Source organism: Methylobacter marinus A45 (assembly GCF_000383855.1).
GTDB lineage: Bacteria > Pseudomonadota > Gammaproteobacteria > Methylococcales > Methylomonadaceae > Methylobacter > Methylobacter marinus.
Genome location: NZ_KB912877.1, coordinates 2,429,579 through 2,804,578, shown reverse-complemented (window position 1 = coordinate 2,804,578; position 375,000 = coordinate 2,429,579). Strand labels below are relative to the sequence as shown.

Sequence of the window (375,000 nt, the reverse complement as noted above, 5' to 3'; positions counted from 1 at the left end):
TGAAATGTCTATTTTATTATTTCGCCTTGCAAATGTCCCCGAAGACGAAGCCGATGAAATTCGTGAATTGTTACGTTCTAATGAAATCGACTACTATGAGACATCTGCCGGAAACTGGGGTATATCAATGCCCGCAATTTGGCTATTAAAAGATGAAGATCTTTTTAAAGCACGACAATTGCTTGAAGAATACCAACGGCAAAGATTGGCAACTCAACGAGAATTATATCTGCAGCTCAAAAAAACAGGGACAAACACAACAATTCTCGCTAGCATCAAAGATAAACCGTTGCGATTTATCGTTTATTTAGGCGCCATACTGCTTATATTGTATGTCTCTATCAAGATGGTCCTTGAATTCGGTTTGAAGTTCTAATAGTCAATCAATTTAATTATGACGGGTACTTGTGCCCTTGAGGGTATTCGCACTATTCGCACGCTATGAATACTCTGCAAATTTTACTCGTCAGAACAAGGCTGGCTAAATACTAGTCTTTATCAACTCCATCCCGCTTCATCTTATTAAGCCTACGCTTGAAACCCTCTTTGTCCGACAAGTAATATAATAAAAGCAATAAAACAGGCCATACTAAAAAGGCAAGTAGTTTCAAAACAGTTCCAAAGCCCATAATCATCACCTTATTTGTAAATTCTAAAGATCACCTTTTAATTCAAGTAAATTTATTCTTGCTTTCGCTTCACGCCAACTCCTTAGATTAGGATTACAGAAGACGTCGCCAGGATTTTTCAAGCCAGCAAATAAATACCAATGCCCAACCATGTCAAAATTAACAATAACCAGGACACCCTGAATACCAGAAATAACCAGGATAATCCGTGCTGTTGACACAGTTCTCGTTCCTGTATTTGAGAATCACCTGATTCCACGAATTCGGGCTGATCCAAAGTTTTTTTAAATTTTCTGTCCGACTCTCTAGCCCAGGATTTCTGTTGCCTTTTATATAATCCAATCCCTTTTTGAATACTCTGAGCCATCCGTTTGGCTTGCTCTTTGGCCTGACCAAGTCGCTGAATCCCTCGGGCTACTCGTATCGCTTCATCCAGAGTTTCCTGAGACGGCTTTTGATAGTTTTGTTTGCTCATATTACTGATAATCCATTGATTTTCTTATCCGCCTAGTGAAAATTCTATATCTATAAAACAGAAATCCTCAAGACAAAAACAAAAAGGCAATAATTACAATAAAGAGTAAAAAGCGCCTTGATTAGAAAGCCCGATTAGTATCCGCCGCAGGCCGGCCATTAATTCTTGCTTTACTTTACCTGAACTTATAACCGTTCTGTAAGGTCAGCAAAATAAATTTTTCTTTCGACGCTTCCTCTTAGCTAATAAGTCCATGGATTTTCAAGTAAACACTGTCAAAAGTTTGGATATTTCGGTTCCGATCCACTCCGCTCATGTTCACATAACGGACAATTGTTCATGTTACGATCTGCCCCTAAAAATCTTTTTGCGTACTCATTTATTTATCCCTAAACTAATCGGTGCGGTTCCATTTGAATTGATTCGATCCGACATCCGAACATTACAATTTGCCCGTTATACCGTTCATTTCCGGTTGAAGAAAACTCAAACTGGAATGAACGCCATAAATGCACTTTTCCTGTTCTATCTCTTTTCAGCCAGAGACCGGTTAAGGCAATATAATCGTCCAGCATCTGAACGTTCATATCCAAACAATGCTGCTTAGTTGCGTTAAGGGCTATCGACTTTACCCGCTGGGCACTCGCCCAATACAAGTAAGCGACAATTAATAAACCGATTAAAATGATATCAAATACCATACTTTAGTATTAATGGACAATTAAAGTTCAGATATTGCGCTAATTGTACTCAGGTTTATCATAACCCACTGTTTCGGGAGAATATATGAAACTTCCCATTACAGGCGGCTGCCTTTGTGGCGCTGTCAGATACGAAATTTCAGTCAAACCCGCCAGTAGTTTCAACTGCCATTGCAGAACATGTCAAAAAGCTTTGGGTGCCCCGTATTTAGCGGCCATGCTTGTGCCGTCATCCGCACTTACAATAACTGGCAATTATAAAGAGTACGCAACTATTGCCGCCAGCGGCCATGTTGTTTATCGAGCATTCTGTCCTGAATGCGGGACCGCCTTGTTTGGCAGGAACAGCGCTTTCACCAAATTGAGACCGGTTAGCGCATCTACGCTGGATGACCCCAGCATTTTCCGGCCGCAAAAAGATATTTGGGTAGCCGATGCCCAGCCATGGGACTATATGAATCCTGATCTGCCAAAATTTGACGGCAATCCCTGGCATTAATCACTTTTCTCATAAGCATATTCAATTTCATATTTGTTCACATCATTTTCGGGGTAACCTATGATTTCTCAACTTAGTACAATAGAAATTCAACCTGAATCTGTTCATAAATATTCCATTATATGGCTTCATGGCCTAGGCGCTGATGGGCACGACTTTGCCGGCATTGTCCCGCAACTGAATTTAAACGAAGCTCAGGCCATTCATTTTATTTTCCCCAATGCCCCTATTCAGCCTGTAACCATCAACGGCGGTATGAAAATGCGCGCCTGGTACGACATTTTGGAAAAGTTACCCTCCAGAAGAGTCGATATCGCTGGAATTTATGAATCCAGCACATTAATCGACAAGCTTATTCAACAGGAAATCGATAAAGGCATTGCTTCCGAGAATATTTTACTGGCGGGATTCTCCCAAGGCGGCGCCATTGCTCTTCACGCCGGTTTGAAATATCCGCACAAACTGGCTGGAATCATAGCTCTCTCAACTTATCTGCCGACACTTGAACAATTAGAAAAAAAGCGGTCAAGTACCAATAATGCCACGCCTATCCTGATGGCCCATGGCATTATAGATCCTGTTGTGGCGATTGAATCGGGTAAAGCAGCGTATGTTGCGCTAAAGGAAATGGGATATGACATTGTCTGGCATGATTATATTATGGAACATGCCGTATGTTTGGAAGAAATAGAGCACCTATCCTGTTTTATTAATGCCGTCTTTAAATAAAAGTACGGCATTTTTGTTATTTAATAGATACTCTCGAATTTAGTGCCCAGGATACCATGATGACAGCTATGCGTCTGTGGCGATTTCTGGGTACATCAATGCCGCGATGACTGAAATCGCGTAAACCCCAAAAGAAACAGCGCCATGAAATCCTGGGTTTTGACATACCGAAGACCAATTTCAGCGGGCCTTATCTCAATTATCGTCTTGAATAAATGATCCCATATTGAAAACACGGCCCCATAGTTATGATCATGCTCCTCTCGCAGAGTTGAATGATGAGCCTTATGTAAATAAGGCACAATGATAATCCGGCCCAGCCATTTCTCGCCCGGGACTGAAACATCCATGTGATGAAAAATCACAAATACCGTAATTACCGCTTCACTAATGATCACCACGGCCTTATCCACACCGAATACGATAATATAAAGCGCTTTCAGGCCGGCCGTCAGTAATAGCTCGACTAAATGCAAACGAAATGCCGTTGAAACATTAAACGAAGGGTCGCTGTGGTGTACTTGGTGAAACATCCACAGGAAGTTAAACATATGATTCGCTTTATGCCAGAAATACAAAGTCAAATCGAGCAACATAAATGACACGGCGATCCTGATAACGGGATTAGAAATCTGGCTCAGCAATCCTGCCGAGGCGTATTGTTCGGCAATAGTCAACAAGGAATACACCGAGAGCAGCGACATCATGACGCTATTAAAAACAAACATACTGATATTTGTTAAATAATGCCGCCGGAAAGCTTTTAATGGCCGCTCAGCGCAAGCATGGCGATCTTCAATTACCAACATGACAATGAAAGCCATTAAGATAACGAGCAACTGCGATTGCTCCGAGGTAAATACCAGTACCGATGACTGAACAACAGAAAACGAAAGCTCCGAACCAAGTTCTCGTAACATCACTTTCTCCTCAAATATAAATTTGAACAAATCAAATCTTAAGAAAATTTGACGTTTAAACCAGCTTTCTACTTAACCTTAGTTACAATAATTTACCTTTGAAATTCAAAAACTTGACCCAATAAAAAAACAGTCAGTCTCAATAAATATGCTCTTACCGCTTGCAGCCAATCTAACAAGCTAATCTTAGTCGCTCCTTATGTGGAAACAGGAAAGTGAGATAATCCTAAAGCCCTGTAGAGGTAAGGTTTGAGATTATATTCAACAGGCATGGCACGTAGACACCAGTGAGCTTTGTGCCCACCAGGGCCGCGGAATCGAGGCCAATCCGCCGTCGCCTGTTATTTCCTAAAAAATCAATTGTCAACCGAGTCCATCCAGTGACATAGCCCCCTTGCTCTGAATAACGGAGCAAAACGACATCCTGCACTCTTGGCCGGAGTCGAAAAACGCCGTATGGTTTAGTGTGGTGAAGCCGGATTATATTGCCGCCCAGGGCACCAGTAATAAGGCGATAAGCCATGATGTGGGTTTACGCGAAGACAATATAGGACTCTGGCTTCTCGCTCTGCTTTTCTCCAGGAGAAAAACCATCGTATTGGCTTTGTCTATACGCCCAAACATCATTCATGGCTCAATCAAGTGGAAATCTGGTTCGGTATCTTGACTCGGCGCCTGCTCAAACGGGGGCAGTTTTTCACCAAAGGAAGAACTCAGGCATCGTATCCTCACCATTATTGCGTTTTTTAACGATGATACGCTGGCTAAACCGTTTCGCTGGACTTATTCCAGCAAACCGCTGCTGATATGAATTATCGTAATTTACTGTTATGTACTAGGTATTTGCACCAATTCTACCGTCTTTGAAAATACGCTACATTTTATTCACAGGAAAAAATTGAAGCTGTTTAAGGTTTCTTGACTGAATGCCAGTAACCGAAGCACTTCAAGCCATCGTTTTTATTTTTTACGAAAGATTTTTCCCTTGCAGTTGCCAAATAATAGATTCGGAGAAGAGCATTATGAGTAATGATGATCAAAGCCAAGATCCAAATAAAAATATTGCTAAGGCACCATCAGAGCCATCTCAGCTAGGTTCCGGCCTAATTGCTTTTGATGATTTAGATCGCTGGTTTGATAATCTGCTTTCCCGTCGCTGGTTACAACCGGACTGGAAACTCCCTAGTTGGCCGGAAAGAGAATTCTCTCTCAGCAAAAACATTCCCAAAGTGGATGTTATCGAACACGATAACGAAATAAAGGTTCAGGCGGCCCTGCCAGGCGTGAAAAAAGAAGATCTGGATGTTTCAATAGATGACCAAATGGTGACTATTCGCGCATCCTGCAAACAGGAAGAAGAAACGAAGAACGAGAACTATTACTGCCGAGAAATAAACCGTGGAGAATTTCAAAGGACTTTATCTTTACCTACTCAAGTGGATGGTGAGAAGGCTAAAGCTTCATTCAAGGACGGAATACTTGATATTACCATCCCCAAGTCAGAACAAAGTAAACGCAGAAGCATAGAAATTATGTAATGCCGGATACCTTGCGCTACTTTCTACAAATACATTTTTAACATTTTAGGATTTTCGAATTATGTCTACGAATATGAATACATCGACTACTACTTCTATTACTGGCACTGTTAAATGGTTTAATGCCGATAAAGGTTTCGGCTTTATTGAACAAGAGAAAGGTCCCGATGTTTTTGTTCATTACAGCAACATTAACAACCCCGGCTTTAAATCACTCAATGACGGCCAGAAAGTACAATTTAATGTCACAAAGGGACAAAAAGGCCTCCAAGCTGAAAATGTAATTGTTATTTAATTTTCTCCGCGGAAGGATGCTTTTCTGTTTGTATTGCGTCCGATAAAGGGAGGCTAGTTTTCTCGCCTAAAAGGGAGGGCCAGGGGTTGGTTGAGACAATCAAGAATAAACGACTTATTGATCGCACTTACTCCGGCCCATTCCTAGCAGCAAGAGGCAAGATTTTCCCTTTTGGCGAAAGAGCCCGCGCGTTAAAGTCTAAAGAAAATTTACCACTTTATGCACGGCATTGAATCCAATAGTTGCTTGACGTTATTTAGCAAAAGTTAATCAACTTTGTCTTCAATTAATAAGGTCGCCATCTATAAACAATGGCGTGAATGGATTGGCAATAACGTAATTATCACTTTTATAACCGAAGCCTAATCGTAAAAGGATTCCTCAACATTTGAAAAAATGGAGTTGAAAAATGACCCGATCAAAATTCACAGGAGTCCCCATAGTGCTGGATGTCGATCTGCATAATGGGGAAGAATTTCTGGGGCGTTTCAAAACCAGCGCAATCAGTTTCAATGAAATCAAGCTTGCCGCAAGAGAAAAAGTAATAGGAAACCATCACAGTGTCGACATTACTTTTACGATTGACTATGGCATTAATAAATTCTTTAAATTGACGGGCATCGTTTCACATCAATCGGAAAACGTATTGAAACTCTCTTTTTCTCGTGCTTACCTGAAATATTTCGAAGCGGTCAATCAATTGTTATTGATGTCGCTTGACGAACCGGAAACAAAAACCGTTAACGAACTACTTAGCAAAAACCCGGATGTGTGCAAGGACTGTACAACATATGCCTCCTGCCTGATGTCTACCTTGCAAACAGATGATCGCCAGCACTTGCAAAGCATTATTTCCCAGCAATATTACCTGGACAGCGGCCAGCACATTTTCCATGCCGAGCAACCTTTTCGATATTTGTATCTTGTCCGCTCCGGAACGGTTAAATCCTGGTGTGTTTTCGGCGACGGTCACGAACACATCATTCAGTTCCATTATCCGGGCGACATCATAGGTTTAAGCGCGATCAGTTCCGGCGTTTATGACTGCAATGCGACAACACTAAATACCTGTAGCCTTTGCAAGATCCCGTTTGATCAATATCAGAAACTGGCTGACAGCATACCAACGCTCAGCCATCAATTTATTAAGCTGATGAGCCATGAAATTGTTCAGAACAAACACTTGATGGAATTGCGCGGCAATAGAAGCGCTCCCGCCCGTCTCGCTATTTTCTTGAACGATCTGTCTCGAAACCTAAGTGAACGGGGGTTTTCCGCCAACGCTTTCAATTTACCCATGAGCCGTCGCGATATAGCCGATTATCTTGGACTCGCGGAAGAAACGGTAAGCCGGGCTTTCAGCCAGCTTCAGGATGAGGGATTGCTGGATGTTCAACGTAAATATATCCGTATACTCGACAATGCTAATAATATGAAAAGCTTCAATATCCAATAGCCGGTCCAGAAGGCCTAATCGCTTGCCTTTATGAGCAATCACCGCGTGTGCCTGAAATGAGCCTGAGCCCCGTTCCTTGTTGATTACCGGGAAAAATATCACTCATTTTAGTGCAATCGATGTGCACACACTAAAGAGCAGCATAATTAAAAAGAATTTTTGCCCGCATACAGGTTCTAATTCCACATTAGAACTGACTTGCCACTAGCAATGAGTTACGGAGCAATTATGAAAAAACAGATTTTCATGTATTTCCTGGCAATTGCTCTGATAATGGCAATATCAACCAAATTACCGGCATTAAACGCATGGGCACAGCTACCGATTCCCAATAATCCTCTGCCGGAGATGTTGAAAAGAGTCATCCCCGCTGTTGTCAATATCTCCACGCGCATACGATTAACCCATAAAGAAAACCCTTTATTCAAAGATCCCTTCTATCGCGAATTATTTGATATGTCCGACAAGTCGCTGGAATGGGAAATCCAGAATCTCGGCTCTGGGGTAGTCATTGACGCCAGCAAAGGCTATGTCATTACTAATCATCATGTGATTGACAAGGCAGACCAAATCACAGTGACACTACAGGACAACAGAAGCTATGACGCGACAGTAATCGGCAGCGACCCAAATACGGAAATAGCCTTGATTAAAATCAAAACGGGCAAATTGGTCGAATTGCCCAAAGGCAATTCCGATACATTACAGGTCGGCGATATTGTCGTTGCTATAGGCAGCCCTTTCGGCCTCGGCCAAACGGTTACATCCGGAATAATAAGCGCATTGGGCCGCTCCAGTCTGGGTATAGAAGGCTATGAGGATTTTATTCAGACTGATGCCTCCATCAACCCCGGCAATTCCGGCGGCGCGCTGGTCAATTTGCAGGGAGAATTAATCGGTATCAATACCGCCATAGTCGGGCCTAACGGCAGCAACGTGGGAATCGGCTTTGCCATACCTATTAATATGGCCAATCATGTTGTCAAGCAGATCATTCAATACGGCAATATACAGAGAGGACAGATAGGCATTCAGATTCAAAATATAACCCCGGATCTGGCTCGGACGTTTAATATCAAACAGCAGCAAGGAGCTATTATTTCCGGTGTTATTCCCGGCTCGCCAGCCGATAAGGCGGGTTTGAAAAAAGGCGATATAGTCATTGCCATGAATGGCCAGCCGATTGATACCTCAACCAGACTAAGCAATAGCATTGCATTAATGCGGGTAGGCGATAAAGTCGATCTGCATATCTCCCGTGACGGGCAAGAGAAAACCATAAAAACCCGAATTGCGAAAACCGATAATAATGCGGAGCTTGGTAATCAGTATTAGCTCCTTACCCAAGGGGAACAAGCGTAGATGATTTAAATTAAGGAATCCGGTTATGAAAATAGCAGAGCAGCGGTTCATGAATATAAACCAATACATTGAATCAATGAGTGAAGTACGCAGAGGCTTTCTGCTGACGGCCTGCGTTTGGTTTATCTTTATGATAGCCAGCGGCGGACGCATGCCGCTTACCGCCCTGTTGATTGATCAAAGCTATTTTTTTGCCCTCTTTATCCTGTTAATGGGCAGCGCCATGGATGCGATCCTGATCGTGGAACTTTTACGGTCAGGATTTCCGAAAACCCGGGTATGGAGCGATTTCAAACACTTCGGCATCATCGTCATTGTCTGGCTGGTACTGATACTGTTGTCGATGCGCGTACTTCTGCTGCTTACCCAGCCTAACCTTAACAAACCCTCAAGTGCCCTGCCGGAATCAAACCGGCATACCAGCATTTATTTTATCGCCCAGCCACATAACGACCATTTAAGCCATTCGTACTATATTTGATATAGGTAGATCATCATGCAGATTCCATTACAGATTACTTTTCGAGGAATACCTCATTCTGATGCCGTAGAAGCCAGGATCCGCGAAAAAGTGGCAAAACTGGAAAAATTTCATACCCATATTATGAGCTGCCGGGTCGCCGTGGAGTCAGAACACCAGCACCATCGCCATGGCAATCAATACCACATTCGTATCGATATCACCACGCCCCGCAAAGAGCTGGTCATCAGCCGGGAGCATCATGACAAGCAAGCCCATGAAGATATTTATGTGGCCATACGCGACGCTTTTAAGGCGGCAACAAGACAACTGGAAGATTATGCCCGCGTTCAACGCGGTGAAGTTAAAAACCATAACCTGCAGAACTTCGGAACAGTAGCACGCTTGCTGCCTGAAGAAGATCACGGTTTTATCGTGGCCGAGGATGGCCGTGAAATTTATTTCCATAGAAATAGTGTGGTAGGCGAATTTGACCAGTTAGAGGCAGGCAGTCCGGTCCGCTATGTGCTGGAAGAAGACGATATTGGCCCCCGGGCCAGCACTGTTTATCCATAGGCCTTTGTCCTTGACGGAGCCCTTGAATTCGCAGATCGACTCTTGCCAGCAAACCGCCAGTCCGTAATAAGAAAAATTAGCGATCCTTTATGCGAATGAATTTTTATCGGACGGTAATCCTTTCGAGCTGTTATTTTCTCAGCAACCTTGCCTGGGCAGGCGAATACAGTCCCGTACAGAGCATCGCCAAAAAACGCTGTACGTGGACTTGTCTTCGCGCCCAAGTCTAAAAGCCTGAGATCGGACCATAAAATTAAGTCCAATCACTTCGCCAGTTTAAACTGCAGCACCTGAACCGCGCGTTGCTCGACCGGGGCGCCGTTAACCCGCTTTTCCTTGAACTTCCATTTATTGATGGCCTCCAGCGCCACCTTGTCGAAGATGCCGTTCGGCTTGGCCTCAACCACGACCGCATCCTTGACCGTGCCCGTGCGGGTAATGGTGAACTCTATTTTCACCCAGCCCTGAATCCGCCGGTTGGCCGCGCGCCGCGGGTATTTGGGCGGAACCCGGACCAGCGCCACCACATTGGCGCTGACGCCGGTGCCGGCCTCGGCGGGCGCCGGTGTCTGCTCGCGCGACGAACTGGCCGGCGCGAGGGCCGGCGCGGGCGCGTCCACCTTGGCCGGCGCCAGATCCAGCGCGGGCAGATCCGGCACGGGCTTGGGCGCCGGCGCCTTGACCGGTGCCGGCTTGGGCACGGGTTTCGGTTTTGGCGCTTTTTTCGGGACCGGCGGTTTGGGGCTAGCCTTGACCGGTTCGGGCGGCTTCGGTTTTTCCGGCGGTTTCGGCTTGGGCTCCGGCGGAGGCGGCTCGCGCTTGAGCCGGACGAATTCCACCTGATGCAGCGGCTCGGTTTTTTTGACCCCCTGCGCGTCCGGCATGATCATCGCCTGCATCAGCCAGAATAACAGCAGCGAGGCCAGCAGCCCCGTCAATAACGCGGTGACAAGCGATTTCACGGCTATTCCGATTCGGTGGCAATGGCGGCATTGGCGATGCCGGCCAGCCGTATCTGGTCCATCACCTGGATCAGGGCATGGGTTTTAGCCTCCCGGTCGGCGGCGATAATGACCGAGCCGAGCGGATTTTCCGCATGCAGCCGGGTGACGGTGGCCCGGACCGCGCGGATGTCGACGGCCTGCTTGTCGATCCACACTTCCCCGTTGGGTTTGATGGCGACAATAATATGGCCCTGTTCGTTTTTTTCCGCGGTTTGCGCGCTCGGGCGGTTGACGTCGATGCCTGATTCCTTGACGGACGAGGCGGTGACGATAAAGAAAATTAGCATGATGAACACGATGTCCAGCATCGGCGTCATGTCGATTTCAGAGTTCTGGTCGGCGCTTGAGCGGCCATTTCTGCGGCGCATGGGCAAATCCTAGTGATAGGTTAACAAGTCGGTCAGGTGATGGGTTTCACGGCTGACGCGGGCTTCGATCAGTTTGTTGAAATACAGGCCGGCGATGGCGATCACCATGCCGGCCATGGTCGGGATGGTGGCGTGCGAGACGCCCGAGGCCATGGCTTTGGTGTTGCTGGTGCCGGTCACGGCCATGACGTCGAAGACCTGGATCATGCCGGTCACGGTGCCCAGCAGCCCCAGCAGCGGGCATAGGCTGATCAGCATTTTGATGATCGGCAGGGTGCGGGTCATATTGATCCTGGCTTCGGAAATAAGGCATTCGCGGATGCCGAGCGCCGGCCGCGAGGCTTTGTCGCGTCGGCGCTCCCATTGCGCCACCCAGTCGGCCTTGCGTTGCGGATAGGTCAGGTTGAAAAACAGAAACCATTCGGCCACCAGGGTCCACAGGGCAATGGAGGTCAGCAGGATCACCCGCAGCACCGGGCCGCCGGCGTTCAAAAAGTCCTGGATCGCGTCCAGCAGGGTCAACAGCGCCGTCATTACTGGCCCGCGCGGCGGCTGATCAGGCCGGCCGTCTGTTCGTCCAGAATCTGGATCAGGATGTGGCTGCGCGCGACCACCAGGCTGTGCAGGAACAGCAGCGGGATCGCCACGCACAGTCCCTGCATCGTGGTCACCAGCGCCTGGGAGATGCCGCCGGCCATCAGCTTGGGATCGCCGGTGCCGAACAGGCTGATGGACTGGAAGGTCAGGATCATGCCGGTGATGGTGCCCAAAAGGCCCAGCAGGGGCGCCACGGCCGCCAGCAGTTTGATCATGGCGATGCCCCGTTCCAGGGCCGGCACTTCGCGGGTGATGGCCTCATCCAGCAGCAGTTCGAGATTATCGGTCTCTTGCGCGGCGCTGTGTTCGGCGACCGCGAGCACGCGGCCCAGCGGATTGTCCTCGCTGATCTCGGGGCGGTTCATCTGCCGGGTCATTTTCTGGCCGATCCGGGTCAGGACCACCAGCCGGACCACGCCGTAGAGAAAGCCGATGACCCCGAGGGCCATGATGATATAGCCGATGGCGCCGCCCTGCGCCAGGCGCTCGAGCGTGTCGGGGGTTTGAATGAGCATGCCGAGGATGGCGCCGCGGGTCGGGTCGATGCCGATCGCCACGGGGCCGGTCTGGGCGGCGCTGATGGCTTCGGCCAGGTCGGTAAACTCGCTCTCCGGCTGCCGCGGCAGGTCGGCGAGCTTGCCGGTTTCGGGCAGGTAGCGCAGGTACTTGCCATCGGCCAGGGCGTTAAAGGCGCCGATCCGGATGACCTTGGCCTGACGCGGTTCGCCCGCGGCCGACAGCACTTCCTGGTCGTAATAGACGACTTTGCCGGATTCGGTCATTTCCTGCTGCAGGCTAAACCACAGCCGCTCCAGCTGGTCGATCGTGGGCAGGGCTTTGGCGTCGGCGATGGCGGCCAGTTGCCGGCTTCGGTCCGGGAATTCCGCCGAAATCAGGGACGCGTTCAGGTCGGCTTTTAAATCGCCGGCCACCTGCCGGGCGACATCGAACAGGTCGGTCAAGGTGCCGCTGCGGTTATCGAGCTCGCCGGCCAGTTGGCTGAGCTGCGCCTTGCCGGCGTTCAGCCGCGCGCTTAATTGCTGGCTCAGCTGCTCCTGTTGACGGAGCTCGGCGCGTGCCGCTTCCAGGGCTTGCGCCTGGTCGGCGGCGGCCAGAAACCGGGCTTCCTGATCGGCGTCGATTTTGCCGGCGGCGCCTTGCGTCTGCTGGATGTCGCGCAGCAGCTTGTCCAGGTCCAGGTGGTCGGCAAAGGCGCTGCTGCAGGCCAGCAGCGCGGCGAACATAATCATGGCTTTTTTCATCGGGCGGCCTCGGGCGCGGGAACGGGCAGGGTTAACAGGTCGGGCGCGGTTTCCTTGCGGGCGATGCGCAGGCCGTCGCGGATGGCGTTGCGGTAATCGGCCGGCAAGGTCTGCCAGCGTTTTTCCTCCTTGTTCCAGAAGCCGGTCTCGCTGCCGTCCAGGCGCTGGTAATACAGCGCGACCCGGCCCAGGCGCAGGAAATTGACCGAGCTGGTGGTGCCGTTCAGGACGATATTGCCCTTGTACGCCTCGATGGTGTTGCCGTATTCGTTTTCCACCTGAAACGCTTCCATGAGGCGGCGGAATTTTTCCGCCTCGGTGCTATCGGGCCTGACCACCAGCGCTTTCAGCTGCGCCAGGCGCTGCTGGCGCTCTTCGGGCAGGAAAGGCAGGTCCATGCGCACGAACTGCTCCAGACTGTCGAGCATGTGCAGGATCAGCGGCACAATCTCCTGCTTGGTCACCTCGATGTCCTTCAGTTGTTGTTCCAGCGAGGTTTTTTCCTGCGCTTGCGAGGCGAGCAGGTCCTGCAGATGCCGGTTGTAAATCGTCAAGGCCGCCGTTTGCCGGGACACGGCGCGGTATTGGGCCAGCAACGGGTGGTCCGGGGCGCCGGGCGCCTCGGCCTGGGGTACGGTGCCCGCGGCGCCCGCTGCGCTGACGGCCTGGCCGGGCGCGGCCAGCGCGCATAGCGCCAGCATAGCCGCGGCCAGGCAGGAAGGGGGTCGGCAAGAAATAAGCATAGATAGTCCAAATGATCGTATTAACAAATAAAAAGCATCAAAGTGCCGCGTTTGCGGCCAATGCGGATCTCTTAGATGGTGTGGGCTCTTTATTCATCAATTGGTTTTAAATGATAGGTTTGCTGTTGAGGATGCCAGGAAAGATAAAACTTCCGCCCGTCACTGATCAGAAAAGGTTCATCAATCATTTCGGTTGTTTGCGCGATCACTTCGGGCTTGGTCCAGCGTTTCCCGGCATCAACGGATTTCATTAGCTGAATCAGGTTATGGCTGCCGTCAAACTCCTGCCACACGATCATCACGCGATCGCCTACTGCCAGGACATGCGGATGGCTGGCGCCGTCATTGCCAAAGTTAAGCGGCTCGGAAAAATGCTCGCCGGCGTCGTTTGAATACGCATAAAACAGGCCCTGCTGGGTGTCGGAATTGCTAAACCATACGGCGTGATAGCTATCGGTATCGGAAATGGAAAGCCCGGGGCCATGGTGAGGACAGGCATCTATCTTCCAGTTCTCACGACCTAAGTGCTGGATATCGCCCGGTGTGCTCCAGTCTGTAAATCGATTGATGCCGTGGTCGCGGATGCCGCCTTCAAAAATATGCCGCCAGACGATAACGGGCAGGTTGGCATTGTTAATGGCGGTATCCAGTCGACAGCATTGACAAGTATGCGCGGCGATTCTTTTGTTGGGATAAAAATGCTTGCCGCCGTCATCAGACCAGGTGTAGTACAAGGACGACCCCTCAAACGTCTGCCCTGCCTTTTTGGCCGTCTGGCCGTCTCGGGCATCCAGCCAGGCGACAAGAATCTCTCCATTTTTGCCGACAGCCAGGCTATCAAAACGATGACTGATGATCTCAAGATTGTCGTTTAGAGTCACTGGCTCAGAAAAATGTTTGCCGCCATCGATAGAGCGGCTAAAACGGATATTTCCACTATGGGGCTTGTCCAGTTTGTTCGTCCAGGTAAGATAAATGTTACCCTGCGCATCCAATTTTATTTTTGGACGGTATTCGCCCTTGGCGATGACCGGTTCAGGATCGGCGTTGACAAGCGTAGGGGAAGAAAAACTTACGCCGTTATCCAGGGATGACTGTACATAAAGATGATCATTGTTCGCCCAGGTAATCCATAACACGCCCTTATTGTCGAAAGTGGCCGTGACCGTATTGGCGCACTGACTGGAAGGCAGCGCATCGGAATCGGTACAGGCTGTCTGTTTTTCCGCGTGCCCTTGCACGGACTTTTGCGTGCTATCGCCGGCGTGATCGGCCGTCATGTTGGTTGCGCATCCCGAAGCCGTCAATAGAACAAGAACAAGGCAAGAAGTAAGCGTTTTCATAGGCAATTGATATAAAGAGCAAAAATAAAAAGAAAGAATTCGCATTATAAAGATTCATTACTGGATTGGCTGGTTTTGTTGCCAAGCCACTTCACTAAGTCATCTCATCCAAAGAAAAATCAAATCCCGGTTCGGCAGCGCATCCCTGCGTTGCCGGAACGTTTTGGCAGTCGGTCTCAATAGTCCAGAGCGGCCTTAACAAAAAAAGTTCGTTGCGGATAGGGATGATTTTCATAAGCATTGACATCAAAGAGATTATCGATTCCCGCCGACAGCGTACTCTTCAGTTTTGGATGCAGATTCAGCCGGTAATTGGTTCTAAGATCGACAAATGTCGACTCATCGGTGCCGCCAAACACGTTGGCCTCCGTATCCGAATTATCCAGTTGTTGGAAGGAATCGCTGCGGTAACGCACGCTGACCGACGAATCCCACGCCGGCATTATATGATAAGTTAGCGACGCGTTCGCCTGCAGTTTGGGGATGCGGTCCCATTGGCTGCCGACCAGATCCGTATTTCTTGAGTTTTTGGTGATCTGCTTGTCGATGTAGGTACCGTTCAGCATCAAGTCCAAAGGCAGATCGAAGATTTCGTTCTGCAAAAAGGTCAAATCCACGCCAATAGCTTCGGTTTGCTCGATGGGCAGGAACGTCGTGACGCTATCCGATCCGAAGTTCTGTAACGTGCTGGCAATTTCATTGTTGATCTGGTCATAAAAGAAATTGGCGCGGATGTAACCCCGGGGAATATCGTACTGGGTCATGAAGTTATGGAAATAACCGTTTTCCGGCCCCAGATCCGGCGCGGAGATGCTTTGATTATTAAGCCTGGATACGCTGGCGAACAGCTCTTCGGCAATCGGGAAACGATAGGCCTTGGAAAACGAGTAGCGGAATGTCCAGGCATTCGGTGAATACTCCAATGAAGCCTTGGGGGAAACCCGGGAAGCGTCGCGGTCGGCATAATTTTGAATATCGTTTTTCGAAAAATCGCGGACATGGCCATTGATGGATTGCCAGTGGTCGAATCGAGCTCCGGCCATGATGCTCCAGTCCGGCAGAAAGCGCCATTCCAGTTGTGAAAAGGCGCTATTGGTCTGCGTTTCGCCGCCGCTGTCGGAACGGTGCCTGTCTTTGCTTTGCAGCAGATAATTATTGCTGTCAAACACATCGAGATTCAGGTGAGCGTGATTGAACTGATAGCCGGCCATGAACGACAGATCATCGCGGTCCAGAAAGTTGTCGGTGGCCAGTTTCAGGTCATAAGCGGCCCACCAAGCATCGACATCGGTCACCTGGCCCTTGTTTTGGTTTAACGGATGATTGGGGTTCAGATTGGAACTGACGGACCGGTCTTTAAAGGCATCGTAATAACTGGCCGTGGTATCGATGCTCCAGTCCTCGGAGATCTTGCCTTTCAGATTGAGGCCGTAGTTTAAGGTATTTCGCTCCGACTCACCGACTGAAAAAGCCGAACCTGGCACGGTAAATGTTCTTCCGTTTTGAGTGAAAACGCCGCCATTAGCCAGGCTATTACTTGATAACCCTGCCGTTGTCCCCCCGCCCCATAACGTATTGCCTGAGGCGTCTTTCAACAAGCTTAACGGGTCATCCGTTTCGCCAAACCGTTGCTCATAGGCGATCGTGAACAAACCTTTCAAATCGTCAGTAAAATCGTAGCCCATTTTAAGCTTGAACAGGTCAGTGGCTTGCTGCGCTATGCCGTCATCGCCATACCAAATACCGGGCGCGCCCGTAGGCTGGTTTTCAAACAGCCCGCCGGCGGCGGCGATCCCATCAGTACCGCTCGAGACACGGTTGGTACGGGGCGACTGCGGTTGCCCCTCATTCTCAAAGCGGTTGTAAGAGCCGAAAATGCTGAACTTGTCGAAACGGTTGCCCGCTGAAATATTGGTCTTGTATCCGGTCAGCAGTTCATTGCGGCCGCCGCGGTGCATGTCCTGGAATATCCCCATCGCATCCATATGGGCTTCAAACTGTTCCGGCATCCGGGTATTCAGATTGACCACGCCACCGAACGAAGCGCCGCCGTATTGCGCGGAAAACGGTCCATACAGCACTTCCACCGATTCGACCTCGCTCGGAGCGACCATCGACCATCGGGGCGCACCGTTATACCTGGTTTGTACCGGGTTGTGCAGCGGCATGCCGTCGGCGTAAACCGATGAATGTGTCGTCTGGAACGAATTCGATGCGCGTATACCCATGGTGCCGTTCGGGTCCCCGATGAAGCGCTTACGAATCAACACGCCGGGCGCGTATCTGACCGTATCCTCGACAGTGGTCGCATTAACCCGTGTTTCAATTTCTTCCGCGGTAGTGCTATATGAAGGCGTGGCCTGAGTCGTTGTTGGGAACAACGACTGCATGGGGGCAGTGATCACCATATCTTCACCTTGATAGGGTTCCCCAGTATCGTTTTTTGGAGGTTCCGCAGCCATGGGACTGCTTAAATAACTTATTCCTAATATAAATATGCCTTTTTTCATTTTTTCTTATCCGGCGATGTGTGAACAGGGTATGCCAAATTCAAGCAGCATATATGCCATTTTTTTAGCCTTGATTCTTAATGTTTGATAGCTATGAACTTACCTGACTCTATTAGTAGGAAATTAACGCTAGCGCTAGAGGTTAGAAGTTCGCCAAAATAGGTTATTTGCCACAATCAGCGCGTTAAATAACATAGTTTAATTAATACAATTTTCCTCGACACCTGCATCCCTAGTAAGTGTATTTCAGCTCGGCAAAGTAAGTGCGCTGGGGAAAGGGATGGAATATCCAGTAATTGTCGTTGTTGACATTATCGATCCCCGCCGCAATGCTGACCTGCTTGGTCAACTCATAGCGTGCCCGCAAATCGACGACGAAGAAATCGGTCAAGCCAAAATATGTGGCGTGATTGACGTCGCTGTTATCCAGCTGGCCGTATTGCACGCTGCTGTAGCGCCCGCTTACCGACGTGCTCAGTTTCTCAATCGGATGATAGGTTATGGTGCCGGTCGCCCGCCATTCCGGGACTCTGGGCTGACGTTTATCGATGGTCGCGGGATTGGCGTCATTTTCGGTGATCCTGGAATCGGCCCAGGTCGCGCTGCCGGAAATATCCAGCCCCGTTATGCCGACATTTTGCATTTCTCCCGCCAACTCGATGCCGAACGTATTGATTTCATCGACGTTCTGCACGGTGTTAATGGCAGTGCCGTTAATGTTTCTGTAAAGGGTGCTCGGCTGACTGAAAATGGCGTCGCGGACCCGCTCATGGAACAGGCTAAGCCGCAGTCGGCCTTCATCCATAAAGTAGGTCGCCGCAAGTTCCGATGACAAGGCCTCTTCCGGTTTCAGACCGGCGTTGGCATTGATGACGGACTCGGTAAGCCCGGTCTGGATATTGACCGCTGCGGGCGTTATTTGATACAGCTCCGTTACCGTCGGAAAGCGGTAGGCCTGGCCGATGGCTGCCGTGGCCTGCCAGCGATCGTTCGGCTGCCACCTCAATGCGGCCTTGGGCGAAAACAGCAGATCGCTGCGGTTGTCCTGCTGAATGGTCACCAGGTTGCCGCCACTGACGGTTGCATTCAAGCCATCATAGGCATTCCAATTTTCAAGTCTGCCGCCCAGGGTCATGCGCCATTCTGGATTAAAATCCCAGACATCCTGCAGCCAGACGGCATTGGTTTCGGTTTTGCCTTCCGAGTTGCCGCGCAAGCTGCCGTTGGCGCCGCTTTTCCACTCGCTGGTGTTATACACGGGGTTGTACAGCTCATAAAGATCATGATGATAGCCCAAGCTCACTTCATGCGCGCCCCAAGCGGTATCAGGCCGCCAGATGCCCCTGGCATCCACGGTGTGCCAGCCGGTATCGGTCAATTGGGTTTTTTGCCCCGCACCGTCGGGCGGCGCCGTGGCTACGCCTGAGACTACGTTTTGCGCGGTAAGCGGCGAACGCTGGGTATCCTTGCCATACGTCACCAGACTGGCGTTCAGATCCCAATCGAACAGGCCGCCGGTGTCGGACCTGATCGACATGCCATGCGACCAGTGCATTTGATCAACAAGATTGTTGGCCAGTGATGCCGCACCGATATTGTATCGCTGCCCATCTATGTTGACACTGCCACTGTAGATCGGATTGCCGGCGGAATCGCGCAAAAAAGTATTGGCCCTGCCGTTGGCATCGTTTTGCCATAGGCCCAGGGTATAAGAGGCGCGTATGTCCGGGGTAAAGTCGTAAGCCAGTTTCCATTTGAAGGTATCCTGAACCGTGTGGTTGATATTGGTTTCGCCCAATACCACGCGCGGATTGTTTCTGACATCCCTGTTGGGAACAGCGCCTGTTATCACCGGCAGGCCGGCTACACTGCCCGTGGTTCTGGTAGCCGTGGCATAGGCAATCGGTTGGCTGTGGCTGTCCAGGTGGCTGACGTCAAAACGCCAGGAGAAATTACCCATCCTATCGCCCAGACTGGCATTGTACTGCTGCGAATCGTAGGTATCTTCATGCCCGTATTGGCTGTAATCCTGCCAGGACGAGTTGATGCTGCCGCTGGCCTCGAATTTATCCGGCATGCGGGTGGTAATATCGATGACGCCGCCCATGGAATTGCCTGAATAGGCGGCCGAGAATGGCCCGTACATCACATCGATACGATCGATTTCCGTTGGCGACACCATGTTCCAGCGCGGCGATCCGGTATTGGAGTTGTTATTGCCCAGCAAGGACGACAGCAGGATGCCGTCGGCATAGATCAGCGTGCGGGCGCTGGCCGAAGTGCCTGAAGTACGCGAACCGACCGGTGCGTTGGTGTCGCCGACATAACGCTTGCGCACTAAAATGCTGGGCAGATATTTGATGGCGTCTTCGGTATTGACGAGATTGTGGGTTTCGGTTAATTGTTCCTTGGTAACACTTTCCGTCGTGGCCGGTATATTTTCTTTTTCCGCTTTGGACAATGATTTTGGTGGCGTGACGGTCACTTCCATGACCGGAAACTCTGCCGTGCTGTTTTCATTTTTGTTAATCGTTGCGCTTGGTTCTTCGGCATTTGCCGCTACGCTTATACAAATGAGTGGCCATGACAGCCAGCTATTTTTATACATAATTGCCCCTTATTTTTATTATTTTTGTAAAACTGTAATTTCGAAGTTATCAGCATGAATGATGCCAGGATGAAAAATTATCGATAATTAAAGTGATTATTAATAAGATTAGCCTTGGTTATAGAGGCAAGCGGATTAAAAAATGTGAAATGACACAGTCAAATTGCGTTAAATAACATAGTTTAATTATTGCAGCGAGACAGATCCCATATAAAAAAAGTGGGATTTAATAACGTGGATAACCGCCCAGACCATGAGCAAGAAGAACAAAAGGCTTTTCGGCGGACGTTAACCCGAAAGCGATTCTGGCATGGCAATCTTCTGCCCGGCCTGAGTGCTTAGGATTTGGTCGTCAATAATGTACCTGTTTAAACGTAGGATGCGCCGACGCCAGGAGCGCCTGCTTGTGGTCGGCGCATCCTATGCAAGATACTAATTTCAGGAAGTCATTTTAGCCCGGTTCTTAATAATATTCCCGCATCCACTCCGCCGCCAGCCTCTGGGCTTCGGTTATTTGCGCCGGGGTCATTTTTTCGGCCACGATATCCCGGTTTTGCTGCGCCGGCTCATCGCCGTTCGCGCCGGCGATATTAAAAAACATGTGGGCCTTCAGATAATCCTGCGGCACGCCTTCTCCGTTGTAATACATATTGCCCAGATTGAACTGGGCATCAACATGCCCTTGCTCGGCCGCTTTCAGATACCATTTGATGGCCAGGGCGTAATTTCGCGGCGTGCCTTGTCCGTTGGCATACATAGTCCCCAAATTGAACTGGGCGCCGCTATTGCCTTGCTCGGCCGCCTTCAGATACCACTCGATGGCCAGAGAGTAATTTTGCGGCGTGCCCTGCCCGTTGGCATACATGTTGCCCAAATTGAACTGCGCGCCGGCATTGCCCTGCTCAGCCGACTTGACATACCAGTTATAGGCCTGCGCGTAATCTTGCGGCGCACCCTGGCCATTGGCATACAGCGTGCCCAGATTCAACTGCGCCTCCGGGAGATTTTGCTCGGCGGCTTTGGTGTACCATTTGAATGCCTGAGCGTAATCCTGATCCGTTCCGTCACCTTCGGCATAAAGCAAAGCTAAATTGAACTGTGCGCTGACATTATTTTGTTGCGCGGCCTTGGTATACCATTTGATCGCCTGGGTGAAATCCTGCTCTACGCCCTGCCCATTGTCGTACATGATGCCGATGTTAAACTGCGCATCGCTGTTTCCTCGCTCCGCTTCTTTTCTGCAGGCAGCAAAATTTGCCTGATCATCCTTGTTTTCGTCAAAGCATTCGCCCCAGGCCTGGAGGGAGAATAGCGCCAAAAACCAGACAAGCAATGTTTTCTTCATCATTTAAACATCACCGTGAATCTAAAAAGCATCAGTGGATTCCTACCTGTTGGAAAAGCCATTAATCGATAGTTGTTAAAGTGATGCCGCGCCTTTATAAACAAGCACGTCATGAAACCTCGTCATGGTTTATATCTGACTATTCATCATCCGTTTCAGGTAAAGAACAGGGTCGGCAAGCACTGTCTAACATTTTTGTTCAGCGCATTCTCAGGTCATAACGTAGTTTTGGGGGATATATTCAACCTGAAACCAAACAATATAATTAACAGTCATTAACTTGAACCAAAAAAGGTATTGATTCATCCAAAATCAACCGCAAATAATCCCAGGCATAAAAAAAGAGCTGTACAGAAGTCTGCAAGCCCTTGATCTGATTATGGTGCCTCGGGCCGGAGTCGAACCGGCACGGTGTTACCACCGAGGGATTTTAAGTCCCTTGCGTCTACCAATTTCGCCACCGAGGCATCGATAACGTTTGTGAAGCGCGTATTATATAGCAACAAAAAAAATAAACTAGCTCTGCATTGATTTTTTTTATAAAAAGTTCAATGTTTTTTTTAAAAATCATGTTGCCGATCCATTGTTGCAATGGTGCGCTGTGGCGGCAGCTATCAATTATTCGCCGAGCGTGCGTAAGCTTTTTTGTTCTGTAGCGACTTAAGTCATTAATATCCAATATCAGGCTAATAATGAATCTATTACCACGCAATATCCACAGACTTTCAATCGCCGGCGTCATGGCCCTGCTTTTCTCATCCATGGCGGCCGCGGAAAATAATCACAAGCTCATGATCGGCCATTTTTCCGCCGGATCGCTGGCGCAATGGCAAAGCAAGGATTTTGAAGGTCAGACTGAATACCGGCTGATCGATCTTGATGCCACAACAGTATTACAAGCCGTCAGCAACGGCAGCGCCTCTGGACTGTACAAGCCGCAGCGCATCGATTTGCACAAAACCCCCTTCATGAACTGGCGCTGGCGCATCGAGAACCGGCTCGGCCCTGTCGACGAGCAGGAAAAATCCGGCGACGATTACGCCGCGCGCGTGTATGTCGTGGTCAGCGGCGGCCTGGCTTTCTGGCGCACCCGGGCCATCAATTATGTCTGGGCAAGCACCTCGTCTAAAGGTAAAATCTGGCCCAATGCCTTTGCCGGCGACCATGCCATCATGATTGCGCTTAGATCCTCCGATGATCCAACCGGCATTTGGCAGACAGAAAAACGCAACATCCTTGCCGACCTGAAACAACAGTTCGGCGAAGACATCCAATATATTGACGCCGTTGCCCTCATGACCGATACCGACAACGCCCATGGCCAAGCAACAGCCTATTATGGCGATATATACTTCAGCACAGAGTAAACACACGATGCATGACACCTTACCGTACCTGGAACCCACCGATTTTCCCGCTATTACCCGAAACACGCTGGAAATATTGCAGGTTAACCTGGGCTATTTGTGCAACCTGAGTTGCACGCACTGCCATGTCAACGCCGGACCCAGCCGCACCGAGCTAATGGATAAGGCCACGATAGACCAGGTTCTGGACTTTATCGAAAAACACGGCATTCATACACTCGATTTAACCGGCGGCGCGCCGGAGATGAATCCGCATTTCAAATACCTGGTCAAGCGGGCGCGGGCCATGAACGTCACGGTAATCGACCGTTGCAACCTGGTTATCCTCCAGGAACTGGGGTTCGAGGATATGGCCCTGTTTCTTGCCGACAACCAGGTCGTCATCACCGCCTCGCTGCCCTGTTATCTCGAAAACAATGTCGACAAACAACGCGGCAAGGGCACTTTCATGGCCAGCCTGGCGGCGCTGAAAAAACTGAACCGTTTCGGCTACGGCAAGCCGGATACCGGTCTTCAACTCAACCTGGTGTTCAATCCACAAGGCACCCGCCTGCCGCCCGAACAACAGCCCTTGGAACAAGCCTATAAAAAACACCTGAGCGAAAACTACGACATCGTCTTTAACAAGCTGCTTGCCCTGACCAACATTCCCATTCAGCGTTTCGGCAGCACTTTGATCAGCAAAGGCCTGTTCAAGGATTATCTGCAGCTGTTAAAAGACAACTACCGGCCCGAAAATCTCGACCAGGTCATGTGCCGCAATACCTTGAGCATAGACTGGCAGGGCATGGTCTATGACTGCGACTTCAACCAGATGCTGCAACTGCCCTTAGGCGCAAGCCCCGCCGGCAAAACCCGCCTGAGCGATTTAACCCGGCTCGCATTAACCGGCTCGCCCATTTCCGTGCGCCAGCATTGCTACGGTTGCACCGCCGGGCAAGGCAGCAGCTGCGGTGGTGCCTTGGGCCAAGCGGCTCAATAAATCCACCTGTCGGGCGAGATTGCGGCACCCGTGGGAGCGATGCCTTTATGCCCTTTAGGGTACACATCACGACTTGCGGCAGTCTTTAATCGCGATGAAGGCATCGCTCCCACAGAGGATCATAAAAAACGGGATGTTATTTTTAGCCGAATCCTTACCTTCATCAAGCCCGGGCCGCAATGGCTCGGCAGCCTTGCTTGATTCTCTGTCAGGCATCAGTACCTGTCCCGCAGAACTAACTGCGTAACGTCAGTTTCTTATCGTTTTTTATTGTCTAATCTGGCATTAAAAAACAAGTCGACTTTGCTGACGGTGCAAAGCCCCCATTACCCCTTTAAGGAGGCCACATGAGCGACCACGAAGCGGAATTCAAGCAGATAATCCGGACAATTATCTATGATGACAGTACTGTCGCCACCCTGCCGTGCCCCGATCAATATGTCGGCACGGCGGTTTATCAAGGCTCGGAACAAGGGTTTAAATACGAAGGACAGCCCGGTGCCGGCCTTTTCACGCAAAGACTGGACTTACCCGAACATCTGAACCAATCGTCCGGCCCACGGCTGATCATTATTCTGGAAAGCCCGCATAAGGATGAATTCAACAAGCTGACCAAAGCCCCGATTGGACCCGCCAACGGCAAAACCGGCGAAAATATCCACTCTTTCCTAGCCTATGCGACCAAGGGCCTGGACGTTCGACACATTCCCGACCGACAGCCATTCGACCTGATCCTGATGAATGCCGTCCAGCATCAATGCTCGCTGGGCAAGTCGCCGCAAAAATACCGCACCGAAGTCTTTATGAAATGCTGGGACAATCCACTCATCGGCAAACGTTATTTCGTCAAACGGCTTCGCGATTACACGAAAGATTGCAAAGCCGTCGTGATCAATAGCTGCACCGCGTCGATCAGAGACCCGGTCGATGAAGCCATATCCGACACGATAAAAGACTCGAACTATTTCCGCCTGTGCCATCCTTCCAGTCCCTGGTGGGCCAGCGGCAAAACCTGGGCGCCGAAAAAACGCAAAAAGGCATCGGAACCTTGATGAGACGGTAATCTTTACGCAAAAATCAAGGTCCGGAATTAAATGCGCCGGAGCGCGTCCAAAAACGTAATATCGAATGAAAGGCACGCCAGCTCACGCGCAATCATAACGGATCTGACACTATGGTTAATAAACAGCCTGCCAACAAGATCTCTCGGCCACAGCCCCCTCAGCAGCCACAACTTCCCTGGTGGCGCTATGTCCTGTGGCTCCTGATCGTGCTGGCGTTTTCGTGGCACTGGTATAACCTCGGCCAAAGCCAACAACCGCAAACGCTCTCTTATACCGCGTTTAAAGACAAAGTCCGCGCCAATGAGGTCGAGCAAGTCACGTTGCAGGGCGATCAGGTTTCCGGCAACTTGCGGCAAGACAGGGCCGAAGCCGAGCCAGATGGCCGGCAGGCGCCGAACCGCTTCGTGACCACGCTGCCGCCGGTGGACGATCCCGAGCTCATTGCCCTGCTTGAACAGCACGATGTGGAAGTGATTGCCGAATCGGAGCAGACCGACTGGCTGGCCCGCGTCCTGATCGGCTTTCTTCCCTGGCTGTTGATCATCGGCCTGTTCTGGTACTCCAGCCGAAAAATGCAGGAACGCATGACCGGGGCGGAGGGCGGCGTTTTCAGCTTCGGCAAGTCCAAGGCCAAGCGCTTTCAGCAAGGGGAGTCCATGGTCACGTTTGACAATGTCGCCGGCCTGGAAAACGCCAAGCGCGACTTGCGGGAAATCACCAGCTACCTTAAGAACCCCGGGCACTACCGGAAACTGGGCGCCAATATCCCCAGAGGCATCCTGCTCATGGGCCCGCCGGGCACAGGCAAAACTCTGTTGGCCAAGGCCGTGGCCGGCGAGGCCGAAGCGACCTTCTTCAGCATCAGCGGTTCCGAGTTTATCGAAATGTTTGTCGGCGTCGGCGCCTCGCGCGTGCGCGATATGTTCGAAAGCGCGAAAAAGGAAGCGCCTTCCATCATTTTTATCGACGAGATCGACTCGGTCGGCCGGGCGCGCGGCACCGGGCTCGGCGGCGGCCATGACGAGCGGGAGCAGACCCTGAACCAGATACTGGGGGAAATGGATGGCTTCGAACCTCATCAAACGGTGGTCGTGCTGGCGGCCACCAACCGGCCCGACGTGCTCGATCCCGCCCTGCTGCGGCCGGGCCGCTTCGACCGCAAGATCACCCTGGACCTGCCCGATAAAAAGGCCCGCATCCAGATTATGGAAATCCATACCAAAGCGGTTCCATTGGCAAAAGACGTTGACCTGGAACGGCTGGCGGCGCTGACGGCCGGCTTCTCCGGCGCCGATCTCGAAAACCTGGTGAACGAGGCGGCCTTGATGGCCGGACGCGAGAACAAGGAGCAGGTCGACATGGCGTCGCTGCTTAATGCCCGGGACAAGATCGTGCTCGGCGGCAAGCGCGAAATGGTCATCGGCGAGGAAGAAAAAAAGCTGATCGCCTATCACGAGGCCGGGCACGCGGTCATAGCCAGCCTGCTGCCCAATGCCGACCCCCTGGACAAGGTGACCATCATTCCGCGCGGGCATGCGCTGGGGGCGACCGAACAGATCCCCGAAGAAGAGCGGCACAACCTGCCGGAAAGCTACCTGCGCGACCGCATCGGCGTGATGCTGGGCGGCCGGATTTCCGAAAAGCTGGTGTTCGGCGAATTCAGTTCCGGCGCCGAGGAAGATCTCAAACAGGCCACTCGGCTGGCCCGGCACATGGTGACCCATTGGGGCATGAGCGCCAAGCTCGGCCCGGTCGCCTTCCGCCGGGGCGAGGAACACATCTTCCTGGGCCGGGAAATGACCCAGCAGCGCGATTTCAGCGAGCATACCGCGCAGATCATCGACGATGAGATCCGCATGCTGGTTCACGGCATTGAAGATCAGGTCACGGAACTGCTAAAGACACACCGTCCGAAACTGGAAGCCCTGGCCGCAACACTGCTGGAGAAAGAAACCCTGGAAGCGCCCGAGATTCAGGCCATTATCGAAGCGAAAATCCAGGCGGCCTGATGAAGCCATCGGTGAGAGGTAGTTGCGGGAAGCGTATTCTCTTGCCTCAGCGACTCACCGGCTTGGTCACAGGATTCCGGCCCGCTCCCCGCCCGTGTTTTCGAGCGTCCAGCCCATGGTTTTGCCGATGGCATACATCGCCATGCCCGACAGCATGGCGGGCATGATGCTATTGGCCAGCTGCGACAGGCCGAAATGACGCCAGAGCAGGAATACGGCGACGCCGACCAGCAGCATCGATATCGCCAGTTTCTCGTCGGGCTTGCCATCAAACGCATACACCAGCAATAAAGGCGCGAACGCCGATGCGAGCAGCCCCCAGGCGATCAGTACCAGACTCAGCACGCTGCGGCTGTCCGACAACGCGAAGCCCAGGGCGACCGCCACGACTGAAAGCGTCACCAGTTTGGTGATGAAAATCCCGGGAGTCCGTGCGCCGTGGAAATCGCGGGTAAACGCGGCGGTACAGGCAATGATCAGCGAGTCGACGGTGGACATGGTCGCGGCAAACAGCCCGGCCAGAAAAAGTCCGATCAGCACCGGCGGCAGCATCTCCATGGCCAGCGTGGGCAGCGCCAGTTCCGCATCGAACGCGGCCGATTCGGGCAACAGCAGGCGCGCCAGCATGCCCGCGGCGATGGTCAGCGAGTAGAACATGACAAACCAGCTGTAATAATACAGCCGCATGCGCCCAATCGATTGCGGGTGGTCGAGGCTAACGAAACGGATGACGATATGCGGCTGCCCCGCCACGCCAAAGCCGGCAAATACCCAGCCGAGCACGAACAGTACCGGCCCCCAGCCATCCGTTTCCGGAAACCAGTTCATGTAAGTCGGCGATACTTGCAGCAGCGCCGGATAAACGCCGCCGAAACCGTCCAGTTGCTGCAGGCCGGTAAACACCATCACCAGCATGGCGGCGAGCATGACAAAGGATTGCGCCGCATCGGTCCAGATGGAGGCGCGAATGCCGCCCGCGAAACAGTAAAGGATCACCATGACGGCGCCGATCAGGGCTCCCGTCGAGGCGTCCCAACCGAACAACACGTGCAGCGCCTTACTGCCCGCCTTGAGTTGGGCGGCGGAATAAGCGCCCAGGAACAGGATAGTCAACGCGCCGGCAAGGCGTTGCAGCCAGCGGAAATCCGTGTCGTGCCAGCGCGCCAGCAAAGCGCCGAAGGAATGAATGCCGGGGCTTGCGCTGACCTCGCGCAAGCGGCGCATGATGCTGAGCGAGGCCGCCAGATCGCCGGCAATCCAGCCCAGCATGAGCCAGATCGACGACAACCCGGTGGAATAGGTCAGCCCGATCATGCCGATGAACATGAAGCCGCTGTTATTGGTGGCCACGGCGGACAGCCCGGCCAGCCAGGCCGGCACGCTCTTGCCGGCCGTCAGGTAATCCTCGGCGCTGCCCTCGCTCTTTAACGCCGAGAGCATGCCTATCGCGACGAAGATCAGTAAAAAGAAAATAAAGCTGGCAATGACCATGGCAGTCCCTCCTGCTAGCCGCGGCCGGACGTTATTGTCCGGCCGCTATCTCTGCCCCCGGACGATAGGCACCGTCCTGATCATGGACTTCGCTGCCGGTAATCGGCGGCGTGAAGACGCAAACCATGCGCATCGTGCTATGCGCCCGAAGCAGGTGGCGTTCGTTGCCGTTGAGGGCATAGACCGTGCCCGCCTTGATCGGGTAGATCTTGCCGTTCTCGGTGGTTTCGACCTCGCCCTCGCCTTCGATGCAGTACACGGCTTCGAGGTGATGCTTGTACCATATCAGCGTTTCGGTGCCGGCATGGATAATGGTGTCGTGCAGGGAAAAGCCCAGCGCATCGTTGTTGAGCAGCAGACGACGGCTTTCCCAGTTGCCGTTTTCAGCTTTTACATCGCGCTCGGTGCCGATGATGTCTTGCAGTGAACGTACGATCATGACAGGCTCCCGGCACGCAACGACTTGCGTTTTTCCAGCACGGCCTCGATCGACTTCTCGATGATAGCCAATCCCTCTGTGATGATCGCTTCGTCCATGGTCAGCGCCGGCAGGAACTTCAGCACCTGGCCGTTGGCCCCGGCCGTTTCGATCACCAGTCCTTGCTTGAATGCTTCTTCGGACACGGCGCCGGCGAAACCCGGATCGGCGAATTCGATGCCCCAGACCATGCCGACGCCGCGCAGTTCGCCGTTGATGGCCGGATGTTTGTCGACAATGGCCTGCAGACTTTCCCTGAAGATCTCGCCCTTGTGCCTGACGCCTTCGGCGAAATCCGGGGTATCCCAGTATTCCAGAGCCTTGGTTGCGGCGACGAAGGCGAGATTATTGCCGCGGAACGTACCGGTATGCTCGCCCGGTTTCCATTGATCCAGTTCCGGGCGCATCAGCAACAGCGACAATGGCAGGCCCGCGCCGATGGATTTGGACACAGTCACCATGTCCGGCGTGATGCCGGCGCGTTCGAAACTGAAGAAAGTACCGGTGCGGCCGTTGCCCATCTGGATGTCGTCCAGGACCAGCAGAATGTCGAATTCGCGGCACAGCGACTCGAGTTCGCGCAGCCATGCGTCGCTGGCGACGTGTATGCCGCCCTCGCCCTGCACGGTTTCGACGATAATGGCCGCCGGCAGATCGATACCGCTGCTCTGGTCAATAAGGAAGCGGCGCAGGTAATCGATGGTATTGACATCCTGGCCGAAGTAGCCGTCGTACGGCACGAAGGCGCTGTTATGGCGCACGCCGTAGGATTCGTCGCGGTAAAATGAATTGCCGGTGATCGCCAGCGAGCCCATGGACAGGCCGTGATAGGCATTGGTGAAAGCGATCACGTTGGAGCGCTGCTTGACCATGCGCGCCAGCTTGAGCGCGGTCTCGACCGCATTGGTTCCGGTCGGACCGGTAAACTGCACTTTGTATTCCAGGTTGCGCGGCGCGAAAATGGTATCGGCCAGCTTCTGCAGGAAAACCTTTTTGGCCACGGTCGCCTTGTCCAGGCCGTGGACGATGCCGTCATTCTGCAGATATTCGATGAGCGCCTGACTGATAGCCGGATTGTTATGGCCATAATTGAGCGTGCCTGCCCCAGCGAAAAAATCGATGTAGCGGTTGCCGCGCTCATCAAACATCTCCGATCCCCTGGCCGTGTCGAACACGGCCGGGAATGAGCGGATATAGCCGCGCACTTCGGATTCCATTTCTTCAAAAATTCTCATGATTGCTCCTGTATTGCTGTGTGAATCTGGAACGGTCCTACCCTGAGCAGGTTTTCCTGCTCATGGCCGCTGGGGAATAATGTCTTGGGGAAAATGCAGGCCTCGCTCATCGTTGTCTCGCAAGCTTTGGCTAACGAGGCAAACAACGCGCGGGACGCATCATTCGACGGATTGACCGTGGCTTCGACAAATCGGATATGTTCGAGACCGGGCCGTCTCAGCACATGATCGATCAATTGGCGGGCCACGCCCTGTCCGCGCAACGAAGACGCCACGGCAACTTGCCAGACGGCCAGCGTATCCGGCTTGCCGGGGGGGACATAGGCGGTGACGAAGGCGAGGATTTCGCCGTCGGCTTCAACGACCGCGCAGGTATCCGCGAAGTACTCGCACAGGAGCAGGTAACAGTATCTGGAGTTGTTATCCAGGGGCGGGCTCGCTTCCACCAGAGCTTGCATGGAAGGACCGTCAGTCATGACGGGAGGACGAAAAACGAGGTTATTAATTTGAGAGGATTGCCGCTTCAAGGCTTTCGAATAAGGGATAGTCGTTCACCATTTCTGAATAATTCATTCTTTTTCATGCTAACACATCAATCAGCGTCAAACAAACCGCCCCCATTCATGATCATAGCCATTCAAGCCCTCTTTGCCGCCAACAGACCGGAAAAATAAAAATACCTGAAAACGTTGGTATTTTACCAAAAAATGATTAAAAAAGACTCGACTATGCTTAAAACGTGCTAAAAACAAATTGTCCCGACATGCTGGTTTTGACTGGATTTGGTCAATCAATCTACGGCATAAATCACCTGCCCATAGCCGTTAGAATAAGGGCAAAAGTTAACGTTTTGCCCTTGATTTAATCTGATTTTAAAAATAACGTTTTTATGATTTTCTGTGGGTGCCGTTTAAAGCAAGGCAGCGCATCCGGCGGAATAGCGAAGCGTATTCCGCCGGATGTTAATTTCCTACGGCACAATACGGCTTTGTCTATTGCGCCTTATCGCGTTAAGGATTCGGCTAAAAATAACATCCCGTTTTTATGATTCTCTGTGGGCGCCGACGACATCCCTGACAACTTGTTCACTGTCTGTATATCGCGGGTGTCGCGGTGCAACATCAGTTCGTATTTGCTTCAAATCAAAGGATAGCGCTGTTTCATATCGGCATAAACCAGGCGCGATACTGCGCGTATGACGTTGCTGCGGCTTTTTGCCCACTGGCCGTAGTTTTTGGCCCGATGTTGTTTTTCTATGATGCCGATAAACGTGTAGGGATAGGTATTGCCGTCCCTGCCTACCGCTTCCATGATCCCCATGTCGCCGCATAAACGCGCGGTCGTGCCGGTTTTATCGTAAACCCGGGTGGCTGACGGCACGATATCCACCCCCACGGAAATACGGTTTGACCGATGCATGCTCATCAGCCTTTTAAGCTCCTGGGAATAAGGCAGTTCATTGTGCCATAAAGCATAAAGAAAACGGCTGTAGTCTCTGGCCGAGGCTTTATTGCGATAGGTTCTGCCGTTATAGGGAATATACTCCCTGATCCGGGTTTGCTGAAAAATCCCCGGCGCATGACGCTTGAGGATTTTTTCGACTTCCATGGGGCGCTGATTCTTGGATTTGTTACTCAACAGGCGAATAAAAAAATTGGTGGCCTGATTATCGCTGTAGCGAATCATGGCTTCCATTTTCTGCCGCACGTTGCGAGGATAGTGATAATGCTTACTGTCGTATTTGCATTTATAGAAATAAGCCAATGCAATAAAGGGCTTGATCATGCTCGCGCTTTGATAAGCGCTGTCTTCATTAATGGAAACCAGTTTTTCCCTTTTGCTGAAATCGTAGACGGACCAGGCGGTTTTTTCGTCGGCCTTAATGATGCCGCGCCGGCGCAGGCTGCCGATGTAACTGTTAACCCTTTGTTGAAGATCGTCATGCCGTGACGCGGCCAAAACCCTATCGGGCTTGAGCGTGCCGACAGCCAGGAGCGGCAATGAAGCCAGCAGCATCATGCATCGACGGCGGCCAAGGTTGATATCAGGTGCTGTCTTGTTTTTCATCATTACTATTGTTATCGCGCAATCAAAGATTAATTAAAGTCGTCCGTACCTATCGGCTTTTTCGGCTAATAATTGCTGACTCATTAAATCAATTGTCGCATCAAATGTAAAACAAATGGCCGAGGTTGTGCCCAAACACAGTGACGCGGACCTTGCCTCCAGGCACGGGAGGAATTGCCGCCAACCGGCGGGCCGCGTTGCCGCGAGCGCGATTGCCTGAGACCACAAATCAAGGCTCGCCGGCGCGCGAACCAATCCGCACGGCGGCGCATCAGGCGACGCGACCGCCCTCCTCCTTTCTTGTCGCTCATCCGGCAAGGCAACCTGAAAACCGTGTCCCCATGAACCGTGAAACCGTGAAAATACGATGCGTTTTCCAACACCGCGATTGATTAGGGCTTGCACAACACCCTTCGCCTTCCCTATAGTTCTCACCTTTTTCAGTCTTTTTTCCCGCTCTTCCATTCGCGACTGTTCATGACTAAATCCAAACAACTGCCCCTTGCCGTTATTCGCCGTGCCTGTAGCCTGAGTTCTTATGAACGGGGACGCAGCTATTATGCAAAAGGCCAGGTCGTCAAACTGACCATCAGTAGCGAAGGAGCGCTTTTCGTGCAGATCAATTCATCGGTCAAAGGCAGCGTCAAAACGCCGTACAACCAGAATATCCGCATCGTCTGGCGTCCTGACTACAATAACGCGACCATTGAAGGCGACTGCTCCTGCCCGGTCGGTTATAACTGCAAGCACGTGGCCGCCGTCTGCCTGAAGTATCATGACTCGCTTCAATCGCCGATATCCCCGGCCTCGGGCTCCAGCTGCCTGGACTGGCTGGCCAGCCTTGACCAGCCGGCTCAGCCACACAAGCCCCGTCAGGAATTTATCGCCTATGTCCTTAAGCCCGGCAAGCATGCCCATCAAGTCGCCGTTGAATTTCATGTCACCAAAGAAAAAAAGTCCGGCGACTTGAGCAAAGGCCGAAAAACCACGTTGAATAATTTACGCTACAGCTACGCCTACACGTCTTATATTCAGCCCGAGGATGAGGAAATCGCCTCATTGCTGTCCGCGTTTGGCCAGGGCTATGGCGGCGAACCAACGATCAAGGGCGCCGCGGGCGCGGTCGCTTTATCGAAACTGGTGCAGACGGGCCGGCTGTACTGGCGGGACTTTGAGCGGACGCCGCCCCTGAAAGCGGCCGATGCCCGTGACTTAAGCCTGAGCTGGCGGCAGCAGCAGGACAACGGCGCCTACGAACTGAATGTTGCCGTCGATCCTGAAGCCTTGCTGTTACTGGCTGATCCGCCCGCCTATCTGGACACGCAACAGGGCGTTATCGGCACGGTCAACATGCACAACCTGAGCACCGAGCAGTTGCGAAAAATGCTGTCGGCCCCGCTGATTCCGGCCGAGCAGGTGGAGGCGTTCAGTGAGCGCCTGATCATTGAACACCCCAACTTGCCCCTGCCGGCGCCGAAAAAGATCGAACTGACCGAAGCGCATGATCTTGAGCCTGTGCCGCGCCTGCTGCTGCTGGGTCATCCCGCGGACGACCTGCATTATCTTCATTTCATGGTGCTCGGCTTCCTGTACGGCGACTGGACGTTGTCGGCATTGAATCAGGAACCCTGCAGCGTGGTGAAAACAGCCCAGGGATTTTTGCGCATCAAACGCGATGCGGAAACCGAAAGCCTGGCCCTGAATCGCCTGGCCGAACTGGGCTTCAGTTCCACTGAAATGGCCGACCAGCGAGAACGGGTGTTCTTCAGTCCCGGCACAAACTCCCCGCTGGACAATGCCGCGCATTGGGGCGACTTCCTGCTGAACACGGTGCCAATGCTCGAACAGGAAGGCTGGATCATCGAGACCGACGAAAGCTTCCGGCTTAATTTCCAGGCCGCCCAGGATTGGGATGTCGAAATCAGCGAAAGTCCTTACGACTGGTTTGAAATGCGCTTCAATGTCGACATAGACGGCCAGCCGCTGCCTTTGCTGCCGTTGATCATGCCGGTGCTGGAGCATTACGACCTGGAAAACCTGCCCGACCGGCTCAACATTCCCGTCGGCGATCACCGTTACCTGACCCTGCCATCCGAAAAGATCAGGCCGTTCCTGGCCACCCTGATGGAACTGTTCAACAGCAGCACGCTGGCCGATGACGGCACGCTCAAGCTGTCGCGCTTCAATGCCGCCAGCCTGGCCGACCTGGAAATGCACAACTACGGCCTGTTCCGGCTAACCGGCGGCGAAGCGCTGCGCGAACTGGGCCGGAAGCTGAAAAACTTTACCGGCATCGAGCAGGCCGCCGCGCCCGCCAACCTGAAAGCGGAATTGCGCAATTACCAGCGGCACGGGCTCAACTGGCTGCAATTTCTGCGCGAATACCGGTTTGCCGGCATTCTGGCCGACGACATGGGACTCGGCAAAACCGTGCAGACCCTCGCTCACCTGCTGCTGGAAAAACAAAGCGGCCGCATGACCGCGCCCTGCCTGATCATCGCGCCGACCAGCCTGATGAGCAACTGGCGGCGCGAGGCCGAACGCTTCACGCCCGACCTGAAAGTGCTGACCCTGCAGGGCGCCGAGCGCAAGCAATATTTCGACGAAATCAGCAGCCACGACCTGGTCCTCACCACCTATCCGCTGCTGCCCCGGGACGAGCATGCACTGCTCGAACAGGACTATTACTATCTGATTCTGGATGAGGCCCAGGTCATCAAAAATCCCCAGGCCAAGGCCGCCAGAATCGTCCGCCGTATCAAGGCCGACTACCGCCTGTGCCTGACCGGCACGCCGATGGAAAACCATCTGGGCGAACTCTGGGCGCAATTCGACTTCCTGATGCCGGGCTTCCTGGGTGACAACGCCGCCTTCAAAAGACTGTACCGCACGCCGATCGAAATCCATGGCGACAGCCGGCAGCGCGCGCGGTTGACGCAGCGCATCGCGCCGTTCATGCTGCGCCGCACCAAGCAGGATGTCGCGACCGAACTGCCGCCCAAGACCGAAATCATCCGTTCCGTGCCGCTGGGTGAAAAACAGGCGGCGCTGTACGAAAGCATCCGTCTGACCATGGAGAAAAAAGTCCGCGACGCGATCGCCCAGAAAGGTCTGTCGCGCAGCCACATCACCATCCTCGACGCCCTGCTGAAACTGCGCCAGACCTGCTGCGACCCGCGCACGCTGCCGCTGGAAAGCGCTCAAAAAGTCAAGCAGTCGGCCAAGCTCGAGCTGCTGATGGAGATCCTGCCGGAACTGCTCGAAGAAGGCCGGCGCATACTGGTATTCTCGCAATTCACGCGCATGATTGCCCTGATTGAAGATGAACTAAAAGCGCTGGACATTGCCTACAGCAAATTGACCGGCCAGACGCGCAAGCGCGAGGAAGCCATCGAGAAGTTTAAAAGCGGCGCCGTGGACGTGTTCCTGATCAGCCTGAAAGCCGGCGGCGTCGGCCTGAACCTGACCGAGGCCGACAGCGTGATCATTTACGATCCGTGGTGGAATCCGGCCGCCGAAACCCAGGCCGCCGACCGCGCCTACCGGATCGGCCAGGATAAGCCCGTGTTCGTCTACAAACTGATCACGGAAAATACGGTCGAAGAGAAAATACTCGCCATGCAGGAAAAAAAGCGCCAACTGGCCGAGGGCATCTACAAAGGCGGCGCCAGGGAAGAATCGCCGCAGCTGACCGCCGAAGACCTGACGGCCTTGTTTGAGCCTTTATAAGCAATAGTAGGGTATGAGACTGTGAAAGTATTCAATTTAAAAGATTTAACCACGAAGGACACGAAGCACACGAAGTTTTAAGTTATTGATTAATTTTATTTTTTCTTCGTGTCCTTCGTGATCTTCGTGGTGAATAAGGCTTTTTATGACGCTTTTCACTAATTCTTTCACAGTCTGGTATGCATTGCATACCGTTTTCAAAATTTGCCGTGGCATCACAACTCTGGCACGGTACTTTCACAGCCGCGTACCCTACGCCTTGTTTGAACCTTTAATCAGAGGTTGAAACCGATGAAAAACGACATGCCTGAAATTGAAGTTTTTCCCAACCGGGCCGCCGACTGGCCGCCCGCCGATGCCGGGCCCTGGTTTCGATCGCACCGGCTGCTCATTTTCGCCGGCACCTGCCTGCTCAGCGCCACCCTCGGCCTGATCTACAACTACAGTCGCCCGCCCATCTATCAGAGCAAGGCCACGCTGCTGACCTCGGCCATGACCGCCATCGACAAGACCAGTGCCGCGGCCGATATCCAGCATGTCGCCATACAACGGCAAATCCTGCTGGGCCAGGAACTGCTGGAAAAGACCCTGGAGCGGCTGAAGGCCTCCGACCAACTCGACCCGCAGCTGCAATTGACCGTGGAAGATATCCGGCAAGCGCTGCGCGTCGATCCGGTAGCCGAAACCAACCTGGTGGAAATGGTTGCCGAAGGCACGCATGCCTATACCCTGCCGATGCTGGTCAATACCTGGATCGATGTCTACACGGCGGCCCGCGCCGAAGAAGTGGAAAACACCATCGGCGCCACGCGCCGGATCGTCGAGACCGAGCTTCAGGGACTCAGGGACAGAATCGATGTCGCGCGCCTTAAACTGGACGAATTCCGGCGCAACCACGACATCACCTCGACCGGCCGCGAGGAAAACGAGGCGGCGGCGCGCCTGAATGGCCTGAACAGGTCCCTGAATCAGGCCAGCGAGGACGAAGTCAAGGCCAAAGCCCGGCTCGACGCGGTCAGAAAGGCGATCGAGCGCGGACAGACCGTGGTGCCGCAAGAGAGCCAGAACAGCCTGCGGCATCTTGAGCAACGCGCCCAGCAACTGCGCGAACGCTTGGCCGAGCTGGACAAACGCTTCACGCGCGATTATCTGGCGCTGCAGCCGACACTGAAAGCCATCCCCGGACAGCTGGCCAAACTCGAAGCCGAAATCCAGAGCAAACGCAACTACGGCCGGGATATCGTGCTGGACGATGCCGAACAGAATTATGAAGCGGCCAGACAGACCGCCAAGGAAATACGCAGGCAACTGGACGACCATAAAAAGCAGGCCGCCGAATTCACCTCGCGCTTCGCCGAACACACCGCCTTGAAGACCGACCTGGAAGGGCTGGAAAAACTCTACCGCGAAACCCAGGAACGCCTGGTCCAGATCGAAACCAGCCACAAGGAGAAATACCCGCAAGTGCATGTGATCGAACGCGCCCAACTGTCGCTGATACCGATCAGTCCGCACTACACGCGCGATGCCTTTATCGCCGTTATCGGCTCGGTCCTGTTCGGAATTTTTTCGGTCTGGCTGTTCGAATACCTGACCCGCAAGCAACAACAGCAGCAACAGGCCGGCATCACGCTGTCCGGCATCCACATGTACGGCAATCTCAATCCAGACCGGCTGGATATGCCGCATTATCCGGCCACGCCCATAGAGCAACAGGAAACGCCCCAGGCCCTGGAAAGCCCGGAGTTGCGCGAACTGTCCGACCGCGACCTGCGGGATTTGCTGAATGCCGCCAATCTCAAAGGCAAGCAGCTGATCGCGCTGCTGCTCAGCGGCCTGACGCTTGACGAGGCGGCCAGCCTTACCCCCGGGCGGATCGATTTGAGCCGGCAAGTCATCGAGCTCGACGCCGGCAGGACCCTGCCGGTCAACCCCTACCTGATGTCGTTATTCAAGCAGTCGGGCCACTATCCGGCCTGGCTGGCCGATCAGGCCGCAACGCCTGAAGACCTGGCCGCCATTCTCCACTATACTGTCATCGATGCCGGCTTATCGAATCCTAAGGAAATCGACGGAGACGCAATCCGGCACACCTATATCGTCTATCTGGTCCGCCAGGGCCTGCGCCTGTCCGAACTGGAACAGGTCGTCGGCAGGCTGGCGCCGACCGTGATTTCGAGTTACGGTGCCTACTCGCCGCCCCGGCCCGGCCACGGCATTGATAAAATTGAACGACTGCATCCGGTATTAGCGATTGACCATGAAGTTTTCCATCATCATCCCGACGCTGAATGAAGCACAAAACATCCAAGACTGCCTGGAGGCCCTTCAACCTTTACGAAACACCTGCGAAATCATCGTCGTCGACGGCGGCAGCGCCGACGGCACCCAGGCTATCGCCGAACTACTGGCCGACCGGGTCATCAGCGCGCCCAAGGGCCGCGCCCGGCAGATGAACGCCGGCGCGCAACAGGCGACGGGCGAGGTACTGCTGTTCCTGCATGCCGACACCGCCCTGCCGGACAATGCCATGGCGCTGCTCCGGCAACGGATCAACCGGCCGGCGCCGTGGGGGCGCTTCGACATCCGCTTGAGCGGCGATCATTTCATGCTGGCGATCATCGCCCGGATGATGAACTGGCGCTCCCGGCTGACCGGCATCGCCACCGGCGACCAGGTGATCTTTGTCACGCGCGAGGCGTTCACGGCGGCCGGCGGCTATCCCGACATCAGCCTGATGGAGGATATCGCCCTCAGCAAAACGCTGAACCGCATCAGCCCACCGCTGTGCCTGCCGGCCAAAGTGACCAGCTCGGGCCGGCGGTGGCTGCAGTCCGGCCTGTACAAGACCATACTGCTCATGTGGAGCCTGCGTTTACGTTATTTTTTTGGCGCGGACCCGCAAACACTGGCCCGGCTTTATAGCAAAGGACACTTATGGAAGCTCTGATTCGTCTGTCGGCAGCGCTCGGCATTTTTTTAACCATGATCGGCTGGGAAGGTTTAAGCCCCCGAAGGAAGCTGCATCTCAGCCGCCGGCAACGCTGGCCCATCAATCTGGGACTGGCCGCGTTCAACATGCTGATCATGCGGGTCACGCTGGGCGGCATTGCCTATCTGAGCGCCGTCCACGCCGCCGACAACGGCTGGGGGCTGCTGAACCTGTGGCACGCGCCGACCTGGCTGTCGATCATCATCACACTGCTGGCCCTCGATTTCGCCCTGTACTGCCAGCACATTATTACCCATAAATGGCCGCTGCTCTGGCGCCTGCACCAGATCCACCATACCGATCTGGAGTTCGACGCAACCACGGCCGTGCGCTTCCATCCGCTGGAAATCATGCTGTCGATGTTTTACAAGGTGGCCTGGATCTATATGATCGGCGCTCATCCCATGAGCGTGATCGCCTTCGAGATTATCCTGAACGGCGCGGCCACCTTCAATCACAGCAACGTCAACATCCCGCCGGCCATCGACAAAAAGCTGCGCTGGCTGCTCATTACCCCCGACATGCATCGCGTGCACCATTCCACAATTCCGACCGAAACGGACAGCAACTACGGCTTTTCGATTTCATGGTGGGACAGGCTTTGCAAAACCTACACGCCCGACCCCAAATACGGCCACACGAATATGCCGATCGGCCTGAACGCCTACCGCAGCCAGAAGGACCTGAGCTTCACGCGCCTGCTGCTGTTGCCGTTTAAACCATTGAAACGCGGCTGATTGCATGACCTACCAGTATCCTGACACGGTATTAATGATCTTCTGCAAGGCGCCGGTTCCGGGCCAGGTGAAAACGCGGTTATCGCCGCCATTGACCGCCGCGCAGGCGGCCGGGATTCATATTGAACTCAGCGAAACAACGCTGAAACGGGCGACGCAAGGCCGGTTATGCCCGGTGCAACTATGGTGCGCGCCATCGATCGATGACGATTTTTTCAGCGCCTCGGCGGCGGCCTATGGTCTGGCACTGAGGCAGCAACAGGGCAGCGATCTGGGCGAGCGCATGCACCGGGCCTTCGAATCGGCGCTGGCGACCTATTCGCACGCCTTGCTCATGGGCTGCGACTGTCCGTCCTTGACCGGACCCGATCTGGAGCAAGCCGTAACGGCATTGCGCCAGGATCATGACCTGGTCCTGGCGCCTGCCGAAGACGGCGGTTATGTCATGATCGGCCTGAACCGGCCCTGCCCCGAACTATTTACCGATATGCTCTGGGGCACATCACAGGTATTGGAACAAACCCGGACCCGCATCAAACAATTGCATTTTCGCCATCATGAACTGGAAGAGCAATGGGATGTCGATACGGTGGAGGATCTGGCTCGTTACCGCGCCTCGCTCATATCAATTTAAAGCCCGTAGAGTATAAGGGTGTAAAAGTATGAGCGTGTGAAAGTATTCGATATTAAGGATTCAGGATTGGGCTAAAAATGACTTCCTGAAATTAGAATCCTGCATGGGATGTTCTGGCCAGAAGCAGGTGCTTGGCGATGCAGTGAAGCGCATCGCTCGCGAACTGGGTTGAATGGTTGCCCGGTTTCGGTATAGGCAAAGCGGATGCTGGCGATGAGCCAATAGGAGAATTATTGAATAGCCGCTCCCGACCCAGGTTGTGTAAAAACGCAAAAATCGAGAAGGTGGTGGAGTGATTATTCTAAATGTTGAGCCAAACGCAGGTTAGTGTGGAGTCAACCATTGAGAAATTACTCATTTCTGACTGATCAGTGGTGTAATTTTCACTTCTGCCAAGTTCAGTTATACGTTTTTACACGGCTCGGACCCAAAAAAGACATTCGGCGGTACTGAGACACTTTAGACATGATTTTATCTATTGCTACGCGTTTCCCAAAATAGTTGCCGGATTTGTTCCATCCTGGTTAACTTGGCTAAAATTTGAGAAGGTTGTTTTATTCAATAAAAAGCTCAATACATTTTTCTCTGGCTGAGGCTGGAGCAAAAATAAAATCTTTATTTTCGGCGACTTCATTTCCTATGGCGCCATAAAGTTTTTCTTTTTCCATCTCCCAGCGTGTCTTGAAATAGTCGAGAAACAGTTCGGCCATATTCCAGCACTCCGATTCGAACGAAGTCTGCTCGCTGAAACTAAGCCCCGTTTCCCAATGCAGATAAGGCATTTTCGAAACCGGCTCGGTTAAATAATAACTGCTATAAACTTCAACTTTTCTGGACTCTTTGCGGATGATAATGAATAGAGGAATGCAGGGCAGGCCGTCGTAAACAAAAACGCCTAACGATCCTGTTATCTTATTTCCTATACGATTAATCACATCTTCTAGTGTAACTTTGAATAATTTGGAGTATTCATTGAATTCGTGCGGGTTAAAGCCGGTCGTTTCCGTTGCGCGCAATTCGCCGATGCGGCAATCAGCTTTTAAAATCAACATCCTGAAATGCACGCCATTTTTTATCCCATTCTCCAGTTCCCGCGATTTGTTTTTGAAGCGAGGGTCGAAGGTGATCAGCCAATAGACATAATCCCCCGGTTTTAATCCTTGCATGATTTGGCTGAAATCGAATTCTTTATTGGTGATACCGGAAAATCCTCTTTTAACGGAATTCAGCAAAATACTATCGACGTACTTGGAAAGAGTTTCACGCAAACTTATTTCGGATTCCTTGTGCTCTTCAGCAACGATAAACCAGTGATGAAAGTAACCAACCGAAACGACGACGGATACGAACAGGCCAAATTCCGAAATGATTTTGAATATCCATTCATATTCTTGATAGGCAGGATTATGGACCAGCCCCCCAAATAACTTATAAATCGTAAATCCACCGAAAATTAGCACTAGCGATAAAAGCCATTTGAGCTTTTTAATAGTGGTCATGATTTGTGCCTATTTTGGAAAAAGGTCATCCTAAGTATCCTCCTCCGGTAATACATTGCCAATACCCTGGAGAGAGTCAATCAGCAATCCAATTCGGATGAAAATACAAAATGGCCGAATAGTGACATCAACCACAATGCATTGAATAGACCAGCGGATGAAGGCATTTGATCAGAAATTTACGCTTTCGGCATCAATTACAAAAGTCCGGTTTTGGCACAACTACGTCAGTCAATCGACAGGCAAAAAGCGATCCAAACCGGTCCTCCAAACCTTGTTTCCTTGGAAGTCTGCATGTGTATGCTTAGCTGACATCGATAATTTTCAGATTTGGGGCGGTAAAACTGACGATGATGAATGTTTAAACGCGAATCCTCAGGACGATGAGCGTTGCCAATAATGCGAATAGTCCCGAGCATAAAAACGCCAGATTGTAATTCCCGAGAACACTATGCAGAAAACCTGCCGAATAAGCGGCTAATGCCGCCCCTATTTGATGGGCGCAACAGATCCAGCCAAATACGACCCCAACATTGCGTTTACCGAATAAATCGGCGGCCAACGCTGAAGTGACCGGAACAGTGGAAAGCCAATTGAGGCCGTACACCACGGAAAACAGCATCAGTTCTGCGTTGGATTCGACAAACGGCAATCCGATCAAAGAGATGCCGCGTAACATGTAGTAACTCGCCAATAACCGACGATTGTTGAATCGGTCGCACAGCCAGCCGGACAAGAGGGTCCCCAAGATGTCGGTTGCCCCCATCAAGCCTAGCGACATTGCCATGGTCATTTCGGTAAAACCATGCTCGATACCATGGGGGATCAGATGGGTTTGAAATAGCCCTGAGGTTGTAAAGCCGCAAATTGCAAAGCTCATCGCCAATAACCAAAACTGGCCTTGAACGATGACTGTAGGCATTGGATTAGATTCAGCCGTTGCAGTCCGGGTTGCCGCGTCATTCTGGCCCAAAGCCTTTAGTCCTTTCTGTGCAGGTTCGTCAACCAGCCATAATGCTGACGACGGCAACACCAACAAACCCATCAGTCCGGTCAAGAGCAGAAGTGCAGGCCGCCAACCGTATACCATGTCAATCTGCATCACCCATGGCGTAAAGATAAGCTGCCCGGAGGAAAACGCCGCGCCGAGGATACCCAGCGCAAGACCGCGTCGTTCCACAAACCAGCGGTTGACCAAAGCAGAGCCCAACACAATTGAGGTGCCGCTGGCTCCGATGCCGGCGACGATCCCCCAGAGCACGTAGAACTGCCAAATTTCCTGAATGAGAGTGCACAGCCCCGCTGCCAAGATTAGCAGCGCAATACTGATCAAGCAGACACACTTTGCTCCATAGATATCCATCCATCGCCTCAGCCACGGCCCGGATAGACCAAACAACAACAAATTGAGAGATACCGCGCCACTGATTGCATCTCGACTCCAACCGAATTCATGTTCCAAGGCCAACATCAAGATGCCCGGTACGGCACGAAGCGCAGCGGCGACAAACAAGCACAGGAATGTCACCGCTAACACGACCCAAGCATAATGTAACCGGCGCGGTTGAGCGAGGGCCACGGTTATGCTCATGAGGAACTTACTCGGCATCTTCGATTTTGTCTAACAGTTCAATCAGCCGGGTAACCCCTTGCAGCAAGATGCCGCCGACGCCCAAAGCGAACCAAACGCCGATCACGAAACCCCAATGAATCGGAGCGGCAAAGAACTCCTCCCTAAACCAAAAGGTGTGCCCCCATTCATTAAAGCCCACACTGACCAATATCATGAACGGACCAAATACCGCTAACGTCAATGGTAATGAAATGCCTTTAGCATATAACGGTAAGCGGGTTCTGGCGTATAACCAGGCGCAACCGCCCAGAATGACATAGAGCGGAAAATTAAAATAAAACTCGATGATATGGTTGGCCGTAAACGGCGTATCACGGATCGCCACCTGATGCCAGGAATTGTCTTGCTCGGCAAAATAACTGCCCGCCCAATACACTGCAAAGGTATAAATGCTGATCCACATGGTGAGGGTGAAATAGCGGCGAATTTCTTCCTTGGGTTCCAGCTGATCCAACTGCCGGTCACGTGAAAGCCATAAGTAGCCCCAGAATCCGCTGGCAACCAAGGTAATAATAACGAGTTCGACATAAAACAGCCGCATCCAGTATTGCTCAAAAGCCGGCTCGGTGGAGTCCAGGCCGTGGGATACGGCAAATGCGCCCTGATACAATCTCAGGCCGATGTAGATGACAGACAATAAACCAAAGCCTTTCAAATAGCGCGGTAAATCGATCAGATACCAAGGCAATGATTTACTGCTTTCTGTCGATGTTGCGACATGTTCAGATGTAGTAGCCATGTTAGTCTCCTAAAATTAACTGAATTTGGGTATGACGGCGGCGGAAATGCTGGAGATATAACGTTGGCCCAACAGTTCGTCATAGAGGAAAAGTAATCCGCCAATGCGGCTGTCGGCATCCCGAATCAAGCCATCGAGTTTCTCGGATTCCCAGGCCGCATCGCGTGCGATAAGGGTAACCACCCGCTGCTCGCCCGGCTCTATCGGTTTGTCATCGTCGATACTCAGCCCTGGGCTTGTGATATCGTTATCACCTGTCATAACGCCGCTCAAACTCAAGGCAGGGTTTAAGAAGTGGACATTGGAGGTCGAGAATTCGCCAATTCTTACCGGGCTTTGGCTGCGGTTGTCGACTTTGACTTGCAGTACCATGGACCGTTGTGCGACGTTGTATTCCGCTTTCAGCGTGTCGACGTTGACCGTGCCGGCATTGACCTGAGCCGGTAGCGGTAAAATTTGATCCAACCCGGCCTGCAACGGAATGGCATCCGGGTAGCGGTTGGCCGTGATCTCATTCAGAACCAGCACTAAAACCGGCACGCCTACCAGTATCAGCTTGGCGATCAGTTTGTCATTTTTAGTGACGAGCTCATGCTCCAATCCAGCCTCCAACATGCGATAACGGCTGATGAACAAGGGCCGGCACACCCACCAGATCAACCAAGCGGCAGCCAGTAAGCCCCAAAACAGATGCCAGAAAATACCATTGCTCAGGCCGAAGCTTTCCATATCGATGGCTTCGCCGCTGATAGTCTTGATAGTGTTGCTAAAGTCAGAGGCTGCACCGCCAATTTCCAGCCAGGCGCCGGGGCCCATGACTTGTCCGGCATCCTTCAGGTTGAAAAACGGGTGAATGTGATAGCGCCCCGGTAAACGGCCCTTCAGAACCACCTTGAACTCATAATCGCCACCGGGCTGTAACGCAACCGAATTGACCCAAGGCTTACCGTTTAAATAACGTTCAGTCCGAATCAGAACCGGGCCGGGTGTGGAGATATTCAAAAATGAAGCCTCCGGCTTGGGGACGCTGATCGGCCAGTCTTCAGCGACATGGAACTTGCCGCTGACACTGACTTCATCATCGACATTGAATTTTTGCGTGGACCATTGCACGTCGTACCACTGTATAGTCCGCATGCGAATGAATGGCTCCAGCGCTTTTTCGCCGTGGGCCTGGGCGGATGACATCGGCAAACCGGACAATACAGTCAGACCGATTAAGGCTAGCAGCCAAGTTTTAAAATGCGTTTTCATGTTGGCTGCTCCTTAGATTTTGGTCAGGTATCGAGTGCTGGCAAACCACTTGCCGATATGCCACCATAAGGGGTACATCAGCGAACACAACAGCGCCGAACAAAAGGCTGACAAGGGTGTTGCGTATTGGCCGTAGGTTCGCAAGGTGCCGCGCTCGATGATGCGGAGGTATTCCGGCATGCCCGTGCGAATGTATTGAAAGCCGAACAAATCGGCAACGGTGAGCTGGCTATTGGCGTATTCGACCGGTTGGTGGAACATGCCGAAGATCGGCCAGTTGCTGGGGTAAAACAGCAAGGCAAACGCGGCGCCGCCAAAGATGGAGGTGATGGTCAGGCTGTTAGTTAACATTAACAAAGCGTCCAGAACCAAGGCTCCCGGCAGCATCGTAGCCGGCAACACCATGTTGATGGGGAAATAGTTCCAGTAGTGATAGGCAAATACGCGGGTAACCCAGGTGCCGAGCAATAACGCTGTGACACATAGGGTAGCCCCCAAAGGCAAACGAAACTTATCCCACAATACGGCTTGAACGGCGGCCGGAAACGTAATGCCGATCAACGGCGTCACCAAAGGCCACCATTGTCGATCTTTCCAATCGACCCAGAAGTCCCAATCGCCGACCGTGAGTGCGAAATGCAGGTGAAACGAACCGATGAATAAAAACAGCGCCAGGACCAAAATCAGATAGTCATAGGCGCGTGCCAGCCGGGCTTTTTCGCCCCGGTATGGCTTGAAGGTTGAAACAGGAATGTGTGCGGACATAGTGAATCCCTCTAAAGTCTTGTAATGAACGACAGTCGTCGCATGATCATTTGGACGCGTCGCCAGCCGAGGCTTGGCCTGAGGGGGTAAACCGTATAGGCTAGACGACACGCCTGAGGGATTAAGGTAGGTGAAAATCGTCCGGCTGTTAAATGTATAAGGTTCATCGCACCATCAAGACCGTTCATGCCGGTCATTCACGGTTTTTGTTACCATGAAGCCAATTTTTAGTGAGGATAGACCATGTCCAATCTCCGCAGCTTCGACTTGAACCTATTGTTGGCTTTCGATGTGCTGATGCAGGAACGCAATGTCACGCGGGCCGCCGAACGCATGTTTGTCACGCAATCGGCTATGAGTCATACCTTGCATCGCCTACGTCAACAGCTTGACGATCCGCTGCTGGTCAAAACGCCAAACGGCATGCAGCCCACTGATCGTGCATTGGCTTTAGTGGAACCGGTACGCAACTTGTTGCGGGAAATGGAAAGGCTACTGGAACCGCCGCAAGCCTTCGACCCGGCATCCAGTCAGCGTCGTTTTACGCTGGCCGCGACCGATTACATGGAATTTTTGCTGCTACCCGATTTATCCCGCTTAATCGAGCAAGCCGCCCCCGGTGTCGACATTCATATCAAACGTACCGAATCAGCATTTCCCATGATGCAATTGGAAAATGGCAGTCTGGATGTGGTGTTGGGTTTTGCCTCGGTACTCGAGCCCCCCGCGCATTTGATTTGTGAACATCTCTTTAAGGACCGCATGGCTTGTGCGGTACGTAAAAATCATCCCAAAATCTCCGCCAATCCGATTCTGGAGCACTATTTGGACGCTCCGCACATGCTCATTTCGCGAACAGGCAGCCAGGTCGGAGTCATCGATGCCAAATTGGCGGAACTGGGGCTGGAGCGTCGAATTAAGCTGATCGTGCCGCATTTCCTGTCTGCGCCTTTGATCGTTACGCAGACCGACATGATTTTGTCTTTACCTTATCGCCTGGCCGTGGCGTTTAGCAAAATGGTCGCATTGAATATTCTCCCGGTGCCCCTCGATTTGCCGGATTACGACTTGGTTATGATCTGGCACCCATTGCGAGAAAAAGATCCGGCCCATTGCTGGCTGCGCGAACAAATCGCAGCAATAGGCCGAATGATAGATTCGCTTGATATTGTGCTTTAACGTCCTGGCAGGCCGGCAGCCAGGGCTTTGACTTGCAACAAATAGTAAGGCGGTTTCGACTGGGCATCCCCACCGTTCAGCATGGCAGAGCGGTGCAATCGGTTGACCACCGCATACAACTGCCCATTGGGGCCAAAACTGAATGAATCGACCCAGGACAATCTTGGGTCCTGGGCGAGTTGTCGGTATTTGCGGTCAGAACCGATGATGCCAATGGCATTATTGGTGAGATCACCCAAATAAATATTATTCTGCTTGTCGATGCTGATACCGTCGGAAATGGGTTTGTCGCTATAACGCTCAACCCGGTTGGCGAGTTGCTCGGCGGTTAAACTCTCGTTAATCAAGTCGGCTGCTTTAATCCGGTAAAGACTGAGGCCATGCATCGGTCCAAAATAAACCCATTCGTTGGTCAAATCTTCGGTGATGGGATTCACCCCGATGTGCGGCCTGACTTTTTCGCCTGACGGGGTTGCTAACTGAATGGGCACGTTATCGATGATGAGATCGACATTTTCCGGGAGCACGCTGGCATGGCCTTCCAGCACACGCCGCGCGGCACCGGTATAGAGGTTGACCACAATCAATGCGGCGTTATTGCCACCCGCCGGGTCGCTAATAAAAGCGTGGCTGTGTTGGGTATCCAAAGCAAAATCATTGACGAACGCATCTTTGGGCGCGATAGGGGCAGGCAGGTAAATCAAACGCTGCAGTTTATTGGTTTTGGTATTCCAGCCGACCAGTTTCGGTGTCACACCGCTGCGCATGCCATTGTCCAACATCCACACCACGCCATTGGCATCGGATCGTATGCCTAACACCGAGTCCAGCTTCAAGGCTGCAGTCGAGTCTGTGGCCGCCAAGTCGTGTGAAGGAAATGGCACCAGTTTTTGATCCTTATACTCAACGACCGTATATTCGGGTTGATAAAACGGGTGCTGGCTCATGATGACTCGTCCGTCAGCAGTCGCTGTCACATTGCCCGGACCTGTTTCCAGATTCGCTAATACGTCAAAATGCGAGCTATCATCTGCCAAAGCCTCGAGACTTGCCAATAACAGTACGCAGGTCAATCGGGTGAGTTTTTTCATGTTATTCCCCTAATCTTGATTGAGTTCCAACACACAATACTGAAGTACTGACGGGGTGTTAAATGATGTTTCCTCATGCTGCCATTTATAAAATTGATGGCTTGCTGGAGAGCAATAGGCGGCAGAATTTATGTAGTACGGCGAGAAATATGAAAGGGCAAAAAATGAAAACAGTGCAACAAACACCGGATGACGTACTGACTTTTTGGTTTGAAGAGATTACACCCCAGCAATGGTGGACTCGCTCCGATGTCTTGGATCGGCAAATAGAGTCCCGTTTCGGTGCCTTGCACGTTGCCGCGGAACACTGTGAACTGTATGCTTGGCGAGAATCGGCGAAAGGCCGGCTGGCCGAAATCATTATTCTCGACCAATTTTCGCGCAATATTTATCGGGATCATCCAAAGGCTTTTGCTTGCGATAACCTCGCGTTGGCTTTGGCGCAAACAGCCGTTCAATTCAACGCCGACCACGAGTTGAATGCTATGCAGCGAGCCTTTCTCTACATGCCATACATGCACAGCGAATCGTTGCCGATACACACGCTTGCGGTATCACTGTTCAGCCAACCCGGAATGGAAGGCAACCTCGAGTTTGAGCTGAGGCATAAGGCAATCATTGAGCGTTTCGGCCGATATCCGCATCGGAATAAAATTCTAGGCCGTGTATCAACAGAAGACGAGATCGAGTTTCTGAAAACCCCGCAATCGTCGTTCTAAATGGTAATCCTCACTACAAAACGTGCTAGATATGAAGTAGAGCGGTCCTCGATCCAAGCTCGTCGTATTTGGTCAAGAAGCTCAAATGGCTGCAAATGAGATTAACCTGTCCATCATTACCAACGTTTTGATTCGTGATGACAGTCCCTTAATGGCACATAGCGGCAGGTCAGCTAACCGTAAATTTATTAATTTCCAATGGCTGCTTTTATTGGAATAGTCTGTTTTTTCCTTGCCGGGTAAGGACAAGACATTACTGCCTTGTCCTCCCCTAAGAACGGTGCATGACAGTTTCCCGTCACACCGCTCAAGCCTTTATAAAGCCGAGTTAACGGCCCGGCAACCCGATTACCGTACTGGAGCTATTCAGCTTGTGCTACCATTCCAGCCCATATGAACGGATTCACCCGGCGTGATGCTTTACGCCGGGCAAAATAGTCGTCATAGGCGGGATCATAGGGCGATGCGTCAGCTTTGATCTTGATATGCCGAACAATCGCCACCGAGGCGGCGCTGAACAGGTCCAGCGGTATGGATTCTCCCTGCTTATCCTGAATCCGTGTCGAGAACACCCAATTTCGCAGCCCTTGGCGGCGGAAATAGCGGTTCCGCTTCCAGTGTGTCAATGGCCGTTCCTTTTAAACCGAGCCCGACCAGCCAAAGCGCAAAAATAATGAGCGCTGCAATCAACAACAGATTCGCGTGGCGGTCGGCGCTTATCCGGCTGTCTTGGGTTAAGTCCTTCCCGTAATGCGTGCTCTTCGTGTCTCGGAAGCCTTCTTCTATTGGCATGCGAGCACGATAATAATTCACGACCTCAACCGGCGTATAATCGCTTCAGCGAAGGCGATACAACCAATAACCCGGGCTCTTTTTTGCGCGCCGCCTGTTGATATTGGGGTTACCAAGGCGACGGTCAATACGCTTGATTTTGTGTTTGATAATATAGGCTGGCCCGGAAAGCGCTCGTCCCAGCGTCGTCAGTGATACCGAAACACCTTTCAAGCCGGCCTCTACGGCCGCATGAGCGCTTTAAGCCGGGTTCGATGAAGTTCAGGAAGCGCCTGTTGGATCAGATTATGGAGTAAACTCATGGTCGACATAGGGCCTCTCCGATAAAGCTGAAAGATTAAGATTTACAGCAGTGAGACCCGAAAAAAACCACTTTATCTATCAATTTATATCTATAGCAAATTGTTTTTTATGGCTATTTTGTGGAGATACCTCAGAGTCTGCCCCCTCCCTTTGATGTGCCCGCCGCCTCCGCGATGCAAATCCTGTTTCGCCAACACATTCCGCGAATCGGCCGGTTACTGATAGATAATCGTTAATTCTACAAGGAGATAACTCATGAGCGTTAATAAGAACGCCCCCCGGAAAAAGTTTTTGTCACCTACTTTATTGATCGTAGGCGGTATCGCCATTGTCTCATTATGGGCTGGCATGAATGCCGTATTCGAGGCCGGGTGGCTAAATTTAAAAAGCGTCAGCGGGGGTGACGCCTCGACAAAGACTATTGCCGACAAAACCCCATTGATCGCCACTATCGAACAGGAAACGGCGAAACTCCTCGACAAGCCGCGTACTTTCCTCTTGCCATCGGAAAAGGCCCTGGCCGCCAAGGCAGCTATCCAGCGCGGCGATTATGCGGCCGCCAATCAAATCAGTGCCGAGATGCTTGCTCGCAGCCAGTTACAAAACTGGCGTTTTTATCCCTTTCATCTTTTCATGGATAACATCATTCCCAGAGAAAAGAATGACGCTTTTTTAAAAAATATGAACGACTGGCTGAAGCAGGATAAAGAGTCCGCCATCGCATATATGATTCGCGCCCAGTATTATTTGAAGGCTGGTTGGCAGATGCGGGGCTATGACTTTGCCTCCAAAACGCAAGACGATCGTCTGCTTGCGTTTCGGAATTATTTAAAATTGGCGACCGCGGATGCGATCAAATCCATCCACGTGGATGCTAATAATCCTTTCGGCTATTTCATATTGCTCAAGATCATGTCCGCCAATGGCAATACGGACGCGATGGAAAACGCCTTTCAGGACTCGATAAAAAAATACCCCGACTATTACGCGCTTTATGCCTTGCGCCTTAAAACACTGATGCCCAAATGGGGCGGCTCGCCGGAAGCCATGTACGCCTTTACCGAACGTTATGCCGGCAAAGCCCCTGATCATTCTCCGCTCAAGCTGCTTTACGTGGAGCTTTATGCAAGCCTTCTTGATACGGCTCAGGTCGCCTGCAATTCAATCGAAGGCGAGGATCTGAAGCAATGCATTGATACCGTCATGAGTAAAATCATCAGTTCCACGCTGGCGGATCAGGTCTATGCCGCCTTGAATCTTTATAACAAGACCGACACTCATCAGTTTAACCTGGCACTAAGGCCTATTTTGCTGGATATGATAAAAACACGGGGAGGTGAACGCTATGCGGGCAATATTCTGCAATTGGCTGCCGACCGTATGGGGAGTCAAAATCAGTTGGTTGATAATAATGCCGGGCATAACAACTACATGCTTGACGAACTCACTGGCAAGACCTGGTACCGCAATGGCCACTATGAAAATGCCGAAAAAAAGTATAAAGAAGCCCTTGTCGATATTGACCACGCCCTTTTCCCCGATGAAGAGGAAAAGGCCATGGCTCTATCGGCAATTTATGATGATCTCTCCGATGTTTATAGCAAGACCTCGCAGTTTGTTAATGTGATCGCCTATCAGAATGCAGCGAGCGCGATGGGCGGAAATGCCTTCAATGAATACCGCTTCTTGAAGTGTCACGCTTATTACCGTTTGAAACTTTATGCCGCGGCCGTGCAGGAATGTACTGGCCTGATTGATAATGGGGCCGATATTCAAACCCGCTTTTGGCGTGGGAAGTCCTATAAGGCACTAGGACAGTCAGATGCCGCGCTGCAAGATTTCAGCATTGTCGCGGCTTCTGAAGGTCGCGGTTACCAATCTTCCGCAGCGATTGAAATTTCCGTCATCTATGGCGAACGCAACGATATGGTGAATATGCTGGGGGCTCTCAATCAGCATTCGTTTCTTTTTGATGAAGAGACTCAAAGCAAAGAGGATCTTGCTGTCAGCTACAACAATCGCTGTTATGCGCATATGCGGCTAGGCCGACTGCAGGAGGCACTGGATGATTGTACCGCTTCCTTGAAATATGGCAGTCTGCCCGATGCCTATCAGAAACAGCAGGAGCTGATTAAGAAATTGACGCCAGCTGTCACAGGCTAATCCCCGCCGACCAAGGATCGTACATTCATACATCGCGGGGTGAGCCGAGTCGAAGTATCAAAGGGGGAAATCAATCGAGTCCCCCTTTGATTAAAGTGCGCCCAAAAGCACAGTTTTTTCGAGGTTCCTTAGGTTTATACCCGTTTTTTTATGGTTTATTGAGTTGGATGACTCAGCCTATTCCTTCATGATTTCTTCGGCCGCAGCTTTTAATTTGGCTTCATCGCCTTGAACGGCTTTCATCATGTCATTTTTGGAATTTTTAGCAGCTGCAACTAATTCATCAACTGTTGTGTATTTACTTTTTAAAGTGTCGAAGGTTGGAGCAATCGAACCATTGTGACAAGCTTTACAACTATCTGATGCGCCAGCGATTGATAGGGATGGCATTAAGGTAACTAAAGCCGATGTCGTCATTGCTAACAGAAGTTTTTTCATTCTAAGTCTCCTCGGTTTTATAGAGTAGTTATTAATCTTAGAGATAAAGCTTGAACATTTTTTGATAGGGTTTTTAAATGTTCGGGCAATTAGACTCAGACACAGACGTTTTTATTCATCTGCAAAAAACTTTCTATCGGGCCTTAAATTTCAATGCATATTCTTTAAGATCTTTCGGAAATACCAACATTTTTCGATAAAACTGGATTAGCAAATCTTGATATAAACCTGGCATTCCACCAAGACAAAGCAGTCCTTCGCTCGAATTTTTTGAATGACGATAATTAGCTGTATAGCAGCCAATTGCTGAGTTGCTTGGGCAAGTCAGTTGTAAAAAACAGGTATTAGACCTGTTTATTTGAAAATTACGTATATTATCCCGCTTAGAACTACAACACTTTCAGAAAAAATTGTTTTGATGCTGTGGTCCAGTATGTAAGATATGCAGATTTAGAGAATTACTTGTTAAGAAGCATAGGAGAGTATCGTGCAAGGAAAAGGTACAGTTAAAAACCCTTTAACCGTTATAGCAATATTTGCTGGCACGGCAGAAATTAGTGGAACTGCAATTCTTCCTTTGTTAGAGGCAGGAGCTCAGTCAACTTACATCTGGTTTCTGATGTTATTTCCATTCACTTTGATTGCTCTATTCTTCATTACTCTTAATTGGAATCACAAAGTTCTATATGCCCCAAGTGACTTCAAAGATGAAGATCACTTTGTAAATATTTTGCAGAAAGCGTCTTTGAAAGACCAGATCGAAGAACTTGGCGAAGAGGTGGCAGTTGATAGCGAAGAAGTAATTGAATCAGAGGACTCAGGTTCGGACATTACTAAAGCATCGAATCAACAAGCTAATATGCCTGGTAATAGTCAAGCGTCACAACATGAGCACCCTTTGGTAGCTGCAATACAGTTGGCAGAGGAAAATTCTCAAATTAGCAATAGAGAAATAAGAGAGCTTCATAGAAAACTCATGGCAGCCGTCCATCGAACATCTAGACGAGACTCGGAAATGGCTGAAAAGCTTGTTTTAGAAAAACTTGAAAATGAGCTTGGTGTCAAAATCGAAACAGACATGAAGTTTGAATTTGGTAGACACCGTTATGTTTTTGATGGCGTCGCCAGGTCGGGTAATCAGCTAACGGCCATAGAAGTTCGGTTTATGCGAGACATGAAAATGGATATGGACTCTATGTTCCTTCGAACTCTAGACAGAGCAGCGGAACTGTATAACAGCTTGAGTGATGTTCAGAGAAAAGAGTTTTCTTTCATATTCGCTATAGTCACGGATAATCTTGATGAGCGGAGGCTAGAAATCATAAAGAACCGTGCCTCAAAAATGAATTTTCCGGCAGTGGTTAAGGTGTATGATTTTGACAATCTCGCAGGAGAGCTACTTGAAAATGCTTCTTAACAAGCAACTGCAGCGGATCAATTTACGCTGCGCCCCAATTGCCCGCTGAGTTGGGCGTTAGGTGCTGATATAGCCATGCTTGATCGAATCACAAATCTCTTGACCTTGTTTGGATCCGTGGCGGCCCTCTTGATCCTTGTCATCAGCCTCTACCACGCATGGGACGTAACTGCTTCTTGGGAGAAGGAATGGGTAGTTAAGGAAGGCGCTCAGCCTTCTCACACGGCGGAAACATTGCAAAAAGCAATGCATAATGCGAATGCAGCGTCAGATTACGAGGCTGTTCGTAAGCTAAAGAGTGCTCTTGAGGCTGATTACGAACCATCGGGTAAGGTTCTTGTGCGCTTCTCTACATCCGAGCTTGCCGAAACAGCTATCGCATTCTTCGCCATGCTTCTATTTCTTATTATCCCGCTATCAATTAACTATGTTCGCCACAGTGCGTTTAGGTTTTGGAATCGTGGAACCTAACATTCGGTTCCAACCGATCCGCAAAAGCGGCACGGCTTCTGTGTCATTTTCTTATGTTCAGTGCGCCGCTTTTGCGGTCGGCTGAGCCGAGCGTTATATTTCAATAAAGAGTACATCGGATGCTTGATAAGAAGTGGACCATTGTTCTGGTTGTTTTGACTGTTATTCTTCTGACAGCAGGGATAAAAACTACAGGAAAAGAAGGTTACGAAAGCGTTATAAATTCACTAAGCATTGGGTTTGTTGTTAGCTCGATATTCTACTTTTTAGTTGTATATATGCCTGAATATAAAAGGAAGAAAATGGTGCTTGAGACACTGAAAAGCCAATACACCGAGTTTAAACTATCCTGCATAGATACCTTCTTGATACTTAGTGACTCACAAGAATACAAAAATAGAGAAGAGCTGCTCAATTTATCCGAATTCAGACGCTATTTTAAAAATAATAATAAGAGAGGTGAGAATCGCTGGGATGCGATTGCAAATTCTCTTCAGTCAAATGAGTTCTATTTAAAAGAGATTATTTATTATCTTCGTATGCTTAATGAAGAAATCAGATACACACGTAATGTTGTGAATCTAAATGATCCAGAAGTGTTTGATTTCCTAAATCGTTTATCTCAAGCAATTGTACGAATGGAATCTACCGAAAGAGAATATGATGACATAAAGTCTTTCTGTAGCTTCCTTTGGCCTATGTTTACAGGTTGGAATTGGGTAGAGGGTTATAGGGAATCCGATTTAATTAAGGACATGATAGGGCGTGCAAAATGAAATATAACAAGACAAATTCACTCGGACAAATTTCCGCAAAGTAAAGACGGGGTCAGGTCTTGTAAAGACGGGGTCAGGTCTTGCAACAATGCGATAAGGCGCAATTTATAGGGCGCAATAGGCAAAGCCGTATTGCGCCGCATGGAAATTAACATCCGGCTGAATACGCTTCGCTATTCCGCCCTACGCGCTCGCATTGAGGGCTTGAGGTTACATTTTATAAACAATCGGGCGCTGGGGCTTTTTCTCCGCGTAGCGGCTTCGTCCAACAATCCAGTCAACCGGACCGCTGGCGCCCGACATCGTTCTGGCTACCTGCCGCGCGCAGCAGTCGGTTGCTTCCAACATTAGAATTAGGTAACAAGGAGAAAGGAGTTTGTGTTGAAAACAGGTATTGATTTATTTCGCTCAGTAAGGGTTGAGCAGTTTCCCGATGGAGCAATCGTTGATGACAAAGCTGTACCAGAAATTTTATATCCAGATTTTGAGCCAAGGTTGCAATCTAATGGGCGTATGCGTGAAGCTGATGTTGTTTTGTCCAGTGATAAGGAGTGGGTGCATTCAGGAGGTGGTACATCCTTGTTTGACCGAGATAAAGTTTTTAAGGGTAATTCATGGTTTACATTCCCTATCCCTGAAGGTACGGTCATTCCTGAGTCGCTGGTAATACGTTTTACTGGGTATAACTCCAGATTTCAGGCGAATCATTATCAGATTGAAAGTCGAGCTAACTTGATGCAGGTAAATGCTTATAAAGGCGCTTTAGATAATTTAGCTCGAAATGCTGTTGCACGAGCGATTGAATTATCGAAGCCTAGAAAATAGAGGAGACTAGAATGGCAAATTTAAGTGGAAGAGCTGTTTTTACTCTCGTGCAGGTGCTAAATGAAAAAATTGTGCGATTGGAAAAAGAAATTGAGTTGTTATCGCCAGATGACGAGCAATTGGCTGATTTAGAGGATGAGTTATTGTCTTATTCTCTAGTGGAAGAGGAACTTCGTACGGCATATGAAGAATTTTTGAAAATAGCAGGCAATTACCCTCCTTATGAAGAGTTAGTTAAGGGGCGTTGCTAGGGGCTATCTCCAGATTAAGTAAAGACGGGGTCAGATCTTGCAATGCAGCATAAATAGGCTATAGTCGCACTCATGGCAAGACCACTCAGATTAGAATTAATGCGATAAGGCGCAATTCATAGGGCGCAATAGGCAAAGCCGTATTGCGCCGCAGGAAATTTAACATCCGGCTGAACACGCTTCGCTATTCCGCCCTACGCTCTCGCATTGAGGGCTTGAGGTTACATTTTATAAACAATCGGGCGCAGGAGCTTTTTCTCCGCGTAGCGGCTTCGTCCAACATGGCGCTCAACCGGAGCGCGGCCATTTGGCACTTTATAAATTTTTCAAACTTTCGTGGCCCGCACCCGGTTAGCTTCGCATTAGCATTAGAAAGGAATAACGATGGAGCAATTACCGGCGCAGGCATTTATTGCCGCGGGCGCTATTTTAGCGGCCGTAATAGCAGGCGCATTTTCATTCCTTAGCTTGGTTATGTCGAAGGAGCAGAAGGTATCCGAGTTCCGACAGGATTGGATTAACTCTCTCCGCGAAGACATATGCAAATTCGTATCTGCGATTGTCCACTTAAGCGCGGTATACGAGGGCATAAAAAAAATGACCCCGAAGGTAAGAAGCGTTCGGATTTTTACGCCTCATTTTCTGAGATGCATGAACAAGCCCTTAGTTCATACACAGCCGTCATCCTGAGGGTCAATCCCGACGAGAAAGATAAGGAGCTTCGGAAAATCAATGACGAATTCCTGCGCTCACTGAAGGAGGTGAGACAGCACATGATGAAGGGCAGGCTGATTGAAGCGCGCACCGGGTGTGACCAATTGCGCGACAACTCCATATCCCTGCTTAAGAAAGAGTGGGAGCGAGTCAAGCGCGGCGAGAAGGCTTATCGAGCTTCAAAGGTCGTTGCGGCAGCTCTTTTTTTGGTGAGCTTTCCGCTGGCGCGATTGGTCTACTATCCGATTTTGAATCTACGGAAAAAGACCTGCCTTCAGCAGTAGAGTCCAGTAATGCTAACAAACCGCTGAACCAGACGCAGGAAAGCGGCGGAGTGCTTCCCGCGAACCAGCGGGGCGGCGCGGGTTAGCTGTGCGTTAGGCAGAAGCATGAGGCGAGTAAACAAGCTATGAAAACTCAGTACTACGCAGCCACAAGTCTTGACGGCTTCATCGCAACTGAAGATGACTCGTTGAACTGGCTTTTCCCCCTCGGGGATTTGAACAACTCCAGTTATCCAGAGTTCATCGCGGATGTGGGTGCATTGGCCATGGGGTCGGCAACTTATGAATGGATGGTGCGCAATGCAGATAAGGTTGCTGCTGAGGCTGGCTCGAAGTGGCCATATACTCAGCCAGCTTGGATATTTTCCACTCGCAAGCTTCCAGTAATCGCAGGCGCGGACATTCAATTCGTCAATGGAGATGTGCGCATCGTCCATGCTGCAATGCGGGCTGCTGCTGACAAAAAAAACATCTGGATAGTCGGTGGCGGTAATCTCGCTGGACAATTCTATGATGCCGGCCTGCTGGACGAAATGATCGTGCAGATCGGTTCAGCCACCCTCGTGAAGGGCAAGCCGCTTTTCCCCCGAAGGGTGTTAAGTCCGGTTTTGTGCTTGGTGTCTGTCCGTCAGATGAGCACCGGTATGGCAGAGTTGCGCTATGAAGTACATAAAGGCGATCCGGGCGGAGTAGCCTAATTCTGGCGTGATGCCAAGAAGGAATATCATGAAGCTACTCACCGCGTTACTCGCACTTTTTACCCTGCAAGGCTGCTCGACAAACTGGAAGGACAGCGCCGCAGTTGGGGAGTTATTCAAAAAAGCAGGCGTGACAGGAACTTTCGTACTATATGATGTCGATGCAGGCAGATTTGTCGGTCACAATCAGGCCCGTTCTATAGTGCGCTTCGTTCCTGCCTCTACCTTCAAGATTCCAAATAGCTTGATTGGCCTTTCTGTCGGAGCGGTAAATAGTGTTGATAATGTCCTGCCCTACGGTGGTAAGCCGCAGCCTTTCGATGCATGGGAAAAAGATATGGGATTGCGTGAGGCTATCGCGCTGTCCAATGTCCCTATCTACCAAGAGCTTGCCCGTCGCGTTGGCCTAGAGCGAATGCGCGCGAACGTCTCGAAGCTTGGCTATGGAAATAGGAATATAGGTGCGACCGTCGATACGTTCTGGCTTAAAGGACCGCTCAAGATTAGCGCAGTCGAGCAGGCCAGATTTCTGGCTAGGCTGGCTCAGAGCAAGCTGCCAATACGTGAGGATGTCCAAGAGAGTGTTCGAGAGATTGTCTATTTAGAGCAAGGTGATAATTGGCAACTGTATGGGAAAACGGGTTGGGAGAATGCGCCTGGCCGTGGTGTTGGCTGGTGGGTCGGATGGGTACAAAAAGATGATCGCGTGTATACCTTTGCATTAAATATCGACATTCAGGAGGCATCCGACGCAAGCAAACGTGTTGCGATTGGAAAAGCAAGCCTTGAAGCGCTGGGGATGCTGTGAGAGCTCAGGGCCTAAATCGGTGCCTCACCCTACCGCGTACCGCTCCGCGGCCCGCGTCGGGTGAACTTCGGCGGTATGTGTAAAAATCTATGAACATACCTGACAGCATGAAAGACGAATTAGGAGTATGGAACAATGGACAAGGAATTGACCTTGAAAGCTGGATTAGTTGTTCGGGTAGTTTTTCCTTGGCTGTTGGCTATGTAACTATTTTCTGCCCTAAGTTCATTGAATTTGAAGACTATATTTTTCAAAGCGATGAACCGGTTGATGATCAATTTATTGAAAATATACGAGGTTTTGAAACTCGAGAAGGAAGCACTCCTGCGTCTGTGGAATGGGTAATAAATCATCTACATATAGCAGATTTACAATATCGTGGTTGTGAAGATATTTCTCCAGATAAGTTGATTGTATTAGGCAATGCACTAAAAGAAACCTACGAGGCAAGGCTAGCATACTTTTTCCCAAATAAGCCTTGCGTCGTTGAGTTTTATATTCCTGATAATCCAGAAGATTATGATGATTATCAATTATCTTTCTGGCAGAAAAAACACGAAGAAAATGCATAACAAACGCATAAACTCGGACCGCAAAAAGCTACGTTGCGCTCAGCTGTTTACGTCCGGTTATGCTTAACATTAGGCCACTTAACTTTCAACCAAGGAGCTTCAATTGAAAAAATCAATAGCAATCATTGCCTACTCGCTGCTAGCAACCGCTGCCTTTGCAGGCGACCACGACGATCGCCAAACCCTCAAACTTTCCGAGGCTCAACGCGGTCATGTGCTTGAGGAAATGCGGGCTTTGTTATCCGGCACGCAAAACATCTTGGCCGCACTTTCCAAAGATGACATGGCAGCGGTTGCCCAACACGCCCGTCCTTTAGGTATGAGCATGGCGCATAAAGCCGAGGATCACCTCAAGGGTGTATTGCCCAAAGAATTTATGGGGTTGGGCATGTCCTTGCATCAGGATTTTGATCAAATCGCTTCGGACGCGGAATCAAAAAAAGACCCTAAACTCACACTACGCCAATTGAGCGACTCCATGAGCAAATGCGTCGCGTGTCATGCGTCTTACCAAATTCGCACGGTGACAAAACCGCTTAGCCCCGGCCACAGTAAGCACTAACGCGATAAGGCGCAATTCATAAGGCGCAATAGGCAAAGCCGTATTGCGCCGCATGGAAATTAATCGAATGATTTTCTTCGTATTCTCGATGGCTGTTCCAGACCCCATTCTACCGCCTCCATAATCCCCATGGATGGGGTGAATGCAGAGAAATGACGGAATCATTTCCTGTCCTGGGAGGCATTCGTGACCTCGGCACACCGCTACGCTGCTCCTGCGTTGCCTACAGGGATGTAGGTACTTAGCGAGAGCAGGAGCGGAAGCTGCGCCTAAAGCGCCTACTGTTGGTGCTAAGCCACAGGGATGTGGCGAATGTCGAAAACGCAGGAGCAGTTTTCTACCTACCTCCTGCATGAGCCCCAGGGATGGGGTAAATGCAGATATTGCAGGAGCAAATATCTGCCCATGCAGTCGTTCGTGGTGAAATATTCAGTTAAGTCGCCCTGTTAATCCTTTTTCGTTATCTTCCAGCCCGCCAGCCCCAGCAGCACCAGGCCGGCCAGAGCCGCCAGTATCTTTTTGACCGGGATGCCGACCAGGAATAAAAAACGCTGATGCAGGAGCTGGCCCGCCTCGTCCTGGATGGTCATGTCCAGGCCGTAAATGCCGCGTTGCCCGATGGTTTGCTGAATGGAAATGAGCCCGTCCCCGAACGGCTTGGCCGGCTGTTGCTTGATGACAGTAAAAGCCGTGCCGTTATTTAACAGCCCGTCGGTCCATGACAACAGTTCCAGCAATTCCAGCGCGATCAGCTTGTCTTCCTGCCCTTCCTCCAGCGGTTCGACCGCGATAATGATCTGCCCGAGTTCAGGGAAAATCCGGCAAAAATGCTCATTCTCCAATCCCGGCTGGAACTGGTAGCCGCTCAGCCTGAGTCTGATGCCGCCTACCTCGGCAAAACAGTTCTGGCTGTGATGCTCCCCGACATGGGCGGCGGCCTGCCCGGACAATACGGCGCTCAACCATAGCGCCATCGATAACCTTGCAAACAAACGTGTCAACATATCTATCATGAATACAAAAAAACAGCAGTGTACCATTTTGGCTTACCTGAACCATGTCACAAAAATATAACCGGGCTTAAAGCGCGAAATGGTAACATTTCCACTCTTCTCACCTTTTACCGGAGCCGCCATGGGACCTCATTATCTCAGCCCTTTTTTCACACCCAAGTCTGTGGCAATCGTGGGCGCATCCGAACGCGAGAACAGCGTCGGTTATCGCCTGCTGCTCAATATGCGGGAGGCGGGCTTTAAAGGCGGGCTGTACCCGGTCAACAACAAACGCGAAACGCTGCAGGGCTTGAAGGCCTATCCGGATCTGGCGGCCGTCCCCGAAGAACTGGATCTGGTCGTGATTGCGACGCCGGCCGCCACGGTGCCGGACATCATGCGTCAATGCGGCGACAAGGGCGTCGCCTCGGTCATTATCATCACGGCGGGCTTCGGCGAGCTGGGCGCCGAAGGCAGGCGGCTGCAACAGGAAGTGCTCGATATCGCGCACCGTTACAGCATCCGCATCGTCGGCCCGAACTGCCTGGGCATCGTCCGGCCCAGCGGCCAGCTGAATGCGACTTTCGCCGAAGGGCCGGTCAAGGACGGCAGCCTGGCGCTGCTATCGCAATCGGGTGCCGTGTGCACGGCCATTCTGGATTGGGCCAAGTCCCAGGATATCGGTTTTTCCACGGTCGTCTCGATGGGCGCGGCCGCCGACGTTGATTTTGGCGAGGTGCTGGATTATCTGGCCATGGATGCCAAAACCACCGGCATTCTGATGTATGTGGAAGGCATACGCGACGCCCGCCGCTTTTTGAGCGGCCTGAAAGCCGCCGCGCGCCTGAAACCGGTGATTCTGATCAAGTCCGGCCGTCATGAGGCGGGCAGCAAGGCGGCCATGTCGCATACCGGCGCCCTGGTCGGCGGCGATAATGTCTTTGATGCGGCTATCGAGCGGGCAGGCGTCGTCCGGGCTTACAGCATCGCCGAACTGTTTTCGGCCGCGCGCGTGCTGGCCAATAATTATGTAGTCCGCCAGGACCGGCTGGCGATCATCACCAATGCCGGCGGCCCCGGGGTCATGAGCACCGACCGCGCCGAGGACGACGGCATCAAGATGGCCGAGCTGAGCCCGGCCAGCCTGGAAGCATTGGACGCAGTGCTGCCGGCGCACTGGTCGCATGCCAATCCTATCGATATTCTCGGCGACGCCACACCCGAACGTTACAAGCAGGCGCTGGACATCTGCCTGAAAGACAAGAACATCGACGGGGTGCTGGTCATTCTGACGCCGCAGGCCATGACCAACCCGACCCAGGTGGCCCAGTTCATCATCGAGGGCGCCAAGTCCAGCCGGAAGCCGGTGCTGGCTTCGTGGACGGGCGGCGCGCGCGTGCAGGAAGGCCGGAACCTGTTCGATAACAGTAAAATCGCCCACTTCAATACGCCGGAAGTGGCGGTCGATGCCTTTTCGTTTCTGGCGGCCTACAGCCGCAACCAGATCCTGCTCAAGCAAATCCCTTCGCCTTCGGATGAACTGACGCCTCCCGATGTGATCGGCGCGCGGCTGATTATCGAGCGTGTGCTGTCGGAAGGCCGGCAGGTGTTAACGACGCAGGAGTCGAAAGCGATACTGGCGGCCTTCCATATTCCGGTCACGCAGACTATCAAGGTAACCAGCGCCAAGGACGCCATGATTGCCGCCGAAACCCTGGGATTTCCGGTGGTGTTGAAAGTCAACATGGCCGAATTCAGCCACAAATCCGATATCGGCGGCGTCCGGCTGAACATCAACAGCGCCCTGGATGTGTCCCGCAATTTCACCGAGATGGAAGCGGCCATCAAGCGCAATTATCCGGAAATCACTGAAGTAGGCATGACGGTTGAGCCGATGTACCGCTCGCTCAGCGGCCGCGAACTGATGATCGGCGTGGTCAGGGATCCGGTGTTCGGACCCGCCATCAGTTTCGGCCTGGGCGGAACCATGGTGGAGATCCTGCGGGACAACGCCGTCGCCCTGCCGCCGCTCAATGCCTATATGGTCGAACAGCTGATCGCCAAAACCCGGGCGGCCAAATATTTGCGAGCCTTTCGCCAACTGCCGCCGGTCCATATGAAAACCCTGATCGATGTATTGCTGAATATCTCGATCATGGTCAGTGAACTGCCGGAAATCCTGGAGCTGGACATCAATCCGCTGATCGTCGACGAACACGGGGTCATGGCCGTGGACGCGCGCATCAAGGCCGAAGTCTCGCATCAGCTCATGCCTTACTCGCACATGGCGATCCATCCCTATCCCCATGAATTGACCCAACATTATCAGCTGGCCAACGGCATGAACATCACCATCCGTCCCATTCGTCCCGAGGACGCGGATATGGAAAAGGATTTCGTGCACCGCTTGTCGGAGCGCACCAAGTATTTCCGTTTCATGCAATCCCTGCAAGAGTTAACGCCGGAAATGATCGTGCGCTTCACGCAGATCGATTACGACCGCGAGATGGCCTTTGTCGCCATCACCGAGCACGACGGCATGCCTTCCGAGCTGGGCGTGGGCCGTTACATGATGAATCCCGACGGCCACTCCGTGGAGTTTGCGCTGGTGGTCTCCGATGACTGCCAGGGCCTGGGCATAGGCACCCGGATCATGAAAACCCTGATGCAGGCGGCCAAATACAAAGGCATGTCGTTCTTTGAGGGCGAAGTGCTGGCGATCAACGAGCCCATGTTGTCGCTGATGAAGAAGCTGGGCTTCAGCATTGAGGCGATCGCCGGCGATACTGAAGTCGTGCGCGTGGTTAAGGACTTGAGGCAGTAGCCCTTGCCGCATTCCTGCATCAAGACTCGTGCGGAAGCGGGCATAAAGCTTCAGGACTTACGCAAGCCTGTGGGGGCGACTTCAAGTCGCCCATTCAGATAAAAGGCGACTGAAGTCGCTCCCACAGGTTTTAACGCCGCTTGTTTCGACGGATGAACAGGCTAACTGCGTAAGTCCTAAGCTTGTTGAAAGTATCCGCACAATGGTTGTATGCCGCGATTGAGCAATCCAGCCTGCCTGTGCTCTGGGGCGCAAGTGAATGCGCGCCCGTGCTTCCTTCTCTGGTTAATGCCATGCGCTCATTGAGCACGGATTAATTAACGTCTCAGCCTGGGCGGTTCGCCTTCATTCAGGACAATGACTTCCACCCGCCGGTTGTTTCTGCGGCCAGCCGGGGTGCTGTTGGTGTCGACAGGGAAGTCTTCACCGTAGCCGACATCGGTTATCCGCGTACTATCCACGCCGTTGTTCATTAGGAAGGTCGCCACCGAGTGAGCGCGTCTTTCAGACAGGAGCTGATTGTTTTGATTTGACCCCACACTGTCCGTGTGCCCTTCAATGAGGACGTTACGACTGGGGTTTTCCCGCAGGAATGTGGCCAATCGATAAAGATTCTGCAAGGCGCCTGACTTGAGATCGGCTTTACCGGTCTCAAACAGCACATCACCCATGGTGATCAGCATGCCGCGATCGGTTTTTTGCGCTTTTAACGCCTCAAGCTCTTGTGTTCTGGCTTGCAGCTGCAGTTGCTGTGTTTCATCGCTTAATCTTGAGAACTCAAGCTGGGCGGCCTTTTGCCGTGCCTTTTCCTCGGCAATTTTTATCTGCTGGTCGGCCATGTAAGCCATGTGGTTGGCATAATCTTCATCGTCGTCTTCCATCCACGCATTTTCAGCTTTTGTAATAGTCTTCTCGGCATCGTATAAAGCGACGGGGGCATACTCGGCAATGACCTGATCCTGCTTGGCCCGGTTCAGGTTCTGTCTTGCTTCTTCCAGCCCCCTGTGCGGTTCTACTGCACAACCTGTCAGCATGAGTATGGTTCCTATCAGAATTCCGGCCTTGCAATAAACTGAAGCTGCGTTCCACTTTATAATTGACATAGTCTTACTCCTTAATAAGTTTAACTATCTAACGCTCTAGAGCAGTCGCTTGATGGTTTATTTCTATTGATCCGGTTGCATTTTCATTCCTAATTCATGGCGTAATGAATCGATGCTTCGCTTTAATCCATCCAGCTTATTCGTGGTTCTTGCAGAATCGGCTTTCACGGCAGCCAGATCGGCGTTAACCGACGCTTCATCGGCCAGTGCCGCCGCTTTTTCGTATTCCTCATTGTCCATCGCTGCCTTGGCCTGGTTGAGTTTGTCCTGGGCGACGCGCATTTCTAACGGCGCATAGGTATCGCCCTCGGTTAAATTGGCCTGATTCAGCGCTTGTTCCGCGGCTGATATCTTGTCGATAGGTGGATGGCCTCCGCAACCGCCGAGCATGGAGACGGCGGATAGCAGCAACAGTGCTTTAAATGGTTTAAATGGTTGGTATTCACGTGTCATTATTATTCTCCTTAATTCATGCTTAGAAATTGTCCAGATGAACAAGAAACACTGAAGGGCTTTCCATAAGTTCAGATTCTTGACGTTGATAGCGTTCATTTATACTCGGAATAGAGCACAGGAAAATTCGTAAGATTACCTATGCTATTGAAAATATGCTGATTAGCTGATGTAACTCAAATCTTATGCAGCACTACGAAGCTATTAGGATCATGTATGCCCTGGCAGGAAATATCGCATATGCCGGTTTCAAAACTTGCCGGCGCGTTTAAATGCTTAGGAACGCGCATAAAATAACTTCCTCAAGTACGCGGATGAATTTCCGGTGTAGGTGCGGATTCGCCTATGGCGCCTACTGTTGGTATCCGCACAGTGCGAATACCCTGAAGGGCACAAGTGAATTCGCACCTACAATTCCTGATTTATTCCATGTTCATTACTTAACAAGATGCTCGAATGATGGATTTTGCGGGTCGAATACCCGATAGGGGCACAAGCGCCCTCGTCCCGGCAGCCGCCTATCATCAGCCGGGGACTTGGAGCGCTTCGCGCCGGTTATGTCTTGATTGATCCTTATGATTCCTTCCTGTCCGTACTGTCCGCATAGGCATAGGTGTAGGCGTAACCGTAGTACCCACCGTAGCCGTAACGGTTGGTGGACACCGGCATGTCGTTGAACACCACGCCGCGAAGGTTTACGCCGCCCAGTTTCAGATGCTTGACGCTTTGCTCGATCTCGCGCAGTGTATGCGAGCCCGCCTTGACGACCAGCAGCGCGGCGCCGGCCAGCCTGCCTATGATGGCCGGGTCGGTCACCGGCAACACCGGAGGCGAATCGATGATGACATAATCATAAAGCAAGGAGATTTTCTCTATCGCCGTCACAAATCGTTCATGAGACAGCAATTCGGATGGATTGGGCGGCATGGTGCCGTTACAGATAACCTCAAGCCCGTCGATATGCGTCCGCCTGACCACCTGTGCGATGGATTTGCCTGTTGCTATGGCATCCGACAACCCTTCCGTCCCTTCCAGGTCGAAGTATTTATGAAGATGCCCTTTACGCATGTCGGCATCGATCAACAATACACGCTTGCCGGCGCTGGCCATCACGGCGCTAAAGTTTACCGACAGAAAGCTTTTCCCAATCCCCGGCGAGGGTCCGGTCACCATAATGATATTGTTCTGCGACTCAAGGAGCACAAAGTGCAATGAAGTCCGCAAGCTGCGCAGACTTTCAACCGCGGGATCCGATGTTTCGGTCTCGGCCAGCACCGCCAGCCTCGTGCCGTCGCCTTTTTTCGATGATTTGCGTTGTTTGACGCTGTGCGGCACGGTCGCATAAACGGGCAGCCCCAACTGTTTCTCAATAATCTCCGGATCTTTAACGGCTTGGTGCAGGGATTTTTGCAGGAAAGCGGCACCCAATCCTATAAACAGGCCTAATGTGACGGAAAGCCCCATGACTGCCGCTTTTTGCGGTTTTATAGGGTCTTCCGACGGCACGGCAAGATCGACGACGCCGACATAGCCGACCGGTGCTTCCTGCACGACTTTCAGTTGGCCGATCCTGTTTCTGAGAAAGGCATAGAGCTGGGAATAAAGCTCGGCATCCCTGGAAAGGCGCAGCACTTCCTGCTCGGTATTGGGAAAGTTCTTGACCTTATTCTTGATCGCGGACAATTCGCCGTTTAAATTAGCGATATGCGCATTCAGGGCGAGAATACTGGAATGCTGGGGTGTGAATCGAGGCAGCAGTTCAGTCCGTTTCCTCCGAAACTCGGACAACTCGGCCTCGATACCCACCATTCTTTCCAGCAGGATTTGAGTCTCCTTGGTGAGATCAACGGCGCCATGCCGCTGGCGAAAACCGTGCAGCGCCGCTTCGGCTTTTTCCGCCTTCTCCTTGAGTTCCGGCATTTGTTTTTCCATGTAATCAAGCGACAAGCTGATCTTTTCGGATTTCCTTTCCCGTTCCTGAGTGGTAAACGTTTTGACCATCCTGTTCACGATGAGCGTGATTTGATCTTTATCGGGGCCTTCCAGGCTGATTTGCACGACCCCCGATCCCAGGCCTTTTTCCATGACCGTAAGAAATTCACTTAATCGGGTAATGGCATCGACCGGGGCGATTCGCATCAGATCGAAATGCGTGCCGGCTTTGCCCTTTATACTGGATATCAGCAGCGCGGGCGTAGTATCGTCGCTCGGCAGCCAGTTTGTGTTCAGTACGCCCGCCTCGCCTTCGGTCAGCAAGTTGCCATCCTCATCCAGAAGACGGTATCGTTTGCCTTTTTCCACAATAAGCGTAAAAGGCCTGCCGATATAAGCGGCCGGCACATCGAAAGTTTCGACCGTGATATTTTCACTATTCCAGGCATACGCATTCAAATCGAAAAACGGCAGTCCCGGCTTGTAGGACGGACCGATCAACGACCTGATCTTGTTGTTCATGCGTGCGATGGGCGCCCCTATTATCGGGAAGTGGACAGGCTGCGCAATGATATCCAGCTTTAATTCATCAACCACTTGTCCCAGCAATTTACGCGATTGCAGGATTTCGATTTCTTCATTGACCACGGTTTCTTCCTTGAAGCCTTTGGAAATATCGGCCAGCAAATCCATGCGCATGCCGGTCTCCAACAGGGCATCCACTCGGTAAACGGGTTGAGCCGTTAACAGGTAAACGGCGCCGATCAGAACAAATAGCACGGTGATCTTGGCGATGGTGCCCTTCGCATCGGCCAGGGTTGCCAGGAATTCGCCCAGCGCGACATGTGACGTATTGAAACTTGGCGGCGGAGCGAAGTACGCGGGCATTTCGGGCGGCTCCCGGTTAAATCCCAGTTTGCCGAGAAGTTCCTGCTCCTGTTTTATCCGTTGCATCTCGCGCCGCAGACGAATAACTTCATCCTGGGATTTTTTTAACAATGCGCCTCCGTTATCCTCGGAAGATTTGGGTATATCCTGGCTGGTTTCCCCGGCAGTGGACTCTGGACCGGTATTTGTAGGCTTGTTCACAGACCTTCTCCTATGGCTTTTACCGGTATTGCGGGGGCGGATAGCCTGCGCAATACCGGTTATGCAATCAAAACGATGTTCTTCAATTCATGTTCGCTCAAGCCAGAGCTCCTGGCTCTCCGGTCTTGCCCGGTTATTGTGATCCGGTGATTCGGCCGAAATTTCTGACAACTGTTGATGTTGCCACGAGTTGTTGGATCAGACGGTCCCAGCGGGTGAAGTCGGTCGCTTCCACATAGACCACATCGTGCGGCATCAGCCGGAACTGATCGCCCAGGATCAGCGCATCGGGCGATTCCGCATCCAGATGGTAAACTTCCGAGAGGTCGTCGTTGCCGCGGATGACAAAAACATGTTCCGGCGCCGCGGTCCCTGGATTCACGCCGCCGGCTTCGCCCAGGGCTTCGGTCAAGGTGATGCCGCGCTTGTGCATGACCACCGACATGGGCCTTACCACCTCGCCCATGACAAACACCTTCTGGGTATTGCGATCGGGGATATGCAGGATATCGCCATCCTGCAACAAAATATTCTGCCGCATATCGCCTCGGTCATAGAGGGCCAGCAGATCCACTTTAGTGGCCACGCCGTTGCGGGTCAGGACGGCATTGGCCAAATCGGCGTCGGGCGTGAAATCCCCGGAAAAGCCGATCGCTTCGGTGATCGTCAGCGGTACATCGGTGACCGGCTGCGGCCCCGGCTTGGCGACCTCGCCGGAAACATAAGCCCGCTGGCTCCGGAAGGCGACCACTTTCACGTCCACCTGCGGATTCTCGATAACGCCTGAAATGCCTTCGGCCAGCATGCGGCGAACCTCGGGCTGGGTTTTCCCGGCCACGTGGACCGTACCCGCATAGGGGAAAAAGATCGTGCCGTCTTCGGCCACCAGGTGCCCGACCGCTTCAGGCGATCGGAACTCGCCGGCGGGAATGGTCAGTTCGGGGTGTTCCCACACGGTTACCGACAAGACGTCGTGAGGGCCAATGCGGTATTGGTATTCCTCCAGCCGGTTGTATGCCGCGAAAACGGGCTGTATGTCGGTTTTATGGTAGGCCGCACGGTTAATAGCCTGGACACGCAGCGTCTCGGCCGTGATCGGTATGACTTTCACGCCAGGCACGTTCGAGGAAGGGGCTGACATGTGCATACCCGGCACGAGTGTACAGCCTGTCAGGAACGCGATAGAAACAAGATAAACATATTTTTTCATAACTAATCTCTTTGTAATTTTAATATCCAGTCAGCCACGCCTTTTTCTATCAACAATAAAGCATTTTCGAATGCTTTATCCGGCAGCCCCACTGGATCAGGCACCTCGAAATCGCTCCATTCTCCCAGGCGAAAAATTTTCCCGCGCGCGACGGGATATTGCCTTGCAATCCATTTCTTATGTTCCGTTTCCATAACCAGGATCAAATCCGTCTCGTCCATCAATGTGCTTGTTAATTGGCGGGCGCCCTGCACGGATATGTCGCCCCCTCTTTCCAGCATCAATCGCTGCGCCGACTGACTGGGCCGTTTTCCGACCGGGGCGTTCAAGCCGGCGGAACCGACCCGGATGATACCCAGGCCCGCATCCTGCAGGGCCTGCCTGAACACGGCCTCCGCCATAGGGCTCCGGCAAATATTGCCGACACAGACCACGAGTATGCTGCCGATAAAAGGCAAGGCCCCGCGCTTGCTCTGTGCTTTGTAATCATCCTTCAGCGAAACCGGTCCAGGGGGGCGAAACGAGATTGGCTCATAACGCGCATCCCATGCTTCATCTGGATAACAGGGCTCCTTTTTCCAGTAATACGCGTTCATAAAGCGCCTCGATCTGTTTTACCATGTGTTGTCCGCTAAATGCCGGCACCACCCGCGCCATGGCGCGCTCACTCATTTTTCGCGCCTCGTCCGGATGATCCAGCAGCCATACGATATTCCAGGCCAGTTGCGCGCTATCGCCGGGATCGGCCAGCAAGCCGGTTTCGCCGTGAATCACCAGCTCGGGTATGCCGCCCGCGCGGGTTGCCGTCACCGGCACATTCATGATCATCGCTTCGGTCAAAGCGCGCCCCAATCCTTCCCACAAAGAGGACAGCGCGAATACGTCCAGAACCGTGAATATTTCCGTCACATCCTCCCTGAAGCCCAGAATCCTGATTCTTTGCTCGGCACCGATCGCCGCTTGCACCGCTTGCGCCAGGGGCCCGTCGCCGACCAGGATGAACTGGGCATCGGGCCGGCTTTGCAAGGCGGTTTTGGCGGCCTGAACGAAATCCAGCGGCGCTTTCTGGATCGACAGGCGGCCGATCATGCCGACGATCGGCCGCGCCGGATCAAGACCGAACTGGCGGCAGAGTTCGTTCCGATCGTGGGTCTTGGCGCGAAAACGGTCCAGGTCGATGCCGCTGTAAATCGTGGACAGCTTTTCCGGGGGCGCGACCTTTCGCGTGATCACTTCCTGCTTGTTCATGTCCGCCACCGTGATCAGGGCATCGCTGAGAGTAGCGCCATAGCGTTCAACCGCGACATACAGGCGCTCTTTCAAGCCCGCCAGATAGTGTCGCCAGGCCGAAACCTGAGAGACATAAGCCACTTGCCAGGCGAACGCATGATAGGTATGGATCACCACCGGCACGCCTGAACGCCGCGCCGCAATCCGACCCAGAATGCCGGCCTTGGTCGTGTGGGTATGGATGATCCGGTAGTCTTCCTTCCTGATCAGGTCGGCGATCTGGCGTACCGCGCGCAAGTCATTCAGCAAATGAACGGACCGGTGCAGATCCGGTATGATAAACAGGACGTCGGCATATTCCCGGGCGCGCTCGCTCCAGTCCGAATAGTCCTCGCCGGGTTCGACCGTGCCGGCCGCCAGGTGAACTTCAAAGCGGTCGCGTGAATGGTCCCTGACCGTCAACAAGGTATTATCCAGGCCGCCGCCAAACCCCAAATGCGTTATCAGATGCAGTATTTTTATCCGCTCCATTTCACTTCGCCTTCCTGATATAAAAATTGATGAAACAAACAACAGGCTTCAGAGCGATTCCCATACAGCCTTCTTGACGTTAAGAATGGTCGCTTCCAGCGACTGCTCCGTGTCGATATCATGGATATACTTGGTGCCATGCTTGTACCAGTCGCGAATTTCGCGATGCCGCGCCACCAGATAATCCTCGTCATCCATGCCGACTTCATCCCTGCGGTTGCGGTTGCGCTGCTTGGCCGTTTCCACCGAAACCCTCAGCCGCAGCACGGCATCCGGCGGCGGCATGTTTCTGTACAAGGCATTTTCGAACCGGGCCAGGCGGTTATATAGCGCGGCCTTGATGCCGCCTTTTGCCGACAGTTCGCGCAGACGCGGGCTGTCCATGGCCTCGATGATGTCGGTCGGATAACGGTCGCAGATGACGATATCGCCATTCGCGGCCCACGCCCTGACCTTGATCAGCAACCGGTACCGGTCCCAGGCCAGCGCCGCCGCCCTGACCGCGTAGATCAGGGAACGCGGGCCCTGTCCGGCCTTCGGCAACGACGGCACATCGGCCGGAAGGCCCCTGTCGCTGACGCCGCTGCGGCGCAGATGCGGCAGCCAGCGCCGCATCAACGGCAACAATAGGTTGACCGGCAGCGTCGCCCATGAGGACGGCGGCTTGCCGACATGCACCCGCCTGACCGCGAATACGCTGCCCAGCCAGCGGCCGGTTTCGTTGACCAGCGTGGATTTGCCCGTGGCGTCCGCGCCCACGAAGGCCACAATCGCGCCACCGGCATGCAGGGTCTTGTTTTTTCTGTTACCGGTCAGCCGTTGCCGAAGCTTGATCGATAACAGTTGCGCGTAGGCGAGCAGCCGGGTCAGCGGCGTATATTTCGCGTAAATGCGCAGCCGCCGCCGCACGGTTCTGGCAACCCGCATGCGCTGCGCGATACTGGTGGGGTCTTCCAGCGTCTCGATGCACTTGAAAAACAGCGCCCTATCGATGACCGGGCAGTGTTTTTCCAGCAATGAGACGGCCTCGGCGGCATCCCCGCCCTCCTTCAGCCAGCGCAGTTCCGTGCGGATGGCTTCGGGATCGCCCGCCACGCGCAGCAAATCCAGCAGCGAGCCGTACTTGATAAAGGTTCTTAACACAAACAGCGCCAATTCGGCCGACCGGGATGCGACACGCACCGGCCCGATGTAATCGCAATTGTCCAGCAGCATGCTTTCGAACGGCAGCGTATGGCTTTTAACGAAACTCTCGCCGGTCAGCACGCGGCTGAAAAGATGCACATGGCAAATCCCGCCGGTCCGCGCGTCAATGCCGTAGTAATGGAATATGCCCGGAACGTTGGCTCCCGACTTCAGGACCGCGGCCTTGAAGCCAAGATCCGTCAACAGGCCGATGATGTTCGGCAAGGCCTTGCGGTCCACCAGGATATCCAGGTCTTCCTCGCCCGCCAGCGCCTGCGACAAGGACAGGTTGCTTTTCCAGTGGCAATAGTCGATAGCCTGGCTGTTCAGTGATTCCATGAACCGGGTGGCCAGGTCCGCGTTGATGGGGGTTGCTAAATTCACGCTCATGCTCGGTCCCTATTGTTGCGTCGTTGGAATGGCCTTAAGGGCCGGGTACCCGCTCGTATTGCCGGCATCGAGCTGATTACTCGCCGGGGCATGGGCGAGCCCTGCACGAATCAGATCGGCGGCCCATTCCAGCAGCGGATCGGCAGGCGCTTCACGAGGCTCTAGCCGGTTCCGTTCGCCGTCTATGATTAACAGCCGGTCCGCCAGCCCCGGATAGCCCCGGATTTCCTCGAACATCAGCACCGCCTGTGAAATGAATGATGCCACCTCCCCGCTGTCTGACCCTTCCGGGATACGATTGTGGCCGCGTGCCCGCGTTCTTTCGATCAACAGCTGTTCCGGCTGCTTCAGGTAGGCGATGACATCGGGCAATGGCATCAGCCGGAGAAAATCGGTCAGGCAACCCGTGAACGATGGGCCTGAGGCATGGACGAAGAGCGTATGGCTGGCTTGCAATATGCCTTCATTGTCGAGCAGAACCGCCTGCCGGTCAGTACTGCGGCGGCGGATGATTTCGTGAATGCCTATCTTCCGCAACGTGACCCTGGCCAGCTTGATTCGATAAAGCCATGAACCGGACGTCTGGAAGCAGGTTCGGATGATAAAGCGGAAAAGCGCGCGATACTTGCGCAGAAACAGCAGGCAAGTCAGCAAGGCCCATAATTCCACGATACGCCTGCGTATAAATTCATTACTGATCCAATTCAGTCCAATGCAGGCCAACAGAAAATCGTCGCTTAACTGAACATCGATGCCAACCGCCTGGCCGACCTTAACCATTTTCCTGGCAAGCGTCGTCTTGCCTGCGCTGGTACAACCCACTAATTCAATCTGCATCTTTATAAGCTCAAACTTACTGAGTTGGAGGAAACCGGAAAAATTGAACGGCATCGGGCTTCGATCTGTACGCCTGCCTTACCGCTTTCAACTACCGGGCATCTGGTTATCTGGAAAAACCTCGTTATTGGGTTCTAATCGGTATCTATTTTTTATGTTTATTCAGCAATTAAAATAAGGTATTCCTGCTTCTTGAATACTATTAAACAGTTCCCTGTTATTGTTTTTATTGAATACGATTTGATTATATTTTGAGGTTCATTACATATACTATTGGTATGACTACTTACAAGTCAGCCATTAAACCTTGAAAAATAAAAGCGCGGGTAATTAAAGAGTTTTTTGCAAACCAATACCCGCTTATATAAACGATTCAATAATTTTAAAATAAATAATCCTGCATACCTGTTTGCCGCCGTTTTTAATAAATCTCCAGACGGGGTATCCGGTTTCGGGAAACGAACACAGTGATGGCCGCCGGAATCCCTGCTCTTAAACGCGTTCCCTGTTGGACGTGGCCAGCCTATCGACAGCGGTCTTTTGTGAGGGCCCCCCGCCCGATCTCATCCGCTCAAACAATTCGGCATACTGCCGGTTCATGGAGGCCAGGCTGAAATGCTTTTCGGCCCATGCCCTGCACCGCTCGCCGACCGCTTGCCTTTCGGCCGCGGGCAAGCTTCGGAACCGGCTGATCTCCCGTGCGAAGCCGTCGCTGTCGTCAGCCGGCACCAGCGGAATGAAATCCGTGCCGTTTGCGATTTCGCGATGCGGCTGGATATCGGACAGGATGACCGGACACCGGCAGGCCATCGCTTCCAGCGCCGCGACCGGCAAGCCTTCGCCGTAAGAGCAGGAAATGAATACATCCGCTTCGGACAAGGTCTCGTACACCCGGTTTCTGGGCACCAGGCCGGTCAGTTGCACGTCATGTTCCAGACCGAGTTCCCGGGCCTTGGCCAGTACCGGCGCGCGCATGTCGCCTTCGCCGACGAAGATCAGGCGATCGCCCGGCGCGGTGCTCTTGCGATAGGCATTGACGACGGTCAGCGGATTTTTGATTTTTATGATCCGCCCGACCGATATGACTGTGAACCCGCCGGTGCGAGGCGCCGGACGGTTATCCCGCAGAAAGCCGTCCACGCGGTCTATGTCGACGCCGTTTTGAATCGTGCACAGCCGTTTGCCGCCCAGCCATTTATAAATAACGGGAAAGCTGTCAAAAACGGCATGACTGTTGCAAACCACGCGCTGAAAAAACGCGAACACCGGCAGCAGCATCAGCTTGTTCCTGAGCTTGTAACTCTGATAGGAATTGGACACGGTGAACACGGTGCACCGCATCGGTTTGCCGAATGCCAGATTGGCCAGCAGAAACAGGAACCCGGCGATGACCATATGGATATGGATGATGTCGTATTGCCTGGCGTCAAAAGCCGTTTTCAGGGCGCGATAGAATCCCGGCAGGGTGCCGTCGCCCTCGATGAAGGTAATCGTCGCGGGCGGCGGTGGCACGGTCGCCTTGAAATAGCTGCACAGCGTAATGTCCTGCTTGCCGGCCAGGGGCAGCGAGTATTGGTTATAAGGTTCGCTGGTTTCGGCGATTGTCGTCACAATGCGCAAAATCGCCAGCGGCTTGTCGTGATTATTCATGATGTTTTCTCCCTTATTTGTTAACAAACGGTCTGTTACCCGCGCCGAACGCTCTCATCGGCTGGTTCAGCGTATAAAACGCGGCGGCCAGACCCAGCCCGTAAAGCAACCAGTACTGCCGCTGAATCATCATGGGCACGAACATGAATAGCGCCATGATGGTGGTGAATGAGGTGATGAAGGCCCACAGGAACTCGCGCCGCGACGGATCGAGGCAGACTTGTTGCGCCCGGAACAGGCATAAAAACCAGTACAGGATGATGACCAGGAACCCCAGCGTGCCGAACAGGCCTATTTGCGCCATGAACTGCAGCCAGAGGTTATGCGGCGCCTGTTCGGTGACCATCGGCACATGGTAGTGCGTGGACACGTAACGGAAATTATCCAGTCCCACGCCAACGAACGGCGAATCGATAAACGCCCGCCAGGCGGCTATCGCCAGACGCTTGCGGTCATCGATCAGGCTTTCCTCGAACGCCAGCGTCCGGTCGATGCGTTCCCACAGAACGGTAGGAAAATAACCCGAATGATAGACAAAATAACCCAGCACGCCGATGACTACCGAGGCCGATGCAATCCGCAGCGGGATTTTCAGGCTGATTTCAAAACCGTTGCGAAAGCTGAGAAAAATCATCAGGGCGAGCACGGTCGCCACGGTTGCGGCACGCGAGCCGGAAGCGGTCAGCGCCCAGAGCATCGGGTATAACAGCGACAACGCGATCAACATCTTCAGCAGGCGCCGCTGCCGCCATTTCTCGAACACGAAATGCAGCACGAAGGGCGACATGTAAGCCGTGGCATAGCCCAAGGGATTCGGGTTATCGGAATGGAACGTGCGGATGCGGTTGTGCATGGAGGAAGTCTCCTGATGCATCATGGCCCAGAGCATGAGAATCAGTGTCCCGATCAGGTATAGCACGACACTGGCGCGCAGCATGGACGGCGACTTGACGGTATTCAGAATGACCGGAAACTGAACAAAGAAAATAAACGCGAACTGCATGGTTTGCGTCACCGCTTCCATCGGATGCGTTGCCCGAAACGTGCTGAGCAAAGAGAACAACAGGAAAACGTAGGCGGCCATGGTCATGGCTTCCGGCGGGAATTTATAGCTCCGGCTTCCGGAAACCAGCAACAGCATGCCGATAATGACCGTCACCACATCGTAAAGCGTCAGATTGGCCACCAGCTTTATTTCCAGCGGCGCCAGCAAAGCACTCAGCAAGAACAGCGACTGCACCAGACTAAATCCCGTGCGCTCGCGATCGTCCTGCCATGTTGCGGAATTAGCGAGAGTCAGCATGATAATCTCCTGTTATTGATCATATAACGGCCATCCGTGTCAGCGTTTAATGACGGCCTGAAGGCGTTTTATCAAGCCGCTTCTCTGGCGCGTGGACAGGCCACCGTAAAACGCCAGCACCGACACCACCATAGCTGTTGTGGCTACGCCGAGCACAAGGCCGGGCCAGCTATGCAGTCTTTCGAGAACAATCGCGACCTGGTGATAGCTCTCACCGTAATGCTTGACGCCCAGCATCATCAGCAATAACAGCAAGGTCACAAAAAACGGCCTCAGCGCGCCTTTCACCTGGTCATAAAACCGAATGCCCAGCACCTGGCCGACCAGGAAAGGATAAACCACGCTGATAATGGAATGGCCGGCTATCGAGCCGATGCACAGGCCCACGATGCCCATTCCGTAGCGGCTGACGAGCAAGGCCGCCAGGGACAGGGCCAGCGTTTCCGCCAGCACGCCGATCAACACCTTGGATCTGATGTTCAGCGTCAGGTCAATGACATTGGCGTCATTGCGGATGAAGGTGATCTGCGCCACCAGCAAGATGATCAGCAAGGTCGGAATCAGCCCGGCATAATAGCTGTCGCCGACCCAGAGCTGCACGAATAGCTGGTTCCAAAGCAGAATGCAGGCCCCGGCCACCGTCAGCAACAGCCAGGTGAACGCCATGATTTCACCGCGCACGTTGACGGCCTTTTCCAGATTGCCCGCCCCGATAATGCCGCCAAGTCCCGGCGAGATGTTGAAAACGACGGTGCCCACCAGCCTGATCAGCGTCTCGGGGACATACTTGGTCAGCGTGTAGACGGTCACCAGCACCACCGAATCGAAAATGCCCAGGATCAGGATATCGCCGGCCAGCATCAATTGCGATACGATCTTCCAGAGCACAAACCAGCCGCTGAGTCCGTAAAACCGGCGCGTGATTTCCCGGGTCGGCCTGGCAATGCCGAACCAGGGCACCTGTCTGCGCACCACGCCCAGGAACACCATACCGCTTATCAGCGTCGTGGCGATGGTAGCCGCCGCCACGCCGACCAGTCCCAGTCCCTGTATTACAGCCAGGACGGTCAGGCCGCCGCCCGCTAAAACCAGCAACGCGGATAACCCCATGCGCTTATAGCCCAGGTTTTCGCCCTGAAGCACCACCCTGGGAATATCGACCAGGCCGAACAGGACGACATTCAACGCCAGCAAGCCAATGGTCAGTTGCGTCGTCAACAAAAATTCTTCAGGCACCTCCAGCAGGATGGGCGCCAGCCACACCAGCACCCCGCCGAGCATCGTCAGCAATGGCAGAAACAGAAACCACACTGCCACCGTACCGCCTACGTAGCGGCGCTTGTCGTCATAGTTGGCCAGGGTCTGGTCCTTGGCGACCGCCCACTTGAGAACCTGGGCCGAACGTCCGCCGGCGGCGTCCATATAACCGTTCAGACGCCACAATATGCGCCACAAACCGTACAGGTAATTGCCGAGACCGGCTACCAGCAAGGGATTGATCACGAATTCGACAAGCACGCGCGCACCGTAATCGATGATCGAGGCCAGCGCGTTTAAGGAAGCCCTTTTAGTCAGGCTTTTGGACGGCGTTATAAACGAGGACTTGCATTGGTTCATGAAATAATGACCTTATCTATTTATTTTTCCCGACGATCGCGGCTTTCGCCGGGTCTCGAATGCAATGAACGTCGCCTTATCCGAGGCCCGGCCACACGCAATGCGGGAAATCATCCTGAAACTCAGCAATAAAAACGAAGATCGCCCTACGCTTCCTGCTGCAAGCGTAAAAAAATACCGCTAGCTGCCGCCATAAGGGTCGTACTGATTGGCGCCGGTCAATAATTCATCAAAGTATTCAATGGTTTTTCTCAGCCCCTCGCTGGTGTCTATTTTCGGCGTCCAGTCGTCCAGGTGCGCCTTTGCAAGCGTCAGATCCGGCTTGCGCTGTATCGGATCGTCGCTGGGCAGCGGTTCGAAGATGATTTTCGATTTCGAGCCGACCAGGTCGATCACCTTTTCCGCGAGTTCCACAATGGTGAATTCATTGGGATTGCCGAGGTTGATGGGGCCGGTCAACTCGTCCGGCGTATTCATCAGCCTTACCATGCCATCGATCAGGTCATCGACATAGCAGAACGAGCGGGTCTGGCTGCCGTCGCCATACACGGTAATGGGCTCATGCTTGAGCGCCTGCAGGATGAAATTGGAGACCACCCGGCCGTCGGAAGGATGCATACGGGGGCCGTAAGTATTGAAAATACGGGCCACTTTAATGCGCAAATGGTGTTGCCGGTGATAATCGAAGAACAGCGTTTCGGCGCAGCGCTTGCCCTCGTCATAACAGGCGCGAATGCCGATCGGGTTGCAATGGCCCCAGTAGTCCTCGCGTTGCGGGTGAACCTTGGGATCGCCATAAACCTCGCTGGTCGAGGCCTGGAGAATCTTGGCCTTGACCCGCTTGGCCAGACCGAGCATGTTGATGGCGCCGTGGACGCTGGTTTTGGTGGTCTGGACCGGATCGAACTGATAGTGGATCGGCGAGGCCGGACAAGCCAGATTGAAGATTTCGTTGACCTCGACATAGAGGGGAAAAGTAATGTCGTGGCGCATGAACTCAAAATGCGGACTGCCCAGCAGATGGGCGATATTCTTTTTACTGCCGGTATAAAAATTGTCGACGCAGAGCACGTCATAGCCTTCGGTTAATAGGCGCTCGCATAGATGCGAACCTAAAAATCCTGCCCCGCCAGTAACAAGCGCACGTTTTCGAACTAGATCTTTTATATTCATGATGACTCTTCCGACTATTACGTACCAGGTTGAAAAAAGATTCGACGCGACTACCGAAGAGGCCTGAACTCCCGCTTCTGCCTAGCGCTAAACCAACGCCAGGCGGTTTCGAGAATCGCGTCCAGCTTGGTGATTCCGGGCCGCCAGCCCAGATGCCTTTGCGCTTTCGCGGCGCTGCCTATCAGGCGGGGCGGATCTCCCGCGCGCCGCTCAATGACCTTGTAGCGGATATCGACGCCGGTTACGCGCCGGCATGCTTCAATGACCTGTTTCACGGAAAAACCCTGGCCATTGCCGAGGTTATAGGCTTGGGCGCCGGTGATATCGCCCCGGATCAGCATTTCCATGGCCGCCTGATGCGCGGCCCCCAGGTCGTTGACATGAATGTAGTCGCGAATGCACGTGCCGTCCGGCGTGTCAAAGTCGTCGCCGTAGACGCACAGTTCGGTATCGTCCGGATGGCCGCCCTGCTGCACGCGCAACGCTTCATTGATAACCAGCGGAATCAGATGGGTTTCAGGATCATGCCTTTCGCCCAGCACGCCTTCGGGATCGCATCCGGCGGCATTGAAATAACGCAGGGAAACACTGTTCAGCTGATAGGCCTGCGCATAATCCTCAAGTATCTGCTCGACCATCAGCTTGGTTTTGCCGTAGGGATTGATGGGATTTTGAGGTTGATCCTCGGTAATCGGTATTGCCTGGGGAATGCCGTAGGTCGCGCAGCTGGAGGAGAAGACGAATTTATCCAGGCCGGCATCGAGCATGGCATCGAGCAGATTCAGCGTACCCACGACATTGTTCTGGTAGTACTTGCGCGGATTGCCCACCGACTCGCCGACATAGGCGAAGGCGGCGAAATGCATGACCACGTCGAACTTGCTGTGCTGGAACACTTGTCTCAGGTCGTCCTTGTTTAACAGATCCCCTTGAACGAACGAGTCGGTCACGACGGCGTCGCGATGCCCCAGCAAGAGGTTATCAAAAACGGTCACGTTTAAACCGGCATTGACTAATAGTTTAGTCATATGAGACCCGATGTATCCTGCCCCCCCTACAACCAGAACTGATGCGCTCATTCTTGCTTCCTCTTTACGTCATGGATTTATCAGAAAATCTTTATGCCTGGTTGCTGATTTTCATTCCCGGCACTTCACGGTTTATTTAATTAAATAAACACTGTTATATATAATTTAATATTGATCAACTATACTTTTAGCATGCTTTAATTATATTTTTAGATCAAAAGTTAATACTATTGGTATAACTACTTATCAACCCAATAAAACTATAAAATTTTCACAAAAATCAATAATACAATAATATTGGACAGCGGCTACTTATAGATTATAAAGCCCACTGACAATATCGCAGCCGATATAGTTAATTAATTTCGTATATTTAATTCTATTTAATACATATTCAATACCTTCAATATAATTAAATCATTTTAATATGGCGTGCTTCCGTTTCTTATCGCGGCAAGCTCATTGAGATACTCATCAAGGTGGGTTTCGCCGGAGTCGTTTCGATAGGTGGCGCCATCGGCGGGATCCTGTTTATTCAATCCGTGGCTGTCCTCCCATTCATCAGGCATGCCGTCATGATCGCTGTCCGCGGGCGCAATCCCCGAAACAAGTTCAGGCCAGCCCCCGACCTCTGACGGATCGTTAATGACCCTGCCGGTCCCGTGCCTGACATCCTTAACAATGCGCCGGTCGATGGCATCGCGCATCGGCACGGTAGCGCCGGCATTCGCCACAACCAGATCGAAGGCCTCGGCAGCCGAAACCATGGTGATCGGGGGCGCCTGAAACCGGCTGTTCGATATCATCCAGCGGCTGTCCTCACGCACGATCACTTCCTGCGGCTGGCCATCGGAGGTCCGGTGAAAACCGATGTTGCCCTTGACATAGACTTCAGGGTGGCGTCCCGTATTGCTGTAATAGAAAACCTCGTAGCCTTTATTGCCGCTGCTGGGCCCTGGCTTGTAGTAGTTGTTCACGATGTTGATTTGCTGGTTCCCCTGCCCGTATTTGTCCTTGATTTCGCTCCAGCGCGCGGCGTTGTAGAAAACATTGTTGACCACGTCAACCACGCCGACCAGATTAACGTCGGGATTGCGGTCGTAATTGTGGGCGAACAGGTTATGATGCACCGAGATGCGCTGGGCACCGTTGCTGCCCAGCAGCATGCCTTTGCTGTGTTTGCCTTTGGGATGCGTGCTTTTTTGCAGGCCTTCGGAAATGATGCTCCATTGGATGGTGATATCGTGTACATCGTTCCAGGTATTGACGACTTCGTCCGTGGCCCAGGACAGCGAGCAATGATCGACAATAATATTGTGTCCGGCGGAAATGGTCAGCGCGTCGACCGTATCGGAAGGCTCGGCACTGGGTCCGGGCCGGGAGCGGATATGGCGCACGACCACATCGTGCGTTCTGATCTCCAGCGTCGACCGGATATTGGAGGGGTGGTTCTTCAGGGTGATGCCGCCGCCGGGCGCGGTTTGCCCGGCAATCGTGACAAACGGGTTTTCTATCCTGATCCGGGACAGCAGTTCAATGGTGCCCGACACGCGAAAAACCACGATCCTCGCCCCGGCGGCCTCCAGGGCCGCGCGCAGGCTGCCGGGACCGCTGTCGTTCAAGTTGGTCACTTCGAGCACGCGCCCGCCACGGCCGCCAATGGCGTAGGCCCCGAAGCCTTCGGCGCCGGGGAAAGCCGGTATGGCGCGCGCCGCCCGAGCCGGGCTGCCGCCGGAGCCGGCCATGAAAACCGCCAAAATAACGATCAGCCCGCCCATTGCCGCGAACCGGTTTTGTCGTCGGCCATTTAACATCATGATCCTCCCCCGTTTTCAGTATTCATATCCAATGCCGCCAGGGTATCGCCTACAATATGGGCCAGCGACTGCTGGCTGGTATCGTAGCAAAGCAAGGCGGGGCCTTGATGCTCCGCGGCCAGTTTATCCATGACTTGTTTATAGACGGTTCGGAACCGCATCAGAAAGTCCATCGCCTCCCGGTCTGATTTATCCTTGACGCAGTGCTGCTTTTCACGCGTGTGAATGCGCTCCAGCAGAACGCTGTCCGGCGCATCGAGCCAGACAATCAAGTCCAGCGTATCCGCCCATGCCCTGAGCGCCTGTTCCCACCACTTGATAAAGGCCGGGTCCCTGGTGCTCTCGGAACCAAATCCGGCCAGAACGCTCAAGGTATAGACCGGCCCCTGGTCCAGCACAGTGACCGTACCGTCTTCAGCCAGAAGCCGTTTCACGATCGGATGCATCGCTTTCAGGCGAATCATTCTGTTGATCTCTTGCCAGGCTGGCCATTTGCCCGCCAAGCCCCGGCGCATAAGAAAAGGCAGCAATAAAAGCGCATGACCGGCATAGAAAGGGATGTAACGCTTGCGGCGAAAGCCGTAAATCGGGCGAATAGACTGCCGATGCCGGTTAAGGGCCGACAGGATCGTGGTTTTTCCCGCGCCCGCCGGCCCCACTACTTCAACAATCAAGGGCGGACGTTTCGAGACATTGCTGTCAATCAACATGACCCTACCTACAGCCTGGACCAGACCAGCGATTTCAGCTCTGCCAGCATCCGCGCTTGCGGCATCCCGGCATCCATAATCTGTACAGGCGCATCCTGCCAATCCAGGCCCCATATTTCCTGACTGCGGCCGCGTATCCAGTCGGCGTCCTCATCGGCGCGCCGTTGAACGGCGATGTCCGGGTCCACTTTCATGACAATCAGCAAATCAGGCGGCAGAATGTGCCGGTAATACTTCGTTTCCCATTGGATCAGGAAGTTGATCAGCGGTTTGTTTTTCCCGGCCTGCAGGAACCGGCTCGTTTGCGCCCCATCCATGGTCTTGATCTGCGGCAAGGGGTAGCGGTCGCAGATCACCAGACTGCCGTTAGTGGCAAGCCGCCGCGCCCGGGCATAGGTACGATAGCGGTCGCGGGCTGTAACCACATGCCATAAAAACCAGCCATAGCCCGGCAGTTCCAACGACTGCGCGTCGCCCTGCGATTGAGCCGGGACTTTACGGTTGGAGAACAGCCCCAGCTTGCGCCCGATCTTTAATACGCCTTTTATGAACCAAGTACTCAATGCCCAGCGCGGCTTGCCCAAATGGATTTTTTTAGCGGCGAATCGTTTCGAAAGCCATCCGTGCAATTCATTGACCGCCGTGGACTTGCCGGCGCCGTCGCCGCCAACCAGGGCGATAATGGCTCCGCCATGGATCAGGTATTTTTTGGTAGGCCGTCTGAGCAGGTACTTACGCGTCCCCCAAAGGCCTCGATGCCACATTTTCAGACAGGTATCCGACAGCCTGGAACTTCGGGCATGCGCCTGAAGCTGTCGGTGCAGCTGTTTTCCGGCTTTATAGCGGGACATCAGCGAGGCGCCCGGTTGCAGCGATTGCAGGCACCGGTCAAATACGGCGCTATCCAGAAAAGGCAGATACTGGCTCAAATTTTCCTGCATCCGCTGCCGATCGGCCCGAGCCATCAGGTAGTCCAGCTCTTGGCGCGCCGACTTCGACAGGCTGCCGTGGAAGCTCAGCATGGCGTCCCAGGTTGAATGCTTCAGCATCATGCGGATCACGAACACGATCAGTTCGAACTCGATGCCCGGTACTTTGAACAGCTCGCCCTGAACAGCGGATGCCAGATAGGCCCCCTCGATCGGCAGGCGATAGTTCTTGGAGGCATCATCGCCCAGAATAAGCTGGTAGTGAGCATGGATGTGCACAAACCGGCCGGTACCCGTATCGTGTCCGTAATAATTCAGGACGCCGGGCAGTTCCTTGTCCGGTTTAGGCCGCGCCTCCTTGAAATCAAGCCGATACAGGATTTCGGTAAAGCGCTGCACATCGGCCCGGTCGATAAGCAGGTCGAGGTCATTCTCGCCGCTGGCCGAACGGTCCAGGGCATTATTGCTCTTCCAGTGGCAATAGGAGATGTTTTCTCGAGCCAGGGTCTTGCACAGTTCGTCAACGAGCTTGAGTATGGGAGTTTCAGACGGCCTGTCCGCAAACTTCACATTCTCTTTCGAAAAAACCGTCTTAACCGTGTTTTCGGCTTTCATGTCAAGCGCTTCCGATACGTTATCGTTTGTTTCGTCTAGGTAGGTCATAATTCATACCGAGCGTTGATATTATTGTTATTTATAATGTAAAGAGCCCGTTGACTAACCATCAAGCCCCCCATATGGACCCTTCGTCCGCCGGCGCATTAATAGGCATTTTGGCCTATCAGCACGACCAGGACCGTTTTCAAAATAATCTTCAGATCGCGTGTAATCGACCAGTTATTGATATAGGCGATATCGTGCTCCACGCGCTTGAGGATTTTTTCCTCGGTATCCGTATCGCCGCGCCAGCCATTGACCTGCGCCCAGCCCGTGATGCCCGGCTTTACCCTGTGCCGGCTGGCGTACTGATAAACCACGTTTTCATAAAGCATTCCCGCCGCCTTGGCCTCAGTGGCGTGAGGCCTTGGGCCGACAATCGACATTTCGCCGGTCAGCACATTAAAAAACTGCGGCAACTCATCCAGGCTGGTCCGGCGCAGAAACCGGCCGATCCGGGTAACGCGCGGATCATCCCTCGTGGTCAGCTGCGAGGCATTGTTGTCCTGCTTGTCGATGTACATGGTGCGGAATTTCAGCACCTCGATCAGCTGATTGTTAAATCCGTAGCGCTTTTGGCGGAACAGAACGGGGCCTGGGCTGTCCAGCTTGATCAGCACCGAAACAATAATCAGGATGGGCGCTATCAGCACGAGTATGAAAATCGTGAGCACTTTGTCTTCAATACTTTTCAGTATGTAATCCCAGCCGGATAGCGGCTTGTCGAAAACGTTCAAGGTCGGGATGCCGTTGTAATAGCTGTAGTCGTGGTAAGGAAACTTGAAGCCGAGAATATCGGGGCTCAGCCTGATGTTCGCGGGCAATACCTGAAGCTTGTGCAGAATCGCCAATATGCGCGCCTCGGCACCCCAGGGCAATGCGACGATAATATCGTCAATACGCTTTACCCGCGCCATCGCTACCAGGTTATCGATATTGCCCGACATCAGCTGGCCATCCATGCTTTCCGATAAGCGGTCGGTCCGGTCATCAAATACGCCGATAACCTTGATCCAGGGATACTGCTGTTCCTTCAAGAGTCTGACTAACATATTTCCTTGTTCACCGGCACCCACGACAGCAACATTTCGAGTCAATGTGCCTGTCTGCGTCCATTTGAGCAGAAACTGGCGCGCCAGCAATCGGCCTGTATAAATCCCGCATACGGCGGCAATAAGCCAATAGAACGCCCAGGTTCGGGAGAACTCGGTTGAAATCTTCAGCGCGAACGCTGCGGCAACCAACACCAGAAACGAGATGGTGCAGAGCATGATAATTTTTGGAAATTGCTTGCGCGTTTCGAATATCGAGTCAATCTTGTATAAATCGGAAAAGTAAAACAAGGCCAAGGTAAACAAGGCATTGATGCCCATGGCCGGAAAGTACATCAGATTGTGATCGGGGGTCCAGCCCGGATAAAGTAAATAAATGGTGGTACCCGTGCCAAATAATATAAGGCAGTCCCCCAATGCAATTAAACCGGCAACAACGCCCGTTACAATGGAAAAGCTAGACCGAGGCACATAAATATTCGCAGGATTGGCAACAAAGGTTCGCATGAAATTCCCTCCAGCTTCACAAATTTGTAGGCATAAACTTTCATAAAATTTTGTTTTTTTATTATTGTTTTTTTTGCACCATCTATCGCAGAGCTCTTGATTCCAAAAATTGCCACCGATACTTATCGTTAATGTTACAGAAATATTACAGCCTCTAACTGGGCATAAAAATCGGTTCGAATACTTAAGTAGTCATACCTATTCTGATCTGGCTGAAAACGAGATAGATTCGATTCAATGCGGAAGATCTTGAATTAAATTTACGGTATCGTTTTTTTAGACTTGTCTCCGGCATAACCACGTCAATACCCAGCATGTTATGAGTTGCATAAAAAACGTCAGTGATTGATGACACATGCAATTCTTTTTTTAGTAACCCAAGACCCAACAGCAAACTACATATTTGTATCCAGGAGGCTGGCTAATGAATAACGGCATGACAAAAACCTATTTAACCAAGTTTTCCGCGCTCTTTTTCAGCGCCCTGCTGATTTACGGGGCGGGAAACCCTTCAGCCGTATCGGCCGGTCCGGCCGACACGCTCACGCTTACCCGGGTCGTCGACACCGACGATTTATTCGACGAGGATTTTTTCAGCGCCGGCCATCCGGGCTTTCCGGGCGTCGGCTTCCCGCCCGGCGCCAATACCCTGCTCAGTCTCAACCCGGGGCCAGGCGCCGCCCGCCTCATCCTGGTCGCGCCGCCAAAACCGGGCCTGGGTAAAAATGCCGGGATGCCGCAACGGCCGATCGAGGTCGCCGACCCGATCAACCTGGCTTTCGACAGCGTGTCCCAGGGCGCCAGCGGCTTCGGCCTGTCGCGCCTGTTCCTGCTCGACGGCGGCGAGCTGATCGCGGTCAAGGCGGGCGCGCGCAATAGGATGAATCCCGACAAAATCAAGCGCCTGGACGCGCAGGGCTTCGGCATCGCCGATCCCCAGGGCATGACGCTGGAACCGGCCACCGGCCGGCTGTTCGTTCTGGATGGCGCCGGGCCCCGCCTGGTCAGCATCCAGCCGAAACCGGGACGCGAATTTGCCGGCGCCGAGGTGACGCCGATCGCGCTGCCGGGTGAACTGGGGGATCTGCGCGGCCTCGCCTTCAATCCCGAGGACGGCCATCTGTATGCGTTGAGCGCCGAGCGGCGGAAACTGTACAAATTGACGCTGGAGGGCGAACTGGCGGCCAGCCTGGATCTCTCCGGGTTAAATATCGGCACGCCCCAGGGCATGGTGTTCGGGCCGAGCCTGGATCGCACCGATCACCCGTCCATCTGCCATCTGTATCTGGTGACGGCCAAGGGGCCTAAAGGCGAAGTCAGCGAATGGGAACTGCCCGGACCTTTTTAGACCGGCGGCGGAAGTTTGATGTTTGCGAAGTTTCAGTCATCACTTTTCTTCAAGAGGACATTCCAATGACCAATCGAAAAACCCTGTTCAAACTTTCCGCGCTGGGTGCTCTGCTCCTGGCCGGCCAGCATCCCGCGCTTGCCGCGGATATCACGGGCTCGCTGATCCGGATCATCGATACCTCGGCATTCAATCCGCCCAGCCCGGACCCTAGCGGCATTGCCTATCTCAGCGATATCGACAGATTGCTGATCTGTGACGGCGAAGTCAATGAAATGAATATCTATGACGGCGCCAACCTGTTCGAGATGACCCGCACGGGCGCTCTGCAAGGCACCTCGAACACGCTCGCCTACTCGGAAGAACCGGTGGGCTGCGCCTTCAACACGGACAACGGCCACCTGCTCATCTCCTCCGACGACGATAAAGCAGTCTACGATATCAATCCGGGGCCGGATGGGCAACTGTTCACCAGCGACGATAGCCGGACCTCGTTTTCAACCCGCACGCTCTGCGATAGCAGCGACCCCGAAGGCATTGCTTACGGAGAAGGCACGCTGTTCATCATCGATGGCGTAAATGCGGAAGTCTACAAGGTTACGCCGGGACCAGACGGGCTTTTTAACGGCTCGGGAGAAACCTGTACGCATTTCGATACCTCATCACTGGGCGTGACCGATCCCGAAGGCGGCGAATACGACCCGGACAATCCGGGGCACCTCTATATCGTCGGCAAGCCCAAGGAAGAATTGGCTTATCTGACTACGTCGGGCACGCTGGTGCGGACGATAGGCATCGACGCCGCCAGTCCCGTAAAACCCGCCGGGCTCGCGGCGGTATCGAAAAATATCTCCGGGGATAATACAACGCATGTCTATGTCGCCGACCGTGGTATCGATAATGATTCGAACCCGAATGAAAACGACGGCAAGGTTTATCAGTTTTCAATCCCGACTGGCGCACAGCCGGGCAATCAGGCGCCTACTGTCGCGGCCGGCCCGGATCAGTTCATCAGCGCATCGGCCGATGCCCTGCTCGACGGCACAGTGGCGGATGACGGGCTGCCCAATCCTCCCGGCCAGGTCACTACCACCTGGAGTAAGGTCAGCGGCCCGGGCACGGTGACTTTCGGCAATGCCAGCGCGGTCGATACCACGGCGAGTTTTTCCAGTCCCGGCGTTTATGTGCTGCGCCTGACGGCCAGCGATTCGCAGCTTTCGGGCAGCGATGACGTGCAAATCAACGTCCAGTCCCAGCCGGCGCCTTTCGCCGCCATCTACGTTTCCACTGTCAGCAGTGGCACTGTGAATGGCATAGCATTTGGAGACGAGGACATCCTCGCCTACGACACGGCCAACGGCACCTGGTCACTGTATTTCGACGGCTCCGATGTGGGCCTTGGCGCCAGCGGCGTGGAAGTCGATGCCTTCCACATTATGCCGGACGGCAGCATTCTGCTCAGCTTCGCGGCTGACGGCCTCGCGATACCGAACGTGGGCACCGTTGATGACTCCGACATCGTGCGTTTTATCCCGACCTCACTGGGCACTAACACGGCGGGCAGCTTCGAATGGTATTTCGACGGCTCCGACGTGGAACTGACCGCTAGCGACGAGGACGTTGACGCCATTGGATTTGCCCCGGATGGACGTCTGCTCATCAGCACCACTGGCAACCCGACAGTCACAGGCGTTTCCGGCGCTAACGACGAAGATATGCTCGCTTTCACACCCACGTCCCTGGGTGAAGCCACAAGCGGCACCTGGGCTCTGTATTTCGACGGTTCGGATGTGGAACTCAGCCAAAGCAGCAGCGAGGATGTGAACGGCGTCGCGATCGACGATAACGGCGACATTTATCTGACCACGCTGGGTACGTTCTCTGTCACCGGCGCCAACGGCGGCGGCGCCGATATTTTCCAATGCAGTCCAAGTTCAACCGGCAGCAATACGGCCTGCAACTATGCATTTGTCTGGAATGGCATAGGCAGCGGACTGCCGTCCGGAGCGGTGGTCAATGGCATCGATCTGACGCGCACGGCATCGGGCGGTGGCGGCGGCGGCAGCGATGATACGACAGCGCCTACCGTGAGCCTGACAGCTCCTACGAATGGCGCCACGGTGCTCGGCACGGTTACCGTTTCGGCCAATGCCTCGGATAATGTCGGCGTCGTGGGCGTGCAATTCAGACTGGACGGCGTCAATTTAGGTGCCGAGGATACCAGTTCGCCCTATTCCATCGCCTGGGATACGACGGCGGTAGCCAACGGCAGCCACAGCTTGACCGCCGTGGCGAGGGATGCCGCCGGGAATACACGTACATCCGATGCAGTCACCGTCACCGTGGACAATTCAACGGGCGGCGGAGGCGGCGGCAGCGGCTCGCTGGACATCCGCGTCTCAGCCAGTACCGATGACGCCGAAGAAATCATTTCTACCGGCAAGATGGATTTGAAAAGCTCCGATCTTGAGATGATACTCGACTCAGATGGCAACCAAACCGTGGGTATGCGTTTTAACGCCATTACGATTCCACAGGGAGCGACGATTACCAGTGCTTTCATCCAGTTCACGGTCGATGAAGCGGAATCAGGCGCCACCACGCTGCAAATTGCGGGTCAGGCTATCGACAATGCCCCCACGTTTACCACAGCAACCGGCAATATTTCCTCACGACCCAAAACGGGCGCTTCGGTATCCTGGAGTCCGGCGGCATGGCCGACAAAGAATGTCGCCGGCCCTGACCAGCGGACGCCGAATATCGCCGCCGTGATTCAGGAAATTGTCAATCGCGCCGGCTGGTCGAGCGGCAATTCGCTGGCGGTGATCATTACCGGCAGCGGCGAGCGTGTTGCGGAAGCCTTCGATGGCGTACCATCCGCCGCGCCGCTGTTGCATGTCGAATATACGACCGATTGAGGGTGACCGCTCCAGCCGTATCCATGTTTCATAAAAAAGGGGCCCTTGGGGCCCCTTTGCTGATACAACCATAGCCAGTATCAATGCTGGTCATGGCTGCGTCTTGTTGAAATCCCTCCCGTTTCCAGGAGGGGCTTTAGCCGTTTAGGAACGCGCATAAAATAACTTCCCCAAATGTGCGAATGAATTCGCACCTACAATTCCCTGATTTATTTCATGCCCATTACTTAGGATTTGGCCGTAAATAATTTCCCGGTTTACGGATGCAATTAACCGTTATGTAGGGGCGAATTTATTTATGCCCTTTGGGTACTTGTGCCCTTTAGGGTATTCGCCCAGGGCGACTCAGGTCGTCCCCACAAAGGTATTATTTATTCATCACGATTCAGGGAAGTTATTAACGCATCCTTACTTCACCGTAACGATCAACTGTGGTGCAAATCCCGACCTTTCTTTCGATCTGTAATCGGCGCCATCACTTGAGGTCGACTGCATGCTCAGGCTGTATTCGCCATCTCCCTTGATTAACGAGGTGACATCCACTTCATACCAATTGCCCTTGGTGACCGCGCCCAGCGATGCGATCTTGCCCTGATCGGTCGGTGGCGCATTGTTCCAGGTGACACTTTGCTCGGACCAGGAATTGTCGGCGACCGGATAAAAATCCCCGCCAGTTTTTGATGAATTGGAGTTGTGCAATCGCAGCTTGGCGCTGGCAACCTGGTCCGATCCGATACCTGAAACCGCGAACTTGATGAGGGCATGCGCCATGGAACTCTTATCGACCTCCAGCTTGTCCTCGCTGCCGTAATTGGTATCAGGCGAATCGGCCATGATCGTTGCATCGGCGACAGGCGCAAAAGTCAGCGTATCCGACCCCGTGTTATCCTCGCCGCCCCCCGTTCCGGAATCGATTATCGGCTCTTCCGGATCTTCCGGCCCATCTGTCCCTGGTCCGGTTGAAGGCGGTGGATCAATGACATCACCGCCTGCAACCCGTGGATCGGTTCCGTTCAAATACTCTTCGACGTTGGTGTAACCGTCATTATCGGCATCTTGCGAACCATCCGCCGCGTTCGAGGCATTTAAACCGTTCGCCTGTTCCCACTCGTTGGGCATCCCGTCCTTATCGTCGTCGGGCAGCGGTGTTCCGGGCGCCATGACCAGCCAGCCGCCCACCTCGGACGGGTCATCGATAAGACTGCCGGTGCCGTTGCGCACATCGTCAACGATGCTGGCGTCATGGGCATCCCGCACCGGCAAGGTGGCGCCGACGCCATCCAGCACCTTGGTAAACGCTTCGTTTGCCGGGAAAGTCGTTACCGCCGGCGCCGGGAAGCGGCTGTTCACGATCATCCAGCGGCTGTCCTCGCGCACGATCTCTGCATCCGGCAGATCGTTCGTCGGCCGGTGAAAGCCGATGTTGCCGCTGACGTAGACTCTGGGCTGCCGGCCGGTGCTGTCGTAGTAAAAGACTTCATAGCCCTTGCTGCCGCTGCTCGGCCCCATTTTGTAATAGTTGTTGACAATGTTGGCTTTCGGTTCGCCGAACTTGTCCTTGATCTCGGTCCAGCGCGTAGCGTTGTAGAAGACATTGTTGACCAGATCCACAGTCCCGGACGAATTGACATTGGGATTGCGGTCCTCGTTATGCGCCAGCAGATTGTGGTGCGCGGAGATATTGTCGGAGTTGGCGTCCCTGAAATGCATGCCCTTGCTATGATCGCCTTCCGGATGGGTGGCGTTTCTCAATCCTTCCGCGACAATACTCCACTGGATCGTAAAGTCATGCGCTCCGCCCGTTTGAAATACTTCGTCCGTTCCCCACGAGAAAGAGCAATGGTCCACGACGACGTTATATGGCCCCGGGTACATGGTCATTGCATCCAGTGTTCCGCCGTCATTCGGACTGGGGGAGGAACGGATTCTGAGATAACGCAGCACCACGTCGTGCGTGCTTATCCGCATCGGCCCTTTGCCGTTGGACTCATGATTCTTGATTGTGATGCCATCGCCGGGGGCTGTCTGCCCGGCTACTGTCAAATAGGGTTCCTCCACCTCAATCCGTGATGACAGCTCTATAGTACCGGCCACCTTAAAAACGACAATACGCGGGCCGGACGCCGTCAATGCGGCGCGCAGGCTTCCAGGACCGCTGTCGTTCAGGTTGGTGACTTCGATCACCTTGCCGCCGCGCCCGCCCGGTGTTTCCGTCCCGAACCCCTCCGCTCCCGGAAAAGCCGGCAAGCTGAATGCCGGTCCTGACAAACCGGCCAAGACCAATCCTGAAAACGCTAAATTTAATTTATGCATATATATACCTTACATTTTTAGCAGCTATTTAAATTTATTTAAAACAGTAGTCGAGTGAAATTTAATTAATATTTAACAAGAGCTTGTAATTAATATTTAAAATTGCTGCTATACATCATCAATGCTTGTTTTTAAATGCCGTCCAATTCAAAAGCACATAGAAACCTAAAGGGAGCTAATTTGTGCACGATTTCAAAGAAGACGATTATTGGATCAAATGGAAGTACTTAATTGACACGCTAAACGCCGTGTTCCCGATTAGCTTATTTGATGAACCTTAGCTCTTGCTTAGGAGCGATAAGTTTTTTTATGCATTTACTAATCAATTAGTTACAAGTTACCATTATCGAAACAATCCGGCACTCTCACTGAATTATTTGAATTGGGGAATATTAGAATTACAGACAAATATAATATGGCCAATTAGAACTGAATAGTCACTATCAATTCTTAAACTTACATTATTAAAAAATATATATTAATCAGTCGAAAATCGATTCCAATTTCTCGCAATAGCTTTTTAATACTTTAATACGGGCATATTTTTTATCATTGCCTTCAACCAATATCCAGGGAGCAGCCTCGGTACTGGTGCGGGTTATCATGTCATTGACTGCCAATTCATAGTCGGCCCATTTTTCACGGTTGCGGTAATCTTCTTCGGTTATCTTATGTTGCTTATAAATGATCCGTTCGCGCTCACGAAAACGTCTCAATTGCTCATCCTGGTCAATATGCAGCCAGAATTTCAGGATAATGATACCGGCGCGCATTAATTCTTCCTCAAAATTGACTATTTCCGAAAAGCCTCGCCGCCATTCATGTTCCGCCGCAAAGCCTTCAACACGTTCAACCAGCACACGTCCATACCAGCTCCTGTCATAGATAGTGATCTTGCCGGCGCGCGGAATATGGCGCCAGAACCGCCACAGGTAATGCCGGGAGCGCTCTTCATCGGTGGGTGCGGCCACGGAAATCACGCGGTAATGCCTCGCATCAAGCGCATGGATCAAGCGCCTGATGCCTCCCCCCTTGCCGCTGGCATCCCAGCCCTCGAAGACTAAGATACTGGAGCATTTTTTCTGGTGCGCCAGCCTGGTCAGCCGGCTAAGTTCGCCTTGATAAAAACTCAATTGTTCATCATAGGTTTTTTTGCTCAGTTTAAGCGACAGGTCGAGCCTGGCCAGCACACTGTCCCGCGGAATATCGATGATACCGGGAGTATTTACGGGTTCGACGACACCTTGGCCGGCAGTTCTCCTTTCGATATGCCGGCCAATGCTGTCCAGCACATGACGGCCTACGGATAGACAGCTGTAGCGTCTATCCGTACCGTCGATAATCCGCCAGCACGCGGCGGCGGTACTGGTTTCGAATAATGTGCGTTCAGCCACACGGATAAAATCATCATACGTTTTCAGATGTTTTTTATCGCGGTCGCTTACCCGCCAACTGGTTTGCGGATTTTTTTCGAGCTTTTTCAGCCGTTTTTGCTGCTCATCCTTGTTTAAGTGCAACCAGCATTTAATGATCAAGACGCCATCATCGGTTAACAGTTGCTCGAATTGCTTGATGTGCGTTAATTCAACGTGCAGTTGATCATTCGTGATTTCCTGGCGGACACGCTGCGATATCGGCTCGCTGTACCAGGAGCCTATATAAATGCCAATGGTGCCTTTTGCCGGCAATGTGCGCCAGAAGCGCCAGAACTTGGGCCGCTCCTTCTCTTCATCGCTAGGTTCGTCGAAAGCATTAGTTTGTATATAGCGCGAATCCATCCACTCGTTCAGAAGATTGATTATTTCGCCCTTGCCGCCTCCATCAACGCCTGATACAAGGATAATGACAGAAAAATCCGCCGATCGGAGTTTCCGCTGCGCCGTCAGCAAATGCGTTCTCAATTCCAGCACTTGCTTATCGTATTCGGCTTTCTTCAATCGATGTTCCGGTCCGGAAATTTCAAACATTTGACCTTCCTTCAACCTCGTCAATGTGATTTCTTTAACTTGCTCTACCTTAACTGATCAGCAGCCCTCGCCTAAAAACACATTACGCTGTCGCTATGCATGCTTCGCAATAAAATTATAAGTTATTTAATTATCAATAACTTATAAATATAACTTTGAAAAATAAGGCAATAAATAAGAGCTTTATTCAAAACAAAAAACACGACAGTCAAGATAAATTTATTTTAGTTTTGACACAACACCTTATCTCGTGATAAAAATTAACCCGTCGTTTACAAAAATATTTCGACGATCGGCTCAATGATTATTAATTGTTGAGTTGCCCCTTTGAGGAGAGGGGACAAAAACATTACTACAATAACTATATGAGGATTTAAAAATGGCTGAAGAACAAGAAAGAGATAATTTCTGGCTGTACATCGGCGGAATCATCGTCGCGACTATCATATTAGTTGTCATGCTCAAAGGCAGAGAAACCGAGCATTTGAAAAGCGGCGCAGTAGCTGAACTTCAACAAGAAACTTTTCAAGCTATTGAAGCAAGAAAAGCGACAAAAAATAAAGCTGTAGAATAAGATACTGCTACCCCCTCGCAGACATATGCGGGGGGGTTGTTTAACATTTTTTAATTCCCTGTCATCACTGATGCTTTTCCTGGCCGCTTTTTAGAAACACTAAAGCGCATTTTCAAGCCACCATTCCAACAACGCTAGTTCAGCGATCTCACGACAAGCAACTACCGAATTTACTGATTAGCCATATCGGCTACACATCTTTATCAAGAAGAAGACTGAGCTTCTCTTCCAGAATTTTCACTTTTTTCAACAGTTCCGGCAATTTACTGATGGCCACTTGCTCTTTATAGGCGATTTTCTTGTCCTTGGCAGGACTGCCGAATACTTGAGCGCCCGGCTTGACATCGCCGGCTATCCCCGAACGCGCCATGACTACCGCGCCGCGACCGATCGTGACATGATCGGCAACGCCGGCACTACCGGCCAGGATGGCATAATCCTCAATCGTGCAAGAACCTGATACGCCTGTTTGACCGCACATGATCACGTGTTCGCCGACTTTATTGTTATGTCCGACCTGTACCAGGTTATCTATTTTGCTGCCTGATCCGATCACCGTACTACCCAGCGCGCCCCTGTCGATACAGGTGTTAGCGCCGATCTCGACGTTATCCGCAATAACGACATTGCCGACCTGCGGCACTTTAACATGCGCACCATTGCGAAATTTATATCCGAATCCCTCAGCGCCGATAACCGCACCGGAATGAATGATGACGTTGTCGCCGATTTCCACATTATCATAGATGACGGCATAGGGATGAATGCGGCAGTTTTTACCTATCTTGGCATTATTCCCGATATAGACGCCGGCCAGTATGTCGCTGCCATCACCGATACTCGCATTTTCGCCAATCACCGCATACGGTCCGATATACAGTTCGTTGCCTAAGACAACATTGTCCTCAAGGACGGCCTGGGGCGAAATTTTCCGGCGATAAACCCTGGCCGGATGCAACATCTCGACGGCTTTAATAAAGCTGATCTCCGGATCGGCGCAAACCAGTAACGCCATGCCTGGCGGAACGTTTTCAACCGTGAAACCTTCTGCGATAAAACAGGCGGAAGCCGTCGAATTCTTGATATGAGCGGCATACCGGCTATTTGTCAGCTGGGTGACTTGTCCGCTTTGCGCGGTCATGATATCCGCCGCGGCGTGAATTAATACTGATGCGTCTCCCCCATCAATCCGGGCTCCGCAAAAATCGGCTAGTTCGCTTAATATAACCGGCATAGTTGTCTCTGCTATTATTGTGTTATAGGGCCAAACTATATGGCATATAGTGGCTATAAAAAGAATAGTTTAGCAAAAACAAATAAGTCGGTATGACAAAAAACAGTTTCAATGGAAATTAACCGCCAGTTTCAAGCCTTGTTTAGTTGTTTTTTAGCGTTTTGTCGATTTTAACAGCCAGACTTTCCACGCCTTTCAAGGTAAGTTTTTTATCATTGCCCTTAATTTCGGAAATGTAATTGCCTATCAACCGGCCAGTATGCACGTCAATTAAGTGAGCCATAAGATAAGCAAACAGAAAGCTGGGTTTGTGCAGGCGCCCGACCAGCACATAATCGGCGCCGGTTGGCTTGGCCAGTTCGGCCGCCACATCGTCATGATCGAAAAGATAACCGACACCAACATCAGCATTCCGCTGGGCCTCAGATCGGACCGTCACGACTTCATAGCCGGCTTTTTTCAGTTCGTTTTCCAGCATGGCTCTTATGCTGGCTGTGCGTTGGATTTCCGCAGGAATGCCGGGGGCCAGGGTCAGATCTTTCAGCTCGAAATCCAGAATGGCGATACGTTGCCCGGCCCAACTGTCCAGACTCATCAAACATAAGACCAATGGCAGAATCATCCGCCATATTCGGGCGTTGGCTAAATAACTCATTGTTTCTCCCTCAGTCAGAAAATGGTATTAACGAAGCGATTCGGGCGAAAACTATCAATTAACCACTGAAATTTGACCAATAATTAATTCGTTGGATTGAGCTGGAATGCCAAAGTTTGATTAAATTTTGTACTTAACCGCGGCATTGTCAATGGCCCTCTCCCGAATGGAGAGGGCGCGTTGTCAGTATTGAGGTTGAAAGCAGGACAGGCGGGTATTAAATTTCAGCCGTAACCGCATTGGCTGAATTGAATACACGTTTGAATTTTCGATGCTTGGCTACATGACGCGTGACCGTGCGTCCGGCTCGATCGGTCGCATTGTCAACAGCCGCATACATATTGGCCTCAACATCATCAATAATTACATCTGATTGGTGGGGTATCACTACTTGAATATGGCAGCGTTTATCGGCGCCGCCTTTGGGTCCATTGGCATTGGAAAGGCGCACGATGATACGCTGAACAGAATCATTACTGCTGGTTAAAGCACTGTTGATACGCTTAATGACATAACGCTGTAATGCTTCGGTCAAAGAAAAATTTCGAGCTTGAATATCAATTTGCATACTGCACTCCTGATTGAGTATTACCAGATGAGCTTTTAAATTACCGTGTCTTGTATTAAATAAAAAGTCGGATATTTTTTATTAATTGATCGGATTAATCGAACTTTTTCGCTTTTTAAAGAAGCAAATATCCATCACGGCATCGCGTGAGCGGAATAAAAAAATCATCCATGTATGATTTCATCAGTGATCATGTTCTAATTGACCGCAATCAGAGCATGAACTGAGCAATATCTATGATTAACTACAAGCATCTCCATTACTTTTGGATGGTCGCCAAGGAAAAAAGCATTGTCCGGGCCAGTGAACGTTTAAATCTGACGCCTCAAACCATTAGCGGACAACTGAGCTTACTGGAAGAATCTCTGGGTGTGGCGTTATTTGATCGGGTAGGTCGTCACCTCGAACTCACCGATACCGGCCATAGAGTGTTAGCTTATGCCGATGAAATCTTCTCGCTAGGCTGTGAATTGGAAAGCGTGGTTTACGATCGTCCTATCGAGCCGATATTGACATTCAACGTAGGCATTGCCGATGTCGTGCCTAAATCCATTGCTTATCGCTTGCTGGAACCGGCCTTGCACATACCCGCCCCGGTACGCATCAATTGCAGGGAAAATGATCTCAACTCGCTATTGGGCGATCTGGTTCTGCACAAACTGGATCTGGTCATATCGGACAGCCAAATCCCTGCGGACATCCATATTCGTGGCTTTAGCCGGCCGCTGGGCGAATCGGCGCTGACATTTTTCGCCGCGCCGAAGCTGGTAGACACTTTCGCACAGTCTTTTCCGAACTGCCTCGATAATGCCCCGCTGTTATTGCCGGGCGACGCCAGTGGAATAAGAGGTCAACTCCAGCAATGGTTTGATAGATGGCATATTCACCCTCGCATTATCGGAGAATTTGATGACAGTGCGCTGATGGAGGAATTTGGCCAGGCCGGCATCGGTATTTTTGCCGCGCCGACCGCGATTAAGGCGGAAATCGAAAAGAAATACGAAGTGCGATCCATTGGCGACGCAGAAGACTTAACCGTTCAATTTTATGCCATCTCAATGCAGCGAAAAGTCTCCCACCCGGCTGTAACGGCAATTACCGCCAAGGCCAGGGAATGGCTGTCCTACGATACGACAAATCAATAAGAGAAGGCATCAGCCTGCGCCCTTTTCAACTTGTGCGCCCAAAACATAGCGCGTTTTGAGCGCCTAGCGACTGAACCGCATCGCAATGCCGTCGGGCCACGATTTCTGCCGCGGCCCGCAGGAGGATCGAACGTTATGAGTCGTCCACCTGGTCGGCAAGCGCGGTTAAGGCCTTAACCAAATCCGACAGCCTTTCCGGATTTTCCGCCCGCGCCGTCGCGTGCGCGACTTTGCGGCCTTTCCGGGGCGCTTTGTCATAGAGATGCAGATGCGCATTCGCAATCTTCAACACGTCCTCATTAGCCGGCAGGCCGCCGATAAAATTCACCATGGCAGCGTTGCCGACCGGCGTGGTCGCGCCTAAAGGCTGGTCCAGAATCGCGCGCAGATGATTTTCAAACTGGCTGGTTTCCGCGCCTTCAATCGTCCAATGGCCGGAGTTATGCACACGTGGCGCGAATTCATTGGCAATCAGCGTACCGTCCACATCGAACAGCTCCAGGGCCAGCACACCGACATAATCCAGTGCTTCCAGTAGCGTTGTAACGTGGGATTCAGCCTGTTTTTGCAGCTCATCGCCGTCCCGGCATTCAGAAACACGCAAAATACCGCCGCGATGCAGGTTCTCCGATAAAGGATAGAAAGCAATGGCGCCTGAAACACTGCGTGCCGCAATAATTGACACTTCACGTTTGAACGGCACGAAAGCCTCGACGATGGCCGGCACGCCTTGCAACAGTTCCCAGGCAGGCTCCAGATCGTCTACGGATTTGAGCACTGACTGGCCTTTGCCGTCGTATCCCTGGGTACGACTTTTCAAGATAGCCGGCCATCCGATGCTCGGCATGGCCTGTTTCAAATCCTCAAGGCTGTCGAGCGCCGCGAAAGCCGGCGTCGGAATTCCGATTTCACGGAAAAAGTTTTTCTCGCTGAGCCGGTCCTGAGCAACAGCCAGCGCCCTGGGCGCCGGATGCACTTGTGTCCGCGCGGCCAGAAACTCAGCAACATGCGCCGGCACATTCTCAAATTCATAAGTGACCACATCGGCACGTTCCGCCAGCTGCGCGAGCAAGGCCGGGTCGCTATAATCCCCATGCAGATGCTCGCCCAATTTGTTGGCACAGGCATCGGCCGACGGATCCAGAAATATAAAATCGAGCCCCAAAGGATAACCTGCCAACGCAATCATGCGCGCAAGCTGTCCAGCTCCGAGAATGCCGACTTTCATGCCATGTTCTCCCGCGGATCTGAATGTTCCAGCACCATTTCAGTCTGTTCATGCCGAAAATCGTTCAAGGTCGCACGGTATTGGCTGTGTTTATTGCTGATAATGGCTGCCGCCAGCAAAGCGGCATTTGTGGCTCCCGCTTTGCCGATTGCCAAAGTGCCGACCGGAATACCGGCAGGCATTTGCACAATCGATAATAAGGAGTCCATGCCGTTTAAGGCTTTGGACTGTACCGGCACACCCAAAACAGGCACGATGGTTTTCGCCGCCGTCATACCGGGCAGATGAGCGGCGCCACCGGCGCCCGCGATGATCGCTTCCAGTCCCCTGGCTTCCGCCGTTTCGGCATAATGGAACAGTTTATCCGGTGTCCGGTGTGCCGAAACGACGTCAACTTCATACGGCACCCCAAGTCGATCAAGCGTTTCCGCAGCAAAGCGCATGGTTTCCCAGTCAGAGGTCGAGCCCATAATGATGCCAACCAGTGCTGTCATGTGTTACTCCTATCAGTATCAGAATAATCCGGACACAACAGGTCCAAATAATAGTTAAGCGCGGAATTATCGCATAAATGTCGGCGATGTTTTCTAAGTTTTCGCATAATTTATCGGCAACAGTCCGAAGCGCTATTCAACGCCTTCATTCTCTAATATATAAAAACAGCACGGCAATCGTTGAAGGTTTTCCTGACAGCGCCATGCCCGCAACACCATCAGTTCCTGCCTCTAATTTGCCAGGCAAGTCGGGAATATCAGCCCTTGACATCGTTAACCTAATGCTTATAGTTACTGAAATAATACTCAATGAATAATCAATTGCGGAATTTAACAAACGAAATGACACGACTGCAACGGAAACAACTAGAGGGATGGATAGTGGTTTTGATGCTTTTCTTTGTCGTGTGGTTGTTTCAAGATAACCCTGTCGTCGCACGCGGCGCTTTCTTGCCGGTCATTATTTACCTGATGGCGAACTGGAGCACCATTCTTTATATGGCACGGGTAGGCCCTACCCCTACGGAAGTACTCGCAAAAAGCATTCGCATCCGGGTGGGACTGTTTGTTTGCATAGGCCTGCAATTAGCCGTTTCTTATTTCTTTTTATTTACCGGCAGGGATCTGGGGAAAATTTTGACCGGGTATGGTTCGTTAACGCTCGCCGTGCTATTTCCGATTTTGCCGGCTGTCATTAACAGCGAATTTGCGCGATTCCGCCGTTTGGGGAAAACGGCGCCGAAAGAGCAATAGCATTCTGAAACGTTTGCTACGGAGTGGATACGGAATATAAACAAAAGGATGACGCAGAGGGAGAGGATTGTGAGTATTCGCGTGCGTTTCTAATTGCGTTTCACTAAGGACAGCCCCGCGACATTTATTTCCAGACTTTCGTTTCTAATAGCGGGGAGATTGTTTGCCGGGTGGTTGAAGACCAAATTTGCGCCATTAACCGGCTGACAGCACCGAATGAGCAAGAGACCCATACGGATCTCTTGCTGCTCAAATTTCCTGCTAACCTTTGCCGGGCAGCATGCCTACTGAACCGGGCTTAATGCGTTTGCAGGTAACGACCATATCTTCCAGATGACATTGAGCCTTGCCTTTATTATCGGCATCCGAGCATTCTTCACAAACGGGCGTGCCGGTGCTTTTCACTTCTGACACATGCCAGCCGTAACCTTGTGTCTGACAAAACTTCTTACTGTATCTGTTCAGATTATATTGCTTTGAAGCCGTTTCGATTGCCGCGGATTTGGCTTCGCACTTCGCTGAAGGCAACGTATTGGCCATGATATCCCGATAAATATATTCTGTTGCCGTCGCGCCACCTGAAAAAAGCGATAACGCCGCCAACAGGCCTACCAAATTAAGTTTCATAATTCTCTCCTCATTATTTAGCGATCATTGATGCGCTATATCTTCTATATAATAGTGTCGCCCTGGACCATGATTACAACCGGCGCCTGCAAAAATCGGCAGCCAAGATCCCACGAAGTATCCTGTATGCTCAGGATTTAATTTAAAACACGAATATTCATAAGCGCGGCTTCATCTTGCAGCTGCTGTTTGATCGGAGCGAATTTTTCGTCCTCGCTCTTCTTGACCAACACCAAGGTCGTCACTAAAGCAAACGTTATGCAGCCGACATACAACCAGAATCTATCTTTTGTTTGTGCTTGTGTTTCATCATTCATTTTTCTGTACCTCTGTATTTTTAAGTCATCTATGGACATGCCAAAGTTGTTAAAAAAGCCCGACCATTTAAAACCGGCGCTGTACCTCATTTCACTACTGAAGCACCTGCTTCGTTCATGTATTCAGCAATTTCCCAAGGTGGATAATTTCAACCTGATATTGGCACGATCACTGACATCAATCACCTTCAGCCCTACCCTAAAAAAACGGATAGGGCATGATAAAAATTGCCGTGCTTACAAATTTCCTTTTCAATTTAGTAGTGAATCGATACTATAGGAAAGCCAGAGCTCACTGTCAATAAATATCGAATCAATACTACATGTTTTCGATATTACGCCCGTCGAGCGCTCAACGCAATCATTTACTCCGGCTAATCTTCAACTGTTACAATCGCCGCCGCTAATAACCCAGTCGTAAATCAGTCTCGGTACTTTTTTAACCTTTCTCAGCTACAGCTTGCCTTAAGCGTAATTTTCCTAATGCACAGGTATTCCACGCCGTTTCATATTTACTGATGTTGCGCACGAACCTTTTAATCCCGTCTGCCGCGATTATTGCGGTTCTTAAGCCCTTCACACTACACAGTAATATGCGGACGTCATAACCCTCGGCTGGCGTATCGGGTCGAATCCCCATAGGGCACGAGTACATTCAAACCAGCAACCGCGTAACATCAGATATTTATTTGAAGAGCATGAAACTAAAGCCACAGTTAATTACTCTTTAAATATAAAGCACCAGATTGTCTTTAGATGTCTTGGCATCTTTATCGAACACAGAGAATTACCTCGATGTTTCTTTAGTAATATGCCTTACCTATTAATTGCCATTGACTGGATTCAGAGGGCTTTCCAATGCATGACTTTTGTAAAAACGCTTTGTATGGCTTACTGACTGTTATCGTGCTTATCAGTTTTATCGTGAGCGCATTTATCGTCTCAAGCATTTTAGTTATCAGTTTTACGCTATGGTTTGTCTGGAATTACAGCAATCTCGCCATACAAAGAAAGCTCAACTACATATTTGAAATTTAGCGCTGCATTGAAAAGCCCCATAAAAGCGCTTTCCATGTTCCAGCATTGAACTGGGAGGGAGAAATTTCGCCTCTATTAAAATTTAATGGCACCATATTTAAGAAGCCGTCTTTCTAATTATTTCAGGTTCTCGCCGGCAAACGACATCGCATTCGAGATGCCACCCGTTCACAAATCCGCATTATGATTCCCAGGGTCAAGCCGAACAAACAGTTGAGCATGTATTTTCTGTTTAAATATCATTTAGCTTTGTGATACTGTCGTTAAAATAAATTATTAGAACGGAGATCAGTACCATGACTAACCAACGCCGTGTTACCCTAGTTAATGAGGAGAATCAGTCCGTATGTGAGTTGCCTGTTTTATCAGGAACTACTGGCCCTGATGTAGTCGATGTCCAGGATCTGTATAAAAAGACCGGCATGTTTACCTATGATCCGGGTTATACCTCCACTGCCAGCTGTTCCTCGAAAATAACGTTTATTGATGGTGAAGCCGGCATATTGCTGTACCGCGGTTACCCCATCGAGCAACTGGCTGAACAATGCACTTTTCTGGAAGTCTGCTATTTGCTGCTGAACGGCGAGCTGCCGACCAGCAGCCAGATGGATCAGTTTGAACATTCCGTAACCATGCATACGATGGTGCACGATCAGTTGACCAACTTCTTTAAAGGCTTTCGCCGGGATGCCCATCCAATGGCCATCATAGTCGGCGTAGTCGGCGCTCTATCCGCTTTCTATCATGACGCCCTGGATATTACCAATAAAAAGGACCGCGACCTGTGCGCCATTCGCCTGATCGCAAAAATACCGACCATCGTGGCCATGAGTCATAAATACAGCATCGGCCTGCCGTTTATGCACCCGCAAAATAAACTGAGTTACGTGGAAAATTTCATGCGCATGATGCTGGCCACGCCTTGCGATGACTTTCACCCCAACCCGATTCTGGTAAAAGCGCTGGATAGAATCCTGATTCTGCATGCCGATCACGAACAGAATGCCTCCACATCGACGGTTCGCCTTGCCGGTTCCAGCGGCGCCAATCCCTATGCCTGTATTACGGCGGGAATCGCCTGCTTATGGGGCGCGGCGCATGGCGGCGCCAATGAGGCGGTGCTGAACATGCTGGAAGAAATCGGCGATATTTCGCATATCGACCCTTATATCAAAAAAGCCAAGGATAAAAACGATCCATTCAGACTGATGGGGTTCGGCCATCGCGTTTACAAGAACTATGACCCGCGAGCCAAGCTCATGCGCGCGACATGTCATGAAGTGCTTAATGAACTGGGCCTGCATGACGACAGGTTGTTCAAGCTGGCGCTGGAATTGGAGCGCATTGCCCTGGAAGACGAATACTTCATCGAGAAAAAACTGTATCCGAACGTCGATTTTTATTCGGGTATCGTGCTGCGCGCCTTGGGGATCCCCAGCAACATGTTTACGGCCATGTTCGCCATGGGCCGCAGCGTAGGCTGGATTGCTCACTGGGATGAAATGATATCGGATCCGGAACAGAAAATAGGCCGCCCCAGACAACTCTATACCGGATCAACGAGGCGCGATGTGGTGCCCATGGCCGCACGCTGAATGGTCAGGCATCGGTTCTTGATGCCATCTGCGGGGCGGGCTCGTTAAACTTGTACCATTCGCTATCATATCGTGGGGAGTAACAATGTCTTTACGTAAAACATTAGCCGATACCAGCATAAAAATCACGTTTGTATCGGCGGCTGTTTTATTCTTTCCAATAGCTCACACGGCGGCCTTTGCCGCAGTGGACGATGCCATCGAAAACGCATTGAAATTCGGCCAGGCCGATGCAAGGTATGGACAGGTAAAATTCAACCTGCGTTATCGTTACGAAAACGATGACAGCAAAAACCCTGACAAAGCCGTCGGCAATGCCTCTACTGTTCGTCTGCGCCTGGGGTATTTGACGCCCGAATTCCACAGTCTGCAAATTTACGCCGAATACGAGGGCAACCAGGATGTCGGTGCCAACACCTACAACAGCCTCAGAAACGGCCACGATACGTATGAGACGATCGCCGATCCGCAACAGCATGAACTGAATCAATTCTGGATCAGCTATACCGGCCTGCCCGGTACCGAAATCACGCTGGGGCGCCAACTTATCGCGTTGGATAATCAGCGTTTTATCGGCGACCTGGACTGGCGGCAAATGCAGCGAACGTTTGACGCGCTTACGGTTAGCAATAATTCGTTGCCCAACACGACAATACAGGCCGGCTATATAACCAGTGTCAGGGAAGTGACTGCGGAAAAAATCTCGATGGACAGCCAGTTCGTCAATATCGGCTACGATATCGAACGCATCGGCCTGTTATCGGCCTACACCTATCTGCTGGGCTACAATGACCTGCCGGCCGACAACATAAAATCCAGTCAGACTTATGGCGTTCGTTTTAACGGGGGGGCCACAATCAATGACGATGTCGCCACCATTTTTACCAGTGAGTATGCCTATCAACAGGATTATGCGAATAATCCCGACGACTACGAAGCCGATTATTACCTGTTAGTCGCGGGCCTTCAGGCTTACGGCTTCACGATCAAAGGCACCATAGAGCAACTGGACGGCAAAGGCTCAGGCCCCGCGTTTCAAACACCTTTGTCATCGGATCACCTGTTTAACGGCTGGTCGGATCAATTTACGGTTATACCGGTTCACGGCCTGCGCGATATCAACGGCTCAATCGGCGCTACGGTCATGGGCATCAATATCGAAGGCATTTATCATGATTTCGCCGACGATACCGGCAACATCGATTATGGTGAGGAATGGGATTTCATCGCCGCCAAAACCTTTGGCAAGCACTACAGCCTGCTGGCCAAATACGCCTATTACGATGACAACGGCGCGCTGCCCGGCTTAACCGATACGCATAATTTCTGGCTGCAAGCTGGAGTCAGTTTCTAAACCATCCGGCAACGATTCATTGCAATAATATGGTTCACACCGATAGGAACCGGTTTTCAGATCCCGTCAATTGGAAATAACGGCCAGCCTATCGGGCCAAATGATTGATAAAGCTATTGATCATCCCCTGGACTGTCTTATAATTAATATTAGATTTTTATTATTTACTTAATTGAAGAGGTTAACTCCATGATCTTCAGACAACTTTTCGAACCCGACACCGCTACCTACAGTTACCTGCTCGGCTGCGAATTCAGTCAAAAAGCCGTCCTGATCGATCCGGTCGCCGGCGACGTGGAGCACTATATAGCGCTTCTAAACGAACTTGAATTAACATTGATCTACACTATGGAAACCCATGTCCACGCCGACCATATCACCGGCGCCGGCTTATTGAGGGACAAACTGGGCAGTAAAGGCGTCGTTCACCGCGATGCCGGCGCCATGTGCGCCGATCTGCTGGTCACCGACGGCGTGCAGCTTCAGCTTGGCGAAATTGAAATACTCGTCCGCCACACCCCCGGCCATACCTCGGGTTGTGTCAGTTATGTCGCCGGAGACCGTGTTTTTACCGGCGATTCCCTGTTTATCGATGGCTGCGGACGCACGGACTTCCAGCAGGGCGATGCCGGCATGCTCTATGACAGCATCACGCAAAAGCTGTTCACGCTGCCGCCTGACACACTGGTTTACCCTGGACATGATTACAACGGCAAGACCGTATCCACGATCAAACAGGAAATAGCGACCAACGCCCGTCTGGGCGGCGGTAAAACGCGGGAGGAATTTATTGAAATCATGACGAACCTGAGCCTGCCTTATCCTCGATACATTGACGAGGCCTTGCCTGCCAACCAGGCCTGCGGTCAACCGGATAAACAAGAGTCCGTCAGACAAGGTTAATCATGCTGCTATTAATCGCGCTCTCCCTGCTGATCGGCGTTTTACTGGGCCTTTTAGGAGGGGGAGGCTCAATCCTGACCGTGCCGGTTCTGGTTTACCTGGCTGATTTATCGGCCAAAAACGCAATTGTCACTTCGTTAATTGTCGTCTGTCTGACCAGCTTTATCGCCGTCATCAATCATGCGCGCAATGGCCGGGTTTGCTGGACCACGGGCCTGGCTTTCGGCCTGAGCGGCATGATCGGCGCCTTTCTGGGAGGCCGACTGACCACCTATGTCCCTGACTCGCTGCTGCTGGTGCTATTTGCCGTGATCATGCTGGCAGCCTCGATATCGATGCTGCGCGCCGACAACATCCGAAAACTGCCCCCGGTCCCAGCCTCTACAAAGCCCTGCCCCCGGCATCTACCACTGATAGCGCTAGCCTTCGACGGCTTTCTGGTCGGTTTGATGACCGGACTGCTCGGCGTCGGCGGCGGTTTCCTGATGGTTCCGGCACTGAACAACCTGGCCGGCCTTCCCATACATGCCGCCATAGGTACATCGCTGTTTATCATGGTGATTCAATCCGCTGCGGCCTTGGCGGGACACGCCAGCCATATGACGGTCGACTTGTTTTTAACGAGCCTGGTAGCGGCTTTTGCCATTACCGGCAGTTTTATCGGCAGCAGCCTGTCCGGCAAGATTCCCGGCCGCCATTTAAAACGCGGTTTCGGCCTGTTCGTTTTCGGCTTGGGCTGTTTCTTGCTCTACCGCGAGATAAACCAGCCGATGATAGCGCAAATAAAAGACCTTGCTGTCCGTTATCAGGACTTCATTCTCGGCGCTTCGACCATTCTGGCCATCCTGCTGTTTTATCGGTTATGGCTTTGGGCACATACTGCCAAAAATAACAATGATCGTAATCAAACTTGAGCTTTCGGTGTTAATTGGATAATATTGATTCAATACTACCTGGAGTTCATAGAGAATGAAAAATACAAAAAAGCTTCTGTCTCAATCAGTCATTGCCGGCTTAACCGCCCTCGTTTTACCTTTAGCCGCACAGGCGAAATCCGATAACGCCCAGAATATGCATCAATTGTATGAAAACAATTGTGCCAGTTGTCACGGTTCCGATCATGGCGGCTATCTGGCTCCGGCATTGAACGCGGATACCTTGAAAGGCCGCAGCCCCACGGCTTTGCGCAGTCTGATCATGACCGGAAGCTTCGACACCCTAATGCCTCCGTTTTACGGCCGTTTAACGGACGACCAGATTCGCGGCCTGGTCAGTCACCTGCAAAAAACTCCCAAACAGGATAACCCCGCCTGGACCATTGACGACATGAAAGCGTCATTAAAAGTCTACGTCAAAGATGAAAGCACATTACCCGATAAACCAACCTACCAGATCGGCAGCATGGATGACGTGATCGGTGTCGCGGCTCGCGGCAAATACGGCCGCGGCGATGGTTCCAAAGCGGTTTTCATCGATAGCACGACCCATAAACAAATCGGCGAAGTTCCAACCGGCACGGCGGCGCATATCATCGACTATAACCCGGCCAACCCGCGCTGGGCTTATGTAAAAACCGACACGGCGGAAATTTACAAAGTCGACCTGTATTCCATGAAAGCCGTGCGCAGCATCAAGACCGGCTACAATGGTCCGGGCATGGGCGTATCGCGCGACGGCAAATACATCATGGCCGGCTCGTTCGTCCCGCACAATGCCGTCATTCTGGACGCCGACACGCTGGAGCCGTTGAAAACCTTTGAACTGGAAGGCATTGATCCGGACGGCAACATGGTCACCTCCGATTCCGGCATGGTCATCGGCACGCCCTATGACGATATTTTCGCCATTGCCCTGGAAAACGCCGGCCAGGTCTGGGTGGTCGATCTGAAAAAAGACCAGGACTTCCCTGTCACCAAAATCACCGATGTCGGCCGCCATCTGCATGACGCGTTCCTGACGCATAACGGCCGCAAGCTGATGATCGCATCATACGATGACAGCATCGTCGCCGCGATCGACTTGAAAGACCGCAAGATCATCAAAAAACTGGAAGCGGGCTGCGTACCGCACGTAGGCGGCGGCTCCGCGGTCAAGGTTGATGGCCGTACCCTGGGCTTCGGCACCAACTTCGGCGACTGCGAAAAAACAGTCGTCAGCGTCTGGGACCTCGATACCATGGAAGTGGTTAAGCAAGTCCCCGTTTCCGGCGGCACCGAATCACCGGCCGCCCATGCCAACGCGCCTTATGTGGCTGTGGACATTATCAGCAAGGACCGGCGCGCGCGCACCATTCAGCTGATCGACAAGAAAACGCTGGAAGTCGCGAAAACGCTGGATGTCGGCGGCCATGCCTACTTCCCTGAATACAGCGCGGACGGCAAATTCCTGTATGTCAGCGCCGGTTACAGCGGCGACGAAGTCGTCGTATATGATTCCAACTCGCTGAAGAAAGTCGCTTCCATCTCGATGGAAAGCCCGGCCGGTATTTTCTCGCACGGCCGTGTTAAATACATGACCCGCGGCCTTTCACCGGACGAGATGGAAGGAGCAAAATAATGAGACTATTTGCTCTTTCCAGCATCTTGATCGCAGGCCTGTGCGGCATCCAAAGCGCTAATGCCGCAAGCATTTACGCCGGCCACGCGATTGCGGCCGCGGTCTGCGCGCAGTGCCACGGCATCGTCAACCCGTCCGCCGGCGCGCCTTTTCCGCCGCTGGCCGGGCGCGACGCCGAGTACCTGAAATCGGCGCTAAAGCAATACCGCGATAAAACACGCGAATCGGACATCATGAATAATATTGCCGGTTCTTTAAGCGATAAAGACATCAACAATGTCATCGCCTACTATTCGCGATTAAAACCTTAAAACCCATGAAAAAACTGCTGCTGTTAATCCTGGTTTCCAGTACCGCCCTTGCCGGTGAACCTTCGGCAGACAGGCAGGCCGTGCTGCGCAACATGCTCAAGCATGATTGCGGAGCGTGTCATGGGCTAACGTTAAAAGGCGGCCTGGGCCCTGCCCTGCTGCCTGAAGCATTGGCCGGAAAATCGGATGATTTTCTGGCCGATACTATCCTTAATGGCCGCACAGGAACCGCCATGCCTCCCTGGCAACAATTTATCAATCGCGATGAAGCGCTCTGGCTGGTTAACATTTTACGCAACCCCGAGCATTAATTCATGCCAAGGCGCGATGCACCCGCGCATCCTATCCTGTTCCAAATTTTAAGTGCCGAGCGCACGACTTATCCATTATGAAAAAGCTAATCCCCATTCTAGGCTTCGTCTTATCCCTCAATGCCGCAGCGGAACCGCGCGCGACCGGTGATTTAGGCGTCGTCATTGAACGCGAAGACGGCAAAGCGATGATCATCAATACCACCGAGCGCAAGCAACTGGCTGAAATCGAAGGCCTCGGGGATCTGTCGCATGCTTCGGTCGTGTTCTCGCGCGATCAGCGCTATGCCTATGTTTTCGGCCGCGACGGCGGTCTGACCAAAGTCGATTTGCTTGGTGACGCCATAGCCCGGCGCATCGTTCAGGCCGGCAACAGCATCGGCGGCGCCATTTCCCAGGATGGCCGTTTCATTGCCGTATCCAATTACACGCCCGGCGGCGTCAAGGTGTTTTCTTCCGACACGCTGGAACTGGTCGCCGATATCCCGGCCGAATATGACAACGGCAAACTGTCCAAGGTCGTAGGTTTGGCCGATGCGCCCGGACAACGCTTTGTCTTCAGCCTGTTCGATGCAGGTGAAATCTGGGTGCTGGATCTTAACAATCCGCAACAGCCCGCCATTGAAAAGTTCAGGAATATCGGCAAGCAGCCTTATGACGCCTTGATATCGCCCGATGGCCGTTATTATATTGCCGGCCTGTTCGGCGAGCCCGGCCTGGCCTTGCTGGATTTATGGAACAGGCAAGACGGCGTCAAGCGCGTGCTGCCGGAATACGGCAAAACCGATGAAAAACTGCCGGTCTATAAAATGCCGCATCTTGAAGGCTGGGCCATAGCCGGCGATTACCTGTTCGTGCCGGCCGTCGGCAAGCACGAAGTACTGGTGATCGACAAACGCCAATGGCAATTAGTGAAAGCTATCCCGACGGCCGGACAACCGGTTTTTGTCATGGCCCGGCCCGATGCGCGGCAAATCTGGGTTAATTTCGCTTTCCCCGATAACGGCCAGGTGCAGGTCATTGACGCCAAGGACCTGAGCGTCAGCAAGACCCTGGCGCCGGGCAAAGCCGTTCTGCACATGGAATTCACACCGCGCGGCGAGCAGGTCTGGCTTGCCGTTCGGGACGACAACCAGATCGTTGTTTACGATACCGAAACCCTGGCGGAAATCACGCGCCTGCCGGCAAAAACGCCCAGCGGCATATTCTTCAGCGCACGGGCGCACCAGATAGGCCTGTGACCCCATGCTGACGCCATTGCACAAACGGCTGCTGAACGATTTTCAGCATGATTTCCCGCTCACTGAGCGCCCTTTCCAGGCCATCGCCGATGAACTGGGCGTTGCCGAGGATGAGGTGATCTCGGCCTTGAACGACCTGAACGACAAGCGCTTTATCAGCCGCATTGGCCCGGTCATTCCGCCCAATCATATCGGCGTCAGCACGCTGGTTGCGATGGCCGTTCCCGAAGAGCGGCTGCAGGAAGTCGCCGACAAAATCAGCGCCTACCGGGAAGTCAACCACAATTACGAGCGCGAACACCCATTCAACCTCTGGTTTGTCGTGATCGCCGCCGATGCCGCCCACCTGCGCGCAGTGATTGAAGCCATCGAACAGGAAACGGCCTGCAAAACCATGCAATTACCCTTGCTGGATGATTTTTTTATCGATTTAGGCTTTAAGCTGGACCTGAATAATGATTGACAGCCGCGACCTTGAACTGCTGGAACACATACAAACGGGGCTGCCCGTCTGTTCACGGCCCTATGCCGAAATCGGGCGACGCTGCGATATGCCCGAATCGGAAGTGATTGAACGCCTGACCCGGCTGAAACAGCAAGGCTTGATCAAGCGCATGGGCGTCATCGTCAAGCACCGGAAACTGGGTTACCGCGCCAACGCCATGGTCGTCTGGAACGTGCCCGACGATCGGGTCAAGCAACTGGGCGGCCACATGAGCCGGTTTCCGTTCGTGACGCTCTGCTACCGGCGCCCGAGACGGCCGGGCTGGCCCTATAACTTATATTGCATGATCCACGGCAAGGACCGAGCCACGGTGTTGCAGCAGCTGGAACAGCTGACCGTCGCCTGCGGCCTGACAAGCTTTGACCACGAAGTGTTGTTCAGCCGCCGCTGCTTCAAGCAGCGCGGCGCCGTCTACAAGAACATCGCAGCCACGGCTAGCGCGGAAGTAGTCCATGGATAATCTGGACAGAAGAATCATCAATGCACTGCAAGGCGGCTTTCCGATTTGCGATGCGCCCTACCGGCAGGTCGCCTTGACGCTGAATATCACCGAAGCCGAGCTGCTGATCCGGCTCAAGAACCTGCGCGCCAACGGCATACTGACGCGCTTCGGGCCGCTTTATAACGCCGAACAAATGGGCGGCGCCCTGACGCTGGCCGCCGTGAAAGCGCCTGAAGAGCGGTTCGATGAAATCGCCGACATTATCAATGCGTTTCCCGAGGTGGCCCACAACTACGCGCGCCGGCATACCCTGAACATGTGGTTCGTGATCGCCACGGAAACGCCCGAGCAGGTCAGCCAAACTATCGACGCGATAGAGGAAAAAACCGGGCTGACCGTCTACAACATGCCGAAAATCAAAGAGTATTTCGTCAACCTGAAGCTGGAGGCCTGACCATGCTCGACGCCATAGACCGCAAGATCATCGAAGCCACACAGGCCGGCCTGCCGCTGACGCCGCAGCCTTACCAGACGATCGCCGAACAACTGAACCTGACCGCCGACGAGGTCATGGCGCGCCTGGCGGCCATGCAGGCCAGCGGCGTCATCCGCCGCATCGGCGCCGTGCCCAATCACTACAAGCTGGGTTACCACTATAACGGCATGACGGTCTGGGACATACCCGACGACAAAATCGACGACCTGGGGCGGCAAGTCGGACAACTGGCATTCGTCAGCCATTGCTATCATCGCCCGCGGCATCTGCCCGACTGGCCTTATAATCTGTTCGCGATGGTGCATGGCAAGACGCAGGCCGATGTCGACCGGCAGATCCGCCAGATCTCCGACCTGCTCGGCGACTGTAACCGCGGCAGTGATGTCTTGTACAGCACGAAAATTCTGAAAAAGACCGGTTTTCGCAGCCGCTCTAAAAGCACCCCATCCGATTCCGTAAACTCATAATATGTTCAGACTCAGCCACTACATGCGGGAACTGATAGACCCGACGCCGATAAAACCGGCACGCAAGCCGGCCGCGCCGGTCGTGATCTGGAACCTGATCCGCCGCTGCAATCTGGCCTGCAAGCATTGCTACACGACCTCGGCCGATATCGATTTTCCCGGCGAGTTGAGCACGCAGGAAATCTATACGGTCATGGACGACCTGAAGGCGTTCAAGGTGCCGGTGCTGATTCTGTCGGGCGGCGAACCGCTGCTGCGCCCCGACATCTTCGACATTTCGCGCCGGGCCAAAGACATGGGCTTTTACGTCGCCCTGTCGAGCAACGGCACGAAGATTACGGCCGACAATATCGATGAAATCGCCGCGATCGATTATCAGTATATCGGCGTCAGCCTGGACGGCATCAAGGACACGCACGACCGGTTCCGGCGCCTGCCGGGTTCGTTTGACCAGGCGCTGCGCGGCGTGCATCTGTGCCTGGACAAAGGCATCAAGGTCGGCATCCGTTTCACCCTGACGCAGGATAATTACCAGGATTTCCCGGCCCTGCTGCAATTAATGGACGACCATGACATCGACAAGTTCTACCTGTCGCATCTGAACTACGGCGGCCGCGGCAACCGGAACCGCAAGGACGACGCGCATTTCCAGATGACCCGCACCGCCATGGATCTGCTGTTCGAGACCGCCTATGCGTGGCTCAAAGCCGGCAAGGAGCGCGAGTTCGTCACCGGCAACAACGATGCCGACGCCGTTTATTTCCTGCATTGGGTCGCCGGAAAATTCCCCGACAAGATCGACCACATCAAGGCCAAACTGGAGCAATGGGGCGGCAATGCCTCCGGCGTCAACGTCGCCAATATTGACAATCTCGGCCACGTGCACCCGGACACGTTCTGGTGGCATTACGATCTGGGCGATGTCAGACAGCGGCCTTTTTCGGAAATCTGGATGGATGTTTCCGACCCGTTGATGGCCGGGCTCAAGCAGAATCCGAGACCCCTGGAAGGCCGCTGCGCAACCTGTCATTTCCAGCGCATCTGCAACGGCAACACCCGGGTCAGGGCGCAGCAGACATCGGGCAATGCCTGGGCCGAGGACCCGGGCTGTTATCTGACCGATGCCGAAATCGCACATCCATAGCACGGCGGAGCCCCCTGCCAATCCCTGACATCAACGGGTCTTTAAAGACAGCGAGCTGACAATCTCGCCGTTTTCCCGTTCAGGATCAACCGCGGTATCGAGAATAAACACCCGGTCATTGTCGATGCCGCCTTGCTGAACGAGATACTTCGCGATGGCCTGAGCCCGATCCGCCGCCAGGTCTTTAAGCCGCTTTTGTTCCGGCTCGATAATGCTGGTCAGTTTCTGTTTGGCGACTTCATAAAAATCGCCGGCTTTCGGATCCTTTAAGCGCGGTTTGCCAAAAAACGTTCTCTCCGCCATCAGCGGAAACTTTTCGATAAACCTGTCCGCCAGAAGGCGCTTGTATTCCTCATCGGAAAGCTCGACATATTCCTCGCGTATTTTTTTGCCGCCCTGGCTGTTGATCTCGGCCGCGCGCATTTTTTTAAGCTGGTCGTATAAAGCCGCGTCTGTCAGCGCGGGCCAATCCTGCTCCATGAATGCCGCGCCTTTGATATCGACATTGAGCGCCGGCCGTTCATGAAGCGCCTTGGCCACAGTCTCCAGTTTACTTTGCTGCTGTTCATCCAGTTCCGCCTTGCCGGCGGCAAAGCTGATCGTGCTCAGGTCATCCTCGGTACCAAACAAGGACGCTATCGCCTTAAACGGCGACTTGACGATTTTTGTAATGGCATTCACCAGAGCATCGGTAACCAGCGCGCCGACGCTGAATTGCGGATCCTCGAGGCTGCCGGTAATCGGCACATCCATTTTTATTTTACCCTCCGAATCTTTCAGCAGCGCTATGGCCAGATCAAGCGGCAAGGAGACGGCATCTGGATTTTCCACTTTCTCGCCCAATGTGAACTGATCGATCAGGATGCTATTCGACGCAGTGAGTTCGCCGTCATCGACACTGTATTTCAGTCCCAGCGTCATCTTGCCTTTTTCCACCTTATAACCGGCAAATTCCACCATATAAGGCGAAATCAACGGCATCGGCATGCCGCGAAAATTCAGTTCCAGATTGAAATTGCCCAGATACGGGCTGACTTCACCTTTGATATCAACCGGTGCCAGATCATAAGCCTTGCCTTTTAAAGCGACATCAACCCGCGATCTTTTTTCCGATGAAAATCCGCTGGCGCCGCCGTCGAGATTGGTGATATGCGCCGCGAAAGGCAAAATCAGCGACAAATCGGCGAAATCCGATGTGCCATCCGTTATCCGAACCCGGTCGATTTTAAAGTAAGGTTTTTCGCTGTCAGCCGGCGCCGCCTTGACCGGTACCTTTTCAGACGGCTTGGTCTCGGATTTTTTGTCGCCAACAATCAGATCATTAAAATTGACCGACTTGTCTTCCTTGATAATCACCCGAGCGTAAGGCTTGTCAATAGCCAGTTCGCCGGCAGTATAGCGTTCCGCCGCCACATCCGCCTTTATCTCGTTTAACGTCAGGTTTTGCCATTTGATCAGGTCCTTATTGACCAACTGATCGCGCGTTACCAGATCGGCGATGCCGGTGCTGCCGTTAAACTTGATATCCGGCGGCTGCTGTTCCTGCAACGCGACGGACAGCTGGCCGGCCAGCCTGAATTTGCCATCCTCGATATCGACCCGTGCAAACTGAGCCAGATAAGACTGGAATGCTTCCAGGCCGATATCCTTGACATCAACGGCCGCCCGGGCGGAAAAAGGCTCGATGACCATGTCGCCTTTCAGGGCCACCGAACCGTGTTCATTGACGCCGGTATCGAACTGAAAGGGCATGCTGGCTCCGGCCTCCGTGCTGAATTTTTTCAGATTGAAATCGACACCGGAAAATTTCACCGCCACCGGTTTTTCCAGCGTTCGGTCCTCAAAAGCCAGCGCGGCATTCTTGAGGGTGATATCGTTGACCTTAAGTTGCCATGGCGACTTTTCAGCGGCTGCCGGTTGCGGCGCAGGTTGAGGGGCTTGATCGTCATCGTTTTTATCGCCGGCAAACAGGGCCTGATAATTAATGACGCCGTCGGTGTTCAACCAGGCCTGGATATCGGCGCCGTCGGCCAAAACGGAATCAATTCCGACCTTCTGCTGGTTTAGATCCAGGTCGATTCCGCGCACCGAAAAACTCGGCAGTTTAACCAGAACCAGATCCTGCCCTCGTTCCGAAAGCTGAAAGCCCTGAATATTAAACCGGCCCTGGCTGACCATGAGCTTGAGGGTATCGTCCGCATAACTGGCCTTGTAATCGGCTTCGAAGAATTCCTCGCCTTTTAAGGCAACCGGGACAGCATCCTGCGGCGCCAGTTGCTGGATTCGTTGAAGCGTCACCTTCTCCAGCTTGATATGTCCTTCCGAAGCCACGGGATCCGTAGTCAGCATGGCGCGCCAATCCAAACGCTCACCCGTATTCAGCAGGAGCGACAAATCGATGTTGAACTGGTTGTTTTCCTTTATGGCGTTAACCTTGTACGTCAGCGTCAGCAGTTCCTCGCCCTTAAAATCAATCGGCGCATTATCCTTCATGCCTAGCGCCAGGATTTTTTGCAATTCTATCTTATCGAACGTGATCGCGCCTTCTGAAGCCAACGGGTTTACGCCGGCCTTGCCCTGCCAGTCAAACTGACCACCCGGTGACGGCACTAACGCCAAAGATAAGTCAAACTGTTCATCGGGCAATGTTGAAAAATGATCGATTTGCAGATTGATCGGGAAGATCTGCTCGTTTATCGGCCGTTCCGCCGATGCATCTTCGTACGCCAGTTTTCCTTCCGCCAGGGACAGATTACCGACGACGACCGGAAAAATCCCCCCCTCTTCCTGTTCGGGCTCAGCCTCCTCCTTGATCAGATCAGCAAAATTGAACTCCCCGGTTTTGTGCCTGGCGATATGGACGAAAGGCTTTTCCAGGTACACATCATCGAAAACCAGTGCGGTTTGCTTGATGGATTCAAGCGCATTGACATTAAGATAAAAACGATCGAATGCGACAAAAGGCTGGTCGTTTTTTTCCTGTACCTCAAATCCCCGTATACTGGCGACCAGGGAAAAAGGGTTAAACTGAACCTGTTCCACGGACGCTTTCCTGCCGGTTTGCTGCTCGATGATGTCAGGTAGTTTGGCCTCCAATACTGCCGGTACGATAAAAAAACCGATCACGGCATAAACAGCCAGGACAATGGCGATGGTCAATAAAACTCTTAAGAGAATGGTTACAATTTTCCGCGTATTTTTCATAAGCCCTGATCAGGTTCAGCTTTACTTGCGACCATTTTAAACAAAAAAGGCGACCCTACCGCCGCCTTTTTTGTGACCCATCACTGAGATTTAAGTCATAAATCCTGATAGCCCGTCTCTTCGTGCAGCACGATATCCAGTCCCTGCACCTCTTCATCAGCCGTCACGCGCAGGCCGATCAGCTTATCCAGTACTTTCAGGATCAGATAACTGAAACCGGCGCTCCAGAGCAACGTCACCATAATGGCCAAAGCCTGGACACCGACCTGATCCATGATCGATACACCTTCAGCCAGCCCTAATCCGCCCAGGCTGCTCGTCGCGAAAACACCGGTCAGCAACGACCCCGTCACGCCGCCTACGCCGTGCACCGGAAACACATCCAGTGAATCATCGATTTTCAGCGTGCGTTTGAAGTAGTGCGTGGCATAAAAACAAACGATGCCGGCCGTAACGCCTATCGCCAAGGCACCAATGGGGCCGACAAAACCGGAAGCCGGCGTAATCGTGCCAAGGCCTGCCACCATACCGGTCACAATGCCTAGGACACTCGGTTTGCCAAAACGTTTCCATTCGATAAACATCCAGGTTAAAGAACCGGAAGCGGCGCCGATATGCGTGACCAGCATCGCCATGCCGGCATTGCCGTTAGCGGTTAAGGCGCTGCCGGCATTGAAACCGAACCAGCCCACCCACAACATGCCCGCGCCGGTTATCACCATGGTCATATTATGCGGCGGCATGGCCGTGGTCGGGAACCCGCGGCGCTTGCCCAGCACCAGGGCCGCCACCAGGGCCGCAACGCCGGCATTGACATGAATGACAATGCCGCCGGCGAAATCCATCACGCCCAGATCGGCCAGCCAACCGCCGCCCCAGAGCCAGTGGCATACCGGCAAATAGCAGAGGATCAGCCATAAACCGCTAAACCAAAGCATCGCCGAAAACTTCATTCGTTCGGCAAAACCGCCGACGATCAGCGCCGGCGAAATAATCGCGAATGTCATCTCAAACATAAAATAAACTGTTTCAGGAATATCGCCGGTCATCGAACCGATGCCGATATCCGGCAGAAACAGCTTGGATGTGCCGCCTATCAGTTTTTGCAGCTCGCCGCCATTGGCGAAAATCAAGCTATAAACACCGGCCAGCCAGAGTATGGAAACCAGACAGGTAATTGAAAAACACTGCATCAAAACCGACAGCACATTTTTGCTTCTGACCAGCCCCCCATAAAACAGGGACAACCCCGGAATCGTCATAAACAAAACCAGAGCGGTGGAGGTTAAAACCCAGGCCGTATTGGCCTGATTCAATTCGCCGGCCACAGACAGTTCCGGCAGTAACAACAAGACTAAAAACAGTTTACTAATTTTAAATGACATTCTCTTTCAAACATAACTAAATGGCATCCTCTCCGGTTTCTCCCGTTCTAATCCGAATCACCTGCTCCAGATTAGAGACAAATATTTTCCCATCACCGATTTTGCCGGTGTTGGCCGCTTTTACTATTGTTTCAACCGCCTTATCCAAAATATCGTCCGGCACGGCGATTTCCAGCTTGACTTTAGGCAGAAAATCCACCACATACTCCGCCCCCCGGTACAGTTCGGTATGGCCTTTCTGACGGCCGAAACCTTTAACTTCGGTGGCTGTCACGCCGGCAACGCCGATTTCGGACAAGGCTTCTCTTACATCATCCATTTTGAACGGCTTAATGATTGCTGTGATTAATTTCATTTTAGTTTCCCAAATTTAATGTGACGTATAGTGATCAACCCTGAAGGGGTCAACGTAAGCGGCCATCATAGTGAATTATCGGCCGACATACAATTTACGTGAAACTGGCGTTGCCCCACTGCAACCTGGAATGAACCTGAACCAACAAAAACGGGCGCAATCAAGCGCCCGCACTGCAACCATCTGAAATTTAACGTTACCGTTTACTGCCCTCGGCCGTAAATTCAGGATAAGCCTCCATACCGCATTCGGAGAAATCAACGCCGTTATACTCGTCTTCCTCACTGACGCGTATCCCTATCATTGACTTGATGACAAACCACGTAATCAGGCTGGCGATGAAAACAAATCCGAAGATGGTCACGATACCTGTTAACTGGACCAGGAATTTGGCATCAGGGTTGGATAAGCAGACGGCAATCACTCCCCAGATGCCGACCACACCGTGAACCGAAATCGCGCCGACCGGATCATCGATTTTCAACTTGTCCATGAACAGGATGGCGAAGACCACCAGGACGCCGCCGACCGCACCGATAATAACCGCCAATAAAGGGGCCGGGGTCAAAGGCTCCGCGGTGATGGCCACCAGTCCCGCCAGGGCGCCGTTCAGTATCATTGACAAGTCGGCCTTGCCGAACAGGAAATGCGCGGTCATCAGCGCAGCGATCAAGCCGCCGGCAGCAGCCATATTGGTGTTTACAAAAACCATGGCTACCGAGTTCGCTTCGCCGATATCGGAGATTTTCAATTCCGAGCCGCCGTTAAATCCGAACCAGCCCATCCACAGAATGAACGTACCCAAAGTCGCCATTGGCATGTTGCAGCCGGGGATCGGATTGATAGTGCCGTTCTCGCCATATTTCCCTCTACGCGGACCGAGCAGCATAACACCGGCCAAAGCCGCACTGGCACCGGTCATATGGACGACGCCGGAGCCGGCAAAATCGAGAAACCCCATTTCATCAAGAAAACCACCGCCCCATTTCCAGAAGCCTTGCAGCGGATAGATAAAACCGGTCATGACCACCGCGAAGGTCAGGAAAGACCACAGCTTCATCCGTTCGGCGACAGCCCCGGAAACAATCGACATGGCAGTTGCCACGAAAACGACTTGAAAGAAGAAGTCCGCAAGTTTCGCATAATAGGTCTTGCCGTCGCTGTTCATGACTTCCTCCACCGTATGCTCGGGCCCTATCAAAAAGCTCACCCCCGGCCAAACACTATTAACGGCCGCATCCGGATACATGATTCCGTAGCCGACCAACAGGTACATCACACAGGCAATCGCAAACAACGCAATATTTTTGGTCAGAATCTCCGTGGTATTCTTGGCTCTGACCAGACCCGATTCAAGCATGGCGAAGCCGGCGGCCATCCACATAACCAACGCGCCACTCATTAAAAAGTAAAACGTATCCAAGGCGTAACTCAATTGAACTAATTTATCCACTTTGTCTCTCCTTATAATTGTTATAATGCTTCATCGCCGGTTTCGCCGGTACGGATCCGGACCACCTGCTCCAAGTTAGTGACAAAAATCTTGCCGTCCCCGATTTTTCCGGTGTTGGCAGCTTTGGCGATCACTTCCACAGCCTGATCGACCAGCAGATCGCCTACCGCGACTTCAACCTTGGCTTTAGGTAAAAAATCAACCACATACTCAGCTCCGCGGTAAAGCTCGGTATGCCCTTTCTGGCGGCCAAATCCTTTCACTTCGGTTACCGTGACGCCGGACACTCCTATCTCAGACAAGGCTTCACGGACATCATCCAGTTTGAAGGGTTTGACAATAGCGGTTATCAGTTTCATACAACACCTCTTGCTTACGTTAACTGTTGGAACTTCCAAAGCACAGATTGTGCCAAATAAAATTCGTGATAAAACCTTGTTGGGGCCGGCTTTTCTAAAAATAAATTTGCCCCATTATTGTGCAATAAAGGTATTTTAAGCACCATTATGGAGCATTGCGGTTATTCAGCCAGCCTGCGTTTTTATCCTGCCTCACTCAGCGGGCATTTGGATATCGCTCAAGCGATACCCGGCCTGCTTTTATGCTAGAGAAGTTAGTCCCCATCACATCCGAACGGCGAGACACCTGTATCGCGTAAGCATTGACCTATAGGAACGGGTCCTGGTTTTGTCGCGTGACTAACGCCCGCAATCAGTATATAAAGCAGTGTTGCACCAACGTCGACCAAATTAAGGAGATTTTTGCACTACTCTGATTCATGACGGGCCGTATTTAATGCGGCCGCCTTCTTTGATTTCTTAACCGGAAACCAGTTTATACAATTATGGCCCGAATTTTGCATTTGAAGATTAGGCTGTGTTAATAAAACCACAATGTGTGCTACAAACAACAATGTCTGAAAATTGGTTTTTCTCAGTCATTGGATTTTTAATTTAGAATCAAGCTAGACTTCCCGGATAGCTGCTATCCGGGAGGCCTTAAGCTCCCGACAAAAGGCGATACTTATGCTGACTCACCACAAAAAACATCATGGCTGGCCGTTGACCTTGTGCAGCGCCCTGCTTTGCTCATCACTGGCGCAAGCGGACGACAAAGGCGCGATTGAAAGCCTGACTGGTTTCAACATTAATGAAACAGCACCCTTGAAAGACCTGGGCATCAATGTCGGCGGCTGGGCTACAGCAGGTATCGCCGGCAATCCCGATGACCCTGAAAGCAGAACGAACGGCCCGGTCACATTCAACAACCGCGCCAACGAATTCAATGCCCACCAATTGTACGGTTTTATAGAAAAAGCCGTGAACGAAGAAGGCGGCAAGTGGGATCTGGGGTTCCGGGCCGATATCGTTTACGGCATAGATGCTTTTTATACCACGCAAGCCAACTTTGACGACAACCTGATTTCGGACGGCTCTTCGCGCCTTTACAAGCTGGCCTTCCCTCAAGCCTATGCCACGGTTTTCGCACCGATAGGCAACGGCATCACTACCAAGATCGGCCATTTTTACACCATTATCGGCAATGAAGTTGTCACCGCGCCGGATAATTTCTTCTTCTCTCATGCCTACACCATGCAATATGGCGAACCGTTCACGCATACCGGCATCCTGTCGTCCTACCCTGTCAACAAGAACATCAGCATCACGGGCGGCGTCGTGTCGGGATGGGATTCATTCTTCCAGGAGCCGGCCAACTTCCTCGGCGGCGTTACCTATACGACTGACAATGAAAGAACCTCCGTCGCCTTCTCGCTGATCACCGGCGACGTCAACAAAGACGACGAACACAACCGCACGATGTACAGCATCGTATTAAACCATGACATTACCGACAGCCTGCATTACACACTGCAGCACGATATGGGCATAGAGGAAAAATCACTAGGCGCCGACTCGGGCAAATGGTATGGCATTAACCAATATCTGACTTATGACATCAATGAGCAACTGGGCGCGGGCATGCGTCTTGAATGGTTCCGCGATGAAGACGGCTTCAGGGTAAACGGCAACAGCGACCACTATCTGGCCGCTACCGTGGGCCTGAATTATTCTCCCATGTCCTGGCTGACGCTCCGTCCTGAAGTCAGATATGACCATTCAACCGAAAACGCAGCCTATAACGATGGCTTCAGCAACGACCAGGTGCTGATTTCGGCTGATGCAATCGTTCACTTTTAAAAACCCGAACAGACGGCACAAGGATGTGCCGTCCATTCACCCGGCACACTAACATGGGACTTGTTCAGCCCATAAATTTAGTGGCTAAGCTATTAAAAAAAAGGTATGTTATGACGTTTGCCTTAATAATAATCCCTCAAAAAATCATCCAGGAGACGCGATAAATGTCTGTAGAAAAAGTGCTTAAAATGATCGAAGAAAACGACGTGAAGTTCGTCGATTTTCGTTTTTGCGATACCCGCGGTAAAGAACAGCATGTGACTTTCCCGGCTCATACCGTCGACGAAGATACTTTCGAAGAAGGCAACATGTTTGACGGGTCATCCGTTGCCGGCTGGAAAGGCATCAATGAATCCGACATGATCCTGATGCCTGATCCGACTACCGCGGTCATGGATCCCTTCTTTGATGACAATACCCTGATCTTGCGTTGCGACATCATCGAGCCGAACAACATGCAAGGTTACGAGCGCGACCCCCGCTCCATCGCCAAACGCGCGGAAGCCTATTTGCAATCAACCGGCATCGCCGACACCGCTTTCTTCGGGCCTGAAAACGAATTCTTTATTTTCGATGACGTCCGCTGGAGTTCCGACATGAGCGGTTCCTTCTTCAAGGTCGACTCCCAGGAAGCCGGCTGGAACTCGGAAAAAGTCTATGAAGATGGCAATATTGGTCACCGTCCCGGCGTTAAAGGCGGCTACTTCCCCGTCCCCCCTGTCGATTCGTTCCAGGACATGCGCTCTGCCATGTGCCTGACGCTGGAAGAGATGGGCATGACGACTGAAGTCCATCACCACGAAGTGGCAACCGCGGGCCAATGCGAAATCGGCGTGAAATTCAATACGCTGGTTAAAAAAGCCGACGAAGTCCTGAACTTGAAATATGTTATCGCCAACATCGCGCATGCTTATGGCAAAACAGCCACTTTCATGCCTAAACCGCTGGTCGGCGACAACGGCAGCGGCATGCACGTGCATCAATCCCTGAGCAAGGGCGACACCAACCTGTTCTCAGGCGATCTATACGGCGGCCTGTCCGAAACGGCCCTGTATTACATTGGCGGCATTATCAAACACGCGAAAGCCCTGAACGCTTTCACGAACGCGTCAACCAACAGCTACAAACGCCTGGTTCCCGGCTTTGAAGCACCGGTCATGCTGGCCTATTCCTCGCGCAACCGTTCCGCGTCCATCCGCATTCCTTACGTACAAAATCCCAGAGGCCGCCGTATCGAGATACGCTTCCCTGACTCGACCGCGAACCCCTACCTGGCATTCTCAGCCATGCTGATGGCCGGCCTGGACGGCATCCAGAACAAAATCCATCCCGGCGATGCCATGGATAAAGACCTGTATGACCTGCCGCCGGAAGAAGAGAAAGAAATCCCGCAGGTTTGCCACGCCTTCGACCAGGCGCTGGATGCACTGGACAAAGACCGTGAATTCCTGCTCCAAGGCGGCGTATTCACTAATGACGCGATTGACGGCTACATTAAACTGAAAATGGAAGAAGTCACTCGTCTGCGCATGAGCACGCATCCTGTAGAATTTGATATGTACTACAGCTTGTAAGCTTTAACGCGCGTCCGACCAGATCGGACGCCATCAAGCCCATACAAAAACGCCCCATTTTGGGGCGTTTTTCGTTTACCCTCTTGCGTTACCCTTTTGCAACCTTATTATAAAGGCGGCGCAGTTCTGCCCGTTAGTTAAGACCATTTGCGAAGACCGCTTAAACACTCTCCGCTCATTATGGTCTGATAATTGCTATAAATTTAAAGTCCATAGTAAAAACAGCTCTTAGAGGAACCGTGTATAAATACATACTTGAACATCTTAACGAAGCCATTTTGCTGTTTGATCATGAGTTGAAACTCACCTACATCAATACCGCCGGCGAAATTTTACTGGCTGACAGCGCGCGCCATCTGGTAGGGCTCAGCGCCTACGAGCTATTCAAGTCATCCGATTCGGCCTTGCTCCTGAATTTACAACAATGCCTGGCGATGGAAGAGCCGCTGGTCGATCGCGAGCTGGCATTGGAGCGCATGTCGCAAACCGTGACGATTAATTTCAGCGCAACGCCGCTGCTAAAGGATCAGCAACAGACGGAAATCCTGGTGGAACTGCAGCAGGTCGACACCCATCTGCGCATATCGAAGGAAGAACAGCAATTGAGCCAGCAAAACACGGCCAGGCTGCTGGTCAGAGGCCTGGCCCATGAAATCAAGAATCCGCTAGGCGGTTTGCGTGGCGCGGCCCAACTGCTGGACCTGGAACTGCACGAACCGGAGCTCAAGGAATACACGCAAATCATCATTGCCGAGTCGGACCGGCTTCAGGGCCTGATGGACAAAATGCTGGGGCCCAACAAACTGCCCAACAAAAAAGCCTTGAACATTCATGAAGTGCTTGAGCGCGTCAGACAACTCGTGCAGGTCGAAGCCAGCGGCGGCCTCACGGTTCGATATGACTACGACCCCAGCATCCCCGAAATTCAGGCCGACAAGGACCAGTTGATCCAGGCCATCCTGAACATTGCCAGAAACGCCGCCCAAGCGATGGATGGCAAAGGTGAAATCATGATCAAAACGCGCATACACAGGCAGATGACCATCGGCCGTAAACGTTACAAATTGACGGTCAAGATCGACATTATCGACTATGGCCCCGGCATAGAGGCCGACATGCTGAACCAGATCTTTTACCCGATGATCACCGGGCGCGCGGAAGGCACCGGACTGGGTTTGTCGATCGCGCAAGCCCTGATCAACCAGCATAACGGCCTGATTGAATACCACAGCGAACCTGGCCATACCGTGTTTTCGATTTTCTTACCCGTGGAGTCCGGCCATGAATAATCTGGAAACGGTCTGGATCATCGATGATGACAAGTCCATACGCTGGGTGCTTGAAAAAGCGCTGGAAAAAGCCGCTATCGCGACACGCAGCTTTTCCAACGCGAAAGAACTGCTGACGGCCCTGCAGCATGACCTGCCCAACGCGCTGCTGACTGATATCCGCATGCCCGGCATGGATGGCCTGGAATTGCTCGACAAGATTCAGCACAGCCATCCTGACCTGCCGGTTATCGTCATGACCGCGCACTCCGACCTGGAAAGCGCCGTCTCGGCATTCCACGGCGGTGCCTTCGAATACCTGCCCAAGCCCTTTGATATCAAGGAAGTCGTCGATCTCGTGCATCGCGCCTGCGTGCATAGCCGTCAACAGCAGGAACGGGCGCGCGGACACGAAGAAACCACCCTGATAGAAACGCCGCCGGAAATCATCGGCGAGGCACCGGCCATGCAGGAGGTGTTCCGCGCCATCGGCCGGCTGGCCCGTTCCCATATTACCGTACTGATCAACGGCGAATCGGGGACCGGCAAGGAACTGGTCGCCAAGGCCCTGCACCGGCACAGTCCCAGAGCCCAGCAACCGTTTATCGCCCTGAACATGGCCGCCATTCCGAAAGACCTGATGGAATCGGAACTGTTCGGCCATGAAAAAGGCGCTTTTACCGGCGCGCAGGCTCGACGGGCCGGCCGCTTCGAGCAAGCCAACGGCGGCACGCTATTTCTGGATGAAATCGGCGACATGCCGGCCGAGCTGCAAACACGCCTGTTGCGCGTGCTGGCCGACGGCGAGTTTTACCCGGTCGGCTCCCATGCCTCCGTTAAAGTCGATGTGCGCATTATTGCCGCCACGCACCAGAATCTGGAAACCCTGGTCAACGAAGGCCGTTTTCGCGAGGATTTATTCCACAGGCTGAACGTCATCCGCATTCATATTCCGCCGCTGCGCGACAGGAAACAGGATATTCCCTTGCTGCTGCGCCATTTTCTGACCCAGGCCGCGCACGAGTTGAATACCGAAGTCAAAACCCTGAAACCCGAAGCTGAGGCGTTTTTGAGTTCGCTGGATTGGCCCGGCAACGTGCGGCAACTGGAAAACAGCTGCCGCTGGCTGACGGTTATGGCATCGGGCCGCGAAATCCACATCCATGACCTGCCGCCTGAACTGCTGCACACCCAGACGGAAAAAGAGGCGTCTCATACCGATTGGCAATCGCTGCTGAGAACCGCGGTGGATCAGCAACTAATGACCAAAACGCCGGAAGTGGCCAAACACATTATTCCGGCCGTTGAAACGCTGTTGATCAAGGCCGCGCTGGACTTCACCCATGGCAAGCGCCACGAGGCCGCGATCATGCTCGGCTACGGGCGAAATACCCTGACCCGCAAGATTAAGGAACTGGGCATAGAGGAGGAATAACATTAACGGCACAAATTGCAGGCTGGGCTGGTAAATCCGTCATTCGAAGCCGCCAGTGCCGGGTTTCCGCTAAAGCGCCATCCCAGCCTACGCTTGCTGGCCTTATGCCAGGCATGGCGCATGTACACCGACAATTTCAGTCGCCTGTCGATGCGTAAGTTCCAGGGCAAATGGTAGAGCTGTAGGGCGGGTTAGACGCGCAAGCCACTATGTCATCAGTTTTCACCCGATCTTTATGCGCGTCGTAACCCGCCTTCCGGGTTTCCAAGCAATAAGGAAACATCCCTGCGGGATGAAGCCAATGATTACCGACTGCCCGTTGAAAGCGGCTGCCGCCCCCGGTTACCGCTGGCGGACTGCGGCCAGGATCAGGTCCTGATCCAGCACGATCAGCATTTTTCCAGAGGTGTCGCTTTCAGGAATATTAACCAATGACTTTACATAGCCTCCGTCGCCCCGCAGCAATTTATTGACCGGCTGGATCTGCATTTTTTCAAAGGCGGGCACGGCATCAAGCCCATCGACCAACAGGCCAATCGGCCCCATTTGCGTCCGCACAACGATAACGGCGCCCGCGTTTTTTTCCTGTCGCTCCCGATCCGCGGGCGGCTTATTGGTCAGAATCCGGCCGTCAATAACAAGCACCGGGACTTTTTCGTTGATGCCGTCGGGGCTTTTATCGCAATACATGATGCTGCCGACAATGTAGGATTTCACGCCGGGCAGACGATTGATCTGCGCCACATCCACGGCTTCCAGCACATCCGCGGCATTAAACGCGTAAACCTCCGGACCGATATGAAACGTGGCGAGATCGATGATTTCGCCGGTTATCGGCTCTTGCGGGTAAAGGATGACTTGCCGTTGTTCGGAGCCGGCGATTTCGGCTTTCTCGCCGATGGGAATAAACACGAAGGCCGCCACATCATTATGATAATCACCCGTGGTTTTAAACTCGCGATATCCTCTGGAGGAGTAACAGCCGACGGCATAGTACTTTTTTTTATAAAGCACGATTTTGGCTTTTCCCGCGCCTTCCTGCAGTTCGACAAATTCCGGGGCAATCCAGAACATGTCCCCCGTTTTGAAATGGGCCTCGTCGGTCGACGCGATAATACGGCCGCTGAACCGCTCGACAAAGAGCCCGAAGGCTCCCGGCTTATCGGGCAGGCAATCCTCCAGCATGTGCTTGAATTCAGGAGTGGAGTCAAACACGATACCGATACCGCCCACTACCTTGTTCAAATCATCAATATGGCGGATCGCGGCATTATAAATATAAGTGGGCTTGCCCTCGTACAGCCAGGACTCCTCAAACGGCGACACCCGGTATGCCTGCGGCGAGCGCAAGGCAAAAGTCTCCTGCGTATAGGCGGCGTTGACCTTTCTGCCCAAAGCCTCGACGGGGTCGTCATGCAGATTGGACTCGGCCACTACAGTCCCTTTGATGTCATAGATAAAAAGGCGCGTGTAGACCGTGTAGAGCTTATTGATATAGATCAGAATATCAGTCATTTTCGCCTTGTCCTCGGGGCTCAGACGGCCTTCGGACAGGATGCGCCGGATTTCCGACGTCAGCGCCCACCAGCGGCAATCATTGCTGCGCTCGTACAGGTTGCGATCCATGATATCAATCATGAGCCGGGCGATGGATTCGGCATTTCGCAGTTCAGAGGTAATCATCGTAACATGCAGCTTGCTGCTGGAATCTGCAAGCGCCTGAGCCGTGCGCGCGCCCATTGAGCGGATCTGTCTCAGGATCGCCTTGAGCGACAAAGGGTTGCCGTATTCGTTCGTCGCCATGACCTGGCCGTTCCAGATGACGCGGTGCAAAAACAGGTTGATGCCTTCGGCGGCGCCGGCAATGATGCTGGACAGTTCGGGAGCCAGCGAGTCGCCATGCCGAAGAATTTCGGCATTGATCTCCCGGTCGGATGCGGAACAACCGAACGCCGACTGCAATGGAACCATGGCATGTCCGTACCATTCCTGCCCGGCATACCCCTGATAGGGACGCCCCCTGTGCGTTACCGACAGGTATTCGCGGCCGGCAAAGTCAGTCAGGCCGTAGACATCATCTTCCGGAACGGCTTCGATGACGCGGCCAAGCGGCACATGATCGGGGTCGCTCGTGGCGATCACCACGGAGTCGGCATCCAGCAGCAACATGACGGCTTTGTCGCCTTTCTTTTGCAGGCTGCGGAAAATGCCCTCCATCTCGTTATCGAAACGGAATGACAGGCATAAAACGCCAATCACCGAGTCGTCGGCCGGATCGACGATCCGTTTGGAATAGATGAGCGCCCGGTCCATGCCGGGCCGCAGAGCGGTTTTACCAAAGGTTTCGACATAATCCTCCGGTGAATTCAAGGTCCGCTGAACGATAGGGCCAAAAAGCCCGCGAGAGACGGCCGGCGTATCGCGGTCAAGCCTGGCGAGTACATGCTGATTGGCATCCAGAATGATAATGTCATCGTATACGGTATATTTTGAACCATATTCGTCAAGCAGTTGATTGATCGAATCCGCATTTGCCGCCTCGGCTTTCGCGGAGGCCAGCACAAAATTGCATATATCGGCATTGGTCGCCAGAAAGCCGATATCGGCGGTACGCTCATAGAGATTTCGAACCAGAATGTCGACCGACACCTGGGCCTTGGATTCAAGTTCGAGACAGGTTTTGTTGATCTCCTCGGACACCAGCTGGCCGGTCAATTTGCTTTCAAGCTCGCCAAAACCTTTTTTTGTGGCTTCCATCGCCGGCAGTATGGTTGCGGCTTCTTTGGGGCAACTGATTTCGGCAATGGCGGAAATCAATCCCCAGGTTCCATTCAAATCACGGAGTATTTCCTTGCATTGGGTAACACTACGAATATAGGGAGAGAAAGTTTCAAACCGTTCAGCGTCCGACAACATATAATTTATCCTTAGGTATGCGTTAAAAATTAAGACAGGCACGGGTGGCACAAAGCAATATGCAAGCCATTTTGCCGTCCGGCATACGCAACCGAGGTTTAAACGGCAAGTGTTGAAGCCGGGATCTAAGAATGCGCACCAAAATGAGGCATTGATGGCTGGTATTGTGCGGATAACGGACGCCCCCTGCATGTCGCGCTTCGCCGGATTCCTGGAGATTTATTCCTTGGAAGGGACGGATCGGTGGATAGCCAGGCAATGGAATTTGGAATAGAAAAGATGTCAAAAAGCCGGTTACGACGCGTGGAAAGAGCTGGCGAGGATTGATGATTCGAGGGTTTGCGCGTCTAACCCGCCTTTACGGTTCGTCGCCAGACTCATTTGAGCACAAGTCTTGTAAGGATCGTTCAGTACCGGCTTAGGAACGGGCATGAAATAAAACCCGCGTGAGACAGGATTTCTGCTCCTGTTCAACGACTGCATGGATGCAGGAGTTATAAAATTCACATTCCTTAGGATCCAATTCTCAAAGCTGACATTATCAATAGCCGCCCAGGCCTCACAATACCCCTATCGCACGCCGCAGACGCAAAATGGCCAGCGCGGCATCGTAATTGGCATTGTTGAAGTTGTCATGCGAGGTAGTGCGCAGGTCTTCGGCCTTCAGTACGTCGGTATTGGTCGACAGGCCCTGCTGATAGCTGTCGGTGGTCACTTTCAGGTTTTCGTCGGCCTGTTCGATGGCTTGACTGGTGACGACGATGCGTTTTTGCGTTTCCTGGCAATCCAGCCAGGCTTGCCGCACTTCCAGACCGATCATACTGGTCAAATCGTTGCGCTGTTCTTTCAGGGATATCGCTTGCCGGCTGATGGCATCACTTTGATGGCGTGTGCTGCCGTCGAACAGCTTCCACTTGACGCCGGCGTTGACCAGCCACATGCTTTCAGCGGCCTGGTAACGGTTTTCCTGATATTGATAGCCGCCGTTGATGGCGACCTGCGGCAATACACCGGCCTTGACGCTCTGCGCCTGTTGTTCCAGGGCTTCGATTTGCTGCGTCAGCACGGCCAGTTCGGAACGTTGCCTAGAGGCATTATTGCTCAGCTCTTTTAAGTCTTCCTTGGGCATTTCCGGAAATTGTTTAACCAGTTTGACCTCATCGGCAAGGTTGCGGTCCAGCAACCGGTTATAGCTCGCCTTGGCGATATCGAGTCGGTTGTCGGCCTGCACGACCTGCTGCTGTGCATTGACCAGTTCCACGTTCGCCGCCAGTACATCATTACGGGCCACCATGCCTTGCTCGAACAGGTTATTCACGTCTTCCACATGCGCTTTCAGACTGTCGACATGGCTTTGCATGAGCTGCAAGGTGCTTTCGGCACGCAACACCGCGATATAAGCCTCGGCCACCTGCATTTTTATATTCAATTGAGCCGTGGTTTCATTGTGCTGTGCGGCCTGGAGGGACGCTTCGGCGGCATTGATGTTGTGGCTGATGCGGCCGCCCGTATAAATAGGCAGCGTAGCAATGGCCTGCGCATCCATGTTGCCGGGCTGCTGGGTATTGAACTGAGCCGTTTGACCGTTTATCTGCGTCACAGCGCCCGGCGTTTCGCTACGTTGCGTATAGCCGCTGCTGACATTAAGCTCCGGTAGCCGCTGTCCCTGAGCCGAATCCAGCTGCTCTTCGGCGGCGGCCGTATCAGTTTTGGCTGCCTTGATCTGGTGGTTATTATCAATGGCGCTGCTCCAGGCCTGTTCCAGCGTTTCGGCCGATACGACAGGCGCGTACACACCCATTAAAACGCTGATTAGACTGGAGTACAGGTTGTTCTTATTGATCAGCATACAAAATGCCCCGCATATAAAAGGAAATGACTTGATTAATCACCCGATTTTTCTCGTCCGTCGAAGGCAGCGGTTTGATCGCCAACAGACAAGGCAAATACAGATCGCCTTTCAACAAATTGAAAAAGGCATTCGCGGCAAACGCCGGATCGGCAATGTTAAAACGGTCATCGGCATTCAACCGCCGCAGATAATCTTCCAGCCAGGTTAACGCCGGCAATGGACCGCTTTCATAGACTAACCGCCCCAGTTCGGGGAAATCGTGGCTCTCCGAGATAACGAGCCGGTAAATGGCCAGCGCGTCTTCCGCAAACAGCAAATCCATGAACGACGCGGCAATTTTTTTCAGGTTATTTTCCACCTCACCCGACTCGATGGCGGTCTCGGTCATGGTCTGCAATAACGATGTGCATAAGGCGGATACGACAGCGGCCAGCAGCTCAGGTTTGCTATCAAAATGATTATACAGCGTCGCTTTGGAAACGGGTGCGGCCTGCGCGATTCTTTCCATGCTGACGTTCCGGTAGCCGTGCGCCAGAAACATGCGCGTGGCGCCGTCAATAATGGCCTGCCGCTTGGGGTCAACAGATTCTGGGATCATTGCTGAAAGAAAACTATTTAATAATTAAACTCGATCAGCTAGACTAAACTAAACCGTTTAGTTTATCAAGGTAGTTTATGCCACGTTCCCGTTCCATTTTTTTAGGTTTGCTGATTACTGTTGTTATGGTAACAGCGATCGGCTATTGGATACTTGACCGCCGTCAATACGAAGCCACCGACAATGCCTATCTGAGATCCAATATCGTGCTGATCAGCCCCAAGGTACAAGGCTATGTGACAGCGCTGGCCATCGATGACAACCAGGCTGTCAAGCAGGGCGAGGTACTGGTCACGATAGATGATCGCGATTATCAGGCCAAGGTAGCTCAGGCCGAGGCCGACATCACGGCCGAACAGGCCCACATCCGTCGCCTTCAGGCCATGAAAATATCCCAACAGGCGCGCGTGGAAGCGGCCAGAGCCAACATAACCGCATCGAAAGCACGGCAAGAACAAACCAAAAAGGATTTAAAGCGCTTTACCAACCTGATCAACCGGGGCTCGGCGTCGGCCCAGTCCCTCGATAAAATTCAATCGGAATCCAAACAAACCACTGCTGAATTAAGAGCGATGCATTCGACGCTGGAAGCGGAACAAAATCAGCTTGCCACGCTTGATATTGAAATTGCCGAAACCGAAGCGCGCCTGAAAAATGCCCAGGCGCAATTGAGGCTGGCTGAAATAGAACGCGAACACACCAAGGTGCGCGCACCGGTCGACGGCATCATCGGCAAGCGCGGCGTGCAGCTCGGCCAATTGGTTCGCCCCGGGGTTACGCTGGCTTACCTGATAGAAAACCATAAAATCTGGGTCGAAGCCAATTTCAAGGAAACCCAGTTGGAACACATGCGCGCGGGACAAGCCGTATCGATCAAGGTCGATGCCTATCCCGAACTTGAACTGCACGGCAAGGTCGACAGCTTTGCGCCGGCCAGCGGTTCGGAATTCAGCATCCTGCCGGCCGAAAACGCCACGGGCAATTTCACTAAAATCGTGCGCCGGGTACCGGTCAAGATTGTCTTCGACGGCGGCCAGGACATCAGCCTGTTAAAGCCGGGCCTGTCGGTCGAAGCCCGGGTTAAAGTACGTTAAGACATGGCGGCGGACGTACAAAACCGGCCGGAGGAAACCCCGCTGACCCTGGCGCAGTGGATCGGATTTTTTAGCATGAGTATCGGCGTTTTCATGGCTGTGCTGGACATTCAGATTGTCGCCAGCTCGCTGAAGGAAATACAGGCGGGACTGTCCGCCACGCAGGATGAAATCGCCTGGGTGCAGACCTCTTACCTGATCGCCGAAGTCATTATCATCCCTTTGTCCGGCTGGCTGGCGCGGGTATTCTCGACGCGCTATCTGTATGCCATCTCGGCCGGCGGCTTCACGCTGGCCAGCCTGCTCTGCGCATTCGCCTGGAATCTGCCGTCCATGGTCATCTTCCGCCTGATACAGGGATTTCTCGGCGGCGCGATGATTCCTGTCACGTTCACGGTCATCTTCATCATGTTCCCGCCGCGCCTGCAGCCGGCCATGACCATCGTACTGGGCCTGATCGTGACGATCGCGCCTACCGTCGGCCCGATTCTGGGCGGCTACCTGACCGAGACCTACAGTTGGCAAGCGCTGTTTTTGATCAACGTGGTGCCGGGCATGCTGGTCTGCATTCTGGTCTGGCTGAACGTTGATATCGATCGGCCCGAATGGCATCTGCTGCAGAAAATCGACTTTATCGGCATCGCCCTGATCGCGATTTTCCTGGGCTGCATGCAGTTTGTCCTGGAAGAAGGCGTGCGCCATCAGTGGTTTGAGGACAATCTGATCATGGCGTTGACCCTCGTTGCCGTGGTCAGCGGCATCGCCATGCTGATCTGGGAGTTAAAAACACCGCATCCGATTATCGACCTGCACGCCTTCCGCAATGTCAACTTTGCCGTAGGCTGCCTGTACAGCTTCGTGCTGGGCATCGGGCTTTATACGATTACTTATCTGGTGCCGATTTACCTGGGCAGCGTCAAAGGCCTGAACAGCCTGCAGATCGGCTATTACCTGATGGTGGTCGGCTTGTTCCAGTTGCTGTCGGCGTTTATCGCAGGCCCCCTGGAGAAGAAAATGGATTTGCGCTGGATGCTGTGCCTGGGCTTTGGCCTGTTCGCGCTGGGCTGCTGGATGAATGCCGGCTTGACGGCCGAATCGGGCTACTGGGAATTCTTCTGGCCGCAGGCCATTCGCGGCACGGCGCTGATGCTATGCTTTCTGCCCATCAACACGCTGGCACTGGGCTTGCTGCCGGTCGAGGAAGTCAAAAACGCCAGCGGCCTGTACAACCTGATGCGGAATCTGGGCGGTGCGATCGGCCTGGCCGTGGCCAATACCCTGATCATTTATTTAACGAAAAGCCATTATGCGACCCTGCGCGAAGCGATGACAGCCACGCACTACCAGGGACAGGAGTTGCTGGAAGGTCTCTCCGAATCGATGCGCCAACTGAATCTGGCCGAACCCTCGGCGGCGGCATTAAAGCAGATCACCGCCCTGGCCTGGCGCGAGGCGGAAGTCATGACCTTCAACACGCTGTTCGAGATTATCGCCGTTATTTTTCTTGGCTCGCTGATCATCGCGCCATTCCTGAAAAAAGTGGACAGCGAGAAAGTCGGCACGATACAAATGGAATGATCCATTGAATCTGCAGCGGGACGGGGCTGCAAACCCCGTCCCGCTTGGAGCAATTTTAAAATCATCTTAAGTTCTTATACTGTAGAATCATTCATTTTTTCTCGACTATTATGACCGCCAGTCCATCCATACCGCGCCTCGCATTGACGCCGGGCGAACCCGCCGGCATCGGCCCCGATCTCTGCGTCCAACTCGCCCAGCAGGATTTGCCCTGCGAAATCGTCGCCATCGCCAGCCCTGACTTACTGGAACAGCGCGCCAGACAATTGGGCCTGACAGTCAGGATCAAAACGTTCGACAGCACGCTGCCGCCCAGCCCCCAGCAGGCCGGCAGCCTGACCGTGCTGCCCGTTGAGTTGGCGGAACCGGCCCAGTGCGGTCGGTTAAACCCGGCCAACAGCCGCTATGTGCTGAAAACCATCACGAAAGCGACCAAAGGCTGCCTGGAGGGTTTGTTTGACGCCCTGGTGACGGGCCCCGTGCACAAAGGCATCATCAATGACGCCGGCTTCCCTTTCAGCGGCCATACCGAATACATCGCCAACCTGACCGGCGGCCATCCGGTCATGATGCTGGCCACGCCCGGCCTGCGCGTGGCGCTGGTGACGACGCACCTGCCCTTGTCGGTGGTCAGCTCGGCCATCACCCATTCGCGGTTAAGAGCCGTGCTGCGCATACTGGACCAGGATCTGCGTTCGCGCTTCAAACTGGACAATCCCCGCATCCTGGTCTGCGGCCTGAATCCGCATGCCGGCGAGAACGGCCATCTCGGCCGCGAGGAAATCGACATCATCGAGCCGGTGCTCGACAACCTGCGCAAGCAGGGCATGAACCTTCAGGGGCCGCTGCCGGCCGACACCTTGTTCACGCCGAAATACCTGGCGACGGCTGACGCCGTGCTGGCCATGTATCACGACCAGGGCCTGCCCGTGCTCAAACACATGGGCTTCGGCCAGGCCGTCAACATTACGCTGGGCCTGCCGATCATCCGCACCTCGGTGGACCACGGCACGGCCCTGGATCTGGCCGGCACCGGCAAGGCCGAAATCGGCAGCCTGCACAGCGCCATACAAACCGCATTACTCATGGCAACCAACACGACTCGATAACATGGCCCACATACCACGCAAGCGCTTCGGTCAGAACTTTCTGCATGACCACCGGATTATCTATAACATTATCGCCAGCATCCAGGCCAGGCCCGGTGAGCACTGGGTCGAGATCGGCCCGGGCCAGGGCGCATTGACCGAGCCGTTGCTGAAAGAAGGCGTGCATCTCGATGTGGTCGAACTCGACCGGGACCTGGTCGCGCTGCTCAGGGAAAAATTCAAGCAACACGATCGCCTGCGCATACACAGCGCCGACGCCCTGAAGTTTGATTTCGCATCGCTGGCCGAAGACGGCCGGAAACTGCGCGTGATCGGCAACCTGCCCTATAACATTTCCACGCCGCTGATGTTCCATCTGCTGGACAATGCCGCCTGCATACAGGACATGCATTTCATGCTGCAGAAGGAAGTCGTCGACCGGATCTGCGCCGCGCCCGGCAGCAAAAAATACGGCAGGCTCAGCGTCATGATGCAGTATTACTGCGCGACAGAGCTTTTGTTTGATGTCCCGCCCGAAAGCTTCGATCCGCCGCCTAAGGTCATGTCGGCCATCGTGCGCTTGATTCCACACCCGCAACCGCCTGTTCAGGTCAGAGATGTCGCCAAACTCAACAAAGTCGTCACGCAGGCTTTCTCGCAGCGGCGCAAGACTTTGCGCAATTCCCTGAAAACATTGATTGCCGAGCAGGATATCGAAGCCTTGAACATAGACCCGACGCTACGGGCCGAAATGATTGCATTGAGCGATTTTGCCAAACTGAGCAATCTGTTACAGAACGACGCAGTATGATCTGCAACAATCCGTCATGCGGCAATATGCCACATTTAATTAACAATTACTTATTGCTAATATGTACTCAATTCTTGAGATGCAATCTCTTTTTGAGACTTTAGAATTAATCCTCCTCTTAAATGCGGCTTCTTAGTCGCATTTTTTTTTGTCTGATTTATTCATCCTCCCCTGCTGAGCGTCAAATAAATCCATCCCGGATTACAAAATACCATTAAAATTGGCTTAATTTTTGTCCGGAAAAAACACCTTCAAAAGTTAATACCTCCGGATCAGGCATAAACCACGGATTGCAGCTACACTCTACAATCTGGCTTTTATTAGTATTTTCCAACGCATTAAACACTGATACCGTGAAAAAAAACCCATTAAATAACACGGAGTTCCATGTTGTGGGCATGGGCGCTTCGGCTGGCGGCCTGGAAGCGCTGCAACAGTTTTTCGATGCCATGCCTCCCGATGCGGGGCTTGCCTTTGTCGTAGTCGTGCACCTGGATCCAAGCCACAACAGCCTGATGTCTGAACTGCTGCAAAAACACACGACGATGCAGGTCGCCCAGATTACAGACGGCATGCCGGTTGAACCGAACAGGGTCTACGTTATCCCGCCCGATAAAAGCCTGACTATTTCCGCTAAAAAGCTGTTTCTGGCGGAACGGGAATTCCCGCGTTACAGCCATTTACCCATCGATCTTTTCTTCCGATCGCTCGCTCAGGATCAGGGCGACAAAGCTATCGGCATCATTCTATCCGGCACCGGCTCCGATGGCAGTCTGGGGGTGACCGAAATAAAGGCCTCGAACGGGCTGGTGATAGTGCAGAATGAAGCATCCGCCCAATACAACGGCATGCCGAAAAATGCCATAAACACCGGCACGGGTGATTTTATATTGCCGCCCGGCGAGATGCCCATGCATCTGGTTCAATATACCCAGTTTCCCGGAAGCGCCAGGACACACGTTATTCAGCAACAGGAAAACACTGACGGTTTTTTGCAAAAAATATTTTTTCTGATCCGCGATCAGACCGGCCACGATTTTTCGCTGTATAAGAAAAACACCATTTTCCGGCGCATCGAACGGCGCATGCAATTGCATCAAATTACCCATATCGCCGATTACGTGGCTTTTTTGCATACCAGTGAGCAGGAAGTTATATCGCTGACCAGGGAATTGTTCATTGGCGTGACCAGTTTTTTCAGGGATCCCGAGGCCTATGACACGCTCCTGACCAGGATTCTGCCGGAGTTTCTTCAGCAAAAGCATCATGCTTATACATTGCGCATCTGGGTTCCCGGCTGCAGCACGGGGGAAGAGGCCTATTCACTTGCCATCATCATTCAAGAATGCCTGGACACCTTAAAGCACCATCTCAATGTGCAGATTTTCGGCACCGATATTAATGAATCCGCGATTGAAACGGCCAGGCGCGGACTTTACCCGCCCGGTATCACCGCCGATGTGAGTCCGGAGCGCCTCAAACGTTTCTTTATCAAGGAAGGCGATAGCTACAGAATCCAAAAATCCATCCGGGAAATGCTGGTCTTTGCCGCCCAGAACGTCCATAGTGACCCGCCTTTTACCAGGCTGGATATCATCAGTTGCCGGAATCTGTTGATTTATTTCAAGCCGGAATTGCAAAAAAAAATACTACGGACATTTCATTACAGCTTAAAAGAAGACGGTATTATGTTTCTGGGCCCTTCGGAAACAACCGGGCAATCCGATCATTTTTTCACTGTGCTGGATAAAAAATGGAAAATCTTTCGTCGTGTTCAGTCAACCGACACCCTGCCCCGGGCCTTGCCTCCCCGGGGAGCGGCGGCGCCTGTCGTCACCGATGAGTCTGAAAAAATGCCCAGTGTCGTTCAAAAAGCGGAAGAATTGAGCATCATCCAATTGGTTGAAGCCATTCTCAGGCATAGTTCAGTGCCTCCCTGCGCGATCATCGACCACCATAACAATCTCATCTACGTCCATGGCAAACTGGGCAAATATCTGGAGCCCGCGCAAGGAAAAATCAGCGTCAATATCATGGAAATGGCGCGCCACGGATTAAAAGCCGACCTGCTCTCGGCAATTCACCGGGCGGCCCATACCCGCCAGAAAGTGCGGAAAAAAACCCGCCTTCTCCAGCAGGACCTCGGCCACGTCGGTGTGGATATCACTGTCAGCCCCATTCTGGAACATGCTTCCGTTCCGGGCCTGATGATGGTGACGTTTGAAGATGCACGGCCGGAAGCGCCGTTGAAACAGAAAAATACGCCGTCCCCACCGACCACGAAAAAAGCGATCGAGAGCCTGCGGCAGCAATTGCATTTCACCAAGGAACACCTGCAAACGACGATAGAAGAGTTGGAAACCTCCAATGAAGAACTCCAATCCGCTAACGAGGAATTGCAAAGCACCAATGAGGAACTGGAAACCTCGAAAGAAGAACTGCAATCATTGAATGAAGAGACCGTGACGGTCAATGCGGAACTGCAAAGCCGGATCGATGAATTGCAGTCCGCCAATGACGACATGAAAAACCTGTTTGACAGCACCCAGATCGCCACGCTTTTTCTGGACACCCGGCTCCGTATCCGCCGTTTTACCCCTAAAGTGAGAGAGCTCATCAATCTGGAAGCAACCGATACCGGGCGTCCGATTGCTCATTTCTCCTCATCGCTACAAAATCCGAATTTAACGGCCCTTGCCGGTGAAGTTTTGAAAACGCTCGATAAGCATGAATCGGAAATCTATGATGACCGGGGCCGCTGCTTTTATACCCGCATCCTGCCCTACCGCACCACTAACAATATCATCGATGGCGTCGTCATCACCTTTGAAGACATCACGCTTAGGAAAGAGGCCGAACAGGCCCTCATAAACAATGAAAGGCACTATAAGCGCATGATCGAATTCTGCCCCGTGCCGATGTGGGAAATCGATTTTTCCGCCATAAACCTTGCTTTGCAGGAACTTCGGCATCAAGGCGTCACAGATCTCGAGGCCTACCTGCATAAGCATCCGCGCAAGCTGGAAGCACTGTTAAAAAAGATGCATATTTGCCACATCAATAATGCGGCCATGCTATTATTCAAAGCAGATGACAAGGAAAAGCTGGCATTAAATATCCAGGCATTACTAACCCGGCACGGGCCCCAACCCTTTATAGCGCAAATACAGGCCATCTGGGACCGGAAGGACAAAATCAGCTTTGAATGCCATTGCGAAGACCTGCAGGGGAAGCCATTGATTTTAAACTTTGAATGGGTGGTTCCTCGCGATGAAGGACAATTAAACTACGACAACGTGATTGTGGTGCTGCCGCGGTTGCGTTAAGGATTGGGTCGCAAATAATGTTCCTGTTTAAACATAGGATATGCCGGCGGCAGGAGGCGCATCATTCGCGAGCGATGCGCTTCACTGCGCCGCCTGGAGCGCCTGCTTTTGGCCGGCACATCCTGTGCAGGATTATAATTTCAGGCAGTCATTTTTAGCCAAATTCTAACAAAAACTATCGACGCACTAAGCTTGACCTCCATGATAAGCAAACCGGATAAATTCTACGCACTCAGGAAGCGGGCCGAAGAATTATTAGTCGCGCCTCATTCATCGTCGGCTTCTTATTCCCTGGCTGAATTCCGCGACCTGCTGCATGAACTCGACATGCATCGCATCGAATTGGAATTACAAAACGATGAACTGCTTAAAGCTCAAAGGCAACTCCAGGACACCAACCAGGAATATCTTGATTTTTATAACTTTTCCCCGGTCGGTTACCTCACCCTGGACAGTAATGGCATCATTCTTAAAGCCAGCATGACGGCGGCCGGCATGTTCGGCAGCGACAAACAGGCCATTATTACCAAACCCTTTTCTGATTTTGTGCTGGATGCCGATCAGGATGTCTTATATTTCTATCGTCAAGCCCTGTTAAACCATAAACGTGCGCAAAGCTGCGAATTACGCTTGTGCAGGAGCAACGGCCAGTATTTATGGGTCAAACTGGACGGCCTGTTTCAAACAGCCCCGGAAGGGCATGATTTCAGGCTGGCGCTCACTGACATCAATCATTTAAAGGAAACAGAAGCCCTGTTGAGCAAAAGCGAAGCGAATTTACGCGCCATTTTCGATAACGTACTCGACGGCATTATCAAGATTGACGAACAGGGTCTGATCGAATCGACCAATACCGCCATTGAGCATATTTTCGGCTTTTCCACTGAGGAATTGTCCGGAACCGTCATCAGCAAATTAATACCCAAACTCGATTGGCGGGCATATAAAAGCCGGCTGTCCCACTGCCAGGACGGCGGCAAAAGCCGGTTCAGCGGCCTCAGATGCGAACTGGAGGGCTTGAAAAAAGACGGGGCGTGGTTTCCTGTCGATCTTGGCATCAGTGAAATCAGCAACGATCAGCCCAGCTGCTTTATTATCACGGTCCACGACATAACCGAACGCAAGCAAACGGAGATCGCCCTGCAGCAGGCGGATTGCCGGAAAAACGAATTTTTGGCCATGTTGGGACACGAACTTCGAAATCCATTGGCGCCCATCCGCAATGCCGTACAAGTCTTGAAAACCCAGAGCTCAACCAGCCCAACCCTGGACTGGTGCCTCAAAGTGATTGACCGGCAAGTCGGCCATATGGCGCTGCTGCTCGATGACTTGCTGGATGTCGCGCGCATCATGCAGGACAAAATCACGCTTAAAATTGATCATGTTGACTTCAACGAGATTATCGATAGCGCCATAGAGACCAGCTATCCAATGATTCAATTGCGCCAACAGGAACTGCTCACGTCGCGTCCCGACACACCGATGTGGGTCGAAGGCGACCGCGTCCGCTTGACCCAGGCGCTGTCCAACCTGCTGAACAACGCCGCCAAATACACCGATATAGGCGGCAAGATCATGCTGACGGTAACGCAGGAAGCAGAGGACCTGGTCATTCAAGTGCAGGATAACGGGGCCGGTATCGCGCCGGAGATACTGCCTCACATTTTTGACCTGTTCACCCAGGCCGACTCGTCCCTGGCCCGCTCCCAAGGCGGCCTGGGCATTGGGCTTACGCTGACGCGCAGGCTGGTCGAAATGCATGGCGGAACGATCAGCGCCTCCAGCGCGGGCAATCAGCAAGGCAGCGAATTCACACTGCGCCTGCCGCTATTCAATGCGCCTTCCATTCCCCAACCCGAGCCATCAGAACCCGTTCCGGCAGCGGCCAAACTGCGTATTCTGCTGGTGGACGACAACGCCGATGTCGCCGAAAGCCTTGCCCTGCTGCTGGAAATACAAGGGCACGAGCTCGATACCGCCGATTGCGGATTGAAGGCAATAGAGATGGCACAGACTTTCCGGCCCCAGGTTGTCCTGCTGGACATCGGCCTTCCCGATATCAATGGCTACGAGGTTGCCAAACGGTTGCGCAAGCTGCCTGAAACGCGGCGGGCGTTCCTGATCGCCATCAGCGGCTATGGCCAGCCTGAAGACCTTGAACAATCAAAATCCGCCGGCTTCGACCATCATTTGCTCAAACCCGTGCATCCGTTGAAGCTGTCCAGTTTGCTGACTTCTGTAGAGGCTGAAATGGACGCTGTTGTCCGTTAGCGCGGGGTTATTTCATTTTTATTAACAGGACCTCGATAATCGCCTTTTTTACTTGATATGGACAATCGCCGATCCTGTGACTTTTGCCTGTATCGATAACGCATCGGTACCGGAAGATTCGCGATGGTGCCCTAACGGACCGGGCTTTTCCGGCTTCACCCGACCGGAAACATCAAGTAAATGTCATGCATTTTTGAAATATGGTTAAATACCAGAACTGAACAGCGGCTGACAGCTTCGTCATATTTTGCGAAATGCGGCAGAACGCAGCCCACAACAGAGACACCTTATGTCCAGCTTACAAACGAAACCGGCGCGATGACCTTAAGCATTAAACCGGCATTCGAATTCCCAGACTCCATTCGACAGTCAATCCATAGCATTTGCGTTGGGACAGCTTAGGCCAATTTCCATCATGCTCGATCACTCGTCATTTTTTATAAGGCATACATTATGGCTACCCAACTTGAAATTCTACTGGACAAAATTAAAGACCTGGAAAATGAACTGGTTGAGGAATTACAAAAACAACAGGAAGAATTTTCATACGAAATCAGAAAACGTCGCGTTTATTTTGAAAAAAATGTCATTATCCGGCACAAGGAATATGCCAAACGCTTGCTCAGCTATATAAGCGATGCCCCGCTTAAACACATCCTCAGCGCGCCCCTGATCTGGAGCTGCATCATCCCGGTAATACTGCTGGATGTGACCGTCAGCATCTACCATTGGGTGTGTTTTCCTCTATACGGCATCCCGAAAGTTAAACGGCAAGACTATATCGTCTTTGACAGGCAATACCTCAACTATTTGAATATGGTGGAAAAAATCAATTGCGCCTACTGCAGTTACGTTAACGGACTGTTTGCCTATTTGCAGGAAATAGCCGCACGCACTGAACAGTTCTGGTGCCCTATTAAACACGCCCGGCGCATCAAAAGCCTGCACAGCCGTTACCAGAAGTTCATCAGTTATGGCAGCGCCGAAAAATATCGGGCTGAAATCGAAGCCGTCCGGCATGATTTTAAGGATTTGCAGTAAACTCAAGCTGTCCCGTCGAGTTCACGCATGGGAAGCATACTCACCTCAAACTGCGACAATCTGACACGCGACAATCCGTCACATTTTATCCTTTAGCGTTTATCGCTAATATAAGCCCAATTCTTGAGATGCGATCTCTTTTTAGAGACTTTAGAATTACTCCTTCTTAATGCGGCCGACAAGCCGCATTTTTTTTGCCTGTTTTATAAACGATGCCCCGGCGCGAAACACCGCCCGCCTGCCATACCCGACTTCAAAACACCACTATCATTGCCCATGATAGCCAGTCCGCAAGCGTACGGACAAATTCCGTCGCACGGCCCTGTACTTGCGCTTCGCCTACGAATAAGGATATCCTGATCAATACTGATCGACCGCTCTCTGTAACCAGTCCTGAGCGTCGCTGTTACAGCGCGTGGCAACACAGATTAAATTGCTTATCACCTCTACAAAATATTTTGGTATTTTCTCTGGCATTGTTAATAATATCCGCTGTTTTCTTGTAACGTCCCAACAAGCATTGAGGTAACACCATGACAACAGTAGCAGACCCCATTATTGGTAGCTGGTATAAAGACGTCGAGAACAATCTGATGTTTAAGGTAGTTGCCATTGAGGAAAGCGACGATTCGATTGAGGTCCAATACTACAATGGCGATATCGGCGAATATGACCATGACAGCTGGTATAGCTCAACCTTCGATTATATCGAAGACCCTGAGGACTGGAGCGCGCCTTTCGATGATCTCGAGAACGATGACCTGGGTTATTCGGATCCCGACGATCACCGACGCAACCCTGACGGTATGGATATTGACGATTATCTGGATTAATTAGGAATTATCATATGAAAATGAGTCCCCGGGAATTTCTGGACTGGCAATCGAAAAGCATCACCCTGCTGGCAATGTCCGGTGCGGGAAAAACCACATTAGCCAATAAGTTGCCGAAGTCCAAATGGTTCCACTATTCCGGCGACTATCGGATAGGCACAAAATATCTGGAAGAGCCGATTCTTGATAATATCAAGCGCCAGGCCATGAATGTGCCGTTTCTGCGCGAGTTGCTGCTGTCCGATTCCATTTATATCTGCAACAAGATAACCGTGGATAATCTCGCGCCGGTATCGACTTTTCTCGGCAAGCTCGGCAATCCCGAACAGGGCGGATTATCCCTGCGGGAATTCAAGCGCCGGCAAAAGCTGCATCATCAGGCTGAAATCGCCGCCATGAAAGACGTGCCTGAATTTATCCACAAGGCCGAGGACATCTACGGTTATAAAAACTTTATCAATGACGCCGGGGGCAGCGTTTGCGAACTGGACAGCCAGGAAGTACTCGAAACCCTGGCCAGGCATACCTTGATCGTTTACATCAAAATCCCGCCGGCCATGGAACAAACTATTATTGAACGGGCCAAAACCGATCCCAAGCCGCTCTATTATCGGGAAGCATTTCTGGACGAAAAACTGTCCGAGTTCATGTCGCTGAAAGGCTACTCCGATCCCAACATTATACCGCCGGATGAATTTGTCACCTGGGTTTTCCCGGAACTGTTCAAGTCCCGGTTGCCCCGCTACGAAGCTATTGCCGAACAGTATGGCTATACCGTGGATGCGCGTGATGTCGCCGAAGTGAAAAACGAAGACGACTTCATCCGGCTGATTGCCGATGCGATTGCCAAACAGCAATCCAATTAATGAAGAAAAATTATGCCATTAGTCGCTCATTCTGACTTACCGACTTTCCAGCGTCTTCGCGAAGAAGGCGAGGAAATCCTGGCGCCGGATCGCGCCAGCCAGCAGGACATCCGGGAAATGCATATCGGCCTGCTCAATATGATGCCGGACGCCGCGCTGGAAGCCACTGAACGGCAGTTTTTCCGGCTGGTCGGCGCCTGCAATCAAATCACGCAATTCCATGTCCACCCTTTTACCATCGACGGCCTGCCGAGAGGTCCCGAGGCGCAGGCCCATATCGACAAATACTACGAACCGTTTGAAAAAATCAAGCAGGACGGCCTCGATGCACTGATTATCAGCGGCGCTAACGTCAGCCATCCGAGATTGCCCGAAGAAGACTTCTGGCAACCGCTGACGGAAGTTTTTTCCTGGGCCAAGGAAAACGTGACCTCGGTGCTTTGCTCCTGTCTCGCCACCCATGCCCTGATTCAATACTGTTACGGCATCGAACGCACGCGCCTGCCGGCAAAACGCTGGGGCGTCTTTGCCCATAAGGTCACGGACCGCAAACATCCTCTGGTGGCGGAAATCAATACGCGCTTTGATGTGCCCCATTCCCGCTTCAACGAAATATTCCAAAGCGACATGGAACGGCACGGACTCAAGGTCCTGGTCGTCAGCGAGGAAGCGGGCGCGCACCTGGCCGTCAGCCCGGACGGCTTTCGCATTGTTTACTTCCAGGGACATCCCGAATACGACGACATCAGTCTGCTAAAAGAATACAAGCGGGAAGTCATGCGTTTTTACCGGGCCGAAATCGATGAATACCCGCCCTTTCCCGAAAACTATTTCAATACTTACACCCGGCAGGTGTTTACCGATTATGAACAGCACGTCAGGTCCGCCAGAAAAGCCGGCCGGACACTGGATGTCTTTCCTGAAGCCCTGGTTCTGGAGCATATCGATAATACCTGGCGCGATACGGCCAAGGCCGTGTTCAATAACTGGCTCGGGAAAATCTATCAACTAACCAACCAGGACAGGCGCCTGCCCTTTATGGACGGCATCGACCCTGGGAACCCTTTGGGCCTGTAGATGCATGAGGAATTTTTACAGCAAGCCATCGATCTGGCCGTCAACAACGCCATCACCGGCCAGGGCGGCCCTTATGGCGCGGTCGTGGTTAAAGACGATCAGGTCATTGCCGCCAGCGCCAACGGCGTCACCCGCACGATGGACCCTACGGCACACGCGGAAATCATGGCCATCCGCATGGCCTGCGAGAAACTGAATGATTTTCAGCTGCGCGGCTGCATCCTGTATACCAGTTGCGAGCCCTGCCCCATGTGTCTGGGCGCCATTTACTGGGCCAGAATGGAAAAAGTTTATTTCGGCTGTACGCGCCAAGAAGCCGCCGCCGCCAATTTTGACGACAGCTTTATCTATGACCAGATTGCCGTGCCGCCGTCTGAACGCAGCATTGCCATGCTGCATTTAAACCTGCCCACCGCCCGGCAGCCGTTTGACATCTGGATGACCAGCAATCTCAAGGTGCCTTATTAAGGCTTTGCTCGTCAATAATGTCCCTGTTTAAACATAGAATGTGCCGACGCCAGGAGGCGCACTTGTGCCCTTTAGGGTATCGTTCGCGAGCGATGCGCTTCACTGTGCCGCCTGAAGCGCCTGCTTCTGAACGGCACATCCCATGCGGGATGCTGATTTCAGGAAGTCATTTTTAGCCAAATCCTAAGCGCCGGGTCGTAAAGCTTCGATGGCCGATCAGGCGGCCCGCCGGCCGCCCGTCCTGTCCGTTCTTTATTGCTCGGCCACTTTGATCAGCCAGCCGGTCTGGTCGTCGCAGCCCAGCACCGCCTTTACGTGCGCATTGATTCTGACGTAATTGCCGTTAAACGCCGCGGGCAGTTTGGCCCTGATGCGATGAAAGCTGGAGTTGCTTTCGACGGTAAACGGAATTTCCTGGTTCTTGGCCGTCAGTTTAAGCGTATTAGGGTCTGACCACGGCGATATCATAAACGACAATTCCGACTCAGGCGCGACTTCAACCCGCTCAGGCGCTTTATAGATAGGGAGATTAAAATTCATGAACTTGGGTTTTTTACAGATCACTTCTGTTTCGCCCTCGCTGCTGTAAGCGAGCGCCGCGCCGTTAAAAAGAACCGCGGCCATGAACAACGCGGCGTTTAATGGTTTTTTTATCTTCATATATCTTCCTCAACAGGGGGCATTGTTTGTATAGTAATCACCCGCCTTCACTTTAATTATTTTTTTATTGAAATTCAACTGGATTGCGTATTTTGCCGGTCGGTTCCGGCGACTATGTTATGCCAGTTTACCGGCAGTTGTGCTATCGCCCTCATGCGTATTTATCGCTGATCGACGATTTGAAATAATGCAGGATGCCGCTTTTATCCTTCGCACAAACGCGATGATGTTTAGTACAATAGCGGCCATCCAACCAACACATTATTAGCAAGAGAACATCACATTGAGCGAACAAAATCAAGACAGCTTGAATTATAAAAGCGCCGGCGTCGATATTGAGGCCGGCAATGCATTAGTTGAACGCATCAAGCCTATTGCCGCCAGAACCCGCACGGCGGGCGTAATGGCGGGTCTGGGCGGATTCGGCTCGATGTTCGAACTGCCGCTGGACCGTTATAAAAACCCGATCCTGGTTTCCGGCACCGACGGCGTCGGCACCAAGCTGAAGCTGGCCATCGAGTCCGGCATCCATAACACGGTCGGCATCGACCTGGTGGCCATGTGCGTCAACGACATTATCGTCCAGGGCGCGGAGCCGCTGTTCTTCCTCGATTATTTCGCGACCGGCAAACTCGATGTGGACAGCGCCGCCGCGGTCATTGAAGGCATCGGCAAGGGCTGCGAGCTGGCCGGCGCGGCGCTGGTCGGCGGCGAAACGGCTGAAATGCCCGGCATGTATGCCGACGGCGAATACGACCTGGCCGGCTTTTGCGTCGGCATCGTCGAGAAAAGCAAGGTGCTGGACGGCAGCAAGGTCAAAGCCGGCGACAAACTGATCGGCATCGCCTCGTCCGGCCCGCACTCCAACGGCTATTCGCTGATCCGCAAAATCATCGAACACAGCCAGGCCTCGCTGACCGATGATTTCCATGGCATTCCGCTAGGCGCCGCCTTGCTGGAACCGACGCGCATCTATGTCAAATCGCTGCTGGCGCTGCTGGACAAGATTGATGTCCATGCGCTCGCGCACATTACCGGCGGCGGCCTGACCGAAAACCTGCCGCGCGTACTGCCGGAAGGAATAAATGCGCGGATCGACCTGTCCGCCTGGCAGTTTCCGGACATCTTCCAATGGCTGCAGCGCCAGGGCAATGTCTCGCAAGCCGATATGCTGACCACTTTCAACTGCGGCATCGGCATGATCGTCTGCGTCGCCGCCGAGGATGAACAAGCCACGCTGGAAACGCTGGCGAGCCTGGGCGAAACCGTGTTCGCCGTCGGCGAACTGGTGCCGGCCGAGGGCAAACCTGCAGTGGTCTATCGCTAAGGAACGGGAATGAAATAAGACCCGCGATTGAGGCAGGATTTCTGTTCCTGTTCAACGACTGCATGGATGCAGGAGGTAGAGCACCAACAGTAGGCGCTTTAGGCGACGCATGGAGCAGTTGCCGAGGCGCGCAAACAGGCGCATAGCAAGCTATGTAACTGTTTGCGCAAAGCTTCCGCTCCTGCTCACGCCCCTTGCCTACATCCCTGTAGGCAACGCCGAAGAGGGACAGAAAGACGAGTCAATTGCGGGAGTTATAAAATTCACGTTCCTAAGATTGCGGAGGGCGGCAGCCGGCCGCCCTGTCCAAAAACCCGATTATCGCGGTTCCTGAAAAGCCGGATTCACTTGCGTCCCGCGGGTGTTCGGCCGGAAACGCCGCTCAGCCAGCTGTAGACCCGTTTGACGACCAACCCTTCATCGTGCGGATACCGATGGCCTTCGTCCTCAATCCTGACCTGCCGATAACTGCTATTGGCCTTCGCGGCCAGGCGGCGCTCCCTGGCGCTCTTTGTTACCTCCGGCACATCCAGCGCTCCGTAGATATCCAGCATCGGCTTCTTGATCTTGCGGATGAATTCCAGCGTTTGCGCGGTTTTCATGCCGGTCTCGGGCACCGGCAGACTGATCGTGACCAGCGCCTCGATGTCGGCCGCCCCCTCGCTAAGCGCATAGGCGGCCATCAAACCACCCAAACCGTAACCGACCACGACGATGCTTTCGGCGCCGCGCTCTTTCAGGTAATCGATACCGGCCTGAATCCGGGCCCGTGCTTCCGGAAACAGGCCGTCATATTCGCTCATTGCTGCGCCGCGTTCCCTGAGCGGCATCTGCAGCGCCAACGTAGCCCAGTGATGCGCGGGCAAGACGGTTCTCAAGGCGTTAATCAGCGGCTTTTGGTCCGGATGGCCGCCGATATCGTGCAGAATAAGGGCCGCGCCCTTGTCATCCGCCCTTTCCGTGTCCGCATAAAGGCTCAAAAATTGCCGGCCCCGCGCTTCCAGGCGAATGGCCTCGCCCATCGTCAGCATCCGGGTTATGTCATCGGCGAAATCCGCCTCACGTTTTACATCGCCGGCAACACCGGCCTGCCCGAAAAAACACCCTGCGAACAAAACAATACCGGCGTATTTAACTATTTTCATCGCCTTACCGTTGGCTGTAAAAAGCGCTATCCCGATAACTTTCATGCATATGCCGCAACAGCACCATGACCACCGACGCCACCGGCAAGGCCAGCAGGATGCCCAGAAAACCGAACAACTGCCCACCGGCCAAAACCGCGAAGATAACGGCCACCGGGTGCAGGCCGATCTTATCGCCGACCAGCAGCGGCGTCAGCAACATGCTTTCCAGGGACTGGCCGACCATAAACACAACAGCGACGGGAATCAGATACAGCGCATCGTGAAATTGCACCAGGGCCGCCGCACAGGCCATGACGATGCCGACGATGGCGCCCAGATACGGCACGAAGCTGATCAAGCCCGCCATCATGCCGATCAATAAAGCCAGATCCAGCCCTATGATGGACAGGCCAATGCTGTAAACAACCCCCAACCCCAGCATGACATAAAACTGGCCGCGCACAAACGCCGCCAGAACCGAGTTGACTTCGTCGGCCAGTTTGGCCGCCGTCGGCGCGATGCGGCGCGGCAGCAGATCGTAAATACCGGCGACCAGCTTGTCCCAGTCGCGCAACAGGTAAAACGTCACCACCGGGACCAGCAGTAAATTCATGAGCCATTCCGCGATCACGGCGCCTGACCGCGACAACGATCGCATGACATTCGCGGCGATGCCCCCGGCTTTCTGCCAGTGGTTTTTGAACACATCGATCAGCTCGTCGATGGCTACCGGCTTGATGTCCAGGCCTAGCTGCCGCTGCGCCCAGGGAATGACGTCCTGATTCAGCCAGGCGGCATAAGCCGGCAGATTGTTGACCAGACGCCCGACCTGATATTCCAGCTGCGGAACCAACAGCAGCAAAACCAGAAACAAAACCAGACTCATGACCGAAAACACGACGATGACCGCGGTAATTCTCGATAAACGGTAGGTTTCGAGCTTATCGGCCAGCGGATCGCCCAGGTAAGCCAGCATCGCCGCAAAAGCAAACGGCATTAACACAGGCGCCAGTAAATAAACCAGCCAGGCGGCAAACACGATGAAGGTAAACATCAGCCATTTTTGTGAATCAGTCATCAACTACTCCGTTTATAGATCTGCTCCGGCAATCAATTACCGGCATTGTTTAATCATAGCGCTCAATCCAAGGATGAGCATGAGCAAGTATAGGCGTTCATGGCAACAATACCGAACTCATGCTCAAAGCCTATGTGTTCGGCAGCGCACAGACGTTGGCGGACAGAGATCCTAAATTTCATCTTATGCGGCAGCATCATGACATGAAATTACGCTCAGAAATACACTCAGTTTGCATCTTTAAAGAGGGACGATAACCATGAATATCATTAAGAATAGCCAGGAATGCAGCGCCTCTTTTCCTCACCGGGCAACAATCAAAATGCATTCCACATCGATAAATCCGCCAGCACTTCATGTTACGCCTTCCCGACCCGGATCCATCGTACCCAGGCCGCAAAACGGCCAGGATGAGGCCGTCGCCTCATGAATGCGAACGAAAACCTGTTTTACAGTTTTTGGCAGGGGGGTTACGAGGGCGCGGATCACGTCAACAGCACCGGACATCCGCTGGATATGAACGATAGCAACCAGCACAGGATGCGCGTGCGCGAGGACTATCTGCATTTGCAGCCTTTCGGTATCCGCACCATTCGCGAGAGCATCGGCTGGCGCATGGCGGAGCCGACCCCCAATCACTACGATTTCAGCTTTCTGGAGCCCTTGATCGAGGCCGCGCAGGAATTCGACCTGCAGATCCTGTGGACGCTTTGCCATTATGGCTGGCCGCGCGATATCGATATTTTCTCGGCCGGATTTATCGAGCGTTACGCCCGCTATGCAGCGGCGGCGGCGGAGTTCCTGGCCCCTTTCAGCAAGAGCGAACCTGTCTACACGCCGATCAACGAAATCTCGTTCCTGGCTTATGCCACCTGCGAGACGACCTTGATCCACCCATACGGCCCGCACCTGCGCGAGCGCAGCGTGGAATTCAAACGCCAGCTCGTGCGCGCCGCGATCGCGGGCATGGAGGCAATCTGGAAAGTCGACCCACGCGCCCGTTTTCTGCATGTGGACCCGCTCATTCATGTGATCGCGCCCGAGGGACACCCGGAACTGGCGGAAGTGGCTGAGCATGTGCGCCTGTCGCAATACCAGGCCTGGGACATGCTGGCCGGTGCGATAGAACCGGAGCTGGGCGGCGCGTCCAAGTATCTCGACATCATCGGCGTCAACTACTACCACAGCAATCAGTGGGAGTGGGAAACCTTCAACACCCTGTTCTGGCATCTTAAGGACCCGCGCCGCAAGCCGTTCAAGGACATGCTCGCGGAAATCAACCAGCGTTACGGTCACGGCCGGCCGCTGGTCATCGCCGAAACCAGCCATGTCGGTTCCGGCCGCGGCGAGTGGATAGCCGACATTACCGAGGAAGTCATACAGGCCGCTCAGGAGGGCGTGGTCCTGCAAGGCATCTGCCTTTATCCGATACTGGACAGGCACGGCTGGGAGAATCTCGATCACTGGCATCGAAGCGGCTTATGGGATATACACCCCGATCCCCAGGGCAACCTCGTGCGCGTCATGGACAAGCGCTATGCCAAAAGCCTGGTCGAAGCCCAGTGGAGACTGGCGAAAACCCCTTATTACCAAACCTTCCAGCCCCATCAAGATCAGCCTATCTTCTATCAAAAACATTAGGAGACACCATGTCAACGATTATCGTTTTTTCTCATCTGCGCTGGAATTTTGTGTTTCAGCGCCCGCAGCAGCTCATGACCCGGCTTGCCCAACGCTATCGGATTGTCTTTCTGGAAGAACCTGTTTTCCATGACGGCAAGGCACACTGCGTGCACTACGAGGCGGCGCCGAACGTGCGGGTCGTCCAGCCGCACACGCCGATATCATCGCCCGGTTTTCATGATGACCAGCTCGCTACGATAAACAGCCTGCTGCCGGATCTGATTGATGAACTAAACATCGAGGACTATATCGCCTGGCTGTATACGCCCATGGCGCTGCCTTTGATCAACCAGTTGCGGCCTAAAGCCATCGCTTATGACTGTATGGATGAATTGACCGGCTTTCTGCAAGCACCGCGCCAACTGGTACAGCGCGAGCACGCATTGCTGAAAGCGGCCAATGTCGTGTTCACGGGCGGCATCAGCCTCTACCATGCGCGGCGCGACAAGCACCCTGCCGTCTACTGTCTGCCGAGCAGCGTTGATGCCAGCCATTTTTCCCGCGCGCTCGATCGCGCCATTGCCCATCCGGATCAGCAGGACCTTGGCAGCCCGCGCCTGGGTTTTTTCGGCGTCATTGATGAACGCCTCGATCTCGGCCTGCTCGGCGCACTCGCCGACAGCCACCCCGAATGGCAAATCGTCATGGTCGGCCCGTTGGTCAAAATCCCCGAGAGCTGGTTGCCGCAACGCCCCAATATCCATTATTTCGGCCAACAGCCCTATGAGCAACTGCCGCATTTCCTGGCCGGCTGGGATGCCTGCCTGCTGCCTTTCGCGCTGAACGACGCAACCCGTTATATCAGTCCGACCAAAACCCTGGAATACATGGCGGCGGATCTTCCCATCATCAGCACGCCAATCAAGGACGTGGAGGAACCATACGGTCACCTGGTCCATATCGCAGCGGACGCCGAGGCCTTCATAGCCGCTTGCGAGGCGGCGCTCAACGAAAGCCCGGAACGCCGCCAGGAACGACTGACGGGTTATCATGAAGTGCTGGCCTCGACATCCTGGGACCAAACCACCGACGTTGTCGCCGGCCATCTCGAGGCGGCCTGCCTGCAGGGATTGAATGAGACCGCGCGCCTGATGCTGACAGGCTATCGCCCCTCCCGGAACGCGCCCTTGCCCCATCATTTCGACAGCGTGATTCTCGGTGCCGGGCCGACAGGGCTTGCGGCCGCCCATTACCTGCCTGAGAATACGCTGCTGGTGGAAAAAAACGACCATGTCGGCGGCTGCTGCCGCTCCATCAATGAAGCCGGCTTTACCTTCGACCATGCCGGCCACATCATGTTTTCCAACGACGACACGGTACTGGCGCTTTACGATATGCTGCTCGGCGACAACGTGCACTGGCAGGATCGGGAAGCCTGGATATACAGTAAAAACGTCTATACGCGCTATCCGTTCCAGGGCGCGCTTTACGGCCTGCCAGTCGATGTCATCAAGGAATGCATCGTCGGCGCCGTCGAGGCCCGGTTCGGCAAATCCGATACCGGTGCGGCCGATACGGCTTCCAGACAGGTTTCGTTATGCAAGCCGACTCTGCTCAACGACTGTTGCGCGGACGGCATCCAGGAAGCGACAGCGCCGCTGGCCTTCGCGCCCGGCCTGAAGCCGTCCCAGCCTGCCGCGCAAAATTTCGAGGATTTCATCTATCAAACCTGGGGCGCCGGCATCGCCAAGCATTTTGCCATTCCCTACAACCGCAAGCTCTGGGCCGTGCCGCTCAAGGAAATGGAAACCTCCTGGCTGGGCGGCCGGGTACCGCTGCCGAACCTGGAAGAAATGATCGAAGGCGCGCTGCGGCCGGTCGCCAAGCCGATGGGCCCCAATGCCCGCTTCGGCTATCCGTTGCGCGGCGGTTTCCAGGCGCTCATGGAAGGCTTTCTGCCGCATATTAAAGGCAAAATCCTGTTGAATACCGAAGCCGTCGCGGTATCGCCCGCGCGCAAGACTGTGACTTTCGGCAATGGCCGCACCGTCATCTATGACCAACTGATCAGCACCCTGCCGCTGCCCCTGCTGATCCGCGCCATCGGCGATGAAGCGCCCGGCCCCGTCAAAGCCGCCGCGGAACGCCTGCGCCATGTCTCGGTCCGTTGCGTCAACTTGGGGATAGGCCGCGAAGCGCTGACCGAGAAGCACTGGATCTATTATCCCGAGGAGACGGTATTCCACCGCATTTTCGTTCAGGGTAACGCCAGTCCTCACTGCAACCCCGCGGGCGGCTTCGGGCTCACCTGCGAGATCACCTATTCACCCGACAAACCCCTGCCCTGCGATGGCGACGAACTGATCAGGCGCTGCATCGCGGATTGCATGGCCGTGAGCATGATACGGCACGATGATCCGGTCATCGTCGCCAACCAGGTGGACATTCCTTATGGCTATGTCGTTTACGATCATGCCCGGACCGAAGCCGTGGCCATTATCCGGGAATGGCTGGCGCAACACGATATTCTGCTGGCGGGGCGGTACAGTGAATGGGAATACTACAATTCCGACCATGCCTTTCTGGCCGGCAAACGCGCGGCGGAAGCGGTACAGAAAAAACGCCTCGCCTCGGCACCGTTACGAAAAAGAATGCCCGCCGGCGATTCGGTCATGCGCGAGCGGCACTTGTGATGATCAAGAGATTTTGAGTAGATGTCGGGTTACGCTATCGCTAACCCGACCTACGCGTCTATATAGTATGGGATGGATCAAGCTAGACTTTTTTATTGATGATGACTTTATCGTCAATAATGAGTTCGGAAATGCCGCCCAGATTCACATTGACGGTGCAGGACGCCGCTTTAAAGCCGTCCTTGTTTTCGCCGACCCACTTCAAGGTAATATAAGTCTCTTTATCGCTTTTTGTTTCAGAGGGGAAAAATACCTGTTCGCCCGTATGCTGCTTGATCGCCGCCGGGCATTTGTTGTTGGCCATCGACTGCATGGAGGCATAGACTCTGATCTGTGACGATTGCTCCATTTGCTCCGGAGACTGGCTCTTGTTTGTACCTACCATGATGAAGCCTATGACAAAAAAGGCCACCACGCCTATTATCAATTTAGTTGTTTCACTCATTTGCGTTCTCTTCCTGTTTTATAGTTATTACGCCGTGCTACCGGCGCCATGAAGTATTACCCTTCGGATTCTATGCGAATTATTTATCCTCAGCAATGAAAGATATCCGTGGCCTAAAAACCTTTTAAAATTCAATCCCCTGCTCGGCTTTGATGCCTTGTTCGTAAGCGTGCTTGATTTTGGTCATTTCGGTGACGGTATCGGCACAGGCGATGACTTCAGGCGGCGCGTTGCGGCCGGTCAGGATCAAATGCATCCAGGACGGCTTTTGCTGGCGGATGAAATCGGCGATCTCCTGCCCCGAAATCCAGTGATAACCGCAGCAATAATTGATTTCATCGAGCAAAACCAGATCGAACTCGCCGGAAGCCATTTTCTGCTTGCTGAACTCCCATATCGCCCGGCTGGTCTTGATGTCCTGCTCCGGATTCTTGGTGTCCCAGGTAAAGCCGTCGCCCAGGGCATGCCATTCGATGTTGTCGAAGCGCTCGGCGGCCTTTTGCTCGCCCGTTTGCCATTGTCCCTTGATGAACTGGATCACGCAGACTTTCATGCCCCAGCCCGCGGCACGGAACACCATGCCCAAAGCGCTGGACGATTTACCCTTGCCTTCGCCGGTATTGACCACCACCAGTCCCCGCCGCCTGTCTCTTGTTTTCATAGATCTCCTTCCGTCATCTGATTACCCGATTGATAAGGAATGTGAATTTTATAATTCCCGTTCCAAAGTTGCTCATTGTAACAAGTTTTAAATTCAGGCCCGGCTCGCCATCGTCAATGGCGCCTGATCCGGCGGCTTGCAAGCGAATCTGCCGGGCATCTGCCGCAGTGATAAAAATATCCCGCCGAACTGTGCACGGGACGGATGGTCTGATGGTCTATACGAAGTTGGTCAACTTGTCTAATAAGGAGATCGCTGTGACTTGCCCCTACCCCCGTCCTCAACTGGTACGTAAGCACTGGATGTCATTGGATGGACCTTGGCGCTTTGTCTTCGACGATCAACGCAAGTTCCGCCAGCCATCCGATATTACCGAATGGCCGCTGGAGATTCTGGTGCCGTTCCCGCCGGAATCGCAAGCCAGCGGCATCGGCGACCGCGGGTTTCATGCCGCCTGCTGGTATGAGCGCGATTTCCATATCAAGCCCGAAAATGACGGCCGCGTGCTGCTGCGTTTCGGTGCCGTCGACTACTTCGCCAAGGTGTGGGTCAACGGCTGCCTGATCGTCAGCCATGAAGGCGGGCATACGCCGTTTTTCGGCGATATCACATTTGCGTTGAATGACTCGGGCGACCAAATCGTGACCGTCTATGTGGAAGATGACCCGCATGAACTGGCCAAGCCGCGCGGCAAACAGGACTGGCAACGGGAGCCGCACTCCATCTGGTATCCGCGCACGACCGGCATCTGGCAGACCGTATGGCTGGAACGCGTGGGCCGCAGCTATGTCAGCAAAATCCGCTGGACGCCTCATCTGGAGGAATTCTCGATCGGCTTCGAAGCACGCGTCATAGGCGGCGATACCACCGGCCTGTCGGTGGAGGTCAAGTTGCAGCATCAGGACCGCGTACTGGCCTGGGACAGCTATCATGTCATCGACGGCGATGCGGACCGGCGCATTATCCTGTCCGATCCCGGCATCGACGATTTCCGCAATGAACTGCTGTGGAGTCCGGAACGGCCGACACTGCTCGACGCCGAGATTCGCCTGAAACGCGGCGATGAGGTACTGGACGAATTCACCTCCTACACGGCCTTGCGCTCGGTCAACATCCTGCGCGACCGCTTCATGTTGAACGGCCGCCCGTACTTCCTGAGACTGGTGCTGGATCAGGGCTATTGGCCCGACACCCTGCTGGCGGCGCCTGACGACGATGCCCTGCGCACCGATATCGAACTGGCCAAGGCGATGGGCTTCAATGGCGTGCGCAAACACCAGAAGATCGAAAACCCGCGCTATCTGTACTGGGCCGACAGGCTGGGCCTGCTGGTCTGGGAGGAAATGCCCTCCGCCTATCAGTTCACGCGCACGGCCATCAAGCGCATGGTGAAGGAATGGGCCGAAGCCATCGAACGCGATTACAGCCATCCCAGCGTGATCGTCTGGGTGCCGTTCAACGAATCCTGGGGCGTGCCGGAACTGACGTCGCTAGAGGCGCATCGCAGTGCCGTCGTGGCGCTTTACCACCTGACCAAAACACTGGATGTGACCCGGCCGGTCATCGGCAATGATGGCTGGGAAAGCAGCGCCACCGACATTCTCGGCATTCACGATTATGATCCCCGCCCGGACCATCTCAGGGCGCGCTATGGCGCCGAAGCGAATCCCGAACAGTTGTTCGACCGCCGGCGCCCGGGCGGCCGCATTCTGACCCTGGATGGCTACCCGCATCGCGGCCAGCCGATCATGCTGACCGAATTCGGCGGCGTCGCCTACGCCAAATGCCCGCAACCGGGCGTGCGGCAGACCTGGGGCTATTCGGCCGTCCATAACGACGAGGAATTTACCCGTACCTATAAAGCACTCATCGCAGTCATTACCGACGCGGCGCTGTTCAGCGGCTTCTGTTACACGCAGTTCGCCGATACCTTTCAGGAAGCCAACGGCCTGCTGTGCGCCGATCGCACTCCCAAACTGCCGCTGGACGTCATTGCCGATATCACGCGCATGTCCAGCTCCCATATTCACGGAGGCGTCTGATATGTACATGCGCGAATTGACCAAGCCGGACGGCCGGCATCTCTGGCTGTACAGCCGGCACCCGCTTGATGACGCAAGTGTAAGCGCGCCCAGTCCGTTCCCGGAGTCGCTGCAGGCTAATCCGCATTTACGCTGGCATCCCTTACTCGGCGAATGGGTCACTTATGCCGCCTATCGGCAGGGGCGCACGTTCCTGCCGCCGCCGGAATACAACCCGCTGGCCGTGACCACTCAGGCCGACAACCCGACCGAACTGCCGCCGGGCAAATGGCAAATCGCTGTCTTCGACAACCGTTTTCCGTCCTTGAGCCTGGAAGCGCATTCCGCACCTGACCTAATCGTGCCGACGAGGCCGGCAACCGGCAAATGCGAAGTCGTGGTGTTTACGCAGGACGCCCATTCCTCGCTGGCGGCGCTGCCGCTGGCGCATATCGAATTGCTGTTGCAGGTCTGGGCGGAACGCACCCAGCAACTGGGCCGGCATCCCGACATCGCTTACGTGCTGCCGTTCGAGAACCGCGGCGCCGAAGTCGGGGTCACGCTGCATCATCCGCACGGGCAAATCTATGCCTATCCGACCGTGCCGCCCGTGCCCGCGCGCATGCGGCAAGAAGAACTCAGCCATTACCGGCTACATGGCCGCAGTCTGCTGTCTTCATTGATCAAGCAAGAACTGCGCGAGGCGAAACGCATCCTGTACCAGGGCGAACACGCCGTCGCCTTTGTGCCGGTCTGCGCACGCTACCCGTATGAGGTCTGGGTGGCGCCGATCGAGCCCGTGCCCGATTTTACCAAGCTGAACGATGTCCAGGGCGCCGATCTGGCGCGCGCGCTGAAAACCGTGTTGATGAAATATGATGCCTTATGGCATAGGGCCTTTCCTTATCTGATGGCCTGGTATCAAGCCCCGACCGATGATCAGAAGCATCCCGAAGCGCATCTGCACGCCGAATTTTTTCCGCCTTACCGCACGGCGGACAAACTGAAATACCTGGCCGGCACCGAATTGGGCGCCGGCCTGTTTGCCATGGACGTTCTGCCCGAGGATAAAGCGCGCGAACTTCAGACTATTAGCGTCGATATTGGGAGCCTGTAACTTATGAAAACATTCACCGCCATATTCGGCACGCATCCGACCGCCAGCGCCGAGGCACCGGGACGCGTCAACCTGCTCGGCGAACATACCGACTACAACGACGGCTACGTGTTGCCGACGGCGATCCGGCAATCCACGCACGTGCTGCTGCGCCCTAACGAGGGCAACATCTTCAGGGTTTATGCCGCCAACCTGAACCAGTTTATAGAATTCAATATGGCGGGCATGCCGGAGGAGCATTTTGGCCAGTACATCTACGGTTGCCTGAAACAAGTCGAAGCGCTCGGCATCGATGTGCCGAAACTGGACATTTATATCGCCTCCAACATCCCTATCGGGCTGGGCCTGTCTTCCAGCGCCGCGCTGGAAGTGGCAATGCTGCGGGCCTTGCGTGTACTGCTTTCGCTGCCGCTGGACGACGTCCAGATTGCCCGGCTCGCGCAACGCGCCGAAATCGACTACGCCGGGGTCCATTGCGGCCTGATGGACCAGATGGCATCCAGCCTGGCCGACGTGGGCCAGATGCTGTTTCTCGATATGCGCACGCTGGATCGACGTAAGCTGCCGCTGCCGGCCGGCAGCGAAATTCTGGTGCTCGATTCCGGCGTCATGCGCACCCTGGCGGGCAGTCAATACAACGAGCGCCGCGCCGAATGCGAAGCGGCGGCCAGGCTGCTGGGCGTGGCCGCGCTGCGTGACGTGCCGGAGCCGAGCCTGACGGAATCGCTGCCGGAACCGCTGTGCCGCCGCGCCCGTCACGTGGTCAGCGAAAACAACCGCGTGCTGCGCGCCCGCGAGCCCATCAGCGCCGATAAATTCGGGCAGCTGATGAATGCCTCGCACGACAGTCTGCGCGATGATTACGAAGTGTCGATACCCGAACTCGACGAACTGGTCGCGATTCTGCAACGCCAGTCCGGCGTATACGGCGCGCGGCTTACCGGCGCCGGTTTCGGCGGTGCCTGTGTGGCGTTGTGTGAACAGGGGGCGGCGCGGCATATCGGCCTGGAGACCCTGAAGCTTTACAACCGGTCCGGCCGCAATGGCTGTCTGCTGGTTCCCGAGCCGTCACGGTAAAAACATGCCGATCACGCGGCAGCCGCTAGGCTCGACTCATGACGGCCGGCCCGTCGATGGCTATACGTTGACCAATGACGCCGGCATGGCCGCGAAGATCATGACCTATGGCGGCATCCTGATGTCGTTGCAGGTGCCCGACCGGCACGGCCGCCTGACCGATGTCGTGCTCGGCTTCGACACCCTGGAGCCTTATCTGGGCGAGCATCCTTATTTCGGCGCCATCATCGGCCGCTATGCCAACCGTATTGCCCAGGGCCGGTTTCGTTTGCAGGGTATGGATTATCAGTTGGCCTGCAATAACGGTCCCAATCACCTGCATGGCGGCCGGGCCGGATTCGACCGGCGCCTGTGGCGGGCGCGGCCGTCCGGCCCGGAAACGGAGCCGCGGCTAACGCTGAGCTACCTGAGCCCGGACAGCGAAGAAGGCTATCCCGGCAATCTGCAAGCCGAAGTGACTTATACCCTGACGGCACGCAATGAACTGCGGCTCGACTATCGCGCCCAAACCGACGCGCCGACCATCATCAATCTGAGCCATCATGCCTATTTCAACCTGGCAGGATGCGGCACGGTGCTCGATCATCGCCTGCGTCTGCTGGCGGACCGCTTTTTGCCGGTCGACGACACGCTGATCCCTACTGGCGAACAAGCCCCTGTGACCGACACTGTCATGGATTTTCAACGCTTGACGCCCATCGGCGCGCGACTGCAACCAGATGATGAACAGTTGCGCCGCGCGGCGGGCGGTTATGATCATAACTGGATCGTGTCGAAAGCCTCCGGCCATTGCCAATTGGCCGCCGAAGTCACGGAACCGTCAAGAGGGCGCCGCATGAGCGTCTATACGACGCAGCCCGGCATTCAGTTCTACAGCGGTAATTTTCTCGATGGCCGGCTGTGCGGCAAAGGCGGCCGGTTTTATGAAAAACACGCGGGCTTCTGCCTGGAACCTCAGCATTTTCCCGACTCCCCTAACCAGCCCGCGTTTCCCTCGACGCTGTTACAACCGACTGACGACTATCGTCACACCACTGTTTACCGGTTTGATGCCGGTCTGCGGCTATAATGTTGACGCACCAACAGAACGCCGCCTCACCCGACATACGATGTTGACGCGCTTTATGGATAAGCCTTCAAATCAGATCGAATCATGCGGCAATATGCCTTATTGGTGCAAAAAAAAGAGACATTGCGCCTTACTGATGCACTCAACCGCCGTCGACGGACCTCCCCGACGCGCCTTTTTATCGGTGCCGATGCTGTCTGATTATCCGCCAGGCCTGACAGGATAAGGCTCCGGCTGCTTTTAGCGAGGACCCTTAGGCCTATGGCATGCCGATTGCTCGCGATATTCATGTCTAGAGAAAAACTACCGCGCCCGATGTCATCAAGGGTTAATAAAGTTGATTTAAGCTACTGGCCATTGGGTTGTTATACCAGTTTGGGACGGGAATGAAATAAGACCCGCAATTGAGGCAGGATTTCTGTTCCTGTTCAAGGCGCGCAAACAGGCGCATAGCAAGCTATGTAACTGTTTGCGCAACGCCGAAGAGGGACGGAAAGACAACTCAATTGCGGGAGTTATAAAATTCACGTTCCTTAAGTTAAAAGGAAAAGTCGATGTCACACTTCAATGCATTTCTCGAATCCCTTATTACATGGGCAGCGCTGACATCCGGAGAATTAGCCACGACAGCACTGCTTGTGTTTTTTGTCATCCTTTCAACACTTGAGGTGAGTGCCCCTAAAGAAAAACTTCCCCCGACGGGCCGGCGCAAATCCTTTCAAGCCAATATCAACCTGTTTGTTTTCAACAGCGCGGCGCTTTCGCTATTGCCGGTTTCGTCGCTGTTGCTGCTGGCCGAACAATATTCAGGCAACGGCTTGCTGAGCTATATTGCCAATCCCGTCTGGGCAGCCTTTCTGTCGTTCTTATTGCTCGACCTGATGCATTACTTCTGGCATAAAGCCAGCCACAGCTTTGACTGCCTGTGGATGTTTCACAAAGTCCACCACAGCGATCCTTATTTAAATGTTTCAACCGCGTTTCGCGTCCATTTCATTGAACTGTTCATTATCACGGCGCTGAAAGCGGCTTACATTATCCTGTTGGGCGCGGATAAAACCACCGTGCTGATCAATGAGACCATCACGACGCTGTTCGTCATGTTCCACCACTCGAACATTACCTTTCGCGGCGAAAAACTGCTGGGCCGACTCATCATCGTGCCCTGCCTGCATCGGGTGCATCATTCAACCGAACGCCGCGAGCATGACCGCAACTATGGATTTGTACTGTCAATCTGGGATCGCCTGTTTGGCACTTGCGCGGAGTTGGAGCCTGCCGGGATCGGCATCAAAAACAATGTGCCTCAGGATCTGCTGAACCTGTTGAAATTGGGCTTTACCAGTGATCCGGCACCGGTAGCGCCTGTCCCTGAACATGTGAAACCCATGATCGCCGAGGCCGCCTATTACAAAGCCAAATGCCGCGATTTTTCTCCCGGCCATGAGCTTTACGATTGGCTGGAAGCCGAAAGAGACATTCTCGGCGTCATGTATAAAGACAGCCTGCAGAGACAGCCCAGCCGCAGACAGAAGCTGTTCAACCCCAAACTGATCCTCCGGTCCCGTTATGCTTAAGCATCGGTGTCGGCGCATCAATCATCCTCTCATGGCCGGGTTATGCCGCGGCGTAATCCGGCCATTTTTTGGCTTTTCGCGTACGGGACTGGGCGGAAGAACTGAAAGACTGCGCACAGGCCACGCCCATCAATAATGCGTAAGCATAAGAAACGGCCGGAATTTGCATGCTGAAATCAATTAACGAATGAGCCCCGATCAAAACCGTGGCAGCGACACCGATGGCCGGGAAGATCATATCCCTCTTTCTGTTCAGAAAGCCTTTAAAACAAATCCCGGCGATCTTTACAAAACCGTAAAACAACGCCAGGGCCGCCGGCAAACCCAGTTCAAAAACAGCTTCCAGATATGTGTTATGCGCGTAGTCATGAATCATCGGCGTTACTTCGTTTCCGCTGATATCCATGCTCTGGTACAAGTGAAATGCCTCCTCGTAACTGCCCAATCCGAAACCTACCCAGGGATTGCTCAAAATACTGTTCCAGGTCAAATCATAGACCGTCGTTCTGATTTTGCTTTCCTCGTCGAGGCGGCCGAAACGATCAAGCAACGCCTCGCTGCTGACGAAAAAAATGATCGCGCCAAACAGGATCAGGGAACCGAATATTATCAAGGTATTTTTGTTACGGGTACGGGGGTTGACATAAAAGAGCAACAAAAACGCCAACAGCGCTAGACTGACACTCAAAAATCCGCCGCGCGAGTATGACAGGATTAATGCCGAACCGATGGTGAAAAAAGCCAGCAAGGGAAACCAGGCCCGGGTGATCAGGTTCTCGATAAAGCGCTGTTTACCCAGATTGCCGGACAGATTGTATTCCCCCATGGTTTGCATGCGTTCGCTGAGCAAAGCCAGCGAGCAAAGCAGCGTTAACCCCGCAAATGTCGCAAAATGGTTGCGATTGATAAAAGTCGAGGAGACGGAACCGGCATAAGACCTTTCACGCCAGAGCACCATTCTGAAATCGCCTAATTGAATAATCAGGCCATAAACCGCATAAATAAAACCGGCCACCATCAAGCCATAAAAGACGGTTCTGGCCTTGCGGCTGTCCTGGCCATAGCATAAGGCCAGCCAGAACACCAACGCATAGCTGAGCAGGCGCATGATTGACGTCACCGTATCGGCCGGATTCAGTGAAACAGCGCCGGCGGAGAAGTTCAACAGTTCATTTTGCAGCTGCCATAACGGATGCGGCCCGGAGATATAACCGGTCGTTTGCATACAGGCCCAGACCAAGGCGACAAAAAACAAAACGGCGGCATCGCCAATCGCAGCGAAATGCCGAAAAAAAGGAGTTTGCCGTTTTTGGACAAAAAACCGCACCGCCCAGGCCATGGCCAACAGCGCTATCAACAGGGCGCACAGGCTCCATGACCAGGGACGGTTGGCCCCGTAAGGCAAAGGCGACAATAATACGACAGCCAACAAGCTATAGAAGATCATTCAGTTTTACCTAGTGAACGCCAACAGTATAGGCGCGCCATTCCATCAGTTTGATCTTATGCTGCTCGGCGATCTGTTTTAATTTGGATAAGTTATCGGTTGAAATGGCGGTCGTCAGTATGACCTCATCGATATGGTGCTTTGAAACCAGCTCATTGAAATCGCTCAACTGGCCCAATACGGCCTTGCCGTAAACATATTTTTGCCTTAACAGGCTGTTGTCATCGATAAAGCCGACCACATTCACCGAATCCAGCTCGACACTGTGATTTAAATGGCGCTCCCGCACGTATAAACCGCCATGGGTACCGGCGCCGTATATCAAGACATTGCGTTTATTGTGCCGATGGTTGACCGCGCACCATTCCCTGATGACTTGATGGGGCGTCCGTATGCCGATCACGCCGATCAGTGAGAACAGACAAAACAGCAGTAACTGGTTAAACGTGGCAATGCCCGCATTGCCGGTCAGCAGGCAAACCAGTGCCCAGCTAATGCTGCAGCCGACAAGCACGGCCAGCATCAAGGACAGATAGTCCCTGAAAACGCTATTGCGCCAGATTTTAATGTAAACCTTGGACATCAATAGCGATGACAGCACCGGCATGACCCATAAAAACACCTGGAAAGCCCAGTCGCCGATGCCGTGAAACGGCTGCTTTCCCGACAGCACGATCATGCCTGCCAGCCATACGGAAAGCGACATCCACAGCAAATCGAACAACGGATAAAATATCAACTTGAAACGCGTGATCCGGGGTTTGTCGTTGGACCGGGCCAGCAGCCTGGAGGTCTCCCATAACTCGATCTGCAGCACGTATTTAACCAGCAGATAAACAGCGGTGATCAGAATGATGAAAAGCAGGCCGTTGGCGGCCTCCTGGGCGATGATGAAAAACAGCCCCAAACCGACAATCAGCATGTTGACCGCATACAAGACCAACGCGACATGATGCTGTTTAAGGCCGTAATCAAGCAACCGGTGATGCAAGTGTTCTTTATCCGGCTGCATGATTTTAACGCCGGGATTGCCGTCGCGATGCGCCAGTACCTTGCGGATTGAACGGCGCCAGATGGCCAGCAGCGTGTCGATAATCGGAATGCCGGCAATAAAAAAAGGCGCGGCCAGAATGACAAAGAATGAGCCCTTGCCCCCCGCGTGCAAGCTGATGCTGGCCAGGGCGAAACCTAGAAACATGCTGCCGGTATCGCCCAGAAAAACCTTGGCCGGGAAGAAATTATAACGCAGAAAGCCCACGCAGCCGCCCGCCAGAGCCAGGCAGATCATCGCGTCGCCGGGCACGCCCCGGAACATGAACACAGCCGCCAGGCCGGCACTGGAGATCATCGCCAGGCCCGAACATAAGCCATCCAGGCCATCAATCAAATTAAACGCATTGACGATGCCCAGCGTCCAGATCAGAACAAACACCATGCCGCCCCAAAAGCCGAAATCAAAACCCAGCAAATTAAATTGATGGCCTGAGATTAAATAAAGGCAAACCGTTGCCAGCGCCTGTCCCGCCAGTTTGTTTAAAGGCGACATTCCAGCAATGTCATCCACTAAACCGACAATCAGCAAAATGGCTGACGAAATGAAAAAAGCCTGCCACCAGCCGATATCCAGATGGCCGGTAAAATCCGGCCAGAAATAGTGATAAAGCGAATAACAAGCGACATTAAAGCCAATGAATACAATGACGCCGCCGCCTAATGGCGTGATTTTTTTATGAATGCAACGCTCATCAGGCACATCCATCAGGCCTGCAAGCGGAGCCAGTTTTATAAATAATGGAGTTAATAAAATAACAATCGCGGCAGATACACCAAATACTGCCCAATATTCAAACAGATGATCAGATAGCATTTTATGTTTAATCCTTAAGTTAAAAAGTACGACGGGTAAATAGATAATCTCTACAAAAATCAGCCGGCCTGCCGACTGGAAAGGGTTTCACTTTTTTCTTCAGGGCGATTTTTCCATTGTTGAAATAGGTTGCTCGTTTGCAGTCTGTTTACAAGGAGATGGGCCGGACAACGCCGGCTTTAACCGTTTTTGGCCAATACACCTGAATGCAGCGGCGCCGGCTCGGGTTTCTCCGGTATCGCGGCTCTATTGCTTGCCGTCTTGACCCCATGACCGACAGCGAATGCGGTGATTCTGTCCACGGCGGATGCAACCGAAAACTGCTCATTCAAGAGCCTGTTCGCATTTTTCCCCATCTGAATTCTCAGTGTTTCATCATGCAGCAGCGTCAAGGCATTGTTCAGCAAGCCTTCATCATCACCATTGACGGTAATCAGGCCGGCCCCCGCTTCTTCTATCGCCGGCTTCAGGTCATTATTCGGATTAATACTGCCCAGTATGGGCATATGCTGAACCATGTAGCCCAACAGCTTGCCGGGAAAATTATGGGTCGAATGGCCGGGATGAAGCGTAAAGAGTCCGACATCGAATTCGGCCAGCATCTGTTTGAATTCATCCTGGGAAACAGCGGGCAGCAATGAAATATTGTTCAAACCTTCCCGGGCCATGGCGCTGCGAACAAGCCCGACTTCATCGCCGTCGCCGACCAGGACAAAATGCGCCCTGGTTTCTGTCCGCATATTTTTTGCCAGGCGCACAATATTCATCATGTCCTGCGCGTGGCCGATGTTGCCGCCATAAAAATAAACGACTTTATCCTTGAGCCCCAGGGCTTCGCGATAATGGCCGCCGCGTGAAGGCACGGGCTCGTTGGCGGCCCAGTTATACAGCACCTCCAAAGGCTTGCCGGTTTGCGTCGTCCGGGCAAACCAGGTCTTATTGCCGGGCGATTGGATCGCGATCGTATCGGCGGCCTGATAGTTGAGCCACTCGAAAAACCGGAAGTATTTAGTGATCGGCGAGCGGGCGCTCAAAATGCCGTTATCAATGACCCATTGCGGAAAAAAGTCCCGCAGAATCAGGTAGCTTGGCGCGCCCCAGTTTTTTTTCAGCTTCCTGACCAGACTGCCCCAGAAAATGGTCGGCGAATAATAAACAATCAGGTCATGCCTGTTGTTATTGAAGTGGTTTTTATAGGCCCGCCAGGCATTATAGGAAAGCAGCGTCTCATTAACGGCTCTTTTCACCTTGGCAACGTTTTTGATTTCGCCCGAACGAAAGCGGCAGACGGTCACGCCATCCAGCACCGTTGTTTCGGCTCGCTTGCCGATTCTGTGATCCGGCGTGATCACGGTGACCTGATTCCCGCGCGCCACAAACTCGACAGCCAACTCATGCATCATCTTGGCGCCGACCTTGATGCTGTCGGGCAAGTAATCGTCAATTATTAACAGTACTTTCATTTAACTCAGCCGGTAATGGGAATAATAGTCGGAATGCGCATTCATCCAGTCGCGCAGCTCAATCAACATGGCCTCATAGGCCGGTTTGCGGTAATTAAAATCAGTTCGCGTGCACACTAGGCTTTTATCAACCATATAGTTTTCATAAGGTTGCACTGAAATATCCTGATTCCATACCTGGGCGAAAAGCCTGAGCAATTCATATTTCGATATCTTTTCGTCCGGGCATAACTGGTAAAGTCCGGTAAGATCCTGCCTGATCAGTTCATGGGTTGCTTTTGCCAATTCAAGCGTCGTCACGCCGGACCAGTAAGCTCTGCAATAGCCTTTGATTTCACCCTGCTGCTTAAAAAACCAGTCCAGCAGGCCGGTGCCGTTGTGTTTGAGCTCCGGGCCAATGATGGAGGTGCGGATGGTCAGATCGCGATCGTTAATGACTTCGCCCAGCGCTTTGGTTCTCGCGTAGTTGTCGTTGCCGTCCCGGAAGGCATCTTCATGATACTGGCCATCCTTGCCGGAGAACACACAGTCCGTGCTGATATGGACCAGCTTGAAGCCAAGTTCCGTGCCCAGCCGGGAAAGAAAATGCGGCAGATAACTGTTGATCTGGATGGCGGTGCACAGATCATTGGAGGACTGGCTGACGAGCACGCCGATGCAGTTAATCACCCGATCCGGCTTTACCTCGCTGAGATAGTCCTGCAGCCCGGAAAAATCAAGCACATCCAGTTTCTTATTGATATAACGGCCGTGTTCGCGCGCGACGCCGTGGACATGATATTCACCGGTCGCCTGCAGGTATTCGGTCATGATATGGCCTGCCATGCCGACGCTGCCTAATACCACCACTTTTTTCATATCAGTAGTGCTTCCATACGGTTCTGTTGATGTAATCGATGTAGCTGACAATGATCCTGACCACCTTGCGGGATACATTGTCCACGTCATAATCCTTGACGAGATGCACGCTGTTAGGATTCTCGCGCCATTGATCGGTGACGATATCAATCGCATTGATGATGGCTTCGGCTTTAAGCCCCGACATGATCAGCGTACCTTCATCCATGCCTTCGGGCCGCTCATGGGCCTGGCGGATGGTCACGGCGGGAAAGCCCAGTATCGAGGCTTCCTCGGTAATGGTGCCGCTGTCGGAAATCGCGCAAAAAGCCTGTTTCTGCAGACAGATGTAATCAAAGAAACCGAGCGGTTTCATGAACTCGATCAGCGCGTTGAATTGTCCGCCTTTGAAGGACTCCAGTTTCTTCCGGGTACGCGGATGCGTCGAGACAATGACTCTTTTGCCGTATTTTTCGGCTATCGCGTTTAACGACGCCAGCAGATCGTTGAAGTTTTCCTCGGAATCGATATTTTCTTCCCGATGCGCACTGACGATAAAAAACTCCCGTGGCACCAGTCCAAGCCGCTCCAGGACGTTCGATTTCTCGATATCGGCCTGATAGTGGTTCAGCACTTCCAGCATGGAGGAGCCGGTTTTTATCACCGTCTCCGGATGAACGCCCTCGGAGACCAGATAATGTCTGGCATGTTCGGTCAGCGTCATATTGATATCGCTGAGATGGTCGACTATTTTCCGGTTGATTTCCTCAGGCACGCGTTGATCGAAACAGCGATTGCCCGCCTCCATGTGAAACACAGGGATCTTTCTGCGCTTGGCGGAAATCACCGACAAGCAACTGTTGGTATCGCCATAGACCAACAGCGCATCAGGGCATACTTCGGCTAACAGCTGGTCGGATTTTATGATGACGTTGCCGATGGTCTCGGCGGCATTGTTGCCGGCCGCATTTAAAAAATAATCGGGTTTTCGGATTCCCAGTTCCTTGAAGAACACTTCATTGAGTTCATAATCGTAGTTCTGGCCGGTATGAACCAGAACATGATCCGTGTACTTTTCCAGCTGGGCAATCACCCGGCTCAGTTTGATGATTTCCGGGCGCGTGCCCACGATCGTCATAATTTTTTTCATGGCCATCAAAAATCCGACTGGAGTTCGTCTTTGATATAGTCAAGCTTCATCAATAACTCGATCATGCCTTCCACATCCAGTCGCTGCGTATTCTCGGAGGTGTAATCCTGCTCCTGAGACAGGACCTGCTCGCCTTTTTCAAAGTACTTGGCATAATTCAGGTCCCGGGTATCGGCGGGAATTCTGAAATACCGGCCCAAATCTTCGGCTTTCATGTACTCTTCCCGGCACAGCAGCGCTTCATGCTTTTTCTCGCCGTGCCGCGTGCCCAAAATACGAATTTCATTTTTAGCGTTAAAAATTTTCTTTAAGGCCTTGGCCAAGGTTAAAACGGTTGCCGCCGGCGCCTTTTGCACGAAGGTATCGCCTTGCACGCCATGCTCGAAGGCAAACAGAACCAGGTCAACCGCATCGGGCAATGACATCATGAAACGCGTCATCTCAGGATCGGTAATGGTCAAGGGGGCGCCGGACTTGATCTGTTCGACAAACAAGGGGATCACGGAACCGCGTGACGCCATGACATTGCCATAACGGGTATTGCACATGACCGGTCCGTTGGCCGGGACATTGCGGGACGTCGCGACGGACACTTTCTCCATCAGGGCTTTGCTCATGCCCATCGCGTTGATCGGGTAAACGGCTTTATCGGTGCTTAATACAATGGCATTTTTAACCTGATTTTTGATCGCGGCTTTCAGGGTGTTTTCCGTGCCCAGGATATTGGTTTTAACGGCTTCGATGGGATAAAACTCGCAAGAAGGGACTTGTTTCAAGGCCGCCGCGCTAAACACGTAATCGACGCCGCACATCGCGGCGTTGATGCTGTCGAAGGAACGCACATCGCCAATGTAAAATTTTATCTTGTCATTGTTATACTGAAGCCGCATGTCGTGCTGCTTTTTTTCGTCACGGCTGAATATGCGGATTTCCTGGATGTCGGTATTAAGAAATCTATCCAGCACGGCGTTGCCGAACGAGCCGGTACCACCGGTAATCAATAGCGTTTTATTAGTAAACATTATTTATCTGATTTAATTATCGTTAAGAAAAAGGCTACGGTTTTCATATCGTCATCCTGCAGCCCTAAAGTCCTGGCCGCTTGCTGGGCAGACACTGTCATTGATCAATCTCTCGGTAAAAAAGCATGCATTGTGCAATCAAAATCCGCTAATGCGTCAGCAGCGTAGTCCGGTCATCCCTGGCATTAGACGGGCTATTGCCCCGAAAACATCTAACGGCAAAAACCAGCTGATAATGCTTGAGCGCAGAACCTTACCGCTTTTTGCTCATGGCGGAATGATCCGGTAACCGCATGCCAAGCCTGCTTCATCGATACAGGCTGATTAAAATTCACTGTTCCGTACTTGCTTGCTCCCGGCAGAAACTCTTGTTTGTTGGGCCGGCCTCATGCTTTTTTAAACTGTACCCGGTCCGTTTCCAGACATAGCCCAGTCGTTTCAACTCTGTCCGCAAAGTGGTATTGCCGACCTGTACGCTGAATGTTTTTTCCAGTCGGTTTAACAGAGCCCGAGCCGTTAATGGCTCTGCTTCAATCCAACTTTTGAGCTGATTTCGGTGCTCATCCGTCAGCTTAATCGGTGCCCCGCTCCGCGGTTTGTCGGGCAAACTGGCGAAGCCCGTTTTTAACCATTTTCGCCGCCGTTCGCGGATCGCTTCCCGAGTCAGTCGCTGCTTTTCGGCCGTTTCCTTGACGGTATATCCGTCAGCCAGCATCAGGATCGTTTCGGCCCGGTTGCTCTCCCGCCAATCGGCGCTTTTCTTAATGAGCCGCTGAAGCTGCTGTCGATCAGTCTCAAGCAATTCTATCGGTTTGACTCCCATTTTTATTCGTTCCTTATAGAGATGGAAAACGGGAAAACTTATGCATGTTATTTATTGAAATAATAATATATTAAGAAAAACTTAATAACTTTATATTACCCAATAAAATAAATATAAAAGCGTGACGACAATCACCTTTTCATGCATTATTTATTCATGTAAACCTTATGATAAATTTATAGAATAATCAGTGAATCGCATCACAATACCATTATCCCAAACACCTTTATATGAATAAAGGTTATTAAATACATGTTTATTTATTGGTAATTGCTTAGCTTGCGACTTATTTGTTGAAAGAGAGTTTATTATATTTCTCTCTTGAGAAATTGATAATTTATAAAGTTTGTGATGAAAATCACCTTAATTTTACAGCATGGCTATGCGGCTTGTGCATTTTTAGTATCAGTAGAATATCAACAGGTATTTCAGTTTGAACTGGTCTTTTTTATATAACCGGACTGGAATATATATTTAGCCAATCGCCCGGTTATTAATTTGAATTAATTATTGTTAATAAGGAAATCCATTGTTCTTTGCGCAGTGCTGCTCCAGTCAAACTTTAGCGCTTGCTTATAAGCTTTATCGGCCATTTTATTCATCATTGAAGCCTGTGCTTCCATACCCATGATTTTTTCATATAAATCGCCCGGCTCATAAGGATCGAAATAGATGCCGGCATCGCCGCCAAATTCAGGCATGGGCTCTATATTTGAGCAAAACACCGGCTTTCCCGCAGCCAGTTTTTCAAGCAAGATATTCGGGCAGCATTCGCAGGATGAAGCAAACACCAAGGCCCTGGCCGATTTATAAAGACCAGGCAGTTGGTCATAATCGATTTTTCCCAAGTAGATGACTTTACCCTGAAGCTCCAACCGGTCAATCAAGGCGATGACTTCTTCGCCATATTGATTATATTTTGGCCCGGCCAAAACCAGAGGATATGGAAAATCATGGTCCCGTAATTTTCTCCAGGCTTTTACAATCTCTTTTTGTGCCTTATAGACATCCAATATCGAAACATATAAATAGAACTGGTCCGCCTGAAGCCCATCCGGCAGATCATAAGACGCTTCAGTATTTAAAAACCGGCTGTTAAGCCCATGCGGCACAACAATGCCTTTGCTCGCTATGCCAGGCAGGTATTGTTTAACAACCGACATTGAGTACTCGGATATAAACACGACCTTGTCCGATTTTTGATAGGACTTCAAAAATACAAACCGCAACAGCCACAGCTTGAATCGAATAAGTGAAACAAGCGGAAACCGTTTCCGCTCCCTGTCATCAAATGGCAGCATGTTTCTTAAGGCCGTCGCACTGAGACAACCTTTTGGCGGCCGGGTAATCATGACGCCACCCGGCGCATAATAGACATCCGCCTGCCAGGCCTGCAATTTTCCGGGCAATGCGAACCGTTCCCACAAAGTCCGGTGCAAAATGCTTTTTGATGCCCAAACCGCCTCAAAGAGTTCGATACGATCCGAGCCGTATTGGGAGAACAACTGTTTATTCTGGCTATTTACCAAAAGTACAACCTTAAAATCGCCCTCCGGTAAATAACTAAGCAGGTTGATCAGGTAAGTCTGACCTCCGCCCCGAAGCGCACTTAATGCATTAATGGCAATAGTTTTCATTTGATTGACGCCGTGCAAAACGCTAGATAGTCATCAGATATTTTTTCCAGCGCAAAATTGTCGCTTATCTTTGCCGCTTCCCTGGATAACCGGTTTCTGATTTCCGTATTACTGATCAGGGCTTCCAGCCGCCTGGCAAGCAGGTCGACATCCCGCACCGGCACCAGGTAGCCATTCTCGCCATCGACTATTATGTCTCTTGGCCCGGTATCACAATCAAAACTGACGCAGGGAAGCCCGGCCGCCATGGCCTCGACAAGCGCATTGGGAAAGCCTTCGTACAAAGAAGGAAAAGCAAAGACCGATGCCCTGGCTAGCCAGCGATCTATTTCATTAACGGCTCCGGGCATTATGACCCGGTCTTTTACACCTAATTGTTCAGCGTGTTGTTTTAACTGACCATGTAACGGTCCATCGCCTAATATAGCTATCTTCCATTCGGTATCCTTAATCCTTTTGAATGCCTCCAAAAGATATTTTTGGCCTTTTTGATCAACCAAGCGGCCGACGTTCAGGATCATTTTCTCTCTCTCAATATCCTCATAAAATGAAATCGCTTTGAGAGGGTTCGGGATGATCGCTATATTTTTATTTCCTGTGTTTTTTTCAAGAATTAATTTAGCCAAGCCGGTTTGGGCGATAATGCCATCAGCAAATCTATAGGTAATTTTTCTTAGAAGCGATATAAGAATCGGCAATTGTTGCCTGGGGTTATTTCTATCCGAGACAAATACTCTTAAATTAAGAAAGGACGCTGCAAAAATCGTCAATATATTGTATTTACTCATAAAGCTGAGCACAAAATCCGGCTTTTGTTGTTTTAATAACTTTCGTAGTTTAAAAAAAACTTTCAGCTCATTAAAAACCTTGCTAAGCAATCCCGAATGACTAAATCCTAATTGATGAATAATTACATTGTTATTAATGGGATAAAAGTTTTCGGATTTGGCTAATAATACAAGATGTATTTCATGCTGCCTGCTCCAGGCATTTGCCAGTTCCGACATCACCCGCTCAGCGCCCCCCTGATGCAGGGTGGGAATTATCAGCATTATCCTAGACATTCTTTCTTCTCCGTTTAACAAGAAAATAAGATAACCCCATTCCCCAGACAATCAATCTGAAAGGATCCAATAAACTGCCTCGCCCCAGATAAAACGCTATGCTGCCCAATAACGCCGCTATTATCATCCAGTAATAACTTTGCTGCAGCCTAAGCTCATTTTGTGCTTTTTTAAAAAACATGCCTAAAAGAAATAAACAGATTAATACACCGGCCAGCCCGAAGTTAATAAATGCATCGGCTATTAATGAAGTGCCCTCGCCCGAAGTCGGGTTGAGCCCGTATTTTAAATAAGTAATATACCCTGCCGAGCTCATTTCATAGGTAACATCCTCTGAAAGCTGTAAATAAATATTTTGCGCGAGAGGAATAACACTCAATAATCTATCCAGCCAAAGCTTGCCATAGAAATAATCATGATAGCCCGGGACAGTTGCCAATGTACTGTGTAATGTTCTTATACTATCGGCCAACTCCAGAGTAATATCATAGCCGGACATTATCTCCAGGTTATCCAGTCCTGAAGATAATATATCGCCGTCATAAGCACTTCTTCCTAATCCGATTATGGTTAATAACAATCCTCCGATAATACTTATAACAATGAGTTCCACCAAGGTTATTGACCGGATCAAGCTGCCAAATAAAATAAGGAACGCGAAGATAACCTGTATTGCAGCACCTCTATCGCCAATAGACAAAAATAATAAAACGTAGCCGATAGATATAAACAAATACTTTTTATCCAGACTTAAAAGCCAAGCTATACTATTTGTATCAAAGTTATCTTTTTTATCTAATAAAACAACAGCCGTTAATACTATGATAGAAATTGAAAGCAATAATTGAAAATAGACTGAAACACCTTCGCCTACGCCTGTTCCCTGCGAGCCTTTATAGATGCCGCCTGACAAGTAGTCAGATCCTGCTGTCGACAGAAATAAACCACTTAATATTATGGTCAGCCAAAGCAGCTTTTTATAATTAAAAGAATACCTCACTGTATCAGGCACGGTTTTTTTTGCCAGAAGAGAATACCCCAGAAACCAGGAAACAATACCTATGGCCGAAAGCCATGTTGCATAATTGACCTGGTAGGACGTCATCGAGACCTTTGCGTATTTCTCCGGATAAATGTCACTGATAGCCGACATGATGGGCCATTGGAAATGAACTATGCCATAACCTAAAAGGAAAATAACATCCAGACGAAACCAGTTTTTGTTATCCCATTCGCTAAATAAATGAATAAAGATTGCAGTGAAAAAGATAAAAATATAAATACCCAAAAGGTCGGGGTCAGTCACACTTTCAAATTCAGGCTTTACAAAAAAAAGCACCAGCAATAAAAGAATAAAAAACAATCTAATGTATAGTGCATTCATTGTTATCAAGATGTAACTCCTCAACAAAAAATTAGCGTCAATCCCGAACTAACCCAAATCTTAACCACGCCATTCGTCTTTTCAGTTTGTTGAGGGCAAATGGTACTGGACAACAGCCATTTGTATTTTATTTCACATCAATTATCTCAATGCCATTTCATTTCCTGGTGGCAGGATTTACCGGACAATTGCCATGATTTTTCTCTAACACATCAACCATATCCTCAGCCAATAACCCAAAGCGCCATAAACACTCCACTCAAGCACGATTTGTCTTCAGCAACAGATTGCAATGAAAGCCTATGGTCTTTTTGTCTCCATACATGTTTCACGGTGCTTATAAAGCCTCACTGCGCTGTCCTTGTTTTTTAAGCTATTTTTTAGCGCTGATCTCTTTTATTAAGACTACCGACTTCAGTTCGGCCAATGCAAATTAGCTTGATTTCAAAAAGATATCTATGTGTATTGATTATTCGCGGATTATGAACTTGATTCCGGAAAAACTTCTCTTAGAATTTTTTCTTTTTTAACGGAATCTATTGAAGACGTGTTTAAGAAAAAATTATTATTTTTTTCTTTATACTCATCAATTGAACAAATATATTTAGCTGGGACTCCAGCATAAACACTATTGGAGTTCAATTCGCCTCTGACGACACTACCAGCACCAATAATAACATTGTCACCTATTTTGGTACCTAACAGAATTGTTACATTAAATCCTATAAATACATTATTCCCAATAACAATCTTTTTAATTAAATCAATCTTTTTAAGATCTTTGTATAAATTTCTTAAAACCCCCACACCGCCGTCATGATTGATGAAATAAACATTCATTGCGGTTTGAACATTGTCGCCAATTTCTATTAAATATGGTTCAGTTCCAAAATATTTTGTTCGAAACTTACAATTAGTGCCGAATTTAACACCAATAAACCTTGCATAATTATTGGGACTAAGAAATTTATAACCTAAATTTTTTAATATTCCGTTTATTTTTAGCATTTTTAGCCATTATTTTATCAATTAGGAACATATTTTATTGAATTTATCTTTGCACTAATAATGCGTTTGACTCTTCTTTTTTATTCAAAAACCGCTTGTTTTTTATGAAATAAAAAATAAGGTTCGCAAACTGTGCAAATGAAAATAACAATAACATATCAACATAGCTTAATGAGTAGATCTTAAAAGCCAGATAGGCTGAACAAATTAAAGTAAAAAATATAAAATTTACAAGTAGATTGTAATTAAACAATTTGAATATGGAAATAGCCCTGGAATAAGGAATACTAATTGCCCAGACAAAATAGAACACGGCCATATAACTAAAAATGCGTTGTATCTCTTTTATTTCTTCAAAGGAAAATTTACCTTTAAAAAACAGACCCAGAATATAGGGCAAAATGAAATACAATACCGTGAACCCTATCACAAGCAAGAGAACTGTTTGAACCAGAACATCCCTTCTTAAGCTTTTAATTTCATGAAATTTTTTATTGGCGACAACTTCATTCAGTCTGGCCACGTATATATTCACTATAGGGGCGTTTGTTATCTGAAACAAAGCCACTGAAAACTTATTGGCATAATTGAACAATGAATAAACGCCGCTGCCGAAGCTGGTAAAAACAGTAACTAAAATAATATCCTTGAATCCATATAATAATAATCCGATATTCATTTTTATTGAATTTCTGTAGATACTCGGCATCTCCTTTTGAGATATAGACAGCCGGTATCTGTAATTCAGCCTAAAAAAAACCAGATAAAGTTGCCATATGACAGCCAAAATGGCGGCAATGATAGTGGAATAGGCAATAATGACTATATCGCCTTTTGAAAAGAATAACAGGATGATTAAGTTAATGGTTGTAATAAAAATATCAACCAGGTAAAAAACAGCAAAGTGTTTTTCAAGATTCAATAATGCCTTATTGAAAAGAATAATACTCTGGAGAACCAGATAATAAATAAACACATCCAGAAATTCTTTTTTTTCCGGCGAAATCACTCGAAAATTATTAGTGACCAAAAAATACAGCAGGATCTCTGCCAAAGAGATAAGAATCACATTATTGAGCAACACTGAATATAATTTAGCGGCCAACTGTGAATCTTCCACTTTTAATCTTGTGTAATAAGGACTCATAGCACCCCATACACATTGAGCTAAAATACCCAAATAACCCACTATCGTGATAGATAAAAAATAAATATCGGTACTATCCCCTGCGCCGAATTTGCGCCCCAGGAAAATAATAAAAACAAAGGAAATAGTTATATTAATAAGTGACAATAAATTATATTGTAAATTTTTACTGAACATTATATTGCCAATTTTAAATTAAAAATGGTGTGGCTTTTTTGGTGCTTGAAATGCTTACGATTGCTTATTAGGTCCTAATATATATAAACCCACCGATGACCCTAGTTTTTCAGGAAATCAAGCAAGCCGTTCACTATCGGTCCAGGTCATGTTTATTCAGAGAAATGGTTTTCGCACTGACCTGGCTTTAATTTCAGCGAGACCGCTCATCGAAATTCAAGGATTTTTAGTGCCCGGTCAAGCAAGTTAATCCCCTGGCCTTATCAAGGCAGCGCCAAGGTAATTCTCTGCCTGATCTGCTTCAGGCTATTACCTTAGCCAATCATGCCAAGGCTTCCACACAGAGGCGGCAGGAATTTGTCCGAAAAACGATAATTAACCGGGGGTGATATTGTTGTAAGTCAGATACCAGTCCACAAATTTGCCGATCCCTTTCTCAATGGTCGTATCGGGTTTATACCCGACATCCGCTACCAGCGCTTCCACATCGGCATAAGTATCGGGCACATCGCCGGGCTGTAATGGCAACAGCTGTTTTTCCGCGGTTTTACCCAGGGCTTTTTCCAGGGTTTCTATATAAGTCATCAATTCGACCGGCTTTTGGTTGCCGATATTGTAGACCCGCCACGGCGCCTTGCTGGTGCCCGGGTCCGGCAGTTTGCCGGTCCATTCCGGATTGGGTTTGGCGGGATTGTCCAGCGTCCTGATAATGCCTTCGACAATATCATCAATATAGGTAAAGTCGCGGCGGTGTTTGCCATAGTTAAACACCTGGATCGGCTCCCCCGCCAGTATGGCTTTGGTGAATAAAAACAGCGCCATGTCCGGCCGTCCCCACGGCCCGTAAACGGTAAAAAATCTTAATCCGGTGGTCGGCAGTTGATACAAATTGCTATAGGTATGAGCCATCAGTTCATTGGCTTTCTTGGAGGCTGCATACAGGCTGAGCGGATGATCGACGTTGTCGTGCACGGAAAACGGCATCGTTTCGTTGGCGCCATAAACCGAGCTGCTGGAGGCATAAACCAGATGCTCTATCTTCTGATGCCGGCAGCCTTCAAGGATATTGATGAAACCGACGATATTGCTGTCGACGTAGGCATGAGGATTCTCAATGGAATAGCGAACCCCCGCCTGCGCGGCCAGATTGACCACGCGTTGCGGCTGATATTGTTTGAACAATCGATCCATCGTATCCCGATCGGCGATATCGGCGCGGATATCGGTGTAATTCCCGTAATCGAGAATGCGCGCCAGGCGCGCTTTTTTCAGGTTGACGTCGTAGTAATCATTAAGGTTGTCGACGCCTATGACTTCATCGCCTCTTTCCAGTAATTTTATCGCCAGGTGATTGCCGATAAAGCCTGCGGTGCCGGTGACTAATATTTTCATGGTTATAACCTGTCATCAGTTTGGTTAGCGGGAAACAGATACTTCAGATCATAAATTACAGACTCCGGCTTGGTATACCCCTTTATTTGCTCAATGGTCAATTGTTTGAATTGCTCATGCGCGACCGCCAGAATGACCGCATCGTATTTTTTTTCCTCCGGCTTTTCAATCAGGGCAATGCCGTATTCATGCCTGGCTTCTTCCGGGCTGACCCAGGGATCATAAACATGGGTATTGACTTCATAGTCTTTCAGTTCTTCGATAATGTCGATGACCCGGGTATTGCGTAAATCAGGGCAGTTTTCCTTAAAGGTCAGGCCCATGATCAAAACCTCGGCCTGCTGGATATGGATACGCTTTTTCAACAGGTTTTTTATCAGCTGCGAGACCACATATTCGCCCATGCGATCGTTGATGCGCCGTCCCGACAGGATAACCTCGGGATTATAGCCAACTGCCTGCGCTTTATGGGTCAGATAATAAGGATCCACGCCTATGCAGTGCCCGCCCACCAGTCCGGGCCTAAACGGCAGGAAATTCCACTTGGTTCCCGCGGCCAGCAACACCTCTTCGGTATCGATACCCAGTCGGTTGAACAGGATGGCCAATTCATTGATCAAGGCGATATTGACATCGCGCTGGGTATTTTCAATGACCTTGGCCGCTTCGGCCACTTTAAGGCTGCTGGCCTTGTGCGTGCCGGCGGTAATGATGCTTTTGTAAAGACTGTCGACATAATCCGCGGCTTGCTCGGTAGAACCCGAAGTCACTTTCAGAATATTGGTGACGCGGTGTTCCTTATCGCCCGGATTGATACGTTCCGGGCTATAGCCGGCATAAAATTGCTCGTTGAATTTCAGGCCAGAATGCTGCTCCAGCAACGGCACGCAGACCTCTTCGGTTGCGCCGGGATAAACGGTCGATTCGTAGATGACCACGTCATCGGGCTTCAGAATGGTCCCTATGGCTTCACTGGCTTTTATCAATGGCGTCAGATCCGGCTGCTTGTGTTCATTGATAGGCGTGGGCACGGTCACAATATAGACATTGCAGTTTTTAATGTCTTTCAATGAGGCGGTGTAGCTTAAAAACGCGGCCTGGCCCAGCTCCTCAGTGCTGACTTCCAGGGTCGAATCCCGGCCTGCCTGCAATTCCTGCACGCGCTTTTGATTAATATCGAAACCGATGGTTGGATACTTTTTGCCGAATTCCACTGCAAGGGGTAAACCTACATAGCCTAATCCAACTATGGCTATTTTTGTTTGTTCCAGAGTTTTCAAAATATATCTCCTAAATATCATGAATAATGAACAGGCTAACCATCAGGCATGCACAAAAGAAAATATCAAACCAGCCCCCAGAACGTGCCCGATGATGAGGTTTGTATTTTCGATACCCAAAGCGTCCTTATCTAAAAATTTTTACTGCTGATTTAACTCGTTTAAAGTTGCAGACCCAATGAAAAGTACACACTGTTAATATCGAAATCGGAATTGCTTAAATTTGTCGACCGGGTTCTAAAGCTGTATCCGGTTCTAAGGAAAAAATTACGATTAAGCAGGTATTTTGCCGACAGCCCCGCGTGATAAGTATCTTCCTGACGGCCCAGGCCGCCCTGATAATCATTGAAAACATATCCGCCACTGGCATTGAGCAGGACGTTGCGCAGTAATTCGTGATCGATACTCAACCGGGAGGCGGTACTGAGGTAACCGGATGACAATCCCTGAGTGGTCTCATTAATGGCTCTGTCAACCCGGACAGAAACGGTAGTCAGTCCCGTTGCCATCCATCGCAACCCCATACCGCCTGTCAAGGCGCTGATCGTCTTTAACCGGGCATCATCATATGTCTGCCTGGTATAGCCAATATAGGCATCGCCCACTAATTTCCCGGTAAAATCCAGAGCCACACCGGCAACCGTTTCATAACCGTACGATGAACGCTGCAAGCCATTATCATCAAATTGCCGATCATATTCGATAACGTTGTAACTGCCTCTGACGAACGCCTCATAGGCCGGCATAATCTCGTAACCGATATAGGCGGTCGAGGTACTTATCTGACGGTCGCGATCATCGTTATTGATAAAATTGCTGCTTCTGGTTATGCCGTTATTAAAATCCAGATGTTGAATGTCTTGTAGAACATTAAACCGGAGGCGGTTGATTTTATGCTCATAGCCAACCACACCGCCGGTGATATCATATTGCACGGGCTGCAAGGCATTGAAGGGGGAATCGGGCGATGCCCTGTCTTCATAGCGGTTGGCATAATAAAATTTGGCTGTAGCAAAACTGTTTCTCAATACATCCAGCCTGCCATTCACATCGAAGTCATAGATTTCCTTGTCCTCGCTGCCGTGCGAAGCATAGATCTGTATATCCGTATCGATATGCGCCTCTAAGGCATGGCGATTCCAATCACTTTTGACGCTTAGCCCCGGTTGCAGGTGAAAGATAAAGTCATCCTGAGGGCTGTCTTGCTGCGAATAAATATTATCCTTGTATTCATTCTGGCTTTCAAAAACGGGATTAATCATAAAACTGCCGGCTCTGATGCCTACCGGCGTATAGTCCCTGTTTGTCCGTTCACTGACCCCTATGCCTCTTTCCACGTCCGCGCCCCATACAGATGCCGAGCAAATTAATGTCAGCGGCGAAATAAGATACTTAACAATTCGTATTCGTCGATCACTAGCCATGAAATGTCTAACAACAAGCTTAAGGCGCTTGCACAGCCACTGTAAAAAGGGCTTTAGTCACGACAATCGCGGCTAAAGCCCCTTAATAAAGATACTCATCATGCTCAAGCCGATTGGCTTTATGATGAATTTATCCTTTTATAGTTATAAAAATCCGATGACTCGAATCAGCTAGGTGATACGGGTTTTCCGCCACCGTTATTCAGCGCGTTTTCAAGTCCGTTTAGCGCATGTGAACCTTGCGCCCGGCTGATAAGTCCCTGGAGTACCGCTTCCCGGACGCTGGTTCTCAATTGCTTGACGGCCGTTGCTGTCTCATTCGCTGGAACTTTGCCATGATTGGCTTTGATAGCTTCGATCTTCTCAGCGATATCCGAGGGAACACCTTTCCCATCGACTGCGGCATTGCTCAAAGGGGAAAATACAGCCAAAGCTAATATCAATGTTAATTTCTTCATAATCCTATATACCTATATTCAGTTAAATTAAACAGACAGCATGGATTAAATAATTAAAGACCAAACCCGCCAGCAAAATTAAAATAAATATAATATATCTATTAAAATATTATTAATGCGAATTTATTCACAATTTAATTACCTAATATCCATTACATTGCCCTCAATAAATAAACATACATTCTGATATAACCGGCTCCAGTAGAAATCTGGCACAGTTTAAAAGGATATACCAGTTTTCTTACTAAAGACTTAAAACCGGAAAGCAGTATAACTGATGCCCTAAAAATAAAGGTGATTTTCATCACAAACTTTATAAATTATCAATTTAGATACCCGAAAATATAATAAACTTACCTACCATATATCAATAACATGTTAATTCATTCACAAAAATATACATGTATTAAAATTCCATTTTCCATATGTAAAGGACCGAACAAAAAATGGGAGTCAAACCGATAGAATTGCTAGAAACTGATCGAGAGCAGCTTCAACAACTCATTAAGAAAGGCGCCGATTGGCGGGAGAGAAACCGGGCCGAAACGATCCTGATGCTGGCCGAAGGGCATACCGTCAAGGAAACCGCCGAAAGGCAGCGACTGACTCGGGAAGCGATCCGCGAACGGCGACGGAAATGGCTAAAAACGGGCTTCGCCAGTTTGCCCGACAAACCGCGGAGCGGGGCGCCGAGCAAACTGACCGATCAACACCGCGCTCAGCTCAGGCACTGGCTGGAACAGGAGTCCCTGACCGCTCGCGTGTTATTGAGCCGATTGGAAGAGACCTTCGGCGTGCGCATTGGCGACACGACCTTACGGACTGAACTGAAGCGCCTGGGCTATGTCTGGAAACGGACCCGGTACAGCTTAAAAACGTGTTGTCCGCATGTGGCGAAAAGGTCCAAATAGAGCGCCCGTCCCAGCCTGCATCGGACAGCATGGAGCCGGATTTGCCCGCGCGCCGATAAAACGGATTATCGATCATCCGTCCAAAATGTTGCTTATAGTGAAAAGCGGCGCAGGGCATGCGCGGGTAATAATGGCCGCGTCAGGTGGACGTTAGATCATCGTGGGAATAAGTATTTTTTAGGTTTTTAAGTATTTTTTAGGTTTTTGATGCCCATGTTCGAAAGAAAGCCAAAGGGGACATTTGAATACTGTCCGTTATACCAAATGAAAGATTATGGCTTTACTGGAGCCGCTGACAGAACTGACGTCGTTTTTTGGCAAAGGAATACACACCGATTTTTTCTGAAACCCGATCCAATTATTATTTATGTATAAGATTAAAACCTATTTGTTTTCAGGTTAAAACTATCGGAAATAACGAATACAAAAGCTTGCATTAACCGCACACTACCCTCTCCCATCACAGAAACTGCATACTTAATATGAGGTATTTTAAGTGAAAAAAAATCTTATTCTATTATATTTCCTTAGCATAATATTCTTTGCCACTTTGAATGCACATGCTGAAGAACCAAAAGAGACGTATTATCGTTTAGGCAGCGGTGATAAATTGCAAATCACCGTGTTTAATCACGAAGACTTGACCGGCGAATACACGGTTGACGGGACCGGCAATGTTTCGATACCGCTGATCGGCACTATCACCGCCAAAAACCTGAGCCTGTCGGAGTTTGAAGAGACATTGAGATCCAAACTGAGCCCCGACTATATTGTGAACCCTAAATTCAGCATTCAGGTGCTTAACTACAGACCTTTTTACATTTTGGGTGAAGTAGAAAGGCCTGATTCTTATTCTTACGTAAGCGGCATGACTTATTTAACGGCTGTAGCCATTGCCGGCGGCTTTACTTATCGCGCCAAACAGAATCATGTTTTTGTGATTCACGCGAATGATGCAACGAAAACAGAAGTACAAGCCAAAATGGATATGCCGGTTATGCCCGGGGACATCATCCGGGTTGATGAACGGATGTTTTAATGTTCCAAATGGGTTTTCGCCGCGACTTTTGCGGCGAAAACCCTGCCCTCCAAGCCATTACCTTTAATTTTACAAGCGCTCAAGGATTTACCTCATGCAGCCAAGCAAGCCGCCATTTGCGACAATGGATAATAACGCTTCGTTCCAAGAAGAAGAAACCCTATCGATAAGCCATATACTGCATGTTTTCTGGTTACACCGTCAGATGTTTATTGCGGTTTTTGTGTTTATTACCATTTCCGCCTCTATTGTTCTGTTTCAATTAACACCGGAATACACGTCCGAAGCCAAAATTCTGGTGGGTGCGGCAAAAGCCCAGGTTGTTGACGTTAAAGCCGTGTTAAGCGGCGACATGAGTACTGACGATGCGGTCAAGAGCGAAGTTGAAATTTTGACGTCAAGAAGCCTGGCTAAAAAAGTGATTACCAGGCTCGATTTGTTAAACCATGCCGAATTTAATCCACAACTCAAGGAGAAAAGCTTTTTTTCAAACCTGAATCCTGTCAACTGGATTCCCGATGAGTTTAAAGAAGCGCTAGGCAAAAAATCCGAGCCGCTAACGGAAGAGGAAGCCGAACAGCAACGCCTGGCTAAAGCGACCGATATTTATATTAAAAAATTAACCGCGTCGCCGGTCAGGGGTTCTCAGGTGATCAAGATCACCTTCAAGTCTACCGACCCCAAACTGGCTGCCAAAATAGCCAATACTCATGGCGAAATTTATATCGTCGACCAGCTTGAAGCCAAGTTTGAAGCGACCGAAAAAGCCAGCGCCTGGCTTAATGATCAACTGACTGAATTGCGCATTAAAGTGGCCGACTCCGAAAAAGCGGTGGAAACGTATCGGAGCACCCATAACCTGTCCCGGGGCGCCCAAGGCGAGGGTTTGCTGCAAGGGCAATTGTCCGAAATCAACAGTCAGCTGATCATTGCCAAAGCGGCACGCGCCGAAGCCGGCGCCCGATTGCGCCAGGTAGAAAATTTACTGAAAAACGGCGCGGACATCGAGACAGCGCCTGAAGTGTTGTCATCTCCCTTGATCCAGAGCTTGCGTCAGCAGGAAGCCGAACTTACCCGGAAAATATCCGAGATGGCCGTTGAATATGGCGCCAAACATCCGAAAATGATTCGGATTAAGGCAGAAATCGCTGACTTACAAGCCAATATCGATGCCGAGATAAGAAAAATAGCCGCCGGCCTTAGAAATGAAGTCAATATTGCCAGCAGCCGAGAACAAAGCTTGCAAAGCAGTCTAGCCGCGATCGAATATAGGTCGGGCAGCAGTCAAAAAGACGAAGTGGCATTAAGAGCGCTGGAACGCGAAGCCAACGCCAATAGAATATTATTCGAGACCTTCTTAAACCGCTTTAAGGAAACATCATCCACGCAGGGCATGGCCGAAGCCGATGCCCGGATTATTTCTGCAGCCGAGATACCGCAGCAAGCTTCCTTCCCCAAGAAACCCCTGATGCTTATGCTGATTGTCATTATGGCGACCGTCGTTAGCTCAGCCGTTGTCTTCCTGCTCGAAATGCTTAACCCGGGGTTAAGATCGCCGGAAGAAATCGAGTCATTGCTGGGCGTGCCCGCTATCGGTTTAATTCCCATGATCAATGACCGCGACGCCATTGACTATATTCTGGAAAAACCTAATTCAAGCCTGGCCGAAGCCATTAATTCCCTGCGCGTTTCCATCACGCTGTCCTCGCCTGATAAAGACATCAAATCAGTGATGATTTCGTCGTCCGTTCCTTCGGAAGGGAAAAGCACACTGGCCTTATGCCTTGCTCGCGGCGCCGCCCAGTCAGGACTGAAAGTCATCATTGTCGATGCCGATTTACGACGGCCGACCATTGAGAAAAAACTCGGTCTCCTGACTAAATCGAAAGGTCTCACAGATTTGATTATGTCTGATGAGAAAAACATGGCCGAATTTATGTTTAAAGATGAAAAATCAAATCTTTACATCATGCCGAAGGGCCATGCCGACTATGTCAATGCGACCGATGTTTTCAATTCGCATCGAATGAAAAAATTAATAGAAGCCATGAAGGCGCGGTTTGACCTGATTATTTTTGATTTGCCCCCGGTTATGGCCGTCACCGATGCACGTATCCTGGCGTCACTCATGGACAAAACCATCTATGTCGTCAGCTGGGATAAAACCCCCAGAAAAGTGATCAAAGCCGGCCTGCAGCAATTGGTCAATGCCAACGCCAATATTGCCGGCATTGTTTTACAACAAGTGGATTTAAAACAATACGGCAGTTTCGACTACAGCAATTCCGGACACTTTTATCATTACGGAAAATATGGCCAATATTATTCCAATTGATGCGCCATCATTGGCGGTAAATAATCGGCGATAAACGCCGGACAGGAACAGGCGCCAGAAGACTTTGATCGCGATCATGACCGTTAAGACGCTTACCATCGGTTCGTTGCTCACGCTAAATAGCGGCTAATTACTATGATGAATTTCAATCGTTTTTTCCCCCTCCTTGTTTTATGTCTTGGCATGGCGCTGGCTTTCACCGCAGTGCCCAGGGTCAGAGCGGCGCTGAATCATGTGCCGGTTGAAACAGGCATTGACAAGATTGCGCAACATCACTCCCTGACCGAGGCCGAAGTATCGGCACTGATCAGGAAAGCCCAAAAAAGCATCGAGCTGTTTGATCACCCGGACTACTGGCAGGACTTGAGCGAACTGTTCTATTTTCAGGCCCAAAACCAGAACGTATTCAGCGATGCCGGCCAAGCCCTGTTAAGACAATCGGCGGACAGCGCGCAACAATCGCTACTACGCTCTCCCGCCAACGCCTTCTTATGGTATAAATTAGCCTCTATTGATATTTTGCTGAATGAACAGCCTGATAAAACCCCAAAAAAACTACGCATGTCCATCATCACCGGTCCGCACGATACGGCATTTTTGATACCCCGCCTGCGGCTTTGCTTATCGCTGCTTCCCTCATTCACATCGGACGATATGGCCTTATTGGCCGATCAGGTTGTGGCAGCCTGGGATATATCGCATAAACGATTCGTCAAAGCCATTGACAGCACCCTGTACATGGATGCCATTAGCGCTTTGTTGATCAACAGACATCCGCTTATTCTTCAAGAAATGGTCACGGAATTTGAAAAAACTCATTAATCGATTGTTAAAGGCAAAACCCTATCCCACCCCTGCTTTACCCGACGATACCCGCGTTTACTGCATTGGCGACATTCATGGCCGTCATGACTTGCTGGTTCAGCTGTTGAGCCGGATCAGACAGGATTCGGCCGGCTTTTCCGGCCGCGTGATCATGATTTACCTGGGCGACTTTATCGATAGAGGCCCGCAGTCCCGGGAAGTCATCGAAGAACTGATGCGGAATACGCAGCCGAATATCGAATACGTTTATTTACGCGGCAATCATGAGCAGACCATGCTCGATTTCCTGCATAACGATACTGTCGGCCTTGCCTGGTTCACCTATGGCGGCCAGGCGACTTTAGCCAGCTATAACGCCGCCGGTGATAAGGAAATGCCTAACCAACGCGAAGATTTCATAGCCATACAACGGCAATTATTGAAAAAACTGCCGCACGCGCATTACCAGTTCCTGAAAAGCACCTCGTTTTCTTATTCAATAGGCTCTTATTTTTTTGTCCACGCCGGCATAGATCCTGACTGCCCGTTATCCCGGCAAAAGCCCGATGATCTGCTGTGGATACGGAGTGAATTTACCGGCTCAACCAAACCTTTTGAAAAAATCATTGTCCACGGCCACACCATAACCGATGAACCCGAACTGCTGCCCAATCGCATCGGCATCGACACCGGCGCCTATGCATCGGGCATCCTGACCTGCCTGGTATTACAGGCCGACCAGCAAAGACTGATCCAGACCCGGACCGAATAACAGCCAGGCGCGTTCGAAAGGCTCAACTCTCGATACTGGCCAGCGCCACATACTGCTACAATGCCGTTTTTTTCAACCGTATAAGACCCTAGAAAATGGACGTAATCCAACGTATAGCCGAAGAATTATCCGTCAACAGCCGCCAAGTCAGCGCCGCCGTATCGTTACTGGATGAAGGCGCGACGGTGCCGTTTATCGCCCGCTACCGCAAGGAAGCGACCGGCGGCCTTGATGACGGCCAGTTAAGATTGCTGGAAGAACGCCTGACTTACCTGCGCGAACTGAACGAGCGCCGCAAAACCATACTGGACAGCATCAGCGCCCAGGGCAAGCTGACGCCGGAACTGGAAAAGGCCATTCGCGAAGCGGACACCAAAACCCTGCTCGAAGACCTCTACCTGCCCTACAAGCCCAAACGCCGCACCAAAGCGCAGATCGCGCGTGAAGCAGGGCTCGAACCTCTGGCCGATGCCCTGCTCGATGACCGCGGCCTGATTCCGGAACAGATCGCCGCCGGCTATATTGATGCCGACAAGGGCGTGCCGGACAGCGCCGCCGCGCTCGAAGGCGCGCGCCAGATCATCATGGAGCGCATCTCCGAAGATGCCGAACTGCTGGCCGAACTGCGCGAGCGCACCTGGCAGAAAGGCATCCTGCATGCCACCGTCGTCAAGGACAAAGAACGCGAGGCGGCGAAATTCCAGGATTACTTCGATTACCAGGAAGCGATCAGCAAGATCCCTTCGCATCGCGCGCTGGCGCTGCTGCGCGGCCGCAATGAGGACCTGCTCAACCTGGCGCTCAAACCCGGCGCCGAGGAAAAAGAGGAACACGATCTGTGCGCGCAACTGGTGGCGCGCCACCTCCAAATTACTGACGTGTCCAAGCCGGCCGATGCCTGGCTGGCCGAAACCGCCCGCTTGGCCTGGAAAATCAAGCTGTTCACGCGCATCGACCTGGATTTGAAACTGCGCCTTCGCGAAGCGGCCGAGCTCGAAGCCATCCGCGTCTTCGCCAGCAATTTAAGAGACCTGCTGCTGGCCGCGCCGGCCGGCCCCAAGGCCACGATGGGACTGGACCCGGGCATTCGCACCGGCGTCAAAGTCGCCGTCGTCGATCCGACCGGCAAACTGCTGGCTACCGACACGATTTACCCGCATGCGCCGCGCAACCAGTGGGACGCATCGATAGACACGCTGGCCCGGCTGATTGCCCGGCACAATGTGGACCTGGTCAGCATCGGCAACGGCACCGGCTCGCGCGAAACCGACCAGCTCGTCGCCGATGTGATCAAACGCCACAGCGCGCTTAAATTCACCAAGCTGACCGTATCGGAAGCCGGCGCCTCGGTTTACTCGGCCTCGGAGCTGGCCGCCAGGGAATTCCCCGAGCTCGACGTCTCACTGCGCGGCGCCGTGTCGATCGCCCGGCGCTTGCAGGACCCGCTGGCCGAACTGGTCAAGATCGAGCCGAAATCGATCGGCGTCGGCCAGTACCAGCATGACGTCAACCAGGTGCAACTGGCGCGCAGTCTGGACGCCGTCGTCGAGGATTGCGTGAACGCGGTCGGCGTCGACGTCAACACCGCCTCGGTGGCCCTGCTGAAACAGGTCTCGGGACTGTCGGCCAGCGTCAGCGAGAACATCGTCGCGTTCCGTAACGAGCACGGCCCGTTCAAGAACCGCGCGCAGCTGAAAAAAGTGCCGCGGCTCGGCGACAAGGCTTACGAACAAGCCGCGGGCTTCTTGCGCGTCATGAACGGCGACAATCCGCTCGATGCCTCGGCGGTGCACCCGGAAGCTTATCCGGTCGTCGAAGCGATCATCGAAAACACCGGCAAATCGATACGCGACCTGATCGGCCAGAGCAGTTTCCTGCGCACGCTGAACCCGGCCAATTACACCGATGAACACTTCGGCCTGCCGACCGTGTCCGATATCCTGCAAGAGCTCGAAAAGCCGGGCCGCGATCCGCGCCCGGAATTCAAAAGCGTGCAGTTCAAGGAGGGCGTCGAGAAAATCACCGACCTCAAGCCGGGCATGACCCTGGACGGCGTGGTCACCAACGTCGCCAACTTCGGCGCGTTCGTCGATATCGGCGTGCATCAGGACGGCCTGGTGCATATCTCGCATTTGTCGGACACTTTCGTCAAGGATCCGCGCGAAGTGGTCAAAACCGGCGATCTGGTCAAGGTCAAGGTGCTGGAAGTCGACGTCGAGCGCAAGCGTATCTCGCTGACCATGAAAAAAGACACCGAGGAAGCCCATCCCAGAGCCGAACGCAAACCTGCAAATGCGGACAGGAAACCCAGGCAGCGGGGCCCGGAACCGCAAAAAATCACCGGCTCGATGGCTAACGCATTTGCCAAGGCGCTGAAAAAATAATTTGAAAAAGCTCTGCTATACTTGAGTGAATTATTCAACCAATGCGCAGGACTTGACATGACTAAACTCAACCGCTTTTTTGCTCCACTGCTATTAACGGGTCTGCTGACGGCTTATGCCCCTTTAAATCAGGCCGCTGACATGCAACAAGGTTATGGCGATCTGTCTTATAGGACCGCTCCACAAATTGACAAGGCCCACCAGGAGACAACCTATGGCGGCAAGGTCGGCAGAAAAGCGGCATCCGCGTTTGCCAATTTAACGACAGGCGTGCTGGAAATCCCCAAGAACATGATCAACACGACCAACCAGAGCAATGTCTTCTACGGCATCATCGGCGGTCTCTTCAAAGGCATCGTCCATACGGCCGGACGCCTGGGCGTCGGCGTTGCCGATCTGGTTACGATTCCGCTGCCTACCAAGCCGATCGCCTATCCGGTCTACATCTGGGAGGATTTTGATGTCGATACGACTTATGGCGAAGTCTTCCGTCTGGATACCACGGAGCCGCCCGCCCCTATTGCGCCGACAGCAGCCGTACAACCGGCCGCGCCCGTTGTCGTACCGCCCAGCGCGCCGATAGTCGACCGCTCCGATGAATATACCCGGGAAACCAACAAAACCCTGGACACCTTCTTCGAAAAGGAAATGATGAAATAAACCTTATTGCTTCAATCCGCATCAGAGAAAAAAGCCCGATAGGACATTCCATCGGGCTTTTTTGTTTGGCCGTTGCCTCATGGGCGCCGATGCCGTTCAGCGTTGAAAATCCGCGGATCGACGCCATTATAGTTGGAAACTCAGGGACTTAACTTAGGTCACAGAAACAGTCCCTACGTTGTTTTACAGATGTCATCGCCGTAGTGGATAATGAAAGTCACATTAACATTGATGGGAGTTGAGGTCGATGCCCGGAATATTACGCAGGTTGCTCGGTTTTATCGTACTGGTCGCCACTATAGGTCTGGCGACCTGTCAATCGATGGTGAAGGCCGAGCCTTTTGATTCCAGCTATTTTGCTGGCGCCTTTTTGACCAGTCACTCGCAGGCCGAGTAATGCATCACTTCAGAAAGCCAAAACGGTTTGTTGCCGATACGCTGCACCGCTATTCTCCCCGGGGATTGCTGCTTTATTTCTTGCCAATGTCGCTGATTCCGGCGACGTTTATCGCCTTGGGAAAAGGCTATCTGCCGGGCGTTCTTGTCAACGCCTCAGGTTTTGCGCTTTACATGCTGGCCGCCTGGTGCGTGCGCCAGGGCCTGCAGGCGGAGCATGTTTATACCCAAAGCCGCATCGCCCGTCCGCCCAAATGGCCGCTAAAAATGATATCGGCAATCATCACGGCGCTGACCACCGGCATGATCGCCTGGCTGGGCGCGCTGCATTCGCTGCCGGTAGCACTCCTGTTCGCCGGCGGCGCGTTTCTGGGCATGTATCTGAGTTACGGCTTCGATCCGCTTAAAGAGAAAAATATCGTTGTTGCCCACGGCTATTCCAGGGACGAAATCCTGAAGACGCTGGAAGATTCCTCACGCATTATCCGCAGTATCGAACAGGCCAGCGACCGGATCCGCAATACCGAACTAAACCAGCGCATCGAGCGTATTTGCGGGATTGCCGACGACATTCTGGCCGAAATCGAGGCCGATCCGCGCGACATCCGCCGGGCGCGCAAGTTCCTCAATGTCTATCTGGACGGCGCCAGGCAAGTAACCGAAGGTTACGCCAAAGCCCATCCGCAAACCCAGTCCGGTGAACTGGAACAGAATTTCCGCAATGTGCTGGAAACCATTGAGTCGGTGTTTCAGGATCAGCATCAAAAACTGCTGGAAGAGGATGTTTTTGATCTGGATGTGAAAATCGAAGTGTTAACCACACAGCTTAAACGGGAAGGCATCCTTTAATGCCTTTTGACCACAGAGGATTTAATCATGAGTGAACAGCAAGCCTCCACGACGACTCAATCAACGTCAAGCTCCGAGAATATCGCCGCATCCAGGGAAATCGTCCCGGGCGTCAAAGCCGAGATGATCCCGCTTGCCGAGGCGCCGGCGGAGAGGCAACAACTGGTTAAGCAGTTGCTGAACGAAATCGATGTCCGCAATACCCAGTCGATCATTTTCTTCGGCAGCAAGGCGCAGGAACAGCTGACCACCATTTCCGACCGCATGCTGGACGGGGTCAAAAACAAGGACATCGGACCGGCCGGCGATGACCTGAACGAAATGGTGGCGACGATACGCGGCTTCGAGGTCGACGACCTGGATCCGAACAAAAAACAGGGCTTTTTCGACCGCCTGCTGGGCAAGGCCAAGCCGGTCGTCAAGTTCCTGCAGCAATACGAGGAAGTGCGCAAACAGATCGACATGATTACCGACAAGCTGGAGCGGCACAAGACCAATCTGCTGACCGATATCGTCTCGCTGGACAAGCTTTATCAGGCCAACCTGGACTATTTCCATACGCTCGAGGATTACATCGCCGCCGGCGAGGAGAAACTGCGCGAACTCGATGACGCCGTCATTCCGGAACAGGCCAGGAAAGCCGAAACCAGCGGTGAAGTCATCGACGCGCAAAACCTGCGCGATCTGCGCGCGGTCCGCGACGACCTGGAGCGGCGCGTGCATGACCTGCGCCTGACCCGGCAGGTATCGATGCAAAGCCTGCCCGGCATTCGGCTCGTGCAGGAAAACGACAAGGGACTGGTCAACAAGATCAACTCGACCATTGTCAACACGGTGCCGCTGTGGCGCCAGCAATTGGCGACGGCCGTGACTATTTACCGCTCGTCGCAGGCGGCCGAAACGGTCAAGGCCGCGACCGACCTGACCAATGAACTGCTGGCCGCGAATGCCGAAAACCTGAAGCAGGCCAACGCCGAAACCCGCAAACAGCTGGAACGCGGCGTATTCGATATTGAAACGGTCAAGAAAGCCAACCAGACCCTGATCGCGACCATAGAGGAAAGCCTGCAGATCGCCGACCAGGGCAAGAAGATGCGCAGCGAAGCGGTCGTGCAGCTGGAGCAATGCGAAACCGAACTGAAAAAAACGCTGGCCTCGGCGCATGCCAAGGCAACTGGTTAATTACAGATTCTTACCCCGAAGAGCACGAAGATTATGTCGTTTCTTGCAGGCCGGGTTTACCAACCCCGCCTACCTCTCTTCGCGTCCTTCGTGGTTTTTATATGAATTCATTTTTTCTAAAACAGGAGCAACACAGTGGGCATTCTGGATAAGTTATTCGGCGAGTTTGTCGACGTCATCGAATGGACCGATGATTCCAGCGACACGATGGTCTACCGGTTCGAACGCTACGGCAACGAAATCAAATACGGCGCCATGCTGACGGTGCGCGAATCGCAGACCGCGGTGCTGGTCAGCGAAGGCCGCGTGGCTGATTTTTACGAGCCGGGCCTGTATCAGCTCGAGACGCGCAACATGCCGATCCTGACCACGCTGGAAAGCTGGCCGCACGGCTTCTCCAGCCCGTTCAAGGCGGAAGTGTATTTCTTCAACATGCGCCGCTTTACCGACTTGAAGTGGGGCACCAAGAATCCGGTCATGCTGCGCGACAAGGAGTTCGGGCCGCTGCGGCTTCGGGCCTTCGGCACCTATTCGATCCGCATCAAGGAGCCGCTCACGTTCATCAGGGAAATCGTCGGCACCGGCGCTCATTTCCAGACCGCCGGCATCAGCGACCAACTGCGCAACCTGATCGTCTCGCGTTTTGCCAGCATTATCGGCGAATCGGGCATTCCGATTCTGGACCTGGCCGCCAATTACGACGAGCTGAGCGAGTACATCACCCAAATGATCAGTCCGGAATTCGCCGCCTATGGGCTGGAAGTCCTGCAGTTGCTGGTCGAAAACATCTCGCTGCCGCCGGAAGTCGAAGCGGCCATGGACAAGCGCACCAGCATGGGCATCATCGGAGACCTGAGCCGCTACACGCATTATCAGGCCGCCGAGGCGATGACGGCGGCCGCCCAGAATCCCTCCGGCGCCGCCAACGAAGGCATCGGCATGGGCATGGGATTCGCTGTGGCCAGTCAGATGAGCCGGGCGTTCACCCAACAATCATCCGGGCAAGCCCCGGCGACACCGCCGCCCCTGCCCGGCTCGGCCGTCGTTTACTACGCGGCCATCAACGGACATCAACAAGGCCCATTCGAACGCCCTGTGCTTGATCAGAAAATCAGCAGCGGCGAGATCAACCGATCGACCCTGATCTGGCATGCCGGCCTCGCGGAATGGACGCCGGCCGAACAGGTGCCCGAACTGGCCGGCGCCTTCGCGCAGGTGCCTCCGCCGTTACCCAAATCATAATCACGCCGTCCGTGTTAAAAACCAAAACTTCATCCCGGCAAGCGCCGGGGCGTTTTCCGTGCGCGCAATGCGGAGCCGTGCTCAAATACGCCCCCGGCACGACGCATCTGGTCTGTGACTACTGCGGCTTTGAAAATCATATTGAATATCGCGCCGGCGTCATTGAGGAATACGACCTGCAGGAAGCCCTGAGGCGACTGTCGGAGCCGCATCCGGAAGCGCCTAAAGCGCAGATTCATTGCAACGAATGCGGCGCCGGGTTTCAGTTTGAAGCCAACATTCATGCCGGCGAATGCCCTTTTTGCGGCTCGCCGATCGTCACGGCCACCGGGCACAGCAAACCCATACAGCCTAAATCGCTGCTGCCGTTCCGCATTGATGAGCCCGAAGCGCGCCAGCGCTTCCAACGCTGGATTAAAGGCTTGTGGTTCGCGCCCAATGCCGTGAAAAAATATGCGCGCAGTCAGTCCAAACTAACCGGCGTTTATCTGCCCTACTGGACCTTTGACAGCGATACGGAGACGGATTATACCGGCGAGCGCGGCGATATTTATTATGTCAGCCAGCCGGTGCGGGTCACGCGCAACAATCAGACCGTCACGGAGATCAGGCGCGTGCCTAAAATCCGCTGGACGCCGGTCAGAGGTCATGTGAGCCGTTTTTTCGACGACGTGCTGGTCGGTGCCAGCAAATCATTGCCGCGCAAGATTCTGGATGCCTTGCAACCCTGGGATCTGGAACAATTGATCCCTTATGATGAACACTATCTGAGCGGTTTTCGCAGCGAATATTATCAGGTCAATCTCGATGAAGGCTTCGACCATGCCAAGCAGGTCATGGACAGCGCGATCTACCGCGACATCGCCTATGACATCGGCGGCGATCACCAACGGATTCACCAGGTCAGTACCCGGCACAGCGGCATGACCTACAAGCATTGCCTGCTGCCGGTCTGGTCGGCCGCGTTCCGCTACCGGAACAAATCCTATCGCTTCGTCATCAATGGCCGCACCGGTGAAGTCCAGGGAGAGCGCCCCTACAGCTGGTGGAAAATCGGCTTTGCGGCACTGGCCGCCCTGTTGCTGGCTGCCGGGGCTTATTTCTACCTGGAAAGTACCGGCGCCTTACAGCATAGTCAGAGCGGCTCTTATTACAACATGCCTTATTACCAGAACAACCGTTATTAACGCGGCCTGTTATGACGGGCCGCTAAAATAAAATTAAACCCGATTAAATAAAACCGTCGCGCTAGCGACACATTAATTAAATCGATCTAACTTCAACTGGCCGCGTAACATCAGTTATGAAATTCATACATCATTTAAAATCGCAATAATCCATATCTATTACTTCCCTGAGTTATATAGTTTTGACCATTCGGGCAGTAACCAATCAAAAGAGATCGAACAGATCATACAAAATTAAAAAACAGGGCAAATCACCTATTTCAAGTAGGTGATTTGCCCTGTTTTTTAATATCCTGCCGATATCACTAAATCCCTATTAGCTGATATTACGCACGAACAATTATGTATTCCTTTAGCCGTGCCCGAGCACCATAGCCGTAAGATACGCGGCGGCTGGCCAAATTGACAAAAGCAGAGCTCGAGCCGCCTGCGTCGGGTTTCCGCTGAAGCACAAGCCCGAACTCCCTCCCCCTTAAACAGCCTTCCAATGCCATTACGATCTTAGTTGTTATTAAATACCTTTATCTAAAATGGCATCAATATTGCTTTATCCATGCCGGTTGTTCATTACTCATTACTTCCGCAATCCAGCCGGTCATCTGTAATGAATCTCTCGCCTATATATAACAGCTTGATAATTAAAAATAACGGATTAATCAAATGACACACTTTGCTTTATCTCCCCGATTAAAACTAAAGACCTTAATTTCCGTCTCTCTCGTCCTGTCCGCGTTGGCGCCAGCTTTATCTTTCGCCGGCAAAGCCATGGCTAGCCCCGATGAGATGGACTTCCCGCCCCGGGACATGGCAAAAGAGCAATTAGGCAAATTGCTGTTTTATGACAAAATTTTATCGGGCAATAAAAACACCTCTTGCGCATCGTGCCATCATCCTCTTGCCGGTACTGGCGACGGCCTGTCGCTGGGTGTCGGCGAAGGCGGAAAAGGACTGGGCATCATGCGCGATACAGGCAGCGGCAGCGACGCCATCGCCGAACGCGTGCCCCGCAATGCTCCGCACTTGTTTAACCTCGGCGCACGTGAATTTGTCCGCGTATTCCATGACGGGCGCGTTGAACAGGACAGTAGCGCGCCCAGCGGCTTTAATACACCGGCTGGCGATGCATTTTTAATGGGCATGGATCATGCGCTTGCCGCGCAGGCGGCATTTCCTCCGACCTCCAATACCGAGATGGCCGGCCAAGCCGGTGAAAATGATGTGGCTGACGCGGCCGCGGCCGGCGACCTCCAGCAGGTATGGAGCCTGTTGACCGCCAGAGTCATGGCAATCGAGGAATATCGCACGCTTTTTGCCGCCGCTTATCCTGATCTGCAAGTGCCTGAAAATGTTACCTTTACTCATATAGCCAATGCTATCGGCGCTTTTGAAGCCGCCGCTTACAGGGCCGATAACAGCCCTTACGACCGATATCTGCAGGGTGATAATCAGGCAATGAGCAAAAGCGCCGCGGAAGGCCTGAAAATTTTTACCGGCAAAGGCCAATGCGCCAGCTGCCATTCGGGGAAATTCCAAACGGATCATGATTTCCATGCACTGGGCGTGCCTCAAATTGGTCCGGGAAAAGGCGATGGCTTTAATGGCCATGATGATTACGGCCGGGAACAGGTCACAGGCGATGCCAATGACCGCTATCGGTTCAGAACCCCAACGCTTCGCAACGTGGCCGTTACCGGCCCATGGGGGCATGACGGGGCTTACAATACCCTGGAAGCCATGGTCAGGCATCACCTGAATCCAGAGCAAAGCCTTAATGCTTATGATGCGGCCCAGGCGGTCCTGCCCTCCCGCGCGGATCTGGATGCACAGGATTTTATTGTCCATAATGACGATACCAGCCGCTTCAATCTGGCAAACAGCATAGAAATCAACCCTGTGGCGCTTAATGACAACGAAATCAAGCTGCTGCTGGATTATTTACACGCCTTGACCGACCCCAACAGCCTGGATCTCAGATACACGGCCCCCGCTAGAGTGCCCAGCGGCCTTCCTCTGGCAGACTGAGCGACTCCGTAGTCAGGCCCTCCTCTGAGGGCAGGCTTCACACATAAAAGGCCGCGGGCGGGATGCTTTTACGACTTCCCGTCCTGCGGTCTTGATCCCGTCCGAATTTTTACAGCCAGAGCCCGGCGGCTTATACCATTTGGCCGCTTGTGAACAATCAGATCAATTCAGCGATACTGCTGGCGGCTCTTTTGACATCCAGGAAAATAAGGCCCAGCTTGGCGTTGGGCTTGGCCAGTACGGTCAATACCGCTTCCTTGCCGGCATAAGTCATCAGCACATAGCCCAAATCGCCTTTAATCAGCACCTGTTCCAATTCCCCGCGCGCCAGTTCCTGCGCGGTACGGTCGCCCAGCGACAACATGGCGGCGCTCATGGCGCCGACCCGGTCTTCATCCAATGAAGCCGGCAGCACGGAAGCCATCATTAAACCGTCGGTTGAAATGACACCTGTCGCCTCAATGTCCGCGGAAGCACCGTTCAATTCCGAAAGTACTGAAATTAACATATCTGAACGCATCAGAATCTCCTATTTGTCTCTGTAGGCGGTCGCCAGGTTGGTAAATAGCGCACGGCTCATGCCGGAAATCTTAAGAAATTTTTCCAGCTCCTCCGCCAGGCTGGCTTCTTGGTAGGATTGCTGCATTACCAGGAGCGACAGGCCGGTAACGGCACTGATCGCGCTCAATATCTGGGCACAATATTCTTTATCGTCCCCATAGGTTTCAACAATCAGGGCGATCAGACGGTGATTGATCAACGTCATCGCACCCGCCATGAATTCAACCGGCAAATTGACTTTTACATGCACATCGCCCACTTTGAACATGTGCTCGGTATAGGCCTTATCGAAAGGCCCGCTGAATAACCCTTCCATCCACCGGGTATGGGTTTTCTTCAGTGATTCGACCCGCCCTTCCAGAAAAGCGGATGCCTCCGGAATGGCAAGCAGATGCTGGTAAAAATCCTCGGTAATTCCTGCCAGCTTGGGCTTGATTTGCTCGCCTACCTCGATTAACAAGGCTTCCCGTTCAGGCGTCAACTCGCTGAACGATTTGGCGTATTGCGTTAATTTTTCAAAATCATGCGGCATATAATGCCCCCTAATGTCATTATCAGGGCTTACGCAAGCTTGTGGGGGCGACTGAAGTCGCCCCCACAGGTTTTAAACCCGCTTGTTTCGACGGATGAATAGGCAAACTGCGTAAGTCCTAATTATTATAATTTTTGATTACTTAATATTATTTGTAAGAGCAACCTTTATATCCATGCATGCGATCACTCTTGAATCCAAGTATATACCAACTATTTCAGTAGGAAATTATAGATCCCCATTAATATTCAATTTCCGTGACATATTTCCCAAAACGATAAAATACCTGTTTTTCTTCTGAATCAAGCTCGGATTTGTCCGTTTTGTCTATTGATGGAACCGATAGGAAGAGCGGGGTATACCGGTTTAATCATTATCAGACTTCTGGATGTGGTTTTTTGCAAGCCTGCCCCTCAAGGGAATCTTGAATAGCGCATGATGAAAAAGTCGATACCGGCAAAAGGCAAAACGGAGCCTTGCCGCCAATATTAACCGCAAGGAACCGGTCCGACCGCTTGCAGTCGGACGGGAATGAATGAGGAAGTCAATACAATAGTACTATCGCGTTACAACCTTGAGAAACGGCCTTGCCGTTTTTGCAGGAAATGCTGCTCCAGCTTATGAAAATAAACATAAATGCCATAAATGAGCCCGCCCGCTACCGGCAATGCAAAATACCAATGCTCTTTGGCAAAGGCCAATACGCTTAATAATTGCTCGCCAAAGAAATAAGCCGGGGTTATGGTAATCGCCGCCCATACCCATGCGCTGAGCAGGTTGATCAAGGCAAACTGTTTTGCCGAGTATTTGGTGATGCCGATCGACATCGGAATGACGGTGCGCAAACCGTACATATAGCGCTGCATGAATATAATAGGCCAGCCGTATTTTTTCAGCAGCAGATGCGCGATCGCAAACTTGCGCCGCTGGCTATGCAGTTTGCGCTGGATAAAGCCTTTGTTGAAGCGCCCGATATAAAAGTAGATTTGATCGCCGGCAAAACCGCCTAAACCCGCCACAAAAACCGACATGAAGTACTGCATATCGCCGGTATGAGACAGGATCCCAGCCATGACCAGGCCGATTTCACCTTCTAATATGGACCACAGGAACAGGATAATATAACCGTATTCCTTAAGCCAACCGATAAATAATTCTTCCATTAAGCTTTAAGTTTCAGTGAGATACTACTCAAATTGCAACTACGATTGATCCCTTCATAGTTTGGTCGATGGTGTAACCCTCCCTATCCCGGCATAAGCCCTGATGGACGGCCGCGGAAGACTATAGGTTAATAGTGCTGTCAAAGCAACATAAGCTTTGCCTGTATGGATGGGGTTGAGCTGCAGCCCCCGAAGGCATGCCAGTGAAATGCCGGACACGGGCCCGTGCACAGGTTCACGGACTTTGATACGGCGGCCGGCTTACAAAGTCTTTACCGGCTCATCCGCATTATTGAGAAGTTTTCGATAGTTGATCGAAACCTTAAGACCCGCGAAACGGCCCGCCATTTTGATCAGTTCCTGGGTCGACGAATCGAATGTCAGCTTCACCTCGCTTAGCGCGCGGTCTTCATAGCCTTTTTCTATATTGTGGGTTTCCAGCAGAAAATGATAAACGTACACTTCGTTCTGTTCCTCGATGCGCACTTCCAGCGGCGCGCCCAACTGCGCGATGACGGCCGGCTTCCGGGGCAGTTCGGCGGTAATCTTTTCCAGCAGATCGGTGTTGGCCCGCAGCTGTTTTTTGTCTTCATCGATTTCAGCGCCGCCGATCGAGCGTAATGACACTTCCAGAAACTTGGGCGGTGCGATCTGCAGGAATAATGACGAGAAAGACCAGGAGGTAATGCGATCCTCCTCGTTAAAAGTTAAATCCGAATAGAATTTGATTTCCGGCTTAACCGGCTGATTGCGGCTGTCGACCTTACGGAACCAATAGCGAAAGCGCCGCCCCTCTGCCGTGGGATCATTCTCACTGGGATACAGCCTGGCCAGCGAAATAAAATCCTTGCTGTACATGATCGGTTTTTTAAATTCCAGGCTAAAATCATCGGCCGCCACCACGGTAAAGTAGCGGTCGAACTCGCCCATTTGCAGATACGTCTGATAGGCGCGCAGCCAATAAATGCAGCCGGTCAGCGACATGGCCAACAGCAACAGGGCAATCCCGCGAAGGCCGCGCTTGATGACAGCCATGTCAATGGCGTGTTTCGGATTCATGCGTGACGGTCTCATCGGCTAACAGGCTTTCCACGTCAACCTTGTCAAAATGGTATTGCTCGCTGCAGAATTCGCAGCCGACCTCAATGGCGCCCCGCTCTTTCAGAATATTTTCCAGATCCGCCCGTCCCAGCGCCCGTAAAGTTCGTTCAAGCCTTTGGCGGGAACAAACGCATTTGAACATTACCGGTTCGGGATCGAACATTCGAACTTTTTCTTCATGGAACAGGCGATGCAGCATCGGCTCGCAATCCAGCGCCATTAACTCCTGCTCGGTCACGGTGTTTGCCAGCAGCTCGATGCGCTCCCAATCGGCCCGGTAATTTTGCTGCGCCGGCAACTCCTGCAATAACAGGCCTGCCGCCTGGGTATCATTGGCGAACAGCCATAAACGGGTACGCAGTTGCTCCGATTGGGTAAAATAGGTTTCCAGGGCGTTGGCAAGACCCTCGCCCTGTAGCGGCACGATACCCTGATAAGGCTCGCCGTTTTCAGGCTCTATGGTCAATACCAAGCGCCCGTGCCCGAACATCTGCTCCAGCGGACCGGCCGTCACGGCATCGGCGCTTCTGACCAGCCCCCTTATTTTTCGGTCATGCGTGCACTGCGCAACCAGTGTTTTCAGATCACCGTCGCCCTGCGCCTGCAATATCATCGATCCTTTGAATTTAACGGTAGCGGACAGCATCGTGACGGCCGCCAAGGCTTGTCCCAACTGCCGCATCACATTGTGCGGGCCCCGCTGATGCTTCTTTGCCGCTTGCCAGCTGGTTTCCAGCTTGACCCATTCGCCGCGAACGCCCAGCTCTTCAAATAAAAAACGGCGTAAAACATCTTGTTCTCTCATGTCTATCCAGTGTTGATTGTCGTTACTTGTATACACTTTATTCTCATTTCAGATCAGAGTAACCTGTGTTCAAACAGTTCCTGATCCACCTATGATCGAGGTTTATGAATTATGATTATCTCATCAAAAAAGCTCGCACTGCCAGACCCGGCGAGCGCATTGCCGGGCCGTGATACCCCCATGCCGGTGACCAACCGGCATTTCGTTACCGGCAACCCGATCCTGCCGCCGTTTCCGGCCACCCTGGAACAGGCCATATTCGGCCTGGGCTGCTTTTGGGGCGCGGAACGAAAATTCTGGGAATATCCGCGCATCTACAGCACCGCTGTCGGATACAGCGGCGGTTATACGCCCAATCCGACTTATGAAGAAGTCTGCTCGGGACTGACCGGCCATGCTGAAGTGGTCAAAGTCGTTTATGACCCGGCTTTGACGAGCTTCGGCGAACTGCTGCGGCTGTTTTGGGAAACTCACGATCCCACTCTGGGCATGCGCCAGGGTCCTGACATCGGCACGCAATACCGCTCCTGTGTTTACACCTGCACGCGGGAGCAACTTGATGAGGCCCTGGCATCAAGAGCCCATTACCAGCACCGGCTCACCGAGGCGGGCCTCGGGGAAATAACGACAGAGATCCGGCCGGCCGGCGCATTTTATTATGCCGAGGATTATCATCAGCAATATCTGGCCAAGAGGCCCGGAGGCTATTCCTGCATAATACCTATCGAGCTCAGCGGCCGGCCGAAGTACACCGACTGAAAGCGCCCGGTAATAAGCGGCGCAGTGAAGCGCATCGCTCGCGAACGATGCGCCTCCTGTCGGCGGCGCATCCTATGTTTAAGCAGGGAAATTATTGACGACCAATCCTGATCATCAGTTATTTCTGATGCTGCCTGGGCGGCTTCAGTCGCCCAGGCAGGTGCTCGAGACCTCTCCAGCCGGAGTCCGAACCAATGGACACAAAATTGTCATATCAGCGGTCGATACTATCCGCTGCTGATTTTTTTTGCGGATTCTCCGGCCTCGTTTATTAATTTATGCCCGCCCGCTGGGCTCATTGTATAATTCGAGGCACTGTTTTTATTTCTAGACCAAGCAAGGATTGATTGAACTTTATGACCTCTGAAAAGCGCCCTACTCGCCGCCGCCGTGGCATTTATCTGTTACCTAATCTGTTCACCACGGGAGCCATGTTCGCCGGTTTCTACGCCATTACCTCGGCGATGGGCGGGCGTTACGAGACCGCCGCCGTGGCGATTTTTGTTGCGATGGTCCTGGACGGACTCGACGGCCGCGTGGCGCGCCTGACCAATACGCAGAGCGAATTCGGCGTGCAGTACGACAGTCTGTCGGATATGGTTTCGTTCGGCATGGCGCCGGCCCTGGTCATGTATCTGTGGGCTTTTTCCAGCCTCGGCAAGCTGGGCCTGTTCGCGGCCTTCGTCCATATGGCCGGCGGCGCCCTGAGGCTCGCGCGCTTCAATACCCAGGTCGAGTCTGCCGACAAGCGTTATTTTCAGGGATTGCCCAGCCCCGCCGCGGCCGCCATCCTGGCCGGATTCATCTGGATTTGCCTGGAATATGGCTATGATATTGAAGTGCTTAAATATCTCGCGATTGTGCTGACCATCAGCACCGGACTGCTGATGGTCAGCAACTTCCGCTATTCCAGTTTCAAGGAAATCGATTTGAAAGGCAAAGTGCCTTTTGTCATGGCTATTGCCGTCATGCTGGGCATTGCGTTTATCATGGCGCAGCCGCAAATCATGTTGTTTGCATTGTTTTTGGCTTATGCGATTTCAGGCCCCGTCATTACGCTGGTTATGCGCAGACGCCGACTGCAGGGGCGCAAATCCTGAAAAAATCTGCTTGAGAGCCCACAGCCAATCGCGTATAGTCAAGATTATGTCCATTCAGTCCGCCACGCCTTTTAAAGCCCTTTTGACTGTCGCCCGATCTTCCGGGCCAGGGCTGCGCGCTTTGCTGTGTCTATCTTTACGATTCCTGCCCTGACGGGCGCATTCTTCTCTCTTATTTTGTTTAAACCCCTTTACTTAATCACTATCGACGGACGAGTTGATAGCTCTCCATGTATGGAGCCCCTATGAAAGACAAATTAATCATATTCGATACTACCTTGCGCGATGGCGAGCAGAGCCCCGGCGCATCAATGACGCGCGATGAAAAAGTCAGGATCGGCAAGGCGCTGGAACGTTTGAGAGTGGATGTGATCGAGGCCGGCTTTCCCATTGCCAGTCTCGGCGATTTCGAGGCCGTTCAGGCCGTGGCCAAGGCCGTAAAAGACAGTACCGTATGCGGCCTGGCCAGGGCGCTGGACAAGGACATCGACCGCGCCGGCGAGGCGCTCAAAGATGCCAACCGGTCACGCATTCATACATTTATCGCCACCTCGCCTATCCACATGCAGATGAAACTGCAGATGCAGCCCGAGCAGGTGATCGAATACGCCGTCAGAGCCGTGAAACGCGCGCGGCAGTACACCGATGACGTCGAGTTTTCGGCCGAAGATGCGGGCCGTTCGGAAGAGGACTTTCTATGCCGTATTTTCGAGGCGGTTATCGATGCCGGCGCCACGACGCTGAATATCCCCGACACGGTCGGCTACAGCATTCCGCAACAGTTCGGAGAGACCATCGCCAATCTGATCCGGCGCATACCGAATTCGGACAAGGCCATTTTCTCCGTGCATTGCCATAACGACCTGGGTCTGGCCGTCGCCAATTCCCTGTCGGCAGTCATGAACGGCGCGCGCCAGATCGAGTGCACGATCAACGGCCTGGGCGAGCGTGCGGGCAATGCCTCGCTGGAGGAAGTCGTCATGGCGGTCCGCACCCGCCAGGATGTCTTCGCCTGCCAGACCGGCATCGACACACGCGAGATCGTCACCTGCTCGAAACTGGTCTCGTCGATTACCGGCTTCCCCGTGCAGCCTAACAAGGCCATCGTCGGCGCCAATGCCTTTGCGCACGAGTCCGGCATTCACCAGGACGGGGTGCTGAAAAGCCGCGAGACTTACGAGATCATGCGTGCTGAAGACGTCGGCTGGACAGCCAACCGCATGGTCATGGGCAAGCACTCCGGCCGCAATGCCTTCAAGAGCCGCATGACCGAGCTGGGCTTTGAATTTGCCTCCGAGGAAGAATTGAATGAAGCCTTTTTCCGCTTCAAGCAATTGGCCGATAAAAAGCACGATATCTTCGATGAAGACCTGCAGGCGCTGATATCGGAAGTCGGTTTCGAGTCCGAGGATGAACTCGTCAAATTGATTGCCCTGAAGGTCTGCTCCGAAACCGGCGAAATCCCCAATGCCACGGTCACCTTGCGCATCGACAATCAGGAAGTCACGGGTACCGCCACCGGCGGCGGCGCTGTCGACGCCAGCCTTAAAGCCATCGAGAAACTGGTGCGGTCCGACGCCTCGCTGGAACTTTACTCGGTCAACAATATTACCAACGGCACCGATGCTCAGGGCGAGGTGACGGTGCGTCTCGAAAAAGCGGGCCGCATCGTCAATGGCCTGGGCGCCGATACCGACATCGTGATCGCCTCGGCTAAAGCCTATGTCAATGCCATCAACAAGCTGCAAACGCCGGATCAGCGCCGGCATCCGCAAAAAGGCGATGTCTAGCCTTTTAACAAACCGCCATGGATAACGCGCTGCGCTTGCAATACCTGGAGGCGATGGGAATCGAGGTATGGGTTCCCAGAGCCGCGCCTGCGCACGACGAAAGTCCGCAACCGCCCGCTGCCGAGGCACTGCCGGCAGTCACTGAAGCGCCGGCGCCGGCCGAACGGCAACCGGTTGACAGAACGCAAGCCGAGCCCGACGACTGGGATTCATTACAAGCCGAAGTGGCAACGTGCCGAAAATGCGCTTTATGCGAAACGCGCACGCAAACGGTTTTCGGCACCGGCAACAGACGGGCCGACTGGATGGTGATCGGCGAAGCGCCGGGACAAAGCGAAGATCAGCAAGGCCGGCCTTTTGTCGGCAAGGCTGGGCAACTGCTAACGGAAATGCTGCGAGCCCTGGGCCTGGACAGGGAGAAAGACGTGTTCATCGCCAACATCTTAAAATGCCGCCCGCCCGGCAATCGCGACCCGAAAGCCGACGAGATTGAAGCCTGCCATGCGTATCTGCAGCGGCAGCGGGCACTGGTTCAGCCCAAGATCATTCTGGCTGTAGGGCGTATTGCCGCGCAGGCCTTGTTAAAAACCGAGGCCCCGTTAGCCAAGCTCAGAGGCACTGTGCATACTTTAGATGAAACGCCGGTGGTTGTGGTTTATCATCCAGCCTATTTATTACGATCGTTGCCAGAAAAGCGCAAAGCCTGGCTGGATCTACAATTAGCGATGAAAACGTATACAGAAGGTTGATTATGCAGGTGTTGTTAGACAAGATAAAAAATTGGCTGGTTTATGATGCGGACAGAGAGTTTTATGCCAAAATATTTCCCGATTCAGTCGACAGAAAAGATTTGATGCGCATTAGAAGAATGACGTTATCCGATTTACCCGGGGTGATAACGGTCGAAAGAAAAAGTTATCAGTTTCCCTGGGGCGAAGATATTTTCAGGGATTGCTTCAGAGCCCGTTATGAATGCTGGGTTTGCGAAGAACAGGACAACGTGCTCGGTTATTGCATTGCCTCGATCGCGGTTGGCGAGGCGCATGTATTGAATATTTGCGTGGACCCTGCCGAGCAAGGCCAAGGCATCGGCCGGAAACTGCTGGAGAATCTGATTGAAACGGCAAGAGGCCGGGCCGAAACGGTTTTTCTGGAAGTGCGGCCGTCCAATACCGTCGCCATCGCGCTTTACGAAAATTTGGGATTCAACGAAATAGGCATCAGAAAGGATTACTATCCGGCTGAAAACGGCCGCGAGGATGCGCTGATGCTGGCATTGGAACTTTTTTAACAGCATCACCCGCGCCTCATTCATCGGCTTCAAATAGCGGACCAGGTGACACAGTCCGCTATTTCCATCATCTTCCGGTTTTATTAACCACCCTGCTTCGCCAACTTGAATCCTACATTCCGCGGCAAAATTTGATCCAATCAGAATTATTTCAGTATCGATTGTTAATCGGCCTGCTCATTTTCCTTGATTCCCAGGCGTTTTAATCTGGCAATGCCTACGGATTGATGCCCTGATACCGTAAATGAACAGACACATAGGGGCAAACCTGTGTGTTCGCCCTTGCTCAACGGTTCACCTTTGGCCAGCGGTTCTCCGATAATTTATTATGCACCCGAAGCAGGGCGGACACATAGGTCCGCCCCTACAATGCATTCGCACGATACAGGCAACCCCTTTGATTTGTATGAGCCGCATCGCAAATTATTAGGTGATTTCCATGTTTCATATTATTCCGGTAGTGGCTGAATTGGCTGCGGAATGTCGGTTGAATCGAAACACACCTGCCGTTGGCAAATCTTTATCGTCAAATCTGCTTTTCTCAGAATCAAGCCCGGGGACATCAAGTCTGTTAAAGCTCCCCATTGTTCAATAGCAACCTCCATTGAATACTCAATAACTCCCCTTTGTGTTTCATCGGTTGATTACCTGACGGATTCAGCTGTCCTAAATAGAAAAATAATTAAACTATGTTATTTAACTCACTCAATTGCGTGATTTCACTCAAAAACATTAAGGTAATAATTACAGCTTTTTTGTAAAAATAGCGCCATCAACCAGACAATCGCAGCCAGCCCTTCATTATTAACATGGCATGTAAAATGCTTAACATTAGCAGATCATTAACTAATAAATTAAATAATAATGAAAAAATACGTATTCTTATTGGGAGCGAGTTATTTAGGAAGCGGGATTGCTGCCGAACCAGCACCGGCAGACCAGGCCGACATCACTGCCGGCCAGAATAAAGAACATGTGCAAATCGCGGAAGATGCCATGCTTCTGGATACGATGATCATCAAGGGGCAGTCATCGAATATCGATGTGCCTTTCGGCTCTTATCTCGACCATTCCAAGATAGCGCTATCCAGGACGGCTATCAGCGACACGGCCAAAATGTTCAGCGACGTACCCGGCGTAAGCCTTTCCGGCGGCGGCGGCATTTCAAGCAGGCCCATTATTCATGGCATGGCGGACGACCGCCTGCGCGTACAGGTAGACGGCATGAATTTGATTTCGGCCTGCGCCAACCACATGAATCCGGCTCTTTCCTATGTCGCCCCTTCCAGCGTCCTCAGCGCCCAGATCCTGGCCGGCATTACACCGGTGAGTCTGGGCGGCGACAGTATCGGCGGGACCATTCGCGTCAATTCGGCCGACCCCGAATTTGCCGAGGACGGCGAGGCGCCTTTGATCAGGGGCCAGATGTCAGGCTTTTACCGCAGCAACGGCGATGCGTACGGCGGCAATATTTCCGCCTCGATCGCGAATGAGAATGCCTCACTGACTTACACGGGTTCTTCGGTACAGTCGCGCAATTACAAAGCCGGTGGCGATTTCACGACCGCCAACCGAATCAACGGCAATGACGTCGTCGCCTCCTCGCTCTATCGTTCCGAAAACCAGTCGCTGTCATTGGCTTTGCGCAACGACAATCACCAGGCCATCATTAAAGTAGGCCAACAAAATATCCCTTATCAGGGCTTCCCCAATGTGCGCATGGACATGGTCGGCGATGACAGCTGGTTTGCCAATGTTTCCACCAAGAGCCAGTTCGACTGGGGTAATCTGGAAACGCGCGCTTATCACGAGGATGCCCGGCACAAGATGAACTTCCTGAAGGACAAAGGCGGCGAAACGGGGCGGACCATGCCCATGGATACGCACGGCATCAACCAGGGCTTGTTGGTCAAGGCCAATATCGACCTGACCGACCAGCATATGCTGACCGTCGGCAGCGAATACCAACGCTACCGCCTGAATGACTGGTGGGATCCGATCGGCACCAACCCGATGCGAATGATGCAGGGGCCGGGGCCGTTCTGGAACATCTTTGAAGGCAAGCGCGACCGGTTTGATGTATTCACCGAATGGGAAGGCCGCTGGAACCAGCAATGGCTGACCCAGGTCGGCATCCGCGTGGGCGGTGTGGAAATGGATGCCGGCAATGTCATGGACTACGGCAAAGTGACCGAAGAGGCCGGAGCGTTCAACAGCAGCAAGCGTAAACGTACCGATGTCAATATCGACTGGACGGCATTGGCGCGCTATACCTTCAACGATATGCAGACTTACGAGCTGGGCATTGCCAGAAAAACCCGCTCGCCTAGCCTTTACGAACGCTATGCCTGGTCGCGCGGCACCAAGATGAACATGATGGGCATGACCATGGTCATGCCCATGAGCATGTTCATGAACAACTGGGTCGGCGACGGCAACGGCTATGTAGGCAATGTCAATCTGCAGCCCGAAGTCGCCCATACTGTCAGCGCGACCGCCGACTGGCACGACGCCAACATGGAAGACTGGCAAGTCAAGGTTACGCCTTTTTATACCACCGTCGACAATTATATCGATGCCGAGCTGTGCCAGCCGGCCAACGGTGTAACCTGCGCCAGCCCTGCGAGCGGCGGCTTCAACCTGCTGCAACTGAACAACTTTGATGCGCATCTGTTCGGCGTCGATGTGTTCGGCAAGAAACTGTTGCTGCAATCCAGCCAATACGGCAGCCTGACCGGTAAAGCGATCATGAGCTATGTCAGAGGACAAAACAACGACACAGGCGGCAATCTGTATCAGCAAATGCCGTTTAATGCCCTGGTATCACTGGAGCATCAATTGGGCGGCTGGACCAGCACGATTGAAACCCAGATCGTAGATGCCAAAAACCATGTACAGGACGTGCGCCTGGAGCCGCAAACAGCTGGATATGCACTGCTGAATCTGCGTAGCAGTTACAGCTGGAAGCATATGCGCATCGACGCTGGCATAGAAAACCTGCTGGATAAAAATTACGCCCTGCCGTTAGGCGGTACTTACATTGGCGAAACCAGCGTGGCCGGAACCGCGGTGCCCGGCATGGGCCGCTCGTTCAATGTCGGCCTGACGTTGACCTATTAGCCCCTTCTCCGGTTGCGCCCGGCAAGCGCCGGCCAACCGGAAACCCTGTCCTGCATTCTGCAACAGGATCAATAACCGGCTTCGGCAACCCTGACGCCTCATCCGCATCATTTTTAAAGCATAAAAAAACCGCGCGGGAAGCAGACGACTGCATCCCGCGCGGTTTCTTCACCAACCCGCTTGTACTTTTCGGTTATTGCTTATTTCAAAGCGGCCGTGACATGCGGCTCAATCGCCTGATACATGGTTTGATGCATGCGTGGGTTGGCGGCGATCACATTGCCCGATCCCATGTATTTGTCATTGAAGGAAAAATCGGTGACGACGCCGCCGGCCTCCTTGATCAGCAGGATGCCTGCCGCCATATCCCATTCATGCAGGCCGATTTCCCAGAAACCGTCCAACCGGCCGGCGGCCACATAAGCCAGGTCCAGCGCCGCGGCGCCGGCCCGCCGGATACCGGCCGAATCCGCCGACAAAGCGCGGAACATGCCCAGATAAGCATCGAGGTGCTGTGGGTTTTTAAAAGGAAAGCCCGTGCCGATCAGCGCGCCCATCAAGCCGGTCTGAGCCGTGACTCGAATACGGCGGCTATTCAGCATGGCGCCGCCGCCGCGCTTGGCGGTAAACAACTCATCGCGCAACGGGTCATAAACGACGCCCACTTCGATTTTACCTTTGTGCATCAAGGCAATGGAAACGGCATATTGCGGAAAGCCATGCAGGAAATTCGTTGTGCCGTCCAGCGGGTCGATCACCCAGATAAAATCATTGCCTTTGTGCTCGCCGCTTTCTTCAGCCAGGATACCATGCTCGGGATAAGCGGCTTTGATGATGTTTATGATCTCCCGCTCGGCCATTTGGTCGATTTCGCTGGCAAAATCATTTCTGCTTTTCTGGTTGATGCGTAAACGACCGACATTGTCGGCGGAACGTACGATAAGGTCGCCGGCGCTTCTTGCGGCGCGGACGGCAATATTAAGCATTGGTTGCATAGGCTGAATTTGTAATGAGCAAGTAGAAAACATCCATAGCATACCAAATCTTTTGCTAAAATTGACTCTTTTTTCCACGAAGAGACAACATTGCTGTCCAATATCAAAATCGTTCTGGTCGAAACTTCGCATCCGGGCAATATAGGCGCCGTCGCCCGGGCCATGAAGAACATGCGGATGGATAATCTGTGGCTGGTCGCGCCCAAGATTTTTCCGAGCGCCGAGGCAACCTCGCGGGCATCCGGCGCCGATGATGTGCTCGCGCGCGCAACTGTCTGCCAAAGCCTGGAGGAAGCGGTTGCCGATTGTCAGCTGGTGATCGGCGCCAGCGCCCGCTGCCGGACCATCAGCTGGCCGGAAATGACGCCCCGCGAATGCGCCGAAAAACTGGCTGTTGAAGCCCGGACGGCAAAAGCCGCCATTATCTTCGGCCGGGAAAATTCCGGGCTGAAAAACCACGAGCTGGATCTGTGCCGTTATCTGCTGCGCATTCCCTGCAACAGCGAATACAGCTCATTGAATCTTGCCGCGGCCGTGCAGGTGATCTGTTATGAACTGTTCGTCGCCTCCGGCCAGCCGCACGAAATCACGATCGGCGACAAGGGCGAGGATCCGCAGGCCACGACGACGCAAATGGAGATGTTTTACGACCATCTCTATGAGGCCCTGACCGATATCGGCTTCATGCATCCCGACAAATCAAAATCGATCATGCGCCGCCTGCGCAGGCTTTTTAATCGCGCGCAACTCGATACCAAAGAAGTGGACATCCTCAGAGGTATCCTGAGAATGTCTCAGGGCCATAAAAGGAATCAATGACATGTTCAACCGATTGAAAGAAGACATCCTGTGCGTTTTCGAGCGTGACCCGGCGGCGCAATCCGTTTTCGAGGTCATTACCGCCTACCCCGGCATTCACGCCATCCTGATTCACCGCATCAGCCATTATTGCTGGAACGCCGGTTTCAAATGGCTGGCGCGCTTTATCGCCCATATCGGCCGCTGGCTGACAGGCATCGAAATCCATCCCGGCGCCCAGATAGGCCGGCGCTTCTTTATCGATCACGGCATGGGCGTCGTGATCGGCGAGACCGCCGTGATCGGCGACGACTGCACGTTGTATCACGGCGTCACGCTGGGCGGCACGACCTGGCAGAAAGGCAAGCGCCATCCGACGTTGCACAACGGCGTGGTCATCGGCGCCGGCGCCAAGGTTTTAGGACCTATCGAGATCGGGCAAGGCGCCCGCGTCGGCTCGAATTCGGTCGTCTTGAAACCCGTCCCGGCCGGCGCGACGATAGTCGGCATTCCGGGCCATATCGTCGACACCAAAGTCAAAAAAGCAACGATGGGGCGCGATGCGATCGCCAGCAAGATGGGCTTTGACGCCTATGGCGCAACAGCCGATATGCCGGACCCCATCGCCAACGCCATCAACCGCATGCTCGATCATATTCATGTGCTGGATGAACAGATAGAAACCATGAAAAAAGCACTGAATGACGCCGGCATTACCTATTCGGAGACACCGATGCCTGATCTGGAAGGCTGTGAAATCGAGGACGGCTACGAAGACCGGAAAGAAGAAATCTAGACACCGGTTTGCGCCCCGGACATTTCGTCCCTACGGGCACGCGGCCCCATCCCTTCGTCCCGGCAATTCCGCTCATGCAAACGGCAAGACTTTGTCACGGGGCCGGAAGCACCTGATTAAGAAACCCTTAACTAACTGATTACAATAGTTTAATACTTTAATAGGGATGACCGTCGGCAGATAAAAATAATGACCCTATAAAAGTTGACTATTTTGCTAGGTTAAGTATAGTAATGAGAACCTATTGTATTTATAAAGGATAGTCTTGTGCGCTTAACCACTAAAGGCCGCTATGCCGTGACAGCTATGCTGGACCTGGCTTTTCACAGCCAGAAGAAGCCAGTTACCCTAACCGATATTGCAACTCGTCAAACAATTTCCCTGTCTTATCTGGAACAGTTATTTGCGCGTTTACGCCGTGCCGGCATGGTCAAAGGCGTTCGCGGGCCGGGCGGCGGCTACAAGCTCAGCCGCAAGGCCAATGACATCAATATCGCCGATATTATTGCCGCCGTCGATGAACCGCTTGATTCCACCAAGTGCGGCGGCGAAGCCAACTGCCAGAATAACCAGGCCTGCCTGACCCATGACTTATGGATGGGATTGAGCGAACAGATTCGCCATTATCTGACCGGCATCAGTCTGGGTGAATTGCTGGAAAGGCATCAGGTTCAGGAAGTTGCCAAAAGGCAGGAGCAAGATGCTGAGCGGGTGATTGAAATCCATCGCCAAAATGGAGCTAGAGCTTAGTTTAAATGATCTACCTTGATCATAACGCGACAACCCCGATCGACGAACGGGTGTTGGACGCGATGCTGCCCTTTCTCACCACTTTCTACGGCAATCCATCCAGCCTGTACCGTCCGGGCCGGGTCGTTCGAAGCGCCCTGGAGACGGCCCGCGGACAGGTCGCCTCGCTGGTTGGCGTACAGCCTGCGCAGGTCATTTTCACCAGTGGCGGCACCGAAGCGAATAATCTGGCTCTGGCCGCGGGCAACCCCGATGCCGGACTTGCCATTTCAGCCATTGAGCACCCTTCCATTGCCGAACCGGCCCAGCGCATGAACAGCCAGGGTCGTGAGCTTGCCATCGTTGCCGTCGATGCCGACGGCCTGATTACCCAAGAGGCCATCGACGCCATTATCAGGCGCAAGCCCGGCCTGGCGTCTTTCATGCTGGCAAACAATGAAACCGGCGTCATCCAGGATGTGGCCGCCTATGCGCGGCAATTAAGGGCGCATCGGATTTTCGTGCATACGGACGCCGTGCAGGCGCTGGGAAAAATCCCGGTAGACTTCAATCAGCTCGGCGTGCACTTGATGTCCCTATCCAGCCATAAAATCTACGGGCCGAAAGGCTGCGGCGCCCTGGTGTTCGAAAAAGGCGTCGAAATCAATCCGCTATTACTGGGCGGCGGCCAGGAACAGGATCTGAGAGCCGGCACCGAAAACGTCGCGGCCATCGTCGGATTCGGCAAAGCGGCGGAACTGGCCGGAGTGGAACTGGCCGAACGCGGCCGGCGCCTGCTCGCTTTAAGGGAACAGCTCGAAGAGGGCTTGACAACCATCCCCGGCTTGACGATTTTTGCCCGGCAGGCTCAGCGATTGCCCAATACCGTCCAGTTCGGCATAGACGGGCTCGACGGCGAGATGCTGCTCATGAAGCTGGACCAGAAAAACGTCGCCGTTTCCAGCGGCTCGGCCTGCGCCAGCGGCGCCAGAGAGCCCAGCGCCGTGCTGACGGCCATGGGCGTCGAACCCGAGCTGGCCAGAAGCGCCATTCGCGTCAGCCTGGGACAAGCCAATACGGCCGCCGACATCGGCAAATTCATTGAATTATTGAAATCCTTGTTGTAAAGGATCAAGTACCAAGAGGTTATTATGTCTGTTTCATTAACGGAAAGCGCTGCGAATCAAATCAAGAAACAACTGGAAAAGCGCGGCAAAGGCATCGGCTTAAAGCTCGGCATCAAAAAATCCGGCTGCTCCGGTTATGCTTATGCGCTCGATTATGCCGATGAACTGGCCGAGAACGAAGCCGTGTTTGAACACTTCGGTGTCAAAATCATCGTTCAGGAAGCCGATCTGCCGGTGGTTGACGGCATCGAAGTCGATTACCGCCGCGAAGGCATCAATGCGGCGTTCCAGTTCAACAATCCCAATGTCAAAGCCACCTGCGGCTGCGGCGAGAGTTTTTCCGTTTAACAGCCAGGCTCATGGAGTGGCTAGCAGACAGCCGCTCTCACCGCCCTTTCAACAACGTCAACGTCTCAAGCCATTGGCAAAACAGCCCTGCTGAATAAAATACAGCGCCTGTTCTACGGCAGGCTCCCGCTGCATAATAAAGGGATGTGAGTAAGGCACAACGATAAAATCCTGCATGCCCGCCACCCGCGCCCGGTTTACCGACACCTTGCCGTCGTTAACACCAGGAATGAGCAAAGAGAGCAAAGGATTGACGCTTCTATCACCGGCGATCACCCCTACCGGAAAATTCACAGGCCCCAAGGCATTGGGCAGACTATCTTTATCCGTACCCAACTGTAACCCTGCCGGACCGTTTAACAGATAAAACAATGGCCAGCCTGCCAGTCTGTCGACAATTTCACTGCCCTGGCTGGGCGGAGCCAGCATAACCACATGCCCCAGTTTAGCGATGGGTTTTGCCGACAAGTAATAGCGAATCAGAATCCCGCCCATGGAATGGGTCAGGAAATGAATTTTTTCAATCTGCTCTGAGTCGCACTCTGCCAGCGCCTGCGCGATATACTCTAACGCTAACGACTCAATCGCCCTTTTACGCGAAGGATAATGCACATTGATGATTTTATAGCCGTATGCCGCCAGCAGCTTACCGGCTTTATTCATGCTGAAGCGGCTTCTGGCCAGGCCGTGCAGCAGAATAATGGCTTCCGAATCCTGCTCTATAATTTTCAGTTTATGTTTTAAATTTTCCATAACGTAACAATACACCCGGCAATAACAATAAATTCAACAGCGTAGAAGACGCCAGCCCGCCAATGATAATCGCCGCCATCGGCCCCATGATCTCGCGCCCCGGATTGTCGCTGTCGAAAGCGATCGGAAACATGGCCAGCCCGGTCACCATCGCCGTCATCAAAATGGCCGGCAACCGTTCCTGAGCGCCCTGTATGGCTGTTTCCAAATTCCAGCCTTTGCCCTCGACTTCGATCAGATAGCGGTAGTGCGACAGCAGCATGATGCTGTTGCGCACGGTAATGCCGAACAAGGTGATGAAACCGACGACCGAGCCCACCGACAGCGCCGCCCCGGTCAACACGACCGCGGCAACGCCGCCGACCAGGGCAAACGGCAGATTGACCAGCGTCAGCAGGACGTGGCGAGCGCTGCCTATGGCAACATAGATAAAGATCAGCACGCCGGCACCGGCCAGCAAGGCATGCAGAATCAGCTCGTAACGGGCCTGGGCCTGCTCGGCCGCCGCGCCCGTGAATTCGGGATAAACATCGGCCGGGAACGGAATCTCTTCCTGCACGCGCGCCTTGAGCTCGCGCATGAAATCATCGAGATCCCGATCGATGACATGACAGGTCACGGTCTGCCGGCGTTGCGCGCCCTGATGCAGAATATTGTAGCGGCTGGCCGCGTGCCTGATCTCCGCGACCTGAGACAGCATGATCAGGCTGCCGTCCTGAGTCCTGATCGGCAACCGGGCAATCGATTCGGGCTGTTTTCTCAGCTCCGGCGCCAGGGCTACGGCGATATTGAAGATTTTATTGCCCTGAGCCTGCTTGCCGACGACATGCGTCTCGTAGGCGGCCTGCAGAGTATTGATAACCTGCGACGGCGCGATACCCCAGAAACCCAGCTGATCCAGATCCAGATCGATCCGCACCAGCGGCGTGCCGGGCGGCGAGCGCAGCTGCACGTCGGCGGCGCCGGGAATGCCGCGCATGATTTCGGCGAGCGCCTGGGCCTTGTCGTCTAGCACCGCCAGATCATTGCCGTAAATATTGACGACGACCGGCGAGGTATAACCGGAAATGGTCTCGTCGACCCGCTCCGTCAGAAAGGTATTGGCTTCGAATAAAATGCCCGGAAAATCACTCAGGATTTCCCTGAGTCTGTCCAATATCCGCTGCTGCTCCGATCCCGACATGGGCTTGAGGCGGACCTCGTACTCGCTGTAATGGCTGCCGTATGTATCGGCGCCTCGCTCTGCCCGCCCGGCCCATTGCGATACCGATTCGACGCCTTCGATCTTCAGAAACAGTTCGGTCAGCCGACGGCCGATTCTTAACGATTCCTGCAAGGACGTGCCGGGCATGCTGGCCGTATGAACTATGTAATGGCCCTCGCGCAACTCGGGCAGGAACTTGCTGTCGAGGCTGAAAAAAGCCAGCAAACCGGCCAGACACACGATCACGCTGCCGGTCATTACCACTTTAAATCGCCTGATCACGAAACCCAGCAAACGCTCATAGAGCGGCTTGAGACGCTTGATCAGCGGCGGCTCGTCGTGCGCGGCATGGCTACCCAGCAGTACGTAGCACAGGGCCGGCGTCAAGGTCAGCGCCACCAGCAGCGACATCAGGATAGCCAGGATGTAGGAGTAGCCCAACGGCGCAAACAAGCGCCCTGCCACGCCGTTCAGGGTCAATAGCGGCACAAACACAAGCGCGACGATAAAGCTCGCGTAAACGACCGAGCCGCGCACCTCCAGCGAAGCCCTGTAAACGACATCGGCGACGGGCAGCGGTCGATCCGACAAGCGGTTTTCGCGCAGGCGCCGGAAAATGTTCTCGGTATCGATAATGGCGTCATCGACGACCTCGCCCAGCGCGATTGCCAAGCCGCCGAGCACCATGATATTGAGATTGACTCCGGCTTCCAGCAGGACAATGACGGCGCTGATCAGCGACAAGGGAATGGCCAGCGCGGAAATAAAGGCCGTGCGGAAATCGAACAGAAACAGATACAGAATAATGATCACGAACAGGCCGCCGATCAGCAGATGGATCGACAAATTGGCCACCGATGCTTCAATATAATCGGCCGGCCGGAACAGATGCGAATGGAACACAATCGCCTGCTTGCTGAAGATAGGCTCGAATTCATCCAGCACCTGCTCCACCCGCCTGGAGACGGACAAGGTATTGGCGTCGTATTGGCCGATGACCATCATGACAATACCGGTTTTGCCCATGATTTGCGCGCCGCCGATAGCCGGCTCGGGCGCATAGGCAATCGTTGCCACTTCGCCCAGGGTTATGTTGCGGCCCTGATCGCGCCTGACGAGGATTTTGGCGAATTGTTCGGGCGTCGCGGGTTGCCCGGTCACCTGCAGCGTGAAACGCTGGTTGTCGTTTTCGATAAAACCGCCGCCCTGAATAGTGCCTGCTTGCGAGGCGGCCTGAATGATGTCGTCCAGCGCCAGGTTAAAGCGATGCAGCTGCACGGGATCGACCTGAATCTGCAACTGCGCGACTTCGCCGCCGAACACATTGACATCGGCAACGCCGGGCACGGACATCAGGCGCGGCACCAGCGTCCAGTCGACCAGGCTGCGCAAGGCCATCAAATCCTTGCTGTCGGAGCTCAAGCCGATCGTCAAAACCGTCGCGGACGACGAGGAAAGCGGTATCGCCACGGGCGTGCCCATACCCTGCGGCAGCCGTCCCGGCAGGCTCGCCAGCCGCTCGCTGACCAACTGCCGGCTGCGATAGATATCGCTGTCCTCGCTGAAGGTCGCGGTCACGATCGACAGGCCCAGAATCGATTCGGAACGCACCGATTCCATGCCGATCAGGCCGCTGATCGCCATTTCAATCGGCTGCGTCACCAGCACTTCGACCTGCTCGGAAGACAGCCCCGGCGACTCGGTTTGAATCACGACCTGTTTGGGCGAAAAAGCCGGAAAAATATCGAGCCCGGCCGTGGAAAAGCGATAAACGCCATAGACCAGGATCAGTACCGCCAGGGCGATGACAATGCCGTGGCAACGGATGGAAAAACGGATGAGAGCAGCCAGCATGGTTTTGTTAATATTCCCGATTAATCACGATTTTCAGTCGCATGGACTGTAAGGCTTCCTGGATGGCTGTGCTTCAGCCGGGCGGCGGCATTAAACGATGGGCGATGACGGGTTAATCATCATCCTCATCGGGGATCTGCCCGCGCATTTCTTCCGACAACAGCATTTGCGCGCCAATGGTCACCAGTTCCTCGCCGGGGTCGATACCCGCGCTGACAAAATAACCGTCGGCAGCGGCCGAGAAATGCGTGACAGGCCGGCGGCTGAACCGGTCATTGCCGGTCTTGATATAAACAAACGCCTGGCCCAGATGCCAGATCAACGCCGACTTGGGAATCATTACGCCGACCCTGTCTTCAGCCTGTCGGGCTATCCATGCCGCAACGCGCATGCCGGGCCTGATCCGGTCGCCGTCGGCTTGAAAGAAATAACTTTCCCCTTGAACCACGCCATCGCTTTGCGGCGCGGCCGATATGCGCGTGGCTTTACGGGCCCTGCCGCGCACGCCCGCAGGCTCAATGTAAATTTCCTTCACGTCATCAGCCAGATAGCTGTTGGCGGGCAGCGTGACCTGCAGAAGAATTTGCCGTCCCGATAAAAAAGGCGCCAGTTTGTCCGAGTCCGGCGACAAGGCCCAATCGGTCAATGCCCCGCCCCAGCTCAGCAGGGCTTCGTCATAAATGGCCTTGATGCGAAACCGCGCGGCATCCAGTTGGGCCTTGTCGGTTTGCCATTGCGATTGCTGATTCTGCAGGCTGCGTTTTGAGGCGATGTCATGATGGTATAAATCCTGCTGCCGCTTGATGCCTTGCTCGGCCAGATTGAACCTGGCCGCCGCGCTTTTGTGTTCGGCCAACGCGGTCCGATACTGGCTGCGCAGTGCAAGCAGCGGCTGAATAGCAACCGCCTTCCCGTAGGCGGTAAACTCGGGCTGATAATTCGAGGCAACCAGCCGCTGAATTTGCAGGTCTGCCAATATACGGGCTTCATCGTCCAGAACCACTGCCTGACGCCCGGTTTCTGTCTGTTCCTGCGTATCGCCATGCTCGGCGGAAACAGGAAAAATAGCGGCGGAAAAAAAAACAGGCTATCAAAAAAGCAGTGATTTTGGCGAAAAAAAGCATGGGGTTGGCTGGCCTTATAGATAAGGGCTGAATTATAAGACCTGCCGATCGGTTAAATGAATTTTTTTGTTGTTTTTAAAAAATAGCGCGTTATCCTTGAAATCAATCATGTAAGTTACGTAAACACTATTTTTGAGAGATGAAATATGAGTGATTTGCCGGAAAACCTGAAATATGCCAAAACCCACGAGTGGGCACTGCTGGAAGACGACAATACAGTGCGCGTCGGCATAACGGATTTTGCCCAGCAGGAATTGGGCGATCTGGTTTATATCGAACTGCCGGAACCGGGGCGCAAGGTAGCCGCCGGGGAACAATGCGCGGTCGTTGAGTCGGTTAAAACCGCATCGGACTTGTTCAGCCCGGTGGCTGGCGAGATTGTCGCCGTCAATACCGCCCTGACCGACGAACCCGAGCAGGTTAATGATAACGCTTATCAAGCCTGGATTTTTTGCGTTAAAGCGGACGATTTGTCCGACCTGGATTCATTAATGGATGCCGAAGCTTACGGTCAGCTGATTGAACAGTAATCCCGCTTGAGAGTTATGCACAAAATCTGTGGATAAGTCTGGGAATAATGCCTTCACAATAATCACAAGCGATTGACTTCAAAAAAGTTTTTTTAAATTGTCCAGAGTTTGACCGATTTATTACGCTGTTTGTAACCCAACTGTCCCGCAGATTGTGTATCATTGACGGTTTTGATCACTGAACGTAAAACAATGGCGAATCAAAATGCAAAAGGCCTTAAGCGGCTTATGAATGCATGCGTCTTTTCTGTTGCCGGCTTTAAAGCGACCTGGATACATGAAGAGGCTTTCAGGCAGGAAGTGCTCCTGTTTGTCATCACCACGCCGCTGGCGATCTGGCTGGGAGAAACCGCTATCGAAAAACTGCTGCTGATCGGCAGCATCGTGCTGGTGATGCTGGTCGAGTTATTGAATTCAGCGGTAGAGGCCGTCGTCGACCGGGTCGGTCTCGAACATCACGAATTATCCGGCCGGGCCAAGGATATTGGTTCCGCTGCGGTTATGCTGTCGCTGACCTGGGCGGCGATTACCTGGACTTTAATTTTAATATAAGAGGAACACAATGAGCGCACTGATATGCGGATCAATGGCTTACGACACGATCATGGTTTTTCATGATAAATTCAAAAATCATATTCTGCCGGAAAAAGTCCATATTCTGAATGTATCGTTTCTGGTTCCCGTGATGCGCCGTGAATACGGCGGCTGTGCCGGCAACATTGCCTACAACCTGAAACTGCTGGGCGAGGAGTCCTTGCCGATGGCGACGGTCGGTCATGATTTCGAACCCTATGCCCAATGGATGTGCCAGAACGGCCTGTCCAGCGAATTCATCCAAATCCTGGACGGTCATTATACCGGCCAGGCCTATATCACGACCGACGAGGAAGATAATCAGATCACCGCCTTCCACCCGGGCGCGATGAACTTCTCGCATTTGAATTCCGTACCCGTGGACCGCGATATCTGCATCGGCATCGTGGCGCCGGATGGCAAGGAAGGCATGCAGTTGCACGCCGAACAGTTCGCCGAACTGGACATCCCGTTCATTTTCGACCCGGGCCAGGGCATGCCGATGTTTAATGGCGAGGAACTGACCAAGTTTCTGGATCTGGCGACCTGGGTGACCCTGAATGATTATGAATCGGAACTGATGCAACAGCGTACCGGCCTGTCGCTGGAGCAAATAGCCGAGCGTGTCGAAGCCCTGGTCATTACACTGGGCGGCAACGGCTCCAAAATTTACACGCGCGGCGAATGCATTAATATTCCCGCCGCTAAACCCAAAGCCCTGCTCGATCCTACCGGCTGTGGCGATGCCTATCGAGCCGGACTGCTGTATGGCTTGATGAACGAGATGGACTGGGAGACAACAGGCAGGGTCGCCTCGTTGATGGGCGCGATTAAAATCGAGCATCATGGCACCCAGAACCATGGCTTTGACATGGAGGCATTCAGGGAAAGGTATCGCGAAAATTTCGGCTCCTCACTGTAATAACGCCTCATGCTGAAAAATACACAAAACCTGTTGGCCATCATGTCCCGCCTGCGCCATCCCGAACAGGGCTGCGAGTGGGATATCAAACAGGACTTTTACAGCCTGATCCCTTATACGATCGAGGAAGCCTATGAAGTCGCCGATGCGATAGAGCGCGACGATCTGGATGACCTGCGCTCGGAACTGGGCGACCTGCTGTTGCAGGTGGTGTTCCATTCCCGCATCGCCGAGGAGCGCGGCCTGTTCGATTTCGAGCAGGTTGCGGCGGCCATTTGCGAGAAACTGGTGCGCCGGCATCCGCATGTGTTTTCGGATGCGGTTTTTACCAGCGACGAAGAGCGCAAACAGGCCTGGGAACAGGCGAAAGCTCTGGAAAGACAGCAAAAAAACAAGGCCGAGAAACAGGACAGCGCGCTATCGGGCGTAGCGGTCAATCTGCCGGCCCTGGTGCAGTGCGAGAAAATTCAGAACCGCGCCGCCAGCCACGGCTTCGACTGGCCCGAGGCAGGCCCGGTTTTCGACAAGGTTATGGAAGAGCTGGATGAGGTCAGGGAAGCCTGGCAATCAGGCGATCAGGCACATGTTCAGGAAGAAGTCGGCGACTTGCTGCTGGTGGCCGTGAATCTGGCCCGGCATTTAAAGGTCAACCCCGAAATCGCGCTCAAGGAGAGCACGAAAAAGTTTTCCCGGCGCTTTCAATATATCGAGCAACAGGTTCAGGCTTCGGGCCGCGATCTCAGAGACTGCGAACTGGCCGAACTGGATGCCTTCTGGAACGAGGCGAAAGCGGCGCTGAAAAAATAGGGCTATTCCCGCACCGGCCGCTTGTCCAGTTTCCGTTGCAATGTACGCCTGTGCATGTGCAAAGCTCTGGCGGCAGCCGATATATTGCCGTCATGCTGCATCAGGACTTTCTGCAGGTGTTCCCACTCCAGGCGCTTGACCGATAAAGGGGTTTCGCTGATCGATACCGACGAGTCGCCTTCGTTTTTATGCAAGGCATTGACAATTTCATCGGCATTGGCCGGTTTGGTCAAATAATGCACGGCCCCCAGCTTGATCGCTTCAACGGCGGTGACGATACTGGCGAAGCCGGTCAGCATCACGATCTGCGTGTTATCATCCAAAGAAATGAGTTTCTTGACCAGTTCCAGGCCGGACTCATGGCCTATGCGCAAATCGATCACGGCATATTCCGGCAGGTTTTGCTCGGCGAGCTGGATGCCGCTTTTGACATCGTTGGCCACCAATACCTCATAATTTCTTTTTTGCAGCGCGCCCTTGAGCACATTGCAAAAAGTCTCATCATCATCAACAAGCAACAGACGCGGTTTATCAATATCCTGAGTGGTCATCATTATTCTCCGTATTTAAAAGGGGCAGCGTGATTTCTACACAGGCACCACCGGATTCTAAATTATAAAAATAAATTTTACCGCCTAAGCGATTGATCGTGGAATAAGTCAAAAACAGCCCGACGCCCAGACCGTGTTTTTTGCTGATGACAGGCTGCTTGCCTGCCAAATCCACCAGTTCCGGCGGCAATCCCGGGCCATAATCGCGAATCTTGATATGGGCAAGATTCATATCCCACGAGGCGTGGAACTCGATGCCCAGTTCGGGAGGAGATGCCTCGGCCGCATTGTTCAGAATATTGACAATTGAGTGGGTCAGCGTGCGCTCCGCTATAATTTTAGCGTCCGCGGCAACACAGGGGTTAATAAACAAATTTAATTTGACGCCGGGTTTGTGCGTGCGCCATTGGTTGAGCACGCTGTCTATGTATTCGGTCAGCGGCATGACCCGTCCCGATTCGGCGCGCATTTCGCCGGCCGATGCCGACATGACCGACAGCGCCGCCTTGCAGCGGTCAATCTGTTCCTGCATGATCAACACTTTATCGTGCAGATCAGGAAAACGATGAATCGGGTACTCCTGCTCCAACTCGTGAGCGACGATGGCAATCGTGCCCAATGGCGTACCCATATCGTGGGCCGCGCTGGCGGCCAAGGTGCCCAATGACACGACGCGTTCGTCCCTTAATGCGTTTTCACGCGCCTCAGCCAGATACCGCTCCTGGTCCCTCAAGGTTTTAGCCAGTTCAACGACAAAGAATGCGACCAGTCCGGCACTGAAAACGAAACCGAACCACATACCGAACATATGCAGATTGAAATAATGCTTGTCGCTCATGGCATGCATTTTCTGCAGCGAATCATAACGCGCCATGTCCATGGGCATCAGGTCCGGGTTGGGCATGTGAGGCTCTATCGACGGCAAGGGAATATTGTAGCCGATCAATATCGTATACATGGACGTGGTCAGAATCACCATATACCAGGCATAGGATTGCGGCAGCATGATCGCGGTAATAATCAGCGGCAGCAGGAACATCCAGATGATCGGGTTGGAAGCGCCGCCGGTCAGGTACAGCAAGGAGGCGATCCCGAAAACGTCGATGGCCAGCTGTGAGAAAATTTCCAGCTCGGTGACCGGGTCCTCCGTTTGCAAGCGCATCCAGGTATAGAGATTGACAGCGGCTATCGATAATATGACCAGCCACAGCTGCTCCTGCGGCAGGCGGATGTTAAGACCGTAAATGGATATGAAAACCAGCCCCGCCTCACTGACGATCATCAGATTTCTGAGGATAAAGAGCCATTTCAGGTTTTGTCGGGCAGAAATCTCTGATTTAGGCGAAACGTGTGAAAGCATTGATTAAATAAAATATAGGGAATAAATGTGTTATTTAAATTTACCGGTCTTGCCGGGTAAAATCCATTAGTAATTTGACTGCGACAATATGCCACATTTTTATTTGTAAAATCCGTTGCTATTATTAACCTAACTTTTAAGGTTCTGTTAGAGCCTGATAGCTGAAAGTTGCGTTATATCTTCCTAATGTATTTCTTTGAGGCGGTTTTTTTAACCGCCTTTTTTTTGTCTGCTGTAAACAGGCTCGAACCCTGCCTTCGCGCAGCCCCGCCCTACTCCGCCCTGTTTCAGACACAGTCCATGCCGGAGCCGCGCCAAACTGAATCTTGTCTCACCGACATCACAGCAATCAGGACGCATACCTCGTCGCCGTCACACCGGCGGCCTTCCCGTTGATCAGGCAACTGCTATACTTCCCCTCAGCCAAGCAAACCTGTCTCCATCACTGCAAACTTTACCAACATGCAACTTGTCGCCCTGTTACTGATCGGTTTTTCGCTTTTCACTGCCGCTTTACTGATTCTGGGCAATATTCTTCAGCACAGGGAGCCATACCCGTTATCATCGAAACTGGCCGGATTTGCGCTCGTCATCAGTCTGGCCGCCATTCAATGGCTGCATTTGCAGTTCATTCTTGAGCAGGAAGACCAGACCTTTTCACCTTTATATATACTGCTGCTGTACTGCATCGCTCCCAGCTTTTATTTTTACAGCCGCCGGTTATTGGCCGCGCCGGCCCGGTTAAGCCCGTGGCAACTGTTACACGCGCTTCCTGTGCCGGCCAGCCTGTATATTCCGTTGAACGGGGCATTGCCGCTGGCATTTCTGATCGGCAGCGGTTATCTGCTGTGGCTGGCGGTAACGGTTTACGCGATGCGCCGGCAACGCCGGCGCTTTAAGTTTGAGCTGCTGGCCCTGGCCGTGTTTTTCGCAATTGCCATAGGCGTGGTCGCGCTGGGATTTATCTGGCCGCTGCTGACCGAATCGGCTTTCATCGCCAGCTACAGCATTCTGATCGGCCTCGCCTTTTTTGCCGTAACGCTGACATTGCTGCGTTTCCCTTCCATCACGGCCGACGTGGCCGAAGCCGCGCAGGCGGCCTATGCCGAATCGACGCTGAAAAACGTCGATCGCCAGGCCGTGCTCGCGCATCTGGACAAACTGATGCGGGAGGAAAAACTTTATATGCTCGAAACCTTGAATCTGGCGATGCTGGCGGAACAGCTGCAATTAACCCCGCATCAGTTATCCGAACTGATCAATACCGAGTTCCAGCAAGGATTCTCCCGCTACATTCGTCAGCACCGCATCGAAGCCGCCAAGAAACTGCTGCTGGCCGAGCCCGAGGCTTCGGTGCTATCGATAGGCCTGTCGGTCGGATTCAGCACCCAGTCGAATTTTTATACCGCCTTCCGCGACATGGTCGGCATGGCTCCGGGGCAATACCGCAAACAGTTGCAACAGCGCGGACAGGACACGTTCCAGGGCGTGGCGCTTCCGGATCGAGACTGACCGATCCGTGCCGGTCCGGCACTCATTTCCTTACAGAATTATCATTTTGCAACTCAATAAGCAATTGATTACTAAGAAAATGATTATTTTTTATTCCTGATCTATCAATCAGGAAGGCCCATCGCTTCCACCTCGTTATTGTGCAGTCACCCCAACAACCACGAGGTGATTTTCATGACTTACGTACTCTATCTGTTACTGCTGCAAGCTGTCCTGGGCGGCTTCGACGTGCTATGGAACCATGAATACCGGGAACAGTTGCCGCAGCGGCCTTCCGCGGCGCTGGAGCAAAAAATACACGGCGCAAGAGAATTGCTCTATGCCTGCTTTTTTTTCGCGCTGGCCGGCTTTGAATGGCATGGCTGCTGGACTGTTCCGTTATTCCTGATCCTGATCATCGAACTGGCGCTGACGGCCTGGGATTTCATCGTCGAAGACCTGACCCGTAGGCTTTCCGCCGTGGAAAGAACCACGCATCTGCTGCTGAGCGTGAACGGCGGCGCGTATCTGGCTTTGCTGATTCCGGTCCTGTGGCGCTGGAAAGACCAGCCCGGCCAACTGCTCGCCATCGACTACGGCATCCTGTCCCCGCTATTGGCTGGCTTCGGCTTGGCCGTGCTGCTGTGGGGATTCAGGGATCTGATCGCCGGCCTGCGCCTCTCTCGCCCATATATCTCTTCCGGGAGCCGCTCATGAATATTTTACTGACCGGCGCCAGCGGTTTTATCGGGCGCCATACCCTGCGAGCGCTGGAGCAGCAAAATCACAACGTGACCGCCTGCTGCCGCAACGCTGAAAAACTGTTTTTCAAATCGGCGGATACAACTATCGTGCAATTGGATTATGCGGCTGTGTCCTGCGATTCCGATTGGCTGCCTTACCTGCAAAACATCGATGCCGTCATCAATTGCGTCGGCATTATTGCCGAATCGCCGGGACAGACGTTTCATCGGCTCCATGCGCAGGTTCCTGCGAGCCTGTTTCGAGCCGCAGAACAAGCCGGAGTCAAGAAAATCATCCAGATTTCCGCGCTCGGCGCAGACGCCTACGCGCAGTCGGCCTATCATCTGAGTAAAAAAGCCGCCGACGATACGCTGAGAAATCTGGATCTGGACTGGTATGTCCTGCAGCCCTCCATCGTGTATGGCGACGGCGCGCAGAGCATGGCCCTGTTCCAGGCACTGGCGGCCTTGCCGATGCAGCCGGTTATCGACGGCGGCCGGCAACTGCTGCAACCCGTTCATGTCAGTGATGTCGCGGATACCGTCCTCCAGTGCCTGAAAGCGGAAGCGCCGGCCCGGCTGACCCTGCCGCTGGTCGGCCCGGCCCCGATAGGCTTCGGTCAGCTGTTGCAGCAGCTGCGTCGGCGCCTGGGCAAAAAACCGGCGCCGACGATTTCGCTGCCGGGCAATCTGGTACGGCGCTTTGTCTTCATCGGCCGATGGCTGGGCGAGCCGGTCTGCAATGCCGACAACATCACGATGCTGCAGCGGGGCAATACCGCTGATGCCGGGCCGGCTGAGGCGTTTCTCGGCCGCGCCACCCACAGTCTTGAGCAACGATTGCTGCCGCAACCGGCCAGTCAGGCGGAACGCTGGCATGCCGGCCTGTATTTTCTGCGCCCTTTGTTGCGCCTGTCGATTGCCTTTCTGTGGCTGTGGAGCGGCATCGTTTCCCTTTTCTTCTACCCGCATGAGCAAAGTTACCGGTTTTTGTCGGCGACCGGCGTGACCGGCATTGCCGCGCCGATCACGCTCTATGGCCTGGCGCTGCTGGACATCGCGCTGGGCCTGGCCACTTTGGCCGCTTACCGCCCGCGCCGGCTGATCCTCATACAGTTAATCCTGGTATTGCTTTACACCCTGACGGTCGGCATCGCGCTGCCCGAATTCTGGCTGCATCCGTTCGGGCCGGTGCTGAAGAATGTCCCGCTGCTGATCACCCTGCTGGTTTATTTACATCTGGAAGGAGAAAGACCATGAGCTTTTTGATACTCAAACTGATCCATATACTCAGCGCCATCATTTTATTCGGCGTCGGCCTCGGCACGGTCTTTTACAAGATCATGGCCGATCACAGCAGCAATCACGCCGCCATCGCCGTGACCAGCCGCCATGTGGTGCAGGCCGACTGGTGGTTCACGACGCCTACGGTCGTCATTCAGCCGCTCACGGGCATTCTGATGGCCCGGCAACTGGCCATGCCGCTGAGCGAGGGCTGGCTGCTGCTGACCGCTATTCTGTATGTATTGACCGGGCTGTGCTGGCTGCCTGTCGTGTATCTGCAGATCCGCATGCGCGATATCGCCAACGCTGCACTAGCTAAAAATCAGCCGCTGCCGCCCCGATACCGTTATTATTCCCTGATCTGGATGTGGTTGGGCGTTCCGGCATTTTTTGCCATGGTCGGCATCACCACGTTAATGGTGTTTCACGGTTCATTATGGAGTTAACTCATGCCTCACATACCTTTGTTACAGAAAACGCTGGGCGAAGACTGGCACCGACTGCCGCCGGTCATCCAGAGGCATTACGCCGTCTGCCCCGGCTTCGGTTCCAGCGTGCACGGCGTCATGGAAATCGGTTATCCATCCGGCCTGCTGCCGTTAATCAAGCTGATTCACCTGTGCGGCGGACTGATCGCCAGACGCGGAGAAACGGTAGAAACCCGGGTGCAAAAAACGGTGCCTCTGCAAACGGCGGAATTATGCTGGCAACGCACGCTGACCTATCCGGACAATCAGAAGGACAGCTTTCAGTCGCGCATGGTTTACCTGCAAGACCACGAACTGATCGAATACGTCCGCTTCGGCTTCGGGTTGCGCCTGAAACTGAGCGTCGACAACGGCAATCTGATTTACCGCAGCAATGGCCATGTCTGGCAATGCGGCGGATTCCGGCTGACCTTTCCCGACTGGCTGTTGCTGGGGGCGGCGACCATCGTCGAACGGCCCGAGTCCGACCGGCAGTTCAGTCTGGACTTCAGCATCAGGCATCCGCTTTTCGGCCTCACCTATTATTATCGGGGTGTTTTTCGTTATTGCGAATAATTCGGTACCGCGAATAACAAGGTGGGCGCAGCAGTGCCTCAGGAAGCCATAAAGTTAAACCTGTCAAGCTGTGGTAAAATTATGCATTTTATTAGAATCAACAAATAACAACATGTTTTTAAAAGAATTTTATTGCATTCATGAGGGCAATGTCAGTATTTCCGCCGAACAAGCCAGTACATTCGCCAAAGAAATGGCGCATGATTTCAACCCTTTACACGATGCGGATGCCAAACGTTTCTGCGTACCGGGCGATTTGCTGTTCTCACTGGCATTGGAGAAATACGGCCTTAGCCAAAATATGCACTTTACCTTTTCCGGCATGGTCGGTCAGGGTGTGCTGTTGAACTTCCCCGACAGCGACGCCGACCTGATCGATGTAACCGACAATCAGGGTAAAACCTATTTACAGATCGAACGTTCAGGCGACCTTAGTCGGGATTCAGCATTGATTGAAAGTTTTACTCGCGATTATGTGGCTTTCTCAGGACAGAATTTTCCTTATGTGCTGGTTCCATTATTAGCCGAGCAAAACGTTATGTTTAACCTCAATCGGCCGCTGGTGATTTACGAAAGCATGACCTTGTCATTTCATCATCTTAACTTTCAGCAAGCGTCCGTTGACATGATGGAACCGAAAATGGAAGTCAATGGCAAGCGCGCTTCGGCTTTTTTACACTTTCAGATCAAGTCGGGCGAAAATGTGGTTGGCACAGGCTTTAAAAAACTGGCGATCAGTGTGTTGAATGGTTATGAATCCGAGCCGATGCAGGCATTTGTCGATGAATATCTGGCCAGGAAAAACGGCTACCTGGGTAATTTGACTCCTGCCGCATTAAGCGCTCGATAATAAAAAGATACCATTTCCAATGGACGTTAACCTGGTATCAACGGTTCCTGCGCAGAATGATCCTTAACCAGTCGCTTGAACTCCTCTCCTTGGCAAGTCTCAGCTCACTGCTTAGCTTCAACTTTTAAAAAAATTAATCACCTGTTACTAAATGATGTTACGCACGGTGGGCATCCCGTTTGCCGCGCCGAGCACCGCAGCTTTCGCCGAGAAGCCCGAAGGGGCGCTTCATGGATGAAGCGCGTTGCCAAAGGGACAGGAGTCCCTTTTGGCAACCCTCGGCGAAAGCGAGGAGCACAGGATGCAAGCGGCAACCGGGCGGCTTTTTCTTTGGTTACTTTCTTTTGGCCGCGCAAAAGAAAGTAACTCGCCTTCGGGTGCGATAAACCCGATTAAATCAAACCGTCGCGCTAGCGACACCTTAATTAAATCGATCTAACTTCAACTGGCCGCGTAACATCAGTTACTAATAAGGAACGTGAATTTTATAATTCCCGTTCCTAATGATCGGTTTTCACTGGCTGATTGACTGGCGAAAACCGATCATAACCTGTCTCAGACATCAATAAATTCCCAAGCCTAACCTCTGGATTCTCAAGTGTTCCAGACAGCCGAAGTCAATATGGGCCAATGAACATTTTTGCCTGGATTGTCCTGTTTTGGTGCATACACAATTTATTTCAGGGCAAAGAATGTGGCGCGATTCAGATAAAATCCAACTGAACCACCTTAATCCGTTGAATTAAACTGATTGGCACAATCCATGCTGTAAACCCGATGGTGCAATGGCGCATCCTCTTCCCTTCAACAATGGCGTTGGAAAATGGCTTGTTTCAAACAAGCGGCGATAACTTTAATTGGTCCATTGTTCCCGCCTTGCTCAATTAGATTTTACAAAAAACGGGGCAAAAAAACTCGTTTCAAGGGAAGCAATAGCTTGCGAAATCAGGCTGATTCAAACGAATGAAGGTGTTCTTGAACCGACGCCCCAATTCATTGTGTATCCAACTTTTTAAAGGTGAGTTATGTCCTATCTGATTCCTTCAGAATTTGTCACAAAGATGGTCGATGCGGGTGAATCCAAAATTTTCATGTCAACCAGAGATACCTTGATCAGGGCTTATATGGCCGGTGCGATCCTGGCGCTGGCTGCCGTATTTGCGGTCGCTGTTACTGTCCAGACGGGCTCCCCGATTTTTGGTGCGATTTTATTCCCTGTGGGTTTTTGCATGCTGTATTTACTCGGATTCGACCTTCTGACCGGGGTTTTTGTTTTGACGCCGCTGGCATGGCTTGATAAACGTCCGGGCGTGACCCTTGACGGTGTTTTCAGAAACTGGGGACTGGTCTTTACAGGCAATTTCATGGGCGCCCTAACCGTGGCGGTCATGATGTCGATTGTCTACACCTACGGTTTTTCCGTTGAACCCGATGCAGTCGGTAAGAAGCTTGCAGGCATCGGTGAGGCGCGAACGCTGGGCTATGCCAAATACGGGGTGGCCGGCTGGTTCACGATCTTTGTCAGGGGCATGCTTTGTAACTGGATGGTATCGACGGGCGTAGTCGGAGCGATGATTTCCACTTCCGTCAGCGGCAAGGTGATCGCCATGTGGATGCCGATCATGCTGTTCTTCGGCATGACCTTCGAGCACTCGGTGGTCAACATGTTTCTGTTTCCGTCCGGTTTGATCATGGGGGGAAATTTTTCGATCATGGATTACTTTATCTGGAACGAGATTCCGACTGTTTTGGGTAATCTGGTCGGCGGGCTGGCGTTTACCGGGTTGACATTATATTCCACGCATGTAAAAACCGCACCGAAACGCGCCTATGCGGCAAGACAGGAAGTTTAGGATTTAGTAAAAAAATAATTCCCGTTTTGCAAATGAAGCTAGCGCTTATGTGGGGGCGAATTCATGTATGCCCTATGGGTACTTGTGCCTTTTGGGTATTCGCCCCAGGCGACCTGGGCATTTTCCCGAAGCAATTTTGCCGAGGGAAAATGCAAAGCTTCCCGCCCGAGTAATTTTCATTATCCCAGCCTCCGCCCGATGAAGGGCGGGGATTTAACCCATAATTCATTAATCTTCCAAGGATCTCATAATGACACGCAACGAAGTCACCGAATTGATCATCGCACAAAAACTGCGCAAGCAACTGACATGGCCTCAACTGGCCGACAGCATCGGCCAGAGCAAGGAGTGGACCACGGCCGCCCTGCTGGGGCAGATGACGCTCAGCGCCGAACAGGCCGCCAAGGTGGGCGCACTACTGGAGCTGCCCGCCGAGGCTGTCGAACAGCTGCAAGTCGTTCCCTACAAGGGCTCCCTGCCCACCACTGTACCGACCGACCCATTGATTTACCGTTTCCACGAACTGGTCAATGTCTACGGCACCACCATTAAAGCATTGATTCACGAAGAGTTCGGCGACGGCATTATGAGCGCGATCGATTTCAGCATGGATCTTCAACGCGAACCCGATCCCAAGGGTGACCGCGTCAGGATCGTGATGAGCGGCAAATTTCTGCCTTACAAGAGTTACTGAGGATCGCAGCCCCATGCGCGGCCGACGCCCCGTCGGAATGCAGACATGTCCGGTCAATTGAAAATCTCCGCAGGCCAGTATTCCGATAAAGGCCGTAAGGAAACCAACCAGGATTTTCACGGTGTTTATATCCCGAAAGAGCCGCAGTTGAGCACAAAAGGCATCGCCTTTGCCGTGGCCGACGGAATCAGCAGCAGTGATGTCAGCCATATTGCCAGTCAAGCCGCCGTGGCAGGTTTTCTGACGGATTATTTTTGCACCTCGGAAGCCTGGTCGGTCAAGAAATCGGTACAGCGGGTTCTGATGGCAAGCAACTCATGGCTGTATGCCCAAACCCGGCAAAGCCGGTATTGTTACGACAAGGACAGAGGCTATGTCTGTACCTTGAGCGCGATGGTGATCAAATCCACCACCGCGCATATTTTTCATGTCGGCGATACCCGCATTTACCGGTTACGTGATCGTGATCTGGAACAGCTCACCCATGACCACCGGCTTTGGGTTTCGCAGGATAAAAGCTACCTCAGCCGCGCCCTGGGGATCGACTCCCATGTTGAAATTGATTATCAGGCCCTGGCCGTGGCAGCAGGCGATATTTTCCTGCTCGCGACCGATGGCGTTTACGAGTATGCCAGCTCGCGTTTCATGGTCCATGCCATCAACGCATGCGGGGATGATCTCGATAGCGCGGCAAAAACGATCGTCGACGAGGCTTACCGGCAAGGCAGTACGGATAACCTGACGGTCCAGATCGTCAGAGTTGAAAGCTTGCCCGTACAGGATGCCGGAGAGCATTACCGGTCGTTAACCGAGCTGCCGTTCCCGCCCGTACTGGAAGCACGGGCGCAGTTTGACGGCTACAGCATCGTCAGGGAGTTGCATGCCAGCAGCCGCAGCCACATTTATCTGGCGGTCGATAATGAAACCAGCTCGCAGGTCGTGATAAAAACCCCGTCCATTGACCTGAGGGGCGATCCGGCTTATCTGGAACGCTTTCTGATGGAAGACTGGATCGCCCGGCGCATCAATAATGCGCATGTGCTCAAACCTTGCGCACAGACGCGGAAGCGCAATTTTCTCTACGTCGCCACCGAATTCATTGACGGCCAGACCTTGAGGCAGTGGATGATCGACCATCCGAAACCGGACCTGGAAACCGTGCGCGGGATTGTCGAACAGATAGCAAAAGGCCTGAGGGCTTTTCACCGGCTGGAAATGCTGCATCAGGATTTGAGACCCGACAATGTCATGATCGACGGCTCCGGCACGGTGAAGATCATCGATTTTGGATCGACGCGCGTCGCGGGCATTATGGAAATTACTTCTCCCGTCGGGCAAAACCCGATACTCGGCACCGCCCAATACACGGCTCCGGAATATTTCCTGGGCGAGCAGGTTTCCGAGCATTCGGACCTGTTTTCATTGGGCGTGATCGCTTATCAAATGCTGACCGGCAAGCTACCTTATGGCGCCGAAGTGGCCAAATGCAAGACCAGAGCCGCGCAAAACCGATTGATGTATGCCTCTGTGTGTAATCAAAATAGCGAAATTCCAGCCTGGGTTGATGATGCCATCAGGAAGGCAGTACATCCAAACCCTTACAAGCGTTACCAAGACTTATCCGAGTTCCTGTTTGACCTGCGTCATCCGAATCAGGCGTTTCTGAACAAGACCCGCCCGCCGCTTTTGGAACGTAATCCCGTGGCTTTCTGGCAAGGCGTTTCCTTTATCCTGGGGATTACCGTCATAACGTTATTGATCAAGTGACAAGGCCAATTGCCTGGTGTTATGACAATGGCGGTGCGTTTTTACTTCAAGCCCTGTCCCTGCTCTGCTCCCAGCGCGCAAACCACTCGGTCAAATCGAGGCTGTCGCCCAGACCGCGGAGACGATGATCGATAGCGTCCTGGTTGCCCCACACCACTTCGGCCCAGGCGCCACCGGCCACGCGCGATTCGATGTCCTTACAGTAAAGCCCCTGGCCACGCTGGACATAAAATCCGTACGTGCGGCAAGCCACCGGGCGGTGCTCATAAACCAGGCAGGCCCCCGCCGACTGGTCCAACAATGGGCAGACGACGGGACGTGATGGTTGCGCGGCCAGCACGGCGATGGCCTGGCCAATCTCCCGAAGTTGCTCCGGGGGCAGCGCGGCCAGTCCGTCCCGCAGCCATGCCCATTCCGCCGCTGTAAGCCTGGGCACTTCGGCAAGCCGTCGGCAACAGCCATCACAGCCCAGGCGGCACAACCAATCAGGATTGTCGTCGCGAACAGCGTGTACGCGCGCGTCGATATCAGCATGGAGTTGGATAAGCGTGTTCATTTTGAATCCGGTTTTTGTAATTGCGCTTTGTTAAAAGCCTTTATTTGGGGTTGCGTAATGATGGAGTTGAAATGTCGAGTGACCGGAATAATACCCTAAAACATCATTCACCGTTTATGGATCTGATAACAAGCTGGCCCGACCCAAGACAGTCAACACAGAGCAGTTTTACAATCGATTGACATGCGCCTGATAATAGGCGCTAATGCATATTTTCGTACCCTTGATCTTCAAGCCCTTTATTCAGCAATGTCTTAAGGAGTTGATAATTTCATGCGCGGTGAGTCACAGTCTTCCTGTCCAGGCGCTCATCGATGGCTGCCGAAAGTCGTTCTGCTGCTGGTCCTTGCCCTGAGTGCGGGCGGCTGCAATTTGCTCAGAAGCACACTGGAATTGCCGGAAAAAGGCATCCGCTCCCTGTTTTCGCTCAACCAGGAAAACGGCGCGGCCGATCCCATCGAACTGCAATCCCAGTTGCTCCGCTTTGCCAACAACGCTATCGGAGCGCTCAATCTTGCCTCCGGCAAGCTGCAGCACGAAGATAATCAGCTCTCCCGAAGGCGTATCATTCTGATGCGCCGCATCACCACCACCAATGATATATTGGCCATTGCCACCGGAGACAATGCCTATGTCAATCTGCTCGATATGGTTATTTTCGCCAGCCTGAACCGGATGAATGTCGAGGACCATTGGATGCCCACGTTCTACGGCGAGTCAGCCCGGCCCTATCTGCACGCCTCTCAAGAGGTAGAGAAGGAAATCTGGCGGATTGCCGCGACGATACTGAAAAAAGAACAACTCTCGGAACTGCGTGCTTCCATCCGCGCCTGGCACGAACAGCATCCTGATGCGCGCTCGCCCCGTGATCTCGGCTCGCTGGGCTTCGCGTCCGAAATCGCGCGGATGAAACGCGAGCCCCAACCCGGAATCACCAGTAGTGTCTTCGACCTGTTATCCATCGATCCATTCGCGGATCTCGACCCCGCAACTCGCGAACTGGCTGATACCCGCCTGTTCGCGGAACGCGGCATGTTCCTGGCACGGCACATGCCGACGCTGATCCGCTGGGAAACCGAATTACTGGTTATCCAGACGGCGGAAATGCCCCAAACGGAAAAGCTGTTGGCCAACACCGCCCAACTGTCCGAATCGGCGGACCGGTTCAGCCGGACAACAGAACGCTTGCCCGATTTCATCAGCGGCGAGCGCCGGCAGGTCGTCCAGGCCCTGGACGAGCAACAGCCAAGACTCATGAGTCTCGCCGCCCAGGCCGAGAAAACGCTGGACGCAGGCCAGCGGATGTCCGATGCCTCCAACGCCGCCCTGAAGTCGTTTCAAGACGTGCTGCTGCAACTCCGGACCTGGCCATCGAACCCGAACAAAGAGCCTTTCCGCATCAGCGACTACACTGCCGCCGCAGCGCAGATCAATGTCGCCGCGCAGGAACTGGCGAGACTGCTGCAAACTTTCGAGCAGATCCTGGCTCCCGGCAAGGAATTAGTGGACTATACGCTCAGGCAAACCTTGTTTTTTGGCTTGATGCTGATGGGCTCCGCTTGCCTGATGGTGCTGGCTTCCGCCGTGGTTTTCTGGCGATTGAAGAAGAAGTTTGCTTGAGCTATAGGTTGATGGTGGCGAGGAATGCAGGAGCAATGGATCGTAGGCTGGGTTGGAGCTTTGCGGAAACCCAGCTTTGGCAACTTCGAAATGCTGGGTTTATCAACCCAGCCTACGAGCTATCGCCTATTACGCCCTACAGTTGCACCTTATCGCGTTACCAGTTGGCGAAAACCTATGCAATGCAACTCGAACTCAACGGTCAATGACTTAAGGATCAGGGTCTCGTCTCAATCAGAGAACAGTGGATCAAGTTTCATTATAGTTGATGAACCGCCCGGTGCGGACCTGCATGCCGGTAATGTGGGGAATGGGGCTAGATCCCCGGTTGCCCGATCAGCCATTATCGTGCCTTTTGGCCCTGTAGCTATCAAGGGACGGCCTGGCACAGTAAATGAACTCTATGAAGTACTTGCGTTCGTGCCAGAAAACTTCAAGGTCGTAGAGGCAGAACGAATACCGTGCAGGGTCCTCAATCCACCCGGTTTCCGTTTGGACTGAAACGGATGTAAAGAGCTCGTTATCATTGCCCCACCATGCGAGAACAAGGTAACGGAAGCTTGCGCCATCATGGAATATAGCGAATGCCGGGGTAGCGGCCCATGTTACAGCCTTACGCTTCTTTACCTCCGTGAGACGCGAGAAATATGGAGCTTGGCTTACTGGCCGGTCTTGCACCGAGATCGTATAGATCTTGATCCCGTCCGGATCGAGCCACGTCGGATGACTCTCTATTCTTCTAGGGGTGTACATGTTGATTCTTTAATGGCTAACGACAAGCATAACCGGACACAAAAAGCGGAGCAGAGCGTAGCTTTTTGCGGTCTGTATTTATGCGCTTGTTGTGCGTCTTTTTCATTACAATTGCACCTTATCGCGTTGGCGATTGAAGAAGAAACTTGCTTGAGTTATAGGTTAATGGTGGCGAAGGATGTAGGGGCAATAGCTCGTAGGCTGGGTTGGTAAACCCAGCTTTTGGCGTCTTCGAAATGCTGGGTTTACCAACCCAGCCTACGAGCTATCGAAAGTCCAATATTGCATCTCTTTCAAATCTTCTGAGACTTCTACTATCTGCGGAGTATTAATTCCATCGCTATTAATTTTGAATCCTACAATATATGTTTTATTTTGGTATTCCCACCCATCATAAGTATTTTGCAAATCAAGCTGTAACTTTTTACCACTACTTGAAACAATTCGTCCATCTTCATACCACTTTTTACTAATAGGTGGATTCGCGTGGCATACAGAAAAAATACTTATTGTAAACAAAAATAAACCGAAAAGTAGCTTACATTTTTTCATAGTATTTATGCACAATAAAAATTGTTTTTGGTTTAAAGGCACCAAGCCCATAAGAAAACCTCTATCCGCTGGCTTTAGATGAATACAACCAGGGAGATGACTTAAGCTCTACCTTTTTTTCCACGGCATGCTCAGCCTCATTTTGAGGCTTTTCTATTGATTGATAGAGCCATCCCGCTCATGCCACTGTTTAACGGCTTTAAAGTCCAGGCCAAATTTACCGAGAAACTGGATAACCCGGTGGCTGTCATTAGCAGAAGCTTTGTTTAACCGACTGACATTGAAGAGTTTCCTGCCCGCTTCCGCGGCGGTTTGCGAGTCCTGGCAGATTCGGATGACGCCGGCCAGCTGCAGCCGGTCGAACAGATCGACGGGTTTGTCGAGCAACAATTCAACGGCGGACGCTTCATTCCTTCCGCCTGATTGCCGCCAATCGTGCCGCAGGCGCCGGATTTCTTCCTCCACTGTCTCCTGCGTAATCCGGCCGCCGTCGCTCAGTGTCGCCATACGGGTGATGCTGGCGTTGAGATCGCGGAAATTGCTGTTCCAGATAGCTTCCGGCGATTTGGCAAAGCGCAGATAGCGGTCCCTGGCCTGTTTATTGAAGCCGATCAACGTGTTGGCTTTCTGGCTGTATTTTTCCAGTTCGTAGTCGATATTGGCTTCCAGGTCTTCCAGCCGCTGTTTCAGCGACGGCAATTCATACGACCACAGGTTGATGCGGGCCAGCAGGTCTTCCCGGAAACGCCCCTGCTCGACCTGCTGAAACAGATTGCGGTTGGTGCCGGCAATCAGCTGAAAGCGGCTGCCCGCTTCCTTGTCTGACCCCAACGGCATGAAGCGCTTGTCCTCGATCGCCCGCAGCAGCATGGCCTGCTCGTCCAGGCCCAGTTCGCCGATTTCATCGAGAAACAGCAACCCGTTGTCGGCTTCGGCCAGCAAGCCTTTACGCGCCGTCGCGGCGCCGGTGAACGCGCCCTTGACATGCCCGAACAGCGCCGACATGGCATTGTCGCCGCGCAAGGTGGCGCAGTTGACTTCTACCAGATTCCCCGGAAGCTGGCCCCGTTTCTTTTTCAGTTGATAAATGCGTTTGGCCAGCAGCGATTTGCCGGAACCGGACGGCCCGGTCAGCAGGATCGGCTCCCGGGAGCGGATCGCCACCTTCTCGACCTGCTCGATCATCCTGTTGAACGCCGGATTGCGCGTTTCGATGCCGCCTTTCAGGTAATGGGTGCCCTCCTGATGCTCCCTGGAAAAGCGCGAGGCGATCAGGTCGTATTTGGACAGGTCGAGATCGATGATCTGATAATGCCCGGCAACCGTTTCCCGACGTTGCGGCGGCGAGGTCTGGATCAGGCGCCCCGGCAGATAACGGGCTTCGGTCAGCAGATACAGGCAAATCTGTGCGACATGCGTGCCGGTGGTGATGTGCAGCAAATACTGCTCGTGTTCGATATCGAACGGATAGCTGCGGGCGAAATCCAGCAATTCGGCATAGACGCTTTCGAAATCCCATGGGTCGAGCAGACTGATAATGTGATGATTGACCTCGGTTTCCGGCGAGACGGTTTTAATGTCCTGGCTCAACTGACCGGCGATGTTCTGGAAATCCCGCTGGAATAACAGCTCCAGTCGGTCGACCACCAGGTCTTCGTGCTGACAAAGCGATAAGGTGGGCCGCCAGCGTTCCCAGCGTTTGCCGTTAAAGCCGCGATGGTCGAGCGTTGTGCCGAGCAGGCTGATGACAACGGTTTTCATGCTATCTATTCCGATAAATGGTTATCCAGTTAAATAACAATAACTATAGCTCATCCTTAAGAATATGCCTGCTGGTTGACGTAGTCAGTTGATTCTTCGTGAATTAATTTTTGAATGCCGACCTGGCACCGCATTTGCATTATCAGGAGCGCTGGAGATAAAAAACAAGGAACAAACATGAATCAACAAAATTATGAAGTCACCCAGATCGCCGGCGGCGTGCCGATCAAATCCTGGACGCGCGGCGTGCATTTTGAAGAAGAAGCCCGCCAGCAGTTAATCAATCTGTCGAGGCTGCCGTTTATTCATAAATGGATAGCGGCGATGCCGGATGTGCATCTGGGCAAAGGCGCGACCATCGGCAGCGTCGTGCCGACCGTGAACGCGATTATCCCGGCAGCGGTGGGGGTGGATATCGGCTGCGGCATGATGGCGGTCAAAACCGGCATCCGCGCCGACCAACTGCCCGATTCCCTGCGCGATGTCCGGCACGCGATTGAACGCGCAGTGCCGCATGGCCGGGAAATGCAGCGCCATCGCGGCGGACGCGACAAAGGCGCCTGGGGCGAACTGCCGAACGATGTCGCCCTGGCCTGGTCCGGACTTGCCGAACCGTTCAACCAGCTCTGCGAAAAATACAAACTGCTGAAAAACACCAACAATGCCCATCATCTGGGTACTTTGGGAACCGGCAACCATTTCATCGAGGTCTGCCTGGACGAGAGCGATGCGGTATGGGTGATGCTGCACAGCGGTTCACGCGGCGTCGGCAACCGCATCGGCACGCATTTCATCGAACTGGCGCAGAAGGAAATGCAGCGCTGGCAGATTCAGCTGCCGGATCGCGATCTGGCCTATCTGCCCGAAGGCTCCGAGTATTTTGCCGACTATGTGCAGGCCGTGGAATGGGCGCAGCACTTCGCGCGCGTCAACCGCGACGTGATGATGGCGCGGGTTTTGAAAACCCTGTCGGTGACGCTGAATCTGGATTTTGAAGCCCGGCTGGCGGCGGTGAATTGCCACCACAACTACGTCAGCCGCGAGCATCACTACGGCAAAAACGTGCTGGTAACCCGCAAAGGCGCGGTGCGCGCCGGCCTGGGCGAATGGGGCATCATCCCGGGCAGCATGGGCGCTAAATCATTTATAGTGCGCGGACTGGGCAACGAGGAAAGTTTTTGCAGCTGCAGCCACGGCGCCGGCCGGGTCATGTCGAGAACGGCGGCGAAAAAGCGGGTGTCGCTGGAACAGCACATCGCCGCGACCGAAGGCGTGGAATGCCGAAAGGACCAGTCGGTGATCGACGAAACGCCGGCCGCCTACAAACCCATCGAACAGGTCATGCAGGCGCAAAGCGATCTGGTGGAAATCATGCACACGTTAAAGCAGGTGGTTTGTGTCAAAGGCTAGCAACATGATCGAGATCGACGGCGCCCAGGGCGAAGGCGGCGGCCAGGTGCTGAGAACGGCGCTGTCGCTGGCCGCCTGCCGCGGTGTTCCGGTGTATATTCACAATATCCGTCAGGGCCGCAGGAATCCCGGCCTGATGCGCCAGCATCTGGCTTGCGTCAGGGCTATTGCCGCCGTGTGCGGCGCCGAAGTCAGGGGCGCATCGATAGGCTCGAAAGCGGTGATGCTTATCCCCGGCAAGATCAAAGCGGGGGATTACCGGTTCGTCGTGGGCAGCGCCGGCAGCAGCACGCTGGTATTCCAGACCGTACTGCCTGCCCTGCTGATGGCCGACAAGCCCTCGCGGCTGACGCTGACCGGCGGCACCCACAATCCGTTGGCGCCCAGCTTCGACTTTATCCAGCATACGTTTTTGCCGGTGCTGCGGCAAATCGGCTGCGGGTTCGACGCCAGACTGGAGCGCTACGGCTTTTATCCGGTCGGCGCCGGACAATGGACGGTCACCATCGAGCCGCCGGCAAGCTTTCGGAAACTGACGCTGGAAACGCGCGGCCAGCTGCTCGACGTTGAGGCGCATTGCATCAGCGCCGGGATTCCGGGTCATGTGATTCTTAGAGAAAAGCAGCAACTACTGCGCCGGCTGAATTGGGCGGACGATGCGGTCAGCGTCAGCCAGGTGGAATCGCTGGGCCCCGGCAACAGCGTGATGATCAAAGTGCGTTATCCCCAAATCACCGAAGTGCTGGAAAGCCATGGCGCAATGGGCATCAGCGCCGAGCGGGTGGCAAACCATACCGTTGATTTGCTGCATCGCTACCAGGGCTTCGCCGCCCCAGTGGGGCATTATCTGGCAGATCAGTTGCTGCTGCCGCTATGTCTGGGCGCGGGCGGCTCGTTTGTCACCGGACCGTTATCCGGACACTGCAAAACCAATATCGACGTGATCAGGCGAATGCTGGATATCGATATTACTGTCGAGGAAATTGAACCGAAAAGGCAGTGGCGGGTGGCCATCTGATATATGCAAAAAGGCGACGCCAACAGTAAGCACTTTAATCGAAGTCGCCCCCACACTGCGTACTTGGATAAATCCCGTTTTTATAAAACCCGGGCTCGCGGGCAAAAAAGCTCGTAGGCTGAGTTGGAGCTTTGCGTAAACCCAGCCTGCGAGCTATTGAAATTCGGGAAGCCATATTAAATCAGTGATGCCTGGATCGATGCCGTGCTGGCTCAACAATGTTGTGATCTGGCCCCGATGGTGCGTTTGATGGTTAAAAAAATGAATGACAGCAAACCAGAGAGGATAGCTTCTAGGCTTAGGGGTCACGGCGCTTGTGTAATGGAGAGTGCGGTTAAGCTCCGAATCCGTCAGCGATTCGGACCATTCAATGATGCTGCCGTCGGTTTTCTCCCGCTCTGCACGAAGCTGTAAGAAATCCGGATAAAGTTCTTGATCAAGGGATTTGAATGCAAAAGGCTGCCCCATGAAACGCCCCATCCATATCCGGTCGGCGAGCAGGGTATGATTCAGCGTGCCATGGATGGACTTGAAGAAGGCACCCATGTCGCGTTTCAGCGCCTCAGCTGGGATCGTCGAACAACTATCATAGATGCGCTCGTTCATCCAACGGTTATAGCCGGCCATCGTGCGCGTATAGCTGGTTATATTCGCCTTGCTTGTCATTTGTTTATTGGTTATGCAATCAGGCATATCGAATCTCCCAGTAACACTGATCTTTTCCGTAGGTTTCTAATATCCTCGACCATAGCCTCAAGGAACCCTGTTCCACTTCGGCCATTATACTAAGGATTTGGCTAAAAATGACTTCCTGAAACTGGAATCTTGCATAGGATGCGCTGACCAAAAGTAGGCGCTCCAGGCGGCGCAATGAAGCGCATCGATCGCGAATGATGCGCCTCCTGTCGTCGGCGCATCCTATGTTTAAACAGGGAAATTATTGACAATCAAATCCTTAAGCGGCGTATGTTCGTAAGCATTTCCAGATGTGCTTTCCGGATACTTGAGCGATTGATAATAATCATCAATGCTTATGTTGGACTTTTTGCAAGATTCATCCAACGGATGATACTAACTGCCCAATGTTTACATACCGCCATATTACTCAGTCAGCCTTGTTCTGACGAGTAAAATTTGCGGAGTATTCATGGCATGCGAATAGTGCGAATGAATTCGCACCTACAGTTTATCCGTCATAATTAAATTGACTGAGTACTAGAACTGAAAAGGCAGTGGCGAGTGATCATCTGATATACGCAAAAAGGCGACGTCAACGGTCGGCATTTTAACCAAAGTCGTCCCTGCACTGCATGCTTGGATAAAACCCATTTTTATAGAATCCCGGCTCGCGGGCAAAAAAAAGCCCGTCATAAGACGGGCTTTTTTAAAACGGTCAAACCGAATCGATCAGTTTTTGGTTTTATCAACGATCTGGTTGGCCTTGATCCAAGGCATCATGCTGCGCAGTTTTTCACCGACAACTTCGATAGGATGCTCTGCATTCAGGCGACGTTTGGCTGTCATTTCCGGATAGCCGGTCATGCCTTCCAGGATGAATTTCTTGGCGTATTCGCCGTTTCTGATGTTGTTCAGCGCTTCGCGCATCGCCCAGCGGCTTTCGTCGTTGATGACTCGCGGGCCTGTGACGTACTCGCCATACTCGGCATTGTTGGAGATCGAGTAGTTCATGTTGGCGATGCCGCCTTCGTACATCAGGTCGACGATCAGTTTCAATTCGTGCAGACACTCAAAGTAAGCCATTTCAGGCGCGTAGCCGGCATCAACCAGAGTTTCAAAACCGGCTTTGACCAGTTCAACGGCGCCGCCGCACAATACCGCCTGTTCGCCGAACAGGTCGGTTTCGGTTTCATCGCGGAAAGTCGTTTCGATGATGCCTGAACGGCCGCCGCCGATAGCCGAAGCGTATGACAAGCAAATGTCCTTGGCTTTGCCTGATGCATCCTGATGGATAGCGATCAGATCAGGAATACCGCCGCCGCGGACAAATTCCGAACGTACGGTGTGGCCCGGCGCTTTAGGCGCGATCATGATTACGTCCAGGTCGGCGCGCGGCGTGATTTGGTTATAAAGAATCGAGAAACCATGCGCGAATGCCAAGGCAGCGCCTTGCTTGATATTCGGCTCGATTTCGGTTTTATACAGTTGCGCCTGGAACTCGTCGGGTGTCAGGATCATGACCACATCGGCGCCGGCTATGGCTTCTGGCACGTCTTTTACGGTCAATCCGGCGCCTTGCGCTTTCGCCACGGAGGCGGAACTCGCACGCAAGCCAACGACAACATCAACGCCGGAATCTTTTAAGTTGTTGGCATGGGCGTGACCTTGTGAACCGTAGCCGATGATGGCTACTTTTTTACTTTTGATGATTGAAAGATCAGCATCTTTGTCGTAATAAACTTGCATGGGTTTTCCTGTGTTTTATGTTTTTTAAATTTCAAACCAGGCCCGGGGAACCGGGCGCTGAATAAATAAAGCATTGGCTACAGATGCAGCCCTTTCTCGCCGCGCGAAATGCCGGTCGGACCGGAACGCACGACTTCTATAATACCGTCCGAATCAATGGCGGCGACGAATGCGTCCAGCTTATCCGAGGTGCCGGTCATTTCAACGACATAAGTCGTTGGCGTCACGTCGATGATGCGGCCACGAAAAATATTGGCCAGGCTTCTGACCTCCTCGCGCGTCTCGTCGCTGGTTTTCACTTTCACCATCATCAGTTCGCGCTCGATATGCACGGATTCGGCCAAATCGATCAGCTTGACCACATCAATCAGCTTATTGAGTTGTTTGGTGATCTGTTCGATAACGTCTTCATTGCCACGGGTGACCAATGTCATTCTGGATAGGCTGGGGTCTTCCGTCGGCGCCACAGTCAACGACTCGATGTTGTAACCGCGTGCTGAGAACAAACCGGCCACGCGCGATAATGCGCCCGCCTCATTTTCCATCAGTATCGAAATAATATGTCTCATTATGCCAGTTCCCTGTCTGTCGGTGTTCCCGGTGCTACTCTCAGCTTCATATCGTGATGGCCCTTGCCGGCCTCGATCATCGGATAAACGTTCTCGGTTCTATCGGTCATGATGTCCAAGAACACCGTACGGTCTTTCAATGCAAAGGCTTCTTCCAGCGCCGGCCGCACTTCTTCCGGCTTATCGATGCGCATGCCGATATGACCATAGGCCTCGGCCAGTTTCACGAAATCGGGAATCGTATCCATATAGGAATGCGAATAGCGGCTTTCATAGGAGAATTCCTGCCATTGCCGCACCATACCCATATAGCGGTTGTTCAGGTTAACGATTTTGACCGGCGTATTGTACTGCAGCGCCGTCGATAATTCCTGAATACACATCTGGATGCTGGCCTCGCCGGTGACACACGCGACATTGGCGTCGGGATGAGCCAGTTTGACGCCGATCGCCGCCGGCAGACCGAATCCCATCGTGCCCAAGCCCCCGGAGTTAATCCAGCGGCGAGGCTTGTCGAAATGATAATACTGGGCGGCGTACATTTGATGCTGCCCCACGTCCGAAGTGATAAAGGCCTCGCCCTTGGTCACGTCATATAATTGCTCGATCACATATTGCGGCTTGATCAGGAGGCTGCTTCTGTCGTAATCCAGGCAGTTAACGGCGCGCCATTTTTCGATCTGGTTCCACCAGTTTTCCAACGCCTTTTTGTTCGGTTTCTTTTTGCCTTCCTTAATCAGCTCGAGCATTTGTTCCAGCACCGGCTTCACATCGCCGACAATGGGTACATCGACTTTAACGGTCTTGGAAATGGAAGCCGGATCGATATCGATATGGATAATCTTGGCGTACGGACAGAACTGGTCGAGTTTACCGGTAACGCGGTCATCGAAGCGTGCGCCGATGGCGATAATCACATCGCTCTCGTGCATGGCCATATTGGCCTCATAGGTGCCGTGCATTCCCAGCATGCCGATGAACTGCTTGTCGGTCGCCGGATACGCACCCAGGCCCATCAGGGTATTGGTGACCGGATAGCCCAGCATGCGGACTAATTCCGTCAGTTCCTCGCTGGCTTCACCCAGCACGACGCCGCCGCCCGCATAAACCATGGGTTTCTCGGCCTCTAACAATAACTCCACGGCTCTTTTTATTTGGCCCTTATGTCCGGCTGTAGCCGGGTTGTAGGAGCGCATCGTCACTTTTTTGGGATATTTATACGGCACCTTGATTCTTGGATCAGTGATGTCCTTGGGCACATCGATGACCACCGGTCCGGGACGCCCCGTCGTCGCCACATAAAACGCTTTCTTTATGGTTTCCGCCAGTTTGGTCACATCCTTGACCAGAAAATTATGTTTCACGCAAGGCCGGGTTATGCCGACCATGTCGACTTCCTGGAACGCGTCGCTGCCGATCACCGGCGAGGACACCTGACCGGAAATGACAACCATCGGAATCGAGTCCAGATAAGCCGTGGCGATGCCGGTGACGGCGTTGGTCGCGCCCGGTCCGGAAGTCACCAGCACCACGCCGGGCTTTCCGGTTGCACGGGCATAGCCGTCGGCGGCATGCGTAGCCGCCTGTTCATGCCGGACCAGAATATGTTTGACGTCATCCTGCTGGAAAATCGCATCATATAAATGCAATACCGCCCCGCCGGGATAGCCAAAAATATATTCCACGCCTTCGTCTTTAAGACTCTGAATTACGATTTGTGCGCCGTTTAGCTCCACGCTAATGCCCTCAATAATCTGGTTATGACTCTCGGTTCAAGTCGATTTTATTCCGTTTTTCAAAATTCAAGCCCGATGTCACCGGCATTATTTTGAAAAAAGGTGAATAAACTACTGATATTGTCTTTTTTCGTCAAGCTATTCTCGACTATTTTACTAGGTTCCTGACGGAATTGTAATTTTGATCTTTAACGCATTGTTTAATGCTTGTCTAGTAGATAACAATCCATTATTGTTCTAAATATCACGCACTCACATAAGGAATCAATAAAATGTCAATAAAAAATGCTTTCTATGCCCAATCCGGGGGAGTCACGTCTGTCATTAACGCCAGCGCTTGCGGAGTCTTGCAAACCGCCCGGCAACATCCCGACAAAATAGGCACGGTTTATGCCGGGCACAATGGCATTATCGGCGCCTTAAAGGAAGAGCTGATTGATACCGGCCTTGAATCCGATGCCGCCATTGCGGCTTTAAGGCATACGCCGGCCGGAGCGTTCGGCTCCTGCCGTTATAAATTAAAAAGCCTGGAACAAAACAAGGCCGAATACGCGCGCCTGATCGAAGTCTTTAAAACGCATAATATCGGCTACTTTTTCTATAACGGCGGCGGTGATTCCCAGGACACTGCATATAAAGTGTCACAATTGGGCGACCAGATGGGCTATCCGATCATCTGTGTCGGCGTGCCTAAAACGGTGGACAACGACTTACCCATTACCGACACCTGCCCGGGTTTCGGCTCTGTCGCCAAATACATAGCCGTTTCCATGCGCGAGGCCAGTTTCGACGTGGAATCCATGTGCCTTACATCCACCAAGGTGTTCGTGCTGGAAGTCATGGGACGACATGCCGGCTGGATCGCCGCCGCGGGCGGGCTGGCGGCCAACGATGATAAAGACATCCCGCTGGTAATTTTGTTCCCCGAAGTGCAATTTGATCAGGCCAGGTTTCTGGCCAAGGTTGACGAAAAAGTCAAAAAATACGGCTATTGCTCGGTTGTGGTATCGGAAGGCGTAAAAGGCGCTGATGGCAAGTTCCTGGCCGAGGCAGGCGGCACCGATGCCTTCGGCCATGCGCAATTAGGCGGTGCCGCGCCGGTAGTCGCCAATATTGTCAAAGATGCATTGGGTTACAAATATCACTGGGCTGTCGCCGATTATCTGCAAAGAGCGGCTCGCCATATTGCCTCGAAAACCGACGTGGATCAGGCTTATGCCATGGGCAAGGCTGCCGTGGAACTGGCCATCTCCGGCAAATCGGCCGTTATGCCCACTATCGTCAGAACGTCCGACGCGCCTTATCAATGGCACGTAGGCCATGCCGACCTGAAGGATGTCGCCAATGTTGAAAAAATGATGCCGGCCGAGTTCATTTCAGATGACGGCTTTGGCATTACCGAAGCCTGCCGCCGTTATCTGCAACCATTAATCATGGGCGAGGATTATCCGCCTTATAAAAACGGTTTGCCGGATTATGTCACGATGAAAAAACAGATGATTGCTAAGAAACTGCCTGAGTTTTCCGTCTAGACTATCCGGCGCTCTTCAACATAATTGAAGAGTTCGAACATAAGCCCACGCTGATGACCGCGGAACGCCGGCGTTCCGCGGTCATCCATCAAGGACGGACCATGCCAAACATTATTCTGCCCACCTTGTCGCCTGCCCAATGGTGCAGTCTTTTTGTCCTGTTCGCTGCCGCCAGCGCTATTTTATACAGTCTGATTTCGATCAAATGGATCAAAAAACAACCTGCCGGCAACGAACGCATGCAGGCTATCGCCCAGGCGATCCAGCAAGGCGCTCAGGCTTACCTGGCCAGGCAGTATAAAGTGATAGCCCTGGTCGGGATCCTGATCTTATTACTGCTCGGTATTCTATTGAATTGGGAAACCGCCGGCGGTTTTGCCGTCGGTGCGCTGTTTTCGGCACTGGCCGGCTTCATGGGCATGCATATTTCGGTTCGCGCCAATGTCCGTACCGCACAAGCCGCCTATGCGGGCACGGCTCATGCATTTCTGATCGCCTTCCGGGGCGGCTCCATTACCGGCATGTTAGTCGCGGGCCTGGGGCTTCTGGCAGCAAGCGGCTATTATATCACCTTGCAACAACTGGGCACGCCGGAACCACTGCACGCCATGATAGGCGTCGCTTTCGGCGCATCGCTGATCGCCATTTTCGCACGCCTTGGCGGCGGAATATTTACCAAAGGCGCCGACGTAGGCGCCGATATCGTCGGCAAGGTGGAAGCCGGCATACCCGAGGATGACCCCAGGAATCCGGCCGTGATCGCCGATAATGTCGGCGATAATGTCGGCGACTGCGCCGGCATGGCGGCCGATTTATTCGAATCCTATACCGTATCGCTGATTGGCACGATGTTATTGGCCAGCCTGCTGGTGCCCGGCGATAATGAAAACATCATCATTTATCCCCTGGTGCTGGGCGGCATTTCAATCCTGACCGCCATTATCGGCATTCTCTTCGTCAGAATTGGCCGCCGCGGCGATATCATGGGCGCTTTATATAAGGGCGTCATGGTATCGGTGGCGCTGTCCTTCCTGCTGTTTTATCTACTCACCGAACGGTTGCTCGGCGATACATTGATTATCAGTGCGCAAATCATTCCTTCCATTAACCTGTTTTATTCGACCATTATCGGTCTAGGCTTAATGGCTGCCCTGATGGTCATCACCGAATACTACACCTCCAGCCAGTATGGGCCGGTCAGGCAAATTGCACTGGCATCGACCACCGGGGCCGGCACCAATGTCATTGCCGGCCTAAGCCTGTCCATGAAAGCCACCGCCGTACCGGTTATCCTGATTTGCGCCGCCATGTGGGGTGCTTACCACTTGGCGGGAGTATTCGGCATCGCTATTGCCGCGACCGGCATGTTGTCGTTAACGGGTATCATTGTGGCCATGGACGCCTATGGCCCGATTACCGACAATGCCGGCGGTATTGCCGAAATGGCAAAAATGCCAGAGGAAATCCGCCGAATCACCGATCCCCTCGATGCCGTGGGCAATACCACCAAAGCCGTTACCAAAGGTTATGCGATGGGTTCGGCGGGCCTTGCGGCGCTGGTGCTGTTTTCCGATTTCACCAACAAACTCGGCGGCATTATTTTCGATCTGTCGGATCATCGGGTCATTATCGGCCTGCTGCTCGGCGCGCTGATTCCTTACTTGTTCAGCGCCCTGGCCATGGAAGCGGTCGGTAAGGCTGCCAGCGACATCGTCAACGAAGTGCGCCGCCAGTTCAAGGAAATCCCCGGCATTATGGATTACACGGCCAAGCCCGATTATTCAAAGGCGGTCGATATGCTGACGATTTCCGCGATCAGAAAAATGGTTGCACCGTCCCTGCTGCCGGTGTCCATACCGGCCATCGTCGGCTTCACGTTAGGTAAGGAAGCTTTAGGCGGTGTGCTGATCGGCACGATCATTACCGGCCTGTTTGTCGCCATCTCCATGACTATCGGCGGCGGTGCCTGGGACAATGCCAAAAAATATGTTGAGGAAGGTCATTATGGCGGCAAAGGTTCCGATACGCATAAAGCCTCGGTTACCGGCGATACCGTAGGCGATCCGTACAAGGATACTGCCGGCCCTTCCGTCAATATTATTATCAAGATGGTCAACAGCGTAGCCTTGCTGGTCGTGCCGTTGCTGGACAAATTTTAGGCCGGGAACTTACGGGGCAGTAAACTCGACCTCGTAACCGGTGAATTTGCGAATATTGATCACGCCCGTATCGAGCATCAGGTACTGGCCTTTGATGCCGTGCAGAACGCCTGCGACTTCCGGTTGCTTATCGAAATTGAAGGACTTGACTTTTACCGGGTAATTATCCACCGGGTAATGAATCGCCACCACTTGTTCATGCGTTAGCACTTCAATCGCCTGCTGACCGAAGCGCTCGGCGATGTTGGCCAATTCCGCTTTGCACACGGCAATCAGTTCATCGCGTTTGGCCGCCAGGTCGACAGGTTCCGCATGATTTTTCAGCATTTGCTGCCAACTGGTCTTGTCGCTGACATATCGGGCAATAGCCACCTCGATCAAGCCGGAAATATAGCGTGACTGCACTTTAAAAATCGGCAAGGCCTGGACAGCGCCCTGGTCGATCCAACGCGTCGGTATCTGGTTCTGCCGGGTGATGCCTACTTTGATGCCGGAGGAATTGGCCAGATATACGATATGGGGCTGGAAACAGAATTCGTCCGCCCAGGCAGGTTCCCTGCAGGTGCCGGCTTCATAATGGCAGGTTTCCGGCTTCATGATACACATGTCGCACTGCGCCAGTGTAGTAAAACAGGGATAGCAATAGCCCTGACTAAAACTTTTCTTGGTTTGCCTGCCGCAATGCACGCAATAAATCCTGCCGGTGTAGGTGAGTTTAAGCGGCTTACCGATTAGCGGATTTAAGGCGACCGTCTGATCCGACAATGGCAACTCATATTGAACCGGGTTGTCCAATTGAGTACACATTTTTCTTAATTGTCCCTGCATGCGGGTATTCCTCTAAATAAAGCTTATCACAGCTGATATAATGTCACGATTTGACAATCTACTAAAGAGGACATGCATGTCATTGATGAAAGTCTCGTCTGGAAAAGATATTCCAAACGATATTAATGTTGTAATTGAAATACCCGCTTTCAGCGACCCGGTTAAATACGAAATCGACAAGGATACCGGCGCGCTGATGGTCGACCGCTTCATGGGCACTTCAATGCAGTACCCAACCAATTACGGCTATATTCCGCACACTCTTTCAGATGATGGCGATCCGGTTGATGTTCTGGTGATTACGCCTGCGCCGCTGTTAAGCGGTTGTGTGGTGCGCTGCCGGCCTATTGGCGTCCTGAAAATGACGGATGAAGCCGGGGCGGATGCCAAAGTATTGGCCGTGCCGCTGGAAAAATTGACCCCGTTCTATAATCGCGTCAAAAGCTATGAAGACATTCCTGAAGATAAACTGGCTAAAATCGCGCATTTCTTTGAACACTACAAGGACCTGGAAGAGGGCAAATGGGTAAAAATCGAAGGCTGGTTCAGCCTGGAACATGCCCAGGAAGAAATCATGTCAAGCATAAAACGATATAACTCGACTGTAGAGAAACCACTCTTCTAAGCGGCGCACACGCCATATGCTATTTATAAGGGGGCACCAACAATGCCCCCCACACTGCTCCCTCTCATTCGCGCTTATAACCATCGGTATTCTTCTCCACCCAGCGCTGATCCTCCGAAAGTAACGCTTCCTTTTTCCAGAAAGGCGCTTTCGACTTTAACGCTTCCATAATATACCGGCTGGCATCGAATGCATCGCCACGGTGTGAAGCCCAGACCACCACCAGCACAATCGGCTCATTCGGCAAAATTTCTCCCACGCGATGCACGACCAGCGCATCAATGACCGACCACTGACGCCGCGCTTCAGCAATGATTTTTTCCAGCTGCTTTTCGGTCATGCCCGGATAATGCTCAAGATGCATGGATTTGACATCATCGCCTTCGTTGAAATCGCGCATGGTGCCGATAAAAACGTTGGTCGCGCCGAATTTACCGGCCATCTGCCTTGCCGCATTTTGATACGCCTGAACTTCCTGCCAGGGATCGAAGCCTTGCGCATAAATTTTCACTGCCATGGTCAGCCTCCGGTTACCGGCGGAAAAAAAGCCACCTCATCGCCGTCCCTGACGACACTGTTCCAGTCGACATATTCCATATTGACCGCCGCCAGCAGATTATCCGGCGCCGGCTTGCCGACATTGGCACGACACCATATATCCTTGACGGTGACCGGGCCTGTAAACTCAAGATCGTCTTCCGAACGGCCCAGGCTTTCTTTCAAACTGGCGAAATAACGCACTTTAATTGACATAGTCATTCACGCGGTCATAAAAAAGATAGATAATAATAAATTGAACCCCGCCCCAGCAAAATCGCACAGTTTGCCTGCGGCGGCATTCCTTTATCGGTAATTTTACAAGAATTGTGACTGAACTAACCCATTTTAATCAGTCCGGCGAAGCCCATATGGTCGATGTCGGTGATAAAGCGATCACCCAGCGCACAGCCATCACTGAAGGCTATATTGAAATGCGGCCGGAAACACTCAAGCTGATCATCGAAGGCGGGCATAAAAAAGGCGATGTGCTGACCATAGCCAGAATTGCCGGCATCATGGCCAGCAAGAAAACCGCCGATTTGATTCCGCTCTGCCATCCCTTGCCCATCACTCACGTGGAAATCAGCCTGACCGCGGAAATCGACAACAACCGCGTACGCTGCCAGACCACGGTAAAAACCAATGGCCAGACCGGTGTGGAAATGGAGGCGCTCAACGCCACGCAGATCGCCTTGCTGACCATCTATGATATGTGCAAGGCCGTGGATCGGGGCATGGTGATTCAATCCGTACAGTTACTGGAAAAAGACGGCGGTAAATCGGGACACTGGCAGCGCCAATAGCTGACCGGAATGTTCCCATTATGAATTATTTTTCGGATGCCTTTTCAGCCGCTATCGGACTCGTTTTCCAATTTGATCCGGATGTTTACGAAATCGTCTGGACATCTTTAAAAATATCGCTGATCGCGACTTCCTTCGCCTCGCTGCTTGGCGTACTGCTGGGTATATGGACCGCCATCAGTCACTTTCCGGGCAAACACGTGCTGCAGCATCTGTTGAATACTCTGATGGCCATGCCGACGGTGATGATCGGTCTGATTTTTTACGGCTTGCTCAGCCGCAGGGGGCCTTTGGGGGAATTCGGTTTACTGTACACGGAAACCGCCGTCATCTTGGGTCAAGCGTGCCTGATCCTGCCTATCATCATGAATATGACGCTAGTAGCCGTACAATCGGCCGATAACCGACTCATGTTCACACTGAAAATGCTGGGCGCGAAGTCCTACCAGCAAATTGTCCCGATTTTAAGTGAGCTGCGCTATGTCATACTGGCCGGCATTATTACCGGGTTCGGCCGTGCCATTGGCGAAGTCGGTGCCGCCATGATGCTGGGTGGCAACATTCAGGGCTCGACCCGAACCATGACCACGGCCATCGCGCTGGAAACCAGCAAAGGCGATTTCGAACTGGGCCTGGCGCTAGGTCTCCTGCTGCTGCTGATCGCCTTTACCGTCAACCTGATGCTGCAACTGCTGAAAAGCAAGACCTGAAGGTCCATCTACCAACTAAAACTCCTTAAAAATCAGTAATTGTTTACAGGAGTTCAGCGGGCGCCTTAGCTTTCATTGATTATTTATATCCCTGATATTGCGAATCCGTTGCCTGTTTAAAGATGACTGAACGTCTTTTGTTACTTGTGCTTTTTGAATCCGCCCAGCGCTTTAAAGAGCTTTCCGACCTTGCGCCTTTCGGCGCTTTGAGGAGCTAAAGCCTCATCACGATGAATCTGGCTCAGCCACGCCTCATATTCCTGGCGTGTTTCCTCCAGTTTGCGGCGAATTCTATTCCGGTGTTCGCTGGAAATTTCAAGCCGGATAAAATCACTGTCCTGTCTAAGCATGAATCGGGCGACTTCATCCAGCAGATCGTCATCAATTTGCTCAGGCGCAAAACTCTTTTTATACACGCCAAAGTTTTCGTGATTATTGATGAGTATCTTTATGTTCGAGGCAACATAATCCACTTCAAATTTGAATCTGACCGGAATCTTGCGGGTCACGATAAAACTGGCATTTTGCACCGCGCCCACACCTTGAAAATACTTCCATTCAAAAGGCACCTTATGCGCGCTTAGGAAAGCGACCTCCTGCTCTATCAGACTTTTTCCCTGCAAGTTATAGCTAAATGCCCCTTCGCTCAGGCAAAAAAAACTCACATTGATTTGCATGAGCTTACCAGGATCTACATAGCCGATAATGCCATCCGTGTTTATTTTGTAATCTGTTTGAATCAGGCGACCGAGCTGGGGGTATTTAGAGCTGTAGTCATCAACGAAAATAGACTGTTCAAGATAAGTTAAATGTTGGACCATCTCCTTCATGAATACAAAGATGCTTTGCATTTTGGGAAGGATGGCGTCTTTATATCTCGCCGCTAATTCTTGTTCAATATGCTGTTGGCCTAGCTCATCATCTTGTTTTCCGTGTACCTGTCCTCTTAATTGCTCAAGAACCCCCATAACCGCTCCTTTAGCGTTTATTTAGTGTATGGGCATAAATATACCGTGGATTGCCCATCAAATCTGCGATCCACGGCACTTTAAGCCTTTAAATTTTATGATAAATAGCCGCACCTTCTTCCACAAATTGCTTGGACTTCTCATCCATCCCTTTTATCAATGCCTCTTCCTCGGCAATGCCTTTTTCAGCCGCGTAATCACGCACATCCTGACTGATTTTCATCGAACAGAAATGCGGGCCGCACATCGAGCAGAAATGCGCGATTTTAGCCGACTCCTTAGGCAGGGTTTCATCATGGAATTCGCGCGCCCGCTCAGGGTCCAGGCCGATGTTGAACTGATCTTCCCAGCGGAATTCGAAGCGCGCCTTGGACATGGCGTTATCGCGCGCCTGCGCGCCAGGATGGCCTTTGGCGAGATCGGCGGCATGCGCGGCGATTTTATAGGTCACGATACCTTCACGTACGTCTTGTTTATTAGGCAACCCCAAGTGCTCTTTCTGAGTGACATAACAGAGCATCGCACAGCCGTACCAGCCGATATTGGCGGCACCGATAGCCGAGGTAATATGGTCATAACCGGGCGCGATATCGGTCGTCAACGGGCCTAAGGTATAGAAAGGCGCCTCGCCGCATTCTTCGAGTTGTTTGTCCATATTGACTTTAATCATATGTAAGGGTACATGCCCCGGTCCTTCAATCATGGTTTGCACATCATGTTTCCAGGCAATTTTAGTCAATTCTCCCAAAGTTTCCAGTTCGCCGAATTGCGCGGCATCGTTGGCGTCATAAATTGACCCCGGACGCAGCCCATCCCCTAATGAGAACGACACATCATAAGCCTTCATGATTTCGCAGATTTCTTCGAAATGCGTGTACAGGAAGCTTTCCGTGTGATGCGCCAGACACCATTTCGCCATGATGGAGCCGCCGCGCGAGACAATGCCGGTCATTCTCTTGGCCGTCAACGGCACATGTTGCAAACGCACGCCGGCGTGGATCGTGAAGTAGTCGACGCCCTGCTCGGCCTGTTCGATCAATGTGTCGCGGAAGATTTCCCAAGTCAGTTCCTCGGCCTTGCCGTTGACTTTTTCCAGCGCCTGATAGATGGGCACGGTGCCGATAGGGACGGGCGAGTTGCGTAAAATCCATTCTCGGGTTTCATGAATGTTCTTTCCGGTCGATAAATCCATGATCGTATCGCCGCCCCAGCGTATGCCCCAGAGCATTTTCTCAACCTCTTCATCGATAGACGATGTGACCGCCGAATTGCCGAGGTTGCCGTTGATTTTGACCAGGAAGTTGCGGCCGATAATCATCGGCTCCAACTCGGGATGATTGATATTGGCTGGAATAATGGCACGGCCACGCGCGACTTCGGAGCGTACAAATTCAGGCGTAATGACGGCTGGAATCGATGCGCCGAAAGAATCGCCCGGATGCTGGTCTTTCCATAATTCACGCATTTCCTCCATTTTCTGGTTTTCCCGTATCGCGATGAATTCCATTTCCGGTGTGATGATTCCCTGCTGGGCATAATGCATTTGTGTGACGTTAGCGCCGGCTTTGGCGCGGCGCGGCTTGCGAATATGTTCAAAGCGCAAATCAGCGGTTTCGGGATCTTCCAGGCGCTGACGCCCGAATTCTGAGCTCGGGCCAGGCAGTTCTTCGGTATCGTTACGCTCTTCAATCCAGGCTGCGCGAATGGCACTCAGGCCTTTTTTTAAATCGACTTCAACATCGGGGTCGGTATAAACGCCAGAGGTGTCATAGACGTATAATGGGGGATTTTTTTCCGCGCCGAATTGGACCGGTGTATCGGACAGGGTGATCTTGCGCATCGGAACGCGTATATCAGGCCGACTGCCTTGAACGTAGATTTTTTCCGATGCCGGATAGGAATCAATTTTGACACTGCTGGCGGCAGTGGACGTAAGATCTTTAAGAACAGCGCTCATGCTTATCTCCAAAATTCAATAAAACAAGACGCAGGGAAGTGTGGGCTTTCCTACGCCGGTATTAACCGGAGTCAGGTTCAAAGGGTTTCTCTCAGCCTCAAGATACATCTCGAAGCACCCCTAGCCTTTACGGATATTGCGCTAAATTAAATGAAAATGACCTACATTGCAAGTCAGCGCTATATAACCACCACCATAAACACCTTATAAATCAAAAGGTTTTATTAAAGCACCACTATTCAAAATCTTCCTTATCATTTATTAAATCAGCACTTCCCTCTGCCTTAAGATAAAATGCGCGGCAATTGGTGATAATTCAAAGGGGGAAATACGTGGACTTAAACAATATCAACCAGATCGAACATGCCGGCTTATCCACTCGCAAGGAAATATTGCGGGTCGGCTTCGCACTGGTTTTCATGATCGCGGTCATGCTGTATGTAGGCAATTCCACCGAGCCTGTGGCCCAGCATTACCTGTTGATCATAGCCGCCGTGATTGGCGGATATATGGCTTTAAATATCGGCGCGAATGATGTGGCTAACAATGTCGGCCCGGCGGTCGGTTCGCAAGCCTTAACGATGACCGGCGCAATCATTATCGCCGCCATCTTCGAGGCGGCCGGCGCGCTCATCGCCGGCGGCGATGTGGTCGGCACCATTAAATCCAGCATCATTGACCCGTCCATGCTCAAGGATGCGGATACGTTTATCTGGCTGATGATGGCGGCTCTGCTGGCCGGCGCCCTCTGGCTTAACCTCGCGACCGCCCTTAATGCCCCCGTTTCAACGACGCACTCGATCGTCGGCGCGGTATTGGGCGCGGGTATTGCCGCAGGCGGCTTGGATATCGCCAACTGGCCAGTGCTGGGAGAAATTGTCGCCAGCTGGGTTATTTCACCGGTACTTGGCGGCATCATCGCCGCGGGCTTCCTGTATTTCATCAAGCGCACCATTACCTATCAGGAAGACATGGTACGAGCCGCCACCAAAATAGTGCCACTGCTTATTGCTTTCATGGTCTGGGTTTTCTCCACTTATCTAATCATGAAAGGCCTTAAACATCTCTGGAAAATCGAGTTTCTGCCGGCCAGCGCTATCGGCTTGGCTCTAGCCGTGGCGGCTTATCTGGCAGTCAAACCGATGATCAGCAAAATCGCGTTAACCATGGATCAGTCTAAAGCCAACATTAACAAGCTGTTTACGTTACCAATGGTATTTTCGGCCGCGCTGCTCAGTTTTGCGCATGGCGCCAACGACGTTGCCAATGCCGTAGGTCCATTGGCGGCAATAAACGATGCCATATTCAGCGGCGGCGTTGCTCCCAAAGCCTCTATTCCGGTCTGGGTCATGATGGTCGGCGCTATTGGCATTTCCATCGGTCTGGCTTTGTACGGCCCTAAACTGATCCGCACAGTCGGCAGCGAAATCACCGAACTCGATAAAATGCGCGCCTTCTGTATAGCCATGTCGGCGGCCTTTACGGTCATCATTGCCAGCCAGATGGGCTTACCGGTCAGTTCGACTCATACCGCTGTAGGCGCCGTATTCGGCGTAGGCTTTCTACGCGAATACCTAAAACACAGCGATGCCAAAAGAATAGAAGAGATTAAAGCGCATCACGAACATGACAATCCGGAAACAGTGGATGAGTTCCTGAGAAACTTCAAGAAAGCGTCTATTGAAAAGAAAGGGCAGATGCTGAAAGAACTGAAGCAGGCACGAGAAGCGGCGCCGCTGACAAAAAAAGAGCGCAAAAGCCTTAAAAAGGTCTATCGCAAACAACTGGTCAAGCGATCGCACCTCTATAAGATTGCGGCAGCCTGGATTATCACAGTGCCCTCATCAGCCATACTGGCCAGCCTGTTGTTTTTCACTATCAGAGGCATGATGCTGCCTTAGGAACGGGAATGAAATAAGACCCGCAATTGAGGCAGGATTTCTGTTCCTATTCAAGGCGCGCAAACAGGCGCATAGCAAGCTATGTAACTGTTTGCGCAAAGCTTCCGCTCCTGCTCACGCTCCTTACCTACATCCCTGTAGGCAACGCCGAAGAGGGACAGAAAGACAAGTCAGTTGCGGGAGTTATAAAATTCCCGTTCCTTAGCTCGATGACCTAAATCATAATATCCAGCCAAAGCATCAAAGACCGGGTGAACGGTCGATCATTGCCGCCGTTCACCCGGAAACAGCCCATCAACATCCAGATACGAACAAGGAAATTAATAACGCCAGAAAAATGATTTTTTCCAGCAGCAGTGTTAGAATTTCTCAACTAATGACCAACCAGATTTAACGGATGTCGACAGACCCTCAAACAACGCCTTACCGCCCCCCTGCCCTGGAATTTAAGAGCAGTACTTTTTCCGTACCCGTTTTAATCCTGTTCGATAATGACATGGTAATTATCGAGCAACAGCTCCAGGAAAAAGTACGTCAGGCACCTGAATTTTTCAAAAACTCCCCACTGGTATTTGATTTGCAGGAACTGAACAAGCAGGAGCGCGAGGTTGATATTGCCGAACTGACGAAAATCATTCGCAAGCTTAATCTATTGCCGATTGGCATACGCGGCGGCACCGCGCAACAGAACCAACAGGCAATAACCCAGGGCATTCCCGTCCATTCCATTCATAGCGGTAGCACGTCGACGCCGGCGCCGGCGCCTGCGGAAACAGTAAAGCCGAAAAAAATCACTCCGAAACCGGACCCCAAGACAGAGCCTGCAATCAGTACGTTGATTACTCAGCCTATCCGTTCCGGCCAACGCCTTTATGCCGAGGGAGATTTGATCGTTCTGGCCCAAGTCAGTGCCGGCGCCGAAATTCTGGCCGAAGGCAATATTCATGTGTATGGAACGTTAAGGGGGCGGGCTTTGGCTGGCGTGCAGGGCAATCAGGAAGCGCGTATCTTCTGCTCCGATTTGCAAGCTGAACTCATCTCGATTGCCGGCACTTACAAAATCAGCGAGGATCTGGATGAGTCCGTCCGCGGCAAGCCCGTCCAGATCTACTTACAAAACGAAAATTTGATCATTCAAGATCTTTAATTAATTAATACCGCTAACTTGGAGGAATAACCCTTGGCAAGAATCATCGTCGTAACGTCCGGTAAAGGTGGTGTTGGCAAAACAACAACGAGCGCCGCCATTTCCATGGGGCTTGCAAAAAAAGGCTACAAAACGGCCGTCATTGATTTTGACGTAGGCTTGCGTAATCTGGATTTGGTGATGGGCTGCGAACGTCGTGTTGTTTATGACTTTATCAACGTCATCAATGGCGAAGCCAACCTTAATCAGGCGTTGATTCGCGACAAACATTGCGAGCAGCTTTATATTCTGCCCGCCTCGCAAACGCGCGACAAGGATGCCTTAAGTGTTGAAGGCGTGGGCAAAATCCTGGAAGAACTATCCAAGGAATTTCAATACATCGTCTGCGATTCTCCGGCCGGCATTGAAAAAGGCGCTCATTTGGCGATGTATTTTGCCGACGACGCTTTTGTCGTAACCAACCCGGAAGTGTCTTCGGTTAGAGACTCAGATCGTATGCTAGGCCTTTTGTCGAGTAAATCGCGCCGGGCAGAACAAAACGAAGAACCGATCAAAGAATACCTGTTGCTGTCCCGTTATTCACCGGATCGGGTAAAATTAGGCGAAATGCTCAGTGTAAAAGACGTTCAGGAAATTTTATCATTGCATTTACTGGGCGTGATTCCGGAATCAAAATCGGTATTGAATGCATCGAACTCAGGCATTCCTGTTATTCTGGACCAGAAAAGCGATGCCGGCCAGGCCTATGCCGACATTGTTGCTCGCTACCTGGGCGAGGAAAAACCCCATCGTTTTATTGATGAGAAAAAAGGTATTTTCGGGAAGCTTTTCGGGGGTAAATAATGAGTTTACTCGATTATTTTAGAGTCACTAAAGCCAGTTCGGCATCGGTGGCAAAAGAAAGACTGCAGATTCTGGTGGCTCATGAGCGCTCCTCCAGAAGCCAGCCCTCCTATCTTCCCCAGTTACAAAAAGAGTTACTGGAAGTCATACGAAAATACGTTAACGTAGGGCAAGATGCCATTTCAGTTAATTTTGAACAGGATGATGATCAGGAAATACTTGAATTAAATATCGTCTTGCCTGATCATCAGGCTAAGAAGTCTTAATTTTCAACCCATTAAATAATAAGGTGATCTATATGTCTAAAACGATTGGCGAGGCTGCCGGCAAAATCTGGCATTATTTGGATAAAAACGGACCGGCTAGCGTATCTAAAGTAACCTCTGAAACAGGGATTAATAAAAATGACATTCAACGCGCCATCGGCTGGCTGGCTAAGGAAGACAAGCTATCCATCGAAATGAAAGGCCGCGCTGAAACATTATCATTGAAATAAAACACAGACAAAACAAAAGGCTAAAGTTAAAAAACCACTACTTTAGCCTTGCCATGATTTCATATCAGAAACAGAGTCGCTAATCCCAGGAAAGCCATGAAACCGATAACATCGGTTACCGTGGTTAATAACACGCCACCCGCCAGGGCCGGATCTATTCCCATCTTCTGCAGTATTAACGGAATGCTGGCACCGGCCAATGCGGCGCAAACCAGATTGATGAGCATGGCACAGCCCAGCAATAACCCGAGACCGGCGCTTTGGAACCAAATACCCGCTATGCAGGCCACGACAACGGCCCATAAGGCGCCGTTCACAATACCGACCGAGATTTCCTTTTTAAACAGTCTCACGGCATTGATGCTGCTAATCTGCCGCAACGCCAACCCACGGATCACCAGTGTCAATGTTTGGCTTCCGGCAATGCCGCCCATACTGGCAACGATAGGCATCAATACCGCCAATGCCACAATCCGGTCTAAAGTTGCCTCGAATAAACCGATAACCCAGGATGCCAGGAAAGCCGTCAGCAGGTTAACGCCCAGCCAGACCGCCCGCCGTTTGGCGCTGGTTACTACCGGCGCGAACATATCCAGTTCCTCATCCAGCCCCGCCATGCTCATCAGCGAGTGATCAGCCTCCTCGCGAATAACATCGACGATATCGTCGACAGTGATTCTTCCCAACAACTTGCCGTCTTCGGCAACGACCGGCGCGGATATCATATCGCGCTGCTCAAACAATAAAGCGACCTCCCCGGCCGGCATCTGGTAGGGGATACCGCTCATACTGAAATCCATCACGTCCGACACCATGACATGAGGATTTGTAGTCAATAATACCGCTAAAGGCAAAACACCCTGAAAATGATCATTCCGATCGACAACGATCAAATTGTCCGTCGCCCTGGGCATGGTTCCGCGCTTTCTTAAATAACGCAGCACAACATCCAGCGACACATCGGCCCGCACCGTCAGGACGTCAAGACTCATCAAACCGCCTGCCGTATGATCGTCATACGATAAAGCCGATTCCAGACGCAGCCTTTCCTGAATGCCGATCGAGTCCGTCACCTTGGAGAGTAGCGGCTCGGGAAGCGTATGCAGCAAATCGATCAGGTCATCCGATTCCAGACTTTCCACTGCGGCAGTCAAGTCTTTCCAGTCGGTAATCGCCATGAGCCCGCTCGCCACCTCGACATGCAGGTTCACCAGGATTTCCCCCATAATTTCCGGCGGAATGACTTTCCAGATTGTTTTTCTGTCTCCGGGCCCCAGCGATTCAATTAAAAGCGCTATTTCCGCAGGATATAATTCTTTAATGAACTGCCTGATGTCATACAACGATCCCTTACCCAGCAGTTCTATCATTCGTTTAAGAAGAAGTTCGTTATTGTCTTGTTGTGCAGTACCTGACATAGAAGAAATATCCATACGAACCGGCATAGCAGATCATTGCCATGCCAATTCCAGTTAATTGAGTGCGGAAAAAAGACTAATGCAGTTCTCTATGGCGAACAATTACGTTCAGAGACAAATTTTTAAACTGCTGGGCCAGGGAGTCAACCAAATATACCGATCGATGCTGACCGCCTGTGCATCCTATTGCGACGGTCAAATAGCTGCGCCCTTCGGCTTCAAAGCGAGGAATCCAACGTTGAAGAAAATCAGTAATATCCTGAAAAAACTCGGCGACTAAAGGTTGTTCTTTAAGAAAATCCGCCACCGGCAGATCCTTTCCGGTTAAACCGCGCAATTCCGGAATCCAGTGGGGATTTGGCAGAGTACGGGCATCGAATACAAAATCGGCATCCAACGGCACCCCATGCTTAAAGCCAAATGATTGAAACTGCAAGGCGATATGCCGGGCATCCCGTTCCCCGATCTGATCCTTGATCAATTCCCGCAACTGATGGTAATGCGTTCGACTGGTATCGATCACGACATTGGCATGCCGGGCAATCGGGGTCAGCATTTCCCGTTCGATTTTCAGCGCTTCTTTTAGCGGAATATTGAAGTCCGTTAATGGATGGCGCCGACGGGTTTCGCTATACCGTTTCAATAACGTCGATTCTTCAGCCTGCATAAACATGATTTCGCAATCGATCCCTTTACTGCGAATTAAACCCAGACAATCCGAAAAATTGAGCAGGCTTTCGGTCTGGTTTCTGGCATCAATGCCAATCGCCGTCTTTTTATAGGTTTTTTTATCGACCAGCATGACGTGGCTGATAAAATCCTCCAGCAAAGTTACCGGCAGATTATCTATACAATAGTAACCGCAATCCTCCAGCGTTTCTAACGCGATACTTTTACCGGAACCGGAGAGGCCGCTGACGATTAATAGCTTCATAATAACAGGCGCAAGATTAAAGTTTCATTTAGCCTTGCGCCTCCCCACCTTATCTGTGGCTTCCGACTTTTTCTTTATGCTTGATAATTTGGCGGTCCAGTTTGTCTACCAGATTATCAATGGCGGCGTACATATCTTCCTGGTGATCTTCGGCAAACAATTTAGCACCGCTGAGCTGCAAGGTTGCTTCGGCTTTTTGGACTAATTTTTCTACACTTAAAATAACATGTACATCAGTGACATTATCAAAATGACGAGCCAGTTTTTCAAATTTGCTGTCAACGTGTGCTTTTAACGCATCAGTTACTTCAAGATGATGGCCGGTTACACTAACTTGCATGAATAAACTCCTAAGGATGAATGATTGGTTTGTTGGTATCAGTTAGCGTCATAAGATACGCTTTCTCTGACTGGATGATGAAATAAACATCGCTTCGCGATACTTGGCAACAGTCCTTCTCGCTACATTGATGCCTTTTTCTTTTAATAAATCGGATATTTTACTATCACTTAACGGTCTTGCTGGATTTTCATTTCCGATTAATTCTTTAATAAAGGCTCTGATGGCCGTTGCCGAACACTCTCCACCGCCTTCCGTCGAGACATGACTGGAAAAGAAGTACTTGAATTCGACGATACCATTCGGCGTATGCATGTATTTCTGCGTGGTCACGCGCGATATGGTGGACTCATGCAACTCCAGCTCCTCGGCAATATCCCTGAGTACCATGGGTTTCATGGCTATGGGACCATGTTCAAGGAATGCCGGCTGCTTTGCCACGATGCAGCGCGCCACGCGCAACAAGGTGTCGTTACGGCTGTGCAGGCTCTTGATGAACCAGCGGGCTTCCTGCAGGTGGTCTTTCATCGAAGCATTGTCCTTGCTGTTATCAGACCTTTTGATCAGCGCCGAATAAAAAGGGTTTATGCGCAGCTTGGGTGCGATATCCGGATTAAGATGCACTTGCCAGGTGCCGTCTTGTTTGGTCACGTAGACATCGGGGATCACATATTCGGAACCGCTATCCTGTATACGCGCGCCGGGCTTGGGATCCAAAGTCCGGATCAATGCAATAATCGACTCCAGTTGTCGCTCCGTGACGCCTAGTCGACGCATCAGTTTGGCCTGGTCATGATTGGCCAACAAATCCAGATAGCGACAGACAAGCGCCAGCGCTTCTTTTTTGTAAGGCGTTGAATCCGGCAACTGTTGCAATTGTATTGCCAGGCAGTCACTTAAATCAATCGCGGCAACGCCTGCCGGATCAAAATTCTGCACCCGGTGCAGTACCGCTTTAACCTCATCGCAGTCGAGATCATCCAACTGGGACTGTAACCCCTGGAATATATCATCGAGACTGTTTCTTAGATAACCGTCTTCATTAACGGAATCGATAATGGCGATGGCGATGGCGTGATCACGCTCGGAGAACCGGGTCAGTTCCAATTGCCATAACAAATGATCCAACAAGGTTGAAGACTTGCTGCGCTGGGTTTCGAATTCAACCGTATCAGCGGAATTAGTGCCCGCCGCCATGACATTTTCATAAATATCATCCCATGAAGAATCTATCGGCAGTTCATCCGGAATATCGGTTTGCGATCCTTCGCTGGTCACCGAATCAGAATTATCAATTTTCTTTTCGGGTGCCATCTCCGTATCCGGCAAAGTGCTTTCCTCTTCACTGATTTCCAGCATCATATTGGATTCCAGTGCCTGCTGTATTTCCTGCTGCAGATCCAGAGTCGACAACTGAAGCAACCTGATCGCCTGCTGCAATTGCGGCGTCATCGTCAGTTGCTGGCCTAGCCGAAGGTGTAAGGATTGTTTCATCGTAATATAATCTTTTGTAAATACTTCAACTTAAAGACTAAAGTTATCGCCTAAATAAACTTTTCGCACTTCCTGATTGGCAACGATGGCTGCCGCTCCGCCTTCCGCAATCACCCTGCCATCGGCAAGTATATACGCTCGATCACAAATACTTAATGTTTCTCTGACATTATGCTCGGTAATTAAGACACCGATGCCACGATATTTCAAATGCTCTATGATCTTTCTGATATCCTCTACCGAGATCGGATCAACACCAGCGAAAGGCTCATCCAGCAATATAAATTGCGGATTGGTGGCCAATGCCCTGGCAATTTCAACGCGCCGCCGTTCGCCGCCGGATAACCCCAGGGCAATCTGATCGCGCAGATGCTGGATATGAAACTCCTGCAACAGTTCCTCAATGACCAACTCGCCCTGCCCTTTGGTCAGATCGGCACGAATCTGTAGTACGGCGCGCAAATTATCCGCCACGCTCAGCTTGCGAAACACGGACGGCTCCTGCGGCAGATAACCGATACCCAATTGCGCTCTTAAGTGCATAGGATGATGGGTTAAGTCGTGCGAGTCCAGGGTAATTTGACCTTCATCGGCTTTAATCAGCCCCACCATCATATAAAAGCTGGTTGTTTTACCGGCCCCGTTAGGTCCCAGCAAACCGACAACTTCACCGGTATTGACATGCAATGACACGCCATTGACCACATTACGTTTATTGTAATTTTTAATCAGTTGTTTTGCAGAGAGTTTAGCCATTTTTACCTAGCTTCTTTGGGTTTCGGTTTCAGTATGACGCGCACGCGCTTTGAATCGGAGGATTTTTCCCCTGCCCTGACGACCGAATTTTTACTATCGTATTCGATTAACTTGCTGGAATAAGTGGCATTGCCCTGCCAGACCGTCGCCTCATCAATCAGAATCAGCAGGTTCTTTTTAGGGTAATATTCACCGATCAATGCTTCACCGGTAATGTCTTCCTCACCCTCGCTGGGCTTCTGTCTGAATTTTGCCTTATTACCGGTAAACACCAGCTTCTCGGCATCGCCATTGACAAAATGTACCACCAGCTTGTCGGAATGGACTTTGATACTGCCCTGAATGGAGATTACGTTGCCCGTATAAATGCTTATGGCTTTGCTATCATCGTAAGTCGCCGTGTTGGAATCTATCGTGATCGGTTGCTCGGAATCGCTTTTCAGCGCCATTGAAGTGGAACTGTACAAACCTAATAGCAAGGCAAAACCGCAGAAAATTGCCGGATTTTTAATGTGTTTCATACTTTCCTCGCACGTTAGCGAGCAATTTAATGTTAATTGGATTGGAAAAAACGAGTTTCATGCCGGTACCCGTGGTGACATTAGGCGGGCTAATCAGCTCCGCCCATTCATCAGTTTCCGCATAGCTGGTTTCCGGCTTGACCCTGACATTGGAAGTATTGATTATAAGCTGGTTAACGCCCTCGCCCTTGGCTCTTTCTACATTGACCTTGCCGGTCAGCAACAGATCCTTGCCGTCGGCGGATAAAATACCGGCTTCCGACTTAACAACCCAGGGCGGCGTTTTTTCCTTATGAAAAAACATCACAGGATTCTCCAAATGTGTCGTGCCATCATCGTTATAGTGAGTCATTTTATCGGCCAGCAATTTATTTTTTAACTTGCCCGTTTCATCCATTTCCCATTTTGTATAGCCTTTGCTGAAATAATCCGGACTATGATCCGGTGCCGGAGCCCGCACCTCATCCACTCCGGTCAATTTAACCAGCCACCAGCTCATTACGGCAATAATGGCGATATACAGGTAAATATATTTTCCATTCAAACTGATCATTTCAGGTAAGCGTTCACCACCTCGTCAAAACGGCCTTGAGCCTGCATGATTAAATCACAGACTTCCCTGACGGCGCCATGGCCGCCAGGCAGTCGCGTATACCAGTCGGCACGCTGCTTAACGGCAAAATTCGCGTCATTAACCGCGATCGCAAGACCGACTCGGGTCATGATCGGCAGATCCAGCAGGTCATCCCCTACATGAGCGGCCTGATCCGGCGTTATGCGCAATTTATCGATAATTTCGTTAAACGCGGCAATTTTATTTTCATGACCTTGATAGACATACTCAATGCCCAGATTCTTCATGCGCAGCGCCACCGAATTCGATTTGCGGCCGGAAATAACCGCCACTTCCACGCCGGTTTGCCGCAGCAGTTTGATGCCGTGCCCATCGCGGGCATGGAAGGCTTTATATTCGTTGCCTTCATTGTCAAAAAAAAGCTTGCCATCCGTTAACACGCCATCCACATCCAAAATCAGAAGCTTCAGCTTTCTGGCTTTTTCCATTACGACTCGCATTTGCTCAGTTTCCGTCATTACACTATTCCCGCATGGATCAGGTCATGCATATTCAAGGCCCCTATCGCGCGCCGATTATCGTCAACGACAATCAGCGCATTAATTTTTTTCTGTTCCATGATCCGCATGGCTTCGGCGGCGAGAATGTCTTCCGGAATAACAGCACAATTCGGGGTCATGACTTCAGTAATGGCGGTGCGATGGATATCCAGATTCCGGCTCAGCATGCGCCGCAAATCGCCGTCGGTAAAAATCCCGATGACCCGGTTGTCGGTATCGACAATCGTGGTCATGCCCAGTTTTTTTTCAGTCATCTCCAGCAAAGCCTCGCCGATCAGCGCCGTCTCCGGCACTGACGGCACTTTATTACCGGCATGCATGATATCACTGACCATTAATAACAGCCGTTTGCCTAAACTGCCGCCAGGATGCGAAAGCGCAAAATCATCGCGCGTAAATCCACGCGCATCTAGCAATGACACCGCCAAGGCATCGCCCATCACCAGTGCCGCGGTTGTACTGGAGGTCGGTGCCAGTCCCAGCGGACAAGCCTCTTGCTCAACCCCTACATAAATATGCGCGGTGGCGAATTTGGCCATTGTGGAAGCCGGATTCCCCGTCATTGCGATTAAAGGCACGCCCAACCGCTTGATAATCGGCAGGATAGTCAAGAATTCGCTGGTTTCACCGGAGTTTGACAAGGCCAGCACGACGTCGTGCCGGGTAATCATGCCCAGATCGCCGTGACTGGCTTCCCCCGGATGCACAAAAAAAGCCGGCGTTCCGGTGCTTGCCAGCGTAGCGGCAATCTTGCCGGCGATATGTCCCGATTTGCCCATGCCGGTAACGACGACGCGCCCGGTACAATTGAACATCAGCCGGCAGGCGGCGACAAATTCATCATTAATCTGATCGGCTAAAGAAGCGATCGCCTGCTTTTCCACCTGAATGACAGCCAGCGCCAATTCACGGAGTTTTTGATCATGTATTTTCATTTTCTGCCGGTAAAATCAGACGGAAACCGCACTTTGATAAATAACCCATTGATAAGCGACATAGGCGGACAATAAGCCAAAACCCTCCCAATGATTAATATACCCGGCTTTCGAAATGCCATAACCGAGGATAAACAAGACGCCGGTATACGCCAGCATAACCGGGAAATCGCGATCAAGAACACTTTCAGCAACGGGACCGGGCGCCATCACGCCCGGCACCGAATAGACAGCCAGCAAATTATAAATATTCGATCCGATAATATTGCCAACCGCCAGATCATCCTCTTTCTTCAATACGCTGCCAATTGATGCGGCCAGTTCCGGCAGGCTCGTGCCTACAGCGACAATCGTCAGACCAATCACCACATCACTGACATCAAAAAACCGGGCGATATTGACTGCCGACATCACCAATATTCGCGAGCTCAACAGCAACCCTATCAATCCCAACAAAAAATATGCCCAAGCTTTGTTGCCGGGCAGGCCTTCGGGTAATCCTGTGTCCGCCGCATCGCTCAAGGAGCCGTTTTGCTTCTCATTAACAGCCGAACGAATCAGCCATCCTGTAAACAGGCCTAGCCCGGCCAGCAGCAACAGGCCGTCAAAAATATCCAGGCCATCAAAAGTCAGCAGATAGCTGCCGATGCTGATGCCCATTAAAATCGGCAGTTCTCTCTTCAAAATGCCGGTATGAAATGCCAAAGGCGCAATCAGCGCCGTCCCGCCCATGATTAAACCAATATTGGCTATATTCGAACCCAGGGCATTACCCACCGCCAATCCGGCATTGCCTTGCCAGGACGCAATGGTTGATATCAGAATTTCCGGGGCACTGGTTCCCAAACTGACTATCGTCAAGCCGATGAGCAATGGGGAAACACCCAGGTTTCTGGCAATAGATGCCGTTCCAGTAACGAACTTATCCGCCGAATACGCTAAAACGCCCACCCCCGCCAGCAGCGCAATACAATTGATAACCATAGGTTGCCAGTTCGAAAAATTGCCTATTATGCCATGTTTATTTCATTGATGTATTATAGAGCTTCTAATGAAGGTACAAGTTTGCAGTATTTAATTATTGCCTTACAGCGTCCCTGCATCGATCATCAGACGCTGCTTTTTCTTTCTCAAACAGCCATATATTGACTTAACAGGGACTAGTCATAGAAAATAGCTTGTTTAGATTTCGAAACATATATCTTAAACCGCGCATGGATAACAGCGTCTCCTCCCAAAACAGCTTGGTTTCTGTTCATAATTTGTCGTTTTCCCGGGGCAACAAGAAAATATTTGACGATATTTCACTGGAATTCGAACGCGGCAAGATTACCGCCATCATGGGCCCTAGCGGCACAGGCAAAACCACACTGTTAAAATTGATCGGCGGTCAATTATTCCCTGAACGAGGCTCGGTAACGGTAAACGGACAGAACGTCCATCGCTTGCGTCGATCGGAATTGTACAATTTGCGCAAACGCATGGGCATGCTTTTCCAAAGCGGCGCCTTGTTAACCGACATGAGCGTTTATGATAATGTCGCTTTTCCGTTACGCGAACACACCCATCTGCCCGAATCCATGATCCGCACGCTGGTCCTGATGAAACTGCAGGCCGTAGGACTGAGGGGCGCGCGCGACCTGATGCCCAATGAATTGTCCGGCGGCATGGCCAGACGCATTGCCCTGGCCAGGGCGATTGCCCTGGACCCGATGATGATCATGTACGACGAACCGTTTACTGGCCAGGATCCAATATCCATGGGGGCGCTGGTGCATCTGATCAAATCATTGAACACTACCCTGGGCCTGACCAGCATCATCGTCTCGCACGATGTCCATGAAACAGCCGCGATCGCCGATTATATCTATGTGATATCGGATGGCAAAATTGTCGGCCAGGGCACACCGGCAGAGATTCAACAATCGGAATCGGAATGGGTTCAACAATTCATGACCGGCGCGGCGGACGGACCGGTACATTTTCATTACCCTGCGGCAGACTATGTTGACGACCTGCTTTCATCGGCAAAACGGTCCCGCCGCCGGGTATCAAAGCGCTACGGGCAGCTATAAACATGATTCAATTTGTACAATATCTGGGCAGAACGACACGTACCAGTTTTACCAAACTGGGGCGTGGCACCTTCTTTCTGCTCCATACGCTTGCCGGCATTGGCGACGTCCTGCCGAGACCCAGACTCATTCTTAACCAGATGTATTCAGTTGGTGTCCTGTCTTTTCTTATTATCACCATTTCAGGGCTTTTTGTCGGCATGGTGCTGGGTCTGCAGGGTTATTACATTCTATCCGATTTTGGCGCCGAGGAGACGCTCGGCGTCATGGTTGCGGCGTCGCTGGTCAGGGAACTGGGCCCAGTGGTATCGGCCTTATTGTTCGCCGGCCGGGCCGGTTCCGCTTTGACGGCGGAAATCGGCCTGATGAAAGCGACAGAACAGCTTTCCGGCATGGAAATGATGGCCGTCGATCCGATTAAACGGATTATTTCCCCGCGTTTTCTAGCCGGCTTGTTATCCATGCCCTTGCTGGCGGCGTTATTCAGCATGATCGGCATCATCGGCGGTTTCATGGTCGGTGTCGGTTTGTTGGGTGTGGATGAAGGCGCTTACTGGTCACAAATGCAGGACAGTCTGGATTTCCAGGATGATATTGTTAATGGCGTCATCAAGAGTCTTGTTTTCGGTTTTGTCGCGACCTGGATAGCGTTGTTTGAAGGTTATGACACCATCCCGACTTCCGAGGGAGTCAGCCGCGCCACTACGCGTACCGTGGTCAATTCAGCTTTTAGTATTTTAGGTCTGGACTTCATCCTGACCGCACTCATGTTCGGAGATTAATTAACATGCAGCACACCAGTACCCAGGACACGCTTGTCGGGCTTTTTGTCGCCGCCGGCATCGTTGGCCTGCTCTTTCTTGCCCTGCAAGTCAGTGGTTTAAGCGCTTTTATTAAAGAAGATACCTATACGGTAACCGCCCGGTTTGAAAATTCCGGCGGACTGAAGGTTAAATCCGCGGTTTCCTCGGCCGGTGTCAAAATCGGGCAAGTCAGCGCCATCAAATTTGACCCGACCACTTACGAGTCCGTCGTGGAAATGCGCATTAACTCGCGCTACAACACGCTTCCGGATGATACGAGCGCCAGCATCTTCACCGCCGGTCTGCTGGGCGAACAATATGTCAATCTGGTACCAGGCGGTTCGGATGAAACCTTGAAAGATGGCAGTATGATTGAACTCACGCAGTCAGCCATTATTCTGGAAAAGCTGATCGGCCAGTTCCTGTTTAAATCAGCTGAAGAAAAAGCGGAAACGAACAAGTGAGCAAGCTGAACATCATTAATCAGGGAGCTGGACACTTTATCATCGACGGGGATTTGACCTTTTCAACGATAGACAAACAGACGGCCAAATCATTTGCTTTCTCCAAGACAGCGAAACACATCAATATCGACCTCAGCCGTGTCGCACGCACAGATAGTGCCGGACTTGCGCTCATGATCGAATGGATAAGATACGCGCGTGATCATAAAATTCAGCTGGGCTTTAAAAATATTCCCGAGCAACTGCTTAATCTTGCCAGACTGAGCGGCTTTGACATATCCAACCATTTTACCAGTCAGCCTGATTCGCCCGAGTTTACTGATCTTTAGCATTCACCAAGACAACCCAAGACATTCCGCATGGATAAACTAATCATTACCGGCGGCGCAAGACTTTCAGGAGAACTGCGCATCTCCGGCGCCAAAAATGCAGCTTTACCGATTCTGGCTGCGACATTGCTATCAGAAACCCCCGTCAGCGTCGGCAACATCCCGCATCTGCACGATATTACAACCACAATGGAGTTGCTGGGCCGCATGGGGGTTCAGCTCATCGTTGACGAAAAAATGAATATCGAAGTCGACACGAACTCGATCAACAGTTTCGAAGCACCGTACGAACTGGTCAAAACCATGCGCGCATCGATTCTGGTACTAGGTCCTTTGCTGGCCCGGCATGGCGAGGCGCATGTATCCTTGCCCGGCGGCTGCGCCATAGGCACACGCCCGGTCGACATTCACATCAACGGACTGATCAAGATGGGTGCCGATATTACCGTCGAGGGCGGTTACATCCATGCCAAGGTTAACCGCCTGAAAGGGTGTCGTCTGGTACTCGAACAGATTACCGTGACCGGCACGGAAAACCTGCTCATGGCGGCGACGCTGGCCGAAGGCACCACGATTATTGAAAATGCGGCGAGAGAGCCGGAAGTCAGCGACCTGGCGCATTTTCTGAATGCGATGGGCGCCAAAATTTCCGGCATCGGCACCGATGTCCTGGTGATTGAAGGTGTCGAAAAGCTGGGCGTGGACAATTTGCACTACGATATTCTGCCCGACCGTATTGAAACCGGCACCTACCTCGTTGCCGCCGCCATCACGGGAGGAAAAGTCAAACTGAAGAATACCCGGCCTGATCTGCTGGATGCGGTGCTGGCAAAACTGGTCGAAGCGGGCGCCGACATCACAGCCGGCGATAACTGGATTCAACTCGACATGCACGGTAACAAACCGAAAGCCGTCTCGGTGCGCACGGCCCCCTACCCGGCGTTTCCGACCGACATGCAGGCCCAGTTCACGGCCATGAACACCGTCGCCGAAGGCGTCGGCATCATTATCGAAACGGTGTTTGAAAACCGCTTCATGCATGTCCAGGAAATGCAGCGCATGGGCGCCGACATCAAACTGGAATCGAATACCGCCATCTGCACCGGCGTCAAAAAACTGACCGCGGCGCCGGTCATGGCGACCGATTTAAGAGCGTCCGCCAGCCTGGTCATCGCCGCCCTCGCCGCCGAAGGCGATACGCTGGTTGACCGCATCTATCATATAGACCGCGGCTACGATCATATTGAAGAAAAACTTTCGCAACTGGGCGCGACTATACGCCGCGTCCCAAGATAAGGGATCTGCCATGCTGACTATCGCCGTATCCAAAGGTCGAATTTATGAAGAAGCTCTGCCCCTGCTGGAAGATGCAGGCATCACGCCGATTGACGACCCGAACAAATGCCGCAAGCTGATTTTGCAAACCAACCGTGACGACGTTCAACTGGTCATCATCCGCGCGACCGATGTGCCTACGTTTGTCGAATACGGCGCCGCCGACCTCGGCATCGCCGGCAAGGATGTGTTGCTGGAACACGGCGCCGAAAGCCTGTACGAACCGCTGGACCTGAAAATCGCCTGCTGCCGGCTCATGACCGCCGCGCCCATGGATGCGCCGGACATCTCGGGCAGAATCCGCGTGGCGACCAAATACGTCAAAACCGCCCAGCGCTATTTCGCCAGCCGCGGCATTCAGGCCGAAATCATCAAATTGTACGGCTCCATGGAACTGGCGCCGCTGGTGGGTCTGGCCGATTGCATCGTCGACCTCGTCGATACCGGCAACACCCTGAAAGCCAACGGCCTGGAACCGCGCGATCTCATTATGAATATCAGTTCCCGCCTGGTCGTGAACAAGGCGGCCATGAAAATGAAACACCAGGCGATTCAGTCACTACTCGATCAATTTGAAAAAACCCTTGCGGAAAGATAACGCCATGTCCGATTTAAACCTTACCAAACTGGATGCCTCGTCAGCCGATTTTGACCGGCAATTGAAAAACCTGCTCGCCTGGGACGAGACCGACGACCTGGAAATTCATCAACGCGTATTGTCCATTATTGCCGACGTGCGCAAAAACGGCGATAAAGCCGTGATCGAATACACCAACCGCTTCGATCACTGCCAGATTACCGATGCCGGCCAACTCGAACTGTCCCGGGACAGGCTGAAAGCGGCCTGGGAAAAACTGCCCGCCGACCAGGCCAAAGCCCTGCAGACAGCGGCCGGCCGCATTCGCGCCTATGCGGAAAAACAGAAGATGGAGTCCTGGCAATACCCCGAAGCCGACGGCACCATGCTGGGACAGAAAGTCACCCCGCTGGATCGCGTCGGGCTTTATGTGCCGGGCGGCAAGGCCGCTTACCCGTCTTCAGTCCTCATGAACGCGATCCCGGCCAAGGTCGCCGGTGTCGGCGAACTGATCATGGTCGTGCCTACGCCGCATGGCGAAACCAATGAACTGGTGCTGGCGGCCGCGTATCTGGCCGGCGTCGACCGGGCCTTCGCCATCGGCGGCGCCCAAGCGGTCGCGGCACTGGCTTACGGCACGGAAACGGTTCCGGCCGTAGCCAAAATCGTCGGCCCCGGCAATATTTATGTCGCCACGGCCAAGAAACTGGTTTTCGGGCAGGTCGGCATCGACATGATTGCAGGCCCTTCGGAAATTCTGGTGATCTGCGACGGCAAGACCAACCCGGACTGGATTGCCATGGACCTGTTCTCGCAGGCCGAGCACGATGAAGACGCTCAAGCCATCCTGATCAGTGACGACGCCGACTTCCTGAGCGCCGTCGAGCAAAGCATCCGCAACCTGTTGCCGCAGATGGAGCGGGCCGACATTATCAGAACCTCGCTGACCACGCGCGGCGCGCTGATCAAAGTCGGCAATTTAAGGGAAGCCGCCGAGGTGGCCAACATCATTGCCCCGGAACACCTGGAACTGTCGGTTGAAGATCCCGCGGCCCTGTGCGAGCGCATCCGCCATGCCGGAGCCATTTTCATGGGCCGCTATACCGCCGAAGCGCTGGGCGACTACTGCGCAGGCCCCAATCATGTCCTGCCGACATCGAGCACCGCACGCTTCTCATCGCCTTTAGGGGTCTACGACTTCCAGAAGCGCTCCAGCTTGATCAACTGCTCCGAAGCGGGCGCGGACATGCTGGGCAGAACCGCATCGATACTGGCGCGCGGCGAGAGCCTGACCGCCCATGCACGTTCCGCCGAATACCGAATAAAGTCAGAGTAAGGCCCAAGGTGCAGGGCGGACAGGTTTTCGCCCTGCACCTTGGCAATTACTTTTCACCTTTGTCTTGAGTCTTAAATTAATGTATGTCACAAAATGATCTGATTGCCTCCGTGTTCCGCCGGGAAGTGCTGGCCCTGTCTGCTTATAAAGTGGCTGACGCCACAGGCTTGATCAAACTCGATGCTATGGAAAATCCTTACTCTTGGCCTGACGATATCAAGGCCAGCTGGCTCGAAGCACTGAAAGACTGCCCGCTGAACCGGTATCCCGATCCTGAAGCCAAAGCGCTTGCGGCAACGCTGAGACGCTTGAATCAGTTGCCCGACCAGTTCGAACTACTGCTGGGCAATGGCTCCGATGAGATCATTCAATTGCTGTTGATGGCGCTGCCGCCGGATGCCGGCGTCATGGCGCCTGACCCCGGCTTCGTCATGTATAAACAGCTGAGCCACTGCCTGGGTCTGAGCTATCATAGCATTCCGTTACAGGCCGATAATTTTGATCTGGATGTACCGGCCATGCTGGCGACCATTGAAGCGCACCAGCCTTCGGTTATTTTTCTGGCCTATCCCAACAACCCGACCGGCAACCTGTTCAGCGAAGACGCGATGTTGGCCGTCATCAAGGCAGCCAAAGGGCTGGTGGTCATTGATGAGGCTTACGCGCCCTTTGCCGACGCCAGCTTTATGGGCCGGCTGGATCAATTCGATAACCTCCTGGTCATGCGTACCGTATCCAAACTGGGGCTGGCCGGCCTGCGCCTGGGTTATATTGCCGGCAACCGGGCCATTATCGAGCAACTCAACAAAATCCGCCTGCCTTATAACATCAACAGCCTCACACAGATCAGCGCCGACTTTGCCCTGTCCAATAAATCGCTGTTTGACAGCCAAACACGGCAAATCCGCGCCGAGCGGGCCGTTGTCTTTGAACAAATGAACAACATGGACGGCATTACCGCCTATCCGAGCGCGGCTAATTTCATTCTGTTCAGAACGCCGAAAAACCAGGCGAACAGCATTTTCGCTTCCTTGAAAGAACAAGGCATTTTGATAAAAAATCTGGCACCGCAAGGCGGCCTGTTAAGCGATTGCCTGCGTGTAACCATTGGAACTCCGGAGGAAAATAAAGCGTTTCTTGCCGCATTAAGAAATGGTCTGGCCGCTCAATAAGCTGATACAGGCTATCTGTCAAGCTGTTGACCCTACAAAAAATCACTGTCGAGCGAGATACAGCACGTTATGACAGGACAAATTATAAAGTCCATAGCTTTAAGCGGAGTATGTATTGTGCTTTTAAATCCAGTCAGGATGCCGGTTAGCGGGCAAGTGCGTTTAAACGCTTCAAAATAGATAAGTTGTAATGGTATATTGGCGACCATAAAAACTAGAAAACCATGTGCTTTTTAAAGCACAGACCCAATCAGGAGAGTTATAAATGAATAATGAAGGCGTCGATAAGTCCAAGCGCCAGTTTTTGACCACGGCGCTGACTGTGGTGGGGGCGGTCGGCACAGGCTATCTAGCGGTTCCTTTTTTGGCTCAAATGCAGCCCAGTGTCAAGGCGATGGCGGCCGGAGCACCGGTTGAAGTTGACATCAGCAAAATGGAGCCCGGCCAGTTGCTTAGAGTCGAGTGGCGCGGCAAGCCGGTCTGGATTCTGAATAGAACACCGGAAGTGCTTGAAACACTAAAAACACTGGATAACGAACTTCGGGACCCGCTCTCGCAGGAATCCATACAGCCCGCCTCGAGCAAGAACCCCGCGCGCTCCATCAAGCCAGAAATTTTCGTTGCCGTAGGCTTATGCACGCACCTGGGCTGCTCGCCTACCTTCCGCCCGGAAATTGCCCCTAATGACCTGGGCGACAAATGGAAAGGCGGCTTTTTTTGTCCTTGCCACGGCTCGTGGTTCGATCTGGCTGGTCGTGTTTATCGCGGCGTGCCGGCGCCTACCAATCTGGAGATTCCTCCCTACCGTTATATTACCGACACGTTAATCATCATCGGCGAAGAAACTACCACGGGGGCAAGCGCATGAAACCATCACGTCTAACGGCATGCGGCAACTGGGTCCTGGACCGCTTTCCACTGACAAAACTCTGGAATGACCACATGGCGCAATACTATGCGCCGAAAAATTTCAATTTCTGGTATTTCTTTGGCTCGTTGGCCTTGCTGGTGCTGGTCAACCAGTTCGTAACCGGCATTTTGCTGACCATGAACTACAAACCGGACGCCAAACTGGCCTTTGACTCCGTCGAATACATCATGCGCGATGTCAACTGGGGCTGGCTGGTGCGTTACATGCATTCCACCGGCGCTTCGGCCTTTTTCATCGTGGTCTATCTGCACATGTTCAGAGGCCTGCTGTACGGCTCGTTCAAGCAGCCCCGCGAACTGATCTGGATCTTCGGCATGCTGCTGTTTGTGGCGCTGATGGCCGAGGCGTTCATGGGTTACTTGCTGCCTTGGGGACAGATGTCCTACTGGGGCGCCCAGGTGATCATTTCACTGTTCAGCGCCATTCCCGTGATCGGCGATGAACTGTCGCTCTGGGTCCGCGGCGATTATGTCGTTTCCGATGCCACGCTGAACCGGTTCTTTGCCTTCCATGTCATCTCGGTGCCATTGGTCCTGGTATTGCTGGTTTTCCTGCATATCGTGGCGTTGCATGAAGTCGGTTCCAACAATCCGGACGGCATTGAAATCAAGAAAAACAAGGATGCTAATGGCATTCCGCTGGATGGCATCCCTTTTCATCCTTACTATACCGTCAAAGATATCGTCGGCGTCGGTGTATTCATGTTGTTTTTCGCGACCGTTATTTTCTACATGCCTGAAATGGGCGGTTATTTCCTGGAGCACGCCAACTTTATTCCGGCCGATCCGATGAAAACGCCCGAGCATATCGCGCCGGTCTGGTACTTCACGCCGTTTTATGCCATTTTGCGCGCTATCCCGGACAAATTTGCCGGTGTTATCGGCATGGGCGGTGCCATTGTCGTGATGTTCCTGCTGCCGTGGCTGGATCGCAGCGAAGTCAAATCGATCCGCTACCGCGGCGGCATTTACAAAAAAGCCCTGCTGCTCTTCGTCATCAGCTTTCTCGGTTTAGGCTATCTGGGCACGCAGCCTGCGACACCGGCCGCGACAACCGTTGCACGCATTTTTACGGCAATCTATTTCGGCTTTTTCCTGCTGATGCCTCTATATACGCGTTGGGAAAAATCGAAACCGCTGCCGACGCGCTTGACGGATCAGCCCAGCCTTGAAGACCGTATTCCGGCATTGATAGAAACCTATCATGAAATAACCCTGGTGAAACAGGTAACCAAAGAAGACGGCACTACAGTCCTGAAGAGAAGACCCAACCCTGCAGGCATTCTCAACGTCATCACTCGACTAGCAAAAAAACTAAAAAAGAGCCTCGATTGATATGAAAAAATTTATCACACTATTTTTATTGTTGATTCTGCCTTTAGGCGTCTCTGCCTCGGAAGGCATCGAACTGCAGGAGGCCGATATCGATCTTTCCGACAAGGTATCCCTTCAGCGCGGGGCCAAACATTTTGTAACCTATTGTTTGGGCTGTCATTCGGTCAAGCATATCCGTTATTTGCGCATCGCCCTTGATATGGGCGTTGATGAAAAGAAAGTCTTGAAAGACATTGCGCCGGAAGGCGCCGGTATTTACGACCAAATGCACAGCGCCATGAATGCCCATGACGCGGAAAAATGGTTTGGCATTCAACCGCCCGACTTATCATTAATCGCCCGCTCACGCGGCGCTGATTGGCTGTACAGCTATTTAAAAGGTTTTTATACCGATAAAAGCAAAATTCTGGGAACAAACAACGCGGTTTTCCCGGATGTCGGCATGCCCAACGTTTTATGGCAATTGCAAGGCGGACAGAAGCCTCTGTATAAAAAAGTGGACGGCAAACAGGTAATTGACAAACTCGTCACAGAGGAACCGGGCACCTTATCCCAGGCGGAATTCGACCGTGTCGTTAACGATCTGGTCAATTTTCTGGTCTATGTCGGAGAACCGGTACAACTGGAAAGGCAACGCATGGGCAAATATGTCCTGTTCTTTATTTTAATGTTTGTCGGCATCGCCTATCTGCTGAAACGGGAATACTGGAGAGATATTCACTAGTCTGCATGAATGAAAAACAGGGATGTTTTTCGTGCCGTGCGAGTCATTAATTCTGATGGTCTGCACCGGTCAAAAACCTGATCTTCCATGCTATAATGCCCATTTTTACCGCCCCACTCGTCCTAAATGAGGTTGTTATTCGTGGCAAATATTAATACACGCAAATCTGTAATGACGCTTTTTTCATCTCCGACATGTGCAATGAGCCACTGCGCCCGCTTTGTTTTACACGAAAAGGGCGTCGCCGCAGACATAGAATATTATGACCCGAATGATCCGCCCGAGGATTTGCTTGAACTGAACCCCACCGGCACATCGCCGACTTTGATAGAGCGGGATCTGGTGCTCTATGATTCTCGCATAATCATGGAATATCTTGACGAGCGCTTTCCACACCCGCCTTTACATCAGATGGATCCGGTTTCACGCGCTAATGCCAGAATGCTGATTAAACGTATAGACCAGGATTGGTATCAGTTACTGGATGAGATTTTATATTCGGGTGAGAAAAAATCAGCCCGGGCCAAAAAGATGCTTAGGGAAAGTTTATTGTCCGCCGCTCCTATCTTTGCCGCCCGCCCCTATTTTATGAGCGATGAATTTTCGCTGATTGATTGTGCCCTTGCACCTCTACTATGGCGCTTGCCGAGCATAGGTATCGATGTATCAACACCGAGCGAAGCGATTACCAATTATGCCCAGCGTATATTCAGAAGACCGGCATTCAAGCGCAGCCTCAGCGAAGCCGAAAAAGAAATGGCTGATTCACCAAAATGACTTCTTTAAAACCCTATTTAATCCGTTCAATCTATGAATGGATTATTGATAACAACCTGACCCCGCATTTACTGGTCGACGCTGAAAATAGCGATGCCATTCTGCCGCAGGAATTTATTGAAGACGGAAAAATCGTCTTGAATATACGCCCCGAAGCGATACAAGGGCTTTCCTTAGGCAATGAGGACATTCAATTTAATGCCCGATTTGGCGGCAAACCGATGCACATTGTCACGCCGATCGCAGCGGTAATGGCCATCTATGCCAAAGAAAACGGCAAGGGAATGATCTTCGATAGTGAAGATGGAGAGGGCGATGAGCCGCCTCCGGAAAAAAAGCCTCCCAACAAACCGAACTTACGCGTCGTCAAATAATTTCCTTGCCCAATCCGCCCGAAATGCGATTGGGCGGGCTTTATTTTTTATCGGGTGAGTAAAACGCGGACAGACGAGAGCGATCCCCTATCACATCATTGGGTATGGCTACAATTTTTGCAGTGCCGCGTTTTTTTACCTGATCAATACGGATAATCTTGTGTACAGGAATAAATGAACGGTTAACCCCTTCAAACTCGGACCGGAGTTTCTCTTCCGTCGGATCGACGACAATTGAGGATTTCTCCCCAAAAACGAAATCCTCAATAATCACAAACCCATACAGATCTGCTTGATAAACCTTTTTAACGTAGACTTCATAGACCTGGTCCTGATTAATAAAAACAACCTTATAAATATGTTTTTCCGACATGTCGATTGGGTACCCGATAAAAATTGATCTTTGATAGTTTAATCGGATTCAGGCACTTATGCACTAAAGCAAACCGCCTTAAGCATAAATGATTTCGGAACATTTACAGCAAGGGAATATAATCTGTCCCTTTCGAATCGATGTCATACAAACCGGCCACACAATTCCCGCTATAGATGTTAAATGCACGCCGGATGATTTCCGCCAAGCCATCAACCAAATCATAATCATCGATATTTTCCAGATCAACCCATTTCGCATCGGCAATATCGCTCTGAGCGGTCGGTATCGAATTCCCTCCCTCATGTAACAGGGCCAAATAATCAATAATTACATAGTGGAAGTTCTCAATCCGTCTTTCCACTACCGCAACAATATTCTTTATTTCCGTTATCAGACCTGTTTCCTCCTGAATTTCCCGCTGACAAGCCGATACTAAAGATTCGCCTGCCTCCAGCTTGCCGCCGGGTATGGACCACAAGCCCATGGCGGGCGGCTGATTACGTTGTATCAGTAAAACCTGATTTTGAAGATTGAAAACAATCCCGCCGACGCCAATAGCGGGCATAGGAAATACGCTTGCGGTATTATCAGGTGTCGTCATTCTCAACCTCTGAACTTTTTTATTATTACTTAATCTTTTTAATTGTTATAGTAACTGCGCCTAATAATAAAAAAAGACAGGCTCCTTCAATACCATTACTAACCCGTCTAATTTGATAATCATTATAAAACTCAACTCTTTTTGCGAGGTGAAACATGGTCTTACTAAAGCAAATTCTTACTCTATCCATACCTCTGCTCTGGTTTGGAACAATGCCGGTTTCAGCCGCCGATATTGCAGCCGGTGAACAAAAAGCAGAGACTTGCAGTGGTTGCCATGGCCCCAAAGGCAAAAGCAGCAACCCTCAATGGCCAAACCTTGCGGGGCAACAATCCAACTATATCATTAATCAACTGAATGCGTTTAAGGATGGCACCCGTAATAACCCGGTCATGCAACCGATGGCCGCCAACCTGAGCGATGAAGATATAGCAAACCTGGCCGCTTACTATTCAACACAAAAACCCGAGAGCGCCGGCGGTGATTCCGCCCTGATAAAAACGGGTCAGGCTAAAGCAAGTATGTGCCTGGGATGCCATGGTCCTTCGGCTGAAGGCAATGGCCAGTTTCCAAGACTTGCCGGGCAACATCCTGAATACCTGGTTCAGCAATTGAAAAGTTTCAAGGAGGGGTCACGCAAAGCCGGACCGATGCAGGCTATTACCGCCAATCTGTCCGAAGAAGATTTTCAGGCTTTGGCTGCTTATTTTGGTTCTTTGTAACGCGGTTATTTTTATATTTATCGCTCCCGATACTAACCTGAATATTTCATCACGAAGGACACGAAGGCTTTTCAATTCAAATACTTGCCCATGTTTCCGTATGAATGCATGAAATGACGGGAAGAAAATGACAATACCTTTATTTTCTTCGTGTTCTCGGCAACCGCTGAATCACAGGGATGTGGTGAATGTCGAAAACGCAGGAGCGGTTGCCGAGGAGCAAATATCTGTCCTTGGGGTCGTCTGTGGTTTTATGAAATATCCGGGCAAAAGCTTCATAGCCGAAAAAAAACAATTATGCCAGATTCTGGAATCAATCATATTCGATGACATACCCGATAATATCCGCCGGCATTCCAAGCGGGTTTCAGGCGATACTGGGGGCGAACAGCAATAATCAAAAAATTAACCCTTTCAAAAAGGCGGCATAACCGCCTTTTTTGTTGCCTTTGTTTATATTCAAATGCCTCGGGCAAGGTAAATGCTTTATCATTAGCGCATTTATAACAATAAGCCTAAAGGGCGATTCAAAAAATGCGTAACCACTCGGAAATAAAAACAGACCGTAATCTATCTCTGATATTTTTATTTGCAGTTACATTATTTACCAGTGCTTCACTGATGTTTGTTCTGCAACCCATGTTCGGGAAAATTTTGCTGCCTTTACTGGGTGGCTCTCCGGCAGTCTGGAACACCTGCATGGTGTTTTATCAAAGCATTTTATTTCTCGGCTACTTTTACGCTCACTATATTTCAACGCGCCAAAGCTTGCACCGACAAATTCTGATACATGCGGGGGTTATACTGATCAGTTTTCTGGCACTGCCTCTGGCGTTATCTGAAAACGCCCAGCCGCCGACGGATAGCGACCCTACCTTCTGGTTGTTCTGGACACTGCTTCTGGCTATCGGCCTGCCTTTTTTCGTGGTATCGACCACGGCCCCGTTGATCCAAAAATGGTTTGCCAATATTGGCCATCATACCAGCCATGATCCTTACTATCTCTATGCCGCAAGCAATACCGGCAGTCTGATCGCCTTACTGAGCTATCCTTTTATTTTGGAACCGAACATAGGACTGGCCGAGCAAAAAACCTACTGGAGCATCGGCTACCTGCTGCTTTGCGCCCTTATCGCCGGATGCGCGTTTATTTTATGGCAAACCCGGCAAAAAGCCGAAACCACGCAGGAAAGCCTGCTTGACAGCAGCGACCTGAGCCCTTACACCCAACTGCACTGGCTGGTACTGGCGTTCGTTCCATCCAGTCTGCTGCTGGGTCTGACCAATTTCATCAGCACCGATATTGCATCGGTTCCGTTGCTGTGGATCATTCCGCTGACGTTATACCTGTTGTCCTTTATCATTGTTTTTTCCAAGTGGAACCCTGTTATCCATCCGTTAATGGTCAGGCTACAACCCATTGTATTGCTGCCGTTTATTGCCTATTCATTCATCAACCCGGCAGTTCTGCCCTACTGGATGGACCTGACGCTGCACCTGCTGGCCTTTTTTCTGGCCGTCATGGTCTGCCATGGCGAGCTGGCTAAAAACAGACCCCATACCCGGCATTTAACCACCTTCTATCTGATCATGTCGTTTGCGGGCATGCTGGGCGGGATGTTCAACACGTTCGTGGCGCCTTTTATTTTTGATGCGGTCTATGAGTATCCCATCATGATAGTCGCGGCATTGCTGCTGCGCCCCGGCCTGAAATCGTCAATAACCAAACACAACCTGGCCTGGGCGCGGCAACTGATATTACCGGCGGCACTAGTCATCATCGGCCTGATTGTTTACGCCAGCGGCGAAAATCTGCCTCAATACCTCGACACGATCGGTGTCGGCCTGATCTTGATAACCGGCCTGACCTTTGCTTTCAGACGACAACCCATCACGCTTGCCCTGTTAACGGGGACTCTTATCTTTTTCACCCAGGGACTGCATGGATTAATGTCCAACACGCTTTATCAGGAACGCAGCTTTTTCGGTGTCCTTTCGGTTCGTGAGAGCGTATTAGCCGATGAGCAAAATCGTCCGGAAAAATATCACGAACTCTTTCATGGCACGACCAAGCATGGTGCACAACGCCTGACCGCCGCTCACATTCAAACGCCGTTGACTTACTATAGCCGTCCAGGACCGATGGGCCAGCTTTTTAAAGCCTATGATAACAACAACCAGAGCTGGCAGATCGGCATCGTAGGCCTTGGCGCAGGCGCCTTGACCTGCTATGCCAAACCTCAGCAGCAATGGACGCTGTACGAAATCGATCCGCTGGTCGTCGAAGTCGCCAGCAATCCAGCTTATTTCCGCTATCTTCAGCAATGCAGCCATAACGCAACCCTACGTATAGGTGATGCCCGTTTATCCTTGAAAAAAGAGCCTGATCAACTGTTCGACTTATTGGTCATGGACGCCTTCAGCTCGGATGCGGTGCCCACCCATCTGCTGACCCAGGAAGCGCTTGAGCTTTACTTCAGGAAACTGAAGCCCGGGGGACTATTGGCGTTTCATATCACCAACCGCCATCTGGCGCTAAAAAAAGTATTGTCCGACCATGCCAAACAGCTGCAATTGTCCGCCTTGATCCAGGAATTCAAACCACAGCAGGAAATCCCGCTGGTCGTGGCGACGGATTGGGTGGTTCTGGCAAAGCGTCCCGAAGCGCTGGAGCCGCTGCGTATCAGCCGACTGGGCAACTGGCAGAAACTGCCTTTGTATTTCGATATGAAACCGTGGACGGATGATTTTACGAATATTGTCAGTATCTGGAAATAAGCCGGCCGGATCCGGCGCTCTCCGTTTTGGCTGAAGCGCCGGCCAGGTTAATCGCCGATAAATCAGGGCTTTAGAATGGCGCCGAGAGTTGGATTTTCAAGCAACGTCCTGGATGCCAGCAAAGCTATGTTCCGGCCTTTATAGGGATAGCGATCGCTGAATATCGATGCCGGCAATGATTCTGCATCCTTATAGCTAATAAGGATGTAACCGTCCTGATGCTGCCGGGCCCAGCGGTATAACACTTTCAAATTCGGCAATACCGTAATCGGCTGCTTAAGCCGCCCGCCAAAATGATACTGGCCATGATATTTGTTGCCATACAAGGCAATGGCTCGGTTTTCTTCCATTAAGCCGGCGATCTTCCGGGCCGCCGGTTTCGTATCGTAGTGGCTGGCCTTAATTTCGAAAAAACCGCACGATAACAGCAATGATGCCGCTAGCGAGGCAATACAGAGATAAAAAGCGGAATTTGGCGCATCCTTGGCCTTGGCCATTCCCAAAACTACCGCGACTGCCAGTAGCAGCCCTCCCCATACCGGCGAAAACAACGATAACTCAGCCCGCCAATGGTAATGATCATTCAAGCCGGGAAGGATCGTCAATATCACGCCAAGCAAGGCGAATAGACCCATCACAACGAGATGGGCGCGCTGCCAACGGCCACGCTCGGTTATTTCATCCGCCGACCGCGCTAGCATCAATGCTAAAGCGGGCAACAAGGGTAACAGATAATGAAGACGCTTGCCGCTGACCAGCGAAAAAGCGATAAAAACAGGCACCGCCCAGGCCAGACAAAAGCGCATGCCGGCATCATTAAAATTCACTCGCCTCAGCCCCGTCCATACAGGCGTCCATAACAGCCACGGCAACAACAATAACGGCAATAGCTCCAAGTACCACCACCACGGCAGCCGATGCGCAAAGGAGTCGACCAGTCGCCCGCCGGTCTGCCCGAAAAAAATGGCCTTTCTGTACGCTTCGCCACCGGCGATACCGGCAGGCATCGCCCAGCACAAGGCGATGCCGACAGCTAGTAAAACAGCACCCAGAATACGATAATACCACTGCCGCCAGGAAAATCCGGCAGCCGGCAGCCACCAAGGCGCCAATAGCGCGACAGGCAACAAATGCAGCAAGATCACCGGGCCTTTTGTCAAAATTCCCGCGCCCATGGCAACGCCCAGCATTAGCCAATATCTGAAAGCCAGCCCCGAATAAGCGAGTTTTAGCAGACTGTAGATACCCAGCAAGGCGAAGAAGGCCAGCATCATGTCGAACATCGTCAGTGTGCTGAAGACAATCCAGAAAAAGCACCCTAGCAATATCAACGGCGTGAGCGCTTCGGTTTGCGTCCTATCCGGCCATAATATGCGCGCGACGGCCCGGGATAAAAATAAGGCGGCCAACGAGAATAACGGCCCGATCAGTCGCAGCGACCAATCGTTAACACCCAGCACGAACCAGCTTGATTGCATCAACCAGAATAACAGCGGCGGTTTGTGACTGTAAGTCTGGCCGTTTAAGTAAGGAACGAGAAAGTCCCCTCTGACCCACATTTCCCATGCGACAGCGGCATATCGGGTTTCATCGACCGGAATTAACGGGCGCGTGGAGAGATTAACCGCGATCAAGCCCGTCCAAAGAAGAAAAATCCAAAATCGAATGGGCAAGAGCTGATACATTGCTTACTACACAGAAAAGACGAGGAACTTATTCGGTTTTCAAAATCTTGTGTTCGTAAATAACAAAATACAGATTCCGAAGATAAATGAATAATCCGGTTAATTGACCGACTATGAAAACAGGATCCTGTCGATGCACCGCATACGCAAAAAGGGTAATCCCGCCGGCGATACTGAAATACCAGAACGCGACAGGAAAAACACTTTTTTTCTCACGTTCACTTTTCAGCCATTGCACGACGAAACGAGCCGAAAACAATCCCTGCCCCAAAAAACCGATAATCAGCCAAAGATTCTCAGTATCCATTTTCGCTCTCCTTTATTACGGGTAACTTCATCCGTCGCTTTAACCACATAACGCCTAACAAATCTGTAATGCCCACCCAGAGCCGGTCTAAAGTACCGTATTTTGAATAGCCGGCCATTCGTGGCCGATGATTGACCGGTTCGGAGATGACCTGCCCTCCGGCCCGCAGGATTAAAGCCGGCAAAAAGCGATGCATGTGATCGAAATAAGGCAGCAGAAGGAATTTATCTCTTAAAAACAGTTTAAGGCCACATCCTGTATCGGGTGTATTATCGCCCAGCAGGCGAGACCGTACGGTATTGGCCGCCCTGGAGGAAAACAGTCGCCAGGCAGAATCATGACGTTTCCTACGCCACCCTACCACCATCCATAAGTTGCCCAGGCGTTTGCTTTGCCGCATGAATACTTCATACAAACGCGGAATATCAGCCGGGTCATTTTGGCCATCACCGTCCAAAGTCGCTATGCAGGAGTAATTCGCAGCTTTGACCCCTGTATAAATGGCCGTACTTTGGCCATAACTTCGCTCGTGCCGGATGACTCTTAGCGATTTGGTCTTTTGAAGCGCGTGCCGTAAAACTGTCGCCGTATTATCGTTACTGCCATCATCGACATAGATAATTTCATATGCCTGCGCAGCCCTCATGGCCTTAACGATCTCTTCAATTAAAAAGAGGATATTTTCCTCTTCATTATGTACAGGAACAATAACGGATATTTTCATATAATCCCCTGATTAGGAGATTCCAAAAAACTTAATAAAAAAAAAGGGCGGCACTCAAGGATGAATGCGACCCTTTCTTATCTGAATGTATAACCTCAGTTATACATAAAGTACATATTAGCGTTTTGAGTATTGTGGACGTTTTCTGGCTTTATGGAGGCCCACTTTCTTACGCTCTACCACACGTGAATCGCGTGTGACAAATCCTGCTTTTCTAAGGGCTGGACGCAATGCCTCATCGTATTCCATCAATGCACGCGTCAGACCGTGACGAATAGCACCAGCCTGACCGGAAGGGCCTCCGCCTTTAACAATCACGTTAACATCGAACTTACTTTCCATATCGACGCATTCCAGCGGCTGACGGGAAACCATCTGATCGGTTTTACGACCAAAGTATGTTTCGATGCTGACGTTGTTAATAGTGATTTTTCCAGTGCCTGTTGTTGCGTAAACGCGCGCTACTGCACTTTTACGACGGCCTGTTCCATAATACTGAGCTGCTGCCATGGTCTACCCGCTTATAATTCTAAAACTTTTGGCTGTTGAGCCTGATGATCGTGTTCGGGACCTGCATAAACTTTCAATTTCTTGAACATTGCACGACCCAGTGGATTGTTAGGTAACATTCCTTTAACCGCGGTATTGAGAATACGATCAGGGAAGGTTTTTCTTAATTTGCCTAGACTAACGGTTTTCAAATTACCGACATAACCCGTATGGTGTTGATACAACTTATCTTTTTCTTTATTGCCGGTAACGCCTATTTTTTCTGCATTGACTACAATAATGTAATCGCCGGTATCAACATGCGGTGTATATTCTGGTTTGTGTTTACCGCGAAGACGACGCGCAATTTCAGAAGCAAGACGTCCCAGCGTCTTCCCTTCCGCATCAACTACGTACCAATCGCGCTTAACTTCTGCTGGCTTTGCACTAAATGTTTTCATCGTTACTTAGTCTTTCTGTTAAAGGCCCAATAAAAGAGCGAGAATTCTACTAAACGCCAATAAACTTTTCAAGTTTATTTACTATTCCAAGCGTATTAACCACATATGATAACAAATCGTTGAGGTTACTCATAGTTTAATATTTAACGAATGCAATTTTCGATACAGATGCGTGCGCTCCATGCCCACGGCAGCGGCTAACTTTGCCACACTGCCGCCATTTTTTTCGAAATGATATTCCAAATAGGCCTTTTCAAAATGATCCCTGGCTTCTTTCAAAGGCAGGTTAAAAAATTCAGGAACTGATGAAGAGGTATAGACATCGCTGACCACAGAGCCCAGTGCCAGTTTGACCTCCTCCAGTTCTATGTCTTCCCCGACTCCCAGAATCATAAGCCGCTGTACCAGATTTTTCAGTTCCCGGATATTGCCGCGCCAGCTGTAATTGCGCAGGAAATTCTGCGCGGCGATGGAAAACCGCCGAAACGGCAGTTTGTCCTGATTAACAAAATAATCGACATAGAAGCTCAACAATGCCGGCACATCCTCGCTGTGTTCGCGGAGCGGCGGAATCTCGAGCGTGACTTCATTGAGCAGATAATATAAATCCTGTCGAAAACGCCCCGCCTTAACCTCTTCATCCAGCGCAATCCGGGTAGAGGCAACCACTCTGACATCGACGCGAACCGCCTGACTGCCGCCTACCCGTAAAAACGAACTGGACTCCAGGGCGCTGAGCAGTCTGAGTTGCGTTTCCTTATCCATACCACCGATTTCGCCCAAAAACAGCGTCCCGTTATGGGCCCGTTCCAATAGCCCCGGATAAATTTTACCAGTATCTTCCTTGCCAAAAAACTCCACTGCCGAATTTTCCGGTGATATGCTACCCACCGCCACATCAATAAAAGGCCCATGCCGATGGGCACTGTTATTGTGCAAATAGCGCGCATACATTTCCTTGCCGACGCCCGCCTCACCGACAAACAGCACGCGCGCCTCATGCTGCGCCAAGCGCTTTAGTTGATCCTTGGTCCTGGCCACGGCAGCGCTCTTGCCGACTGGCTCGATATCAGTGATCAACTGCTGCTTGAGCCCGGCATTTTCTTTTTGCAGGTTGCTGGCTTCCAGGGCTCTTTCGACAATCAGTAAAAGCTTTGCCAAAGACAACGGTTTTTCCAGAAAATCATAAGCGCCCAGGCGTGTTGCCTCGACCGCCGCCTCCACCGAACCGTGCCCGGACATCATGACCACGGGGCAAAGCGCCTCGTCCTCGACAACCCATTCTTTCAGCAGCGTAATGCCATCACTGTCCGGCATCCAGATATCAAGCAGAATCAGATTCGGATCGTTAATCTTTTTTAGCTCCCGGGCTTCGCTGGCGTTTTCGGCCATGGCGACCTGATAACCTTCATCTTCGAGAATTTCGCATACCAGCCGGCGAATATCCGGCTCGTCATCCACGACTAATATACGAGATATATTTGTATTCATATTGTTGAGACAGTCTAATATTTTTAATTAGCGGGCAACTGGATTATAAAACCCGCCCCGACTTTGCGACTGGCGTCGACCCATATGGCGCCGCCATGTTCTTCAATTATTTTTTTGACAATGGCCAACCCCAGGCCTGTTCCTTTGGCTTTAGTTGTCACATAGGGTTCAAAAATCTTCTCAATCTGATCATCCTTGATGCCGGGTCCATCATCATAGAGCGCAATTTCAATAAAATCGCTATTGTTCTTCCGCAACCGGTGCAGGCTTATGTCAACCTGGCCTTTTGCATCGATCGCTTCCAGGGCATTTTTTATCAGATTATGCAAGACCTGTCTGATATTGACCGGGTCGCCCTTAGTCATCAGTGAGCCCTGGTCATAATCGACGTTAAACTTGACGCCCGACTGAACCGCGTAAAGCGCCAGCACCTCCTGTACTAAACCGGATAAATCAATAACCGCCGTCTGCTTCTTGGAAGGCTTGGCATACTCCGAGAAATCATCCACCATTTCCTTCATCGCTTCAACCTGCTGCACGATGGTTCGCGTGGAACGCTGCAGCATATCCGCGTCAGCGGCGGCTAATTTGTCGGCCAGTTTATGCTGCAACCGTTCTGCCGACAACTGTATCGGCGTCAACGGATTCTTGATTTCATGCGCCAAGCGCCGGGCCACCTCGCCCCACGCCGCATTCTTCTGCGCCTGTATCAAATCGGTTACATCATCGAAAACCACAACCGCTCCCACCCGCCGGCCTTCCTGGGAAAAAAGAGGCGTGCCCCGGCATAATAGCTCCCGCCGGCCATTCTGACCTAAAAAGGCAATCCGGTGCTGCCAGATGTCATCCGCCTGCTCCAGAAAGCGCTGAATCACTTTTAAAGGCTCGGCCAGTTCGGCATAGCCGTGCGCGATATCCGATAAGGTCTGCCCGATAAAATAACTGACAGGAATATGAAAGATTCTGTAAGCGGCCTGATTGACCGTACGGATTTTATACCGCGCATCAAAACTGATGACGCCCGCCGTCAAATTTGCCAGAATCGTTTCCAGATAAGCCCGCTGATTTTCAACTTCGAGACTGGCCAGCCTGGTTTCATCCCTGGCCCTGGCAATGCGAAGGGTCATCTCATTGAACGACTCCACCAGAAACCCCAGATCATCCTGCACGATAACCGGCAATTGCTGGTCGTAGTGACCCGACGCCACAGCCTGCGTGCCTTTAACAAGTTCTTTTACCGGCGCGATAATATTACGGATGCTGATAAAGGCCACCCAGATAGCCGCCAGCAAACTCATCAGCAAAACCAGCGACAATGCCAGAGAGAAGCTTAATTTTAATGAATCCCTTAGAAAGTGCATTTCCTGATAACGCACAAAGGCAAATTCCACCGAATCGGCCAGATCGGCGATTCTGACCGGCACAGGATACAAGGCCTGCAGATATTGCGGATCTTCCGCCTGAACAGTGACAATAACACGGATCATTAACTGATCCTCATGCACCGGCGCCAAGGCGACATATTCCGTATGCTGCCTCAGCCGCAGCCAAACATGCTCATCCGGCAGGCTCGGCAAAATATCGCCGGGGTTAATGCTGCTCGAAGCAATAATCCTGCCTTGGCGAGAAAACAGCGTCATTTCGGATGCTTCCGAAAGCTCGCGCAGATTCTCTATTTCCAGTGTAGCCAGACTTTCCGAGGCATCTTTCAATCTGTCGGTCAATTGCTGCGTTTGCCTTAAATGCCATCGCATACGCTGGTCCAGCGAAGCCTGGCTAAGCTCCAGCGAATCCTCCATGGCCTTGTCGATTTCGACATTAAACCAGCTGTCTATGCCCTGATGCAGAAACTGCATGGAAAAATAAAACACGATGGCCGCAGGCACCAAGGACAACACCACAAACAGCGATACCATGCGGGTGGTCAGCCTTGAGCCCGCTTCGCGTTTTTTTAACTGCCGGGTCAACGAATAAATATTGGCTCCGACCAGCCCCAGCAACACCACTGATCCCAGGGCATTGACCAAAAGCAGCCAGGAATACATTTCGCTCAATTGCGATGATTCCTGGGTTGCCGAGCTCATCAGTTGCAGTGACAGCAGAATGAGGCCGAACAGGACTAGAACAGACAGACTGACAGGGGGTTTTATTCTTTCAGGGACCATAAATACCAGTCACTGGACAAATACCATTGAGGATTAATATAGGCGATCGGCCGTAACGGCAAAGGCAGCGCGTCGCGATCGAAGATGACTTTCACGCCCCCGATATAATGGGCATCCTGAGCAAGATCCGCTTTATCCATGATCGGCACATTGCGTATTGCCGACATCATATCCAGGGCCGTGGACAATGTGGAAAAATTATAGACTGTCTTGCTGCTTTCGTTCCTGACCCGATACATATTCAATAAAGCATGGTACTGAATGCGATAACGGATCTCTTTCTCAAGCAGTTTTTTATTCCAGAGATAATCGCGGTGGCGCAGCACTTGCACCTGCACCGTCCAGAATAAAGGAATGCCATTTTGCAATGCTTCCCTGGCTCTATCGCTGAGCTGGTAGTCGATATCCGCTGACAAAAAATAGCGCTCGTCCCGCAAAACCATCTCTGCCTTTTTGACGCTTACCGCAAATTCATCGGCATCAGCAACGAACGGCCATAGCCATGTCAACAAACACAACAGGCAGGCAAGCCACAAGCGGGATTTATTGCTTAACGATTCGGGCATAATAAAAACCGTCCATTGCAGATTCCCCGGTAAAAATCTGCCGTCCGAATTCCCTGGGAGAACCCCACCCCGCATCTATGGGCACCTGTGCCGCATCGCTGTGCTCGGCTAGAAAAGCTTGGATCTGCAGCTCATTTTCCCGTTTTAAGACAGAACAAGTGGCATAGAGCAATATCCCGCCGGTTGCTAAAAGCGGCCAAACCACGCTTAAAATATTTTTTTGCAGTGCCTGTAGCTGTGCAATATCCTCGTCCCTGCGCAACAGCTTAATATCAGGATGGCGACGGATAACGCCCAAGGCCGAACACGGAGCATCCAGCAAAATCCGATCAAACGGCATGCCGTCCCACCAGGTTTCGGGAGCTGCCGCATCCCCCACCAGCAATCTGGCTTCCAGTTTCAGCCGCTGTAGGTTTTCATTGACCCGCTGCATACGCGCTGCGTCGATATCAACAGCCACCAACTCGTTCAGCTGAGGCTGGCTTTCAAGAATATGCGCGGCTTTGCCGCCCGGTGCCGCGCACACATCAAGCACCCGCTGCCCCGCTCTGACATCGAGCAATTGAGCCGCTAATTGCGCGGCAGTGTCCTGCACCGAAACCAATCCCTGGTCGAAACCGGGCAACATGTCGACCGAAACCGGCTTATCGAGCATAATGGCCGATGCGCAGAATGCCACCGGTGTCGCGCCGATATCGTGCTCGGCCAATTGACGCAGGTACTGTTCGCGGCTGGCTCTCGCCTGATTGACGCGCAAGACCATCGGCGGCTGACGGTTGTTTTCGAGAAATAATTGCGCGGACTGCTGAGGCCAATCCTGCCGGATCTGGTCAATAAGCCAGCGAGGGTGGCTGACAGCCGCCGAAGGTTCCTGATCGGCTTGCTGCTCGATGCGCTCCTGCTCCCGCTGATAATTCCTGAGCACCGCATTGACCAATGACTTAGCCCATGGTTTTTTTCGCGCGGCGGCAACGGTTTCGGATACGGCGGCATGAGGTTTGACCCGCATGAACTGCAGCTGATACAAGCCGATCAAAATCAGTGACTTGACCTCAACATCCTTCAGCGGCTTATCGAGCAGCTGGCTCAAGATAAAATCCAGCCGATGATAGTAACGGCATACGCCGTAACAGAGCGCCTGCACGAACGCCCTATCCTTAACGGCGTCAACGGCGGGTACGACATTATCCAGCGCCGCCGTTAAGGACTGCCCGTTCTGCAATACCCGGGACAGCACCCGGGCGGCGACCAATCTAGAATTCACTGGCGATCAACCTAACTTCAATGCATCGACATCATGGGCATTCAGGAAAGCCTGAACGTCCATGCGCTTCCCGCCCGGCAACTGCACTTCATGCAACCGCAGCACGCCTTTGCCGGTAACGACATCCAGCGTCTTATTGATGCAACGCACGCGGCCAGGCTCTGCGCCGGCGGTATCGGCATTGATGGCTTCGGCCCGCCAGATACGCAACACTTCACCCCGGTAAAGGGTCTGCGCGACCGGCCAGGCATTCAAGCCTCGGACTTTCCTGGCCAAGTGCTCGGCCGGTTGCGTCCAGTCCAGGACCGCCTCGCTTTTTTCCAGTTTTTCGGCATACGTCACCAGGGCTTCATCCTGCTTTTCCGCGCGCACGGTTCCGCTCTTTATCTGCTCCAGCACTTTAGCTAGGCCAACTGCGCCCAGCTGCGCCAGCTTGTCATGCAAATCGCTGGCTGTATCGTCAGGACCGATCAGGCATTCTTCCTTATGCAGCATATCGCCGGCATCGAGTTTTCGCACCATCCGCATGATCGTCACGCCGGTCTTTTCATCACCCGCCATAATGGCACGCTGAATAGGCGCCGCCCCGCGCCAGCGCGGCAGCAATGAACCATGCACATTGATGCACCCCAGGTGCGGCACGTCGAGCACAGCTTGCGTTAAAATCACGCCATAGGCGACAACAACCATAAGATCGGCGTTAAATGAGGCAATTTGGCGCAAATCCTCGTCAGTCTTCAGTGTATTCGGCTGAAAAACCGGAACACCGGCTTTTAGGGCCAGTTCCTTGACAGGGCTCGGGTGCAATTTGCGTCCTCTGCCGGCGGGACGGTCGGGCTGCGTATAAACGGCGCAAACCTCATGCTCCGAGTCCAACAGCATCTGCAGGGTTGGCACGGCAAACTCGGGCGTACCGGCAAAAATAATCTTCATGATCAGCTAAGTTCCATTTTATGTATTTTCTCAAGCTTTTTCTTGATGCGCTGCCGCTTTAGCGGCGAAATATAATCGACAAACAGTTTGCCATCCAAGTGATCCAGTTCATGCTGTACGCATACGGCCAGCAAATCCCTGGCTTCAAACTCAAACTGCTGACCGTCCCGGTTCAAGGCTCTTACCCGGATATGCTCGGCCCGTTTTACTTTTTCAAAAAAGCCGGGCACGGAAAGGCAGCCTTCTTCGGACTCCTCTACACCATCTTTTTCAATAATTTCTGGATTAATGAGAAATAGCGGCTGATTCTTTTCTTCACTGACATCAATAACGACAATCCGCTGATGCACGTTCACCTGGGTAGCGGCCAGACCCACGCCATGTGACTCATACATCGTCTCAAGCATATCATCGACTATTTTTTTGATCTGATCGTCGACCGTTTTGACAGCGACGGCTTTCTTGCGTAGCCGCTCATCCGGAAACTCGAGGATAGTTAAAATACTCAACAAACTCTCCACACTATAATAATTTAACGCTGGAATTCTATATGATTTTACATAGAATCAAAACGCCCTTTTTTATCCATTGATTACCGACGAACCTTATAGATTCCTCTTGGCTCCCCATGGGGCTGCATACCCTGTTGCAGTTTAGAAGATTTGTAAGGTCGGAACAGCATCAGCTATATGAAGCAGAAACCGGCCACTTTACACGCGCTTGATTGCGCCTGACAACAGCCCTACAAGATCACTTCCGGAATAAGCTATCTTATTGACTGATAGCCGAAAATTCTTCTTAGAGGAAATAAAGGCTTATCAAGTTCAATTTGAAAATAACTGACGGCCTTAATCTATTAATGACCTTATAGACAAACAAGCACACAGCGTCCGGCCGTCGGTTCATTTACAGCGCACATCAAACTATATTTCAATAAAGCATCAAGCTGAGCTAGAATTACAAGAAACAGTGTAAATTGCTTACACTGGATAATAATTATAAGAGCTTACGCTAAATGCTAAGACACAGCCTGCAAAGGCATGAAGTGGAGATAAAAACCCCGTCATGGCCACTCAATATTTACCTCCGGCAAGACCGCTTGCCTGGCAAATACTGCCAAAAATCATCCCTGATCAAAAGCTGCTGTTTCCCATGAGGCTTAATCAGTCCGCATGCATCCCAAGTCCAGCCGACATCGAAACCCGCACCTGCGCCAGATCCCTATCGCTTACATGGCGCCGGCCTGGATTCGCTCTGCACATATCGCTGGAATCGACACCCTCCATCCAATCAATCGGGACATCGAATGATCAACTTTGCCAGCCACTGTGAAATCCATCCGCCAAAATGGAATTCGAGCCAGTCTTAACTATTTATAAAATGCTAAATATCCGGCTATTCTCAATTTTCAAGCATCGGCCACAGAGCTGTTATCGTGCGCTGACATATCTGGCAGCATGGTTTACCTTCGCAGCGGTGCTCATGCCATGGTCGGGCTCGGCCTATGCCGCGAATCCAGCTATCGTCCCTTACAGCATGACCCATCAAGATACCCAACTCACCCGTGATGAGCTACGGGAAATATTTTTCGGGCGTCAAACTCGATGGCGCGATGGTTCCCCTCTCAGAGCCTTTGTACTGCCTGACCAACATCCCATGCACATCCGTTTTTCCAAGGAGGTATTAGGCGTTTACCCGTATCAATTACGCTCCGCTTGGGACCGGATGATCTACTCGGGAACCGGAACGCCCCCTTCGGTGGTGGAATCTCTCGAACAAATGAAAACACTTATCAAGGAGACGCCCGGTGCTATCGGTTATATCGAAAAATAGGAGACTATACTTGTCTATTCAAAGCACAGCCTTACGTTGCCGCGAAATCGTAATCGGTGTTATAACCCTGCTATTTGGATTCCCGCAACACGCGTCCGCACTGGAACTTGGCGTCGGTGACTGGCAGGCGCATGGTTTTGTGAGCCAAGGCTATACCTTGACTTCCGACTATAACTTCTTTGGCAATAGCCGAGGCGACGGAAGTCTCGACTTTACCGAAATCGGCGTCAACTTCTCGGGACATATTCAGCCCAACCTCCTGCTGGCGGCTCAAGGGCTTTATCGAAATACCGGCGGCTCGGACCGAGAAGACTTTCGTCTGGATTTTGCCAACCTGGACTACCATATTCCGCTAGGCGAACGGGCAACCCTGGGCATTCGAGCAGGCCGCGTCAAAAATCCATTCGGCTTATATAATGAAGCTCGGGACGTCGTCTGGACCCGACCTGTAGTGCTCTTGCCCCAATCGGTTTATCTGGACTCATTGGCGTTGCGCCAGGCCATGATTGCTTCGGACGGCGGAATTCTCTATGGCCGCTATGCCGCCGGAGACCATGCGTTGACGACTGAGTTCCTGGTTTCCGAGCCCCTGGATAATACCGGCGGAGCGGCTGAGTTCCTGGCCGGCATCCCGAATGTGCGCGGAGAATTTGAAGGCCGCCCCTTGCTCGTGGGACGCATGGGCTATGAATGGCAGGAAGGACGCTTCCGTCTGATGTTCAGCGCCGTGGATCTTGACCGCGACTTCAAATCCACCACGCCCGGCGTGTCATCCGGAAACATCCAAACCTTTTACCCGCTCGCTTCGGCGCAGCTGAACCTGGAGTCGTGGAGCTTCACCGGAGAATATGGCCGCATCACCAGCAAACGCAGTGGCTTTACACCAAACGGAGCAGTGTTGGAGAATACCTCGGAAAACTTTTATGTTCAGGCCCAGTACCGGTTTAAATCCGACTGGTCGGCTCTGCTGCGTTTCGACAGCTTTACAGCCGATGTCAATGACAGGAGCGGCCGGTACAATGCGGCAATAACCGGCCTGCCCAAGCACAACTTCTATGCCCGCGATCTAACCGCCGGCCTTCGCTGGGAATTTCAGCGCAACTGGCTCATGGCCGCGGAATATCATTCGGTTTGGGGCACCGCGTTGCTATCGCCGGTCGATAATCCCGGCTTAATGCAGAAAAACGGTCCGGAACGCTGGGATATGTTAACCATGATGATTTCCTACCGCTTTTAATATAAGGAAAACCGGCCAATCTACAGCCATGCGCGGAACAGAACCTGAGTCAAGCAATCGACGGTTTATCGGCCTTCAGTGGAAGAGCTTTCTATGGTTAAGCATTCTTCTGTTAAGTCTGAGCACGGCGTTTTACGCTCTGAATTATTACTCCCTGGTCTCCCAATTCCGGGCCCAACGCCAGGCCGAAGTGACTTCTCTGCGCCATCATATCCGGGGGTTATTCACCGGGAACTCTGACCGGCTCATCCGCCTTGGAGGGGCATTGGCCTCGGTCGCCAATCTGGGAGACGCGCTTTACCGACGCAACCCCAAACATATTGCCGCGGCAGTCGCTGACTATGCCAGTCTCAGATATGAGCTGGATTTACGGCAGATTGAACTCTATACCATCGATGCGAATCTTGTAGGCAGCTGGGTCCAGTCGGGAGCCGAAAAGCTGCCTGATGAATATGTCCGGCGCGCGATCAAGACAGTCAGAAAAGAAGAAAGGCCGTTATCGCTGCTATACTGCCAGCCCACATGCCTGATCTATGCATTCGTGCCAATTCTGTCTTCAGGCGAAAATGTCGGCGTTGTCGCGCTCGGGCAATCGATTGCGGATTTCGTTATCGACTTCCATTTGATTACCGGCACGGATATCGCCTTGGCGGTCCCGGCCAATGCCAATGTCGGATCCGAGTTGCCTCAGTGGGACGTAAAGATGGCGGCACTGACCGATGCCACCAGACTCACCGCCCTGCTGCAACATCTTTCCACGCTCTATCCCAATCCCTCGGAATTGGATCACGGACGATTAGTCACATGGAATAACGCGCACTATGACGTAAATCGGGTGCTATTGAATGAAATCATACCCGACCAATCCGGCTTCGTGGTTCTGATTTCTGATGTGAGCCAACGTCTGAATGATATTAGAACGGCGCTTCATGATGACATGTTGATCGCGATAGCCAGCATCCTGGCCGCGGAATTGATTCTGCTTTATCTGATAAGAGTGCCCCTGTGGCGTCTGGGCAAACTGACCCAGACCCTGCCGCTTCTCGCGCAGGGTGCCTATGATCAGGCTCGGAACCGTTTTTCCAGCCATCGAAGAAAAGCACGATTCCGCGATGAAATCGATTTTTTATATGACAGCGCCATTACCCTGTCTCATCAGCTTGAGGAAAACAGCCTCGCTTTAGCCGCAAAAAACAGTGAGCTCGCCAAAGAACGCGACTTTATCCAGGGCCTTCTGGCTTCAGCACAAGTTCTGGTCGTGACCCAGACACGGCACGGCATTATCCGGGACGGAAATCACTTCGCCGCCATGCTTACCGGGTACACTCCCCAGCAACTGTATGGCCGGCCCTTTGTCGATTTAATTGCCGATGATGATGCAAAGCAGGAAGTGCTCAAGAAACTGGAAGCGCTCTGCAACAATGGTCTGCGAAGGATGGAACATGAGCACGAACTGGTCTGCAAGGACAGGAAAAGACGCCGCATCGTCTGGGTGCATACCCTTCTACATCAAGAATATATCGACGGCACCGTGGTTCTTTCCGTCGGCCTGGATGTCAGCGAACGGGTGCAGGCGGAGACCCGTATGCGCTGGCTGGCCAATCATGACCCGCTGACTTCCCTAGCCAACCGGCATCGATTTATCGAGGATTTGACGCGCGCTTATGAGGAAACCGTGCGTACCGGAGACACAGCGGCGCTTTTGGTTTTCGATCTGGACCACTTCAAGGAAGTCAATGATACCAGCGGCCATGCCGCCGGCGACGCATTGCTCTGCATGGTCGCCGATGAATTGCGGACCAGAGCGCGCAGCTCGGACATCATCGCCCGACTGGGAGGCGACGAATTTGCCATGTTGATGCCGCAAACGGATAGTTACGGCGCCGAAACTTTTGCCATACATCTGAACAAACGCCTCACGAGCACGCCATTTGTTTTCGGCGACAAGCGCTACAGGATAGGCGCCAGTATCGGCATTGCCTTATTACCCCAACACGGCACAAATATTCAGGAAGTCATCGCCAATGCCGATTTGGCCATGTTTGAAGCCAAAAGAGCGGGGCGTTCCTGTGCCCGCATTTTTGCGGATGATCAGAAACAATTGCAAATGCTCACGCAAAATGTCTATTGGAAGGATGTTCTCATCCAGGCCATGGCAAATGAACACTTGTTTTTTTATTACCAGCCGGTGGTAGAGGCTGCAACGGGAAAAACCGTGCACCACGAAGCGTTGCTTCGGTTGAAAATGGCGGATGGAAGAATTGCCTTGCCGGACGAGTTCCTTCCGTCCGCTGAACGAGCCGGATTCAATTATGACATAGACTGTTATGTAGTCCGGGCCACCCTGAAAATACTCTTAAGCGATTCAAAAAAACGCCTGTCCATCAACCTTTCGACCGCCGCGTTAAACCATTCGGGCTGGACGGAGATGCTGGCCCAGGCAGTTAACCACCAACACTTGGCGCCTGACCGGCTGATTTTCGAAATCACCGAAACCGCTGTGATCACCGATATGGAAAAAGCCCGGCAAATTACCGATGCAGTAACCTCTCTAGGGTTTCGGTTCGCGGTTGACGATTTTGGCTCGGGTTTCAGCTCACTGTATTACCTGAAGCACCTGCCGGTGGATTATGTAAAGATTGACCGATCGCTGATAAAGGATATTGTCACCGACAAAGGGGACCGAGACTTTGTCCGGGCGATTACGTCGATGATCCATGCCTATGGCAAGAAGATTGTCGGCGAAGGGGTTGAAGATGGCGAGACACTCGCACTACTCAGGGATATGGGGGTGGACCTGATCCAAGGGTTCTATATCAGCCATCCCCGCAAGGACTGCAGCGCCTCCTTGGTAAAAGCGCTACCTGACTGTACCCATGGTTAAGCACACAGCATCAGCGATCCGCAACCGCGGCTGTTTACTGACCAACCTTTAAGAATCACCATAACTATGGATATTTTATGATGCAAAATTTCACTATTCCCAGTATTTATTGTCCTTTTCCTTCTGCCATCAGTCCCCATGCAGAATCGATACACAGACATACTCTCGACTGGGTGCGGCAATTTGATCTGGTGACCAACGACAAGGCATTTAAACGTCTGCGGGCGTCCAAATTCGGATGGTTGGCCGCGCGCGCCTATCCGAATGCGCCACAGGATCGGCTTGAAATCATTTCGGATTGGAATACCTGGCTATTTATCATCGATGATCAATGCGATGAATGGGGCCTGGGCAAGAATCCGGAACAACTCGCGGCCTTGCATGCCAGATGCCTGGAAATACTTTCCGGCCGCAATCCCGGCAGCGAGGAAGCGGCGCTGGTTTATGCATTACATGATATCCATGCGCGCATCAGTGCAATAATGCCATTGTCATGGCGGACACGCTTTGTTCAGAGTGCGGCTGAGTATTTCGAATCCACCGTCTGGGAAGCCCGAAACAGGTCTCAAAGTCTCTGGCCCGATGCCTCGACTTATATATTGATGCGTCCCTATACGGGCGGGCTTTATACGGATATCGATTTAATCGATCTGACAGAAGGCATCACCCTGCCCCTGGCGGTCCGAAAGCACCCCCGCATCATGGAGCTTGCGGTGATGACCAATAATGTGGTCTGCTGGTCCAATGATATTATTTCACTGCAAAAGGAATTCAATCACCAAGACATGCACAATCTGGCCTTGATTTTCCATCACCATCAGGCCATTGATCTTCAAGAGGCCATTGATCAAGTGTCCAGGCTGATTGAAAACGAAGTACGCCAATTTATCGCCTTGGAAAAATCCCTGCCCAGTTTCGGTGCCGATCTCGACCGCGACGTAAAAAGATTCATAGCCGTCATGCGCGCCTGGATGCGCGGCAACCTGGACTGGTCCTTTGAGTCCGGCCGCTATCTGCCGGCCAAGGAAACCGAACCCTTGTTAACTTAGGAACGGGAATGAAACAGGACCCGCGTGAGGCAGGATTTCTGTTCCTGTTCAACGACTGCATGAACAGGAAATGATCCCGTCATTTCTCTGCATTCACCCCATCCATGGGGCTCATGCAGTCGTGCTCACGCCCCTTGCCTACATCCCTGTAGGCAACGCTGAAGAGGGGGCGAAAAGCCCCGTCAGCTACGAGCGTTATAAAATTCACGTTCCTTAATACCTGTTCAGAAATGCCTTTGCTCCCCGTCGAAGGCGATAATTGCATGAACCATGCCGCCCGGCATTAGGGCTTTAACGGAAACTGCATGATGGCACTAGTGCTTAGTCAGTCTTGATCTGACGAGTAAAATTTGCAGAGTATTCATAGAGTGTGAATAGTGCGAATAAATTCGTACCTACAATTTACCCGCCTTAATTAAATTGACTGACTACTAGTCGGGCCTGTGACGCGTCCTGATACATACCCGTAACCTACCCTGGAAATGATAAGGCGGCCTGATGATGCCCTCCGCAATCGCACAGTCCCTTAATCATCATTACAAAGCCCCTATCCCTAAAACTGGCCGCTCGGCACACTTTCGAGGCTCAATAAACACATTGAAAGCGGAATCAGGCGTCTTAAAAAAATCAACAGCTTAGGTTTTGCCTAGATTTCTATATGAATTCATCTAAACTTTGGATTCAGACCGACTTAAAAGACCTTTCAGGAATCAATATGGCTTTTCGAACACTTTTTGGATGTATAGTCACTCTCTCCATCAGCCTGAGCGCATGGGCCGACGAGATAAAAATAAACCCGTCTCACCCTGACCAATACACGGTGGTCAAGGGGGATACGTTATGGGATATATCCGGTAAATTTTTGGCGCATCCCTGGCAATGGCCCGAGCTGTGGAGTTACAACTCCCAGATCCAGAATCCGCATTTGATTTATCCTGGTGACACGGTTTATTTTTCCATGGTCAACGGCAGACCACAGCTCAGCCTGTCCAGACCAAGTGATTTCGGTACGCAACAACAATCACCGTGCGTATTGCAAGAACAGGCGATTAAAAACGGACGCCGGGACTTTGCGGTTTCCGGCAATGGAAAACTGGCGCCCTGCATTCGCGAAACCGATCAGGAACAGGCGATCAAATTATTACCGATGGATGTCATAGCCCCATTTTTAACCTCTCCACGGGTGGTCAGCGAAAAAGAACTGGTTGAGGCGCCTTACGTCGTTGATTTCGCCGGCGAGCATTTACTGGCGGGCACCGGCGACAGGCTTTATGTTCGCGCGATCCCGGAGCCTGAAACGCTGTCATATACCGTTTACAGAAAAGGAGATGTTTATATAAGCCCCGAAACAGGCGAGCTTTTAGGTTATGAAGCGAAATACATCGCCGATGCCACCTTGCAGCAAGAAGGCGATCCTGCTACGCTATTAATCAATAAAGTGGCCAGCGAGATTCGCATGGGTGACCGGCTGATGTCCAATCCAGAAGAGGAACTTACCTTAACCTATTTTCCCCGGCCGCCCGAAGACAGTATAAAAGGCAGCATTATCAGCGTGCTCGACGGTGTGTCTCAAATTGGACGCTATAACGTTGTGGTGATTGACAAGGGGACGGCTGACGGTCTTCTGCCCGGTCACGAACTGGATATCTATCAAAAAGGCAGAATTACTCTGGATCCGTTCAGCGCCATCCAAAACGACGCCGTTAAACTGCCCGATGAGATTGCCGGCACACTCATGGTTTTCCGTCCTTTTGAGCGCATCAGTTATGCGCTGGTCATGAGGGCCACACGTAACATTCATGTTCTAGATAAAGTCCAAACCCCCTGAATACGCCTACTTGCCAAACTGACAATGCTATCAAATACTGGCTTGCGCTTTTGCGCACGCCAGGCGTTGGCTGCAGAACATTTCTAAAGCTGCTCAAAACGCATAAGCCCGAGCAGCTGTTTGCGGAATCCTCATCGACACTTGCGGCTTTAGGGTTAAAAAACGCCATTATCGAGTCCATAAGAAATCCGGACTGGACGGCTATCGACTACGACCTGGCATGGCTGGAACAAGCCGATAGCCATGCCATTACCCTGGATGACGCACGCTACCCCGCTTCCTTAAAGGAAATCGCCGATCCGCCGCCTATCCTGTTTGTGCGTGGCAACCCCGAGCTTTTATCACTGCCGCAGATCGCCATGGTCGGCAGCCGCAATCCCTCCGTTTCAGGGCTGGAAACAGCCAGAGGCTTTGCCAGAACGCTGAGCCGGCACGGCTTTATCATTACCAGCGGCCTGGCTTTGGGCATCGACGCCGCCAGTCACCGCGGCGCACTTGATGCATATGGTTTTACTATTGCTGTAGCAGGCACCGGGCTGGATCGCGTCTATCCGGCCAGGCATAAGGATTTAGCAACCGAAATCGTCAAAACCGGCGCCATGGTTTCAGAGTTCCCGCCGGGCACTTTGGCCAAGGCCGACCATTTTCCCCGGCGTAACCGCATCATCAGCGGGTTATGCCAGGGACTGTTGGTCGTGGAAGCGGCCAGACAAAGCGGTTCATTGATCACGGCCAGAATGGCGCTGGAGCAGAACCGCGAGGTGTTTGCCATTCCAGGCTCCATTCACAATCCGCTGGCCCGGGGCTGCAATGCGCTGATCCGCGAGGGGGCAAAACTTGTCGAAACCACGCAGGATATTCTGGAAGAATTACATCAATACAATCAACAAGATGACCACTCGACACCGGCACCCATGCAAACAACACTTGACCTGGAGCAGCAAACATTATTGAATCTCGTCATGTTCAGCCCAACTTCTATCGATATGCTGGTTGAAAATACCGGGCACTCCGTTGAAGTCATTTCATCAATGCTACTGGTTTTGGAACTGCAAGGTTATATAGAGGCGACTGCTGGTGGTTGCTATACACGCATAAAATAAACAGCACATACCTATGAAAGAAAATATTTTTGATGTCCTGATGTACTTATTTGAAAACTATATGGAAGATGAGATCGAAATTCTTCCGGACAGCGATATCATCAGAACCGAATTAATGGAAGCGGGTTTCGAACAGGTCGAGGTTAACAAAGCGTTCGACTGGCTTGAATCGCTCAGTCTCCAGCGCGCCATTCAATCGACCACATCACCCGCTTTCCGTATCTTCTGCAGCGAGGAACAGGAAAAGCTCGACCTGGAATGCCGCAATCTGCTCATGTTTCTGGAACATAACGGCATTTTGAATTCGACTAATCGCGAGATAGTCATCGACCGAGCCATGGCACTGGAAAATGAAGAAATATCGCTGGAAAAACTGAAATGGATAGTGTTGATGATATTGTTAAGTCAACCGGATGAAGAACTGGCCTTCTCCAGAATGGAGGATATCGTCTATGATCTCGTCCCGACTTATTTACATTAACACTGACCCGCTCGCATTATTATTAAATGAGTAAAAATCTTGTCATTGTAGAATCGCCTGCAAAAGCCAAAACCATCGAAAAATATTTAGGTAAAGATTTCCAGGTACTCGCCTCGTATGGGCATGTAAGGGACCTCGTCCCCAAGGAAGGCGCCGTCGACCCCAGCCACGACTTCGCCATGAAATACGAAGTCATCGAGCGCAATCTACGCCATGTCCAGGCCATCAGTAAAGCCCTTAAAACCGCCGATGCCTTATATCTTGCGACCGACCCGGACCGGGAAGGAGAAGCGATCTCCTGGCATTTGCTCGAGCTGCTGAAAGACAAAAAACTGCTGAAAGACAAGCCGGTGCACCGGGTCGTTTTTCATGAAATCACTAAAAAGGCCGTTACCGACGCCATCGCCCATCCCGAGCAGCTGGCCACCAACCTGATCAATGCCCAGCAGGCCCGCCGCGCGCTTGATTATCTGGTCGGCTTTAAGCTGTCGCCGCTGCTGTGGAAGAAAATCCGCCGCGGCTTATCGGCGGGCCGCGTGCAAAGCCCGGCCTTACGCATGATCGTCGAGCGCGAGCAGGAAATCGAAGCCTTCAAATCGCGTGAATATTGGACCGTTGACGCCCTGCTGACCGCGCACGAGCAGGCCTTCAAGGCCAAATTGACGCATTTTGCCGGCGAAAAGCTGAGCCAGTTCAGCATCGATAACGAAACGCGTGCCGAACAAGTCAAACAGGCGCTGCTCGGTGCGGCGGACGGACAATTGCTGGTTGCCAAGCTGGAAAAGAAGCAGCGCAAACGCAACCCGGCACCGCCCTTCATCACCTCGACGCTGCAACAGGAAGCGGCCCGCAAACTGGGATTCACGACCAAGCGTACCATGATGGTCGCGCAACAGCTCTATGAAGGCATTGATATCGGCGGCGAAACGGCCGGCCTGATCACTTACATGCGTACCGACTCGGTGAATCTGTCGCTGGAAGCGGTCGATGAGATTCGCGCGCTGATCGCGGAAAATTACGGTGCCAATAACGTGCCCAAGGAACCGCGCCAGTTCAAGACCAAATCGAAAAACGCGCAGGAAGCGCACGAAGCCATACGCCCGACCTCCGCGCGCCACCTGCCCAATCAGATAAAAAACTATTTAAGCGCCGAACAGTACAAACTCTACGACCTGATCTGGAAACGCACCATCGCCTGCCAGATGATCCATGCGACGATCAACATGGTCGCGGTCGATTTAAGCTGCGGCGACGGCCAGCACATTTTCAGGGCAACCGGCTCCACGATCGCCAGTCCCGGCTTCATGTCCGTTTATCTGGAGGGCATGGACGACACAACCGAAGGCGATGACCAGGAAAGCTACCTGCCGCCGCTGGAAGAAGGCCGCCCCGTGCCGCTAAACGATATCATCGCCGCGCAACACTTTACCGAGCCGCCGCCGCGCTATGGCGAGGCCAGCCTGGTCAAGGCGCTGGAAGAGCATGGCATCGGCCGGCCGTCGACCTATGCTTCGATCATTTCGACGCTGCAAAACCGCGAGTACGTCACGCTGGAAAACAAACGCTTCCATCCGACCGATGTCGGCCGTATCGTCAACAAGTTTCTGACCGAACATTTCACCAAGTACGTCGATTATGACTTTACGGCCCGGCTGGAGGATGATCTCGATGCCGTGTCGCGCGGCGAAAAAGACTGGATTCCTTTGATGCATGCCTTCTGGGATCCCTTCAACACGCTCATTCATGAGAAAGAGGAAAGCGTCCAGCGCAAAGACGTCACGCAGGAGGCCATCGACGAGAAATGCCCCGAATGCGGCAGTCCCCTGTCGATCCGGCTGGGCCGGAACGGCCGGTTTATCGGTTGCACGAACTATCCGACCTGTTCTTATACACGCAATCTGAATGACGACAAGGCACCTGACGAGCCTGAAGTCATAGAAGGCCGTACCTGCCCTAAATGCGGCCTGCCGCTGGTGATCAAATCGGGCCGCTATGGCAAATTCATCGGTTGCAGCGGCTATCCCAAATGCCGCCATATCGAACCGTTGGAAAAGCCTTTGGACACGGGCGTTGAATGCCCTAAATGCAAAAAAGGCAACATCCTTAAACGCAAATCCAAAAGCAACAAGGTATTCTATTCCTGCTCGGAATACCCGAAATGCGATTACGCCTTATGGAACGCGCCGATCGCGGAAAGCTGCCCCGAATGCAATTGGCCGATTCTGACCGTCAAAGTCACGAAACGGCACGGCGCGGAAAAAGTCTGTCCGCAAAAAGACTGTAAGTATGCAACGCCTTATGAAGGCGATCCGGCCGATGCCGAGGGGCCTAAGGAAGGCAAACCATAATGATAAGACGCCGAGAGCCAGGCTGAGTTGACGCTCGGCAAAACCCGACCTGCCGCCAATTCCCATGCCTTATCACTCCGACTTTAAAATCAGAAACGCCGTCCGCCACATCAAAGCCGGAGAGGTCATCGCCTACCCGACGGAAGCGGTTTACGGCCTGGGCTGCGATCCGCTCAACGAAAGCGCGGTCCTGTCCTTGCTCGCCATAAAACAGCGCCCTGTCGACAAAGGCCTGATCCTTATCGCTTCCTCATTAGCGCAACTGCAACCCTATCTGGCCTTGGATCAGGCGATGCTCGATCGCATCGCACCGACCTGGCCTGGCCCTGTCACCTGGGTAGTTCCGATCCAACCCTGGGTGCCCGCCTGGCTGACCGGAGCGCATGATTCGCTGGCGGTCCGGGTCACCGCCCATCCGATTGCCCGCCGGCTGTGCGCCTGCCATGGCGGCCCCATTGTCTCGACCAGTGCCAATGCCAGTACCAAACCTGCCATCAGGCAGGCCCGCAAGCTGGTGCGGGCTTTTTCAGGCAGCGGCATTTTCATCCTGCAAGGCCCCATAGGCGGCCTGCAACAGGAAACGGCTATTTATGACGCCGTCAGCGGAAACCGTCTGCGATAAACGCCCTGCTGCCAGCTGAAATTTTGTTCAGGATTGCAGGCCACGCCTCAACCCAACAGCACTGATGATTAAAATCGTCATAGACGATGACTTGCGCGCCATTGCGGGCTTTGACGAACGTTGCGCTGATAAACGGCGGCACATTATCATCCTTGCCACCGGCCAGATGGAATTGACGGATGTCCGGCGACAGCGCGGGCTCGACTGCCGGATTTAACGAATCGCTGATCGGCAGATAACCGTGGAATTCGCTCCAGGCCTTGATATCGAGATTGGCCGCCACCGTCACGACGGCCTTGACCTTCTCAACATAAGGCGCAATCAGCACAGCCAGCGTGCCGCCGCCGCTGTAGCCGATCAGTACGACTTCGGTAAAACCGGAGGTTTCAAGCCAGCGATTCAAGGCCGCCGCCATGCTTGCAACGACCGGTCTTGCATAGCGGTGCGAGGTCCAGAATTTATTGGAGCAGGCATCCGTCTGGCTAAAACCGTGATAACAGGGCCGGCCCAACAGGATGGAGGGCGCGCTATCCTGCGCCATCAGTTTCAGAATCATCGGATTGCGCGCTGTCGGGTCCTCCGCGATCCAGCGCTTTTGAAGCCAGGGAGTGCCGTCGCCGTCCAGATAAACATGCAAGGTTTTATCTGCCGCACCTTCACCGACACCGGCATGGCTATAGATGCGATGCGCGAACCGTTCGGTTCTGATCGTCAGCTCATCAAACCCCAGGCCGCGTGCCGCACCGGCAAAACGCTCGGAGGGCGTCGCACAAGCGCTTAACAAGAGCATAGACAGCCAGACAATACGGCGCATGTTATACGGCCAGATCTCTGATTCTGATATGGGTCAGGTCTTTATTGTTTGCCACCAGGGCGGCGCAGCGATCCTGTCCCAGGTCAATATCACGCACACGCCATGCCGAAACGGGGCCATATTCCTCAGGCAGGCTTAAAAACGCTACCGGATGCACGGGATTAATGACGCACCTACTCAAGCCCAGCCCCAGTCCCCGCCCTGTCGCCTTGACAAACGCTTCCTTGCGGGTCCAGAAACGGTAAAATTCGCGTGTCTTCATGGCTTCGGGCAATGCATGCCAATAAGCCGCTTCTTCATCGGCCAGGCATTTGTGAACCAGATCGGTCAAACTGGGCCTGTCTTTACAGATTTCGATATCGATGCCCAATTGACAATTCCAGCCCAGAGCCATGACCAGATACGGACCTGAATGGGACAGATTGAATGCCAGTTGCGGATAATCGATCAGATAAGGCTTGCCGTGCTCGCCCTTGCCGATCCGGACAGTTGCCGGATTTTCACGCAGATAATCCGCCAGCAACAGCCTTGTGCGCCCATGCACTTCGACATAGCGTCGATGTATGGCAGGGTTTTTTATACTATCGGCATGCGCCTGCTCGGCCTCATCCAATAAAGGGAGATAGCACTGATAGTACCGCTCATCCGTGGAAATAAGTCCCTGCCAAATATCGACAGTGTCCGTATTCGACATGCCGGCTATCTCAAACTGAAAACACTGGCACGCCCCTCACCGCGCGGATCGCTGGCCGCCGTCAGCGTATGCGTGGTTTTATCCTGCATCACGGCCTGCATATTGCCGTAGCGATAACGCGCTTCCTCCAACTGATGGCCACGCTCCGACAGGCTCTTGATCTCATCGGCGGTCATGGCCTCTTTTTCGTATTGAATCACGTCGGGAATAAACTGGTGATGAAAGCGCGGCACGCGAACCCACGAATCCGGGCCATTGCCGTCGGCAAAATCCAACGCGCCCAGCAACACCATCGAGATAATGCGGCTGCCGCCCGGCGTGCCGAGCACGGCGATGCGCCGCCCGTCCTCCAGGAACACCGGCGTCATGCTGGACAGCATGCGTTTGCCCGGCGCGATGGCATTAGCCAGGCCGCCGACCAGCCCATACACGTTCATGGCGCCCGGCAGACTGACGAAATCGTCCATTTCATCATTCAGCACCACGCCGGTGCCGGCCGCAACCATTCCGGCGCCGAACGGGAAATTAACGCTGAGCGTGGCCGCGACGCGGTTGCCTTCGGCATCGATGATGGAAAAATGTGTGGTATGCGGGCCATCAGGCGCCTCCGCCATATGCCCGGACAGCATCGCGCTCGGCAGTGCCTTATCGGGGCGCAGGCTGCTTCTTAATCCGGCCGCGTAATCTTCGTTCAGTAAGCGCCGGATGGGCATGTCGACAAAATCCGCATCACCCAGATACAGGGCCCGGTCATGATAAGCCCGGCGCATGGCCTCGGCTATCAAATGCTTGCGCGTGACGCTTTCCACCTGCTTCAAATCATAGCCGGACAGAATGTTCAAGGCCTCGATCAACCCGATCCCGCCCGCTGAAGGCGGCGCCGCGCCGGTGATTTTTATTCCGCGATACCAGCCTCTGACCGGCTCCCGCTCGACCACTTGATAATCGGCCAGATCCTGCAATGTCCAGATACCGCCGGCCTTTCTGACGCTGCCTACCAGTTTTTCGGCTACCTCACCGTCGTAGAACCCCTCCCGGCCGTCTTCGGCCAGACGGCTCAAAGTATTAGCCAGATCAGGCTGGCGCAACATCGATTTATAGGCCGGCACAGCGCCGTTATCGAGAAACAACCGGGCCGCTTCCGGGTCTTTTTTCATTACCTCGATTCTGAATTTGAGCAACTTGCGGTGTCTCTCGCCGATGGCAAAGCCATCGCGCGCGTAGCGAATTGCCGGTGCCAGGCTTTGCGCCAGCGGCAGGCGCCCGTATTTTTCCGACAGATGCGCCAGCGCCGCCGGCATGCCGGGTATGGCGGCCGCCAGTGCGCCGTCGACCGATAATCGCGATATCACTTTGCCGCTGTTATCGAGAAACATGTCGCGATGGGCCGCCAGCGGCGCTTTTTCGCGCCCGTCTATCATTGTCTCAAAGCCGTCATCGGCTCTGTGCAACAACCAGAAACCGCCGCCCCCCAACCCCGAACCGGACGGCTCGACCACGGCCAGCGCGGCACTGACCGCGACTGCCGCATCGAACACATTGCCCCCCTGGTTAAGAATTTCAAAACCGGCCTCGGTTGCCAAAGGGTGTGCACTGGCAATGGCGGCCTTGCCGTCGGCATAAACCTGCGTTCCCCAAAAAACCGCCATTAAAACCAACGTTGCACAACTGTTTTTTAACATCTTTTCCCCTGATCGAATTGTAATTGATGAATGAAATGACTTATTTTTTTGATTAAACCACAGGGCATCCCCAGGTCACAGTAATAAATCAGCTTAGTCCATGGCCCTTCGAAACCCGACGACTGGACGGTCTGTCTTCATTGCATCGACTGAATGCGCGTTTGCTCATATTGTGCCGTAACTACCATGTGTGTTATACATTAAGGTGCCTTAATTTTTTAATCAAAATGAGGCAGTAATAATTCTAAACATAAACATACAAGGATCTGCTGTTATGAAATTGAAATATACTACTGTTTTAGTTGGCGCTTTTGCTCTTTGCCTGAGCGCTCAATCCAATGCGACGGAACATCATACAGCGCAAGCGCTGGAACATTCCGCAATGGCAACCGCGCATGGACAGGATGGTCATCCGGACCAGCTGCTCAAGCATGCCGAAGAAGGTTTGAAGCACGCTGAAGCCGCGGAAAAAGAACACGCCGAAGCCCATAAACATATGACCGAAGCGGTTAAACATTTAAAAGAATCCATAGAGCATGCCAAGAAAGGTCATGCCGATGTAGGTACCAAACATGCCGAAGAAGCGATGGTGCATATGCGTCAATCCATTGGCCAATAAGAAAACCCAGCAATGGTGAAAGCGGGTGCAATCCAGTTATTGCACCCGCTTTTTTGTCTGTCCTTATAAATTCTGCTGGTTACCAACACCTGCCTGATAAAAAGCTTATTTCTCTATGTCAGATAAAAAATATACGCTCGGCTTTATCGGTATCGGCTTGATGGGCAAGCCGATGACTTTACGTCTGCTCGATGCCGGCTTTAAGGTCAACGTCTGGAACCGCAGCCCCGAGAAGCTGGTCCCGGTCACCGAAGCCGGCGCACTGGCCCAGGACACAATCGCTGACCTGGTCCAGGCCTCCGATGTCATCATCCTGTGCCTGGCCGATACGGCCGCGGTCGAATCCGTTGTTAACAACGCTATTCTGGCCAGCGGTTCGGCCGGCAAATTACTGATAGACCTGTCCAGCATTCATCCCGAAACGACACGGCAGCTGGCTGCGGCAGTGCATGAAACCTGCGGCATGGGTTGGGTCGATGCGCCAGTCTCGGGCGGTGTCGCCGGCGCCCAGCAAGGCAATCTCGCAATCATGGCCGGCGGCAGCGCTGAAAATATTGAAATTGCGCATTATGTGCTGGCGCCGCTGTGTCAGCAGTTGACGCATATGGGCGATGTCGGCAGCGGCCAGATGACCAAAATATGCAATCAGATGATCGTCAGCTGCAATGTCATGGTCATCGCCGAAATGATGGCGCTGGCGAAACAGGCCGGCGTCGACGCCGAAAAAATCCCGGCCGCGCTGGCCGGCGGCTTTGCCGACTCCAAACCGTTGCAGATCGTCGGCCCGGAAATGGCGGCCGGGACGTTTGAGCCCGTTAAATGGCGCGTCAAAACGTTGCTGAAAGACCTGAACATGGCGGTCGACGTCTCGACCCGGCAAGGCAATGCCGTGCCGATGTCGGCCCTGGCCGCGCAACTGATGCAATTGCATGGGCGGCAGGGTTTTCTTGAGCAGGACCCGTCCACGTTAATCAAGCTGTTCGACAAAGCCGATGCTTAACTTTACCGCCAACCTGAGCCTGTTGTTTACCGAAGCCGAACTGGTCGATCGCTTTGAGGCGGCCAGACAACAAGGCTTTTCCGCCGTCGAGATCCAGTTTCCGTATGGGCTGGAGGCAGAAACGCTGCAAAAGGCGCTGACTGAGGCCGGACAAAAGCTGGTGCTGTTCAATGTCGATGCCGATGATCTGTTACAGGGTGGCGAAGGACTGGCCTGCGTGCCGGAAAAACAGACTCGGTTCCGGCAGGCGATCGCGCAAACGCTCGCTTATGCCAAGGTGCTGAAGCCGGTCGCGATCAATGTGCTGCCGGGGCGCTGCCTTAATCAAAGCCGGTTGTCGGAGTATCTGCAAACCTTTAGGGAAAATCTGTGTTTTGCCGCCGATGCCTTTGCACCGTTGGGCATCAAAACGGTTTTTGAAGCGATCAACACGCACGACATGCCCGGCTTTATTATCCATAGCAGTGCGCAGATGCTGGCTGTGCTGGATGAACTGAACCGCCCCGACCTGCTCATGCAGTACGACATTTATCACATGCGGATGATGGGCGAAGAGCCGGCCGGATTTATTGCCGAGCATGCGGGCAAAATTGGCCATATCCAGTTCGCCGACTGTCCCGGACGGGCTCAGCCCGGCACTGGAGGGATCGATTTTGAACCGATTTTTTCGGCGATTGAAAATTCGGGCTATCGGGGCTGGGTAGGCGCCGAATACAAGCCGACAGGGACGACTGCGGACAGCCTAGACTGGTTTTTAAGAGGTGAAGATCACGCCGATAAAACAGCGTGATCTTCGCGATGGATACGAATCTTATTGTGTCAGTTTTAAATATTTCTGGTACAGACTGTCTTTATCCTCGACATGCTTGGGATCTTTGTCGATGCAGTCGACCGGACACACCTCTATGCATTGCGGCACATCGTGATGGCCTACGCATTCGGTGCACATTTCAGGATTGATGACGTAGATGTCCTCGCCCTGGGAAATAGCGCCGTTTGGGCACTCGGGTTCACAGACATCGCAATTGATGCATTCATCACTAATAATAAGGGACATACTTACTCCTAACTAAACTTCCCAATTAAATGTTGTAACACAAGTTCAGGGACAAAACTCGACACATCGCCTTTCAGCTGCGCGATCTCTCTGATCATGCTTGAAGAAATAAATTCATATTGTTCGGCCGGTGTTAAAAAAACCGTTTCAAGATCCGGCGCCAGACGCCGGTTCATGCCGGCCAGCTGAAATTCATATTCGAAGTCGGAAACCGCGCGCAAGCCTCTTAAAATCACATGCGCACCCTGCTGTTTGGCGCATTCGACCAATAGATTGTCAAACCCGATCACCTCGACATTCGCATATTCGGTCGTCACGCCTTGCGCCAGCGCGACGCGCTCTTCAATCGAAAACAACGGCGATTTGCCGCGGTTGACGGCGACTGCGACGATGATTTTGCCATAAAGCTTGGAGGCCCTGGCAATTAGATCCAGATGGCCGTTGGTGATGGGATCGAATGTGCCGGGATAGATCGCGGTAATATTCATATGACAGCTGTAAAAAACTGCCCATTTTATATCAAGATCATGCCTTGAAAAAATAAATCAGCCTAATCGTTCGAATAAATGATAGCCGACCTCGCCCGCGGCTTTGCTTTTCAGGCACTGCCAGTTAGCCGGCATGCCGGTAAGATCGAGCTTGCGCTCCGTTTCGACATAGATTTTGGCATGGGCTGACAGCCAGCCTTTTTCTTCCAGCCACTGACAGGTTTGTACCGCCAGACCCTTGGCGAACGGCGGATCCATGAACACGATATCGAATGCTTCGGCATCGCCGGCCAGATAGCGCAAGACATCCATTTGCACAATCCTGATCTGGCCGGCGGCCAGCGCGACTGCGTTCTCCTTTAAGCTGCGGCAGGCCTGGGCGTTATCTTCCACCTGTATAACCGAGGCGGCACCCCTGGACGCCGCCTCGAATCCCAGCGCGCCGCTGCCCGCATATAAATCCAGGCAGCGTTTGCCGATGATCTCGCCTTGCAGCCAGTTGAACAGCGTTTCCCGAACTCTTGCCGGTGTCGGCCTTAAGCCGGGTTGGTCGACGAAGTTTAATTGCCGGCTACGCCATTCTCCTCCGATGATTCTGAGCTTATTTTTCACTTTTCGCCTGATTTCCGCCCACCGTAACGGTTTGCAGCAATTGCGGATCGATGCGGCGTTTAAACGCATCACGGATCGAAGCGGCTGTCACCTGCTCAACTTTTTGCTGGAACGTATCCAGATAATCCAGCGGTAGCTCATAAAAACCGATCATGGCTACATAATTGACCAGTTCCTTGTTGGTATCGAAACGCATCGCGAAACCGCCGGTGATATTTTTCTGGGCAGCCGTCAGCTCGGTTTCTGTCGGCCCCTTCTCGATGAACTCCTGCAGAGTTTTATTGAGCACTTCCAGCGCTTCCTGGGTCTGGTCATTACGTGTTTGCAGGCTCATTACAAACGGCCCCTTTCTGAACATCGGCATGAATGAGCTGGATGCGCTGTAGGCCAGCCCCCGTTTTTCCCTGATTTCATTAAAAAGCCTGGACACCAGAACGGCTCCGCCCAGAATATGATTGCCGACAAACAGGTCGAAATAATCGTCATCCTTGCGGTAAGTGCCGGGCATGCCCGCCAGCACATGCGTTTGCGAGGAAGGAAAGTCGGTATGCCGTTGCGTCGCTTTCAGCGGCATCGTCACTTCTGGCAGCGGCTCGGGTTTTTGTCCTGCCGGCAGATCGGCAACCAGTCTTTCCGCCGTTTGTTCCGCCTGCTTTCTGTTCAAATCGCCGACTATCACGACAATGGCGTTGGCAGCCACATAGTATTTCCGGTAAAACTCGCGCAGATCATCGGCATTAAAACCGCTCACGGTTTCAATGATTCCATCACTGGGATGCGCATAAGGGTGATCCCCGTAGATAGCCTTGTAAAAGGCGATACGCGCTATTTGAGCCGGTGATTCTTCGCGTTGTTTCAGCGCGGCCAGGGTTCGGCTTTTTTCACGTTGAAAATCAGCTTCGTTGAAAGCCGGTCTGGTTAGAATGGCCTGCAGCGTTTCCAGCGCTTTATCGAATAGTTTTTGATCGGTCAATGTGCGCAGCGATACCCAGGCCATGTCATCGGAAATGCCCGATCCTACAACCGCGCCGACGCTTTCAAAACGTTGCGCGATTTCATCGGCATTCCAGTCGCCGGCCCCGGTATCCAGTAACGCCGATGTCAGCGCCGCAATACCCAACTGGGCGCCGTCGCGCGCGCTGCCGGCATCAAAGGCAACCTGAATATCGGCCATCGGCAAGCCTTCGGTTTGGACATAATAAACCCGGCTTCCCTGGGCCGTTTGCCAGTGTTCTATCTTGGCCGCCGACCAGACCGTCTGACTGAACAATAAAAAAACGAGACTTATCAAACTAGCGCGCATCATGCTCTCCTTGGGTTGTTGGGCTGACTTTGTTTTCGTTGATTGGCTGAGGTTCCAGGTAAGCGATATTCAGCCGGTCTTTAATCAGATATTTACGGGCGACCTCACGCACCTGCTCCGCCGTCACCTGATTGACCTTATCGACATATTCGTCCACTTTCTGCCAACCTAGTCCGACCGTTTCGGTCATGCCCAACTGCATGGCCTGGTAGAACATCGAATCACGCTCGTAAACGTCGCTGGCCAATACCTGCGCCTTGATGCGCTGCAGTTCTTCTTTACTGATCAATTCGTTTTGCAGTTTGGTTACTTCCTCCATCAACGCCGACTCCAGGTCTTCCACCGTCTTACCTTGGGCCGGGGTCGCCTCCAGTACGAACAGGTCCGATAACCGGGATGTCAGATCATACCCGGCGCCGGCCGAAACCGCGATTTGCTTGCCGCGCACCAACTCTGACGCCAGCCGGGCACTATTGCCACCATCCAGCACGCCGGCCAGAACTTCCAGCGCATAGGCCTCCCACTCCTGTTCCGCGGTTTTCAGGCTGGGTACTTTATAGCCCATGATGATGTAAGGCAGTTTTGCCGGCAGTTTGATCGTCATCCGCCTGACGCCGATCTGTTCGACTTCGGTCCGCGGCTTCAGCGGTTTGATCTCGCTGGGCTTCAGCGGGGCGAAGTATTTCTCGGCCAGTTTGAAGACCGCCTTCGGTTCGACATCGCCGACAACGACCAGCGTCGCATTGTTCGGCGCATACCAGCGCTGGTACCAGGCCTGAAGATCCTCCACGGTGTAACTGGCGATATCGGCGGGCCAGCCGATCACGGGGTTCTTGTAAGGGCTGTTGGTATGCGCCATGGCCATAAAGTATTCCTGCATTTTGGCCCGCGGCTTGTCGTCGGTACGCATCCTGCGTTCTTCGGTTACCACTTGCAGTTCTTTCTTCAGTTCTTCATCGAGCAAATTCAGGTTGCGCATTCTATCCGCTTCCAGTTCAAAACTGACTTCCAGCCGGGATTTCTCCATGGTCTGGAAATAGGCCGTGTAATCCTGGCCGGTAAAGGCATTTTCATCGCCGCCATTTTCGGCGATGATGCGCGAGAATTCACCGGGCGGATGCTTGTCCGTGCCTTTGAACATCATATGTTCAAGCATATGAGAGATGCCGGTAATGCCGCCCGGCTCGTAACTGGATCCGACTTTGTACCAGACCTGGGAAACCACGACCGGAGATCTATGGTCTTCCTTGACCAGAACTTTTAATCCATTCCCTAAAACCCGCTCGGAGACCTTTGTCTCGGCGCTGCTGGCAAAGACCGGCAGGCATAACAATATGGCAAACAGTAATCGATTCTTCATAACTCCCTCTTTATGTAAATGGTAGCGCTTCCGACTATTTCAATAATTAATAGTTCACGGTATTCTATACAATAATGAAAAAGTTGGAATTTATTAAATAATGACAAGCGACTCTACCCTGCTCTCCTGGCGAAACTATCTTGAGCTGTGCAAACCGAAGGTGGTTGCGCTGATCGTGTTTACCGCGGTTGTCGGCATGTTGCTGGCGGTGCCAGGCATGCCGCCCCTGGACACGCTTATTTACAGCACTGTAGGCATCGCGCTGGCGGCCTCTTCGGCGGCGGCCATCAATCATTTCATCGATCAGAAAGCTGATGCGGAGATGAAGCGCACGCAAAACCGGCCCTTGCCGAAAGGCGAATTGAGTTCCAGGAATGTCATTATTTTCGCCCTGGTCCTAGGCGTAATTGCGATGGCGCTGTTGATTTTCATGGTCAACCCGCTGACGGCGGTGCTGACTTTTCTGTCATTGATCGGCTATGCCATTATCTATACCGTCTACCTGAAAAGAATGACACCGCAGAACATCGTGATCGGCGGCGCCGCCGGTGCGGCGCCGCCCCTGCTTGGCTGGTGCGCCATGACCGGCGAATTACATCCTTATGCGCTGCTGCTGTTTTTGATCATTTTCGTCTGGACACCACCGCATTTCTGGGCGCTGGCCATTGCCCGCCGCGAAGAATATGCCAAAGTTGAAATCCCGATGCTGCCGGTTACGCACGGCCCGGAATTTACCCGGTTGCATATTCTGCTCTATACCGTACTATTGTTGATCGTGACGTTACTGCCTTATCTGACTGGCATGAGCGGACTGATCTATGTGGCGACTGCCGTACCGTTAGGCCTCGGCTTTATTTATTTCGCCATTTTGATGATGCGCCGGAAAGATGACAGAACCGCCATGCGAACTTTCGGCTATTCGATTATTTATTTAATGGTTATGTTTGCCGCCCTATTAATCGACCATTATGTGGTATTAACCTTATGAAATTGACACATCACGAGCAGACGCCGCATCCGGAACATCCGTTCGCCGAATACATACGTATTCTCGGCAAGGGCAAGAAAGGTTCGAGGCCGCTGACGCAGGATGAAGCCTATCAGGCCATGAAAATGATTCTGGCGGAAGAAGTGCAGCCGATTCAGCTGGGCGCTTTTTTGATGCTGATGCGGGTTAAGGAGGAAACGCCGGAAGAATTGGCGGGCTTTGCCCAAGCAGCCCGAGAATCATTTGATCTTGTCGGCCCTGCCGCCACCGTCGATCTGGACTGGTCTTCGTATGCCGGTAAACGCCGCCATCTGCCCTGGTTTCTGCTATCTGCCCTGTTACTGGCCGAAAATGGCATCAAGGTTTTCATGCATGGCGCGGAAGGCCATACGGCCGGCAGGATCTACACACAGGATGTGCTCAAGTTTTTAGGCATTCAGCACGCCCATTCCATAGCCGAAGCCGCACAACAAATCGAGCAACATCATTTCAGTTACCTGTCGCTGGAACATTTCTGTCCGAAACTGCATGAGATTATAGAACTGCGTCCGATACTGGGCTTGCGTTCACCGGTTCATACGCTGGTCCGGCTTTTGAATCCTTTTAATGCCGACTACAGCATTCAGGGCATCTTCCATCCCGGCTACCGACCGGTCCACCAGCAAGCCGCCGCCTTGTTGAATCAACCGCATATGGCCGTGTTGAAAGGCGAAGGCGGCGAGACCGAACGTAATCCCGACATGGACTGCCTGGTACAAAGCGTCCACGAAGGGCAATTATCGGACGAAAACTGGCCGGCTTTATTCACTCACCGCCATGTCAAACCGGAATTACTCGACCCGCGACAGCTGGCTTTGATCTGGCGGGGCAAAATCGATGACGAATTTGCCGAAGCCGCCATCATAGGCACGGCGGCAATTGCGCTGAAACTGTTAGGCAAGGCCGAAACCCAGCAGCAGGCGCACGAACTGGCCGCGGCTTACTGGACAGGCAGGGATAAGCAAAAGTACGCAGGTTCTTAATCCGCTCTATCCGTGGCCGCCAAGCGCATGTTGTCGCTGCTATTGCTTTATTTGCTCCTGTTGCTGGTCGTTTTTCTGTTTCAGCGAAAAATGATCTACTTCCCCGCTCAGCACGCGCCAGAACGGCAACAGGAACTGGCCCGGCAATTGAACCTCAAACTCTGGCCAACGAATGATGATTATCTCGGACTGATCTCGCAAACACCCCCGGAAACTGACAGAGGTACGGTCATCGTTTTCCACGGTAACGCCGGCTCGGCAATCAATCGTATTTATTATTCGCAAGCCCTGGAACCGCTCGGTTATCGCGTCATCCTGGCCGAATACCCGGGCTATGGAGCCCGAACGGGCAAGCCTTCGGAAACAGTCTTGATTTCAAATGGCATTGAAACGGCTAAACAGGCTTTGCATGACTTTGGCGGCCCGCTGTTTCTCTGGGGCGAATCGCTCGGCAGCGGCATCGTTTCAGGCATTGTGGCCAGCGGCGAAGTGGCGGTGAAAGGCATTGTGTTAATCACGCCGTTTGACAGCATGGCTAATATCGCCCACCATCATTACCGGTTTTTGCTGGCCAAATGGCTAATCCGGGATCGGTACGACAACAGCAAAAATCTGCAGGACTACATGGGAAGCACGGCGGTTGTTCTGGCCGAAGCCGATGAAATCATTCCCGTTAAATACGGCGACAGGCTGTTCGATTCACTGCGGCACCGCAAGAAGCGCTGGCGCTTTAAGGGCTCCAACCACAACGATCTGCCATTGGCTCCCGGCATGCCTTGGTGGCAAGAGGTTATGCAATTTGTTTCAGATCAAGAAGGGAGCGCCGTTCACAGCCGTATTGACGATATACAGATACTTTAACCCGATCACTATCCCGGCATCGGCGGCGTCAACCGACAGGATTTGAACCTCTCCTTCCAGTTCCAGCTGCTCAAATTCAAACTGGGCTTTCATGCCTGCTTCGACGGCTATGGCTTCAGACAGACGAATCATTAAACCGTCCGCCGAAACATTGACGGTGGTAAATTCCAAATATTCGTCATTTAACCGGATACGCCCCGGCGCCGCCATGTATTTACTGTAAAAATTTTTCTTATACGGCTGATCATCAACATCATGGCAAATACGCTTAAACTCCATGGCAATAAAAGTATGTTCGTCATCCATGTCGACTCTGACGATCTCCGCATTGCCAACTAAACACATTTCCGGAAAGCGTACATCTATCATTGTCGACGCCGAAATGACCTCGTAAATAGCCTCAGCACTTTCATAACCCTGCCTGCAGTTCAATTCGGCAAGCGCCCCGGTTATGGATAAGTTTCTAACGGTAATTTCCCGCGCTTCCCCCCTCATATAAATCAAACCATGCGATGTTAAATTTTTACGGTAAGGTCGTTTTACATAGTACATCTGAGGTTTCCTTGCTTGATTATCAGTTTATGGCAGCTTGCTTGCTGTACAAGACTATGACATGTCATTATATTGCTGAGTTCGTATTATCGGTTGTTTTTTCTAACTCTGTCTATAGTCTTCAGTTTTTCAATTCCGTGCTTTATCATGAAGAAACCGCTCATTCTGCCCCTGCTACTTTCTCTAACAGCCTGCATGGCTATGCCCCCTAAAAACAGCGACAATATCTGCGTGACTTTCAAGGAAAAAGATAACTGGCATGACCATGCCAGAAAGTCATTTGAGCGATGGGGCGTGCCTGTTCATGTCCAGATGGCCATCATGCATCAGGAGTCGCATTTTGTCGCCGATGCACGGCCGCCCCGCCCCTGGCTGCTGGGTATTATTCCCTGGTTCAGAGCCAGCAGTGCCTATGGCTATGCGCAGGCGAAAGACGAAACCTGGGACAGCTATATCAATAACGCCGGCAGTTGGTGGGCTGATCGCGACGAATTTGACGATGCCGCTGATTTCATCGGCTGGTACTGCAATATCAGTTACAAGAAGCTGGGCATACCAAAATGGGACACAAGAAATTTATACCTCGCCTACCACGAGGGCCACGGCGGTTATCAACGCAAAAACTATTTGAAGAAGCCCTGGTTAATGCAGGTCGCCAACAAAGTAGCCAGGCGGGCGCAAATATTTCAAAACCAATTAAGTACCTGTAACAAGAATTAAACGGCAACAGCCGGTTTTTTTGGTAAACTACCCGCTTCACATTAACGCCATAAAAGGGGGAAAACCGTGAGAAAACTTCAAACTCGAATTCTTTCTGTTATCACCATCATTCTTATAGGAATCACTATGTTTTCAATGGCTAACGCCACTACACCCGAAGAAAATAAAGCCGCTGGCGAAGCATTTCTGGCGGAAAACGCCAAGAAACCCAATATCATCACAACCGCGAGCGGCCTGCAATACGAAATCCTGAAAAAAGGCGAGGGCGCGACGCCTTCGGCCACCGATAATGTCACGGTACATTACAAAGGCACAACGATTGACGGTGAAGAGTTTGACAGTTCCTACAGCAGGGGCGAGCCTGCCACATTCCCCTTAAACCGGGTCATCGCCGGCTGGACCGAAGGCGTTCAATTAATGCAGGAAGGCGCTAAATACCGCTTTTACATCCCTTCGGACTTAGCTTATGGCGCTCATGGCGCAGGCCGCGCAATCGGTCCGAACGCCGCTTTGATCTTTGACGTTGAACTGATCAAAGTTCAATAAACAAAGCTAACATCCAAAACACCTGCGTGGCGCATAATCCGCCAGTTTAAAACCTTGCCTTATAGGGGCTATCGGCCGAGAAGCCATGCTAAAGCCGATAGCCAACCGATATTTCCCCAGCCTTGTTTGACCATGCCTACTTATCAATTATTTGCCACGACACCCAAAGCAATGGAGACTATTCTTACCGAAGAACTCCAGGCTCTCGGCATCAAGAATACCAAGCCAACCATGGCGGGCGTCGCATTTGAAGGCAGCCTGGAAACAGCCTACCGGGCTTGTTTATGGTCCAGAACGGCAAACCGGGTTTTACTGGTCCTGAGCTCTTTTGAAGTGAAAACCCAGGACGACCTGTACTACGGCGTCAAGAAAATCAACTGGTTTGAGCATTTACGGCCGGAAGGCAGCTTCGCTGTCTCGTTCAGCGCCAAGAACTCGCCAGTCATTAACAATACGCATTTTGGTGCCTTAAAAGTTAAGGATGCGATTGTCGACCAGATGCGCGCCAAATTTCAAAAGCGCCCGAGCATCAATACCGAACAGCCCGATATCCGCATCAATGTTTATTTGCATGGAACCACGGCACAACTCAGCCTGGACCTTTCCGGCGAAAGCCTGCATCGGCGCGGATATCGCGATATCAACATCAAGGCTCCAATCAAGGAAAACCTGGCCGCTGCCATGCTGTTGCGGAGCGGCTGGCCTGAAATCGCCCGGCGACAGGGATCACTGATCGACCCGATGTGCGGCTCGGGCACCTTGTTGTTGGAAGGTGCGATGATCGTCGCCGATTATGCGCCGGGTCTGCTGCGTGATTATTTCGGCTTTATAGGCTGGAAAAAACACGATGCCGAAAGCTGGAAGAAACTGCGCGCGGAAGCCGAACAGCGTAAAATAACCGGGCTTGAAAACATGCCTGTCATCGTTGGTTTCGATCAGAACCGCCACACGATCAATGCCGCCTTAACGCATATCACCAATGCCGGTCTGCAACATAAAATCCATGTCGAGCGTCGTGATATCGGCGATGCTCAGCCAGCGGAAAGCTGGAAGCCTGGACTGGTCATCTGTAATCCGCCTTATGGCGAACGGCTCGGCAGCGAAGAGGATACGGCCGCGTTGTATAAGCGCTTCGGCGATATCCTGAAAGCGCATTTTACCGGCTGGAAAGCCGCCATGATCATCAGCAACCCGGAGTTGGGCTTTCGCTTGGGGATACGTTCGCAAAAACCAATTACGCTGTTCAACGGCGCGCTCGAATGCAAGCTTCTGCGCTTTACCGTTGAAGACAACGCTTTTTTTACGCCTAAAGCCAAAACGCAGGAAGAACGGCTGAGCCAAATCACCGAGACCAGCAAGAAACAGTCCGCCGATGCCGGTGCCGACATGTTTTCCAACCGGCTTAAAAAGAACCTTAAAAAGCTTTCCAAATGGGCCAGGCAAAACCGGATCAGCTGCTATCGCGTTTATGACGCCGATTTACCGGAGTATGCGGTCGCTGTTGATATTTATCAGGGCGAGCAAACCTGGGTCAACGTACAGGAATACGAACCACCCAAAAGTATTGATCAGCACAAGGCCGATCAGCGCCTGGCCGGCGTGCTGGCGGAAATACCACGCGTACTGCAGATCAGTCCGAACCAGGTGTTCCTGAAAATCCGCCGCAAGCAAAAAAGTACCGAGCAGTATGAAAAACACAGCGACTCCGGCGTTTTTTATATCATCGAAGAGGGCGGTTGCAAATTACAGGTCAATTTTGAAGATTATCTGGATACCGGCTTGTTTCTGGATCACCGGCCTATTCGCCTGATGATCCAGAAACAAGCCCGGGGCAAACGCTTCTTGAATCTGTTTGCCTATACCGGCAGCGCGACCGTACATGCCGCCGTCGGCGGCGCCCGATCGACCACAACAGTCGATATGTCCCATACCTATCTGAACTGGGCAAAAAAGAATCTGCAATTGAATAACGTACAGGGCGACCATGAATTCATCCAGGCCGACTGCCTGGAATGGCTGGCAACTGAAGCCAAACAACCTTATTGCCGGCAATATGATTTGATTTTTCTCGACCCGCCGACTTTTTCCAATTCAAAACGCATGGATAACGTGTTTGATGTGCAAACCGATCATGTGTCTTTGATCAAGCATGCCATGTCACTGCTGGCGCCGGACGGCATTTTATACTTCTCGACTAATTTCAGGCGTTTTAAACTCGACAGGCCCGCCTTGTCCGGGCTAATGATCGAGGATATTACCGCAGCCACTATCCCCGAGGATTTTGCCCGCAATCCGAAAATCCATTATTGCTGGAGGATACAGGCATGATGCGTAAAGTGAAGATTCTGGTTTCCGGCCGGGTTCAGGGCGTTTATTTTCGCGCCTTTACCCAGAACAAGGCCAGGCAGTTGAATGTGAAGGGCTACGCCCGTAACTTGCCGGATGGACGCGTTGAGATTATTGCCGAAGCGGATAACTCGATCCTGGAAGAGTTCATCAAATGGTGTGCTAAAGGGCCGTTAACGGCCCGCGTCGATCACATTGAAATGACAGAATTACAACCTGATGAACAATTAACATCTTTCGACATCAGATAAGCCTGCCCCGTCCCGCTGCTGGTTTACTCACTGGCCCAAGCAGACTGGATCTTGTTTATTTTTTTCCCGAGAAACAGCAGCATGCGAAACCCCAGCAGCACAAAAATAATCAATGCATAGACAAGTGGCTGGGTGTAATCGGCTTTTACCAGCCAGAAAAAATGGATTAGCGCGGTAATGGCAATGATATAGACGAGTCTGTGCAGTTTTCTCCAGTTTGCGGCTAAGCGTTTTTGCATCGCTTTTGTCGAGGTAACGGCCAACGGGATCATCAGGAAAAAAGTCAGCAATCCCATTAGAATATACGGACTGTCGGGCACCTCGTCCTTAAATGCGGACCACGATCCAGACAAATCAAGAATGACATAAACCAGAAAATGCAACGTAGCATAAAAAAAGGCGAACAGTCCCATCATGCGCCTGAACCGTATTGGCCAGCTTTGGCCGGTTATTTTTCTGTAGGGTGTCAGTCCCAGTCCCAGGCATAAAAACCGCAATGCCCAATCCCCGCATCCGTGATGCAACGCCTCTACTGGGTTAGCGCCGAGCTGGTCCTGGATGGCTGCTTTAAGTAATAATACAAAAGGCAACAGGCTCAGCAGAAAAACACAGGCTTTGATGGCCGTCCAGTATTTTTTATCAAGCGCCATCAATAATATTTTTTTAAGTCCATACCGGAATAAAGTGACGCCACTTGTTCGCCGTAACCATTGAATTTTTCGGTGTTCCGTTTGGCCGCGAAAATACTGCTGCCCAGTACCCGCTCACGTTTTTGGCTCCAACGCGGATGGGAAACCTCTGGATTGACATTGGCGTAAAAACCATACTCTCTCGGCGCGCTTTTATTCCAGGCTGTATCGGGCATATTTTCCAGCAGCCGGATTTTTACGACCGCCTTGATACTCTTGAAGCCGTATTTCCACGGCACGATCAAGCGCAGCGGGGCACCGTTCTGCTTGGGCAGTTCATCATCATACATGCCGGTGGCCATAATCGTTAGAGGATGCATGGCCTCATCGATTCTTAATCCCTCCGTGTAAGGCCATTCCAAAACGCCGGAGCGCTGGCCAATCATAACGTCCGGGTTATAAATCGTCGTGAACTCGACAAATTTCGCGTTTGAGGTTGGCTCAAACCGTTTAAGCATCTGGCCCAGAGGAAAACCGATCCATGGCACGATCATAGACCAGGCCTCCACGCAGCGAAAACGGTAAATGCGCTCCTCCAGCGGATTATCTTTCAATATATCTTCCAGATCATAAATGCCGGGCCTGGCTACCTCGCCTTCTACCGTTACGCTCCACGGCCGGGTTTTTAACGCCTGCGCCAATCGAGAAGAATCCTTTTTATTGGTGGAAAATTCATAATAATTCGTATAACTGGTGACATCCTCGTAATCCGTCGGCGACAAAGGCGCCGAATAAGGCCCCGTGAGTACATCGGCATATATGCCATTTTCAGCTTCAGCCAGTGTCGGCAGCATCAGAGCCGCAGAGCCGGCGGCCGCGGCTTTAATAAACCGCCGGCGTGATTCAAAAACCGCCCGATCGGTAATTTCGCTAGTCAAAATATTTGCTTTGCGTTTGATCAACATATCTACACCTCATGCGCTCAATAATATTTACGGGTTAGCCAATAATCGGCACTGACGTAACGGCCGCCGCCCATGAAGAACAGTACCAGCAACATAATGAAATAAGTCGCGGCAAACTCAATGCCGTTGTTGAGCACGACAAAATTACCTTTTTCGGTCAACCAGTTATAATCGCCATATTGCTGCAGTATGGCTTTTGCCTGCTCAAGGCGCTCCATTGCCGCCATGGTTCTGTCGGTGGCAAATAAGCCGCTGTCTCCGGCAATTGCCAGCCAGCCGTATTGCCAATGCACAGTAATGGCAGCAACGACCATCACGACCATGAGCGGAAGGGAAATTAAACGCACACCGAATCCAAACAGCAAAAACAAAGCGCCTAGAATCTCAACCATTATCGTTAATAAAACCATCAGCCAGGGCAACGGCATGCCCAAGCCCCAGTCGGTATTACCGAACCAGTCGACAGTACTGCTAAAGTTGACGATTTTTTTGGTGCCGGCCATCCATAAAACCGGTGCGAGATAAAGCCTTAGCAATAACGGCGCAAGAAAATCCAGCCCTTTAACCTTATCTAGCCATCTCGAAATCTTCCGGCATAAAACAACACCTTTATCGATTAAAGCGGCAAAGTCAATGTCTCTAATATTCATGGTAAGCCATTCTCCTTATCAATCTAATCGCTATAAAAACACAGTCTCAATTCTAAGATAACTCAAATATGAAATCTGTGCCTTGACTATTTCCGATAAGAAGGCTCAAGATTTTGGTTAGACTTGCGGAAAGCTTTGATAGGAACAATACAAAAGCTAAAAAACACTGGAAATGCTATAAACCTGCGGCAGATAACGCTTTTTTCATTTTATAGTTTCCAAATCCCTATCAGTTCGACTGATAGAGATTTGGTCGTCAATAATGTCCCTGTTTAACATAGGATGTGCCGACACCAGGAGGGCGCATCGTTCGCGAGCGATGCGTTTAACCGCGTCGCCTGGAGCGCCTGCTTTTGGCCGGCACATCCTATGCAAGATGCTAATTTCAGGCAGTCATTTTTAGCCAAATCCTTAACGGCCGGCTAATTCGTTTGACGGCTGCAGAACCGCTCTGACAGAGCGTCCAGATTTGCTTGCCGTAAGGTGTGGTATGCCATTCAGGTGCAAAGTGACCCAAATAATTAGCTAAATTGACGGCATCGCGCTCCAGCATTGGATCGACATTGTTATTAGCCGGGGCGTCAACCGCTTGCGGCAGATCGATGACCATAGATCCGTTTAGCTGTGTCCTGTGGGGGTAAGGTTATCCGATAGATCAATCCGGACGCGTTAATCCAGAAATCCTGCCTCTGGCTTTCAGCCAGTTCAGTACACCAATCCCGGCCATATGTCCGCTGGCAAAGCACGCTGTGAGTAAATATCCGCCTGTCGGTGCTTCCCAATCCAGCATTTCGCCGGCGCAGAACACGCCCGGCATGGAACGCAACATTAATTGATCGTCCAATGCCTCGAAGGCAACTCCTCCGGCGCTGCTGATCGCTTCATCTAAAGGCCTGGTAGCCTTGAGCTTAATCGGCAGCGCCTTGATAGCCGAGCAAAGCCGAACAGGATCCGCAAAGTCTTGCGCCGATACAATCTCGCGCAGTAAACCGGCTTTTACACCATCGATACCTAAACGTTTGCGGAGATGATTCGCCATGGAAAGTTTGCCGCGCGGCCAAGACACGCGCTTGATTAAAAACGGCAACGCCTTATTCGGCATAAGGTCAAGGTGTATCACTGCGCCACCCGTCGCGGCAATCTGTTCACGCACAGGCGCCGATACGGCATAAATCAAACCGCCTTCAATGCCGTAATCCGTCACGACGCATTCGCCCGATTGATGGAACGGGCCCCCTTCCGCATCCATGAAAGTCAACCTTACTGCCTTCAGGGGCTGCCCCGCGTATCGGTTACGAAAATGCTCGCTCCAATCAACGGTAAATCCGCAGTTTGACGGGCGCAACGGTTCAACTGCAATCCCGCGATCAGTAAGCACTGGCACCCAGGCACCGGTTGCCCCCAAGCGTGACCAACTGCCTCCGCCCAATGCCAGCACTATGGCATCGGCTTTTATCTTGCAAGCACCTGCAGGTATGTTAAAACACAGTTCATCACGCCTGCTGTCAGCCCAACCTGACCATTGATGGCGCATATGAAAATTCACGCCGGCCAGGCGTAGTCTCTGCATCCATTTACGCAATAAAGGAGCAGCCTTCATATCAGTTGGAAAAACCCGCCCCGATGTCCCGATAAAAGTATCGATGCCGAGTTCATGCAGCCATTTCCGAAGCGCTTCCGGGCCGAAGGCTGCAAGCATCGGTTCGATGTGGTTTCTTCGCGAGCCGTAACGGGAGAGAAATTGGTTAAACGGCTCTGAATGAGTAATATTCATGCCGCCTTTGCCGGCCATCAGAAATTTTCTCCCAACGGAGGGCATTGCATCGTAAAGATCAACTTTTACGCCGGCCCCGGTTAAAACATCCGCAGCCATCAACCCTGCAGGACCGCCACCGATAACAGCGACCGATACGGATACATTGCTGTTTGATATCATTGATTGTATAGGCTCACTTTTTGTATGGAATCACCGCTGACAATGTTCAGCAATAATGTCTGAAATAAACCCCCATTATACAAAATCATGGTTTTCTATTATTGAATTTACGGTTAGCTCCTGAAATAGATTAAAGACCGCGAAATGATTAATAGCCATTGTCAAATACTTTGCAAGCCTATATTGTTATCGCATCTATCGTTTTCGCCCCATAAAAGATGAAACCTGATTGCTCAAATATTTTTAGCAATATTCCCTCGCAACTACCTGAAGAACTGTTTGAATGTCTGCTCGAGCGGGATAACGTGCATATCGAACGTATCGTTTCCAGAGGTCATGTCACACCTGAAGGCTATTGGTACGATCAAGCCTTTGATGAATGGGTCATGCTGCTTCAAGGACAGGCGGTTATTTGTTATGAACGAGATCAGGCTCGCATTGCATTAAAAGCCGGGGACTATCTGTTGATCCCCGCCCATACCAGACATCGCGTCGAATGGACAGCGCCGGATACTGACTGCGTCTGGCTGGCTATTCATCTGCTTTGAATGGTGTGCAAATCATGAAAATAGGCATACAAACATGGGGATCCAACGGCGATGTTCGGCCGTTACTCGCTTTGTCCGAAGCATTACAGAAAGCAGGGCATCAGGTAACCTTGGCAGTCACCAGTATCGATAACAATAGCTATGCGGATATTTGTCAGCGATTGGCTATTCGCTATCGGCAAATACCGGCACATATCGAGTTTGATATGCCCGCCTTTGCCCAGAACACCTTCAGAATGAACACATTGCAATGGCTTAATGCTTTACTCGAAGCTGTTTTTTTTCCTTACGAGCAGTCCATCTACGAAGCTTCCAAGCAATTGGTAGAAGAAAATGATTGCGTTATCGGACACCACTTCCTGTATCCTTTGAAATTAGCGGCTAGCAAACAAAATAAGCCGCATTTCAGTGTAACATTTTGTCATGGTGCAATTGCCATGACTGATCACCCTCCCTTCAAGTTTCCTGACTTGGGTGCTTTAATTAACCGCTTTCAATGGCGTATCCTGGATTATATCTTTGATTTCGCCTTAAAAGACAAACTAAGCATACTATGGCTTAGCGAAGGCATGCCAAGCTTTAAACATGTTTTTCCAGAATTGCTGAATTCGAATTGTCTTAATCTGGTAGCTGTTGATCCGTTATTTTGCCCTTACCAGGCCCAATGGCATCAAACACACCAAGTCTGTGGTTTTTTAAATCTATCCGATGAGGCTGAAACCTGGTTAATCCCTAAGAGTCTGAAACAGTTTCTTGATCAGGGAGAAAAACCTGTTTATATGACATTCGGCAGCCTCCAACAAGCCGTACCTGAATGGAGCATGCATTTGTTTATTCAGGCATCTTTACAGGCAAATTGCCGTGCAATCATTCAAACCAGTTCGGACAGATATCCGCCCGACACACAGTTAGGTAACATTTATTTTGTCGGCAGACACCCCCACCAGATTGTATTCAAGTATTGCGCCGCCGTTGTTCATCACGGCGGCGCCGGAACCACTCATTCTGCCACACTCAGCGGTTGCCCCTCAATCGTAGTACCCTTCATGGACGAACAACTATTTTGGGCTTGCCAACTTCAACATTTAGGCTTGGCTCCGACGCCTCTACCGGCAAAAAACGCTACCGCAGCAACATTATCAGAAAGAATAAAAACGGTATTACAATCAACCGACCTGCAAGTAAATGCACTTAATGCGAAAGATAAGATGGATTCCGTACAAGGTACAAAAAAAGCTGTTGGTTTGATTGAAGCGACATTCGACCAACTCAATATAAATAACCAAACTTAGAGCCGACATTCGCTGGATGGCACCAAGACCAAAGCTATAATACTTCAATACTTCTAAGCACAATGCCTTGCCCCATGGTCACATCGAAAAGCCGGAAGCGCAACTGCGCGAGAAGTTCAAGCCTCGCTGAAAAAGGCGACGGAAATAGCGCGCCGGGCAGATCGCCTGAAAGCTCTGGCGGAGCCCAAGGCGCCTGAAACCGGTCTACAAGCCAAGGACCAGATCAAACTGACCGATGCAGAACCTCAGATCATGACGAGCGTCAACGTCTTCGTGCCCCTCGCCAACGACAAGCGGCAAGTTGAGCCGATGCTGAAGGCGCTGCAAGCCCAGCCAGACTGTTTCGGCAAACCGAAAACGCGGCAGGTCGACAACGGCTGCTTCAGTAAGGATAATATCCAGACCTGTATGGATGAAAAGATTGCTCCGCTCATCGCCTTGGGCATGAAAACCCATCATCTGCCGCTAGCAGAACGCCTGGTGAAGGATGAGACGGAACATGAAACCAATGACGCCGGCCAAAAGAGCCGAAAATTCACGGCCGTGAACTTTACGGCAAACGCAAAAGCACGGTCGAGCCTGTGTTTGGGATCATCAAACAGTTGCTGAGCTTCCGCTAATTCTTGCCGAAAGGCGTTGAGGCGGCAGCGGGTAAGTGGAAACTGGTGACCCTAGCCTTCAATTTAAAACGAATGCATGTGCTGGCAACGGGATAACGGGGAGGAATGCCTCGAGGATCCTCCCTCCTGACGCGACGGAACCGGGATAGCCATAGGCCATTTCCCGATGTGATTCCGGCAATCGCTCAACAAAGCGAATCAAAGTCGTCAAAAATCCGGTTGAATATGACCCGAAAACCGATCCCATCCGATAGGATCCAAGCGTATATTCATCCATCAAGGATGGCGTATAGTCAGAGTAGTCCAATTTCACTCATTAGCATCCTGCAATTTGCATTGAAAGTGTATAAAACCCGAGCCGCGTAAGCCGGGCCCGGGCCAGTCGCCCGATGCGGGGGCGGCTTGGCGGACAAAAAAAAACCCAGGCCTGTCGTCAGGTCTGGGTTTTCGGTAAGGCGCTTGGCAATTCCCTACTTTCGCATGGCAAATCGCCACACTATCATCGGCGCTAAGCGGTTTCACTTCCGAGTTCGGGATGGGATCGGGTGGGTCACGCTCGCTATGGTCACCAAGCAAACTGGTCTGACAAGCCGGCTGTCGCCGCCTGCCGCGTTGGAAATCTGTAACTCTCGCTGAATCAGCGTGTCAGTCTGTCAACCCAAACTGATTGGGTGTTATATGGTCAAGCCTCACGGGCAATTAGTATCAGTTAGCTTCAACCATTACTGGCCTTCCACACCTGACCTATCAACCTTGTCGTCTTCAAGGGCCCTTCAGGGGACTCATGGTCCCAGTGAGATCTCATCTTGGGAGGGGCTTCCCGCTTAGATGCTTTCAGCGGTTATCCTGTCCGAACATAGCTACCCGGCCATGCCACTGGCGTGACAACCGGAACACCAGAGGTTCGTCCACTCCGGTCCTCTCGTACTAGGAGCAGCTTCCCTCAAATCTCAAACGCCCACGGCAGATAGGGACCGAACTGTCTCACGACGTTCTGAACCCAGCTCGCGTACCACTTTAAATGGCGAACAGCCATACCCTTGGGACCTGCTTCAGCCCCAGGATGTGATGAGCCGACATCGAGGTGCCAAACACCGCCGTCGATATGAACTCTTGGGCGGTATCAGCCTGTTATCCCCGGAGTACCTTTTATCCGTTGAGCGATGGCCCTTCCATACAGAACCACCGGATCACTATGACCTACTTTCGTACCTGCTCGATGTGTCTATCTCGCAGTCAAGCACCCTTATGCCATTGCACTCATTGCCTGATTTCCGACCAGGCTGAGGGTACCTTCGTGCTCCTCCGTTACTCTTTAGGAGGAGACCGCCCCAGTCAAACTACCCACCAGACACTGTCCCCAGCCCAGATCATGGGCCCAGGTTAGAACTTCAAACATACCAGGGTGGTATTTCAAGGATGGCTCCACACCAACTGGCGTTGGTGCTTCACAGCCTCCCACCTATCCTACACAAGTAGGTTCAAAGTCCAGTGTCAAGCTATAGTAAAGGTTCACGGGGTCTTTCCGTCTAGCCGCGGGTATACGGCATCTTCACCGCAATTTCAATTTCACTGAGTCTCGGGTGGAGACAGTGTGGCCATCGTTACGCCATTCGTGCAGGTCGGAACTTACCCGACAAGGAATTTCGCTACCTTAGGACCGTTATAGTTACGGCCGCCGTTTACCGGGGCTTCGATCAAGAGCTTCGCGTGAGCTAACCCCATCAATTAACCTTCCGGCACCGGGCAGGCGTCACACCCTATACGTCCACTTTCGTGTTTGCAGAGTGCTATGTTTTTGCTAAACAGTCGCAGCCACCAGTTTATTGCAACCTCCTTCGGCTCCNGTCGCGAGGACCTTCACCTACCAAAGGCATACCTTCTCCCGAAGTTACGGTATCATTTTGCCTAGTTCCTTCACCCGAGTTCTCTCAAGCGCCTTAGAATTCTCATCCCACCCACCTGTGTCGGTTTGGGGTACGGCCACTGATAACCTGAAGCTTAGAGGTTTTTCTTGGAAGCCTGGCATCAATCACTTCGTCACTCAAAAGAGCGACTCGTCGTCACGTCTCAGCATAGAGTCTCCCGGATTTGCCTAAGAGACCTGCCTACTCGCTTAAACTGCCACTTCCAACCGGCAGCTGACCTAGCCTTCTCCGTCACCCCATCGCAGTTACCACCGGTACAGGAATATTAACCTGTTTGCCATCGACTACGCCTTTCGGCCTCGCCTTAGGTACCGACTAACCCTGCGTCGATTAGCGTTGCGCAGGAAACCTTGGGTTTTCGGCGTCAGGGTTTTTCACCCTGATTATCGTTACTCATGTCAGCATTCGCACTTCTGATACCTCCAGCCGACTTCTCAATCGACCTTCGCAGGCGTACAGAACGCTCCTCTACCGCTCATCCATAGGATGAACCCGTAGCTTCGGTACTATGCTTAGCCCCGGTAAATCTTCCGCGCAAGCCGACTCGACCAGTGAGCTATTACGCTTTCTTTAAAGGGTGGCTGCTTCTAAGCCAACCTCCTGGCTGTCTGGGCCTTCTCACATCGTTTCCCACTGAGCATAGATTTGGGGACCTTAGCTGACGGTCTGGGCTGTTTCCCTTTTCACGACGGACCTTATCACCCGCCGTGTGTCTCCCGTGCTCAAACTTGTTGGTATTCGGAGTTTGCATCGGGTTGGTAAGTCTAGACGACCCCCTAGCCGAAACAGTGCTCTACCCCCAACAGTTATACACGAGGCGCTACCTAAATAGCTTTCGAGGAGAACCAGCTATCTCCGAGCTTGATTAGCCTTTCACTCCGATCCACAGCTCATCCCCGTCTTTTTCAACAGACGTGGGTTCGGCCCTCCAGTCAGTATTACCTGACCTTCAGCCTGGCCATGGATAGATCGCCCGGTTTCGGGTCTAATCCCAGCGACTGAACGCCCTATTAAGACTCGCTTTCGCTACGCCTCCCCTAGTCGGTTAAGCTTGCCACTGAGATTAAGTCGCTGACCCATTATACAAAAGGTACGCAGTCACCCCACGAAGGGGCTCCCACTGCTTGTACGCATACGGTTTCAGGTTCTATTTCACTCCCCTCTCCGGGGTTCTTTTCGCCTTTCCCTCACGGTACTGGTTCACTATCGGTCAGTAAGGAGTATTTAGCCTTGGAGGATGGTCCCCCCATATTCAGTCAAAGTTTCACGTGCTCCGACCTACTCGATTTCACCTCTATCACGTTTTCGTGTACGGGGCTATCACCCTGTATCGCTGGACTTTCCAGACCATTCCACTAACGTCATAAAGGCTTAAGGGCTAATCCCCGTTCGCTCGCCGCTACTAAGGGAATCTCGGTTGATTTCTTTTCCTCCGGGTACTTAGATGTTTCAGTTCTCCGGGTTCGCTTCCTTAAGCTATGGATTCACTTAAGGATAATCAGGTGATCCTGATTGGGTTTCCCCATTCGGACATCCGCGGATCAAAGCTTGTTTGCAAACTCCCCGCGGCTTATCGCATGCTACAACGTCCTTCATCGCCTCTTACTGCCTAGGCATCCACCGTATGCGCTTATTCACTTGACCATATAACCCCAATAAGTCTGGCGGTTATACGGATCAGCTGACATTTTCGCTTTTTCTGCTTGAGTACTCATTCTTGCTGTCGTTCTTTCAAACGACGCTTGAACTCGTCAGTCGCATCATCTCATGGCGCTTGACAGTGCCGATGATGTGACTTATTACAGATTTCCACATTGTTAAAGAGCTATCAGTGCATTAAGCACCAATGCTATAAACCCTAGTCAAGGCTTATAGCATTGGTGGAGCCAGGGAGGATCGAACTCCCGACCTCCTGCGTGCAAGGCAGGCGCTCTCCCAGCTGAGCTATGGCCCCAGATATTCCAGGTTCCCTAGCCCGTTCACCGTTTTCTACGTCGTCCGTAAAAAATTGGTGGGCCTGGGAGGATTTGAACCTCCGACCTCACCCTTATCAGGGGTGCGCTCTAACCAACTGAGCTACAGGCCCAGGCTCATATCGTGCTCGATCAAAATAATTTGTTGTGGACGCTCATGACAACGATTAGCTGTCTTTGTAAGGAGGTGATCCAGCCCCAGGTTCCCCTAGGGCTACCTTGTTACGACTTCACCCCAGTCATGAATCACAAAGTGGTGAGCGCCCTCCCGAAGGTTAGACTACCCACTTCTTTTGCAACCCACTCCCATGGTGTGACGGGCGGTGTGTACAAGGCCCGGGAACGTATTCACCGCGACATTCTGATTCGCGATTACTAGCGATTCCGACTTCATGGAGTCGAGTTGCAGACTCCAATCCGGACTAGGACCGGCTTTCTGGGATTTGCTGACTCTCGCGAGTTCGCTGCCCTCTGTACCGGCCATTGTAGCACGTGTGTAGCCCTACCCATAAGGGCCATGATGACTTGACGTCGTCCCCACCTTCCTCCGGTTTATCACCGGCAGTCTCCCTAGAGTTCCCACCATCACGTGCTGGCAACTAAGGATAAGGGTTGCGCTCGTTACGGGACTTAACCCAACATCTCACGACACGAGCTGACGACAGCCATGCAGCACCTGTCTCAGAGTTCCCGAAGGCACTCCGCTATCTCTAACAGATTCTCTGGATGTCAAGGGTAGGTAAGGTTCTTCGCGTTGCATCGAATTAAACCACATGCTCCACCGCTTGTGCGGGCCCCCGTCAATTCATTTGAGTTTTAACCTTGCGGCCGTACTCCCCAGGCGGTCAACTTAATGCGTTAGCTGCGCCACTAAGCCTGTTAAAAGGCCCAACGGCTAGTTGACATCGTTTACGGCGTGGACTACCAGGGTATCTAATCCTGTTTGCTACCCACGCTTTCGTACCTCAGCGTCAGTTTTAGTCCAGAGAGTCGCCTTCGCCACTGGTGTTCCTTCAGATCTCTACGCATTTCACCGCTACACCTGAAATTCCACTCTCCTCTACTAAACTCTAGTTACCCAGTATCAAATGCAGTTCCCAGGTTAAGCCCGGGGCTTTCACATCTGACTTAAATAACCGCCTACGCACGCTTTACGCCCAGTAATTCCGATTAACGCTCGCACCCTCCGTATTACCGCGGCTGCTGGCACGGAGTTAGCCGGTGCTTCTTCTAAAGGTAATGTCAAGCTGCCGGGTATTGACCGGCAGGTTTTCCTCCCAATTGAAAGTGCTTTACAACCCTCAGGCCTTCTTCACACACGCGGTATTGCTGGATCAGGCTTGCGCCCATTGTCCAATATTCCCCACTGCTGCCTCCCGTAGGAGTCTGGGCCGTGTCTCAGTCCCAGTGTGGCTGATCGTCCTCTCAGACCAGCTATAGATCGTCGCCTTGGTAGGCCTTTACCCCACCAACTAGCTAATCTAACGCAGGCTCATCTCATAGCGCGAGGCCCGAAGGTCCCCCGCTTTCCCCCGTAGGGCGTATGCGGTATTAGCTTGAGTTTCCCCAAGTTGTCCCCCACTATGAGGCAGATTCCTACGCGTTACTCACCCGTCCGCCACTCGTCAGCGCCCGAAGGCCTGTTACCGTTCGACTTGCATGTGTTAAGCATACCGCCAGCGTTCAATCTGAGCCATGATCAAACTCTTCAGTTCAATCTGTTTTTGCCACTCAGGAAGATGAGTGACCAATCTTGGCTCGACCAAAAACTTAACGTAAATGTTGAATCGACGTGTTTGTTCTTGCTCGATTATTTCATTACAACTAAAATAATCATCACAAGCACCCACACAAATTATTTTGATCTGACTTTTAAAGAGCGTGGAGCTTAAAGCCCCGCTGAGTCCGACTATTATACAGAGTCAAAACCCGTTGTCAACCCCTTGTTGCTTTTATTTTTCATCCTGAAAAACCGGAGCCAATCGCTCAACCCCGAAGAGCCGACCATTATAACCGATCCGCTCTGCTTGTCAACCTCAGTGTCAACTTTTTTTCTGTCCCTGAACCCCTTCCGGACAACCTGCCGCCGAAAGAAGGGCATATTCTACCGATCTTTTTTTAATCGTCAAGCAATTATTGCCACTCTTGCAAATTTTCTTTTTCCCACTTGATAAACTTGTTTTGTACCTACCGCAATCTCTGTTTTCGGATCAGAAATCTTTTCCCCATCAATCTTTACAGCTCCTTGCTTTATCATCCGGATAGCTTCGGATGTGCTTGCGGTTAAACCGGCATCCTTTAATAAATTCGCAATACCGTATCCCTGTCCTCCATTACTCAACTCTATTTCATCCATTTCATCTGGTATCGCTCCACGCTGAAATCTAGCCTCAAAATTTTCCAGTGCTTTGTTAGCAGCCGATGCATCATGGAACCTTTCAATAATTTCCTGCGCCAGTTTTACTTTATAATCGCGTGGATTTGCACCCTGCTCACATTCATATTTCCATTGCTTGATTTCACTCATCGGCATGAAACTCAACAATTCAAAATAGCGCCACATCAATTCATCCGATATCGACATTAATTTGCCAAACATATCATCGGGAGAATCCGCAATGCCTACAAAATTATTGAGTGATTTGGACATTTTCTGTACGCCATCCAAGCCCTCCAGAATCGGCATGGTCATAACGACTTGCGGTTTTTGCCCGAAAGCCTCTTGCAATTGCCGCCCAACCAATAAGTTAAACTTTTGATCGGTGCCGCCTAATTCGACGTCGGCTTTCATAGCCACGGAATCATATCCCTGAATCAACGGATACAGGAACTCATGAATTGCAATCGGTTGCCCGCCTTTAAAACGCTTATTAAAATCATCGCGCTCCAGCATGCGCGCCACCGTATGTTTAGCCGCCAATTGAATTAAATCTGCTGGCGACATTGCATTCATCCAGCTTGAATTAAACATTACCAATGTTTTGACAGGATCGAGAATTTTGAAGATCTGTTCTTCATAGGTTTTTGCATTCTCGATAACCTCATCGCGCGTCAGTGGCTTACGGGTAGCACTTTTTCCCGTTGGATCGCCTATCATGCCGGTAAAATCACCAATCAAAAACAGAACCTCATGCCCAAAGTCCTGAAACTGCTTTAATTTATTAATCAGTACTGTATGCCCCAAATGCAGATCAGGAGCCGTAGGATCAAAACCGGCTTTAATACGCAGAGGCCGCCCTTCTTCCAGCTTTTTAATAAACTCTTGCTCAACTAAAACCTCGTCAGCACCTCTTAGAAGGCTGGCTAATACTTCCTCTTGCAATTTCTTTCTCCACTATCCAGTCTACAAAAAGCATTATTATAGAATTAATGGATCGCTCTATAGAATAAATCTTTATATAGTCTATTATTTGGTAAAACCTTTAAAAAACCTTAAAATGGATCAAAAATCTTCCTGATAATAAATTTTTCACTTATTTTCAATAAATTACCCATAATCTCGTGAAAAAAAGAATTTATATATCCTTGTTCTTGGGGATAAACATGGCTCTTACGGCAACTGCCGTCTACTCACAGGCAGTACCCCTTGATAAAAATCGAACCACAAAGGCCGCTGTTTCATCAACCAAGCATTCCGGACAAGCAAAGCCTGTCAAAAAAACTCAGAGGATTTCCAAAACAGGCAACAAGAATATAGCTTCTAAAACAACCAAAAAGATGGTTAAGTCCTCGTCTAAAAAGCAGGCTAGCGCTCCATCCCAACGCACCAAAAAGAAACAGACTTTAGTTTCTTCTAAACTTGTTAAGAAAAAACATAGTAAAACAACTGAGATGAAACAAACCCTGCTGGCGCGTCAAGTAGCCGATCGCAGACGCTCAATTATTTCACACCATTCAGTCAAAACAGTTCCAATCAGTATTGTTGACAGTAAGGTACAGATGCAGGAAGCTGCTTCTGCTAATATTTCCCAGTTAAACTTGGGCAAATCTTCGCCAAGCACGACCGCCGAAGCCCAGATATTTAAGCCGTTCGCAATAGCCCCCCCGCTGCAAATGCAATCTTGGGCATCCAACCAAAAAACCTCCAGCGCACATGTCACTATAGAGACATCTTTATTTCTGGATGGACTAGAGGCAGGTTTGTCAAAAGAATTGATAATGCAACTTATTGGGATTTTTGCCTGGGATATCGATTTTGCGACTAACCTGCGCAACGGCGATCATTTCACCGTTGTTTATGAAAAAAAAGTTGTTAACGGCAAAGAAATCGATACCGACGAAATTATAGCCGCTCAATTCACTAACCAGGGAGAGACATATACAGCTCTCCGGTATATAGATAAATCGGGTAACGTCAATTACTACACACCCGACGGACAGTCCATGCAAAGGGCTTTTTTAACTACGCCTGTTGATTTTGCGCGCATTAGCTCTCACTTTGACTTAAAACGCAAGCATCCGATACTAAACAGAATTCGTGCTCATAAAGGTGTCGACTATGCCGCCAGGACAGGCACCCCTGTAAAAACCACAGGTGATGGCGTTGTTGTTTTCTGCGGCCGCAAAGGCGGTTATGGACAAGTTGTAATCATTAAGCATGGAGATCGCTATGAATCACTTTATGCACATCTGTCTAAATTCAAAAAAGGACTAAAGACTGGTAATCCTGTTAAACAAGGAGATGTTATTGGCTATGTAGGTCAGACAGGCTTGGCCACTGGCCCTCACTTACACTACGAATTTCATGTTGATGGTGTTTACCGTAATCCAGAAACAGTCAAACTGCCGCATTCTTTACCTATCACTGAAAACTTGCTGGCTGATTTCAAATCACAAACCCAACCGCTTTTAGCGCAACTTAATCAGATTAAAGCTAAAAGTTTGTTTGCAAAAACTCAATCTGAATACAATTAACGAAACTAATGCCTGAGCTTTATGTTGGACTGATGTCCGGAACCAGTCTTGATGGCATTGACGCAAGCCTGGTGAGTTTTGAGGATCAGAAAGTCCGCTTAATCGCGTTCGACTATTTTCCTTTCCCGCCTGAGACTAGAGACGCGATCCAACGGATCAGCGAACCTGACACATTGATTTCCTTAAATGACTACGGCGCTCTGGATACCCGACTGGGTCATCTATTCGCAGAAGCTGTCAACTCATTACTTGCGAAGGCAAAAATTCCGGCAGCAACAATCGCAGCAATTGGCAGTCACGGGCAAACGGTTTACCACGCACCAGACATTCAATTTCCTTTTTCCTTGCAGATCGGTGATCCGAACATTATTGCCGAGAATACCGGTATTACTACGGTGGCGGATTTCAGACGTCGTGACATGGCCGCAAACGGACAAGGGGCGCCGCTGGTTCCAGCCTTTCATAAAGCCGTGTTCAGTCATCCAACCGAGCATCGCTGTATTGTTAATATCGGGGGCATTGCCAATATTACTGTTTTACCAGCTGAATCCTCGCAAGTTATTGGATTTGATACAGGACCGGGAAACACGTTGATGGATTTATGGATTAAGCAACACCGTAATCTGGCTTATGATAAAAACGGCGCATGGGCTAAAACTGGTGAAATCAAACATGACTTGGTGAATCAGTTAATAAAAGATGCGTATTTCGGTGTTCGCCCGCCCAAAAGTACCGGCAAAGAATATTTCTCCCTATCGTGGTTGAATCAAAAGATTAAATCGATAAGTTATAATGTTGAAGATATCCAAGCCAGTTTATGTTTTTTAACGGCAATCACTATTTGTCAAGCCATTGAAAAATATGCGCCTTTAACGGAGCGTGTACTAATTTGCGGCGGCGGTATTCATAATGACTATCTGTTAGAACTGATTCAACTGAACCTTAACTGCCCAGTTAACTCGACAGAGCCATATGGCATTCATCCGGACCATGTAGAAGCGATGGCTTTTGCTTGGCTGGCCAGACAGACTTTAAATCATCATCCTGGCAATCTTAAAGAAGTAACGGGGGCAAATAATGCAGTGATTCTGGGGGGCCTTTATCAGGGCAATAAAGCAATTCAGTAAAGAGGGCGGCCAACCGCGGCCGCCCAAATAATATCATGCCGAAAACGAAGAGCCACAGCCGCAGGTGGTCGTTGCGTTGGGATTGCGGATCACGAACTGTGACCCCGACAAATCCTCTTTATAATCAATTTCAGCGCCGGTTAAATACTGAATGCTCATCGAATCAATCAGAACGGTTACTCCGCCTTTTTCGACCAGCGTATCGTCCTCGTTGACCTCTTCATCAAAAGTAAAACCATATTGAAATCCTGAACAGCCGCCGCCTGAAACATAAACTCGCAGCTTCAGATTGTTATTGCCTTCTTCGGCTATCAATTCACCTACTTTGGAAGCAGCACTGTCAGTAAAAATAATTGGATCAGACATAAATACAAAAATTAAGTAATTGAAATTAAGCTAAATTATGACTATACCTAGCATTTTAGTCAACAATTATGGATAGAGCGCAATCATATTTAACCCGCGGTCTTCCTCCAGGCCAAACATCAGATTCATATTCTGAATCGCTTGACCTGCCGCTCCTTTGACCAGGTTATCGATAACCGACAAGATTACAATTGTCTGGCTGCCTTGTGGTTGATGCACGGCGATTTGGCACATGTTGCTGCCTTTAACATTACGAGTATCCGGATGTGCGCCGCTAGGCAATACGTCAACAAAATACTCATCAGCGTATCTTTTTTCGAATAATGCCTGTACATCACATTGATCGAGATTCAACTGACCATATAGTGTGGCATGAATCCCGCGGATCATCGGTATTAAATGCGGAACAAATGTAAGACCGGCCGGTCTTCCGGCCGCCATCTCAAGACCCTGCCTGATTTCCGGCAGATGCCGATGTCCACTGACTGCATAAGCCTTGAAACTTTCGCCGGTTTCGCTCATCAATGTAGCTAGTTCCGCCTTGCGTCCGGCACCGCTGACACCGGATTTCACATCGGCGATCAACTGACCTGCATCAATCACGCCTTGTTCAATCAGCGGCAAAAAACCCAACTGTACCGCAGTCGGATAACAACCCGGGCAAGCGACCAGTCTAGCCGATTTTATCAACGCTCTATTGACTTCCGGCAAACCATAAACCGCCTCGGCAATCAGGTCAGGACAGGCATGCTGCATGCCATACCATTTCTCCCAGTCCCTGACCTCTTTAATTCTAAAATCAGCAGACAGGTCAATCACTTTGACGCCACGCGCCAGCAACTGTTCAGCCATATGCATTGCCGTGCCATTAGGCGTAGCGAAAAAAACCACATCACATGTAGCCAAAGTCTCCACATCAGGCAGACTGAATACCGCATCTATGGCGCCTCGCAGACTAGGATAAAGTGCATCCACTCTTGATCCGGCATCCGACCGCGATGTCACGACCGCTACGTCGACTTCCGAGTGCGACGCCAAAATCCGCAATAATTCAACCCCGGTATAACCGGTTCCGCCTACAATACCTGAACGAATCATCTACTCTTCATCTCCAACACAAAAACAACCAGCGCATATAATACCTGTAACCTGATTCGGTATAATCATTTTTCTTTACTCAAAAGCGACTTAGGCATTATCGTTTTGACTTAAACGTTGTGCCTATAAAACTCACAACTCTGTCTGAGACTGATAATATGATCGCCATCGAAATTACTGAAAGCGGTACTCCTGAAGTTTTAAAACCGACGCAATGCCCTGTCCCTACGCCCTCGGCGGGCGAAGTACTGATAAAAGTCGCTGCAGCCGGCATTAATAGGCCCGACATCATGCAGCGCAAAGGGCTGTACCCTCCCCCACCCGGCGCGTCTGATATTCCAGGTCTGGAAATCGCAGGAACTGTAGTGGCGATTGGCGAAAATCCCACACGTCTAAAAGAAGGCGACCAGGTCTGCGCTTTAGTAACTGGCGGCGGTTATGCCGAATACTGCCTGGCATCAGCCGATCTATGTTTGCCCGTCCCCAGAGACATGAGCTTGAGCGAAGCGGCCGCTTTGCCGGAAACCTTTTTTACAGTCTGGAGCAATGTATTTAATCGTGCCCGGCTCGCTGCCGGCGAGACCTTATTCGTCCATGGCGGCACCAGCGGCATAGGCACAACGGCCATCCAGTTAGCCAAAGCATTTGATGCTAAAGTCTTCGTCACGGCAGGTACTGAAGCGAAATGCCGCTTCTGCACAGAGCTGGGCGCCGATGCCGCCATCAACTATAACGAACAGGATTTTGCCGAAGAAATCAGGCAATTGACCAGCGGTAAAGGCGTCAATGTCATACTCGACATGATAGGCGGTGACTATTTTCCGCGTAATTTAAAATGCATGGCTTTTGATGCACGCTTGGTGCAAATCGCATTACAAAAGGGAGCAACATCTGAAATTGATCTACTGCCCATTATGCTGAAACGCCTCACAATCACCGGCTCAACCCTGCGCGCCAGGGACACCGCCTTTAAAGCCGACATTGCCAAGAATCTGTTGGAAAATGTCTGGCCCTTACTCGACTATGGCCAAATTAAGCCTATAATTCATGCCACCTTTCCATTGAGAGAAGCGGCTCAAGCCCATGCATTAATGGAAAGCGGTCAGCACATCGGCAAAATCATCTTAACGGTATAAAAAAACATGAGCTACACCCATTTAATTTCACCGGACATACTGAACCAACATGTCAATGATCGCAACTGGATTATCTTTGACTGCCGCTTTTCCCTGGCCGACACCAATGCCGGCGCCAAGGCATACCGCTTCGGTCATATTCCTAATGCCAGATATGCACATCTGAACAATGATTTATCCTCGCCAGTCACCGACCTAACCGGTCGTCACCCGCTGCCCTCTTTTTCATTGCTGGTCGATAAACTAGGGCAATGGGGCGTAACCAATCAAAGCCAAGTCGTCGTTTATGACGATGCCAGCGGCGCTTTCGCAGGCCGCCTATGGTGGCTGTTACGTTGCATGGGCCATGATAAAGTCGCTCTGCTGGATGGAGGCATTAAACACTGGCAAAAGCAGGGCTATGCCGTAACCACAACGCTGCCGACCATTGAACCTGCCATCTTCAGGATGTATCTTGACGAAAACCAATGGCTGAATGCCGTACAGGTGCGCGATAAATTAGCGGCAAAAACCATTAAGTTGATTGATGCCCGCACACCGGAACGTTATCGTGGCCAGCAGGAGCCTATCGATCCAGTTGCCGGCCATATACCCGGCGCCTTAAACCGGGCGTTTCAGTTGAATCTAAATACCAACGGCTTATTCTTGTCCGCCGACATATTGCGTGAACATTTCAAGCAAATGCTAGGCGACACCTCCCCCGAACAGACTGTGCACATGTGCGGCTCCGGCATCACGGCCTGTCATAATTTACTAGCAATGGAATACGCCGGATTAACTGGATCTAAACTGTATGCAGGCTCTTGGAGTGACTGGATTCGAAATAAAAATCGGCGGGTTTGCTCAGATTATTGATAGCAGCGCTTGTTAGAATGGCCTGCGAAATCCCTACAAATAGTCTCTGGCTGGCCGTCTTTCATATTTGACGCTCGAAAGAATGTAGTAAATTCAGGCTCATCTAACTACAAGCTCTTCTCGATCTATCAATAGAAATATCTTCACTGAGAACTCTCATCGCGCAACCGCATGAATACCGCAAACCGAGGAATCCCCGATCCAGTCAACCCTCTATACCGATAAGTAACCACACTACCAACCGGCGGTGGATTTTGCCTTTGCTTCTGAGTAAAACCGCTGCCGATATAAAATTCCTTGCCGTTCTCCATGCGTACTTTTATCGAGCCCATCAGACCGGTATTTTTGCCTTTTCCGGATTTGTAACCAATTACCACTGCTTCCGCATCTTCGAAGGGTTTTACTTTAAGCAAATTTCCGCTACGTCCGCTCTGATAAATTGCACTCTGCCTATGCAGCATCAAACCTTCTCCTCCTTGTTTATTGATTTCAACAAGCTTATCCATCAGCGCTGCATATGAATCTACCCGAAACTGCTCAATCACGGCCAGATAAGGTGAGTTTATTTCCGATGCCATATTATTCATGGCTTCTACCCGCTTACTGAATATTCCTCCATGCGCCGGAAGATCAAATACCATCAGTTTGATCTGCTTCCAGCCTTCATGCGGCGCTTGCTGGCGAACTATCGACACAGTATCTTCATAGCGCCCCCGTTCCATCCATAATTCGCCGTCTAGCGGCATATTCGGAAAGCCCTGAATAAACCAATCCGGGGCAGCAAAAATATGCCCGCCCTTGGAAATGAGCTTTGCGCCATTCCATCTGGCCCGCACGCCATCGAGTTTTTCGCTTACCCAAAACTGTGTAACATCGACATGTTGATGAAACACTTTTGCCAGCATGAGATCAGGAGTTTCTTCTGCCCGGCCACTAGGCGCTAAATAAAACAGCAGAAACAAGATACAAATGCGTTGTTTAATCATAACAATTTGCCCGGCCCATAGATGGCTGACTGGCCATTCCTTTGCGATGCTTAATTTTTATATCAGCAAAATTTTATTGCTTCAGCGCCGGCATAAATCACCTTATGGCCCATAATGACAGTCCGCTGCTATTTTTTAAATAGCTCATCATGCTCTACAGTAATAATCCAAGAAAAATCCCACGAAAATGGTCAATCCAAACCAATTATTGTTCAGAAATGCTTTAAAACACTGCGACTTTTCACGATTAAAAATCAGCCATTGCTGATAGATAAACAAGCTTGCCCCAACCAACAGTCCGCTATAGTAAAATCTGCCCAGATCTTGCATTTGCCCGATAGTGACCAGCAAACCAAGAATGATCACCTGCAAAATAGCCATGATATGCCGATCATAGTTACCGAATAAAATCGCTGTAGATTTGACACCTATTTTTAAATCATCGTCTTTATCGACCATGGCATACATGGTGTCATAAACCAGCGCCCATAATATCGTGGCCAGATACATGACCCAGGCAACAAATGGAATACTATTAGTCTGCGCGCTGAACGCCATTGGTACCGCCCAGCCGAAAGCGATACCCAGATAAGCTTGCGGCAAATGCGTATAGCGCTTCATAAAAGGATAGCTGGCCGCCAAAAATGCCGCGATGAAGGACAACAGAATCGTGTAGAGGTTCAGTAATAATACCAAACCGAAAGAAATCAGGCACAACACGACAAAAATGATTAAAGCTTCCTTAGGCGTAACATTGCCGAGAGCCATGGGCCGTTGCTTAGTACGTTCCACATGCGGGTCAAACTCACGATCGGCATAATCATTAATCACGCAACCTGCTGCCCGCATCAGCACCACACCCAGGCAGATAACGGTTAAAACTAACAAGTCAGGCTTGCCGTTACTCGCAACCCAAAGCGCCCAGAGGGCCGGCCATAATAAAATCAATATGCCGATGGGCCTGTCAAATCGCGCCAATAACCAGTATTGTCTGGCTCTATCCTCTATCATATCTATTGTCACTATCTTTACCTTCTCAGAGTGAACTGTTTGCAATTGTTCAAACCTAACTACACAACCAACCGAAACTGCCCGCTTGCAAGTCATTCGTTTTGAAGCGTGAGTTTTATTAAAAATGCTATTATAGCTTCTTTGTTTTAGTGAGCACTTGTGCCCAATGGAGAGGTAGTCATGAGCGTAAAAATTTATCATAACCCGCGCTGCAGTAAATCACGTCAAACCCTTGAATTATTGAAAGAACAGGGCATTGAACCAGAGATTATTGAATATCTGAAAACACCTCCGAGTGCTACTGAACTGAATGATATCCTGGAAAAACTGGGCCTGGAACCACGTGATTTAATGCGCAAAAAAGAAGCAGAATATAAAAATGCCGGTTTGGACAACCAATCACTGGACCGCCAAGCCCTGATCGATGGCATGATAAACAATCCAATATTAATTGAACGCCCTATTGTGATTGCCAATGATAAAGCCGCTATTGGTCGCCCGCCGGAAAATGTGCTGGCTATATTGTAGCCACCCCGTGCTACAACCATAATATGCCCTCAATTTGAAATATAAGGGTAAGGCCGCTCTATTTTAAACCAACGGTTTTATTATGACGAAAATTTTGATTCTTTACTTTTCCCGCCACGGCTCCACTGCTGAAATGGCGAACCACATTGCGCGTGGAGTTGAATCCGTCGTCGGCGTTGAGGCTGTTCTCAGAACTGTTCCCGACGTGTCCAGTGTCTGCGAGAAAATCGCCGCCAGCATCCCAAACCATGGGGCACCTTATGCCTCCCTGGAAGATTTAAAAGAGTGTGACGGCTTGGCTCTAGGCAGTCCTACCCATTTTGGCAATATGGCAGCACCGCTAAAATACTTCATCGATAGCACGACCGAAATCTGGTTTTCAGGTGCATTATCCGGCAAACCGGCTGGTGTATTTACTTCTACCGGAAGTATGCATGGAGGACAAGAAAGCACACTCTTATCGATGATGCTGCCATTAATGCATCATGGCATGCTCATACTAGGCTTGCCTTATACAGAAACAGCTTTGCGTGAAACGACTTCCGGCGGCACTCCTTATGGTCCAAGCCATGTATCATTAAGTAATGCAGTCATAAGTGATCAAGAAAAAAAATTGTGCCGCGCTCTTGGGATGCGCTTGGCTAAAACAGCGTTGTATTTAAAACAAGGCTCATGAAGATAAAACCAATTTATTATTATTCCCTAGCTTTGGCCGGTTTTTTCGGCCTGTTCGCCTTGTTGATGTTGTGGCATACTGTTCTGGCACCATCAACGCGCTTTCCTATTGCGTTAATGTTATTAATTACTGTGACACCATTATTGCTCCCGATGCGCGGCTTATTGGACCGCAATCGAAAAAGCTGTGCTTGGACCGCCTACATTAGCCTGATCTATTTTATACACGGCTCTGCTGAAGCTTATGTCAACATGGATGAACGCCTGTATGCATCGCTGGAGATCATACTAAGCTTGATGCTTTTTCTCGGTTCAACATTCTATGTTCGATTTTCAGGACACCATAGCTAACAATGGCGAAGCAACTTCCCTTACATTTTGAATTCAGGGCTGATCTGACATTTAATAACTTCTACCCTGGCAACAATCAGGAAATCATCAATCATCTGCAAAACTGCGTTGCGGGCACAGGCGAGCAGCAAATCTTTCTCTGGGGGAGTCAAGGTCTGGGAAAAAGCCATTTATTGCAGGCCTGTTGTTGCCAAGCTTATACTTTAGGATTCAGGTCATTCTATTTTTCATTTTCAGGCTCATCTCTTCCTGACCCCACTATACTCAATGGTCTTGATGAAATTGACATCGTCTGTTTCGACAACATTGAGTGTTTCACGGGTAATCCTGCCTGGGAAATGGCTTTTTTTAATTTTTTCAATGAACACAGGGATCGCGGGCATAAACTCATCATATCCGCTCATTGCGCCCCTAATGATCTCGGTATTCAGCTACCTGACCTTCAAACCCGACTTAACTGGGGACTGGCGTTAAAAATGCGACCATTAGACGATCAGGGCAGAATCGCTGCGTTAACTTTTAAAGCAAATCAAATGGGCTTTGAAATTTCTTCCAAAGCAGGACGTTTTCTGCTGACGCATTATTCCAGGGATTTATCCTCACTATGGGCTTTACTGGAAAAATTGGATCAAGCATCATTGGCCGCCAAGCGCAAGTTGACCATTCCGTTTTTAAAACAGGTTATGGATGATAACTATGTCTAGCAAAGTACTAATTATTGGCGCTGGCGCCATTGGCGGCTTCTACGGTGCGCTATTGGCTAAAGCAGGTGCCGATGTATCGGTCGTTTGTCGCTCCGATTATGAACATGTCAAACGAAATGGTTTTGTTATCCGTAGCAACGATCTTGGCAGCTGGAATTTTATTCCCTCCCAAGTACTAAAAAACGCTGCGGATTTTAATGGTGCGGCAGATTATGTTTTACTTTGCACAAAAGTGATTCCCGATATTGATCGCATTACATTGCTTCGCCCTGCAGTAAAGCCCGAAACAGCCATCGTATTCATCCAAAATGGCGTTGACATCGAACAGGAAATACTGACTGCTTTTCCTGATAATGAAGTCATCAGTGGTCTAGCGTTTATTTGCAGCAACCGGATTAATCCCGGGGAAATATTGCATTTGGCTTATGGCCATCTAACGCTGGGAAATTTGCCTGGCTCCATTAGCAGCAAAACCAACATGCTTTGCGAATTATTTAACCAGTCAGGTGTTGTATGCGAAGCAACTGAAAAGATTATCACTCGACGTTGGCAAAAATGCATTTGGAATGCACCTTTTAATTCGTTATCGGTCTTATCCGGTGGTCTAGAAACGCTCGACATCCTGCGTTCCCAGGAAGCTTTCGTACGCAACATCATGCAGGAAGTTTTTAATATCGCTGAAGCCTGTGAGCATCACCTGCCCCCCGATATTATAGATATTAATATCGATAATACTTATGCCATGCCCCCATACAGGACCAGCATGCTGTTAGATTACGAAAACGGTCATCCGATGGAGACGGAAGTGATTTTAGGCAATGCGTTACGTGCCGGCAAACGAACCGGTGTTGCATGCCCCCATTTAGAATCAGTCTATGCCTTAATGAAATTGCGCGAATTGCAGCTCAATCATTCGCTGTAGATTTACCGTAAAAGATATAGTCCGCAGTATACGGCGCTCGCTTTTCACTGCCCAGGTGATTAGCATCGCATCCGGATAACGGAGGCAAACCACCGTGAGTATTAACCCGATTAATATAATTTACATCCGAAAACAACCCTTTTCCCTTATGCGCTATGACTTCAACCAGCAGCCAGGAAATGGATGACTCTGGTTCAATATCTACTCTATTGAGTATTCGGCCGACAATACGACTGCCTTCTTTATACTCCCATATAGGACCTTCATAATGGTTTCCGACAACCCGACCATCCTCATCGAATAGACGAGCATCAGGGGCCTGTATTTTCCATGCATACTTATTGTTATTGACTGAGCATTGATAAATCTGATCACCTTTCGCATGAACAGACAAAACAGACTCATTACCATCAGGAACTTTAATCTGTTCAGGTATTGAAGTATCAGCATTAGCGGTCCCTAGTAACAATCCCCATAAAAACACTATTTTTTTAATCATCTGTTTTCACCATGGTAGTTTGGTTCCATCGTATTTAACAAAACAACCTGATTGTTCCAAGCTAAAATTGTCTATCACGGAGCACATGCCTGAAACGCTTTCACTAGCATTAATTAAGGCATTGATGCCCCCCATATCCGTTTTAACCCAGCCCGGATGTAAAATTAGCACACCAACAGATTGTTCTTTGAGCGTAAGCGCCAGACACTTCATTGCAGAGTTTAGCGCAGCCTTGCTTGAACGATACAAAATACTGCCTCCACTAGTATTATCAGTAATACTACCCATTAAACTACTGATACTGACGATTAGCTTCTTTTCACTACGCTTGATTTGTGGCAGAAAATCTTCCGCCATTTTAACCGGCGCCTGAGTATTAACCAGAAACGATTTATTCCATGCCTGATAGTCCAGTTGACCAGAAGCATGTACTCGATCATCAGTGTAAATACCGGCATTATTAATCAAAACATCAATCGGTAAGTCGGTAAGCTTATGGGACAACTTGTCAATTTGATCTAAATCAGAAATATCCAGCGTTTCTATCTGAATATTATTGTACTGGCTGGCAAGCTTGTTTAATTCAACCGCACCTCCCGGATCACGGCAACAAGCAATTGTTGTCCATCCAGATTGTACATATTGACGACAAAACTCCAAGCCTAACCCCCGATTGGCCCCGGTAACTAGAACTGTAGACATTTGCCACTCCATAAAAAAACCTTCTGTACTACGTGATACAGAAGGTTATTTATCAGTTCAGAAATTAAGCTGAGAGATTTTTAGAAACAAAATCCCAGTTAACTAGTGACCAGAAATGCTCTAAGTAAGTTGGACGAGCATTTCGATAATCAATGTAGTAAGCATGCTCCCACACATCACAAGTCATGAGAGGTGTTTGTCCTGTAGTTAATGGGCAGCCTGCATTACTAGTGCTAACGAGAGCTAAACTTCCATCTGCGTTTTTTACCAACCAAGCCCAACCTGAACCGAAGGTGGTAACAGCACATTTAGTGAATTCTTCTTTAAATTTTTCAAATGACCCAAAAGAAGCATCAATAGCATCAGCTAAAGCACCAGTAGGTTGACCGCCACCATTAGGAGTCAAACAGTTCCAGTAAAATGTATGATTCCATACTTGAGCTGCATTATTAAAAATACCCCCAGAAGATTTGACAACGATTTCTTCCAGAGATAATCCTTCAAATTCAGTTCCTGGAATGAGATTGTTCAGATTTGTTACATAAGTTTGGTGATGCTTCCCATAATGATACTCTAACGTTTCTGCTGAAATATGGGGAGCCAGCGCATCTTTAGCATAAGGTAAAGCAGGAAGTTCGAAAGCCATTTGATTCTCCTAATAAAATACGTTAAAAATAGTTGCCAATTAAACAGCTTGCAACAGAAAATAAATACCAAGTAATTTAATAAACTATTACTTTAGCATTGCTAGCCAATTAAATAAAGCAGGACTTATTTAACTCTTGTTCATCCATACAAACACTAAAGGCAATATTATCTCTTGTACCCTTTTAGTAATGGTTGGAGTATAGAAGCTACTCTATAATTCATAATTTTGAAGCCCCATATCATGCCCATTAAAACAATTAGATCAATTCCTGTCCAAGCTGAAGCAGAAAATGCAATTCATGGCGCAACTGTGTGTCAAGCACTTCCAGTCAATAGGGTAGGCGGTTTAGATAACGAAACTTATCGTCTGAATACGTGTCGACTGAATGATGCATCTTGATCTGGCTTCATTTTAAGATTATCGTTTGATTTAGATTCAAAGTGATGCTCCAAATAGTGATTAATCATATCATTGGTCACCTGATCAACGAAGATGCAAAAAATAACCCATGCAAATAGCACTCAATTTGGTAATCCGCAGGCTACCTATCTATAGACCATTGCCTCCTCCTTGGTCAGATTATCGCAGCTAAAACTGGTGGTTTAAAAATTATGATGGAAAATTAATTTGCGCCCGTACGGCATTATTCCCCTCATCATTGCAATGCTAATCATTACCAAAAAATTTATTTTATTATGGCCATAGAAGTAGAGCATAAGTTTTTAATTGCCAATGATAATTGGCGTGAGCACATCACAGAATCCATTAAATACAGGCAAGGCTATCTAAGCTCGTTAGCAACTAACTCGATCCGAGTCCGGATAAGTGATAATCATGCCTGGCTGAATATCAAAAGCGCTACCATTGGTACTCATAGACATGAATACGAATATGAAATTCCACTGTCTGACGCGAATGAAATCGTAAACAATCTTTGTAAAAAGCCCTTAATTGAAAAAACCCGTCATTTTGTCACTCATGATACCAACATTTGGGAAATAGATGAGTTTGAAGGAGAAAACAAAGGGTTGATTGTCGCTGAAATTGAATTACCAGAAATAGGGCAACCATTTTCAAAACCTGACTGGCTAGGAAAAGAAGTTACGCATGATTTGCGTTATTACAACAACAACCTTGCTAATCATCCATATTCAGAATGGCGTAAAAATTAATTATTTCATACATATATTGAAATAGACGGCAATTTACCCTATATTTGCCGTATGAAAAAAACAACACTTGTTGCATTATTGCTACTATCAACTCAATGCTTTGCTAATAGCATAAAAGATTCCCTAAATAATATAGAGTCCGAATGGGCGTCTATTTACTATAGCAAGTCAAATTCCAATAAAAGTCGTGCTTACAACCATCTACTCGATAAAATTATTGCCCTATCCGAACAGCATACCGATAATGCCGAGCTTATTTTTTGGCAAGCGGTTGTAAAAGCTACAAATGCCGATCACCAAGATGCATTGGCGGCACTTAATTCAGTTAAGGATGCTCGCAAGCTACTAGCCAAAGCTATAGAAATAAATCCAAAAACCATGAACGGATCCGCCTATGTTACCTTGGGCACATTATATTATATGGTGCCCAAATGGCCTATTGCTTTTGGCGATGAGCAAACCGCTCAAAAAATGCTAGCAATTGCACTTCAAATCAATCCTAATGGTATTGATAGCAATTATTTTTACGGAAAATTTCTGTTATCGCAGAATAAATCCGATGAAGCGGCAAAATATTTTGAAAGAGCTGTTAAAGCACCTGCACGCAATGAACAACTTTATGCGGATAGCCAACTTAAAACAGAAGCTAGTCTTGCCTTAAAAAATGCAAAAGAACAAAAAGTCGGCACCTCAAAAAACTTATTCTTGTCTTTGTTCTCTTCTGCCACTCTGAAATGAAGAGACAAATTTAGCCTATCAAAAACCTAGTGCTTAGTCAGTCTTGATCTGACGAGTAAAATTTGCAGAGTATTCATAGAGTGTGAATAGTGCGAATAAATTCGCACCTACAATTTACCCGCCATAATTAAATTGACTGACTACTAGGTTCTGTTGACATTTCAGCGTAGCCAAATCAAAGCCGAGACAAAATGCAGAAAATACCGAATACTTCCGGGCTAGCTTCTAGAAACGTGAAAAAATTCGACGGTAGTGTTTGATTTTATTGAAAAAGCGTTCAATCAAATGACGCTTCTTATAAATAAACCAATCACAGGTACGGGATTGTTTACGGTGGCTGCGAGGCGGGATCACCACCTCAATAGCTTGGTTCTGAAGGGTTTCAATGAACGCATCGCTGTCGTAGCCTTTATCCGCCGCCAATTTTTGTACCCCTTCAGGTGGTGCAAACGCCAGTAAATTTTCCGCTTGTCCAATGTCACTGTCTTGCTCGCCCGTTAGGACAAATCCCAACGGAGTGCCCAGCCCATCGGTAATAGCGTGAATCTTGGTGCTAAACCCACCGTGCGAACGCCCCAGTGCCTCTTGCTCTGCTGAGCTGCCAGTCGCTCCTGCCGTACAGGCATGTGCCTTGACAATGGTGCTGTCAATAAAAACACTTTATAAATCGGGCTGATCTATACAGGCTCGATGCAAATTAGCCCATACGCTCTCCGGCACCAGCGGGAAAAACGCTTGAAGATGCTATTCCATTTGCGTTAACCTGCGGGAACGCCTCAGTTAGCCGCAGTCGTTGTTCCTTAAGCCTGCTTGGACAGCGCATGGTGGAACTGGGCTATGTGTAAAGCGTATCTCATGAAACCATTCGGCAAACTTTAAATAAACTGTCAATGGCCAATAATTTTGAGCCAGTTTCGGCCATTAAAATTGAGCCACTTTTTCCGGTTAATATGAGTTGTTTAGCTTCGCTTTCAGCCGATAACTTTCCCCTCCGAGCATAAAGATATGTGAATGATGGATGATGCGGTCGACGATAGGCACGGCCACATTGTCGTCAAAGAAGAACTCGCCCCAGTCCGTGAACGCCTTGTTGGTGGTCAGGATGATCGACCGGTATTCATACAGCGCGTTGATGAGCTGAAACAGGTTGTGCATGCCCTGCCTGTTCATCGGCAGATAGCCCAGCTCGTCGATGACCAGGCAATCGAATTTGAGCAACTGGTTGATCTTCTTTTTCAACTCGCCTTTGAGCTCAGCCAGTTCCAGGGCCTCCATCAGGCCCAGTGCCGTGTGGAAGCCGACCTTGTAGCCGGCCTCGATCGCTTTCAGGCCGATGCCGATGGCCAGGTGGGTCTTGCCGACCCCGGGCGGGCCGATGAAGACCACGTTGTCGCGGTTGTCGATAAAGCCGAAGTCCAGCAGGCTGTTGACTTCGCGCTTGCTGATGGTGGTCTGGAAGCGGTAGTCGAACTCCTCCAGGGACTTGTGCAGCGGAAAGCCGGCCCGCCGCCGGTTTTGCTCGACGCGCTTGCTGTTGCGCTGTTGCTGTTCATGCCGGATCAGGCAGTCGGCAAACTGCAGGTAGGAGCTGTCGCCGGCTTCGGCCTGACTCAGCAGTTGTTCGAGGTGATCGGCAATGCCGGACAGGCACAGGCTGCGGTATTGCCGGGCGACTTGGTCAATAGACAGCATGGCGCTCTCCCTGGCCAGTGGAGCGGCCATTCAGGGTGCCATAACGGGCCAAGGCGGCCGAGGACGGATGGTCTGTTGTCGTCGGCTCGAGCGGAGTGAGCCGCTCGGGATGCTGCTGCCAGGCTTCCAGGCGCTGCTTCAGGCCGCTGGCGGTCAGCCGCGGCAACTCGATAAGCCGGCTCAACAGGGGCTCGGGGATTACGCCGTGGCGCTGGTGATGTTCGGTCAAGACCTGCTTGGCGCCCGCCAGCTGGTCCTTGTAGATCTTCGGCGAAGTTGCTTTCAGCAAGGCGCACAGCGCCATCGCCAGCGCCGCCTGGCCGACCAGTTGCTGCAGGTCGGCTTCCAGTGTTTCAATGCGCCGGCTCTGGTCGCGGTAATGGTGGGTGTTCTTGATGACCTGGCCTTTTTCCAGGCACAACCGATGCTCGGCGATCACTTCGCCCGTGTTGAGGTCGCTGATCAGCAACTGGCCGTCCTGGTCACAGACGCCGACCCGGGCGCTTTGATAGGCCATGGGCACCGAGTATTTGTTGGACTGCCAGGCGATCAGGCCGGTCTTGTCGGCCTTGCGTGTGACCACGGTAGTCTGCGCGTCATGGATACAGGACGGGGTCAGGTAAGGCTGCATCCGGGCCTTTTCCTCGCGGTCATAGAGCCCCCGCGGCGGCTGGCCGGTGCTGCCGTGAATCCGCTGGTTGGCGGTCTGGTCCAGCCAGTCGGCCAGGGTCTGCTCCAGGTCCTGCCAGCTGGCGAAGGCTTCGCCGTACAAGCCGTTGTGCTTGACATATTTGACCCCGGCCTCGACCTTGCCCTTGCTTTCCGGGTCGTAGCCTTCGCAGGCCCGAATCACAAAGCCGGCCGCGGTCGCATACTGATGGAAGCGCTGGTTCAAGGTCAGCTCCCGGAACCGCTCATGGATCACGACCAGCTTGGTCTGGTCGTACACGCATTCGGCCGGCTGGCCGCCGAAATAGCGGAAAGCGGCATCGTGCTGGCGGATCAGCGTGGCGGTATCGATCGGTCGAGCCGAAAACGACACATGCATCAACCGGGAGTAGGACAAGACGAACACCATGAAATAGACCGTGGTCGGCACGCCGCCGATCAGGACGCCGCGCAGCTCGCCGCCGTCTACCTGACACTGCTCGCCCGGCACCATATCCAGCACCGGCTCATAATAGCGGGCCTGCCTGACAGGAAGCTCCTGCTTGAGCGCCTGGATGTAACGCCGCACTGAACGGTTGGACACGGCCAGATCATCCACCTTGGCCTTCAACTTGCGCAGCACTTTCACGGCCGACAGGCCGGGATAGGTTTGCAGCAGTTGAATGATATAGCCGCGGTAATCGTCCAGCTTCTTGGTGCGGTCCGTATCGGCCAGCAGCGCCGCAATGGCAGGTTCCGTCAGCTTCAAATACTTGCTGACCGTGTTGCGGGAAATGTCCAATTGTTTGGCAATTTGGCGCTCCGATAAGCCATTGCCGTGGTTATGTAATGCTTTGATCTGATGGATCACTAGCCACTCCTTCATGCCGCTCCCTGAACAAAAGCCAGGGACTGTGGCAAATAATGAGATAAAGATAAAGGAAAAAGTGGCTCAAAATTGTTGGCCAATTCTGGCTCATTTTAGTTGTCCAATAACATAAACGAATCAAAACCCTGGTAACATAAAGAATGGTGCATTCCTACTCAACAGAATGCCTGCTTTGTCTGTGCTACGGAAGACATCCTTGATGTTTACAAGCGTTTCTATGACGCAACGCATCCATTGATTTGCATAGACGAAAGCAGCAAACAACAGATTAAAGACGTGCGACAGCCGACCCCGGCTAAGCCATCGGTGGAAAAATACGATACGAAATATGAACGTAACGGTATCAGCCATCTGTTTATGTTCTTTGATCCAGCGGCATGTGGCGGTCACAGACCAAAGGACCGCGGTGTGGATTGGGCACACCAGATTCAACACTTAGTGGACGTGCCTTATGCTCAGACCGAGCGCATTACCCTTGTCATGGATTTTAAACACGCACACCGGCGGCCTCGCTGTATAAGGCTTTCCCACCAGAGAGGAAGCGCGGAGAATCCTGGATAAGCTGGATATCCACTACACGCCTAAGCATGGCAGTTGGCTCTACATGGCGGAAATCGAATTGAGCATTTTATCCCGTCAATGTCTGAATCGGCGCATTCCCGACCAGGTGACATTGACGCGGGAAGTCTCGGCCTGGCAAGAAAAAAAGAAATGTCAGGGCTTGCCCTATGGACTGGCGATTTACCACTGAAGAGGCTCGGGTAAAATTGAAAAACCTTTACCCAACATTAAAAGAATGATTAAGTACTAGAGCGTTAATTTATTGGCCGGAAACATTGTCTTCAGGCATTCGTCACTATGAAAAAACAATTTACGGGCCAACAGAGCGCCAGAGATTTTCATAGCCTCGGCTGGGTACTCACTGCATACTTTTGGATTGCATTCATCAAAAGTACGCGATACGTACCGTACTGTATTTTTCAGACATGCCTGTCAATAATAAAACTCAATTTTTTCAATAGTAGTTGGTTTCAAGTCACGATTGGCTGCTATAGTAGCCGAAATTGATAATGATCTTGCTAAATTTAATTAATCGCATCTCTATCATATATCGGTATTTTATCAGCCATCACTTTCTGCTAAGATGGGTATTAATTAAATATAAATTTTCCCTACAACTTTCCTGGTAATAATTATGACTTTTGTAGTCACAGAAAACTGTATCAAATGTAAATTTACTGATTGTGTCGATGTATGCCCTGTAGATTGCTTTCGTGAAGGCCCTAATTTTCTTGTAATAGATCCAGATGAGTGCATCGACTGCACATTATGTGAGCCGGAATGCCCCGCGAATGCAATTTTTGCCGAAGATGAGTTACCGGCAGAGCAAGAGATGTTCATTCAGTTGAATGCCGAACTGTCCAAGCAATGGCCTGTTATTACCGAAGTAAAATCCCCCTTACCCGATGCCGAGGAATGGAATGGCAAAACAGGTAAAATTGATTTGCTAGAAAAATAACTTTATTTTGAGACATAAAAAAAGCCGGGTTGACCCGGCTTTTTTTATGTCTCAAAATAGTCTTACTCATCTATTGTGTTGATTTCAGATCTATCAACAAGCTCAACATATGCCATTGGCGCATTATCGCCAGGTCTAAATCCACATTTCATAATACGCAGATAGCCGCCAGCTCTGTTTTGATAACGAGGTCCAAGTTCATTAAATAGCTTAGTTACAACTTCACGATCGCGCAATCTAGAAAATGCGAGACGCCTTTTTGCTACATTATCTACTTTCGATAAAGTAATCAAAGGTTCAGCAAAACTTCTTAATTCCTTAGCTTTGGGTAAAGTAGTTTTGATCAGTTCATGCTTAAATAATGAACTAGCCATATTACTGAATAGCGCCTTGCGATGGCTGCTATTAATATTGAATTTTCTACCGGATTTACGATGTCTCATTGTAAGAAGACCTAAAGTTAGTTAATTTACTGCGTGGTTTTGATCTGCCAGGTTTTCAGGGGGCCAATTCTCCAAACGCATACCCAGAGATAACCCTTTTAAGGCAAGAATGTCTTTTATTTCTGTTAAGGATTTTTTGCCAAGATTAGGAGTTTTTAATAATTCTACCTCTGTTCGTTGAATTAAATCTCCAATATAAAAAATATTCTCAGCTTTTAAGCAATTAGCAGAGCGCACTGTCAACTCAAGATCATCTACAGGACGAAGAAGAACGGGGTCAAAAATTTCTTCGATTTCTACAGGTTCTTCTGCAAGCTGATCATTTACCTTTTCAAAATCAACAAAAACAGATAATTGATCATGGAGTATAGTTGCAGCGAGTTTGATCGTTTCTTCTGGATCTACAGTTCCATTTGTTTCCAGCTCAATAATTAGTTTGTCTAGGTTAGTCCGCTGCTCTACACGCGTACTTTCAACATGGTAAGCCACCTTAACAATCGGACTATATGAAGCATCAAGCTGAAGAGCACCTACAACGGAACTATGGTCAGAAATTGATTTACGCACACTAACGGGCTCATAGCCTCTCCCTCTGCGCACTCTGATCTTCATATTCAATACGCCGGCCTGAGTCAAGTTAGCGATTACTAATTCAGGATTTATAATTTCAACATCATGAGGAACATTAATATCCGCCGCTATGACACAACCCGCACCAGTTTTGGTAAGAGTCAGCTCAACCTCATCTTTTGAATGAAGCACAACTGCTAACTTCTTGAGGTTTAGCAGAATATCAATTACATCTTCTTGAACACCTTCTATGGTTGTGTACTCATGAAGAACACCTTCAATTTCCACATCCGTAACTGCGCAGCCTGGAATTGTTGACAACAATACGCGCCTTAGAGCATTACCAAGGGAATGCCCGAAACCACGCTCCAACGGTTCAATAACAATTCTTGAATGGTTAGGTGTTTTACTTACAACCTCAACTAATCGAGGCTTCAATAAGCCAGAAATAGAATTCTGCATTTATATTCCTCAGAACTGCAATTATTTAGAGTAAAGTTCTACAACTAACTGTTCATTAATGTCACTACCTAAATCTATACGATCAGGCAATGAATTAAATGTACCAGACATAGTTTTTGGATCAACTTCAACCCAAGAAGGAAAACCATATTGCTCAGATATGGTTAATGCATCAATAATTCTTTGCTGTTTTTTTGCCTTTTCTCTTACCTTAAGCACATCACCAGCACTTACTTGATAAGAAGGCACATTTATCAGCACATCATTAACCAAAATTGATTTATGGCAAACTAACTGACGAGCTTCGGCTCTGGTAGAAGCGAACCCCATACGATAAACAACATTATCCAGCCTTGATTCCAACAGATTCAGCAGGTTTTCACCTGTTGCACCTTTTTTCATATCAGCAGACTTATAATAGTTACGGAATTGTTTTTCCAAAATCCCATAAATCCTACGTAAACGCTGCTTTGCCCTCAACTGAAGGGCATAATCAGAGCTTCTTGTACGCTTCGTACCGTGTTGACCAGGCCGCTGATCTAACTTACATTTATTTTCCAGGGACTTTCCTCTGCTTTTCAAAAACAGATCAGTACCTTCTCTTCGACTCAATTTACAAGTAGGTCCAAGATATCTTGCCATAATAACTACTCCAGATTCTTATACGCGGCGTTTCTTAGGGGGACGGCATCCGTTATGAGGAATTGGCGTCACATCTACAATATTGTTAATTTTAAATCCCAGATTATTCAGTGAACGAACCGCAGATTCACGACCAGGGCCAGGACCCTTGATCATAACATCAAGATTTTTCATACCGAATTCCTGAGCGACAACCCCAGCTTTCTCAGCTGCAACCTGGGCTGCAAATGGAGTACTTTTTCTTGAACCGCGAAATCCAGATCCACCTGAAGTAGCCCAAGACAGCGCATTGCCTTTTCTATCAGTGATAGTTATGATTGTGTTGTTGAAAGAAGCATGAACATGAGCAATACCATCTGCCACTTCTTTTTTTATACGTTTTCTGGAACGATTTGGACTAGCCATTATTTAGAACCTCTTACAGGAATATCTTATTTTCTAATAGGTTTACGCGGACCTTTACGAGTACGAGCATTTGTTCTCGTTCTCTGCCCTCTTAAAGGCAAACCTCTGCGATGTCTTATCCCGCGATAGCAACCCAGATCCATCAAACGTTTGATATTCATAGAAACTTCACGACGCAGATCACCTTCCACTGTCATCTTTGAAACCACACTACGAATAGCTTCTAATTGCTCTTCATTCAGTTCTTTTATTTTTATGGAAGGTGCTATACCCACCTCAACACAAATTTCACTTGCTGTTTGACGACCAATACCATAAATTGAAGTTAAAGCGATTACCGCATGTTTATGATCTGGTACATTTATCCCGGCAATACGTGCCATCTAGATACTCCCCTGAGTATTACTCTAAAGTTAAGCGCCGAATTATAGCATCACAGTAATTATAGCGCAACAAATTTTAGCCTTGGCGCTGTTTATGTCTACCGTCTACGCAGATAACCCTAACAACACCGTTTCTTTTTACTACTTTACATTTTCTACAAATTGTTTTTACAGAAGCTCGAACCTTCACAGCTAACTCCTAAGTTGCTTTTGTATATAAATACAATAAATTATTTTTTCAGATTGGCTTTTTTCATCAAGCCTTCATATTGTTGCGACATTATATGCGTTTGCATTTGTGAAATAAAATCCATCACAACCACAACTATAATCAAAAGCGACGTCCCACCGAAATAAAATGGAACATTCCAATAGACTATTAAAAACTCGGGCAATAAACATACTAACGTAATGTAAAAAGCTCCGATTAAAGTTAATCTAGTCATAACCTTATCGATATATGAACTAGTCTGCAAACCAGGCCTTATACCAGGAAGAAACGCTCCAGATTTTTTTAAATTCTCAGCTGTTTCTTTAGAGTTAAACACTAACGCAGTATAAAAGAAACAGAAAAATATGATAGCGGCCGCATAAAGCATGACATAAATAGGTTGACCAGGAGACAACATTGTCGCAATATCCTGAAGCCATGCAAATCCGTCCGTATTACCAAACCATCCAGCTATAGTTGCAGGAAATAAAATAATGCTAGATGCAAAAATAGGAGGTATAACACCCGCCATATTGAGCTTCAAAGGTAAAAAGCTACTTTGTCCGCCATACATTTTTCGTCCTTGTTGTCTCTTTGGATAATTAATGAGAATCCTTCTCTGACCTCTTTCTACAAAAACAACAAGCGCCGTTACAGAAATTGACAACAGGAACAATAGAATAATGAATGCACCATTCATTTCACCCGTTCTAGCTAATTCTAATGTACCACCAATTGCCTTGGGTAAACCGGAAACGATACCCGCAAAAATGATAAGGGAAATGCCATTGCCAATTCCACGCTCAGTGACTTGTTCACCTAACCACATCAAGAAAATAGTTCCAGTGACCAACGTAACTGTCGTAATCAAGATGAAACCAACGCCGGGATTCAAGACAACAGAAAGCCCCCCAGCAGATTGATTTTGTAACGCCAACGATATCCCTATCGCTTGGAAAGTTGCTAAAACAACTGTTCCATATCTGGTATATTGAGATATTTTACGCCTACCAGACTCACCTTCTTTTTTTATCTGCTCCATGGCAGGTATGACAACAGTCATCAATTGCATAATAATTGACGCCGAGATGTAGGGCATTATTCCAAGAGCAAAAAGGCTTAGGCGCATTAATGCGCCACCGGAAAACATGTTAAACATATCCAGAATCGAGCCACTTTGCTGTTCAAACATAACAGCTAAAGCCTTAGGATCTATCCCGGGAACCGGGATATGAGCCCCAACTCTGTAAACAAAAAAAGCCCCCAGAACAAAAAGAAGTCTTGCTTTCAGTTCTGAAAATCCACCAACTTTGTTAGCCATTTGAGCTCTTGAAGTACTCACTTAAACCTCTACTTTGCCGCCAGCAGCTTCAATAGATTCCTTAGCGCCGCCAGTCACCTTAATACCTTTGATGGTAATCGCTTTTTTTACTTCACCGGATTTGATTACTTTCGCGGTTTTGGTAAAAGCAGGTACTATGTTCGCATCAATTAACAACTTTAAATCAACCACATCAGCATCTAAGGAATTTAATTCGCCCAAACGAACCTCTGCAGAAAACTTGTTGATTCTAGAAGTAAATCCAACTTTAGGTAAACGGCGCTGCAATGGCATCTGACCGCCTTCAAAACCTACTTTATGAAAACCACCACTACGCGCTTTTTGCCCTTTATGGCCTCTTCCACAAGTTTTTCCGAGCGTACTGCCAATTCCACGACCCACTCGTTTAGATTTCTTTCGTGATCCTTCACTTGCATGGATGGTATTTAAAAACATTACAGTTCCTCGACTTTTAGCATGTATGATACTTTATTTATCATACCGCGATTTTCGGCTGTATTAAGCACTTCAACCGTTTGGTTAATTTTACGCAAACCCAAACCTTTTAAACAGGCCTGATGACGTGGTAAACGCCCAAATTTGCTTTTTATCATCGTAACACTTAACTTAGTACCAGCCATAGCAACTACCCAATAATTTGTTCTACTGATAAGCCACGCTTTGCAGCTATTTGGTTAGCATTATGCATTCCTGTAAGCCCATCAATTGTAGCTCTAACGACATTGATAGGATTATTAGTGCCAATACATTTTGCCAATACATTATGCACACCGACCACTTCAAACACTGCCCTCATTGCGCCACCCGCAATAATACCAGTACCCTCAGATGCCGGCTGCATATAAACTTTTGCCGCCCCAGTCGAAGACATAATTGGATACTGTAAGGTATCCCCTTTCAATGAAACCTTACGCATGTTTTTTCGCGCTTGTTCAAGAGACTTTTGTATCGCTATAGGCACTTCGCGCGCCTTACTGACACCATAACCTACACGACCTTCACCATCACCAACAACAGTTAGCGCAGTGAAACCAAAAACTCTACCGCCTTTTACCACTTTTGCAACACGTCTTACAGAAACTAGTTTTTCTTGCAATCCGTCTGTACTACCTTGAGAAGGTGCTGTAGCCATTCTATACTCCTAAAACTTCAAACCGGCTTCACGTGCAGCATCAGCTAATGCCTTAACGCGACCATGGTATTTAAATCCAGAACGATCAAAAGCAACTTCTGTGATTCCAGCTGCAATAGCTTTCTGAGCAATATATTTTCCTACTTCAGTTGCCGCTTCAATATTGCCTGTATTCTTTAGAGTTGACCTAATTTCTGATTGAATAGTCGAAGCACTAGCCAATGTAGTCGTTCCATCTCCACTTATAACTTGAGCATATATGTGCTGTGAAGTTTTATGAATAGATAAACGGGTTGTATTTAATTTATTAATCTTGCTACGCAATTTCAATGCGCGCCTTAAACGAGATTGTTTCTTTTCCATCACGTTACCTTACTTCTTCTTAGCTTCTTTTCTTACAACATGCTCTTCAGCATATCTGACTCCTTTGCCTTTATAAGGCTCGGGAGGGCGATACGCCCTGATTTTTGCAGCTACCTGGCCAACTTGTTGCTTATCGCTTCCTTTGACTATTATTTCAGTTTGACTAGGTGTTTCAACTGTTATCCCTTGGGGAACTTCAAAATCGACTGGATGGGAAAACCCAAGTGCAAGATTAAGAACATTTCCTTTTGCTTGTGCTCGATAACCCACACCAATCAATGTCAGCTTCTTTTCAAATCCAGCAGAGACACCTGCAACCATGTTGCTTACAATCGCTCTTGCAGTTCCAGCTTGAGCAGTAGCTATTTTATTGTCTTTATCCCATCGCATTTGAATAACATTGTCTGCAATATCTATGCTTATTGCAGGGTTAAAATCGAACGATAACTGACCTTTACTTCCTTTTACAGTCATATTATTACCATCTAGCTTTATATCGACACCGCTAGGGATAGTAACTGGAGCTTTAGCTATTCTTGACATAAACTGGCCTACAATTAACAAACAGTGCAAATAACTTCGCCGCCATGTCCAATTGCGCGAGCAGCTCTATCTGTCATAACACCATTTGATGTTGAAACAATAGCAATACCTAGCCCGCCAAGAACTTTCGGCAATTCATCTTTAGATTTATAAATGCGTAAACCAGGTTTACTAATTCTTTTTAAACTTTCAATTACAGGTGCGCCTCTATAATATTTTAACTCAATAGTCATTTCTGTATGACTACCGTTTGTTTCGGTGCTGAAATCTGTAATATAACCTTCCTCTTTCAGTACTTTTGCAATTGATACTTTTAATTTTGACGAAGGTTGTTTAACGGTTTTTTTTCCGGCAGATTGACCGTTTCTAATGCGGGTCAACATATCTGCTACTGGGTCTGTCATACTCATTTTCTATTTCTCCAAACTTGACTAACAGATACTACCAACTCGCCTTTACTAAGCCTGGCACGTCGCCGCGCATAGTTGCTTCTCTTAATTTATTCCGGCTAAGGCCAAATTTGCGATAATACCCATGTGGCCGCCCAGTTAAATTGCAACGGTTACGTATTCTTGTTACGCTGGAATCTCTCGGTAATTTTTGAAGTTGTAAATGAGCTGACTCTTTTTCTTCATATGAAGCATTTGGATCTCTGATAATTTCCTTCAAAGATTTACGTTTCGCATCATATTTCTGTACTAATTTCTTACGCTTGTCTTCGCGCGCAATCATTGATTTTTTTGCCATGTTAAAAATCGCCCTTTAGTTCTTAAATGGAAAGTTAAAAAGCTTTAACAAAGCCAAACCTTCTTCATTTGTTTGTGCTGTTGTTGTGATAGTAATATCCATACCGCGTATAGCATCAATTTTATCATAATCAATTTCAGGGAAAATGATTTGCTCTTTGACACCCATTGAATAATTACCACGCCCATCAAAGCTTTTAGGGCTTAATCCCCGAAAATCACGAATCCGAGGTATAGATATAGCGATTAAACGATCTAAAAATTCGTACATTCTGTCGCTACGTAAAGTCACTTTACAACCGATAGGCATATCATCACGAATTTTGAAACCAGCAATTGATTTTCTTGCCAAGGTGACAACTGGTTTTTGACCGGAGATCTTTTCCATATCGCTAATAGCTGATTGCAGAACCTTTTTATCTGCGACAGCACCTCCAACCCCCATATTGAGCGTTATTTTAGTAATACGAGGCGCTTGCATCACAGATTTGTAACTAAACTGCTCTACTAATGCAGGAAGGATTTTTTCTTTATATTCGGTTTCTAGTCTAGCCATGATTTTTATCTACACCTTACGCATCAACAATTTCATTAGTTGACTTAAAATATCTGACTTTCTTTCCATCTTCTAGAAACTTAAAGCCGACACGATCTGCTTTTTTGGTTTCAGGATTATATAGTCCAACATTGGAAATATTGATTGGCATATCCTTGACTATAATTCCTCCTGAAATGCCTGCATTTGGATTAGGTCTTTGATTTTTTTTGACTTGATTGATTCCTTCAACCAAAATCTTATTATTTTTTAAAACCTTAACTACTCTACCGCTCTTACCTTTATCCTTACCAGTACGAACAATAACATCGTCACCTTGTCTAATTTTTTGCATTTTTGAACCCTACCTTATAAAACTTCAGGAGCTAGAGAAATAATTTTCATAAATTTCTCACCGCGTAGCTCGCGTGTTACAGGGCCAAAAATACGGGTGCCTAATGGCTGCAAATTGTTATTCAGAATAACTGCCGCATTACCATCGAATCGAATCACCGACCCATCCGGACGACGCACACCTTTACGTGTTCTGACGACCAAGGCATTATAAACCTCGCCCTTCTTTACTCTTCCACGAGGAATAGCATCCTTAATACTAACCTTGATGATGTCACCAATGCCAGCATAACGTCTATGCGAACCCCCTAGTACTTTGATACACATGACCCTTTTTGCGCCGCTGTTATCGGCAACGTCAAGGTTAGTTTGCATCTGAATCATGATTAATTCCCGATTATCTGTATATTAAATTGCTTATGCACTATCTATCTGTTAGCACTTTCTAAGACATCAACTAATCTAAAAGTTTTATTCTTAGACATAGGTCTGCATGACGTAATTGACACGACATCACCTTCCTGGCAAATATTTTGTTCATCATGAGCCATCATCTTAGTTGAACGTTTAACATACTTACCATAAACAGGATGTTTCACAACCCGCTCAACCAAAACCGTAATTGTTTTATCCATTTTATTGCTGACGACACGACCGCTAATTGTCCGCAACTTAGTTACATTCTCGCTCATATTTATGCGCTCGCCATCTCATTTAATATAGTTTGAATACGTGCCACTTCACGTCTAACCTTTTTCACTTGATCAGGCTTTGACAATTGACCTGTTCCTTTCTGCATTCTCAGGTTAAATTGTTCACGTGACAGATCAAGTAGCATGGCTCCTAACTCGTCTTTTGACTTTTGGCGTAATTCACTTGCTTTCATTACATTATCGTCCGAACAGTAAAAGTTGTTTTTAGAGGTAACTTAGCTGCAGCTAAAGCAAAAGCTTCCCGGGCCAGTTCTTCAGAAACACCTTGTATTTCATAAAGCATAGTCCCTGGTTTAATCTGAGCAACCCAGTATTCTACACTACCTTTACCTTTTCCCATACGAACTTCTAAAGGTTTTTTCGTAATTGGTTTATCTGGAAAAATTCTAATCCAAATTTTACCACCACGTTTAACATGCCTTGTAATCGTTCTACGTGCTGACTCGATTTGTCGGGCAGTAAGTCTACCGCGACTTGTTGACTTTAGGCCATATTCACCAAAGCTTACTGATGACCCGCGCATGGCAGTACCGTTATTTCTGCCTTTAAATTGTTTACGGAATTTTGTTCTTTTAGGTTGAAGCATTTTTCTATCCCTTCAACTATTTTTTTGATTCTGAATTAATAGATGCAATATGCGCATCCATATCGAATACTTCACCCTTGAATATCCACACTTTAATGCCGATAATTCCATAGGTAGTATTTGCTTCCGCAGTAGCATAATCAATATCAGCTCTTAAAGTATGTAATGGCACACGCCCTTCTCTATACCATTCGCTTCTTGCAATTTCAGCACCATTCAGGCGCCCACCAACATTAATTTTTATACCTTCAGCACCTAAACGCATAGTATTAGTCACTGCGCGTTTCATTGCTCTACGATACATAATTCGCTTTTCTAATTGCTGTGCAATACTTTCTGCTACTAATTGCGCATCTAATTCTGGCTTCCTAATCTCTTCAACATTTAGCTGAACAGGAATACCCATCATCTGAGAAACCTCTTGCCTCAAAACATCAATATCTTCGCCTTTCTTACCGATTACAATGCCTGGGCGCGCCGTATGAACAGTAATATGTGCATTGTTGGCAGGGCGATTGATTTGAATACGACTTACAGAAGCATGAGCTAATTTTTTCTTAATATATTCCCGAACTGTTAAATCCTGATGAAGGAATAGAGAATAGTCCTGACTATTTGCATACCATCTTGAATTCCAATCTTTAACAATACCAAGGCGTATACCTGTTGGATGTACCTTTTGACCCATTTTTAGCCCCTACTCGTATTCTGCGACTTTAACTGTAATATGACAGGTTCTTTTAAGGATATGATTCGCACGTCCTTTAGCTCTTGCCTTAAATCTTTTCATGGTCGCCCCTTCATTTACATAAACGGTAGACACTCTTAATTCATCAATATCTGCGCTTTCGTTATGCTCTGCATTAGCTATGGCGGACTCCAAAACCTTCTTAAAGATAACCGCACCTTTTTTTGAACTGAATTTTAATGTATTCAGCGCTTTCTCAACCGGCAGACCTCGAATTTGATCTCCCACCAATCGAGCTTTTTGCGCGGATAGAGGGGCATTGCTTAATTTTGCTGAAATTTCCATCATAACCTACCTAGATTTCTTATCAGCCACATGGCCTTTATAAGTACGAGTTGGCGCAAACTCACCTAATTTATGCCCGACCATATTCTCAGAAATAAGAACTGGAATGTGCAGCCGCCCATTATGGATTGCAATAGTTAAGCCCAGCATATCTGGAATAATCATTGATCGTCTTGACCATGTTTTAATCGGTTTCCGGTTATTGCTACTTACAGCATCTTCTACTTTTTTAAGTAGATGATGATCAATAAAAGGACCTTTTTTAATTGAACGCGGCACGCTAATTCCTCTCTATTTCTGCTTACGACGTCTGACAATCATATTATCAGTACGTTTGTTTTTTCTCGTTTTATATCCCTTAGTCGGCATACCCCAAGGAGATACAGGATGTCTACCACCAGAAGTACGACCTTCACCACCACCATGCGGGTGATCCACAGGGTTCATAGCAACACCACGAACTGTAGGACGCACCCCCCTCCATCTTGAGGCACCTGCCTTTCCAAGAGAAGCCAAATTGTGTTCTGAGTTTGATACTTCACCAATTACAGCTTTGCAATCAGCCATAACTTTACGCATTTCACCTGAACGCAATCTTATGGTTGCATGAATACCATCTCTAGCAACTAACTGAACTGATGCACCAGCACTTCTAGCTACCTGAGCACCTTTGCCAGGCTTTAATTCCACACAGTGTACAGTCGTGCCCATTGGTATATTTCTTAAAGGCATGCAGTTGCCCGGCTTAACAGCAGCATTTTCTGATGAAAGAATCTCCTGTCCTACCTCCAGGCCTTTAGGCGCAATGATGTATCTACGCTCTCCATCCTTAAACAACACCAGAGCAATATTTGCCGTTCTATTTGGATCATACTCCAGTCGCTCAACAACAGCAGGAATATCAGTTTTATTCCTTTTAAAATCAATAATTCGGTAGTGCTGTTTATGACCACCACCTACATGACGTGTTGTTATACGCCCTTTGTTATTACGACCGCCACTTTTACTGTTTTTACTTAGTAAAGGTGCAAATGGTTTGCCTTTATGCAATTCATCATTCTTAATTCGCACTACAAACCGTGAACCCGGTGACGTCGGTTTTGACTTTACAATCGCCATGCTTTCTACCGTTTCCTATTGATCTTTATTACTTTAACTAAATTAAGCAGCAGAAAAATCTATGTCATGTCCAGGCTTAAGCTTTACATAAGCCTTTTTCCAATCGGATCTTTGTCCTAATGAACGGCCAAATCTTTTCTGTTTACCTTTAACGTTCAATACTTGAACCGAATCCACTTCAACGTTAAACATCATTTCTACTGCATTTTTAACTTGTTTTTTTGTTGCTACTTTTTGCACTTTAAAAACAAATCTCTTATTTTTTTCAGCGGCAATAGTGCTTTTCTCAGATATTACTGGAGCTTGCAGCACACCTGCCAATTGGTATTTATTTACACTCATGCCAAACGCTCCTCTATCTGCTTCAATGCGACTGGTGTAGCAATAACTTTATCTGCCGAAACCAGGAGAACGGGGCTTAAATTCAAAGACTCTACCACTTCTACGTAAGGAATATTTCTCGATGCTAAAGCTAGGTTTTCATCAATACTATCAACAACAATCAAAATTCGCTTAGCTTCAATTTTTTTCAGCTTCTCAGATAATTCCTTAGTCTTAGAAGTAGCAGGTAATATATCATTGCTAACAACTAAGCGACCCTGTCTCAACAACTCGGATAAAATTGATCGAATACCAACTCGAAACATTTTTTTGTTGAGCTTCTGATCATATGTTCTTGGTCTTGCTGCAAATGCAACACCACCAGTCCGCCAAATAGGACTGCGCATTGTACCAGATCTAGCACGCCCTGTCCCCTTTTGTCGCCATGGTTTTGAACCACCGCCACTTACATCAGAACGGGGTTTCTGAGCCTTTGTACCAGCACGCGCCCCAGCCAGATATCTAGTCACCAACTGATGAACCAATGTTTCATTAAAAGACTGACCAAAAACCGTTTCCGCAACTTCTACATTTCCGGCGGAGTCTTGTTCGTTTATAGCAGGTATTTGCAAACCCATAGCTTAACCTTTATTTCGCATTTTCATTGCGGGTGTAATAACTACATCACCGCCTTTAGCACCAGGCACAGCACCTTTTACTAAAATTAAATTTCTTTCTTTATCAATTGAATGAATAGTCAAGTTTTGAACCGTTGTTTTAACAGCCCCCATATGACCAGCCATCTTCTTGCCTTTAAAGACTCGACCAGGCGTTTGACACATACCGATGGAACCTAACACTCTATGCGAAAGCGAATTCCCATGAGTAGCATCTTGCATACTGAAATTATGACGTTTAACGCCACCAGCAAAGCCCTTACCGATACTTTTTCCACAGACATCAACAACTTGACCCTCGGAAAATACATCTAATGTCAATTCGGAACCGGCAGATAAATCCTCGCCTTCGCCATCTTCGAGTCTAAACTCCCAAAGACCACGTCCAGCTGTCACATTAGCCGCCGCATAATGACCAGCCATTGCTTTATTGACTCTTGAAGACTTTTTGTCGCCTGCTGCCACCTGGATTGACCGATAACCATCTACCTCAACACCTTTAACTTGAGTGATCCGGTTTGAATCAATCTGGAGAACAGTAACAGGTACCGAAGAACCATCTTCACAAAAAACTCTGGTCATACCACACTTACGACCTATAAGACCTATTGACATCTGCCAATTCCTCTACTTTTAATTCAACTTTATCTGAACATCAACGCCAGCTGCAAGATCCAATTTCATCAACGCATCTACGGTTTTTTCAGTTGGCTCAACGATATCAAGTAATCGTTTATATGTTCTTAATTCATACTGATCCCTTGCATCTTTATTTACATGCGGAGAGATCAAAATGGTAAAACGCTCTTTTTTAGTAGGCAAAGGAATAGGACCTTTAATCTGGGCTCCAGTTCTCTTTGCAGTTTCTACTATCTCGCCAGCCGATTGATCAATCAATTTATGATCAAATGATTTCAAACGGATTCTGATAGTTTGATTAGACATATATATTTACTCGATAATTGATGAAACGACGCCCGCACCTACGGTACGCCCGCCTTCACGAATAGCGAAACGCAAACCTTCCTCCATCGCAATTGGTGAAATCAGTTTCACTTCAACAGCGATGTTATCGCCAGGCATGACCATTTCCACACCTTCTGGCAACGTAACCGCCCCAGTCACATCCGTGGTTCTGAAATAGAACTGTGGACGGTATCCATTAAAAAATGGCGTATGGCGACCGCCCTCATCTTTGGACAGAACGTAAATTTCTGCATTGAAGTGCGAATGTGGCTTGATGGTGCCTTTATGCGCCAACACCTGCCCCCGCTCCACTTCATCTCTTTTTGTGCCTCTTAACAACACACCGACGTTATCACCCGCCTGCCCTTGAT

At 51.3% G+C, this 375,000-nt stretch carries 356 protein-coding genes, 3 tRNA genes, 3 rRNA genes and 1 riboswitch; of the genes, 174 read left to right on the top strand and 188 right to left on the bottom strand.

Annotated elements, in window-relative coordinates; all coding sequences use genetic code 11:
- Positions 1-4: 4 nt before the first annotated feature.
- Positions 5-376, top strand: a complete 372-nt coding sequence (locus METMA_RS0113185; RefSeq protein ID WP_020159564.1) for a DUF6164 family protein — start codon at positions 5-7, stop codon at positions 374-376.
- Positions 377-747: 371 nt separating this feature from the next.
- On the opposite strand, the gene METMA_RS0113175 is transcribed toward METMA_RS0113185, so the two are convergent.
- Together METMA_RS0113175 and METMA_RS0113170 are read right to left on the bottom strand one after the other, a co-directional pair.
- The gene (locus METMA_RS0113175; protein ID WP_020159562.1) at positions 748-1,104 is read right to left on the bottom strand and encodes a DUF2956 family protein; all 357 of its coding nucleotides are present in this window, start codon (positions 1,102-1,104) and stop codon (positions 748-750) included.
- Between the two features lie 389 nt (positions 1,105-1,493).
- Positions 1,494-1,805: a DUF3301 domain-containing protein gene (locus METMA_RS0113170; RefSeq protein ID WP_027147308.1), complete on the bottom strand. Its 312-nt coding sequence runs from the start codon at positions 1,803-1,805 to the stop codon at positions 1,494-1,496.
- Positions 1,806-1,890: 85 nt separating this feature from the next.
- On the opposite strand from METMA_RS0113170, the gene METMA_RS0113165 reads away from it, so the two are divergent.
- Both METMA_RS0113165 and METMA_RS0113160 read left to right on the top strand, forming a co-directional pair.
- On the top strand, positions 1,891-2,304 hold the full coding sequence (locus METMA_RS0113165; protein ID WP_027147307.1) for a GFA family protein: 414 nt from the start codon (positions 1,891-1,893) through the stop codon (positions 2,302-2,304).
- Between the two features lie 60 nt (positions 2,305-2,364).
- Complete coding sequence (locus METMA_RS0113160) at positions 2,365-3,033, top strand: alpha/beta hydrolase (protein WP_020159560.1); 669 nt, start codon at positions 2,365-2,367, stop codon at positions 3,031-3,033.
- A gap of 95 nt (positions 3,034-3,128) precedes the next feature.
- Here METMA_RS0113160 and METMA_RS24595 read toward each other — a convergent pair whose 3' ends face one another.
- Positions 3,129-3,761 carry a sterol desaturase family protein gene (locus tag METMA_RS24595; protein WP_232216353.1) on the bottom strand — a complete coding sequence of 211 codons (633 nt, stop codon included), beginning with the start codon at positions 3,759-3,761 and terminating at the stop codon, positions 3,129-3,131.
- A gap of 747 nt (positions 3,762-4,508) precedes the next feature.
- On the opposite strand from METMA_RS24595, the gene METMA_RS28215 reads away from it, so the two are divergent.
- The 7 genes from METMA_RS28215 (at position 4,509) to METMA_RS0113125 (ending at position 9,640) form a co-directional block, all read left to right on the top strand.
- On the top strand, positions 4,509-4,703 hold the full coding sequence (locus METMA_RS28215; protein WP_198014672.1) for a transposase: 195 nt from the start codon (positions 4,509-4,511) through the stop codon (positions 4,701-4,703).
- 272 nt (positions 4,704-4,975) lie between these two features.
- Entirely contained in the window at positions 4,976-5,491 is a 516-nt protein-coding gene (locus METMA_RS0113150) for an Hsp20/alpha crystallin family protein (RefSeq protein WP_027147306.1), read from the top strand.
- A gap of 61 nt (positions 5,492-5,552) precedes the next feature.
- Entirely contained in the window at positions 5,553-5,786 is a 234-nt protein-coding gene (locus METMA_RS0113145) for a cold-shock protein (protein ID WP_020159557.1), read from the top strand.
- Positions 5,787-6,228: 442 nt separating this feature from the next.
- On the top strand, positions 6,229-7,242 hold the full coding sequence (locus METMA_RS24590) for a helix-turn-helix domain-containing protein (RefSeq protein ID WP_020159556.1): 1,014 nt from the start codon (positions 6,229-6,231) through the stop codon (positions 7,240-7,242).
- A gap of 228 nt (positions 7,243-7,470) precedes the next feature.
- Entirely contained in the window at positions 7,471-8,577 is a 1,107-nt protein-coding gene (locus tag METMA_RS0113135) for a Do family serine endopeptidase (RefSeq protein ID WP_020159555.1), read from the top strand.
- A 76-nt stretch (positions 8,578-8,653) separates the two neighbouring features.
- Positions 8,654-9,085, top strand: a complete 432-nt coding sequence (locus METMA_RS0113130) for a hypothetical protein (protein ID WP_156830499.1) — start codon at positions 8,654-8,656, stop codon at positions 9,083-9,085.
- Between the two features lie 15 nt (positions 9,086-9,100).
- Positions 9,101-9,640 carry an HPF/RaiA family ribosome-associated protein gene (locus METMA_RS0113125; RefSeq protein WP_020159553.1) on the top strand — a complete coding sequence of 180 codons (540 nt, stop codon included), beginning with the start codon at positions 9,101-9,103 and terminating at the stop codon, positions 9,638-9,640.
- Between the two features lie 263 nt (positions 9,641-9,903).
- On the opposite strand, the gene METMA_RS0113120 is transcribed toward METMA_RS0113125, so the two are convergent.
- The 10 genes from METMA_RS0113120 to METMA_RS0113075 all read right to left on the bottom strand — a co-directional run bounded on the left by METMA_RS0113120 (position 9,904) and on the right by METMA_RS0113075 (position 21,887).
- Positions 9,904-10,602 (bottom strand): energy transducer TonB, encoded by a 699-nt coding sequence (locus METMA_RS0113120; protein ID WP_020159552.1) that lies wholly within the window; start codon positions 10,600-10,602, stop codon positions 9,904-9,906.
- Between the two features lie 2 nt (positions 10,603-10,604).
- The gene (locus METMA_RS0113115) at positions 10,605-11,012 is read right to left on the bottom strand and encodes an ExbD/TolR family protein (RefSeq protein ID WP_020158805.1); all 408 of its coding nucleotides are present in this window, start codon (positions 11,010-11,012) and stop codon (positions 10,605-10,607) included.
- Positions 11,013-11,021: 9 nt separating this feature from the next.
- A complete protein-coding gene (locus METMA_RS0113110; protein ID WP_020158806.1) occupies positions 11,022-11,546 on the bottom strand; it encodes a MotA/TolQ/ExbB proton channel family protein in 525 nt (174 codons plus the stop codon).
- Entirely contained in the window at positions 11,546-12,871 is a 1,326-nt protein-coding gene (locus METMA_RS0113105) for a MotA/TolQ/ExbB proton channel family protein (RefSeq protein ID WP_020158807.1), read from the bottom strand. Before METMA_RS0113105 ends, METMA_RS0113110 begins: the two co-directional genes overlap by 1 nt.
- Positions 12,868-13,614, bottom strand: a complete 747-nt coding sequence (locus METMA_RS0113100; protein ID WP_232216352.1) for a DUF3450 domain-containing protein — start codon at positions 13,612-13,614, stop codon at positions 12,868-12,870. The genes METMA_RS0113105 and METMA_RS0113100 overlap by 4 nt, the downstream gene beginning before the upstream one ends.
- An 89-nt stretch (positions 13,615-13,703) precedes the next feature.
- A complete protein-coding gene (locus METMA_RS0113095; protein WP_020159550.1) occupies positions 13,704-14,894 on the bottom strand; it encodes a sialidase family protein in 1,191 nt (396 codons plus the stop codon).
- A gap of 239 nt (positions 14,895-15,133) precedes the next feature.
- The gene (locus tag METMA_RS0113090) at positions 15,134-17,419 is read right to left on the bottom strand and encodes a TonB-dependent receptor (RefSeq protein ID WP_232216351.1); all 2,286 of its coding nucleotides are present in this window, start codon (positions 17,417-17,419) and stop codon (positions 15,134-15,136) included.
- A 280-nt stretch (positions 17,420-17,699) separates the two neighbouring features.
- On the bottom strand, positions 17,700-20,075 hold the full coding sequence (locus METMA_RS0113085; RefSeq protein WP_020159548.1) for a TonB-dependent receptor: 2,376 nt from the start codon (positions 20,073-20,075) through the stop codon (positions 17,700-17,702).
- A 463-nt stretch (positions 20,076-20,538) separates the two neighbouring features.
- Positions 20,539-21,423: an SEL1-like repeat protein gene (locus tag METMA_RS0113080; protein WP_020159547.1), complete on the bottom strand. Its 885-nt coding sequence runs from the start codon at positions 21,421-21,423 to the stop codon at positions 20,539-20,541.
- Between the two features lie 377 nt (positions 21,424-21,800).
- A tRNA-Leu gene (locus tag METMA_RS0113075) sits at positions 21,801-21,887 on the bottom strand.
- Positions 21,888-22,112: 225 nt separating this feature from the next.
- Between METMA_RS0113075 and METMA_RS0113070 the strand changes: the two genes are divergently transcribed.
- The 4 genes from METMA_RS0113070 to ftsH all read left to right on the top strand — a co-directional run bounded on the left by METMA_RS0113070 (position 22,113) and on the right by ftsH (position 26,842).
- Positions 22,113-22,787, top strand: a complete 675-nt coding sequence (locus tag METMA_RS0113070) for a DUF3047 domain-containing protein (RefSeq protein WP_020159546.1) — start codon at positions 22,113-22,115, stop codon at positions 22,785-22,787.
- 7 nt (positions 22,788-22,794) lie between these two features.
- Complete coding sequence (gene arsS / locus METMA_RS0113065) at positions 22,795-23,769, top strand: arsenosugar biosynthesis radical SAM (seleno)protein ArsS (protein WP_020159545.1); 975 nt, start codon at positions 22,795-22,797, stop codon at positions 23,767-23,769.
- A gap of 347 nt (positions 23,770-24,116) precedes the next feature.
- Entirely contained in the window at positions 24,117-24,821 is a 705-nt protein-coding gene (locus tag METMA_RS0113055) for a hypothetical protein (RefSeq protein ID WP_020159543.1), read from the top strand.
- A gap of 122 nt (positions 24,822-24,943) precedes the next feature.
- Positions 24,944-26,842 (top strand): ATP-dependent zinc metalloprotease FtsH, encoded by a 1,899-nt coding sequence (ftsH, locus tag METMA_RS0113050; RefSeq protein ID WP_020159542.1) that lies wholly within the window; start codon positions 24,944-24,946, stop codon positions 26,840-26,842.
- A 66-nt stretch (positions 26,843-26,908) separates the two neighbouring features.
- On the opposite strand, the gene METMA_RS0113045 is transcribed toward ftsH, so the two are convergent.
- From METMA_RS0113045 to METMA_RS0113025, 5 genes are all read right to left on the bottom strand, one after another.
- Complete coding sequence (locus tag METMA_RS0113045; RefSeq protein WP_020159541.1) at positions 26,909-28,333, bottom strand: sodium/proline symporter; 1,425 nt, start codon at positions 28,331-28,333, stop codon at positions 26,909-26,911.
- Between the two features lie 31 nt (positions 28,334-28,364).
- Positions 28,365-28,772, bottom strand: a complete 408-nt coding sequence (locus METMA_RS0113040; RefSeq protein ID WP_020159540.1) for an ectoine synthase — start codon at positions 28,770-28,772, stop codon at positions 28,365-28,367.
- On the bottom strand, positions 28,769-30,046 hold the full coding sequence (gene ectB, locus METMA_RS0113035; protein ID WP_020159539.1) for a diaminobutyrate--2-oxoglutarate transaminase: 1,278 nt from the start codon (positions 30,044-30,046) through the stop codon (positions 28,769-28,771). The genes METMA_RS0113040 and ectB overlap by 4 nt, the downstream gene beginning before the upstream one ends.
- Positions 30,043-30,573 carry a diaminobutyrate acetyltransferase gene (gene ectA / locus METMA_RS0113030; RefSeq protein WP_036253516.1) on the bottom strand — a complete coding sequence of 177 codons (531 nt, stop codon included), beginning with the start codon at positions 30,571-30,573 and terminating at the stop codon, positions 30,043-30,045. The genes ectB and ectA overlap by 4 nt, the downstream gene beginning before the upstream one ends.
- 610 nt (positions 30,574-31,183) lie before the next feature.
- Positions 31,184-32,116: a serine hydrolase gene (locus tag METMA_RS0113025; protein ID WP_152565150.1), complete on the bottom strand. Its 933-nt coding sequence runs from the start codon at positions 32,114-32,116 to the stop codon at positions 31,184-31,186.
- A gap of 474 nt (positions 32,117-32,590) precedes the next feature.
- Between METMA_RS0113025 and METMA_RS0113015 the strand changes: the two genes are divergently transcribed.
- The 5 genes from METMA_RS0113015 to METMA_RS0112995 all read left to right on the top strand — a co-directional run bounded on the left by METMA_RS0113015 (position 32,591) and on the right by METMA_RS0112995 (position 40,205).
- Positions 32,591-35,842, top strand: coding sequence for a DEAD/DEAH box helicase (locus METMA_RS0113015; RefSeq protein WP_020159535.1), 3,252 nt, complete (start codon positions 32,591-32,593; stop codon positions 35,840-35,842).
- Positions 35,843-36,145: 303 nt separating this feature from the next.
- Positions 36,146-38,137, top strand: a complete 1,992-nt coding sequence (locus tag METMA_RS0113010; protein ID WP_198014508.1) for a GumC family protein — start codon at positions 36,146-36,148, stop codon at positions 38,135-38,137.
- Positions 38,103-38,792: a TIGR04283 family arsenosugar biosynthesis glycosyltransferase gene (locus tag METMA_RS0113005; RefSeq protein ID WP_020159533.1), complete on the top strand. Its 690-nt coding sequence runs from the start codon at positions 38,103-38,105 to the stop codon at positions 38,790-38,792. The genes METMA_RS0113010 and METMA_RS0113005 overlap by 35 nt, the downstream gene beginning before the upstream one ends.
- Complete coding sequence (locus METMA_RS0113000) at positions 38,780-39,571, top strand: sterol desaturase family protein (protein ID WP_020159532.1); 792 nt, start codon at positions 38,780-38,782, stop codon at positions 39,569-39,571. Before METMA_RS0113005 ends, METMA_RS0113000 begins: the two co-directional genes overlap by 13 nt.
- A gap of 4 nt (positions 39,572-39,575) precedes the next feature.
- Positions 39,576-40,205: a TIGR04282 family arsenosugar biosynthesis glycosyltransferase gene (locus METMA_RS0112995; protein WP_020159531.1), complete on the top strand. Its 630-nt coding sequence runs from the start codon at positions 39,576-39,578 to the stop codon at positions 40,203-40,205.
- Between the two features lie 554 nt (positions 40,206-40,759).
- Here the strand turns inward: METMA_RS0112995 and METMA_RS0112990 are convergent.
- The 5 genes from METMA_RS0112990 to amoA form a co-directional block, all read right to left on the bottom strand.
- Positions 40,760-41,704 (bottom strand): hypothetical protein, encoded by a 945-nt coding sequence (locus METMA_RS0112990; RefSeq protein ID WP_020159530.1) that lies wholly within the window; start codon positions 41,702-41,704, stop codon positions 40,760-40,762.
- 361 nt (positions 41,705-42,065) lie between these two features.
- A complete protein-coding gene (locus METMA_RS0112985) occupies positions 42,066-43,295 on the bottom strand; it encodes an MFS transporter (RefSeq protein WP_040591205.1) in 1,230 nt (409 codons plus the stop codon).
- A gap of 7 nt (positions 43,296-43,302) precedes the next feature.
- Positions 43,303-44,076 (bottom strand): bacterial ammonia monooxygenase, subunit AmoC, encoded by a 774-nt coding sequence (amoC, locus tag METMA_RS0112980; RefSeq protein WP_027147300.1) that lies wholly within the window; start codon positions 44,074-44,076, stop codon positions 43,303-43,305.
- A gap of 15 nt (positions 44,077-44,091) precedes the next feature.
- Positions 44,092-45,330 carry a bacterial ammonia monooxygenase, subunit AmoB gene (amoB, locus tag METMA_RS0112975; RefSeq protein WP_020159527.1) on the bottom strand — a complete coding sequence of 413 codons (1,239 nt, stop codon included), beginning with the start codon at positions 45,328-45,330 and terminating at the stop codon, positions 44,092-44,094.
- A 12-nt stretch (positions 45,331-45,342) separates the two neighbouring features.
- Positions 45,343-46,095 carry a bacterial ammonia monooxygenase, subunit AmoA gene (amoA, locus tag METMA_RS0112970; RefSeq protein ID WP_020159526.1) on the bottom strand — a complete coding sequence of 251 codons (753 nt, stop codon included), beginning with the start codon at positions 46,093-46,095 and terminating at the stop codon, positions 45,343-45,345.
- Positions 46,096-46,338: 243 nt separating this feature from the next.
- On the opposite strand from amoA, the gene METMA_RS0112965 reads away from it, so the two are divergent.
- Positions 46,339-47,274 (top strand): LysR family transcriptional regulator, encoded by a 936-nt coding sequence (locus METMA_RS0112965; RefSeq protein ID WP_020159525.1) that lies wholly within the window; start codon positions 46,339-46,341, stop codon positions 47,272-47,274.
- Here the strand turns inward: METMA_RS0112965 and METMA_RS0112960 are convergent.
- Positions 47,271-48,365, bottom strand: a complete 1,095-nt coding sequence (locus METMA_RS0112960) for an L-dopachrome tautomerase-related protein (protein WP_020159524.1) — start codon at positions 48,363-48,365, stop codon at positions 47,271-47,273. The genes METMA_RS0112965 and METMA_RS0112960 overlap by 4 nt on opposite strands.
- A 62-nt stretch (positions 48,366-48,427) precedes the next feature.
- Here METMA_RS0112960 and METMA_RS0112955 point away from each other — a divergent pair, with 62 nt between their 5' ends.
- Positions 48,428-49,084 (top strand): DUF924 family protein, encoded by a 657-nt coding sequence (locus METMA_RS0112955; protein WP_232216350.1) that lies wholly within the window; start codon positions 48,428-48,430, stop codon positions 49,082-49,084.
- A gap of 362 nt (positions 49,085-49,446) precedes the next feature.
- On the opposite strand, the gene METMA_RS27005 is transcribed toward METMA_RS0112955, so the two are convergent.
- Positions 49,447-49,710: a hypothetical protein gene (locus METMA_RS27005; RefSeq protein ID WP_020159522.1), complete on the bottom strand. Its 264-nt coding sequence runs from the start codon at positions 49,708-49,710 to the stop codon at positions 49,447-49,449.
- A 724-nt stretch (positions 49,711-50,434) separates the two neighbouring features.
- Here METMA_RS27005 and METMA_RS0112940 point away from each other — a divergent pair.
- The gene (locus tag METMA_RS0112940; protein ID WP_020159520.1) at positions 50,435-52,342 is read left to right on the top strand and encodes a DUF4034 domain-containing protein; all 1,908 of its coding nucleotides are present in this window, start codon (positions 50,435-50,437) and stop codon (positions 52,340-52,342) included.
- A gap of 177 nt (positions 52,343-52,519) precedes the next feature.
- On the opposite strand, the gene METMA_RS0112935 is transcribed toward METMA_RS0112940, so the two are convergent.
- Entirely contained in the window at positions 52,520-52,780 is a 261-nt protein-coding gene (locus METMA_RS0112935; protein WP_020159519.1) for a hypothetical protein, read from the bottom strand.
- Between the two features lie 487 nt (positions 52,781-53,267).
- Here METMA_RS0112935 and METMA_RS27000 point away from each other — a divergent pair, with 487 nt between their 5' ends.
- From METMA_RS27000 to METMA_RS0112885, 10 genes are all read left to right on the top strand, one after another.
- Positions 53,268-54,197, top strand: coding sequence for a hypothetical protein (locus METMA_RS27000; RefSeq protein WP_020159518.1), 930 nt, complete (start codon positions 53,268-53,270; stop codon positions 54,195-54,197).
- A gap of 75 nt (positions 54,198-54,272) precedes the next feature.
- Positions 54,273-54,668, top strand: coding sequence for a hypothetical protein (locus METMA_RS0112925; RefSeq protein ID WP_020159517.1), 396 nt, complete (start codon positions 54,273-54,275; stop codon positions 54,666-54,668).
- Positions 54,669-54,787: 119 nt separating this feature from the next.
- Complete coding sequence (locus METMA_RS0112920; RefSeq protein ID WP_020159516.1) at positions 54,788-55,444, top strand: hypothetical protein; 657 nt, start codon at positions 54,788-54,790, stop codon at positions 55,442-55,444.
- Positions 55,445-55,825: 381 nt separating this feature from the next.
- A complete protein-coding gene (locus METMA_RS0112915; protein WP_020159515.1) occupies positions 55,826-56,269 on the top strand; it encodes a Tse2 family ADP-ribosyltransferase toxin in 444 nt (147 codons plus the stop codon).
- 11 nt (positions 56,270-56,280) lie between these two features.
- A complete protein-coding gene (locus tag METMA_RS0112910) occupies positions 56,281-56,520 on the top strand; it encodes a hypothetical protein (protein WP_020159514.1) in 240 nt (79 codons plus the stop codon).
- A gap of 539 nt (positions 56,521-57,059) precedes the next feature.
- Positions 57,060-57,518: a hypothetical protein gene (locus METMA_RS0112905; protein ID WP_020159513.1), complete on the top strand. Its 459-nt coding sequence runs from the start codon at positions 57,060-57,062 to the stop codon at positions 57,516-57,518.
- Between the two features lie 125 nt (positions 57,519-57,643).
- Positions 57,644-58,216: a dihydrofolate reductase family protein gene (locus tag METMA_RS0112900; protein WP_020159512.1), complete on the top strand. Its 573-nt coding sequence runs from the start codon at positions 57,644-57,646 to the stop codon at positions 58,214-58,216.
- A 25-nt stretch (positions 58,217-58,241) separates the two neighbouring features.
- The gene (blaOXA, locus tag METMA_RS0112895; protein ID WP_369798230.1) at positions 58,242-59,024 is read left to right on the top strand and encodes a class D beta-lactamase; all 783 of its coding nucleotides are present in this window, start codon (positions 58,242-58,244) and stop codon (positions 59,022-59,024) included.
- 107 nt (positions 59,025-59,131) lie between these two features.
- Entirely contained in the window at positions 59,132-59,596 is a 465-nt protein-coding gene (locus METMA_RS0112890) for a hypothetical protein (RefSeq protein ID WP_152565148.1), read from the top strand.
- 103 nt (positions 59,597-59,699) lie between these two features.
- Complete coding sequence (locus METMA_RS0112885) at positions 59,700-60,158, top strand: hypothetical protein (RefSeq protein WP_020159509.1); 459 nt, start codon at positions 59,700-59,702, stop codon at positions 60,156-60,158.
- A gap of 446 nt (positions 60,159-60,604) precedes the next feature.
- On the opposite strand, the gene METMA_RS0112880 is transcribed toward METMA_RS0112885, so the two are convergent.
- On the bottom strand, positions 60,605-61,162 hold the full coding sequence (locus METMA_RS0112880) for a hypothetical protein (RefSeq protein ID WP_156830498.1): 558 nt from the start codon (positions 61,160-61,162) through the stop codon (positions 60,605-60,607).
- Positions 61,163-61,292: 130 nt separating this feature from the next.
- Here METMA_RS0112880 and METMA_RS0112875 point away from each other — a divergent pair, with 130 nt between their 5' ends.
- Complete coding sequence (locus tag METMA_RS0112875; protein ID WP_020159507.1) at positions 61,293-63,974, top strand: bifunctional acetate--CoA ligase family protein/GNAT family N-acetyltransferase; 2,682 nt, start codon at positions 61,293-61,295, stop codon at positions 63,972-63,974.
- A 317-nt stretch (positions 63,975-64,291) separates the two neighbouring features.
- Here METMA_RS0112875 and METMA_RS0112870 read toward each other — a convergent pair whose 3' ends face one another.
- From METMA_RS0112870 to METMA_RS24565, 17 genes are all read right to left on the bottom strand, one after another.
- A complete protein-coding gene (locus METMA_RS0112870; protein WP_084254127.1) occupies positions 64,292-65,077 on the bottom strand; it encodes an OmpA family protein in 786 nt (261 codons plus the stop codon).
- A gap of 63 nt (positions 65,078-65,140) precedes the next feature.
- Positions 65,141-65,530 carry a DUF4398 domain-containing protein gene (locus METMA_RS0112865; protein WP_020159505.1) on the bottom strand — a complete coding sequence of 130 codons (390 nt, stop codon included), beginning with the start codon at positions 65,528-65,530 and terminating at the stop codon, positions 65,141-65,143.
- A 573-nt stretch (positions 65,531-66,103) separates the two neighbouring features.
- A complete protein-coding gene (locus METMA_RS0112855; protein ID WP_020159503.1) occupies positions 66,104-68,551 on the bottom strand; it encodes a polysaccharide biosynthesis tyrosine autokinase in 2,448 nt (815 codons plus the stop codon).
- 133 nt (positions 68,552-68,684) lie between these two features.
- Positions 68,685-69,761 carry a polysaccharide export protein gene (locus tag METMA_RS24580; RefSeq protein ID WP_084254126.1) on the bottom strand — a complete coding sequence of 359 codons (1,077 nt, stop codon included), beginning with the start codon at positions 69,759-69,761 and terminating at the stop codon, positions 68,685-68,687.
- 2 nt (positions 69,762-69,763) lie between these two features.
- On the bottom strand, positions 69,764-70,357 hold the full coding sequence (locus tag METMA_RS0112845) for a low molecular weight protein-tyrosine-phosphatase (RefSeq protein WP_020159501.1): 594 nt from the start codon (positions 70,355-70,357) through the stop codon (positions 69,764-69,766).
- Complete coding sequence (locus METMA_RS0112840) at positions 70,314-71,522, bottom strand: glycosyltransferase family 4 protein (protein ID WP_020159500.1); 1,209 nt, start codon at positions 71,520-71,522, stop codon at positions 70,314-70,316. The genes METMA_RS0112845 and METMA_RS0112840 overlap by 44 nt, the downstream gene beginning before the upstream one ends.
- 48 nt (positions 71,523-71,570) lie before the next feature.
- A complete protein-coding gene (locus METMA_RS0112835) occupies positions 71,571-73,097 on the bottom strand; it encodes a nucleoside/nucleotide kinase family protein (protein WP_020159499.1) in 1,527 nt (508 codons plus the stop codon).
- 9 nt (positions 73,098-73,106) lie between these two features.
- Entirely contained in the window at positions 73,107-73,934 is an 828-nt protein-coding gene (locus METMA_RS0112830) for a hypothetical protein (protein WP_156830497.1), read from the bottom strand.
- Between the two features lie 492 nt (positions 73,935-74,426).
- Entirely contained in the window at positions 74,427-75,584 is a 1,158-nt protein-coding gene (locus METMA_RS0112825; RefSeq protein WP_020159497.1) for a glycosyltransferase family 4 protein, read from the bottom strand.
- Positions 75,585-75,597: 13 nt separating this feature from the next.
- Positions 75,598-76,887: an O-antigen ligase family protein gene (locus METMA_RS0112820; RefSeq protein ID WP_020159496.1), complete on the bottom strand. Its 1,290-nt coding sequence runs from the start codon at positions 76,885-76,887 to the stop codon at positions 75,598-75,600.
- A gap of 39 nt (positions 76,888-76,926) precedes the next feature.
- Positions 76,927-78,504: a lipopolysaccharide biosynthesis protein gene (locus METMA_RS0112815; RefSeq protein ID WP_020159495.1), complete on the bottom strand. Its 1,578-nt coding sequence runs from the start codon at positions 78,502-78,504 to the stop codon at positions 76,927-76,929.
- Between the two features lie 180 nt (positions 78,505-78,684).
- Complete coding sequence (locus METMA_RS24575; protein WP_036254023.1) at positions 78,685-79,677, bottom strand: UDP-glucuronic acid decarboxylase family protein; 993 nt, start codon at positions 79,675-79,677, stop codon at positions 78,685-78,687.
- 50 nt (positions 79,678-79,727) lie between these two features.
- Positions 79,728-80,756, bottom strand: coding sequence for a UDP-glucose 4-epimerase GalE (gene galE / locus METMA_RS24570; RefSeq protein WP_051114350.1), 1,029 nt, complete (start codon positions 80,754-80,756; stop codon positions 79,728-79,730).
- Positions 80,757-81,127: 371 nt separating this feature from the next.
- Positions 81,128-82,522, bottom strand: coding sequence for a pectate lyase family protein (locus tag METMA_RS0112795; protein WP_051114349.1), 1,395 nt, complete (start codon positions 82,520-82,522; stop codon positions 81,128-81,130).
- Positions 82,519-83,232, bottom strand: coding sequence for a nucleoside/nucleotide kinase family protein (locus METMA_RS0112790; protein ID WP_020159491.1), 714 nt, complete (start codon positions 83,230-83,232; stop codon positions 82,519-82,521). Before METMA_RS0112790 ends, METMA_RS0112795 begins: the two co-directional genes overlap by 4 nt.
- Before the next feature lie 8 nt (positions 83,233-83,240).
- Positions 83,241-84,824, bottom strand: coding sequence for a nucleoside/nucleotide kinase family protein (locus tag METMA_RS26995; RefSeq protein WP_020159490.1), 1,584 nt, complete (start codon positions 84,822-84,824; stop codon positions 83,241-83,243).
- A gap of 98 nt (positions 84,825-84,922) precedes the next feature.
- Complete coding sequence (locus METMA_RS24565; protein WP_020159489.1) at positions 84,923-86,377, bottom strand: undecaprenyl-phosphate glucose phosphotransferase; 1,455 nt, start codon at positions 86,375-86,377, stop codon at positions 84,923-84,925.
- Between the two features lie 424 nt (positions 86,378-86,801).
- On the opposite strand from METMA_RS24565, the gene METMA_RS0112775 reads away from it, so the two are divergent.
- Positions 86,802-87,725, top strand: a complete 924-nt coding sequence (locus METMA_RS0112775; RefSeq protein ID WP_020159488.1) for an SdiA-regulated domain-containing protein — start codon at positions 86,802-86,804, stop codon at positions 87,723-87,725.
- Between the two features lie 65 nt (positions 87,726-87,790).
- Entirely contained in the window at positions 87,791-90,643 is a 2,853-nt protein-coding gene (locus tag METMA_RS0112770) for an Ig-like domain-containing protein (RefSeq protein WP_020159487.1), read from the top strand.
- 408 nt (positions 90,644-91,051) lie between these two features.
- Here the strand turns inward: METMA_RS0112770 and METMA_RS24560 are convergent, their stop codons facing one another.
- Together METMA_RS24560 and pap are read right to left on the bottom strand one after the other, a co-directional pair.
- A complete protein-coding gene (locus METMA_RS24560) occupies positions 91,052-92,956 on the bottom strand; it encodes a CBM96 family carbohydrate-binding protein (RefSeq protein WP_020159486.1) in 1,905 nt (634 codons plus the stop codon).
- Between the two features lie 482 nt (positions 92,957-93,438).
- Positions 93,439-94,923: a polyphosphate:AMP phosphotransferase gene (pap, locus tag METMA_RS0112760; protein WP_020159485.1), complete on the bottom strand. Its 1,485-nt coding sequence runs from the start codon at positions 94,921-94,923 to the stop codon at positions 93,439-93,441.
- A 379-nt stretch (positions 94,924-95,302) separates the two neighbouring features.
- On the opposite strand from pap, the gene METMA_RS0112755 reads away from it, so the two are divergent.
- A complete protein-coding gene (locus METMA_RS0112755; protein WP_020159484.1) occupies positions 95,303-95,497 on the top strand; it encodes a hypothetical protein in 195 nt (64 codons plus the stop codon).
- A 190-nt stretch (positions 95,498-95,687) separates the two neighbouring features.
- Here the strand turns inward: METMA_RS0112755 and lpxD are convergent, their stop codons facing one another.
- The 3 genes from lpxD to METMA_RS0112740 form a co-directional block, all read right to left on the bottom strand.
- Complete coding sequence (lpxD, locus tag METMA_RS0112750) at positions 95,688-96,731, bottom strand: UDP-3-O-(3-hydroxymyristoyl)glucosamine N-acyltransferase (protein WP_020159483.1); 1,044 nt, start codon at positions 96,729-96,731, stop codon at positions 95,688-95,690.
- A 142-nt stretch (positions 96,732-96,873) separates the two neighbouring features.
- The gene (locus METMA_RS0112745; protein ID WP_020159482.1) at positions 96,874-97,386 is read right to left on the bottom strand and encodes a DUF2380 domain-containing protein; all 513 of its coding nucleotides are present in this window, start codon (positions 97,384-97,386) and stop codon (positions 96,874-96,876) included.
- 217 nt (positions 97,387-97,603) lie between these two features.
- Positions 97,604-97,954 carry an HPF/RaiA family ribosome-associated protein gene (locus tag METMA_RS0112740; protein ID WP_020159481.1) on the bottom strand — a complete coding sequence of 117 codons (351 nt, stop codon included), beginning with the start codon at positions 97,952-97,954 and terminating at the stop codon, positions 97,604-97,606.
- A 236-nt stretch (positions 97,955-98,190) separates the two neighbouring features.
- Here METMA_RS0112740 and nhaR point away from each other — a divergent pair, with 236 nt between their 5' ends.
- Complete coding sequence (gene nhaR / locus METMA_RS0112735) at positions 98,191-99,099, top strand: transcriptional activator NhaR (protein ID WP_020159480.1); 909 nt, start codon at positions 98,191-98,193, stop codon at positions 99,097-99,099.
- Between the two features lie 133 nt (positions 99,100-99,232).
- Here the strand turns inward: nhaR and METMA_RS0112730 are convergent, their stop codons facing one another.
- The 3 genes from METMA_RS0112730 to METMA_RS26990 form a co-directional block, all read right to left on the bottom strand.
- Positions 99,233-100,327 carry a 5-(carboxyamino)imidazole ribonucleotide synthase gene (locus METMA_RS0112730; RefSeq protein ID WP_020159479.1) on the bottom strand — a complete coding sequence of 365 codons (1,095 nt, stop codon included), beginning with the start codon at positions 100,325-100,327 and terminating at the stop codon, positions 99,233-99,235.
- Positions 100,324-100,821 (bottom strand): 5-(carboxyamino)imidazole ribonucleotide mutase, encoded by a 498-nt coding sequence (gene purE, locus METMA_RS0112725; protein WP_020159478.1) that lies wholly within the window; start codon positions 100,819-100,821, stop codon positions 100,324-100,326. Before purE ends, METMA_RS0112730 begins: the two co-directional genes overlap by 4 nt.
- 145 nt (positions 100,822-100,966) lie before the next feature.
- Positions 100,967-101,131 carry a hypothetical protein gene (locus tag METMA_RS26990; RefSeq protein ID WP_156830496.1) on the bottom strand — a complete coding sequence of 55 codons (165 nt, stop codon included), beginning with the start codon at positions 101,129-101,131 and terminating at the stop codon, positions 100,967-100,969.
- On the opposite strand from METMA_RS26990, the gene METMA_RS0112720 reads away from it, so the two are divergent.
- Positions 101,131-101,574, top strand: coding sequence for a hypothetical protein (locus METMA_RS0112720; RefSeq protein ID WP_156830495.1), 444 nt, complete (start codon positions 101,131-101,133; stop codon positions 101,572-101,574). The genes METMA_RS26990 and METMA_RS0112720 overlap by 1 nt on opposite strands.
- 261 nt (positions 101,575-101,835) lie before the next feature.
- Here METMA_RS0112720 and METMA_RS0112715 read toward each other — a convergent pair whose 3' ends face one another.
- Complete coding sequence (locus tag METMA_RS0112715; protein ID WP_020159476.1) at positions 101,836-102,201, bottom strand: hypothetical protein; 366 nt, start codon at positions 102,199-102,201, stop codon at positions 101,836-101,838.
- A 137-nt stretch (positions 102,202-102,338) separates the two neighbouring features.
- Positions 102,339-102,518 carry a hypothetical protein gene (locus METMA_RS0112710; protein WP_027147291.1) on the bottom strand — a complete coding sequence of 60 codons (180 nt, stop codon included), beginning with the start codon at positions 102,516-102,518 and terminating at the stop codon, positions 102,339-102,341.
- A 1,334-nt stretch (positions 102,519-103,852) separates the two neighbouring features.
- On the opposite strand from METMA_RS0112710, the gene gltA reads away from it, so the two are divergent.
- From gltA to nirJ, 13 genes are all read left to right on the top strand, one after another.
- Entirely contained in the window at positions 103,853-105,151 is a 1,299-nt protein-coding gene (gltA, locus tag METMA_RS0112700; protein ID WP_027147290.1) for a citrate synthase, read from the top strand.
- An 85-nt stretch (positions 105,152-105,236) separates the two neighbouring features.
- The gene (locus METMA_RS0112695; RefSeq protein ID WP_020159472.1) at positions 105,237-106,505 is read left to right on the top strand and encodes an alginate export family protein; all 1,269 of its coding nucleotides are present in this window, start codon (positions 105,237-105,239) and stop codon (positions 106,503-106,505) included.
- 189 nt (positions 106,506-106,694) lie between these two features.
- Positions 106,695-107,408, top strand: coding sequence for an MBL fold metallo-hydrolase (locus tag METMA_RS0112690; protein ID WP_020159471.1), 714 nt, complete (start codon positions 106,695-106,697; stop codon positions 107,406-107,408).
- Between the two features lie 2 nt (positions 107,409-107,410).
- Entirely contained in the window at positions 107,411-108,322 is a 912-nt protein-coding gene (locus METMA_RS0112685; protein WP_020159470.1) for a sulfite exporter TauE/SafE family protein, read from the top strand.
- 55 nt (positions 108,323-108,377) lie between these two features.
- Positions 108,378-109,964 (top strand): nitrite reductase, encoded by a 1,587-nt coding sequence (locus tag METMA_RS0112680; RefSeq protein WP_020159469.1) that lies wholly within the window; start codon positions 108,378-108,380, stop codon positions 109,962-109,964.
- Positions 109,964-110,275: a c-type cytochrome gene (locus METMA_RS0112675; protein ID WP_020159468.1), complete on the top strand. Its 312-nt coding sequence runs from the start codon at positions 109,964-109,966 to the stop codon at positions 110,273-110,275. The genes METMA_RS0112680 and METMA_RS0112675 overlap by 1 nt, the downstream gene beginning before the upstream one ends.
- 5 nt (positions 110,276-110,280) lie before the next feature.
- Positions 110,281-110,586 (top strand): c-type cytochrome, encoded by a 306-nt coding sequence (locus tag METMA_RS0112670; protein ID WP_020159467.1) that lies wholly within the window; start codon positions 110,281-110,283, stop codon positions 110,584-110,586.
- Between the two features lie 77 nt (positions 110,587-110,663).
- Positions 110,664-111,827, top strand: coding sequence for a cytochrome D1 domain-containing protein (locus METMA_RS0112665; RefSeq protein WP_020159466.1), 1,164 nt, complete (start codon positions 110,664-110,666; stop codon positions 111,825-111,827).
- Between the two features lie 4 nt (positions 111,828-111,831).
- Positions 111,832-112,290 carry an Lrp/AsnC family transcriptional regulator gene (locus tag METMA_RS0112660; RefSeq protein WP_020159465.1) on the top strand — a complete coding sequence of 153 codons (459 nt, stop codon included), beginning with the start codon at positions 111,832-111,834 and terminating at the stop codon, positions 112,288-112,290.
- Positions 112,283-112,792 carry a siroheme decarboxylase subunit beta gene (gene ahbB / locus METMA_RS0112655; protein ID WP_020159464.1) on the top strand — a complete coding sequence of 170 codons (510 nt, stop codon included), beginning with the start codon at positions 112,283-112,285 and terminating at the stop codon, positions 112,790-112,792. Before METMA_RS0112660 ends, ahbB (METMA_RS0112655) begins: the two co-directional genes overlap by 8 nt.
- A complete protein-coding gene (locus METMA_RS0112650; protein WP_020159463.1) occupies positions 112,785-113,228 on the top strand; it encodes an Lrp/AsnC family transcriptional regulator in 444 nt (147 codons plus the stop codon). Before ahbB (METMA_RS0112655) ends, METMA_RS0112650 begins: the two co-directional genes overlap by 8 nt.
- A 2-nt stretch (positions 113,229-113,230) precedes the next feature.
- On the top strand, positions 113,231-113,737 hold the full coding sequence (ahbB, locus tag METMA_RS0112645; protein ID WP_020159462.1) for a siroheme decarboxylase subunit beta: 507 nt from the start codon (positions 113,231-113,233) through the stop codon (positions 113,735-113,737).
- A 1-nt stretch (position 113,738) separates the two neighbouring features.
- Positions 113,739-114,881, top strand: a complete 1,143-nt coding sequence (nirJ, locus tag METMA_RS0112640) for a heme d1 biosynthesis radical SAM protein NirJ (protein WP_027147288.1) — start codon at positions 113,739-113,741, stop codon at positions 114,879-114,881.
- Positions 114,882-114,911: 30 nt separating this feature from the next.
- Here the strand turns inward: nirJ and METMA_RS0112635 are convergent, their stop codons facing one another.
- The 5 genes from METMA_RS0112635 to METMA_RS0112615 form a co-directional block, all read right to left on the bottom strand.
- On the bottom strand, positions 114,912-118,085 hold the full coding sequence (locus METMA_RS0112635) for a DUF748 domain-containing protein (protein ID WP_020159460.1): 3,174 nt from the start codon (positions 118,083-118,085) through the stop codon (positions 114,912-114,914).
- Between the two features lie 95 nt (positions 118,086-118,180).
- Positions 118,181-119,470 (bottom strand): ammonium transporter, encoded by a 1,290-nt coding sequence (locus METMA_RS0112630; protein ID WP_020159459.1) that lies wholly within the window; start codon positions 119,468-119,470, stop codon positions 118,181-118,183.
- A gap of 16 nt (positions 119,471-119,486) precedes the next feature.
- Positions 119,487-119,825: a P-II family nitrogen regulator gene (locus METMA_RS0112625; protein ID WP_020159458.1), complete on the bottom strand. Its 339-nt coding sequence runs from the start codon at positions 119,823-119,825 to the stop codon at positions 119,487-119,489.
- Between the two features lie 196 nt (positions 119,826-120,021).
- Positions 120,022-121,278, bottom strand: coding sequence for an ammonium transporter (locus METMA_RS0112620; RefSeq protein WP_020159457.1), 1,257 nt, complete (start codon positions 121,276-121,278; stop codon positions 120,022-120,024).
- 20 nt (positions 121,279-121,298) lie between these two features.
- A complete protein-coding gene (locus tag METMA_RS0112615; protein WP_020159456.1) occupies positions 121,299-121,637 on the bottom strand; it encodes a P-II family nitrogen regulator in 339 nt (112 codons plus the stop codon).
- Between the two features lie 666 nt (positions 121,638-122,303).
- On the opposite strand from METMA_RS0112615, the gene METMA_RS0112610 reads away from it, so the two are divergent.
- The 4 genes from METMA_RS0112610 (at position 122,304) to ntrC (ending at position 127,753) form a co-directional block, all read left to right on the top strand.
- Positions 122,304-123,476 carry a porin gene (locus tag METMA_RS0112610; RefSeq protein WP_020159455.1) on the top strand — a complete coding sequence of 391 codons (1,173 nt, stop codon included), beginning with the start codon at positions 122,304-122,306 and terminating at the stop codon, positions 123,474-123,476.
- Positions 123,477-123,640: 164 nt separating this feature from the next.
- A complete protein-coding gene (glnA, locus tag METMA_RS0112600; RefSeq protein WP_020159453.1) occupies positions 123,641-125,050 on the top strand; it encodes a glutamate--ammonia ligase in 1,410 nt (469 codons plus the stop codon).
- A gap of 239 nt (positions 125,051-125,289) precedes the next feature.
- Positions 125,290-126,339 carry a nitrogen regulation protein NR(II) gene (gene glnL, locus METMA_RS0112595; RefSeq protein WP_020159452.1) on the top strand — a complete coding sequence of 350 codons (1,050 nt, stop codon included), beginning with the start codon at positions 125,290-125,292 and terminating at the stop codon, positions 126,337-126,339.
- A complete protein-coding gene (gene ntrC / locus METMA_RS0112590; protein ID WP_020159451.1) occupies positions 126,332-127,753 on the top strand; it encodes a nitrogen regulation protein NR(I) in 1,422 nt (473 codons plus the stop codon). Before glnL ends, ntrC begins: the two co-directional genes overlap by 8 nt.
- Positions 127,754-128,095: 342 nt before the next feature.
- Here ntrC and METMA_RS0112580 read toward each other — a convergent pair whose 3' ends face one another.
- The 3 genes from METMA_RS0112580 to METMA_RS0112570 all read right to left on the bottom strand — a co-directional run bounded on the left by METMA_RS0112580 (position 128,096) and on the right by METMA_RS0112570 (position 133,119).
- On the bottom strand, positions 128,096-130,669 hold the full coding sequence (locus tag METMA_RS0112580) for a chemotaxis protein CheW (RefSeq protein WP_027147287.1): 2,574 nt from the start codon (positions 130,667-130,669) through the stop codon (positions 128,096-128,098).
- A 559-nt stretch (positions 130,670-131,228) separates the two neighbouring features.
- On the bottom strand, positions 131,229-132,518 hold the full coding sequence (locus METMA_RS0112575; RefSeq protein ID WP_020159448.1) for a TolC family protein: 1,290 nt from the start codon (positions 132,516-132,518) through the stop codon (positions 131,229-131,231).
- On the bottom strand, positions 132,505-133,119 hold the full coding sequence (locus METMA_RS0112570) for a TetR/AcrR family transcriptional regulator (protein WP_020159447.1): 615 nt from the start codon (positions 133,117-133,119) through the stop codon (positions 132,505-132,507). Before METMA_RS0112570 ends, METMA_RS0112575 begins: the two co-directional genes overlap by 14 nt.
- A gap of 77 nt (positions 133,120-133,196) precedes the next feature.
- On the opposite strand from METMA_RS0112570, the gene METMA_RS0112565 reads away from it, so the two are divergent.
- The 11 genes from METMA_RS0112565 to METMA_RS0112505 all read left to right on the top strand — a co-directional run bounded on the left by METMA_RS0112565 (position 133,197) and on the right by METMA_RS0112505 (position 147,572).
- Positions 133,197-134,213, top strand: a complete 1,017-nt coding sequence (locus METMA_RS0112565; protein ID WP_020159446.1) for an HlyD family secretion protein — start codon at positions 133,197-133,199, stop codon at positions 134,211-134,213.
- A 3-nt stretch (positions 134,214-134,216) separates the two neighbouring features.
- A complete protein-coding gene (locus METMA_RS0112560) occupies positions 134,217-135,791 on the top strand; it encodes a DHA2 family efflux MFS transporter permease subunit (RefSeq protein WP_020159445.1) in 1,575 nt (524 codons plus the stop codon).
- Positions 135,792-135,901: 110 nt separating this feature from the next.
- On the top strand, positions 135,902-136,900 hold the full coding sequence (pdxA, locus tag METMA_RS0112555; RefSeq protein WP_036248603.1) for a 4-hydroxythreonine-4-phosphate dehydrogenase PdxA: 999 nt from the start codon (positions 135,902-135,904) through the stop codon (positions 136,898-136,900).
- Between the two features lies 1 nt (position 136,901).
- The gene (gene rsmA / locus METMA_RS0112550) at positions 136,902-137,690 is read left to right on the top strand and encodes a 16S rRNA (adenine(1518)-N(6)/adenine(1519)-N(6))-dimethyltransferase RsmA (RefSeq protein WP_020159443.1); all 789 of its coding nucleotides are present in this window, start codon (positions 136,902-136,904) and stop codon (positions 137,688-137,690) included.
- Between the two features lie 353 nt (positions 137,691-138,043).
- Positions 138,044-141,016 carry a chemotaxis protein CheB gene (locus tag METMA_RS24555; RefSeq protein WP_156830494.1) on the top strand — a complete coding sequence of 991 codons (2,973 nt, stop codon included), beginning with the start codon at positions 138,044-138,046 and terminating at the stop codon, positions 141,014-141,016.
- A gap of 201 nt (positions 141,017-141,217) precedes the next feature.
- Complete coding sequence (locus tag METMA_RS24550) at positions 141,218-143,287, top strand: PAS domain-containing hybrid sensor histidine kinase/response regulator (protein ID WP_020159440.1); 2,070 nt, start codon at positions 141,218-141,220, stop codon at positions 143,285-143,287.
- Positions 143,288-143,740: 453 nt separating this feature from the next.
- Positions 143,741-144,328 (top strand): hypothetical protein, encoded by a 588-nt coding sequence (locus METMA_RS0112525; protein ID WP_020159438.1) that lies wholly within the window; start codon positions 143,741-143,743, stop codon positions 144,326-144,328.
- Positions 144,329-144,861: 533 nt separating this feature from the next.
- Positions 144,862-145,161: a DUF6763 family protein gene (locus METMA_RS0112520; RefSeq protein WP_020159437.1), complete on the top strand. Its 300-nt coding sequence runs from the start codon at positions 144,862-144,864 to the stop codon at positions 145,159-145,161.
- 14 nt (positions 145,162-145,175) lie between these two features.
- The gene (locus METMA_RS0112515; RefSeq protein ID WP_020159436.1) at positions 145,176-146,027 is read left to right on the top strand and encodes a P-loop NTPase family protein; all 852 of its coding nucleotides are present in this window, start codon (positions 145,176-145,178) and stop codon (positions 146,025-146,027) included.
- A 12-nt stretch (positions 146,028-146,039) separates the two neighbouring features.
- Positions 146,040-147,104, top strand: a complete 1,065-nt coding sequence (gene metA, locus METMA_RS0112510) for a homoserine O-succinyltransferase MetA (protein ID WP_020159435.1) — start codon at positions 146,040-146,042, stop codon at positions 147,102-147,104.
- Positions 147,105-147,572, top strand: a complete 468-nt coding sequence (locus METMA_RS0112505; RefSeq protein WP_020159434.1) for a nucleoside deaminase — start codon at positions 147,105-147,107, stop codon at positions 147,570-147,572.
- A gap of 252 nt (positions 147,573-147,824) precedes the next feature.
- Here METMA_RS0112505 and METMA_RS0112500 read toward each other — a convergent pair whose 3' ends face one another.
- A complete protein-coding gene (locus METMA_RS0112500) occupies positions 147,825-148,232 on the bottom strand; it encodes a hypothetical protein (protein ID WP_020159433.1) in 408 nt (135 codons plus the stop codon).
- A gap of 283 nt (positions 148,233-148,515) precedes the next feature.
- Here METMA_RS0112500 and purM point away from each other — a divergent pair, with 283 nt between their 5' ends.
- A complete protein-coding gene (gene purM / locus METMA_RS0112495; protein ID WP_020159432.1) occupies positions 148,516-149,559 on the top strand; it encodes a phosphoribosylformylglycinamidine cyclo-ligase in 1,044 nt (347 codons plus the stop codon).
- 344 nt (positions 149,560-149,903) lie between these two features.
- Here the strand turns inward: purM and METMA_RS24545 are convergent, their stop codons facing one another.
- Together METMA_RS24545 and METMA_RS0112480 are read right to left on the bottom strand one after the other, a co-directional pair.
- Positions 149,904-150,704, bottom strand: coding sequence for a DUF3530 family protein (locus METMA_RS24545; protein ID WP_020159430.1), 801 nt, complete (start codon positions 150,702-150,704; stop codon positions 149,904-149,906).
- A gap of 4 nt (positions 150,705-150,708) precedes the next feature.
- Complete coding sequence (locus METMA_RS0112480) at positions 150,709-151,764, bottom strand: AI-2E family transporter (RefSeq protein WP_020159429.1); 1,056 nt, start codon at positions 151,762-151,764, stop codon at positions 150,709-150,711.
- Between the two features lie 426 nt (positions 151,765-152,190).
- Between METMA_RS0112480 and METMA_RS27510 the strand changes: the two genes are divergently transcribed.
- On the top strand, positions 152,191-153,405 hold the full coding sequence (locus METMA_RS27510) for a beta-galactosidase (protein WP_027147286.1): 1,215 nt from the start codon (positions 152,191-152,193) through the stop codon (positions 153,403-153,405).
- 8 nt (positions 153,406-153,413) lie between these two features.
- On the top strand, positions 153,414-156,080 hold the full coding sequence (locus METMA_RS24540; protein WP_051114347.1) for an NAD(P)-binding protein: 2,667 nt from the start codon (positions 153,414-153,416) through the stop codon (positions 156,078-156,080).
- A gap of 82 nt (positions 156,081-156,162) precedes the next feature.
- On the opposite strand, the gene METMA_RS0112465 is transcribed toward METMA_RS24540, so the two are convergent.
- Both METMA_RS0112465 and cobO read right to left on the bottom strand, forming a co-directional pair.
- A complete protein-coding gene (locus tag METMA_RS0112465) occupies positions 156,163-156,525 on the bottom strand; it encodes a hypothetical protein (RefSeq protein ID WP_020159428.1) in 363 nt (120 codons plus the stop codon).
- A 124-nt stretch (positions 156,526-156,649) separates the two neighbouring features.
- A complete protein-coding gene (gene cobO / locus METMA_RS0112460; RefSeq protein WP_020159427.1) occupies positions 156,650-157,186 on the bottom strand; it encodes a cob(I)yrinic acid a,c-diamide adenosyltransferase in 537 nt (178 codons plus the stop codon).
- Between the two features lie 257 nt (positions 157,187-157,443).
- On the opposite strand from cobO, the gene METMA_RS0112455 reads away from it, so the two are divergent.
- The 5 genes from METMA_RS0112455 to METMA_RS0112430 all read left to right on the top strand — a co-directional run bounded on the left by METMA_RS0112455 (position 157,444) and on the right by METMA_RS0112430 (position 164,047).
- Positions 157,444-159,228: a glycoside hydrolase family 2 protein gene (locus tag METMA_RS0112455; protein ID WP_040591187.1), complete on the top strand. Its 1,785-nt coding sequence runs from the start codon at positions 157,444-157,446 to the stop codon at positions 159,226-159,228.
- A gap of 1 nt (position 159,229) precedes the next feature.
- Positions 159,230-160,324: a galactose-1-phosphate uridylyltransferase gene (gene galT / locus METMA_RS0112450; protein ID WP_020159425.1), complete on the top strand. Its 1,095-nt coding sequence runs from the start codon at positions 159,230-159,232 to the stop codon at positions 160,322-160,324.
- A gap of 3 nt (positions 160,325-160,327) precedes the next feature.
- A complete protein-coding gene (gene galK, locus METMA_RS0112445; RefSeq protein WP_020159424.1) occupies positions 160,328-161,401 on the top strand; it encodes a galactokinase in 1,074 nt (357 codons plus the stop codon).
- Positions 161,367-162,470, top strand: coding sequence for an aldose epimerase family protein (locus METMA_RS0112440; RefSeq protein ID WP_198014506.1), 1,104 nt, complete (start codon positions 161,367-161,369; stop codon positions 162,468-162,470). Before galK ends, METMA_RS0112440 begins: the two co-directional genes overlap by 35 nt.
- A gap of 554 nt (positions 162,471-163,024) precedes the next feature.
- On the top strand, positions 163,025-164,047 hold the full coding sequence (locus METMA_RS0112430) for a sterol desaturase family protein (RefSeq protein ID WP_020159421.1): 1,023 nt from the start codon (positions 163,025-163,027) through the stop codon (positions 164,045-164,047).
- 40 nt (positions 164,048-164,087) lie between these two features.
- Here METMA_RS0112430 and METMA_RS0112425 read toward each other — a convergent pair whose 3' ends face one another.
- From METMA_RS0112425 to METMA_RS0112350, 16 genes are all read right to left on the bottom strand, one after another.
- Entirely contained in the window at positions 164,088-165,494 is a 1,407-nt protein-coding gene (locus METMA_RS0112425; protein ID WP_020159420.1) for an O-antigen ligase family protein, read from the bottom strand.
- A gap of 10 nt (positions 165,495-165,504) precedes the next feature.
- On the bottom strand, positions 165,505-167,253 hold the full coding sequence (locus METMA_RS24535; RefSeq protein ID WP_198014504.1) for a hypothetical protein: 1,749 nt from the start codon (positions 167,251-167,253) through the stop codon (positions 165,505-165,507).
- A gap of 287 nt (positions 167,254-167,540) precedes the next feature.
- Positions 167,541-168,824, bottom strand: a complete 1,284-nt coding sequence (locus tag METMA_RS0112415; protein WP_020159418.1) for a glycosyltransferase family 4 protein — start codon at positions 168,822-168,824, stop codon at positions 167,541-167,543.
- Entirely contained in the window at positions 168,825-169,682 is an 858-nt protein-coding gene (locus METMA_RS0112410) for a dTDP-4-dehydrorhamnose reductase family protein (protein WP_020159417.1), read from the bottom strand. It lies immediately after the preceding gene.
- A 1-nt stretch (position 169,683) separates the two neighbouring features.
- Entirely contained in the window at positions 169,684-170,811 is a 1,128-nt protein-coding gene (gene wecB / locus METMA_RS0112405; RefSeq protein ID WP_027147284.1) for a non-hydrolyzing UDP-N-acetylglucosamine 2-epimerase, read from the bottom strand.
- Between the two features lie 5 nt (positions 170,812-170,816).
- Positions 170,817-171,833 carry a polysaccharide biosynthesis protein gene (locus METMA_RS0112400; protein ID WP_020159415.1) on the bottom strand — a complete coding sequence of 339 codons (1,017 nt, stop codon included), beginning with the start codon at positions 171,831-171,833 and terminating at the stop codon, positions 170,817-170,819.
- Positions 171,834-172,164: 331 nt separating this feature from the next.
- Positions 172,165-172,656, bottom strand: coding sequence for a helix-turn-helix domain-containing protein (locus METMA_RS24530; protein WP_020159414.1), 492 nt, complete (start codon positions 172,654-172,656; stop codon positions 172,165-172,167).
- 503 nt (positions 172,657-173,159) lie between these two features.
- On the bottom strand, positions 173,160-174,293 hold the full coding sequence (locus METMA_RS0112390; RefSeq protein WP_020159413.1) for a glycosyltransferase family 4 protein: 1,134 nt from the start codon (positions 174,291-174,293) through the stop codon (positions 173,160-173,162).
- Positions 174,290-175,357 (bottom strand): glycosyltransferase family 4 protein, encoded by a 1,068-nt coding sequence (locus METMA_RS24525; protein WP_051961680.1) that lies wholly within the window; start codon positions 175,355-175,357, stop codon positions 174,290-174,292. The genes METMA_RS0112390 and METMA_RS24525 overlap by 4 nt, the downstream gene beginning before the upstream one ends.
- Entirely contained in the window at positions 175,350-176,741 is a 1,392-nt protein-coding gene (gene wzy, locus METMA_RS0112380) for an O-antigen polysaccharide polymerase Wzy (protein WP_020159411.1), read from the bottom strand. Before wzy ends, METMA_RS24525 begins: the two co-directional genes overlap by 8 nt.
- 480 nt (positions 176,742-177,221) lie before the next feature.
- A complete protein-coding gene (locus METMA_RS27835; RefSeq protein ID WP_020159410.1) occupies positions 177,222-177,749 on the bottom strand; it encodes an acyltransferase in 528 nt (175 codons plus the stop codon).
- A gap of 43 nt (positions 177,750-177,792) precedes the next feature.
- Positions 177,793-179,073, bottom strand: a complete 1,281-nt coding sequence (locus tag METMA_RS0112370) for a lipid II flippase MurJ (RefSeq protein WP_020159409.1) — start codon at positions 179,071-179,073, stop codon at positions 177,793-177,795.
- Positions 179,074-179,448: 375 nt separating this feature from the next.
- A complete protein-coding gene (locus METMA_RS0112365; protein ID WP_020159408.1) occupies positions 179,449-180,465 on the bottom strand; it encodes an NAD-dependent epimerase in 1,017 nt (338 codons plus the stop codon).
- Between the two features lie 2 nt (positions 180,466-180,467).
- The gene (gene tviB, locus METMA_RS0112360) at positions 180,468-181,736 is read right to left on the bottom strand and encodes a Vi polysaccharide biosynthesis UDP-N-acetylglucosamine C-6 dehydrogenase TviB (protein ID WP_408605832.1); all 1,269 of its coding nucleotides are present in this window, start codon (positions 181,734-181,736) and stop codon (positions 180,468-180,470) included.
- 170 nt (positions 181,737-181,906) lie between these two features.
- Positions 181,907-183,082, bottom strand: a complete 1,176-nt coding sequence (locus tag METMA_RS0112355; RefSeq protein WP_162181836.1) for an outer membrane beta-barrel protein — start codon at positions 183,080-183,082, stop codon at positions 181,907-181,909.
- A 254-nt stretch (positions 183,083-183,336) separates the two neighbouring features.
- Positions 183,337-183,627 (bottom strand): hypothetical protein, encoded by a 291-nt coding sequence (locus tag METMA_RS0112350; protein WP_020159405.1) that lies wholly within the window; start codon positions 183,625-183,627, stop codon positions 183,337-183,339.
- A 446-nt stretch (positions 183,628-184,073) separates the two neighbouring features.
- Between METMA_RS0112350 and METMA_RS24520 the strand changes: the two genes are divergently transcribed.
- From METMA_RS24520 to METMA_RS0112280, 13 genes are all read left to right on the top strand, one after another.
- Positions 184,074-184,538, top strand: coding sequence for a helix-turn-helix domain-containing protein (locus METMA_RS24520; protein ID WP_020159404.1), 465 nt, complete (start codon positions 184,074-184,076; stop codon positions 184,536-184,538).
- Between the two features lie 496 nt (positions 184,539-185,034).
- Positions 185,035-185,577, top strand: coding sequence for a polysaccharide biosynthesis/export family protein (locus tag METMA_RS0112340; protein ID WP_020159403.1), 543 nt, complete (start codon positions 185,035-185,037; stop codon positions 185,575-185,577).
- A 94-nt stretch (positions 185,578-185,671) separates the two neighbouring features.
- On the top strand, positions 185,672-187,912 hold the full coding sequence (locus METMA_RS0112335) for a GumC family protein (RefSeq protein ID WP_020159402.1): 2,241 nt from the start codon (positions 185,672-185,674) through the stop codon (positions 187,910-187,912).
- Between the two features lie 135 nt (positions 187,913-188,047).
- Entirely contained in the window at positions 188,048-188,734 is a 687-nt protein-coding gene (locus METMA_RS0112330) for a hypothetical protein (RefSeq protein ID WP_020159401.1), read from the top strand.
- Positions 188,718-189,488: a metallophosphoesterase family protein gene (locus METMA_RS0112325; RefSeq protein ID WP_020159400.1), complete on the top strand. Its 771-nt coding sequence runs from the start codon at positions 188,718-188,720 to the stop codon at positions 189,486-189,488. The genes METMA_RS0112330 and METMA_RS0112325 overlap by 17 nt, the downstream gene beginning before the upstream one ends.
- Before the next feature lie 95 nt (positions 189,489-189,583).
- Positions 189,584-191,872 (top strand): Tex family protein, encoded by a 2,289-nt coding sequence (locus tag METMA_RS0112320; RefSeq protein WP_020159399.1) that lies wholly within the window; start codon positions 189,584-189,586, stop codon positions 191,870-191,872.
- Between the two features lie 57 nt (positions 191,873-191,929).
- Complete coding sequence (locus METMA_RS0112315) at positions 191,930-192,532, top strand: exosortase system-associated protein, TIGR04073 family (RefSeq protein ID WP_020159398.1); 603 nt, start codon at positions 191,930-191,932, stop codon at positions 192,530-192,532.
- Between the two features lie 247 nt (positions 192,533-192,779).
- On the top strand, positions 192,780-192,929 hold the full coding sequence (locus tag METMA_RS27500) for a hypothetical protein (protein WP_020159397.1): 150 nt from the start codon (positions 192,780-192,782) through the stop codon (positions 192,927-192,929).
- A complete protein-coding gene (locus METMA_RS0112305; RefSeq protein ID WP_020159396.1) occupies positions 192,929-193,777 on the top strand; it encodes a 5-bromo-4-chloroindolyl phosphate hydrolysis family protein in 849 nt (282 codons plus the stop codon). The genes METMA_RS27500 and METMA_RS0112305 overlap by 1 nt, the downstream gene beginning before the upstream one ends.
- A 27-nt stretch (positions 193,778-193,804) precedes the next feature.
- Complete coding sequence (locus METMA_RS0112300; RefSeq protein ID WP_020159395.1) at positions 193,805-194,959, top strand: toxic anion resistance protein; 1,155 nt, start codon at positions 193,805-193,807, stop codon at positions 194,957-194,959.
- A 135-nt stretch (positions 194,960-195,094) separates the two neighbouring features.
- Positions 195,095-196,201, top strand: a complete 1,107-nt coding sequence (locus METMA_RS0112295) for an SPFH domain-containing protein (protein WP_020159394.1) — start codon at positions 195,095-195,097, stop codon at positions 196,199-196,201.
- Positions 196,202-196,212: 11 nt separating this feature from the next.
- Complete coding sequence (locus tag METMA_RS0112290) at positions 196,213-197,388, top strand: hypothetical protein (RefSeq protein WP_020159393.1); 1,176 nt, start codon at positions 196,213-196,215, stop codon at positions 197,386-197,388.
- Positions 197,389-198,048: 660 nt separating this feature from the next.
- A complete protein-coding gene (locus METMA_RS0112280; protein WP_036248536.1) occupies positions 198,049-199,410 on the top strand; it encodes a cytochrome-c peroxidase in 1,362 nt (453 codons plus the stop codon).
- Positions 199,411-199,567: 157 nt separating this feature from the next.
- Here the strand turns inward: METMA_RS0112280 and METMA_RS0112275 are convergent, their stop codons facing one another.
- The 5 genes from METMA_RS0112275 to hslO all read right to left on the bottom strand — a co-directional run bounded on the left by METMA_RS0112275 (position 199,568) and on the right by hslO (position 203,572).
- Positions 199,568-199,930, bottom strand: a complete 363-nt coding sequence (locus tag METMA_RS0112275) for a roadblock/LC7 domain-containing protein (RefSeq protein ID WP_020159390.1) — start codon at positions 199,928-199,930, stop codon at positions 199,568-199,570.
- Positions 199,931-199,939: 9 nt separating this feature from the next.
- The gene (locus METMA_RS0112270; protein ID WP_020159389.1) at positions 199,940-200,503 is read right to left on the bottom strand and encodes a protoglobin domain-containing protein; all 564 of its coding nucleotides are present in this window, start codon (positions 200,501-200,503) and stop codon (positions 199,940-199,942) included.
- Between the two features lie 566 nt (positions 200,504-201,069).
- Positions 201,070-201,666, bottom strand: coding sequence for a DedA family protein (locus METMA_RS0112265; RefSeq protein ID WP_020159388.1), 597 nt, complete (start codon positions 201,664-201,666; stop codon positions 201,070-201,072).
- A 261-nt stretch (positions 201,667-201,927) separates the two neighbouring features.
- A complete protein-coding gene (locus tag METMA_RS0112260) occupies positions 201,928-202,725 on the bottom strand; it encodes a hypothetical protein (protein ID WP_020159387.1) in 798 nt (265 codons plus the stop codon).
- Entirely contained in the window at positions 202,703-203,572 is an 870-nt protein-coding gene (hslO, locus tag METMA_RS0112255; RefSeq protein ID WP_020159386.1) for an Hsp33 family molecular chaperone HslO, read from the bottom strand. Before hslO ends, METMA_RS0112260 begins: the two co-directional genes overlap by 23 nt.
- Before the next feature lie 111 nt (positions 203,573-203,683).
- Between hslO and msrA the strand changes: the two genes are divergently transcribed.
- The 6 genes from msrA to METMA_RS0112225 all read left to right on the top strand — a co-directional run bounded on the left by msrA (position 203,684) and on the right by METMA_RS0112225 (position 211,632).
- A complete protein-coding gene (gene msrA / locus METMA_RS24515) occupies positions 203,684-204,331 on the top strand; it encodes a peptide-methionine (S)-S-oxide reductase MsrA (protein WP_051114345.1) in 648 nt (215 codons plus the stop codon).
- A 356-nt stretch (positions 204,332-204,687) separates the two neighbouring features.
- Positions 204,688-205,431, top strand: coding sequence for a CDP-diacylglycerol--serine O-phosphatidyltransferase (gene pssA / locus METMA_RS0112245; protein WP_020159384.1), 744 nt, complete (start codon positions 204,688-204,690; stop codon positions 205,429-205,431).
- A 245-nt stretch (positions 205,432-205,676) separates the two neighbouring features.
- On the top strand, positions 205,677-207,221 hold the full coding sequence (locus METMA_RS0112240; protein WP_020159383.1) for a 2-isopropylmalate synthase: 1,545 nt from the start codon (positions 205,677-205,679) through the stop codon (positions 207,219-207,221).
- A gap of 17 nt (positions 207,222-207,238) precedes the next feature.
- Positions 207,239-207,970, top strand: coding sequence for a uracil-DNA glycosylase (locus METMA_RS0112235; protein WP_020159382.1), 732 nt, complete (start codon positions 207,239-207,241; stop codon positions 207,968-207,970).
- A gap of 2 nt (positions 207,971-207,972) precedes the next feature.
- Positions 207,973-208,512, top strand: coding sequence for a ribosomal protein S18-alanine N-acetyltransferase (rimI, locus tag METMA_RS0112230; RefSeq protein ID WP_020159381.1), 540 nt, complete (start codon positions 207,973-207,975; stop codon positions 208,510-208,512).
- Positions 208,513-209,376: 864 nt separating this feature from the next.
- A complete protein-coding gene (locus METMA_RS0112225; RefSeq protein ID WP_020159380.1) occupies positions 209,377-211,632 on the top strand; it encodes a TonB-dependent receptor plug domain-containing protein in 2,256 nt (751 codons plus the stop codon).
- Positions 211,633-211,832: 200 nt separating this feature from the next.
- Here METMA_RS0112225 and METMA_RS0112220 read toward each other — a convergent pair whose 3' ends face one another.
- A complete protein-coding gene (locus tag METMA_RS0112220) occupies positions 211,833-212,627 on the bottom strand; it encodes an inositol monophosphatase family protein (protein ID WP_027147281.1) in 795 nt (264 codons plus the stop codon).
- A 90-nt stretch (positions 212,628-212,717) separates the two neighbouring features.
- On the opposite strand from METMA_RS0112220, the gene METMA_RS0112215 reads away from it, so the two are divergent.
- The 5 genes from METMA_RS0112215 (at position 212,718) to METMA_RS0112195 (ending at position 216,425) form a co-directional block, all read left to right on the top strand.
- On the top strand, positions 212,718-213,446 hold the full coding sequence (locus tag METMA_RS0112215; RefSeq protein WP_020159378.1) for an RNA methyltransferase: 729 nt from the start codon (positions 212,718-212,720) through the stop codon (positions 213,444-213,446).
- Position 213,447: 1 nt separating this feature from the next.
- Complete coding sequence (gene cysE / locus METMA_RS0112210) at positions 213,448-214,221, top strand: serine O-acetyltransferase (RefSeq protein ID WP_020159377.1); 774 nt, start codon at positions 213,448-213,450, stop codon at positions 214,219-214,221.
- A gap of 267 nt (positions 214,222-214,488) precedes the next feature.
- Entirely contained in the window at positions 214,489-214,971 is a 483-nt protein-coding gene (iscR, locus tag METMA_RS0112205) for a Fe-S cluster assembly transcriptional regulator IscR (protein WP_020159376.1), read from the top strand.
- A gap of 5 nt (positions 214,972-214,976) precedes the next feature.
- On the top strand, positions 214,977-216,077 hold the full coding sequence (locus tag METMA_RS0112200) for a cysteine desulfurase family protein (RefSeq protein ID WP_020159375.1): 1,101 nt from the start codon (positions 214,977-214,979) through the stop codon (positions 216,075-216,077).
- 24 nt (positions 216,078-216,101) lie between these two features.
- On the top strand, positions 216,102-216,425 hold the full coding sequence (locus tag METMA_RS0112195) for a HesB/IscA family protein (RefSeq protein WP_020159374.1): 324 nt from the start codon (positions 216,102-216,104) through the stop codon (positions 216,423-216,425).
- 57 nt (positions 216,426-216,482) lie between these two features.
- Here the strand turns inward: METMA_RS0112195 and METMA_RS0112190 are convergent, their stop codons facing one another.
- The 3 genes from METMA_RS0112190 to METMA_RS0112180 all read right to left on the bottom strand — a co-directional run bounded on the left by METMA_RS0112190 (position 216,483) and on the right by METMA_RS0112180 (position 221,239).
- Positions 216,483-217,178 carry a lipase family protein gene (locus tag METMA_RS0112190; protein WP_020159373.1) on the bottom strand — a complete coding sequence of 232 codons (696 nt, stop codon included), beginning with the start codon at positions 217,176-217,178 and terminating at the stop codon, positions 216,483-216,485.
- On the bottom strand, positions 217,159-220,236 hold the full coding sequence (locus METMA_RS0112185) for an efflux RND transporter permease subunit (RefSeq protein ID WP_020159372.1): 3,078 nt from the start codon (positions 220,234-220,236) through the stop codon (positions 217,159-217,161). The genes METMA_RS0112190 and METMA_RS0112185 overlap by 20 nt, the downstream gene beginning before the upstream one ends.
- Before the next feature lie 112 nt (positions 220,237-220,348).
- Positions 220,349-221,239, bottom strand: coding sequence for an efflux RND transporter periplasmic adaptor subunit (locus tag METMA_RS0112180; protein WP_020159371.1), 891 nt, complete (start codon positions 221,237-221,239; stop codon positions 220,349-220,351).
- A 267-nt stretch (positions 221,240-221,506) separates the two neighbouring features.
- Between METMA_RS0112180 and gcvH the strand changes: the two genes are divergently transcribed.
- The 4 genes from gcvH (at position 221,507) to mazG (ending at position 224,192) form a co-directional block, all read left to right on the top strand.
- Complete coding sequence (gene gcvH / locus METMA_RS0112175) at positions 221,507-221,890, top strand: glycine cleavage system protein GcvH (RefSeq protein ID WP_020159370.1); 384 nt, start codon at positions 221,507-221,509, stop codon at positions 221,888-221,890.
- A gap of 192 nt (positions 221,891-222,082) precedes the next feature.
- Positions 222,083-222,442 carry a diacylglycerol kinase gene (locus tag METMA_RS0112170; protein ID WP_027147280.1) on the top strand — a complete coding sequence of 120 codons (360 nt, stop codon included), beginning with the start codon at positions 222,083-222,085 and terminating at the stop codon, positions 222,440-222,442.
- A gap of 10 nt (positions 222,443-222,452) precedes the next feature.
- Entirely contained in the window at positions 222,453-223,385 is a 933-nt protein-coding gene (locus METMA_RS0112165) for a carbohydrate kinase family protein (protein ID WP_027147279.1), read from the top strand.
- Positions 223,386-223,394: 9 nt separating this feature from the next.
- A complete protein-coding gene (gene mazG, locus METMA_RS0112160) occupies positions 223,395-224,192 on the top strand; it encodes a nucleoside triphosphate pyrophosphohydrolase (protein ID WP_020159367.1) in 798 nt (265 codons plus the stop codon).
- 2 nt (positions 224,193-224,194) lie between these two features.
- Here the strand turns inward: mazG and METMA_RS0112155 are convergent, their stop codons facing one another.
- Both METMA_RS0112155 and METMA_RS0112150 read right to left on the bottom strand, forming a co-directional pair.
- A complete protein-coding gene (locus METMA_RS0112155) occupies positions 224,195-224,743 on the bottom strand; it encodes a response regulator transcription factor (RefSeq protein WP_020159366.1) in 549 nt (182 codons plus the stop codon).
- Positions 224,724-226,103, bottom strand: coding sequence for an ATP-binding protein (locus METMA_RS0112150; protein WP_027147278.1), 1,380 nt, complete (start codon positions 226,101-226,103; stop codon positions 224,724-224,726). The genes METMA_RS0112155 and METMA_RS0112150 overlap by 20 nt, the downstream gene beginning before the upstream one ends.
- Positions 226,104-226,565: 462 nt before the next feature.
- Between METMA_RS0112150 and METMA_RS0112145 the strand changes: the two genes are divergently transcribed.
- The 9 genes from METMA_RS0112145 (at position 226,566) to METMA_RS0112105 (ending at position 235,828) form a co-directional block, all read left to right on the top strand.
- The gene (locus METMA_RS0112145) at positions 226,566-227,615 is read left to right on the top strand and encodes a helix-turn-helix domain-containing protein (RefSeq protein ID WP_020159364.1); all 1,050 of its coding nucleotides are present in this window, start codon (positions 226,566-226,568) and stop codon (positions 227,613-227,615) included.
- 174 nt (positions 227,616-227,789) lie between these two features.
- Entirely contained in the window at positions 227,790-228,311 is a 522-nt protein-coding gene (locus METMA_RS0112140) for a hypothetical protein (RefSeq protein WP_020159363.1), read from the top strand.
- Positions 228,308-229,597 (top strand): SDR family oxidoreductase, encoded by a 1,290-nt coding sequence (locus METMA_RS0112135; protein ID WP_020159362.1) that lies wholly within the window; start codon positions 228,308-228,310, stop codon positions 229,595-229,597. The genes METMA_RS0112140 and METMA_RS0112135 overlap by 4 nt, the downstream gene beginning before the upstream one ends.
- Positions 229,594-230,067, top strand: coding sequence for a DUF2269 family protein (locus tag METMA_RS0112130; RefSeq protein WP_020159361.1), 474 nt, complete (start codon positions 229,594-229,596; stop codon positions 230,065-230,067). Before METMA_RS0112135 ends, METMA_RS0112130 begins: the two co-directional genes overlap by 4 nt.
- Positions 230,068-230,070: 3 nt before the next feature.
- Entirely contained in the window at positions 230,071-230,664 is a 594-nt protein-coding gene (locus tag METMA_RS0112125) for a DUF4166 domain-containing protein (protein WP_020159360.1), read from the top strand.
- A 112-nt stretch (positions 230,665-230,776) separates the two neighbouring features.
- Complete coding sequence (locus METMA_RS0112120) at positions 230,777-231,514, top strand: DUF3581 domain-containing protein (protein WP_040591177.1); 738 nt, start codon at positions 230,777-230,779, stop codon at positions 231,512-231,514.
- 1,025 nt (positions 231,515-232,539) lie between these two features.
- Positions 232,540-233,367: a formate/nitrite transporter family protein gene (locus METMA_RS0112115; protein ID WP_020159358.1), complete on the top strand. Its 828-nt coding sequence runs from the start codon at positions 232,540-232,542 to the stop codon at positions 233,365-233,367.
- Positions 233,368-233,617: 250 nt separating this feature from the next.
- Positions 233,618-234,061, top strand: a complete 444-nt coding sequence (gene cynS / locus METMA_RS0112110; protein WP_020159357.1) for a cyanase — start codon at positions 233,618-233,620, stop codon at positions 234,059-234,061.
- 45 nt (positions 234,062-234,106) lie between these two features.
- Positions 234,107-235,828, top strand: a complete 1,722-nt coding sequence (locus tag METMA_RS0112105; RefSeq protein WP_020159356.1) for a bifunctional protein-serine/threonine kinase/phosphatase — start codon at positions 234,107-234,109, stop codon at positions 235,826-235,828.
- 46 nt (positions 235,829-235,874) lie between these two features.
- On the opposite strand, the gene METMA_RS0112100 is transcribed toward METMA_RS0112105, so the two are convergent.
- Positions 235,875-236,384 (bottom strand): YkgJ family cysteine cluster protein, encoded by a 510-nt coding sequence (locus tag METMA_RS0112100; RefSeq protein ID WP_020159355.1) that lies wholly within the window; start codon positions 236,382-236,384, stop codon positions 235,875-235,877.
- A gap of 273 nt (positions 236,385-236,657) precedes the next feature.
- On the opposite strand from METMA_RS0112100, the gene METMA_RS0112095 reads away from it, so the two are divergent.
- Positions 236,658-238,004 carry a hypothetical protein gene (locus METMA_RS0112095; RefSeq protein ID WP_020159354.1) on the top strand — a complete coding sequence of 449 codons (1,347 nt, stop codon included), beginning with the start codon at positions 236,658-236,660 and terminating at the stop codon, positions 238,002-238,004.
- Positions 238,005-239,015: 1,011 nt separating this feature from the next.
- Here the strand turns inward: METMA_RS0112095 and METMA_RS0112085 are convergent.
- Both METMA_RS0112085 and rtcR read right to left on the bottom strand, forming a co-directional pair.
- Positions 239,016-239,309 carry a hypothetical protein gene (locus METMA_RS0112085; RefSeq protein ID WP_156830491.1) on the bottom strand — a complete coding sequence of 98 codons (294 nt, stop codon included), beginning with the start codon at positions 239,307-239,309 and terminating at the stop codon, positions 239,016-239,018.
- A 153-nt stretch (positions 239,310-239,462) separates the two neighbouring features.
- On the bottom strand, positions 239,463-241,070 hold the full coding sequence (rtcR, locus tag METMA_RS24505; protein WP_020159351.1) for an RNA repair transcriptional activator RtcR: 1,608 nt from the start codon (positions 241,068-241,070) through the stop codon (positions 239,463-239,465).
- 177 nt (positions 241,071-241,247) lie between these two features.
- Between rtcR and METMA_RS0112075 the strand changes: the two genes are divergently transcribed.
- Positions 241,248-242,480 (top strand): RtcB family protein, encoded by a 1,233-nt coding sequence (locus tag METMA_RS0112075; RefSeq protein WP_020159350.1) that lies wholly within the window; start codon positions 241,248-241,250, stop codon positions 242,478-242,480.
- Between the two features lie 4 nt (positions 242,481-242,484).
- Entirely contained in the window at positions 242,485-243,498 is a 1,014-nt protein-coding gene (gene rtcA, locus METMA_RS0112070; RefSeq protein WP_020159349.1) for an RNA 3'-terminal phosphate cyclase, read from the top strand.
- 153 nt (positions 243,499-243,651) lie between these two features.
- On the opposite strand, the gene METMA_RS0112065 is transcribed toward rtcA, so the two are convergent.
- From METMA_RS0112065 to METMA_RS0112045, 4 genes are all read right to left on the bottom strand, one after another.
- Complete coding sequence (locus METMA_RS0112065; RefSeq protein WP_020159348.1) at positions 243,652-244,191, bottom strand: DinB family protein; 540 nt, start codon at positions 244,189-244,191, stop codon at positions 243,652-243,654.
- A 714-nt stretch (positions 244,192-244,905) separates the two neighbouring features.
- Entirely contained in the window at positions 244,906-245,922 is a 1,017-nt protein-coding gene (gene ilvC, locus METMA_RS0112055; protein ID WP_020159346.1) for a ketol-acid reductoisomerase, read from the bottom strand.
- Between the two features lie 77 nt (positions 245,923-245,999).
- On the bottom strand, positions 246,000-246,491 hold the full coding sequence (ilvN, locus tag METMA_RS0112050) for an acetolactate synthase small subunit (protein ID WP_020159345.1): 492 nt from the start codon (positions 246,489-246,491) through the stop codon (positions 246,000-246,002).
- Positions 246,491-248,227, bottom strand: coding sequence for an acetolactate synthase 3 large subunit (locus METMA_RS0112045; protein WP_020159344.1), 1,737 nt, complete (start codon positions 248,225-248,227; stop codon positions 246,491-246,493). Before METMA_RS0112045 ends, ilvN begins: the two co-directional genes overlap by 1 nt.
- A 272-nt stretch (positions 248,228-248,499) precedes the next feature.
- Here METMA_RS0112045 and METMA_RS0112040 point away from each other — a divergent pair, with 272 nt between their 5' ends.
- Positions 248,500-249,759 (top strand): 6-phosphofructokinase, encoded by a 1,260-nt coding sequence (locus tag METMA_RS0112040; protein WP_020159343.1) that lies wholly within the window; start codon positions 248,500-248,502, stop codon positions 249,757-249,759.
- A gap of 101 nt (positions 249,760-249,860) precedes the next feature.
- The gene (locus METMA_RS0112035; protein ID WP_051114400.1) at positions 249,861-251,918 is read left to right on the top strand and encodes a sodium-translocating pyrophosphatase; all 2,058 of its coding nucleotides are present in this window, start codon (positions 249,861-249,863) and stop codon (positions 251,916-251,918) included.
- Positions 251,919-251,927: 9 nt separating this feature from the next.
- On the opposite strand, the gene METMA_RS0112030 is transcribed toward METMA_RS0112035, so the two are convergent.
- Complete coding sequence (locus METMA_RS0112030; protein ID WP_020159341.1) at positions 251,928-252,725, bottom strand: DUF2797 domain-containing protein; 798 nt, start codon at positions 252,723-252,725, stop codon at positions 251,928-251,930.
- Between the two features lie 97 nt (positions 252,726-252,822).
- Between METMA_RS0112030 and ppa the strand changes: the two genes are divergently transcribed.
- A complete protein-coding gene (ppa, locus tag METMA_RS0112025; RefSeq protein ID WP_020159340.1) occupies positions 252,823-253,371 on the top strand; it encodes an inorganic diphosphatase in 549 nt (182 codons plus the stop codon).
- A gap of 64 nt (positions 253,372-253,435) precedes the next feature.
- Here ppa and METMA_RS0112020 read toward each other — a convergent pair whose 3' ends face one another.
- Both METMA_RS0112020 and METMA_RS0112015 read right to left on the bottom strand, forming a co-directional pair.
- Positions 253,436-253,888, bottom strand: a complete 453-nt coding sequence (locus METMA_RS0112020; RefSeq protein ID WP_020159339.1) for a molybdenum cofactor biosynthesis protein MoaE — start codon at positions 253,886-253,888, stop codon at positions 253,436-253,438.
- 2 nt (positions 253,889-253,890) lie between these two features.
- Positions 253,891-254,124 (bottom strand): MoaD/ThiS family protein, encoded by a 234-nt coding sequence (locus METMA_RS0112015; RefSeq protein WP_020159338.1) that lies wholly within the window; start codon positions 254,122-254,124, stop codon positions 253,891-253,893.
- A 113-nt stretch (positions 254,125-254,237) separates the two neighbouring features.
- Here METMA_RS0112015 and moaC point away from each other — a divergent pair, with 113 nt between their 5' ends.
- Positions 254,238-254,714: a cyclic pyranopterin monophosphate synthase MoaC gene (gene moaC / locus METMA_RS0112010; RefSeq protein WP_027147273.1), complete on the top strand. Its 477-nt coding sequence runs from the start codon at positions 254,238-254,240 to the stop codon at positions 254,712-254,714.
- 20 nt (positions 254,715-254,734) lie between these two features.
- Complete coding sequence (locus METMA_RS0112005) at positions 254,735-255,424, top strand: ABC transporter permease (RefSeq protein WP_020159336.1); 690 nt, start codon at positions 254,735-254,737, stop codon at positions 255,422-255,424.
- 140 nt (positions 255,425-255,564) lie between these two features.
- Here the strand turns inward: METMA_RS0112005 and METMA_RS0112000 are convergent, their stop codons facing one another.
- On the bottom strand, positions 255,565-256,392 hold the full coding sequence (locus tag METMA_RS0112000) for a hypothetical protein (RefSeq protein WP_020159335.1): 828 nt from the start codon (positions 256,390-256,392) through the stop codon (positions 255,565-255,567).
- Between the two features lie 88 nt (positions 256,393-256,480).
- Positions 256,481-258,349, bottom strand: coding sequence for a phosphomethylpyrimidine synthase ThiC (thiC, locus tag METMA_RS0111995; RefSeq protein ID WP_020159334.1), 1,869 nt, complete (start codon positions 258,347-258,349; stop codon positions 256,481-256,483).
- A 30-nt stretch (positions 258,350-258,379) separates the two neighbouring features.
- Positions 258,380-258,481, bottom strand: a riboswitch (TPP riboswitch).
- 200 nt (positions 258,482-258,681) lie between these two features.
- On the opposite strand from thiC, the gene METMA_RS0111990 reads away from it, so the two are divergent.
- The 5 genes from METMA_RS0111990 to METMA_RS0111970 all read left to right on the top strand — a co-directional run bounded on the left by METMA_RS0111990 (position 258,682) and on the right by METMA_RS0111970 (position 262,736).
- Positions 258,682-260,250, top strand: coding sequence for an inorganic phosphate transporter (locus tag METMA_RS0111990; RefSeq protein WP_020159333.1), 1,569 nt, complete (start codon positions 258,682-258,684; stop codon positions 260,248-260,250).
- Positions 260,251-260,647: 397 nt separating this feature from the next.
- Positions 260,648-261,397, top strand: coding sequence for a septum site-determining protein MinC (gene minC, locus METMA_RS0111985; RefSeq protein ID WP_020159332.1), 750 nt, complete (start codon positions 260,648-260,650; stop codon positions 261,395-261,397).
- Between the two features lie 33 nt (positions 261,398-261,430).
- On the top strand, positions 261,431-262,240 hold the full coding sequence (gene minD, locus METMA_RS0111980; RefSeq protein WP_027147272.1) for a septum site-determining protein MinD: 810 nt from the start codon (positions 261,431-261,433) through the stop codon (positions 262,238-262,240).
- Positions 262,240-262,506 carry a cell division topological specificity factor MinE gene (gene minE, locus METMA_RS0111975; protein WP_020159330.1) on the top strand — a complete coding sequence of 89 codons (267 nt, stop codon included), beginning with the start codon at positions 262,240-262,242 and terminating at the stop codon, positions 262,504-262,506. The genes minD and minE overlap by 1 nt, the downstream gene beginning before the upstream one ends.
- A 32-nt stretch (positions 262,507-262,538) precedes the next feature.
- Positions 262,539-262,736, top strand: a complete 198-nt coding sequence (locus METMA_RS0111970) for a winged helix-turn-helix domain-containing protein (RefSeq protein WP_020159329.1) — start codon at positions 262,539-262,541, stop codon at positions 262,734-262,736.
- A 59-nt stretch (positions 262,737-262,795) separates the two neighbouring features.
- Here the strand turns inward: METMA_RS0111970 and mgtE are convergent, their stop codons facing one another.
- The 10 genes from mgtE to METMA_RS0111920 form a co-directional block, all read right to left on the bottom strand.
- Entirely contained in the window at positions 262,796-264,154 is a 1,359-nt protein-coding gene (gene mgtE / locus METMA_RS0111965) for a magnesium transporter (RefSeq protein ID WP_027147271.1), read from the bottom strand.
- Positions 264,155-264,230: 76 nt separating this feature from the next.
- The gene (rapZ, locus tag METMA_RS0111960) at positions 264,231-265,088 is read right to left on the bottom strand and encodes an RNase adapter RapZ (protein WP_020159327.1); all 858 of its coding nucleotides are present in this window, start codon (positions 265,086-265,088) and stop codon (positions 264,231-264,233) included.
- A 49-nt stretch (positions 265,089-265,137) separates the two neighbouring features.
- Entirely contained in the window at positions 265,138-265,428 is a 291-nt protein-coding gene (gene hpf, locus METMA_RS0111955) for a ribosome hibernation-promoting factor, HPF/YfiA family (RefSeq protein ID WP_020159326.1), read from the bottom strand.
- 48 nt (positions 265,429-265,476) lie between these two features.
- The gene (locus tag METMA_RS0111950; RefSeq protein ID WP_027147270.1) at positions 265,477-266,922 is read right to left on the bottom strand and encodes an RNA polymerase factor sigma-54; all 1,446 of its coding nucleotides are present in this window, start codon (positions 266,920-266,922) and stop codon (positions 265,477-265,479) included.
- A 30-nt stretch (positions 266,923-266,952) separates the two neighbouring features.
- A complete protein-coding gene (lptB, locus tag METMA_RS0111945; protein WP_020159324.1) occupies positions 266,953-267,678 on the bottom strand; it encodes an LPS export ABC transporter ATP-binding protein in 726 nt (241 codons plus the stop codon).
- A gap of 2 nt (positions 267,679-267,680) precedes the next feature.
- Positions 267,681-268,199 (bottom strand): lipopolysaccharide transport periplasmic protein LptA, encoded by a 519-nt coding sequence (lptA, locus tag METMA_RS0111940; protein WP_020159323.1) that lies wholly within the window; start codon positions 268,197-268,199, stop codon positions 267,681-267,683.
- A complete protein-coding gene (lptC, locus tag METMA_RS0111935; RefSeq protein ID WP_020159322.1) occupies positions 268,186-268,752 on the bottom strand; it encodes an LPS export ABC transporter periplasmic protein LptC in 567 nt (188 codons plus the stop codon). Before lptC ends, lptA begins: the two co-directional genes overlap by 14 nt.
- Positions 268,749-269,273, bottom strand: coding sequence for a 3-deoxy-manno-octulosonate-8-phosphatase KdsC (kdsC, locus tag METMA_RS0111930; protein WP_027147269.1), 525 nt, complete (start codon positions 269,271-269,273; stop codon positions 268,749-268,751). The genes lptC and kdsC overlap by 4 nt, the downstream gene beginning before the upstream one ends.
- A gap of 17 nt (positions 269,274-269,290) precedes the next feature.
- The gene (locus METMA_RS0111925) at positions 269,291-270,268 is read right to left on the bottom strand and encodes a KpsF/GutQ family sugar-phosphate isomerase (protein ID WP_020159320.1); all 978 of its coding nucleotides are present in this window, start codon (positions 270,266-270,268) and stop codon (positions 269,291-269,293) included.
- Between the two features lie 15 nt (positions 270,269-270,283).
- Positions 270,284-271,252 (bottom strand): calcium/sodium antiporter, encoded by a 969-nt coding sequence (locus METMA_RS0111920; RefSeq protein ID WP_020159319.1) that lies wholly within the window; start codon positions 271,250-271,252, stop codon positions 270,284-270,286.
- 230 nt (positions 271,253-271,482) lie between these two features.
- Here METMA_RS0111920 and METMA_RS0111915 point away from each other — a divergent pair, with 230 nt between their 5' ends.
- The 13 genes from METMA_RS0111915 (at position 271,483) to METMA_RS0111855 (ending at position 282,499) form a co-directional block, all read left to right on the top strand.
- Positions 271,483-272,343, top strand: a complete 861-nt coding sequence (locus METMA_RS0111915; protein ID WP_020159318.1) for an ABC transporter ATP-binding protein — start codon at positions 271,483-271,485, stop codon at positions 272,341-272,343.
- 2 nt (positions 272,344-272,345) lie between these two features.
- Positions 272,346-273,125, top strand: a complete 780-nt coding sequence (gene mlaE, locus METMA_RS0111910; RefSeq protein ID WP_020159317.1) for a lipid asymmetry maintenance ABC transporter permease subunit MlaE — start codon at positions 272,346-272,348, stop codon at positions 273,123-273,125.
- Positions 273,126-273,130: 5 nt separating this feature from the next.
- Positions 273,131-273,610, top strand: a complete 480-nt coding sequence (mlaD, locus tag METMA_RS0111905; RefSeq protein WP_020159316.1) for an outer membrane lipid asymmetry maintenance protein MlaD — start codon at positions 273,131-273,133, stop codon at positions 273,608-273,610.
- Positions 273,607-273,939 (top strand): STAS domain-containing protein, encoded by a 333-nt coding sequence (locus METMA_RS0111900; protein WP_020159315.1) that lies wholly within the window; start codon positions 273,607-273,609, stop codon positions 273,937-273,939. The genes mlaD and METMA_RS0111900 overlap by 4 nt, the downstream gene beginning before the upstream one ends.
- 30 nt (positions 273,940-273,969) lie before the next feature.
- Positions 273,970-275,235 (top strand): UDP-N-acetylglucosamine 1-carboxyvinyltransferase, encoded by a 1,266-nt coding sequence (gene murA / locus METMA_RS0111895; RefSeq protein WP_020159314.1) that lies wholly within the window; start codon positions 273,970-273,972, stop codon positions 275,233-275,235.
- Between the two features lie 10 nt (positions 275,236-275,245).
- The gene (gene hisG / locus METMA_RS0111890; protein WP_020159313.1) at positions 275,246-275,872 is read left to right on the top strand and encodes an ATP phosphoribosyltransferase; all 627 of its coding nucleotides are present in this window, start codon (positions 275,246-275,248) and stop codon (positions 275,870-275,872) included.
- Between the two features lie 4 nt (positions 275,873-275,876).
- Complete coding sequence (gene hisD / locus METMA_RS0111885; protein WP_020159312.1) at positions 275,877-277,187, top strand: histidinol dehydrogenase; 1,311 nt, start codon at positions 275,877-275,879, stop codon at positions 277,185-277,187.
- Between the two features lie 83 nt (positions 277,188-277,270).
- The gene (gene hisC, locus METMA_RS0111880) at positions 277,271-278,359 is read left to right on the top strand and encodes a histidinol-phosphate transaminase (RefSeq protein WP_020159311.1); all 1,089 of its coding nucleotides are present in this window, start codon (positions 277,271-277,273) and stop codon (positions 278,357-278,359) included.
- A 265-nt stretch (positions 278,360-278,624) separates the two neighbouring features.
- Entirely contained in the window at positions 278,625-279,227 is a 603-nt protein-coding gene (petA, locus tag METMA_RS0111875) for a ubiquinol-cytochrome c reductase iron-sulfur subunit (RefSeq protein WP_020159310.1), read from the top strand.
- A complete protein-coding gene (locus METMA_RS0111870; RefSeq protein WP_027147268.1) occupies positions 279,224-280,624 on the top strand; it encodes a cytochrome b in 1,401 nt (466 codons plus the stop codon). Before petA ends, METMA_RS0111870 begins: the two co-directional genes overlap by 4 nt.
- A 1-nt stretch (position 280,625) precedes the next feature.
- The gene (locus METMA_RS0111865; protein WP_020159308.1) at positions 280,626-281,348 is read left to right on the top strand and encodes a cytochrome c1; all 723 of its coding nucleotides are present in this window, start codon (positions 280,626-280,628) and stop codon (positions 281,346-281,348) included.
- A 171-nt stretch (positions 281,349-281,519) separates the two neighbouring features.
- Positions 281,520-282,125 carry a glutathione S-transferase N-terminal domain-containing protein gene (locus METMA_RS0111860; RefSeq protein ID WP_198014666.1) on the top strand — a complete coding sequence of 202 codons (606 nt, stop codon included), beginning with the start codon at positions 281,520-281,522 and terminating at the stop codon, positions 282,123-282,125.
- Positions 282,122-282,499, top strand: a complete 378-nt coding sequence (locus METMA_RS0111855) for a ClpXP protease specificity-enhancing factor (protein WP_020159306.1) — start codon at positions 282,122-282,124, stop codon at positions 282,497-282,499. Before METMA_RS0111860 ends, METMA_RS0111855 begins: the two co-directional genes overlap by 4 nt.
- A gap of 40 nt (positions 282,500-282,539) precedes the next feature.
- On the opposite strand, the gene METMA_RS24500 is transcribed toward METMA_RS0111855, so the two are convergent.
- Entirely contained in the window at positions 282,540-282,872 is a 333-nt protein-coding gene (locus METMA_RS24500; RefSeq protein ID WP_020159305.1) for a DUF1820 family protein, read from the bottom strand.
- 103 nt (positions 282,873-282,975) lie between these two features.
- Positions 282,976-283,476, bottom strand: a complete 501-nt coding sequence (locus METMA_RS24495) for an NUDIX hydrolase (RefSeq protein ID WP_156830490.1) — start codon at positions 283,474-283,476, stop codon at positions 282,976-282,978.
- A 155-nt stretch (positions 283,477-283,631) separates the two neighbouring features.
- Here METMA_RS24495 and METMA_RS0111840 point away from each other — a divergent pair, with 155 nt between their 5' ends.
- On the top strand, positions 283,632-284,198 hold the full coding sequence (locus METMA_RS0111840) for a c-type cytochrome (RefSeq protein ID WP_027147266.1): 567 nt from the start codon (positions 283,632-283,634) through the stop codon (positions 284,196-284,198).
- Positions 284,199-284,732: 534 nt separating this feature from the next.
- The gene (locus METMA_RS0111825) at positions 284,733-286,976 is read left to right on the top strand and encodes a fused MFS/spermidine synthase (RefSeq protein ID WP_020159300.1); all 2,244 of its coding nucleotides are present in this window, start codon (positions 284,733-284,735) and stop codon (positions 286,974-286,976) included.
- A 62-nt stretch (positions 286,977-287,038) separates the two neighbouring features.
- Here METMA_RS0111825 and METMA_RS0111820 read toward each other — a convergent pair whose 3' ends face one another.
- From METMA_RS0111820 to def, 11 genes are all read right to left on the bottom strand, one after another.
- Positions 287,039-288,610: an ArnT family glycosyltransferase gene (locus METMA_RS0111820; protein WP_232216347.1), complete on the bottom strand. Its 1,572-nt coding sequence runs from the start codon at positions 288,608-288,610 to the stop codon at positions 287,039-287,041.
- A gap of 79 nt (positions 288,611-288,689) precedes the next feature.
- Positions 288,690-288,968: a lipid-A-disaccharide synthase N-terminal domain-containing protein gene (locus METMA_RS0111815; RefSeq protein ID WP_020159298.1), complete on the bottom strand. Its 279-nt coding sequence runs from the start codon at positions 288,966-288,968 to the stop codon at positions 288,690-288,692.
- The gene (locus METMA_RS0111810; RefSeq protein ID WP_020159297.1) at positions 288,958-289,692 is read right to left on the bottom strand and encodes a glycosyltransferase family 2 protein; all 735 of its coding nucleotides are present in this window, start codon (positions 289,690-289,692) and stop codon (positions 288,958-288,960) included. The genes METMA_RS0111815 and METMA_RS0111810 overlap by 11 nt, the downstream gene beginning before the upstream one ends.
- 117 nt (positions 289,693-289,809) lie before the next feature.
- The gene (gene rpsI / locus METMA_RS0111805) at positions 289,810-290,202 is read right to left on the bottom strand and encodes a 30S ribosomal protein S9 (RefSeq protein ID WP_020159296.1); all 393 of its coding nucleotides are present in this window, start codon (positions 290,200-290,202) and stop codon (positions 289,810-289,812) included.
- An 11-nt stretch (positions 290,203-290,213) separates the two neighbouring features.
- Positions 290,214-290,642 (bottom strand): 50S ribosomal protein L13, encoded by a 429-nt coding sequence (rplM, locus tag METMA_RS0111800; RefSeq protein WP_020159295.1) that lies wholly within the window; start codon positions 290,640-290,642, stop codon positions 290,214-290,216.
- A gap of 129 nt (positions 290,643-290,771) precedes the next feature.
- Positions 290,772-292,133 (bottom strand): sigma-54-dependent transcriptional regulator, encoded by a 1,362-nt coding sequence (locus tag METMA_RS0111795; protein WP_020159294.1) that lies wholly within the window; start codon positions 292,131-292,133, stop codon positions 290,772-290,774.
- Between the two features lie 23 nt (positions 292,134-292,156).
- On the bottom strand, positions 292,157-294,298 hold the full coding sequence (locus tag METMA_RS0111790; RefSeq protein ID WP_020159293.1) for a sensor histidine kinase: 2,142 nt from the start codon (positions 294,296-294,298) through the stop codon (positions 292,157-292,159).
- The gene (locus METMA_RS0111785; protein ID WP_027147265.1) at positions 294,280-294,864 is read right to left on the bottom strand and encodes a DUF4390 domain-containing protein; all 585 of its coding nucleotides are present in this window, start codon (positions 294,862-294,864) and stop codon (positions 294,280-294,282) included. Before METMA_RS0111785 ends, METMA_RS0111790 begins: the two co-directional genes overlap by 19 nt.
- Positions 294,842-296,128, bottom strand: a complete 1,287-nt coding sequence (rsmB, locus tag METMA_RS0111780; protein ID WP_027147264.1) for a 16S rRNA (cytosine(967)-C(5))-methyltransferase RsmB — start codon at positions 296,126-296,128, stop codon at positions 294,842-294,844. Before rsmB ends, METMA_RS0111785 begins: the two co-directional genes overlap by 23 nt.
- Before the next feature lie 6 nt (positions 296,129-296,134).
- Positions 296,135-297,061: a methionyl-tRNA formyltransferase gene (gene fmt / locus METMA_RS0111775; protein ID WP_020159290.1), complete on the bottom strand. Its 927-nt coding sequence runs from the start codon at positions 297,059-297,061 to the stop codon at positions 296,135-296,137.
- Between the two features lie 2 nt (positions 297,062-297,063).
- Positions 297,064-297,570: a peptide deformylase gene (def, locus tag METMA_RS0111770; protein WP_020159289.1), complete on the bottom strand. Its 507-nt coding sequence runs from the start codon at positions 297,568-297,570 to the stop codon at positions 297,064-297,066.
- Between the two features lie 838 nt (positions 297,571-298,408).
- On the opposite strand from def, the gene METMA_RS24490 reads away from it, so the two are divergent.
- From METMA_RS24490 to METMA_RS0111720, 9 genes are all read left to right on the top strand, one after another.
- On the top strand, positions 298,409-298,894 hold the full coding sequence (locus METMA_RS24490) for a hypothetical protein (RefSeq protein WP_020159288.1): 486 nt from the start codon (positions 298,409-298,411) through the stop codon (positions 298,892-298,894).
- 10 nt (positions 298,895-298,904) lie between these two features.
- Complete coding sequence (locus METMA_RS0111760) at positions 298,905-300,131, top strand: hypothetical protein (protein WP_020159287.1); 1,227 nt, start codon at positions 298,905-298,907, stop codon at positions 300,129-300,131.
- Positions 300,132-300,159: 28 nt separating this feature from the next.
- Positions 300,160-303,015, top strand: a complete 2,856-nt coding sequence (locus tag METMA_RS24485) for a bifunctional diguanylate cyclase/phosphodiesterase (protein WP_051114344.1) — start codon at positions 300,160-300,162, stop codon at positions 303,013-303,015.
- 77 nt (positions 303,016-303,092) lie between these two features.
- Positions 303,093-304,064 (top strand): terpene synthase family protein, encoded by a 972-nt coding sequence (locus METMA_RS0111750; protein WP_020159285.1) that lies wholly within the window; start codon positions 303,093-303,095, stop codon positions 304,062-304,064.
- Between the two features lie 715 nt (positions 304,065-304,779).
- Positions 304,780-305,892 carry a LysM peptidoglycan-binding domain-containing protein gene (locus METMA_RS0111740; RefSeq protein WP_027147262.1) on the top strand — a complete coding sequence of 371 codons (1,113 nt, stop codon included), beginning with the start codon at positions 304,780-304,782 and terminating at the stop codon, positions 305,890-305,892.
- A gap of 50 nt (positions 305,893-305,942) precedes the next feature.
- Positions 305,943-306,995, top strand: a complete 1,053-nt coding sequence (gene dprA / locus METMA_RS0111735; protein ID WP_020159282.1) for a DNA-processing protein DprA — start codon at positions 305,943-305,945, stop codon at positions 306,993-306,995.
- 13 nt (positions 306,996-307,008) lie between these two features.
- The gene (locus tag METMA_RS0111730) at positions 307,009-307,476 is read left to right on the top strand and encodes a DUF494 family protein (RefSeq protein WP_020159281.1); all 468 of its coding nucleotides are present in this window, start codon (positions 307,009-307,011) and stop codon (positions 307,474-307,476) included.
- Between the two features lie 26 nt (positions 307,477-307,502).
- The gene (gene topA / locus METMA_RS0111725; protein WP_020159280.1) at positions 307,503-309,824 is read left to right on the top strand and encodes a type I DNA topoisomerase; all 2,322 of its coding nucleotides are present in this window, start codon (positions 307,503-307,505) and stop codon (positions 309,822-309,824) included.
- A gap of 64 nt (positions 309,825-309,888) precedes the next feature.
- A complete protein-coding gene (locus tag METMA_RS0111720) occupies positions 309,889-310,446 on the top strand; it encodes a Sua5/YciO/YrdC/YwlC family protein (protein ID WP_020159279.1) in 558 nt (185 codons plus the stop codon).
- Here METMA_RS0111720 and METMA_RS0111715 read toward each other — a convergent pair.
- The 3 genes from METMA_RS0111715 to ggt are packed head-to-tail and all read right to left on the bottom strand — an operon-like array spanning position 310,424 to position 313,636.
- Positions 310,424-311,260 (bottom strand): alpha/beta fold hydrolase, encoded by an 837-nt coding sequence (locus METMA_RS0111715; RefSeq protein WP_020159278.1) that lies wholly within the window; start codon positions 311,258-311,260, stop codon positions 310,424-310,426. The two genes, METMA_RS0111720 and METMA_RS0111715, sit on opposite strands and share 23 nt — an antisense overlap.
- Before the next feature lies 1 nt (position 311,261).
- On the bottom strand, positions 311,262-311,954 hold the full coding sequence (locus tag METMA_RS0111710) for a 4'-phosphopantetheinyl transferase family protein (protein ID WP_020159277.1): 693 nt from the start codon (positions 311,952-311,954) through the stop codon (positions 311,262-311,264).
- 5 nt (positions 311,955-311,959) lie between these two features.
- Positions 311,960-313,636 (bottom strand): gamma-glutamyltransferase, encoded by a 1,677-nt coding sequence (gene ggt, locus METMA_RS0111705; RefSeq protein WP_020159276.1) that lies wholly within the window; start codon positions 313,634-313,636, stop codon positions 311,960-311,962.
- 274 nt (positions 313,637-313,910) lie between these two features.
- On the opposite strand from ggt, the gene smbP reads away from it, so the two are divergent.
- The 3 genes from smbP (at position 313,911) to METMA_RS0111690 (ending at position 316,045) form a co-directional block, all read left to right on the top strand.
- Positions 313,911-314,255 carry a small metal-binding protein SmbP gene (smbP, locus tag METMA_RS0111700; RefSeq protein WP_020159275.1) on the top strand — a complete coding sequence of 115 codons (345 nt, stop codon included), beginning with the start codon at positions 313,911-313,913 and terminating at the stop codon, positions 314,253-314,255.
- 115 nt (positions 314,256-314,370) lie between these two features.
- Positions 314,371-315,255 carry an NAD(P)-dependent oxidoreductase gene (locus METMA_RS0111695; protein ID WP_020159274.1) on the top strand — a complete coding sequence of 295 codons (885 nt, stop codon included), beginning with the start codon at positions 314,371-314,373 and terminating at the stop codon, positions 315,253-315,255.
- Positions 315,248-316,045, top strand: coding sequence for a hydroxypyruvate isomerase family protein (locus METMA_RS0111690; protein ID WP_020159273.1), 798 nt, complete (start codon positions 315,248-315,250; stop codon positions 316,043-316,045). Before METMA_RS0111695 ends, METMA_RS0111690 begins: the two co-directional genes overlap by 8 nt.
- 21 nt (positions 316,046-316,066) lie before the next feature.
- Here METMA_RS0111690 and METMA_RS26460 read toward each other — a convergent pair whose 3' ends face one another.
- The 5 genes from METMA_RS26460 to METMA_RS0111665 are packed head-to-tail and all read right to left on the bottom strand — an operon-like array spanning position 316,067 to position 320,075.
- Positions 316,067-316,312: a YfhL family 4Fe-4S dicluster ferredoxin gene (locus METMA_RS26460; RefSeq protein WP_081917760.1), complete on the bottom strand. Its 246-nt coding sequence runs from the start codon at positions 316,310-316,312 to the stop codon at positions 316,067-316,069.
- Between the two features lie 8 nt (positions 316,313-316,320).
- Entirely contained in the window at positions 316,321-316,800 is a 480-nt protein-coding gene (coaD, locus tag METMA_RS0111680; protein WP_020159271.1) for a pantetheine-phosphate adenylyltransferase, read from the bottom strand.
- Between the two features lie 57 nt (positions 316,801-316,857).
- The gene (gene rsmD / locus METMA_RS0111675; protein ID WP_020159270.1) at positions 316,858-317,412 is read right to left on the bottom strand and encodes a 16S rRNA (guanine(966)-N(2))-methyltransferase RsmD; all 555 of its coding nucleotides are present in this window, start codon (positions 317,410-317,412) and stop codon (positions 316,858-316,860) included.
- A complete protein-coding gene (locus METMA_RS0111670) occupies positions 317,402-318,715 on the bottom strand; it encodes a M16 family metallopeptidase (protein WP_020159269.1) in 1,314 nt (437 codons plus the stop codon). The genes rsmD and METMA_RS0111670 overlap by 11 nt, the downstream gene beginning before the upstream one ends.
- Positions 318,705-320,075 carry a M16 family metallopeptidase gene (locus METMA_RS0111665; protein WP_020159268.1) on the bottom strand — a complete coding sequence of 457 codons (1,371 nt, stop codon included), beginning with the start codon at positions 320,073-320,075 and terminating at the stop codon, positions 318,705-318,707. The genes METMA_RS0111670 and METMA_RS0111665 overlap by 11 nt, the downstream gene beginning before the upstream one ends.
- A gap of 100 nt (positions 320,076-320,175) precedes the next feature.
- Here METMA_RS0111665 and cyoE point away from each other — a divergent pair, with 100 nt between their 5' ends.
- From cyoE to METMA_RS0111650, 3 genes are read left to right on the top strand one after another with little or no spacing between them, the layout of a single operon-like run.
- Entirely contained in the window at positions 320,176-321,063 is an 888-nt protein-coding gene (cyoE, locus tag METMA_RS0111660; RefSeq protein WP_027147260.1) for a heme o synthase, read from the top strand.
- The gene (locus METMA_RS0111655; protein ID WP_020159266.1) at positions 321,060-322,085 is read left to right on the top strand and encodes a glycosyl transferase family protein; all 1,026 of its coding nucleotides are present in this window, start codon (positions 321,060-321,062) and stop codon (positions 322,083-322,085) included. The genes cyoE and METMA_RS0111655 overlap by 4 nt, the downstream gene beginning before the upstream one ends.
- A 27-nt stretch (positions 322,086-322,112) precedes the next feature.
- Positions 322,113-322,946, top strand: a complete 834-nt coding sequence (locus METMA_RS0111650) for an alpha/beta hydrolase (protein WP_040591171.1) — start codon at positions 322,113-322,115, stop codon at positions 322,944-322,946.
- On the opposite strand, the gene METMA_RS0111645 is transcribed toward METMA_RS0111650, so the two are convergent.
- The gene (locus METMA_RS0111645; RefSeq protein ID WP_232216346.1) at positions 322,890-323,315 is read right to left on the bottom strand and encodes a hypothetical protein; all 426 of its coding nucleotides are present in this window, start codon (positions 323,313-323,315) and stop codon (positions 322,890-322,892) included. The two genes, METMA_RS0111650 and METMA_RS0111645, sit on opposite strands and share 57 nt — an antisense overlap.
- Positions 323,316-323,693: 378 nt before the next feature.
- Here METMA_RS0111645 and METMA_RS0111640 point away from each other — a divergent pair, with 378 nt between their 5' ends.
- The 4 genes from METMA_RS0111640 (at position 323,694) to METMA_RS0111625 (ending at position 327,361) form a co-directional block, all read left to right on the top strand.
- Positions 323,694-324,218, top strand: a complete 525-nt coding sequence (locus tag METMA_RS0111640; RefSeq protein WP_408605803.1) for a transglycosylase SLT domain-containing protein — start codon at positions 323,694-323,696, stop codon at positions 324,216-324,218.
- Positions 324,219-324,344: 126 nt separating this feature from the next.
- Positions 324,345-324,764: an FKBP-type peptidyl-prolyl cis-trans isomerase gene (locus tag METMA_RS0111635; protein ID WP_020159262.1), complete on the top strand. Its 420-nt coding sequence runs from the start codon at positions 324,345-324,347 to the stop codon at positions 324,762-324,764.
- A gap of 132 nt (positions 324,765-324,896) precedes the next feature.
- Positions 324,897-327,092 carry a bifunctional 23S rRNA (guanine(2069)-N(7))-methyltransferase RlmK/23S rRNA (guanine(2445)-N(2))-methyltransferase RlmL gene (gene rlmKL / locus METMA_RS0111630; RefSeq protein WP_027147257.1) on the top strand — a complete coding sequence of 732 codons (2,196 nt, stop codon included), beginning with the start codon at positions 324,897-324,899 and terminating at the stop codon, positions 327,090-327,092.
- Positions 327,089-327,361, top strand: a complete 273-nt coding sequence (locus METMA_RS0111625; protein WP_020159260.1) for an acylphosphatase — start codon at positions 327,089-327,091, stop codon at positions 327,359-327,361. The genes rlmKL and METMA_RS0111625 overlap by 4 nt, the downstream gene beginning before the upstream one ends.
- Positions 327,362-327,384: 23 nt before the next feature.
- Here the strand turns inward: METMA_RS0111625 and METMA_RS0111620 are convergent, their stop codons facing one another.
- The 5 genes from METMA_RS0111620 to METMA_RS0111600 all read right to left on the bottom strand — a co-directional run bounded on the left by METMA_RS0111620 (position 327,385) and on the right by METMA_RS0111600 (position 331,541).
- On the bottom strand, positions 327,385-328,011 hold the full coding sequence (locus METMA_RS0111620) for a protein-methionine-sulfoxide reductase heme-binding subunit MsrQ (protein WP_020159259.1): 627 nt from the start codon (positions 328,009-328,011) through the stop codon (positions 327,385-327,387).
- Positions 328,011-328,955, bottom strand: coding sequence for a protein-methionine-sulfoxide reductase catalytic subunit MsrP (gene msrP / locus METMA_RS0111615; protein WP_020159258.1), 945 nt, complete (start codon positions 328,953-328,955; stop codon positions 328,011-328,013). The genes METMA_RS0111620 and msrP overlap by 1 nt, the downstream gene beginning before the upstream one ends.
- A gap of 17 nt (positions 328,956-328,972) precedes the next feature.
- Entirely contained in the window at positions 328,973-329,605 is a 633-nt protein-coding gene (locus tag METMA_RS0111610; protein ID WP_020159257.1) for an HvfX family Cu-binding RiPP maturation protein, read from the bottom strand.
- Between the two features lie 385 nt (positions 329,606-329,990).
- On the bottom strand, positions 329,991-330,215 hold the full coding sequence (locus tag METMA_RS0111605; RefSeq protein ID WP_020159256.1) for an RIO1 family protein: 225 nt from the start codon (positions 330,213-330,215) through the stop codon (positions 329,991-329,993).
- 45 nt (positions 330,216-330,260) lie between these two features.
- Positions 330,261-331,541: a TIGR03862 family flavoprotein gene (locus METMA_RS0111600; RefSeq protein ID WP_020159255.1), complete on the bottom strand. Its 1,281-nt coding sequence runs from the start codon at positions 331,539-331,541 to the stop codon at positions 330,261-330,263.
- A gap of 218 nt (positions 331,542-331,759) precedes the next feature.
- Here METMA_RS0111600 and METMA_RS0111595 point away from each other — a divergent pair, with 218 nt between their 5' ends.
- The 3 genes from METMA_RS0111595 to METMA_RS0111585 all read left to right on the top strand — a co-directional run bounded on the left by METMA_RS0111595 (position 331,760) and on the right by METMA_RS0111585 (position 333,990).
- Positions 331,760-332,089 (top strand): cupin domain-containing protein, encoded by a 330-nt coding sequence (locus tag METMA_RS0111595; RefSeq protein WP_020159254.1) that lies wholly within the window; start codon positions 331,760-331,762, stop codon positions 332,087-332,089.
- A gap of 14 nt (positions 332,090-332,103) precedes the next feature.
- Positions 332,104-333,381, top strand: coding sequence for a glycosyltransferase (locus METMA_RS0111590; RefSeq protein ID WP_156830489.1), 1,278 nt, complete (start codon positions 332,104-332,106; stop codon positions 333,379-333,381).
- A 252-nt stretch (positions 333,382-333,633) separates the two neighbouring features.
- Positions 333,634-333,990, top strand: coding sequence for a hypothetical protein (locus tag METMA_RS0111585; protein ID WP_027147255.1), 357 nt, complete (start codon positions 333,634-333,636; stop codon positions 333,988-333,990).
- Between the two features lie 468 nt (positions 333,991-334,458).
- Here METMA_RS0111585 and rrf read toward each other — a convergent pair.
- The 6 genes from rrf to tyrS form a co-directional block, all read right to left on the bottom strand.
- Positions 334,459-334,574, bottom strand: a 5S ribosomal RNA gene (gene rrf, locus METMA_RS0111580).
- 105 nt (positions 334,575-334,679) lie between these two features.
- Positions 334,680-337,573, bottom strand: a 23S ribosomal RNA gene (locus METMA_RS0111575).
- A gap of 234 nt (positions 337,574-337,807) precedes the next feature.
- Positions 337,808-337,883 (bottom strand) — tRNA-Ala (locus tag METMA_RS0111570).
- Positions 337,884-337,938: 55 nt separating this feature from the next.
- Positions 337,939-338,015, bottom strand: a tRNA-Ile gene (locus tag METMA_RS0111565).
- 67 nt (positions 338,016-338,082) lie between these two features.
- Positions 338,083-339,617 (bottom strand): 16S ribosomal RNA (locus METMA_RS0111560).
- The 16S, 23S and 5S rRNA genes sit together here with 2 tRNA genes alongside, the layout of an rRNA operon.
- 410 nt (positions 339,618-340,027) lie before the next feature.
- Positions 340,028-341,224 carry a tyrosine--tRNA ligase gene (tyrS, locus tag METMA_RS0111550; protein ID WP_020159251.1) on the bottom strand — a complete coding sequence of 399 codons (1,197 nt, stop codon included), beginning with the start codon at positions 341,222-341,224 and terminating at the stop codon, positions 340,028-340,030.
- Positions 341,225-341,445: 221 nt separating this feature from the next.
- Between tyrS and METMA_RS25790 the strand changes: the two genes are divergently transcribed.
- The gene (locus METMA_RS25790) at positions 341,446-342,816 is read left to right on the top strand and encodes a peptidoglycan DD-metalloendopeptidase family protein (RefSeq protein ID WP_020159250.1); all 1,371 of its coding nucleotides are present in this window, start codon (positions 341,446-341,448) and stop codon (positions 342,814-342,816) included.
- Positions 342,817-342,824: 8 nt separating this feature from the next.
- A complete protein-coding gene (locus METMA_RS0111540) occupies positions 342,825-343,943 on the top strand; it encodes an anhydro-N-acetylmuramic acid kinase (RefSeq protein ID WP_020159249.1) in 1,119 nt (372 codons plus the stop codon).
- Between the two features lie 33 nt (positions 343,944-343,976).
- Here METMA_RS0111540 and erpA read toward each other — a convergent pair whose 3' ends face one another.
- Together erpA and argC are read right to left on the bottom strand one after the other, a co-directional pair.
- On the bottom strand, positions 343,977-344,309 hold the full coding sequence (gene erpA / locus METMA_RS0111535; protein ID WP_020159248.1) for an iron-sulfur cluster insertion protein ErpA: 333 nt from the start codon (positions 344,307-344,309) through the stop codon (positions 343,977-343,979).
- 66 nt (positions 344,310-344,375) lie between these two features.
- Positions 344,376-345,407, bottom strand: a complete 1,032-nt coding sequence (gene argC, locus METMA_RS0111530; protein WP_020159247.1) for an N-acetyl-gamma-glutamyl-phosphate reductase — start codon at positions 345,405-345,407, stop codon at positions 344,376-344,378.
- Positions 345,408-345,565: 158 nt separating this feature from the next.
- Between argC and METMA_RS0111525 the strand changes: the two genes are divergently transcribed.
- Both METMA_RS0111525 and METMA_RS0111520 read left to right on the top strand, forming a co-directional pair.
- A complete protein-coding gene (locus METMA_RS0111525; RefSeq protein WP_020159246.1) occupies positions 345,566-346,543 on the top strand; it encodes an NAD(P)H-quinone oxidoreductase in 978 nt (325 codons plus the stop codon).
- Positions 346,544-346,549: 6 nt separating this feature from the next.
- On the top strand, positions 346,550-347,398 hold the full coding sequence (locus METMA_RS0111520) for a sulfurtransferase (protein ID WP_020159245.1): 849 nt from the start codon (positions 346,550-346,552) through the stop codon (positions 347,396-347,398).
- A gap of 143 nt (positions 347,399-347,541) precedes the next feature.
- Here METMA_RS0111520 and METMA_RS0111515 read toward each other — a convergent pair whose 3' ends face one another.
- Together METMA_RS0111515 and ubiA are read right to left on the bottom strand one after the other, a co-directional pair.
- Positions 347,542-348,384: a DNA ligase gene (locus tag METMA_RS0111515; protein WP_020159244.1), complete on the bottom strand. Its 843-nt coding sequence runs from the start codon at positions 348,382-348,384 to the stop codon at positions 347,542-347,544.
- Positions 348,385-348,531: 147 nt separating this feature from the next.
- Positions 348,532-349,395, bottom strand: a complete 864-nt coding sequence (gene ubiA, locus METMA_RS0111510; protein ID WP_027147253.1) for a 4-hydroxybenzoate octaprenyltransferase — start codon at positions 349,393-349,395, stop codon at positions 348,532-348,534.
- A gap of 180 nt (positions 349,396-349,575) precedes the next feature.
- Between ubiA and arsC the strand changes: the two genes are divergently transcribed.
- From arsC to METMA_RS0111485, 5 genes are all read left to right on the top strand, one after another.
- A complete protein-coding gene (gene arsC / locus METMA_RS0111505) occupies positions 349,576-349,923 on the top strand; it encodes an arsenate reductase (glutaredoxin) (protein WP_020159242.1) in 348 nt (115 codons plus the stop codon).
- An 82-nt stretch (positions 349,924-350,005) separates the two neighbouring features.
- A complete protein-coding gene (gene wrbA / locus METMA_RS0111500) occupies positions 350,006-350,599 on the top strand; it encodes an NAD(P)H:quinone oxidoreductase (RefSeq protein WP_020159241.1) in 594 nt (197 codons plus the stop codon).
- Complete coding sequence (locus METMA_RS0111495) at positions 350,596-350,949, top strand: DUF2069 domain-containing protein (RefSeq protein ID WP_020159240.1); 354 nt, start codon at positions 350,596-350,598, stop codon at positions 350,947-350,949. The genes wrbA and METMA_RS0111495 overlap by 4 nt, the downstream gene beginning before the upstream one ends.
- A gap of 2 nt (positions 350,950-350,951) precedes the next feature.
- Complete coding sequence (gene hda / locus METMA_RS0111490) at positions 350,952-351,653, top strand: DnaA regulatory inactivator Hda (RefSeq protein WP_020159239.1); 702 nt, start codon at positions 350,952-350,954, stop codon at positions 351,651-351,653.
- Positions 351,646-352,575, top strand: coding sequence for a ketopantoate reductase family protein (locus METMA_RS0111485; RefSeq protein WP_020159238.1), 930 nt, complete (start codon positions 351,646-351,648; stop codon positions 352,573-352,575). The genes hda and METMA_RS0111485 overlap by 8 nt, the downstream gene beginning before the upstream one ends.
- Here the strand turns inward: METMA_RS0111485 and METMA_RS24475 are convergent.
- The 3 genes from METMA_RS24475 to sodB all read right to left on the bottom strand — a co-directional run bounded on the left by METMA_RS24475 (position 352,559) and on the right by sodB (position 354,422).
- The gene (locus METMA_RS24475) at positions 352,559-353,074 is read right to left on the bottom strand and encodes a DUF3455 domain-containing protein (protein ID WP_040590529.1); all 516 of its coding nucleotides are present in this window, start codon (positions 353,072-353,074) and stop codon (positions 352,559-352,561) included. The genes METMA_RS0111485 and METMA_RS24475 overlap by 17 nt on opposite strands.
- Before the next feature lie 6 nt (positions 353,075-353,080).
- Positions 353,081-353,776, bottom strand: coding sequence for an SDR family oxidoreductase (locus tag METMA_RS0111475; RefSeq protein WP_027147252.1), 696 nt, complete (start codon positions 353,774-353,776; stop codon positions 353,081-353,083).
- A gap of 64 nt (positions 353,777-353,840) precedes the next feature.
- Positions 353,841-354,422, bottom strand: a complete 582-nt coding sequence (gene sodB / locus METMA_RS26455) for a superoxide dismutase [Fe] (RefSeq protein WP_081917992.1) — start codon at positions 354,420-354,422, stop codon at positions 353,841-353,843.
- Positions 354,423-355,120: 698 nt separating this feature from the next.
- On the opposite strand from sodB, the gene METMA_RS0111470 reads away from it, so the two are divergent.
- Together METMA_RS0111470 and METMA_RS0111465 are read left to right on the top strand one after the other, a co-directional pair.
- Positions 355,121-355,597, top strand: a complete 477-nt coding sequence (locus tag METMA_RS0111470) for a CYTH domain-containing protein (protein ID WP_020159235.1) — start codon at positions 355,121-355,123, stop codon at positions 355,595-355,597.
- A 51-nt stretch (positions 355,598-355,648) separates the two neighbouring features.
- Positions 355,649-356,335: a tetratricopeptide repeat protein gene (locus tag METMA_RS0111465; protein WP_020159234.1), complete on the top strand. Its 687-nt coding sequence runs from the start codon at positions 355,649-355,651 to the stop codon at positions 356,333-356,335.
- Positions 356,336-356,560: 225 nt separating this feature from the next.
- Here METMA_RS0111465 and METMA_RS24470 read toward each other — a convergent pair whose 3' ends face one another.
- The 3 genes from METMA_RS24470 to istA all read right to left on the bottom strand — a co-directional run bounded on the left by METMA_RS24470 (position 356,561) and on the right by istA (position 359,546).
- Positions 356,561-356,986: an IS5 family transposase gene (locus METMA_RS24470; protein ID WP_084254118.1), complete on the bottom strand. Its 426-nt coding sequence runs from the start codon at positions 356,984-356,986 to the stop codon at positions 356,561-356,563.
- 294 nt (positions 356,987-357,280) lie between these two features.
- Positions 357,281-358,027 carry an IS21-like element helper ATPase IstB gene (istB, locus tag METMA_RS0111455; RefSeq protein WP_020159232.1) on the bottom strand — a complete coding sequence of 249 codons (747 nt, stop codon included), beginning with the start codon at positions 358,025-358,027 and terminating at the stop codon, positions 357,281-357,283.
- Positions 358,014-359,546, bottom strand: coding sequence for an IS21 family transposase (gene istA / locus METMA_RS0111450; RefSeq protein ID WP_084254117.1), 1,533 nt, complete (start codon positions 359,544-359,546; stop codon positions 358,014-358,016). Before istA ends, istB begins: the two co-directional genes overlap by 14 nt.
- A gap of 637 nt (positions 359,547-360,183) precedes the next feature.
- Here istA and METMA_RS28045 point away from each other — a divergent pair.
- Both METMA_RS28045 and fdxA read left to right on the top strand, forming a co-directional pair.
- A complete protein-coding gene (locus METMA_RS28045) occupies positions 360,184-360,315 on the top strand; it encodes a hypothetical protein (protein ID WP_332248869.1) in 132 nt (43 codons plus the stop codon).
- Between the two features lie 444 nt (positions 360,316-360,759).
- Positions 360,760-361,083, top strand: a complete 324-nt coding sequence (gene fdxA, locus METMA_RS0111435) for a ferredoxin FdxA (RefSeq protein ID WP_027147250.1) — start codon at positions 360,760-360,762, stop codon at positions 361,081-361,083.
- Positions 361,084-361,145: 62 nt separating this feature from the next.
- On the opposite strand, the gene rplQ is transcribed toward fdxA, so the two are convergent.
- The 29 genes from rplQ to METMA_RS24460 form a co-directional block, all read right to left on the bottom strand.
- Positions 361,146-361,526: a 50S ribosomal protein L17 gene (gene rplQ, locus METMA_RS26450; RefSeq protein WP_036292578.1), complete on the bottom strand. Its 381-nt coding sequence runs from the start codon at positions 361,524-361,526 to the stop codon at positions 361,146-361,148.
- 21 nt (positions 361,527-361,547) lie between these two features.
- On the bottom strand, positions 361,548-362,558 hold the full coding sequence (locus METMA_RS0111430; RefSeq protein ID WP_020159228.1) for a DNA-directed RNA polymerase subunit alpha: 1,011 nt from the start codon (positions 362,556-362,558) through the stop codon (positions 361,548-361,550).
- Between the two features lie 21 nt (positions 362,559-362,579).
- The gene (gene rpsD, locus METMA_RS0111425; protein WP_020159227.1) at positions 362,580-363,200 is read right to left on the bottom strand and encodes a 30S ribosomal protein S4; all 621 of its coding nucleotides are present in this window, start codon (positions 363,198-363,200) and stop codon (positions 362,580-362,582) included.
- Positions 363,201-363,218: 18 nt separating this feature from the next.
- Entirely contained in the window at positions 363,219-363,605 is a 387-nt protein-coding gene (rpsK, locus tag METMA_RS0111420) for a 30S ribosomal protein S11 (RefSeq protein ID WP_020159226.1), read from the bottom strand.
- Between the two features lie 26 nt (positions 363,606-363,631).
- Positions 363,632-363,988 carry a 30S ribosomal protein S13 gene (gene rpsM, locus METMA_RS0111415; protein ID WP_020159225.1) on the bottom strand — a complete coding sequence of 119 codons (357 nt, stop codon included), beginning with the start codon at positions 363,986-363,988 and terminating at the stop codon, positions 363,632-363,634.
- A 76-nt stretch (positions 363,989-364,064) separates the two neighbouring features.
- Positions 364,065-364,178 carry a 50S ribosomal protein L36 gene (rpmJ, locus tag METMA_RS26445; protein ID WP_081679145.1) on the bottom strand — a complete coding sequence of 38 codons (114 nt, stop codon included), beginning with the start codon at positions 364,176-364,178 and terminating at the stop codon, positions 364,065-364,067.
- 40 nt (positions 364,179-364,218) lie between these two features.
- The gene (gene secY, locus METMA_RS0111410; RefSeq protein WP_020159224.1) at positions 364,219-365,520 is read right to left on the bottom strand and encodes a preprotein translocase subunit SecY; all 1,302 of its coding nucleotides are present in this window, start codon (positions 365,518-365,520) and stop codon (positions 364,219-364,221) included.
- Between the two features lie 21 nt (positions 365,521-365,541).
- Positions 365,542-365,976, bottom strand: a complete 435-nt coding sequence (gene rplO, locus METMA_RS0111405) for a 50S ribosomal protein L15 (RefSeq protein ID WP_020159223.1) — start codon at positions 365,974-365,976, stop codon at positions 365,542-365,544.
- The gene (gene rpmD, locus METMA_RS0111400; protein WP_027147249.1) at positions 365,976-366,161 is read right to left on the bottom strand and encodes a 50S ribosomal protein L30; all 186 of its coding nucleotides are present in this window, start codon (positions 366,159-366,161) and stop codon (positions 365,976-365,978) included. The genes rplO and rpmD overlap by 1 nt, the downstream gene beginning before the upstream one ends.
- A 5-nt stretch (positions 366,162-366,166) precedes the next feature.
- Entirely contained in the window at positions 366,167-366,673 is a 507-nt protein-coding gene (gene rpsE / locus METMA_RS0111395) for a 30S ribosomal protein S5 (protein WP_020159221.1), read from the bottom strand.
- Between the two features lie 9 nt (positions 366,674-366,682).
- Positions 366,683-367,036, bottom strand: a complete 354-nt coding sequence (gene rplR, locus METMA_RS0111390; protein ID WP_020159220.1) for a 50S ribosomal protein L18 — start codon at positions 367,034-367,036, stop codon at positions 366,683-366,685.
- A 9-nt stretch (positions 367,037-367,045) separates the two neighbouring features.
- Positions 367,046-367,579 (bottom strand): 50S ribosomal protein L6, encoded by a 534-nt coding sequence (gene rplF, locus METMA_RS0111385; protein ID WP_020159219.1) that lies wholly within the window; start codon positions 367,577-367,579, stop codon positions 367,046-367,048.
- Between the two features lie 14 nt (positions 367,580-367,593).
- The gene (rpsH, locus tag METMA_RS0111380) at positions 367,594-367,989 is read right to left on the bottom strand and encodes a 30S ribosomal protein S8 (RefSeq protein WP_020159218.1); all 396 of its coding nucleotides are present in this window, start codon (positions 367,987-367,989) and stop codon (positions 367,594-367,596) included.
- Between the two features lie 31 nt (positions 367,990-368,020).
- Positions 368,021-368,326 (bottom strand): 30S ribosomal protein S14, encoded by a 306-nt coding sequence (gene rpsN, locus METMA_RS26440; protein ID WP_081917993.1) that lies wholly within the window; start codon positions 368,324-368,326, stop codon positions 368,021-368,023.
- Positions 368,327-368,341: 15 nt separating this feature from the next.
- The gene (gene rplE / locus METMA_RS0111375; protein ID WP_020159217.1) at positions 368,342-368,881 is read right to left on the bottom strand and encodes a 50S ribosomal protein L5; all 540 of its coding nucleotides are present in this window, start codon (positions 368,879-368,881) and stop codon (positions 368,342-368,344) included.
- A gap of 16 nt (positions 368,882-368,897) precedes the next feature.
- Positions 368,898-369,215 carry a 50S ribosomal protein L24 gene (gene rplX, locus METMA_RS0111370; RefSeq protein ID WP_020159216.1) on the bottom strand — a complete coding sequence of 106 codons (318 nt, stop codon included), beginning with the start codon at positions 369,213-369,215 and terminating at the stop codon, positions 368,898-368,900.
- 14 nt (positions 369,216-369,229) lie between these two features.
- Positions 369,230-369,598: a 50S ribosomal protein L14 gene (gene rplN, locus METMA_RS0111365; protein ID WP_020159215.1), complete on the bottom strand. Its 369-nt coding sequence runs from the start codon at positions 369,596-369,598 to the stop codon at positions 369,230-369,232.
- Positions 369,599-369,642: 44 nt separating this feature from the next.
- Positions 369,643-369,906, bottom strand: coding sequence for a 30S ribosomal protein S17 (gene rpsQ, locus METMA_RS0111360; RefSeq protein ID WP_020159214.1), 264 nt, complete (start codon positions 369,904-369,906; stop codon positions 369,643-369,645).
- Between the two features lie 2 nt (positions 369,907-369,908).
- On the bottom strand, positions 369,909-370,100 hold the full coding sequence (gene rpmC, locus METMA_RS0111355; RefSeq protein WP_020159213.1) for a 50S ribosomal protein L29: 192 nt from the start codon (positions 370,098-370,100) through the stop codon (positions 369,909-369,911).
- Complete coding sequence (gene rplP / locus METMA_RS0111350) at positions 370,100-370,513, bottom strand: 50S ribosomal protein L16 (protein WP_020159212.1); 414 nt, start codon at positions 370,511-370,513, stop codon at positions 370,100-370,102. The genes rpmC and rplP overlap by 1 nt, the downstream gene beginning before the upstream one ends.
- Positions 370,514-370,529: 16 nt before the next feature.
- Entirely contained in the window at positions 370,530-371,201 is a 672-nt protein-coding gene (gene rpsC, locus METMA_RS0111345; RefSeq protein ID WP_020159211.1) for a 30S ribosomal protein S3, read from the bottom strand.
- Between the two features lie 9 nt (positions 371,202-371,210).
- The gene (rplV, locus tag METMA_RS0111340) at positions 371,211-371,546 is read right to left on the bottom strand and encodes a 50S ribosomal protein L22 (RefSeq protein WP_027147248.1); all 336 of its coding nucleotides are present in this window, start codon (positions 371,544-371,546) and stop codon (positions 371,211-371,213) included.
- 6 nt (positions 371,547-371,552) lie between these two features.
- Positions 371,553-371,825, bottom strand: a complete 273-nt coding sequence (gene rpsS, locus METMA_RS26435; protein WP_081679143.1) for a 30S ribosomal protein S19 — start codon at positions 371,823-371,825, stop codon at positions 371,553-371,555.
- Between the two features lie 12 nt (positions 371,826-371,837).
- On the bottom strand, positions 371,838-372,665 hold the full coding sequence (rplB, locus tag METMA_RS26430; protein ID WP_036253918.1) for a 50S ribosomal protein L2: 828 nt from the start codon (positions 372,663-372,665) through the stop codon (positions 371,838-371,840).
- Positions 372,666-372,707: 42 nt separating this feature from the next.
- Complete coding sequence (rplW, locus tag METMA_RS0111335) at positions 372,708-373,007, bottom strand: 50S ribosomal protein L23 (protein WP_020159209.1); 300 nt, start codon at positions 373,005-373,007, stop codon at positions 372,708-372,710.
- The gene (gene rplD, locus METMA_RS0111330; protein WP_020159208.1) at positions 373,004-373,624 is read right to left on the bottom strand and encodes a 50S ribosomal protein L4; all 621 of its coding nucleotides are present in this window, start codon (positions 373,622-373,624) and stop codon (positions 373,004-373,006) included. The genes rplW and rplD overlap by 4 nt, the downstream gene beginning before the upstream one ends.
- 3 nt (positions 373,625-373,627) lie before the next feature.
- Positions 373,628-374,278 (bottom strand): 50S ribosomal protein L3, encoded by a 651-nt coding sequence (gene rplC / locus METMA_RS0111325; RefSeq protein ID WP_020159207.1) that lies wholly within the window; start codon positions 374,276-374,278, stop codon positions 373,628-373,630.
- A gap of 18 nt (positions 374,279-374,296) precedes the next feature.
- The gene (rpsJ, locus tag METMA_RS0111320) at positions 374,297-374,608 is read right to left on the bottom strand and encodes a 30S ribosomal protein S10 (RefSeq protein WP_020159205.1); all 312 of its coding nucleotides are present in this window, start codon (positions 374,606-374,608) and stop codon (positions 374,297-374,299) included.
- A gap of 6 nt (positions 374,609-374,614) precedes the next feature.
- A partial coding sequence (locus METMA_RS24460; RefSeq protein ID WP_020159206.1) for an EF-Tu C-terminal domain-related protein occupies positions 374,615-375,000 on the bottom strand: 386 nt, incomplete at its 5' end.

Coding starts and splice junctions, on each gene's coding strand:
- METMA_RS0113185 (WP_020159564.1), top strand. CDS start 5: ATGTCTATTTTATTATTTCGCCTTGCAAATGTCCCCGAAGACGAAGCC.
- METMA_RS0113175 (WP_020159562.1), bottom strand. CDS start 1,104: ATGAGCAAACAAAACTATCAAAAGCCGTCTCAGGAAACTCTGGATGAA.
- METMA_RS0113170 (WP_027147308.1), bottom strand. CDS start 1,805: ATGGTATTTGATATCATTTTAATCGGTTTATTAATTGTCGCTTACTTG.
- METMA_RS0113165 (WP_027147307.1), top strand. CDS start 1,891: ATGAAACTTCCCATTACAGGCGGCTGCCTTTGTGGCGCTGTCAGATAC.
- METMA_RS0113160 (WP_020159560.1), top strand. CDS start 2,365: ATGATTTCTCAACTTAGTACAATAGAAATTCAACCTGAATCTGTTCAT.
- METMA_RS24595 (WP_232216353.1), bottom strand. CDS start 3,761: ATGTTTGTTTTTAATAGCGTCATGATGTCGCTGCTCTCGGTGTATTCC.
- METMA_RS0113150 (WP_027147306.1), top strand. CDS start 4,976: ATGAGTAATGATGATCAAAGCCAAGATCCAAATAAAAATATTGCTAAG.
- METMA_RS0113145 (WP_020159557.1), top strand. CDS start 5,553: ATGTCTACGAATATGAATACATCGACTACTACTTCTATTACTGGCACT.
- METMA_RS0113135 (WP_020159555.1), top strand. CDS start 7,471: ATGAAAAAACAGATTTTCATGTATTTCCTGGCAATTGCTCTGATAATG.
- METMA_RS0113130 (WP_156830499.1), top strand. CDS start 8,654: ATGAATATAAACCAATACATTGAATCAATGAGTGAAGTACGCAGAGGC.
- METMA_RS0113125 (WP_020159553.1), top strand. CDS start 9,101: ATGCAGATTCCATTACAGATTACTTTTCGAGGAATACCTCATTCTGAT.
- METMA_RS0113115 (WP_020158805.1), bottom strand. CDS start 11,012: ATGCGCCGCAGAAATGGCCGCTCAAGCGCCGACCAGAACTCTGAAATC.
- METMA_RS0113110 (WP_020158806.1), bottom strand. CDS start 11,546: ATGACGGCGCTGTTGACCCTGCTGGACGCGATCCAGGACTTTTTGAAC.
- METMA_RS0113105 (WP_020158807.1), bottom strand. CDS start 12,871: ATGAAAAAAGCCATGATTATGTTCGCCGCGCTGCTGGCCTGCAGCAGC.
- METMA_RS0113100 (WP_232216352.1), bottom strand. CDS start 13,614: ATGCTTATTTCTTGCCGACCCCCTTCCTGCCTGGCCGCGGCTATGCTG.
- METMA_RS0113095 (WP_020159550.1), bottom strand. CDS start 14,894: ATGACGGCCGATCACGCCGGCGATAGCACGCAAAAGTCCGTGCAAGGG.
- METMA_RS0113090 (WP_232216351.1), bottom strand. CDS start 17,419: ATGGCTGCGGAACCTCCAAAAAACGATACTGGGGAACCCTATCAAGGT.
- METMA_RS0113085 (WP_020159548.1), bottom strand. CDS start 20,075: ATGTATAAAAATAGCTGGCTGTCATGGCCACTCATTTGTATAAGCGTA.
- METMA_RS0113080 (WP_020159547.1), bottom strand. CDS start 21,423: ATGATGAAGAAAACATTGCTTGTCTGGTTTTTGGCGCTATTCTCCCTC.
- METMA_RS0113070 (WP_020159546.1), top strand. CDS start 22,113: ATGAATCTATTACCACGCAATATCCACAGACTTTCAATCGCCGGCGTC.
- arsS (WP_020159545.1), top strand. CDS start 22,795: ATGCATGACACCTTACCGTACCTGGAACCCACCGATTTTCCCGCTATT.
- METMA_RS0113055 (WP_020159543.1), top strand. CDS start 24,117: ATGAGCGACCACGAAGCGGAATTCAAGCAGATAATCCGGACAATTATC.
- ftsH (WP_020159542.1), top strand. CDS start 24,944: ATGGTTAATAAACAGCCTGCCAACAAGATCTCTCGGCCACAGCCCCCT.
- METMA_RS0113045 (WP_020159541.1), bottom strand. CDS start 28,333: ATGGTCATTGCCAGCTTTATTTTCTTTTTACTGATCTTCGTCGCGATA.
- METMA_RS0113040 (WP_020159540.1), bottom strand. CDS start 28,772: ATGATCGTACGTTCACTGCAAGACATCATCGGCACCGAGCGCGATGTA.
- ectB (WP_020159539.1), bottom strand. CDS start 30,046: ATGAGAATTTTTGAAGAAATGGAATCCGAAGTGCGCGGCTATATCCGC.
- METMA_RS0113025 (WP_152565150.1), bottom strand. CDS start 32,116: ATGATGAAAAACAAGACAGCACCTGATATCAACCTTGGCCGCCGTCGA.
- METMA_RS0113015 (WP_020159535.1), top strand. CDS start 32,591: ATGACTAAATCCAAACAACTGCCCCTTGCCGTTATTCGCCGTGCCTGT.
- METMA_RS0113010 (WP_198014508.1), top strand. CDS start 36,146: ATGCCTGAAATTGAAGTTTTTCCCAACCGGGCCGCCGACTGGCCGCCC.
- METMA_RS0113005 (WP_020159533.1), top strand. CDS start 38,103: ATGAAGTTTTCCATCATCATCCCGACGCTGAATGAAGCACAAAACATC.
- METMA_RS0113000 (WP_020159532.1), top strand. CDS start 38,780: ATGGAAGCTCTGATTCGTCTGTCGGCAGCGCTCGGCATTTTTTTAACC.
- METMA_RS0112995 (WP_020159531.1), top strand. CDS start 39,576: ATGACCTACCAGTATCCTGACACGGTATTAATGATCTTCTGCAAGGCG.
- METMA_RS0112990 (WP_020159530.1), bottom strand. CDS start 41,704: ATGACCACTATTAAAAAGCTCAAATGGCTTTTATCGCTAGTGCTAATT.
- METMA_RS0112985 (WP_040591205.1), bottom strand. CDS start 43,295: ATGAGCATAACCGTGGCCCTCGCTCAACCGCGCCGGTTACATTATGCT.
- amoC (WP_027147300.1), bottom strand. CDS start 44,076: ATGGCTACTACATCTGAACATGTCGCAACATCGACAGAAAGCAGTAAA.
- amoB (WP_020159527.1), bottom strand. CDS start 45,330: ATGAAAACGCATTTTAAAACTTGGCTGCTAGCCTTAATCGGTCTGACT.
- amoA (WP_020159526.1), bottom strand. CDS start 46,095: ATGTCCGCACACATTCCTGTTTCAACCTTCAAGCCATACCGGGGCGAA.
- METMA_RS0112965 (WP_020159525.1), top strand. CDS start 46,339: ATGTCCAATCTCCGCAGCTTCGACTTGAACCTATTGTTGGCTTTCGAT.
- METMA_RS0112960 (WP_020159524.1), bottom strand. CDS start 48,365: ATGAAAAAACTCACCCGATTGACCTGCGTACTGTTATTGGCAAGTCTC.
- METMA_RS0112955 (WP_232216350.1), top strand. CDS start 48,428: ATGATGTTTCCTCATGCTGCCATTTATAAAATTGATGGCTTGCTGGAG.
- METMA_RS0112940 (WP_020159520.1), top strand. CDS start 50,435: ATGAGCGTTAATAAGAACGCCCCCCGGAAAAAGTTTTTGTCACCTACT.
- METMA_RS0112935 (WP_020159519.1), bottom strand. CDS start 52,780: ATGAAAAAACTTCTGTTAGCAATGACGACATCGGCTTTAGTTACCTTA.
- METMA_RS0112925 (WP_020159517.1), top strand. CDS start 54,273: ATGCTTGATCGAATCACAAATCTCTTGACCTTGTTTGGATCCGTGGCG.
- METMA_RS0112920 (WP_020159516.1), top strand. CDS start 54,788: ATGCTTGATAAGAAGTGGACCATTGTTCTGGTTGTTTTGACTGTTATT.
- METMA_RS0112910 (WP_020159514.1), top strand. CDS start 56,281: ATGGCAAATTTAAGTGGAAGAGCTGTTTTTACTCTCGTGCAGGTGCTA.
- METMA_RS0112905 (WP_020159513.1), top strand. CDS start 57,060: ATGCAAATTCGTATCTGCGATTGTCCACTTAAGCGCGGTATACGAGGG.
- METMA_RS0112900 (WP_020159512.1), top strand. CDS start 57,644: ATGAAAACTCAGTACTACGCAGCCACAAGTCTTGACGGCTTCATCGCA.
- METMA_RS0112890 (WP_152565148.1), top strand. CDS start 59,132: ATGAAAGACGAATTAGGAGTATGGAACAATGGACAAGGAATTGACCTT.
- METMA_RS0112880 (WP_156830498.1), bottom strand. CDS start 61,162: ATGTTGACACGTTTGTTTGCAAGGTTATCGATGGCGCTATGGTTGAGC.
- METMA_RS0112875 (WP_020159507.1), top strand. CDS start 61,293: ATGGGACCTCATTATCTCAGCCCTTTTTTCACACCCAAGTCTGTGGCA.
- METMA_RS0112870 (WP_084254127.1), bottom strand. CDS start 65,077: ATGTCAATTATAAAGTGGAACGCAGCTTCAGTTTATTGCAAGGCCGGA.
- METMA_RS0112865 (WP_020159505.1), bottom strand. CDS start 65,530: ATGACACGTGAATACCAACCATTTAAACCATTTAAAGCACTGTTGCTG.
- METMA_RS24580 (WP_084254126.1), bottom strand. CDS start 69,761: ATGAAAAAATATGTTTATCTTGTTTCTATCGCGTTCCTGACAGGCTGT.
- METMA_RS0112845 (WP_020159501.1), bottom strand. CDS start 70,357: ATGAACGCGTATTACTGGAAAAAGGAGCCCTGTTATCCAGATGAAGCA.
- METMA_RS0112840 (WP_020159500.1), bottom strand. CDS start 71,522: ATGGAGCGGATAAAAATACTGCATCTGATAACGCATTTGGGGTTTGGC.
- METMA_RS0112835 (WP_020159499.1), bottom strand. CDS start 73,097: ATGAGCGTGAATTTAGCAACCCCCATCAACGCGGACCTGGCCACCCGG.
- METMA_RS0112830 (WP_156830497.1), bottom strand. CDS start 73,934: ATGCAGATTGAATTAGTGGGTTGTACCAGCGCAGGCAAGACGACGCTT.
- METMA_RS0112825 (WP_020159497.1), bottom strand. CDS start 75,584: ATGAATAATCACGACAAGCCGCTGGCGATTTTGCGCATTGTGACGACA.
- METMA_RS0112820 (WP_020159496.1), bottom strand. CDS start 76,887: ATGCTGACTCTCGCTAATTCCGCAACATGGCAGGACGATCGCGAGCGC.
- METMA_RS0112815 (WP_020159495.1), bottom strand. CDS start 78,504: ATGAACCAATGCAAGTCCTCGTTTATAACGCCGTCCAAAAGCCTGACT.
- METMA_RS24575 (WP_036254023.1), bottom strand. CDS start 79,677: ATGAATATAAAAGATCTAGTTCGAAAACGTGCGCTTGTTACTGGCGGG.
- galE (WP_051114350.1), bottom strand. CDS start 80,756: ATGAGCGCATCAGTTCTGGTTGTAGGGGGGGCAGGATACATCGGGTCT.
- METMA_RS0112795 (WP_051114349.1), bottom strand. CDS start 82,522: ATGATGTTAAATGGCCGACGACAAAACCGGTTCGCGGCAATGGGCGGG.
- METMA_RS0112790 (WP_020159491.1), bottom strand. CDS start 83,232: ATGTTGATTGACAGCAATGTCTCGAAACGTCCGCCCTTGATTGTTGAA.
- METMA_RS26995 (WP_020159490.1), bottom strand. CDS start 84,824: ATGACCTACCTAGACGAAACAAACGATAACGTATCGGAAGCGCTTGAC.
- METMA_RS24565 (WP_020159489.1), bottom strand. CDS start 86,377: ATGCGAACCTTTGTTGCCAATCCTGCGAATATTTATGTGCCTCGGTCT.
- METMA_RS0112775 (WP_020159488.1), top strand. CDS start 86,802: ATGAATAACGGCATGACAAAAACCTATTTAACCAAGTTTTCCGCGCTC.
- METMA_RS0112770 (WP_020159487.1), top strand. CDS start 87,791: ATGACCAATCGAAAAACCCTGTTCAAACTTTCCGCGCTGGGTGCTCTG.
- METMA_RS24560 (WP_020159486.1), bottom strand. CDS start 92,956: ATGCATAAATTAAATTTAGCGTTTTCAGGATTGGTCTTGGCCGGTTTG.
- pap (WP_020159485.1), bottom strand. CDS start 94,923: ATGTTTGAAATTTCCGGACCGGAACATCGATTGAAGAAAGCCGAATAC.
- METMA_RS0112755 (WP_020159484.1), top strand. CDS start 95,303: ATGGCTGAAGAACAAGAAAGAGATAATTTCTGGCTGTACATCGGCGGA.
- lpxD (WP_020159483.1), bottom strand. CDS start 96,731: ATGCCGGTTATATTAAGCGAACTAGCCGATTTTTGCGGAGCCCGGATT.
- METMA_RS0112745 (WP_020159482.1), bottom strand. CDS start 97,386: ATGAGTTATTTAGCCAACGCCCGAATATGGCGGATGATTCTGCCATTG.
- METMA_RS0112740 (WP_020159481.1), bottom strand. CDS start 97,954: ATGCAAATTGATATTCAAGCTCGAAATTTTTCTTTGACCGAAGCATTA.
- nhaR (WP_020159480.1), top strand. CDS start 98,191: ATGATTAACTACAAGCATCTCCATTACTTTTGGATGGTCGCCAAGGAA.
- METMA_RS0112730 (WP_020159479.1), bottom strand. CDS start 100,327: ATGAAAGTCGGCATTCTCGGAGCTGGACAGCTTGCGCGCATGATTGCG.
- purE (WP_020159478.1), bottom strand. CDS start 100,821: ATGACAGCACTGGTTGGCATCATTATGGGCTCGACCTCTGACTGGGAA.
- METMA_RS0112720 (WP_156830495.1), top strand. CDS start 101,131: ATGAATAATCAATTGCGGAATTTAACAAACGAAATGACACGACTGCAA.
- METMA_RS0112715 (WP_020159476.1), bottom strand. CDS start 102,201: ATGAAACTTAATTTGGTAGGCCTGTTGGCGGCGTTATCGCTTTTTTCA.
- METMA_RS0112710 (WP_027147291.1), bottom strand. CDS start 102,518: ATGAATGATGAAACACAAGCACAAACAAAAGATAGATTCTGGTTGTAT.
- gltA (WP_027147290.1), top strand. CDS start 103,853: ATGACTAACCAACGCCGTGTTACCCTAGTTAATGAGGAGAATCAGTCC.
- METMA_RS0112695 (WP_020159472.1), top strand. CDS start 105,237: ATGTCTTTACGTAAAACATTAGCCGATACCAGCATAAAAATCACGTTT.
- METMA_RS0112690 (WP_020159471.1), top strand. CDS start 106,695: ATGATCTTCAGACAACTTTTCGAACCCGACACCGCTACCTACAGTTAC.
- METMA_RS0112685 (WP_020159470.1), top strand. CDS start 107,411: ATGCTGCTATTAATCGCGCTCTCCCTGCTGATCGGCGTTTTACTGGGC.
- METMA_RS0112680 (WP_020159469.1), top strand. CDS start 108,378: ATGAAAAATACAAAAAAGCTTCTGTCTCAATCAGTCATTGCCGGCTTA.
- METMA_RS0112675 (WP_020159468.1), top strand. CDS start 109,964: ATGAGACTATTTGCTCTTTCCAGCATCTTGATCGCAGGCCTGTGCGGC.
- METMA_RS0112670 (WP_020159467.1), top strand. CDS start 110,281: ATGAAAAAACTGCTGCTGTTAATCCTGGTTTCCAGTACCGCCCTTGCC.
- METMA_RS0112665 (WP_020159466.1), top strand. CDS start 110,664: ATGAAAAAGCTAATCCCCATTCTAGGCTTCGTCTTATCCCTCAATGCC.
- METMA_RS0112660 (WP_020159465.1), top strand. CDS start 111,832: ATGCTGACGCCATTGCACAAACGGCTGCTGAACGATTTTCAGCATGAT.
- ahbB (WP_020159464.1), top strand. CDS start 112,283: ATGATTGACAGCCGCGACCTTGAACTGCTGGAACACATACAAACGGGG.
- METMA_RS0112650 (WP_020159463.1), top strand. CDS start 112,785: ATGGATAATCTGGACAGAAGAATCATCAATGCACTGCAAGGCGGCTTT.
- ahbB (WP_020159462.1), top strand. CDS start 113,231: ATGCTCGACGCCATAGACCGCAAGATCATCGAAGCCACACAGGCCGGC.
- nirJ (WP_027147288.1), top strand. CDS start 113,739: ATGTTCAGACTCAGCCACTACATGCGGGAACTGATAGACCCGACGCCG.
- METMA_RS0112635 (WP_020159460.1), bottom strand. CDS start 118,085: ATGAAAAATACGCGGAAAATTGTAACCATTCTCTTAAGAGTTTTATTG.
- METMA_RS0112630 (WP_020159459.1), bottom strand. CDS start 119,470: ATGTCATTTAAAATTAGTAAACTGTTTTTAGTCTTGTTGTTACTGCCG.
- METMA_RS0112625 (WP_020159458.1), bottom strand. CDS start 119,825: ATGAAATTAATCACAGCAATCATTAAGCCGTTCAAAATGGATGATGTA.
- METMA_RS0112615 (WP_020159456.1), bottom strand. CDS start 121,637: ATGAAACTGATAACCGCTATTGTCAAACCCTTCAAACTGGATGATGTC.
- METMA_RS0112610 (WP_020159455.1), top strand. CDS start 122,304: ATGCTGACTCACCACAAAAAACATCATGGCTGGCCGTTGACCTTGTGC.
- glnA (WP_020159453.1), top strand. CDS start 123,641: ATGTCTGTAGAAAAAGTGCTTAAAATGATCGAAGAAAACGACGTGAAG.
- ntrC (WP_020159451.1), top strand. CDS start 126,332: ATGAATAATCTGGAAACGGTCTGGATCATCGATGATGACAAGTCCATA.
- METMA_RS0112580 (WP_027147287.1), bottom strand. CDS start 130,669: ATGTTGTCGGACGCTGAACGGTTTGAAACTTTCTCTCCCTATATTCGT.
- METMA_RS0112575 (WP_020159448.1), bottom strand. CDS start 132,518: ATGCTGATCAATAAGAACAACCTGTACTCCAGTCTAATCAGCGTTTTA.
- METMA_RS0112570 (WP_020159447.1), bottom strand. CDS start 133,119: ATGATCCCAGAATCTGTTGACCCCAAGCGGCAGGCCATTATTGACGGC.
- METMA_RS0112565 (WP_020159446.1), top strand. CDS start 133,197: ATGCCACGTTCCCGTTCCATTTTTTTAGGTTTGCTGATTACTGTTGTT.
- METMA_RS0112560 (WP_020159445.1), top strand. CDS start 134,217: ATGGCGGCGGACGTACAAAACCGGCCGGAGGAAACCCCGCTGACCCTG.
- pdxA (WP_036248603.1), top strand. CDS start 135,902: ATGACCGCCAGTCCATCCATACCGCGCCTCGCATTGACGCCGGGCGAA.
- rsmA (WP_020159443.1), top strand. CDS start 136,902: ATGGCCCACATACCACGCAAGCGCTTCGGTCAGAACTTTCTGCATGAC.
- METMA_RS24550 (WP_020159440.1), top strand. CDS start 141,218: ATGATAAGCAAACCGGATAAATTCTACGCACTCAGGAAGCGGGCCGAA.
- METMA_RS0112525 (WP_020159438.1), top strand. CDS start 143,741: ATGGCTACCCAACTTGAAATTCTACTGGACAAAATTAAAGACCTGGAA.
- METMA_RS0112520 (WP_020159437.1), top strand. CDS start 144,862: ATGACAACAGTAGCAGACCCCATTATTGGTAGCTGGTATAAAGACGTC.
- METMA_RS0112515 (WP_020159436.1), top strand. CDS start 145,176: ATGAAAATGAGTCCCCGGGAATTTCTGGACTGGCAATCGAAAAGCATC.
- metA (WP_020159435.1), top strand. CDS start 146,040: ATGCCATTAGTCGCTCATTCTGACTTACCGACTTTCCAGCGTCTTCGC.
- METMA_RS0112505 (WP_020159434.1), top strand. CDS start 147,105: ATGCATGAGGAATTTTTACAGCAAGCCATCGATCTGGCCGTCAACAAC.
- METMA_RS0112500 (WP_020159433.1), bottom strand. CDS start 148,232: ATGAAGATAAAAAAACCATTAAACGCCGCGTTGTTCATGGCCGCGGTT.
- METMA_RS24545 (WP_020159430.1), bottom strand. CDS start 150,704: ATGAAAATAGTTAAATACGCCGGTATTGTTTTGTTCGCAGGGTGTTTT.
- METMA_RS0112480 (WP_020159429.1), bottom strand. CDS start 151,764: ATGACTGATTCACAAAAATGGCTGATGTTTACCTTCATCGTGTTTGCC.
- METMA_RS27510 (WP_027147286.1), top strand. CDS start 152,191: ATGAATGCGAACGAAAACCTGTTTTACAGTTTTTGGCAGGGGGGTTAC.
- METMA_RS24540 (WP_051114347.1), top strand. CDS start 153,414: ATGTCAACGATTATCGTTTTTTCTCATCTGCGCTGGAATTTTGTGTTT.
- METMA_RS0112465 (WP_020159428.1), bottom strand. CDS start 156,525: ATGAGTGAAACAACTAAATTGATAATAGGCGTGGTGGCCTTTTTTGTC.
- cobO (WP_020159427.1), bottom strand. CDS start 157,186: ATGAAAACAAGAGACAGGCGGCGGGGACTGGTGGTGGTCAATACCGGC.
- galT (WP_020159425.1), top strand. CDS start 159,230: ATGTACATGCGCGAATTGACCAAGCCGGACGGCCGGCATCTCTGGCTG.
- galK (WP_020159424.1), top strand. CDS start 160,328: ATGAAAACATTCACCGCCATATTCGGCACGCATCCGACCGCCAGCGCC.
- METMA_RS0112440 (WP_198014506.1), top strand. CDS start 161,367: ATGGCTGTCTGCTGGTTCCCGAGCCGTCACGGTAAAAACATGCCGATC.
- METMA_RS0112430 (WP_020159421.1), top strand. CDS start 163,025: ATGTCACACTTCAATGCATTTCTCGAATCCCTTATTACATGGGCAGCG.
- METMA_RS0112425 (WP_020159420.1), bottom strand. CDS start 165,494: ATGATCTTCTATAGCTTGTTGGCTGTCGTATTATTGTCGCCTTTGCCT.
- METMA_RS24535 (WP_198014504.1), bottom strand. CDS start 167,253: ATGGATGTGCCTGATGAGCGTTGCATTCATAAAAAAATCACGCCATTA.
- METMA_RS0112415 (WP_020159418.1), bottom strand. CDS start 168,824: ATGAAAGTACTGTTAATAATTGACGATTACTTGCCCGACAGCATCAAG.
- METMA_RS0112410 (WP_020159417.1), bottom strand. CDS start 169,682: ATGAAAAAAGTGGTGGTATTAGGCAGCGTCGGCATGGCAGGCCATATC.
- wecB (WP_027147284.1), bottom strand. CDS start 170,811: ATGAAAAAAATTATGACGATCGTGGGCACGCGCCCGGAAATCATCAAA.
- METMA_RS0112400 (WP_020159415.1), bottom strand. CDS start 171,833: ATGTTTACTAATAAAACGCTATTGATTACCGGTGGTACCGGCTCGTTC.
- METMA_RS24530 (WP_020159414.1), bottom strand. CDS start 172,656: ATGGGAGTCAAACCGATAGAATTGCTTGAGACTGATCGACAGCAGCTT.
- METMA_RS0112390 (WP_020159413.1), bottom strand. CDS start 174,293: ATGAAAACTATTGCCATTAATGCATTAAGTGCGCTTCGGGGCGGAGGT.
- METMA_RS24525 (WP_051961680.1), bottom strand. CDS start 175,357: ATGTCTAGGATAATGCTGATAATTCCCACCCTGCATCAGGGGGGCGCT.
- wzy (WP_020159411.1), bottom strand. CDS start 176,741: ATGAATGCACTATACATTAGATTGTTTTTTATTCTTTTATTGCTGGTG.
- METMA_RS27835 (WP_020159410.1), bottom strand. CDS start 177,749: ATGCTAAAAATAAACGGAATATTAAAAAATTTAGGTTATAAATTTCTT.
- METMA_RS0112370 (WP_020159409.1), bottom strand. CDS start 179,073: ATGTTCAGTAAAAATTTACAATATAATTTATTGTCACTTATTAATATA.
- METMA_RS0112365 (WP_020159408.1), bottom strand. CDS start 180,465: ATGAAAATATTAGTCACCGGCACCGCAGGCTTTATCGGCAATCACCTG.
- METMA_RS0112350 (WP_020159405.1), bottom strand. CDS start 183,627: ATGAAGAAATTAACATTGATATTAGCTTTGGCTGTATTTTCCCCTTTG.
- METMA_RS24520 (WP_020159404.1), top strand. CDS start 184,074: ATGGGAGTCAAACCGATAGAATTGCTAGAAACTGATCGAGAGCAGCTT.
- METMA_RS0112335 (WP_020159402.1), top strand. CDS start 185,672: ATGCAGCCAAGCAAGCCGCCATTTGCGACAATGGATAATAACGCTTCG.
- METMA_RS0112330 (WP_020159401.1), top strand. CDS start 188,048: ATGATGAATTTCAATCGTTTTTTCCCCCTCCTTGTTTTATGTCTTGGC.
- METMA_RS0112320 (WP_020159399.1), top strand. CDS start 189,584: ATGGACGTAATCCAACGTATAGCCGAAGAATTATCCGTCAACAGCCGC.
- METMA_RS0112315 (WP_020159398.1), top strand. CDS start 191,930: ATGACTAAACTCAACCGCTTTTTTGCTCCACTGCTATTAACGGGTCTG.
- METMA_RS27500 (WP_020159397.1), top strand. CDS start 192,780: ATGCCCGGAATATTACGCAGGTTGCTCGGTTTTATCGTACTGGTCGCC.
- METMA_RS0112305 (WP_020159396.1), top strand. CDS start 192,929: ATGCATCACTTCAGAAAGCCAAAACGGTTTGTTGCCGATACGCTGCAC.
- METMA_RS0112300 (WP_020159395.1), top strand. CDS start 193,805: ATGAGTGAACAGCAAGCCTCCACGACGACTCAATCAACGTCAAGCTCC.
- METMA_RS0112280 (WP_036248536.1), top strand. CDS start 198,049: ATGACACACTTTGCTTTATCTCCCCGATTAAAACTAAAGACCTTAATT.
- METMA_RS0112275 (WP_020159390.1), bottom strand. CDS start 199,930: ATGCGTTCAGATATGTTAATTTCAGTACTTTCGGAATTGAACGGTGCT.
- METMA_RS0112270 (WP_020159389.1), bottom strand. CDS start 200,503: ATGCCGCATGATTTTGAAAAATTAACGCAATACGCCAAATCGTTCAGC.
- METMA_RS0112265 (WP_020159388.1), bottom strand. CDS start 201,666: ATGGAAGAATTATTTATCGGTTGGCTTAAGGAATACGGTTATATTATC.
- METMA_RS0112260 (WP_020159387.1), bottom strand. CDS start 202,725: ATGAATCCGAAACACGCCATTGACATGGCTGTCATCAAGCGCGGCCTT.
- hslO (WP_020159386.1), bottom strand. CDS start 203,572: ATGAGAGAACAAGATGTTTTACGCCGTTTTTTATTTGAAGAGCTGGGC.
- msrA (WP_051114345.1), top strand. CDS start 203,684: ATGATTATCTCATCAAAAAAGCTCGCACTGCCAGACCCGGCGAGCGCA.
- pssA (WP_020159384.1), top strand. CDS start 204,688: ATGACCTCTGAAAAGCGCCCTACTCGCCGCCGCCGTGGCATTTATCTG.
- METMA_RS0112240 (WP_020159383.1), top strand. CDS start 205,677: ATGAAAGACAAATTAATCATATTCGATACTACCTTGCGCGATGGCGAG.
- METMA_RS0112235 (WP_020159382.1), top strand. CDS start 207,239: ATGGATAACGCGCTGCGCTTGCAATACCTGGAGGCGATGGGAATCGAG.
- rimI (WP_020159381.1), top strand. CDS start 207,973: ATGCAGGTGTTGTTAGACAAGATAAAAAATTGGCTGGTTTATGATGCG.
- METMA_RS0112225 (WP_020159380.1), top strand. CDS start 209,377: ATGAAAAAATACGTATTCTTATTGGGAGCGAGTTATTTAGGAAGCGGG.
- METMA_RS0112220 (WP_027147281.1), bottom strand. CDS start 212,627: ATGCAACCAATGCTTAATATTGCCGTCCGCGCCGCAAGAAGCGCCGGC.
- cysE (WP_020159377.1), top strand. CDS start 213,448: ATGTTCAACCGATTGAAAGAAGACATCCTGTGCGTTTTCGAGCGTGAC.
- METMA_RS0112200 (WP_020159375.1), top strand. CDS start 214,977: ATGATCTACCTTGATCATAACGCGACAACCCCGATCGACGAACGGGTG.
- METMA_RS0112195 (WP_020159374.1), top strand. CDS start 216,102: ATGTCTGTTTCATTAACGGAAAGCGCTGCGAATCAAATCAAGAAACAA.
- METMA_RS0112190 (WP_020159373.1), bottom strand. CDS start 217,178: ATGGAAAATTTAAAACATAAACTGAAAATTATAGAGCAGGATTCGGAA.
- METMA_RS0112185 (WP_020159372.1), bottom strand. CDS start 220,236: ATGCTGGCTGCTCTCATCCGTTTTTCCATCCGTTGCCACGGCATTGTC.
- gcvH (WP_020159370.1), top strand. CDS start 221,507: ATGAGTGATTTGCCGGAAAACCTGAAATATGCCAAAACCCACGAGTGG.
- METMA_RS0112170 (WP_027147280.1), top strand. CDS start 222,083: ATGGCGAATCAAAATGCAAAAGGCCTTAAGCGGCTTATGAATGCATGC.
- METMA_RS0112165 (WP_027147279.1), top strand. CDS start 222,453: ATGAGCGCACTGATATGCGGATCAATGGCTTACGACACGATCATGGTT.
- mazG (WP_020159367.1), top strand. CDS start 223,395: ATGCTGAAAAATACACAAAACCTGTTGGCCATCATGTCCCGCCTGCGC.
- METMA_RS0112155 (WP_020159366.1), bottom strand. CDS start 224,743: ATGACCACTCAGGATATTGATAAACCGCGTCTGTTGCTTGTTGATGAT.
- METMA_RS0112150 (WP_027147278.1), bottom strand. CDS start 226,103: ATGCTTTCACACGTTTCGCCTAAATCAGAGATTTCTGCCCGACAAAAC.
- METMA_RS0112145 (WP_020159364.1), top strand. CDS start 226,566: ATGCAACTTGTCGCCCTGTTACTGATCGGTTTTTCGCTTTTCACTGCC.
- METMA_RS0112140 (WP_020159363.1), top strand. CDS start 227,790: ATGACTTACGTACTCTATCTGTTACTGCTGCAAGCTGTCCTGGGCGGC.
- METMA_RS0112135 (WP_020159362.1), top strand. CDS start 228,308: ATGAATATTTTACTGACCGGCGCCAGCGGTTTTATCGGGCGCCATACC.
- METMA_RS0112130 (WP_020159361.1), top strand. CDS start 229,594: ATGAGCTTTTTGATACTCAAACTGATCCATATACTCAGCGCCATCATT.
- METMA_RS0112125 (WP_020159360.1), top strand. CDS start 230,071: ATGCCTCACATACCTTTGTTACAGAAAACGCTGGGCGAAGACTGGCAC.
- METMA_RS0112120 (WP_040591177.1), top strand. CDS start 230,777: ATGTTTTTAAAAGAATTTTATTGCATTCATGAGGGCAATGTCAGTATT.
- METMA_RS0112115 (WP_020159358.1), top strand. CDS start 232,540: ATGTCCTATCTGATTCCTTCAGAATTTGTCACAAAGATGGTCGATGCG.
- cynS (WP_020159357.1), top strand. CDS start 233,618: ATGACACGCAACGAAGTCACCGAATTGATCATCGCACAAAAACTGCGC.
- METMA_RS0112105 (WP_020159356.1), top strand. CDS start 234,107: ATGTCCGGTCAATTGAAAATCTCCGCAGGCCAGTATTCCGATAAAGGC.
- METMA_RS0112100 (WP_020159355.1), bottom strand. CDS start 236,384: ATGAACACGCTTATCCAACTCCATGCTGATATCGACGCGCGCGTACAC.
- METMA_RS0112095 (WP_020159354.1), top strand. CDS start 236,658: ATGCGCGGTGAGTCACAGTCTTCCTGTCCAGGCGCTCATCGATGGCTG.
- METMA_RS0112085 (WP_156830491.1), bottom strand. CDS start 239,309: ATGAAAAAATGTAAGCTACTTTTCGGTTTATTTTTGTTTACAATAAGT.
- rtcR (WP_020159351.1), bottom strand. CDS start 241,070: ATGAAAACCGTTGTCATCAGCCTGCTCGGCACAACGCTCGACCATCGC.
- METMA_RS0112075 (WP_020159350.1), top strand. CDS start 241,248: ATGAATCAACAAAATTATGAAGTCACCCAGATCGCCGGCGGCGTGCCG.
- rtcA (WP_020159349.1), top strand. CDS start 242,485: ATGATCGAGATCGACGGCGCCCAGGGCGAAGGCGGCGGCCAGGTGCTG.
- METMA_RS0112065 (WP_020159348.1), bottom strand. CDS start 244,191: ATGCCTGATTGCATAACCAATAAACAAATGACAAGCAAGGCGAATATA.
- ilvC (WP_020159346.1), bottom strand. CDS start 245,922: ATGCAAGTTTATTACGACAAAGATGCTGATCTTTCAATCATCAAAAGT.
- ilvN (WP_020159345.1), bottom strand. CDS start 246,491: ATGAGACATATTATTTCGATACTGATGGAAAATGAGGCGGGCGCATTA.
- METMA_RS0112040 (WP_020159343.1), top strand. CDS start 248,500: ATGTCAATAAAAAATGCTTTCTATGCCCAATCCGGGGGAGTCACGTCT.
- METMA_RS0112035 (WP_051114400.1), top strand. CDS start 249,861: ATGCCAAACATTATTCTGCCCACCTTGTCGCCTGCCCAATGGTGCAGT.
- METMA_RS0112030 (WP_020159341.1), bottom strand. CDS start 252,725: ATGTGTACTCAATTGGACAACCCGGTTCAATATGAGTTGCCATTGTCG.
- ppa (WP_020159340.1), top strand. CDS start 252,823: ATGTCATTGATGAAAGTCTCGTCTGGAAAAGATATTCCAAACGATATT.
- METMA_RS0112020 (WP_020159339.1), bottom strand. CDS start 253,888: ATGGCAGTGAAAATTTATGCGCAAGGCTTCGATCCCTGGCAGGAAGTT.
- METMA_RS0112015 (WP_020159338.1), bottom strand. CDS start 254,124: ATGTCAATTAAAGTGCGTTATTTCGCCAGTTTGAAAGAAAGCCTGGGC.
- METMA_RS0112005 (WP_020159336.1), top strand. CDS start 254,735: ATGAATTATTTTTCGGATGCCTTTTCAGCCGCTATCGGACTCGTTTTC.
- METMA_RS0112000 (WP_020159335.1), bottom strand. CDS start 256,392: ATGGGGGTTCTTGAGCAATTAAGAGGACAGGTACACGGAAAACAAGAT.
- thiC (WP_020159334.1), bottom strand. CDS start 258,349: ATGAGCGCTGTTCTTAAAGATCTTACGTCCACTGCCGCCAGCAGTGTC.
- minC (WP_020159332.1), top strand. CDS start 260,648: ATGTCGACAGACCCTCAAACAACGCCTTACCGCCCCCCTGCCCTGGAA.
- minE (WP_020159330.1), top strand. CDS start 262,240: ATGAGTTTACTCGATTATTTTAGAGTCACTAAAGCCAGTTCGGCATCG.
- METMA_RS0111970 (WP_020159329.1), top strand. CDS start 262,539: ATGTCTAAAACGATTGGCGAGGCTGCCGGCAAAATCTGGCATTATTTG.
- mgtE (WP_027147271.1), bottom strand. CDS start 264,154: ATGTCAGGTACTGCACAACAAGACAATAACGAACTTCTTCTTAAACGA.
- rapZ (WP_020159327.1), bottom strand. CDS start 265,088: ATGAAGCTATTAATCGTCAGCGGCCTCTCCGGTTCCGGTAAAAGTATC.
- hpf (WP_020159326.1), bottom strand. CDS start 265,428: ATGCAAGTTAGTGTAACCGGCCATCATCTTGAAGTAACTGATGCGTTA.
- METMA_RS0111950 (WP_027147270.1), bottom strand. CDS start 266,922: ATGAAACAATCCTTACACCTTCGGCTAGGCCAGCAACTGACGATGACG.
- lptB (WP_020159324.1), bottom strand. CDS start 267,678: ATGGCTAAACTCTCTGCAAAACAACTGATTAAAAATTACAATAAACGT.
- lptA (WP_020159323.1), bottom strand. CDS start 268,199: ATGAAACACATTAAAAATCCGGCAATTTTCTGCGGTTTTGCCTTGCTA.
- lptC (WP_020159322.1), bottom strand. CDS start 268,752: ATGATCAGTTTGAATGGAAAATATATTTACCTGTATATCGCCATTATT.
- kdsC (WP_027147269.1), bottom strand. CDS start 269,273: ATGCGAGTCGTAATGGAAAAAGCCAGAAAGCTGAAGCTTCTGATTTTG.
- METMA_RS0111925 (WP_020159320.1), bottom strand. CDS start 270,268: ATGAAAATACATGATCAAAAACTCCGTGAATTGGCGCTGGCTGTCATT.
- METMA_RS0111920 (WP_020159319.1), bottom strand. CDS start 271,252: ATGGTTATCAATTGTATTGCGCTGCTGGCGGGGGTGGGCGTTTTAGCG.
- METMA_RS0111915 (WP_020159318.1), top strand. CDS start 271,483: ATGGATAACAGCGTCTCCTCCCAAAACAGCTTGGTTTCTGTTCATAAT.
- mlaE (WP_020159317.1), top strand. CDS start 272,346: ATGATTCAATTTGTACAATATCTGGGCAGAACGACACGTACCAGTTTT.
- mlaD (WP_020159316.1), top strand. CDS start 273,131: ATGCAGCACACCAGTACCCAGGACACGCTTGTCGGGCTTTTTGTCGCC.
- murA (WP_020159314.1), top strand. CDS start 273,970: ATGGATAAACTAATCATTACCGGCGGCGCAAGACTTTCAGGAGAACTG.
- hisG (WP_020159313.1), top strand. CDS start 275,246: ATGCTGACTATCGCCGTATCCAAAGGTCGAATTTATGAAGAAGCTCTG.
- hisD (WP_020159312.1), top strand. CDS start 275,877: ATGTCCGATTTAAACCTTACCAAACTGGATGCCTCGTCAGCCGATTTT.
- hisC (WP_020159311.1), top strand. CDS start 277,271: ATGTCACAAAATGATCTGATTGCCTCCGTGTTCCGCCGGGAAGTGCTG.
- petA (WP_020159310.1), top strand. CDS start 278,625: ATGAATAATGAAGGCGTCGATAAGTCCAAGCGCCAGTTTTTGACCACG.
- METMA_RS0111870 (WP_027147268.1), top strand. CDS start 279,224: ATGAAACCATCACGTCTAACGGCATGCGGCAACTGGGTCCTGGACCGC.
- METMA_RS0111865 (WP_020159308.1), top strand. CDS start 280,626: ATGAAAAAATTTATCACACTATTTTTATTGTTGATTCTGCCTTTAGGC.
- METMA_RS0111860 (WP_198014666.1), top strand. CDS start 281,520: ATGACGCTTTTTTCATCTCCGACATGTGCAATGAGCCACTGCGCCCGC.
- METMA_RS0111855 (WP_020159306.1), top strand. CDS start 282,122: ATGACTTCTTTAAAACCCTATTTAATCCGTTCAATCTATGAATGGATT.
- METMA_RS24500 (WP_020159305.1), bottom strand. CDS start 282,872: ATGTCGGAAAAACATATTTATAAGGTTGTTTTTATTAATCAGGACCAG.
- METMA_RS24495 (WP_156830490.1), bottom strand. CDS start 283,476: ATGACGACACCTGATAATACCGCAAGCGTATTTCCTATGCCCGCTATT.
- METMA_RS0111840 (WP_027147266.1), top strand. CDS start 283,632: ATGGTCTTACTAAAGCAAATTCTTACTCTATCCATACCTCTGCTCTGG.
- METMA_RS0111825 (WP_020159300.1), top strand. CDS start 284,733: ATGCGTAACCACTCGGAAATAAAAACAGACCGTAATCTATCTCTGATA.
- METMA_RS0111815 (WP_020159298.1), bottom strand. CDS start 288,968: ATGGATACTGAGAATCTTTGGCTGATTATCGGTTTTTTGGGGCAGGGA.
- METMA_RS0111810 (WP_020159297.1), bottom strand. CDS start 289,692: ATGAAAATATCCGTTATTGTTCCTGTACATAATGAAGAGGAAAATATC.
- rpsI (WP_020159296.1), bottom strand. CDS start 290,202: ATGGCAGCAGCTCAGTATTATGGAACAGGCCGTCGTAAAAGTGCAGTA.
- rplM (WP_020159295.1), bottom strand. CDS start 290,642: ATGAAAACATTTAGTGCAAAGCCAGCAGAAGTTAAGCGCGATTGGTAC.
- METMA_RS0111795 (WP_020159294.1), bottom strand. CDS start 292,133: ATGAATACAAATATATCTCGTATATTAGTCGTGGATGACGAGCCGGAT.
- METMA_RS0111790 (WP_020159293.1), bottom strand. CDS start 294,298: ATGGTCCCTGAAAGAATAAAACCCCCTGTCAGTCTGTCTGTTCTAGTC.
- METMA_RS0111785 (WP_027147265.1), bottom strand. CDS start 294,864: ATGCCCGAATCGTTAAGCAATAAATCCCGCTTGTGGCTTGCCTGCCTG.
- fmt (WP_020159290.1), bottom strand. CDS start 297,061: ATGAAGATTATTTTTGCCGGTACGCCCGAGTTTGCCGTGCCAACCCTG.
- METMA_RS24490 (WP_020159288.1), top strand. CDS start 298,409: ATGGAATTCGAGCCAGTCTTAACTATTTATAAAATGCTAAATATCCGG.
- METMA_RS24485 (WP_051114344.1), top strand. CDS start 300,160: ATGCGCGGAACAGAACCTGAGTCAAGCAATCGACGGTTTATCGGCCTT.
- METMA_RS0111750 (WP_020159285.1), top strand. CDS start 303,093: ATGATGCAAAATTTCACTATTCCCAGTATTTATTGTCCTTTTCCTTCT.
- METMA_RS0111740 (WP_027147262.1), top strand. CDS start 304,780: ATGGCTTTTCGAACACTTTTTGGATGTATAGTCACTCTCTCCATCAGC.
- METMA_RS0111730 (WP_020159281.1), top strand. CDS start 307,009: ATGAAAGAAAATATTTTTGATGTCCTGATGTACTTATTTGAAAACTAT.
- topA (WP_020159280.1), top strand. CDS start 307,503: ATGAGTAAAAATCTTGTCATTGTAGAATCGCCTGCAAAAGCCAAAACC.
- METMA_RS0111720 (WP_020159279.1), top strand. CDS start 309,889: ATGCCTTATCACTCCGACTTTAAAATCAGAAACGCCGTCCGCCACATC.
- METMA_RS0111715 (WP_020159278.1), bottom strand. CDS start 311,260: ATGCGCCGTATTGTCTGGCTGTCTATGCTCTTGTTAAGCGCTTGTGCG.
- METMA_RS0111710 (WP_020159277.1), bottom strand. CDS start 311,954: ATGTCGAATACGGACACTGTCGATATTTGGCAGGGACTTATTTCCACG.
- ggt (WP_020159276.1), bottom strand. CDS start 313,636: ATGTTAAAAAACAGTTGTGCAACGTTGGTTTTAATGGCGGTTTTTTGG.
- smbP (WP_020159275.1), top strand. CDS start 313,911: ATGAAATTGAAATATACTACTGTTTTAGTTGGCGCTTTTGCTCTTTGC.
- METMA_RS0111695 (WP_020159274.1), top strand. CDS start 314,371: ATGTCAGATAAAAAATATACGCTCGGCTTTATCGGTATCGGCTTGATG.
- METMA_RS0111690 (WP_020159273.1), top strand. CDS start 315,248: ATGCTTAACTTTACCGCCAACCTGAGCCTGTTGTTTACCGAAGCCGAA.
- METMA_RS26460 (WP_081917760.1), bottom strand. CDS start 316,312: ATGTCCCTTATTATTAGTGATGAATGCATCAATTGCGATGTCTGTGAA.
- coaD (WP_020159271.1), bottom strand. CDS start 316,800: ATGAATATTACCGCGATCTATCCCGGCACATTCGATCCCATCACCAAC.
- METMA_RS0111670 (WP_020159269.1), bottom strand. CDS start 318,715: ATGCGCGCTAGTTTGATAAGTCTCGTTTTTTTATTGTTCAGTCAGACG.
- METMA_RS0111665 (WP_020159268.1), bottom strand. CDS start 320,075: ATGAAGAATCGATTACTGTTTGCCATATTGTTATGCCTGCCGGTCTTT.
- cyoE (WP_027147260.1), top strand. CDS start 320,176: ATGACAAGCGACTCTACCCTGCTCTCCTGGCGAAACTATCTTGAGCTG.
- METMA_RS0111655 (WP_020159266.1), top strand. CDS start 321,060: ATGAAATTGACACATCACGAGCAGACGCCGCATCCGGAACATCCGTTC.
- METMA_RS0111650 (WP_040591171.1), top strand. CDS start 322,113: ATGTTGTCGCTGCTATTGCTTTATTTGCTCCTGTTGCTGGTCGTTTTT.
- METMA_RS0111645 (WP_232216346.1), bottom strand. CDS start 323,315: ATGATAGATGTACGCTTTCCGGAAATGTGTTTAGTTGGCAATGCGGAG.
- METMA_RS0111640 (WP_408605803.1), top strand. CDS start 323,694: ATGGCTATGCCCCCTAAAAACAGCGACAATATCTGCGTGACTTTCAAG.
- METMA_RS0111635 (WP_020159262.1), top strand. CDS start 324,345: ATGTTTTCAATGGCTAACGCCACTACACCCGAAGAAAATAAAGCCGCT.
- rlmKL (WP_027147257.1), top strand. CDS start 324,897: ATGCCTACTTATCAATTATTTGCCACGACACCCAAAGCAATGGAGACT.
- METMA_RS0111625 (WP_020159260.1), top strand. CDS start 327,089: ATGATGCGTAAAGTGAAGATTCTGGTTTCCGGCCGGGTTCAGGGCGTT.
- METMA_RS0111620 (WP_020159259.1), bottom strand. CDS start 328,011: ATGGCGCTTGATAAAAAATACTGGACGGCCATCAAAGCCTGTGTTTTT.
- msrP (WP_020159258.1), bottom strand. CDS start 328,955: ATGTTGATCAAACGCAAAGCAAATATTTTGACTAGCGAAATTACCGAT.
- METMA_RS0111610 (WP_020159257.1), bottom strand. CDS start 329,605: ATGAATATTAGAGACATTGACTTTGCCGCTTTAATCGATAAAGGTGTT.
- METMA_RS0111605 (WP_020159256.1), bottom strand. CDS start 330,215: ATGGTCATCGATCTGCCGCAAGCGGTTGACGCCCCGGCTAATAACAAT.
- METMA_RS0111600 (WP_020159255.1), bottom strand. CDS start 331,541: ATGATATCAAACAGCAATGTATCCGTATCGGTCGCTGTTATCGGTGGC.
- METMA_RS0111595 (WP_020159254.1), top strand. CDS start 331,760: ATGAAACCTGATTGCTCAAATATTTTTAGCAATATTCCCTCGCAACTA.
- METMA_RS0111590 (WP_156830489.1), top strand. CDS start 332,104: ATGAAAATAGGCATACAAACATGGGGATCCAACGGCGATGTTCGGCCG.
- METMA_RS0111585 (WP_027147255.1), top strand. CDS start 333,634: ATGACGAGCGTCAACGTCTTCGTGCCCCTCGCCAACGACAAGCGGCAA.
- METMA_RS25790 (WP_020159250.1), top strand. CDS start 341,446: ATGGCTCTTACGGCAACTGCCGTCTACTCACAGGCAGTACCCCTTGAT.
- METMA_RS0111540 (WP_020159249.1), top strand. CDS start 342,825: ATGCCTGAGCTTTATGTTGGACTGATGTCCGGAACCAGTCTTGATGGC.
- erpA (WP_020159248.1), bottom strand. CDS start 344,309: ATGTCTGATCCAATTATTTTTACTGACAGTGCTGCTTCCAAAGTAGGT.
- argC (WP_020159247.1), bottom strand. CDS start 345,407: ATGATTCGTTCAGGTATTGTAGGCGGAACCGGTTATACCGGGGTTGAA.
- METMA_RS0111525 (WP_020159246.1), top strand. CDS start 345,566: ATGATCGCCATCGAAATTACTGAAAGCGGTACTCCTGAAGTTTTAAAA.
- METMA_RS0111520 (WP_020159245.1), top strand. CDS start 346,550: ATGAGCTACACCCATTTAATTTCACCGGACATACTGAACCAACATGTC.
- METMA_RS0111515 (WP_020159244.1), bottom strand. CDS start 348,384: ATGATTAAACAACGCATTTGTATCTTGTTTCTGCTGTTTTATTTAGCG.
- ubiA (WP_027147253.1), bottom strand. CDS start 349,395: ATGATAGAGGATAGAGCCAGACAATACTGGTTATTGGCGCGATTTGAC.
- arsC (WP_020159242.1), top strand. CDS start 349,576: ATGAGCGTAAAAATTTATCATAACCCGCGCTGCAGTAAATCACGTCAA.
- wrbA (WP_020159241.1), top strand. CDS start 350,006: ATGACGAAAATTTTGATTCTTTACTTTTCCCGCCACGGCTCCACTGCT.
- METMA_RS0111495 (WP_020159240.1), top strand. CDS start 350,596: ATGAAGATAAAACCAATTTATTATTATTCCCTAGCTTTGGCCGGTTTT.
- hda (WP_020159239.1), top strand. CDS start 350,952: ATGGCGAAGCAACTTCCCTTACATTTTGAATTCAGGGCTGATCTGACA.
- METMA_RS0111485 (WP_020159238.1), top strand. CDS start 351,646: ATGTCTAGCAAAGTACTAATTATTGGCGCTGGCGCCATTGGCGGCTTC.
- METMA_RS24475 (WP_040590529.1), bottom strand. CDS start 353,074: ATGATTAAAAAAATAGTGTTTTTATGGGGATTGTTACTAGGGACCGCT.
- METMA_RS0111475 (WP_027147252.1), bottom strand. CDS start 353,776: ATGTCTACAGTTCTAGTTACCGGGGCCAATCGGGGGTTAGGCTTGGAG.
- sodB (WP_081917992.1), bottom strand. CDS start 354,422: ATGGCTTTCGAACTTCCTGCTTTACCTTATGCTAAAGATGCGCTGGCT.
- METMA_RS0111470 (WP_020159235.1), top strand. CDS start 355,121: ATGGCCATAGAAGTAGAGCATAAGTTTTTAATTGCCAATGATAATTGG.
- METMA_RS0111465 (WP_020159234.1), top strand. CDS start 355,649: ATGAAAAAAACAACACTTGTTGCATTATTGCTACTATCAACTCAATGC.
- istB (WP_020159232.1), bottom strand. CDS start 358,027: ATGCTGTCTATTGACCAAGTCGCCCGGCAATACCGCAGCCTGTGCCTG.
- fdxA (WP_027147250.1), top strand. CDS start 360,760: ATGACTTTTGTAGTCACAGAAAACTGTATCAAATGTAAATTTACTGAT.
- rplQ (WP_036292578.1), bottom strand. CDS start 361,526: ATGAGACATCGTAAATCCGGTAGAAAATTCAATATTAATAGCAGCCAT.
- METMA_RS0111430 (WP_020159228.1), bottom strand. CDS start 362,558: ATGCAGAATTCTATTTCTGGCTTATTGAAGCCTCGATTAGTTGAGGTT.
- rpsD (WP_020159227.1), bottom strand. CDS start 363,200: ATGGCAAGATATCTTGGACCTACTTGTAAATTGAGTCGAAGAGAAGGT.
- rpsK (WP_020159226.1), bottom strand. CDS start 363,605: ATGGCTAGTCCAAATCGTTCCAGAAAACGTATAAAAAAAGAAGTGGCA.
- rpsM (WP_020159225.1), bottom strand. CDS start 363,988: ATGGCACGTATTGCCGGGATAAATGTACCAGATCATAAACATGCGGTA.
- secY (WP_020159224.1), bottom strand. CDS start 365,520: ATGGCTAACAAAGTTGGTGGATTTTCAGAACTGAAAGCAAGACTTCTT.
- rplO (WP_020159223.1), bottom strand. CDS start 365,976: ATGTTTTTAAATACCATCCATGCAAGTGAAGGATCACGAAAGAAATCT.
- rpmD (WP_027147249.1), bottom strand. CDS start 366,161: ATGGCTGGTACTAAGTTAAGTGTTACGATGATAAAAAGCAAATTTGGG.
- rpsE (WP_020159221.1), bottom strand. CDS start 366,673: ATGGCTACAGCACCTTCTCAAGGTAGTACAGACGGATTGCAAGAAAAA.
- rplR (WP_020159220.1), bottom strand. CDS start 367,036: ATGGAAAAGAAACAATCTCGTTTAAGGCGCGCATTGAAATTGCGTAGC.
- rplF (WP_020159219.1), bottom strand. CDS start 367,579: ATGTCAAGAATAGCTAAAGCTCCAGTTACTATCCCTAGCGGTGTCGAT.
- rpsH (WP_020159218.1), bottom strand. CDS start 367,989: ATGAGTATGACAGACCCAGTAGCAGATATGTTGACCCGCATTAGAAAC.
- rpsN (WP_081917993.1), bottom strand. CDS start 368,326: ATGGCAAAAAAATCAATGATTGCGCGCGAAGACAAGCGTAAGAAATTA.
- rplE (WP_020159217.1), bottom strand. CDS start 368,881: ATGGCTAGACTAGAAACCGAATATAAAGAAAAAATCCTTCCTGCATTA.
- rplX (WP_020159216.1), bottom strand. CDS start 369,215: ATGCAAAAAATTAGACAAGGTGACGATGTTATTGTTCGTACTGGTAAG.
- rplN (WP_020159215.1), bottom strand. CDS start 369,598: ATGATTCAGATGCAAACTAACCTTGACGTTGCCGATAACAGCGGCGCA.
- rpsQ (WP_020159214.1), bottom strand. CDS start 369,906: ATGAGCGAGAATGTAACTAAGTTGCGGACAATTAGCGGTCGTGTCGTC.
- rpmC (WP_020159213.1), bottom strand. CDS start 370,100: ATGAAAGCAAGTGAATTACGCCAAAAGTCAAAAGACGAGTTAGGAGCC.
- rplP (WP_020159212.1), bottom strand. CDS start 370,513: ATGCTTCAACCTAAAAGAACAAAATTCCGTAAACAATTTAAAGGCAGA.
- rpsC (WP_020159211.1), bottom strand. CDS start 371,201: ATGGGTCAAAAGGTACATCCAACAGGTATACGCCTTGGTATTGTTAAA.
- rplV (WP_027147248.1), bottom strand. CDS start 371,546: ATGGAAATTTCAGCAAAATTAAGCAATGCCCCTCTATCCGCGCAAAAA.
- rplB (WP_036253918.1), bottom strand. CDS start 372,665: ATGGCGATTGTAAAGTCAAAACCGACGTCACCGGGTTCACGGTTTGTA.
- rplW (WP_020159209.1), bottom strand. CDS start 373,007: ATGAGTGTAAATAAATACCAATTGGCAGGTGTGCTGCAAGCTCCAGTA.
- rplD (WP_020159208.1), bottom strand. CDS start 373,624: ATGGGTTTGCAAATACCTGCTATAAACGAACAAGACTCCGCCGGAAAT.
- rplC (WP_020159207.1), bottom strand. CDS start 374,278: ATGTCAATAGGTCTTATAGGTCGTAAGTGTGGTATGACCAGAGTTTTT.
- rpsJ (WP_020159205.1), bottom strand. CDS start 374,608: ATGTCTAATCAAACTATCAGAATCCGTTTGAAATCATTTGATCATAAA.